This is a genomic window from Rhodococcus sp. PAMC28707, assembly GCF_004795915.1.
GTDB lineage: Bacteria > Actinomycetota > Actinomycetes > Mycobacteriales > Mycobacteriaceae > Rhodococcoides.
Genome location: NZ_CP039253.1, coordinates 2,070,398 through 2,531,770, shown reverse-complemented (window position 1 = coordinate 2,531,770; position 461,373 = coordinate 2,070,398). Strand labels below are relative to the sequence as shown.

At 62.3% G+C, this 461,373-nt stretch carries 400 protein-coding genes, 5 tRNA genes, 5 pseudogenes and 2 riboswitches (2 of these 412 only partly in view); of the genes and pseudogenes, 214 read left to right on the top strand and 196 right to left on the bottom strand.

The window, feature by feature from the left end:
* Window positions 1-604, top strand: partial view of an ABC transporter ATP-binding protein gene (locus E5720_RS11435; protein ID WP_168708335.1) — the 3' portion only. The gene continues 362 nt to the left of window position 1, outside the view; 604 of the gene's 966 nt are visible here — the last part of the coding sequence; the start codon falls outside the window, past its left edge; the stop codon is at window positions 602-604.
* Between the two features lie 3 nt (window positions 605-607).
* Here E5720_RS11435 and E5720_RS11430 read toward each other — a convergent pair whose 3' ends face one another.
* On the bottom strand, window positions 608-2,056 hold the full coding sequence (locus E5720_RS11430) for a radical SAM domain-containing protein (protein WP_247595919.1): 1,449 nt from the start codon (window positions 2,054-2,056) through the stop codon (window positions 608-610).
* 120 nt (window positions 2,057-2,176) lie between these two features.
* On the opposite strand from E5720_RS11430, the gene E5720_RS11425 reads away from it, so the two are divergent.
* From E5720_RS11425 to E5720_RS11400, 6 genes are all read left to right on the top strand, one after another.
* Complete coding sequence (locus E5720_RS11425; RefSeq protein WP_136170756.1) at window positions 2,177-2,641, top strand: SRPBCC family protein; 465 nt, start codon at window positions 2,177-2,179, stop codon at window positions 2,639-2,641.
* Between the two features lie 57 nt (window positions 2,642-2,698).
* Window positions 2,699-3,586: a tRNA glutamyl-Q(34) synthetase GluQRS gene (gene gluQRS / locus E5720_RS11420; protein WP_136170755.1), complete on the top strand. Its 888-nt coding sequence runs from the start codon at window positions 2,699-2,701 to the stop codon at window positions 3,584-3,586.
* Between the two features lie 58 nt (window positions 3,587-3,644).
* A complete protein-coding gene (locus E5720_RS11415; RefSeq protein ID WP_136170754.1) occupies window positions 3,645-4,376 on the top strand; it encodes a queuosine precursor transporter in 732 nt (243 codons plus the stop codon).
* Between the two features lie 127 nt (window positions 4,377-4,503).
* Window positions 4,504-5,325 (top strand): SDR family NAD(P)-dependent oxidoreductase, encoded by an 822-nt coding sequence (locus E5720_RS11410; protein WP_136170753.1) that lies wholly within the window; start codon window positions 4,504-4,506, stop codon window positions 5,323-5,325.
* A gap of 1 nt (window position 5,326) precedes the next feature.
* Window positions 5,327-6,247: a ferritin-like domain-containing protein gene (locus E5720_RS11405; protein WP_136170752.1), complete on the top strand. Its 921-nt coding sequence runs from the start codon at window positions 5,327-5,329 to the stop codon at window positions 6,245-6,247.
* Complete coding sequence (locus E5720_RS11400; RefSeq protein WP_210729853.1) at window positions 6,244-7,725, top strand: NAD(P)/FAD-dependent oxidoreductase; 1,482 nt, start codon at window positions 6,244-6,246, stop codon at window positions 7,723-7,725. Before E5720_RS11405 ends, E5720_RS11400 begins: the two co-directional genes overlap by 4 nt.
* A gap of 20 nt (window positions 7,726-7,745) precedes the next feature.
* Here the strand turns inward: E5720_RS11400 and E5720_RS11395 are convergent, their stop codons facing one another.
* Both E5720_RS11395 and E5720_RS11390 read right to left on the bottom strand, forming a co-directional pair.
* Complete coding sequence (locus E5720_RS11395) at window positions 7,746-8,420, bottom strand: hypothetical protein (RefSeq protein ID WP_136170751.1); 675 nt, start codon at window positions 8,418-8,420, stop codon at window positions 7,746-7,748.
* 49 nt (window positions 8,421-8,469) lie between these two features.
* Entirely contained in the window at window positions 8,470-9,876 is a 1,407-nt protein-coding gene (locus tag E5720_RS11390) for a glutamate decarboxylase (RefSeq protein ID WP_136172616.1), read from the bottom strand.
* 427 nt (window positions 9,877-10,303) lie between these two features.
* On the opposite strand from E5720_RS11390, the gene E5720_RS11385 reads away from it, so the two are divergent.
* Complete coding sequence (locus tag E5720_RS11385; RefSeq protein ID WP_136170750.1) at window positions 10,304-12,046, top strand: alpha/beta-hydrolase family protein; 1,743 nt, start codon at window positions 10,304-10,306, stop codon at window positions 12,044-12,046.
* 36 nt (window positions 12,047-12,082) lie between these two features.
* On the opposite strand, the gene E5720_RS11380 is transcribed toward E5720_RS11385, so the two are convergent.
* Complete coding sequence (locus E5720_RS11380) at window positions 12,083-13,978, bottom strand: alkyl sulfatase dimerization domain-containing protein (protein WP_136170749.1); 1,896 nt, start codon at window positions 13,976-13,978, stop codon at window positions 12,083-12,085.
* A gap of 253 nt (window positions 13,979-14,231) precedes the next feature.
* Between E5720_RS11380 and E5720_RS11375 the strand changes: the two genes are divergently transcribed.
* Window positions 14,232-14,975 carry a MerR family transcriptional regulator gene (locus E5720_RS11375; RefSeq protein WP_136170748.1) on the top strand — a complete coding sequence of 248 codons (744 nt, stop codon included), beginning with the start codon at window positions 14,232-14,234 and terminating at the stop codon, window positions 14,973-14,975.
* A 3-nt stretch (window positions 14,976-14,978) separates the two neighbouring features.
* Window positions 14,979-15,644: a pyridoxamine 5'-phosphate oxidase family protein gene (locus E5720_RS11370; RefSeq protein WP_136170747.1), complete on the top strand. Its 666-nt coding sequence runs from the start codon at window positions 14,979-14,981 to the stop codon at window positions 15,642-15,644.
* On the opposite strand, the gene tgt is transcribed toward E5720_RS11370, so the two are convergent.
* From tgt to E5720_RS11335, 7 genes are all read right to left on the bottom strand, one after another.
* Window positions 15,634-16,875 carry a tRNA guanosine(34) transglycosylase Tgt gene (gene tgt / locus E5720_RS11365; RefSeq protein ID WP_136170746.1) on the bottom strand — a complete coding sequence of 414 codons (1,242 nt, stop codon included), beginning with the start codon at window positions 16,873-16,875 and terminating at the stop codon, window positions 15,634-15,636. The two genes, E5720_RS11370 and tgt, sit on opposite strands and share 11 nt — an antisense overlap.
* Window positions 16,876-16,885: 10 nt before the next feature.
* A complete protein-coding gene (locus tag E5720_RS11360; protein ID WP_247596319.1) occupies window positions 16,886-18,736 on the bottom strand; it encodes an ABC transporter ATP-binding protein in 1,851 nt (616 codons plus the stop codon).
* A gap of 95 nt (window positions 18,737-18,831) precedes the next feature.
* Window positions 18,832-20,562, bottom strand: a complete 1,731-nt coding sequence (locus E5720_RS11355) for an ABC transporter ATP-binding protein (protein ID WP_136170745.1) — start codon at window positions 20,560-20,562, stop codon at window positions 18,832-18,834.
* An 82-nt stretch (window positions 20,563-20,644) separates the two neighbouring features.
* Window positions 20,645-22,963: an MMPL family transporter gene (locus tag E5720_RS11350; RefSeq protein WP_136170744.1), complete on the bottom strand. Its 2,319-nt coding sequence runs from the start codon at window positions 22,961-22,963 to the stop codon at window positions 20,645-20,647.
* An 11-nt stretch (window positions 22,964-22,974) separates the two neighbouring features.
* On the bottom strand, window positions 22,975-23,607 hold the full coding sequence (locus tag E5720_RS11345; protein WP_136170743.1) for a TetR/AcrR family transcriptional regulator: 633 nt from the start codon (window positions 23,605-23,607) through the stop codon (window positions 22,975-22,977).
* A gap of 106 nt (window positions 23,608-23,713) precedes the next feature.
* Window positions 23,714-24,169 carry an Rrf2 family transcriptional regulator gene (locus E5720_RS11340; RefSeq protein ID WP_136170742.1) on the bottom strand — a complete coding sequence of 152 codons (456 nt, stop codon included), beginning with the start codon at window positions 24,167-24,169 and terminating at the stop codon, window positions 23,714-23,716.
* A gap of 162 nt (window positions 24,170-24,331) precedes the next feature.
* Window positions 24,332-24,697 carry an alpha/beta hydrolase gene (locus E5720_RS11335; RefSeq protein ID WP_348769833.1) on the bottom strand — a complete coding sequence of 122 codons (366 nt, stop codon included), beginning with the start codon at window positions 24,695-24,697 and terminating at the stop codon, window positions 24,332-24,334.
* Between E5720_RS11335 and E5720_RS11330 the strand changes: the two genes are divergently transcribed.
* Window positions 24,696-25,121 carry a hypothetical protein gene (locus tag E5720_RS11330; protein ID WP_247595918.1) on the top strand — a complete coding sequence of 142 codons (426 nt, stop codon included), beginning with the start codon at window positions 24,696-24,698 and terminating at the stop codon, window positions 25,119-25,121. The two genes, E5720_RS11335 and E5720_RS11330, sit on opposite strands and share 2 nt — an antisense overlap.
* 42 nt (window positions 25,122-25,163) lie before the next feature.
* Here the strand turns inward: E5720_RS11330 and E5720_RS11325 are convergent, their stop codons facing one another.
* A complete protein-coding gene (locus E5720_RS11325; protein WP_136170741.1) occupies window positions 25,164-25,514 on the bottom strand; it encodes a VOC family protein in 351 nt (116 codons plus the stop codon).
* A 98-nt stretch (window positions 25,515-25,612) separates the two neighbouring features.
* Window positions 25,613-26,102, bottom strand: a pseudogene (locus E5720_RS11320) (YceI family protein); the annotation flags it as partial.
* Between the two features lie 164 nt (window positions 26,103-26,266).
* On the opposite strand from E5720_RS11320, the gene E5720_RS11315 reads away from it, so the two are divergent.
* The 5 genes from E5720_RS11315 (at window position 26,267) to E5720_RS11295 (ending at window position 29,899) form a co-directional block, all read left to right on the top strand.
* Window positions 26,267-26,929, top strand: coding sequence for a hypothetical protein (locus E5720_RS11315; RefSeq protein WP_136172613.1), 663 nt, complete (start codon window positions 26,267-26,269; stop codon window positions 26,927-26,929).
* The gene (locus E5720_RS11310; protein ID WP_136170740.1) at window positions 26,926-27,414 is read left to right on the top strand and encodes an RDD family protein; all 489 of its coding nucleotides are present in this window, start codon (window positions 26,926-26,928) and stop codon (window positions 27,412-27,414) included. The genes E5720_RS11315 and E5720_RS11310 overlap by 4 nt, the downstream gene beginning before the upstream one ends.
* Window positions 27,415-27,418: 4 nt before the next feature.
* Window positions 27,419-28,429 (top strand): PHP domain-containing protein, encoded by a 1,011-nt coding sequence (locus tag E5720_RS11305; RefSeq protein WP_136170739.1) that lies wholly within the window; start codon window positions 27,419-27,421, stop codon window positions 28,427-28,429.
* A 107-nt stretch (window positions 28,430-28,536) separates the two neighbouring features.
* Window positions 28,537-29,331: an alpha/beta fold hydrolase gene (locus E5720_RS11300; RefSeq protein WP_247595917.1), complete on the top strand. Its 795-nt coding sequence runs from the start codon at window positions 28,537-28,539 to the stop codon at window positions 29,329-29,331.
* A gap of 31 nt (window positions 29,332-29,362) precedes the next feature.
* Entirely contained in the window at window positions 29,363-29,899 is a 537-nt protein-coding gene (locus E5720_RS11295; RefSeq protein WP_136170737.1) for a hypothetical protein, read from the top strand.
* Window positions 29,900-29,946: 47 nt separating this feature from the next.
* On the opposite strand, the gene E5720_RS11290 is transcribed toward E5720_RS11295, so the two are convergent.
* The 6 genes from E5720_RS11290 to E5720_RS11265 form a co-directional block, all read right to left on the bottom strand.
* Window positions 29,947-30,435 (bottom strand): FBP domain-containing protein, encoded by a 489-nt coding sequence (locus tag E5720_RS11290; protein WP_136170736.1) that lies wholly within the window; start codon window positions 30,433-30,435, stop codon window positions 29,947-29,949.
* Window positions 30,436-30,448: 13 nt separating this feature from the next.
* Window positions 30,449-31,021: a TetR/AcrR family transcriptional regulator gene (locus E5720_RS11285; RefSeq protein WP_136170735.1), complete on the bottom strand. Its 573-nt coding sequence runs from the start codon at window positions 31,019-31,021 to the stop codon at window positions 30,449-30,451.
* A gap of 164 nt (window positions 31,022-31,185) precedes the next feature.
* A tRNA-Ser gene (locus E5720_RS11280) sits at window positions 31,186-31,276 on the bottom strand.
* 59 nt (window positions 31,277-31,335) lie between these two features.
* Window positions 31,336-31,533 carry a CsbD family protein gene (locus tag E5720_RS11275; RefSeq protein ID WP_136170734.1) on the bottom strand — a complete coding sequence of 66 codons (198 nt, stop codon included), beginning with the start codon at window positions 31,531-31,533 and terminating at the stop codon, window positions 31,336-31,338.
* 95 nt (window positions 31,534-31,628) lie between these two features.
* Entirely contained in the window at window positions 31,629-32,081 is a 453-nt protein-coding gene (locus tag E5720_RS11270) for a nucleoside deaminase (protein WP_136170733.1), read from the bottom strand.
* 6 nt (window positions 32,082-32,087) lie between these two features.
* On the bottom strand, window positions 32,088-32,651 hold the full coding sequence (locus E5720_RS11265) for a tRNA adenosine deaminase-associated protein (RefSeq protein ID WP_136170732.1): 564 nt from the start codon (window positions 32,649-32,651) through the stop codon (window positions 32,088-32,090).
* A 32-nt stretch (window positions 32,652-32,683) separates the two neighbouring features.
* Between E5720_RS11265 and E5720_RS11260 the strand changes: the two genes are divergently transcribed.
* A complete protein-coding gene (locus E5720_RS11260) occupies window positions 32,684-33,691 on the top strand; it encodes a prephenate dehydrogenase (protein WP_136170731.1) in 1,008 nt (335 codons plus the stop codon).
* Here the strand turns inward: E5720_RS11260 and E5720_RS11255 are convergent.
* Window positions 33,664-34,179 (bottom strand): putative glycolipid-binding domain-containing protein, encoded by a 516-nt coding sequence (locus tag E5720_RS11255; RefSeq protein ID WP_136172612.1) that lies wholly within the window; start codon window positions 34,177-34,179, stop codon window positions 33,664-33,666. The genes E5720_RS11260 and E5720_RS11255 overlap by 28 nt on opposite strands.
* 335 nt (window positions 34,180-34,514) lie before the next feature.
* Here E5720_RS11255 and E5720_RS11250 point away from each other — a divergent pair, with 335 nt between their 5' ends.
* A complete protein-coding gene (locus E5720_RS11250; RefSeq protein WP_136170730.1) occupies window positions 34,515-34,841 on the top strand; it encodes a hypothetical protein in 327 nt (108 codons plus the stop codon).
* Window positions 34,842-34,854: 13 nt separating this feature from the next.
* Here E5720_RS11250 and E5720_RS11245 read toward each other — a convergent pair whose 3' ends face one another.
* From E5720_RS11245 to E5720_RS11235, 3 genes are read right to left on the bottom strand one after another with little or no spacing between them, the layout of a single operon-like run.
* Complete coding sequence (locus tag E5720_RS11245; protein WP_136170729.1) at window positions 34,855-35,289, bottom strand: MepB family protein; 435 nt, start codon at window positions 35,287-35,289, stop codon at window positions 34,855-34,857.
* 50 nt (window positions 35,290-35,339) lie between these two features.
* Window positions 35,340-37,163, bottom strand: a complete 1,824-nt coding sequence (locus tag E5720_RS11240; protein WP_136170728.1) for an ABC transporter ATP-binding protein — start codon at window positions 37,161-37,163, stop codon at window positions 35,340-35,342.
* Window positions 37,156-38,934, bottom strand: a complete 1,779-nt coding sequence (locus tag E5720_RS11235) for an ABC transporter ATP-binding protein (RefSeq protein WP_247596318.1) — start codon at window positions 38,932-38,934, stop codon at window positions 37,156-37,158. Before E5720_RS11235 ends, E5720_RS11240 begins: the two co-directional genes overlap by 8 nt.
* Before the next feature lie 258 nt (window positions 38,935-39,192).
* Between E5720_RS11235 and dcm the strand changes: the two genes are divergently transcribed.
* Genes dcm through E5720_RS11205 form a run of 6 tightly spaced genes read left to right on the top strand, consistent with a single transcriptional unit; the run spans window position 39,193 to window position 43,072 of the window.
* The gene (gene dcm / locus E5720_RS11230; RefSeq protein WP_136172611.1) at window positions 39,193-40,341 is read left to right on the top strand and encodes a DNA (cytosine-5-)-methyltransferase; all 1,149 of its coding nucleotides are present in this window, start codon (window positions 39,193-39,195) and stop codon (window positions 40,339-40,341) included.
* Entirely contained in the window at window positions 40,338-41,177 is an 840-nt protein-coding gene (locus E5720_RS11225) for a hypothetical protein (protein WP_136170726.1), read from the top strand. Before dcm ends, E5720_RS11225 begins: the two co-directional genes overlap by 4 nt.
* 5 nt (window positions 41,178-41,182) lie before the next feature.
* On the top strand, window positions 41,183-41,617 hold the full coding sequence (locus E5720_RS11220) for a very short patch repair endonuclease (protein ID WP_136170725.1): 435 nt from the start codon (window positions 41,183-41,185) through the stop codon (window positions 41,615-41,617).
* Window positions 41,618-41,627: 10 nt separating this feature from the next.
* The gene (locus tag E5720_RS11215; RefSeq protein WP_136170724.1) at window positions 41,628-42,290 is read left to right on the top strand and encodes a DUF998 domain-containing protein; all 663 of its coding nucleotides are present in this window, start codon (window positions 41,628-41,630) and stop codon (window positions 42,288-42,290) included.
* 55 nt (window positions 42,291-42,345) lie between these two features.
* Entirely contained in the window at window positions 42,346-42,570 is a 225-nt protein-coding gene (locus E5720_RS11210; protein WP_136170723.1) for a hypothetical protein, read from the top strand.
* A 10-nt stretch (window positions 42,571-42,580) separates the two neighbouring features.
* Window positions 42,581-43,072: a GAF domain-containing protein gene (locus tag E5720_RS11205; protein ID WP_136170722.1), complete on the top strand. Its 492-nt coding sequence runs from the start codon at window positions 42,581-42,583 to the stop codon at window positions 43,070-43,072.
* Here E5720_RS11205 and E5720_RS11200 read toward each other — a convergent pair.
* Window positions 43,055-44,737, bottom strand: coding sequence for a dihydroxyacetone kinase family protein (locus tag E5720_RS11200; protein ID WP_136172610.1), 1,683 nt, complete (start codon window positions 44,735-44,737; stop codon window positions 43,055-43,057). The two genes, E5720_RS11205 and E5720_RS11200, sit on opposite strands and share 18 nt — an antisense overlap.
* An 85-nt stretch (window positions 44,738-44,822) precedes the next feature.
* The gene (locus E5720_RS11195; RefSeq protein WP_136170721.1) at window positions 44,823-46,790 is read right to left on the bottom strand and encodes an AarF/UbiB family protein; all 1,968 of its coding nucleotides are present in this window, start codon (window positions 46,788-46,790) and stop codon (window positions 44,823-44,825) included.
* A 146-nt stretch (window positions 46,791-46,936) separates the two neighbouring features.
* Here E5720_RS11195 and E5720_RS11190 point away from each other — a divergent pair, with 146 nt between their 5' ends.
* From E5720_RS11190 to E5720_RS11180, 3 genes are all read left to right on the top strand, one after another.
* Window positions 46,937-47,293 carry a hypothetical protein gene (locus tag E5720_RS11190; RefSeq protein ID WP_136170720.1) on the top strand — a complete coding sequence of 119 codons (357 nt, stop codon included), beginning with the start codon at window positions 46,937-46,939 and terminating at the stop codon, window positions 47,291-47,293.
* Window positions 47,294-47,379: 86 nt separating this feature from the next.
* Complete coding sequence (locus tag E5720_RS11185) at window positions 47,380-48,279, top strand: oxidoreductase (RefSeq protein ID WP_136170719.1); 900 nt, start codon at window positions 47,380-47,382, stop codon at window positions 48,277-48,279.
* 78 nt (window positions 48,280-48,357) lie between these two features.
* Complete coding sequence (locus E5720_RS11180) at window positions 48,358-49,170, top strand: maleylpyruvate isomerase family mycothiol-dependent enzyme (protein WP_168708334.1); 813 nt, start codon at window positions 48,358-48,360, stop codon at window positions 49,168-49,170.
* A gap of 12 nt (window positions 49,171-49,182) precedes the next feature.
* Here E5720_RS11180 and E5720_RS11175 read toward each other — a convergent pair whose 3' ends face one another.
* Window positions 49,183-49,710 (bottom strand): TetR family transcriptional regulator, encoded by a 528-nt coding sequence (locus E5720_RS11175; protein WP_136170717.1) that lies wholly within the window; start codon window positions 49,708-49,710, stop codon window positions 49,183-49,185.
* 32 nt (window positions 49,711-49,742) lie between these two features.
* Between E5720_RS11175 and zapE the strand changes: the two genes are divergently transcribed.
* Complete coding sequence (zapE, locus tag E5720_RS11170) at window positions 49,743-50,624, top strand: cell division protein ZapE (RefSeq protein ID WP_136170716.1); 882 nt, start codon at window positions 49,743-49,745, stop codon at window positions 50,622-50,624.
* A 199-nt stretch (window positions 50,625-50,823) separates the two neighbouring features.
* On the opposite strand, the gene E5720_RS21690 is transcribed toward zapE, so the two are convergent.
* Window positions 50,824-51,255: a hypothetical protein gene (locus E5720_RS21690; protein ID WP_168708251.1), complete on the bottom strand. Its 432-nt coding sequence runs from the start codon at window positions 51,253-51,255 to the stop codon at window positions 50,824-50,826.
* A gap of 705 nt (window positions 51,256-51,960) precedes the next feature.
* Between E5720_RS21690 and E5720_RS11160 the strand changes: the two genes are divergently transcribed.
* Complete coding sequence (locus tag E5720_RS11160; protein WP_168708333.1) at window positions 51,961-52,860, top strand: PrsW family glutamic-type intramembrane protease; 900 nt, start codon at window positions 51,961-51,963, stop codon at window positions 52,858-52,860.
* Between the two features lie 208 nt (window positions 52,861-53,068).
* On the opposite strand, the gene E5720_RS11155 is transcribed toward E5720_RS11160, so the two are convergent.
* Entirely contained in the window at window positions 53,069-53,641 is a 573-nt protein-coding gene (locus tag E5720_RS11155) for a ribonuclease H (protein WP_136170714.1), read from the bottom strand.
* Between the two features lie 96 nt (window positions 53,642-53,737).
* On the opposite strand from E5720_RS11155, the gene E5720_RS11150 reads away from it, so the two are divergent.
* The 3 genes from E5720_RS11150 to E5720_RS11140 all read left to right on the top strand — a co-directional run bounded on the left by E5720_RS11150 (window position 53,738) and on the right by E5720_RS11140 (window position 56,955).
* Complete coding sequence (locus E5720_RS11150) at window positions 53,738-54,763, top strand: acryloyl-CoA reductase (protein ID WP_247595916.1); 1,026 nt, start codon at window positions 53,738-53,740, stop codon at window positions 54,761-54,763.
* An 85-nt stretch (window positions 54,764-54,848) separates the two neighbouring features.
* A complete protein-coding gene (locus E5720_RS11145; protein ID WP_136172608.1) occupies window positions 54,849-55,724 on the top strand; it encodes a DNA-3-methyladenine glycosylase in 876 nt (291 codons plus the stop codon).
* A 280-nt stretch (window positions 55,725-56,004) separates the two neighbouring features.
* Window positions 56,005-56,955 (top strand): aldo/keto reductase, encoded by a 951-nt coding sequence (locus tag E5720_RS11140; RefSeq protein ID WP_136170713.1) that lies wholly within the window; start codon window positions 56,005-56,007, stop codon window positions 56,953-56,955.
* A gap of 20 nt (window positions 56,956-56,975) precedes the next feature.
* Here the strand turns inward: E5720_RS11140 and E5720_RS11135 are convergent, their stop codons facing one another.
* Window positions 56,976-57,359 carry a hypothetical protein gene (locus tag E5720_RS11135; RefSeq protein ID WP_247595915.1) on the bottom strand — a complete coding sequence of 128 codons (384 nt, stop codon included), beginning with the start codon at window positions 57,357-57,359 and terminating at the stop codon, window positions 56,976-56,978.
* A 114-nt stretch (window positions 57,360-57,473) separates the two neighbouring features.
* Here E5720_RS11135 and E5720_RS11130 point away from each other — a divergent pair, with 114 nt between their 5' ends.
* From E5720_RS11130 to E5720_RS11120, 3 genes are all read left to right on the top strand, one after another.
* Window positions 57,474-58,709 (top strand): multidrug effflux MFS transporter, encoded by a 1,236-nt coding sequence (locus tag E5720_RS11130; protein ID WP_247595914.1) that lies wholly within the window; start codon window positions 57,474-57,476, stop codon window positions 58,707-58,709.
* A gap of 6 nt (window positions 58,710-58,715) precedes the next feature.
* Window positions 58,716-59,186, top strand: coding sequence for a DUF309 domain-containing protein (locus E5720_RS11125; protein ID WP_136170711.1), 471 nt, complete (start codon window positions 58,716-58,718; stop codon window positions 59,184-59,186).
* Between the two features lie 77 nt (window positions 59,187-59,263).
* Window positions 59,264-59,932 carry a hypothetical protein gene (locus tag E5720_RS11120; protein WP_136170710.1) on the top strand — a complete coding sequence of 223 codons (669 nt, stop codon included), beginning with the start codon at window positions 59,264-59,266 and terminating at the stop codon, window positions 59,930-59,932.
* Here E5720_RS11120 and E5720_RS11115 read toward each other — a convergent pair.
* A complete protein-coding gene (locus tag E5720_RS11115) occupies window positions 59,929-60,693 on the bottom strand; it encodes a deoxyribonuclease IV (RefSeq protein ID WP_136170709.1) in 765 nt (254 codons plus the stop codon). The genes E5720_RS11120 and E5720_RS11115 overlap by 4 nt on opposite strands.
* Window positions 60,694-60,769: 76 nt before the next feature.
* Between E5720_RS11115 and E5720_RS11110 the strand changes: the two genes are divergently transcribed.
* The 5 genes from E5720_RS11110 (at window position 60,770) to E5720_RS11090 (ending at window position 68,500) form a co-directional block, all read left to right on the top strand.
* On the top strand, window positions 60,770-61,501 hold the full coding sequence (locus E5720_RS11110; RefSeq protein WP_136170708.1) for an ABC transporter ATP-binding protein: 732 nt from the start codon (window positions 60,770-60,772) through the stop codon (window positions 61,499-61,501).
* Window positions 61,502-61,503: 2 nt separating this feature from the next.
* The gene (locus E5720_RS11105; protein ID WP_168708332.1) at window positions 61,504-64,041 is read left to right on the top strand and encodes an FtsX-like permease family protein; all 2,538 of its coding nucleotides are present in this window, start codon (window positions 61,504-61,506) and stop codon (window positions 64,039-64,041) included.
* A gap of 147 nt (window positions 64,042-64,188) precedes the next feature.
* Window positions 64,189-66,771 carry a non-ribosomal peptide synthetase gene (locus tag E5720_RS11100; RefSeq protein ID WP_136170707.1) on the top strand — a complete coding sequence of 861 codons (2,583 nt, stop codon included), beginning with the start codon at window positions 64,189-64,191 and terminating at the stop codon, window positions 66,769-66,771.
* A gap of 188 nt (window positions 66,772-66,959) precedes the next feature.
* Complete coding sequence (locus E5720_RS11095; RefSeq protein ID WP_136170706.1) at window positions 66,960-67,862, top strand: alpha/beta fold hydrolase; 903 nt, start codon at window positions 66,960-66,962, stop codon at window positions 67,860-67,862.
* Window positions 67,863-67,864: 2 nt separating this feature from the next.
* A complete protein-coding gene (locus tag E5720_RS11090) occupies window positions 67,865-68,500 on the top strand; it encodes an LON peptidase substrate-binding domain-containing protein (RefSeq protein WP_136170705.1) in 636 nt (211 codons plus the stop codon).
* A gap of 60 nt (window positions 68,501-68,560) precedes the next feature.
* On the opposite strand, the gene E5720_RS11085 is transcribed toward E5720_RS11090, so the two are convergent.
* A tRNA-Met gene (locus E5720_RS11085) sits at window positions 68,561-68,637 on the bottom strand.
* A gap of 117 nt (window positions 68,638-68,754) precedes the next feature.
* On the opposite strand from E5720_RS11085, the gene E5720_RS11080 reads away from it, so the two are divergent.
* Window positions 68,755-68,934, top strand: coding sequence for a hypothetical protein (locus E5720_RS11080; protein WP_136170704.1), 180 nt, complete (start codon window positions 68,755-68,757; stop codon window positions 68,932-68,934).
* A gap of 42 nt (window positions 68,935-68,976) precedes the next feature.
* Here E5720_RS11080 and E5720_RS11075 read toward each other — a convergent pair whose 3' ends face one another.
* The gene (locus E5720_RS11075; RefSeq protein ID WP_247595913.1) at window positions 68,977-69,489 is read right to left on the bottom strand and encodes a DUF998 domain-containing protein; all 513 of its coding nucleotides are present in this window, start codon (window positions 69,487-69,489) and stop codon (window positions 68,977-68,979) included.
* 177 nt (window positions 69,490-69,666) lie between these two features.
* On the opposite strand from E5720_RS11075, the gene E5720_RS11070 reads away from it, so the two are divergent.
* A complete protein-coding gene (locus E5720_RS11070; RefSeq protein ID WP_247595912.1) occupies window positions 69,667-71,079 on the top strand; it encodes an AarF/UbiB family protein in 1,413 nt (470 codons plus the stop codon).
* A gap of 15 nt (window positions 71,080-71,094) precedes the next feature.
* Here E5720_RS11070 and E5720_RS11065 read toward each other — a convergent pair whose 3' ends face one another.
* Window positions 71,095-72,069 carry an NADPH:quinone oxidoreductase family protein gene (locus tag E5720_RS11065; protein ID WP_136170702.1) on the bottom strand — a complete coding sequence of 325 codons (975 nt, stop codon included), beginning with the start codon at window positions 72,067-72,069 and terminating at the stop codon, window positions 71,095-71,097.
* Window positions 72,070-72,217: 148 nt separating this feature from the next.
* Between E5720_RS11065 and E5720_RS11060 the strand changes: the two genes are divergently transcribed.
* Both E5720_RS11060 and E5720_RS11055 read left to right on the top strand, forming a co-directional pair.
* A complete protein-coding gene (locus E5720_RS11060) occupies window positions 72,218-72,898 on the top strand; it encodes a dienelactone hydrolase family protein (RefSeq protein ID WP_136170701.1) in 681 nt (226 codons plus the stop codon).
* Complete coding sequence (locus tag E5720_RS11055) at window positions 72,885-73,760, top strand: amidohydrolase family protein (protein ID WP_247595911.1); 876 nt, start codon at window positions 72,885-72,887, stop codon at window positions 73,758-73,760. Before E5720_RS11060 ends, E5720_RS11055 begins: the two co-directional genes overlap by 14 nt.
* An 8-nt stretch (window positions 73,761-73,768) precedes the next feature.
* Here E5720_RS11055 and E5720_RS11050 read toward each other — a convergent pair whose 3' ends face one another.
* Window positions 73,769-74,623 carry a patatin-like phospholipase family protein gene (locus tag E5720_RS11050; protein ID WP_136170699.1) on the bottom strand — a complete coding sequence of 285 codons (855 nt, stop codon included), beginning with the start codon at window positions 74,621-74,623 and terminating at the stop codon, window positions 73,769-73,771.
* 43 nt (window positions 74,624-74,666) lie between these two features.
* Window positions 74,667-75,506 carry an alpha/beta hydrolase gene (locus E5720_RS11045; protein ID WP_136170698.1) on the bottom strand — a complete coding sequence of 280 codons (840 nt, stop codon included), beginning with the start codon at window positions 75,504-75,506 and terminating at the stop codon, window positions 74,667-74,669.
* A 209-nt stretch (window positions 75,507-75,715) separates the two neighbouring features.
* On the opposite strand from E5720_RS11045, the gene E5720_RS11040 reads away from it, so the two are divergent.
* A complete protein-coding gene (locus tag E5720_RS11040; RefSeq protein WP_136170697.1) occupies window positions 75,716-76,834 on the top strand; it encodes an alkane 1-monooxygenase in 1,119 nt (372 codons plus the stop codon).
* A gap of 4 nt (window positions 76,835-76,838) precedes the next feature.
* On the opposite strand, the gene E5720_RS11035 is transcribed toward E5720_RS11040, so the two are convergent.
* Complete coding sequence (locus tag E5720_RS11035) at window positions 76,839-78,029, bottom strand: ATP-binding protein (RefSeq protein WP_136170696.1); 1,191 nt, start codon at window positions 78,027-78,029, stop codon at window positions 76,839-76,841.
* 294 nt (window positions 78,030-78,323) lie between these two features.
* Between E5720_RS11035 and E5720_RS11030 the strand changes: the two genes are divergently transcribed.
* Complete coding sequence (locus tag E5720_RS11030) at window positions 78,324-78,806, top strand: alpha-isopropylmalate synthase regulatory domain-containing protein (RefSeq protein ID WP_136170695.1); 483 nt, start codon at window positions 78,324-78,326, stop codon at window positions 78,804-78,806.
* A gap of 54 nt (window positions 78,807-78,860) precedes the next feature.
* Here the strand turns inward: E5720_RS11030 and E5720_RS11025 are convergent, their stop codons facing one another.
* Window positions 78,861-79,361, bottom strand: a complete 501-nt coding sequence (locus tag E5720_RS11025) for a hypothetical protein (RefSeq protein WP_136170694.1) — start codon at window positions 79,359-79,361, stop codon at window positions 78,861-78,863.
* A gap of 180 nt (window positions 79,362-79,541) precedes the next feature.
* On the opposite strand from E5720_RS11025, the gene E5720_RS11020 reads away from it, so the two are divergent.
* Window positions 79,542-80,435, top strand: coding sequence for an alpha/beta fold hydrolase (locus tag E5720_RS11020; protein WP_136170693.1), 894 nt, complete (start codon window positions 79,542-79,544; stop codon window positions 80,433-80,435).
* On the opposite strand, the gene E5720_RS11015 is transcribed toward E5720_RS11020, so the two are convergent.
* The 5 genes from E5720_RS11015 to E5720_RS10995 all read right to left on the bottom strand — a co-directional run bounded on the left by E5720_RS11015 (window position 80,432) and on the right by E5720_RS10995 (window position 86,678).
* A complete protein-coding gene (locus tag E5720_RS11015; protein ID WP_136170692.1) occupies window positions 80,432-81,886 on the bottom strand; it encodes a DUF4185 domain-containing protein in 1,455 nt (484 codons plus the stop codon). The genes E5720_RS11020 and E5720_RS11015 overlap by 4 nt on opposite strands.
* Window positions 81,887-81,924: 38 nt before the next feature.
* Window positions 81,925-83,196: an LLM class flavin-dependent oxidoreductase gene (locus E5720_RS11010; protein WP_136170691.1), complete on the bottom strand. Its 1,272-nt coding sequence runs from the start codon at window positions 83,194-83,196 to the stop codon at window positions 81,925-81,927.
* A gap of 1 nt (window position 83,197) precedes the next feature.
* Window positions 83,198-83,968 (bottom strand): 3-oxoacyl-ACP reductase, encoded by a 771-nt coding sequence (locus E5720_RS11005; RefSeq protein ID WP_136170690.1) that lies wholly within the window; start codon window positions 83,966-83,968, stop codon window positions 83,198-83,200.
* Between the two features lie 46 nt (window positions 83,969-84,014).
* Window positions 84,015-84,104: riboswitch (TPP riboswitch) on the bottom strand.
* Window positions 84,105-84,216: 112 nt separating this feature from the next.
* Complete coding sequence (locus tag E5720_RS11000; protein WP_136170689.1) at window positions 84,217-85,521, bottom strand: alpha-amylase family glycosyl hydrolase; 1,305 nt, start codon at window positions 85,519-85,521, stop codon at window positions 84,217-84,219.
* Window positions 85,518-86,678, bottom strand: a complete 1,161-nt coding sequence (locus E5720_RS10995; protein ID WP_136170688.1) for an alpha-hydroxy-acid oxidizing protein — start codon at window positions 86,676-86,678, stop codon at window positions 85,518-85,520. Before E5720_RS10995 ends, E5720_RS11000 begins: the two co-directional genes overlap by 4 nt.
* Before the next feature lie 257 nt (window positions 86,679-86,935).
* Here E5720_RS10995 and E5720_RS10990 point away from each other — a divergent pair, with 257 nt between their 5' ends.
* Window positions 86,936-88,945 carry a helicase-related protein gene (locus E5720_RS10990; protein WP_247595910.1) on the top strand — a complete coding sequence of 670 codons (2,010 nt, stop codon included), beginning with the start codon at window positions 86,936-86,938 and terminating at the stop codon, window positions 88,943-88,945.
* Between the two features lie 18 nt (window positions 88,946-88,963).
* Here E5720_RS10990 and E5720_RS10985 read toward each other — a convergent pair whose 3' ends face one another.
* Window positions 88,964-89,377 (bottom strand): DoxX family protein, encoded by a 414-nt coding sequence (locus E5720_RS10985; protein WP_136170687.1) that lies wholly within the window; start codon window positions 89,375-89,377, stop codon window positions 88,964-88,966.
* A 577-nt stretch (window positions 89,378-89,954) separates the two neighbouring features.
* Between E5720_RS10985 and E5720_RS10980 the strand changes: the two genes are divergently transcribed.
* On the top strand, window positions 89,955-90,644 hold the full coding sequence (locus E5720_RS10980; protein ID WP_247596317.1) for a GTP pyrophosphokinase family protein: 690 nt from the start codon (window positions 89,955-89,957) through the stop codon (window positions 90,642-90,644).
* Here the strand turns inward: E5720_RS10980 and E5720_RS10975 are convergent.
* On the bottom strand, window positions 90,641-91,516 hold the full coding sequence (locus tag E5720_RS10975; protein ID WP_136170686.1) for an aldo/keto reductase: 876 nt from the start codon (window positions 91,514-91,516) through the stop codon (window positions 90,641-90,643). The two genes, E5720_RS10980 and E5720_RS10975, sit on opposite strands and share 4 nt — an antisense overlap.
* Before the next feature lie 89 nt (window positions 91,517-91,605).
* The gene (locus tag E5720_RS10970; protein ID WP_136170685.1) at window positions 91,606-92,436 is read right to left on the bottom strand and encodes a DUF72 domain-containing protein; all 831 of its coding nucleotides are present in this window, start codon (window positions 92,434-92,436) and stop codon (window positions 91,606-91,608) included.
* A gap of 116 nt (window positions 92,437-92,552) precedes the next feature.
* Between E5720_RS10970 and E5720_RS10965 the strand changes: the two genes are divergently transcribed.
* Both E5720_RS10965 and E5720_RS10960 read left to right on the top strand, forming a co-directional pair.
* Window positions 92,553-93,314 (top strand): nuclear transport factor 2 family protein, encoded by a 762-nt coding sequence (locus tag E5720_RS10965; RefSeq protein ID WP_136170684.1) that lies wholly within the window; start codon window positions 92,553-92,555, stop codon window positions 93,312-93,314.
* A 109-nt stretch (window positions 93,315-93,423) separates the two neighbouring features.
* Window positions 93,424-94,719, top strand: a complete 1,296-nt coding sequence (locus E5720_RS10960) for a DUF222 domain-containing protein (protein ID WP_247595909.1) — start codon at window positions 93,424-93,426, stop codon at window positions 94,717-94,719.
* On the opposite strand, the gene E5720_RS22280 is transcribed toward E5720_RS10960, so the two are convergent.
* A complete protein-coding gene (locus E5720_RS22280) occupies window positions 94,720-94,851 on the bottom strand; it encodes a hypothetical protein (protein WP_281727912.1) in 132 nt (43 codons plus the stop codon).
* 336 nt (window positions 94,852-95,187) lie between these two features.
* On the opposite strand from E5720_RS22280, the gene E5720_RS10955 reads away from it, so the two are divergent.
* Window positions 95,188-96,273 (top strand): trypsin-like peptidase domain-containing protein, encoded by a 1,086-nt coding sequence (locus E5720_RS10955; RefSeq protein ID WP_136170683.1) that lies wholly within the window; start codon window positions 95,188-95,190, stop codon window positions 96,271-96,273.
* Window positions 96,274-96,277: 4 nt separating this feature from the next.
* Here E5720_RS10955 and E5720_RS10950 read toward each other — a convergent pair whose 3' ends face one another.
* Window positions 96,278-96,658, bottom strand: coding sequence for a VOC family protein (locus E5720_RS10950; protein WP_136170682.1), 381 nt, complete (start codon window positions 96,656-96,658; stop codon window positions 96,278-96,280).
* 94 nt (window positions 96,659-96,752) lie between these two features.
* Here E5720_RS10950 and E5720_RS10945 point away from each other — a divergent pair, with 94 nt between their 5' ends.
* The 5 genes from E5720_RS10945 (at window position 96,753) to E5720_RS10925 (ending at window position 100,248) form a co-directional block, all read left to right on the top strand.
* On the top strand, window positions 96,753-97,730 hold the full coding sequence (locus tag E5720_RS10945; RefSeq protein ID WP_210729850.1) for an LLM class F420-dependent oxidoreductase: 978 nt from the start codon (window positions 96,753-96,755) through the stop codon (window positions 97,728-97,730).
* A gap of 69 nt (window positions 97,731-97,799) precedes the next feature.
* Entirely contained in the window at window positions 97,800-98,423 is a 624-nt protein-coding gene (locus E5720_RS10940) for an AIM24 family protein (protein ID WP_136172601.1), read from the top strand.
* Between the two features lies 1 nt (window position 98,424).
* Window positions 98,425-99,084 (top strand): AIM24 family protein, encoded by a 660-nt coding sequence (locus E5720_RS10935; RefSeq protein WP_136170681.1) that lies wholly within the window; start codon window positions 98,425-98,427, stop codon window positions 99,082-99,084.
* A gap of 9 nt (window positions 99,085-99,093) precedes the next feature.
* Window positions 99,094-99,840, top strand: a complete 747-nt coding sequence (locus tag E5720_RS10930) for an AIM24 family protein (RefSeq protein ID WP_136170680.1) — start codon at window positions 99,094-99,096, stop codon at window positions 99,838-99,840.
* 27 nt (window positions 99,841-99,867) lie between these two features.
* Complete coding sequence (locus E5720_RS10925) at window positions 99,868-100,248, top strand: hypothetical protein (RefSeq protein WP_136170679.1); 381 nt, start codon at window positions 99,868-99,870, stop codon at window positions 100,246-100,248.
* 8 nt (window positions 100,249-100,256) lie between these two features.
* On the opposite strand, the gene E5720_RS10920 is transcribed toward E5720_RS10925, so the two are convergent.
* Window positions 100,257-100,565 (bottom strand): hypothetical protein, encoded by a 309-nt coding sequence (locus E5720_RS10920; protein ID WP_136170678.1) that lies wholly within the window; start codon window positions 100,563-100,565, stop codon window positions 100,257-100,259.
* 132 nt (window positions 100,566-100,697) lie between these two features.
* On the opposite strand from E5720_RS10920, the gene E5720_RS10915 reads away from it, so the two are divergent.
* From E5720_RS10915 to E5720_RS10905, 3 genes are all read left to right on the top strand, one after another.
* Complete coding sequence (locus E5720_RS10915) at window positions 100,698-101,303, top strand: GNAT family protein (RefSeq protein WP_136170677.1); 606 nt, start codon at window positions 100,698-100,700, stop codon at window positions 101,301-101,303.
* Between the two features lie 57 nt (window positions 101,304-101,360).
* Entirely contained in the window at window positions 101,361-103,736 is a 2,376-nt protein-coding gene (locus E5720_RS10910) for a lysylphosphatidylglycerol synthase transmembrane domain-containing protein (RefSeq protein WP_136170676.1), read from the top strand.
* Window positions 103,737-103,978: 242 nt separating this feature from the next.
* Entirely contained in the window at window positions 103,979-105,847 is a 1,869-nt protein-coding gene (locus E5720_RS10905; RefSeq protein ID WP_247595908.1) for a bifunctional diguanylate cyclase/phosphodiesterase, read from the top strand.
* Between the two features lie 13 nt (window positions 105,848-105,860).
* Here the strand turns inward: E5720_RS10905 and E5720_RS10900 are convergent, their stop codons facing one another.
* The 3 genes from E5720_RS10900 to E5720_RS10890 are packed head-to-tail and all read right to left on the bottom strand — an operon-like array spanning window position 105,861 to window position 107,760.
* Entirely contained in the window at window positions 105,861-106,157 is a 297-nt protein-coding gene (locus E5720_RS10900; protein ID WP_136170674.1) for an antibiotic biosynthesis monooxygenase, read from the bottom strand.
* A 42-nt stretch (window positions 106,158-106,199) separates the two neighbouring features.
* On the bottom strand, window positions 106,200-107,057 hold the full coding sequence (locus E5720_RS10895; protein ID WP_136170673.1) for a fused MFS/spermidine synthase: 858 nt from the start codon (window positions 107,055-107,057) through the stop codon (window positions 106,200-106,202).
* Window positions 107,047-107,760, bottom strand: a complete 714-nt coding sequence (locus tag E5720_RS10890; protein ID WP_136170672.1) for a TetR/AcrR family transcriptional regulator — start codon at window positions 107,758-107,760, stop codon at window positions 107,047-107,049. The genes E5720_RS10895 and E5720_RS10890 overlap by 11 nt, the downstream gene beginning before the upstream one ends.
* Window positions 107,761-107,959: 199 nt before the next feature.
* Between E5720_RS10890 and E5720_RS10885 the strand changes: the two genes are divergently transcribed.
* The 5 genes from E5720_RS10885 to atzF are packed head-to-tail and all read left to right on the top strand — an operon-like array spanning window position 107,960 to window position 114,661.
* A complete protein-coding gene (locus E5720_RS10885) occupies window positions 107,960-109,510 on the top strand; it encodes an amino acid permease (protein ID WP_136170671.1) in 1,551 nt (516 codons plus the stop codon).
* Between the two features lie 4 nt (window positions 109,511-109,514).
* Window positions 109,515-110,312, top strand: a complete 798-nt coding sequence (locus E5720_RS10880) for an urea amidolyase associated protein UAAP1 (RefSeq protein WP_136170670.1) — start codon at window positions 109,515-109,517, stop codon at window positions 110,310-110,312.
* The gene (locus tag E5720_RS10875) at window positions 110,309-110,935 is read left to right on the top strand and encodes an urea amidolyase associated protein UAAP2 (protein WP_136170669.1); all 627 of its coding nucleotides are present in this window, start codon (window positions 110,309-110,311) and stop codon (window positions 110,933-110,935) included. The genes E5720_RS10880 and E5720_RS10875 overlap by 4 nt, the downstream gene beginning before the upstream one ends.
* A complete protein-coding gene (locus tag E5720_RS10870) occupies window positions 110,935-112,959 on the top strand; it encodes a 5-oxoprolinase/urea amidolyase family protein (protein ID WP_136172600.1) in 2,025 nt (674 codons plus the stop codon). The genes E5720_RS10875 and E5720_RS10870 overlap by 1 nt, the downstream gene beginning before the upstream one ends.
* On the top strand, window positions 112,946-114,661 hold the full coding sequence (gene atzF, locus E5720_RS10865) for an allophanate hydrolase (RefSeq protein WP_136170668.1): 1,716 nt from the start codon (window positions 112,946-112,948) through the stop codon (window positions 114,659-114,661). Before E5720_RS10870 ends, atzF begins: the two co-directional genes overlap by 14 nt.
* Before the next feature lie 61 nt (window positions 114,662-114,722).
* Here the strand turns inward: atzF and E5720_RS10860 are convergent, their stop codons facing one another.
* On the bottom strand, window positions 114,723-115,229 hold the full coding sequence (locus E5720_RS10860; protein WP_136170667.1) for a MarR family winged helix-turn-helix transcriptional regulator: 507 nt from the start codon (window positions 115,227-115,229) through the stop codon (window positions 114,723-114,725).
* Window positions 115,230-115,314: 85 nt separating this feature from the next.
* Here E5720_RS10860 and E5720_RS10855 point away from each other — a divergent pair, with 85 nt between their 5' ends.
* Window positions 115,315-116,145, top strand: a complete 831-nt coding sequence (locus E5720_RS10855; protein ID WP_247595907.1) for an SDR family oxidoreductase — start codon at window positions 115,315-115,317, stop codon at window positions 116,143-116,145.
* A 174-nt stretch (window positions 116,146-116,319) separates the two neighbouring features.
* Here E5720_RS10855 and E5720_RS10850 read toward each other — a convergent pair whose 3' ends face one another.
* From E5720_RS10850 to E5720_RS10815, 8 genes are all read right to left on the bottom strand, one after another.
* Window positions 116,320-116,928 carry a DUF937 domain-containing protein gene (locus tag E5720_RS10850; protein WP_136172598.1) on the bottom strand — a complete coding sequence of 203 codons (609 nt, stop codon included), beginning with the start codon at window positions 116,926-116,928 and terminating at the stop codon, window positions 116,320-116,322.
* Window positions 116,929-116,972: 44 nt separating this feature from the next.
* Window positions 116,973-117,842, bottom strand: coding sequence for an SGNH/GDSL hydrolase family protein (locus E5720_RS10845; RefSeq protein WP_136170666.1), 870 nt, complete (start codon window positions 117,840-117,842; stop codon window positions 116,973-116,975).
* Window positions 117,843-118,094: 252 nt separating this feature from the next.
* Window positions 118,095-119,096 carry an acryloyl-CoA reductase gene (locus tag E5720_RS10840; RefSeq protein WP_136170665.1) on the bottom strand — a complete coding sequence of 334 codons (1,002 nt, stop codon included), beginning with the start codon at window positions 119,094-119,096 and terminating at the stop codon, window positions 118,095-118,097.
* Window positions 119,097-119,152: 56 nt separating this feature from the next.
* Window positions 119,153-121,075 (bottom strand): AMP-binding protein, encoded by a 1,923-nt coding sequence (locus tag E5720_RS10835; RefSeq protein ID WP_136170664.1) that lies wholly within the window; start codon window positions 121,073-121,075, stop codon window positions 119,153-119,155.
* Window positions 121,068-121,844: an enoyl-CoA hydratase-related protein gene (locus tag E5720_RS10830; protein WP_136170663.1), complete on the bottom strand. Its 777-nt coding sequence runs from the start codon at window positions 121,842-121,844 to the stop codon at window positions 121,068-121,070. Before E5720_RS10830 ends, E5720_RS10835 begins: the two co-directional genes overlap by 8 nt.
* A gap of 136 nt (window positions 121,845-121,980) precedes the next feature.
* On the bottom strand, window positions 121,981-122,880 hold the full coding sequence (locus E5720_RS10825) for a hypothetical protein (RefSeq protein ID WP_136170662.1): 900 nt from the start codon (window positions 122,878-122,880) through the stop codon (window positions 121,981-121,983).
* 98 nt (window positions 122,881-122,978) lie between these two features.
* A complete protein-coding gene (locus E5720_RS10820; RefSeq protein WP_136170661.1) occupies window positions 122,979-124,091 on the bottom strand; it encodes an NDMA-dependent alcohol dehydrogenase in 1,113 nt (370 codons plus the stop codon).
* A 120-nt stretch (window positions 124,092-124,211) separates the two neighbouring features.
* Window positions 124,212-125,666 carry an aldehyde dehydrogenase family protein gene (locus E5720_RS10815; protein ID WP_136170660.1) on the bottom strand — a complete coding sequence of 485 codons (1,455 nt, stop codon included), beginning with the start codon at window positions 125,664-125,666 and terminating at the stop codon, window positions 124,212-124,214.
* Between the two features lie 299 nt (window positions 125,667-125,965).
* Between E5720_RS10815 and E5720_RS10810 the strand changes: the two genes are divergently transcribed.
* Complete coding sequence (locus E5720_RS10810) at window positions 125,966-127,609, top strand: helix-turn-helix domain-containing protein (RefSeq protein WP_136170659.1); 1,644 nt, start codon at window positions 125,966-125,968, stop codon at window positions 127,607-127,609.
* 727 nt (window positions 127,610-128,336) lie between these two features.
* Window positions 128,337-129,487 (top strand): annotated as a pseudogene (locus E5720_RS10805) (IS3 family transposase).
* Between the two features lie 350 nt (window positions 129,488-129,837).
* Here E5720_RS10805 and E5720_RS10800 read toward each other — a convergent pair.
* Both E5720_RS10800 and E5720_RS10795 read right to left on the bottom strand, forming a co-directional pair.
* On the bottom strand, window positions 129,838-131,001 hold the full coding sequence (locus E5720_RS10800) for an iron-containing alcohol dehydrogenase (RefSeq protein WP_136170658.1): 1,164 nt from the start codon (window positions 130,999-131,001) through the stop codon (window positions 129,838-129,840).
* 60 nt (window positions 131,002-131,061) lie between these two features.
* Entirely contained in the window at window positions 131,062-132,555 is a 1,494-nt protein-coding gene (locus E5720_RS10795) for a CoA-acylating methylmalonate-semialdehyde dehydrogenase (RefSeq protein WP_136170657.1), read from the bottom strand.
* Between the two features lie 112 nt (window positions 132,556-132,667).
* Between E5720_RS10795 and E5720_RS10790 the strand changes: the two genes are divergently transcribed.
* From E5720_RS10790 to E5720_RS21685, 3 genes are all read left to right on the top strand, one after another.
* Window positions 132,668-133,564 carry a LysR family transcriptional regulator gene (locus E5720_RS10790; protein ID WP_136170656.1) on the top strand — a complete coding sequence of 299 codons (897 nt, stop codon included), beginning with the start codon at window positions 132,668-132,670 and terminating at the stop codon, window positions 133,562-133,564.
* Window positions 133,565-133,851: 287 nt separating this feature from the next.
* Window positions 133,852-134,715, top strand: coding sequence for an MBL fold metallo-hydrolase (locus E5720_RS10785; RefSeq protein WP_136170655.1), 864 nt, complete (start codon window positions 133,852-133,854; stop codon window positions 134,713-134,715).
* Window positions 134,716-134,835: 120 nt separating this feature from the next.
* Entirely contained in the window at window positions 134,836-135,000 is a 165-nt protein-coding gene (locus E5720_RS21685) for a hypothetical protein (protein ID WP_168708331.1), read from the top strand.
* A 9-nt stretch (window positions 135,001-135,009) separates the two neighbouring features.
* Here the strand turns inward: E5720_RS21685 and E5720_RS10780 are convergent, their stop codons facing one another.
* On the bottom strand, window positions 135,010-135,282 hold the full coding sequence (locus E5720_RS10780; protein ID WP_247595906.1) for a hypothetical protein: 273 nt from the start codon (window positions 135,280-135,282) through the stop codon (window positions 135,010-135,012).
* Between the two features lie 519 nt (window positions 135,283-135,801).
* Here E5720_RS10780 and E5720_RS10775 point away from each other — a divergent pair.
* Window positions 135,802-138,078 carry an EAL domain-containing protein gene (locus tag E5720_RS10775; protein ID WP_136170654.1) on the top strand — a complete coding sequence of 759 codons (2,277 nt, stop codon included), beginning with the start codon at window positions 135,802-135,804 and terminating at the stop codon, window positions 138,076-138,078.
* 23 nt (window positions 138,079-138,101) lie between these two features.
* Here the strand turns inward: E5720_RS10775 and E5720_RS10770 are convergent, their stop codons facing one another.
* A complete protein-coding gene (locus E5720_RS10770) occupies window positions 138,102-138,785 on the bottom strand; it encodes a response regulator (RefSeq protein WP_136172596.1) in 684 nt (227 codons plus the stop codon).
* A 368-nt stretch (window positions 138,786-139,153) separates the two neighbouring features.
* On the opposite strand from E5720_RS10770, the gene E5720_RS10765 reads away from it, so the two are divergent.
* A complete protein-coding gene (locus E5720_RS10765; protein ID WP_136172595.1) occupies window positions 139,154-139,867 on the top strand; it encodes a DUF998 domain-containing protein in 714 nt (237 codons plus the stop codon).
* A 98-nt stretch (window positions 139,868-139,965) separates the two neighbouring features.
* Here E5720_RS10765 and E5720_RS10760 read toward each other — a convergent pair whose 3' ends face one another.
* Window positions 139,966-141,279: an NAD(P)/FAD-dependent oxidoreductase gene (locus E5720_RS10760; protein WP_136170653.1), complete on the bottom strand. Its 1,314-nt coding sequence runs from the start codon at window positions 141,277-141,279 to the stop codon at window positions 139,966-139,968.
* Between the two features lie 97 nt (window positions 141,280-141,376).
* Here E5720_RS10760 and E5720_RS10755 point away from each other — a divergent pair, with 97 nt between their 5' ends.
* Together E5720_RS10755 and E5720_RS10750 are read left to right on the top strand one after the other, a co-directional pair.
* The gene (locus E5720_RS10755; protein WP_247595905.1) at window positions 141,377-142,282 is read left to right on the top strand and encodes a LysR substrate-binding domain-containing protein; all 906 of its coding nucleotides are present in this window, start codon (window positions 141,377-141,379) and stop codon (window positions 142,280-142,282) included.
* Window positions 142,283-142,347: 65 nt separating this feature from the next.
* The gene (locus tag E5720_RS10750) at window positions 142,348-142,812 is read left to right on the top strand and encodes a cold shock domain-containing protein (protein ID WP_247595904.1); all 465 of its coding nucleotides are present in this window, start codon (window positions 142,348-142,350) and stop codon (window positions 142,810-142,812) included.
* Window positions 142,813-142,833: 21 nt separating this feature from the next.
* Here E5720_RS10750 and E5720_RS10745 read toward each other — a convergent pair whose 3' ends face one another.
* The 4 genes from E5720_RS10745 to E5720_RS10735 all read right to left on the bottom strand — a co-directional run bounded on the left by E5720_RS10745 (window position 142,834) and on the right by E5720_RS10735 (window position 145,303).
* The gene (locus tag E5720_RS10745) at window positions 142,834-143,430 is read right to left on the bottom strand and encodes a DUF6188 family protein (RefSeq protein WP_247596315.1); all 597 of its coding nucleotides are present in this window, start codon (window positions 143,428-143,430) and stop codon (window positions 142,834-142,836) included.
* Between the two features lie 28 nt (window positions 143,431-143,458).
* Complete coding sequence (locus E5720_RS21680; RefSeq protein WP_168708250.1) at window positions 143,459-143,611, bottom strand: hypothetical protein; 153 nt, start codon at window positions 143,609-143,611, stop codon at window positions 143,459-143,461.
* Window positions 143,612-143,714: 103 nt separating this feature from the next.
* On the bottom strand, window positions 143,715-144,656 hold the full coding sequence (locus E5720_RS10740; RefSeq protein WP_136170651.1) for a DUF808 domain-containing protein: 942 nt from the start codon (window positions 144,654-144,656) through the stop codon (window positions 143,715-143,717).
* Between the two features lie 209 nt (window positions 144,657-144,865).
* Complete coding sequence (locus E5720_RS10735; RefSeq protein ID WP_136170650.1) at window positions 144,866-145,303, bottom strand: pyridoxamine 5'-phosphate oxidase family protein; 438 nt, start codon at window positions 145,301-145,303, stop codon at window positions 144,866-144,868.
* Between the two features lie 279 nt (window positions 145,304-145,582).
* On the opposite strand from E5720_RS10735, the gene E5720_RS21675 reads away from it, so the two are divergent.
* The 7 genes from E5720_RS21675 to E5720_RS10700 all read left to right on the top strand — a co-directional run bounded on the left by E5720_RS21675 (window position 145,583) and on the right by E5720_RS10700 (window position 153,549).
* Window positions 145,583-146,137 (top strand): CBS domain-containing protein, encoded by a 555-nt coding sequence (locus E5720_RS21675; protein ID WP_168708330.1) that lies wholly within the window; start codon window positions 145,583-145,585, stop codon window positions 146,135-146,137.
* A 317-nt stretch (window positions 146,138-146,454) separates the two neighbouring features.
* Window positions 146,455-147,600 carry a DUF2855 family protein gene (locus E5720_RS10725; RefSeq protein ID WP_136170648.1) on the top strand — a complete coding sequence of 382 codons (1,146 nt, stop codon included), beginning with the start codon at window positions 146,455-146,457 and terminating at the stop codon, window positions 147,598-147,600.
* 789 nt (window positions 147,601-148,389) lie between these two features.
* Window positions 148,390-150,960, top strand: coding sequence for an AAA family ATPase (locus E5720_RS10720; protein WP_168708329.1), 2,571 nt, complete (start codon window positions 148,390-148,392; stop codon window positions 150,958-150,960).
* A 577-nt stretch (window positions 150,961-151,537) separates the two neighbouring features.
* Window positions 151,538-151,864: a PadR family transcriptional regulator gene (locus E5720_RS10715; protein ID WP_136170646.1), complete on the top strand. Its 327-nt coding sequence runs from the start codon at window positions 151,538-151,540 to the stop codon at window positions 151,862-151,864.
* On the top strand, window positions 151,861-152,226 hold the full coding sequence (locus tag E5720_RS10710; protein ID WP_136170645.1) for a hypothetical protein: 366 nt from the start codon (window positions 151,861-151,863) through the stop codon (window positions 152,224-152,226). Before E5720_RS10715 ends, E5720_RS10710 begins: the two co-directional genes overlap by 4 nt.
* Window positions 152,223-152,498, top strand: coding sequence for a hypothetical protein (locus tag E5720_RS10705; protein WP_136170644.1), 276 nt, complete (start codon window positions 152,223-152,225; stop codon window positions 152,496-152,498). The genes E5720_RS10710 and E5720_RS10705 overlap by 4 nt, the downstream gene beginning before the upstream one ends.
* 265 nt (window positions 152,499-152,763) lie before the next feature.
* Window positions 152,764-153,549: a class I SAM-dependent methyltransferase gene (locus tag E5720_RS10700; RefSeq protein ID WP_168708328.1), complete on the top strand. Its 786-nt coding sequence runs from the start codon at window positions 152,764-152,766 to the stop codon at window positions 153,547-153,549.
* 147 nt (window positions 153,550-153,696) lie between these two features.
* Here the strand turns inward: E5720_RS10700 and dnaB are convergent, their stop codons facing one another.
* From dnaB to rpsF, 5 genes are all read right to left on the bottom strand, one after another.
* Window positions 153,697-156,339 carry a replicative DNA helicase gene (dnaB, locus tag E5720_RS10695; protein ID WP_136170642.1) on the bottom strand — a complete coding sequence of 881 codons (2,643 nt, stop codon included), beginning with the start codon at window positions 156,337-156,339 and terminating at the stop codon, window positions 153,697-153,699.
* A gap of 810 nt (window positions 156,340-157,149) precedes the next feature.
* Window positions 157,150-157,605, bottom strand: a complete 456-nt coding sequence (gene rplI, locus E5720_RS10690) for a 50S ribosomal protein L9 (protein WP_136170641.1) — start codon at window positions 157,603-157,605, stop codon at window positions 157,150-157,152.
* 15 nt (window positions 157,606-157,620) lie between these two features.
* Window positions 157,621-157,863 carry a 30S ribosomal protein S18 gene (gene rpsR, locus E5720_RS10685; protein WP_084345822.1) on the bottom strand — a complete coding sequence of 81 codons (243 nt, stop codon included), beginning with the start codon at window positions 157,861-157,863 and terminating at the stop codon, window positions 157,621-157,623.
* Window positions 157,864-157,907: 44 nt separating this feature from the next.
* The gene (locus E5720_RS10680; RefSeq protein ID WP_136170640.1) at window positions 157,908-158,462 is read right to left on the bottom strand and encodes a single-stranded DNA-binding protein; all 555 of its coding nucleotides are present in this window, start codon (window positions 158,460-158,462) and stop codon (window positions 157,908-157,910) included.
* A gap of 58 nt (window positions 158,463-158,520) precedes the next feature.
* Complete coding sequence (rpsF, locus tag E5720_RS10675) at window positions 158,521-158,808, bottom strand: 30S ribosomal protein S6 (protein WP_136170639.1); 288 nt, start codon at window positions 158,806-158,808, stop codon at window positions 158,521-158,523.
* Between the two features lie 163 nt (window positions 158,809-158,971).
* Between rpsF and E5720_RS10665 the strand changes: the two genes are divergently transcribed.
* The 4 genes from E5720_RS10665 (at window position 158,972) to E5720_RS10650 (ending at window position 162,142) form a co-directional block, all read left to right on the top strand.
* Window positions 158,972-160,390 carry a glycosyltransferase 87 family protein gene (locus tag E5720_RS10665; RefSeq protein WP_210729849.1) on the top strand — a complete coding sequence of 473 codons (1,419 nt, stop codon included), beginning with the start codon at window positions 158,972-158,974 and terminating at the stop codon, window positions 160,388-160,390.
* 67 nt (window positions 160,391-160,457) lie between these two features.
* Window positions 160,458-161,150: a response regulator transcription factor gene (locus tag E5720_RS10660; protein WP_136170638.1), complete on the top strand. Its 693-nt coding sequence runs from the start codon at window positions 160,458-160,460 to the stop codon at window positions 161,148-161,150.
* A 138-nt stretch (window positions 161,151-161,288) separates the two neighbouring features.
* Window positions 161,289-161,657, top strand: a complete 369-nt coding sequence (locus E5720_RS10655) for a helix-turn-helix transcriptional regulator (RefSeq protein WP_136170637.1) — start codon at window positions 161,289-161,291, stop codon at window positions 161,655-161,657.
* A gap of 224 nt (window positions 161,658-161,881) precedes the next feature.
* Window positions 161,882-162,142, top strand: coding sequence for a LuxR C-terminal-related transcriptional regulator (locus E5720_RS10650; RefSeq protein ID WP_247596314.1), 261 nt, complete (start codon window positions 161,882-161,884; stop codon window positions 162,140-162,142).
* Between the two features lie 21 nt (window positions 162,143-162,163).
* On the opposite strand, the gene E5720_RS10645 is transcribed toward E5720_RS10650, so the two are convergent.
* Both E5720_RS10645 and E5720_RS10640 read right to left on the bottom strand, forming a co-directional pair.
* On the bottom strand, window positions 162,164-163,261 hold the full coding sequence (locus E5720_RS10645; protein WP_136170636.1) for a DUF475 domain-containing protein: 1,098 nt from the start codon (window positions 163,259-163,261) through the stop codon (window positions 162,164-162,166).
* A 108-nt stretch (window positions 163,262-163,369) separates the two neighbouring features.
* Window positions 163,370-163,945, bottom strand: a complete 576-nt coding sequence (locus E5720_RS10640) for a TerD family protein (RefSeq protein ID WP_084345828.1) — start codon at window positions 163,943-163,945, stop codon at window positions 163,370-163,372.
* Between the two features lie 262 nt (window positions 163,946-164,207).
* On the opposite strand from E5720_RS10640, the gene E5720_RS10635 reads away from it, so the two are divergent.
* The 7 genes from E5720_RS10635 (at window position 164,208) to E5720_RS10605 (ending at window position 173,429) form a co-directional block, all read left to right on the top strand.
* Window positions 164,208-165,311 carry a hypothetical protein gene (locus E5720_RS10635; RefSeq protein WP_136172590.1) on the top strand — a complete coding sequence of 368 codons (1,104 nt, stop codon included), beginning with the start codon at window positions 164,208-164,210 and terminating at the stop codon, window positions 165,309-165,311.
* A 47-nt stretch (window positions 165,312-165,358) separates the two neighbouring features.
* On the top strand, window positions 165,359-166,516 hold the full coding sequence (locus E5720_RS10630; RefSeq protein WP_136170635.1) for an HpcH/HpaI aldolase/citrate lyase family protein: 1,158 nt from the start codon (window positions 165,359-165,361) through the stop codon (window positions 166,514-166,516).
* Window positions 166,513-168,840, top strand: coding sequence for a phosphoribosyltransferase (locus E5720_RS10625; protein ID WP_136170634.1), 2,328 nt, complete (start codon window positions 166,513-166,515; stop codon window positions 168,838-168,840). Before E5720_RS10630 ends, E5720_RS10625 begins: the two co-directional genes overlap by 4 nt.
* A complete protein-coding gene (locus E5720_RS10620; protein WP_247596261.1) occupies window positions 168,837-169,685 on the top strand; it encodes an HAD family hydrolase in 849 nt (282 codons plus the stop codon). Before E5720_RS10625 ends, E5720_RS10620 begins: the two co-directional genes overlap by 4 nt.
* Window positions 169,686-169,813: 128 nt before the next feature.
* Window positions 169,814-171,304, top strand: a complete 1,491-nt coding sequence (locus tag E5720_RS10615; protein ID WP_136170633.1) for a PPE domain-containing protein — start codon at window positions 169,814-169,816, stop codon at window positions 171,302-171,304.
* Complete coding sequence (locus E5720_RS10610) at window positions 171,301-172,077, top strand: ESX secretion-associated protein EspG (RefSeq protein ID WP_136170632.1); 777 nt, start codon at window positions 171,301-171,303, stop codon at window positions 172,075-172,077. The genes E5720_RS10615 and E5720_RS10610 overlap by 4 nt, the downstream gene beginning before the upstream one ends.
* Window positions 172,078-172,211: 134 nt before the next feature.
* Complete coding sequence (locus E5720_RS10605) at window positions 172,212-173,429, top strand: TerD family protein (RefSeq protein ID WP_136172588.1); 1,218 nt, start codon at window positions 172,212-172,214, stop codon at window positions 173,427-173,429.
* Here the strand turns inward: E5720_RS10605 and E5720_RS10600 are convergent.
* Both E5720_RS10600 and E5720_RS10595 read right to left on the bottom strand, forming a co-directional pair.
* On the bottom strand, window positions 173,426-174,892 hold the full coding sequence (locus tag E5720_RS10600; protein ID WP_136172587.1) for a glycosyltransferase 87 family protein: 1,467 nt from the start codon (window positions 174,890-174,892) through the stop codon (window positions 173,426-173,428). The two genes, E5720_RS10605 and E5720_RS10600, sit on opposite strands and share 4 nt — an antisense overlap.
* A gap of 141 nt (window positions 174,893-175,033) precedes the next feature.
* Window positions 175,034-177,133, bottom strand: a complete 2,100-nt coding sequence (locus E5720_RS10595) for a transglycosylase domain-containing protein (RefSeq protein ID WP_136172586.1) — start codon at window positions 177,131-177,133, stop codon at window positions 175,034-175,036.
* Between the two features lie 296 nt (window positions 177,134-177,429).
* Between E5720_RS10595 and E5720_RS10590 the strand changes: the two genes are divergently transcribed.
* Complete coding sequence (locus E5720_RS10590) at window positions 177,430-177,684, top strand: hypothetical protein (protein WP_136170631.1); 255 nt, start codon at window positions 177,430-177,432, stop codon at window positions 177,682-177,684.
* Window positions 177,685-177,875: 191 nt separating this feature from the next.
* Here the strand turns inward: E5720_RS10590 and E5720_RS10585 are convergent, their stop codons facing one another.
* A complete protein-coding gene (locus tag E5720_RS10585) occupies window positions 177,876-178,286 on the bottom strand; it encodes a DUF5318 family protein (RefSeq protein ID WP_247596313.1) in 411 nt (136 codons plus the stop codon).
* Between the two features lie 310 nt (window positions 178,287-178,596).
* Between E5720_RS10585 and E5720_RS10580 the strand changes: the two genes are divergently transcribed.
* Both E5720_RS10580 and E5720_RS10575 read left to right on the top strand, forming a co-directional pair.
* Window positions 178,597-179,184 (top strand): PadR family transcriptional regulator, encoded by a 588-nt coding sequence (locus E5720_RS10580; protein ID WP_084345956.1) that lies wholly within the window; start codon window positions 178,597-178,599, stop codon window positions 179,182-179,184.
* A complete protein-coding gene (locus E5720_RS10575) occupies window positions 179,177-180,259 on the top strand; it encodes an inositol-3-phosphate synthase (protein ID WP_136170629.1) in 1,083 nt (360 codons plus the stop codon). Before E5720_RS10580 ends, E5720_RS10575 begins: the two co-directional genes overlap by 8 nt.
* A 122-nt stretch (window positions 180,260-180,381) precedes the next feature.
* Here E5720_RS10575 and E5720_RS10570 read toward each other — a convergent pair whose 3' ends face one another.
* Genes E5720_RS10570 through E5720_RS10555 form a run of 4 tightly spaced genes read right to left on the bottom strand, consistent with a single transcriptional unit; the run spans window position 180,382 to window position 183,763 of the window.
* The gene (locus E5720_RS10570) at window positions 180,382-180,564 is read right to left on the bottom strand and encodes a hypothetical protein (RefSeq protein WP_136170628.1); all 183 of its coding nucleotides are present in this window, start codon (window positions 180,562-180,564) and stop codon (window positions 180,382-180,384) included.
* On the bottom strand, window positions 180,561-181,382 hold the full coding sequence (locus E5720_RS10565) for a carbohydrate ABC transporter permease (protein WP_136172585.1): 822 nt from the start codon (window positions 181,380-181,382) through the stop codon (window positions 180,561-180,563). The genes E5720_RS10570 and E5720_RS10565 overlap by 4 nt, the downstream gene beginning before the upstream one ends.
* Before the next feature lie 11 nt (window positions 181,383-181,393).
* On the bottom strand, window positions 181,394-182,443 hold the full coding sequence (locus E5720_RS10560) for a sugar ABC transporter permease (RefSeq protein WP_210729994.1): 1,050 nt from the start codon (window positions 182,441-182,443) through the stop codon (window positions 181,394-181,396).
* Between the two features lie 48 nt (window positions 182,444-182,491).
* Window positions 182,492-183,763, bottom strand: coding sequence for an ABC transporter substrate-binding protein (locus E5720_RS10555; protein WP_136170627.1), 1,272 nt, complete (start codon window positions 183,761-183,763; stop codon window positions 182,492-182,494).
* A gap of 221 nt (window positions 183,764-183,984) precedes the next feature.
* On the opposite strand from E5720_RS10555, the gene E5720_RS10550 reads away from it, so the two are divergent.
* The 9 genes and pseudogenes from E5720_RS10550 (at window position 183,985) to E5720_RS10505 (ending at window position 207,175) form a co-directional block, all read left to right on the top strand.
* Entirely contained in the window at window positions 183,985-184,803 is an 819-nt protein-coding gene (locus E5720_RS10550) for a DUF2786 domain-containing protein (protein WP_136170626.1), read from the top strand.
* 133 nt (window positions 184,804-184,936) lie between these two features.
* Entirely contained in the window at window positions 184,937-185,266 is a 330-nt protein-coding gene (locus E5720_RS10545; RefSeq protein ID WP_136170625.1) for a TfoX/Sxy family protein, read from the top strand.
* 58 nt (window positions 185,267-185,324) lie between these two features.
* Window positions 185,325-185,789 (top strand): TIGR04338 family metallohydrolase, encoded by a 465-nt coding sequence (locus E5720_RS10540; protein WP_247596312.1) that lies wholly within the window; start codon window positions 185,325-185,327, stop codon window positions 185,787-185,789.
* Between the two features lie 36 nt (window positions 185,790-185,825).
* Window positions 185,826-186,590, top strand: a complete 765-nt coding sequence (locus E5720_RS10535) for an LLM class F420-dependent oxidoreductase (RefSeq protein ID WP_136170623.1) — start codon at window positions 185,826-185,828, stop codon at window positions 186,588-186,590.
* A gap of 127 nt (window positions 186,591-186,717) precedes the next feature.
* Window positions 186,718-188,419, top strand: a pseudogene (locus tag E5720_RS22005) (ABC transporter substrate-binding protein/permease).
* 3 nt (window positions 188,420-188,422) lie between these two features.
* Complete coding sequence (locus tag E5720_RS10520; protein WP_136170620.1) at window positions 188,423-189,148, top strand: amino acid ABC transporter ATP-binding protein; 726 nt, start codon at window positions 188,423-188,425, stop codon at window positions 189,146-189,148.
* A gap of 79 nt (window positions 189,149-189,227) precedes the next feature.
* Window positions 189,228-191,270: a PhoX family phosphatase gene (locus tag E5720_RS10515; RefSeq protein WP_136170619.1), complete on the top strand. Its 2,043-nt coding sequence runs from the start codon at window positions 189,228-189,230 to the stop codon at window positions 191,268-191,270.
* A 288-nt stretch (window positions 191,271-191,558) separates the two neighbouring features.
* On the top strand, window positions 191,559-206,183 hold the full coding sequence (locus E5720_RS10510; protein WP_136170618.1) for a non-ribosomal peptide synthetase: 14,625 nt from the start codon (window positions 191,559-191,561) through the stop codon (window positions 206,181-206,183).
* Complete coding sequence (locus E5720_RS10505; protein WP_210729993.1) at window positions 206,180-207,175, top strand: alpha/beta hydrolase family protein; 996 nt, start codon at window positions 206,180-206,182, stop codon at window positions 207,173-207,175. The genes E5720_RS10510 and E5720_RS10505 overlap by 4 nt, the downstream gene beginning before the upstream one ends.
* Here E5720_RS10505 and E5720_RS10500 read toward each other — a convergent pair.
* Window positions 207,172-207,996, bottom strand: coding sequence for a helix-turn-helix transcriptional regulator (locus E5720_RS10500; protein ID WP_247596260.1), 825 nt, complete (start codon window positions 207,994-207,996; stop codon window positions 207,172-207,174). The genes E5720_RS10505 and E5720_RS10500 overlap by 4 nt on opposite strands.
* A gap of 50 nt (window positions 207,997-208,046) precedes the next feature.
* Here E5720_RS10500 and E5720_RS10495 point away from each other — a divergent pair, with 50 nt between their 5' ends.
* Window positions 208,047-208,430 (top strand): VOC family protein, encoded by a 384-nt coding sequence (locus tag E5720_RS10495; RefSeq protein WP_136170617.1) that lies wholly within the window; start codon window positions 208,047-208,049, stop codon window positions 208,428-208,430.
* Here E5720_RS10495 and E5720_RS10490 read toward each other — a convergent pair.
* Entirely contained in the window at window positions 208,427-209,764 is a 1,338-nt protein-coding gene (locus tag E5720_RS10490; protein ID WP_136170616.1) for a glycogen debranching protein, read from the bottom strand. The two genes, E5720_RS10495 and E5720_RS10490, sit on opposite strands and share 4 nt — an antisense overlap.
* Before the next feature lie 111 nt (window positions 209,765-209,875).
* Here E5720_RS10490 and E5720_RS10485 point away from each other — a divergent pair, with 111 nt between their 5' ends.
* The 6 genes and pseudogenes from E5720_RS10485 (at window position 209,876) to E5720_RS10465 (ending at window position 212,941) form a co-directional block, all read left to right on the top strand.
* On the top strand, window positions 209,876-210,400 hold the full coding sequence (locus tag E5720_RS10485) for a DinB family protein (RefSeq protein WP_136170615.1): 525 nt from the start codon (window positions 209,876-209,878) through the stop codon (window positions 210,398-210,400).
* A gap of 26 nt (window positions 210,401-210,426) precedes the next feature.
* Window positions 210,427-211,113, top strand: a complete 687-nt coding sequence (locus E5720_RS10480; RefSeq protein WP_210729992.1) for an SDR family oxidoreductase — start codon at window positions 210,427-210,429, stop codon at window positions 211,111-211,113.
* Between the two features lie 142 nt (window positions 211,114-211,255).
* Window positions 211,256-211,606 carry a DUF202 domain-containing protein gene (locus tag E5720_RS10475; protein WP_136170614.1) on the top strand — a complete coding sequence of 117 codons (351 nt, stop codon included), beginning with the start codon at window positions 211,256-211,258 and terminating at the stop codon, window positions 211,604-211,606.
* Window position 211,607: 1 nt separating this feature from the next.
* Window positions 211,608-211,748, top strand: a pseudogene (locus tag E5720_RS22000) (DUF202 domain-containing protein); the annotation flags it as partial.
* A 12-nt stretch (window positions 211,749-211,760) separates the two neighbouring features.
* On the top strand, window positions 211,761-211,946 hold the full coding sequence (locus tag E5720_RS21995; RefSeq protein WP_247596375.1) for a hypothetical protein: 186 nt from the start codon (window positions 211,761-211,763) through the stop codon (window positions 211,944-211,946).
* A 284-nt stretch (window positions 211,947-212,230) separates the two neighbouring features.
* Window positions 212,231-212,941, top strand: a complete 711-nt coding sequence (locus tag E5720_RS10465; protein ID WP_136170612.1) for a thioesterase domain-containing protein — start codon at window positions 212,231-212,233, stop codon at window positions 212,939-212,941.
* A 33-nt stretch (window positions 212,942-212,974) separates the two neighbouring features.
* On the opposite strand, the gene E5720_RS10460 is transcribed toward E5720_RS10465, so the two are convergent.
* Both E5720_RS10460 and E5720_RS10455 read right to left on the bottom strand, forming a co-directional pair.
* Complete coding sequence (locus E5720_RS10460) at window positions 212,975-214,300, bottom strand: lipase family protein (RefSeq protein ID WP_136170611.1); 1,326 nt, start codon at window positions 214,298-214,300, stop codon at window positions 212,975-212,977.
* Window positions 214,297-215,505, bottom strand: a complete 1,209-nt coding sequence (locus tag E5720_RS10455; protein ID WP_136172580.1) for a hypothetical protein — start codon at window positions 215,503-215,505, stop codon at window positions 214,297-214,299. The genes E5720_RS10460 and E5720_RS10455 overlap by 4 nt, the downstream gene beginning before the upstream one ends.
* A 304-nt stretch (window positions 215,506-215,809) precedes the next feature.
* Here E5720_RS10455 and E5720_RS10450 point away from each other — a divergent pair, with 304 nt between their 5' ends.
* A complete protein-coding gene (locus E5720_RS10450; RefSeq protein ID WP_247596259.1) occupies window positions 215,810-216,778 on the top strand; it encodes a patatin-like phospholipase family protein in 969 nt (322 codons plus the stop codon).
* A gap of 31 nt (window positions 216,779-216,809) precedes the next feature.
* On the opposite strand, the gene E5720_RS10445 is transcribed toward E5720_RS10450, so the two are convergent.
* From E5720_RS10445 to E5720_RS10420, 6 genes are all read right to left on the bottom strand, one after another.
* On the bottom strand, window positions 216,810-218,384 hold the full coding sequence (locus tag E5720_RS10445) for an AMP-binding protein (protein WP_136170609.1): 1,575 nt from the start codon (window positions 218,382-218,384) through the stop codon (window positions 216,810-216,812).
* 263 nt (window positions 218,385-218,647) lie between these two features.
* A complete protein-coding gene (locus tag E5720_RS10440) occupies window positions 218,648-219,472 on the bottom strand; it encodes an ABC transporter ATP-binding protein (RefSeq protein ID WP_136170608.1) in 825 nt (274 codons plus the stop codon).
* Window positions 219,469-220,482, bottom strand: a complete 1,014-nt coding sequence (locus E5720_RS10435; RefSeq protein WP_136172579.1) for an iron chelate uptake ABC transporter family permease subunit — start codon at window positions 220,480-220,482, stop codon at window positions 219,469-219,471. The genes E5720_RS10440 and E5720_RS10435 overlap by 4 nt, the downstream gene beginning before the upstream one ends.
* Window positions 220,483-220,508: 26 nt before the next feature.
* Window positions 220,509-221,459 carry an iron ABC transporter permease gene (locus tag E5720_RS10430; protein WP_247596311.1) on the bottom strand — a complete coding sequence of 317 codons (951 nt, stop codon included), beginning with the start codon at window positions 221,457-221,459 and terminating at the stop codon, window positions 220,509-220,511.
* Between the two features lie 80 nt (window positions 221,460-221,539).
* The gene (locus E5720_RS10425; protein ID WP_136170606.1) at window positions 221,540-222,568 is read right to left on the bottom strand and encodes an iron-siderophore ABC transporter substrate-binding protein; all 1,029 of its coding nucleotides are present in this window, start codon (window positions 222,566-222,568) and stop codon (window positions 221,540-221,542) included.
* Between the two features lie 200 nt (window positions 222,569-222,768).
* Window positions 222,769-223,536 (bottom strand): AraC family transcriptional regulator, encoded by a 768-nt coding sequence (locus E5720_RS10420; RefSeq protein WP_136172578.1) that lies wholly within the window; start codon window positions 223,534-223,536, stop codon window positions 222,769-222,771.
* A gap of 75 nt (window positions 223,537-223,611) precedes the next feature.
* On the opposite strand from E5720_RS10420, the gene E5720_RS10415 reads away from it, so the two are divergent.
* A complete protein-coding gene (locus tag E5720_RS10415; protein ID WP_136170605.1) occupies window positions 223,612-223,950 on the top strand; it encodes a cupin domain-containing protein in 339 nt (112 codons plus the stop codon).
* A 365-nt stretch (window positions 223,951-224,315) separates the two neighbouring features.
* Here the strand turns inward: E5720_RS10415 and E5720_RS10410 are convergent, their stop codons facing one another.
* Window positions 224,316-224,687 (bottom strand): hypothetical protein, encoded by a 372-nt coding sequence (locus tag E5720_RS10410; protein WP_136172577.1) that lies wholly within the window; start codon window positions 224,685-224,687, stop codon window positions 224,316-224,318.
* A gap of 104 nt (window positions 224,688-224,791) precedes the next feature.
* Window positions 224,792-227,626: a leucine--tRNA ligase gene (leuS, locus tag E5720_RS10405; protein ID WP_136170604.1), complete on the bottom strand. Its 2,835-nt coding sequence runs from the start codon at window positions 227,624-227,626 to the stop codon at window positions 224,792-224,794.
* A 69-nt stretch (window positions 227,627-227,695) separates the two neighbouring features.
* Here leuS and E5720_RS10400 point away from each other — a divergent pair, with 69 nt between their 5' ends.
* From E5720_RS10400 to E5720_RS10390, 3 genes are all read left to right on the top strand, one after another.
* On the top strand, window positions 227,696-228,100 hold the full coding sequence (locus E5720_RS10400; protein WP_136172576.1) for an SdpI family protein: 405 nt from the start codon (window positions 227,696-227,698) through the stop codon (window positions 228,098-228,100).
* A 7-nt stretch (window positions 228,101-228,107) separates the two neighbouring features.
* A complete protein-coding gene (locus E5720_RS10395; RefSeq protein WP_136170603.1) occupies window positions 228,108-229,091 on the top strand; it encodes a DUF1648 domain-containing protein in 984 nt (327 codons plus the stop codon).
* A 299-nt stretch (window positions 229,092-229,390) separates the two neighbouring features.
* Window positions 229,391-230,332 (top strand): GGDEF domain-containing protein, encoded by a 942-nt coding sequence (locus E5720_RS10390; RefSeq protein WP_247596258.1) that lies wholly within the window; start codon window positions 229,391-229,393, stop codon window positions 230,330-230,332.
* Between the two features lie 157 nt (window positions 230,333-230,489).
* Here the strand turns inward: E5720_RS10390 and E5720_RS10385 are convergent, their stop codons facing one another.
* Window positions 230,490-230,930: a MarR family winged helix-turn-helix transcriptional regulator gene (locus tag E5720_RS10385; protein WP_168708327.1), complete on the bottom strand. Its 441-nt coding sequence runs from the start codon at window positions 230,928-230,930 to the stop codon at window positions 230,490-230,492.
* A gap of 330 nt (window positions 230,931-231,260) precedes the next feature.
* Here E5720_RS10385 and E5720_RS10380 point away from each other — a divergent pair, with 330 nt between their 5' ends.
* A complete protein-coding gene (locus tag E5720_RS10380) occupies window positions 231,261-232,178 on the top strand; it encodes a VOC family protein (protein ID WP_247596257.1) in 918 nt (305 codons plus the stop codon).
* Between the two features lie 277 nt (window positions 232,179-232,455).
* Here E5720_RS10380 and E5720_RS10375 read toward each other — a convergent pair whose 3' ends face one another.
* Window positions 232,456-233,064 (bottom strand): YqgE/AlgH family protein, encoded by a 609-nt coding sequence (locus tag E5720_RS10375; RefSeq protein WP_136170600.1) that lies wholly within the window; start codon window positions 233,062-233,064, stop codon window positions 232,456-232,458.
* Window positions 233,065-233,127: 63 nt separating this feature from the next.
* Window positions 233,128-233,817: a TetR/AcrR family transcriptional regulator gene (locus E5720_RS10370; RefSeq protein WP_136170599.1), complete on the bottom strand. Its 690-nt coding sequence runs from the start codon at window positions 233,815-233,817 to the stop codon at window positions 233,128-233,130.
* Window positions 233,818-233,933: 116 nt separating this feature from the next.
* Between E5720_RS10370 and E5720_RS10365 the strand changes: the two genes are divergently transcribed.
* From E5720_RS10365 to E5720_RS10355, 3 genes are all read left to right on the top strand, one after another.
* Window positions 233,934-234,866, top strand: coding sequence for an NAD-dependent epimerase/dehydratase family protein (locus tag E5720_RS10365; protein WP_136170598.1), 933 nt, complete (start codon window positions 233,934-233,936; stop codon window positions 234,864-234,866).
* A gap of 68 nt (window positions 234,867-234,934) precedes the next feature.
* On the top strand, window positions 234,935-236,224 hold the full coding sequence (locus tag E5720_RS10360) for an MFS transporter (protein ID WP_247596310.1): 1,290 nt from the start codon (window positions 234,935-234,937) through the stop codon (window positions 236,222-236,224).
* Window positions 236,225-236,280: 56 nt separating this feature from the next.
* On the top strand, window positions 236,281-237,777 hold the full coding sequence (locus E5720_RS10355; protein WP_136170596.1) for a DUF4185 domain-containing protein: 1,497 nt from the start codon (window positions 236,281-236,283) through the stop codon (window positions 237,775-237,777).
* Here E5720_RS10355 and E5720_RS10350 read toward each other — a convergent pair.
* Window positions 237,770-239,182 carry a CCA tRNA nucleotidyltransferase gene (locus E5720_RS10350; RefSeq protein WP_247596309.1) on the bottom strand — a complete coding sequence of 471 codons (1,413 nt, stop codon included), beginning with the start codon at window positions 239,180-239,182 and terminating at the stop codon, window positions 237,770-237,772. The genes E5720_RS10355 and E5720_RS10350 overlap by 8 nt on opposite strands.
* A gap of 149 nt (window positions 239,183-239,331) precedes the next feature.
* Here E5720_RS10350 and E5720_RS10345 point away from each other — a divergent pair, with 149 nt between their 5' ends.
* From E5720_RS10345 to E5720_RS10310, 8 genes are all read left to right on the top strand, one after another.
* Window positions 239,332-239,928, top strand: coding sequence for an NUDIX hydrolase (locus tag E5720_RS10345; RefSeq protein WP_136170594.1), 597 nt, complete (start codon window positions 239,332-239,334; stop codon window positions 239,926-239,928).
* A gap of 2 nt (window positions 239,929-239,930) precedes the next feature.
* Window positions 239,931-242,312, top strand: coding sequence for a DUF6049 family protein (locus E5720_RS10340; RefSeq protein WP_136170593.1), 2,382 nt, complete (start codon window positions 239,931-239,933; stop codon window positions 242,310-242,312).
* Window positions 242,309-246,424, top strand: a complete 4,116-nt coding sequence (locus E5720_RS10335) for a murein biosynthesis integral membrane protein MurJ (RefSeq protein WP_136170592.1) — start codon at window positions 242,309-242,311, stop codon at window positions 246,422-246,424. The genes E5720_RS10340 and E5720_RS10335 overlap by 4 nt, the downstream gene beginning before the upstream one ends.
* Before the next feature lie 125 nt (window positions 246,425-246,549).
* Window positions 246,550-247,143, top strand: coding sequence for an RNA polymerase sigma factor SigM (sigM, locus tag E5720_RS10330; protein ID WP_136170591.1), 594 nt, complete (start codon window positions 246,550-246,552; stop codon window positions 247,141-247,143).
* An 89-nt stretch (window positions 247,144-247,232) separates the two neighbouring features.
* Window positions 247,233-247,955 (top strand): hypothetical protein, encoded by a 723-nt coding sequence (locus tag E5720_RS10325; RefSeq protein WP_136170590.1) that lies wholly within the window; start codon window positions 247,233-247,235, stop codon window positions 247,953-247,955.
* A 140-nt stretch (window positions 247,956-248,095) separates the two neighbouring features.
* Complete coding sequence (gene trxB / locus E5720_RS10320; protein ID WP_136170589.1) at window positions 248,096-249,085, top strand: thioredoxin-disulfide reductase; 990 nt, start codon at window positions 248,096-248,098, stop codon at window positions 249,083-249,085.
* 38 nt (window positions 249,086-249,123) lie between these two features.
* Window positions 249,124-249,456 carry a thioredoxin gene (gene trxA, locus E5720_RS10315; RefSeq protein WP_084348264.1) on the top strand — a complete coding sequence of 111 codons (333 nt, stop codon included), beginning with the start codon at window positions 249,124-249,126 and terminating at the stop codon, window positions 249,454-249,456.
* A gap of 226 nt (window positions 249,457-249,682) precedes the next feature.
* A complete protein-coding gene (locus E5720_RS10310; protein WP_136170588.1) occupies window positions 249,683-250,876 on the top strand; it encodes an N-acetylmuramoyl-L-alanine amidase in 1,194 nt (397 codons plus the stop codon).
* A 26-nt stretch (window positions 250,877-250,902) separates the two neighbouring features.
* On the opposite strand, the gene E5720_RS10305 is transcribed toward E5720_RS10310, so the two are convergent.
* The 10 genes from E5720_RS10305 to rpmH form a co-directional block, all read right to left on the bottom strand.
* Window positions 250,903-251,589: a GNAT family N-acetyltransferase gene (locus tag E5720_RS10305; RefSeq protein WP_136172574.1), complete on the bottom strand. Its 687-nt coding sequence runs from the start codon at window positions 251,587-251,589 to the stop codon at window positions 250,903-250,905.
* A 221-nt stretch (window positions 251,590-251,810) separates the two neighbouring features.
* Window positions 251,811-252,845 (bottom strand): ParB/RepB/Spo0J family partition protein, encoded by a 1,035-nt coding sequence (locus E5720_RS10300; protein WP_136170587.1) that lies wholly within the window; start codon window positions 252,843-252,845, stop codon window positions 251,811-251,813.
* 4 nt (window positions 252,846-252,849) lie between these two features.
* Entirely contained in the window at window positions 252,850-253,851 is a 1,002-nt protein-coding gene (locus E5720_RS10295; RefSeq protein ID WP_136170586.1) for a ParA family protein, read from the bottom strand.
* 64 nt (window positions 253,852-253,915) lie between these two features.
* Window positions 253,916-254,593, bottom strand: a complete 678-nt coding sequence (rsmG, locus tag E5720_RS10290; protein ID WP_136172573.1) for a 16S rRNA (guanine(527)-N(7))-methyltransferase RsmG — start codon at window positions 254,591-254,593, stop codon at window positions 253,916-253,918.
* Between the two features lie 1,677 nt (window positions 254,594-256,270).
* Window positions 256,271-257,694, bottom strand: a protein-coding gene (locus E5720_RS10285; protein ID WP_247596308.1) for an IS3 family transposase whose coding sequence is annotated in 2 segments (ribosomal slippage) — window positions 256,271-257,367 and window positions 257,367-257,694 — 1,425 coding nt in all. Because the reading frame shifts where the segments join, the coding sequence is not laid out codon by codon here.
* Window positions 257,695-260,307: 2,613 nt separating this feature from the next.
* A complete protein-coding gene (locus E5720_RS10280; RefSeq protein ID WP_136170585.1) occupies window positions 260,308-260,946 on the bottom strand; it encodes a R3H domain-containing nucleic acid-binding protein in 639 nt (212 codons plus the stop codon).
* 29 nt (window positions 260,947-260,975) lie between these two features.
* Window positions 260,976-262,082 carry a membrane protein insertase YidC gene (gene yidC, locus E5720_RS10275; RefSeq protein ID WP_136170584.1) on the bottom strand — a complete coding sequence of 369 codons (1,107 nt, stop codon included), beginning with the start codon at window positions 262,080-262,082 and terminating at the stop codon, window positions 260,976-260,978.
* A 4-nt stretch (window positions 262,083-262,086) separates the two neighbouring features.
* On the bottom strand, window positions 262,087-262,410 hold the full coding sequence (gene yidD / locus E5720_RS10270) for a membrane protein insertion efficiency factor YidD (RefSeq protein ID WP_136170583.1): 324 nt from the start codon (window positions 262,408-262,410) through the stop codon (window positions 262,087-262,089).
* Window positions 262,407-262,787, bottom strand: coding sequence for a ribonuclease P protein component (gene rnpA / locus E5720_RS10265; protein ID WP_136170582.1), 381 nt, complete (start codon window positions 262,785-262,787; stop codon window positions 262,407-262,409). Before rnpA ends, yidD begins: the two co-directional genes overlap by 4 nt.
* 31 nt (window positions 262,788-262,818) lie before the next feature.
* Entirely contained in the window at window positions 262,819-262,962 is a 144-nt protein-coding gene (rpmH, locus tag E5720_RS10260; RefSeq protein ID WP_026347786.1) for a 50S ribosomal protein L34, read from the bottom strand.
* 660 nt (window positions 262,963-263,622) lie between these two features.
* Between rpmH and dnaA the strand changes: the two genes are divergently transcribed.
* The 14 genes from dnaA to E5720_RS10190 all read left to right on the top strand — a co-directional run bounded on the left by dnaA (window position 263,623) and on the right by E5720_RS10190 (window position 281,955).
* On the top strand, window positions 263,623-265,155 hold the full coding sequence (gene dnaA / locus E5720_RS10255; RefSeq protein WP_136172572.1) for a chromosomal replication initiator protein DnaA: 1,533 nt from the start codon (window positions 263,623-263,625) through the stop codon (window positions 265,153-265,155).
* Between the two features lie 649 nt (window positions 265,156-265,804).
* Entirely contained in the window at window positions 265,805-266,989 is a 1,185-nt protein-coding gene (gene dnaN / locus E5720_RS10250; protein WP_136170581.1) for a DNA polymerase III subunit beta, read from the top strand.
* Window positions 266,990-267,065: 76 nt separating this feature from the next.
* On the top strand, window positions 267,066-267,986 hold the full coding sequence (gnd, locus tag E5720_RS10245) for a phosphogluconate dehydrogenase (NAD(+)-dependent, decarboxylating) (protein ID WP_136170580.1): 921 nt from the start codon (window positions 267,066-267,068) through the stop codon (window positions 267,984-267,986).
* A gap of 2 nt (window positions 267,987-267,988) precedes the next feature.
* Entirely contained in the window at window positions 267,989-269,200 is a 1,212-nt protein-coding gene (gene recF / locus E5720_RS10240) for a DNA replication/repair protein RecF (RefSeq protein ID WP_136170579.1), read from the top strand.
* Window positions 269,200-269,754 carry a DUF721 family protein gene (locus E5720_RS10235; protein ID WP_136170578.1) on the top strand — a complete coding sequence of 185 codons (555 nt, stop codon included), beginning with the start codon at window positions 269,200-269,202 and terminating at the stop codon, window positions 269,752-269,754. The genes recF and E5720_RS10235 overlap by 1 nt, the downstream gene beginning before the upstream one ends.
* A 252-nt stretch (window positions 269,755-270,006) precedes the next feature.
* Window positions 270,007-270,855, top strand: a complete 849-nt coding sequence (locus E5720_RS10230) for a metal-dependent hydrolase (RefSeq protein ID WP_247596307.1) — start codon at window positions 270,007-270,009, stop codon at window positions 270,853-270,855.
* Window positions 270,856-270,887: 32 nt separating this feature from the next.
* Window positions 270,888-271,985, top strand: a complete 1,098-nt coding sequence (locus E5720_RS10225; protein ID WP_136170576.1) for a PDR/VanB family oxidoreductase — start codon at window positions 270,888-270,890, stop codon at window positions 271,983-271,985.
* Window positions 271,986-272,295: 310 nt separating this feature from the next.
* Window positions 272,296-274,335, top strand: coding sequence for a DNA topoisomerase (ATP-hydrolyzing) subunit B (gyrB, locus tag E5720_RS10220; RefSeq protein WP_136170575.1), 2,040 nt, complete (start codon window positions 272,296-272,298; stop codon window positions 274,333-274,335).
* Window positions 274,336-274,404: 69 nt separating this feature from the next.
* Entirely contained in the window at window positions 274,405-276,948 is a 2,544-nt protein-coding gene (gene gyrA, locus E5720_RS10215; protein WP_136170574.1) for a DNA gyrase subunit A, read from the top strand.
* The gene (locus E5720_RS10210; protein WP_247596256.1) at window positions 276,948-278,387 is read left to right on the top strand and encodes a DUF3566 domain-containing protein; all 1,440 of its coding nucleotides are present in this window, start codon (window positions 276,948-276,950) and stop codon (window positions 278,385-278,387) included. The genes gyrA and E5720_RS10210 overlap by 1 nt, the downstream gene beginning before the upstream one ends.
* A gap of 124 nt (window positions 278,388-278,511) precedes the next feature.
* Window positions 278,512-278,585 (top strand) — tRNA-Ile (locus E5720_RS10205).
* Between the two features lie 233 nt (window positions 278,586-278,818).
* Window positions 278,819-278,891 (top strand) — tRNA-Ala (locus E5720_RS10200).
* A 295-nt stretch (window positions 278,892-279,186) separates the two neighbouring features.
* Entirely contained in the window at window positions 279,187-280,188 is a 1,002-nt protein-coding gene (locus E5720_RS10195; RefSeq protein ID WP_136170573.1) for a GGDEF domain-containing protein, read from the top strand.
* 126 nt (window positions 280,189-280,314) lie between these two features.
* Entirely contained in the window at window positions 280,315-281,955 is a 1,641-nt protein-coding gene (locus E5720_RS10190) for an alpha/beta hydrolase (protein WP_247596255.1), read from the top strand.
* A gap of 23 nt (window positions 281,956-281,978) precedes the next feature.
* On the opposite strand, the gene E5720_RS10185 is transcribed toward E5720_RS10190, so the two are convergent.
* A complete protein-coding gene (locus tag E5720_RS10185; RefSeq protein WP_136170571.1) occupies window positions 281,979-282,371 on the bottom strand; it encodes a hypothetical protein in 393 nt (130 codons plus the stop codon).
* A 97-nt stretch (window positions 282,372-282,468) separates the two neighbouring features.
* On the opposite strand from E5720_RS10185, the gene E5720_RS10180 reads away from it, so the two are divergent.
* On the top strand, window positions 282,469-282,996 hold the full coding sequence (locus E5720_RS10180) for a peptidylprolyl isomerase (protein ID WP_136170570.1): 528 nt from the start codon (window positions 282,469-282,471) through the stop codon (window positions 282,994-282,996).
* A gap of 73 nt (window positions 282,997-283,069) precedes the next feature.
* The gene (locus E5720_RS10175; RefSeq protein WP_136170569.1) at window positions 283,070-283,969 is read left to right on the top strand and encodes a rhomboid family intramembrane serine protease; all 900 of its coding nucleotides are present in this window, start codon (window positions 283,070-283,072) and stop codon (window positions 283,967-283,969) included.
* A 39-nt stretch (window positions 283,970-284,008) separates the two neighbouring features.
* Here the strand turns inward: E5720_RS10175 and E5720_RS10170 are convergent, their stop codons facing one another.
* Window positions 284,009-284,488, bottom strand: coding sequence for a PH domain-containing protein (locus E5720_RS10170; RefSeq protein WP_210729990.1), 480 nt, complete (start codon window positions 284,486-284,488; stop codon window positions 284,009-284,011).
* A gap of 45 nt (window positions 284,489-284,533) precedes the next feature.
* Entirely contained in the window at window positions 284,534-284,797 is a 264-nt protein-coding gene (crgA, locus tag E5720_RS10165) for a cell division protein CrgA (RefSeq protein WP_084348242.1), read from the bottom strand.
* A gap of 248 nt (window positions 284,798-285,045) precedes the next feature.
* Here crgA and E5720_RS10160 point away from each other — a divergent pair, with 248 nt between their 5' ends.
* Together E5720_RS10160 and E5720_RS10155 are read left to right on the top strand one after the other, a co-directional pair.
* On the top strand, window positions 285,046-285,804 hold the full coding sequence (locus E5720_RS10160; protein ID WP_136170567.1) for a DUF881 domain-containing protein: 759 nt from the start codon (window positions 285,046-285,048) through the stop codon (window positions 285,802-285,804).
* Window positions 285,805-285,885: 81 nt separating this feature from the next.
* The gene (locus E5720_RS10155) at window positions 285,886-286,527 is read left to right on the top strand and encodes an aminodeoxychorismate/anthranilate synthase component II (RefSeq protein WP_136170566.1); all 642 of its coding nucleotides are present in this window, start codon (window positions 285,886-285,888) and stop codon (window positions 286,525-286,527) included.
* An 8-nt stretch (window positions 286,528-286,535) separates the two neighbouring features.
* On the opposite strand, the gene pknB is transcribed toward E5720_RS10155, so the two are convergent.
* The 7 genes from pknB to E5720_RS10120 form a co-directional block, all read right to left on the bottom strand.
* Window positions 286,536-288,461 (bottom strand): Stk1 family PASTA domain-containing Ser/Thr kinase, encoded by a 1,926-nt coding sequence (gene pknB / locus E5720_RS10150; protein ID WP_136170565.1) that lies wholly within the window; start codon window positions 288,459-288,461, stop codon window positions 286,536-286,538.
* Window positions 288,458-289,912 carry a serine/threonine-protein kinase gene (locus E5720_RS10145; RefSeq protein ID WP_136170564.1) on the bottom strand — a complete coding sequence of 485 codons (1,455 nt, stop codon included), beginning with the start codon at window positions 289,910-289,912 and terminating at the stop codon, window positions 288,458-288,460. Before E5720_RS10145 ends, pknB begins: the two co-directional genes overlap by 4 nt.
* 7 nt (window positions 289,913-289,919) lie before the next feature.
* Window positions 289,920-291,407, bottom strand: coding sequence for a penicillin-binding protein 2 (locus E5720_RS10140; RefSeq protein WP_136170563.1), 1,488 nt, complete (start codon window positions 291,405-291,407; stop codon window positions 289,920-289,922).
* Window positions 291,404-292,861 (bottom strand): FtsW/RodA/SpoVE family cell cycle protein, encoded by a 1,458-nt coding sequence (locus E5720_RS10135; RefSeq protein ID WP_136170562.1) that lies wholly within the window; start codon window positions 292,859-292,861, stop codon window positions 291,404-291,406. Before E5720_RS10135 ends, E5720_RS10140 begins: the two co-directional genes overlap by 4 nt.
* Complete coding sequence (locus tag E5720_RS10130) at window positions 292,861-294,297, bottom strand: PP2C family serine/threonine-protein phosphatase (RefSeq protein ID WP_136170561.1); 1,437 nt, start codon at window positions 294,295-294,297, stop codon at window positions 292,861-292,863. Before E5720_RS10130 ends, E5720_RS10135 begins: the two co-directional genes overlap by 1 nt.
* A complete protein-coding gene (locus E5720_RS10125) occupies window positions 294,294-294,758 on the bottom strand; it encodes an FHA domain-containing protein (protein ID WP_136170560.1) in 465 nt (154 codons plus the stop codon). Before E5720_RS10125 ends, E5720_RS10130 begins: the two co-directional genes overlap by 4 nt.
* Window positions 294,759-294,907: 149 nt before the next feature.
* Window positions 294,908-296,314, bottom strand: a complete 1,407-nt coding sequence (locus E5720_RS10120; RefSeq protein WP_136170559.1) for a DUF3662 and FHA domain-containing protein — start codon at window positions 296,312-296,314, stop codon at window positions 294,908-294,910.
* Between the two features lie 219 nt (window positions 296,315-296,533).
* Between E5720_RS10120 and E5720_RS10115 the strand changes: the two genes are divergently transcribed.
* Window positions 296,534-296,616, top strand: a tRNA-Leu gene (locus E5720_RS10115).
* Window positions 296,617-296,740: 124 nt separating this feature from the next.
* Here E5720_RS10115 and E5720_RS10110 read toward each other — a convergent pair.
* From E5720_RS10110 to betT, 3 genes are all read right to left on the bottom strand, one after another.
* The gene (locus E5720_RS10110) at window positions 296,741-298,294 is read right to left on the bottom strand and encodes a GMC family oxidoreductase N-terminal domain-containing protein (protein ID WP_136170558.1); all 1,554 of its coding nucleotides are present in this window, start codon (window positions 298,292-298,294) and stop codon (window positions 296,741-296,743) included.
* Between the two features lie 76 nt (window positions 298,295-298,370).
* Complete coding sequence (locus E5720_RS10105; protein ID WP_136170557.1) at window positions 298,371-299,843, bottom strand: aldehyde dehydrogenase family protein; 1,473 nt, start codon at window positions 299,841-299,843, stop codon at window positions 298,371-298,373.
* A 60-nt stretch (window positions 299,844-299,903) separates the two neighbouring features.
* Window positions 299,904-301,949 (bottom strand): choline BCCT transporter BetT, encoded by a 2,046-nt coding sequence (gene betT / locus E5720_RS10100; protein ID WP_136170556.1) that lies wholly within the window; start codon window positions 301,947-301,949, stop codon window positions 299,904-299,906.
* Between the two features lie 773 nt (window positions 301,950-302,722).
* On the opposite strand from betT, the gene gltB reads away from it, so the two are divergent.
* The 3 genes from gltB to E5720_RS10085 all read left to right on the top strand — a co-directional run bounded on the left by gltB (window position 302,723) and on the right by E5720_RS10085 (window position 309,859).
* Complete coding sequence (gene gltB / locus E5720_RS10095; protein WP_136170555.1) at window positions 302,723-307,312, top strand: glutamate synthase large subunit; 4,590 nt, start codon at window positions 302,723-302,725, stop codon at window positions 307,310-307,312.
* A complete protein-coding gene (locus tag E5720_RS10090) occupies window positions 307,305-308,756 on the top strand; it encodes a glutamate synthase subunit beta (protein ID WP_136170554.1) in 1,452 nt (483 codons plus the stop codon). The genes gltB and E5720_RS10090 overlap by 8 nt, the downstream gene beginning before the upstream one ends.
* A 191-nt stretch (window positions 308,757-308,947) precedes the next feature.
* Window positions 308,948-309,859: a cutinase family protein gene (locus E5720_RS10085; RefSeq protein ID WP_136170553.1), complete on the top strand. Its 912-nt coding sequence runs from the start codon at window positions 308,948-308,950 to the stop codon at window positions 309,857-309,859.
* Here E5720_RS10085 and E5720_RS10080 read toward each other — a convergent pair.
* Window positions 309,850-311,388, bottom strand: coding sequence for an MFS transporter (locus E5720_RS10080; protein ID WP_136170552.1), 1,539 nt, complete (start codon window positions 311,386-311,388; stop codon window positions 309,850-309,852). The genes E5720_RS10085 and E5720_RS10080 overlap by 10 nt on opposite strands.
* 121 nt (window positions 311,389-311,509) lie before the next feature.
* Here E5720_RS10080 and E5720_RS10075 point away from each other — a divergent pair, with 121 nt between their 5' ends.
* Entirely contained in the window at window positions 311,510-311,806 is a 297-nt protein-coding gene (locus tag E5720_RS10075; RefSeq protein ID WP_136170551.1) for a putative quinol monooxygenase, read from the top strand.
* On the opposite strand, the gene E5720_RS10070 is transcribed toward E5720_RS10075, so the two are convergent.
* The 3 genes from E5720_RS10070 to E5720_RS10060 form a co-directional block, all read right to left on the bottom strand.
* Entirely contained in the window at window positions 311,789-313,270 is a 1,482-nt protein-coding gene (locus E5720_RS10070) for a phage infection protein (protein WP_136170550.1), read from the bottom strand. The two genes, E5720_RS10075 and E5720_RS10070, sit on opposite strands and share 18 nt — an antisense overlap.
* Window positions 313,271-313,357: 87 nt before the next feature.
* Window positions 313,358-313,984 (bottom strand): histidine phosphatase family protein, encoded by a 627-nt coding sequence (locus E5720_RS10065; RefSeq protein WP_136170549.1) that lies wholly within the window; start codon window positions 313,982-313,984, stop codon window positions 313,358-313,360.
* A gap of 39 nt (window positions 313,985-314,023) precedes the next feature.
* Window positions 314,024-314,926, bottom strand: a complete 903-nt coding sequence (locus E5720_RS10060) for a LysR family transcriptional regulator (protein WP_136170548.1) — start codon at window positions 314,924-314,926, stop codon at window positions 314,024-314,026.
* An 83-nt stretch (window positions 314,927-315,009) separates the two neighbouring features.
* Here E5720_RS10060 and E5720_RS10055 point away from each other — a divergent pair, with 83 nt between their 5' ends.
* A complete protein-coding gene (locus E5720_RS10055; RefSeq protein WP_136170547.1) occupies window positions 315,010-316,272 on the top strand; it encodes an MFS transporter in 1,263 nt (420 codons plus the stop codon).
* Here E5720_RS10055 and E5720_RS10050 read toward each other — a convergent pair.
* The 9 genes from E5720_RS10050 to lat form a co-directional block, all read right to left on the bottom strand.
* The gene (locus E5720_RS10050) at window positions 316,256-316,438 is read right to left on the bottom strand and encodes a hypothetical protein (protein ID WP_084348221.1); all 183 of its coding nucleotides are present in this window, start codon (window positions 316,436-316,438) and stop codon (window positions 316,256-316,258) included. The genes E5720_RS10055 and E5720_RS10050 overlap by 17 nt on opposite strands.
* 2 nt (window positions 316,439-316,440) lie before the next feature.
* Complete coding sequence (locus E5720_RS10045; protein WP_136170546.1) at window positions 316,441-316,845, bottom strand: PPOX class F420-dependent oxidoreductase; 405 nt, start codon at window positions 316,843-316,845, stop codon at window positions 316,441-316,443.
* 56 nt (window positions 316,846-316,901) lie between these two features.
* Entirely contained in the window at window positions 316,902-317,909 is a 1,008-nt protein-coding gene (locus E5720_RS10040; protein ID WP_136170545.1) for a beta-ketoacyl-ACP synthase III, read from the bottom strand.
* 98 nt (window positions 317,910-318,007) lie between these two features.
* A complete protein-coding gene (locus E5720_RS10035) occupies window positions 318,008-318,877 on the bottom strand; it encodes an alpha/beta hydrolase (protein ID WP_136170544.1) in 870 nt (289 codons plus the stop codon).
* Between the two features lie 13 nt (window positions 318,878-318,890).
* A complete protein-coding gene (lysX, locus tag E5720_RS10030; protein ID WP_247596306.1) occupies window positions 318,891-322,130 on the bottom strand; it encodes a bifunctional lysylphosphatidylglycerol synthetase/lysine--tRNA ligase LysX in 3,240 nt (1,079 codons plus the stop codon).
* A 239-nt stretch (window positions 322,131-322,369) separates the two neighbouring features.
* On the bottom strand, window positions 322,370-322,783 hold the full coding sequence (locus tag E5720_RS10025; RefSeq protein WP_136170543.1) for a TIGR03668 family PPOX class F420-dependent oxidoreductase: 414 nt from the start codon (window positions 322,781-322,783) through the stop codon (window positions 322,370-322,372).
* A gap of 23 nt (window positions 322,784-322,806) precedes the next feature.
* Window positions 322,807-324,870, bottom strand: coding sequence for an EAL domain-containing protein (locus E5720_RS10020; protein WP_136170542.1), 2,064 nt, complete (start codon window positions 324,868-324,870; stop codon window positions 322,807-322,809).
* Between the two features lie 150 nt (window positions 324,871-325,020).
* Window positions 325,021-326,871 carry an anthranilate synthase family protein gene (locus E5720_RS10015; protein WP_210729987.1) on the bottom strand — a complete coding sequence of 617 codons (1,851 nt, stop codon included), beginning with the start codon at window positions 326,869-326,871 and terminating at the stop codon, window positions 325,021-325,023.
* A 189-nt stretch (window positions 326,872-327,060) separates the two neighbouring features.
* Window positions 327,061-328,404, bottom strand: a complete 1,344-nt coding sequence (lat, locus tag E5720_RS10010; RefSeq protein WP_136170541.1) for an L-lysine 6-transaminase — start codon at window positions 328,402-328,404, stop codon at window positions 327,061-327,063.
* Between the two features lie 117 nt (window positions 328,405-328,521).
* On the opposite strand from lat, the gene E5720_RS10005 reads away from it, so the two are divergent.
* Window positions 328,522-330,069 (top strand): aldehyde dehydrogenase family protein, encoded by a 1,548-nt coding sequence (locus tag E5720_RS10005; RefSeq protein WP_136170540.1) that lies wholly within the window; start codon window positions 328,522-328,524, stop codon window positions 330,067-330,069.
* Here E5720_RS10005 and E5720_RS10000 read toward each other — a convergent pair.
* Window positions 330,062-330,628 carry a TetR/AcrR family transcriptional regulator gene (locus tag E5720_RS10000; RefSeq protein ID WP_136170539.1) on the bottom strand — a complete coding sequence of 189 codons (567 nt, stop codon included), beginning with the start codon at window positions 330,626-330,628 and terminating at the stop codon, window positions 330,062-330,064. The two genes, E5720_RS10005 and E5720_RS10000, sit on opposite strands and share 8 nt — an antisense overlap.
* Before the next feature lie 77 nt (window positions 330,629-330,705).
* Here E5720_RS10000 and E5720_RS09995 point away from each other — a divergent pair, with 77 nt between their 5' ends.
* A complete protein-coding gene (locus tag E5720_RS09995) occupies window positions 330,706-331,275 on the top strand; it encodes a dihydrofolate reductase family protein (RefSeq protein WP_136170538.1) in 570 nt (189 codons plus the stop codon).
* Window positions 331,276-331,394: 119 nt separating this feature from the next.
* Here the strand turns inward: E5720_RS09995 and map are convergent, their stop codons facing one another.
* Window positions 331,395-332,165, bottom strand: coding sequence for a type I methionyl aminopeptidase (gene map / locus E5720_RS09990; protein ID WP_136172568.1), 771 nt, complete (start codon window positions 332,163-332,165; stop codon window positions 331,395-331,397).
* Window positions 332,166-332,263: 98 nt separating this feature from the next.
* Here map and E5720_RS09985 point away from each other — a divergent pair, with 98 nt between their 5' ends.
* Complete coding sequence (locus E5720_RS09985; RefSeq protein WP_084348213.1) at window positions 332,264-332,530, top strand: helix-turn-helix transcriptional regulator; 267 nt, start codon at window positions 332,264-332,266, stop codon at window positions 332,528-332,530.
* A gap of 53 nt (window positions 332,531-332,583) precedes the next feature.
* Here E5720_RS09985 and E5720_RS09980 read toward each other — a convergent pair whose 3' ends face one another.
* Window positions 332,584-334,284: a cutinase family protein gene (locus E5720_RS09980; RefSeq protein ID WP_136170537.1), complete on the bottom strand. Its 1,701-nt coding sequence runs from the start codon at window positions 334,282-334,284 to the stop codon at window positions 332,584-332,586.
* Between the two features lie 214 nt (window positions 334,285-334,498).
* Here E5720_RS09980 and E5720_RS21670 point away from each other — a divergent pair, with 214 nt between their 5' ends.
* The 5 genes from E5720_RS21670 (at window position 334,499) to E5720_RS09955 (ending at window position 339,536) form a co-directional block, all read left to right on the top strand.
* Window positions 334,499-334,636 (top strand): hypothetical protein, encoded by a 138-nt coding sequence (locus E5720_RS21670; protein ID WP_168708249.1) that lies wholly within the window; start codon window positions 334,499-334,501, stop codon window positions 334,634-334,636.
* Window positions 334,637-334,665: 29 nt separating this feature from the next.
* Entirely contained in the window at window positions 334,666-336,867 is a 2,202-nt protein-coding gene (locus tag E5720_RS09975) for a heavy metal translocating P-type ATPase (protein WP_136172567.1), read from the top strand.
* A gap of 166 nt (window positions 336,868-337,033) precedes the next feature.
* Entirely contained in the window at window positions 337,034-337,267 is a 234-nt protein-coding gene (locus E5720_RS09965; RefSeq protein WP_136170536.1) for an RNA-binding S4 domain-containing protein, read from the top strand.
* Window positions 337,268-337,308: 41 nt separating this feature from the next.
* Window positions 337,309-338,028 carry a class I SAM-dependent methyltransferase gene (locus E5720_RS09960; RefSeq protein WP_136172566.1) on the top strand — a complete coding sequence of 240 codons (720 nt, stop codon included), beginning with the start codon at window positions 337,309-337,311 and terminating at the stop codon, window positions 338,026-338,028.
* Entirely contained in the window at window positions 338,025-339,536 is a 1,512-nt protein-coding gene (locus E5720_RS09955) for an NAD(P)/FAD-dependent oxidoreductase (RefSeq protein WP_136170535.1), read from the top strand. Before E5720_RS09960 ends, E5720_RS09955 begins: the two co-directional genes overlap by 4 nt.
* Before the next feature lie 46 nt (window positions 339,537-339,582).
* Here the strand turns inward: E5720_RS09955 and E5720_RS09950 are convergent, their stop codons facing one another.
* Window positions 339,583-340,599, bottom strand: a complete 1,017-nt coding sequence (locus E5720_RS09950) for a DUF5914 domain-containing protein (protein ID WP_084348210.1) — start codon at window positions 340,597-340,599, stop codon at window positions 339,583-339,585.
* A gap of 174 nt (window positions 340,600-340,773) precedes the next feature.
* Here E5720_RS09950 and E5720_RS09945 point away from each other — a divergent pair, with 174 nt between their 5' ends.
* Both E5720_RS09945 and E5720_RS09940 read left to right on the top strand, forming a co-directional pair.
* Window positions 340,774-341,187: a DUF6153 family protein gene (locus tag E5720_RS09945; protein ID WP_136170534.1), complete on the top strand. Its 414-nt coding sequence runs from the start codon at window positions 340,774-340,776 to the stop codon at window positions 341,185-341,187.
* Between the two features lie 88 nt (window positions 341,188-341,275).
* Window positions 341,276-341,926, top strand: a complete 651-nt coding sequence (locus E5720_RS09940; RefSeq protein WP_136170533.1) for a DUF305 domain-containing protein — start codon at window positions 341,276-341,278, stop codon at window positions 341,924-341,926.
* A 72-nt stretch (window positions 341,927-341,998) separates the two neighbouring features.
* Here the strand turns inward: E5720_RS09940 and E5720_RS09935 are convergent, their stop codons facing one another.
* Entirely contained in the window at window positions 341,999-344,131 is a 2,133-nt protein-coding gene (locus E5720_RS09935) for a heavy metal translocating P-type ATPase (RefSeq protein ID WP_136170532.1), read from the bottom strand.
* A gap of 530 nt (window positions 344,132-344,661) precedes the next feature.
* Between E5720_RS09935 and E5720_RS09930 the strand changes: the two genes are divergently transcribed.
* Window positions 344,662-345,912, top strand: a complete 1,251-nt coding sequence (locus E5720_RS09930) for a reverse transcriptase family protein (RefSeq protein WP_136170531.1) — start codon at window positions 344,662-344,664, stop codon at window positions 345,910-345,912.
* A gap of 37 nt (window positions 345,913-345,949) precedes the next feature.
* Window positions 345,950-346,900 carry a hypothetical protein gene (locus E5720_RS09925; RefSeq protein ID WP_136170530.1) on the top strand — a complete coding sequence of 317 codons (951 nt, stop codon included), beginning with the start codon at window positions 345,950-345,952 and terminating at the stop codon, window positions 346,898-346,900.
* A gap of 72 nt (window positions 346,901-346,972) precedes the next feature.
* On the opposite strand, the gene E5720_RS09920 is transcribed toward E5720_RS09925, so the two are convergent.
* The gene (locus tag E5720_RS09920) at window positions 346,973-347,908 is read right to left on the bottom strand and encodes a carboxymuconolactone decarboxylase family protein (protein WP_247596254.1); all 936 of its coding nucleotides are present in this window, start codon (window positions 347,906-347,908) and stop codon (window positions 346,973-346,975) included.
* 229 nt (window positions 347,909-348,137) lie between these two features.
* Between E5720_RS09920 and E5720_RS09915 the strand changes: the two genes are divergently transcribed.
* The 5 genes from E5720_RS09915 (at window position 348,138) to E5720_RS09895 (ending at window position 354,243) form a co-directional block, all read left to right on the top strand.
* Window positions 348,138-348,974 (top strand): mycofactocin-coupled SDR family oxidoreductase, encoded by an 837-nt coding sequence (locus tag E5720_RS09915; RefSeq protein ID WP_136172564.1) that lies wholly within the window; start codon window positions 348,138-348,140, stop codon window positions 348,972-348,974.
* Window positions 348,975-349,246: 272 nt separating this feature from the next.
* Window positions 349,247-349,690 (top strand): nuclear transport factor 2 family protein, encoded by a 444-nt coding sequence (locus E5720_RS09910; RefSeq protein ID WP_136170529.1) that lies wholly within the window; start codon window positions 349,247-349,249, stop codon window positions 349,688-349,690.
* Between the two features lie 292 nt (window positions 349,691-349,982).
* Window positions 349,983-350,933, top strand: coding sequence for a phosphotriesterase (locus E5720_RS09905; RefSeq protein WP_136170528.1), 951 nt, complete (start codon window positions 349,983-349,985; stop codon window positions 350,931-350,933).
* Window positions 350,934-351,149: 216 nt separating this feature from the next.
* Complete coding sequence (locus E5720_RS09900; RefSeq protein WP_136170527.1) at window positions 351,150-352,613, top strand: FAD-dependent oxidoreductase; 1,464 nt, start codon at window positions 351,150-351,152, stop codon at window positions 352,611-352,613.
* 250 nt (window positions 352,614-352,863) lie between these two features.
* A complete protein-coding gene (locus tag E5720_RS09895) occupies window positions 352,864-354,243 on the top strand; it encodes a PQQ-binding-like beta-propeller repeat protein (RefSeq protein WP_136170526.1) in 1,380 nt (459 codons plus the stop codon).
* Between the two features lie 3 nt (window positions 354,244-354,246).
* On the opposite strand, the gene E5720_RS09890 is transcribed toward E5720_RS09895, so the two are convergent.
* Together E5720_RS09890 and E5720_RS09885 are read right to left on the bottom strand one after the other, a co-directional pair.
* The gene (locus E5720_RS09890; RefSeq protein WP_136170525.1) at window positions 354,247-355,854 is read right to left on the bottom strand and encodes an FMN-binding glutamate synthase family protein; all 1,608 of its coding nucleotides are present in this window, start codon (window positions 355,852-355,854) and stop codon (window positions 354,247-354,249) included.
* Window positions 355,855-356,046: 192 nt separating this feature from the next.
* On the bottom strand, window positions 356,047-356,244 hold the full coding sequence (locus tag E5720_RS09885) for a hypothetical protein (RefSeq protein WP_136170524.1): 198 nt from the start codon (window positions 356,242-356,244) through the stop codon (window positions 356,047-356,049).
* A 134-nt stretch (window positions 356,245-356,378) separates the two neighbouring features.
* On the opposite strand from E5720_RS09885, the gene E5720_RS09880 reads away from it, so the two are divergent.
* Complete coding sequence (locus tag E5720_RS09880; protein WP_136170523.1) at window positions 356,379-357,293, top strand: aminotransferase class IV; 915 nt, start codon at window positions 356,379-356,381, stop codon at window positions 357,291-357,293.
* Window positions 357,294-357,406: 113 nt separating this feature from the next.
* Window positions 357,407-358,069, top strand: a complete 663-nt coding sequence (locus E5720_RS09875; RefSeq protein WP_136170522.1) for a GAP family protein — start codon at window positions 357,407-357,409, stop codon at window positions 358,067-358,069.
* An 8-nt stretch (window positions 358,070-358,077) separates the two neighbouring features.
* On the opposite strand, the gene E5720_RS09870 is transcribed toward E5720_RS09875, so the two are convergent.
* The gene (locus tag E5720_RS09870) at window positions 358,078-358,638 is read right to left on the bottom strand and encodes a TetR/AcrR family transcriptional regulator (RefSeq protein WP_136170521.1); all 561 of its coding nucleotides are present in this window, start codon (window positions 358,636-358,638) and stop codon (window positions 358,078-358,080) included.
* A 147-nt stretch (window positions 358,639-358,785) separates the two neighbouring features.
* Between E5720_RS09870 and E5720_RS22345 the strand changes: the two genes are divergently transcribed.
* Together E5720_RS22345 and E5720_RS09865 are read left to right on the top strand one after the other, a co-directional pair.
* On the top strand, window positions 358,786-359,025 hold the full coding sequence (locus E5720_RS22345) for a hypothetical protein (RefSeq protein ID WP_348769851.1): 240 nt from the start codon (window positions 358,786-358,788) through the stop codon (window positions 359,023-359,025).
* The gene (locus E5720_RS09865; RefSeq protein WP_348769857.1) at window positions 358,923-359,312 is read left to right on the top strand and encodes a DUF1275 family protein; all 390 of its coding nucleotides are present in this window, start codon (window positions 358,923-358,925) and stop codon (window positions 359,310-359,312) included. Before E5720_RS22345 ends, E5720_RS09865 begins: the two co-directional genes overlap by 103 nt.
* Window positions 359,313-359,402: 90 nt before the next feature.
* Here E5720_RS09865 and rraA read toward each other — a convergent pair whose 3' ends face one another.
* The 5 genes from rraA to E5720_RS09840 form a co-directional block, all read right to left on the bottom strand.
* Window positions 359,403-359,879: a ribonuclease E activity regulator RraA gene (gene rraA / locus E5720_RS09860; RefSeq protein ID WP_136170520.1), complete on the bottom strand. Its 477-nt coding sequence runs from the start codon at window positions 359,877-359,879 to the stop codon at window positions 359,403-359,405.
* 10 nt (window positions 359,880-359,889) lie between these two features.
* Window positions 359,890-360,201, bottom strand: a complete 312-nt coding sequence (locus tag E5720_RS09855) for a DUF5313 family protein (RefSeq protein WP_247596304.1) — start codon at window positions 360,199-360,201, stop codon at window positions 359,890-359,892.
* A gap of 71 nt (window positions 360,202-360,272) precedes the next feature.
* Entirely contained in the window at window positions 360,273-360,548 is a 276-nt protein-coding gene (locus tag E5720_RS09850; protein WP_136170518.1) for a hypothetical protein, read from the bottom strand.
* 62 nt (window positions 360,549-360,610) lie between these two features.
* Entirely contained in the window at window positions 360,611-361,360 is a 750-nt protein-coding gene (locus tag E5720_RS09845) for a MerR family transcriptional regulator (protein ID WP_136172563.1), read from the bottom strand.
* A 60-nt stretch (window positions 361,361-361,420) separates the two neighbouring features.
* Window positions 361,421-362,626 (bottom strand): lipase family protein, encoded by a 1,206-nt coding sequence (locus E5720_RS09840; protein ID WP_136170517.1) that lies wholly within the window; start codon window positions 362,624-362,626, stop codon window positions 361,421-361,423.
* A gap of 245 nt (window positions 362,627-362,871) precedes the next feature.
* Between E5720_RS09840 and E5720_RS09835 the strand changes: the two genes are divergently transcribed.
* A complete protein-coding gene (locus tag E5720_RS09835) occupies window positions 362,872-364,425 on the top strand; it encodes a succinic semialdehyde dehydrogenase (protein WP_136170516.1) in 1,554 nt (517 codons plus the stop codon).
* A gap of 166 nt (window positions 364,426-364,591) precedes the next feature.
* On the opposite strand, the gene E5720_RS09830 is transcribed toward E5720_RS09835, so the two are convergent.
* A complete protein-coding gene (locus tag E5720_RS09830) occupies window positions 364,592-366,562 on the bottom strand; it encodes an MDR family MFS transporter (RefSeq protein ID WP_136170515.1) in 1,971 nt (656 codons plus the stop codon).
* A 4-nt stretch (window positions 366,563-366,566) separates the two neighbouring features.
* The gene (locus tag E5720_RS09825; RefSeq protein ID WP_136170514.1) at window positions 366,567-367,049 is read right to left on the bottom strand and encodes a MarR family transcriptional regulator; all 483 of its coding nucleotides are present in this window, start codon (window positions 367,047-367,049) and stop codon (window positions 366,567-366,569) included.
* Window positions 367,050-367,308: 259 nt separating this feature from the next.
* Here E5720_RS09825 and E5720_RS09820 point away from each other — a divergent pair, with 259 nt between their 5' ends.
* On the top strand, window positions 367,309-368,421 hold the full coding sequence (locus tag E5720_RS09820; RefSeq protein ID WP_136170513.1) for a GGDEF domain-containing protein: 1,113 nt from the start codon (window positions 367,309-367,311) through the stop codon (window positions 368,419-368,421).
* 28 nt (window positions 368,422-368,449) lie between these two features.
* Window positions 368,450-369,046: a hypothetical protein gene (locus E5720_RS09815; RefSeq protein ID WP_136170512.1), complete on the top strand. Its 597-nt coding sequence runs from the start codon at window positions 368,450-368,452 to the stop codon at window positions 369,044-369,046.
* On the opposite strand, the gene E5720_RS09810 is transcribed toward E5720_RS09815, so the two are convergent.
* The 6 genes from E5720_RS09810 to E5720_RS09785 all read right to left on the bottom strand — a co-directional run bounded on the left by E5720_RS09810 (window position 369,047) and on the right by E5720_RS09785 (window position 373,579).
* A complete protein-coding gene (locus E5720_RS09810) occupies window positions 369,047-369,919 on the bottom strand; it encodes a universal stress protein (protein WP_136170511.1) in 873 nt (290 codons plus the stop codon).
* A 281-nt stretch (window positions 369,920-370,200) separates the two neighbouring features.
* Window positions 370,201-371,127 carry a CopD family protein gene (locus tag E5720_RS09805; RefSeq protein WP_247596252.1) on the bottom strand — a complete coding sequence of 309 codons (927 nt, stop codon included), beginning with the start codon at window positions 371,125-371,127 and terminating at the stop codon, window positions 370,201-370,203.
* A gap of 5 nt (window positions 371,128-371,132) precedes the next feature.
* A complete protein-coding gene (locus tag E5720_RS09800; RefSeq protein ID WP_136170510.1) occupies window positions 371,133-371,669 on the bottom strand; it encodes a copper resistance CopC family protein in 537 nt (178 codons plus the stop codon).
* A complete protein-coding gene (locus E5720_RS09795; protein ID WP_136170509.1) occupies window positions 371,666-372,340 on the bottom strand; it encodes a YcnI family protein in 675 nt (224 codons plus the stop codon). Before E5720_RS09795 ends, E5720_RS09800 begins: the two co-directional genes overlap by 4 nt.
* A gap of 48 nt (window positions 372,341-372,388) precedes the next feature.
* Window positions 372,389-372,907: a hypothetical protein gene (locus E5720_RS09790; RefSeq protein ID WP_136170508.1), complete on the bottom strand. Its 519-nt coding sequence runs from the start codon at window positions 372,905-372,907 to the stop codon at window positions 372,389-372,391.
* Between the two features lie 21 nt (window positions 372,908-372,928).
* Window positions 372,929-373,579 (bottom strand): DUF6474 family protein, encoded by a 651-nt coding sequence (locus E5720_RS09785; RefSeq protein WP_136170507.1) that lies wholly within the window; start codon window positions 373,577-373,579, stop codon window positions 372,929-372,931.
* A gap of 168 nt (window positions 373,580-373,747) precedes the next feature.
* Here E5720_RS09785 and E5720_RS09780 point away from each other — a divergent pair, with 168 nt between their 5' ends.
* A complete protein-coding gene (locus E5720_RS09780) occupies window positions 373,748-375,355 on the top strand; it encodes a TM0106 family RecB-like putative nuclease (protein ID WP_247596251.1) in 1,608 nt (535 codons plus the stop codon).
* 146 nt (window positions 375,356-375,501) lie between these two features.
* Here E5720_RS09780 and E5720_RS09775 read toward each other — a convergent pair whose 3' ends face one another.
* The 6 genes from E5720_RS09775 to E5720_RS09745 all read right to left on the bottom strand — a co-directional run bounded on the left by E5720_RS09775 (window position 375,502) and on the right by E5720_RS09745 (window position 381,059).
* Window positions 375,502-376,269 (bottom strand): SDR family NAD(P)-dependent oxidoreductase, encoded by a 768-nt coding sequence (locus E5720_RS09775; protein WP_084348186.1) that lies wholly within the window; start codon window positions 376,267-376,269, stop codon window positions 375,502-375,504.
* A gap of 97 nt (window positions 376,270-376,366) precedes the next feature.
* Window positions 376,367-377,365, bottom strand: a complete 999-nt coding sequence (locus E5720_RS09770; protein ID WP_247596250.1) for a hypothetical protein — start codon at window positions 377,363-377,365, stop codon at window positions 376,367-376,369.
* A 59-nt stretch (window positions 377,366-377,424) separates the two neighbouring features.
* Window positions 377,425-378,585 carry an ATP-binding protein gene (locus E5720_RS09765; RefSeq protein ID WP_247596249.1) on the bottom strand — a complete coding sequence of 387 codons (1,161 nt, stop codon included), beginning with the start codon at window positions 378,583-378,585 and terminating at the stop codon, window positions 377,425-377,427.
* A gap of 157 nt (window positions 378,586-378,742) precedes the next feature.
* A complete protein-coding gene (locus E5720_RS09755; protein ID WP_136170504.1) occupies window positions 378,743-379,453 on the bottom strand; it encodes a TMEM165/GDT1 family protein in 711 nt (236 codons plus the stop codon).
* 224 nt (window positions 379,454-379,677) lie between these two features.
* Entirely contained in the window at window positions 379,678-380,205 is a 528-nt protein-coding gene (locus tag E5720_RS09750; RefSeq protein WP_136170503.1) for a peptidase, read from the bottom strand.
* Between the two features lie 230 nt (window positions 380,206-380,435).
* On the bottom strand, window positions 380,436-381,059 hold the full coding sequence (locus E5720_RS09745; protein WP_136170502.1) for a superoxide dismutase: 624 nt from the start codon (window positions 381,057-381,059) through the stop codon (window positions 380,436-380,438).
* 330 nt (window positions 381,060-381,389) lie between these two features.
* Here E5720_RS09745 and E5720_RS09740 point away from each other — a divergent pair, with 330 nt between their 5' ends.
* Complete coding sequence (locus E5720_RS09740; protein WP_247596303.1) at window positions 381,390-382,445, top strand: acyltransferase; 1,056 nt, start codon at window positions 381,390-381,392, stop codon at window positions 382,443-382,445.
* Here the strand turns inward: E5720_RS09740 and E5720_RS09735 are convergent.
* Window positions 382,429-383,370 (bottom strand): LLM class F420-dependent oxidoreductase, encoded by a 942-nt coding sequence (locus tag E5720_RS09735; RefSeq protein ID WP_136170500.1) that lies wholly within the window; start codon window positions 383,368-383,370, stop codon window positions 382,429-382,431. The two genes, E5720_RS09740 and E5720_RS09735, sit on opposite strands and share 17 nt — an antisense overlap.
* A 188-nt stretch (window positions 383,371-383,558) precedes the next feature.
* Between E5720_RS09735 and E5720_RS09730 the strand changes: the two genes are divergently transcribed.
* The 4 genes from E5720_RS09730 (at window position 383,559) to E5720_RS09715 (ending at window position 386,630) form a co-directional block, all read left to right on the top strand.
* Complete coding sequence (locus E5720_RS09730; RefSeq protein ID WP_247596248.1) at window positions 383,559-383,903, top strand: rhodanese-like domain-containing protein; 345 nt, start codon at window positions 383,559-383,561, stop codon at window positions 383,901-383,903.
* Between the two features lie 179 nt (window positions 383,904-384,082).
* The gene (locus E5720_RS09725; RefSeq protein ID WP_136170499.1) at window positions 384,083-384,901 is read left to right on the top strand and encodes a DUF4328 domain-containing protein; all 819 of its coding nucleotides are present in this window, start codon (window positions 384,083-384,085) and stop codon (window positions 384,899-384,901) included.
* Complete coding sequence (locus E5720_RS09720; RefSeq protein WP_136170498.1) at window positions 384,898-385,665, top strand: glycerophosphodiester phosphodiesterase; 768 nt, start codon at window positions 384,898-384,900, stop codon at window positions 385,663-385,665. Before E5720_RS09725 ends, E5720_RS09720 begins: the two co-directional genes overlap by 4 nt.
* Window positions 385,666-385,718: 53 nt before the next feature.
* A complete protein-coding gene (locus E5720_RS09715) occupies window positions 385,719-386,630 on the top strand; it encodes a DUF5926 family protein (protein WP_210729985.1) in 912 nt (303 codons plus the stop codon).
* Between the two features lie 75 nt (window positions 386,631-386,705).
* Here the strand turns inward: E5720_RS09715 and E5720_RS09710 are convergent, their stop codons facing one another.
* From E5720_RS09710 to E5720_RS09695, 4 genes are all read right to left on the bottom strand, one after another.
* On the bottom strand, window positions 386,706-387,260 hold the full coding sequence (locus E5720_RS09710) for a ferritin (protein ID WP_136170497.1): 555 nt from the start codon (window positions 387,258-387,260) through the stop codon (window positions 386,706-386,708).
* Between the two features lie 161 nt (window positions 387,261-387,421).
* Entirely contained in the window at window positions 387,422-388,612 is a 1,191-nt protein-coding gene (locus tag E5720_RS09705; RefSeq protein ID WP_210730039.1) for an LCP family protein, read from the bottom strand.
* A 148-nt stretch (window positions 388,613-388,760) separates the two neighbouring features.
* Window positions 388,761-389,564: a CPBP family intramembrane glutamic endopeptidase gene (locus tag E5720_RS09700; RefSeq protein WP_247596302.1), complete on the bottom strand. Its 804-nt coding sequence runs from the start codon at window positions 389,562-389,564 to the stop codon at window positions 388,761-388,763.
* A gap of 33 nt (window positions 389,565-389,597) precedes the next feature.
* Complete coding sequence (locus E5720_RS09695) at window positions 389,598-390,365, bottom strand: DUF2470 domain-containing protein (RefSeq protein WP_136170494.1); 768 nt, start codon at window positions 390,363-390,365, stop codon at window positions 389,598-389,600.
* 106 nt (window positions 390,366-390,471) lie between these two features.
* Here E5720_RS09695 and E5720_RS09690 point away from each other — a divergent pair, with 106 nt between their 5' ends.
* The 3 genes from E5720_RS09690 to E5720_RS09680 are packed head-to-tail and all read left to right on the top strand — an operon-like array spanning window position 390,472 to window position 392,811.
* On the top strand, window positions 390,472-391,179 hold the full coding sequence (locus tag E5720_RS09690) for a hypothetical protein (protein ID WP_136170493.1): 708 nt from the start codon (window positions 390,472-390,474) through the stop codon (window positions 391,177-391,179).
* Between the two features lie 40 nt (window positions 391,180-391,219).
* The gene (pheA, locus tag E5720_RS09685; RefSeq protein ID WP_136170492.1) at window positions 391,220-392,149 is read left to right on the top strand and encodes a prephenate dehydratase; all 930 of its coding nucleotides are present in this window, start codon (window positions 391,220-391,222) and stop codon (window positions 392,147-392,149) included.
* Window positions 392,146-392,811 (top strand): histidine phosphatase family protein, encoded by a 666-nt coding sequence (locus tag E5720_RS09680; RefSeq protein WP_136170491.1) that lies wholly within the window; start codon window positions 392,146-392,148, stop codon window positions 392,809-392,811. The genes pheA and E5720_RS09680 overlap by 4 nt, the downstream gene beginning before the upstream one ends.
* Window positions 392,812-392,820: 9 nt before the next feature.
* Here E5720_RS09680 and E5720_RS09675 read toward each other — a convergent pair whose 3' ends face one another.
* The 4 genes from E5720_RS09675 to E5720_RS09660 form a co-directional block, all read right to left on the bottom strand.
* Window positions 392,821-393,648: an ESX secretion-associated protein EspG gene (locus tag E5720_RS09675; RefSeq protein WP_247596247.1), complete on the bottom strand. Its 828-nt coding sequence runs from the start codon at window positions 393,646-393,648 to the stop codon at window positions 392,821-392,823.
* Window positions 393,633-394,898 carry a PPE domain-containing protein gene (locus E5720_RS09670; protein ID WP_247596246.1) on the bottom strand — a complete coding sequence of 422 codons (1,266 nt, stop codon included), beginning with the start codon at window positions 394,896-394,898 and terminating at the stop codon, window positions 393,633-393,635. Before E5720_RS09670 ends, E5720_RS09675 begins: the two co-directional genes overlap by 16 nt.
* 55 nt (window positions 394,899-394,953) lie before the next feature.
* The gene (locus E5720_RS09665; protein WP_136170490.1) at window positions 394,954-395,256 is read right to left on the bottom strand and encodes a PE domain-containing protein; all 303 of its coding nucleotides are present in this window, start codon (window positions 395,254-395,256) and stop codon (window positions 394,954-394,956) included.
* A 92-nt stretch (window positions 395,257-395,348) separates the two neighbouring features.
* On the bottom strand, window positions 395,349-395,915 hold the full coding sequence (locus E5720_RS09660; protein ID WP_136170489.1) for a histidine phosphatase family protein: 567 nt from the start codon (window positions 395,913-395,915) through the stop codon (window positions 395,349-395,351).
* 55 nt (window positions 395,916-395,970) lie between these two features.
* Window positions 395,971-396,109: riboswitch (cobalamin riboswitch) on the top strand.
* A 31-nt stretch (window positions 396,110-396,140) separates the two neighbouring features.
* Here E5720_RS09660 and E5720_RS09655 point away from each other — a divergent pair.
* Complete coding sequence (locus E5720_RS09655; protein WP_084348167.1) at window positions 396,141-396,335, top strand: CbtB-domain containing protein; 195 nt, start codon at window positions 396,141-396,143, stop codon at window positions 396,333-396,335.
* Window positions 396,336-396,361: 26 nt separating this feature from the next.
* The gene (locus E5720_RS09650; RefSeq protein WP_136172556.1) at window positions 396,362-397,120 is read left to right on the top strand and encodes a CbtA family protein; all 759 of its coding nucleotides are present in this window, start codon (window positions 396,362-396,364) and stop codon (window positions 397,118-397,120) included.
* Between the two features lie 124 nt (window positions 397,121-397,244).
* On the opposite strand, the gene E5720_RS09645 is transcribed toward E5720_RS09650, so the two are convergent.
* Window positions 397,245-397,577, bottom strand: a complete 333-nt coding sequence (locus tag E5720_RS09645; protein ID WP_136170488.1) for a metallopeptidase family protein — start codon at window positions 397,575-397,577, stop codon at window positions 397,245-397,247.
* 13 nt (window positions 397,578-397,590) lie between these two features.
* On the bottom strand, window positions 397,591-398,682 hold the full coding sequence (locus tag E5720_RS09640) for a septum formation family protein (protein WP_136170487.1): 1,092 nt from the start codon (window positions 398,680-398,682) through the stop codon (window positions 397,591-397,593).
* 33 nt (window positions 398,683-398,715) lie between these two features.
* On the opposite strand from E5720_RS09640, the gene E5720_RS09635 reads away from it, so the two are divergent.
* Window positions 398,716-399,111 carry an ankyrin repeat domain-containing protein gene (locus E5720_RS09635; protein ID WP_136170486.1) on the top strand — a complete coding sequence of 132 codons (396 nt, stop codon included), beginning with the start codon at window positions 398,716-398,718 and terminating at the stop codon, window positions 399,109-399,111.
* Between the two features lie 10 nt (window positions 399,112-399,121).
* Window positions 399,122-400,375, top strand: coding sequence for a serine--tRNA ligase (serS, locus tag E5720_RS09630; protein ID WP_136170485.1), 1,254 nt, complete (start codon window positions 399,122-399,124; stop codon window positions 400,373-400,375).
* A 7-nt stretch (window positions 400,376-400,382) separates the two neighbouring features.
* On the opposite strand, the gene E5720_RS09625 is transcribed toward serS, so the two are convergent.
* The gene (locus E5720_RS09625) at window positions 400,383-401,633 is read right to left on the bottom strand and encodes an NAD(P)/FAD-dependent oxidoreductase (protein WP_136170484.1); all 1,251 of its coding nucleotides are present in this window, start codon (window positions 401,631-401,633) and stop codon (window positions 400,383-400,385) included.
* 52 nt (window positions 401,634-401,685) lie between these two features.
* On the opposite strand from E5720_RS09625, the gene E5720_RS09620 reads away from it, so the two are divergent.
* On the top strand, window positions 401,686-403,602 hold the full coding sequence (locus E5720_RS09620; protein ID WP_136172555.1) for an amino acid transporter: 1,917 nt from the start codon (window positions 401,686-401,688) through the stop codon (window positions 403,600-403,602).
* 55 nt (window positions 403,603-403,657) lie between these two features.
* Here E5720_RS09620 and E5720_RS09615 read toward each other — a convergent pair whose 3' ends face one another.
* Window positions 403,658-404,086: a hypothetical protein gene (locus E5720_RS09615; protein WP_136170483.1), complete on the bottom strand. Its 429-nt coding sequence runs from the start codon at window positions 404,084-404,086 to the stop codon at window positions 403,658-403,660.
* 169 nt (window positions 404,087-404,255) lie between these two features.
* Window positions 404,256-405,095, bottom strand: coding sequence for a hypothetical protein (locus tag E5720_RS09610; protein WP_136170482.1), 840 nt, complete (start codon window positions 405,093-405,095; stop codon window positions 404,256-404,258).
* Window positions 405,096-405,158: 63 nt separating this feature from the next.
* On the opposite strand from E5720_RS09610, the gene E5720_RS09605 reads away from it, so the two are divergent.
* Window positions 405,159-405,911, top strand: coding sequence for a lysophospholipid acyltransferase family protein (locus E5720_RS09605; RefSeq protein ID WP_136170481.1), 753 nt, complete (start codon window positions 405,159-405,161; stop codon window positions 405,909-405,911).
* 94 nt (window positions 405,912-406,005) lie between these two features.
* Here the strand turns inward: E5720_RS09605 and E5720_RS09600 are convergent, their stop codons facing one another.
* On the bottom strand, window positions 406,006-406,512 hold the full coding sequence (locus E5720_RS09600; protein WP_136170480.1) for a nuclear transport factor 2 family protein: 507 nt from the start codon (window positions 406,510-406,512) through the stop codon (window positions 406,006-406,008).
* Between the two features lie 109 nt (window positions 406,513-406,621).
* The gene (locus tag E5720_RS09595) at window positions 406,622-407,365 is read right to left on the bottom strand and encodes a CPBP family intramembrane glutamic endopeptidase (protein WP_136170479.1); all 744 of its coding nucleotides are present in this window, start codon (window positions 407,363-407,365) and stop codon (window positions 406,622-406,624) included.
* A 144-nt stretch (window positions 407,366-407,509) separates the two neighbouring features.
* Between E5720_RS09595 and E5720_RS09590 the strand changes: the two genes are divergently transcribed.
* Both E5720_RS09590 and E5720_RS09585 read left to right on the top strand, forming a co-directional pair.
* Window positions 407,510-408,346: an HAD family hydrolase gene (locus tag E5720_RS09590; RefSeq protein ID WP_136170478.1), complete on the top strand. Its 837-nt coding sequence runs from the start codon at window positions 407,510-407,512 to the stop codon at window positions 408,344-408,346.
* Window positions 408,347-408,627: 281 nt separating this feature from the next.
* Complete coding sequence (locus tag E5720_RS09585) at window positions 408,628-409,212, top strand: hypothetical protein (protein ID WP_136170477.1); 585 nt, start codon at window positions 408,628-408,630, stop codon at window positions 409,210-409,212.
* A 190-nt stretch (window positions 409,213-409,402) separates the two neighbouring features.
* Here the strand turns inward: E5720_RS09585 and E5720_RS09580 are convergent, their stop codons facing one another.
* Both E5720_RS09580 and E5720_RS09575 read right to left on the bottom strand, forming a co-directional pair.
* Entirely contained in the window at window positions 409,403-409,933 is a 531-nt protein-coding gene (locus E5720_RS09580; RefSeq protein ID WP_136170476.1) for a GNAT family N-acetyltransferase, read from the bottom strand.
* Window positions 409,934-410,174: 241 nt separating this feature from the next.
* A pseudogene (locus tag E5720_RS09575) lies at window positions 410,175-410,726 on the bottom strand (Mu transposase C-terminal domain-containing protein); the annotation flags it as partial.
* A gap of 94 nt (window positions 410,727-410,820) precedes the next feature.
* Here E5720_RS09575 and E5720_RS09570 point away from each other — a divergent pair.
* On the top strand, window positions 410,821-412,122 hold the full coding sequence (locus E5720_RS09570; protein ID WP_136170474.1) for a hypothetical protein: 1,302 nt from the start codon (window positions 410,821-410,823) through the stop codon (window positions 412,120-412,122).
* A gap of 575 nt (window positions 412,123-412,697) precedes the next feature.
* On the opposite strand, the gene E5720_RS09565 is transcribed toward E5720_RS09570, so the two are convergent.
* Entirely contained in the window at window positions 412,698-414,785 is a 2,088-nt protein-coding gene (locus E5720_RS09565; RefSeq protein WP_136170473.1) for an N-acetylmuramoyl-L-alanine amidase, read from the bottom strand.
* A gap of 189 nt (window positions 414,786-414,974) precedes the next feature.
* On the opposite strand from E5720_RS09565, the gene cobM reads away from it, so the two are divergent.
* The 16 genes from cobM (at window position 414,975) to E5720_RS09485 (ending at window position 439,103) form a co-directional block, all read left to right on the top strand.
* On the top strand, window positions 414,975-415,754 hold the full coding sequence (gene cobM, locus E5720_RS09560) for a precorrin-4 C(11)-methyltransferase (RefSeq protein WP_136170472.1): 780 nt from the start codon (window positions 414,975-414,977) through the stop codon (window positions 415,752-415,754).
* Window positions 415,751-416,515 carry a precorrin-6A synthase (deacetylating) gene (cobF, locus tag E5720_RS09555; protein ID WP_136170471.1) on the top strand — a complete coding sequence of 255 codons (765 nt, stop codon included), beginning with the start codon at window positions 415,751-415,753 and terminating at the stop codon, window positions 416,513-416,515. The genes cobM and cobF overlap by 4 nt, the downstream gene beginning before the upstream one ends.
* 155 nt (window positions 416,516-416,670) lie before the next feature.
* Window positions 416,671-417,900: a UDP-galactopyranose mutase gene (glf, locus tag E5720_RS09550; protein WP_247596245.1), complete on the top strand. Its 1,230-nt coding sequence runs from the start codon at window positions 416,671-416,673 to the stop codon at window positions 417,898-417,900.
* Window positions 417,897-419,804, top strand: coding sequence for a glycosyltransferase (locus tag E5720_RS09545; protein ID WP_136170470.1), 1,908 nt, complete (start codon window positions 417,897-417,899; stop codon window positions 419,802-419,804). Before glf ends, E5720_RS09545 begins: the two co-directional genes overlap by 4 nt.
* Window positions 419,782-420,333 carry a phosphatase PAP2 family protein gene (locus tag E5720_RS09540; protein WP_136170469.1) on the top strand — a complete coding sequence of 184 codons (552 nt, stop codon included), beginning with the start codon at window positions 419,782-419,784 and terminating at the stop codon, window positions 420,331-420,333. Before E5720_RS09545 ends, E5720_RS09540 begins: the two co-directional genes overlap by 23 nt.
* The gene (locus E5720_RS09535) at window positions 420,330-421,235 is read left to right on the top strand and encodes a decaprenyl-phosphate phosphoribosyltransferase (protein ID WP_136170468.1); all 906 of its coding nucleotides are present in this window, start codon (window positions 420,330-420,332) and stop codon (window positions 421,233-421,235) included. Before E5720_RS09540 ends, E5720_RS09535 begins: the two co-directional genes overlap by 4 nt.
* Complete coding sequence (gene zomB / locus E5720_RS09530; RefSeq protein ID WP_281727913.1) at window positions 421,213-423,069, top strand: flagellar motor control protein ZomB; 1,857 nt, start codon at window positions 421,213-421,215, stop codon at window positions 423,067-423,069. The genes E5720_RS09535 and zomB overlap by 23 nt, the downstream gene beginning before the upstream one ends.
* 195 nt (window positions 423,070-423,264) lie before the next feature.
* A complete protein-coding gene (locus E5720_RS09525; protein WP_210729984.1) occupies window positions 423,265-424,257 on the top strand; it encodes an alpha/beta hydrolase family protein in 993 nt (330 codons plus the stop codon).
* A 292-nt stretch (window positions 424,258-424,549) separates the two neighbouring features.
* Window positions 424,550-425,551, top strand: coding sequence for an alpha/beta hydrolase family protein (locus tag E5720_RS09520; RefSeq protein WP_136170467.1), 1,002 nt, complete (start codon window positions 424,550-424,552; stop codon window positions 425,549-425,551).
* A gap of 200 nt (window positions 425,552-425,751) precedes the next feature.
* Window positions 425,752-427,599, top strand: a complete 1,848-nt coding sequence (locus E5720_RS09515) for an alpha/beta hydrolase-fold protein (RefSeq protein WP_136170466.1) — start codon at window positions 425,752-425,754, stop codon at window positions 427,597-427,599.
* A gap of 115 nt (window positions 427,600-427,714) precedes the next feature.
* Window positions 427,715-428,260 (top strand): DUF732 domain-containing protein, encoded by a 546-nt coding sequence (locus tag E5720_RS09510; protein ID WP_136170465.1) that lies wholly within the window; start codon window positions 427,715-427,717, stop codon window positions 428,258-428,260.
* Between the two features lie 8 nt (window positions 428,261-428,268).
* Window positions 428,269-429,237, top strand: coding sequence for a cutinase family protein (locus E5720_RS09505; RefSeq protein ID WP_136170464.1), 969 nt, complete (start codon window positions 428,269-428,271; stop codon window positions 429,235-429,237).
* A 186-nt stretch (window positions 429,238-429,423) separates the two neighbouring features.
* Window positions 429,424-430,443 carry an LLM class F420-dependent oxidoreductase gene (locus tag E5720_RS09500; protein WP_084348138.1) on the top strand — a complete coding sequence of 340 codons (1,020 nt, stop codon included), beginning with the start codon at window positions 429,424-429,426 and terminating at the stop codon, window positions 430,441-430,443.
* 173 nt (window positions 430,444-430,616) lie between these two features.
* Window positions 430,617-432,515 carry a long-chain-fatty-acid--AMP ligase FadD32 gene (gene fadD32 / locus E5720_RS09495; RefSeq protein WP_136170463.1) on the top strand — a complete coding sequence of 633 codons (1,899 nt, stop codon included), beginning with the start codon at window positions 430,617-430,619 and terminating at the stop codon, window positions 432,513-432,515.
* 115 nt (window positions 432,516-432,630) lie between these two features.
* Window positions 432,631-437,562, top strand: a complete 4,932-nt coding sequence (gene pks13 / locus E5720_RS09490; protein WP_136170462.1) for a polyketide synthase Pks13 — start codon at window positions 432,631-432,633, stop codon at window positions 437,560-437,562.
* The gene (locus E5720_RS09485; protein WP_136170461.1) at window positions 437,559-439,103 is read left to right on the top strand and encodes an acyl-CoA carboxylase subunit beta; all 1,545 of its coding nucleotides are present in this window, start codon (window positions 437,559-437,561) and stop codon (window positions 439,101-439,103) included. The genes pks13 and E5720_RS09485 overlap by 4 nt, the downstream gene beginning before the upstream one ends.
* 86 nt (window positions 439,104-439,189) lie before the next feature.
* On the opposite strand, the gene E5720_RS09480 is transcribed toward E5720_RS09485, so the two are convergent.
* From E5720_RS09480 to E5720_RS09450, 7 genes are all read right to left on the bottom strand, one after another.
* Window positions 439,190-440,140 carry a hypothetical protein gene (locus E5720_RS09480; RefSeq protein WP_136170460.1) on the bottom strand — a complete coding sequence of 317 codons (951 nt, stop codon included), beginning with the start codon at window positions 440,138-440,140 and terminating at the stop codon, window positions 439,190-439,192.
* A gap of 476 nt (window positions 440,141-440,616) precedes the next feature.
* A complete protein-coding gene (locus E5720_RS09475) occupies window positions 440,617-443,928 on the bottom strand; it encodes an arabinosyltransferase domain-containing protein (protein ID WP_136170459.1) in 3,312 nt (1,103 codons plus the stop codon).
* A 72-nt stretch (window positions 443,929-444,000) separates the two neighbouring features.
* Complete coding sequence (locus tag E5720_RS09470; RefSeq protein ID WP_136170458.1) at window positions 444,001-447,213, bottom strand: arabinosyltransferase domain-containing protein; 3,213 nt, start codon at window positions 447,211-447,213, stop codon at window positions 444,001-444,003.
* Between the two features lie 56 nt (window positions 447,214-447,269).
* Complete coding sequence (locus E5720_RS09465) at window positions 447,270-449,075, bottom strand: glycosyl transferase (protein WP_136170457.1); 1,806 nt, start codon at window positions 449,073-449,075, stop codon at window positions 447,270-447,272.
* A gap of 35 nt (window positions 449,076-449,110) precedes the next feature.
* On the bottom strand, window positions 449,111-451,087 hold the full coding sequence (locus E5720_RS09460; RefSeq protein WP_136170456.1) for a galactan 5-O-arabinofuranosyltransferase: 1,977 nt from the start codon (window positions 451,085-451,087) through the stop codon (window positions 449,111-449,113).
* On the bottom strand, window positions 451,088-451,852 hold the full coding sequence (locus tag E5720_RS09455) for a decaprenylphospho-beta-D-erythro-pentofuranosid-2-ulose 2-reductase (protein WP_136170455.1): 765 nt from the start codon (window positions 451,850-451,852) through the stop codon (window positions 451,088-451,090).
* Complete coding sequence (locus E5720_RS09450; protein ID WP_136170454.1) at window positions 451,849-453,300, bottom strand: FAD-binding oxidoreductase; 1,452 nt, start codon at window positions 453,298-453,300, stop codon at window positions 451,849-451,851. Before E5720_RS09450 ends, E5720_RS09455 begins: the two co-directional genes overlap by 4 nt.
* A gap of 53 nt (window positions 453,301-453,353) precedes the next feature.
* Here E5720_RS09450 and E5720_RS09445 point away from each other — a divergent pair, with 53 nt between their 5' ends.
* The gene (locus E5720_RS09445) at window positions 453,354-453,866 is read left to right on the top strand and encodes a GtrA family protein (RefSeq protein ID WP_136170453.1); all 513 of its coding nucleotides are present in this window, start codon (window positions 453,354-453,356) and stop codon (window positions 453,864-453,866) included.
* Window positions 453,867-453,876: 10 nt separating this feature from the next.
* On the opposite strand, the gene rfbC is transcribed toward E5720_RS09445, so the two are convergent.
* Genes rfbC through E5720_RS09420 form a run of 5 tightly spaced genes read right to left on the bottom strand, consistent with a single transcriptional unit; the run spans window position 453,877 to window position 457,671 of the window.
* Window positions 453,877-454,464 carry a dTDP-4-dehydrorhamnose 3,5-epimerase gene (rfbC, locus tag E5720_RS09440; RefSeq protein ID WP_136170452.1) on the bottom strand — a complete coding sequence of 196 codons (588 nt, stop codon included), beginning with the start codon at window positions 454,462-454,464 and terminating at the stop codon, window positions 453,877-453,879.
* A gap of 13 nt (window positions 454,465-454,477) precedes the next feature.
* On the bottom strand, window positions 454,478-455,347 hold the full coding sequence (gene rfbA, locus E5720_RS09435; protein WP_136170451.1) for a glucose-1-phosphate thymidylyltransferase RfbA: 870 nt from the start codon (window positions 455,345-455,347) through the stop codon (window positions 454,478-454,480).
* 44 nt (window positions 455,348-455,391) lie between these two features.
* Window positions 455,392-455,733, bottom strand: coding sequence for a hypothetical protein (locus E5720_RS09430; protein ID WP_136170450.1), 342 nt, complete (start codon window positions 455,731-455,733; stop codon window positions 455,392-455,394).
* Window positions 455,730-456,938 carry a hypothetical protein gene (locus E5720_RS09425; RefSeq protein ID WP_136170449.1) on the bottom strand — a complete coding sequence of 403 codons (1,209 nt, stop codon included), beginning with the start codon at window positions 456,936-456,938 and terminating at the stop codon, window positions 455,730-455,732. The genes E5720_RS09430 and E5720_RS09425 overlap by 4 nt, the downstream gene beginning before the upstream one ends.
* Window position 456,939: 1 nt before the next feature.
* Window positions 456,940-457,671: a hypothetical protein gene (locus E5720_RS09420; RefSeq protein ID WP_247596244.1), complete on the bottom strand. Its 732-nt coding sequence runs from the start codon at window positions 457,669-457,671 to the stop codon at window positions 456,940-456,942.
* A gap of 119 nt (window positions 457,672-457,790) precedes the next feature.
* Between E5720_RS09420 and rfbB the strand changes: the two genes are divergently transcribed.
* Window positions 457,791-458,816, top strand: a complete 1,026-nt coding sequence (rfbB, locus tag E5720_RS09415; protein ID WP_136170448.1) for a dTDP-glucose 4,6-dehydratase — start codon at window positions 457,791-457,793, stop codon at window positions 458,814-458,816.
* On the opposite strand, the gene E5720_RS09410 is transcribed toward rfbB, so the two are convergent.
* Window positions 458,817-459,806 (bottom strand): lysylphosphatidylglycerol synthase transmembrane domain-containing protein, encoded by a 990-nt coding sequence (locus tag E5720_RS09410; RefSeq protein WP_247596243.1) that lies wholly within the window; start codon window positions 459,804-459,806, stop codon window positions 458,817-458,819.
* A gap of 99 nt (window positions 459,807-459,905) precedes the next feature.
* Window positions 459,906-460,625: a DapH/DapD/GlmU-related protein gene (locus E5720_RS09405; protein WP_136170446.1), complete on the bottom strand. Its 720-nt coding sequence runs from the start codon at window positions 460,623-460,625 to the stop codon at window positions 459,906-459,908.
* Window positions 460,626-460,808: 183 nt separating this feature from the next.
* Here E5720_RS09405 and E5720_RS09400 point away from each other — a divergent pair, with 183 nt between their 5' ends.
* On the top strand, window positions 460,809-461,373 hold the 5' portion of the coding sequence (locus E5720_RS09400) for a DegT/DnrJ/EryC1/StrS family aminotransferase (protein WP_136170445.1). It continues 536 nt past the right edge of the window; only the first 565 of its 1,101 coding nucleotides appear in the window; it begins with the start codon at window positions 460,809-460,811; its stop codon lies off the right edge, out of view.

Here is a 461,373-nt window from a genome sequence, read left to right as displayed (position 1 = left end):
ACAACGAGTGGCGTTGGCCAGGTCCCTCGCCGGTTCACCGCGGGTGCTGCTCCTCGACGAGCCTTTCAGTGCGCTCGATCCCCTACTGCGCACGGAGATGCACGACCTCGTTCGGGAGCTTCGCACCGAACTCGACCAAACGCTCGTACTGGTCACTCACGATCAGCAGGAAGCTGCGGCACTGGCCGATTCGGTAGCCGTACTCATCGACGGCGAATTACAACACCATTCCGACGTCGCATCCGCCTACACCCGACCCAGCACACTCGCCGTCAACCGTCTCATGGGCGGACTCAACGAGATCGAGGGACACCTCGCCGGCGGCGTTCATCGTTCCGCTATCGGAGATTTCGAGGTCGATGTTGCCTCCGGCGACGGGTCTGCGGTGCTTCTACTGCGCCACGAAATGATCCGTGTGGTGGACACTTCCGAGGTTCGCGGCGTTGTAGCGGCACTGCGTCCAACCGGCTTCCGGAGCATCGCCGACGTGAGAATCGGCGGGGGGAGCGTCAAGGTCGAGCTACCCGCCGGGGCGAGGACTCGGGTGGGCGAGGAGATTTCATTGGAGATTCCGCCCCAGGCGAGGGCTGTGGTTTTTCGCTGATCCTCAGCCACAGCATCCGGGGGAATCTGCCACCGTCAAGGGAAGCAGTCGGCGTAGTTCCTGATTCTCACCCGGATCGAGCACCGAATGTTGCACGCACGCCGGCACCAGTTCACCGGTCTCGGGATGTGCCATCGAGTAGGTGCATGCCGCCAACCTATCCTGCGTTTCGCGCAGTGCAGGATCGGAAGAAACCTGACCATCCTGCATCAATTTCCATGCGGGGGCAACATTTTCGGCATCCATGAAGCGGTGCACGACGAACGTCATCGGGCGCACTTCCCTCCGGAGCAAAGCTACCGACAGCACTCGCGGCCCGCCGCATCGCCGCAGAACGCTCGCAGCCCACTTCACCGCCACGACAACACCGTGCGGATGACCCACCAGCACTCGGAGCAATTTCAGAACCAAGGTCAGCGGAGCCGAGCCACCGAAGTTCACCCCGCCCAGATGGGTGAAGAATTCTTCGCGGGCACGCTCCTCGACCTTCGACGTCACCTCGAGAAACGGATGCCACCGAAGACCGACCATGAATCCCAATGCGGTTCGGTTACAGCGTGGGTCACCGAACTGGATCGCCTCGTACGAAATAGGTTGTCCCATACCGCGTTCGATTTGCTTCCAGACCGTGTCGATGTCGATCTCACGGTAGTCACCGTGCCACCGTCGCTCGTCGCCGACGAACGCCGCGGGCTGGAAAGAGACCATCGAGTAGCCGCCCATATCCACCACTTCGCCGACGACAGCTGCGACCTCGTCGATGTTGTCCGGGGTGACGGTCATGTTGTGCGCGAGGTACGACGCAATGCCGTGTTCGCTTTTCAACCGAGTGAACATCTCTGCGAATCGGCGGCGATAGGGCGTGAGCTCGGCTTCCGTTCGCGGACGCGGGATTCCGCTTCGCCCACGCATCAGCTTGTCGAAATGCGCAGCGAAGGAGACTCGCCCGAACCTGGCGTTGCCGTCGGCATCGAGGACGACGGCCTGCAGATACTCGTAGTCGAAGTCCCCATGTGTGAACGACATCGGCTCGCGTCCGTAGTCCCGCATGATCTGCAACGCTGCAGCGTGGTCGTCGGGGGCCAGCAAGCTGACCTCCCCGCCGATCAACTGTGCGTGTGCCCGCGGGCCTCGGCGCGATGCCAGGAATTTCAGTTGCGCCCTTATCTCACGGAGGGTGTGCTCGCCGTCGACGCGGACTTTGTTCGCATCGGCGCTGTGGTAGCACGGGCTACAGGTGAGATTGCACTTCGGAAACACTCCGTGAGTGCCCTCGCATCCCACCGCATGCCGACCGAGCGTCTGAGCCGGTGTTCGTGCCGCCGTGGGTAGAGCCGCCCACCTTGCGTCCAACGCAGCTCGGGTTCTCGGGTCGACCGGCCGGTAGCGAAGCTCGAGCCGACGCGCGTAAGCCCGGGCCTTCTTCCACACTCTCGGCCTCGGTGTCTTCACAGTCAGGTACCCCGATGTGGACTGTTCATCCTTCCAGTGTGCGCGAACATGAGACGGTCACGGCGACATCCGGAGGCGGCCGAGGTTGCCGAGTCAATGAACCTTCGGCATGGTGGAGGTATGACCGACAACGCAAAGATCACTGTCGAACGCACCATCGAGGCTCCCGTCGACGCGGTATTCGATGTCCTGTCCAATCCCGAGCGACATCAAGCGCTCGACGGCTCCGGTTTCATTCGCGGCGTGGACCATGCCGACCGGATCCAGAAGGTCGGCGAGGTGTTCACGATGAACATGGCGGGCGACCACATGGGCGGCGATTACCAAACCGACAATCATGTTTCGGGATACGCGAAAGACAAGTTGCTGGCCTGGAAGACCGCACCCGCGGGCACGGAGCCTCCCGGATGGGAGTGGCTGTGGGAGCTGGAGTCGCAGGGGCCGAACGAGACCTTGGTGCGCCACACCTACGACTGGTCGAAAGTGACCGATAAGAAATTGCTCGAGCAGGTCAAGTTTCCGCTCGTCACCAAGGAGCAGCTGACGGACACGCTCGGTCGATTGGCCGCCGAAGCTACTTCCTGATCGATCCCCGACTCGACCGGGCTTCGTCGATCGATGCACCGAAACTAGAGTGGTCTCATGAGCACGGGTGCAGGACGTTTCGCTCCCAGTCCGTCGGGAGATCTACACCTGGGCAATCTGCGCACTGCGCTTCTGGCCTGGTTGTTCGCCCGATCGACCGGTCGGAATTTTCTGATGCGGATGGAGGATCTCGATCGCGTCCGCCCCGGCGCCGAGGAGCGTCAACTCGCCGACCTGCATGCGATAGGCCTGGACTGGGACGGCGCTGTCGTCCGCCAGTCTCAGCGCACCGCGTTGTACGAGAACGCGATCACTCGGCTGCAGGAGTCGGGGCAGACCTACCAGTGCTTCTGCACCCGCAGAGAGATTCTCGAGGCGGCATCGGCGCCGCACGCCCCGGACGGCGCATACCCGGGGACGTGCCGAAACCTCACCTCGATCGAGAAGACGTCGGTGTCGCGCTCTCCCGCGCTGAGATTGCGGTCCGAGGTGACCGACTTCTCTGTCGACGACGCGTTACTCGGCCGCTTTCACGGGATCGTCGACGATTTCGTGCTCCGCCGAGCGGACGGTGTTGCGTCGTACAACCTTGCTGTCGTCGTCGACGATGGCGAGCAGGGCATCGACCAGGTTGTGCGTGGTGACGACTTGTTGACGTCCTCGCCGCGCCAGGCCTACCTTGCTTCTCTGCTCCAATTACCCACTCCCACTTATATGCATGTGCCGCTCGCACTCAATGCTCAGGGGCGCAGGCTCGCCAAACGCGATGGTGCGGTCACCCTGGAGGATCAAGCTGCGCTCGGCCTGGGCCCGCACGATGTACTCGCAGTTCTGGCGCAGTCGATCGAGATGGCCGGCCCGAACGAACCGGTCACGACAGCCGAGCTGCTGACACGCTGGGACCCTGACTCGCTGCCACGTACGCCGTGGATATTGGAGACATAAGGGATATTCTCTCGGCAGTGATTCGGACCTGGGGATTGCGCGTGTTTGGATAGGGCACGTGACAGCTCCGCAGACCCCAGACGAACCCGATACCGTAGCGCAGTTCGCGCACGTGAGCCGTGGTTACTATCCAACGATCGTGGCCTTGTTCGTGGCGACCCTGATCATCTCGAATGTGTCCGCCAGCAAGGGCGTCGCATTCTTCGGTGACAGCGACGTCTTCCTCGGCCCCTTCCAGATTCTCCCGATCAATACCGACGGGGCGTTCTTCCTGTTCCCCTTGGCTTACATCCTCGGCGACGTGCTCAGCGAGGTGTATGGGTTCAAGGCGACAAGGCGCGCCATCTACCTCGGCTTCGGGTCGATAATCCTTGCCGCAGTCTGTTTCTGGCTCACCATCGAACTTCCTGCCGCCAGCTTCTACGAAAATCAGGAATCGTTGGAAACCGTCGTCGGTGTGGTTCCGCGGTTGGTCGTGGCCGGGTTGGCCGGCTATTTCGTAGGCCAGATGCTCAATTCACTCGTGCTCGTGGCCATCAAGGAGCGCACCAAAGAGAAACACCTCTGGGCGCGCCTCATCGGTTCGACCATCGTCGGTGAATTCTTCGACACTCTTATCTTCTGCTCTATCGCGGCCGGGGTCATCGGGATCAGCACCTGGGCGGACTTCATCAACTATGTCATCGTCGGATTCCTGTGGAAGACGATTGCCGAGATCATCGTCATGCCGATCACGTACCGGGTGATCTCCTACATCAAGAAGCGCGAGCCCAGCTACAGGGTCGTGTAATCGGCCTGCAGATCTACCGACGAAGAGGGCCCGACCATTGCTTGGTCGGGCCCTTTCTTTCGCCCAACACCAAGCCGTTGCCTACCGGGCCATTGACAAATGGCGTGGTCCGTACGATTCTCTTCGTATGACCTCGTCCTACAACTCTCGTGCCGTCGTAACCGGCGCGGGGAGCGGCATCGGCCGCGCTTTCGCCATCGAACTGGCTGCTCGCGGCGGAGAGGTGATCTGCGCCGACATCTCGCTCTCTCGGGCCCAAGAAACTGCGGCGATGATCGACGGTTACGCGGTAGCCTGCGACGTCGCCATCCGCGAACAGGTCGAAGAATTAGCGCTCTTCGCCGAGCTGACCTTCGGAAGTGCACCCACCCTGGTCGTCAATAACGCCGGCGTCGGCATCGGCGGAAAGCCCGTCGGCAGCATCGGTTTCGAGGACTGGAACTGGGCACTCGGAATCAACCTGTGGGGTGTCCTCCACGGCTGCGAAGTCTTCCTGCCCGCAATCGAAGCCGCAGGCGAAGGCGGTTTCATCAACGTCGCCTCGGCCGCCGGATTTGCCGCTGCCCCGTTCATGGCGCCCTACAACGTCGGCAAGGCCGCGGTCATTTCACTGTCGGAAACGATGGCCGCCGAACTATCCGGCACCGGCGTGAAGGTCACCGTTCTGTGCCCGACGTTCGTCAAAACCAACGTCGCCGTCGACGGTCGGATCACCGGCGCGGCATCGACATTGGCCGAGAACCTCATGCACTCGACCGGTTTCACGCCCGGCAAGATCGCCGTCGACACCCTGAACAAGTACGACCGCGGACGCCTGTACGTCGTCCCTCAGCTCGACGCCAAGGTCATCTGGCGCCTCAAACGAATCGCTCCAGCTCTCTATACCCGCGCCCTCGGGTTGCTGGGACGGCTGGCACCACAGGAAACCACCGAGAAGGCAGGAGTTTGACATGGCATTCGATTTCGAGGACATGCTCGTCAAGATCAAGGACAAGCAGTGGGCGTTGGTCGACATCGACTGGGATGCGCCGGGAGCGGAGACGATCGGTCCCGAACTCTGGACCAAGCTCAAGCCTTTCATGTCCGACCTGATGTGGATCGAAAATGTCGGAGCCCGCGGGTTCGCCGCGATGGCGACGAAAGCCCCCACCGAGACCCTGAAAGAAATCTACACCTACTTCCACGCGGAGGAACAGAAGCACGCGAATGCCGAACTCGCGCTGATGAGGCGCTGGGGGATGCTCGACGGTGACGAGATTCCCCAGCCCAACATCAACGTCAAACTTGTCATCGACTGGCTCGACAAGTATTCGGACCAGACCTCGCTCGCCGTTCTGGGTACGGTGATCCCGATGCTCGAAGTTGCTCTCGACGGTGCACTGGTGAAATTCATCGTCGACGAGATCGACGACCCGGTCTGCCAGGAGGTGTTCAAACGAATCAACTCCGACGAATCACGGCACCTCGCAGTCGATTTCCAGGTGATCGAACTTCTCGGTCACGCCAAGATGCGCAGAATCCTCGTCGAGACCGTCGGGGCGTGGATGAAACCTTCACTGATCATCGGCACCCTCCGATATATCCCGCTGCTCAACAAGATGCGAGACAACATCGTGGACATGGGTGTCGACGAGCAACGGCTGTACTCCGCTATGGGCCGATTCAAAAAGGTCGGGGAAAGAAGCGAATTCCCCAGGCGTCTACCCATGTACCGGTTCATCACCTGGCATTCCGGGGTGGTAATCGACCGAGCCCACCCGTACCACAAGCTCGCCGACGGCCTTGTCCGCCTCACTTCGAAATACCCCAAGCGGTTGCTACGCCCCCAGCCGACCTGGTCCAAAGAACTCACCTACGAGCCTGTCGCGTGAACGAGACGTTGAATGTTGCCATCATCGGCGGTGGCTTCGCAGGAATCGGCACTGCAATCCGGTTGAAGCAGAAAGATGTCGAAGACTTTGCGCTTCTCGAGCGAGGCACTGCGGCCGGCGGCACATGGCGCGACAACACCTACCCGGGTGCCGCGTGCGATATCCCGTCGCGGCTGTACTCGTACAGTTTCGCTCCCAATCCCGACTGGTCGCACACATACTCGGGAAGCGCGGAGATCCTCGGGTACATCGAGCACATGGTCGAAGAGTTCGACCTGCGGCCACATTTTCGATTCGGCCACAACGTCATCGACGTGCGCTGGAATGACGCAACGTCGCTGTGGGACATCACCTTCGACGCCCAACCGCCAATGCATGCTCGCACCGTCGTCATGGCGTCGGGACCCTTGGCCAATGTGAGCTTTCCGGCAATCAGAGGTCTCGACACCTTCACCGGCCACAAGATCCACAGTGCCCGCTGGGACCACGATTACGACTTCACCGACAAAAAGGTCGCCGTCATCGGCACCGGCGCGTCCGGTGTCCAGATCGTCCCCGAGTTGGTCAAAGTTGCCAAGTCGGTCAAAGTCTTTCAGCGCACGCCAGGGTGGGCATTGCCCCGAGTCAACTTCGAGACGAGGCAGACCACCAAGGACCTCTACCGACGTTTTCCCACAGCGCAGACAGCAGCACGGAAGGCCTGGTTCTGGGGCCACGAGTCCGTCGCTCTGGGTGTGGTGTGGAATTCTCCCCTGACTCGCGTCGTGGAAGCCGTCGGGAAAGTGCACTTGCGACGCCAGGTCGAAGACCCATGGCTACGTCGCCAACTCACCCCGGATTTCAGAGCGGGTTGTAAGCGGTTGCTGATGACGAGTGAGTTCTACCCGGCATTGCAGAAGGACAATTGCACGCTCGTCACCTGGCCGATCGCCACACTGGCGCCTGACGGCATCAGGACGGTAGAAGGTATCGAGCACCAAGCCGACGTCATCGTGTTCGCGACGGGTTTCGACGTGTGCAAGACGGGCACCCCCGTTCCGATCCGAGGCAGGGGCGGGCGAGTGTTGGCCGACGAGTGGAGCGGTGGGGCAAAGGCATACAAGTCCGTTTCGGTAGCTGGATACCCGAACATGTACTTCACGTTCGGCCCCAACTCCGGTCCCGGACACAGCTCGGCGTTGGTCTACATGGAGGCCCAGATCGATTACCTCGTCGAAGCGATTTCGCACGCGTTAGCCCGTGATCTCGTCCTCGATGTCCGAGAGGACCGCCAGCAGGAGTACAACGAGGACCTGCAGCGACGCTTGCAGAAAACGACCTGGAACTCCGGTTGCTCCAGTTGGTATCTCACCGAGGACGGCTTCAACGCAACGATGTTCCCCGGGTTCGCCACGCAGTACGTCGGGCAATTGAGGGCCGTCGATTACGAGGATTACTCCGTGAGCGAGTGCCGGCCTCTCTCGCGGTCATCTAGGTGAACTTCTAAGTGAACACAGCATCACGTAGTCGAATTTTTGCCTCGACTCCACATGGGCAATACGAGGAACGATGCGAAGAAGAAGCACAACGCACCGACGAAGGTGCCGGAGTTGGCGAGGGTCGAGTCGACCGTGGCACCGTCCGGGGTGACGAAGGCAGCCACCGCGGAGACGCCGAATGCGAGACACCCGATCAAGTTGATCTGCCCGGACCACCAGTCGGCCGCGCTCGGGTCCCAGAACTTTCGGGCGTGGGTATAGGCGATGATCACCAGTACCCCGCTGATGAGGAAAGCGACCGAGCCTCCCGCATCCGGACTCCAGACGAGGCGTTCCTCTTGGGTGACCGAGCTCGGCTTCAGGGCCGCGGTGGTGCTGACGTTGAAAAGTAGCGTTCCTGCGAATTGAGTTGCCGCGGCCAGCCACTCGAGCCGGACCATGTCATCTGAACTACCGGAAACTTTCGTCTTGACCGCACCGCTTCTGAGTAGCTGAATAAATCCGGCAGAGGTGAAAAACCACGCGCCGATGAAGAAGCACACGTTGGAAACCGAGGCACCGGCCCAGGCGCCGAAACCCGGTACCGCCCCCAATGCGAACAGTGACGATCCGATCATGAAGCCCCAGCACTGCTTTCGCAGAGTCGGCGTCAAGATCGCGGCGTGCCAACGTGGTGTTTCCGCAGCAATACTCATGCAACCTTCGATTCGTTTCCACGCACCACCACCGGACGACTTGCCACGCTCAGTGGTGGAAGTGGGATCCTTCGCCCACTCGCGGCATAGGCACAGTGAGGCTGTCGAGAAAAGTAACCTCCCCTTCGAGGTCTCTGAACAGTGCGTCTGCTAGATCTTCGCTCAACCCGACACGTACCACGATGCGCTGAACTGTCATCTCGCCCAGATTGTCGGCCATCGGATAGGCAGGAACGAGCCATCCCTTCATCCTCAACCGATCGGAGAGGTCGTACAGATTCCACTTGTCGGTATACCCCTCTTTCAAGCGCCAAGCGAAGACCGGGATGGTGTCCCCCTTGCTGACCAGTTCGAAAGCATCAAGTCGCGCAATCTTCGACGAAAGATGCTGTGCCACATCGAGCGAACCCTGCTGCACCTGCCGAAATCCCCTGAACCCCAATCGGAGGAACATGTAGTACTGCAGCAATACCTGAGCTCCTGGACGCGAGAAGTTCAGCGCCAAGGTCGGCATGTCTCCCCCGAGGTAGCTGCAGTGGAAGACCATGCTCGCGGGCAAGGCTTCTTCATCGCGCCACACGATCCAGCCGACGCCGGGGTACACGAGGCCGAACTTGTGCCCGGAGGTGTTGATCGACGCCACCCGGGTTACTCGGAAGTCCCACTCGAGATCGGGCTGACAGAACGGGGCAATCATGGCGCCGGATGCGCCGTCGACGTGGATCTGAACGTCAAGCCCGGTGTCGGCTTGAATTTCGTCGAGCTTCTTGGCGATCTCGGCGACCGGCTCGTACATGCCGGTGTAGGTCTGCCCCATGATCGCGACCACGCCGATCGTGTTCTCGTCTACATACTTCTCGAGTTCGTACCCGTCGAGAACCATGTGGTCTTTGCTGATCGGAACCCACCGCGGTTCCACCTCGAAGTAATTGCAGAACTTCTCCCAGCACACTTGAACTGCAGTGGACAGCACGATGTTCGGGGTCTCGGTCGACTTGCCCTCCGCTTTACGACGACCTTGCCAACGCCGCTTGAGTGCGAGTCCGCCGAGCATGCACGCCTCCGAGGAACCGATCGTCGACGTACCAATAGCGTTGTCGATGTCGGGACTGTGCCACAGGTTGCCCAATATCTTCCAGCAGCGCTCCTCGATTGCAGCTGTTTGTGGGTACTCGTCCTTGTCGATCATGTTCTTGTCGAAGGTCTCGCTGTAGAGCTTCTTGGCCTCGTCGTCCATCCAGGTACTGACGAAGGTGGCGAGATTCAGACGCGCGTTGCCGTCGAGCATCGCCTCGTCGTGCACGATCTGATACGCCGTCTCCGGCAGGCTCATGTCGTCTGGAATCCTGAATTTTGGTAACTCGGTGGCCTCACCCGGCCTGACGAACACTGTGTTCATAGAGAGCACGTCACCGAGGTTGGTGTTTTGTCGAGCATTGGTGTGATGTTTGGTCATGACTTCCTTCTTTCGCTCGTACCAGAGCTCTGTCTGTTCAGACATCAGAAGCTAACCAAAAACACAGTTCACTAGTAGGTCAGTCTGTGAAATCGGATAGAAGTGTTCAACAAGGTTCAGTGAATTCTTTCACCGCTGTCCGTCGCGGGGACGAACTTTCCGGTGTGCACGAAAACTCGGATCTGGCCATGAAAGGCATCGTATGTCGATGCTGAACGAGATGGGTCGATTTTTCGCTTTCCAGTCTTCGGATGCGGGGTAAAGTCCGAACCACCACATTCCTTCTCAGTCTGGGGACGGTTGGCGCCGCCTTGCCGTCGGGACACCCGTGCAATTGCCCTTCTATCCGCTTTATGCCCATTGCTGAGCCAACCGTCACCTCCGAACCAGCACGACGATATACGCGCGATCGATCAGGAGCCAAGAGATGCCCGCCTCCACAGAAGAAGCTCCGAACGCAGAGCACTCGCCCCTCGATGAAAGCAACTCACCACCGAACAAGGTTCGCTTCGGACGAGTTCGACACTGGCTGGCCAGGTTCAATCCGATAGGTCTGATATTCGCCCTGGCGTTCTACTGCTGGTCGATGTCCCCGTCACTGCTACCGCGCCCCTGGAGCCTCCAGGCCGTGGCCAGCGGAGTGAGTGCGGCGATCGGCTACGGTTTAGGAGTCTTGGTTCTTTGGCTCCTCCACAAATGTGGTCTGACCCGACAGTGGACACCGCGATGGCAGCGGGCCGGTTGGATAACGATCGGAATCGTGGCTCTGGTCCTGATCCCCACCTTCCTCGTACTCGGATCATGGTGGCAGGACATCTCCCGCGAACTGGTTGGTATCGAGCCTGGCAGCAACTGGGACTACTTTGGAGTATTTGCCGTCGGCGCAGTGGTCTTCCTGCTCTGCTTACTCATCGGACGCGGACTTCGGCAGCTCGTGCACCTACTCGACCGATTCGTCGATCGATTCCTACCCGCACCCATTGCGCTGGGCGTCAGTGCGCTCGTCGTAACTGTGATCGTGGTGCTCATGATCGAAGGCATTCTCTCGACGGGAATTGCGCGTATCGCCAATGGTTCTGCCGCCGTAGCAGACAAGGGCACAGCCGACGGAGCGGTTCAGCCTACTTCGCCAGAACGCTCAGGGTCTCCGGAGTCGCTCGAGAGCTGGGATTCGCTCGGGCGTGAAGGCCGGACGTTCGTGGCAGACGGACCGGACGCGGCACAAATCACCGAAATTACGGGAGCTGCTGCACTCGAGCCGATCCGGGTGTACGCCGGTCGAGTTTCGGTAGACGCCGATGGTCTCGACGAGAGCCGAAACGTCGTCGACTCACTTGCCGACAATGTTGTCGCCGAGCTCGACCGAACCGGCGCGTTCGATCGAGAGTATCTTGCCGTGGCCACCACCACCGGGCGTGGTTGGGTGAATCAGAATGTGGCGGCATCACTCGAATACCTGTCCGGCGGCGATTCTGCGATTGCGGCGATGCAGTACTCGTTCCTGCCGAGTCCCTTGGCATTCCTTGCGGATCGGAAGACACCCAAGCTTGCCGGGCGCGCGTTGTTCGAAGCGGTGTACGCCCGTTGGAGCAAGCAACCCCCTGAGCAGCGGCCCAAGCTATTGGTGTTCGGGGAGTCCTTGGGTTCGTATGGCGCGCAGGACGCATTCTCCGGCGCCCAGGACATCATTGCCCGAACTGACGGCGCCCTGTTCGTGGGCACCCCCAATTTCACCGAGCAGTGGCGGCAGATCACCGATTCCCGAGATCCCGGTAGTCGTGAAATCCTGCCTGTTATCTACGGTGGCGAGAATGTGCGCTTCGCCTCGACTCCCGCCGACCTCGATGCACCGGGCCTCGGCGAGTGGGATTCGCCGCGCATCGTGTACTGGCAGCATGCCAGCGATCCCATCGTGTGGTGGTCCCCGAGTCTGCTCCTCAACAAACCCGACTGGCTCGACGAGCCACGGGGCGAGGACATCGACAAAGGCATGACCTGGGTGCCATTCGTCTCGTTCTGGCAGGTCACCCTGGACATGGTGTTCGCTGCCGAGGTTCCTTACGGCCACGGCCACGCCTACGGCCCAGAAGCTGTCTACTTCTGGAACCAGATCCTCGACATTGATAACCAGGAACTGTCGGACCGTATTTTTACGGAGCTCGATAACTGAGCAGCGTAGATATTCTTTCTGACACGCAACTCGAAGTCACGGCGTCACTATCGCAAAGTTCGGATCGGGCGCGTCGAGGTAACTTGCCAATTCCGCAAGCTGGCTCGGATCGCCGTCGACGCGAACCTTTCCGTCCGAGATCATTGCACTGAGGTCCATCCCGCCGAGCAATATACCGATCAGGTCAGGCCGGGTCAGGTGGAAAACGGTGTCTCCGCGGGTTGCATCGTGATCGAGATCGAAGTGAACCAAAAGGCCGTTACGCAACGCCGTTCGGTGCACCAACTCTTCGTCCGTGACGTCCCAGTCCAGCACGATGTCGGCGGACCATGCCCGCGGGCCGTCGACACGTAGTGCGATGGCGTCGAAAATCTGCCCGACCGTGAGCGCGCCGAGGATGTCGGGGGCAGCAGCGATGATCGGTGTGCCGACGTTGCCACGCCTCAACTCGTATGCGCCCATCAGGTAGAAATTGCGCCAAGTGCCGTTCTCACAGCCGAATCCGAGCTGTTCGAAGGTATCGGCCTGAAGAGTACGGGCGTCGGAATTGTCCGGCTCCGCGAACAGTACATAGTTCAAAACCTGCGCGGTCCAGCGAAAGTCGCCACTATCGAACGTCTCTCGCGCCTTCCGGAGTACTTCCGCGGAACCACCCATGAAGTCGACATGCCGTACTGCGGAGTCGACGGGAGTGTGCTCCCACAGCAAAGCTGGATTGCCCTCGAACCATCCCATGTATCGCTGGTAGATCGCTTTGACATTGTGACTGACCGATCCGTAGTAACCCCTGGTGTGCCAGGCGCGAGCTATGGCTGGAGGCAACTCGATTTCTTCAGCGATCTCGGTACCCGTCAACCCCTGATTGATCCGCCGCACCGTCTGGTCGTGAAGATATCCGTACAGATCGCGTTGGAGTGCCAGAAATTCGGTCAGCCGCTCCGTCCCCCAGGTGGGCCAATGGTGCGAAGCGAACAGCACATCGGACTTGGATGCATACCGATTGATCGCTTCGGTGAGGTATCCCGACCACACGTGCGGATCACGCACGAGTGCGCCACGCAACGTCAACAGGTTGTGCAGAGTGTGGGTTGCGTTCTCTGCCATGCACAGGGCGCGCAGATCCGGGAAGTAGAAGTTCATCTCCGCCGGAGCCTCGGTTCCCGGCGTCAGCTGAAATTCGATCCGGACGCCGTCGATCGTCTCCATATGACCTGACCGGTCGATGGAGACAGTCGGCGAAATCAGCGTCGGTGTACCTGTCGACGTCGTCAAACCAAGACCTGCCCCCACCGCCCCCAGAGGATTACGAGGTAGCGCAGCTCCATACATATAGGCGGCACGGCGAGCCATTGCTGTTCCCGCATAGACGTTCTCCTCCACAGCGTGTTCGACGAATCCGGCAGGCGCCAATACCGGGCACCGGCCGGCCTCGACGTCCTCCACGGTGGTGACACCCTTGATACCGCCGAAATGGTCGATGTGGCTGTGACTGATGATGACACCGGTGACAGGCCGTTGGCCGCGATGGGCCCGGTAGAGAGCGAGTCCTGCCGCTGCTGTCTCCGCCGAGATCAGCGGATCGATGACGATAACCCCCGCATCTCCTTCGATCAACGTCAGATTCGAAACATCCAGACCTCGGATTTGGTACACCCGATCGCACACTTCGAACAAACCCTGTTTGGCGCACAGCTGCGATTGACGCCACAAGCTGGGATGCACTGTCGGTGGACACGCGTCTTCGAGGAACGCGAAAGAATCGCAGTCCCAGACAACAGACCCGGCAGCATCGGTGATGGCGCCGGGCTGTAGCGCCGCGACGAACCCCCGGTCTGCATCCGCGAAGTCCTGCTCGTCGGAGAACGGCAGCGTGCGCAATGCGTCTTCGTGCACGGCTCGCACCGTTGGAGTAGCTCCGGTATCAGTGGACATAGCTTCCTTTCGGTCCGCCCGTCTCCTGCTTCCGTAGGACCTCGACCGTGGTGATGGCATACCTGTGCGGTCGCGACCGAAGAGTGAAACAGGACCTCGTTCGACACTACGAACTGCGGAGGATCGCCACCTCACACCATTCGGGTGACCTGAGATCGATACCACCGGCAACTACTCATCACAGGCATCGACCTCCGCAGAAGTCAGCCGCGCTACGGTATACAAAGCAGTCGGGTAAGCGAAAGGATCTTCGGTGGAGTATCGGATCGACGATCTTGCGCATGCCGCGGGCACGACCTCCCGTAACGTCCGGGCATACCGTGAGCGGGGACTTCTTCAGCCGCCGGAAAAACGCGGGCGCGTCGGGATCTACGACGACTCACATCTCGCACGATTGCGGCTCATCGATCTCCTTCTGCAACGTGGATTCACCACCAGCCATATCAGCGACTTCATCACCGGCTGGGAGAACGGCAAGGATCTCGCCGAAGTACTCGGCTTGCAGAATGCAGTAACCGAGCAATGGTCGAAAGACGACACCGTCGAGGTTCCACTCTCGCTCGTCGACGAATTCCTGGGCGGCAGTGACCAACTGACGCGCCTACAGTCACTCGGCCTTGCACGAGTCGAGGGCGACACCTGCGTTTTCACCGATCCGGAACTCCTCGGAAGTTTCTCGTCACTGTCCGAGTACGGTTTGACGATCGGTCAGCTCATCGACGTCCACGAGCGCATTCACGCCGCCGTCGACGGCATCGCCAAAGATATGATCGGTACCGCAAAGAAACACATCACCGACGTGCACGGCGAAGGCTGGCTGCCGGGTGACGATGAAGTCGGTGCCACTGCGGACATGCTGGTCAAGATGCGTGAGCTCGCCGTTCATTCGGTGAACGCGACCCTCGCGCGAGCGCTCGACGAGAACCTCGGGCGCGAACTCGGTGACTACCTCGCCCAAGCTATGCAACAAAAAGCTGAGCATCAGGACCAGGCGTGATCCATGCCCAACAACCACTATCACCATCTGATGTTCGGGCCTTCCGCCATCGAGCGGCAAACTGCAACAGGGAGTTACACCGCGTACGGTGCACAGACCGAACGCCCCGACGACGGCCCCATGCCGCTGGATACCCGAGAGAAGCTCATCATCCGCGAGGCCGATCAGTTTCACATCGCCTCCGTCGCCGAATCCGGCTGGCCCTACATTCAGTATCGCAGTGGCCCACAGGGTTTCCTTCAGGTACTCGACGATTCGACGCTAGGTTTCGCTGATTTCGCCGGCAACAACCAATATGTGACCACGTCGAATATCGATCACGACGGCCGCGTTGCACTGTTTTTGGTGAACTATCCGCTACGCCAGCGACTCAAGCTCTACGGCAGAGCACGTGTGATCGAGGCCGATGCCGACCCCGAACTGCAGGCAAGGCTCGAGGATCTGGGAACTCGAACGGTTGCCGCGAAGTCCGATCGCAGCGTCGTCATCGACGTCGAGGCGTTCGACTGGAACTGCTCGCGCAGCATCATTCCTCGATACGACCAGGCATACCTCTCAGAGTTGTCGAAGGTGTATCAACGCAAGGCAGCCGAGCGGGAAGCAGAGTTGCTCAGCCGGATCGTAGATCTGGAAGATCAACTCGCCCAACAGAAACCGACTACCGGTTAGAAGTTCCGTAGAAACGACCGAGATATTCGGTCTTGAACTCCTCGAACCGTCCCTCGTTTATCGACGCTCGGATGTCGTCGACCAGTTTCACGGTGAATCGTTCGTTGTGGATGGTGCACAGCGTCGAGGCCAACATTTCCTTCGCTTTGAACAAGTGATGGATGTAGGCCCGCGTGTAGTGAGCACACGTGTAGCAGTCGCAGTGTTCGTCGATCGGCGTGAAATCACGACGATGTTTTGCCGTGTTGATGTTGAAACGTCCTGTGGGGACATAGATTGCCGCATTGCGTGCCACGCGAGAAGGGTTGACGCAGTCGAAGGTATCGGCGCCGTTCTCGATGGCGGTGAAGAAGTCGTCCGGTTCACTGATGCCGAGCATGTGACGCGGCTTGTGTTCGGGCAGTTCCTCGTTCACCCACCGCACGATCGTCCCGAGATTCTGCTTCTCGAGAGCGCCGCCAATGCCGTAACCGTCGAAACCTCGCCCGGTCTCACCGATGATCGTCTCCAGATCGTGTGCGGCCTTGCGTCGTAGATCTTCGTATTGCGCGCCCTGCACCACACCGAACAAAGCCTGATACGGCTTCCCGACGCGTTCTGCGGTGAGTCTTTCGTGTTCCTCGACGCAGCGGACGGCCCATGCCTGGGTTCGGTCGACCGATAGTTCCTGGTAGCCACGGGTGTTCATCAGCGTGGTGAGCTCGTCGAAGGCGAACATGATGTCGGCGCCGAGTCGATGCTGAATCTGCATCGACACCTCAGGCGTGAATCGATGCTTCGAACCGTCGAGATGTGATTTGAAGGTGACGCCGTCGTCGTCGACGTGGGCGAGGCGTTCCTTGCCTTCGGCGATGACGTCGTCGGACTCCACGCGGCTCGCGTCCATGGAGATGACCTTCTTGAAACCGACACCGAGCGACATCACCTGGAAGCCCCCACTGTCGGTGAAGGTCGGCCCGTCCCAGTTCATGAACTTACCGAGGCCACCTGCTTCGTCGATGATGTCCGAGCCCGGCTGCAGGTACAAGTGGTATGCGTTGGCGAGTACGGCCTGTGCGCCGATCTCCTTCATCGCTTCTGGCAGAACCGCTTTGACGGTTGCCTTGGTGCCGACGGCAATGAACGCCGGGGTAGCGATGTCGCCATGTGGGGTGTGGATGGTACCGGTTCGCCCGAGCTGACCGTCGAGACGGCTGTCGATGTCGAAGAAGGGGTCGTTTGGAGCGCTCACTCGACCAACCTTAGGCGAACTGCGACGCATACAGCCTGTTGTACGCCCCGCCCGACTCGACGAGCGAGTCGTGATCGCCTTGCTCGACGATCCGGCCGTCCTCCATGACGACGATCAGATCGGCGTCGCGGATGGTCGAGAGTCGGTGGGCGATGACGAAACTGGTGCGGTCGCTACGGAGCGCTGCTGTTGCTTGCTGCACCAGCAACTCCGTGCGCGTGTCGACCGAGCTCGTCGCCTCGTCGAGAATCAGGATCAGCGGTTTGGCCAGGAACGCGCGAGCGATGGTGATGAGCTGCTTTTCTCCGGCACTGACGTTGTTTCCTTCCTCGTCGATGATCGTGTCGTAGCCCTTGGGCAGAGAGTGCACGAACTTGTCGACATAACTGACTCGCGCCGCTTCGTGAATCTCTTCCTCCGACGCGTTCGGATCTCCGTAGGCAATGTTGTCGCGGATCGTTCCGCCGAACAGCCAGGTGTCCTGCAAGACCATTCCGGTCCGTCCACGTAGCTCATCGCGGCTCATAGCGCGGGCGTCGATGCCATCGATGGTGATTCGGCCCGAGTCGAGTTCGTAGAACCGCATGATCAGGTTCACCAATGTCGTCTTGCCCGCACCCGTGGGCCCGACGATCGCAACGAGATGGCCGGGTTCGGCGACCAGCGAAAGATCCTCGATCAGCGGCTGACTCTCGTTGTAGCGGAACGAGACGTTCTCGAACGCGACGCGGCCGAGACTCGACACGGGGACAACAGGTTCGTCTGGATCTGCATCCTCGTCGTCGGCATCGAGCAGGTCGAAGATCCGCTCGGCCGAAGCGACGCCGGACTGGACGAGGTTCACCATCGAACCGACCTGCGTCAGTGGCTGGGTGAACTGACGCGAATACTGAATGAACGCCTGTACTTCGCCGAGGCTCAGCGTGCCCGATGCAACTCGCAACCCACCCACGACGGCGATGATCACGTAGTTGATGTTTCCGAGAAACATGATGGCGGGCATGATCATTCCGGAGATGAACTGTGCCCGGAAGCTCGACTCGAACAGTTTGTCGTTGCGGTCGCCGAACTCCTGCTCGACCTCCGCCTGCCTGCCGAATGCCTTGACCAGTTCGTGGCCGGTGTAGGTCTCCTCGATCTGCCCGTTGAGCCGCCCCGTGTGCTTCCACTGGGCGACGAAGTGCGGCTGCGATCTCTTGGCGATGACTGCTGTGACAACGAACGACGCAGGAACGGTCAGCACCGCGACGAAGGCGAGCAGCGGCGAGATCCAGATCATCATCCCCAAGATGCCCAACACTGTCAGCACGGAGGTGATCAACTGACTCAAGGTCTGCTGCAGGCTGGTGGAGACGTTGTCGATGTCGTTGGTGACCCGACTGAGTAGCTCGCCCCGGGTTCGAGAGTCGAAGTACTTCAAGGGAAGTCGGTGAATTTTGCGCTCCACACTGTCACGAAGATTGCGCACGGTGCGCTGGAGCGCGATGTTGAGGATGTATCCCTGGGCCCAGGCGAGTACCGCCGACGCCAGATAGAGCGCGAGTACGAACAGCAGAACATTCCCGACGGCCGAGAAGTCGATCCCGACGCCAGGGGTGACGTCCATTCCGGACACCAGGTCTGCGAAGGTTCCCTGACCTTGCGCCCGAAGTCCGGCGATGGCTTCCTGCTTGGTCTGGCCGGCGGGGAGCTGATTCCCGACCACACCGTTGAAGATCAAGTTGGTGGCATGCCCGAGGATGTTCGGGCCGGCGACGGTGAGGACGACGCTCACGACGGCGAACGTCAACATCACCGACAGCAACATCCTCTCCGGCTTCAGAAGTCCGAGTAGTCGTTTGAGTGAGGACTTGAAGTTCAGCGCCTTCGTTCCGGGTGCTCCAGCTGCGTCGCTACGTTCTGCTGCCGGCTCCTCGGATGAGGATTTCGTGAGTACAGGCTGTGTAGCCGGCTTCGTCACGATGCTGCCACCGCATGCTGCGAGTCGACGATCTCGGCGTAGGTGGGGCACGTGATGACCAGGTCCTCGTGCGTACCGAGCCCGACCGGTCTGCCGTCGTCGAGCACGAGGATCTGATCCGCGTCGACGATGGTCGAGACGCGTTGTGCAACAACGATCATGCAGGCATCTTTCATGACGGGTTTGAGCGCGCTTCGGAGGTTGGCATCGGTGGTGAGGTCGAGCGCGGAGAAGGAGTCGTCGAACAGATAGATGCTCGGGCGTCGCACGAGGGCCCGTGCGATCGCGAGCCGTTGACGCTGTCCACCGGATACGGTTGTTCCCCCCTGCGCGACGGCGGTCTCGAGGCCGTCGGGCATCTTGCGGACGAAGTCTGCACCTTGCGCGATCTCGAGCGCCTCCCACAGTTCTTCGTCGGTGGCGTCGGACTTCCCGTATCGAAGGTTGCTGGCGATGGTTCCGGAGAACAGGTACGGCTTCTGCGGGATGAGGCCGATCTCCGATCTCAGGATGTCGATGTCGAGCTCGCGAATATCGACGCCGCCGACCAGAACCTGTCCGTCCGTGACGTCGATGAGTCTGGGAATCAGGTTGATCAGGGTCGTCTTACCCGATCCGGTACCGCCGATGATTGCGGTGACTCGACCGGGTTCGGCCACGAAGTTGACGCCCTGAAGAACGGGGACTTCTGCTCCGGGAAATGAGAATTCTGCCCTGCGAAACTCCACGAGTCCCGGGGTCGTCTCGAATGTCAGCGGGTCGCGCACCAGGACTACCGACGATTCGGTCGCGAGGACTTCACTGATGCGATCGGCGCACACCGAGGCCCGCGGCACCATCATCGCGATGAACGACGCCATCATGACCGACATCAGGATCAACATGATGTAGCTCAGAAGCGCTGTCAACGAACCGATTTCCATGGTTCCGTCGTTGATGGCGTGGCCGCCGAACCAGATCACCGCGACACTGGTCACGTTGCTGATCAGCATCACCGTCGGAAACATCAAGGCCATCAGCCGACCGACACGAAGCGCGGCATCGGTCAACGAGTCGTTGGCGACAGCGAAGCGATCGATCTCGAATCGCTCACGCACGAAAGCTCGGACCACGCGGATACCGGTGATCTGCTCACGAAGGACGCGGTTGACTGCGTCGATACGAACCTGCATGGAGCGAAACCCCGGCACCATCCGAACCACGATGAGCCCCATCGAGATTGCCAGTCCGGGAACCGCGATCATCAATATCCAGGACAGGCCGATATCCTCCCGAAGCGCCATCACCACCCCGCCGATACACATGATCGGCGCCATCACCAAAATGGTGAAGCCCATGACGATCAATAGTTGGACCTGTTGCACGTCATTGGTGTTTCGGGTGATGAGCGACGGTGCGCCGAACTGCCCGACTTCACGTGCCGAGAACGTCCCGACGCGATGCAGAATGGACTTCCGCAGATCGCGGCCCGCACCCATCGCAGCTTTCGCACCGATGAGCACGGCCGCGACCGAGCAGACGATCTGAACCAGCGAGACACCCAGCATCCACATGCCGGTGGACACGATGTAGTCCGTGTCCCCGCGAGTGACGCCGTTGTCGATGATGTCCGCGTTGAGTCGCGGTAGGTAAAGCGAAGCGGCCGTGGCCACGAACTGCAGCACCACCAGTACCGCAATCGAACGCTTGTACGGGGCCAGATAGGTCTTCAGAAGTGGAATCAGCATGACGGCCGGAGGTTACTCGTGCACATATAGAACAGTCTCCACATTTTTCGGGTGTACGAGGCAACCTTCAACCGATCTCGGCTCAGGCCGTGACTGGTTGCTCCTCCTTGGCCTTCGGCCTGGCTGCGTTCAACTTGGCGCCTTCGATGTCGACGTCGGGAAGAATCTTGTCGAGCCACTTCGGCAACCACCACGCTTTGTCGCCGAGAAGCGCCATCACCGAAGGGATGATGACCATGCGGACGACGAAGGCATCGAAGAAGACTGCGGCAGCCAGGGCAAAGCCGATCGACTTGATGAACGAGTCCGGTTCGGCCATGAACGCCGCGAACACGGAGATCATGATGACGGCAGCGGAGGTGACGACGCGTGCGCCGTACTTGAACCCGTTCACGACGGCGTCCTTCGCAGTTGCGCCGTGCACGTACTCCTCGCGCATTCGAGACACCAGGAACACCTGGTAGTCCATCGCGAGCCCGAACACCACACCGATGAGGAAGATCGGCATGAAGCTCACGATCGGTTGCGGGTTACTGATCAACCCCAGGCCACCTTCTTGGAAGATGAACACCGTGGCGCCGAACGTGGCGAGAACGCTGAGCAAGAAGCCGATCGTGGCCGTCAACGGCACCAGAATCGAGCGGAACACCAGCATCAGCAGCACGAACGCCAGTCCGACCACCACTGCCAGGTACGGCACCAACGCGTCCTGCAAGCGCTCGGAGACGTCGATCTCGAGTGCGGTCTGACCCGTCACGCCGTAGGAGACGCCGGTGCTCTCCTTCACTCCGGATTCCGCAGCCCTCAGGTTCTCGACGAGGTCCTTGGTTTCCTGACTGTTCGGTCCACTGGACGGTGTCACGATGATCTGAGCGGTATCGCCGGCCTCGTTCACCGCGATGACCTGTGCGTTGGACACATCCGATTGTTCGTAGATCGCGTCGACGACCTCCTGGAAGGCCGCGGTGCGATCGGCTTCGGCCACATCGGTGGCGTCGGCGATGGTCAGAAGCGGTCCACTCTTGCCCGGTCCGAATCCTTCACCTTCGAGGTCGTAAGCCTTGCGCACGGATGTAGCCGGGTCGGCCGTGGCGATGCTCGGCAGTGCGAGCGAGAGTCCGGTCGTCGGGCCTGCGATGACGCCGAGGAGCACGATGCCGCCGATGAGACCCAGAGCCGGTCGCTTGACCAGGAAGCGTGCCCAACGAAGACCGTTGGTGGGCTTCGCGTTCGGATCCTCGGGGTCGGTGGTGTTGACGAACTTGATCTTGCCTGCGAAAGCCTTGCCCTTGTAGAGGCCGAGCATTGCGGGCAGGAAGGTCAACGCAATCAGTACTGCGGTGAACACGGCAAAGGCCGCGGCCAGACCCATCTGCGAAAGGAACGGAATTCCGACGACGCGTAGCGCGACAAGGGCAATCAACACAGTTGCGCCGGCGAACACGACGGCCGAGCCTGCCGTTCCGACGGAGCGTCCGACGGCTTCCTCCCGGTTATCGGTGAGCGTCAGTTCATGCCGATATCGGGCGAGAATGAACAGTGAGTAGTCGATGGCGACCGCGAGGCCGATCATCACCGCGAGAATCGGGGTGAACGAGGACAGATCGGCGAAGCCGGACGCGGTGGTGATGGCGAGGCTGCTGATTCCGATGCCGACGATGGCAGTGATCAGCGGAAGGCTGGCTGCGGCGGCCGAACCGAACATGATCAGCAGAACGATGGCGGCGACGGCCAGTCCGACGATTTCGGACGTTCCGCCCGGTGGGGAAGCATCCTGGGCGACACTGCCACCGAGTTCGACGGTGAGGCCCGCATCGCGCGCCGGCTGAGCAGCATCGTCGAGTGCGGTACGCAGATCGTCGGTGACGTCGGCGAGTTCGGTGGCGATCGGGACATCGAGCGTGCCGATGTTGCCCTCCGGGCTCAACGGTGACAGCGCTGCGGCGTTCGCGGCCGCGACGTCTGGAGCGGTGCCGTCCTTGGCTGCGAGCTCGTTGTACTGCTCGACGATTGCCTTGTTGCCTGCAACCGGGTTGACCAGCGGCTTCTGCCCATCAGGCTTGGCGGAGGCCTCGACGTCGCCGATCTTGTCGATCTCGGCGATGGTGGCATCGAGCGCTGCGGTGTACTCAGGTGTGTCGAGGCTTCGACCATCAGGCGCTGCGAAAACGTAGTTCGCCGAGACAGCCGTCAGCGGATCTTCGGCGTTTCCGAATCGCTCGGACTGCAGATCGAGTGCCGACTGCGCGGGCGTGCCCGGAATATTGAACGAGTTGGCAGTCGGACCCGAAAGGGTCGACGCGCCGATGCCCGCCAGCACCAGAATCGCGAGCCACAGGGCAATGACTATGCCTTTTCGTCGGTAAGCGAACTTGCCGATTCGGTATAGATAGGTGGCCACTGGTTGGTTCCTCAGTTCGTGTTCGTTGTATTCGGGGCCGGAAGGCCTGCTTGCAGTTGATCGAATGCATCCTCGACGAGCTGTTTGGGCGACAGCAGCCCCGAGGTGTCATTGGTCCAGAGGGTCAGCGCTGCAACGACAGCGGCACCGACGACCATCTGCAGCAGATTCGGATAAAGATCGGTCTCGATGTCGGTGCCGGTTCGTTGCGCGATCGCTTCACCCAGTACGCGGGTGAGCGACTGGTGAACTTCGAGCTTGCGGGCCATCACAGCGGGATTGGACTCGATGAGCTGTGCGGCGGCGAACGTCTCGCCGAGATCACGCTCGGGATCGGTCACGATCGACACCGCGATGTAGCGCAGCGATTCCCAGATCGGTTCCTCCGCCGGCCGCGCACGAAGCATGCCGAACCACTCGAGCGCAGATGTCTCGATGTGATGGAGGACAGCTTCTTCCTTGTTGGCGAAGTAATTGTGAAATGTCCGCGTGGATACGCCTGCCTCGGCAGCGATGGCGTCGGCTGTGACCGCGTCCAGTCCCCGAGCCGTGCCGAGACGGACAGCCGCGAGACCGAGAGCATCGCGGGTTGCCGCCTTCTTCAGGTCACGAAGGCCGGTGTTGGGAACGGTCACTCCACCCAAACTACGGACTTTGCAGAGTTCTGCAATGTTGCACTCGACTGCAAGTATGTCGAATGCATCACAACACCTATTGCTTATGAACTAGGACACATCACTAAGGACTGCTTCACCGTCGTGCCCACGCTGCCGGATCGCTGGTCAGGTCGGAAATGAGCGACGGCAGGTCGTCGTCGGCGATCTCCGCCAACGACACAGTCTCCAGAACGGCACGCATGTTCGATCGCACAGCCAGCCACACCAACCGAAGCGGTTCGGCAGGACCGGGATAGTCGACATCCTCCGGGCGCTGACCCCGAACCGACGCCAACGGACCCTCGACCGCTCGAATGACATCGGCGACGGAAATTTCCGCGGGCGGACGGGCCAACCAGTAACCGCCGTCCGGACCACGCCTACTGCGCACCAAATCGGCTCGCCGGAGATCGGCGAGAACGGACTCCAGGAACTTGTGCGGGATTTGCTGCGCCGTCGCCAGCGCCTCCGCCTTTCCCGGAACTCCACCGGCCGCCGCGAGCTCGAGTAGCGTCCGCACGGCATAGTCCGCCTTGGCGGTAATGTGCACCGTCGGTCCCTTCGTAGAATATCCCCAATTCCTATCATTGGAATAGGAAATGAGCCAGTGCGAGCATCCATGTGGAGCGGACACCCTTTTTGCTAAGCCCTCACCGTTTCTCGCACGCGAACATGGGGGCTTGCTTGGTAAAAACGGCGCGCGCTTACGCCGTCAATTCCGCTGCGATCGCGTCGAGTACGCCAACCAACTGATACCCACCCGATCTGTGCTCGTGCACCGACGTCGAGGGCAGCCGGGCATTGCCAGCAGCACCGCTTTCGACGGCACCGCCCGCCGCTTCTCTGCAAGCACGCGTAGCAGGATAGATGCGCCGAAAGAATGCGCGACGACGCTATCCCCCGACTTCATCGCGTCCAGGTACCTGCGAACAATTGTGGCCCATGCCTCGAACGACATGTCCTCGTCCGGGATGTGCGGCATCTCCACGGCGCACCCGAGTCTCTGCGCAAGTCCTTCTGCGATTGGGCGATCGTCGATGAATCCGCCGGCACCGTGGAAATCGAACAATCTCCGCATGTACTGCGCCCTCCTCGAATCTGGTTGTTCCAGTAGGCAGACCGGGCAGTCGAGTGCAGTCATCGGTCTGTCCTGGCAAGACCTCGCTGCCGCAGCAGACGATGGCCACCTCTACTTGACTGCTGACGCCGCAAGGGCGTGCGATGTGGCGTGCGATAAGTATCTCGATTTGCTGAAAACCTGCAAGAATCGCGCCTACGAACTCGCGCACGTCAAAGGCATGGGTGACTTCGAATCCGGCAGGGCGCTGGCGCGAAAGTGTTCGCTGAAAGCAGTGGGCGGTGACAACAACCTCGTCGACGTCTTGGACAGCCACATTCTCGTAGTCGAATCCATGCACACTGTCTTCCGCAAGTACATCGTCAGCACCGTCGCAACCGACGGGGAGAACGCGTCGAGTTTCAACATCGACGGACCGAAGTAGGAGTCGACGCACCCAGATAGCGCGGGCGAAAACACTGTTCTCTCAGTGCTGTTGGACGATATTGAAGACGTTCCCATCTGGTGCCCGGACGAAGAATCGCGTTACTCCCCAGGGTTCGGTGGTCAACGGGTGCATAATGTCGTACCCATTCTCCTTCGCCTCGGTGAGGGCCTCGTCGATGTCGTCGACCATGATCGAGACGACGGGGTTGGCGGAGGCAGACGCGTCGTGCGTAAGAATTTGGATGTGGGCGCCGGTGCTCGGCGACGTGTACCTGGCGACCCATCCCAGGTTGAACTCTTCGACGCTCAGGCCGAGGTAGTCGGTGTAGAAGCTTCGAGCCTCGCCCATATCGGGTACCGCAATATCGGCGATGATATCGGTGACTTTCATGTGAATTTCCTCCGCGAGGTGAACTTCCTTTCCCAAATCCTGCCACGAGGTCGACGTACATGATCGACGTTCCTCGAATCGGTGTTCCAAGTGCTGGAGTTGATCAGAAAGTCCACGGATCCGGTTGCTTCGACTGTCACGAATCCTAGTGAAGGCGGTTCAGTTTCGGTTGTTCCGTCCTTCGGGATGTCGAGAGGTCGATGGGTGAATCGATGGTGAACGTTGCCGACGGGTAGGTGGCCGTGTCGAAGATGTTCCCCCGGAATTGGCTGTCGCGTCGCCCACTGTCGGTGCTGATCGAATTCGTCTGCACCGCAACCTCACCCGCGGTGAGAAAATTGTCGGCGATGGTGACGCTTCCGATTACTTCGGTGGTCGAACCTACGACCGTGACGTCGGCCCCGTTGAGGACATCCTTGACGAAGTATCCTGCGGCCGTCGTGTTCGCCGCGTCTCCTGCGACCACCTTCACCGTCCGTCGATGTCGTCGGTCGATGCGGCCTGCGCTCCGGATGTGGACACGGTAGCCGCAGGGGCGTCGTCCTCGGCGGCCACTACCCCGAGTGCACCCCACCGTTTCTTGGTCATGCAGCCCCACGATAGTTGCGTCTTCAACTCGACGAGTGGCCTTGCGCTTGGCAAGTTACTGAGAGATTTGTCCGTATGAGCCGGCAGGGCTCGGTCTGGATAGCCGGGACAAAACTCCTCTCGAACTGGAATGCTGGTGTTCGACGATCAAGGTGGTGGCACGTATGCCGGACGAAGTACGACTGATCAACCTCGCTGCCGGCATGGCGGTGACGGCAGCAGGTGCCGCACGCGGATCCCTACGCATGCTGACCCGGCTCCCCGGTCTGTCCGGACCTGCCGAGTCTCTGTCGGTACGCGGCGAGCGGGCGGTAGCTGCGGCCGCTGTAGTCGTGGACGCGCTGCTTCGTGTCACGATCACCAAGGTGGTTGCCGCTGCTCTGGACGAGATCGATTTGACGCGGCTCATCCGAGAGAACGTCGATATCGATGCCATCGTCGAGGGTGTCGACCTGGACAGAGCTGTCGCGAGGGTAGATCTCGACAGCGTGGTCGCACGAGTGGACCTCGACAAAGCCGTGGCGCGGGTCGACATTGCCGCCGTCATCGGTCGAGTCGATCTCGACGCGATCGTCGACACCGTCGACCTCGATCGCGCCGTTGCGCGGGTGAACCTCGATTCCGCGATCGCCAAGGTGGACTTGATCGGACTGGCGAACTTCGTAATCGAGGGCGTCGACCTGCCGGACATCATTCGCGAGTCGACGGGGTCGCTGTCGGCCGAGGCTGTGCGAGGAGTCCGCAGTCAGGGAATGCAGGCCGACGATGCGGTGACGCATTTCGTCGGACGGCTGTTCGGACGCGATCCAGGCCCGGCGACCCCATGAGCCATCCGCAACCTTCACTCGAGGACATGCGGTCGGCCGGGATAGTCACGCGTGGAGTGGCAGCGTTCATAGATCTCGCCGTGGTCGGGGTACTGATGGGATCGGTATATGTCGGTTCCCTCTTCATACAGCTGTTGTTCAGTCCGCAGTCCTTCAACTTTCGGTCTCCGGCGGTATTCCTGTCGATTTCGGTTTTCCTCGCGCTGTCGATCGGCTATCTGACGCTGTGCTGGGCTACGACCGGTCGTACGGTCGGTGCAATTCTGATGGGTGTCAGGCTCGTCTCGCCTCGTCATGGAGTACTGCGGTGGCCGTTGGCGGCGTTACGGGCCGTGCTCTGTGTCGTATTTGCGTTCGGTCTGTTGTGGGCGGCTGTCGACGGGCGCAGGCGATCGTTGCAGGACATCGTGCTGCGCACCTCGGTGGTGTACGACTGGCAGCCGAACGTCGCGTTGGTCGATCCGCACGCGGCTACTGGACAATAGGGACATGGACCCGATCGAAGCACTCCGCGAGATCGCCTACTGGCTCGAACGCTCCCGAGCGGACACGCACCGCGTCAAGGCATACCGACGGGCAGCCGACGTCGTGGAATCGTTGGACGAAGCTGCTCGTTCGGAGCGCAACAGAACCGATTCTTGGTCCGCCCTGCCGGGGATCGGTGCAAAGACTTCCCTCATCATCCGGCAGGCCGTCGCAGGAGAGGTCCCGGAATATCTCGAGGAGAAGCGCGCCGAGGCCCAACCGATCGGCGAGAACAATCTACGTGCCGCGCTGCGTGGTGATCTGCACACCCATTCGAACTGGTCCGACGGCGGAAGCCCGATCGAGGAGATGATGCGAACAGCTCGCAGTCTCGGCCACGAGTACTGCGCACTGACCGACCATTCTCCGAGGCTCACCGTCGCCCACGGACTGACTACGGAGCGCTTACGCCGTCAACTCGACATCGTCGCCGAACTCAACGAGCAACTGGCACCGTTCCGCATCCTCACCGGAATCGAGGTGGACATCCTCGACGACGGGAGCCTCGACCAAGACGAAGGGTTGCTCGCCGAGCTGGATATCGTTGTTGCAAGCGTGCATTCGAACCTTCGTGCCGACTCGGACACCATGACGCGGCGCATGGTCACCGCAATCGCCAACCCCCACGTCGATGTGCTCGGTCACTGCACCGGCAGGCTCGTCGAGGGTGGGCGCGGCACTCGACCGGAATCGAAGTTCGACGCCGCAGTGGTGTTCGAGGGCTGTAAACAGTTCGGCACTGCGGTCGAGATCAATGCTCGACCAGAACGCCAGGACCCACCCGAGCGGCTCATCGACATCGCGCTCGAACGAGACTGCCTGTTCTCCATCGATACCGACGCCCACGCGCCGGGCCAATTGGATTGGCAGGGTTACGGATGCATTCGAGCCGAGCAACAGGAAGTTCCGGCCGAACGCATCATCAACACTTGGGCACTCGACGAACTCCTCGCTTGGACCGGTGGTAGCCGATGAGATTCGGACGAACCCTCACTTGCATAACGACACTCGCCCTTCTCTGCGGATGCACCTCCACCCAGCAGCCCCCAGCGCCGCAGGCACTTCCAACACCATCGCCCGCGTTGGTTCCCGCGCTGTCCGATCCACCGATCAGACTTGCGTACGGTTCGGACAAAGACAACATCGGCGACCTCTATCTCCCCGACAACGGCGTCGACGGGCTCCCCGTTGTAGTTATGGTCCATGGCGGCGGTTGGCAGGCGAAGTACGACATGACGTACTTCGCTCCCATTTCAAAGGCCATTGCCGATCGCGGAATCGCGGTGTGGAACATCGAGTATCGCCGCGGCGTGGACTGGCGGGACACCCTCGCCGACGTCGACAACGCAACGGAAGCACTTGCGAACACCGTTCAGGAAGCCGCTGGTGGTCGATTGGACTTGGACCGCGTACAGGTTGCGGGACACTCCGCAGGCGGGCAACTTGCGGCGTGGATCGCCGGCCGACACACACTCGACGCGTCCGCGCCGGGGGCGCAACCACGCATCCGGCCAGCCAGCGCGACGATCATGGCCGGCGTCCTCGACATGACGCGGGCAGCGACCATCGGCCACGACAGGTTCGTCCCCGCATTCCTCGGAGGCATGCCCGACCAGGTTCCAGACCGGTATCGCATCGCGTCGCCGATCAACCATCTTCCGACCGACGTCGCGGTCACCGCAATTCACGGTGACAGCGACGCGACCGTGTCGGTGAACCAAAGCAAGGTGTACGTCGAGACCGCTCGGTTGGCGGGGGATTCTGCCGAGCTCGAGATTCTGCCCGGTCTGGGGCATGGCGACTTCGTCGATCCCACGTCCATGGCGTGGTCGACGTCGATCGACACGATCGCCGAACACGCTGCATCGCTGGACTGATCGAGCCACTCCCCTGGTACATACTTTGTTCATGATGCGGATGATATGGGTCGGCGTGCTCTCGGTTCTTGCGCTCACTGGTTGCAGTTCGGAGGCGTCGAACTCGTCGAGCGAGGCATCGGCTCCGGCAACCTCGGCGACGTCTTCGGTAACAGCGGGGGCTACTACGACTGCATCCTCGGTTCCCGCCCGCCCCTCGGACGCAGCGGATAGCCCACCGGCCGCGACGCCGAAGCAGTCCCAAGAGCCGGTGCCCGAGGGAGCAAATTCACCTCGGCTCGCGACGCCGCCCACATCCCCCGAGCCGATGCCTGCACCGGAGGCGAATGTGGCTCTACCGCCGGAAGGAACCGACATGCCGCATGGTGAAGCCTTGTACCTCGACATCTGCCAGCGTTTTCTTCCCGCGATCGATGCGTTGGAATCGACAGGTGCCGCTGACAGGGAACAGTCCGTCGTGGGCATGAGAGCGAAAATGGAATCCAATCCGAGTTGGTCGACGGTGTCGGTAGAAGATCAGCAGGCAATCGTGCGCGGACTCAGCGCCGCTGGAAACGGAAGTTGCTGAACGCAACTGCCGTTTCCAAGCACTTCGACCGCTAGGCTCACCCGTACTCAGAGATAAAGCCGCTGGACGAACAATTCGATGTTTTCCCGCACTCGCCCCGCACGCTCTTCGGGAGTGAGGTTCTCGCGGTATCGATTGCCCAGCGCCGGAGTCTTCTTACCTCTCGCATACAGCGAGCAGGCGAGATCGGTGCACATATACGTGCCGACAGTGTTGCCACGTCGACCTGATTCGCCGACTTTTTTCGCCGTCATCAGCGACACGTTCCCCCGCGAATGTGTGGTCGTACAGATCATGCACATCTGGGCACGGTCGGATCCTGTTGTCTCGTAACGCAATGCGATGCCGATGACACCCGCTGGACGCGGAACGACGAGATAACCTCGGCCAGCGTACGAGCTATCGGTCCATCCGAGGAAATCCAGCTCCTCCCAACGTTTCTCGTCGAGGTCACGAGGAAGGCTCATCCGCTTCGTGTCGCCCTTGGAACAATTGACGAACGATGCGCGTATGTCCTGTTCGGTGACAGAGTCCATGGTGATATCACTCCTAGGTAAGTGTCGGCCAGTGTTCGAGTGCGTGGTGAAGGACGTCGAGCACCCTTTTCCACGAGTCCTCGGACTCACGCGGGGTGTACGCGAAGCCGCCCGCAGCCTCGAGTGCGATGAAACCGTGAAACGTGCTGCCCAGCAGTCGGACCGCATCGGTCTCGTCCGGTTCGGCGAGAGTGTAGGCACGCAAGACAGCACGCGACATGGCCGAATGCCGTCGGGCATCACTGGCCGCTGCCACATCCGGATCGAGCTCGAATTGCGTCGAAGCGTAGCGACCCGGATGCTCCCTGGCGTAGTCGCGGTAGGCGTTCGCGAATGCGACGAGTGCGTCCTTGCCCGCCCTGCCGGCCAAGGCGTCGGAGACACGGTCTGCAAGCTCGGACAAGGACGCCACGGATACCCGCTGGCGCAAATCTCGCAGGTTCTTTATATGCGAGTACAGGCTCGCGTCCTTGACGCCGAACGAGCGGGCCACTGCGAGCACTGTCACGTTCTGGAAACCGATCTCGTCGGCAATATCGGCCGCAACCTCGGTCAAGCGAGAAAGCGTCACTCCTGCGCGTGCCATCGAACCCCCTTCAAACTTGCCATCATAGCTGTTTAGCTAGTCACTCTAGGTAGAGTAGAGCAATTTCACGCTTTATGCCACGGATTTCGGGAGCTGTGGTTGCGGAGGGCACGTGATGAAGGCACAAAAAAGCTCCCCACCTGCGTGATGCAGGTGGGGAGCTTTGGCGGTGGCGGAGGGATTTGAACCCTCGGACGGGGGTTACCCGTCACGCGCTTTCGAGGCGCGCTCCTTAGGCCGCTCGGACACGCCACCGCGGAAAACTGTACCGCAGTGACGGCGCGACACTAAATCGCCAGCTCAGCGTGGACGGATCAGTGTCCGGTGAGCTTGTCCTTGATGTTGGAGGCTGCGTCCTTGACCTTCTCCGCGCCGTCCTTGACTGCGGAAGAAACCTGATCGCCCTTGCCCTCGTTCTCGAGGTCCTTGTTGCCTGTGACCGAACCGGCAGCTTCCTTTGCCTTGCCGCCCAGATCCTCGGTCTTGTTCGAGATCTTGTCGTCGAGTCCCATTAGTGCCTCCTAGGCAATGGAGTTACTGAGCGCGGGTACCGCGCCCCTTGCATCAAGGGCTTATCCCGTGGGTGCGGACGCCAAACATGAGAATTTCATAAGCGTTCGTGGGCGAAGAAACTACGCAGCGTGCGAGCGCACTCCTCCTCGAGAATCCCCCCGCGGACTTTCGGTCGGTGTGTGAGCCGCCGGTCTCGAACGACATCCCACAGCGATCCGACGGCGCCCGTCTTCGGTTCCCAGGCCCCGAAGACAACCCTTTCGACACGAGCCAGGACCAGCGCGCCTGCGCACATCGTGCAGGGTTCCAGGGTCACGGCCAGCGTGCACCCTTCGAGCCGCCACCCGTCGCCGTGCACAGCAGCGGCCGCCCGCAACGCCAGAATCTCGGCATGAGCCGTCGGATCGCCGGTGGACTCGCGCGCATTGGCGGCACGGGCCAGTTCGCGTCCGTCGGCGTCGAAGATCACTGCGCCGACCGGAACGTCACGATCGGACGCATCCCCGGCAGCGGCCAATGCCGCTCGGATCAGATTCTCGTCGACCACGCCGGACTACCGAGAAAGCTTGTCCAGAACGGCCGCGAGTTCGTCGGGGAAGCCGAGTCGCTCTGCGATCGAACCGAGCTGCTCGTCCGGATAGAGATCGGTTTCGGCCACGATGATGCCCAGGACCGCTTCAGGCAGGCCTAGATCGGCCAGCAACGCAAGATTGCCTTCTTCCCAGGGCTCGATGTCATCGAGGTCATCCGGGTCGATATCGGGGATATCGACGTTGAGTGCATCGAGTACCTCGGCGGCGATGTCGTAGTCGATCGCGGCGGTGGCATCGGAGATCAGCAAATGTGTGCCCGAAGGCGCGGGCCGGAGAATGACAAAGAACTCGTCGTCGATGTCGAGTAGCCCGAATACGGCGCCCGAACTGCGCATCTCCCGTAGTTCGGTCTCCGCCGCCGACAACGACGTCAGTGCCGACATCGGTAGCGGCGTCACTCTCCACTTGCCGTCTTCCCTGACGACGGCAACGCCGAAGCCGTCCAGATCGTCGTAACTGTTGCTATTCGGACCGTCGTCGTTCTTCGCCTCGGCGGAGCTGTTGCTCCCGCGCTGTGCAGCCATGCGCGCAACGGTAGTCGTGAGGACCTCCGAAAATGAAGTCCGCCGTCAAGAGCCCGTTTGGATCGGTGTGTCAATCTGTTCGGGTGACTACTGCTCCTGTGTGCGTTCTCGGACTCGGCCTGATCGGTGGATCGGTTTTGCAAGCTGCCGTTCGAGGTGGTCGGATCGCATGGGGATACAACCGGTCCGCCGACGCGATCGCCGGCTCTGTCGAGGCGGGTTATGACACCGATACCGATCTGACCGCAGTGCTCACACGCGCCGCTGAGGCCGGTGCGTTGATCGTCATCGCGGTCCCGATGCCTGCCGTCGATGCAATCCTCGCTGCCATTGCAGAGCATGCGCCCAACAATGCGCTCACCGACGTCGTCAGCGTGAAAGCCGAGGTAGCAGCGGCGGTGTCACGACGGGGTTTGTCGGAACGGTACGTAGGCGGGCATCCGATGGCCGGCACCGACCAGTCGGGTTGGTCCGCTGCCGATCCGGAACTCTTTCGCGACGCAGTCTGGGTTGTCGGCGTCGACGACGGCGTCGATCCGCAGGTGTGGCGTGAGGTGGCGTCGCTGGCACTCGACTGTGGTTCGGTCGTCGTGCCCGTCGAAAGCGGCGAGCACGACCGCGCTGTCGCCCGGATCTCACATCTCCCGCATCTCCTGGCCGAGACGCTCGCCCTTGTCGGAGCCTCCGGCAGTCCGTTGGCGCTTGGGCTGGCAGCGGGTTCGTTTCGTGACGGAACACGCGTCGCGTCGACGGCGCCAGCCCTGGTTCGTGCAATGTGCGAGGCGAACTCCACCGCCCTCACCGAAGCGCTCGACGAAGCGCTCGACGTGCTGACCCGGGCCCGCGAGGAACTGACGACGGACGGGTCGACGCGCACGCTCGTGACAGCCGGGCATCGCGCGCGCACCCTCTACGAGGAGCACCAGCGGTTCGACATCACCGGCATCGAACCGGGTGATGATCATTGGCGCGAAAAATTCGGCTCCGCGGGAAGAATAGGCGGCGTGATCCGTCAGATCCGCTCGGCAAGCCCCGGGTAGTCGAGCACGAAACCGTCGGAATCGACCTTCAACGTGGATGTCGAGACCGGTGAAAGAACGTGGATGCCGTCGGCGCCACTGCTGTAGGTGAGTTCGGCCTGCTGGATGGACAAGTCGAGCAAGTTGACGTAGATCACCGGAACCTGCACTTCGGAGGCATCGGTGTGCAACTCGAGTCGGCGGATCGGCAGCGTATTGAAGAACGGGCTGAAGCTGACGTCGACATCGAGTGCGCCGTTGTAGGTGGACCGCTGATGGTTCGAGGAGTTCTCGATCATCCAGTAACCCTCGTCGTCGCGACTCACCGAAGCCTGCTTTTCGCCGCCTGCGACAAATGTTCGCAGCGAGAGCCTGCTGGTGACGCCTTCTTCGTCGGTCACCAGGTCGTACGACGCGCTGAATGCGGGATGCTCCGCGCAGGCGCCGCCGATAATTCGGCCGGCTGCCTTGATGCGGTTTCCGCTCAGCTGAACGCGTACCGACTCCATCCGGGGAGCTTCGGGTGCCCGCCACGTCAAGATGGCAGGAAAGGCCAGCGCCGACGAACCCAGGGGTTCTGGAGTGGAGCCCGCGGAAGGACCTGGTTTTGCTGGGGGGGAAACGCGTTGTTCACCCGGGGCTGGAGTGGTCACCCGACTACGGTAAGCGACAGGTGGCCCTTTAGAACAAGCGGTAGCGACTTTTATCCTCCGGGTACGGCTGACGGAGTCCTGGTTCTGCCGGTTCCAGGCGTCTCAATCCGACATTTCGGGCACATTTGCGGTGGTGTCGATTACATCGAACCTGATGTTCGAAACTGCTCACCTTAACTAGGGTTGTCGTCGTGACTGCAGGTGACTTCGATTTCGCGCACTCCGACCAGGCGGCGAAAAGTAGACGGGACAAGGCGACGGCTCTCGCACGTTTCGTCTGGGAACGCGGCATGGACGCCAAGGAGCTTCTCGGGCTGACCGACGCCGCTCGACGCAAGCTCGCTCGTGCAGCCGACATTTCTCCGCCGAGCACGATGGAGACGTGGACCATTGCTGCCGAGTTGGTGGACAGCAAGTGCGCGTGGGCGCTCGCGAACCCGAACCATCCCGCGGCCGAGCCGAAGCACGCCGACGAGAAGATCATGTGGGTGAAACCGCCGATCACGCCATGGACATAGGGCCCGCCGGAGTTCAATACTCCTTAAACGCGGACGCCTGAGCACCTTGTGTAGCCGAGGCCTGAGTATTGAGCCCTGTGCACCAACTCGGATACACGCGGAACCCCCGCTTGCCCGGCCGCTTCCCTGAGGTGATGGCAAGTTCGGCAAGATGCGCGCAGGTGAACCGAAACACGCCGCGTCGGCCTCGCTGTTCCACGAAGACAAGCAAGCCCGCTGCGAGATCGTCATCGCTGAACGGCATCGTCGTTCCGTCCGTGTCTCGCTGCCAAAAGCTCACGAAAGCCCCCGGCTTGGTGGGGGTGTTTCGCGCAGTCCGGATATGCCACACCTCGTCGCAGATCTGGGCAATGCCCGACTCGTAGTCACTGTTGTGCATCCCGGGAGTCACCGCGGCGGCGGTCAGGCCCGCCTGGGCTGCATAGGCCTCGAAAGCACTGAACGGCACGCAGCCAAGCTATCTCACCCATCACGCCATGGACCTAGGTCGCTTCGCGACTAGACAAGGCTGGTTTCCCACGCGTGGTGTAGTTCGGCGAACTTGCCGTGCCGGGCGATGAGTTGATCCGGAGTCCCATCCTCGACGATTTCACCGTTCTCCATCACCAGGACGCGATCGGCGATCGCAACCGTCGACAAGCGGTGCGCGATGATCAATGCGGTCCGCCCCCGCAGAATTGTTTCGAGGGCGCGCTGCACCAACCGCTCACTCGGGATGTCGAGGCTCGAGGTCGCCTCGTCGAGGACGATCACCGCCGGCGCGGCCAGGAACACACGGGCGAATGCGACGAGTTGCCGCTGCCCGGAACTGAGCCTGCCCCCTCGTTTACGGACGTCGGTGTCGATTCCGTCGGGAAGCGTGGCGATGAACGCCGTGAGCCCGACGGCATCTGCTGCTGCCCGCACGTCCTCGTCGGTGGCGGTGGGCCTGCCGAGTCTGATGTTGTCGGCGACCGAGCCGGAGAACAGGAACGACTCCTGGGTCACCATGACGATGTGCTCGCGCATGTTCTCGTCATCGAGTCTGCGTAGGTCCACTCCGTCGAGGCTGACCGTGCCCTCTGTCGGATCGTAGAACCGTGCGAGAAGCTTTGCGAGAGTGGACTTTCCTGCACCGGTTGCACCGACCATCGCCACGATCTGACCAGCCGGCACGTGCAACGAGAATTCCGGCAGCACCACGCGGTCCGTATTGCACGCGAACCGCACATGATTGAAGTCGATGTCCCCCTGCGCAGAGCGGAGCAACACCGGATCTTTCGACGTCGGCACCGACGGCTCCTCCTCGAGTACTCCGGAAATCTTCTCGAGTGCAGCCGCAGCGGACTGATACGAGTTGAACACCTGCGCCAGTTCGTCCAACGGTCCGTAGAAGCGGCGCAGATACAACACGTATGCCGCGAGCACGCCGATATCCATGTGTCCGTTGATCACTCGGTAACTGCCGAACACCACGATGATCACGAGCGTGAGATTGCCGATCCACCGAACGATGCCGGTGTAGCTCGCCATTCCGCGCAACGCGGACGTCGTCGCATCTCGGTATTCACTGTCCTCGACCTCGAGGATCGCATCGTTGCGCTGCTCCCGGCGGAAGACCTGCACCGCGCGAATGCCACCCATCGACTCGACGAAATGAACGACGACCTTCGCGATCGCCACCCGTGTGCGTCGATAACCGGTGCGTTGCCTGCGCTGCGACCACCGCGTCACCAGCACCAGCGGAACGAAGCCTGCCAACACCACAAGCGCAAGCGGTACATCGAGATACACCAGAATGACCGCGATGGTGACGATCGACAGAACCGCGGACAATGCGTCGTTCAAAGCACTTTCGAGCAACGCCTGCAGCGATTCCACGTCGCTGGTCAATCGCGATATGAGCCGGCCCGAGGTGTACTTCTCGTGGAACGACAAGCTCAACTGCTGCGCGTGCACGAATACGCGTTTACGCAGATCGAACAGGATCGATTGACTGAGCCGCCCGGACACGATCAGAAACGTGTACGTGGTAATCGCACCGAGAACGCCGAAACCGATGTAGCCCAGCACCGTCCACACCAGCGGCATCCAGCGGCCGTCCTGTGCAGCGGAGATCCCGTTGTCGAGCGCGTACGCGATGAACAGAGGACCGGCGACGAACGCCAGGTTGTCCACGATGATGACCGTCAGCGCCAGCAGCGCCTGCTTCTTGTACGGGCGAACCAACGACGCCAACAGTCGACGAGACCTCGCCGCCAGAACCAGGTTGCCCGTCGAATCGACGTCGGAATCCTCGTTGCCGACGCCGCGCCAATCACCGACCTTCTGCTGCTCAGCCATCGATCGAACCCATGACGTGGCGGTACTTCGGCGACGATGCCAGAAGGCGCTCGTGCGTTCCCTGTTCCACAATTCTTCCGTTCTCCAAATACAGCACCCGATCTGCAAGCGCAGCAGTCGACGGCCGATGCGCGACCAGCAGCGTCGTCGAATGAGTCAGGACGCGTCGTAGATCGTGTTGAACCAAAGCCTCGGTGTTGACGTCCAGCGCTGAAAGCGGGTCGTCGAGCACCAGAATTCGCGGCTTGCCGAGCACCGCCCGCGCCAGGGCCAATCGCTGACGCTGGCCACCGGACAGGCTCATCCCCTGTTCACCGATTCGAGTGTCCAGCCCCCAGGGCAGCTGACCCACGAACTCGACGGCATGAGCGATTTGCAACGCTTCCTCGACGTCGGCGTCCGATGCGCCCGGCCGGCCGAGCGCGATGTTCTCGCGCACGCTCGCCGAGAACAGGACCGGATCCTCGAACGCCACCGACACCACCGAGCGTAGGTCCCCGAGCGCCAACGTCCTGATGTCGATACCGTCGATCGTGATCGCACCCGCGGTCACGTCGTACAGTCGCGGCACCAGATTGGTCAGCGCAGTCTTGCCACTGGCCGTCACCCCGACGAGCGCGACCGTCTCGCCCGGTTCTATCCGGAAGTCGACATCGGTCAGCAGCGGTGCCGACGCGTCGGGAAACGTGAACCCGACGCCATGGAACGCCAACGTTCCATGCACGCGCTCCGGAAGCGGCACCGGCGCAACAGGTTCGCTGATCGTCTCGGGTGTGTCCATGATTTCCCAGTAACGATCTGCGGCCGTGCGTGCATTGTTCAACTCGGCAAGCAGAAATCCGAATGATTCGATCGGCCATAGCAGGAAAGACACGATGGCCATCGACGCGACCAACATTCCTGCTGTCATCGTGCCTGCCACGATCGAGTAGGTCCCGAACGCGAGCATCAGCCCGATTCCGATCGGCGGTATGCCGACGATCAGCGACCACAGGATCGCGAGATATCTAACTTTCCGCAGTTCGGTGCCCCGCAGCGTCGCCGCTTCGGAAAGGAATCTACGACCCAGATGCGCGCTCCGGCCGAACGCCTTGAGCACCCGGATGCCCTGAATGGACTCCTCGACGGTCGTCGTGACGTCGCCTGCCTGATCCTGCGCATCGCGCGCGAGAACGCGATAGAGCGACTCGAACCGCGCGCAGATGATCACCAGAGGAACAGCTGTCACGGCCATGATGAGACCGAGCTGCCAGGACTGCACGAACAGAACGCCCAACCCGACAACCAGCGTCACCGTGTTGATGATCAAGAAGGGGCCGATGAAGGCGACGAACCGTCGTAGCGCCGAGAGGTCCGCTATCGCGCGTGAGAGCAACTGGCCGGACTCCCAGCCTTCGTGCGCGGACACCGACAGCCGCTGCAACTTCTCGAAGACGGCTGCCCGCGCCGAAATTTCGAACTGACTCGACGGCCCCGACACCAGATAGCGCCGAATCCAGATACCCACGGCGTCGATGGTGCCCAGCAGCAGGATCAATGCTGCAGGCCACCACACGCCCGCGACGTTGCCCTCGGTGATGGGGCCGTCGATGACGCCCTGGATCACGAGTGGAATCGCCAGCCCAGTGAGAGTCGCCACCAATGACACGGCGATCGAGACGAAAAAATACCACCGATACGGTGCGATGAACGGCAGAAAGCGGGCCAACGAACTGCGTTCCTCAGGATTCGAGGACGACGAATCGACCGTCCCTGTCTCGGGCTCGAGCACACTCGTCGACACTTCAAACTCCTTCGCACTGTCAGAGGAATGGTTTCACTCCACAGTTCTTCGACCAACCGATTTTCGGGCCGCCACATTCCACGGCACGGGAACTCGTACGCCTTACCGTGCGCCACGCCTAACCTGTCGGAGGTCTCGAGTAACCTTCTGTATGAATTTGGTTCTCGATCAGTTCCAGTAGCCGATCAGTACCAAAAGCCGATCAGTTCCAAGCTTCACAGAAGGGTGCCCGTGAGTTCACGATCGATGGTCGGGCTGTTCGCCGGGATCGGCGGGCTCGAGTTGGGGCTTTCGGAGCAAGGTTGGTCCACCGAACTGCTGTGCGAGATCGACCCTGGCGCACAGGCCGTTCTCGGCGCTCGATTCCCCGACACTCCCGTGCACAGTGACGTGACGAAGTTGCGATCGCTGCCTTCGGGTACCGAGTTGGTCGCGGCGGGGTTCCCTTGCCAGGACCTGTCTCAGGCCGGCCTCACTGCGGGTATCACCGGGTCTCGTTCCGGGCTCGTCGACGAAGTATTTCGGCTCGTCAAACGACGCCAGGGGCCGCGTTGGCTCCTCATCGAGAACGTCCCCTTCATGCTGCAACTGAGCCGGGGCGCGGCGATGCGTCACATCACCGACGCGTTGTCCGATCTCGGTTACATGTGGGCTTACCGCGTCGTCGACGCTCGGTCGTTCGGGCTTCCGCAGCGGCGCCAGCGTGTTTTGATGCTGGCCTCGCGCACCGAAGATCCGCGAGAGGTGCTGTTCGGGCAGGACGCCGGTCCCGTGCCCGAAGGCGACCCGAGTGAGCAGCCGTGTGGTTTCTACTGGACCGAGGGCACGCGTGGGCTCGGTTGGGCCATCAATGCCGTCCCGACGCTCAAGGGCGGATCTTCGATCGGCATCGCCAGTCCACCTGCTATCCGGTTGCCGTCCGGGGAGATCGTGACACCCGGCATCATCGGCGCCGAACGTCTGCAGGGCTTCGACCCCGATTGGACGGCGCCCGCGCTGTCGCTGCCCGGGGTACGGGCCGGCCATCGGTGGAAGCTCGTCGGCAATGCGGTCAGTGTGCGGATGGCGTCGTGGGTCGCCTCGCAACTGGATCGGCCGGAGCCGCACGACGACTCCGAGGACACCCCGCTTTTACCTGGGCAGGCCTGGCCGACGGCCGCCTGGGGACGCAACGGCTCTTCGTTCCGAGTCCACCGATCCACCTGGCCGGTGCACGAGCCGTACGAGGACCTCAGCGACTTCCTCGACGACTCTCGGTTGTTGTCCGCTCGGGCCACCGCGGGCTTCCTCAAGCGCGCGAAGATGGGCAACCTTCGATTCGTTCCGGGTTTTCTCGACGACGTGGAGAGCCACCTCGACCGCATGGGCGGGCACCCCACACCTCGCGCCGCATGAGCGATCACTTGTTTCCAGACCCCCCTGCGCTGGCGCGACCATTGACGCTGGCCGGAGACAAGCCATCTCCGAGCGCAGACCGCAGCGACAAGAAGAACTACGCCCAACGCTTGTCGAACCATCTCGCGCAGACGGTGGCCGACGCATTGCGACCCCACTATCCAGGAATCACTCCCGACGCGATGGGAATGGGCCAGGAAGCGCAGGTCGACGTCGCAAAAGGCCGTAAAAGACTCGACGTCAAGGCGCTAGACCCGACGCTGGGCCTGATTCTGTGTGTGTCGATCAAGACCTACAGCTTCCAGGACTACAGCCCGAGGACCGGCAAGTTGGGGCGTTGGACCAAGAACATCGTCCGAAACGATCACGAACTGCGCGGTGAGGCAATGGTGTTGCATCAGCGTCAGCCGTACAGCGTCCTGATCGCGGTCATGTTCGAGCCGCTGTCGACGTGTGACGACGGAGATGCGGCGAAAGCGAGCGACATCGGCAAGTCCTCGTTCGCGCATCATGTGACGACGCTGTCCAAACGATCCGGCCGCGGAAAACGTCCAGTCGTCGGCGGGACCGGGAAAATGTGGGTCGATCTGGGCGCCGAGGACACGCGTTACGACCTGTTCGAGAAGGTGTTCATCGGCCTCTACGAGCCGGACGGCCCCGATCGCGGTGAGGTTCGGTTCTTCGACGTCGACGAGTCCCCACCGCGGAACGGACGTCCTTCCGACGCCCAGACATTGTCGTTCGATGAGTTCGTCGCACTTGTGCACGGTGAGGTCGAGCGCAGAAACCGATTTGCACCCAACTGGTCCGAACCCGAAGACAGCGAAGACAGCTAGTTCATATGGCCGATCGTCCCCGCACCGATGCCGCAACCAGCGCGCGTCTGAGCAAGCAGCGTCGGCGCGATACAGGCCCCGAACTGGCACTGCGTCGTGAACTCCATCGCCGTGGCCTGCGGTACTTCGTCGATCGGGCTCCGCTGAAGGGCTTACGTCGGCGCGCCGACGTCGTGTTCCCACGACGCAGAGTGGCCGTGTACGTCGACGGTTGTTTTTGGCACAGTTGCCCTGTTCACGCCACCTCGCCCCGCAACAATGCGCGGTGGTGGGCCGACAAACTTGCCGCCAATGTGGTCCGCGACCGTGATACCGATTCCCGATTGGATGCTGCGGGGTGGACCGTCGTTCGCGTATGGGAGCACGAGGCGGCCCGAGACGCAGCCGACAAGGTCACTCGGGCGCTCGACGAAGACGGCTCCGCGCCGCCGGAGAACTAGAGTGGCGGGAGTGACGCGACGGAGAGCCACCCTACTGATGGTGATTTCGATAGTCGCCGGACTGTTGTACTCGGCATGGGTGGCGGAGTTCTTCCTCGACACAGGATTGGATCCGGCGCACTCGTTTCTCAGTGAGCTCGATGCCGCCGATCAGCCTTACAAGGAATTCTTCGGCACGGCCGATCTGATCACCGGGCTGCTCCTCGTCCTCGCCGCGGTCCTGGGGTTGTGTTGGATTCGACGACATCGCCTCACGACACTCGGCTGGATCGCTCTCGGCATTTTCGGGATTGCCACGATCGCAGATTCCCAATTGCCGATCGAGTGTGTGGCCGAGAACGACCCCAGCTGCCCTGTCGAGCCGAGCGGTCTCTTTCCACAGTTGCACCACATTCATGCGCTCACCAGCACGATCGCAGTGTTTGCCGTGTTCACCGCCATGCTCGCGTTCACGATAGCGTCGTTTCGGTACCGGTCGATGCCGCTTCTGCGCACTGCCGGCACCGCAGTTCTGATCGTCACGTCGGTGGCGACTGCGTGGTTGATGATCGCCGACAACCTGCCAGGCGAGTACGGACTCGGTATCGCGCAGCGGATTCAAGTCGGGGGAATGTCGCTGTATCTCGTAGTCCTCGGCGCGAGCGTAGGCCGCGACGGGGTTCGGTGGACATGAGGGTTGTGTGCGGTTCGCCACCGAGAGTCGCTCTGAGAAGGTAGCTTTCCGGTGTATGTCGGGAAAAGATCGAGCACTGGGCATCGTCCGAAATCATTGGATATCCATCATCCTGGTGATTCTCGCGGCGGTATTCATCGCCCAGAACCGGTATAGCACCACCATCGAGCTGTTCTGGCTGCACGTCACCTCACCACTGTGGTTGATTTTGCTGGTGCTGTTCGCTGTCGGGTTCGCGGCAGGTCGCCTCAGTGCCGGGCGCAAGGTTCCGAAGAAATAGACTTCGGCCTATGTCGTTCACCCCCACCTCACTTGCCGGTACCAAGACCGAGCAGTACGCCCAATTGGTGCAGCAGGCTCTAGCTCTGGTGTCCGGGGAGTCGGATCGCATCGCCAATGCCGCCAACATTTCGGCTCTGGTCTATCACGCGCTCCCCGAGGTCAACTGGGCCGGTTTCTACCTGTACGACGGCGTCGAGTTGGTGGTCGGACCGTTTCAGGGGCAGCCTGCGTGTGTGCGCATCGCACTCGACAAAGGAGTGTGCGGGGCCGCAGCCACAACCCTTACGACACAGCGTGTCGAGGACGTCCATGCCTTCCCCGGACATATCGCCTGTGATGCTGCCACGCGATCGGAGTTAGTGGTTCCGCTCACCCGCGATGGCAAGTTGATCGGAGTCTTCGACCTCGACAGCCCCAGACCGAATCGGTTCGATGCCGACGACCAAGCCGGTCTCGAAGCACTGGCGCGCGTGTTTCTCTCCTCACTGGGCGAGCACTGACTCTGCAGCCTCCGACGCGGCCTCGAAGTACCACGCGATCACCAGCGCGCCCGGGTCGGTGACACCGCGGGCCGCCTCGCCGACATACGACGCGCGACCGCGGTTCGCGGTCAATTCGCTGGTGGATGCGGCACCTCCCGTTGCAGCCACGGCGGCGGCGTGGAGCCCGGCCACCAGGGACGTTGCTTCTTCCAACGCTGCCACGGCAGGAGCAATGGCGTCGACCATGGTCTTGTCGCCGACCTGTGCGCCGCCGAGTTCGGTGATGCTGTCCAGCCCGTGCCGTGCAGCGCGCACGATGGCGTCGAGGTCTACGGTCTCACCGAGTTCACGGTAGAACTGCCGAAACCATAACCCGAACAGTGCACCGGATGTTCCGCCCGCGTGACCAAGGTACGCCTCGGACACTGCCTCGAATACCGTTGCAGCCGGCAGTTCTTCGCGGATACTGTCGAGATCGAGCCGACGAAGCGCGGCGGCCATGTTGGTCCCGAAGTCCCCATCCCCGGCCCTCCGGTCCAGATCTGTCAATGCCGGCTCTTCATCGAGCACCCGCCGCACCCAACTCGACACCCACTTGCCAACGAATACGCTTGTCTCACTGCTCGTTACGCTAGGGGTGAAGCCCGGACCGAAGCCACCTCGTTCGCCGACGCCGCGGAACTCCGATTGCGCGGCATTGGGCCACCCGGGCGCGGATGTCGGAGCATCCCACAGTTGGAGGATCTCCTCGTCGACATGGACGAGCGTGATCGAAGCGCCTGCCATGTTCAAAGCCGTCACGAAGCTTCCGACGAGGGCGCGAGTTACAGTTATTCCCTTGTCCGACAAGCACTCTGCCAGCTCACCGAACAGTAGATGCAGTTCCAGCGGATGGGTACCGCCCAGACCGTTGACGAACGCGAGCACGGTGGCGCCGCGTTCGAGCGCGAGCGAAGCCACCACTGCGCCCGCCAACTCGGCGACGATCTCCCGCGCCGACATCGTCGGAACGCGAGAGGTTCCGCGCTCGCCGTGGATACCGATGCCCAATTCGATCTCGTCCTCGGGCAGGTCGAACGACGGTGAAGCCGAACCTGGAAGAGTGCACGGACTCAGAGCCACCGCCATGCTGCGCGAATTCGATACCACCCGTCGACCGAGCGCTGCAACCACATCGAGCGAGTCACCCCGTTGCGCCGCTGCACCACATACCTTTTCGACGACGACCGTCGCTGCAGTCCCGCGGCGACCGGGGCCGTCACCGTCGGACCGTTCGGTCGCGACGTCGTCGTCGACCAGAACGAAATCCGTTTCGATACCGTCCTCGCGCAACAACTCCCGCGCGATATGGAAGTTCATCACATCGCCGGTGTAGTTCTTGACGATGTGCAATACGCCGCCGCCTGCACTGATCGCCTTGGACGCTTCATGGACCTGCAGCGCGTTCGGCGAGCTGAACACCAGCCCCGGGCAGACTGCCGTGAGCATCCCCTCACCGATGAAGCCTGCATGCATCGGTTCGTGGCCTGATCCGCCGCCTGACAACAAGGCGACCTGGCCTTGCGGGATTCGATCGCGTCGGGATAGGAATCCTGGATCCGGGTGCCACGCAATGTCGCCGGTGGACGCCACGAGCCCGCGGATCGCATCGGCGACGAACATGTCGGCGGAGTTGACGAACATGTCGGCGGAGTTGACGAACATGTCTCCACCCTAGCCAGGCGGTCCTGGTGGAGGGTTTGGGTTGGCAACGGTGGCCCAGAATGTTCTAGCGGCGTCTTCCCGCGAACACCACATAGAGCACGCGCAAGAACAAGATCGCACTGACGAGAATCAAATTGAAGCCGAAGATCTCGTAGAGCGTGATCGACTCGGCAACCTGCGGCCCGCCAGGATTGGCCAGCAGTACGACGGCCATGATTCCGGCGACCCCGCCGAGGAACGCTAAGACGACCTGGTTGACCAGTCCCACGATCAGCTTGCGGTCGCGCGCGTCGGAGAACAATCCGAGGTTCACCTTCAGCCGTCCGGCCTCGAGCGATGACGCGACGCGGTCGAGCTGTCGGGGCATCCGGCGCAGAATGGGAAGCATCGTGATCAGCTCGTCTTTCGCAGCCTCCTGCAGCGACTGCGGAGAGAGACTGTCGGCGAAGTGCTGCGAAGCGAACGCGCGGGCCTCTGTGACCATGCTGAGTCCGGGTGAGATGGCGGAGACCGTCCCCTCCAGCGTCCCGATTGCTCGGAAGGCCCCGGCGACCTCGTTCGGCATCACGAGCGCATAGTCGGAAACCAGTCGGATCAGATCTACGAACATATCGGCGCTGGGCTCTGCGCCCGGGGACATGTAGAGCGCCAGGAACCGCCCGATGCTGCGGCGCAGAGCATCCTCGTCGAGGTTTTCGGGCCGCGCCACGAACCCGAGCAATGCATCGCACACCTGGTCGGGGTTGTTTCGTTCGATTGCGAGCATGAACTGCCCGAGACCGGCGCGCAGATGTGAGTCGATACGCCCGACGGAGCCGCAGTCGATGAACGAGACCCTCCCGTCGCCCATCAGTACGATGTTTCCAGGGTGGGGGTCCGCGTGAAAGACCCCATCGACGATTACCTGGCGCAACAGCGAGTCGAACAGGGTGTGGGCCAGGCGTTCGCGCTCGGCAGCGGTGAATCCATCGAGGGCACCGGGCGCGGCCAGAGTCTTTCCTGAAGTGAACTCCATGACCAGCACCCGGCCGGTGGAATAGTCCGGAAACGGTTTGGGAACGACAATTTCAGGCGTCGACTCGTGGGTGCTGACAACTGCCCGCAGGGAGGCCAGATTGCGAGCCTCGAACCGGAAGTCCAGTTCTTCGCGCAGCGCGTCGGCGAATCCCTCGGTCAGCGCCGAGATCCCGATGGAACGCCCCCACGATGTCGACAGATCGAGTTTGCGCGCTGTTCGGGTGGCGATCTGAAGGTCCCGTTCCACTAGCGGTCCGATACCTGGCCGTTGCACCTTCACGGCCACCTCTTCACCCGTGTGCAGGCGTGCGCGGTGGACCTGCGCGATCGACGCAGCGGCGATTGGCTCGCGGTCGATGTGCGCGAATACGTGCTCCGGGTCATGGCCCAACTCGTGGTGCAAGATTCGGGTGATGTCTTCCCAGCCGACTGGGGCGGCTCGCTGTTGCAACCGGGACAGCTCGTCGAGGTACTCGGCTGGAAGCAGATCCTTGCGGGTAGAGAGCATCTGGCCGAATTTGACGAACCCGACGCCTGCTTCTTCCATGGCACTGCGCAGTTCCCGAGCTCGAGCGTGCCGCTGCTCAGGTGTGCCTCCGAACGGCCCCCCTCGCACGCGCGCGGTACGGGGCAGGCCGTGCTTGAACGCCACTGCGATGAGTTGCGCTCCGCGCCGTGCCATGGTGATCTGCCTTCGGAACGCTCGCACCATCTGGTCTGGGCGGTCGAGGCTGCCCTGGGGGACCAGCAACTCCATGAGTACCAAGAACAGCAGTGCAACCAGGACGACAATGCCGATCTGCAGTGGGATGAAGGCCAGCCGATTCGAGGATTGTTGCCACACAACCTGAGACTCGAATCCCAACTCGGTGCCAAGGGCGACGACCGCGGCCGATATCGACCGCACCAGCCCGACCCGGAGGCCGACCAGTCGGCGAGCGACTGTCGTAATCAGCGCGACCGCCAGGATGGTGACCACACCCGCTGTCAGTACGCTCGTTGCCGTCTCGCCCACGGTGACACGCCCCTCGCTCGAACCGAATCCTCGCAGCCTAGCGGTGCCACCGGGTGTACTCGTGGAGCGCGGGCATTTCACTGCCTCGCACCTCACTTGCTCGATTTGCTGATCGTTCTGGATCCGATCACCGATAGGGTGACGGCATGGAATTCATATACAACGCCGTGGTGCTTGTGCACCTTGTCGCAATGGCCGCCATCGTGGGTGGTTATCTCACAGTGATCAAGGCACCGCGCATCACCGAGGTGATGGTGTGGGGCGCGCGGATCGCGTTCTTGGCCGGCATCGTCCTCGTCGGATTGGGCGAAAGCGTGGATTCTCTGGGCAAGGACTACAACATGGGGAAGATCGGCGTGAAGTTGCTCGTCGGCTTGGCCGTCGTCGCCTGTGCCGAGATCGCCCGCGCCCGGCAGAAGCGCTCCGAGCCAGTGGTGAACCTGGTCCATGCTGCCGGTGGACTGGCAATCGTGAATGTAATTGTGGCTGTGCTCTGGAACTAGCGGGCGGTGAATCGACCGGCACTGCGTCGACCCTGCGCCTATTTCGGTCATAGGCAGATCCGATTAGCCGAAGGTAACCTTTGCCCGTGCCAGACAACAAGCAGCGAAATGTCATTCTCACCGGCGGAAACACCGGTATCGGTTACTTCACAGCACTCGAACTGGTCAAGCAGGGCGACCACGTCACGTTGGCCTGCCGAAACCTGGACAAGGCGAACAGGGCAGCAGAGAAAATCGCCGCGGAGGCACCGGAAGGTTCTGTCCACACTGCACACCTCGATCTCGCCGACCTTGGTTCGGTCCGCGAGTTCGCCGAGTCCGCCCCGAAGAGTCTCGACGTACTGATCAACAATGCGGGCGTGATGATGCCGGCGAGAAGAGCGGGAACCAAGGATGGTTTCGAGCTCCAATTCGGAACGAACCACCTGGGACACTTCGCATTGACCGGCCATCTGCTGCCGAATCTGCGTGCAGCAGATCACGCAACGGTCGTGACCGTCTCCTCGGTTGCGCACAAGCAGGGACCGAAGTTGGACTTCGAAGACCTACAAGCCACCAAGGGCTATCAACCGCAGCGGATGTATGCCAATTCGAAGCTCGCGAATCTATTGTTCGCTCTCGAACTGCAACGCAGGCTGGACAGGGCCGGAATCCCGATCACCAGCAATGCAGCGCACCCGGGTATTTCCGAGACTGCGCTTTACACCAGCCCGGACGGTTTGGGGAGTTCGAAGATCGCCGCCCTCGCCGCTTCGATCGGGCTCAAGTTCATATCCCAGTCCGCGCGCGCAGGCGCTCTTCCCACCCTGTACGCCCTCGAGAGCGGCGGGCCGGGCTCGTACAGCGGCCCGAGCTCGTTGTTCGAATCCAGGGGTGTCCCGGGCCCTGCCAAGATTTCGTCCAAAGCTCAGGACGCGGAGCTTGCCGAAAAGCTTTGGCACGCAAGCGAAAGACTCACCGGGATCACGTACGACTTCGGGAAGTAGCTGAACGCTCGTGTGCAGCAACTACTTCCCGCATGACAGCCGGCCGACCGGACAATCTCGAACGAACGGGAGCACGCAGTGATCGACAAGGACAGCATCGTAAAGGCACTGATCGAGGAGTGGGCATCCATCGACGCGCTGGTGCGCGAACTGGACGAAAACCAGTGGGCCGCTGCCACGCCCTGCCCGGGCTGGAGCGTCCACAATGTGATCGCGCATATCGTCGGCACCGAACTCTCGCTCGCCGGGCAAACGCCTCCTGAATCCGACGTCGACGTCAGCGCACTCGCGCACGTACACAACGACATGGGCGTGCTCAACGAAAAGTGGATTCAGGCGTTCAGTCAACTGACCCCCGCCGAGTTGATCGAACGGTTCCGGACGGTCACGGGCGATCGTGCTCGGGCCCTCGAAGCAATGTCGGACGAGGACTTCGCCGCGCCGTCGTGGACCCCTGCCGGACAAGCGACGTACGGACGATTCATGCGTATCCGAGTGTTCGACTGCTGGATGCACGAGCAGGACATCCGCGACGCCATCGGGACGCCCGGCGGTATGGACAGCGTCTCCGCCGACTACTCGGTCGACGAAATCGTCCAAGGACTCGGATACATCGTCGGCAAACTAGGCAAAGCACCCGAAGGCTCGTCGGTCACCTTCGACCTGACCGGTAACCGGCCCCGCCGAGCACACGTCGACGTCACCGGGCGAGCACAGGTCGTCGAAGAACTGGCAGGCCCCGCGACGGTCACGATCGCGCTTCCGACCGGAGATTTCACCCGCCTGTGCGGTGGCCGGATCGACGCTTCCGCGGCGATCGACCGGATCGAGTTTCTCGGCGATGAGTCGCTCGGCCTGCAGATCGTCCAATCGTTGGCGTTCACCAAGTAGTTTCTGTCCGCGCTACGCCCCGGGGCCGTTGAGATACCTGGCTACCGGGGCACGTAGGGACTCGACGTCGTAACCCAGCGCTCTGTCGGAGCCCTTAATCAACGCAACAACGATGAGCCCTTCGCACAGGGCGAGAAATCCATCACCTTGCCGCACATCGCCGAACACTTCGGTTGCACGCTCGGCTGAGAACAGGCATCGAGCCAGGCGCTCGCGCGCTGCGGGATCGAGGGACGGATCGAGCGTCAGGGCATGCCGAGTTCTCAGCTGATCTCCACGTTCGGTCAGGAGATCCACCAGATATGTGACCGTCACCTCCACTGGATCGCCGGAAGCCATTTGTTCGAACGATGTACGTGATGACTCCGTGATTCGTTCGGCCACGGCATCGATCAAATCCTTTTTTGTACGGAAGTAGTACGACGTCGAACCGGAAGGCAAGTCGAGTGCCGAGTCGATCCCTCGGTGCGTCAACGCACGTACCCCTGAGTCTGCGATCAGTGAGATCGCTGCGTCAGCAATCACAGTTCGGCGGTCCATAACAAACACTCTACATATGTAGAGTCAGCTTCATGAGACCTGGAGTTCCCCGCGCCGGCTTCGACTCGTCGTTCGTACTCGACGCTGCCCAAGCCGCCGCTGCCGACGTTCTCGCCAGTGCAGACATCCGCGGCGTCTACCTCTGGGGACCCGTTGGGCGCGGAAAGACCTGGCTCCTCGACCGCTATGTCGAATCCATCACCGGTGTCGCCACGAAGCGAGTGCACTTCCACAGCTTCTTTCGTGACCTCCACGCGTCGTACTTTCGGCATGGATTCTCGCTGAAGCGGGCTTTGGACGAACTACTGGGGGACATAGCAGTGTTGTGCTTCGACGAAATGCACGTGCACGACATCGGCGACGCGAGGCTCCTGTCCCGCATGCTCGACGAACTCTTCACTCGCGGAGTCTCGTTGGTGGCGACGTCGAACTACCCGCCAGCAGGACTTTTGCCCAATCCGCTGTTCCACGAGGCGTTCCTTCCCACGATTGCGCTGCTGGAATCCCGAATGCAGGTGATCGAAGTCGATGGACCGCTCGATTATCGAGTCAATGGAATCGCCTCGACCCGATTCTCGACGGGCACGTGGTCGACGGCGGATGCGTCGTTCGGGTGGTCGTTCACCGAACTCTGTGTCGAACCCAGATCGACGGGTGACTATCTGGCGATGATCGAAGGACTCGAATCCCTGACAGTTCGCTGCATTCCGGCGCTGAAGGATACAGACGATAATGCCGTCCAGCGTTTCTGCAACCTGATCGACGTGCTGTACGACGCGGATGTTCCGACGCATTTTCACGCCACGGTGCCGCTGGCGAGCTTCACAGCGGGATGTAGCGGCCTCGACATGGCGAGGATCTCGAGCAGACTGTGCGAGCTGACTGAAGAAAGTAAGAGAGACACCCACTGCTGACGGCGGTCGGGGGCGACAGCAGCAGCGGGTGTCTCATTGTCTATTCGCCGCCGGTGGAGGGGCGGATGGGTGATCCGACGACACAGTTTCGAAGAGCGAGTTATCGGGACTCGGCGTTTTTACCGAAACGAAGCAGTGTGCCGTGGCCGCCGTCTCGAAGACTGTGGCCACGCCACGCCACGCCACGGTGGAGGCAAGTTCAATTGCCCCCGTTGTTGGGATTGGTGCAGATAGTTCCGTCGCAGTTGTCGGTGTCGCTTCCTGGCAGTCCTGGCGCGGGAGGCCCATCAGGATCGGTGTTTGCACCCTGGTCCGGATTGGTGCAAATTGTGCCCTCGCACGGAACGTAGGTATCGGATCCGTCGGGATTAGGAATGGCATTCGGGCCGACGTAGCTTCCTGCTGGGCAACCCGGGTCTTCGTTCTGTGCGCAGTAACCCGCTGACAGCTGATTGCCTGTGGATCCGTCTGCGCCCTGCACACCTGGCGCCGGAACGACCGCGGGAGCCGCCGGAGCCGCCGGAGCTTGAGGTACTGCTGGAGCCGCTGGAGCCGCCGGAGCTTGAGGTACTGCTGGAGCCGCCGACTTCGAGGGGGTGGGGGTCGAGGATGTCGCGGAGGTGGATGTCACGCTCGACGTCGAGGTGCTCGGACTACTCGCATCGTTCGAACACGAAGCGATGAATGTCGCTGCCGTAAATGCCAGGCCCAGCACAAATATTTTTTTCATGACCACTGCCTTCACTCGGGTGTCGAGGGACTTTTCAGAAAAAAGATATCCCATCCCGCGGCAAAAAATAGGGCGAAATGACCACCTATTATTCAGAGATCTTGAAGTAACGGTCATTCGTACCCCGCGCAGAGACCATCCGGTCCGCATATTCGACTGTCTCGAGCGACACATTCGATGGGGCTTCTACAATTAAAAAAGAACCAGTACCCACAACATACTTCCACTAAACCGTCTGCGACTACTTCTAGATTTTTTCTTTGCGCAAATACGACCGCCCGTTGCAGCACTTGCCCGCTATGTCATTCACCTCTTCGGCCCTGACCACGTTCGAGGGTCCATCTTGCTGCAATCCCCCGGCAGTGGGTAGCTAAATCCGTATCCTTTTCTCAAGGCGAGTTGACCGGTGCCTCGCCGCGCCGACGGGAGAGTTCGTTGAACGAGATAAATGGCCATGCCACTTCGCCGGTGAGGGTCGAAGCAGTCGCGCCCGCCTGGTATTCACCGACACGTCCCGGGGTCGCCGGCGAATGGGATGGTCGGGCTTGGACGGGAGCAACCCGCCCGGATCCTCACGCGGTCCCACCACCGGTACCAACTCGGCGCTTGTTCGGATTCCTCTCCCAAACCTGGTTCTGGCTGTTCATTCTGGGTTGGCTGATCACGGTCTGCGGCGGGATCATCGGCACCATTCAAAGCTCGGAGAACAAATGGTGGCTGGTGCTCGTCGCTTTCGGACTGATCATCAGCATTTACGGCTTCCTTCTGATATTCGAACGTCACCTGCATTTCTCGGACCTACCCAATCTGCGGTCGATCGCCATAGCCGGTGTCATCTCCGGTCTAGTCGGATTTGGCATCTCGGCAGTTGTACAGAGTTGGCTCGAGCCGCTTGCAAAAATGCCCTTGTCGGACCAGATGTGGCTTACCGGACTGGTGGAGGAGTCAGCCAAACTACTGGTTCCTTTACTGCTGTGGAAGATTGCCGGGGACCGTTTCCGTGACCCCCGCGCGGGAATGCTCATGGTGTTGATCAGCGGCGCCACGCTCGGGATCATCGAGGGAGTTTTCTACATCTTGCCTTCGGGCGAGCATGTCCATCTAGTGATGTCGGGGATCCGCCCCCTTACCGAGATCGCGCATCCCCTGTTCACGGCAATAGCGGCCGCGATAATTTGGCTGGCGGCCTATCGATCCACTCACCTGTTCACCATCGCTGGACTGGGCGGCTGGGCATTGGCCGCGGCGCTGCACTCTTTGCAAGATGGAGTCGGTGCCGGGGGATCGGATGCCCCGGTCGACTATGGCCCAATGGGCGAGGTGATCCAGACGCTCCTCTTGGGCAATGCGCTCTCGGCGCTTTATGCGGTGGGGCTGTTCTTGGTGCTGCGACACTTTGCGCGCGAGCTCACACCACCGACTGCGCTGGCCGCGAACTCAGCGCACTGGCGACCTCAAATCAAGCAGTGGGGCGTTCCCCGCAACCAGCGGTCGGATCAGAAGTAACCTCTGTGCGACAGGTTGATAAATAAGGTGAGACACCCACTACTGACGGCGGTCGGGGGCGACAGCAGCAGCGGGTGTCTCATGACTTATTCGCCGCTGGTGTGAACGTGGATGGGTCCAACCTCCAGAAGTTTCTTTTCGATGCCCCCAGCCTTGCATTCATGCTTTGTACAGCGATGAATTATTTGAGCTACGACAGCGACGATCGCTAGAAGAGCGTCGCTACTTCGTCGACCGGCTCGGCGGCCTTACTCCGGGGCTTCGCAGCACTCGGTGCAACCTTTGCAGGCGCAGCCTTCGCGGGTACAGCCTTCGCAGGCGCAGCTTTCGAGGGCGTCGCAACTGCTCCGGAAGCGGCGACGGCGCGCGCAGCTTCACCGGCCAGTGCGTCGGCGGCTTCGTTGAAATGATTCCCTACGTGTCCGCGTACCCAACGGAACCGGACCGGCCCGGTGCGCTCGGTGATCGCGACATCGATGCTTTTGATGAGTTCGATGTTGCTGACCGGGGAACCGGAGGAGGTTATCCACCCTTTGCGCTTCCAACCGGGAAGCCATTCGGATGCGCACTTGATGGCGTACTGCGAGTCCGACTCGATGGACAACGGCTCATCGCCCGGATGGGCGAGGATTGCTTCGAGGAGAGCCCGTAACTCGGCGATCTGATTGGTTCCCGACGGTTCGCCGCCGGAGTCGCTGGGACCGGTGTGATCGACCCAAGCCCACCCGATTGCGCCTCCCGGATTACGCAGACACGAGCCATCCGTACTCACAATGATCACGAAGCAGGACCCTACTTCGGTCCTCCGACAAACAACAGGCGCCGCGCTGGATTGGATTTGGTCGGTGCGCAACCGAGATCGGAAGGATCACCTCTTGTGAGCAACTCCGTGCCCGTGTCCTTCAAAGCTCTTGTCGCCCGGGAATCCGACGGGATCGTGCTCGCTCCGGAACCGGTGAACGAGTCGTTTCTATCGACGCACGCCGACCGATCGGGTGTTGTCACCATCGCTGTGGAGAATTCGTCCGTCAACTTCAAGGACGCTTTGGCGATCACCGCGAAAGGTGGCGTCGTACGCGGATATCCGATCATTCCCGGAATCGATATCGCGGGAACCGTCGTCGATTCCACGAGCAGTGACTTCACTGTCGGGCAATCCGTGGTTGCTCACGGGTACGACATCGGCACCGCGCAACATGGTGGTTACTCCGAATTTGCTCGCGTACCGGCAGATTGGGTCGTACCTCCGACTACATTGTCCACGCGTGAGGCGGCCGCGATCGGAACAGCTGGATTCACGGCAGCTTTGTTCGTCTGCGCCCTGCTCGATCGAGGCATCACGCCGTCGGACGGCCCGGTTCTGGTCACCGGCGCAAGTGGCGGCGTGGGGACTGTCAGTGTGGATCTGTTGGCGGGAGCCGGATTCGAAGTTCATGCATCGACTGGAAAGAAAGAGGCGGCCGCATTGCTGACCAGCCTCGGTGCGTCCACGGTTATGGGGCGAATTCCGGATGATCCGGACGCGCAGCCGCGGCCGCTGGGGCGTGCAGAGTGGGCCGCAGGGGTGGACTGCGTCGGTGGCGCGACGCTCGCCCATCTCCTGAGCACGACGCGTTATGGGGGCGCTGTGGCTGCGAGCGGTTTGACCGGAGGAACTCGACTCCCGACGACTGTGCTCCCGTTCATCCTGCGAGGTATCACACTGCTCGGCATCGACTCGGTGCAGTTGCCGATCGAGCGCAGGCGGGCAATCTGGCAGCAACTCGAAACCGACATGCGTCCGAGACACCTCGCTGCACTCACGACGGAGATTCCCGTCACCGACGTCCAATCCGCTCTCGACAAGATCAGAGAGGGACAGATCACCGGTCGAACCGTCGTTTCGGTCGCCGGTAGGTTCTGAGCGCTAGGCTCCATCGGACATGTTGTCGTCCGATCTCCACGCCGCCTCGAACTCGGTCGTGACCGAGTTCGTTTCGGAGCACCCGATGGACGTGGCGATGACGCTCTCCCCGCTTCGTCGAGGCAAAGGTGACCCCACTTTCGAGCGCGACTCAACGGGTTCGGTGTGGCGAACCTCACGTCTGAAAACAGGCCTTCTCACCTACCGCTTGACGCAAATTTCTCGGTTCAGCGTTCGAAGCGAAGCCTGGGGACCCGGCGCTGCAGAGTTCACGGGCATGCTGCCCGCCCTGCTGGGCATCGGCGACGACGCGTCCGATTTCGCGCCCGAGCATCCGACGCTGATTCAGGCGCATCGGGAGTTTCCACACCTCCGACTCGGCCGCACCGGCCTCGTCATGGAAGCGTTGGTGCCAGCCATTCTGGAACAGCGTGTGCACGGGATTTCCGCATTCGCGTCTTGGCGCCGACTCGTCACCAAGTTCGGCGAGCGCGCCCCTGGGCCGACGCCGAAGCCGATGTTCGTGCCACCCGCGGCGGAGGTGTGGCGCATGATCCCGTCGTGGGAGTTTCATCTGGCGAATGTAGATCCGGCCAGGTCCAAGGCCATAGTTCGCTGCGCCCAGTCGGCAGGCAGGCTCGAGGAGACTGCGACGATGTCCGCGGCGGACGCGACGCGTCGGCTGCGGGCGATTCCGGGGGTCGGCGTCTGGACCGCCGCCGAGGTCGCGCAACGCGCATTCGGAGATCCCGACGCGTTGTCCGTGGGTGACTATCACTTGGCTGCCGTCGTGGGTTGGTCGTTGCTGGGACGCCCCCTCGACGATGCCGGCATGGTCGAGTACCTCGAACCTCTTGCACCACACAGGTTTCGGGCGGTGCGCCTTCTTGCAGTGAGCGGCAAGGCCGTCAAACCGAAGTTCGGACCTCGCACGCCGCTCGTCGACCACACCGGCCACTGACATCATCCGGTGGCTCGCAGGCGCATCCGACCGACTGCTTCGCGCGGGTGAACGGGCCGGGCTCGTCGCGGAAGATCCGTCTCCGCGCAAATGTTCCGCCTGTTGGGATTCGAACCCCCTGCAGGAGGTTCGAATCCCAACACGGAGAGTAAATTGCCCGAGCGGCTCCACACCCGCGCCCCGCTGCGCCCAACACGCGCTGGCCCCCTCGAGCGGAATAATCGACACCGAGGCGGTGTTCCCCGTCACGGCTAGTTCTGAACGACTGAAGGAGTACTCGGTGGTAGCAATCGGACATTCGAACCTCGACATCTTTCCGCTGGCTCTCGGTGGCAACACTTTCGGCTGGACCAGTGATGAAAGCGCATCCTTCGAGATTCTCGACGCGTTCACCGCCGGTGGCGGAAATTTCATCGACACGGCCGACTCGTACTCCGCGTTCGTCGACGGCAACTCCGGTGGCGAATCCGAAACCATCATCGGAAGCTGGACCGCTGCCCGCGGCAACCGTGACGACGTCGTCATCGCAACCAAGGTCAGCCAGCATCCCGAGTTCAAGGGACTGACACCGAAGAACATCGCCGCCGCGGCCGAGGCGTCGTTGAAGCGGTTGCAGAGCGACCACATCGACGTCTACTTCGCCCATACCGATTCCGGCGATGCCCCACTCGTCGACACGCTCGCAGCGTTCGATTCGCTGATCGAAGACGGCAAGGTCCGGTACGTCGCGATCTCCAATTTCTCGGCCGATCGCGTCGAGGAGTGGTTGAAGGTCGCACGCGAGAATAATTTCGCAGCACCGATTGCTCTGCAGCCGCACTACAACCTGGTCACCAGGGACGCGTACGAATCCGACCTTGCCCCACTCGCCGCCGATAACGATCTCGGGGTCTTTCCGTACTTCTCTTTGGCGTCGGGGTTTCTTACCGGCAAATACCGCGTGCGCAAGGATTTAGAGGGTGGCCAGCCCCGGAAGCGGCTCGCGACGGGCTACTTCACCGACAAGGGACTCGAGGTCGTCGATGCGTTGAGCGAGATCGCCTTCGCTCACGAGGAAGAGATCGCCACCGTCGCGCTCGCGTGGCTGCTGCATCAGCCGACTGTCACGGCACCTATCGCGAGCGCCAGCACAATCTCTCAGCTGCCCGCGTTGATGGCCGCCCCGACGCTGTCCTTGTCGACGGAGGAGCTTGCACGGCTCGACGCGACGTCGGCTGCTGTGTCCGCGTAGGCGGGCTCGACACCGGGGTTTCAGGCGGTTGCGCGTGCCCGCCTGAGGGGGATCCGAAGTTTCGCGCGAATGTGGTGGATGGTGTCGTCCGGGATCAGGAAGCTTTCCTCGACCGAGACGGTCACTATCCGCTTGCCACGCACTCCCGCATCGATCAGGAAGGTCGAGTGCACCGTGTCTCCGGATTCGGTGAGTTCGATGTTCCGTATCCCGATGATCGCGCGGTAATAGAACGCGTTACCGAGCGCCTTGATCAACCCAGGGCCCGAGAATCCTGTGGTCAGTCCGTTCTCTACGCGGCGTGCGTGGGGCGCGAACTTCACTGCGCTCGGATCGTGGGAGAGCAAGGAATCGATGTACGCCCGGGCGATAGCCTGCCGCGGACTGTCCTCTGGCGTGGTCACGATTGCGGACTCTAGCCCCAACGCTTCCCTCACGGGAACATATCGGTCAACTTCGTTGCTGACCTTTGGGTGTCTCGAGCCCCGGAACAAACAGCGACTGTCGACCAACCAGCAGTGGTCCGCACCGAGCCGACATCGTCCGAGCGACTGAGGGTCATTCTCGTTCTCGGTGCGCTCATCGCGCTGGGCCCACTGACCATCGACATGTACCTACCCGCACTGCCGGCGATCGTCGACGATCTGAACTCGTCCTCGGCCGCAGTGCAGCTCACGCTGACCGGAACACTGATCGGATTGGCCCTCGGCCAGCTCGTCATCGGTCCACTGTCCGACATCGTCGGCCGTCGACTGCCACTCATCGCCGGCACAGCGGTCCACGTCGTCGCATCACTGCTGTGCGTCCTCGCTCCCAATGTCGCCGTCCTCGGTCTCTTTCGTGGGCTGCAAGGCCTAGGCGCAGCGGCAGCTGCGGTCGTGGCAATGGCCGTCGTACGCGATCTGTTCACCGGTAGAGCCGCCGCAACCGTTCTGTCTCGCCTGATGCTGGTAATGGGGGTTGCGCCGGTCCTGGCGCCGTCGCTGGGTGGGGCGGTTCTTCTTGCCGGCTCGTGGCGCTGGGTGTTCGGTGTCCTTGCCGTGCTCGGTGTGGCTTTGTTCGTGCTCGCTGTGTTCTCACTTCGTGAATCCCTTCCACCGGAGCGGCGTCGCAGTCGCGGCATCATGCCGGTGGTCCGCACCTACGGCAGCCTCCTGCGCGACGGACAGTTCGTCGTACTCGTGCTGGTTGCCGCTCTCGCGATGTCCGCCCTCTTCGCCTATGTCGCAGGTTCGTCGTTCGTGCTCCAGGAACAATTCGAACTCGACGAGCAGCAATTCGCTGTCGTATTCGCGCTCGGTGCGATCGCCCTGATCGGCGCCTCACAGCTCAACGTCGTTCTCCTTGCCCACTTCACACCCGTACGTATCGTGATCAGCGCATTGTCGGCTGGTGTGCTCGCCGCCGCAGTGATGACCGTCCTCGCCGTCGGCGACGTCGGCGGAATAATCGGCTTTCTCGTACCGCTGTGGTTCGTCCTCGGGGCAGTCGGATTCGTCATGCCGAACGCGCCTGCCCTGGCGCTGTCCCGGCACGGTGAAGCCGCGGGAACTGCCGCAGCCCTGCTCGGCGCAGCGCAGTTCGGCTCCGGCGCCATAGTCGCACCGGTCGTCGGTGTTCTCGGCAACGACGCCGTGGCAGTATCGGTCACGATGGTCGGTGTCTCGGCGATTGCGCTCCTCGCGTTGATTGCAGTAACAGCAAAGACCCCGACCGAGACGACCCACACGGTGACGACGACCAGCAAGGTGTGACCGCACATGCCGGAACGAGAACGCGATGCCAACGGTAAACCGCTGAATGCACGCCCCCGCGACGGTTTGGGACGGCCGCTCGCGCGCGATGCAATCGGTGTCGAACGGATCCCAGAGGACCTCAGGCTTGCGCCGCACGAGTCCATCGCGAAAGCACAACGATTACTCGATGCCGACATGCCCTTCCATGCCCACGAGATTCTCGAAGGAACGTGGAAGGACTCACCGGAACCGGAGCAGATGCTCTGGCAGGGCCTCGCTCAGCTCGCTGTAGGCCTGACGCACCTCCTACGTGGTAATGCCGTAGGGGCACGATCACTACTCGAACAAGGCCACGACCGAATCCTCGGTTACGAGGTCGATCCGCCGTACGGACTCGATGTGGCCGGACTTCTGGTGTGGTCGCAAAAGCTTCTGGATCGGCTGAACGACGGGGAGCTTCCGCCGTCACCTTCGGCTCCTCGGCTTCTGGGCTGACCCCCTCTCGCCAATCGTTCCCGATCTCGCTACAGTGAGATTAGTTAGGTTAGGCGACACTGAGCGGAAGGCAGTCGGTGACAGCACAGTCCGCAGCGGCACAGGTTCCTTACTGGGTTGCAGTTCTCACTCCCGAAGAACGGCCGTTCGGAAGCCGTCGCACCGATCCCCGGATAGACACGATCGATTCCTCGGTCGTCACTTCCTCGCGTACTCAATGGGCGGGTGCACATCATCCACCGGCCACCACTCTGCTTGCCGTCCTCGCCGCCACCGTCGGTTCGTGGCAGAGCGATCGCTGTCGCAACTGCACCTCCGGAGTGCTCGTCGACATCCAAGCCGGCCGATTCGGCGATCTCGACGCAGCGTCCGAGGATCGTGGATTCTTCCCGGTTCGCCTTCCGTCCACCGGCCATGTCGACGTACTCACCTCCGAGGTCCGTCGCCGCGTCGCCGCAGCCCCCAACGAAGGCTTGGACTTCGGTACCGCCAAGCACGTGCTGAGCCCTCCAGCGCTGGCACGAAGAGCAGGCGCTCAGATTTCGTTCGAGTACGGCACCGGTGAAGCTGTCCCCGAGGACAGTGACCCGCTGACCCACAACCTGTCCGTCACCTGCAACGTCATCGACATCGAAGGCGTCACCATGGTGGACACCGAGTTCCGCTGGAACAGCCGAGTCTTCACCTGCGCGGACGTCGACGACTTCGAACGCTTCTGGGAGAAGACGATCTCGATGTTCCTCTAGAGGCTTTTCAGAAATCGAACGTCCTCGGCCAGTCCGTCGGCGGGCGTTTCGAGGATCACCGGAGCATCTGCTGCCTCGGCGACCGCGACCAACACGTCGGCATCGATCGTTCCGTCGGCGAGGTTGGCATGCCGGTCGCGCGCAGAGCCGAACTCGTCGCGCGAATTATTGAGGTGCACCAGGTCTATTCGGCCCGTGATGGCTTTGATTCGATCCACGACGCCGATGAGTTCTTCGCCTCCCGCCCAAGCGTGGCAGGTATCGAGACAGAAACCGGCACCGAATTCGCCGACGGCGTCCCACAGCCGCGCAATGTCGTCGAAGTGGCGAGCCATGGCGAAATCTCCGCCCGCTGTGTTCTCGATGAAGACCGGCACGCCGAAGCCCCCCACATCCTCCTGGCGCTCGAACAACTTGCGCCAGTTCTCGACGCCCTTCGTGGCGTCCTCGCCATCACGCACGTGACCGCCGTGTACGACCAGACCGATCGCGCCGATCTCGGCAGCGGCCGCAGATTGCTCGATCACAGCCTTACGCGAAGGAATCCTGATCCGATTGTTCAGGCTCGCCACGTTCAGGACATACGACGAATGCACGACGACGTCGATGTTGCCGGCTTTCAAGTCCTCGCCCTGGGGGTGGGGCTCGAGCTTGTTCCACTTCTGCGGATCGGTGAGAAAAAGCTGAACCAGATCGACGCCGAAACTCTCCGCGGAACCGATCGGGTCGGCGGAGTCGCGGACGTGTGCCCCGATTCGCATGTATCCATGATAGGTGGGCGCGCCTCAGGGTGTCCCCCGATAGTGAAGACTCCCGAACACTGAAAGACTGAACACTATGACTGATATCGCCGCCAGCGCGATCGCCCTGACCAAAACCTACGGCTCCGGGGATACCCAAGTCCACGCTCTGCGCGAGGTGAGCGTGGAGTTCGCGCGCGGCGAGTTCACAGCAATCATGGGCCCCTCCGGTTCGGGAAAATCGACACTGATGCACTGCCTTGCGGGCCTGGACTCCGCAACGTCGGGGACCGTGACGATCGGTGACACCGAACTGACCGACCTGTCCGACAAGCAGATGACCGGATTGCGCAGAGACCGAATCGGTTTCGTGTTCCAGTCGTTCAACCTCGTCCCCACCCTGACGGCACTGGAGAACATCACCCTTCCGCTCGACATCGCCGGCCGCACGCCGGACAAGGAATGGTTGGACACCGTGGTGAGCAAGCTCGGGATCGGCGATCGCCTCGATCATCGCCCGAGCGAACTGTCAGGAGGACAACAGCAGCGCGTCGCCTGCGCGCGAGCACTCGCAGGCCGACCCGACATCGTCTTCGGCGACGAGCCGACCGGCAACTTGGACTCGCGTTCCTCCGGCGAAGTGTTGAGCATTCTGCGCGCCGCGGCCGACGACTTCGACCAGACGGTAGTGATCGTCACCCACGATCCGCGCGCAGCAAGCTACGCGGACCGCGTCGTGTTCCTGGCCGACGGCGCTGTCATCGATCAACTCGCGAATCCGACAGCCGAGACAGTCCTCGACCGCATGAAGCAGTTGGAGACGGTCTGATCATGGCCGCCAATCCCATGCGCAAGGTTTCACTGAGAAATCTTGCCGCACACAAAGTTCGTCTTGCACTCACTGTCCTGTCCGTCGTACTCGGAACGGCCTTCGTCGCAGGTTCGTTCGTGTTCACCGATACCTTGCAGCGCACGTTCTCCTCGATCTTCTCCGACACCGCGGCAGGTGCGGATGTTCGGGTCAGTGCGGAAGAAGCCGGCTCGAGCGGAGTCCCCACCCAGGATGCCGCGGCCATAGAGGCCCTCCCGAACGTGGCCGCGGTGATGCCCTACGTCGGTGGACAGATCGTCGTTCTCGACAAGTCCGGGGCGACAGTTCAGTCCGGCGGTGCGCCCACCATCGGGGAGGCCTACATCCCCGACGAGCAGCGACTCGGAGCAAAAGAAGAGTTTCTCTCCGGCGCCGCGCCCACGGCCCCCGGTGAAGTCGCAATCAACGAGGGTGGCGCAGAGAGATCCGGCCTCACCGTCGGGGACTCGACTCAGGTCCTCATCCCATCCAAAGGCACGGTCGATGTCACGGTGACCGGAATCTACGACACCGCGACCGAATCCGGCGGTTATATCGGAGTCCAGTTCCTGCAGAGCCAAGCGAACGAGCTTTTCTCGGACGGCTCGCATGTCCAGTACTACGACGTCGCTGGTAACGATCTCGCGGCAAAGGGCATGACGCAGGCCGATCTACGCGAAGAGGTCGCCGCCGCGCTACCGGATGCCAAGGTTCAGACAGCAGACGAGGTACGCGCCGAGGCCCAGGACACGATCGAATCCGCGTTGTCCTTCGTGAACTACTTCTTGCTGGCGTTCGGCGGCATCGCCCTACTCGTCGGCACATTCATCATCTACAACACGTTTTCGATGATCGTGGCGCAGCGAGTCCGCGAACTCGCATTGCTCCGTGCCATCGGCGCAAGCCGCAGCCAGGTCAGCCGCTCGGTGGTGTTCGAAGCGCTCATCGTCGGAATCATCGGTAGCGCACTGGGGTTCGCCGGCGGCGTAGGGCTCGCCTACGGCCTGCGTGCTCTGCTCAATGCCTTCGACGTCGGATTGCCATCGGGCGCACTCGCTCTCGAACCGAGAACCGTCTTCGTCGCCTTCCTCGTCGGGATCGTCGTGACGGTACTGAGCGCCTACGCGCCGGCCCGTCGTGCCGCCAAGATCCCACCGATCGCGGCCATGCGAGAAGAGTTCGCCTCTGCGGGTGACAGTCTTCGCGTGCGGACGATCATCGGGATCGTGATCGGCGCGCTCGGCGCGGCTGCACTGGTCGTGGGCGCACAATCGACAGGTGGAGCCGCTGCCGGCACCGTCGGAGTCGGAGCCGTTGCCGTCATCATCGCCGTCGCGCTGGCCGCTCCGTCACTCTCGCGGCCGATAGTCGGCGCATTGGGATCGGTGCTCACTCGGCCCTTCGGTGCGATCGGTCGTCTCGCACGGACCAACTCGGTCCGCAACCCCCGCCGCACGGCAGCAACTGCCTTCGCTCTGATGCTCGGTCTGATGCTCGTGTCCGTCATCGGCGTACTCGGTGCGTCGGCGAAAGCCAGTGTGGACGCTCTCGTCGACACTGGGATCGAGGCGGACTACATCCTGAGCGGACCTCAAGCCATCGGTGTTCCGGTCGGGGCAGGACAAGCCGCCCGTAACACCCCCGGGGTGGACAGGGTCGCAATACTGCACCCGGTACGGGTGAACATCTCCGGTGAACCCACCTTCGGGGTTGCCCTCGACGGAAGTCCCGACGGCCTGTTCGATCGAAAAGTTGTCGAGGGCGATCCAGAACTCTCCGGCAACAGCATCGCGGTCTCGCAGTCGGCGTCCAGCGAGAAGAACTGGCAGCTGGGAACCGTGGTGGACTTGGACTCGTTCGACGGTGTGCGCGTCCCGGTGACCGTGACCAGTATCTACGAGGACAGCCCTTTGGTAGGTGACTGGCTCGTATCCGAGAGCGTCTACGAGCAGGTGACGCCGAGCATCGTGCGCTCGGACATCGTGGTTCTCGTCGGTGCAGCCGCGGGTACCGATCTCGATGTCCTCCGCAGCGACCTCGAGGCGTCGACGAAGCCGTTCGTCGTCGTACAGGTACAGGATCGCGACCAGTTCAAGGGCAGCCAGAGCCAACAGATCGATACTCTGCTCGCAGTTCTCTACGGGCTCCTCGCGTTGGCAGTCGTGATCGCGATCCTCGGCATCATCAACACACTCGCTCTCTCCGTGGTCGAACGCCGTCGAGAGATCGGGATGTTGCGGGCTGTGGGGATGCAGCGTGCCCAGGTGCGTCGCACCATCTATCTCGAGTCCCTTTTGATAGCGCTGTTCGGTGCCATCGTCGGGCTGGTCCTGGGAATAGTGTTCGGCTGGGGTTTCGTGCGGACGCTTCGCGACGAAGGCCTCGGCGTCGTGACGGTTCCGTGGGGGCAGGTCATCGGGATGCTGATCGGGTCGGCGATCGTCGGAGTCGGTGCGGCCCTCTGGCCTGCTGCCAGAGCTGCGCGCACGCGCCCGTTGGAGGCCATTGCCGACGCCTGATCGTGGAGGCCCGCCCTCTTGTCCAAAGTAACAATGTCATAAGGGTTGCGCATAAAAGGACCCTAAGGTTACCTTGTAGCGCGTAAACAGACTCGACGACGGTTTCTAGTCAAGACCCGAATGGGCTGTGGCACTGCAAGGGGGGGCATGTCGCTTCATCCGACCGACACGTCCCCACACTCCGATCTCGCGCCGATGTGCAAACCCGATCTGCGGGACACACTGCTGGATCGGTTGTGCGAGGTCGCCCACGCGCTACCCGACGCGACGGCTCTGGTCGCCGACGACGGCGTGCTCACCTTCGACCAGCTTCTGCACCGGACATATGCAGTGGCCCGCAAGATTGCGCACCTGGCCCAGGTCGATCGAAGTCCCATCGCGGTGGACGGGCGCAACACGACCGAGTCGATCACGTTGATGCTTGCGGTCATCGCATCCGGGCACTCACTGGTACCTCTCGACTCCAACCTGCCCGAGACTCGACGTCGGCAGATCGTCGAGCAGGCAGCCGCACTGCGGATGGACACTGCCGACATCTCGGACGCCGAGGACTCGGCTGCGCCCCTCCCGACGGTGACCGGCGATCAAGTTGCGATCATCGCGTTCACCTCCGGATCGACAGGCGTCCCCAAGGGAGTTCTGCTCAGTCACCGGATGTGCTTGAGCAAAGCGTACGAGGTCAGCTCGGCCCTGGCGCTCAGACCACGTGACCGTGTGGGGAATGTGCTTCCAGTGAGCTTCAGTGCCGGCATCAACACCCTGTTCGCAGGTCTTCTCAGTGGCGCACAGGTACATTGCCGCGATCCGCGAGCTATCCACCCAAACCAGCTGGCGCCATGGATCGAGCGGTGCTCCATCACAACTTTGCATTGCTCACCTTCGCTCGTGAGCAGCGTGCGCACGACGCTACTCACCTCGAACGTGCCACCTTCTCTCGTAGGCGCGGTACCCGAGAACACAATCCCGTCACTTCGCGTCGTCGCCACGTACGGAGAATCACTTCACTCTTCCGACGTACGCTTCTTTCGATCCGTGCTCGGTAGTGATGCAACCTTCGTCAACTGGTACGCCACAACGGAATCCGGTGTAGTCGCCTACAATTCCTACAGCGCGGAACAGGCTCTTCCCCACGGGTTCATTCCTGCCGGGTACAGCCCACACGGAAAAATCGTGGAGATCGTCGGAGTAGGCGGTCGGACGCGGAAGTTGGGTGAGATCGGCGAAATTCGGATCTCGGCGCCGTTGTCGGCCGATGGATATCTAGGGCTGGAAGAGTTGACGCGCTCGCGTTTCAGTACCCACGACGCAACTCACCGCTATCTCACCGGAGATGTAGGTCGAATCGATCGGTTCGGGGTTCTGCACCTCGTGGGTCGAGTCGATGATGTGATCAAAGTGTCCGGCTACCTGGTGGACCCCACGGAAGTCGAAGCGGCACTTCGCACTATCGACGGTGTGAACGATGCCACGGTCGTTGCGCGCGATGTCGAGTCGGGCAAGCAACTCGTCGCGTACTTCGTCTCCGATCGATCTTCTGTAGCCGCAGTGCGCGATGCACTGCGGAGAGATTTACCGGAATGGACGGTCCCCGCGCATATCACGCGGGTGGACAGGATCGACCGGAACGAACGAGGCAAGGTCGATCGTTCGAAACTTTTCGATTCCGAAGAGTTGCCGACGTCTCTGTCCGACAACACTTTCGATGGACCCACCGAAAGGTGGATAGGCAATATAGTTCAACAAGAACTAGGGCTGGACAAGATCGATCGCGACGCGGATTTTGCTGCGCTGGGTGCCACCTCACTTGCTTTGACCACGATCGTGGTGGGAGTGCGACAGTCCTTCCACGTCGAGATCTCCACCGAGGAACTCGCGCAGGCGATGAACATCCGCAGCTTGGCCCGGACTGTCGATGCCAAGCTCGCCGATGCCGATCTGGACACCGCAAGGTCGTCACACGACGGAGTCATGGTGCCGCTGCGAAGCGAAGGTTCGACGGCTCCCCTCTTCGTCATCGCTGGAGCGGGCGTACCAGCAGTCGGACTCATCCCTCTGGCCAATCACCTGGACCACGACCGTCCCGTGTATGCGATACAAGCCAAAGGGCTTGGAAAAAAGGCACTTCCAGACCGGAGCATCGGCAGAGCCGCGCGTCGATATGTCCGCGAGATCCGCCGGATTCAGCCCCAGGGACCGTATCTGCTCGTCGGCCATTCGCTCGGGGCATGGATTGCGCTCGAGATGGCTCGCATTCTCGAATCGGACGGAGACATAGTCGCAGAGCTGATTCTGCTCGACCCTCGCCTGTACCGAACGATGTTGGACAAGCTGTCGGAGGGCAACACCGATTTCGAAGCGGCCCCCGACAGGGCACCGCTCCGTAAACCCTGTCTTCCTGCGCTCGCTCGCCGGGCGGTGTCGGTGGCACTGGCCGGATTGGTCCGGTTTCCGACCACCGAACGTTGGCTGGCATTCGGCATCATCGGCCACAGAGCACTCGACGCTCATCGACCGAAGCCGTGGAGTGGCCCGGTCACTGTCGTCGTGACGGGCGAGAACACCTCCGATCGACGTTCCTGGGAAACGTTGGCGACGGGCAATCTTGTCATCAGAGAAGTTCCTGGCAATCACATCGACATGGTTCGCGAACCTATCGTCGCCAGAGTTGCCGACATTATCGACGACGCATTACACAGGCGCAGGCGGCGGGAACGGACAGATCACGGATGACCGACTCGATAGAAAGGCGGCGAAGCCGCAGACCCCTGATGACGTCCATCGCCAGTCATCGTGATGGCTACCAGTCCTCGATGCAGCCTTGCAACCTGCCCCAGGACTCGATGAGCTGTCCTCGGTCCCTCGATACGCGTACGTTGGTTTTCGACGCTGTAGCAACGCAGCCGGGAGGCTCTCGATCCATGAACAAGGACTCACCGCGTTACCCGATGGATTCGGTCGAACTGCACAAAGACGTACTTCGTTATGTCGACGTCGGTGATGGTCCACCGATTGTGCTGGTGCATGGCCTGCTGGGATCGAACGAGTCCTGGGCGGGACAAATCGAACGCCTGTCGGAACGGCACCGTGTCATCGCACCCGATCTGTTCGGCCACGGCCGATCCGACAAGCCGTCCGGAGACTATTCGCTCAGCTCGCATGCCGCGACGATCCGCGATCTGCTCGAACATCTGCACATCGAGTCCGCGCCGATGGTGGGCCATTCGCTGGGCGGCGGGATCGTCATGCAGATCGTCTACCTGTTCCCGGGGTTGGTCGAGCGGTTGGTGCTCGTCAGCAGCGGCGGCCTCGGCACCGAAGTGAGCCTGTTGCTCAAGGCTGCCACCTTGCCCGGCAGTGAGCTCGTTCTTCCGGTACTGGCGTCCGACTGGGTACGAAGGAACGCCGAGAGCGTTATGGGGCAGTTGGACAAATGGGGGCTTCCGGTACGGCCGGGCGCGAGCATGACGGAAACGTGGCGCTCGTTCAAGTCGGTGTCCGACAGACAGACCCGCGAAGCTTTCCTTGCCTCGACGCGCGCCGTCGTCGGTCCGCGCGGACAGACGGTCAGCGCCAAGCAGCACTTCGCAAAATTCGAATCTATCCCGTCACTACTGATCTGGGGCGGTAAGGACCGCATGATTCCGGCCTCCCATGCCGACAACATCAGGCGGGAAGTACCGAACAGTCGCGTCGAGATCTTTTCCGACGCAGGACATTTCCCGCAGCTGGACGAGCCGGATCTCTTCTTCCGGGTTCTCGACGAATTTCTCACCGCGAACCCCAAGGTCAAGGCATCACCGACAGCAGCAGTGTCGGACTGACGATGTCACTGTGGCCAATGTTTCCACTCGGCAGCGTGCTGCTGCCAGGGGAGCGTCTTCCTCTGCACATCTTCGAGCCGCGTTACCAGGAACTCTTGGCCGCTTGTCTCGCCATGGAGGACCCCAGTTTCGGGGTCGTGCTGATTGCGCGCGGAAAAGAATCCGGAGGCGGAGACGTCCGCCACCATATTGCAACGGCTGCTCACATCGTCGCCCACGAAGAGGTCGGTGACGGCAGGCATTACGTGGAATGTGTAGGGAGCGAAAGACTTCGGATCGATGCCTGGCTGGAGGACGACCCCTACCCGCGTGCTGATCTCCGTGTATGGGCCGACGAGAACGCGGCCGCTCCGCCGGCCGAATCCGAGTTCGAGTCACTGCAGGACAAGATTTCTCAGCTGTACACATTGATCGGTAACCTGGCACGGGCCGAAGGTGCTGCGCCACCGCCTGATCCGAGTTTCTCCGCTCTTCCCGCCGAGGCGGGTGAACGCTTGTTCACCCTTGCCGCGCAGGTTCCGATGGGGCAGGCCGACCGTCAGGACGTCCTGGAGGCACCCGGCCCGTCCGAACGACTACGGGTACTCGTCGATGCTGTCGACAACGTCACCGACATCGTCAAGTTCAGGTTGAGCTGACCGGGGGAATGGAAACAAAAAAGAACCAGCACCCGAAGGTGCTGGTTCTCTTTCTAGCATTGGTAGCGGGGACAGGATTTGAACCTGCGACCTCTGGGTTATGAGCCCAGCGAGCTACCGAGCTGCTCCACCCCGCGTCGTTGTGAAACAAACACTACATGCTTGGTCGCGGATCTCCCAATCCCCAGGTCAACCATCGACTCATCGGCCGATTCGATCGCTCCTATGACGTGTTCGGGCGGAGGATAAGAGCTATGCGCGATAAGACTTCTCCGATGTTCGCAGCGCCGGCAGCGGACTACGACCGGCTGATCGGACGCTATCTGCCTACATCGGCACCGACATTCGCCGATTCAGTCCCCGTCACGACGGGCATGTACGTCGGCCGGCGTACGCGAAATGTCTCGCGTGAGCAGGCCTGGGGGACGATGTAAGCGCGCGCCTGGTTCACTCGGGGAACGGTGTAGAACGAACCGCTAATGCTTCGAACGCGCCGCAACCATCCCGAGCGCTGCTGCGGTGAGCAGCTCCCAGCCGGTGAACGTGTAGATCGACGCGCGTTCCATCACGCCTACGGGGCCGATACCGGCGATCAGCAGACCGGATGCAACGAAACCGAGCGCCCCCAATCCGATGCTGCCCTTCGAGTACCAACGCGGGCAGGTCGGAATACCCGTACCGACGAGCAGGGCAATGCTGTTTCCGGCGCCGATCGCCAGGACTGCGCCGATGAAGTGCGCATTTCCGTCACCGGCATGTACGACGGCAACGAGCACGCTGCCGAGGGCGTATGCGGCTATCGCTCCGAGATACACCCATCGCCGACGTCCCAGCAGCGACGCCGAACAGATGCCCGCAGCCAGCACCGAGCTTGCGGACACGCAGAAGGACACATTCATCAGCCATGAGGTGTCCGACGTTGTCGGTACTCCGAGATCGCTGACGGTGTCATAGGCGTACCGGTAGCCCTCTGATCGTGAGGCTGTCAATCCCTCGAGCAGCAGATATTGCAGCGAGGCGAAGGCGAAGAGCAGGCCTGCAGCGCGTGCTTTCCTACGTGGAATGTCGTACTCCTCAGGGCGGAGAAATGGTTGTCGTACAAGTGGGTACAGTCGGACCCGTTCGACACGCGCCGTGCATGCGGAACACGCCCTCGAGGAGCAACTGTGGCACGAGTACCTGCAGACCGCCGCCAGGTGGTGTTACTTCCCGCCCTCCCGAGCAATCTGTCCGGTGGCTCGATGAGCAAGAGTCTCGCTCCGCCGCTGCGCCAGATCGGCATTCGTGAACTTCTGCGTCTCGTCGTGATCGCTGCTGTTCTGCTCTCCTATCAGATTCTGGCGGTGGGCAAGTGGATTCTTCGGCCCCGCCGCGGCTGGGCAGCGCATGCCTCCGAGGGTGTCGTCGACGCGTTCTTCTCGCTCGGTCCGACGTTCGTCAAGGTCGGCCAGCTGATGGGGTCCTCACCCGGACTCTTTCCGAAGGTGCTGGCAAATACCTGTTTGCGCTGCCTCGACGAGGTGCCTCCGTTTCCGGGGGCGCAAGCGAGAGCGATCATCGAAGCAGACCTCGGTCGTAGCATCGAGGACCTTTTCGCTCGGTTCGACGACGTGCCGCTTTCGTCTGCATCGGTTGCCCAGGTACATCTCTGCGTACTGAACGATGGCCGGGAAGCTGTCATGAAGGTTCAGCGCCGAGGCATCTACCACCGTATGAAGATCGATCTCCGCATCGCCTACGTGTTCGCTCGGGCATTGGAGAAGTACATCGCCTTCTTCGAGACTGCCAACGCCTCCGCCATCATCGTCGATCTGCACGCTGCGACGTTCGCAGAGTTGGACAGCGTCGTCGAAGCACGGCGACAGGCCTCGTTTCGGGCCGCGATCTCTGCTTTCGGCGACAACACTTTCGTAACGGCGCCCGAGGTGATCGAGGAGTACTGCGGCAGCCGAGTCATTTGCATGGAACGTATGCGCGGATACCCGCTGGATCAGTGCACCCCCAGCGAAGAATCCGAGTTGATCGTCCGCAGGGCCGCCAAGGTATGGATGGAAGCCCTTGTCCTGCATGGGCTTTTCCATGGCGATGTTCATGCAGGAAACGTCTGGGTGCTCGACGACGGGCGGGTTGCGTTTCTCGATTTCGGCGTCATGGGTGAACTCGACGAACAGTGGCGTTCGCTGCTGCAGGATCTCTTTCACGCCACCGTGATCGACGGAGACTTCACTCGGCTTGCCGGCAGTGTCAAACGGCTCGGCATCATCTCCGAGGACGTCGGCACGGACGCCGAGGTCGGCTCGATTCTGCAGTCCGTGTTCGCACCGATGCTCTCGGATACGTTGGCGCACTTCAGCTTGACCGATTTCATCAAGGCACTCGTGGGCATGGGGCAGCATTACCGAACCTCGAGCCCTGAGGAGTTGATCCTGGTGGGCAAGCAACTCGGATACTTCGAGCGCTACGCGATCGAACTGGCCCCGAACTGGGCGCTCGGAACCGATCCATTCGTCTTCAAGAACGTCTTCCCCGCGGAGGTGGCCGCGTTGGCGCACGCCCGCGAGGTCGACCTACCGGACTAGCATCGACCTGTCGGACTAGCTGAGCGTCAGGACGACTTTACCTGCGGCGGTTCGATTTTCGAGAGAAGCAATTGCCTCGCCCGCCTTCTCGAGCGGGAACGCCGACGGCTCGGGCGCAGTCAGCTTGCCCGAGGCGAGCAATGGTTCGACCTCGGCCCACTGCTGTTTCAGATAGCCCGGGTTGCTCATCCACCATGCGCCCCAGCCCACTCCCACGACGTCGACGTTGTTCAACAGGAGTCGGTTGACCTTGACCGTCGGGATCTCACCGCCGGTAAACCCGATCACCAGGATCCGACCCGACGGCGCGAGACTTCGAATGCTGTCGGTGAATCGGTCACCGCCGACGGGATCGACGACGATGTCGACGCCTTTGCCTCCGGTGAGTTCCTTCACCGCGTCCTTCCATCCGTCCACGAGCACGACGTCGGTGGCGCCCGCGGCCCGCGCGGTCTCGGCCTTCGCTTCCGAACTGACGACCGCGATGACGCGCGCAGCGCCCAGGACCGGAGCCATCCGCAGCACCGAGGTACCGATGCCTCCCGCGGCGCCGTGCACGAGAACCGTTTCGCCCTCGGTGAGACGTCCGCGCTCACGTAGCGCGAAATGTACCGTCAGATCGTTGAACAGCAGTCCGGCACCTGCCGTCAACGAGACGGCGTCCGGGAGCGCGAAGACGGTCTCCGGAGCCACGGCGGCGACCGAGGCCATACCGTCGGACAGTCCGGTCAGGGCGGCGACGCGATCACCTGCGGTGAACCCGGATCCCTCCGGTGCCGACCGAACGATGCCCGCTATCTCACTGCCCGGCACGAACGGCAACGCCGGCTTGTACTGGTAGAGCCCACGAGTCAACAGAGCGTCCGGGAACGCGACCCCGGCGGCGTGTACGTCGATCAGCACGGACTTCCCGTCTTCGACCGGTTCATCGACCTCGACGATCTCGACCGAATCCGGCCCATCCAGCTTCGTGATGTGCACCGCACGCATGAACTGTCCTCTCGTTGGGAAAAGTCCCTTTTTCGGTCAGGGCGCGAAGCGCCGTGTGACCCACGGTACAAAACCGGTGTGAGGGGTGCCGACCCGGCTGGGGGAGGCCGGAGCGGAGATGGATCGGCCGAGGTGGTCCAATCGAGGTATGTCCATCCCCCTCACCACTGTCAAGCCTTCCGGAACCCCGCGCGGCGGTGTCGTCGTAGTTCAGGAAGCGTTCGGCGTCACCGAACACATCGTCGATATCTGCCAACGATTCGCCGATGCCGGCTGGGTCGCCACCGCGCCCCATCTGTTTCATCGACAACCAACCCAGATCATCGCGTACGACAACATGGATCCAGCCATGGCAGCCATCGGCGCACTGAACGCAAGCGAGGTCGACTCCGATGTCGACGCCGGATTCTCTGCCTTGGCCGAACTCGGATTCGAGCCACAGCAGACTGCGATCGTCGGATTCTGCATGGGCGGATCGGTCACCTTCCACACCGCTGTACGACGCGCTGTCGGCGCCGCAGCGACGTTCTACGGCGGCGGAATCTCGAAGGGACGCTTCGGATATCCGGCAATGTTGTCGGTCGCCGATGCGTTGCAGACGCCCTGGCACGGGTTCTTCGGCGACCTGGACAAGGGCATTCCCATCGACGAGGTCGAGCAATTGCGTACCGCAGTCGCGACTTCGCCGGTATCGACCGACATCACCCGATATGCTCAGGGCGAGCACGGATTCAACTGCAACGACCGCCCCGCGGTCTACGATCCCGAGGCCGCAGCCGATGCCTGGACGAAGACGCTCGAGTGGTTCGACGGCCATGTCGCCCACTGAAACCGAGCAGATTCGGTCTTTCTGGACAGACCTCGGGTTGCCCGGACTCTTCGATGTACACACCCACTTCATGCCGAAGAACGTCATGGACAAGGTCTGGACGTACTTCGACTCCGCGGGGCCGCTCACCGGAATGGCCTGGCCGATCACCTATCGGGAGGACGAGGACACGCGTATCGAGATGATGCGCGAGTTCGGCGTACGAGGGTTCACCTCGATGATCTACCCGCACAAGCCAGGCATGGCGGAGTGGCTGAACTCGTGGGGCACACAGTTCGCGCAGCGGGTGCCCGATTGCGTGCACACTGCAACGTTCTATCCGGAGGAAGGTGCCACGCAGTACGTCGAATCGGCGGTGGCATCCGGCGCAAAAATTTTCAAGTCCCACATACAGGTCGGGAACTACCCGCCGAACGATCCACTGCTCGACGGCGTATGGGGGATCATCGAGGATGCGGCGATCCCCGTCGTGATCCATTGCGGTTCGGGGCCGGCCTCCGGACCACACACTGGACCGGAATCGATTGCCACGCTACTGCAACGCTTTCCGCGACTCCCGCTGATCATCGCGCACATGGGCATGCCCGAATACCTCGAGTTCCTTCAGATGGCGTTGCAGTATCCGAACGTGCGCCTCGATACGACCATGGCGTTCACCGATTTTTCGGAAGCGTCATGGCCGTTCCCGAAATCGGGTCGATCGAAACTGATCGATCTACAGGGCCGCATACTGTTCGGGAGCGACTTCCCCAACATCCCGTATCCGTATCTGGACGCACTGACCGCGGTGGCTCGCCTCGATCTGGGAGACGAGTGGGTGTCGGACGTGTGCTATCGAAACGGAGCGAGCCTGTTCCTGTAGCGAAAGGCTCAGGCCCTCCCGAATGCGCTTATCGCATCGGCGATCCGGCCACCCTGAGCAAACCCCGCTTCGGCGGTGTCAGCTCGCCTGGCCGGATCGGTTGGGTCCGGTCCGATAGCAGCGACAGCGTCTTCGTCGGGTTGCACGAGTTCCACAGCAGATCCGCGCGCGACCAGACGCGCACGCTCACGCTCGAACTTCCCGCCCGAGGGTTCGACGAGACCGACCTTCAGCACCAGCACGCGTGCGAAACCCACTGCCAAATCGACATTTTCATCGGATCGGACCCCGCCGTCGACATAGCGGTGATCGCCGATGGTGACCGGCGGCCACATCCCGGGGATCGCGCAACTCGCGGCCACGGCGTCGACCAGCTGTACTCCCGAGCCTCGATCCAACACTCGATGGCGTCCGGTCACGGCGTCGACAGCAACCACGCGAAGATCGCGGTCGGGCCATCGGTGTGAGGGGAGCCGTTGCGCGATGACGGTCCGTCGTTCGGCCTCGGGAACGGTTCGAGCAGCGATCGCAGCAGCACCGACCAGCCGGGCGAACTCTTGCTCGTTCCCCCCTGCCCGCTCGGTTGCCCGAGCGAACAGGTCGAGGACGTCCGTCAAGGAACCGTCCGCCCGCAGCTCGTCTACTTGCAGGGACGGATCGATCTGCCGCGCGTGGAGATCGCCGAGTGAAGTACCGCTGGTCACCTGCGCTGCCACGGTCGATCCCGCTGACGTGCCGAGCACCATATCGGACCACCCCGGGGCCGTCACGTCGACACCCGCGCAGGCCATACCGTGCAGTAAGCCTGTCTGCCAGGCGATGCCGGCAACCCCGCCACCACCGAGAACCAATGCTGTACGCAACGTGCAACCCTCGTCTTTCGTAGCCTGGGTAGAACCTACCGGCTCACGCGAGTCTCGGCGACAGCCAGGCGATCAGGTCGTCGAGGACTCGGTCTTGTTCCGGTTCGTTGAATATCTCGTGGTAAAGCCCGTCGTACACCTCGAGGGTCAGGTCGGTCGATCCGGCGGATTCGGCGATCGAGCGACTGCCCGATACGTCGGCGAGCTTGTCCTCGCTGCCGTGCTGCAGAAGAACCGGGAGCGTGAGCGTATGCAGCCGCGCGGGATAACTCTCCATGGCGCCGACCAACCCGCTGGCCAGCCCGGCTGGAATCTTGCCGTGGTAGACGAGAGGGTCGGCGTTGTATGCGGCCACGACGGCCGGATCCCGCGACACCGCGGCCGAGTCGAGTTTCTGAACCGGCAAGCTCGGCGCGATCTTGCCCAGGATTTTGCCGATCGGAATCAGAATTTTCGGAGTGCTGTCACCGAGGACCACCGCGGGGGCGGACAGCATCAGCCCATCGAGCTCGTTTTGATACTCGAGCGCGTAGGACAAGGCGATCGCACCACCCATGCTGTGGCCGAGCAGGAAACTCCGCATACCTGGGTACGCCGCATCGGCGATTCGAAAGACCTCGTGCAGGTCCTCGACGAAATCCGACCATTTCTTCAGCTCGAGCCGCTTGCCACCGGACCTTCCGTGCCCGCGATGATCGGGCGCATAAACGACGAGACCGAGTGTCCCGAGACGCTCGATGACGTGGTGGTAGCGACCGGCGTGTTCACCGAGCCCATGCGAGAGCACCAGGATGGCCGACGGCTGGAGGTCTTCGGGCGTCCAGACGTCGTACACGATCTTGGTTCCATGCACTCCAGTGAACGATGCCTCGGTGCGTTTCACGTGTATCTCTCCTCGTCTGCGCCGCTGAACTTCAGCGATCTCGAAAGGCGGTCTTCTGCTTTGAAAAGACGGCGTACCTATCCGATCACGACATGGCGCCGAATTATATGAGATCCGTCATGACGTTTGCCGACAATTAGCTGTTACCGTTTTATCGTAGATTGCTTGGAAGTTCGGTTGATCTATCGAGAGGGCGTGCTCCACCCCCCATGAATGCTCCCTCCGAGGCGACATCTGCAGCGCGGTGGCGGGACCCCAAGCGCTACCTGTGGCCGCTCGGTCTGGTCATTCCGCTGAGCCCGTTCATGGCCTGGGGACTGGTCACAGTTCTCGGGCCGGGCGCATTCTGGCTTCTCGGTCTGTTGATCATGGGAATCCTCATTCCACTGATCGACGTCTTCGCCGGGGTCGACCGGAGCAACCCACCGCTCGAAGCAGCGCGCGCCCTCGAGGACGACAAGTACTACCGCTGGTGCCTGTACCTACTGATACCGCTTCAATACGCGGGTTTGGTTGCAGCATGCTACCTCTGGGCCTACGGGCCACTCGGAGTTCCCGAGCGATTCGCACTCGCCGTCACCATCGGAATCGTCGGCGGCGTAGGCATCAATGCCGCTCACGAACTAGGACACAAGCGCGAAAACGTCGAACGTTGGCTGTCGAAGGTCACACTCGCACAAGCGTTTTACGGGCACTTCTACGTCGAGCACAATCATGGGCACCATGTTCGCGTCGCCACCCCCGAGGACCCTGCGTCGGCGCGTTACGGGGAAAGTTTCTGGAAATTTTTGCCCCGCAGCATAATCGGCGGCCTCACCTCGGCCTGGAGTCTCGAGCAACGTCGTCTGGACCGGGTCGGTTCCACGAAATGGTCCGCACACAACGACCTGTTCAACGCCGCCGCGATCTCGCTCGCGTTGTTCGCGGTCCTCATCGGGGTTTTCGGCTGGCAGGTTGCTCCGTACCTCCTGATACAGGCAGTCATCGCCATCATCCTGTTCGAGGCCGCCAATTACCTCGAGCACTACGGCTTGCTGCGGCAGAAGAGGAGCAACGGCAAGTACGAACGAACCGATCACCGGCACAGCTGGAACAGCGACCACCTCTGGAGCAATCTTTTCCTGTACCACCTCCAGCGGCACAGCGATCACCACGCTCACCCGACCCGCCGCTACCAATCCCTTCGCACCGTCGACGAATCACCGCAGCTCCCAGCGGGGTACGCGGTGATGATCTTCTGCGCACTGATCCCACCACTGTGGCGAAAAGTGATGGATCAGAGATTGATCGACTTCTACGACGGGGACATGTCCCGAATCAACAGCTGACCCGCTACTCGTCGGTCTGAGCCCGCAGATACCGTCCGAAGTGCGGAACAGTGAACGCGATGGTCCCGCGCTCGGCGGAGTAGATCAGCCCCTTCTTGATCAATCCGTCACGAGCCGGCGACAACGACGCAGGCTTGCGCTTCAACTCCGTCGCCACCGCTGACGTCGGTACCGAGGTGTCGTCGCTGGACAGATCGGCCATCGCTCGCATGTACTCACGCTCGGCAGGGGTGGCGCGCTCGTAGCGAGACCCGAAGAATCCGACGGCAAGTTCCTCCTCGGCGGTCGGGGCTGCAACCCGCACGTCCTCGACCGTGATCGGACTCGCGGGCGCCAGATCCCACGTCGCCTTGCCGTAGGCCTGAACGAAGTACGGATATCCATCCGCCGCCTCGTAGAGCGCGTCGAGTGCCTCGGTCGTGAATTCCACGTCCTCGCGATCTGCCGGAGCGATCAATGCGAGATCGGCAGCCTTCCGCTCGAGCCGCCCGATCCGGTGGTAGCTGAAAAGCCTCTCGGAGTAGCTCTTCGACGCCGACAACACCGCGGGGAGATGCGGAAGACCTGCTCCGACGATGATGAGTGGCGCCGCATCTTGGCTGAGCTCATGGCAGGCCGCGCACAGTGCCGAGATGTCGGCAGACCCCAAATCCTGCATTTCGTCGATGAAAATCGAGATACCGACGCCGACGTCACCAGCCAGCACCGACGCGTCGAGCAGCAGTTCCACCAAATCGATCTCGATATCCCCGGAATCCGCCCGGCCGCTCAGCGCGGGAACATCGATACCGGGCTGCCAACGTTCACGCATCCCCTTGTCGGCGGAGGCACGCAAGGCGAAGGCTTTGAGTACACCGAGGAATTCGTCGACTCTGTCCGGATCGCGATGAGCGGCTGCAATGCCGCGAACAGCCATGTGCAGCGCAGACGACAGCGGTCGACGCAATTCTTGATCCGGCCTTGCCTCGATCTTGCCGGTTCCCCAACCACGTGCGACCGCGGCCGAGCGAAGATGATTGAGCAGAACGGTCTTGCCCACGCCGCGCAACCCCGTCAGGACCACACTTCGCTCCGGTTTACCGCGAGTGATCCGCTCGAGCACGACGTCGAACGCGTCGAGTTGCTTCTCGCGGCCTGCCAGTTCGGGTGGGCGCTGGCCTGCGCCCGGAGCGTAGGGATTACGCACGGGGTCCATGGGGCCAAGATAACAACCGCCATAGCAAAGTATCGGCACATCTAGCGCGTGTCCTAGACGCCGGTATGGACGGCTAGCAACCTTCTCGGCTTGTATCGGCAGGTCTTCGCGATGTCCTAGATTTGGTTAGACTCGACTACACGGTTGCACGAGAGGGGAAACTGCGCCTACATTGGACTCTGTGGAACACCTTCTCGTAGTACGCCGCCGTAGCGGGGTCTAATTCGGACCGACCCCTCGCTGCGGGTCGTCGTGCTATCTCGGTCCTCCCTTCGCCTTCGGGGAACCACCGACATGAACACTCTCTCTTCCACCACTTTCTCGAGCGACTGCTTCGCTGCCCGCTATGGCGCACCACTACCGCGCGACCTTCGTGACCAGGCCGCGAACATGAGCTGGGCCGCATTCTTGCAGCGCTTCGGCGCACGTACCGGCCCCATCAGACTGGGCAGCTGGTCCGCCCAGCCCGGCCCCGGTGGTCAGACGAGATTCGACGCGACCTTCGGCGTCGGGAACGCGATCCACACGACGGCGGCAACGTCCCATGGCCCGATCGACGCCCTGACCTCGATGTTGTACGACGCAGGCTTCCATATCGAAATCCTGAACTTCCACCAGCAGAGCATTTCGGAAAACGGCACACACGCCGCCAAGATCGCCACCTTCGTTCTCTGCGAATTCGACGGCCGCCGCGCGTGGTCCATGGCGATGGATGGTGACGGTACGAGCTCGTCCATCCGGGCCGTCATCGGTGCGGCCAACATGCTGCACGGGTGACTCTCGGGCCCTCTACTGCACTCTCGTCGATGAGCTAGATCTCGGTAGAGAGCACTAGGGCATCTCGATGGTCTGAGAACGCGCTATCTCCTCGATCGCCCGCCGGATGTAGACCTCGCTCGACGTCGAGGCATGCTCACCTTTTCCGGCGGCCGTACGCCGGCCGGCGCTGGACAGTTCGGCAATGATCAACAGTGCATGACCAGCGCGGGGTCGCGGACGTACCGCTTCGGTGTCCGCGACCCCGAGCGCACCCGTGAGCACTTCTACGAATCCATCGACATCGAGGTCACCGATCCATCCCGATGCCGAGCGCACTGTCCGCGCCAGCACATCCTGAACATCTTCGCCGGTCAGCCCGTCGGGATGCAGTTCTTCGAGCAACGCTCGGATGATCTCGGAATGCACCAGACCGACCTGCGCCGCGTCCTCGGACTCCACATCGCCCACGGCGTCGCGATAGGCATCCTCCGAGCGTGCACGAGCGGCAGCAAGCGCCTCCTCGGTAGAGGTCGCAATAGCTCGCGGTGTCGCAGGCCAGTCGTTGGGCCACATCTCGAGGGTTCCTTTTGTTCGGCGGAGAGGTTGAGCAATCCTCCCACCTTGCACCGACAATCCACTTACATGTAACCGGCACTTATAGTAACCTTCGAAAAAGTGGGACGCCCCCATACATCGAGAGAGGCCGTTTCTGATGTATGGGACAACCAACGACCGAAAAGGACATACCACCCGATGAGCGAAACCGCCACCCGCACAACCGTGGTCAACGAGGGAATGTCACTGGCGGTCTACGAGACAGGTAATCCGGACGGCGAGACCATCGTCCTCGTCCACGGCTGGCCGGACACACACGAGATGTGGAGTCACATCGTTCCACGACTCACCGAGCACTTCCGCGTCGTCAGCTACGACGCGCGTGGCGCAGGCGAAAGTACGGTTCCGCGTGAACGCTCCGCCTACCGGCTCCGCAATCTGGCCTCGGACTTCTATGCCGTCGTCGACGCAGTCAGCCCGAACGCGCCTGTCCACGTTCTCGCACACGACTGGGGCGCCGTCACCGTATGGGAAGCAGCCGGCGAACCTCACGCGGTAGATCGAATCCGTTCGTACACTTCCATTTCGGGCCCGAACCTGGACCATCTCGGCAAGTGGTCGCGGTCGCGGTTGGCCAGGCCGACCTGGAGCAACGTCAAGCAAGTTCTCGCCCAGACGCGCGCATCCTGGTACACCGTCACCTTCCATATACCCGGCCTCTCCACGTTGCGAATTCGACGCCAGTTCGCCAAAGGATGGCCTGCGTTCCTGCAGGAATTCTCCGGCGTCGACCCGTCGCTGGTCACCGAGAACCCCACGCTGTTCTCCGACGCGACCAACGGGGTGAACCTGTATCGAGCGAACCTCGTTCCACGCCTGATGAAGCCGCGGGACCGATTCATCGACATCCCGGTGCACTTGATCGTCAACACCGAGGACGTCGCAGTGCGGCCCGATCATTACGAAGACACCGGAAAATGGGTGAAAAACCTGACCCGCAACGATATTCACGCGGGCCATTGGTCACCGATCTCCCATGCTGTCGAGATCGCCGAGCTCACCGAGACGTACATCGATTCGCTGAAGAGCTAGTTCGTCAACTCCGCGTGCATCTGAAAGACGTTGTAGTCGGACCACGTCGAGATGTTGAAGTACAGATCGGTGCCGGTGGACCAGGGATGCATGAACCCTCCGTACAGCTCAGGGTATTCGGCGACGCTGACCATCGGCGCTCCGTCGGACCACGCTCCTTGCGGAGAGTCGGACTCCCGCAGCGTGATAGCCGTTTTCGCGGTGTCGAGGTAGGTCATCTGCCATCTCTGGCGTGAATCGTCGTACCGCACCGAGAGTTCCGCTGCCGGGGCCGCCACGATCGTCGACGCTGCGGTATACCCTCCGACCGGTGTCCAGTTACCTTCGCTCCAATACTGATACGCGGACTTGTTCAGCACCTGATCCTTCGGGACGCGTGCGACGCCGACGTCACCGAGCCTGGTGTTCGGGGTGCCGAACATGTACACGTAGTCACCCTGCGGGACCATCGACGTCACCTGAAACTTACTGACGCCGAAGATGTTGTCCCACTGTGCATACGGATCCTTCGTCCAGGTGGAGCCGCCGTCGTCCGAGTATGCGATCCCCCCATAGTTGGTCCACCAGGTTCCCGGGATGCTGTTCCACGTCCTGATGGACATGTAGCTCATGTATTGGCGATCGCCGATCGCGAAGCCGGAGGTAGGAATCGTGGTGATCTCGACGTTGTCGAGCTTGCGACTGCTGAGGAGTTCGGCTGCGTGACAACGACTGTCCTGCACCATACTGTCGTAGGTGACCCCGTCGGACAGATCGGTATCGGTGCTGAACGCGAGCACATTGCTGCGCCAATCCGGTCCCTGACCTCCAGGGGGATGGAAGCCTTTGCCGACGGTATCGCCGAACGCCGTCGCTATCTGCCCGGGAGCGCTCTCCCACATAATGCCCAGGTCCGTCCCGTAGACCTGCCACCGTTTGTCGGTGCGATTGATCGACCCCGCCCCTGTCTGTTTGGCAACACGGGTGACGTTTCCGATCTGCGGCATTGGAGGTGCAGAAGTTCTGACCGCCGGTTCGACGGGAGGTGACGCCGGATCGGGCGGAGGCGGGAGCTGCACTTCGGGTCCGGGAATCGGGATCGGAATGGTGAAAGGCTTGAACTCGAATCCGATTCGCGGAATGTTCAATTCGCTCGAGAGCGTGGTGGGCTCGCGGGTGTCATCGGTCAGGTTCGGGCACGGATCCAAGCAAGGGTCCGCCGGCAACGGTTCCGGGTCGATACGTGTCGGGGCCGTCGTCGGTGCTGGATACGGCACAGGTGCGAGTTGCGGAAAAGGGATCGGAATCGAGAGATCTTCCGGGACCAGCGACCCTGTCTCGTTCGTCAGATCGGCCGCGCACGCGCCGGGAGGGACGAGGGGTTCGGCGGCAGCCGGGACGCTGTCCCCGTACACGATCATCACGGACCCGAGAACAACAGCGGCACTCACGACGGCCATTCGCTTCGACATACTTCCCCTTCTGCGGATGCACCACCCGTGCCAGCGCATCATGCCAGATTCTCGCGCAATGAGCGCGAAGAGTATTCCTTACGAAAGAGATCACGTGACTGAAGAATTGGCACGACTTCGTCGACGAAGTCGTCGAGACTGTCCGGGTACAGCGGTGGCATCAGATTGAAGCCGTCGGCAGCTCCTCTTCGCACCCACTCCGAGATCTCGTCGGCGATCGATTCCGGCGTCCCGATCATCGTGGCGTGCCCTCCACCCGCTGCGAGTGTCCCGAGAAGCTGACGGACAGTCGGGTCATCTTTGGCGATTATCCGCAGGATCGTCTCGTATCGACCGTGCGGCCCGGTGAACTCCTCGATCGGCGGAAGAGCAGGAACCGGTGCGTCGAGCTCCCAATCGCTGCAATCCTGCTCCACGAACATCCCCAGTGTGCGCAACGACTGCTCGACGGGAAGCAGTGCATCGAGCTCGGCCTTCTTCGCACGGGCCTCGCTCATCGTCGACCCGACGTACGTCACCAGACCCGGCATGATCCCAACGGTCGAGCTGTTTCGTCCGGCAGCATCTATGCGGCGCTTGACATCTGAATAATAGGCGGCGCCGGCCTCGGCATCGTAGGCGACGGCGTAGATCGCCTCCGCGTAGCGGGCCGCGAGATCACGGCCAGGTCCCGACGCGCCCGCCTGGAACAGCACCGGCCGTCCCTGCGGAGACCGCGGGACCGTCAACGGGCCGTCCACCCGAAAGTGCTTGCCGACGTGATCGATGGGATGCACCTTCGCCGGATCCGCATACATTCCCTCGCGATCCAGTACCAGCGCGTCCCGTTCCCAGCTGTCCCATAGCGCGAGGGCAACCTCGACGAATTCCTCTGCGCGTTCGTACCTTTCGACCCGTGCCGGAATGTCCTCGAATCCATGATTGCGCGCCTCGGCGTCGAACATCGAGGTCACGACGTTCCATCCTGCGCGGCCACCACTGATGTGATCGAGCGAGGCGAGCAACCGCGCAGCGTGAAACGGTGTGTAGAACGTCGTGGATATGGTGGTGACCAGGCCGATATGGGTGGTCGTTCCGGCCATCGCCGTCAGGGCTGTGATCGGTTCGAGAAACCAGGTGCCCGCGCCGGCCGGATCACGAACGGAGTGTCCGTCCGCGAAGAACACGGCGTCGAACTTGCCCCGCTCCGCGGTCTGCGCGAGTTCTTGGTAGTAGCTGATATCGCCGAGGTCCTCGACCCTCGAATTCGGGTGACGCCACGCTGCACTGTGATGCCCACAGCCGTAGAGAAATGCGTTGAGGTGCAGCATGTCAGTCCTTGACCAAGCCGCCGTCCACAACCAAATTCTGTCCGGTCACCGACCTCGACCACGGAGACGCGAAGAACAACAGGGCATCTGCGAACTCCTCTGGTGTCACCACTCGCTGCAACGGCGTCGACGCCGCGATGAGGTCGAATACTTCCTCTGGTGTAGCGGCACTGGCGTCGGTGGTCCGCAGTAGGCCACCCGACACCATGTTCACAGTGATACCGTCGCCGCCGAGATCCGCTGCGAGAGTTCGAGTCAGAGACAACAGCGCAGCCTTCGATGCCGTGTAGTCGTGGTACGGCACCACTGGGTTCTGGAAAAGATTGGTGCCCACGTTGATGATTCGGCCGAATCCTGCTGCGCGCATCCCCTTCAGCGCTCGCTGCGTAGTCGTCAGCGCACCACGCACAGTGCCACGGAACTGCGCGTCGAACTCGTCCCATGTGATCGAGTCGGCCTTGCTGCGCGCGTCCCCGTTGAACGAGAAGTCGGCCAACGCGTTGTTGACCACCGTCGTCACGGAGGAACCGAAGTGCGCTTCGGCTTCGGTGAACAACGCGTCCACCTGCTCGGCGTCGGTGATGTCTGCTTGGATCGCTATCCCGCCGATCTCTGACGCCAGCGCCTCCGCCGAGACTCGACTGTTGCGGTAGTTCACCACGACGCGAGCGCCTTCTCGCGCGAATGCCCTGGCCACCGCGGTGCCCAGACCTCTGCCCGCTCCGGTGACGACTACTGTCTGCTCGTCCAACTTTTTCGACTGGATGTTCATGTCAGGCCTTTCGCTCTTCCGGCCCACACCGCGCAGAGCATGCACGTATCACACGTGCAGACATCCCTACGCTGGTGTTGACCAGATCAGGTTCGACGGGTGTGTTCTCAGCCGTTAGGCACCCCGTGTCGAAGAGGACTGTAACCTCTTGTCGAATATCCGTCTATCTAGGATCGATCATAGAAAGCCGTATAGATACCGGACAAGTCGGGTTTGTACACGTCCGGACCCTTATTGACGCCCTGCGCCTAGCGCAGCACCACCCAGCCGTGGGGTGGAACCCTGGTGGATCCGCCGCCCACTTGTGCGTCGCCGGACAATATCTCACCGGCCACGCGGTACGTCACTTCCTCGTCGCCGAGGTTCAACGCCACGTGCAACTGCTCGTCACCCGAGTGGACGCGGTACAACATCGCGGTATTGGACAGCTCCACCGTCTCGGTGCGCGCCTCGACGAGCCAGGGATGCCTGCGGCGAAGCCCGATCAGCTGCTGATGCAGACGGAAGGTCGGCCAACCGTACGGGGCGAGTTCCTCTCTGCTGCTAGGAAATTCCGGCCGTACCTCGTCATCGCCACCGACACGTTCCTCTTTCGCGCCACGGAAGCCCTGTTCGTCGCCGTAGTAGATCATCGGCATGCCCCCGACCGTGAACAGGACCACGAGCGCATGCTCGAGATGGCGTTCGTCGGTGATGGTGCTGGCGATGCGGGCCACGTCGTGATTACCGACGAACGTAGCCGGAACGAACGTCTCGAGCCACTCGTTGTGACGCCCGAGCGCGTGCGACAACTCGAAAAAGTTCCTTTCCGAGATTGCACTCCACGACGCTTTCCACAGCTCGTACTGAGTCACCGAATCCAGTGAGCTCGCCTTCACGATGGCTGCATAATCACCGTGGATGACCTCACCGAGGAAGTAGGCGTCGGGGAACTTTTGCCGAACCTTCGGAATGACCGCCGCCCAGAACCGCGGCGGCACAGCGTATGCCGCGTCGAGACGCCACCCGTCTGCACCCCGTTCGAGCCAGTGCGACATGACATCGACGACATACTGCTCGACCGCGGCGCTGTCATGGTTGAGCGTCACCAGTTCATCGTGGCCCTCGAAATTGCGATGAGTCGGTCTCGCCCCGGACCAGTCGAGATGGAACCACTCGGACTCCGGCGAATCCGGTCCTGCTTCGAGCGCCTGTACGAACCGCGGAAATGCTTGTGCCACATGGTTGAATACGCCATCGAGCATGACCCGCAGCCCACGCGAATGAGCTTGGTGGATCATGTCGTCGAAGTCGGATTCGGTGCCGAGCCGCGAATCGATGCGAAGGTGATCGATGGTGTCGTATCCATGGCTTGCGGAGGCGAAGATCGGGCCGAGGGCGATTCCCGAGGCCCCGAGTTCCACGGCGTAGTCGAACCAGTCGACGATGCGGTGCAGTCGATGCTCGTCCTCGAGCGAAGCGCCGTCCCAGTTATGGACCGGGGCGCCGACGAATCCCAGGGGATAGATGTGCCACCAGATGGCGTGCTCGACCCAGGCAGGTTGACCGCTCATGCCCGGATCACCGACTCACGACCGAGCTCGGCAGCCCCGGTATGACCCGACAAGCTGGTGACGAGATCGAATTCAGCGAGAATGCAACGCAATACATGCGCCACACCGTCCTGGCCGCCGAGCGCCAATCCATACAGAAACGGCCGTCCCAGCAGCACCGCATCGGCCCCCAACGCAAGCGCCTTCGCCATGTCGGACCCGGTGCGCACACCGGAATCGAACAAAACCGTCAGCTGATCACCGACGGCGTCCACGATCTCCGGCAGCGCGCTCAACGACGAGCGAGCGCCGTCGATCTGGCGGCCACCATGATTGGACACCACGATCCCGTCCACCCCGTGATCGGCGGCTGCCCATCCGTCGGCAACCGTGCAGATTCCCTTCAATACGATCGGTCCGTCCCACTGCTCACGCAGGAACGCCAACTGCGACCAGTTCAACCCAGGGTTGGGGAACATCTGCGCCCAGTGCATGGCTGCAGCAACAGGATTCGCTTCGACCGATTGATCCAGACCCGCAAGAAATGCCGGGTCCGTCAGATAGTTCTCGATCCCGAGGTTCGCCAGAAACGGCAGGTATCCACGGTCGAGGTCGGCCGGCCTCCAGCCGAGAAGCGTCGTGTCGAGCGTCAGTACAAGCGTCGTGAATCCCGATTTCTTGGCTCGCGCGAGGAAGCTGAGGAGAACGGATTCATCTGTGGGCCAGTACAACTGGTACCACCTGGGGGCGTCGCCACCCGCCTCGGCGATCTGCTCGAACGAATGCGAAGCCTGAGTGGAGTGAATGTAGGGCACCGAAAGCTCCGCGGCTGCCCGCACCGTCGCAAGCTCACCGTCCGGATGCGCGAGAGTCTGAACACCCACCGGCGCGATCAGCAGCGGCGCGGGCATCGAGGTGCCGAGCACTGTGACCGCGTGATCTCGTTCCGCTGAACTCCGCAACATGCGCGGGGCGATGCGCCACTCGTCGAACGCATCGCGGTTCGCGCGTGCCGTGGAACCGCTACCTGCGCTGGCGACGATGTACCCGAGAGCTTCCGGGCTGAGCGTGGCAGCGGCCTGCTCCTCCAACCTGGCCAGGTTCGTGGTGATCTGCGGCCTCTGATCGGTGAACATGCCCTGGGCATATATACCGATTTGATGGTCACTGAAGTTCATGGTCACCACCGTAGTGCCGCCGCAGGCCAGATGGCAGGACATCACCGAGCACGTGGTGCGGAGAGCGGGCGGTGGCAGAGCGGGCGGTGGGAGAGCGGGCGGTGGGAGAGCGCGCACCCTTATTCGGAACCTCGCTCCCTCGATCACGTCATGGCGAGGGCGTTCGGTTTGCAAAAATGATGCATGCTTCGCACCGCCCAGGGATGTCGGCGCCGTCCTCTACGGTATTCCGGACACCGTACGACAGACTGGATCCGATGCCACCTCGTAGACGCAAGCCCACAACCACCGCGAGAACCATCGGCGCAGGCAAGAGCGCTGCCGCGCGGAAGTTCAAGGAGTCGACGGCAGCACAGTCGGCCGCATCGCCGACGGCCAAGAAAGCCCCCGCGAAGAAGGCCGCTACCAAACGGACGCCTGCCAAGCGGACCACGACGCGTAAGCGGGCGCCACGTAAGACCGTCTCGCCGGACCTGCGGTTGCCAGATCCGGGTGAGCGGGTATGGGTCCTCGACGTGCCGTTCGAGGATCGCGCTCTCGCGTCGGCCTCCGGCGCTCGATGGCATCCGGGTCCGCGGGTGTTCGCGTTCTATGGGACCGAGCTGCCCGACGGTTTGGCGTCGTTCGAGTCGATGCCGTACAGCCTGCAGCGCTGGATCGAGGACGATGCCAACGAGGAGTGGCGGCCCGAGGAGATGCACGAGCGGTCGATGACGCCGCGGGCGACGCAGCTCGAGTCGGTGCGCAGGCATCTCGACGCGTTGGACAACGGGTTTCCGTATTTCGCCCAGATGGACTCGACGGGACTGGGCAAGACTCTTGCCGTGTGCGAGGCCGTCCGCCAGATGGAGGATCCGAGCATCGGAACCGTGCTGGTCGTAGCGCCCAAAGGTGCTCTTCCTGGTTGGCGGCGCACCATCGCCGACACCGAGGCCGACATTCATCCGTCCGAGCGCAAGCGCTGGCTACTGGTGACATACCAGTCGACGAAGAAGCTGCTGACGGTCCCCGAAGATATAGATCTGGGCAAACGCAAGCGAACACAGAACAAGAGGACCATCACGCTCGGCGAACTTCGATTCGACATCGACATCGTGGTGGCCGACGAGTCGCACGCGTTGATGAATATCGAGTCGCAGCAGTCGCAGATCCTCTGGCGCTACCAAGAGGCTGCTCGCGCCGTCGTCTGGATGTCTGCCACACCCGGTTATCAACCGATGCATTTCGCGTACATGGCCCGGGCGATCGAGCAGAGTCGTGCGCAGGAGCAGATCATCGGTGACGACGAAGGCCTCGGACATGCCATCACCGCGCAGTGGGCGACGTTCCTCGAGGAGTCGGGCTTCGCGCTCAAGGAAGGCAAGGCGACGACCGGGCTGAAAACGTGGCGGTGGGAGCCCGAGGATGCTGCACGACGCGAGCGCGACATCGGCACCATCCATCGTTGGCTGTCCGGTGGCGCTGTCCCATGGTCGATTTCGCGGCCGTCTCCGCCCACGCCGCGCGAGCCTCTCGGCCAGGAACTGACAGCCGTGCAGAAGCGGCTCTATCACTCGGCATGGGTGGATTACCGCAAGGAGGTCGGTCTGCCGAACTGGAAAACGGTGAGCGGTAGGCGGGTGCTCCAGAAGAACCCGAGTACGCGAGCAGCCGCACTGCGGCTACGCCAAAAGTGCTCGTACTTACGCATTCCCGCATCTGCTGACCAGGTCCGCGCTTGGGTGCGGGACGGCAATCAGGTGTTCGTCTCGATGTTCTATCGCGAATCCGTCGCCGAGTTGTCGCAGTCTCTCCGCGACGAAGGTCTCGATGTCGCAGTGGTCGACGGCAGTATGAGCAGCGCAGCCCAGGAGACCGAGATTCGCCGATTCCAAACCGGCGCTGCACGAGTCATCGTGTCTACGACGACCAGTGCGATCAACCTGCATTCCAACGAGTTACTGCTGCCCGAGAAGACGGTGTCGACGGCCGCTCCCCGCATCACTCTCATTCACGACCCTCGGTGGACACCCATCGAGATCCGTCAGATCGAGGGGCGCGCGAATCGCATCGACAAGGACCACAACCACACCACCTCGACCTGCTATTACGGATATGCCGAGGGCACGGTCGAGGAGGAAATGGTACTGACCGGTGTCGAGCGCATCGCCGATCTGGGTTCGATCGTCGGTCAAGCGGATCTGATCGACCCGGAGGCATTCCTGGCGGCACGAGCCGACCCCGATCAGCCCGGAACACTGTTCGAGGTGGCCAGTGATGCCCGCTGATTCCGGAATGCCGTCTTGTCAGCGTACGAAGGGCATGATCTGGCGTACTTTCGGATCCCGGAGATACAGCGCAGCCCACACCACGATTCCGACGTACACAGCAAACAGCACGGTACTGAACAGCGGCTTGTCGACGCGCCAGTTGGTGAGGACCGCGCCACCGAGGTAACCGGTGAGCAGTACAGCACCGAGAAATGCGGTGCGCGGCAGCAAGTACAGGGCCAGCGATACGAGTAGAACGATGCCGACGACGGGCATCATCTCGTCCCGAAGGCCGAGTTCCACGCTCGCGTCCTTCACCGCCTGCACGTTCAGCAGCTTGGTGACTCCGTCGAAAATCAGGAAGATCGCGATCACCGCGGTGAGCACCCAGCCGACACGAGCAGCGACGGGTGAGTTGGTGCGCGTTGCGGTGGTTGTGGTTGTGGTCATTGCATTCTCCGATGTTCGGGCCGGGAATTCGGTGCTTCTTATGTCGACACCACGGCACCCGAAATCTCATCGCATACGTTCGATACGAACATACGTTCGATTGCTGTGTTATTCTCATCGAGCCGTCCGGGAAATCAGCACTCGCGGACGGTCCAAAACCATTCGGCAAGCGGGGCCTCCATGGCGATATCAGATGGACCCGATACCTCAGGAACGCTCCATCGATCGGGCGATCGATGGTCCGAGAGCGCACCTTCGCGGTGCGCTCGCGGTCATGCCCTCGGCCCGCGAACCGTGCTGGTCGGGTCGAGGGCATGTTCCTGCGGCCGCGGCCACCACCGCACTCATGCCTGCCGAACCTGCGGCGACGTCACCTTCACGCCGCCACTCGGAGATCGCTGCGGAGACGCAAGCTTCGACTCGCGGGCAGGCAGGCAAGACCCCAGCGCGGGGGCCTGACGCATCGATCCCGACATTAATGGACAATCGAGCTATGCAGAACAGCGATTCGGCCGCAGCTTCCTTGGATACGACCGCTGCGCAGGTAGCTCAACTGCGGAACGACTTCACGCGGTTCATGATGGGGTACAAATTCGGCACCGACGAACTGATGACCAAGATCAATATCCTCAAAGAGGAATTCACGCACATACATCAGTATTCGCCGATCGAACATGTGGCATCTCGGCTCAAGACGCCGGAAAGCCTGCTCGAGAAGGCGCGGCGCAAGAATTGCCCGCTCACCTTCGAAGACATTCGCAAGAACATCTTCGACATCGCCGGCATCAGGATCACCTGCAGCTTCATCTCAGATACCTACCGAGTCGCCGACATGCTGACCGGTCAGGCCGACGTCGAGGTCATCGAGATCAAGGACTACATCGCCAATCCGAAACCCAACGGCTACAAGAGTCTTCACGTGATCGTCGAGATACCTGTCTTCATGACGGACCGAGTCCAGCCCGTTCTCGTCGAGCTCCAGATCCGCACCATCGCGATGGACTTCTGGGCAAGCCTGGAACACAAGATCTTCTACAAGTACCGAGGCGCTATCCCCGCTTCGCTGCTCGACGAGCTCACCGATGCTGCCGAAAGCGCGAACAGACTCGACGTGAAAATGGAACATCTGCACGACGAGATCGGTGAAATCAAGAACAGCAATCTCGATGCCCCGGACAACATTCAGCTCAGCTCGATGCCGCCGCTGTCGTTGCCTCGCGAGCTGCTCTCGTCACTTCTCGAACGCGGCAGCATGGGACAGCTCTAGGCTCCTGCGGCAGAAAGCGCTTCGAACTCGTCGTCGGTGAGTTCGATGCTCGCGCCCGCGAGGTTGTCTTCCAGGTGCTCCACGCTCGACGTTCCCGGGATCGGCAACACGACCGGCGAACGCTTCAACAGCCAAGCCAGTGCAAGTTGCGACGGCGACGCGTTGTGCTGCTTCGCGAGCGTGGACAACGGACTGCCCTCGCCGCTGAGCTTGCCTGTTGCCAGGGGGAACCACGGGATGAAGCCGACGCCGTTGGCCGTCGACCAGTCCAACAGCTCCTCCGAGGATCGGTCGGAGAGGTTGTACAGGTTCTGAACGGACACGATCGGCGCGATCTTCTGCGCGGCCTCCGCCTCGGCCACCGAAACCTGACTGAGCCCGATGTGGCGGATCTTTCCTTCGTCCTGCAGTTTCTTCAGCTGGCCGACCTGGTCCTCCAACGCCACCTCCGGGTCGATTCGGTGGAGCTGGAACAAATCGATCCGGTCCAACCCAAGACGTCGAAGACTGAGTTCTGCCTGCTGGCGCAGGTAGGCGGGGCGTCCCACAGGCGTCCAGATGCCGGGTCCCTGACGGGTCAGTCCGGCTTTGGTGGCGATGACGACGTCGTCACGGTAGGGATGTAGGGCCTCGCGCAGTAGGTCCTCGGCAACCTCGGGGCCATAGCTGTCGGCGGTGTCGAAGAAGTTCACGCCCAGCTCGACGGCCCGCTGTAGAACGCGAATGGCGGCGGCTCGGTCTTTCGGCTCTCCCCAGACGCCTTCGCCCGGCAGCTGCATCGTGCCGTATCCGAGGCGATTGATCTCGAGGTCGCCGCCGAGGCGGAACGTCCCGGAAGCGGCGGCGGGCGTGGCATTGTCCGAAGTAGTCATGCAGGTTCTGACGCTTCGCTGGCTTCTACTATTCCGTCTCGGTCAATCTATAACTATCTAGCGAGTATCCAATACTCGGATAGAAAGTGCTACAGCCGCTCGATCAGCCTCATTGCATCGAACGGTGCGAAACCCTTCGCATCGTTGTCGAAGTACACGTGGACGTCGAGGCCCTGCTCGGTCCACTTTTTTATCTTCGCTGCCCAACCGTCGAGCGCCTCCTCGGTATAGCCGCTCGCGTAGAGCTCGTCGGCACCGTGCAGACGTAAGTACATCAAATCTGCCGTCGGCGTCTCGACGTACGGATATTTACCTGCACTGTCTGCAACGACGAAGACAATACCGTTCTCCCTCAACAGCGAGACTGCTTCTTCCACCTGAAAGCTCGGATGCCGAACTTCGAGCGCATGTCGCAGCGGGCGGTCACCGTCGACATCGAGATTGACTCGATCCTCGGGCAGCTTGTCGTCCCGCTGCTCGGCGAGTTCGATTGCGGCCGTGGTTGTTCGAGGAAGAACGTCGAAGAATGCCGCGAGCTTGTCCGCATCGAACTGAAAATTGGGTGGAAGCTGCCACAGAATGGGACCGAGCTTGGCGCCCAAGCTCAACACCCCGGTAGCAAAGAAGTTCGCCAGCGCCACTTCGGCTCCGACGAGACGTTTGACGTGGGTGATGTAGCGGCCGCCCTTGATAGCGAATACGAAATCTACCGGCGTCTCCTCGCGCCACTTCACGAAACTCGACGGCTTCTGCATTGCATAGAAAGTGCCGTTGATCTCGATCGAGGACAGGTGCGTCGACGCGTATCCGAGCTCAGCGCGGTGCGGCAGGCCGGCTGGATAGAAGTCGCCTCGCCACGGCGCATACGTCCAGCCGGAGATACCGATTCGAACCTCTGATGGTCGCGTAAGCCGTGGCATGGGACGAGTATGCGCTCGAGAAGTAGAGCCGTCAGCGCGACGTAGCCTGCCAGGTCCGACGAGACAGATCAAGCATTCCAGGGTCTCGACCGAGCGGAACCGATAGCTTCGATGGCGTGCACACCTCCGAAGATCTTTTGGCAACGATCGATGCATCCCCCGCCGCTGTCGCCGTCCACGACCGCGAAGCCTGGGTGAACCTGTACGCACGCGGAGGAGTGGTCAACGATCCCGTTGGCACTCGACCGCATCAGGGCAGGCAGGCGATCGAAAAGTTCTACGACACCTTCATCGCTCCCAACACGATCAACTTCCACGTCGAGAACGACGCGGTGGACGGAATGTCCGTCGTCCGCGATCTATCCCTCGAGACCATCATGTCCACCGGAGCGACATTGAACGTCCCGATGCATATTCGGTACGACCTCGTCGACGAGGAAGGCGAGCTGAAGATCGCACGCCTCGCTGCGCACTGGGAATTGGCATCGATGATCGGACAGTTGCTGCGTGCGGGAACCAAAGGCTTGGCTGCGTCGGCGAAGCTGACACCTCAGCTGATCGGGAACCAAGGCATCGGTGGCGTAGTTGGCTTCATGGGCGGCCTGCGTGGCGTCGGGAGCAAAGGTAAGCGCGCGGCAACCGAAGCGCTGGAATCGATCTCGCAAGGACACGGCGGGGCAGTACGAACGGGCGCAGGAGACGACGTCGCTGTGGGATCACTGCGTGGAATGACATTCCGGAAGCTGATCGCCGCCGGCAATACCGTCAGTGCGACAGTCGAACACGAGTCGCGACGCGGCGTCGTCCTCGTAGAGTTCGGCGACAAGTCGTTGCACGTCGCTTCGATTACTGCGTTCGGACTTCGACCGAAATCGTGAGCTGAAACGCCGCCGGCCGACCAGGGGAACATATGTTCGAGTTCTTGTCGGTGGGCGGGGTTACTCTCATCACATGCTTTCAGGGGACGGTATTTCAGGAGTAGCCGGGGTGGCATCTGACACTGGATTTATCGGTGGCAGTGGGTCTTCCGGGAGCAGCAACACTTCGGCAGAGATGACGCCATCGTGCGTGCTGGAGATCGAGGACGTCGACCTCGCACACGCGATAGCAACAATCGAAGATCAAGTCTCGATGCTCACGCGTCTCGATACCGTCGGGGCATCGAATTCCGACCGACGTCCACTACTGGTCCGCGCCGAAACAGTCCAACGCACCCTGTTCGCGCTCTCACACACCTGGATCGCCGACCTCATCGCCCAACACGGACTCGACCACATCTACGGATCTGTACCCGACACTCTCGCAATACTCCTGCGACTCTCCAGAAGACTTGCCAGCCAACGCATCCGCCACGCCGAACAGTACGGACAACGCTCAGCTATCACCGGCGAACGACTCGATCCGATCCTGACCACCACAGCCGCCGCCGCCGCCGCTACAGAAGGCACCCTCGACGAAGAACACCAACACATCATCGCCAACTTCTTCCGCACCCTCAGTCCCGACATCGATCCCGAAACCCGCCACCACGCCGAGCAGCAACTCACCGAACTGGCCCGCCAACTCGGCCCCGACAACTTCAAAGTCGCCGCCAGAAGACTCTTCGACACGCTCGACCCTGACGGCACCGACAAAGACGAACAACAGATCGCCGAACAATGCTACTTCCGCATCAAAGACCAAGGCCAACATGGACTCTCCAAAGGCACCTTCCTCATCGACGCCGAAACCCGGGCCTACCTCGAAGCAGCATTCGCCAAATGGGCCAAACCAGGAATGTGCAATCCCTCCGACGCCACACCCACCACCGACAGCACTCACCGCGACAGTGCGAGTACCCAGGGGAGTGACCGTGCGAGTGGCAGCGAGAATGGTAGTTCCGAGGCCAGCAGCACCGACACCGACGGTCGCGCCGGACGAGACCGCCGCAGCCAAGGACGACGCCAACACGACGCACTGAAAACCGTCGTCAGGCAAATGCTCGCCTCCGGCGACCTCGGCACCCATCGAGGGCTACCCGTCACCGCTGTCGTCACGATGACCCTGTCCGACCTCGAAACAGCTACCGGCCACGCCGTCACTGCCACCGGTTCCCTGATCCGTATGCGCGATGCGATCCGCATGGCCTCCCACGCGCACCACTACCTCGCTCTCTTCGACGACCACGGACGGCCCCTGCACCTTGGACGAACCAAACGGATTGCCACCGCTGATCAACGCATCGTCCTCATCGCTGCCGATCGCGGCTGCACCTTCCCTGGCTGTACCCGACCCGCGACCTGATCACAGGTCCACCACATCGACGAATGGGCCACCGGTGGCAACACCGACATAGACGCCCTCACCTACGGCTGCGACCTGCACCACCCGCTCATCGGACCCGACGACCCCTACCCTGGCCGCACCCTTTGGCATCCCCCGACCACACTCGACCCCACCCGAAAAGGCCACATCAACCACTACCACCACCCCAACGAATAAATCTACCCGAAACCTGAAAACGCTGCGCCCCCAACACAACCCGACGTACCCGATCCGCACCCGCCACCTACGTGACACCACCCTGGTAGCCGGCCACCAGTGACTGCCAGCGGCACAGAGCACCACATGTGCCGCTGGCAGTCATGCCGCAAGCCCCCTGCCCCCTGCCCGCGGGGCAAACCATCCAGCGGGCGCGCCGGATTGACGGCCCCAGAACACCGCAGCCCAGAACACTGCATTCCGCAGCCATCGCAGCCATAATCGATACTCATGCAGGCGGCAAGTCGGACGGCGCTCCTCACGGTGCTGGTCTTCGCTGTCTCCGCTCTGCCGACGCCACTTGCGCCCGGTGTCCGCGAATCCCTCGTGGCCGCGCCGGCACCTGTGCTCACAGAGCCACTACCTGCGCCGTTGACTCTGGAGGAGTTGTCCGCTCGGGTGAATCCGACGGTCGTGACCATATCGGCGGAATTCGGTTTCTACGGCGTCGCGGGCACCGGGTTCGTCGTCGATTCGGACGGCCTCGTGCTCACCAACTTCCATGTAATCGAGGAAGCAACCGACGTCACTGCGGTACATATGGGCAATGGTTTGATCTACGACGCGTCGGTGCTCGGTTATGACAAGACCCGTGATCTTGCGGTTCTCCGATTGGCTTCTGCCGTGGATCTTCCGGTGGCCCCGATCGGGAGGTCTGCTGAGGTTGCCGTCGGAGATGGGGTCACCGCGGTGGGCAACGCGGAGGGCGGGGGAGTCCTCGTCGCCGCGCCCGGACGCGTGGTTGCCTTACGGGAATCTGTCATCGCCGAGAGCTCGGTCGATGGTTCACGGAACGAACTGACAGACATGATTCGAATCGACGCCGACGTACGTGCGGGCGATTCGGGCGGCCCGCTCGTCGACGCGTGGGGCAATGTCATCGGCGTCGACGCGGCTGGGCTGTCCGAGAAGGCTCGGGAGACTTCTGCTCCCGAGGCATATGCCATTCCCATCGATACCGCGATGGCCGTGCTCGAACAGGTCCGTGACGGCCGATCCGGGGGCACTGTCCATGTTGGGCCGACGCCGTATCTGGGTATCGGCGTTCGCGATGTCTCGGCATTGCGCGACACGGGACCATCACAGGGTGCCGCGGTCACGTCTGTTCAAAACGATTCCCCAGCCGAACGGACCGGTTTGCTTCGCGGCGACGTCATCGTGTCGTTCGACGGGAGGCCGGTGCGTACGTCGAGGGATCTGATCGAAGAGATGGTCGAGAAGAGTCCGGGCGATGTCATCGAACTCGAATGGGTCTCTGGGCAGGGAGTCCGTCAGCAACAATCGGTGACCCTCGAACTGGGGACTCCGACTGCGTAGTCGCTCAGGCTTGCAGCACGGACAGGACGTTTCCAGCGGGATCGGTGAACCATGCGATCAGCGGGCCGCCGTGTCTGAAGATTCCCCGCTCATCGGTTCCCATGTCGGGGTATTGCTCGAAGGCCACACCTTTGGCGATCAGGGCGTCGACGGCTGCTTCGATGTCTGCGACCGGGAAGTTCAGGATCGTGTAGGCCGCGGGCACATGATTGAGCCGGGGGTAGATCAACACTTCGTTTGTCTCGCTGAGCTGCAGGTTGATCAGGCCCATCTCGCCGTCGACGACGGTAAGTCCCAGGATCTCGGAGTAGAAGGCGCGTGCGGCCTCGATGTCGTCGACAGCGAATCCGGTGAAGGGTGCGCGGGTCAATTCGATAGTGGGCATACCTCATCGTGCCCCTTTCGAAGTTGGTACGAGGCGGTATCGAAGCCATCGGTGTGCCTCCGAGCAGGCCACCGACGAGAGTAGCGTTGAGCGGGTGACTATCCGCCTCGGTTATCAGATGCCCAATTTCAGCTACTCAGGCTCCGTCGCAGAGCTGTTCCCGAAGGTCATCGCGCAGGCGCGCGAAGCCGAAGCAGCAGGATTCGACACCGCGTTCGTCATGGACCATTTCTATCAATTACCTGGAATCGGTAAACCCGACGATCCGATGCTCGAGGCGTACTCGGCGCTGTCGGCGCTGGCCACCGCTACCGAGACGATCCAACTCTCGGCACTCGTCACCGGAAACACGTACCGGAACCCGGCCATCTTGGCGAAGACCGTCACCACGCTCGATGTCGTGAGCGGCGGTCGCGCGATCCTCGGGATCGGTGCCGGGTGGTACGAACTCGAGCACCAGAGCTTCGGCTTGGAGTTCGGCACTTTCACCGACCGATTCGAGCGTCTCGACGAGGCACTGCAGATCATCGAGCCGATGCTCCGCGGGCAACGGCCGAGCTTCGACGGGCTGTGGTACCAGGTCGAGAACGCCATCAACGAGCCCCGCATCCGCGACGATCTGCCCATCATGCTCGGCGGAGGCGGAGAGAAGAAGACCTTCGGTCTCGCTGCCCAATTCGCCGATCATCTCAACATCATCTGCGACGCAAGCGAATTGCCCCGCAAGATGAAGGCAGTCGAAGCTCGGTGCGAAGAGGTAGACCGTGATCCGAAGGATCTCGAGACAAGTTTCCTGGCCTTCGTCATCCTCGACGAGGACGGTGACAAAGCGCGCAAGCTGCAGAGCGACTACTTGCTGTCGAACGGAGTCGACTTGTCCAACCTCTCCGACACCGACAAGGCGGCAGCAACCGACCGCCAGTTCTGCGGCACACCCGACGACGTCGCCGAACAGGTGCAGACACGGGTACTCGATCAAGGTATCGACGGCATCATCATCAACCTGATCACCAACGGTCACGAGCCCGGCATCGTCGAACTCGCAGGTAAGACACTGCGCCCGCTCGTGTAATTCGAACCGACTTCAGCTTTGGCACGGGGGAACGTTGCGTGGGATAGTTCCCCCGTGGCTCAGCTGACAATGAACGGGCACAGGGTGCTCGTTGCGAATCTACTTCAGGGATCACCGCAGGGCGATTCGCTACGTGCGATGTCCGGTTCCATGGTTGCGTACGAGGGTGACGTCGCCTTCAAGAGCGCAGGAATGGGCGGAGGCGGTGGACTACGCGCGGCGCTGAAGCAGAAGGTAACCGGTGAATCTCTTTCTCTCATGGAGGTTTCCGGCAAGGGCACGGTGTACTTCGCCGTCGATGCTCAGGACATCACGATCGTCGAACTCGCGAACGACACCATGCACGTAGAGGCCTCACAGCTGCTCGCACTGACCGGCCAGCTGAAGACCGAGGTCAAGTTCGCCGGCCTCCGCGGAGCATCCTCGGGCCAGGGCCTGTTCACGACCGTCGTCTGCGGTTCGGGTTCGGTGGCCTTACTTTCGGCAGGCGGACCCTTGATCGCGCTCGCCGTCGACCCGACCTATCCGCTCGTCGTCGATCCGGACTCCTTCGTGGCACATCGCGGTCGGCTCAATCAGAGTTTCGTCACCGACGTCACCTGGCGATCCGCCGTCGGTGGTGGGAGCGGTGAAGCCTTCTCGCTCCGTTTCGACGGCCAAGGCGTCGTCTACATCCAACCCGAGGAACGCTGACATGCCGCTCGAGCTCGTCAACAGCAAAGTCGTCAAATCCCCTTTGGCGGCCGGGCAGAACGTCTTGGCTCGTAAGGGTTCGATGCTGTATTACACCGGTGACGTCCACTTCATTCCACATTCGATGGGTGGGAGCAGCGGCGTCGCAGGAATGGCGGGACGACTGATGTCGGGCGAGCATGTTGCCATGATGGCCGCCGAGGGCCAGGGGGAGGTGTTCTACGGCGACGCCGGCTTGTACGTGGAAGTGATTCACCTCGACGGATCGTCGATGCTCACTGTGGAGGCCGACCGACTGCTGGCCCACGACGGCTGTTTGTCGAGTTCCATTGTCTCCCTTGGCTCTCAGGGCGGCGCAGTACGGGGTGCCGTCCGGGGTGCGATGACCGGGCAGGGACTGTTCACGACGCAGCTGACCGGTGTGGGCAGCGTCGCAGTTCTGTCGCACGGTGGGGCGATGGCGCTGCAGGTCGGCCCGGAGCATCCCCAGGTCGTCGTGGATCCACAGGCCTATGTCTGCCACCTGGGCAACATCGACGTCGATATCTCGGCGAACGTCGGCTGGCGTGACGCGGTGGGGCGTGGCAGCGGCGAGGCCGTTCAGCTGAAGATGACCGGTATGGGCACCGTATGGGTCCAGGCCTCCGAGAAGAAATTCTGAGGGCAAGTTATGAACATCGAGATCCACACCCCCCACACGCTGCCCATCGACGACAACGTCCCCGGTAACGACTACGCCTTCTGCATCGAACTCGCCGGCCAACCCTGGTTCACGTCCAAGGGCGCGATGATTGCGTACTACGGCAATATTCGATTCGAACCACTCGGTCAGACGTCGATGCCTGCCATCGTTGCCGCTCGATTCTCCTCGCCGCTGTATTCCAACGACTGGGTGCTCGCACAGGGACAGGGCAAGTTGATCCTCGGCGACCGTGGATTCAACATCAACAGCTACGACCTCGACGACGGCAACCTGACCATCCGAGCCTCGAACCTCCTGGCCTTCGAACCAACACTCGATCTGAAGCAGTCGATCGTCCCCGGATTCCTGACGCTGCTGGGCACGGGCAAGTTTCTGGCGTCGTCCAACGGGCCTGTCATGTTCGCCGAGCCGCCGTTGCGCATCGACCCCGAAGCGCTGGTCGGCTGGGCCGATTGCCCGTCGCCGTCACACCACTTCGACGCCGGGTGGATGCAGAACTTTCTGGGCGCCGCTCGTGGATTCCTCGGGGCCAACACCGGCGAAGAGCGTCAGTTCGACTTCACCGGCGCAGGAACAGTGCTCATTCAATCCAGTGAAAAGGTTCTGGACGACGGCCACCTGCTGCGCCACATCGAGTCGCAGACCGTCTCGCTCGGACAGGACAGCTTGCGGACGCTGCACGGCACGATCGGTTCGCGACTCCAGCAGCAATAACTTGACTGGCAAGGGCACTATGGAGAGATGACAAACAACGGACCCTTCGGCATCGACCCCGAGGACTTCGATCGCCTCGCCAAAGAAGCGAGCGACGGACTCCGCGACGTCGTCGATCAGGTAGGTAAAATTTTCGGGCAACCCGGCGCAGGCGGTTCTTGGGGCGCGTTCTTCGGAGACACATCGGCACAGAAGAAGCCGGAGCAGGCTCCTGCTCCGGAAACCACCGGCGAGACCGGCGATGGTGTCTGGGCGATCTACACCGTCGATTCCGACGGCTCTGCGCACATCGACCAGCTGTACGCGACCGAACTGGATGCTCTGCGCGCCCACAAGGACAATGTGGATCCGGCCAGACGCGTCCGCTTCCTGCCCTACGGTGTCAGCGTCAGCGTGCTGGAAGTCTAGATTCCACCTCATCGGCCGCATAGGTAGTTCCGCCGTGCGCTCGCACTGATATGTGCAAGTCTCGCGGCGAGTGCCGGTGAATTGGCGACGCTTTCGACGGCCTGAAGCAGCGAGGACGCCGTCACATCCTCGTCGTCGAGTCGAACGGTCTCGGGTGCCCGGTCGGCATTCGATTGCATTACTCGCGGGACAAGGGAGAGAACATCATCGGGGTGCGAGATCCATTGCCATGGATCGGCATCGACACCGTTTTCTTGCAGCCACGAGGAGTAGGTGTTGTAGTACCTTCTCCCGCTTTCGGATTCACGAATCTGCACAAGTACCTGATAAAACTGCAGTGTGCCCGCACGCCAACGATTTCCCTCGGTTCATCGGGTGGCCAGGTAGCCGAATCGGGCCCCGACCAATCTCAGTGCTCGGCGTCGGCCCGCCTGCGTATAGTCCCCAGCGTGACTTTTCTGCAGCCGGTAAACCTGTCGAACGATGTCGTGACGCTCGAGCCGCTGAGCCACGATCATCTCGAAGGCTTGTGTGACGCTGCCCGTGACGGTGAGCTGTGGAACCTCTGGTACACCTCGGTTCCGCACCCCGACGATATGGCCGCCGAGATCGATCGACGATTGGGCTTGCAGCAGACGGGGTCGATGTTGCCGTTCGCCCTGCGACGGAACGACACGGGTCAGATACTCGGCATGACGACGTACATGAATGCCGATGCGGCGCACCGACGGGTAGAGATCGGGTCCACCTGGAACGCTGCATCTGCGCATCGGAGCGGGACGAACGCGGCGAGCAAACTTTTACTTCTCAGCCACGCGTTCGACGAATTGGATTGCATTGCAGTCGAATTTCGGACTCACTGGATGAATCTCCAGTCACGAACGGCGATTGCGCGACTCGGGGCCAAACAGGATGGGGTTCTCCGCAACCACACCCGTATGCCCGATGGCTCGCTGCGTGACACCGTGGTGTTCTCGATCATCGATTCGGAGTGGCCCGCGGTACGAAACGAACTCGACCGCCGGATCACCCACCATCTCGGCCCCGCGCGGTAGGTTTGCCAATAGCGTCGGCCGGCGCACACGGGTTCGATCGAAGGTACTGATAGCAGCATGCGGGTTGATGGGCGCGACATACCAGTGACGGGCAGCCTGCTGCAACCGCTGGTACGACGCACCAGTGACATCATGCGGGTCGTTCTGGCACTGCTCCTGCTGTCCACGGTCATCGCCGGATCGCTCATCACTCGAAATCAATGGGACGCGCTGGAGAACTCGGTCTCGAACATCGTCGGGGTGCTCAGTCCGGACAAGTCGAATCTGGTGTACGTGCTGTACGGCGTGGCGATCCTGGCGCTGCCGTTCGGAATTCTGATCGGACTGATCGCCGGCCGGGAATGGAAGCTACTGGCCGGGTACGGCGCGGCTGGACTGCTCGCCGGTCTGGCGTTGTCGATTACCGGGAGCGGAATCTCGACGCCCGCCTGGCACCTCGAAGTCCCCGATCGGCTCGACACATTTCTTTCCCAGTTCCTGGACGATCCTCGCTGGATCGGCATGCTCGCTGCGGTCCTCACCGTGTCCGGGCCATGGCTACCGAAGCGCTGGCGGCGCGTCTGGTGGATCCTGCTCCTGGCGTTCGTTCCGATTCACTTGTTCGTAAGCACTGTCGTGCCTGCCCGCTCACTGCTGGGCCTGTCGGTGGGCTGGCTCATCGGCGCATTGATCGTTCTGGTCGTCGGCACTCCAGCCCTCGAAGTGCCGCTCGAAGACGCGGTACGTCTGTTGTCCAAGCGCGGGCACATCGTGAATTCCTTACGCGTGGTGAAACCTTCAGGCCCGGGGCCCCTCGTACTATCGGCGTCGACAGAGGGTGCAGAGCCAGATCTGATCGTCGAGATGTACGGGCAGAACCAGCGCAGTGGAGGTGCGTTGCGCCAACTGTGGCGATGGTTGTCCTTCCGCAGTGCAGAGTTCGTTCCATCGCATGGATCATTGCACCGAGCCGTCGAGCACCGGGCGTTGATGGGCATCGCTATCGGGAACCTGTCCATCGCCAGCAGTCGCCCGCTGGCAGCATCGGCACTCGAACGCGGGTGGGCAATGTATGCACATACCGCGCCCATCGGAGTTCCCGTCGACGAAACCTCCCCGGATACTCTGGTCACCAGCATCTGGAGGGGACTGCAGACTATGCACGGGTTCCAGGTCTCCCATGGCGACCTGCGCACTGCAGAGATCAGAAACGACGAAGGCAAGGCACTCTTCGGCGGATTCGCGAACGCCGAACTAGGCGCAACCGACGCTCAGATGCAGTCCGACATTGCGCAGTTGCTGATCACAACTGCTGCGCTGTTCGGTAAGGAACACGCCGTGGGCAGTGCCATCGAGGCCCTCGACGCCGACACTGTTCTTGCGGCATCGGGCAGGCTGACGAAATCGGCGATACCCAAACGCGTCCGCGTATCGGTTCCCGACGGCAACGAGGTCATGAAGGCCGTACGTGATGAGGTCGCCGAACAGACGGGTGCCGACAAGATCAAGGCCGAACAGGTCACCCGCTTCTCGCGGAGTCAGATCATTCAGCTCGTCCTGCTGATCGGCCTCGTCTACGTCGCCTACCCGTTCATCAGTGCGGTGCCCACATTCCTGACAGAGCTGCAATCGGTGAACTGGTGGTGGGCACTACTCGGACTCGTTGTATCAGCGCTGACCTACGTCGGTGCTGCCGCAGCATTATGGGCATGCGCTTCGGGCATGGTGAGTTTCCGCAACCTGACGATCATGCAGCTTGCCAATACGTTTGCGGCAACGACGACCCCTGCAGGCGTCGGCGGTCTCGCACTGAGCGTTCGATTCCTGCAGAAGGGTGGTCTCGGAGCCGTTCGAGCTACGGCCGCAGTTGCACTGCAACAGTCCGTTCAGGTGATCACCCACGTCGGGCTGTTGATCCTCTTCACCTTTGCTGCCGGTACTTCGGCGGATCTGGCACATTTCGTGCCCGACCCGACTGTTCTCTACCTCATCGCCGGTGTTGCCCTCGGTGCCGTAGGCACCTTGCTGTTCGTACCGAAACTACGCCGATGGCTGCGGAACGACGTACGCCCACAGCTCAAGGAGCTGTTCGGCGAACTCGGCGAACTCGCACGTGATCCGAAACGCTTCTCGATCATCGTACTCGGATGTGCTGCAACCACTCTCGGAGCTGCACTGGCTCTATGGGCGAGCATCGAGGCGTTCGGGGGTGGGACGACGTTCATCACGGTCACCGTCGTCACCATGATCGGCGGAACGCTGGCGTCGGCGGCCCCGACGCCGGGCGGGGTCGGAGCCGTCGAAGCAGCCCTGATCGGTGGCCTCGCGGCATTCGGCCTTCCCGCTAGCATCGCCGTTCCATCCGTACTGCTCTATCGGGTGCTCACGTGTTGGCTACCGGTGTTCTGCGGTTGGCCGACGCTGCGATGGCTGACCGAGAAAGACATGGTCTGATATGCCGTCCAGTACGTATCATCTCGGCAGTCACCCACAATGCATTGCCCGAGGAAAACGCGCCGCGCATACACTTTCGTCGGCTGTAACCGGCAGCTGGATCCCATTTCGGCCTTCTAACAGCCCACTCACTGGTACCGTTCCTTGACAGGTCGGGGACCTGAGAATACGAACGATCGGCCGTTGCATGGACAAGAAAGTTCTCGAGTACCGGCAGGTCCCGCATGAAAGGCTGTCGATCGGTGACCGGCAAGCTCGCGTTCCACGACGAGTCCCCTGACTCCTGGGCTTCCCGCACAAGGGACGCCAACCCAGTGGCTACCAACCCAGTGGACACTCGTGCGATCGAACCTCGAGTTCTGAAAGCGGCCGACTACTCCTTCAGGGTTCGCGCACCGAACAGTGAGCACTGGGCGAAGGCCCTCATCGGTTCACTGACGTTGTCATTCGGACTGTCCGGAATCCTGCTGGTTCCGTCCGGACAGTTGGCCCTTCCCGCCGCAATCCTCATATCTCTCGCTTCCGTGAGCACGGTCCCCGTCGCACTCCGTTGGTTTCTCGGGCCCTGGCCTCGTCCGATTCTGATCAAAGCGTTCATCATCTGGGCCGACCTAGGGATCCTGGCAGTGATGCTGCTACCCAATTCGCCGTTGCTCGCGATGTCGAGTTCGGCAATGTTCGCCATCGTCGCCCTATTCGCCATCATCGGGACATCGTCGAGGGTGCTCGGCATCCATCTCGCGTGTGCCTTCACGGCACTGTTGCTCACGGCCGGGATGTCGATACTCGACGGGGCAGACCCTTGGACAGTTTCCTCGCGCGCCGTCACCGTTGCATCGATGTTCGTGATGCCGTTCGCACTTCGTCCTTACATTCGCTATCTCCGCGAACGCGCAGACGGAGCACTCCGGGATCCGCTGACCGGGCTGTGGAACCGTCGTGGATTGTTTCATGCGGTGGGATACCTCAACACCCTCAACGCCTCGCCGATACACGAGATGCGCTACATCGGCGTAGTAGTGATCGACATCGACAGGTTCAAGGCCATCAATGCCCGATTCGGGCACCCCTCGGGCGATGCGGTGTTGACAGAGGTAGCAAGCCGGTTGCTACACGCTGCGTCCGCCGATGCGGTGGTGTCACGGTTGGGCGGCGACCAGTTCGTGTGTGTACACATCGGCAGCCGCAACGAGGTCGACGACGCCGAGACTCGGATCCGCGCGGGACTCGAAGAATCGTTCAGCGGTCCGCCGTTCACCACCAGCATCGGATCGGCCGGCGACAGCCTGATCTGCGGAGACAGCACGGACGCACCCATGCGGCGGTTGATTGCACTGGCCGATATCGAGATGTACCGCGAGAAAGCAGATCCAGCTGCGGCGGCAAACCACCTTCGCTTGGATCCTCTCGGCATACGGGATCGAATAGACGCACTCATCGACTCCGGTGGACCCTCGATCGTGTTCCAGCCGATCTGCGACACCGTCACCCGAGCCGTGCTCGGGTACGAGGCACTTTCCCGCTTCCCGTTCGGTCACGGTTCGCCGTACATCTGGTTTCGCGACGCAACATGTGCCGGTGTCGGTCCACGTCTCGAACTCGCCGCGATCGATACGGCACTACGCACGATGGCAGGCCTTCCCGCCGATGCGTTCGTCTCGGTCAACGCCTCGGCGGAAACTATCAGGACGACCGACATGCTGGCCCGTCTTCGACCGCACATAGGCAAGCGCACAATATATTTGGAGATAACCGAGCATGAACGGGTCGACGACTATCGCGCTGTGGCTCGATCCGTCGAAGACCTCAGGGCCGCAGGCGTCAAAATATCCGTCGACGATGTCGGAGCCGGATTCGCCGGACTCCGCCAAGTCGTGGAACTGAAACCCGACACGCTGAAACTGGACTATTCACTCGTCCACGGCGTGGACCTGGATCCGACCCGCAGGGCGGCCGTGGCGTCGCTCACTGCGTTCGCGCGGGAAGTCGGCGCGACCCTGATCATGGAAGGTGTCGAGACCGACGGCGAACTGCGCGTCGCCGTCGAACTCGGCATCGACATGGTGCAGGGCTATCTCACCGGCCGACCGGCATCGGTCGAACCAGCCTGACGTGGGTGACCACTCAGACTGCGTCGGTGATCGAGTATTTCGTCAAACTCGGCGCGCCGGCGAGGAGTGGGGCCAGGTCAACGATCTTGCCGGGACCGGCACGGAAATCGCGGTACTTCGCGTCCGCTTCGGCGGAATCCCAGCGCTCGTACGCGATCCAGTGCGTCGGGTCTGCTTCGTCGACGAGAACGTCGACTCCTAGACACCCGTCGAATGCCCTCGTCTCGGCGAGCACACGGGCGAGCACGACCTTGGCGTCGTCGAGTGCTTCCGGCTTGAACTTCAGATCGAGCAGGGCGATGAGCGCCATTCGGTTCTCCCAAATCGACAGTAACAATGTATGAGCCTCGAACTACTTTTCCAGCCTACCGATCGCTTGTACGACGTCCCGTAGGACTTTCGCGTCGCCGCTGAAACTCCGCACCCTCTCATCGAGCCATACCTGTGCGGGCACTCCTCCGCCGAGCAGTTCACGAGCCAGCGCCGGGTCCTCACCGATCGGTGTGTCGCTACCGGCGATGACGACATTCCCGTATCGGCGCCCCTTCAACATCGCCGGATCCGCGATGATCACCGTGTGCGGAAAGACCTGCCCGATAGTGGCAGCCTCGCGACGGGTTCTCGTCAGGTCACGGGTGTCGCCGCAGTTGACGACATAGATGCCGCGCGGGGCGAGTACGCGTCGCACCTGCTCGGTGAATTCCAGAGTCAACAGCGGTTCCGGAGTGGCACTTCCGGCAAAAACGTCGCGGACGATCACATCTCGACTGTCCTCGGACAGCGTCTCGGTCACCGCACGGGCCTCACCGACTCTGATACGCAGCATCGGTGCGCGCGGGAGGTCGAACCATTCGCGTACCAACTCTGCCAGCTTGCCGTCCAGTTCGACGACGACCTGTCGTGCATCGGGATACTCCGCAGCGAAATAGCGTGCGAGAGTGCAGGCGCCACCACCGAGATGCAAGGTGCGCAGCTTGGAGCTCGAAAACGTTTGGTAGCGAACAAGTCCCGCCATCCAACGCATGTACTCGAAATCCAGCTGCGACGGGTCGTCCATATCGATGTGCGAACTCGGCACACCGTTGACATGCACCATCCAGCCGTCCGCGGTCAGAGTGTCGCGTACCAGTTCGCAAGTCCCGGTGTCGATGTCGTAGACCCCGGCCTTCGGCCCTGTCTGATTTTCCGGCCGTGTCTTCTTATTGGCCATGCCCTGCCTTCTTCTCGAAAATACTGCTTGCGGTCACGTCGGCCACCACGCGTACCGCCCTGTCATGGATGCCGTCGATGTCACCGGGGAACCCGAGAACTCGGACTGCGGCGGTGGCAATGAGCGAAGCATGATGCAGGCCCGCCGAGCCTCGACCGTTTTCTGTATCCGCCCGGCCGTTCACTATCGTCTCGACAAGTCGAAACGGTAGCTCTTCGGTGCCGGCGGACACGTCGGACTCGAGCTCTTGCACAACCCCACCAGCGATGGTGGCATACAGATTCATCAGCGTGAAGCGGCTTTCCCTGAACGAGCCGAACCGATCGGTCCGGAGCTCGGGCAACAGATAGAGCGCACCGAGGTTCCAACGGGAACGGCTGAGCTGATCGGCATCGAACCAGGCCATCGCGTACATCTTCACTACCGCCGACTCCTCGACACCCTGAATGCCCTGTCCGACGGCGAGTGGCTCGTCGACGGTCCCGCTGAGCAGCGAATCGAGGATGTCGTCCTTGTTCGAGAAGTGGTGATAGAGCGAGGCCTGCCGCAGCCCAACGGCGTCGGCGATCATGCGTGTCGAGGTGTTGGTGTAACCACGGGTGGTGAAGAGTTCGGCGGACGCGTCGAGTATTTCTTCACGTGCGGTGTCACCCGGACGTTTCTTGGTGGCAAGCCTCGGCCTCCCGGCACCGGTAACGGACATTGGTCCATCCTGTCAGCAATCCACGCCTGTGAGATTCCTGTCATCTGATCGAAATAGACGAAACAAGCTCGTTTCACGACGGTCACCAGCCGGGCACAACGGCGCGGAAAACTATCAACTGACAGAAACCGCACCGGCAATCCCGCACCTGTCGACGCAGACGGGCGGTCCTTCTCACCTCTTGTACGGAGACAAAGACATGAGCTCGACTACTCTGCCCTCGCCCGGGGAAAAGGCACCGTCGTTCGGCACCGACCACTTGGACCTCGCCGAACTCGGATACGACCAGCAACTGCATCGCAGTCTCGGCAAGTACGCGTCGTTTGCCGCCGGTTTCTCGTTCGTATCGATCCTGACCACAATCTTCCAGCTCTTCGGTCTCGGCTTCAGTTTCGGCGGCCCGGCGTTCTTCTTCACCTGGCCGCTGGTGTTTCTGGGCCAGTTCATGGTGGCTCTGAATTTCGCCGAACTTGCTGCGCGATATCCCATTTCAGGTGCCATCTACCAATGGTCCAGGCGCATGGGCGGTGAAATCATCGGCTGGTTCGCCGGATGGTTCATGATCATCGCGCAGATCGTCACGGCCTCGGCCGCCGCAATTGCACTGCAGGTCGTCCTGCCCAGCATCTGGAGCGGATTCCAGTTCGTCGGGGAAGACACCGCACTGACCTCGGCCGACGGCGCCGCCAACGCCGTTATTCTCGGCTCTATCCTCCTGGTGCTCACCACCACGATCAACTGCATCGGCGTCAATTGGATGTCGCGGATCAACAGCATCGGTGTCACCTGCGAGATCGTCGGCGTCATCGCCCTCGTTCTCGTCTTCTTCACGCACGCCGAACGCGGACCTCAGGTCGTCTTCGACACCGGCGCACCCGGTGCCGATCCCGGATACATCTGGGCCTGGATCGTTTCCGGGCTCATGGCTGCATACGTCATGGTCGGCTTCGGCTCGGCCGGCGAACTTGCCGAAGAGACACACAATCCACGACGCGTGGCACCTCGCACTATCCGGCTCGCACTATCCGCATCCGCTCTCGGCGGAGGACTGATGATCGTCGGCGCATTGATGGCCGCGCCTTCTCTCACCGACGGCAACCTTGCGACGCAGGGACTTCCGTACGTCATCGACTCCATCCTCAGCTCCCCGTGGGGCACGGTACTGCTGATCGATGTGGCTATCGCCGTCTTCATCTGCACCCTCGCGATCCAGACAGCGGCATCGCGGCTGATGTTCTCGATGGCTCGCGACGGCCGCCTACCGGCATCGACCATTCTATCGAAAGTCAACTCCCGCAGCGGAACCCCGATCGCACCGTCGGTCCTGATCGGATTCGCCTGTGTGGCAATCCTCGCCATCAATGTAGGGAACTCGGCGATCTTCACCACCTTGTCGAGCGTCTGCATCGTCCTGATCTACCTGGCCTACTTGATGGTGACCGTGCCACTGCTGATGCAACGCCTCAAGGGATGGCCGCACGGTGGTCGGCAGGCACAGCCCATCTCGGCAGAGGAGAAGCTCTTCACCCTCGGCAAGTTCGGCATCCCGGTGAATATCGCCGCGGTCCTCTACGGCGGGCTGATGGTGATCAATCTTTCCTGGCCGCGCGCCGAGATCTTCAACCCCACCGGCGAATTCCCGCTTCTGCAGTGGGCGGCGCCCCTGACGGTGATGGCGGTAGTGCTGGTCGGAATCGCCTGCCTACCGCGCGGCAGAACACACCCCAAGCCAGTCACGATCGGAGCCTGAAGACATGAGCACCGCAACCACTCTCGCCGCCAAGGAACATGCTCGGAGCCAGGCAGAGAAAGTCTCCGTCCCGACTGCCCCGGACGGCGTCACCGAACTCACCTGGGCCGAATCGGTGCCCGGCGGTCGCTACACCACCAGAGTTCTCGCTCGCGGTACCCGAGTACGGCTGCGCGACGTAGACGGTGCCGCATGCGCCAACCTGCTGCTGTACCGCGCGGACGCACCATGGGAGCGACTCAATGCCGCGGACACCGTCAAAGTTCCGTGGAACGCATACCTCGGAATCGGGCACCCACTGCTCTCGGATCAGGGGCGAGTGCTCGCCACGATCGTCGCCGACAGTTCGTCCCGGCACGACGCACTCTGCGGTACAACGTCTCTGGCCACCAATCGCAGCAAGTATGGCGACGGATCGTTGCACGGGGCATCACCTGCCGGTCGTGAACTGTTCACGGTGGCAGCTGCCAAGAACGACCTTCGACCACGTGACCTGCCACCATCGATCTCGTTCTTCCACGGTGTACGCGTCGAAGCCGACGGACACCTGCACTCGACCGGCAATGCGGGATGCGGCACCGAAGTGGACCTCCTGATTCACCTGCCGGTAGTCGTGTTGCTGGCCAACACCGCACACCCACTCGATCCGTCGCCGAGTTTCGCCACAACGGCGCTCGAGGTTCTGGCCTGGCAGGCACCGGGTGAACTCGACGACCTGCCCAACGCCGACCCCGAGTATTTGCGGGCCGTTCTCAACACAGAAGACACTTGGGCCGCGGCACACCCGAAAGGTGCACGATGACAATCACTCTCGAATCAGGCACGGTAGTGCTGGATCAGACCGCCGAAGCTTTCGGCCCATGGTCGGCCGTCGTGAAGGCCGGAGATCTGCTGACGATCGTCGATCTGCACGGCAACCAGGCCGTCGACACACTGGTCTACGCGGCGCACGATCACACCATCCGCTATAGCGCGGCCGCAACCGTGGTCGCGCAGCAGAACCTCTTTCTGAGCACCGGCAGCGTGCTGCGCAGCGATGATTCGGCAGCGTTGATGACGATCGTCGCCGACGAAGTAGGCAATCACGACACGGTAGGCGGCGCCTGCTCACAGGAATCGAACACGCTACGGTACGGGCATCACACGCAGCATCAACACGCATGCGTCGAGAACTTCCTGGCCGAAGGTTCCAAATGGGGCCTCGGCAAGCGGGATCTGGTGTCCAACATCAACTTCTTCATGAATGTTCCCGTCGATGCAGACGGAACAATCGGAATCGTCGACGGGCTGTCAGCACCGGGTAAGTCGCTGACGTTGCGAGCCGAGATCGATACTCTGGTACTCGTCTCGAACTGCCCGCAAATCAACAACCCGTGCAACGGATTCGACCCCACCGCTGTCCGCATGATCGTGACACGACCATGATGCCGACCGGCACCACGCGAGCAAAGATGACGGTACTTCGGCCAGGGATGCTGACCACGGTTCAGGACTGGCCCGGACGCGTCGGATACTGGAAGGTCGGGGTGCCGCCGTCCGGGCCGATGGACGACCTCTCGTTCCGCCTGGGCAACGTCGCTCTCGGCAACCCGGAGGGCGCACCGGGACTCGAATCTGCCATGGCTGGACCAGCACTGAGCTTCGACGCAGATACCTGGGTGTGCGTCACCGGCGCCGACGCTCGGGTCCGCGTCGACGGTGTCGACGTCGCGCAGTGGCGTCCGGTATTGGTGCCGGCCGATACGACGCTCGATGTGGGAACGACAACCGGGGCAGGCTTGCGCGTGTACGTACTCATCCAAGGCGCCATCGACGTTGAGCCGTACCTGGGCAGTGCATCGACGTTCACGCTCGGCAAATTCGGTGGACACCGAGGTGGAACTCTCTGCGAGAGAGATATTCTGGAGATCTCGACGCCGAAGGACGCCGCCGAACGCATTACTTGCATTCCTTCCGAACACCGACCGGCACTGACGACGAGGTGGAGCATCGCCGTCACCGAGGGACCGCACGGGGCACCGGAGTTCTTCACGCGCGCAGACATGGACACGTTGTTCGCCACCGACTACGAGGTGCACTTCAACTCCGATCGCACCGGCGTCCGACTCATCGGGCCGAAACCGGAGTGGGCGCGCACGGACGGTGGCGAGGCAGGGCTTCATCCGTCGAACATCCATGACAACGCCTATTCGGTCGGCGCACTCGACTTCACCGGCGACACACCGATTCTGCTCGGCCCGGACGGCCCCAGCCTCGGCGGCTTCGTCTGCCCGGTCACCGTCGTCGCCGCCGAAAGATGGAAGCTCGGGCAGCTCAAAGCTGGAGACACGATCCGGTTCGTACCCGTGCGGGCAGCTCACGCGGCTCCGCTCGGCGCACTCGGTGTTGCACGTCGCGCAGCACTGCCGTTCGTCTTCTCGAGCGGTGGCGACGGCGACGACGGCGTCCTTGCCCGGCGGGAGGCAGAGACCTGCGTGACCTACCGCCGATCGGGAGACGACAACGTGCTGGTGGAGTACGGAGACATGAAGCTGGACCTCGCGCTCCGCGCCCGCGCACACGCACTGCATCAGCGCATCGAGGCGATCTCACCGAAGGGGTTGCTGGACCTGACGCCGGGCATCCGCTCGCTGCAGGTCAAAGTGGATCCTGACGTTCTTTCGATCGACACAGTGATGGGTCTACTGGCCGAGGTGGAAGACGATCTACCCGCCGCTTCGGAGCTCGTGGTCCCGAGCCGTACCGTTCGGATGCCGTTGTCCTGGGACGACCCGTCGACCCGCGAAGCAATTGCGCGCTACATGCACGGAGTGCGAGCGGATGCACCGTGGTGCCCGTGGAACATCGAGTTCATCCGACGAATGAACGGACTCGATTCCATCGCAGACGTTTTCGATACCGTCTTCGCGGCCGACTACATGGTTCTCGGTCTTGGCGACGTCTACCTGGGCGCGCCCGTTGCGACTCCGCTCGATCCGCGGCATCGGCTGGTCACCACCAAGTACAACCCGGCGCGGACCTGGACACCGGAGAACGCCGTCGGGATCGGTGGGGCATATCTGTGCATCTACGGCATGGAAGGGCCCGGCGGATACCAGTTCGTCGGCCGGACGACGCAGGTGTGGAATCACCGATATCCAGAGCAGTCCGGACCGTTCGAGCGCGAGTCTCCCTGGTTGCTGCGGTTCTTCGATCGAATCTCCTGGTACCCAGTCGAGCCCGAGGAGCTGATGGACCTTCGCGCCGACACCGCAGCCGGACGCGGTGGAGGTGTCGAGATCGTCGACGGCAAATTCTCACTCGCTGAACACGAGCAATTCCTCGCGTCGAACAGTTCCTCGATCGAGAAGTTCAGGGCCTCGCAGGCAGTCGCCTTCGACGCCGAACGCACGGCATGGTCCGCGGCAGGCGAGTTCACGACAAGGGGCAATTCCGATGCAGCAGCATGACATCTCGGAGCGAGTACGGCAGGCGTACAAGCGCATTGCCGAGGTCGACCGACCCGAAATCTGGATCACCCTACGAGAAGAGGACGACGTACTGGCCGATGCAGCAACTGTCGACGCGGCCCTTCCGCTGGCCGGGTTACTGGTTGCGATCAAGGACAACGTAGATGTGGCAGGTATCCCCACCACCGCAGCATGCCCGGAGTTCGCCTACATCCCCGATCGCACCGCGACGGCCGTAGCGCGACTGTTGGAGCAGGGCGCGGTGATCCTCGGCAAGACCAATCTGGATCAGTTCGCCACCGGTCTCCTCGGGACGAGAAGCCCTTACGGCGCGGTCCGGTGCTCCTGGGACCCGGAGCGGGTGTCCGGTGGATCCAGTTCAGGGTCGGCAGTCGCCGTCGCTCTCGGAATCGCAGACATCGGCATCGGTACCGACACAGCAGGTTCCGGCCGGGTTCCGGCTGCATTCCACGGCCTCGTCGGCGTCAAGACAAGCCCGGGAATCGTCCCGACGACCGGCGTCGTACCAGCATGTATCGACTTCGACTGCGTGACAGTACTTGCTGCCGACCTCGAGACCGCGACCCTGGCCACGCAGTTGATGGCCGGCTACGACGACGCCGACCCACGTAGCAGGCGTTGGCCCGCGGACGTGCGGTTGTCTGCGAGCACAGTTCCTCGTATCGCCGTTCCGCGAGCAGCGGATCTCGAGCAACTTTGCCCAGAGTACCGAGAGGCATTCGATCGCCAGGTGGCTCGCTTGAAAGCGAAGGGATTCACTCACTCCGAGATCGACATTTCACCATTGCTCGACGCGGCCACCCTACTGTACGACGGTGCCATCGTCGCGCAACGCTTCTCGGCCGTCGGGGCTTTCGTCGAAAGCAACCGGGCCAGTTGCGATCCGACTGTTGCACAGATCATTCTGAACGCCGCCGAGTCGTCGGCCCACCGATACGTCGACGATGTCTCGGTTCTCGAACGCACGAAGCGGATCGCGGTAGCATTGCTCGACGGGTTCGACGGACTACTGCTGCCGACTACCACCGAGCATCCGACAATTGATGCAGTTCAAGCTGATCCAGTGTCCATCAACCGTCGAATGGGTACCTTCACCAACTTTTGCAACCTGCTGAACATGGCCGCCGTCGCTGTCCCCGGCAACCCCACGAGTAGTGGCGACCCATTCGGAGTCATGTTCGTCGTACCCGAGTTACGAGACCAGATCGCCATCGACCTTGCTGCGCGACTCATCGGAACACCTTCACCTTCGCTCGTCACCGACGGCCATGACGTACTCGTTGTCGGTGCGCATCTCGAAGGCTTTCCGGTTCACCATCAACTGACCGATCGCGGCGCGCGGTACCTCGGCGAGGTCCACACGTCCGACGCCTACCGCATGGTCGACCTGGGAACGACGCCCGCGAAACCGGGCTTGGTGCGCCACCACCGAGGGGAGGGTTCGGCAATTGCCGGCGAGCTCTACCGAATGTCCGCCGCCGGACTCGGAACATTCCTGGCCGCACTGCCCGCACCGATGGGTCTGACGTCGGTCGAGCTGTCCGACGGTCGCTGGGTCACCGGCTTCTGCTGCTCGCACGAAGCGGGCGAAGCAGGCATCGACATCACCGAGTTCGGTGGTTGGCGGGCGTACATGGCTTCGGTGCGCGGTGACTCGTTGGACCGCGCACCCTTTTTGTAAACCGAACGGCCGCGCTCGGACGTGAACAGAGCGTGCAGCTTTGGAAAAAGGATGCGCGGTCTCAACGTGGGCGCCCGGGGTCCGCCGAAGGTTGCCAGCCCTCCTCGGACCGTATCGCCGCCATGATGCGCCGACTGATTCCGCCGAGCTGACGCGCCTGGACCTGCGTCAACGGGTCGAAGACGAGCCGGTTGACGACGTCCACGTGCCCGGGGGCTGCCTGGTCGACCTTCGCCGACCCCGACTCGGTCAGGGTGGCCAGGGTGTAGCGGCCGTCCGTAGCGTCGGGAGCGCGTCGTACCCAATCTTTGGTCTCGAGGCGAGCCACTGCACGCGAGAGCCGCGAGAGGGAGCTGTTGGAATAGCTTGCCAACGTGCTCATGCGGAGTGTGCGGTCGGCCGCTTTCGACAGGGCGAAGAGGATGCCGTACTCGAAGTGGGTCAGGCCCGCGTCGCGTTGGAGCTGTGCATCGAGAGCAGTGGGCAGCCACTCCAGCAGGGTGGCCAGGGCGGCCCACGTCTGGAGGTCTCCGTCGCTGAGTGCTGCTCGTTCGTTGGGGTCCGACATGGAAGCAGACTACTCGACACCGCACCCCATGACTTGACTGAGAAAGTCAATCGTCATAGTTTCACTTGACTGAGAAAGTCATTTGATGCCCGCGACGGCATCGATCGAGCGCACCAGGAGAGACATGGATCTGCAGCTGCACGGCAAGTCGGCTTTCGTCAGCGGTTCGACGCAAGGAATCGGTTACGCGATTGCACGAGCTCTCCTCCAGGAGGGAGCGTCGGTTGTCATCAACGGGCGCAGCGAGAGCAAGCTCGACGAGGCCGTCCGGCAATTGGGGCTCGAGGTTCCGGGCGCGACGATCTCGGGCGCCGTTGCAGACTTCGAAGATCCAACCGACGTCGGCAAGCTTCTGGAATCTCTCGGCGACATCGACATACTCGTCAACAACGTCGGTCTTTTCGAACTCGCATCCTTCGAGCAGATTTCCGACGAAGAATGGCAACGTTACTTCGACATCAACGTCATGAGCGGCGTCCGGTTGTCGCGGCACGTGTTGGGCAAGATGCTCGCAACCGGATGGGGCCGGATCATCTTCGTCGGCAGCGAATCGGGGGTGAACATTCCAGCCGACATGGTGCACTATGGAGTAACGAAGGCGGGGATGCTCGCACTGAGCAATGGCCTCGCCAAGCTCACACGCGGAACCGAAGTAACCGTGAACACGATCCTCGGCGGGCCGACCTACTCCGACGGGGTCGCAGCCACTGTCACCCAGATCGCTAGCGCTCAGGCAATGCCCGCCGATGATCTCAAGGCCGCCATCATCGGCGGCAACGCTACCTCACTGCTACAGCGGTTCATCGAACCTACCGAGATAGCCAATCTCGCTGTCTACCTGGCAAGTCCGCTGTCCTCCGCCACGAACGGTGCAGCACTACGTGCTGACGGGGGTGTGCTGACGACCATGGTGTGAGGCCACCTCCCCACTCGGGCCGCCGCGTTTTCACGCGAGAACAGGGCGAGCAGGATCGACCGCCAACCGGACGGCCAACAGCCCGAGATCGGCCGCCACCACATAGACGACCAACCCCATCCGGTCGACGAAGTTGTATCGGGCCAGTTCTCGAGTCCTGGACCTGCAGCCGCACTACTTCTTGCCGCCCCCGAGCAATCCGCCGAGCAGATCGCCGATACCGCCACCGGAGCCACCCGAGCCGCCGGAGCCACCGCCGAGAATGCCGCCGAGGAGTCCCCCCAGGCCGCCGCCGGATCCCGAACCGCTGGTTGCTCCGCCGAGGACGCTGCCCAGTAGATCACCGAGACCGCCACCACCCGAGCCACCCGCACTCTGACCACCGGTGTATTTCTTTGCCAGATAAGCCAATACGATCGGCGCGAGGATCGGCAGCACTTTGCTCACGAGGTTACTGTCCGCGCCGCCGCTGATTCCGCCGAGCGCGCTTGCTACGTCGTTCTTGTTGTCTCCGAACACGTTCGACACGATCTTCGCACCGTCTGTCTCGTCCACCTGGTCGATGTCGACGCCGCCATCGAGCAATCCCGAAGAACTGTGCTGCTGGAGCGCATTCTCCAAGGACGCAGCACCTGCCGGGTCTTGGGCATTGGCTTCGAGGCCGCCGACCAATGTGGGCAGTGCTCGAGTGACAGCGGATTTCGCCGTCTCCTCATCGACACCGAGTTTCGATGCAATCTGACCGATGGGAATCTGTGCGAGAAGTTCGTCGAGCGATGCCATGAAGTCCACCTACCGAGTGTGGGCTCCCCCGTTGGGAGCCACGGTCAGTTCAGCGTAAGCGAATCCTCTATCACCTGGGCGAATGCCGCCATTCCTGCTGCAGTCGGGTGTAGTGGTGCTGCTCGGTTCAGGGGGAACACACCCTCGAGATAGCGCTGATCGCCTACTGCGCACGCGTCGTGACCGACACTGACGGGTCTGGTGTCGACGAAACTCGCACCGTGCTGCGCGGCCTGCTCGGCGAGAGCGTCGTTCATCGTGTCGATGCTCTGCTGCAGGTAGTCGGCGTCTCGGGCCCACACCGGTTGAACGCCATAGCAACCGCCCGGTTGTACATAGGTTCCATAACCGACTACGACGACATCCGCGTTCGGGGCGCGTCCCTTGATGTTCTCGAAGACCTGCCCCCAGCGCGGAGCCGCCGCGGAGATCGCGTCGGCGAGCTTGTCGGTGCCGCCCTCGGTCAGAGCATCCCGACACGATCGCCCTGTCGGCTCCGGCGAGAAGTTGATGCACTGACGCGCCGTCGACACCAGATCCACGTCGTTGCCGCCGATGGTGATGGTCACCAGGTCCGTATCCGAAGAGAGCGCATCCAGTTGGACTGGCACCGACCCGCTGTCGGTGATCTGCTCGACCGTGGTGATGTTCTCGGACTTCGCGCCCGAACACGACACATCGGTGAACGACGCGGCCCCGATCATGCCTGCCAGTACGTGCGGATAGTTCTCGTCGGATTGCAAGCAACCCGCGAATCCCACCTGGTCCGGGATCAACGGTCCCGAAGCCGCAGAGTCACCGAGTGCGACGTAGTCAATGGCCGGGGGCAGTTCGGCGGGATTCTGTTCGGCGGGATTCTGTTGGCAACTCACCAGCACGAGAGCTGCCAACAGACCCACCACCACACGCCGCATCGGGTCGATGCTACGCCGGTTCGACGCTGGGTGGACCTATGAATGGATCCGACCAACTCGTATACCGCCCTCAGCGGCTATGGCACTCCGATGAGCGCATTCCGCAAAATTCAGGGCGCTGTCATCGAAGCCCTCCAAGATGGAGGCAAGTCCCACCGCGCCTCACCAACGCCTTCGATGCACTCGACGCGAAGCTCGATGCCTCCTCATAGCCCACAGCACAGCCCGTTGTCCGTTGACCCCGCACCAGTGTCATGTCCACCTCTCGCTGATGTCGATGACGGCACGACCAGTGAACTCACCGCGCCGTAGTGCGTCCACCACTGTCGAGACCTCGCTGATCGGAACCTCGACGCAGATGCTCTCCAGGTTGCGCGGCTTGAGCTCGCTTTCGATTCGCTGCCAAAGCGCACGACGGGAGGCGATCATCATTTGTACCGAGTCGATACCGAGCAGGCCCACCCCTCGCAGAATAAACGGCATCACTGTGGTCTCGAGAGCGATACCGCCGTTCAACCCGCTGGCGGTGACGACTCCACCGTAATTCATGGTGCTCAGAATATCGGCAAGGGCTGCGCCGCCGACGCAGTCGACGGCTGCGGCCCACCGGCTCCGACCCAGCGGCCTACGTTTGGCGTCCGGGTCCAGCGGTAGGCGGCCGATCACCTCGGTGGCACCCAGTTCATGCAGGCGCGGCGTGGCATCTGGCTTACCGGACGAGGCAACCACTTCGAAGCCCTTCGCCGACAACAGATCGATGCTCGTTGATCCGACGCCACCTGTAGCGCCGGTGACGACGACCGGACCGGAGTCGGGGGTGACGCCCCATTCGAGGATTGCGGCCACGCTCATCGCGGCGGTGAAGCCGGCGGTGCCGATGGTGGCAGCTTCCCGCAGCGTGAGTCTGTCGAGCTTCACAGTCCATGCCGCCGGCACGACGGCCTCCTGCGCGTAACCGCCGTCACGGGCGGTTCCAATCCCGTATCCGTGGGCGATCACATTGTCGCCGACCTGGAAGTCCGGCGAGGTTGATTCGGAGACGACACCAGCGATGTCGATGCCGGGGACGATCGGATACTCACGAACGACGCCGCCTCCGGGAGTGAAGGCGAGAGCGTCTTTGAAGTTGATGCTGGAATAGCGGACTTGGATGCGTAGCTCATCGGCTCCGAGGGCCTGCTGCTCGAGCTCTCGGACCTCCGGATGGATGGTTCCATCGGTGAGGACGGCGGTAAGGGCGAGGTAAGTGGACATTGAAGCGTTTCCTCCTTGGATATTCGATTTCGATGTGGTCTCGTGCGGGGACCGATTCAGCGATTTGTTGCTTTGAGTGTGGATATCAGATCGTCGACGACCGAAGCGTTTTCGATAGTCGGTGGAATATCAGGCTTGTCTCCGTCGAGGATCTGTCGCAGACAACGGCGCACTATCTTCCCTGAACGTGTCTTGGGTAGAGCGGCAACGATGTCGATGCCGCCTAGTGAGGCGATCGGTCCGACCTGATGACGGACCAGCTCTTGGATCTGCGTGCGCAGTTCTTCGACCCGGTCCACGTGGTCGAGCTCCGGCACGACGACTGCATAAGGACGCTGCCCTTTGAGATAATCGCTGACCCCAACGACCGCGCATTCGGAAACACCCGGATGTTCGGCTATGGCCGCCTCGATCTGCCCCGACGACATCCGATGCCCGGCGACGTTCATCACGTCGTCAGTGCGGCCGAGAATGTATACGTACCCGTCCTTGTCGATATGGCCGCCGTCCCCGGAGTCATAGTATCCGGGGTGCTGGTTCAGATATGCCTTCGCCAGGCGGGCTTCATCACCCCACACGTTGGTCATGAAGCCGGGCGGCAACGGCAACCGCAGGCACACAGCACCTTCCTGCCCGGACTCGACCTCGTTCCCGTCGCTGTCGAGGATCGCCACGACGAAACCGGGGACCGGCTTTGTCGATGCACCTGGTCTGGGCGGAAAGTAAGTCAGGCCGAGGAAGTTCGACACCACCGGCCAGCCCGTCTCGGTCTGCCACCAGTTGTTGATCACCGGAGCGGACTGCACCTGGCCGAGCCACCGCTGAGTGTCGGGGTCCAATCGCTCTCCCGCGAGAAAAATTCCGCGCAGCGTGTGCAGGTCCCGCCGAACGAGCAGAGCAGCCTGCGGATCTTCTCGCCGGATCGCCCGCATCGCGGTGGGCGCGGTGAGCAGCACGTTAACGCCATACCGCTCGATGATGTCCCAGAAGACTCCGGCGTCGGGGGAGCCAACCGGTTTGCCCTCGAACAGCACGGTGGTGGCACCGGTTAGAAGTGGCGCGTAGACGATGTAGGAGTGCCCCACCACCCAGCCGATGTCACTGGCGGCGAAGACGACGTCGCTGGCCTCGATGCCGTAGACATGCTTCATCGACCACTGCATGGCGACGGCGTGGCCGCCGTTGTCACGGACGATCCCCTTCGGCTTCCCGGTGGTGCCGGATGTGTACAAGATGTACAGCGGATCGGTAGCAACGACCGGGACGCAGCTAGCCGGCTCGGCGGCCTCGAGCAGTTCGGTCCATCCATGTTCCGGCCAGTCGACCCCGCGCCCAGCGGGGGGCTCGATCTGTGGTCGGTTCACCACGACGACGTTCCCGGGACGGTGTTGCGCCTCAGTGAGCGCGGCGTCGAGCAACGGCAGGTAGGGCACGATTCGGCCGGGCTCCAGGCCACCAGTCGCAGTGACGATGACGGCCGGCCGCGCGTCATCGATGCGGGAGGCGAGCTCGGCCGCGCCGAAGCCGCCGAAGACCACTGCATGTACGGCACCCAGGCGCGCACAGGCCAGCATCGTGATGACCGCTTCGGGAATCATCGGCAGGTAGATCAGGACCCGGTCGCCCAGGCCCACGCCCAGGCCGGCGAGGGCGCCTGCCGCCCGCGATACCTGCTCGAGAAGCTCACGGTAGCTGTAGACGTACTCCTGGCCGGTAGCGGCCGAAATGTACGCGAGTGCCGGCGCGTCACCGCGACCAGCGTCGACATGCCGATCCAGGGCGTTGTACGCGGTATTGAGAGTCGCCCCTGGGAACCAATCGACCAGGCCGTTCGGGTTCTCCTCATAGGGACGCTTCGGCTCATCGATCCAGGTGATTGCACGTGCTGCTGTCATCCAGAAGTCGCCCGGGTCCCGGCTGGCGTCATCCATCGTCGCGGTGTAAATCTTGAGCGGTGCGGCCGCGTCGCGCTCAGGCATCGAGGAACCTGGCCGGACGCTTCTCCAGGAAAGCTGTCATGCCTTCGGTCTGGTCACTGAACGCGAAAAGCGAATGGAACCAGCGACGTTCGAAGAGCAAACCCTCCGCCAGCGAGGTCTGGTCGGCCCGCAGGACACATTCTTTGGCCGCCCGCGCCGCACGCGGAGAGAATCCGGCTATCTGCCGGGCGATGACACGAGCCTGTTCGACTACCTCATCGTCGGGGACAATGCGGCTGATCAGACCAATCCGGTGGGCTTCGTCGGCATCGATTCGGCGCCCGGTAAGGATCAGGTCCATCGCCTGGGCTTTGCCCACGATTCGGGTCAGCCTTTGCGTTCCACCAATCCCAGGGATGATGCCCAGTGCGATCTCCGGCTGGCCGAAGGACGCACTCGCGCCGGCGATGAGAATGTCGCACATCATGGCGATTTCGCAGCCGCCCCCGAGCGCGAACCCGTTTACCGCGCCGATGGTCGGGATGGGCAGGTCGGCTAGTCCTTCCCATAAGGCGAGGTGGTTGGCGTCGTTCATGCTTCCGAAAGTTTGGTCGCGCATCTCGGCGATGTCCGCGCCGGCAGCGAAAGCGCGGCCGTTGCCAGTCAGCACCAGCACGCGCGCACCGGATCGGGTTGCCTCGCGCAGTGCCTTGGAGAATTCGGTCATCATCGCTGAGTTCAGAGCGTTCAGCGCTTCCGGCCGGTCCAAGGTCAGTTGGGCGATGCCATCGTCGTCGACGGTCAGGGTGAGAGTGTCGAAATTGGCCATTGGTTCACAGACTTCTTTCTGGTCGCGTATGTGCGGAATGCACCGAATTCTTTGCATGGCTGCGATTTTCTTCACGGGTGGTCTGCATTCACCATCCGGGCCGAGCTGCCCGGCTCACGGCTCGATGGTGTCCGCGTCAACCAATCCCGAGCTGAATGAGGGCCAGCAAGGTTGCCATGATCGCAATGGCGACAGCCGGCGGGTCCAGGTGCATACGGCAGCGCTCCAGGACCAGTCTCGCCCAGACTTCTGCGAGCACCGAGGCGAGGAGGCCTGAGCCGACGGCGGCGAGCAGAATCAGCGTGGCCTCGTCGGTGTGCGCAGCAGCGACGCCGGCGGTCAACGCCGCGGGCAGCGTGATGTGGTGGGTCACCGGCACCGCTTTACCGAAGACGAGAGCGAGCAGTGTAAGCGCTGACGCGCCGTAAAGGAACAGGCCTGCCATCGGCCGGGACTCCTCCGGCCAGGCTAGATAGACCGATCCGGCCACCGCGCCGGCGACGGCACCGATAGTGAGCACCGCGGCGGCATTGTGCTGCCAGGGCAGCCATTGTTGGCGTATGGCAGCGGGCTTGCGCGCCCATAGGGCGGCGGCGATCAGCGCAGTGAGCACCACACTGACTGCGAGCGAATCCATCATCGCAATTTCTTTGCCATCAGAGGTATGGACGGCAGGGACACTACCGGCAAGGCGAGCCAGGAACTGGCCCAGCACGCCGAATATAGCGCCGACACCAACGATGGACATGTTGTTATACGTGATCAGCGGCTGCGCGATATCGCGCGCGGAGTCGTGGCGACGGATGTAGGCGGCATAAGCGGCGGCCGCTGCACCGCTGGCGAACATCACATGGGGGCCGAATACGGGACCGAAAGCGAGACCCCCGACCAGTGTGGTGTCCGGATCGACCGATGCCAGCAGCGTGGCGACCACCACGACGACACCCATCAGGGCGAAGCCCCCCAGCGCACCCAGTGCCGCTCCCAAGGCGCCGCCGCCCGCGGCGCCGACGAACTCACTCACAGTGAGCGTCATGTGAAGCCCTTCGGTCGAAGTGTCGTGGAGACAGCCGGATCGCGGTGGTGGCAGCCCCACCTACATGGCGCTGCCACCACCGCGTGGCCGAGCAGCGGTCAGTGTTGGTGCTTGATGATTCCGCGAATGTTCTTGCCTGCCAACAAGTCGGCGTAGCCCTCGTTGACCTGATCGAGGCTGTACTCATTGGTGATCAGACCGTCGAGCTCGAGCTTGCCGTCGACGTACATACGAATGAGCTTCGGAATGTCGTAGGCCGGGTTGCAGTCGCCGAAGAGCGAGCCCTTGATGGTCTTGCGGAAGTAGCTCATCTCGGTACTCGGCACCTTGACGGTCACCTCGTCGATACGGTTGAGCGCGGTGAGCACCATGACACCGCAGCGTCCGATCATCGACAGCCCGTCGCTGACCTGCTGGTCGGTGATCAGGTCCGTGGTGATGATCGCCGAATCGCCACCCTGTCCGTTGGTCAGGTCGTCGATGGCCGTCTTGGCCTCGGCCGCGGTCTCGAAGGCCAGGGTGGCACCGAGTTCGATTGCCTTGTCGCGCTTGTTCTTCAGCGGGTCGATAGCAATGATGTGCTGAGCGCCGGCATGCTTGGCTCCCTGCACGGCATTGATGCCGATGCCGCCGATACCGAAGATGGCAACGACGTCACCGGGCTTGGTCTCTGCGGCATACACAGCCGAACCCCAGCCGGTGGGAACACCGCAGCCGACCAGTACGGCCTTGTCGAGGGGGATGTCGTCGTCGACCTTGATGACCGAGTACTGGTTGATCACGTTGTACTGGCTGAAGGTGCCCAGGGTGCACATTGCGCCGTACGTTCCGCGAGGCCCGCTGATTGGCCAGCGCGGGCCTTCGAGGTGGCCATCGAGCATTGCGGCGTTCATGTCGCAGACCGAGCTACGTCCGGTTGCGCAGTACTTGCACCGGCCACAGGTAGGGGTGAACGAACAGACGACGTGGTCGCCCGGTTTGACCCTGGTGACGCCCGGACCGACTTCTTGGATGATTCCCGCGCCCTCGTGACCGAGTACCATCGGAAGACGGGCGATCGTGTCGCCGATGGAGATGTGCACATCGGAGTGACACAGGCCGCCGTACAGGTACTGGATCAGCACTTCGTTGGGGCCGGGCTTTTCGAGCGTGAGCTCTTCGATCTCGATGGGCTTGCCCGGCTCGATGACGACAGCTGCGAGGGTTTTCATTTCGGTTCCTTCGGTTGGCCGCGGCCACTCCCGGGTGGGAGCGGCTCGGAAGTTTTGTTTTGTTCTGTCCTGATCGGCGGCAGCGCACTTGCGCCGTCGAGGATGTTGGTGAGGCGTCTGCTAGGAGCGCTTGAGGTTCACAACGTGAACGTTGGTGAACTCTTCGATTCCGCTCCGGCCGAACTCCGCACCTAGACCGGACTGCTTGATTCCGCCGAACGGTACGTCCGGGGTGAGCTGAAAGTGATGGTTGATCCAACTCGTGCCGACGTTCAATCGAGCGCCGACCTCGATCGCGCGCTCCACATCGCTGCCCCACACCGAACCACCCAGGCCGTACTGGGTGTCGTTCGCGCGCTCGATCGCGTCATCCAGATCGTCGTAGAGCATCACCGAGCGGATCGGGGCGAAGGTCTCTTCGCGAACCAGGGGACTGTTCTCGTCCAGGTCGCGCACCAGCGTGGGCTGCACGTAGTAACCGGGCTGGTCGAGCACTTCACCGCCGGCCACGACTCGGCCGTCCCGTGCAGCCATCTCCAGCGCTTCCCGAGCCTTCTGGAAGGCCGTCGCGTTCTGTACCGGACCGAGCTGGGTCAGCGGGTCGAGGCCGTGGCCGACGGTCAGTGCAGACACGCGCTGGGCGAGCGCTTCGACCAACGGCTCGTAGAGCGAGGCCGGCGCGTAGATCCGCTTGATGGACACGCATACCTGGCCGGCGTTGGCGAAGGCCCAGTTGCACAGACCGTCGGCGGTCTTCTCGATGTCAGCATCGTCCAGCACGATTGCCGCGTCGTTGCCGCCGAGTTCCAAGGTGAGGCGCTTGAGGGTGGGGCCGGCCGCAGCCATGACGTGTCTCCCGGTCACCGTGGAGCCGGTGAACGAGACCTTGTCGATTCCCTCGTGGGAGGTGAGCAGTGGGCCGAGATCTCCGCCATCACCGACGACGTTGAACACACCGGCCGGGATCACCTCACGCACCAACTCGGCGAAGTGCATGGTGGCAAGAGGGGTGGTCGGTGACGGCTTGAGGACCATCGTGTTGCCGACGATCAGTGCCGGAGCCAACTTGTAGACGGCCTGGAACAGCGGGAAGTTCCATGGCGTGATCGCTCCGACCACACCGACCGGCTTGCGGCGCAACTCCACGTAGCTCGACGCGTCGTCGCGCAGGATCTCGGTGTCGAGGCGGTAGTCAGCAAAGTAGCGAGTGAAATCGATGGACCACGCCACGTCGTCACGGGCCTCGCCGATCGGCTTGCCCTGTTCGAGCGTGGTCAGTTGCGCGAGTTCTTCGTGGTGAGCGGCCAGCACATCTGCCACTGCGTGCAAAACCTTGCTGCGCTCGTCGTATCCGAGAGCCGCCCAGCCGGGCAGGGCGCGTCGAGCGGCCTGCACTGCCTGGTCCAGCTGCTCGGACGACGCGACCGGAGTGGTCGCAATTCTCGCCGCAGTACCCGGATCCAACACCGGCATCTCGTCAGCGCCGTCGACCAGTCGGCCGTCGATCAGCTGGCCGTACTTCTTGGATGACAGATCGAAGCTCAGTGCGGTGTTGGGTGTGAGTAGTGAGGTCATCAGAATCCTCTCGAATGTTGTGCATGTATCAACGGGGAGGGCCGTTACCGTGTGTGCGTTCCAGCGGGTCAGTGGCCCGACAATCGGACTGGGAAGAGCGCCAAGATCATCATTGCGACTTCCGTCACAGCTATTTGTCCGTGATCCGTACATCTGCACACCGGGGGTCTGTCGGCCGTCCGTTCGGCTACGGTATGAACCATTGCCAGTGATCGGTTTCACAGTCGGGCGCACCGCGTAGGAAGTGCCCGGCCGCTCGCTGGATAGCCTCCGCCTGAGTTGATAAGAGGTCTGGTGCAATGGTCGACAGTGTCGAGCGTGCGTTCGCAACGTTCTCCGCGAGCCTGGAGGGCAGCAACCTGCAGGAATCCTGGGCGCGTTCTCAGCAGGCGGGTCTCGATCCGTCCAAGCCCATGGATCCGCCCACATCCGACAGCGTGGACACAGAGAGCCGGCTCTTTCGCTCAGCCGCCCCGGTTCTCGACCGGGTACGCAACGAAATCGACGGCGAACGACTGTCGGTGATGCTGGTCGGCGCAAAGGCCGAGATGTTGGCAACAATCAACGGCTGCTCTCAGATCGACTCGGTGGTCACGCGCATCGGTGCCACCCCTGGCGCTCTCTGGCGAGAGGACACCACCGGAACCAATGCCTTGGCCACCCCCTTCGTGACTCGTGAACCGCTGTTCGTTCGCGGCCCAGAGCATTACGTGGAGGGCCTGCACAACTACAGCTGTTACGGCCGCCCCATCTTCAGCCCGCTCAACGGCCAGCTGGTGGGTGTGCTGGACATCATGAGCGATGCCGGTGCCGAGTCGGCCTTGATGCGACCGTTCGTCGACTCGGCGATCGCCGACATCCAACGAAACATCAAACGCAGCGTCGGCAGCAGGGCCCAATCGGTGATCCGCGCCTTCGAGGGAGCCGCTCAGCATCCTGCCGCGATGGTGGTGGCCGTGTCGCGATCCATGGTGTTGCAGAGCTCGGCTGCCGCGCGAGTGCTGTCCTCGACCGATCTGGCCTGGCTGCAACAACTTGCAGAGGGGTTGCGCGGGTCCACACGCACCGAAATCGAGCTGACCAGCGGGCATACCGCCCAGTTGGACATGGAACTGGTCGGAGACTCGGACGGGGTGTTGATTCGGGTGCAGAGCAGACAGCGACCGATGGTCCCGCGCGCCGCAGAGCCGCTGCGCCGTTGGAGCCGCCTGCGCCAGTGGCTCGACGATTTTCGCACCGACACCGCCTCAGGGGTGATCGTCGGAGAGTCAGGTACCGGTCGCAGTACTGCACTGCGGGAGGCAGCCGGTACTCAGTCGCACTGCACCATCGACGGGCGCTCATCGGACAAGACCGAGGTCGAGGCTAAGCTGCGCGCTCTGGCCGACGGGCCCTGCCACGATCTACTCGTCATCGACAACTTGGACCAGCTGTCCGCCCTATCGCAGGCGCTCGTCGAAAACCTGCTCTTCGTCGGCGCACCGCGCATTTTGGCTGCGATCACGATCTCGGACACCGACAGCGCTCGAATGCTGGACCTCTTCGAGCGTCGTCTGGACTTGCCGACCTTGCGCGAGCAGCGCTCGGAACTGCTCACCACACTCAACGAGTTGGCAGGTCCGGGCGTGCGCTACCGCTTCACCTCGAAAGCGACTCGCGTACTCGAATCCTATTCTTGGCCGGGTAACCACCGCGAGTTGTCCACCATGCTCCGCTCCATGGTGCGCTTGCGGGGAGCGCTCATCGACGTCGCCGATCTGCCCACGGAGTTGCGGATGAAGTCCACCACCAAGTCGATGACCCCGTGGCAGCAGGCCAGCCGTGACGCAATCATCAGGGCGTTGGAAAGCTGTCACGGTAACAAGGCGCACGCCGCCGAATATCTCGGAATCAGTCGCAGCACCCTCTACCACCACATCAAGGAGTACGGAATCATCGGGTAACTTTGTATCTTGTTGTGTCCCACATCGACCCCTCGGATCTAGCAATTCAGTGGAGCACTAGTACGCGAGTTCAGGCCCGATGCTCTCCGAGTTTTCCGGGGTTCGCCAGACCCGACGGACTCCTCACACACCCCGGCCTGATCGCACTCTGTCGCCTCGACGCCGACCCCGTTCCGCTGGCGTGGCGAGTCGTCGAGCCGATACAGTCTTGCCGTCGCTGCGGATGCGAAGGTATGCCTCGCGACATGATGGTTCACCCGCGAGCCACCGGGTGAAGGCTTCGCATGTGGTTCAAAGGTTGCTGGTGCCTTGGCCTCGCACTTCCCCGCTACCGGCGCATCGGTAGCGGCGGATCACATTGCAAGCATGGCCATTCGATCATTGAATTCACCTGCACAACAAAATGACTCAAAGCCCGCTCGAAGAACGCCCCGCATCCTCGGTCGTCTCTGGGTGATTCTTCTTGCACCGCTGACAGAGATGCGAAACCTGCGGAATCGGTATGGTCGTTCCTTGCCTCGTCCGGCACCACGCGAGTCACACGGACCAAGCACCGTCAGTGATTTGCAGTCCCTGCTCTGCCACCGGCTACTTCACAAGCATCCGTTCAAGCTCGACGAGTTCAGCTGGGTGAATCACCCCGGCAAGCCCGGAGATGATGTGCCCCGAGTTTTCCGGAGTTCGTTTGTTTTACTTCAGGCATTGATGCACCCGAGAGAGGTCCACGATGCCCCGACGTTATCCACCCGAGTTCCGCCGGAAAGTGCTCGATCTGTTGAAGTCAGGACGCACGGTCGCCGAGGTCGCCTCAGGTCTCGATGTCACCGAGCAGACGATCTACAACTGGCGTAACCAGGAGCTCATCGATACCGGGCAGAAGCCGGGGCTGAGCTCGATCGAGAGCGCCGAACTCGCCGCCGCCCGTCGTCGTATCGCCGAACTGGAGACCGAGCTCGCCATTGCCAAACGCTCCACGGAACTGCTGAAGTCGGTGGTGCTCCCAAAAGGCGGTTCGAAGCGATCGAGGTGATGGCAAAGGAAGGACTACCAGTACAAACCGCATGTCGCATTCTGGAGGTGTCGGAGTCCGGCTTCTACGAGTGGCGCAATCGCCCACCCTCGGAACGCTCGCTACGTCACGCATGGCTGACGCAGCTGATCACCGAGGTTCATACCGCCTCGCATGGCACCTACGGGGCCCGCCGGGTTCATGCTGAACTCACCCTTGGTCACGGTATTGCCGTCGGACACGGCTGTGTCGAATTGTTGATGAGAGCTGCTGGCGTGAAAGGACTTCCGGGAAACAAGCGTGCGCGTTCCAAGCATCAAACCCCGACTGCGAGCGATCTTGTGGACCGTAAGTTCGCCCGCGGGGAGCCGAACAAGCTGTGGGTCACAGACATCACGGAGCATCCTACACGCGAAGGCAAGGTCTACTGCGCCGTTGTCTTGGATACGTTTTCGAAGCGGGTCGTCGGGTGGTCTATCGACAGTTCTCAGACGGCGACGTTGGTGACGAATGCTCTGGGAATGGCCATTTCGAATCGGGGCCCGACGCCCGGCACTTTGATTCATTCCGACCACGGAGTGCAATTCACATCGTGGGCGTTCACCCGCCGGGCGCACGAATCGGGACTGGTCCCGTCGATGGGATCGATCGGCGATTGCTACGACAACGCTGTCATCGAATCATTCTGGGGCAGAATGCAAACCGAACTCCTGAACAGGAAGCGATGGAGAACGAGGATCGAATTGGCCAACGCCATGTTCGAGTACCTCGAGATCTTTCACAATCGCCAACGCAGGCACAGCGCTCTCGGGATGCTGACACCGATCGAGTTCGAGAACGTACACTTCACACATCAACCCGTAGCCTGAAGTCAAATATGACGGCGTCACGAAACTCGGGGCACATCAAAGTCTCTGGACATGTCAGGGTGATTCAATCTTCGGGAATTCTTGGATCTCGACACGGTGTCAACCTAGTGAAGCGCCTGTGGTCTCGAGTCTGTGCCGAGGCAGGCCGCATCTTGGGTAACGGCTCAATGGAAGGTGGCCGAAAAAACGGTGAGCGGGCCTGCAATCATCTGAGCAGGGCAGCGTGCCATGAAAACACCCCCCGATCTCCACCGAATCGCCCGACAGAAACTTTTCAATAGCAAGGTTGCTCCCCTCACTCGCCTGCTCAAAGTGAACTCGGAACACCTTCGGCAGATCACTGGAAACCTTCAGGCCCCATATACTTTTCGATACAGTTCAGCTACTTCTTCGACCGACGGTACAACCGGGTTGTTCGAGGGCGACCCTGATGCCAGCGCTTGCTCGGACATGAGTGGTATTAGCTCTTCCCACCGTTTCTGGTCGATACCGTAGGAGTGTGGCGTGGGAACTCGGACATCGGCGCAGAGCTTGTCGATGAACTCGATGAGCTTCGACGAAGCTGCTTCATCGGAGTCGCGACGATCGGCCGCACCCAGTTGTCGCGCACAGTCTGCATAACGGCCGACCGCTGCGGGGATCGAGAACGCAGTAACGGCAGTTAAAAGCATGGCATTCGACAGTCCGTGAGCGACGTGGAAGTGCGCCCCTATGGGCCGACTCATCCCATGCACGAGGCAGACGCTTGCATTGGAAAATGCCATGCCGGCCTGGGTGGACGCATGCATCATGGCCTCGCGTGCCTCACGATCGGATCCGTCGAGATATGCACGTAAGAGATACGCACCGATTGTCTTCATGGCGGACAATGCAAGGCCATCTGAAATCGGGTTGGCCTTTTTACTTACGTACGCCTCAATCGCGTGGGTAAGTGCGTCGATTCCGGTGTCAGCGGTTAGCCGAGCGGGCATGGACATTGTGAGCTCAGAATCGACGATCGAGGCAATTGGGAGAAATGACAGGCCTGGACATAGCATCTTCTCGTCTGTCGAGATATCGGTAATAATTGTGAACTGCGTTGCTTCCGAACCGCTTCCTGCCGTAGTCGGGATCGCAATGATCGGTAACGCTGGACCTGCATACACTCGCGGCGCTTTGAAATCACGCATGTTACCGCCCTGCTTGGACAACACCGCTAAAGCCTTCGCGGTATCCATAGGGCTACCACCGCCGAAGCCGATGACGGAATCAGCCTGATGTTCCTTCACCGCATCGATGCCCGCCTGCAAAGAGTCAGTCGTCGGATCCGGCACGGTCTTGGAAAACACCGCCACCGACTTGCCCGCTGCCTTGATTATCGCGACAAGGCGATCCGCGGATCCGTTCCCAACCATGAACGAGTCGGTAACGAGAAGCGGACGTTCCAGAGCCAGGTCGGTAAGAACATCGCCTAGTCCTTCCACTGCACCCGGGCCGAGTTTCACAAATCGAGGAAAAGAGATACTGGAGACCATAGCTACTCCTTTGCAGGGTATTGGTGCGTCCCCCCAGTGACCGCAGGGGAACGCGGAGAATTAACTGTTTTCGGGGAACCCGAGGTTGATGCCGCCGTGACTGGGGTCGAGCCAGCGACTGGTGACTGCTTTACCTCGCGTGAAGAAGTTGACCCCCTCCATACCGTGAGCGTGAGTGTCGCCGAAGAGGCTGTTCTTCCAACCTCCGAAGCTGTAGTAAGCCATCGGCACGGGGATGGGCACGTTGATGCCGACCATGCCGACTTCGACCTCATTTTGGAATCGCCGCGCCGCACCACCGTCGTTGGTGAAGATGACAGTTCCGTTGCCGTACGGATTGGAATTGATGAGCTCGAGAGCTTCGTCGTAGGTTTCGACCCGCACGACCGAGAGAACTGGTCCGAAGATTTCGTCGGTGTAGATTCTCATGTCGGTCGTGACATTGTCGATGAGCGTCGGCCCCAACCAGAAACCATCGTCACCGCCGTCTGCTTGGACCTTACGTCCGTCAACGACGATGGTGGCACCTGAGGCCTCGCCGGCATCGACATAGGAGGCGACCTTGTCGCGGTGCGCCTTGGTGACAAGCGGGCCCATGTCGGCACCCTTCGTGCCGTCACCGGTCTTGAGAGGTGTAGTTCTCTCGACTATCTTCGCTACAAGATCGTCGGCGATGCTCCCGACCGCGACGAGGGCGGAGATAGCCATGCAGCGCTCACCTGCCGAGCCGAAACCGGCGTTGACCATAGCGTCGGCTGCGAGGTCGAGGTCGGCGTCGGGGAGAACGATCGCGTGGTTCTTCGCTCCGCCGAGAGCCTGCACGCGTTTTCCGTGGCTCGCCCCGGTGGAGTACACGTACTTCGCGATGGGAGTAGAACCGACGAACGAAATCGACTTGATTGCCTTGTTCTCGAGCAGTTCGTCGACGGCGATTTTATCGCCCTGCAGGACGTTGAAGACGCCGTCTGGGAGGCCTGCTTCTTTCCACAGTTCGGCGATCCAGATGCTGGCGGTGGGATCCTTCTCACTCGGCTTGAGCACTACAGTATTGCCGGCGGCGATGGCGACGGGAAAGAACCACATCGGAACCATGGCGGGGAAGTTGAAAGGGGAGATGATGCCGACGGGACCAAGAGGTTGGCGGATGGAGTAGACATCTACCTTGGTGGAAGCGTTCTCGGTGAAGCCCCCCTTGAGGAGATTTGCTATGCCGCAAGCATATTCGACAACTTCCTGGCCGCGGCTGATTTCGCCGAGGGCGTCGGAGAGGACTTTGCCGTGTTCGGCGGTGATGATCTCGGCGAGCTCGCACTTCTTCGCGTTCAGCAGTTCGCGGAAGTTGAAGAGGATCTGGGTGCGCCTTGCTAACGACGTGTCACGCCACTCCGGGAAAGCGGCGGCGGCTGCACCGATGACAGAACGCGCGTCTTCGACGGTGGCTAGGGCGACCTGCCCGGTGACCTCACCGGTCGCGGGGTTGGTCACGGGGGCGGTCGCCTCTGAGATTCCGGCGAACGGCTTTCCGCCCTTCCAATGTGCAATCACAGTGCTCACAGCGCGCTCCTTTTAGTAGGTGTGCGCCCAGTCTCTGGTGCAAATATGACTCTGTCAAAGACCAATGCTGCACCCTTCCGTGCAGAATTGCACGCACTGCTACTGTGACTCGGTGTTCAATTCAGACCACCTCAGGTACTTTCTAGAATTGTCGCGACACGGCCGACTCAACGAAGCATCTCGCGCACTTGGCGTCGACCACACGACGGTAGGCCGGAAAGTGACCAGTCTGGAAAGGTTGGCTGGACAGCGTCTCTTCGACCGCACGTCGTCTGGATGGCGGCTGACCGAGGCTGGGCAACGACTGGTCGGGTACGCGGAAACCGTCGAATCTACCCTTATCGCCGCATTCGAAGATCAAACATCGCGAGTCGGATCCCTCCGCGGTTCAGTCCGAATCGCCGCGCCAGATGGCTTCGGCGCATTCGTTCTCACACCCAATCTAGCGACATTGCGGCGAGTCCACCCCGACCTGAGCGTCGAACTGGTCACAGCGACCGAACACCACACCGCGAGTGCGCGAGAATTCGATATAGCGATCACTTTGGAACAACCGGGGCCTCGCTTGGTGTCCTCTCGAAAGCTGGCAACCTACGCTTTGCGCCTATACGCGACAGCTGAGTATCTCGATAATCACCCGACCATCGCCAAGCGAGATGACTTACGGGAACACACACTGATCTGGTACGTCGGAGCCTTACTCGACGTCGCACCGCTGCGCATCCTCGACTCGATCCTGCCCCCCGAAGGTCGCGCTCAAATCCAGACCAACAACATAACCGGGCACTGGCTTGCCGCGCAGAATGGGCTTGGGATAGCTCCGTTGCCGACATATATCGGCGAACCTGACAAGAACCTGATCTGCGTTCTCCCAGAATCGTTTTCCATCGAGGGGACCTATTGGGTCGCGGTACCGAAAGAGCTCACAGGACTCGCGAGGGTGAAAGCCGTCGACGATCTACTGAACGACGTCGTCCATAACGCGGTCCACTTGAGCCCGGCAACCTGATCAGAAGTGTCTGAATAGCGGTTGATCCGGTCTTTGGTCGACACCTCGCGCTCAGCTTGGCGCGAAGAACTGCCGATGACCCCGCTGGGGCCGAATCACCGGTAGCCTCGACCGGGTTCATCGTCATCTCTACGAGAGGAAAGAACTCACATGATCACGAATTTCATCAATCTCATTCTCGGCGGCGTCAGCTCGGCTTCCGCCGGCAGCAGCGGCTTCGAACTGGCTCCGGGCGTGCTCCCTTTCGGTCTGTAGACCGCGAAGAGCTGTAGATCGAGGAAGCAAGATTGTCTCGTTCTTTCGGTGACGACTACCCGATCTGCGTGACCTGCGGCGTTCAGTACCCGCTGAACGCCGCAGCTCCGGCCGACCCAGCGGCTGCTCACTGCTTCATCTGCGAGGACGAGCGCCAGTACGTGGGGCATGGCGGTCAGCAGTGGACGAGCCTCGGCGAACTGAGACTTCAAGGCCATACCGTCGAGATCAGGGAAGAAAGACCCGGGCTATGGGGGATCGCGACGTCTCCGCACCTTGCCATCGGTCAACGAGCGCTTCTGGTGCCCGGAGACGACGGCAACGTGCTGTGGGATTCCACGACGTACATCGACGATGCCGCGGTCGAGCGAGTCACGCAGTTGGGAGGAATCTCGGCGATCGCACTGTCGCATCCGCATTACTACAGTTCGATGGTCGAGTGGAGCCGAGCATTCGGTGACGCGCCGATCTACGTGCACGAGCGCGATGCGCAGTGGATCCCGAGGAACGACAACGTCGTCCTGTGGACCGGTGACACACATGAGGTGCTTCGCGGACGAACCCTGATCAATGCCGGAGTTCATTTTGCCGGCGGCACGGTCATGCACTGGCGTGACGGCGTCGATGGCAATGGTGCCCTGTTCGCCGGGGACATCTTCACCGTAGTGGCGGACCGTCGCTGGGTCGGATTCATGTACAGCTACCCCAACCTCATCCCCGAGCACCCCGACACCATCCGGAAGGCTGTCGATCTTGTTCGCCCCTTCCCGTTTGCATCGCTCTACGGTGCTTGGTGGGGCCGGATCATCACCAGCGACGCCCACGATGCCGTAATCCGCTCGGCGCGAAGGTACTTCGAACACATCGGAGCATCGTTGGATGGAATGCACCTCTAACTTCTGGTGGTAAGTGATGTTCGATGTCGGGACAGCCACCGCCACCGCGCGTCTGCGGGACATCGTGCGGGGCTGAGCAGCCGAGAGTTTCAACCATCCTGACGCGGGTAACAAATCGTAATGACTGGAAAACACGCAAAGACGCCACAGACCGAGACCACCGGAAAGGGTGCCGAAGGCGCTCACACGGACGTGCAGTCGGATCCCGCTGCCGGCCAGGATTCAGGTGACTGGTCGGGTGAAGGCGGCGCAACCACCGACGGTCCCGCCACCGACACCGAATGAATTGACGTATCAGCCCCGGTGACGGTCGGCGCGTTGGACCAGCCGAACGTCGCCGGGCGCGACAACTTTTTCGACCTCGGTGGGTCCGGTGAACCAGCTACCGTCGACATCGAATACCACGAGAAGGTCGGTTAGCCAGTCGACCTCGACGACGAAGCCGATCGATCCCGCAGGCACTCCGCTGCGCCACGCTCGTATCCCCAAGTCCTGCAACGCGACAACGATGTCGCCTCGCACGAATTCGCCCTGACTGTCCTCGCTGCGGTCTACCGAACTATCCATGGTCCCCCGACCCAAATGCGCAGCCCCCGTTGACGGCAACCGACTGTGCCGATAAGTCAACAGCAACACCACACACTCTTTCAAGTAGTGAGCGCCCCGCCGAATCGGGCATTTTATTACGGCAGACCCAATTGACAGATGTAAGCAAGTTTAGAGATGCTGATTTCGGACGTATCGTGCGTGGTGATTGCGTTCGTCCGGAAAGGCGGGGACTCTCGCTGTTTCGTGACGAAGAAGCTCGTGCCCACCACTGCAACTACTCGAGATCGGGCGCACCGAAGCGCGGTCGTACGGCGCGGAAATCGTCTCGAGCACCGCGGTCGGTCGATTCCATGAATCCTCCCGCTGCGAGTCCGATCAGCCACAGCAGAAGATTGGTGGACCGCGTGACCGATGAAAACTCATCGCAGCAGGAGTGGGTTCCCGCGCTCTCGGGCGATCCTGGGCTAACCTCGCAGTCGGCGGATGCCCGATTGCCTCCGCCGCGCCGGCGCCGCACACGAAAGGGGAAGCCTTCGCATGGACTCGAAGGTTCTTCCGATGCACCAACTGCTGGCCGGTGTACCCAAATTGGTGGGCATTTCTTCCGCGGTCGTCGCCGGTAGTGTTCTTTTCTTCCGGGGTGACTCCTCGGTTCGCTCGATCGTCATGGCCGCGTTCGCGCTGTCGGCGATCGTCGCTATCAGTGTCGGTATTCGTCGGTACAAGCCTGCCGATGCCACGTCGTGGTGGTGCCTGTTCGGTGCATCTGCACTTTTTCTGGTCGGAGTCGGTCTCCGCGGCGACCCGACGGTCTATCCGGGCGGTGTCACCGCACTGTCCAATGCACTGACGCTGGGTGGCTATTGCCTGATCGGGACGGCGCTGGCGCGATGGGTGCTCGAACGACGGTCCAGAGACGACATCACGCCGCTCATCGATGCCGGGCTCATCTCGGTCGGCACCCTTTTCGTGTCGTGGGTGGTGCTTATATCCCCGTTGCTCGACGGCAGTGTCGGTACGGTTGCCGCGATCGGCAACGGTGTGTATCCCGCAATCGACGCAGGCATGATCACGCTTGTGACGTACCTGCTCGTCTCGTCCACGCATCGCAATCGTGCGCTTCGCCTTCTCCTCGTCGCTTTGCTCGCAATATTGGTCGGCGACCTTGCCTATGCCCAGTCTCTCTCACGCACGGTTCCGTTGTCGCCGGGACTTCTGGACGGCATTTACCTCTTCGCCTACGCCGCACTGGCCCTTGCCGCTCTCAATCCGCAGATGGCGACGATGTCGCATCGACAGAATTCCCCTCCTCTGCACAGTCGCCGTCGGGTGCTGTTCGTCGTCGCACTCCTGGCGGTGTGCGCAGCCACGTTGGTGCTCGGATCCTCGATCTCGACAGTCGATCTCGTGGTGCGGTCGGCGTTGCTCTCGGTACTGCTGATCGGGACGTTCTTGCGCGGCGAGCGCGCCATGAGCCTCGTCCAACGCAGTGAGGACGACGCCCGATACCGCGCGGCCCACGACGTGCTCACCGGGCTACCGAACCGAACGATGCTCGACGAGCAGTTTGCTCGATTGGCTCTCGCAAGCGGACGCGGGCGAATCTTCGTCCTCTTCGTCGATCTCGACAACTTCAAGACCGTCAACGATTCCTACGGTCACCGGGTGGGCGACGAGATGATCGCAGCAGCAGCCCATCGGATCCGCGCGACAGTACGGTCCTCGGACACCGTGGTGCGGTACGCAGGCGACGAGTTCATCGTCATCGGCCGCTGCACTCGTCCTGAGATGGAGGAGGTGGCGCGTTCGGTGATCGAGCGGATCTCCGAGCCGTTCGTACTCAGCGTTGCCACCACGTACATCACTGCATCCGTCGGGATCGCTGCCGCCGACAACCGCCCAAGCGATCTGGACGATCTCCTCCGCGAGGCCGACATGGCGATGTATCACGCGAAGTCGTTGGGGGCCTCCCGCTTCTCCTTCTTCGACGAGTCGTTGCGCGCGTCCTCGATCGCAGCGATCGAAACGGCAACGGCCCTGCGAGGGGCGACCCGACGCGGTGAATTGGTCGTCCATTATCAGCCGATCGTCTCGACTTCGTCACGGAGCACCGTCGTCTACGAGGCGCTGGTGCGATGGAACCGCGACGGCCGCTTACGGTCACCCGTCGAGTTCGTGCCGATCGCGGAATCCACGAATCTGATCGGTGAGATCGGGGCCTTTGTTCTGCGCACCGCACTACAGGATCTGAACGCGCTTCGGGCAGCCGGACAGAACGTCACGATGTCGGTCAATATCTCCTCGATTCAACTCCGCGACGACTCGTTGCCGAAATTGGTCTCCGACATGCTGGAAGAGTACGGCCTGTGCGGTGCAGATCTTGCTCTCGAAGTCACCGAAACTGCACTCATCGACGACGTCTTCGCTGCCAAGAAGATCCTCGACGAACTGGCAGCAATGGAAGTGTTGATCGTTCTCGACGACTTCGGCGTCGGGTACTCCTCGCTCAGCCGACTCCGCGAACTTCCCATCGCCTTGCTCAAGATCGACCGCTCCTTCGTCGCCGAGATCGGCACCAGCGAGTCCGCCGATTCACTGGTCACTGCCATCGCAGCGATGGCGCGGGCGCTGCCTGTGTCCATCGTGGCAGAGGGCGTCGAAACCGAGGAACAAGCGCGCGCGGTGGAGGCTCTGCATTGCCGTTTCGCGCAGGGATACCTCTATGGGCGGCCGGCGCCACTCGAACACTGGCTACGGACCACGCTCACCTCGGCGGACCCGGTCGGTGTCGACTTGTCGAATACCGTCGAATAGGCGACCACCGCTTGCGATGGCCGTCAGACAAACCGGTAGCCCATCCCGGTCTCGGTCAGCAGGTGGCGCGGATGCGACGGGTCGTCCTCGAGCTTGTGCCGTAACTGACCGAGATAGATACGGAGATAGTGCGTTTCGCGCCCATGGTGCGGGCCCCACACGGTCTGCAGAATCTCCTTCTGGGAGACCAATTTCCCCTGGTTTCGGACGAGGAGTTCGAGCACACCCCATTCGGTCCGAGTGAGATGGATGCCTGCTCCGTGCCGCGTCACAGTCTTGGCCGACAGATCGACGGTGAAGGAGTCGGTGACCACAACGGCCGCTTCCGCCGCATGAGGTCCGCGTCGCAGAGCTGCGCGCAGACGCGCGAGCAACTCATCCATACCGAACGGCTTGGTGACGAAATCGTCGGCACCAGCATCGAGTGCCTCGACTGTGTCGACGGAGTCGGTGCGAGCCGAGAGAACGACGATCGGCACATCGGTCCATCCGCGCAAGCCGCCGATGACGTCGATCCCGTCGATATCCGGCAGACCGAGATCGAGGATCACGATCGCGGGATGGAAGTTCGCGGCCACTCGGAGAGCCTCGGCTCCGGATGCCGCCGTCACTACCTCGTAGCCTCGCACGTTCAGATTGATTCGGAGTGCTCGCAGGATCTGCGGTTCGTCGTCGACGATGAGAACTCTCACTCGCGGCATCGCCATCGAACCGCCGTCGGGAGTGACCTCGACAGACACACCCTTGCGCATCCGTCGATCCCCTCGTCGCTCGTTGGGCCCAGCCGCTACGGATACACCGTACTTCGAGCCGATGCCCAGCTCCACACGCCTATGCCGGACGACCCGAAAGTGAATGCTCTCCAATTTTCCGACGGTGATCGATTCTGAGATCGAAATGGGACTTTCGGGACACTGCTCTCAGGTTGACGCTCTACAGTCGCTTCCAGTAGGCAGGATTGCATCGACAGAGAGAATCCACCATCAGCTATCCACACAACGCCGATACATCTCACCGAAGCCACAACCTGCGCCACGCCGCTGCAGGAACTGCATGGATACTCTCGTTTGCATACTTGTTGGCAGAGGTGTTCACGGCCGCCGCGTGGAACACCCCCTACAGCTTTGCCCAGAACTCGATCAGCTCGCTGGGTGTGACGACCTGTGACGTCGATTCGTGCTCTCCGATGCACGACGTCATGAATTCGACGTTCGTGGCACTTGGAGTGCTGACGCTCATCGGCGCCCTCTTCTTGCATCGACACATCAGAAATGGTCGAGGGAAGAAGTGGATCCTCTCACTCGCGGTCGTGATCGCGGTGAGCACTGCAGCCACCGGACTGTTCCCGGCAAACGACGGAGCGCTCATCCATTGGTCTGCGGTGTTGCCGGGATTCGTGGCAAGACATGTCGTGCTCGTGCTGATCGCATGGCACCTGTGGCACGAGAAGCGTCTGTTGGCGATCTGGTCGGCGCTGTGCGCGTTCGTCGGAGTGCTCGGAGCAGTCCTCATGCTGGCGAAGGCACTGCATTTCGGTCTCGGCGAGCGCCTCGCGCTCTACCCCTTGCCGACGTGGATGGCGGTCACCGGCACCGCGGTATTGCTGGCGTTGGCACGACGCACAGTCCTGCGGAACGTCGACTTCTCGGTGCGCGCGTTCGACCCGCGGATCTGGCCGCGCGTCTGGATCGCCCCCACTGTGGACTGCCGTCGTGACCCGCGTCCGGTGAGCGGCAAGCTCACCGTCCTGGCACCACCCAGCGTTGTCCGGGCGCACAGTACGGAGTGATGGAAGTACAGGCCGCCGCGACGTCGTTCATCGACGGATCGCGGATCTGACGCTCGAAATTCTGCCGAGAACTCCGCTCGCGAGTCATGCGGGCGACTTCAGGCTGCCGCACGCTCCACTTCGGGTTCGACCAGTTCGATCTGATCCACCCATTTGTCGGTGTACTGGAAGTGTGGGCGTCGATCGCCGATGTAGGAGCTCAGCCACGACACGACCGCGACGTACCGGTTTCTAAAGCCAACCATGTACATCAGATGCACTGCCAGCCACAGAACCCAGGCGATCGGCCCCGCAATGTCCACCTTGCCGAACAGACGCGCAACGGCACTGAATCTACCGACGATCGACATGCTGCCCTTGTCGACGTAGCGGAACGGTGTGCCTGCCTTCACCTTTCCGGTGATCATCTTGGCCGCATGCCTACCCTGCTGCATCGCGATGGGGGATTGGCCGGGGAGGCTGTTCAGTGACGTGACATCGCCGATCGCGAAGATGTCCGATGCCGAGCCGACAGTCAGGTCGTCGTGAATCAATAGTCGCCCGGCACGATCGGTGTCGCACCCTGTTCGCTCGGCGATCGTCGCGGCCAGTGCGCTTGCCTGAACGCCCGCCGACCAGATGACGGTCTTGGCTGCGATGGTGCGTACGTCCTTGGTGTCGACGTCTTTGATCGTGACGGTGTCATCGGCGATGTCGGTGACCATGGCACCGGTCACCACGTCCACCCCGGACCGCTCCAGTTTGGCGCGCGCATACTTGCTCAACCGTCCACCGTAGGCAGGCAACACATCTTTGACGCCGTCGACCAGTGTGACCGTGACGTCGTCCGGGGTGATGTCGGGGAACGAAGCGGCGAAATAGCGGTGGGCAAGATCGCGGATCTGGCCGGCAAGTTCGACACCGGTTGCACCAGCGCCGACGACGACGAAGCTCAGGAGTTCACGCTTGACGTCGATGTCCGAGGTCAGGTGCGCTTCTTCGTAGCAACTCAGGATCTGCTCGCGGAGGGCGATGGCGTCGTCGACGGTTTTGAGGGCGAATGTGCGGTCCTTGAACTCGTCATGACCGAAATATGCCTGCGTAGCGCCGGTAGCGACGATGAGGCGGCCGTACCGGATCGAACGGGTCGAGCCCGCTGCGGTGTAGGTGAGAACGTGCTGCTCGGGATCTACGTCGACGACACGACCGAGCCGGACATCGGCCGAGTCGTACTCGGCGAGGATGCGCCTGATCGGCGGGGCAATTTCTCCCGTCGAGATCATTCCGGTGGCCGCCTGATACAGCAGCGGTTGAAACAGATGCTCGGTGGTGCTGGAGATAAGCGAGAACTTCACGCCAGCCTTACCCAGAGTCTTGGCGGCAGCCAAAGCTCCGAATCCTGATCCGACGATCACGACCTCGTACTCATCCACGACAAATCCTCCTACTCGAAAGCTGTTAAGTACATGCAACGCTTCTATCCGGTCGCTATCAACGCGGAAGATCGCATAGCATCAATGAGCAGAACTCATGGATGGAGAAAATGTGGAACTACGACAGGTGAAATACTTCCTCGCCGTCGCCGAGGAGTTGAACTTTTCACGGGCCGCCGAGCGCTTCTACATCTCCCAGTCCGCAGTCAGCCTGCAGATCGCCAAACTCGAACGAGAGATGGGCGAGCCCCTGTTCGAACGGACATCCCGGTCGGTCCGATTAACTACTGTCGGAACACAATTGGTTTCGATCGCCCGGCACATGATCGATCTGGAACAGTCCGCGCTCGCATTGACTGCGCGAAAACGCAACCAACTCAGACTGACCGGCAACATGACGTTCGCCGCGAACGCGCTGGCCGCAATCGTGCGCGTGCGCGAACAACACCCCGAGGCAGAAATCGACTTCGTACTCAAACGATTCGCCGAACAGATCGAAGCAGTCATGACGGGGGATTGTCAGGTCGCCCTGATCCGAGGCAGCGTCGAAAGATCGGGATTGCAAGCAAAGGAGCTATGGACCGAGGACCTCGTGGTGGTCCTGTCCGAGCGGCATCCATTGGCCGACCGAATCGAACCGAGCCTGGAAGACCTCGCCGCCTACCCGCTACTGCTACCCAAGCGCAGCGAACAGATACTGCTCCACCGCGTCGTCGAAGGCGCGATGAAACGAAGCGGCCTGCGCCTGACCTTCGGCCCACCCGTAGCCCTCGACCACACCGCGAGCGCTGAACTGCTCAATCGCCCGGACTGCTGGTCGATCCTCTACGCCAGCACCGCCGCAGGCACCCCCACCAGCGGCCTCGTATTCCGACGTGAAGCGCAGCGTCGGTTACAACTCGCCGTATCTGCAGTCGTCGACGGCACAGTACCCGCCACCGATATTCAACGAGACCTCGTTGCGGCACTGGCGGAAACAGCACCCGAACCACAGGAGAAGTGACCGGGTCGCGTCCATTCGCAAGTGCCGAAAGTGAAGGGCATTGATAACGTCGAGGAATGTCCCACATGTCCTCCAGGGGAGCAGGCTTCGCCCTCGCAGCATTGGCAGTGATGACGGCCGGCCTGACTGTCGTTGGCGCTGAAATGCCGCCGGACAGTGACCCGAAACGTGAACCGAAATTCACCGGTGCCCGTATCTTCGACATCGACCCCGACGGAACCGTCACCGAGATCACCGACCTGGATGAAAGTTTCAGCGAGTCGATCACGGGAACCTTCGTCCCGGCGACACCGCTGCAGACCCGAGCGATCGTGCGGGAGTTCGACGCCGAAGAGGGCTGGGGTGTCCTGGACGCACCCGAATTGCCAGGTGGATGCTGGGTTCACTACTCCGATATCGACGGAACCGGTTTCAGAGCTCTCACCGCAGGTCAGCTGGTCAACGTCGAGTACGAAGATCTCCTCGCCCTCTACGGGCCGGGCGCTCAGCAGGATGGTTACGCATTTCGCGCCACACGAGTCCATTCGTGAGTCGTTGGCACCGGCACAGGATCACTGCGCTACGGGAATGACCACACCGGATGTGAGCGCTACCTGTTGCTCGGAAACTTCGGCCACACTTTCACGCAACACCAGGTAAGCCTCGTCCAACGATACGGTCGCTGACACGCTGGTCCGGTCGGAGAACTCAACGGTGGACTTGTCTCCCACCGCAATTCGAACAACCGTGGCTCCGACGGAAGGTAGCGCGGTGACTGCAGGGATTGGTGCCGGGGGATCCGACGGACCCGAGAAAACCTCGATATCGCCGCCTGGAAGGCAGACGATCGTGGAACCGTCGGAGCCGGTATATTCCCAGGACTCGACCTCTTCGCGCGAAGCCGCTTCGACGACCGTTCCGTCGTCGAACACGATCGTCAATTCACCGGACTCCGCGTAAGCGACGCTCTCGCACAGACGACCGACGAGAGCAGCGGCAAGTCGCAGCCCCTCGAACTGATTGTCCTCGTCCACCAGCACGTCACCGATCACGAACTCACTGAACGCAACGGTAGCGCCGCCGGCGAACTCGATGCTCAGATCGAAGTCCAACAGAACGCGCGTGACGCGTCGGGACTGCAGTGCAAGTTCCATCGGCGCCGGTGTCATCACTGACGACTCCAATCCAGTGAGATTTTCATTCGGCTGTTCGGTAGAGCCGCCAGAACCACACTGCCGTCACCGCCAACAAGGCAATGCCCGACCCCAGTACGCCGACAACGAGAAGCATCGTTCCGAGAGCAGCGAGGCCGATGATCCCTGCCAGCTGAAGTCCGTCGCCGATGTGCACACCAGAACTGTCCTCTGCCCTGGTCGGGGGCGCAACCTGTGGCTCGAAAGATTGCCGATTGCGGGAATTCGCCCGCAAGTAGGAGTTCGGCAGACCCGATGCGCTAGTGCGCTTTCGACCGATTGGCGAGAACGCGGGTGACCCCGAGCTGGCCGCCGACGATTATCAGACCAGCGATCAAACCGAGAATTGCGGACGCGATCGTATTGACGATCCACGCCAATATCCCTCCGATGCCGGAGATATCACCGACAGCGTCTTCGAGGTGGTGAACCAGCTGATAGATCGGATGGAAACCGAGCTCGTCGATTCCGTTGAGCAAAATATGTCCGCCGACCCACAACATGGCAGCGGTTCCGACTACGGACAGTACGGACATGACGTGCGGCATCCCACGCACCAGACTGCGCCCGAACTTTTCCAGCAACCCGGTCGAGTTCTCCGCAAGCTTCAGACCGATGTCATCCATTTTGACGATGAGCCCGACGACTCCGTAGACGAGAATGGTAATCACGACTGCAACGACTGCAAGGACGACCAAGCGGTTCCAAAAGCCCTCGCTCGCAATGGTATCGAGCGCAATGACCATGATCTCCGCTGACAGGATCAGATCTGTACGGACAGCCCCAGAGACTACGCTGTCCTCATCGCGCGGCTCGTCTGCCGCCGCCTCGTCATGCTCACCATGACCGAAGATCGCGCCCCAAATCTTGTGCACTGCTTCATAACTGAGGTAACAACCGCCGAGCATGAGAATTGGGGTCAGCAGCCACGGAAGGAACTGACTGAGCAAAAGCGCGATAGGCAGGATAATGATGAGCTTGTTGCGCAGCGAACCGATGGCGATCCGCTTGATGATGGGCAGCTCACGCTCGGCAGCAAGGCCACGAACATACTGCGGCGTCACGGCCGCATCGTCGATGACTACACCGGCGGCCTTGGCTGTCGCTTTCGCGGTCGCTGCCCCGACGTCGTCGATCGATGCAGCGGCCAGACGAGCAAGCGCTGCGACGTCGTCGAGAAGAGCAACAAGTCCACCAGCCATCACAGACCTCCAAAAAATCAGCGCGTAGAGCGTATAGACGGTCGGTTCCATGAATGCGTCTGATCTCATGAACGTCGTCGTCGGCATCGGTCGTACAGCACAATACCGGCACCGGCCCGCCCCCTATGATCGGCGACTACCGGACAACACGGACACCCGGCTGCCCTTGATCCCTGAACAACCCGGGTACCCAGTCGAAGACCCCCCGATCAGGCTCCCGGGCTGTCTCCGAACATAAGCTCGCGGCCGCTGATCTCCGTAGGGACGATTTCGACGATGTTGTATTTGGTGGTGGGAACCCAGGAGACAAGGTCGAGAGCTTCGGCTTCGGCGATTTCCGCGGAGGTGCTCAGGGTGCGGGCCGTGCCGTGCACGACAACGCTCCACCCGGAAACGCCGGGATTTATGTGATCGACTTCGAAGACGACGCGGTTCTCGATACTGAGCTCGACAAGTTTGGTGCCCTCCGCAGTCCGGAACAACAACCGACCGGCGTCGGCCAGGTAGTTGACAGGGACCACGTCGATCCGACCACCGACCGAGGTCACCAAGCGCCCCAGCCTCTCCGAACGCAGCGCATCCCAGCTCTGCTCCTCGGTGAAGACACGAACCGGCCCAGCAGGGGTATGCGCATCAGGTGCGGTCATGATCCGATTCTCTCACTCCGGGAGCGTTATTGTCTGCCGTATCGGCAACACGTTCGGGGAGCGGCCGCCCGCGCGGCCACTGAGGTCAATGATGTTGTCGGCATGTCATTTTGGGTGTCGGTTCCGTTGCTCACACACTGCCCTTCGAAGTCTGTTACACGTTGCTGTGGGGTTAGGGTCAAAGTGTCCGAGGAGTACGCGGCCGCCGTGTATCAGGGTTTTTACGAGTGTCAGTACGGCAGCAAACGGAAGAGGCAAGCAATGAAGGTTCGTGATCTTATGACCCGCGAGGTCGTGACCGCGCAACGCGACACACCGGTGCGGGAGGCGATCATGCTGTTGACCAGTAAGCGATTCGCAGCGCTACCGGTCGTCGACCGGAAGGGCGCACTGGTGGGGATCGTGTCGGAATCGGATCTTTTGGCGTTTCAGACATCGAACCCGAAAGCCGTGATCTCACCGGCAGTGGTCAGCGAGGTCGAAACAGCGGAACCACAGTGGGAAGCGTCGACCGCGGCAGCAGTGATGTTGGATCGACATGTGCGCTCGATGCCCGTCGTCGAGTCCGGGATCCTGGTTGGCGTCATCGCCCGCAGCGACGTGTTGCGAAGCCTGATCATCGGCGACAACGAGGTCATCGCCGCGAAAGTCCGCGCACTGCTCGACGACTACTCCGGCAGCACTCGGCGATGGGTGATCACAGTCCGCAGCGGTGGTGTCGTGGAGATCGGAGGGAGGTTCGACGACGACACCGAACGGCATGTCGTGCGCAGGTTGCTCTCCACCATCGACGGTGTCACCGAAGTGAACCTCGATACTCGTATTTCGGACTGACCTCGTGGGGCCGCACACGGCGGGCGGATAATTCGTGTGGCGTCTCGGAGTGGATGCGAGGAGCGTTCGGGCGGCCGTTGCCGTCCGAACGAGGAGACCATGGGGAAGGACCGACGAGGAATGTTCTGGTTGCCCAGTCTCGTTGCTCCCAAGCTGAATTCATGAAGTTGACGAACGTTTCGACGTTGCGTTCAGAGGGCGATACTGTGCGAGCTCGACATGCATCACGAAACCTCGACATCGGTCACGAAGGCCTCTCACCTCGTCCGACACATTCGATACATCCGCGTCCTCGGTAACCGTGGGACAGTATTCACATGACCCAGTTTCAGATCGACAAGACCGATCCGGCACGCACTCGGCTCATCGAGATGACTCCGGAGGACTATGCGGCGAGCATCGGTGAGGGCGATGTCCTCGTGCGGATCGACCGGTTCGGCCTGTCATCGAACAACATCACCTACGTGGTACTGGGCGATCGCTTCGGCTACTGGAAATTCTTTCCCGCCGCCCCCGGGCAGGACGACGGTGGTGACGGTGCCGAAGAGTGGGGCGTAATGCCGGTGTGGGGCTTCGGAGACGTAGTGGAGTCTCGTTGCGACAATGTCGAGGTGGGGGAGCGGCTGTTCGGCTACTTCCCGCCGGCCACGCATCTGGTGATGCACCCCGACGCTTCGAGACCGTCGGAGAGCCCGGTGCGGGACGCGTCTGCGCATCGCGAAAATCTTCCGCTCAGTTACAACACCTATGAGCGGGTGCTGCAGGAGCCGCATTACGACCCGGCCGACGACAATCTGCGGATGTTGCTCAACCCGCTGCAGATCACCGCTTGGGCGCTCTGGCAGGCGATGCGGGAAGCGGAATGGTTCGCCGCTGAACAGGTCGTCATCGTATCGGCGTCCTCCAAAACCGGCCTCGGCCTCGCCCAGGCGTTGAAGCGAGATCAGACTTCACCAGAGATCGTCGGGCTCACCTCGCCGAAAAACCGAGACTTCATCGTGAGCCTCGACCTTTACGACCGGGTCATAACCTACGACGAGATCGAGGAGTCACTCCCCCCGCGGCCCAGCGTCGTCGTCGACATGGCGGGTAGCGGCGCAGTACTCGGACGAGTGCACCGTCATCTCGGACAGGCGATGCTCCGTTCGCTCAACGTGGGCCTGACCCACTGGGATGAGGCCGGCGGTGGGACAGACATCATCCGTGAGCGCAGCGAGATGTTCTTCGCACCCGGAGTCATCGAAGAACGGATGAAGCAGTGGGGTGCCGCAGAGTTCACTCGGCAGACCCGGGAATTCCTGACACGCGCCTTTGCCGAAAGTCGAGGCTGGCTCACAATCGAGACCGTGCAGGGCCTCGATGGCATGGAAGCAAAGTACGCCGCCGTTCGCGACGGATCACTGGCTCCTGACCGGGGGATCATCGTTTCCCCTGCCCAGGGCCTCGATGCAGCGCTACAGTAACGGCTCGATTCGAATGGCATTCGGCCGCAATCTCGAACTCCGTTTCGCTGCAGCAGAGTGACCGCCCGTCGCGAGTCGTCAAGTCCAAATCTGCGGAAGTTGGACACTGCACCCAACTGAAGCGAAGTCCGCAGATCTTAGACCTGGATAGATTCGACGCACTCATCATCGAAGGAGCAAATCCGTGATTCCGTTGCCCCCGATCCGGACGAGGGCGAATCTCTCAGCTCTTGAATGAAAATACCTAGCTGGCCTGAACCGGTGGCGGACTTCGGCAGAAACCGTTCCCTAATCCCACTCGGGTCGTCGCGTCCTGGCCGGCTTGGACACTCCGGCAAATGTCCGATTTTGTCTCATCATCCGAAGATGACGGCAAGTGTCGACTTGCAACGAAGATTGATGGGACACGCCCCGCTACTTTGACGAATCTCGGGTGGGTCGACGAAGCCCGTCGAGGTAGGCGCATCGTTGCAGACTGACTTCGCATCTCACCCAAGAGCCAAGGAGCGCTGGAGGCCAGTTGGCCGTCCCGATCAATGCGACCACGAGTTCCATCTCTGATTGCAGGCAGCGCAGTTATTTTCGGCCCGCCATCGCCTGGAGACACCGGCCCACAGGGCCGAGTCAGGCGGCCCACATTTCCGACAAGGATGTATGGGTCTGTGCGTTAAGCCGCACCCACTTTAGTGATTGAAGCCAGATACGTCGATATCATTCCGCGTGGACGAAGCGCACAAACCTGTCGCTTTCGTGCAGGGGCCGAGGGGGTTTGATTCGATGGTCAAGATCGTGAGCGTAGATGAGATCAAGGATTTTAGAATATTTCACAAATGGAAACCAGGCCACGATGCACCCGAACTCGACCATGTGACCCTGGTTCACGCAAATAACGGCAGCGGAAAGTCAACTCTCGCAAGTTTGCTCAACCCCACCACCAGCGCCAGCGGATGGGACGCAGGGGTTAGCGTCACCATCGACGAAGCCGGTAGCACCCGTCAAGTTACATCCCCGGACGATCCTTGCTGGCAGAACGTCGTCGTCTTCAACCACGACTACGTAGAGAATGCAGTCCGAATCAAAAGCGGGACCACCAAGGCCCTTCTCGCACTGGGTCCGGACTCCGTCCAGCGTCAAAGCGATCTGGAAAGAGCTCAGGCAGAACTGGAAACAGTCGCCGCAGATCTGGCCAACTCTCAGAACAGTGTCACGCGTGCCGAGCGTTTGCTGAGCACACGTGCCAAAGCGGCCGCAGACGAAATCAATACATCGCTCGCCTACCGCTACGGGCGCGGCTACAACGCCGCCAACGTCAAGAAGGAAATCGAAACAGGACTCGATGACGCTGTACGCAAGGGCATCGACGAGAATGCGCTCCTCAGTCGTGCCTGCGCCACTGAGAAGGAGTGCCTGCAGCCGCTGCCGACCACACCGCCGCCGCCACCTGTCTCAGTACACACGATCCGAGTAATACTCTCCGAAGTGCCAGTGGTGTCGCACGGCGAACGCACCGACCTCACCCCTCGTGCGCGTGACTGGCTCGAGACCGGCACCGCCCTGCACAACGCCGAGGACTCGTGCATGTTCTGCACAGGTACCGTCACCCAAGGGCGACTCACCGAGCTGCAAACTTTACTCACACACGCCGAAAACAGCCTCTCCGAACGCGCCCGCCGAATGGCGCAACAATTGAAGACGTATCTCGACACCGTGCAGCAGTGGATGTCCGCTCTCCCCCGTTCCAACGCCGGCGTGTACGACGACCTCGGCAAGACATGCACCAGCGCGCTCGATACCGCTCGGATCTCCGGCGAACAACTCCACTTCGCCGTGACCAACGCCCACACAGCGCTGACTGCCAAAGCCGAAGACGTCCATACCAACCCGACCTTCGAGATCCCGACCGTCGGCAGCATTGAAATCAACTCCGATGCCGATCGGACCGGCATCGACAGCGAGTGGCCGACACTCGTCATCGAGCCACTTCAGGGCGTCATTACCGAACACAACGCTCGGACAGCCGCATTCGCGAGCGAGAAGACCGCGGCCGCCAAGTGCTACAAACTGTTCGTTCTCGGAACACACCAGGAACGATACCGAGCCGCACACGCCAGCGTCACGGCTGCGCGCGAGCAGCAGCAGACACTCACCGAAGAATCCACCCGACTCAATGTCCTCGTCGGAGACCTCAGCGGCGGAGAATTCGACCCCGGACCCGGGGTCAAGTGGCTCAACGACGAACTTCGTCGCCTACTCGGACGCGACGAACTCCAACTCCAGGTGCTCGATGACCGGAACTACTCCATCACCCGCTACGGAGCAAAAGTCGACCACCTCAGCGAAGGCGAGAAGACCGCACTCGCTCTCCTGCACTTCCTCGGCTCCCTCGACGACAAAGGACGCGGTACCCAAAACCTGTGTGTGGTCATCGATGACCCGATCTCCAGCCTCGACAGCGACATCGCGTTCGGTGCCTCTGCTGTGCTTTGGGGCAACCTTCTCGGCAGGCTTAGTTGCCGCTGCGGACACGACGAACACTGCACATGCAGAACGGGTAAACGTATGCGCGTCGATCAGCTCATCCTCTTCACACACAACTTCGACTTCTTCCGGCACTGGTCCAACCAACTCGACCGTCTACCTCCACAACTCTTCAAAAACAACAGCGGACTGTCCTACGTTCAACTAGAACTGCGGCCACGCTGGCGCACCGCCACCGCCGCCACCATCAATCGCCGCCGCACCCCCGAATGGTCTACCTTCGGAGCTACCGGACGCCCCTATAAAGGTTCAGGCCCTGACGTATACAAGGAACGCACGCGTTTGCGGTCGGAATATCACTACCTCTTCGCTCGCTGCGCGACGGCACTGACAACCCTTAACATCGGATCGGCAACTTACGACGAACAAATGGATGCCGAAGCCCTCCTCCCCAATGCCAGCCGGCGTCTCCTCGAAGGCTTTCTCGCACATCGGCACCCCGAGAAGATGGGCGGAAGATTTCGCGACAGCCTGAAAGCCGGGATCCCCCACAACGCGGACAACCCCACCCGGGTCGTTCTCGACACCTACCTCAACAGGTATTCCCATAACGAAGAGGCGACCATGGGGACACCCCTGCACCGCCCCGAAACGGCAAAGATGCTTGCCTTCGTTTTCGACTACCTGCACCGCCTCGACCCTCGCCATTTTCACGGCATGTGTATTGCCCTGGGTCTCGACCCACACAAGCTCCTTCCCCCACGAGCCACCCCGTACTCGCACGAAGAACTAGCCGGCAGAACATTGTGCATGGACACCCAATGCCCACTTACATCCTTGCAGGACATTGACGCACGATCGGACGACACTGTCTCGATGTAGCGGGTTACAACGAGTTGGCGTCGGTTCGTGGTTTTTCAGTAAATCTACGGTCATTGAGGAGGCTTCTCCTGATGTGGTGGTGGTGCCGAATCGGCACACTCTCGATTGATCGAGCCGACCGTAGGGCACGTATGTCCACCGAGAGTTGCGCACAAAGTGCCGAGCAGGGTTGCCGACGTTCTTGTAATCGCTGAGCACCGGCTCGCCTGCGGCGACGGTCACGGGTGCGGCTCTGCGGGAGGTTATCCGAGCCGTGCGTTCTTGGCGTTCGGTGAACCGGCCGCGCATCCCTCAGCAACTGCCGTCGACGACATTCCGTACATCCCCCAGGACCGAAGCATCGACTCCGAGTGCCAGATCGAATGTTTGCCCGCCCCAACTTCGGGCAGAAGGCCACCGACATGCCGGTCAACGGCACCCCGCACGCGAACCTTCCGTCGCGACCGACAAAGCTGCTTCAAAACATTGTCTCGCGGATCGCCCGCCTCGACGCGGGTCCACAGCTAGGCGTCGATGTCGCAAACGTACCGGCGCACAAGGGCAATTCACCATTGACACTCGCGATACGATGCATCGTATGGCGAAGCAAGGGCGCGATACGCGCGGGCTGGCTCGTTTCGGTGAGCCAGGACTGCTGGTACTGCTGTCCCTCAGCGGAGGGGCCAAGCACGGTTATGCCATCACCGCCGACGTCCTCGAACAGACTGGGCTCCAATTAGGTCCGGGAACTCTATACGGCGCGTTGACCAAAATGGTTGACCTAGGGCTTATATCCCCACTGCCTTCGGATGACCGACGACGACCGTACGAAATCACCATGTCAGGCCGCGAAGCACTGACAGCGCAAATCACCACCTGGTCTCGAATAGTCGACACTGGCCGGACCCGGCTGGCCCCGGCATGATCACGCTGCTTCTCGCGCTGCATCCAAAATCGTGGCGGAGTCGCTACGGCGATGAGTTTCGGGCCCTGCTCGAGGCCCGGCCGATGACGTCGGCGGTGGTGCTCGACGTGCTTGGCAATGCTGCCCGCCAACAGGTTCACTCTCACCCAATTCTGCTTCACATAGCTATGGCGATGGCACTCTCTGCTGGGGTGGAGTGGGTAGCGCTGACCCATCAGTTGACCGACAACATTCTCTGGGCACCCGACAGCGGACCGAGTGCTGTGCTTCTTGCTGCGCTGCTGCTGCCGTGGCTACCGCTCGCCACCGACCTCGTTGCCGCAACACGGCAACGACGACCGCGCGAACGACTTCTCCCATGACGACGCAGCGACCTCGTGCGGTGACAGTGCTGCGCTGGTTCGGACTGGTCTTGCTGGCGGTGATCGCAGTGTTCTTCGTGGCACGGGCAGTGGTGGAGATCGCCACCACCGACCCCGCCCGCCCCGAATCGTACGAACAGGACTGGGGCGGACCGCATTATCTCGGGGTGGTTGCCGTGCATGCGGGACCAGGACTACTCATCCTGCTATCAACCGCTCTGTGGTTACGGCGCTTAACCCACCAAAGAAAGACCCACCGCAGCAAGGAATGACACCGATTCAACTGGGCGCGCAGATCATCGAGCGGAGGAATTGAGGTATGGACGAACAGCTCGTTGCAGACTCCTACAGTCGGTAGTAGATGTCGAGATGCAGCGAAGATTGACGGCACACGCCATTGCGCTTCGGCAGAAGTTGGGTGTGGCGGGGAGGCCCGCCAAAGTAGGTGGTTCGCCCGTAAACGGATTGCCTGCCGTTGAACCGGATGCCCACCGGAACAGTCGACAACGTCGGTCTTTTCTGCGCTATCGTCCCCATATGGGCGTCGATTCCCGCGCGGCTTCCGGGTTCCGCGCGGTCGCAGAGGACTACGAGACTGGACGACCGACGTACGCCGATGTGTCGATCGACCGAATTTTCACTGACCTAGAACTCAGCATTGGCAGTCGAGTCCTCGACCTCGCCGCAGGAACCGGGCAGCTCTCTCGGTTGTTCCGCAGCCGCGTCGGCAGCGTAATCGCGGTCGAGCCCGTGCATGGGATGCGCGAACGAATCAAGACAACTATGCCTGGCATCACGGTGCTCGACGGGACCGCTGAGTCCATTCCACTGCCGGACTCAGACGTCGATGTAGTCGTTGTCGGCGAAGCTTTCCACTGGTTCGAAACAGCAACGGCTACCAGCGAAATCGCCCGAGTCCTCAAACCCTCGGGAGGTCTCGGGCTTTTGTGGAACACACCCATATGGACGGTGGACACCACGCCCTGGCTGGAGGACCTCCGGCGCATACTTTCGCACCACAAGGAGTCGGCAGGCGAGTACCCGGCCGGCGTCACTTGGCAGAAGGCACTCGAGAGCACTCGTTTGTTCGAGACCCTCCAGCACACCAATGCGACGCACGAACAGTCACTCGGGCACGATGCTTTTCTCGCCCAGGTGGCATCGTGGAGTTGGGTTGCCAATCTTCCAGAAGCAGCACGGCGAACAGCGCTGAACGACGTTGCTGAACTGGTTCGCCCACTCGGCCGCATCGTTATCCCGTATCGCACTGATCTGTATGTCGGACGTCGTCAATCGGTCCCGATAGACGACATCCGACCCTGAATCGGGTGTTCCCGTGTGGGTGGTCCGGCCAAATTCCGAACAGCGGAGCTGAACGGACCCACGTCAGACGCGGATCCTCCGCCACCAACCTCGCAAATCTGGCGTCGCATCTGGCTAATCTTCGGCGCAAATCGACAGCGACAAAAACTACCCCCGCGCCATATCCACAAACCTGGACAGGTGAAGCTGGTGCGCCACAGTGATTGTCGCGGTCGGACCGTTACGGTGCTTGCCTAGAATCAGGTCGGCCTCGCCGCCGCGGGGGTCGTCACGCTCGATCGCGTCGGGACGGTGCAGCAGGATGACCATGTCGGCGTCCTGCTCCAACGAGCCGGACTCACGAAGATCGGACACCATAGGCTTCTTGTCGGTTCGCTGTTCCGGGCCACGGTTGAGCTGACACACCGCAACCACGGGACATTCGAGTTCCTTGGCCAACAGCTTGAGCTGGCGGGAGAAGTCCGAAACTTCCTGCTGCCTCGACTCGACCTTCTTGCCGGACGACATCAGCTGAAGATAGTCCACCACAATGAGTTTCAGGCCGTTGCGCTGCTTGAGACGACGGGCTTTGGCACGGATCTCCATCATCGTGAGGTTCGGTGAGTCGTCGACGAACAACGGCGCTTCACTGATCTCACTCATACGACGCGCCAGACGAGTCCAGTCTTCGTCGGTCATCTTTCCGGAGCGCATGTCGCCGAGCTTGATTCCGGCCTCGGCCGACAGCAGTCGCATCACAATCTCGGTGCGGCTCATTTCCAGCGAAAAAATGACACTTGGCATGCCGTGCTTTATGGAGCACGAACGCATGAAATCCATCGAAATTGTTGAGTTGTGCGTCGGGATCATCGACTCACTGGCCAGGTAGAGGTGATCGGCATTGTCGACCTCGACGCAACGCACTGGAACGGAGTCGACCTTGCGGACGTTGACGATGAAGCGAGATCCGGAGCGTACAGACGAGCTCGCTGCGCGACGCTCCTTGTGCAGTATCTGCTTTCGATGCAAACCGAATACCACGTCATCGGTCGCGAAGGTCAAGGCATAGGCCGTCGACGACGCCTCGCTACGCCCCTTTACTCGTTTCGTCGACATCTGCACGCGATAGCCGAGGCTGGCGACGAGTTCGCGAACACCCTTGACAAGACGCTCACTGGTCACGCAGAACTGAGCCGACCCGCCAGCGGTCACCGTTCCATCGGTATCGAGCAGGCCCGCGAGGAGTGCTCGACGTTGACTTTCAGAGGCACGCAGGTACTCGCTCGGGATGTGCTTGTCGCCGAGTACTCCAATAGTCCGCAGGCGCGCCCGAACCGTTCCGACCGTATTCCAGCAGATCTGGCAGCGACGCAGCCCAGTGGTCCGTTCTCCACAGTCGACACAGGTTGGAGCTGCTACCGGTTCTGACATGAAACGCGCTTTGCCGCCACACGACTGCCCGCACGTACGAACATTCAACGGAAACGGAACGAACTCCTTCCCGCATACGACGCAGTCTTTCGAATCCACGGTCTCAGCCGGTAACTGAATCTTGTATCGCAGCGCAGCAGAGCTCGACTTCGTCACCTCTAAGCCTTCGCCCTCGATACGAGTGATGATCTCGGGATCAGCGCTCGTGATCTGAGCGCACGCAGAGGTACCGTCGCCGAGCCAAGCGCCCAACGTATACGGCGGCACCAACAGTTCGCGCTCGGGGAGCTGCAAGGCCTCGGCATTAACCACCGAGTGGTTGATGCGAGCGTCTTTGGTGTTGCAGCGAGCCGTCCGAGCAATCTCTTCGGTTGTGCGTACTTCAGCAAAAGTTCGCTGATTGCGCGTGCGGTTGTATCCGACTGCAGCGGCCTGGGCGGACTTCCGTGACGCGCGAGTATCTGTCAACCACTGGTGCTGCGCGTCTGCAACGATCACTGTGCCGTCGGAGAACTCGAGTTCGAAGCACGGGCGGTCGACCATGACGTCGGTGGTTGCAACGACGCGGGTGGGCCTGCCGTGGGCATCGATCAGTTGGTCACCCACCATCACTTCACCCATGGTGGTCCAGCCATCGGGCGTAGGCAGGGGAGTATCGAGTGCCAATGCCTTGCCCACGCCAGGACGTGCGGCAACAATAATCATCTGACCTGGGTGAAGACCGTTGGTGATTTCGTCGAGTTCCGCGAATCCGGTGGGGACACCGAGCGAAATTCCTCCTCGACTGGCGATCGAGTCGATCTCGTCCATGGTCGGCTGGAGTAGCTCTTCGAGGGGGATGAAGTCCTCCGAAGTGCGACGCTCGGTGACCTCGTAGACCTCGGCCTGCGCCCGGTCGACCACCTCGGCCACATCCTGGCCGTCGGCTCCGGCGTAGCCGAACTGAACGATGCGTGTGCCGGCCTGCACGAGCCGCCGCAGAATCGACTTCTCCGCGACGATCTCCGCGTAGTAGCCGGCATTGGCAGCCGTCGGCACCGTCTGAGTGAGCGTGATCAGGTAAGGCGGGCCGCCGATCCGCTTCAGTTCGCCGCGCCTGTCCAGTTCGGCCGAGACGGTGACGGGGTCGGCGGGCTCACCGCGGCTGTAGAGGTCGAGAACGGCGTCGTAGATGTTCTGGTGAGCCGGACGGTAGAAGTCGCCGGGACGAAGCACCTCGAGGACGTCAGCGATGGCGTCCTTGCTCAGGAGCATGCCGCCCAGTACCGATTGCTCTGCCGCCATGTCCTGGGGGGGCTGCCGACCGAAGTCCTCGCCTGGGGCCTCTCGTGGTGCCTCGGAGGAGTAATTCGATTGACCTCGATCATCTACAACAGCCACCGAATTCGACCGTCCTTCCTGTCGGAAATCACCATCGTCGTTTTAGCCCGGCGACGTACTGCAACAAGACGTACTGCAACAAGTTGTACCCCTCGACTACGACACCCCCGAGTACAGAGCGCCGCCGCCATCGAACACACCCACCTGTGCGGTGGAGAGACGCTCGAGGGACGTTAGGTGTTCTCGTCGTCAGCCACAACACGGCCTGTGGATGAACCTGTGGAGTAATTGTGGATAGTTCCCGCTAACCGTGTTGACCACCTGGGGATAACCTGGGTATAACTTTTTCAATTTTGGCTATATCGGCAGCTCGAAGCATGTACATAAAGTTTCTCTCCTGTGTATGGACTAATTCGCGGCGTGTCGCCAGAGTTGACAACTCGGGCGTGTTGAGTAAACAGCAGGTGAATTTGATAGTGAATTAGATCACAGTGTCTGGGAACACTCACTAAAGCGGGTAACAGGATTGGTCTGTGCCAGATTTACCGATTCACACACGAATCCGGGCCGGGACTTCTATCGACTCGACTTTCCGAAGCATCGATCTCGGCCTCGACATTCGGCAAGATCCGCCGATTCGACGTCAGGTGACGTCAGATTCCGACCGCCGTGCTGCCCGCCCAGAGGGACCTGACGACACCAACCCCGCTCTGTGATCACCGGACCACGTCGGGCGGCACAAGGGCTCATGCGCGACCCCAGCGCTTCCGCGTCCGCGCCCCGCTCGTGCAGACCGGGCAAGACAAGAAAAGGCCCCACGAACGAGAGTTCGTGGGGCCTTTCTCAGCCGATATGGCCGAAAGCTGCAAATCAGCTTCCGACGACATCCAGCTTGAACTTTGCGGTCACATCGGGGTGCAGGTTGACGACGATGTCGTGGCCACCCGTGCTCTTGATGTGAGCCTTCGGCAAATCGATGCTGCGCTTGTCGACGATCGGGCCGCCCGCTGCCTTGAGAGCAGAAGCGACGTCCGCAGCCGTGACCGAGCCGAACAGCTTGCCCGAATCGCCTGCAGTCTTCACTGCCAGCTTCACGGACTCGAGTCCTTCGATTGCCTGCTTGAGCTCGTTGGCGTGCTCGAGTCCGCGGACGGCACGAGCTTCCTGAGCGCGGCGAATGCCCTCTACCTGCTTCTCAGCTCCGCGAGTGGCCAGGATGGCCAACTTGCGGGGCAGCAGGAAGTTGCGGCCGTATCCGTCCTTTACCTCGACGGTGTCGCCCGGCGTACCGAGGTTGTCAACATCAGCGGTGAGGATCAGCTTCATGAGTGATCTCCCTTTCTATCGTGCCGTCGCGGCGTAAGGAAGCAATGCAACCTCACGCGAATTCTTCACGGCAACGGCCACGTCGCGCTGATGCTGGACGCAGTTGCCGGTGACTCGACGCGCGCGGATCTTGCCGCGGTCGCTGACGTACTTACGCAGCAGCGTCGTGTCCTTGTAATCGATCGACGCGTCCTTTTCCTTGCAGAAGGAACACGCTTTCTTCTTGAGCACCTTGTCGCGCAATGGCGGTTTTGGCATGGTCTTTCTCCGTTACATCTGGGTGTTCTCGATCTTTCAAGGATCTAGAACGGGGGTTCGTCGTCTCCGCCGCGAGCTCCACCGAACGAACCCGACGCCTGAGGCGCACTGCCCCAAGGGTCGTCTCCGCCGCTGGGTGCCGAGTTGGCGTTGGACGACGGGCGTCCGCCGCCTGATCCACCTGAGGAACCGGAGCCGCCGCCGCCGAAGCCGCCGCCTGCTCCACCACCACCGCGATTGGCCTTGTTGACCTTGGCGGTGGCGTAGCGCAGAGATGGGCCGATCTCATCGACCTCGAGCTCTACGACAGTCCGCTTTTCGCCCTCACGCGTTTCATATGAACGCTGCCTGAGCCGTCCGGTCACGACTACTCGCGCACCGCGGGTCAAGCTCTCGGCCACATTCTCCGCAGCTTCACGCCAGATGTTGCAGCGCATGAATAGTGCGTCTCCGTCTTTCCATTCGTTGGACTGACGATCGAAAGTGCGGGGCGTGGACGCAACGGTGAAGTTGGCCACGGCCGCGCCGGCCGGGGTGAAACGAAGCTCTGGATCTGCCGTCAAGTTCCCGACGACGGTGATGACGGTCTCGCCTGCCATGGTTCCTCTTTCAGTAGAAAGTCATTGTTGATGCCAGCCTAGAGGCGAGCAACGACAATTACTTGCCCTGTCGCAGGACCTTCGTGCGCAGCACGGACTCGTTGAGTCCGAGCTGGCGGTCGAGTTCCTTGACAGTCGCAGGCTCGGCGTTGATGTTCACAACGGCGTAGATGCCATCCGCGTGCTTCAGGATTTCGTAGGCCAGACGACGCTTGCCCCAGACATCGACCTTGTCGACGCTGCCGCCATCCTTGCGAACGACGTTGAGGAACGTATCGAGAGACGGAGCGACAGTGCGCTCGTCAAGGTTGGGGTCGAGAATGACCATCAATTCGTAATGACGCATAAGACCTCATCACCTCCTGTGGACTAGTGAAAACGGCCACGGACTATCCGTGGCAGGAGGGTCGTTGCGTCAGCAACCCTTGGAGGGTACACGGCGATACCCTGACCTGCGAAATCAAGCGACGATGCCAGAGCACAGTCGGCGGCAACATAGTCTTGTCTTCATGCGATCAGGGCAACGCACGTCGATGGCGACCATGGTCGCAGTGGTTTCCCTATGTGCCGTGACCCTGACTCTCGGCTACTTCAACAAGGCCCGATGCGCTGTCGCTCCGTTCCTCGACAACGGTCGCAGTACCGCCTTCGACACCGTCAAGGACAGTTGGGTGTGCTATTCCGATATCCAATTCTTGTGGCTCGGACGCGATATCGACAATCACGTCTTTCCCTACCTCAGCGGTGCCATCACGCCCAACGGAGTCCTCACCGGGGGAACCGTCGAATATCCGGTATTGAGCGGTCTTTTGATGTGGCTCGGTGCGATCCCATCACATACCGACGCAGAATTTCTGCTCTATTCGAGTGCGCTGCTTGCACCGTTCGGCCTGTTGACGGCGTGGATGCTCGGGCGTCTTGCAGGCAAGCCTGCACTGTTGTGGTCGGTGGGCCCTCCGCTGGTGCTTTACGCATTCCACAACTGGGAACTACCGGTGGTGGCAACGGCAGTCGGCGCCGTATTCATCATGGCCCTCCGAATTCCTTTGCGCACCAGAGGGATACTGGCCGCAATTCTGCTCGCGATCGGATTTTGCCTCAAGCTGTATCCGGGTGCATTCGTGCTGCCACTACTCCTCTACGTCGCCTACGGCGGGAACGGCGGTCGCGAACTACCCCACACGGTTCGAGGTCGGTTCGACATTCAGGGCGCGCTCGGCGTAGCAATGGCAGCAATCGGCACCGTCGTCGCAATCAACCTTCCTTTTGCCGTACTGGGCTACGAGGGTTGGCGGGCCTCGTTCGCCTTCCAAACTCTCCGCCAAGCCGATATCACCACCAACTCCATTTGGTATTGGGGAGTGCGTCACCTCTACATCACCGATTCCATGACGCCGGAGGACTATCTGCGCGCCGAAGCGTCGTTCCAGGACACCGTCGATGTGTTGTCACCGCTGCTTGTTTTCATGGCATTCGGGTTGGCACTGTGGCTCGGCTTGCGGAGGATGAAGGTCGAACACACCTACCCCTGGATCGCCGTCAGTGGCTCGATGCTGTGCGGATTCCTACTCCTACACAAGGTGCACTCACCGCAGTACACCCTTTGGCTTGTTCCGTTCTTCGTTCTTCTCCGCGCGCCATGGGCCTTGGTCGGTGCGTACTTGGTGGCAGATCTGTCGATGGGCATCGGGGTGTTCAAGTACTTCGGAGCGTTGGACGGGGGTTCGGACAGCACGACCGAGAAATTTTTTGTCGAGGTAGGCGTATGGGGACGTGCAGTGTTGCTCGTCGTCTTCTTCTTCGTCTTCCTCCGCGCCGGGCTACGAAACCCCAGGCTGACACAGCAGGCAGACGCCGACGACCTCGGCGGTGGATCCGACACGGGGACGTCGAAGGCCGATACGCGGAGCAACGCGGCGACCCAGTAACAAACCGACCCCTCGTTCCGACTAGTCGGTAGGCAGCCGAAGTAGTTGTCGTGATCGGAGGCGGAGCATGACGCAAGGCTCGGGGGGATCGATGCCGACCGATGGCAATGTTCGACGCAGGATCGGTTTGGTCGAGGATCACGAGTCGGTTGCGCTGGGCCTTCGATCCATCCTCGCCGACCAATCGGATCTGGATCTCATAGCTGTCGCTGCCACTGTCGATGAACTTCTGGCGTCAGGTCGGACGCTGGACCTCGTCGTCCTCGATCTTCGTCTCGGTGACGGGTCTTCGCCGCGGTCGAATGTCGAGCAGTTGCACGCCGCAGGTGCTCAGGTCCTGGTCTACACCGGTGCGGAGAATCCATTTCTCGTTCGGTCCGCCGCGAGGGCAGGAGTGCTGGGCGTCGTCCGCAAGTCCGAGCCGGCCGCAGCCATCGTCTCGGCTATCCGACGCGCCGCCGCGGGAGGCCAGGTCGTCACCACCGATTGGGCTGCGGCTATCGACGGCGACCCGCAACTGCCCGATGTCGGCTTGAGTCCACGCCAGCGCGAAGTACTGGCGTTGTATGCATCGGGAGAGAAGGCCGGACGCGTCGCGCGTCTGGCAGGGCTCTCCGAGCAGACCGTCAACGACTACCTGGTTCGGATCAGAAACAAGTATGCCCAGGCGGGGCGCCCCGCGCCTACCAAAACCGACTTGTACAAGCGAGCTGTCGAAGACGGATGGCTTCCGATGCCGGAAGTTCCGCCGGTGAGTTGAGGATCTACGGAGTCAATCACCCAGGTCGTCAAGGATTCAATGCCCCTATTTTTGAGGGCAGACAATCCGCCCGCCACCTGTAAAACTCGAGTAAACGGTTTGCAAAGGCCACAACCGCACCAGTACGGGGAGAACGCCATGTCAACAGGTTTCGATGCCACAGCTGTCTGCTTGTCCGGGCTTTCGGCACCGATCGCCGAGCGTCCTTCACGCCCGCAGATCAGCCTCGCACCGCCCGTCCAAGATCGTCCCGTCGCCGGAATGGCGGGCTCGTTCCTGCCTAAACCGATCTTGACCGGACGCGAGATCCAGGTGCTGACCTGCTGGATACGCTGCGACTCCAAAACCGAAGTGGCCAAGTCTCTGTTTCTGTCATTGGGCACCGTCAACACTCACCTGACGCGCATTCGGGCGAAATATGCGGCCGTCGGCCGCTCGGCCTCCACCAAGGCATCACTGGTGGCACGGGCACTACAGGACGGGATGATCGATATCGCGGAGCTGTAGGTACAACTGCGCCGACCGACGTATTGATTGTGTACAGATTTCGGTACACCCCTTCTCCAATGCCGGGTAGCGCGCGCAGTATCGACGTGGGCGGTCGGGCGCTCGGCATGGGGGAAGAACGTCTCTGGTGCTGGATTTCTTACTGCAGGAGGTACACGTTGTCGAGTTCGCCACGTCCACCCACGATTGCGCGGGATACAGGAACGAAGTCTGCACGCTATTCGGTGTCGACCAGCGAACTCGATGGGTACCTGTACCGCCGACCCGCACTCAGCGCCCGCGAAGTCGAAGTCATGCTCGCGTGGTTCTCATCGGATTCGAAAGCCGACGCCGCAGCTACGGTCCGCATCTCTGTCGGCACCGTCAACACGCATCTCACTCGCATTCGACACAAGTACGCGGTGGTGGGTAGGCCTGCACCGACGAAGGCCGCCCTGTTCGCTCGCGCGTTACAGGACGGCCACACCAAGTTGAACCATTGGTGACGGAGGGCTTTCGCCTACTCGTTACACCGTGAGTTTCGTGTCCTCGCCCTGTTCGACCAGCTTCTTGTTCCGCCTGATACTGCTGATCAGAGCAGCGCCGATGAACAGAATTCCGACGAAGCCGGTGATCAGCTCGTTGATATGCACCCCGATCGACACCAGCAGAATGATCGACAGTGCGCCGATGGCCCAGTGCGCACCGTGCTCGAGGTACACATAGTCGGACAGCGTGCCCTTGCGGACCAGGAACACCGTGATGGATCGGACGAACATCGCACCGATGAATCCGAGGCCGAGCGCGATGATGATCGGGTCCGCGGTGATCGCGAAAGCGCCGATGACACCGTCGAACGAGAACGATGCGTCGAGGACCTCGAGGTAGAGGAACAGGAAGAACCCGGCCTTGCCGGTCGCTTTGACCAGCTCGCTCGGACCACCCGATGCATCTTCACCCTCTTCGTCTGTATTGAACAACTCACCGAGGCCGTTGACGGCGATGTACGTGATCATGCCGAGCACGCCGGCGACCATGACCGTTGAAATTTTGTCGTCGTCGGCGAGGAACTCCGCGCTGAGCACCAGCAGCAGACCTGCCACGACGACGGCGAGCTGATCGAGCTTGCCGATCTTGGCCAACGGCTTCTCGAGCCAGCTCAGCCAGGTGATCTCGCGGTCTTCGAAGATGAATCCGAGGAACAGCATCAGCAGGAACATGCCACCGAACGCAGCAATCTGAGGATGCGCGTCGGTGAGGAGGGTCTCGTAGCTGGGACTGCCGTCGGGGAAGTTCGCAGCACCGTTGTCCGGTGGATTGAGTGCAAGTTGAATCGCTGCGACGGGTCCGAGACCGGATGCGGCCCAGACGATGACCAGAGGAAAGAGCAACCGCATACCGAACACCGCGATGATAATGCCGATGGTCAAGAATATCTTCTGCCAGAATTCGCTCATCCGGCGGAGGACGGTCGCGTTGATGACCGCGTTGTCGAACGACAACGACACTTCGAGCACGCCGAGAATCAAGACGAGAATCGCAGCCTCGAGGCCGCCGTAGAGGAAGGCGACTATCACCGAAACAATCGTGACTCCGATGGACCATCCGAATATCCGTAGAACCACTGTCGGTGGCCTTTCTCTTCCAGAGCAATAACGAAAAATAGGGGAGAACCCCGATACATCATGAATGATGCGACGGGATTTCCCCCTATTTCAACTGCGAAGAATGAACTAGACGTTCACGCCGAAGTCGCGAGCAATTCCGGCGAGACCGGAGGCGTAGCCCTGGCCGACGGCACGGAACTTCCACTCGGCACCGTTGCGGTACAGCTCACCGAAAACCATGGCGGTCTCGGTGGAGGCGTCCTCGCTGAGATCGTAGCGGGCGAGTTCGGAGTTGTCGGCCTGGTTCAGTACGCGAATGAACGCGTTGCGCACCTGCCCGAACGACTGCGAACGCGCGTCGGCGTCGTAAATCGAGACGGGGAAGGTGATCGTTTCGATTTCCGGCGGGACAGCGGCAAGATCGACCTTGATCTGCTCGTCGTCGCCCTCGCCCTCACCGGTGGTGTTGTCGCCGGTGTGCTCGATCGAACCGTCGGGGGACTTGAGGTTGTTGAAGAACACGAAGTGTCCGTCGCTCAGTGCCTTCTTCGTCGAGTTCAACGCGATGGCGCTGGCGTCGAGGTCGAAGTCCGTTCCGGTCGTCGTTCGAATGTCCCAACCGAGTCCGACCGTGACCGCGGTCAGGTTCGGAGCTGCCTTGGTGAGTGAAACATTGCCGCCCTTGCTGAGGCTGACGCCCATGTCTGTCCTTTCGTGTGGATTCCGCTACGACTTTCCACCGTAGTGGTCATCTGTCCGATTTGTGAGGAGCTCGCGGTCACACCGCAGGCCCGATCCTGTTTGTCACAGTTGCACTACGGCAACGTGCACACCACGGCGGGAAGTTCCCGTCAGTACTATCGAGCGGGTGACAAGTCGCTGGCCTGGGGCCTTCCGCCGCGGAGGTGGATCGGAGTCTGCTGCGCGCGCAGCACAGGAGAGCGCCGTCGCTGCCTTCCTCGACATGGACAAACGACAGTCGATCGCATCCACGGGTGTCGACGCAATCCGGGCACTGACTCCCGCACGCGACATAACATCGTTGTGGAACAAGACCGAGAAAAATTGTTTCGAAGCCGGGGCCGCCTACTTGGCGGCGGTGGATCAGTTCGACGGCCTCACCACTCCCGCAGCACAGAACGCATTCGGCGCGGCGACGCGTGCGCTGGGCGAGGCATGCCACGCTGTCGACGAGTTCTACCAAGCGCACCGAATCGACCTCGAACAAGCACGTTCCACGCTCGCCGCTATCCCGCGCCTGGCTCAGGATGCCAAGGCTCTTGCCGAGAAGGCCCAGTTGGCCGTCGCTGCCGCCGATGACAGCTTCACCGACTACCCGTCGATACGAGCGGCATGGCAGACACTCGACGCCGGCGTCGCCACCCTCGACCGCGCCACCACGTCAGGTGACGTTCTGGGCGCCCGAAATGCCGCCGCCGCAGTTCGTGAGGCCGCAGCGGCGCTGGAGGCTGCAGTCGAGGCCGCTCCGGCCCGGGCCAAGGAAGCACGCTCGGCTCTCTCGTCGGTCCGCACCCGCCTCGAGGCTGTCCGCACGCGCTTCGAACGACTCGCACCCGCCTTCTCGACGTTGCTCCGCGAATTCAATGTCGCAAGCTCGGCCGACCTCTCGGCCAACGAGCACATGAGCGCCCGATACATCGAGCAGGCCTCGGAAGACCTCGCCGCCGCGCGGGCAGCCGCCGACGCCGGCAACCCCGAGCAGGCTCTCGACTACATCGCGCAGGCTCGCGCGCGCCTTGCCGACGCCGAGGCCCTCGTCGATGCAGTCACCGATCGAGTCGAACTGCTGCGAGCGGTGAAGGCAAACCCACGGGAGAAGGAACGGGCGGTACGTTTCACGTTACGAGACGCACAACAGTTGGCCGTGAACCGCGGTCTGGTTGCAGAGTGGGGATCGGTATTGGATGCTCAGCTGGCTCGAATCGAGAGAGCAAGCAACGCACTATCCGGAACTCACCCCGATTACTGGTCATACCTACAAGATCTGAATACCATTTCGGGCTTCATTTCCGGGGTTGTCGACAGGATGCGAGGCTCGGCTCGCTGATTGCCGAACTCCAAAATTCATTTGCTCACGAACGCTAAGGACGCCCGGTGCAACACTTTCGACATCTCGACCCCGCAGTGCACGACGCACTGTTCTTCCGGCCACCCAAGAACATTGCCGTCGACGCGGACATCGTCAGTGTCGCAACGGCACTCGGCGCGACGCTGTATATGCCGGCAACACGAACCGATCTGACCGCGACGTTGATCAAACGCAGCCGCATGGGCGTCTGCTCCTTGGTGATCGACCTCGAAGATGCCGTAGCCGATCACGATCTCGAAGAAGCTCTCACCAACGCCGTGCGGACTCTCGACGAGCTGGCCGCGGACGAGGACCTCGCCGCGTTGGTGTTCGTCCGGGCCCGTACTCCGGAGCACATTCGCAGAATCTGTTCCGAGATCGCTCACGGTGCCGCCGCCCTCGCCGGTTTCGTGGTGCCCAAGTTCACCGCCGCCAACGGCGCCTCCTTCCTCGACGCCATCGCCGCCGGTTCGAGCGAGCACGGCAAGCGACTGTTCGCGATGCCAGTTCTCGAATCCGCCGAGGTCGTATTCCGAGAGACTCGCGACACCGAACTCGTCGCGGTACGCGAACTGCTTCTGGCACACAGTGAACGGGTACTCGCGGTGCGCATCGGCGCCACCGACATGTGCGGCATGTTCGGTATCCGCCGCGACCGAGACTTGACCATCTACGACGTCCGCGTCGTCGCCGACGTCATCAGCGCCATCGTCAACCACCTCGGGCGCAACAACGGAACCGGATTCGTCATCACCGGACCGGTATGGGAGTACTTCGCCGATCACGAACGCATGTTCCGTCCCATGCTCAGACAGACCCCGTTCGTCGAACCCGGGGCAGTGCGGTTTCGGCAGCAGCTCGTCAGCAGTGACCTCGATGCTCTCCTTCGCGAAGTCGCATTGGACCGCGCCAACGGGATTCAAGGAAAGACGGTAATTCACCCGTCTCACGTTCCAGCCGTACACGCACTTTCCGCAGTCACGCACGAGGAGTACCACGATGCGCTCGACATCTTGGAATCCGACGCCGGGGGCGTCCGAGCTTCGGGCTACGGTAACAAGATGAACGAGCTTGGACCACATCGCAACTGGGCGAGCCAAACATTGCTGCGTGCCGATGCTTTCGGCGTCACCAACGAAAAGATCACATTCGTGGACGTCCTCACCGCTCTGGCGGACCGATGAACAACCCGACCGACGGAATCAGAGTCACCGGCACCGGCACGTCCTCGGAGTGGTCGGTAGAGCAACTCGTCCGCCCCGGATTGCGTCGAAACCCCAGGCGTGCACATCTGTTGGTGTCCGAGGTACTCGGAAAACACATACCGGTCGACCCTGAACTCGTGACCGCCGCGGCCGATCGACTGGGAACGCTCGTACTCGACGCCGTCGGCGGATCGGACGTCGTCGTGCTCGGATTCGCCGAAACTGCAACAGGTTTGGGACATGGCGTCGCAGCGCGACTCAACGCATATTCCTACCTGCATTCGACGCGTCGCGATGTGCCGGGCCTCGAGGTGTACGGCGAGTTCCAAGAAGGCCATTCCCACGCGACGGATCACAAACTGCTGCCGACGTCCGCGGACGTCCTGGCCGTCCCACTTCCGCTCGTACTGGTCGACGACGAGATATCCACCGGTAAAACGGCACTCGAAGCAATCCGCTCGGTCCACGCCGTTACTCCGCGGGCACATTACGTGATCGCCTCGCTCGTCGACATGCGAAGCGAGGAGCACATTCTCGAGACCGAAGCAGTCGCGACCGAACTCGGCGTCACCATCGTCAGCGTGAGCCTCGCGCAGGGCAGCGTAGAACTGGCCGACGGACTCGTCGGTGACGTGACGGGACTACCGGACCCGACGTTCAATCCTGCCGTGGAGACGGCGGGCACCGTGACCCGCCTCGATGTGAATTGGCCCGCAACCGTTCCCGACGGCGGCCGTCACGGCTTCCTTTCCTTCGACACTCCGGCCTTCGAGAACGCGATCGCTCACGTTGCCACGCGAGTCGAGAACGTCGTGCCCGCCGGCAGACCCGTAGTGGTCCTCGGTCACGAGGAATTGATGTACCTGCCACTTCGCCTCGCGTTGATCCTCCGCGCGGGTGGCCATCCGGCATTGTTCCAAACCACCACTCGGTCACCGGCTTACGTACTCGACACACCAGACTATCCGCTGCGTCGCGGCTTCCAGTTTGTGGCGCCGGAGGACGGCGAACCCGAGGCTCGGTACGTCTACAACGCCGACGGCCCGGAGAATGCGTTGCTGATTCTCGTGGTCGACGAGCCTGCCGATACCGACCGTCTGTTCGGCGAAGGTGGTGCCGCTCGCACTCTCGCCGCGTCGGGCGCCGATGTCCTCATCGTCGTCATCACCGGTGCCGATCCGGTGGCCCTCGCAGCATCGCGCCGCGCAGTGCCCCTGACCGGGCCCGCATTTGGTTCCTACGCCCCTGGTGAGGTGACGTGGCTACTCAAGGACCTCTCCGGTGTGGAGCTCGAAGCCGATGTCGTTGAGCGAGAGAAGCGAATTCAGGCCGGCACAGCGCACTACGCCGAATCGCTGCCCGTAGAGTTTCAGCCCGATCTCGCGTACCGTGAATTGTTCGAAGAAGTCCTGCAGGACAGTGCTTCTCGTCTTGCAGTCGCAGTCGGTACCGTCACCGAAATCGTGCTGGCCGAACGCGGGCACGACATCGTCCTCGCTTCCTTGGCACGGGCAGGCACACCGATCGGGATCCTGATGCGCCGCTGGGCTCACCATGCGCACGGACTGGAACTGCCGCACTATGCCCTCTCGATCGTTCGCGACCGTGGAATCGATACTGTCGCAATGAAATACCTCGCAGACAATCATGATCCCCGGTCGGTCGTCTTCGTGGACGGCTGGACGGGAAAAGGTGCCATCGCCCGCGAATTGACCGCTGCACTGGCGGCATTCGAGGGCGCAGAGTTCAACAGCGATCTCGCAGTTCTGGCCGACCCCGGCCACTGCGCGCGGACCTACGGCACGCGCGATGATTTCCTCATCGCATCTGCCTGCCTCAATTCGACGGTCTCCGGTCTCGTCTCCCGGACGGTCCTCAACCGCGACCTGATCGACGACGGCGAATTCCACGGCGCCAAGTACTACGCAGACCTTGCACCGGACGACGTGTCCAATCACCTGCTCGACACCGTGTCAGCACAATTCGACTCGGTACGCGAGGACGTTGCCCGATCGGTCACCGCCGTATCGAGCTCCGATCGCACCCCGACCTGGACCGGATGGGCCTCGGTGGAGAAGGTCCGTGAAGAGTTCGGGATCTCGCATGTCAATTTCGTCAAACCCGGTGTAGGAGAGACCACGCGAGTACTTCTCCGTCGAATTCCATGGCGGATCCTCGTGCGCGAGCTCGATGCCCCCGAGCACCGGCATATCCGAATGTTGGCTGCCGCCAGAGATGTTCCGGTGCTCGAGGTACCGGATCTGGCATATTCGTGCATGGGCCTGATCAAGGATGTCACGTGAACACCCTCGTAGCGGTCGACCTGGACCGAACGATGATCTTCTCCGCAGCCGCGTTGGGATTCGAGGTCGACGACACCGTGGTCTGCGTCGAAATGTTCGAGAGAGCGCCACTGTCCTACATGACCACCGCTGCCGCCGAGTCGCTCCGCACCCTTACTGCCGATGCCGTCGTGGTGCCGACGACGACACGCACTATCGAGCAATTCCAGCGAATCTCACTGCCCGGTGCGCCGTGGCGGTTCTCGATCACCAGCAACGGCGGCAACATCCTCGTCGACGGTGAACCCGACCGTGCATGGCGCGCCGGTTTCTCGGACATCGATCTCGGCGGGGTCCGCGAGGAACTGACGCGTCGAACGGGCGGCGACTGGGTTCTCAAGCGTCGGACTGCGGACGATCTTTTCTGCTACCTCGTCGTCGAACCCACAGCGGTTCCGCCCGATTTTCTCGCGGACTGGTCCTCGTGGTGTGCCGCGCGTGGATGGAACGTCTCGCAACAGGGACGCAAGATTTACACGATGCCCGACGTCGTCTGCAAGAATCGCGCCGTCGCCGAAGTTCTCGCGCGCTGCATCGACGACGGCGTTCTCGACGTCGGGGCCCTCACGCTTGCTGCGGGCGACGGCGCACTCGATGCAGACATGCTCATCGCCGCCGACCGGTCCATCAGGCCGCGGCACGGCGAGCTGGAAGCGAAAAACTTCCAGCACGACGGGTTGGTGGTCACGCCGTCGGCGGGTGGTCTCGCAGGCGAGGAGATCCTCACCTGGCTGCATGCCGAGACGGCTCGAGAAGTCGATGGAACCATCCGTGCGTCCGCTGCGTCGAACAAGGCAAGGGGTTGACGCACACACGGGGGTACAGGCATGGGCTGGGGAAGAACGGGCTCGAAAGGTAGGCGCTGGACGGGCGCGGATCGTGTTGCATCCGCGGAATCGGGTTCTACGCCGACGCATGTTCCGGAGCACCATCCATGAGCGGTGATCCTTCGGAAGAACTGCAGCAGACCCTGCGCACACTCGAGAGCATCAGCGGGTTCGGTGACATGTCGGCGCAGGAGTTCGGCGATCTGACTCGTGCCGTCATCTATCAAGAGCGAGACAGTTACGCTTACGGCGGCGGCTACGAGCCCAAGGCAGTGTTCGACGACGACCCGTTCGATGCAATGTCGCATGGGGAGATCTTCGGGAAAGTCGAGCAGTTCCAACCTGAACGGGCCGGGGAGTCCTCCAACAACTGGCGAGCGATCGGAGCCCACGCGGCCGAGGGCGCCGATCAGTTCGCTCAGGCAATGGCCGCGGTGAACAGCACCAGCTGGCAGGGCCCATCAGCCACCGCCGCAGTCGACGGTGTGCAGGCGTACACGAAGTCGACCGCAGAGTTGAAGACGACTGCGCATCTCGTGGCGAACAAGCTGCTCGAGGCATATACGGGTCTTCAGCAGACCAAGGCGAGCGTTCCGCCTCCGCTGCCTACCGGCCCGTTCGAGAAAGTGCTCGACGCGACTCCTGGTTTTCTCGTGCCCGGTGTGTTGAAGCAGGCCCAACACGCACGTGAAGAGGCCGAAGAAGCTGCGCGCCAGGTCATGCGCAGTGTGTACATGCCGGTCGTACATCAATCCGACGACCAAGTTCCGATTCTGCCGACCGCGCTCGATCCGGTCACCGACGGTGGCGCGGGTGACGCAGGCAGGTACCGACCGGGCACCAAGGGCCCCGGCTTCGACGCGCAACCCTTTCCTCGATCGGACGCTTCGGCCACCGGGCCCGGATCCGGAAATGGAAATGGAAATGGTGCTTCGGGGCAGACCGGTTCACCCGCCTCCGACGGCGGTGCTCTTCGATCTCCCGCATCGGATGCACAGGACACCGGGACAGAGGCGTCGAGTTGGGCGCCCAGTGAGGCACCACAGTCGGCGCAGCCGCCGACCGGTCCGGCCGGGGCGCAGCAAGGGTCGAATGCACCCCCGGGATCACCACCAGCGGGGTCCTCACCCGGTGGCTCGGTACTGGGCAGTCCACTCGGTGGTCCCCAAAGGTCAGGTCCAGGCGGGTCAGGTCCAGGCGGTTCAGGTCCCGGCAGGTCAGGTGCCGGCGGATCGGGTGCCCGGGGCGGCAGTTCAGGCGGTACCGGTTCTCGGTTCGGCGGGGGCTCCGGCGGTTCGGGCTCGGGTGGTTCGGGCTCGGGTGGGTTCAATCGCCCTGGGGTCGGAGGCTCGGTTCTCGGGGCTCCCGGCCAGGGCGGTGCCGCCGCTGGGGGCCAGGGATCAACCGGAGGATCCGGTACGGCTCCCGGCCGTGCCGGTGCCCCTGGAATGGGCGGAATGTCGCCTGGCGCAGGTCGCGGTGGTCCGGGGGGCGCAGACGACGTCCACAAGACGCCCGGCTATCTGGTCGATGCCGTCAATGGAGACGAATTGATCGGCACGCTGCCACTTGTCGTTCCACCGGTGCTCGGCGGGTGAACGAACGCGAGTGGACCATGACCGGCCTCGAGTTTCGGGTCATGATGGAACAGTTCGGCCGCGATCGATTGCCGTTCCCATTGCAAATTCGTGCGACGGCAAGCTCGGCAGCCGAATATCACCGTCGATGCCACGAGGCGTCGATAGGCATCGCGACGAAGATGGACGAAGACCTGCGCGAGGCCGGACGGATCCTTCTCGACCCACGGCTTCGAATCGAAGTCGTCGGCCATACGAGGAGCAAGAGTGCAGCGGACGGTTCCGCGGACGTCAAGATCCGTGGCCATGCCGCGATCCGACACGACAGTGCAGCTGTGCTGATCCAACAACCCGGAATCGATGATTCCTCCGGCGGCCCGGTGACGGTCCGCTTGGTCGCCTCGTATCGCGCCGTGAATCGAGTACTCGACGCGCTGCCCGAATCCCCGAAGGGCACCAACCCTCGCATCGACATCCCGAGGCCTTCTCCGATCGGACAATCGACCGCGAACTCGGTCGTGTTCGAGAACTCCACAGGGTCGACGTCCAGGGAGCACTTCGACCGGCTTCTGGCCCGACGTCGAACCAGCGCAGGCGAAATCCTCATCTGCCCTGGCAAAGCCACCGACAATCGAGTGGAAAAGGACTTGGCTGGTTTTCACTGGGTCGACAATGCCGATGACGGTCGATACCTGGTCCGGTCCGGTTCTACTGTCAGCGTCATTCCCGCCTCCGATTCCGACGTGGCCGCGGAAGTTCGAAGGCTCGCCGCAGAGGTGGTAGCCGAGACCTGAAGCCGGCGACGGACACGGGTTGTGGAACTTCGTCCACAGCATTCGGACATTTCGACCCCGTACATTGGTGTGCGCACTTCACGAGCCGCTCTCATCGAAAAGGACACACATTGTCTGCTCCAGCCGGTCAGCCCTTGGCGAAGGGACAAAACGGTCCGATCACCGTGAACAAAGTGGTCGTATCCGTGCAGCTCAACGCTCCTGCCGACCTGTCGGCACTCCTGGTAACCGGGGACGGCAAAGTCCGCACCGACGCGGACTTCGTCTTCTTCAATCAGCCGACCGGACCTGGTGTCTCTCTGGGCCCCGGTGCCGCTGGACAACCCGGACAGTTGTCGATTGCACTGACCGAGATCCCCGCCGATATCGAACAGATCCGCGCAGTCATAACCCTCGACGACGCGTCGAGCAGCTTCGGCCGAGCCGCCCCGCCGACCGCTCGCATCGCCGACGCGCAGGGCAATGTCTTGTACGAGTATGTCGTCGACGGCCTGAGCAGTGAGTCCATCGTGATCGCTGTCGAGGTGTATCGACGCTCGGGCACGTGGAAAGTTCGGGCAGTAGGACAGGGCTACTCCGGTGGTTTCGCCGCATTGGTCACCGACCACGGTGTGTCCGTCGACGACGCTCCCGCCGCGCAACCGGCAGCCCCCGCTCCTCCCGCAGCCCCCGCTCCTCCCGCAGCCCCCGCTCCTCCCGCGCCGACACCACCCGCGCCGACAACACCGCCGTCCGGCCCCTCCGAGGTCAATTTGACGAAAGCCCGTCCGGTCAGCCTGACGAAGGGTCAAAAGGTCACCCTGCGCAAGGACGGTGGCGTCGCGCTGACGAAGATCCGGATGGGTCTGGGATGGGACCCGGTGGCCGCGCCCAAGAAGACCGGCTTCTTCGGCGGTGGCGGACGCAGCGGGGCCATCGACCTGGACGCGTCGGCGATCATGTTCGCCGGGCGCAACGTGGCAGACGTCGTGTATTACGGCCAGCTGAAGGCCAAGGACGGGTCGATCCTGCACCAGGGCGACAACCTGACCGGTGCCGGCGAAGGCGACGACGAGGTAGTGAATGTCGACCTCACGCGTGTTCCCGCGAATGTGACCGCGATCGTGTTCACGGTGACCTCGTACCGAGGACAAACTTTCGAGCAGGTCGAGAACGCATTCTGCCGCCTCGTCGACGACACCAACAACGCCGAGCTCGCCCGCTTCACGCTCCAGGGCGGGATGCCCTTCACCGGCCTCGTCATGGCAAAGGTTTACCGCGAGGGTGGTAACTGGAAGCTTCAGGCCATCGGTGACGGCATCGCCGCCAAGCACGCAGGCGAAGCCGTTCCGCATCTCGGAAAGTACATCTAGTCCACTCGCATGGGCACGGAACCCGCCTGCGGTGCGGTGGTTTTCGTGACCCGATGCGTATCCGGTGCGTGGTCGAGCACTCCACCCACCGGATCGTCCACCCCGCCCAATCTCACGAGATCCTCTTCCGGGCGATAGATCTGGCGAACTATCAACGCGCACAGTGCGATCACGGCAATGTCACGCACCACGACGGCAGTGGTGAACCACTGCTCCGGGACACCCTTGTCAGCGACACCGAGGTAGTAGTACATCCGGGGGAACCAGACGAAGGCGTCGATCGCCATCCAGGCCAACAGCACTCTTCGATGCGGTAGCGCGAGCACAGCCAGCGGCACGAGCCACAGTGAGTACTGCGGACTCCACACCTTGTTGGTCAGCAGGAACCCGGCGACGACCAGGAAGCTCAGCTGTGCCAATCGCGGACGCATCGGCGCATTCATCGCTATGTAGGCGATACCGGCGCACACGGCAACGAACAGCACCATTGTGACGGCATTGAGGAACAGAGGCTTGTCACCCGGATACAGGGTTCCGTCGAATCCAGCCCATCCGGTGAACGACGAGATGACGTTGTAGATCGAATCCGGATCGGCAGCGCGCATGGAGTTGAGCCGAAAGAACTCCGACCATCCGCTCGGAAACAGAAGTGCGATAGGAAGATTGACAGCCAGCCAGGCTCCGAGTGCGGCACCGGCGGCCAGGGACCATTCGCGCATTTTCCCAGCGCGCCAACACAATACGAGTAGCGGGCCGAGGAGAAGCAGGGGATACAACTTGGTCGCGCCACCGAGACCGAGCAGGACACCGGCCAGCACGGGTCGCTTCTTACCCCAAGCCAAGATTCCTACGGCAGCAAAAGCGGTTGCCAGCGCGTCGAAATTGGTGAAACCGTGCACGATGACCAGCGGTGAACCCGCCACGAGCGCCGCATCCCAGATGCGCCGACCGGCCGACATCGCTGTCGCCCAGACGGTGACCAACCATGCAAGGGCCAACCCGATCGCGACGACATTGAAGTAGATCACCACCGAGAGCGCCTGCGGCAGCCAGGAAATCGAACTCCACGCCTTGGCCACGACCATCGAGCCGTACTGATACATCCCCGACAGGACCGGATACTCCATGTAGCGAATCTGAGTGGTTCCGTCCGCGGCCACTTCTTCCCATGACTTCTTGTACGGGAAGGCACCCTGATCCAAGCGCTCTGCGCCGTACAACGGAACGGTGTCGGAATAGCACATTGCAACGTACTGACGGCTGCCACTCCAGTCGAGACCAATCGATCCCTCTGGTCCGTTGGGCGCCTGTTGAATACAGCCGGCCTTGGCGAACCAACCGAAGCTCAGAAACAGCACGGCGAGGAGCAACACCACCCGAAGCGGTGTCAGAAATCGCTGCCGGCCGATCAGCGCGTGCTTCCCCGCCGACCCACCGATGACCGCAGCGAACTCTGCGGTCATCGGGTCGTTCGCGCCCGGGAGGTCTCGGGCCACGTTCGAGGAGCGGTCGGGTGCCAATGGCCCCGGGCTCGCGACGACTTTCCTCGCCCCTGGTTCGATGGCTCCGGGTTCGATGGCTCTGTCGTCGCTCACCCCGTCACGCTACCGAGCCGGCACCGGTGCGAGCTCTTCTTGGGGCGTCTGTGGTGTGGCGGGTTCGGTCGTCGGCGACTGCGCCGGGGCCGGTGCGAGACCGGGTAGCGGAATCGTCACCCCCGGAAGGATCTCGACCTGGCGCGGTGTGATCACGACGGGCGGCAAAATCTCCGTCGGGATCGGCAACGTGATCGGCGGTGGTGGCGTCACCACTACTGCGCTGGGTGTCGTGGACGGGGCGGCGGGAGCCGAGTACTGCGGCACACCAGCCTGACCGGCGATCGGCTCCGGCGTCGGGAAGGACTCGTTGGACGTTCCTTCCAACGAGGCGTCCATCGTGTCCTTCCAGATGTCCGATGGGAGTCCGGAACCGTAGATCGATCCGCCGTAGCTGTTCTGCAGCGGAAGTCCCTGTTCGGTTCCCACCCATACTGCCGTCGACAGCGAGGGGGTATACCCGACCATCCAGGCATCCTTGTTCTCGCCGGTATCGCCGAGCTGTGCAGTACCCGTCTTCGCTGCGGATTGACGGCCGCCGGCCAGGTTGTGGCCCTTGGAGTATCCGGCAATCGGCCGCATCGCAGCGGTGACGTTGTCCGCAACAGCGGCGGAGGTGACCTGCTCGCCTGCCTCTGCACCCCGATCCAACAGGACCGTTCCGTCGGCCGTGACGACGCGCTCCACGAAGTGCGGCGCGTGATAGACGCCCGACGCAGCGAGCGTCGCATAGGACGAAGCCATGTCGATCACGCGAGACTGGTACTGGCCGAGCACGATTCCGTTGTTCGGTCCGGCACCGCCCGGCTCGGTCAACGTCGGACCTACGCCCGGGATCTCCTCGGGGATTCCGAGCTTGTGTGCCATGTCGGCGATCGCCTGCGAACCGTTGTCCATCGACAATTGCAAGCGGTAGAAGCTCGTGTTGAGAGAGCGTTTGAGGGCCTCTGCAATGGTGCACGTTCCGCAGGATTCGCCCTCGACATTGCTGATGGGGATGCCGTTGACGGTAAGCGGTGAGCTGTCGAACATCTGCGAAAGCGGAATGCCCTGATCCAGTGCCGCTGCAAGGCCGAAGACCTTGAACGAGGACCCCGTCTGCAGGCCCGACTGGGCGAAGTCGAATCCGCCGCCGTCCGAGCCTCCGTAATAGGACTTGACCGCACCCGTGCGTGGGTCGATCGAAACCGACGCCGCGCGCAGCTCGGAGGGTTCACCCTCCATGTTCGAATCGACCGCATCGATCACTGCAGCTTGCGCCACCGGATCGATCGTCGTGGTGATCTGCAATCCCTCGGTGTTGAGGTCCTGTTCACTGACACCCGCCGCCGACAATTCACGTAGGACCTGAGCCTTGATCAGCCCGTTGGGGCCGGAGTCACTGTCACCGGTGTCGGCCTGCGAACCTGGAATCCACCGTGGATACTGCATCGCCGCACGCTGCGCCTGCTCCAGGTTGCCCTGCGCAACCATGCCGTCGAGCACGTAGTTCCACCGCGTCTGAGCACCGGTGGGGTTGAACTCGGGGTCGAGGCCGGACGGCTGCTGAATGGTGGCCGCCAATACGGCACCTTCTTCGACGGTCAACTGATCGACCGGCTTGCCGAAATACGCCGTCGACGCGGCCGCGATGCCGTACGCACCTCGGCCGAAGTAGATCGTGTTCAGGTATGCCGCCAGGATGTCGTCCTTGGACCACTGACGAGCCATCTTCGAGGAGATGACGAGCTCGCGCATCTTTCGTGTCAAGGTGCGTTCGGATCCGACAAGGGCATTCTTGACGTACTGCTGGGTGATGGTCGAGCCACCACCCGCACTGTCGCGTCCGAGAACGTTGTCACGCAATGCGCGTCCGAAGCCGGTGACCGAGAAGCCGGGGTTGGAGTAGAAGTCCCTGTCCTCCGCTGACAGCACTGCGTTGCGTACGTGCACCGGCACCTGCTCGATCGAGACATCGGTGCGATTGCCCTCGGGGGGCACGACCCTACCGAGCACACTCGAACCATCGGACGCCAAAATGGTGGCGACCTGGTTGGTCTTGATGTCGCCCGGGCGTGGGACGTCCTCGACCGTGTAGGCCACCATGAACGTCAGAATCGGAATGATCATCCCCAACGCGATCAGCGCATACAGCGTGCGACGGACGGGCCGCCACTTGGACTTCTTCTTCGTGTTCGCGGCGGAACCTCTCTCGGGCGGTTCGGGCGGTTCATTGCCCGAAGAACGTGGGGGCAGGTTGTCCGGCGGTCCGGTCGGTGGAAGACCACCGGCACCGCGTGCAATGGGCGGACCCGTTTCAGGGCCGCGATTGGGCAGCGGCGGGCGACTGGGCGGTGGACCAGCCGGGCCATTACCCGTAGGTGGACGGCCTGTCGGTGGACGGCCCGTAGGTGGACCGCTCATGGGTGGACCGCTCGTCGGTCGGCCCGCTTGCGACGGCCCGCCCGGTACGGGTCGACCAGTCTGCGGCGGGGGACCCTGTGGCCGTAGCGGCGGACCCTGTTGGCCTCCTGGCGGCGGACCCTGTGGCCGACCCTGTGGCCGACCCTGCGGTGGACCCTGTTGGCCTCCTGGCGGTGGACCCTGTGGCCGACCCTGCGGTGGACCCTGTGGCCGTCCCGGAGGTGGACCCAGCGGTCGGCCCTGCGCATCACGTCTAACACCGGAAGGTGGGCCCATGGGTGGACGGCCGGGAGGCGGGCCGCCGGCGCCGGGGGTGTTGTCGCTGCCGCGAGGTGTGTTGTCGCTGCCACCAGGCGTGTGGTCGTAGGGGGAACTCACGTACAGGTCTCCAGTGGTTGCGGCTGGCACATCCGTATGCCGACCGGGGTTGTCAGCGACGCGATGTGTGTCACTCGCTCGCTGTTCGACGGTTCGGTTCGCGAGATCCCGATCGGGGCCGTCGCGGTTGCTTCGGGGTGGGAACTGCACCCAGTACATAGGACTGAACCAGGTGATTCCAACTGCAGGAACGGCAGACTTCGACGACGTGAACCGAAAACTCCTCCTGCGTCGCCGCGAGGCGAACGAGTTCGTCCGCCGTGCGCGCCGAACCCGAGAGTGTCCCCAGCTTCTCGCCGAACACCCACGAGACGAGGGTGAGCTGCTCCTTGCGGCAGATCGGGCATGCGACGTCGCTACCGCGGCCGTGAAACTTGGCCGCACGCAGTAGATAGGGATCGGCGTCACACACTGCGGCCACGCCGGTCCTGCCCGAATACACCTCGGCGAGCAGTGACCGTCGCTGAAGGGCGTAGTCCACCACCTGTCGCTGAAGTCGCACGAGGACCAGAGTACGTGCGGCGCCAGACATGCGAACCGGGCATCCCGACTCTGATGTGACAACGACAGGCCATCTCTCGCTCGAATCGACCCCGCCCACGACGCTTCACCTGTGCCGAAGCGCTTACCTGTGGCGATGCGCACAGGTCTCGCGGGCGACCTTCGAACTGAATCTCGGCGAACCGGAGGCACGGATATGTCGACACATATATCGGCTCGATACATTATGTGTATATGCTTGGGAAGCGCATCAGCACATTGCGGTACAGACATCAGAGGAGGAGGGTCGCATGCTCGAGCTCGCAATCCTCGGTTTGCTCCTCGAAGCACCGATGCACGGATACGAACTCCGCAAGCGTCTGACCGGACTCCTCGGTGCATTTCGAGCCTTCTCGTACGGCTCGTTGTACCCAGCCTTACGCCGCCTACAGGCGGACGGGTTGATTGCCGAGGATGCGGGGCCGGACACCCTCGTGAAACGTCGGGCACGGCGTGTGTACGAGCTCACTCCGCAAGGTAAGAAGCGCTTTGCAGAGTTGGTTGCCGACACCGGACCACAGAACTACACCGACGACGGATTCGGCGTCCACCTCGCCTTCTTCAGTCGCACACCGGCAGAAGCCCGGGTGCGCATCCTCGAAGGCAGGCGACGTCAGGTCGAGGAGCGCCGTGAAGGACTCCGCGACGCCGTGGGGCGAGCCAACGGGACGCTCGACCGGTACACCAGTCAGCTTCACCAACTCGGCCTCGAATCGAGCGATCGCGAAGTGCGGTGGCTCAACGAAGTAATCGCAGCCGAGCAGGCGGGCCCGTCCGTCACCTCCACCACGAATCCGAACAATGTTTCCAAGACAGAAGGAGAACCCGACCATGGGTGAGAACAGCAACGCCATCCGCGTGGCCATTGTGGGTGTGGGCAACTGCGCCTCATCCCTGGTCCAGGGCGTGGAGTACTACAGGAATGCCGACGAGAACACCACCGTTCCCGGCCTCATGCACGTCAAGTTCGGCAAGTACCACGTCCGCGACGTCGAGTTCGTCGCCGCGTTCGACGTAGACGCCAAGAAGGTCGGCTTCGATCTCTCCGACGCGATCTTCTCCAGCGAGAACAACACGATCAAGATCGCCGACGTGCCGCCGAAGAACGTTCCGGTCCTGCGCGGACCGACTCTCGACGGACTCGGCAAGTACTACCGCGAGACCATCACCGAGGCAGACGCCGAAGCAGTCGACGTTGCCCAGGCCCTCCGCGACGCGAAGGTCGACGTCCTCGTCTCCTACCTTCCCGTCGGATCCGAAGAAGCCGACAAGTTCTACGCGCAGGCATCGATCGACGCAGGCGTCGCATTCGTCAACGCTCTGCCCGTCTTCATCGCCAGTGACCCCGTCTGGGCCAAGAAGTTCGAAGACGCAGGCGTCCCCATCGTCGGCGACGACATCAAGAGCCAGGTCGGCGCCACCATCACGCACCGCGTCATGGCGAAACTGTTCGAAGATCGCGGCGTCCAGCTCGACCGGACCATGCAGCTCAACGTCGGCGGCAACATGGACTTCCTCAACATGCTCGAGCGCACCCGCCTCGAGTCGAAGAAGATCTCCAAGACCCAGGCCGTGACGTCGAACCTCCAGAAGGAGTTCAACGCCAAGGACGTTCACATCGGACCTTCCGACCACGTCGGCTGGTTGGATGACCGCAAGTGGGCCTATGTTCGCCTCGAAGGCCGCGCCTTCGGCGACGTGCCACTGAGCCTCGAGTACAAGCTCGAGGTATGGGACTCGCCCAACTCGGCCGGCGTCATCATCGATGCGGTTCGCGCAGCGAAGATCGCCCTCGATCGCGGCATCGGCGGACCGGTCATCCCGGCGTCTGCTTACCTGATGAAGAGCCCGCCCAAGCAGCTTGCCGACGACGTCGCGCGCACACAGCTCGAAGCGTTCATCATCGACGCGTAATCAGCTTCGCTTCCTGCCCGGGTGCCCATGTTCGGTCTCCACTGACGACCATGGGCACCCGGGCAGAATGCTGTGTAGTGAAAGATTTCACCGCCCATGGATCTTGGGCAGGAGCGAAGACCCTAGCGTGAGACCTTCAGCTTGCGGATGACGAAGGCAAGGGCGACAAGCAGTCCGAGCAGGACGACCGACGCCCATACGCTCGGATCTCCTCCGACGATGCCTGCTACTGCAGCCACGAACGCCATCAGCGCGAAGAACCCCAGAATGCCCGCCAGCATCTGCAGGTGATCGCCCGCAGTCACGACTTGACTCCGCCTGCAGTCAGGCCCGAGATGATACGACGCTGGAACAGCAGGACCATGATCAGCAGCGGGATCGCGACGATGGTGCCCGCCGCCATGATCGCCGCATACGGAACCACATGCGGGTCGTTGCCGGAGAACCGGGCGATCGCCACCGTCACTGGTTCGGTCTTGTCACTGGAGAGTTGACTTGCCAAAAGATATTCGTTGACGGCCGCGATGAAGGCGAGGATGGCAGTGGTGAACAACGCCGGTGCTGCGAGCGGCAACATGACCAGCCGGAACGCCTGAAAGCGTCCGGCACCATCGATACGGGCGGCTTCTTCCAGCTCCCAAGGCAATTCGGCGAAGAACGCGGCCAGAGTGTAAATAGTCAGCGGCAGCACGAACGAAATGTTCGGGATGATCATCGCCTGGTAGGTACCGATCCACCCGATGTCGGTGAAGAATTGGAACAGCGGCGTCACCAATGCCACGACCGGGAACATCGAGGCGCCGAGCACGATACCGACGACGATGTACTTGAACCGAAAGTCGATCCGCGAGAGCGCATACGCGGAGAAGATTCCGATGACGAGCGCAACGAGAGTGGTTGCGCCGCCGATGATCAGGCTGTTGATCACCGCTCGAACGAAGTTGTTGCCGTTGCTCGTCGACAACGCGTTGGAGAAATTCTCCATCGTCACATGCGTCGGCCACGGCGTCGTATCGAAGGTGTAGCGCGGATCTCGTAGCGCGGTCACGACCATCCAGTAGAACGGTGCCAGACCCCAGATCAGGATGATCGCGACGCCGAGATAGATGCGAGCAGTTTTCATCGCAGTACTTTTCATCGGACCACACCCTTACGCTGATTCTCCTGCGTGGCAACCGCATTGGCTCCGAGGAACTTCACCAGGATGAACGCGACCATGAAGATCATGATGAACGAGATGGTCGAGAGCGACGCGGCACTGTTGAATCCCTGCCGGATCTGCTCCACCACCAGAATGGAAATGGTGCGGGTAGCCGGGTTGCCTTCGGTGAGAATGGCAGGCAGGTCGTACATTCTGAGCGCATCCATCGTGCGGAACAGGATCGCCACCATCAGCGCCGGTTTCACCAGCGGCAAGGTGATCTTCGTCAGCCGCTGCCACGCCGACGCACCGTCCACTCGCGCAGCTTCGTAGACGTCGGCCGGAATCATTTGCAACCCGGCAAGAATGAGCAGCGCCATGAACGGCGTCGTCTTCCATACGTCGGCGATGATGACCGCGAAGCGTGCGGGCCAGGCATCACCGGTCCACAGAATGTTGGTACCGAGAAGCTTGTTGGCGATACCGTCGTAGGCGAAGATGAAGTACCAGAGCTTCGCTGTCACCGCCGTCGGGATAGCCCACGGAATCAGAATCGCGGCGCGCAGCAGTGCGCGTCCGGCGAAAGTCTTACCCATGATGACAGCCATCCCGAAGCCGATGACGACCTCGATGGATACCGTCACCACCGTGAAGAAGGCGGTGTTGCCTACCGCTCCCCAGAACTGAGAGCCGAGCGTGCCGGGCGGGCACGGAACAAGCGTCCCCGACGCGGAAGTGCACTGCTGCAGAATCCAATGCGTGTAGTTGGAGAACCCTGCACTGCCTCCCTTGACGAACATGCCGGTCGCCGGGTCGAGGCCCGCGTCCTTCTGAAAGGACATGATGACCGCACGTACGACGGGGTACGCGATGACTATGGCCAGGATGATCAGCGTCGGTGCTATCAGTAGCCACGCTCGCCCACTGGAGAGCCCGAACTTTGCTTTCTTCTCGGTGCGTGTATGCCGGCCGCGGCCGGGGGATTCTCCCCCGGCCGCGGCCGTGTCTACAGCCCCACTGGCTTGACCAGTAGGTACAGCCATCGTGTGTTCTCCTGTAATGCTTCGAAAGAACGGTGGTGAACGGACGAGCTAGTTGGAACCGGCGGACTCGATGCCGGCCTGCATGTCCGTGATGGCCGCATCGACCGACTTCTCACCCTTGATTGCTGCAAACGTGTTGTCCTGCACGGCCTTCGATACGGCCGGGTAGAACGGGCTGACGGGACGAGGAACAGCGTTCTCGATCGACAGCTTCAGCGCCGGCAGGTACGGCATCTCGGCGATGAGGGCCGGGTCGTCGTAGAGCGAGCCGAGCACGGGCGGAAGTGCACCCTCGGCGATGATGCGCTGGGCCTGCTCACCCTGAAGGAATCGCAAGAAGTCGGCGGAAGTTGCCTTGTTCTCGGAGAATTCGCTGATGGCAGCGTTGTAGCCGCCGAGCGTCGAGGTTCCGACGCCGGTTGCGCCGGGCAACGGCGCTACGGCGTACTTGCCTGCAACGGCAGAGCCTTCCTTGGCTGCGGTGCCGTAGACGTACGGCCAGTTACGCAGGAACAGGGCCTTCCCGTCCTCGAATGCCTGCTGGCTCTCGGGCTCCTTGAACGTGGTGTCCTGCGCCGGGATGACTCCGGTCTCGAAAGCGGTGACGAGAGCCTGCAGGCCCGCCTTTGCTTCCGGGCTGTCGACGGTCGGAGTCTTGCCGTCTTCGCCGACGAACGATCCGCCGTATGCGTTGATGATCTCCGACGTGTTGACCGTAAGACCCTCGTACGACGCGAACTGACCTGCGTAGCAGTCGATGTTGTTGGTCTTGGCGACCGCACAGTCGTTGGTCAGCTCGGCCCACGTGGTGGGCGCCTTCGGCAGCAGGTCGCTGCGGTAGAACAGCAGACCGCCATTGGTGTTCTTCGGGGCGGCGTACTGGGTGCCGTTGTAGGTGGCGCTCTTGACGGTCGAGGGCAGGATGCCCGCATTGTCGAGCGCGAACTCGCCTTCGAGCGGAACGAGCCATCCCTTGGCTGCGAACTCTGCTGTCCAGATGACGTCGAGCGCCATCACGTCGTAGTCGCTCTGCTCAGCCTGAAGATGCTGGACCAGGTCGTCATGGGCCTGGTCGGCGTCGTTGGACTGCTCCTTGAACGTGACCTGCTCGTCCGGGTGGGTCGAGTTCCACTCGTCGATGATCTGCTTGACGACACCGGTTTCGGTGGTGTCCTTGCCTTCGACGTAGGTGATGGGGCCGCGGCCGTCGGAGTTTTCCGACGCGGAATCGCTGGAACCGCTGTCACTGGAACACGCGGTCAGCGTCAGCAGCGTTGCGGCTGTCGCCAGCACCGCTACCTTCGAGATCAAAGACGCCATTGTTGTATCTCTCCACTAACTTCGTACACGTTGGTATGCGTCGGGGACGATCACAGTGATCCTGACCCGCAGTGAGTTCGACCACAGTGATGTACCAACTGTGCTGCCCCCGACGCACATGTCGATACGCACTCTGGCACACAACTCACCCGATAGGCGTGATTTCGTCCCTCCTGAATCGGTCAACCGAGTTGTCGGTGGGGCGTTGTAGCGTCCTACCGGTGAGTTCGGACAAGATGTTGACCCGCATCGGCGGACTGCTGCGCCAAGCCGAGTCCACCGACAACCCGCACGAGGCCGAGGCCTTTATGGAGGCCGCCCAGCGGTTGGCAACGGCGACGTCGATCGACCTTGCCGTTGCGCGTTCGCACAACGCTTCCCGCGAGAAGCAGGTGGCACCGGCCCAACGCGTCATCAGGATCGGCGAGGCCGGCAAGAAGGGGCTTCGCACGTTCGTGAAGTTGTTCCTCGTCATCGCCTTCGCGAACGACGTGAAGTGTGACATCTCGCAATCGTCGACTCAGGTCTTCGCATACGGCTTCGACTCCGACATCGACACCTGCGAGGCACTGTATTCGAGCCTGCTGATCCAGATGGTCCGAGCCTCGGATACGTATATCAAGTCGGGCGCATACCGGAACGAAACGGCCGTACGCACTGTCACGGAAACCATCGGTCGGAAAAAGTACAAACGCCAAGAAGTTGTCGTCGTTGCCGGCGTCACGGCCCGGCTCAATTTCCAGACGGCTTTCGCCGAGCGCATCGGAAAGCGGCTCGAGAGCGTCAAGCAGGAGGCCGAGACAAAGGCGATCGAAGAGGAGAGCCGCGGTGCCGGAACCGCAGTGGTGTTGCGTAACAAAGCAATCGAACTGAAGGACTTCTATACCTCGACGTCGAAGGCGCGAGGATCGTGGCGTAGCCAGTCCGCCAACGCCGGATACTCCCGCGGTGCGCGTGCCGCAGGCGACCGGGCGGGACGCGCGGCACGCCTGGGCGGTGAGCCCGAGCTGGGGCGCGGTTCGACGCAGCTCGGCAGGTGATGGGCCAGCTCGTCGACGGTAGAGGCACCGTGTGGGTGGTTGCGGACGGCGTTCGCGCGATCGGGCCCCACTCGATGGAACAGCCTGCAACACTGGATGTTGCCGCTCTCCTACCACCGAAAGATTGACGCCGATGTCCTTCGACGAACAGCTCGCGGAACGGATTCGCTCGGCGCTGGCCTCGGTACCGGTCGTCGAAAAGAAGATGTTCGGTGGCCTGCAGTTCATGATCGGCGGCAAAATCGCCGTCGGTGCCACCGTCGACGGTGATCTACTGGTCAGATGCGACCCGTCGCGCACCGAGGAGCTCATCGCCCGTCCGGGAGCCCAGCGTGCAAGCATGCGTGGCCGGAAGATGAGCGCCGGGTGGATCACCGTCTCGCCAGAGGGAACCCGGGGCGCCGACTTGCAGTTCTGGGTCGCGGTTGCGTTGGAGAACAGGGCACTGGACCACAGGGCATAAAATCGCATCGGTGAAGAACAGGGACTCACAACGATCGAAGGTCTACGACGCCGAGGCGATGGTTCGCGTCATCTTCGATCGTGCGGACGAGCGCGGACTACGCACCGTCGAGATGTTCGGTTCGACCATCACGCTGCCGATCGAACGGAAGTTTGCGTCGATCGAGTCGGTGCAGAGCTATGTCGACGCGGTGTTGACGCTGAACTGGGTTCGCGAAACCTGGCCGCACGCCGGATCGGTCGTGCAGGTCCGTGAACGTTCGGGCACCGGCGCTTCGCACTACGAGCGGGATACCCAGACCATTGCGATGCCTCTGCACCGCAACAACGAGGCGTGGGCGCTGCGCGAACTGGTGGTACTGCACGAACTTGCGCACCACTTGCAACCAGAGGTATCCGGTCTTGCCTCCCACGGAGGGGAGTTCGTCGATCGATTCGTCACGTTGGTCGGGGAAATCATCGGTCAGGAAGCTGGTTTCGTACTGCGCGCCACCATGGCCGAGAACGGTGTGAGGATCGGTTGATGCGGGCTCACTGTGATGAGGCGCATCATGGAAATCATGACTATCAAAATCGGCGTTCAACTCCAGCCCCAGCACGCACCCGATTACCAGATGATCCGCGACGCGGTTCTGCGCGCGGAGGATGCAGGTGTCGACATCGTCTTCAACTGGGATCACTTCTATCCGCTGTACGGCGACCTAGACGGCGCCCACTTCGAATGTTGGACGATGCTGGGCGCGTGGGCGGAGCAGACGTCCAACGTGGAGATCGGGGCGCTGGTCACCGGCGGTGGTTACCGCAACCCGGATCTTCTCGCCGATATGGCCCGCACTGTCGACCACATGAGTGGCGGCCGGTTGATCCTGGGCATCGGTGCCGGGTGGAACCAGAAGGACTACGACAACTTCGGCTACGACTTCGGCACAGCGGGTTCGCGCCTGAAGTTGTTGAACGAGAACCTCGCTCGCATCAAGAATCGTTTGGCTGTCGGCAATCCCGCACCGACACGGGAGATTCCTATTCTCATCGGTGGGGGCGGGGAGAAGAAGACGCTCAAGATGGTCGCCGAGTATGCACACATCTGGCACAGCTTCGCCGACCTCGACGAGCTGAAGCGCAAGTCCGGGATTCTCGCCGAGCACGGAGTCACCGTCGGGCGCGATACCTCGGTGATCACGAAGTCGGTGTCGTGGCCCGGGACCGAGAAAGCACCGGCGTTTCTCGACGCCGGGGCCACCTTGTTCACCGTCGGGATCGGCGGTCCGGAGTACGACATGACGGAGCTGAACGAGGCCATCGGGTGGCGCAACAGCCAGCAGTGAAGATCGGTCGGGAATGGACTGCGGTGAGTGCTGGTTGAGCTTGGCGGCAATATGATTTCCGGGTGCTCGCGGCTTCGCGATAGCCTCGGACGTCATTTCTTTTGTTTCCGCACCGAGGAGTTCTCTCTTGACCAGTCGACGTTTACGCGGCCGCGCCCTGGCCGCAGTAGCTGCCACGCTCGCACTCACGCTCGGGGCCGTCGCATGTTCGAGTGACAACAGCTCGGGCGGAACGGGCGAGAACGCCCTGGCCGGCTCCGATCAGACTTCCCTCGACAAGTACACGACGGACGAGGTCACCCCGCTCGATCAGATCGACACCGCCAACATCGGCCTGATCGAACCGGGCAAGCTGTACGTCGGCACCTTGTCCGACGCTCCGCCGAATATCTTCATCGACCCGTCGGGCAAGTTCACCGGCTTCGACAACGAACTGCTGCGCGCCGTCGCCGCCAAGCTGAACCTGACCGTCGAGTTCTCGGCCACCGAGTTCTCCGGCTTGCTCGCCGCGGTGAACAACAAGGTCTACGACGCTGGTTCCTCGTCGATCTCCACCACCGACGCGCGTCGCCAAACCGTCGGGTTCACCAACGGTTACGACTTCGGTGAGATGGCTCTTGTCGCCAAGAACGACTATGCGATCAAGACCATCGCCGATCTGGACACCGAGCAGCGCATCGGCGTGGTTCAGGGCACCGTCCAGGACGATTACGTGACCAACACACTCGGTATCGAGCCGGTACGTTTCCCGGATTACAACACCGCGTACGCGAATGTGAAGTCCGGCCAGATCGACGCGTGGGTCGCGCCGTCGCAGCAGGCTTCCGGCCAGGTCAAGGCCGAGGACGGTGTTGCAATCCTCGAGAAGACGATCAACACCACCAACTTCACGGCGTACGCGGTGAACAAGGACAATCAGCCGTTGATCGACGCTCTCAACTCCGGTCTCGACGCCGTCGTCGCCGACGGGACGTGGAACACCCTCGAGAACGAGTGGTACCCCGAACGCCAGGTTCCCGCCGACTGGAAGCCGGGCAGCAAGGCTTCCGTCCTGCCTGCAAGCTGATATGAGCACACTGTCGAATCTGTACGACACGTTCTTCGATTGGGACCTCATCTGGGACACCGTTCCCAAGCTGATCACCGTCGGATTGCCGAACACCCTGATTCTCGCTGCTTCCTCCGGGGTGATCGGCACGGTGATCGGGATCGGGTTGGCGGTGGCGGGCATCTCCCGCTCCCGCTGGCTACGATGGCCGGCGCGGATGTACACAGATATCTTTCGTGGACTTCCGGCGGCGGTCGTCATTCTTCTCATCGGTCTCGGTTTCGGTCCGACGCTGACCCAATTGACCGGCAGTCGTAGCCCTTTCCCGCTGGGCATCGCGGCACTGTCGTTGATGTCGGCCGCGTACTTCGGTGAAATCTTCCGTTCCGGCATCCAAAGTGTCGATGCGGGTCAGATGGAAGCCTCACGCGCACTGGGTTTCAGCTATCGCCGTTCGATGGCCCTGGTCGTGATGCCCCAGGGCATCAGGCGCGTTCTGCCTGCCACGGTCAATCAGTTCATCTCGCTGATCAAAGACAGCTCGCTGATCTACTTCCTCGGCCTGCTGGCCTCCCAACGCGAGTTGTTTCGAGTCGGGCAGGACACCGCCGCACAGACCGGCAATCTCTCGCCGCTGCTGGCGGCGGGCGTGTTCTATCTGATCCTCACCATCCCGCTGACACACCTCGTCAACTTCATCGACAAGCGCATGCGCTCCGGTAAGGCCGACACCTCGGGCACGCTCGATCCCTTGGAAGTATCAATCGTGGTGGAGAGGTAAGTAATGGCTGTCTCATTGACCGGCACCGACATTCATCTCGCTTTCGGTACCAACAAGGTGCTCCGAGGTGTGAATATTCACGTCGACGCGGGGCGCACCACCACGGTTATCGGGCCTTCGGGATCAGGCAAGTCGACCTTGCTCCGTGCGCTCAACCGTCTCCACGAACCCGACCAGGGTGACATCCTGCTCGACGGCAAATCCGTGTTGAAGGACAATCCGGACGAGTTGCGTCAGCGCATCGGCATGGTGTTCCAACAGTTCAACCTGTTCCCGCACAAGACGGTCGCTGACAATATCGCGCTCGGCCTACGCAAGCTCAAAGGGCAGTCGAAGGATGAGGCGCGCGCTGCGGCGATGGAACAGCTCGAACTCGTCGGTCTTGCGAACAAGGCAGATTCGCGCCCGGGTAACCTCTCCGGCGGCCAGCAGCAACGCGTCGCCATCGCCCGTGCACTCGCCATGAAACCCGAGGTGATGTTCTTCGACGAGGCAACATCGGCTCTGGATCCCGAGCTTGTCAAGGGTGTGCTCGCGCTGATGGCCGACCTCGCCTCCGGCGGTATGACGATGGTCGTCGTCACGCACGAAATGGGTTTCGCGCGTTCGGTATCGAACAAGGTGCTGTTCATGGATCACGGGAGTGCCATCGAAACCGGTACCCCGGAACAACTTTTCGATGACCCGCATACCGATCGGCTGAAGCAGTTTCTCTCGCAGGTCCTGTAGGCACTGCGCTGCACAAATAGCGCCTGCCGTTCACCTCGGCGTTTCCCCGCTTTCGTTTGGACCTGTCACCGTTCGCGGCATGAAGCTTCTACCGATCCTTTCGACCCACGACGGCAGCTCCGCGCGCTCTTCCTTGACGTGCAAGTACAAGTGCGGTGACGCCTGCTTCCACGAGATCCCGAACACCTCGAAGGGCCAGTACTTCGGCGACATCGTCAAGACTGCGATGACGCGCCGCGGCGTCCTGCGCGGCGGCGCGATGGCCGTGGTGGCAGTCGGCGCCGGAAGCGTGCTTGCTGCGTGCAGCACGGACGAGGCAAGCCCGACGGGTTCGAGCGGCGAGATGAGCACACCCCCGGTCGACGGCGTCGACTTCATCGCCGTCGAGCCCAACTCCGAAGATGCCGTCGTGGTTCCTCAGGGCTACGAGCAGGGCGTCATCATTCGGTGGGGTGATCCGGTCCTCGAGGGTGCCCCCGCGTTCGATTTCGACAATCAGACCGCGGCTGCGCAGAGCATGCAGTTCGGGTACAACAACGACTTTGCCGGACTGTTGCCGATCGAAGGCACTCCGAACGGCTACCTTCTCGTGGTCAATCACGAGTACACCACCGAGCCGTTTCTGTTCAAGGGATACGACGCGGAGAACCCGACGCGTGAGCAGTTCGATATCGCTCTTGCCGCACATGGGCTTTCCGTAGTCCAGGTGACGGGTCGGTCCAGTTCCGGAGCACTGACGCCGGGGCTCGGCAAGTACAACCGTCGCATCACCGGCACGACGGAGTTCGTGCTGACCGGTCCCGCAGCGGGCAGTGATCTTCTCAGGACGAGCGTCGATCCGACCGGCACCAAGGTCTTCGGAACGTTCAACAACTGTTCCGGGGGGCTCACCCCCTGGGGCACCGTGCTTTCCGGTGAAGAGAACATCAACCAGTACTTCGGAAATGCCGAGTCCGTCACCGATCCTGTTGCCGCACAGCGACTCGCCCGCTACGGAATAGAGGGCGCGGCCAGTGATCGCAAGTGGGAACGTTTCGACAAGCGTTTCGATCTGGCCCAGGAACCCAACGAGGTCAACCGGTTCGGCTACGTCGTCGAGGTCGACCCGTGGGATCCGACCGGGGTTCCGATCAAGCACACGGCACTCGGTCGTTTCAAGCACGAGGCTGCAACCATCTACGTCACCGATGACGGTACCGTCGTCGCATACAGCGGTGACGACGAGCGGTTCGACTACATGTACAAGTTCGTCTCCAGCCGAAAGATGATGCCCGGCAACGGTCAAGCAGCGATGCGTCACAATCTGACGATTCTCGATGCGGGCACGTTGCATGTCGCTGTACTCACCGGCGACGCCCCCGACGCGATCGACGGCACCGGCACGCTGCCGAAGGCCGGTAAGTTCGCCGGGAAGGGCGAGTGGATTCCGCTCCTTCGTACCGGCGACGACGGCCGTGGCGAATCGCTGGTCGACGGGATGTCCGCCGAAGAGGTGGCGGTGTTCACCCGTCAGGCCGGTGACAAGGTGGGCGCGACGAAGATGGACCGGCCAGAGGATTTCGAGCCGAATCCGGTGACCGGGAAGGTCTATGTAGCCCTGACCAACAACACCAAGCGCGGTACCGATGGGAAAGCAGCAGCCGACGAGGCCAACCCACGCGCGAAGAACAAGAACGGCCAGATCCTCGAGATCGAAGACGACCATGCGGGCACCACGTTCGTGTGGAACCTTCTCATCGTCGCGGGCGATCCGAACGAGGCCGACACCTATTTCGGCGGCTTCGACAAAACTCAGGTCAGTCCCATCTCGTGCCCGGACAACCTGGCTTTCGACTCCAAGGGCAACCTGTGGATCTCGACGGACGGCAACGCTATGGAGTCGAACGACGGCTTGTTCGCGGTGGTTCTCGACGGCGAACGACGAGGAGAGACGCGTCAGTTCCTGACTGTACCGGCCGGGGGCGAGACGTGCGGTCCGATCATTTCGGACGAGCGCGTCGTCGTCGCAGTCCAGCATCCAGGTGAGTTCGACGAGGCATCTGCCGACAACCCGATGTCGCACTGGCCCGATGGCGGCGATTCTCAGCCGCGTCCGGCCGTGGTTGCAGTCTGGAAAACCTAGTCACTGGCGCGCGCCGGAGGCTCGCATAGCTGCTGGATGGCGGCTGTGCGAGCCTTCCTCGCTAGTAGTCGTCATTTAAACCGTCGACGCCCTCTGTGACTTCTCTCGAGGGGCAGCGGCGTGTTCCCGTTTCCGGTTGACCCCTGGTTAATGCTTGTGTAAACCTCGGTAAGACAGACCGGCAGTTGGGTTTCACCACACTAATGCAGACGGCGTATCGGGCAACGTCCAGTTTGCGAAGACTCAGCGTCTCATTCCGGTACCGAGCTCCGACTGAGAGAGCGAATTGTGGATTCGGTTGAATCACTGGAAGTGCGTTCGAACGAGAGCGACCGTGCATCCACCGCTGACGCCGCACCCTTCCCGCTCACCGCGGCACAGAAGGGCTTGTGGTTCGCGCAGCACCTGATGCCCGAAGTTCCGATCACGATTGCGAACTATCTCGACATTCGCGGAACCGTCGACATCGAGTTGATGCTGTACGCAGTTCGACGCACCGTACGCGAGCTCGGGGCAGGATCGCTTCGCCTGGTCGAAATCGACGGGGAGCCACACCAATACGTCGACGCCGCACAGGGCGAGGACACGGTCAGGATCGACTTCAGCCACGCCGCCGATCCGGAACGATCCGCACTGGACTGGATGCAGGCTGCGTATTGCGAACCGATCGATCTCGCCGGCGGCGAACTCACCCGCCTCGCGATCATCCGGATCTCCCCGGACCGCATCTTCTGGTATTCCCACAGCCACCACCTCGCACTCGACGGCTACGGGGCAGTTCGGGTGATCAACCGTGCTGCCGAGATCTACTCCGCCGTCGTCGCCGGCCAGGATCCTTCGCCGTCCAAAGCAGGGGCCCTCGTGGACATCTACGGAGCGGAAGCGGCCTACCGGGCTTCACCGCGGTTCGACAAAGATCGGCAGTACTGGATGGACAAGACGCGCGATATGCCGGCGCCGGCCGGCCCAGCGGGGATGGCCGCTCCACCGTCGTCACGATCGCTGATCTGCGGGGAACCGCTGCCGGAGATGCTCGAGGTGGCGCTGGCACGTACCACGGACCGGCTCGATTCTGCTTTCGCGCCGATAGCCGTCGCCGCTGTCGCGGCATTCCTGTCCGCGATCACTGGGGCAGAAAACATCGTGTTGAGCCTGCCCGTTGCGGGCCGCACCACTGCGTTGCTCCGCCGCTCGGGCGGAATGGTCTCCAACGTGCTGCCGATCCGTGTACGCATCGGCTCGGACACCACCGTTGCCGGCCTGGTCGCGGCCGTTGAACTCGAGCTGACGGGCGCATTGCGTCACCAGCGATACCGCGCCGAGGACATCCGCCGCGACGCCGATATGCCGCGCGAGCAACGTGGATTCTTCGGACCTGCGATCAACATCATGGCGTACGACGACCAAGTGCAACTGGGTCCTGTGACCGGGTTGTTCAACGTGCTGTCCACCGGACCGGTCGAGGATCTGTCGGTCAACCTCTACCCGGCCGTCGCGGGCGGAAGATCTCGAATCGACTTCGAGGCAAACCCGAATCTCTACAGCGAAGAGGCTTTTCACGACCTTCACCGACGATTCCTCGGGCTGCTCGCGCAGTTCCTGGGCAGCGAGCCGTCGGCGCCGGTTATCGGGTTCGACATCCTCGACGTCGAAGACGTACGAGCACTCGTGCCTGCGCGCGGACCCGCCGCCGCAGAGCCTGCCTCGATGCCGAACATCCTCGCCGCGGGTGCGGCCCGCAATCGCGACGGTATTGCGCTGATAGCCGGGGACGCCACGCTCACCTACCGCGAACTGGACCTCTCCAGCAACGCTCTCGCGCGCGCTCTCATCGCTCGGGGCGCCGGGCCTGACACCGTCGTCGCGGTGTCGTTCCCACGGTCGATCGACTCGGTTCTCGCGTTCTGGGCGGTCGCCAAGTCGGGTGCATCGTTCGTACCGATCGATCCGGCGTATCCGCGAGAACGCATCGCGCACATGGTCGGTGAGTCCGGGGTGCTGGTCGGTCTCAGCACCAGCTCGCTGGCCGTGTCACTCCCCGACAGCGTGCACTGGTTGGCCCTCGACGAGACGGCGCTGACCGAAGAACTCGCCGAACGCAGCTCGGCTCCGATCACCGATGCCGATCGCCGGTGCACTCTCGATCTCGACCACGCCGCCTACACGATCTACACCTCGGGTTCGACGGGGACACCGAAGGGCGTCCTGGTCACCCACCGCGGGCTGAGTGCATTCACCACCGCGGAGCGCCCCCAGCTCGGGCTGACTCCCGACTCCAGAGTTCTGCGCTTCTCCTCCTCCAGCTTCGACGCGTCGATCTTCGAAATGATCGCTGCATTCAGCGCTGGAGCCACCATGGTCATCGCGCCACCCGAGGTGTACGGCGGGCGTGAGCTGACGCAACTGATGATCGAGCACGCCGTCACCCATGTCATCACCGCTCCCGCTCTCCTGTCGACCGTTGCCGTCGAAGAGGTCGCCTCGCTCGAGTCCGTCGTCGTCGGTGGCGACGTCTGCCCACCGGACCTCGTCGAGCGCCTGGCCGGTGTTGCCGATCTTCGAAACAGCTACGGCCCCACCGAGTCCACCATCGTCATCACGATGACGGAGCCTCAGCACCATCCACACTCGATCACCATCGGCCGTCCGCTCCAAGGCGCATCGGCGGTCGTACTCGACCGCTGGTTACGACCAGTTCCGTCCGGAGTGACGGGTGAGTTGTATGTCGGCGGACCTGGCCTGGCACGTGGTTACCACCGACGCTTCGATCTGACGGCGGCGCGATTCGTTGCTGATCCGTTCGGGTCCGGAACCCGGCTGTACCGGACCGGTGACCTAGTAAGGTGGCGTGGCGCCGAAATCGCTCGGGCCGAACTCGAGTTCGTGGGCCGCAGCGACTTCCAGGTTCAATTGCACGGGCTACGTATCGAGTTGGGCGAAGTGGACGCAGTGCTGGCGTGGCATGCCTCGACCGACTTCGTCGTCTCGACAATCTTCCGTCACGGCGGTCGGTCCCAACTCGTCTCCTATGTCAAGATCAAGCCGGATCACACTTTCGATCGCGAGTCCCTACTTGCTTTGGCTTCGGATTTCCTTCCGACACAGATGGTTCCGGTACATCTGATCGAGCTCGACGCGGTGCCACTGACTGCCACGGGCAAGGTGGACCGCTTGGCACTGCCCGATCCCATCGACACCGGGACCACTACTGCCTTCCGCGCGGCAACCGGCCTCGTCGAACTGGCCATCGCCGACTCGATGGCTGCAGTCCTCGGTCTCGACTCCGTCGGCGTCGACGATTCGTTCTTCGCCCTCGGCGGCGACAGCATCGTCGCCATCCAACTCGTTGCTCGGGCAAAGGAATCCGGCGTCGTATTCACCCCGCGCGATGTATTCGAGCGGCGTACCGTCGCCGCCCTCGCCGAGGTTGCGGCGAATACGGCCGATCGAGTCGAGTTGGCGGAGCTCGACGGCGGTGGCGTCGGCTCGATGCCGATTCTTCCGATCGCGCGTAGCGTGTGCGCCCGCGCCGCCGAACCGGTGGACCTCGACAGCTTCTACCAAGCACTCGTCCTGACCTCGCCCCCCGACCTCGACCCGCCACGGCTCCGCCGTACCGTCGCTGCCGTCCTCGATCATCACGACATGCTGCGGGCACGCTGGGTGGGGGAGAACCTGGTCGTCGGCGACCCAGGAACCGTTTCCCCGGATTCGGTTATCTCGCACGAAACAGTCGGTGCCGAAACCGAATTCGCGTCGGCGATAGAGGACACCGCCCGACGCGCGGGCCGGCGACTCCGTCCACGAGACGGCATCATGCTCCAACTGGTCTCTGTCGTGGGCGACGGCTGGGCGCGGCTCGTCATCGTCGCCCACCACCTGGTGATCGACGGCGTATCCTGGCGCATTCTCGTGCCGGACCTGGCGTCGGCCTGGTCACAGAGCAGCGATGCGATCACCCTCGCGCCGACGGGGACCTCGATGCGGCGGTGGGCGCACTCTCTAGCCGAACTCGACTTCACGGAAGAACGCAAAGAATGGATGTCGATCCTCGACGGTGACGACACACCGATCGGCTCCCGACCACTCGATTCGAAGCGCGACACCGGCGCAAGCACGCATACCGTCCAACTCGACGTCGACGCCGACGTCACCGCCGCCGTTTTGGGTCCGCTCACCACCGCGTACCGGATGGGCCCCCAGGATGCGCTCCTGACGGCATTGGCGCTGGCACTTCACCGTTGGCGCGGCACGTCACAGTTGGTCTCGATCGAGAGTCACGGCCGCGACGAAGAACTACTTCCCGGTGCCGATCTGACACGGACAGTGGGGTGGTTCACCACCGTGCACCCCGTCCGGCTCTCGGTACCCGACGCTTCCGATCCTGCCGCGACGGTGAAGGCGGTCAAGGAACAGCTTCGTTCGACACCCGCCCGCGGGACCGGATACGGCTCGCTGCGCGCATCCGGGGCTCTGGACGGACTTCCCACCCCACAGATCAGCTTCAACTACCTCGGACGGGTAGCGGACACTCCCGACGCCCTGATCGGCGTCGGATGGATTCCGGACATGACGGCCGAGGTGCATGGCGGAAGCGGCGAGGATCTTGCAACCGAAGTGGTGCTCGACATCAACGTCGTGCTTGCAGGGAAACGGCTTTCGACTCGAATCGGCTACCCGGATGGGGTGCTGACCGACGCTGAGGTCCGCGAGTTCGCATCGCTGTGGGCCGTTGCGATCGGTGAACTCTCCGCGCACGCCAACGACCCTTCGGCCGGCGGGCTCACTCCTGCCGACGTGCCACTGATCCAGGTCGATCAGTATCGAATCGATCTGTGGGAAGACAGCTTCGGGCGGATCGATGACGTGTGGCCACTCGCACCGTTGCAACGCGGGCTGATGTTCCATGCCGATCTGACACGTGACGGCGTGGACGTCTACGCCGCCCAGATCGTGTTCGAGCTCGACGGCGATATCGACGGCCCGCGGTTGCGTCGCGCCGCGCAGCGCCTACTCGAACGCCACGACAACCTTCGCGCTGCGTTCGTTCACGACGCACGCGGCCTTCCGGTGCAAGTTATCCTCGCTGACGTCGACGTGCCGTGGCGTGAGGACACCGTCACCGATCCGGATCGGATCATCGCCGAGGAACGACTGCGAAGATTCGACATGGCAGCGGCCCCACTGGTCCGATTCGCGTTGCTGCACAGCGCCGGCCGAACACAACTGGTCGTCACCAACCACCACATCCTGTTCGACGGCTGGTCGATGCCGATCTTCATCAAGGATCTGCTGGTGCTGTACGGCACCGACGCCCCCATCCCGACCCCTGCCAGGGCGTACCGCGATTATCTCGAATGGCTCTCCCGACGCGACCACGATGCGGCCCGCGAGCGTTGGGTCACCGCGCTGGACGGGCTCGACGAACCGACTCTTCTCGCGCCCACCACCAGCCCCGTGGACGGCACTTCGGTGTTGCCGCGCGAGGTCCCCGTTCGCGTCCACCGCGACGCCATCTCTGCGCTGGCGAAGGATGCATCGGTGACGGTCAATACCGTCGTCCAGGTCGCATGGTCGATCGTGTTGTCTTCCATGCTCACTCGCAGCGATGTCGTGTTCGGCGCGACGGTCTCGGGCAGGCCTGCCGAGGTGCCCGGAGCGACGGACACTCTCGGACTGTTCATCAACACCCTGCCCGTGCGGGTCCGATCGAACGCTACCGATTCGGTTCTTACGGTGATGGCTCGGCTGCAGAGCGAGCAGGTCGAGCTGCTCGACATTCATCACGTCGGACTTGCCGATATTCAGGCTGCGGCAGGCCCTGGAGCGATGTTCGATACGTTGACGGTCTTCGAGTCCTATCCGATCGACCGCAGTGCGTTGCGGTCCGATACCGATATCGGCGGGATGCGAGTGCTCGACGTCGCCGTCGCCGATGCAACACACTATCCGTTGACGCTCGTGACCGTGTTGGAACCGGACCTGACCATGATGTTGAGGTTCTCACCCGAGGCGTTCTCGCTCGGGCAGGCTACGACGATGACCGAGCGTCTGCAGCGTGTACTGACGGCGATGACCGATCGTCCCGATGGCGCTCTCCTCGATATCGACGTGTTGGGGGAGCTGGAACGCGAAACGCTGACCCTGGGCTGGAATACCACCGGCCGCGCGATCGAACCAACGACGCTGACAAACCTTTTGAGCAGGGCATCGCGCACGTACGAGTCCGAGACGTGCGTGGTGTTCGAAGAGTATTCTTTGACCTACGGCAGTTTCGCCGCAAGGGTTCACTGCCTGACGCGTTTCTTGTTCTCCCGCGGTGTCGGTCCGGAGTCGGTCGTCGCCGTCGCACTACCGCGATCCATCGATCAACTCGTCGCCATCCATGCCGTGGTGCACGCAGGTGCTGCGTACTTGCCTCTGGACCCGACTCTTCCCTTCACACGCATCGCCTACATGGTCGAAACCTGCTCTCCTACTATGGTATTGGGTTCCCACATCGATACCACTGCACCGGTCATCGACCCCCGTACTCTCGACCTGTCACGGTTCGGTACCGAGCCCATCACACCGCGGGAGCGAAAGTCTGCTCCCCGCGGGGAGAACACGGCGTACGTCATCTTCACCTCGGGATCCACCGGCATGCCGAAAGGCGTTGCGGTATCGCATGCCTCGATCGTCAACCGTCTGCTCTGGATGCAGGACACCTATCCGTTGGACGAGTCCGACGTCGTACTGCACAAGACGCCGACAACATTCGACGTCTCGGTGTGGGAACTGTTCTGGCCACATATCACCGGCGCCCGAACGGTCATCGCCGAACCCGAAGGACACCGCGATCCGAAGTATCTCTCGGGCCTCGTCCAGGAGCAGGGCATCACCACCGCCCACTTCGTCCCGTCGATGCTCGACCTGTTCCTCGAGTACGGTGACACCGCTGCGTGCACGTCGTTGCGGCATGTCTTCGCGAGCGGTGAAGCACTTCAGCGATCTACGGTTCGACGGTTCCATGCCGCGCTGGATACCTCGCTGCACAATCTCTACGGACCTACCGAGGCCGCGGTCGACGTCACGTACCACGAGACCGAGTCCGGTGCCGACTCGCTGGTTCCGATCGGCGTCCCGGTGTGGAACACCCAGCTGCGAGTTCTCGATCCGGTTCTACGTCTCGTACCCATCGGCGCAGTCGGCGAGTTGTACCTCGCCGGCGCACAACTCGCGCGCGGCTATCTCCGGCGGGCCGCGCTGACTTCGGAACGATTCGTGCCCGACCCGTTCGGTAGCGGCACCCGGCTCTACCGAACGGGCGATCTCGTTCGATGGACGCCCGATGGTGAACTGGAATATTTGGGCCGCAACGATTTTCAGGTCAAACTCCGCGGACAGCGTCTCGAACTCGGCGACATCGAGGCTTCCATCCTGCGCACACCCGGCGTCGGGTCCACCGTCGTCACCGTCCACCGATCGGGTGCGGCCCACGTGAGTCGTTCCGCAGGCGCCACTCCCACCCACGTGAGTCATTCCGCAGGCTCCACTCCCGCCGAGACACTCGTCGCTTATGTATCCGGAACGGCGTCGATCGAGGAGATCCGCAGCCGAGCCGAAGCCGAACTTCCGGCCTACATGGTTCCGACCGTCTACGTGCCGCTGACGCGCATGCCCCTCGGCCGCAACGGCAAACTCGATCGGTCCGCGTTGCCGGAGCCGGTCGGCGAGTCGGCCGAGGTGATCGCCCCGGCCGACGACACCGAAGTAGCCGTGGCCGCGATCTTCGCCGACGTACTCGGTCGATCCGACGTCGGAGTGACTATCGGCTGGTTCGAACTGGGCGGAAACTCGTTGACGGCCACCCAGGTCGTCGCGCGGGTCAATTCCGAGCTCGGCAGCAACATCGGTGTGCGAGCCCTCTTCGATAACCCCACCGTCCGGTCACTGTCGGCGCAACTCGCACACGGGCAGAGCGGTCCCGCCCTCGGCACCACAGTGCGCCCCGAGTCGATTCCGCTCGCACCCAACCAACACCGCATGTGGTTGCTCAACCGATTCGACCCGGCTTCGGGGGCGTACAACATCGCGGGCGCCATTCGCCTGACCGGAGACCTCGACACCGACGCGCTTCGGCAGGCAGTGGTCGACGTCGTCGAGCGGCACGAAGCGCTGCGGACCGTCTACCCCGATTCCCCGGACGGCCCACGCCAGGTCGTGCTGGAATCCGCCGCACTGGAGGTGCCGACGACCGACACCACCGAGCGCGATCTCGCCGGGGCCCTGGCGAGCATGGCGGGTCGCGGATTCGACGTCACCGCGCAACCACCGATCCGGGCAGCCGTGCTCCGGCTCGGCCCCAACGAACACGTACTGATGGTGATCACCCACCACATCGCCGCGGACGGCTGGTCGATGCGTCCACTGGCCCGCGATGTCATGGCGGCCTACACCGCTCGGGCTCACGGCACCGCGCCGACGTGGACACCGCTACCGATCCAGTACGCCGACTATGCATTGTGGAAGATCGAGGTACTGGGATCGGAGTCGGATCCGGACTCGGTGATCTCCCAGCAGCTCGCCTTCTGGAAGAACGAACTCCGCGGCATCCCCGAACGACTGCCGCTGCCGACGGACCGTCCACACCCCGCCGCCGCGTCGCACCGCGGTGCTACCGCCGAATTCACCGTCACCGACAACACCCGCCGAGCAGTCACCGCACTCGCGCAACGCACGGGGACGACGCCGTTCATGGTCCTGCATGCCGCGCTGGCCGTGCTGTTGGCGAGAGTCTCCGGAGAACGTGACATCACTCTCGGCACGCCCGTCGCAGGTCGCGGCGAAGAGGCGCTCGACGAGATGGTCGGCATGTTCGTGGGCACCCTCACCCTGCGGACGGAGATCGATCTCGCGGCGAGCTTCACCGAACTGCTGCACCGGGTCCGTGACCGCGATCTCGCTGCCTACAGCAATGCCGACGTCCCGTTCGATCGACTTGTCGAGGTCCTGGCGCCCACCCGGTCGACAGCACATCATCCTCTGTTCCAGGTCATGTTGTCCGTGGACGACGCGGCGCCCACGGTAGAATTGCCCGGGCTCGTCGTCGCTCCGGTCACCGGTGTCGCGGCTGTCGCGAAGTTCGATCTGCAACTCGAAGTCGACTCCGCCGATTTCCACGGAACATTCACCTACGCAACAGATCTGTTCGACGCCTCGACGGCCGTTTCGTTCGCCCGGCACTTCGTGAACATTCTTTCCACTGCGACCGCCGATCCCGACGCAGTGATCGGCGACATCGACCTTGCCGATCCCTCAGTGCTGCAGGGAAGCCCCGCACTGCGCCGACGTACTCTCCCGCAACTGCTGGCATCGGCTGTGGTCAACTCGACCGGCGCCGCGGCACTGGAGGACGGCGTTATCGTCTGGACCTACCCGGAACTCGACGACGCGTCCACCCGCATCGCTCGACAACTCATCGCCCGCGGTGCAGGGCCGGAATCTTCGGTAGCAATCATATTGGGACGCAGTGCAACTGCCGTTCTGATGCTGTGGGCGGTAGCCAAGACCGGCGCCGCGTTCGTCCCGATCGATCCGCGGTATCCGGCAAGCAGGATCGAACATATGCTGGCCGATTCCGGTGCACAACTAGGTATCGGTGAGGCCGGAGTCGGATCCGTGCACTGGGTGCGCCCGAGCGAGCTGGACCCGTCGGTCGGATCGGCGGCCCCGATCACCGACGCCGACCGGATTTTCACGCTGCGCCCGGAGCACTGCGCGTACATCATCTACACCTCCGGTTCGACGGGTACACCGAAGGGTGTGGCGGTCACACACAACGGCCTCGCGAACTTCAGCGCCGAATTGTGCGAGCGATTGCGGCTGGACAACAGCAGTCGCACATTCCATTTCGCGTCGGCCAGTTTCGATGCCTCGATACTGGAAATGCTGCTCCCTCTCGGCACCGGTTGCACGATGGTCATCGCCGAACCCGACATCTACGGCGGCGCCGAACTGACTCGGGCCCTGCGCGGAGTCACCCACGCCTTCGTGACTCCGGCCGCACTCGCCACGGTCGACCCCGACGCCTTACCCGAGCTGAGTACCGTCGTCGTCGGGGGAGAAGCCAGTGGGACCGAGCTGGTTCGGACCTGGGCAGGCCGGGTCGCGATGTTCAATGCGTACGGCCCCACCGAGGCGACCATCGCCGCGACCATCGACGGGCCACTGGACCCGGAACTACGGTTCGGAATCGGCGGGCCGATACGCGGAGTCAGCGCGTACGTTCTCGATTCTCGACTCCACCCGGTACCCAGCGGGGTGATCGGCGAGCTTTACATCGGCGGCGACTCCCTCGCCCGTGGCTACCACGGCAAGGTCGGTACGACAGCGGCCAGCTTCGTGGCCGATCCCTTCTCGCGACGCGGAACCCGCCTCTACCGCACCGGCGACCGAGTCCGCAGTCTCGGTGGTTCGCTCGAGTTCCTCGGCCGCGCCGACGCGCAGGTCAAGGTTCGCGGCTTCCGCATCGAACTGGGCGAGATCGACGCAGTGCTCACCCAGCATCCCGACGTCGACAACGCCGTCTCCGATATCGATTCCGATGCCGTCGTCAGCTATATCGTTCCGGCAGTCGGTCGTTCACCGATTCCGGCCGAACTCGTCGAACATGCCCGTCGCTCTCTGCCTTCGCACATGGTTCCTCGATCGGTGACGATCATCGCATCGGTCCCGGTAACAGCGGCGGGCAAGCTCGATCGGTCGGCGCTACCCGCACCGGTGAAGGTGGAGCGGGAATTCCTCGCACCGAGAACCGACAGCGAAATACTCGTCGCCGAGGTGTTCGCCACCGTCTTCGAACTGGACCGGGTGGGGGCCGACGAGGACTTCTTCGACCTCGGCGGTAATTCGCTGGTTGCCACGCGCGTGGTCGGGCGCATCAACGAACGTACCGGAACCTCACTGCCGGTACGGTCTCTGTTCGATTCCCCCACCGTCGCAGGCATAGCCGTCGCTCTCGATGCCGCTGAGCGTTCGCAGCTTCCCGCGCTGACGGCAGGCCCGCGACCGCAGCGCATTCCGCTGTCCGCGGCGCAGAGCAGGATGTGGTTGCTCAACCGAGCCGATCCCGACTCCGCCGCATACAACATCGCATTGGCCGTCAGGTTGACCGGCACGCTCGATGCGGCGGCGCTCGCGCTTGCCGTGCGGGATGTGCTCGACCGGCACGAATCCCTGCGCACGACGTACCCGGGCGGATACGAACCCGAGCAGGTGATCCTCAATGCCGACGAGGTCGGGTTGGACCTGACGCCCGTCGACGTCGACGAACATGCCGTGCTCGCCGAGACCGCTAAGGTTCTCGGGCGAGGCTTCGACGTCACGACTGGGGTTCCCTTGCGCGGATCGCTTCTACGCACACGGGCCGGCGAGTTCGTACTCCTGCTCGTGGTGCATCACATTGCGGCCGACGGGGTCTCGATGATTCCACTGACTCGCGACATCCTCACCGCCTACACGGCACGCCTGCACGGAGCACCTGCGCCCTGGAGTCCGCTGCCCGCACAGTACGCCGACTACGCCCTGTGGCAGCACAGCGTCCTGGGATCCACCGAGGATCCGGATTCGATGGCCACCCGCCAACTCGACTATTGGCGAACAACCTTGGACGGTCTGCCGGACCTGCTCGATCTCCCATCGGACCGTCGCCGACCCGCCGTCGCGTCGCAACGCGGCGACCAGGTCACCTTCGAGCTCGCCGATCGCACGTTCGCCGCCGCACGCTCCCTCGCCCACCGTCACGGCGCGTCGACCTTCATGGTCATGAACGCCGCATACGCGATACTGCTCGCACGGTTGTCGGGTACCAGCGACATCGCCGTCGGGACGACGGTGTCCGGCCGCGGGGCCGGTGTGCTCGACGACGTCGTCGGCATGTTCGTCGGAACTCTCGTGCTGCGCAACGAGGTACGGCCCTCGGCGAGCTTTACGGAGCTGCTCGCCGAGGTGCGAGAGCGCAATCTCGATGCCTTCGCCAACGCCGACATTCCGTTCGAGAAGGTCGTCGAAGCGTTGCGACCCACCAGGTCGACTTCGCACTCGCCGCTGTTCCAAGCACTTCTCGCGTACGAGCACGAGCGCCCGAGCAGTATCGATCTACCGGGTCTGACCGTCTCGGAGTTCCCCTACGAACCCGGGGTCACACGTTTCGATATTGCGCTGACGCTGACCGAAACCGACCACGGACTTCGTGGCGTTCTGCGCTACAGCACCGACCTGTTCGACGCCGACACCGTCGCCGGATTCGCCGGAAGATTCGAGATGATCCTCGACGCCGCTGTTGCCGACCCGTCGCGTCCCGTCGGCGACATCGACATCCTCGACGCCGCCGAACGCAGTGCGCTGGCACCGGTACACGGCGCCGATACACCGCCGTCGTGTACGTTCTCGGAGCTGATCGCTTCGGCGGTATCGCAGAATCCCGACGGCGTGGCCGTGCGCTGGCGCGGCCGTGATTACACCTATGCCGACGCCGATGCCGCATCGACACAGCTTGCCCGGGTGCTTCTCGGCTACGGGATCGGACCGGAAACAGTTGTCGCGCTGGGTCTTCCCCGTTCGGTGGAATCCGTCCTCGCAGTGTGGGCGGTCACCAAGACCGGTGCCGCGTACGTTCCCGTCGACCCCGCCTACCCGGCCGACCGCCTCGAGCACATGGTCACCGATTCCGGCGCCGTCATGGGAATCACCCTTGCCGAGCACGTGTCGGCGCTTCCGACCGGGATCACCTGGCTCGAACTCGACTCGGAAGAGCATGTCGCCGAACAGGAAAGCGCACCGAAGACTCCGATCGATTCCACCGAATCGAACGGCTATGGCGACCTCGACACGGCTGCGTACATGATCTATACCTCGGGCTCCACCGGGATACCCAAGGGAGTGGTGGTGAGCCATCGCGGTCTCGCCAACCTGGCGGCATCGCGGCGCCAACTCCACCGGGTGCAGGCCTCGTCGCGCTTCTTGCACAACACTTCACCGAGCTTCGACATGGCCGTCGGCGAAATGGTATCGGCGCTGTCCGCCGCAGCCACGCTGGTCATCTCACCGCCGGAGATCCTCGGCGGCGATGAACTGACGGACTTCCTGCGAGCGGAGCGCGTAACGCACGCCTTGATGACGCCCTCGGCATTGTCGACCCTCGATCCCGAGAACCTGACCGACCTCGAAGTCGTCTGTGTCGGCGGTGAAGCCTGCAGCCCGGAACTGGTAGCACGGTGGGCACCCGGGCGGCTCATGCTCAACGGTTACGGCCCCACAGAGGCTACGGACATCTCGACGCTCGGCCCAGTCGAGAACGGGTCACCGATCGATATCGGCACACCGATCACCGGGTTCGAAGCCGTCGTTCTCGACACCCGCCTGCACCCCGTACCGGTCGGCGTGCCCGGTGAGCTCTACGTCGCCGGACCCGCACTCGCCCGCGGTTATCACGGCCGGCCGGGTCTGAGCAGCGAACGATTTGTCGCACATCCATTCGGGCACGGCCGGATGTATCGAACCGGCGACATCGTTCGGTGGACGGCAACCGGCACACTCCGCTACAGCGGTCGGTTCGATCACCAGGTGAAAGTGCGCGGCTTCCGCGTCGAACTCGGTGAAATCGATGCAGCGCTGTCGACGCATCCCGGCGTCGACTTCGCCGTCACGCTCGGCCGTCCAGGTCCGTCGGGAGATACCGCGCTCGTCTCGTACGTTCTCGTCACCCAGGACGGGCTCGCCGGTCACGACGTCCTGCGCAGTCACGTACGGGCACTACTGCCCGGCTACATGATTCCCGCCGCCGTCATGGTTCTGACCACCATCCCGAGGACTCCCACCGGGAAACTCGATGTCGACGCGTTGCCGGAAGCGGACTTCTCCGGCCTCCGCAGCGCATACCGTCCCCCCGCAACCGCCACGGAAGCTACTGTCGTTCGATCGTTCTCGGAGGTTCTGAAAGTGGACGATGTATCGGTCACCGACAACTTCTTCGAACTGGGAGGGACCTCGCTGAGCGCGATGCGCATGCTCACCGCCCTACGCGAGTCGACGGGTACTACGCTCTCACTCCAGTCACTGTTGGCCGACCCGGTTCCCGAATCTCTTGCATCACTCCTCGATTCGGGCTCCGACGTCGGTAGCTCCTTCGACGTGGTGTTCCCGATTCGCAAAGGTGGGCCCAAGGCGGTGCTGTTCTGTATTCACCCGATCATCGGATTGTCCTGGTGTTACGCAGGTTTGGACAAGTACACGAACGGACCCATCTACGGCATTCAGACACCCGGGCTCACCGACCTTCCCGGTTCACTCGACGATCTGGCTCAGCGGTACATCGAGGAGATCGAACGGATCGCACCCGACGGCCCGTACCACCTGCTCGGCTGGTCGCTCGGCGGCACGATCGCGCACGCGATTGCCGTCGGGTTGCGGGCTGCCGGCAAGGAAGTGCATTCGCTCATCATGTTGGACGCTCATGCCGTTGCACCAGAGGATGTCTGGGACACCGACATGGCCGCATCGGATCTGATGCACGCAGTGGGAGTTGCCCTGCCCGGCATCGACGATCAGCGGATATCACTGGACTCGCTGCCGGATCTCGTCTCGGGCTCCGGTGTACTCAGCCGGGACGAAGTCGAACGACTCCTCGGGTCCGCACGCCACAACCACGACATCTCCACCCGACACCATCCCGGCGTGTACGACGGCGAAGTACTCTACGTCGCTGCCGGCCACGAAAAACGGCAAGGACTCGCAACATGGCACCCCTACATTCGAGGCGAAATCACCACAGTGTCCATACCGAACACCCACTGGCAGATGACATCGGAGACTGCACTGAAATCCATCGGATCGCTGATCGATCACTACATCCGACGCGAGGTGCAGCGATGAAGACTGTGCGAAGGCTGATCCTGGCGATCACGGCGGCACTTCTCCTCGCTCCGACGACCGTGGCGGTCGCCGAATCCGCCACTGCGGCAGCGGGAACGCTCGACCGGATCGAGCAGGTGGACGACACCCGCTGGAACGTGCACGTCTACTCGCCGTCCATGGACCGCGTCATCGAACTCCAAGTTCTCCGGCCCGCAGACACGTCGGTACCGCGTCCGACGCTCTACATGCTCAACGGCGCAGGCGGCGGCGAGGACGGCGCGAACTGGCTGAAGCAGACCGACATGGCCGCCTTCTTCGCCGACAAGAACGTCAACGTCGTCATTCCCGTCGGCGGGTACCTGAGCTACTACACCGACTGGGAACGCGACGACCCCGCACTCGGACGCAACAAGTGGCAGACCTTCCTCACCCAGGAATTACCGCCCGTCCTCGACGATGCACTGAACACCAACGGCGTCAACGCCATCGGCGGGTTGTCCATGTCCGCCGGTTCGGTCCTCGACCTGGCGATCCAGGCACCGGGCCTCTACCGCGGAGTGGCGTCGTACAGCGGTTGTGCGCAAACTTCGGACCCGTTGGGGCGCAACTTCATTCGCCTGGTGGTGGAAGCTCGCGGCAAGGGCGATGTCGAGAACATGTGGGGACCGGACAGTGATCCACGCTGGGTCGAGCACGACCCCTACGTCAACGCCGAGAAGCTACGTGGATTGGAACTGTTCGTCTCCAATTCCACCGGGCTGCCCGGACGGTACGACATGCCAGGAGTCGTCCGACCCGCCGGCGCGCCTCCGCTACCCGACCAGGTCGTCATCGGTGGTCTCATCGAAGCGGTGACCAACGGATGCTCCGAACGACTCGAGCAACGACTCGACGAACTGGGTATCCCCGCACACTTCGATCTCGGTTCCAACGGCACACATTCGTGGATGTACTGGCAGGACGCGTTGCGTGCATCGTGGCCGACGTTGGAGCGGGCGCTGACCGGCTAACGGAGGTAGGCGCTCGGCGGTACCCCGATCAGCTCGGTGAACTCACGAGTGAAATGCGCCTGGTCGAACCAGCCGTACCGAGCTGCCAGATCGGCCAACGAACCGGTGAACCCGCCGTCGAGGTCACTGACGGCGTCATGGATGCGGTACCGCCCGAGGACCCACTTCGGTGTCACCCCGACGTAGCGTTCGAACAATCGCTGCAGCCGCCGAGCGCCGATACCGCACCGCTGCTCGACGTCACCCACACGCACCAACGATCGGTCGTGGAGCATCACCGAAACGATGTCCAGAACCTCCAGGTAGTCGGAGTCGGCCGGCTGTTCGTAGGGCGCCAGGACCGTATCGACGGCGGTTCGGCAGTGGTCCGTTTCGTGGTGCGGCCCCAGCTCGGCGAGTGCGGTGACCGTCTCCTGCCGAAATGCGGTCGGTGAGGCGACCGGCACGTCGCGGAGCGATCGAGCGTGGGTGTCGGTCAGGCTCGCGTATCCACCGGGCCGAAATTTGATGCCGAAGACCCAGCCCCGTTCTGCGAGTGTGACATCGAAGCGCTTGGTGAGTACTCCGGTCACGACCACGGGATCGATGACACCGGCGCGTAAGTGACCGTGCTCGATACTCAACGTGCAAGCCGGGTGTGGCAGCGTCGAGGTGCTGTAGGTCCTGCCGGACGGCAACTCCCACCGCAGGAGCCAGTAGTTCTCTATCCACGGGTCCAGTGAGGGTGCGCAGGGCAAACGCGTGAGATCGACGTGCTGCGCCAACTCTTCGGGTCGCAGCACGCCCGCATGTGTTGCTGTCGCGTTTTTCCTATCCACCACACGCCGAGTCTAGGAGTCTGGACCGACACACCGTTGGCAGGAGAGAGCAAATGACAAAGACCCCTATCGCGACGCTGAAGATGGTCACCCTGGACTGCCCCGACCCGCCGACCAGCGCGAAGTTCTGGGCGGAACTACTTGGCTGGAGCATCGTCCATTCCGAGAGGGACTACGCGATGCTCGACGGTCCGAGCAGTGCCCTTGGATTCGGCCGCGTCGAAGACTACGTTGCGCCGGCGTGGCCCAATACGCACGGCAGCAAGCAATATCACTTCGATCTTGCGGTGACAGACCTCGACGATGCGGCGAAGAAGGCCGTCGAACTCGGCGCGAGCCTCCCCGAGGACCAACCGGGCGAAACGTGGCGGGTGCTACTGGACCCGGCCGGCCATCCCTTCTGTCTGACGAAAGCCGAGAACTGGGGCAGCAGCTAGCCGAGCCAGTCCAGTACCGCTGCCGCCGTCCACGACTGCTGCATACTGCCGAGCGGCTCACCGGTGAACGGCTCGTAGTACTCCGCGAAACTCCCGTCGCCGGCCTGCCGCAATCCTTCCTCACGCAGCGTCAACGACCGCTCGGCCCACCCGCGCCGCGAGAATGCCCACGAGAACAACCAGGTCATGACCGGCCACACCGGCCCGCGCCAATACTCCCGTGCCCGAAAGTCTTTCGAGACCGGCGACGTGGACGGCGGAACAGCGAACAGCAGATCCGGATGTCCGCAGAATCGGGTACCTTCGAACATCCTCAACAGCGTGAGCTCCTGTTCACGTGGCAACCCTCCGCACAACAGGGGAGCGAACATCGCGATCGTGTCGGTGGAGATCCAGCGCCCCGCCCGGACGTCGTAGTCACGGGCCGCCCCGGAACGCTGATCGGTCGTCGCGACCACTCCCTTGCGGAACCTATCCGCCCACTCGCGCAGATCTCGGACGTCGGAGTGCGGTTTGGAGTGTTCCTCACCGATGGTCGCAAGCACATCGCACGCCATCGAGAAGATGGCGCTGACGAAAACGTCCTCCACGGCGAAGCTCATCTTCTCCGCCAGAGCCGCGTCGTCGTAGCCCACTTGTTTCATCTCTTCGACCAACCAGATGTAGCGGTCGTATTCACTGTTGCTCGGACGCATGGACAGATCGGTGATCACCGCGTGGTCCTCGCGGATGTAGGCGGGCATCTGCCCGGCGAGGACATTGGCATACGAGCCATCCCAGCGTGGGGAGTTGTCCATGCCCGACTCCCAGCCGTGGAACAGCGTGATGCGGCCGCTGCCCTGGATGTCGCGCGCCGTGGCGAGCCACCGATGCCATCGGACTAGGTTCTCCCACCGCCGATCCAGAAACTCCTCGGCGACGGCCCGAGTGGTCCGGCCGTGTCGCCTCGAGTGATCGAGGATGCGCTGCACCGCAATTGCGTGCACCGGCGGCTGCGTGATCCCCGACGTCTGCGGCCCGACGGGCGCGTGCAGGGCCAGCTCCCGTGTCTCCCACCGCGCGGGTCCGGGGAAGTAGCCATCGACGCCGTTCGCGAAGACGATGTGCGGGATCATGCCGTTCTTCCACTGCGCGGACAGCAGAGTATCGAGCTCCACCACGGCTCGTTCGACGCTGAGCGGTGCAAGCCCGACCGCCACGAACGCCGCATCCCAGCTCCACATGTGCGGATACAGTCGCGGTGCGGCGCTGGTCATGGTGCCCAAGTCGTTGCCGCGGAGAAGATAGGCAGCTCGAGCGGCCAATTGTGTCGGAGTGAATCCACGGTCGCCCATGGCTCTAGTTTGCGTCCATTCGGTGTTTCGCGCGCATCGGACTCGATTGAGGACCGTAACTGTCCGCAATGGCTCGTACCGTTGCTTTCACCAGCGACGAAGGGAACTTTCATGACACTCACCGGTGAGAAGGCCGATATTGCGAGAATGCTCGCCGACCAGCGCAAGAACTTTCTATACGCGGTTCGGGGGATCACCGATGAGCAGGCCAGGCAACGAACAACCGTCAGCGACCTCACCCTCGGCGGACTGCTCAACCACGTCGTCAACAACGAGCGTTCCTGGATGGGAATCCTCGCTGCCATGGATGAAAGCGCCGAGTTCGACATGTCCCGAATGGAGACCGAATACGTGATGAGTCCGGGCCAGAGCGTCGCCGGCCTCGTCGAGGAGTACGCCCGCGTCGGCGCCGCAACCGAAGCCGCGATCGCCGATCTCGACCTCGATACCCAGGTACCGCTACCGACCGCGCCGTGGGCTCCCGAGCGTGCTTGGCAATCAGCGCGCTACACCCTGCTGCACATCCTGCGCGAAGTTGCCCAGCACGCCGGCCACGCCGACATCATCAGAGAATCCCTCGACGGCGGGAACACGACGATGTCCATGGGGGCCGAAGCAGGCATGACGTTCGGCTAGGTAAGCGCAATGACTAGTTTGGACTCATGACTTCAGCAGCATTGACTCGTACAGCTTTGGTGACGGGTGCGAGTCGAGGCCTCGGTGCGGCGATTGCGCGGACACTCGCACCCGATCACCACGTGTACCTCGGTGGAAGATCTTCGGGATCGCTCGCCGCTGTGTCTTCGGAGTTGGAGGGTTCGACGCCCTGGCCGGTGGATCTCACCGATCACGACGCCGTCGCCGCCGCAGTGCAGCCGATGGAGTCGCTCGATGTCCTGGTCCACAACGCCGGCGTCGCGGCACTCGGCACGATCGAGGAGTCGTCCGTCGTGGATTGGCGTCGCCAGTACGAGAGCAACGTCCTGTCGGTGGTTTCGCTGACCCAGCTCTTGCTGCCGGCGCTGCGGCGCGCGGGCGGGCATGTGGTGCTGATCAATTCGGGTGCCGGCATCCGGGCCAACCCCGGGTGGGGCGGATATGCGGCGTCGAAATTCGCGTTGCGGGCCTTCGCCGATGCGCTGCGCCAGGAGGAGCCGGCGCTGCGTGTGACGTCGGTGCACCCCGGGCGGATCGACACCGATATGCAGCGAGCAATCGTCGAGCACGAGGGCGGGGACTACGACGGATCGAAGTTTCTGCAAGCCGGATCGGTCGCGCTCGCCGTTCGGAATGCCATCGACACCCCCGCCGACACCCATCCGACCGAAATCGTGCTCAGGTCGCGGTAGACAACAACCGAGCCCGTCATCGATATCCTCACCACAGCAGCATCGGACGTGAGTGACAGCTACCCCTTGGAATTGCCAGACCGCCGACAGTGTGTGCAATTAAGTATCCAAAACGAGTCTCTTCGAGATAGGAATGCAAAGTATGGGTCGCTGGAAACCGTTTGTTTCGGGGAAAGACCCAGATCCGCGATTCACGCTCGCCAACGAACGGACGTACCTGGCCTGGATTCGCACCGCGACGGCATTTGTGGCCTCAGGTGTCGGACTCGAAGCTTTCGGCGCCGACATCCTTCCGTCGACAACGCGTTCTGCTTTGGCAGCCTTACTGTTGATCGGTGGAGCATTGATCACTGTCACCTCGTTTTTTCACTGGATCAGTTCGGAACGAGCGTTGAGAGCGGAACGCACGCTTCCGATTCCCTTGATGGCTCCGGCGGTAGGGGTGATCCTGGTGATCTGTGCAACGGTACTGGTGATTGGGGTCGTGAGTTGACATGACCTCGCTTCGTTCCGAAAACGTGCCGAAGTCTCCGGATGGGGGTCTGCAGTCCGAACGCACGTCGCTTTCATTTGTGCGTACAAGTTTGTCGATCTTAGGTTTGTCTGCCGCATGCCTGCGCTGGCTGCCACCATTCGGAGCGGCATCGTTGATCGGGCCATTGATCGCCGCTCTGCTAATAATCGCAGTGACGATATTCGAACGCCGTTCGAGGCCTGCACGCTTGGCGCTGTTCACAACCGAAAAGGCAACACCTGCGTTGGCGATGGGTGGCGTGCTGGCGATGAGTCTGATCGTACTGAGTGCGTCAGGGATGTGGATCTTGCTCAAATGAATCGGCACTTCATCCCCGTCCGGTGATTCCATCCGCCGAACAGAGAACTACCACTGTGTAATTCACAAAGACCACATCGCCGACTCCGATGCCTGGAGCAGGGATTTCGACCGCAAATCTATGCAGATCCAGTCAATGGACGAACCAAAGATGAAATAATCGATGAGATGCAGGTAACACCTGCGCCTCTTCCGGCGACATACTCGTCGATCGGCGCTTACGAACTTCGCAGGTTGTTCGCACATGCGGCCGAATGACCCAAGACTTGATCCCGGAGGCTCCGCATGACCGTCGTCAACGATCTCTCGCACCCCTCCATCACGGGAATCGTCGACCGATCGCCCACCGAGTATCCGAGGCCGACCATTCTGCCGATCCGCGCCACCGGATCACGGGCACCCGTCTTCTGCATTCATCCGATCGACGGACTCGCCTCCTGCTACGCCTCATTGGCTGGACACGTGAACGCGGAGCACCCCATCTACGGTGTTCAGGCGCCCATACCCGGGAAGGATTCGAAGTCCCTGACGGCACTCGCGGCGTATTACGTAGATGAGATTCTCGCCGCCAACAGTGTGGGACCGATCCACCTTCTCGGACTCTCCTTCGGCGGCCTTCTCGCCCACGCAGTAGCCGTCGGCATGCAGGGACGCGGCGTCGCAGTGGACAGCCTCACTCTGCTCGGTAGCGATCCGCTGCAGTCCCGCACCGTCGGCACCCCCGCTGAGCTTGCGCACCAATTGTTGGCAGGCATGAGTGACGACATCGATCGAAGCCACGCCGAGGAACTCCTCACCGTCGCAACCCACAACGAGGCGCTGGCGAAGCGGCACTTCCCCGGCGTCTACGTCGGCAGCGCCCTGGTCGTCTCGGCGGAGGGATCCGACGCCGGGCCGGCGTGGCACCCCTTCGTCAGTGGGACGGTCGTCAAGTACCTGGTCCCCGACGCGTCGGCCTTCGGCATCGTCGGACCGCTGGTGAACAGCTATATCTGAGCCTCTTTGGGGTTGAAGGACCCCCGGGTCAGGTCACTGCAGCGTGGAATCGAGCCAGTCGATGGTCTGCATGCCGTACAGGTCGGTGCTCCACCCGAACGGGTCCGTGAGGGTCTTGCTCATCGAGCAGTCGCTAGGCGCATATGTCACGTCGGTGCCCCCGGCCCGGTACTTCTCGGCGAGGTCTCGGGAGTCCTGCGCGGGCACCAAGGACATCGGCGAGTCGTCAGCGCCACATGAGGTGATGAGGACTTTGGCCTGCGGCGCATGCTTGCCGAGCTTGTTGTCCTCGAAAGCCGGCTGGAAATCGGGGATGTCGACGGGGCTCTGCCCGTCGATGAACAGCGTCTGCAACGGCACGAAGGGCATGGCGAAGTACGCCGGTGTCTGGCACTGAGTGCGGTAGAAGGAAGCGATCTCCTTGCCGACCGGAGTGAGCTTTTCGTCGATCTTCATCTCCGGGTACCAGGGCTCGAGGCCCAGCAGGTTCGCGAACGCGAAGCCGGAGCCGACGGAGCCGTCGGCGGTGCGCATGAAGTTCTTTTGGTTGACGACCATGCCCTCGAGCACGGCGGACTTGACGTTGAGCTCGGGCGCATACTCCGGCTGGATCTCTGCGGCTACAGCGGCGCCGACGCCGCCTCCCGCGATGCCGAAGATACCGATCGGCGCATCCTTGCTCAGACCCGCCTCCTCTACCTGCAGTGCGGCGCGAAGCCCGTCGAGATTGGACTGTCCGCCGAACTTGCCCGCGAACACGCCATGTGGGTCCGAGTCACCTCCATTGCCGACGTCGCTGATCATGACTGCGTAGCCCTTGTCGAGCATCAGCGTCAGTGGCCCCACCGCCGACCACGTTGCGCTATCGAGGGGATTCGCTCCGGTCCACAGACTGCTCGGGTGGCAGTAGGCGCCGACGCTGTCGTTGGCTTCCTGGTAGCCGATGATCGGGCGGTCCACGTTGTCTCGACCGTCGATCGGGATCAGCAAGATACCGGTGCTGATCGCCGGCATGTCGTCGACGCCGCGGGTCACGTACATGACCTTGTAGGCGTCGAGGTTGCCCGGCTGGAAACCGGCGAACATCACCTGCGCGGGCTGCGACTCGAGCAGCATTCCGGGAGCCTCGTTGCCGGTCAGCTCAGGCTCGTCGTAGAAAGAGTCGTTGGGCGTCAGCGCTTCAGTGATCTCGTCCACCGAGGCGAACTCGCCGTCCTCGAGCATGCCCGTCGTGTAGTCGGTGAAGATCTCGTCGAGCCCGGGGGTGCTCACCGGTTCCGCCTGTGCCACCGCCTGCGCGCCGAAGACGACTGCGATGGAGGCGACCGTGGCTGTGAAAACTGTGGCTGCGCGTTTCATGCGAACGTCACCGTGGTTCCCTCCAGTGCAGATTGAAGCATCTGCGAAATGTTCCGCAGCGGGCGTGCGCCCTCGAGCTTCTGGTCGTATGGCTCGCGCAGCTCGGACTCGAGCTGCGGCCAATTGTTCGCCACCATCGCCTTGTACTTGGGCAGTAGCTCGGCGGAGACATAGTCCCAGCGCTGGTCGAATACCGACCAATTCCAGCTGGGGAGAGGCGTGGTCAGGGTAGCGACGCGTCCGTCGGCCAACGTGGCACTGATGGTGACCGGCTTGTACGAGCGCGGCGGGGTTACCCCGGCCACCGACGGCGAGGCGGCGATGGTCGACGCGTAGGTGATGGCCTCGCCGACGTCGCCCTTGTAGTTGCGGACGTCGTCCCATTGCGACCTGATCACCTCGCCCTGCTCGCGCTGCAGCAGCACGCGGTTGCCTGCGGCGATACGGTCTTGGTCGCCCGAGGCCACATCTCTCCAGGCATTCATGATGGAGTCGCCGAACAACCCGGCGCGGTGCATCTGCTCCAGCGCGGGGAGGCCTTCGGTGACATACGCCTGGTGCATGGGCATCAGGTCGGAGAAGATGTTCTTCTGCATCACCAAGATCTCGCCGAGGATCTTATTCAGGTCCTCCGGCGTGATAGTGGCGCCCGACCTGGCGAGCGCCTGCAGCCCCTTCGGCAGCGGAGCCACCGCGTCGGGGCCGAGCACCTCGAGGGTCTGTTCGACGATTGCGTTGGCTGTCTGTGCCATACCTGGGAAGTCGTAGATCCCGGACATCAGCTCGAAGTCGATCAGGCCGCCGCCGAAGTCTGCGCCCACGAGTCCGCCCATACCGGCCCACTGCAACTCACGGTGGCTCGACTGCAGGCCCACGTAGTAGCTGTAGGAGTCGATCAGGTTCTGCCGGTTGGCATCGACGCCCGCGCGTGGGTCCCAGGTCGCAAGGTCGATGCCGGCAGCCTCGGTGACGTCGACCAGCCGGTACTGCAGCAGCAACGCCGCAGAACGGGGCGGATCGACACCCTCGCTATCCGCTCTCTCCAGCAGATTCTCGAGCTGCGCCCTGTCATAGGGCAACGCCGGATTCACACCGCCCGGGCCGTGGCCCGCATCGCGGTTGACGAGCGGCAGATCCAGGAATGGCGCAAGTTCTGCGGAGGTGGCGGGGTTCGCGTCCGCGAACCCGACGCCCAGCGGCATCATGAGCACGGCGGCGGTGGCCGTGGCGATCGCTCGGCTCCATCTTGGACGTGCGGCGCGGACGAGGGTACGAGTCGACAACTTCACTCCTGCAAGGGGGCGATCCGGGGTCCAGCGGTTGCAGCGGGCGCGGACCAGATCCCCCGAAAGTCCGCTACACCGCGTCGATTCTGCAGCCATCTGGCGAGCAACGGAACACTCTACACAAACAGTGTGCAGCCACCTGGGGTTCGTTATCTGCTGGTGCAAAACCACCGTTGACCACTGTTCTTCGGGCGTACTGTTCTTCGCGCGTACCGTTGGTGTGGTGACGACAGCGGTCCATCAGGCAGATCTGGTCTGTGAGGGCGGCGGGGTGAAAGGCATCGGCCTCGTCGGAGCTGTCCATGCGCTCGCCGAGGCAGGCTATAGCTTTCCGCGCGTCGCCGGGTCCAGCGCCGGCGCCGTCGTCGCGGCCTTGGTGGCTGCGCTGCAGCAAGCCAAGGAGCCCGTGACGCGATTGCCGGAGATTGCGCAGCGCGTCGACTACCGCAAACTGACCGACCCGTCGCTGCTCGGGCGTGTGCCGCTGATCGGCGGGGTCCTTTCGTTGCTCACCTCGAACGGTCTTTACCAGGGGGCCTATCTCGAAGACCTCCTCACCGATACTCTCGCCGAGTTCGGGGTCCACACTTTCGGCGATCTACGCACCGGCGAGGAACCGCTGAGCTACGCATATTCGCTGGTGGTGACCGCCAGCGACCTCTCCCGGAAACGTCTTGTCCGGATCCCGTGGGACCTGCCGCTCTACGACATCGACCCCGATACCTTCCCAGTCGCAAAGGCGGTGCGAGCGTCGGCGGCGATCCCGTTCCTGTTTCGACCCGTCCAAGTTTCGGGCGCAACCTGGGTCGACGGCGGACTGCTCTCCGACTTCCCCGTCGGATTGTTCGACCGGACCGATACCGTAGAGCCTCGCTGGCCGACATTCGGTGTGCGGCTCACCGCACGACCGGGCACACCCCCGGCGACCCATCATGTGCGCGGGCCCCTGGCCCTCGGCATAGCCGCGATCGACACCTTGTTCACCAACCAGGACGCCGCCTACGTCGATTCACCCTGCACGGTGCGGCGCACGGTGTTCGTACCCACCGAGTCGATCAGCGCCGTCGATTTCGACATCACCGACGCGCAAAGACTCACCCTCTACAACAGCGGTGTCCGCGCTGCTCAGCAGTTCCTGAGCACCTGGGACTTCGCCGACTACCTCACCGCCTGCCGCACACTACCGGTCTGAAATCCGGGACTGCATGATGGGGAATCCACTCCTACACAGCGCGGTCACTGATCTCCCAGTACCGCGCGCGTAGCGCCTTCTTGTCGAGTTTACCGAGCGGTGTCAGCGGCAGGCTGTCCAGGAAATCAATGCTCTTGGGTGCGTGCACCGACCCCTTGGCTGCTTTCACCCGCTCGACCAACTCTTCCGCCGCTACAGTCAGCCCACCGCGCAGAACCACGCACGCTTTGACGGCTTCACCCCACTTGTCGTCCGGTACACCCACAACCGCCACGGAGCCCACGGACGGGTGCGCGGAGATCACGTCCTCGATCTCGCGCGGAAACACATTGAAGCCGCCGGTCACGATCATGTCCTTCTTGCGATCGACGATGGACAGAAAGCCGTCGACGTCCTTGCGCGCGATGTCGCCGGTGTGCAGCCAGCCGCCGCGGAAAGCTTCTGCGGTCTCGGCAGGTTTCTTCCAGTACCCCTTCATGACCAAGGGACCTCGGACGCAGATCTCGCCCAGCTCGCCCTGCGGCACTTCGTTCAGGTCGTCGTCGAGCAATCGGACGTCGAGCCACGGCACCGGACGGCCACAGGTGGCAAGTCGGGCGGGGTCGTCGGCGAGGTGCTCTTCCTTACGGAGCACCGAGATGGTCATGCCGCACTCGGTCTGACCGTAGAACTGGAAGAAGATCTGACCGAACTTCTCGATGCCTTCCTGCAAACGTGCCGGCGACATCGCGGATGCCCCGTAGAAAAGCGTCTGCAGACTGGAGACGTCCCGTTTCTCGAGGTCCGGATGGTCCATGAGCATGTAGATCATGGTGGGCACCAACATGGTTGCGGTGATCTTGTGCTTTTCGATCGCCGCGAGAACTGCCCCGGGTTCGAAGGCAGGTAGGACGATCAGCGCGCCACCGCGCAGCAGCGTCGGAATGAAGAACGCGGCACCGGCATGCGATAGCGGCGTGCAGATGAGGAAACGGTTCTCCTCGGGCCATTGCCATTCCGACATCTGGATCTGATTGAGCGCCGCGCCCGAACGGAACGATCCGACAACACCTTTGGGCTTTCCTGTGGTGCCACCGGTGTACACCATGCTGCTGGCGTCCTCGGCATCGACATGCGCGGCTGTGAGAGCTGCAGGCTCGAATGTGGCCGCGAGAGCCAGAATGTCGATACCCACCTCGGAGGGCCCCATCGACAGGATCGTGGTCAACGACGGCGACGACGCCTTCAACTCTGCGGCGCGGTCCTCGAAAGAGTCGGCGTCGAAGATAAGGGTCTCGATCTCGGCGTCGTCGACGATGTACTTGTGGTCGTCGAGTGAACCCATCGGATTGAGGGCGCTGGCGCGACAACCGGTGATCATGGTTGCGCCCATGCTGACGAGCACCTCGGGACGATTCTTGGACAGCATCGCCGTGCTGGTGCCCCGGGTGATTCCGAGCGACGCGAGTGCTTGGGCGAAGCAGCTGATCTGATCGCGCATCTGTCCGCCGGTGAGAACAACGTCGCCGATGTACAGCGCCGGCTTGTCGTGGTTCCGTTCGAGAGCGGTGATGAGCAGATCCGGAGCGTAAATCGGCCGGTGGAGGTCAGCAAACTCGTCTGGCATCTGGTCTTCCTTCTGCTCGGCCTGCCCGGTTCCGAAACGGATACCAAAACCCGAACGGTGAGACGGGCAGGTACCCACGGTCCGGTGACGACTTCGAGGGTAAGCGAAGTCACACCTGGCTCGAGGCTTGGGTCGAGGTATCCGCGATCCTTCTTCCTGTTGACGTGGTGGCCTGCGGGTAGGCGAGGAGATCCGGCCGGTGATCGAAACGATCGCTAGACGAATCCGGTTCTTCTCGAAGCGCCGTGCGGCGGAAGATTGCGCTAACTCCTGACGGGCTGGGTGGACGACTCCACATGATGCCGACCCAGGGGAAGCATGAGCGGCTTTCCTGATGTCGGGTCGACGATGATGCGGTTGTCCAACCCGAATACAGTCCGCACGCACTCCTCTGTCAATACTTCACCCGGACTGCCCGAAGCGTGAATGTGTCCGTCCGCCAACGCAATCAGGTGGTCCGAGTAGCGGGCGGCGAAATTCAGATCGTGCAGCACCATCACGATCGTCGTGCCGCGTCTGCGGTTGAGGTCGGTGAGCAGATCGAGTACTTCCACCTGATGGCTGACGTCGAGGAACGTCGTCGGTTCGTCGAGGAGCAGTAGATCAGTGTGTTGCGCGAGGGCCATCGCGATCCACACTCGTTGGCGCTGACCACCGGACAGCTCGTCGACGGCGCGGTCGGCCAACGCTGCGGTCTGGGTGAGATCGAGCGCGTCGGCGACTGCGACGTCGTCGTCATGGGACCACCGCGCGAACATTCCCTGGTGTGGATGGCGTCCACGGCCGACGAGATCGCTGACGGTGATGCCCTCTGGGGCGATCGGCGACTGTGGGAGCAGACCGAGGACGCGGGCCAATGCCCTCGCCGGCAGTCGATGCACGTCGCGGCCGTCGAGCAGGACATGCCCTTGCTGCGGCTTCAGCAGCCGCGACATCGACCGCAGCAGAGTCGATTTGCCGCAGGCGTTCGCGCCGACGATCGAGGTGATCTTCCCCGGAGCTACCGACAGATCGAGGTCGCCGATCACGGTTCGGTCCCCGTAGCCGAGGGTCAGATGCTCGATCTCGAGTGAATGGGTGGTGGTCACAGTGTGCCTCCGACGCGGTTGCTACGGATGATGAGGTAGATGAGGTACGGCGCACCGAGGACACCGGTGACGATCCCCACCGGATAGCGGGTGCCCAGGCCGTACTGACCGACAAAATCGGCAACGAGAACAAGCAGCGCACCGACGAGTGCAGCGGGAACCAGCAAAGACCCGGCTGCTCCGACGATGCGTGCGGCTATGGGACCGGACAGGAAGGCCACGAACGCAATCGGTCCCGTCGCCGCCGTCGCAAAAGCTATGAGGCCGACGGCCGCCACTATGACGATCAGCCGTGTTCGACTGACCCGCACGCCGAGAGCAGGAGCCATATCGTCACCGAGCTGTGTGACGGCAAGGTTCCGGCTCTGCATCAGCAGTACCGGCGTCAGGACGGCCATGGCCACGAGAACGGGTACGACGGAAGACCACGTTGTTCCGTTGAGACTGCCCGTCAACCACCGCGTCGCCTCCTGCAGATCCCATTGACCTGCGCGGGAGAGGATGTAGGCGGTGACACTGTCGAGCATCGCGGCAATGCCGATACCGATGAGAATCAAGCGGGTTCCAACGATCCCGTCCTTGAACGAGAGCACGTAGACCATCAGCGCCACCGCCAACCCGCTGACGATGGCGAAAATCGAGACCTGCGTCGAACCGAGTCCGAGACTGACGATCGCGAATGCGGCTGCGGCACTGGACCCGGCGCTGATTCCGATGATGTCGGGACTGGCGAGTGGATTGCGCAGCATCGTCTGAAAGGTCACGCCGGCGATGCCGAAGCAGAACCCGGCGGTGATCGCGAGGACCGCACGGGGAAGACGAAGGCGGCCGACGGTATAACTTGCGCCTGCCACGTCCTGACCGAGAAGAACGCGGACTACCTCGGCCGGTGGGTAGAAGGTCCGACCCACCATCAAGGTGACCGCGAAAGCTAGGACGATGAACAGTGCCAACACTGCAATCGTCGTTCTTCGACGTTTCGAGCGGCTACTGCGGCCGCGAGCCACCATCTCGACGGTGGGCCGATCTGCGAGCGTCACAATGCGGATACCTTCTGGCGTCGAACAATGTAGATGAAAAACGGAGCTCCGACGAGCGCGGTGATGATGCCGACGTCGATCTCGGCCGGCCGGGCGACGATGCGTCCGACGATGTCCCCAGCGGTCAGAAGTACCGCCCCACCGAGAGCCGAATACGGCAACAACCACCGATGGTCGACGCCGACGATCAGGCGGCATACGTGCGGAACCACCAGGCCGACAAAGCCGATCGGGCCCGTGACAGCGGTGACTGCCCCGCACAGAATGACCGCTCCGGCTGCCGCAGCCCCACGGGTGAGTGCGACGCGTTCGCCGAGTCCGGCAGCGAGCTCGTCGCCCAGTGCCAGCGAGTTGAGGCCACGAGCCGAAGCGAGGGAGATCGCGAACCCGACGAGTAGGAACGGCAGGATCATCCAGATTCTGTCGAAGACCGCACCGCCGACTCCACCGATCTGCCACGACCGGATGCCGCCTGCCAAGTCGCTGCGCGGCAACGCAATTGCACTGACGAAGGAAATGAGCGCAGCCGAGGTGACGGCACCGGCCAACGCCAACTTCAACGGCGTCGCACCACCGCGACCGAGGGACCCGATGGCATAGACGAACGCCGCGGTCACAGCTGCTCCGAGGATGGCCACCCAAACGAAACTCGTCGCCGCAGCGAGACCGAAGAACGTGATGCCACTGACAACCGCAAGTGAAGCGCCCATGTTCACACCGAGAATTCCGGGGTCCGCCAACGGATTACGCGTCACTCCCTGCATGACCGCACCCGAGACACCCAACGCTGCACCGGCCAGAAGGGCCAGCACCGTTCGCGGAAGTCTCGTGGCCACCGCGGCCTGGTCGAACCCTTCCTTGGATCCACCCAGGGCCGCGATGATGTCGTCGAACCCGACCTCACGTGAACCGATCGTGATCGAGGCGAAAACCAATGCCACGAGCACTGCGGTGAGCACGATCAGTCCGGTCGACTTCAGCAAAGCCGGCTTTCGAACGGGTGCTGTTGCCGCCGTCAGGGTCTGCGTCACTTCGCGGAGTCAGCTGCTCGATCCAGCAGATCCAGGTAGTCCTCCAGAACCCAGGAGATCGACAAAGGAGTCGGGTTCGATGCGGTGCCGATCGGGCCGTCACTGGGAAGTGCGACGATCGCGTCGTTCTTCACTGCGGGCATCTGCGAGAGCAGTGGGTCGGCCTCGAGCGCACTGACCAGCTCGTCGCCGCCGTAGGTGATGATGATCTCGACGTCGCTGAACGCATCGGCCTGCTCGGCGCTCTGCTTCAGGCTGAACTTGTCGGTCGACGCCGACGCCGCGGCGACACTCGGCGGGGTGACCATCCCCAGGTCCTCGAAGAACTTCGCGCGCGTGTCATGCGTGGTGTAGAAGCTGACCTCGCTCAGATTCGTCGTATCGACGTGGGTGAGGAACATTGCCGACTTGCCGGCGATCGCCGGATGCTGTGCCACGGCGTCGTCGATCTGTGCGTCGAGGTCGGCGATCAGCTGTTGGCCTTCCGCGGCCATGCCGAGCGCCTTACTGCTGACCGAGATCATGTCGCGCCACGGAGTGCCCCACGCGGTTTCCGGGTACGCGACAACCGGTGCAATATCGCTGAGCTGATCGTAAACCTCCTGCGTCAGGCCGGAATACGCTGCCAGGATGACGTCGGGCTCGGTGTCGGCAACGGCTTCGAAGTCGACGCCGTCGGTCTCGTCGAAGAGAACCGGTGCGTCGCCGCCGAGTTCGTCGAGCTTCTTGCTGACCCAGGGGAGGATGCCGTCGCCGTCGTCGTCACCGAAGTTCGCCGCGGCCATGCCGACCGGCACGATCCCGAGTGCCAGCGGCACCTCTTGGTTGGCCCAGTTGACGGTGGCTACGCGCTCGGGCTTGTTCTCGATCTTCGTCGTACCGAGAGCATGCTCGATGGTGACGGGCGTCCAGTCCGCGCTGGTCGTCGGCGCGCCTTCATCCGAGCTGCTGGATGAGCAGGAGGCCAGACCGACCGTGAGTGCGGCGGCCGCGGACAGAACGAAAAAGCGGGAGACGTTGGACATGAGTTCCTTCGGGGTTCTGACGCAGGGCGTCGCGCATAGTCCTGCGGCAGTGCAGGTTTGGAAACCCCGCGAACGCCGACGCAATGGCAGCAACTCCAGTGAAGCAAGGTTTCCCTCACCTAAGATAGTGCACCCTCAGTAAGTACGCAATCGCGCCAAATGGACAGCGTTTGTCGCCGAACGGACACTCCATGGGGATGTCACTGGGCTCGAAACTGTCCAGGGCTCATACCGCTGACTCTCCGAAACGACGCACCGAACGCACTCACGGACCGGAAGCCCACCGCGGCGGCTATCTCCTCGATCGCATCGCCTCGCGCCAACATGGACATCGCATGTTGGGTCCGAACACCCGCGACCCACTCCCTGAAGCTCGAGCCGGTCTCGGCGTGAAAAACACGGGTGATGGTTCGAGTGCTGACATTCAGTCGAAGGGCCCACTGCTCGAGCGTCGTCGAATCGTCGGGGCGATCTCGAACCGTCCTCACGATAGGTGCCAGCAGCTCGGACTGCGGTATGCGGATGAGCAGTTCCCGGGCGGAGGGAGCGAGAACATCGAGCACCATCGCCTCCGTCGTGACACGCGAGGAATCCGGCAGTGGCTCGGTGTTGAGGCGATCGAGCAGCAGCCGCAGCATCGGGGTGATGTCGACGCCGACCGGATCGGGTGCGATCGCCGGTGCATCCTGCACTCGAAATTGTGCCGTTCGCATTCGAGTTCCGGATGGAAACCACCCGGAATGCAGCAGCCCCGCCGGAATCCACAGGCCCACCGTCGTGGTGATGGTCCAGATGCGGGAGCCGATCGCGGCGGTGGATGCGCCCCACTCGTTCCACAGCAACTCGTGAGTGGGATGCGAATGCTCCTCGAACCAGGTGTCGGTTGTGATTACCTCGTCCCAGCCGTCGATGACATACGGCATCGCAATCTCACCGGCCGCATAGATCGGGAGTGTGCGTGTGTCCATCGTCGTCACGCACACGAGGATGCCATGGTCGGCGATAACCTCACCCGGGAGATACCACTCGACGAAGGAGACAACATGAAGAAGATGTCATTGACGGCCCTGGCCCGCGAACAGGTCGCAAGCGCGGAACGCGCCTCGAGTGGTCGCGCAGCTCACACCGTGTTCGGGGGCCACGAGCACGTACTCCGGCAAACGGTGATCGCGCTCGTCGCCGGTCAGACACTCGCCGAGCACAACAATCCAGGAGAGGCGACGGTCCACGTCCTGAACGGCCGGGTCCGCCTCACCGCAGGCGAGGACGCCTGGGAAGGATCGACCGGAGATTTGATCATCGTCCCCGACTCGAGTCATGCGCTCGAGGCAATCGAAACCTCGACAATATTATTGACTGTGGCGAAAATACCTGCGCCGTAATTGGTTTTGTCAATCGGAAATACTCGCGCGACTGGCTTTATTTTATTTTGTGGGTATGGTCGGTGTCAGATCGTGATTGCCACTTCGAAAAGGGAGCGTCAATGGCTGAGAAAACGGGACGAACTCTTCGAAAACCCGCGCAGAGTATCAAAGAACGTCGCGCCGAGAAGCGTGAAAAGAGCAGGGAATCAACGGAATTGCTGACCAAGCGTAAGCGCTGAAACAGCGGATGAAGCCGGTCGCGTCGAATTTCTATTCATTTTGAGTTGAATAAGTAAATTCCGACCGCACACCCGAAATCACGTCATCGGCGTCGGTGCCATGTATTCCCGACGCCGATGACGGTGGTGCCGCCGTGCAGGAAATTAGATCTGCCCCAAAAGATCGATTGTCAGCGCAACCAGCAGAAGAACTTTGACTACCTCGAGCGCGATGTAGACGAAGTGAATCTTCGAGCGCGGCCCATCGTCTCCTGCGAGTACCCGATTCGACCTCTTGGTCAGCGGTGGGCGAACCACGGCGACCTGAACGACAAGGATCGTCGAAACGAGCACGAGTAGCAGCCAACCATCGGTGTCCGCGTAGAGCCACGCGACCGACAGGACGACGGCGAGTACCACTTCGACGATATTGAGCGCCGCGAACACTTTGCGGCCGATACCGAGACCGATCGCCAATGTCACCCCTGGTGCCTTGAACTTGATCGGTGCTTCGACGAACGAAATCGCGATCACCATACCCAGCCAAAATATGGGCACCACCAGTTGAATATCGCGCGCGAGACCCACCGACGCCCCCTGTTCACCCTCGCCCTTCACCTGCGAAGGTACCGGTCACGGACCTACTTCAGGACGATATTGACCATCCGGCCCGGGATGACGATGACCTTGGTCGGAGCTTTGCCCTCGAGGATCGCGAGAATCTTCTCGTCCGCGAGGGCGGTCTTCTCGACGTCGGAGTTGGTGGAATCGGCGGGCACGCTGATGCGGCTACGTACCTTGCCGTTGACCTGGATCGGATAGTCGACGGTGTCGGCGACGAGCCACTTCTTCTCCACCCGCGGGAACGGACCGTGCGCGAGAGAGCGATCGTGCCCGAGCTGCTTCCACAGCTCCTCGGACAAGTGCGGTGCCATCGGGGCGAGCATCAGTACCAGAGGTTCGACCACTCCTCGTGGTGCGCCGGCCGGGTACGCCTTGGTCAGGTGATTGGTCAGCTCGATGAGCTTCGCCCCGGCCGTATTGTCGCGCAGCGCAATGTAATCGGCCTCCACGCCCTCGATCACCCGGTTGAGGACGCGCAAGGTGTCCTCGCTCGGCTTCTCGTCGGTGACGCGGACAGCACCGGTTTCCTCGTCGAGGACCAGTCGCCAGACGCGCTGCAGGAATCGCTGCGCGCCGACGACGTCCTTCGTCGCCCATGGTCGTGAAGTATCCAACGGTCCCATCGACATCTCGTAGACACGCAGGGTGTCGGCGCCGTATTCGGCGAAGATGTCGTCGGGGGAGACGGAGTTCTTCAGGCTCTTACCCATCTTCCCGTACTCACGGTTGACGGGTTCGCCCTGGTAGAACCAGCCGCCGTCGCGCTCTTCCACATCTTCGGCGGGCACGTAGACTCCGCGCGCGTCGGTGAATGCGTATGCCTGGATGTAGCCCTGGTTGAACAGGCGGCGATACGGCTCGCTCGAACTGACATGGCCGAGATCGAAAAGGACCTTGTGCCAGAAGCGCGAATACAGGAGATGCAGCACGGCATGCTCGACGCCACCGACGTAGAGATCCACCCCGCCCGGATCGTTGGGTCCGTGGATCTCGGGACGCGGTCCTACCCAGTACTTTTCGTTCTCGGGGTCGGCGAAGGTCTCGGAGTTCGTCGGATCGATGTACCGGAGCTGGTACCACGAGCTTCCTGCCCACTGCGGCATGACGTTGGTGTCGCGACTGTAGGTCTGCAGGCCGTCACCCAGATCGAGTTCGACCTCGACCCAATCGGTGGCCTTCGCCAGCGGCGGCGACGGTTCGGAGTCGGCGTCGTTCGGATCGAACGAGACGGGGGCGTAGTCCTCGACCTCCGGAAGCTCCACCGGCAGAGCGGATTCCGGTAGAGCGTGCGCATTGCCGCTAGAGTCGTAGACGATCGGGAACGGCTCGCCCCAGTAACGCTGGCGAGCGAAGAGCCAGTCACGCAGCTTGTACTGAATAGTGCCGCGGCCCTTGCCTTCTTCTTCCAGACGGGCGATCACCGTGGTCTTGGCCTCGTCGACGGGGAGGCCGTCGAGGTACTCGGAGTTCACCAGCGGACCCTCGCCGGTGTACGCAGCTTCGGTGACGTCCCCACCCGAAATGACCTCACGAATCGGCAGGCCGAACGCGGTGGCGAAATCCCAGTCCCGCTGATCGTGACCGGGAACGGCCATGATTGCGCCGGTGCCGTACCCGGTGAGCACGTAGTCGGCGATGAATACCGGAACGTGCTGACCGTCAACAGGGTTGACCGCGTAAGAGCCGGTGAACACACCGGTCTTCTGCTTGTTCTCCTGGCGCTCCAGGTCGGACTTCGCCGCGATGGCGGCACGATACGACGCGACTGCCTCGGCCGGGGTGCCGGCGCCGCCGGTCCACGAGGCCGGGAGGTCGGCGGGCCACTGCGCGGCGGTCAGACCGTCGACCAGCTCGTGTTCAGGCGCTAGCACCACATAACTGGCACCGAAAAGCGTGTCCGGACGCGTTGTGAATACCTCCACGTCGCCGGCCGGCGTGCCGAATGCCACCTGGGCGCCGCGTGAACGTCCGATCCAGTTGCGCTGCATCGTCTTGACCTTCTCGGGCCAATCCAGGTACTCGAGGTCGTCGATCAGTCGATCCGAGTACGCGGTGATGCGCATCATCCACTGGCGCAAGTTCTTACGGAAGACAGGGAAGTTACCCCGGTCACTTCGGCCGTCGGCGGTGACCTCTTCGTTGGCCAGCACCGTACCGAGACCCGGGCACCAGTTGACCATCGAGTTGGACTCGTAGACCAGACGGTACGAATCGAGAACGCCTGCGCGTTCGGTTGCCGACAGCGAGGACCAGTCTCGACCGTCGTCCATCGAGCGTGAACCGTCGGCGAACGACGCTTCGAGCTCCGAAATCGGACGCGCCTTCGCCTGATCGACGTCGTACCAGGCGTTGAAAATCTGAAGGAAGATCCACTGCGTCCAATGGTAGAAGTCGACGTCGGTCGTCGCGAGCGAGCGGCGACGGTCGTGTCCGAGTCCCAGCCGCCGAAGTTGACGTCGCATGTTCGCGATGTTGGCTTCGGTGGTCGACCGCGGATGCGTGCCGGTCTGCACCGCGTACTGCTCGGCAGGCAACCCGAAGGCGTCGTACCCGAGGGCGTGCAGAACGTTGCGTCCGTGCATCCGATGGAACCGGGCGAATACATCCGTGGCGATGTAGCCGAGTGGGTGACCGACGTGCAGACCACTGCCCGATGGGTACGGGAACATGTCCTGGACGAAAAGCTTGTCTTTCGGTACGTCACCGGCGAGCTCGCCGACCGGGTTCGGGGCGTCGAAGATGCCCTGCTCATCCCACAAGTCTTGCCACTGCTCCTCGATACGCCCGGCCACATCCGCGGTGTAGCGGTACTCGGGTGCGGTCTCGGAGGGCGTATCAACTGGATCGGTCACACCCGCCAGCCTAAGGCGTGAGCTGGGCCGACTGGTACTTCGGCCTCGTGGAGACGTATCGTGGCCACTGTGCTCATCGTGTCCGTAGTGATGTTCGTGCTCGCTCTCGTGGTCGGCGCAGTCGCCACCGCCAGTCTTCTGGGCCGGTTGCCGCGCAACCGCTGGGCCGGTGTGCGAACCCCCGAGTCGATGCGCGACGACGAGACTTTCGTCATGGCCAACCGTGTCGCCGGCCCGACCAACGCCGCAGCAGCGCTTCTCTTGCTCATCGGCGGCGCTGCCGGTCTGCTGCTCAGTGGCGCGTTTTCCGTCGTCGCCGTTGTCGCGTGCGTGCTCGCAGCACTCGTCGTAGCAGGTATCGGTGGTTCCATCGGAGCGCGGGCCGCTGCCGCTGCGCCCGTCCCGGTCGCCGACGACGGCTGCGGGCATTCGTGCATCTCATGCACTTTGAAAGACGCGTGCCAACCGAGCTGAGCGCGAGATGACTTCGCGAACGCAGGACGGGCAAACAGACAAAGTGCGGACATTCGATCCCGCCGGAGTCGTCTTCGGAGTGGTGGTCCCGATCCTCGCCGCCGGGCTCGGCGTCGCGGCGGCCTACCTATGGAAGTCGCGGCTCCCACAGCAGATCGCGACGCACTGGAGCGGGACCGAGCCAGACGGGTTCACCAGCCCCACCACCAGCGCCTGGACCCTCGCCATCGTCATAGTGCTGGTCGGCGGCGGATGTAGCGCCGTCGCAGCACTGGCCCACGCGCTCCTGATCATGCGACGCACGATGCTGATGATCGGCTCGACGGTCGTCGGACTCATCACAGTTCTGCAGCTGGCAATTCTGTCCGGGCAGCTCGATGTCAGCACAGTCGAGGATGCCGAGGTGCCGAGTTGGGCATTGGGCCTGGGCACCCTGGTCGGGTTCGCGGTGGGAATTCTGGGAGCCTCGCTCCTACGCGATTACCGTGAACGCACACCTGCGACTTCACCGCCCCCCGCCAGCCTTCCGAGAGCCGAGTTCGACGGTCCGATCTTTCAACGCCTCGGCGCAGGCCGGGTCGCCGTGATCGTCCTGTTCGTCATTCTCGCCGCAGCCGCCGCATTCACCTGCTGGGTATCGAACTCCTGGTGGCCGATTGCGATATTCGTGCCCGTCTCGATACTTCCGTTGTCTCTGATGCGGTACCAGTTGGTCGTGGACGAGTCAGGGATCGGAGTGCGGAGTCTCGGCATGGCCGCCTTCGACTACTCGATCGACGAAGTGACCGGAGCGTCGATTCGCGAAGTCGATCCGTTCGGTGACTTCGGCGGATGGGGTCTACGCGTCAAGGGTCGAGGCAACTACGCCGTCGCGGTCCGGAAGGGACCCGCCGCGTTCATCACCTTCGCCAACGGCCAGCGGCTGACCATCACGAGCGACCGTGCCGAAGAGATCGTCGGAGTTCTCAACACGCTCGCCTCGCGGCGCTGATCGCCGAAGCAGACCGAAAGCCAGTTTTGTCGGCTAATCTCGAACTGGTTGGGTTAGGGATGGAGGCCGGAACGAACGACACGACACCGCCTTTCAGCGGTCGACAGTCGGAGACGAGTCGACCGACCAGCCACCGCCGGCCGGCCCTACACAGCGCCCGGGCCGCACTGATCGATTGGTACACCCAGCCGTTCGATTACGAGTGGACGAGCAGGCACAGATCCATACGTGGCCTCCACCAGCCGCTGCAATACGTCTTCGGCTCGGCAACAACTCTCTACGCAGTCGCCTCTGTTCTGATGCTGTTCAGTTCGCGTGGCCCACACGGATTCGGCGCGCAAGCGTGGATCTCGATTGTGCTGCTCATGCAGGTAGCCGTCGCACTACGCTGGTTTTTCGGTCCTCTGCCCGTCAAGCGGGACTTCATCGCGTATGCCATCTTCGGTGATGCCGGAACCGCCTCGGTGCTGATGCTCTACTCACCGTTCGGTGCGCTCGTCGGAAGCAGTCTCTTCGCGCTGACCGGTGGCCTGTGCATCTTCTTCGTCAGCCAGAAATGGATGCTGGCTCATCTGGCACTGTGCTGCAGCTTCATCGCAGCCATGACGGTGCGCAACCTCCTGGCCGCCGACGAGGATACCCCCACCGTCCTCGCTACCGCATTGGTAATTCTTGCAGCCACGGCAGTGGTGCCGCTCCTCGCTCACATCGCATGGACTGCCATCAGCCGTGATGCTCGACGCTCACTGCTCGACCCCTTGACCAACCTGCTCAACCGTCGCGGGCTCGACGATGCGGCCGAAGACCTATGGCACCGAGGTCATGAGCGCAACTTCAGCCTGACAGTCCTCGTGATCGATATCGATCGATTCAAAGTCGTCAACGACTACTACGGACATGACAGCGGTGACGCCGTGATCGTCCGCGTCGCCGACCGACTGTCACTGCTGTTTCAGGAAAACGGAGTCGTAGCGCGAACCGGTGGCGAAGAGTTCGTCACCGTCTTCGCCGCACCGGATGCGGAGGTGCATCAGCTCATCGAAGACGTAGTGAACACTTTGTACAATTCCAGCGACCCCATCCCCATCACCGTCAGCGTCGGAGCGTGCATCCTCGCCTCGCCCTCGAGCCTGTGGGTCGACGGCCCCTCCGTCATCGACAAGGCCGGCCGGATCGCGGACTCGATGATGTACCGGGCCAAACTCGACGGTGGAAACAGAAGCTCGACGACCAAACTCTGACTCCCAGCCTCGACGTCGCTTGACACCCTGAACGCGTCGCTTGTCTTGGATTGTCCGCAGCGCCGCGCTGTGTTCGCGACATCGCCCGGGTAGAGATAGTGCGGAATCGCGGTAGAGCGACAGACACGCTGACGCAGGGTCAATCACTATTCGATAGTCAAAGCCGCTGCTTTGTGAGGCTTGTAGCGATTCGGTCGAGGTGGACCCGATCCTTCTCGCTCAGCACCGAGAACGTGTCGGCTTCGACTTGATCGAGGATTCGGTCACTTTCAGCAAGAACTTCTCGACCGAGATCTGTAATTGTGACGATTTGACGCCGTCTGTCCTTCGGATCACGTTCGCGGACGACTTGTCCAGCGGTTTGTAGCCCGTCTAGGTAAGCGACTATGTCTCCTTGGTCGACGACAACGCGCTCCGCGAGTTCTTTCTGATGGCACGACCCGAGTTCCTCGAGTGTGCTCAAGATTGCGTGCTGGTTAGGCAGAAGTCCTACTCCGGCGAGGGCTTCTGCATATATCTGCCTGATCCGCAGAGCAGCACGAATGAACACAAACCCTGGCCGTCGTGACAGACGGGGAGATTGCTCTGGCGTACTCATCACCCAATTATAGGTTGCCCTAATATTTGATGTAGCCAACGATAGCGAAATGTTGGTTGGTATCAATGGCCGACCGGCCGACACATCACTGGTGCAGATCCCGATTGCGGCCCGCGAGTGGGTGTTCATGATTGCCACGGGTCACCCGTCGGGGCCGGCTGTCGAGCGCTTCAGACAGAACTAGCCAGGTCGTATCTCGGACGAGTCGATGCAGATACATGGCATTGCCAATGATTGGGTCACACGTGTAGCTTCGGTCAGGTCGGCATGGAGGTTGGCGAAAGAACCTTTCGATCAACCCGCCCGATCGTCCCACCCAAAAAGGAGAGCATGATGATTCAAGAACTGTCGTACATCGGTATTGGCTCGCCGCGCGCCGAAGAATGGCGAAACTACGGCACCCAAGTCCTCGGGGCGATGCTTGCCCAAGACGGGCCCGACGGAGCTGTCCGTCTGGCCATCGACGATGTCAACTATCGCATTGCCGTCCATCCAGCATGTGAGGACGAATTCCTCTATGCCGGTTGGGGTGTCGCCAACGAGACCGATCTCCACACCTTCGTGGCACATCTCCGATCCCAGGGTGTGACAGTGCACTGGGGTGATCAGCAGTTGTTACGTGAACGCGAGGTCGCGGAACTGGCGTGGTTCGAGGATCCGTGGGGGACCCGCCACGAACTGAGCTGGGGAAAAGCAGCGACGCCACTATCCTTCTCGACTGGGCGCACCATGAGGGGCGGATTCGTCACGGGCGACCAGGGACTCGGCCACATCGTCTTCCAGGTCCCCAACATCGAGAAGGCCAACAAGTTCTATGTCGACATCCTCGGATTTCGTCTGTCCGACCGCATTACTACGAAGCACTTCAATGTGCGCTTCTACCACATCAACGGGCGTCACCACTCCCTTGCTTTGTCCGAATACCCTGGCCACGTGGGCTTCAATCACCTCATGCTCGAGGTCGAGCACATGGACGATCTCGGTCGGCTGATCGACTTGCTGGACAGTCATGATGTTGACATCATGCAATCCCTCGGTCGCCACACCAATGACCTGATGACGTCCGTCTACATCGGCAGTCCCTCCGGCTTGCAAATCGAATACGGCTACGGAGGACTCACTGTCGACGATCTCAGCTGGGTTGCACGAACGTATACCCGCCCTAGCTACTGGGGTCACAAACACTCCGAGATCGCGAAGACCCAGCTGCCTGGAATCATCAAACCGCTGGCTGAGTCCATCGTGTGATGCCCTGGGCAACTAGGAAGGGTTCGAATCCTCGCGTTCGGCAGCGCCATAGCGCTTCCTATGCCCAGTGCCGTCGACAGTGCGGTCGTCGGCAGCTCGATCGCCCGAGATGACGTTGCGAGCGGCGGCGTCGATGCGTCCCCGCTGGTCGTTGTATTACCGATACACACCAACGGGGATGTCCATCTCGATGTCTCATCTATTTTGAATATCATTGCGCAACTGAGGGTTTGATTCTCATTCGGTCCGTTATGCGCTCATCAGCGGCAAATCGTACTCAGTTACGCGTGACGTCGATCGGGTGTGAGGCCAGCATCGCCAACGGCATCGGCTGACGGCGTAGGACGTGAGCCCACAGATCCTGCCGCGGAGCTCCGATGACGTCGGATGCCAGGGCCGAGACGACAATCCAGTCGTCTCGCTCGAGTTCGCCCGCCAACTGGCCTAATGTCCAACCCGAATATCCCGCAAAGATTCGGACGCCCTCGACGAGGGATTCGATCTCTGCCGGATCGGAATCGAGATCGACCATCACTACCCGCCCGTCGACGCGTCGAATCCCGGGGACACCGTCGATGGCGACGCCGGTTCGGACCGTGGCCAAACATAGGGCCGAATCGCGCTTGACCGGTCCGCCGACGTACAGCGTCTTCGGTCGAGCTGCCAAATCCGTCCACTGCGGCAGAACATTTTGTACCGCAGTCTCACTCGGCCTGTTGATGACCACACCCAAGCTACCGGCGTCATTGTGTTCGATCACGTACACCACGGTTCGACGAAACGTGGGCTCGACCAGTTCGATCGAAGACACCAACAAGCTCCCCGGGCGCACCGCCTGATCGACCGATGCCATCTGGTCTTCGGGTTCTTCTGCATGCGACGCCATGGAGTCATTGTGGCACCGCCGACCACCCGTTGTAACGCATGGCATGCCACGCGTTTTCGGGCGCTACGTCAGGCCGGCAAGCTCGACCAAGAGTGCAAGCTGATGCTCGAACAGCTGGTCGCGGGCACTGAAAGTCGACGATCCGTACTGTTCGAAGACGTCGAAACTCACGGCACCGAACAGCGACGCCCACACCAGCACTCCTCGGGCCAGCGCTTCGTCGGACATATTCGTGCCCATTTCGTTACGAACCTCGGCAAAATTTTGGTGCAATCCAGACAGCGACACCGTGGTCGGCCGTTCGACCAACCTGCCGGCACGCCAGGCCGCGTCGAAAATTTCGACGAGCTTGGCGATGACCCGGGTGCCGGGACCGGTCGTGTGCTCTGCAGGCGCGTGATATCCGGGCACCGGACTTCCGAACAGCAAGGCATATCCGGCAGGCTCGCGCAGACCCCATGCGCGCACGGTCCGCCCGAGTACCAAAAACTTCTCCATCGGCGAGTCCAGTGCATCCACGGCCTCGTCCACCTCGTCACCGAGCTCGGTATACGCGTCGACGACGAGGAGGGTGAGCAGCTCATCGCGACTCTTGACGTAGCGATACACCGCCGAGGACACGACACCCAGGTCCCGCGCGACTGCTCGTAGTGACAGTGCCGCAGCCCCATCGACGGCGAGGTGTTCACGGCCGATGCGAGTGATGTCGGCCAGCGTCCGAGCGCGCGCTCGTTCGCGGGGAGTGGTCGTCATGCACCCGATACTAGAGCGCTGAACGTTTCAGAGAGCACTGCTCTTGATTTTCGGTTCGAGCAGGTGCACACTCAAAAACAGAGAGCAGCGCTCACACTTTGAGGGAGAGAGTTACCGTGAACCAACTACATGTCGTCACCGGAGCCGGACCCGTCGGATGGACCGTCGCGCAACAGCTTGCCGCCCAGGGACATTCGGTGCGCATTCTCACTCGTTCCGGATCCGGACCCGAGCACACCTCGATCGAACGACGCCAGGTCGACATCACGACCGGAGACCTCCACGACGCATTCCGCGGCGCCACCGCCATCTACCACTGCACACACGTCGCCTACAGCGACAAAACTTGGCGCGCCCAACTACCCGACATGGAACGACGCGTCCTCGACGCGGCCGCCGGTACTGTCGTCGTCTTCCCGGAAAGCCTCTACTCCTACGGCAAGATCGACGGACCGATACGAGAGGACCTGCCGCGCAACGCAACCTACCGCAAGCTCGGAGTCCGAACCGAACTACTCGCCGCCCGTGACGCCCACTCGACACCGACGATCAGCGTCGCGGCCTCCGACTTCTACGGTCCACGGGTACGCACCGCACACATGGGCGAACGCGTTGTCCCGAACATCCTGAACCACAGAAGTATTCGAGTTCTCGCCAACGCCGACATTCCGCATTCCTTCACTTTCGTGCCGGACTTCGCCGCGGCAATGCTCGCGGCCGTCGCAGACCCCGCACTGTGGAACACATTCCTTCATGCTCCCACCGCACCCGCGGTCTCCCAGCGAGAGATGATCGAACTCCTCTCCCGCGCGGCCGGAGTCGACACACCTCGGGTCGGCACACTGCCGGCCTGGCTGATCCGCACTCTCGGCGTCGTCCCCGGGCAGATCCGCGAACTCGGTGACACGCTCTACCAATTCCAATACCCCTACCCCCTCGACAGCACCCGAAGCGAAGCGCTCCTCGGCCTCCATCCCACGCCACTCGAAGAAGGGGCAGCGAGCACTCTCGCGTGGTGGAAGTCGAGCCATGTAGCCACGGCGTCCTGACGATGCTCGGCTGAAGCACGCCCTTCACTGGGGCTAATATGCGGCAAGTGAGCGAAGAAACATTGCGGATGCGGCTGCGCACGTCGCCCGGCGTCGGCAAGCTCACCGCGATTCGCTTTGCCGGTCAGTTCGGGGACGGACTGTTCCAGGCCGCGCTCAGCGGAGCGATCCTGTTCAACCCGGAACGCGAATCCAATCCAGTGGCCATTGCCGCAGGATTCGCCGTCCTGCTGGTTCCGTATTCGGTCATCGGTCCCTTCGCGGGCGCGATGCTCGACCGATGGGATCGGCGCGCGGTGTTGCTGTGGGCCAACGTCCTACGCATGATCCTCATCGCGACCACCTCGCTTCTCTTGTGCACAGGTGGTGGCGAGACACCGCTGCTCTTGCTGGCGCTCACCACAGTCGGATTGAGCAGATTCGTACTCGCCGGAGTATCTGCGTCCCTGCCCCACGTGGTCCGCACCTCGTGGCTGGTTCCGATGAATTCACTGCTCGCGACCATCGGATCGGGATTCGCCGCTGCCGGAGCAGGCACTGCCGTCGGAATCATCGGCTTCTTAGGGGCCGGAGACTTCGGATCCGGCATCGCCGTCGGCGCAGCGGCAGTCGGGTCCATCGTCGGGACGATTGCCGCCGCTCGGTTCGCACCGCAGTCACTCGGGCCCGCCAAGGTTGCCGAACCGACCGAGCACGCCGCGCTACGGGCAATCACCGATATTGCCGCAGGCCTGGGATCCGGTGCAGCCGCAGTGTGGCGATCTCCGACAGTCACAGCGGCACTGGCAGGTATCGGTGCGCACCGCATCGTATTCGGTGCCGACACCCTGATCATGGTGCTCATTTTGCGCGAGAAAGGCTCGAGTTCTCTCCCCGGCGGCCTCGCCGGCTTCGGAATCGCCGTGGGCGCAACAGCAGCTGGAATGCTCCTGGCAGCTGTCCTGACACCGTTCGTCCTTCCACGATTCGGTCGAGTGCGGTCCATTGTCGGGGCGTTGATCCTCGCCGCAGTCGTCCAGGCAACGTTTATTGCGACCATGACCCAGACGAGCTTGCTCCTCGGCGCCTTCCTACTCGGCGTAGCCGGACAAACCGTCAAGCTCACCGGCGATGCGTCGATGCAAACCGACATCGACGACGACCATCGCGGACGCGTCTTCGCCCTGCAGGACACCGTCTTCAACATCGCCTTCGTCGTCTCGCTCGCAGCTGCCGCCGTCGCGGTGGGCGCCGGATCCACCGACCTGGCCGGAGAGGCGTCGGCACACGCCGTCGTCTATGCCGGGGTAGTGGTCTACGTGCTGGGCCTGCTCGCCGTCACCCTCAACAACCGTCGTGCTCGCCGCTTGTCGCAGTGATACCTTTCTCCAGGACCGTACGGTCTGTTCGTTTCTCTCCGGCCTTAAGGACGAAGATGCGTGCCCGATCGATCGTCGTGGGATGCGCGCTCGCACTCGCACTCGTATCGAGCAGCGTGCTGGCAGCACCGGCGAACGCGGCCCCGCCCGCCCCGGTCAACCAATGCGGAGAGACCGGCTTCGATCCCAAGGACTATCCACCGGAGTCGGTCGATCCCAACGCTCCGCCCGTGCTGCCGCCCGTACAGTCGGTGCCGGACAAGTTCGTCATCCCGGTGCCGTATCCCTCCGTCGAACTGGTCCCGGTGCCCGATCCCGAACCCGACAACACCCGAGTCGACGCGGACCCGCTGCCCGATCCGTGCATGGACCCGTGCCCCGATCTCACCGACACCACCGAAGAACCCGTCGACGCGACCGGATCTGCTCACCTCCCGTTCCCACGCATCGAGATCGATCCGCAACCGGAAACCATCCCCATTCCCATCCCCGGCCCGCTCGCAGCACCGCAGCTACCCGCACCGCCCGCCGTTGTAAATCCAGCCGAGGCGGGCCCGACATCTCCAGCCCCGAAACAGCCGCTGGTGGGCAATGTATCGGTGATCTCGCAGATGACTGGCCAAGGTTCGATCAACAGAACAGACAAGCGCTGGCAGGTCGAGGGCACCGACCTCGGCATCATGTGGGAATCGAAGCCAGGCGAGGTGGCCGTGGCCTTCGGTGACTCCTTCGGCAAGAGCTGGGAGTACGGAGTCGTCGGCGGTGACGACTGGCGCAGCAACGTCCTCAGCCACAGCACCGACACCGACCTGTCCGACGGCCTGACCCTCGACAGTATGGTGCAGGATTCCCGTTGCCACGCAGCCGAATTGCTCGACAGTCGCAAGATCAAGAACTGGGAGACGACGGTCATTCCGACGTCCGGATTCGCCGTCGGGGATCGGCAGTACATGTCGTATATGTCCATCCGGCGCTGGAGCGTCGTCCCGGGTATGTGGTGGACCAACTACGGCGGTATCGCCTACTCCGACGACAACGGCTCTACCTGGGTCAAGGATCCACATGCCCAGTGGGACAACATGTTCGGCTTCTCCAAGTTCCAGGTGTCCACCATGGTTCCCGCCGGAGACTTCGTCTACATGTTCGGTACCGTCAACGGCCGGATCGGCACGGTCGGCTTGGCCCGAGTACCGAAGGACGACGTCCTCAACAAGACCGCCTACCAATACTGGGTCGACGGTACCTGGGCGCCGGTGGACTCCAACGAGGCAACCCCAATCGCCGACGGCATCTCCGCCGAACTATCGGTCCGCTTCCACGACGGCCTGTGGCAGATGACCTACCTCGATCCGATTGCCGGCAATATCGTTCTCCGCGAAGCGGATTCACCGCAGGGAGAGTGGACCGCGCCGTCGACTCTGGTTCGGACTGCGGAGTACCCGAAAGCCTACGGTGGATTCATGCATCCGTGGTCGAAGGACGGAGAGCTGTATTTCGCAATATCGGAATGGGACAGCTACAACGTGTACTTGATGAAGGCCGACCTCAACTGACCGATTGCGTCTTCCACCACTCGAGTAGCGCGGCCTCGGCCTGCTCACGGGGGAGTGGTCCGTGATCGAGCCGCAATTCCTTGAGGAACTTCCAGGCCTTCCCGACGTCCGGTCCAGCCTCGATACCGAGCAAGTTCATGATGGCGTTGCCGTCGAGATCCGGGCGCACTCTGGCCAGATCCTCCAGTTCGGCGAGACGCGCGATCCGCTCCTCCAGATCGTCGTACGTTGCCTGCAACGCCGCCGCTCGACGCTTGTTCCTGGTGGTGCTGTCGGCGCGAACGAGCTTGTGCAGCTGAGGAAGTAGCTCTCCCGCGTCCGTGACATAACGGCGGACCGCGGAATCGGTCCACTGTCCCTTACCGTAGCCGTGGAACCGAAGATGCAGAAATACCAACTGCGAGACGTCGTCGATCATTCTCTTCGAGTACTTCAGCGCTCGCATGCGTTTGCGCACCATCTTCGACCCGACGACCTCGTGGTGGTGGAAGCTGACACCACCGGCCGGCTCGTGCTTTCGCGTGTCCGGCTTACCGATGTCGTGAAGTAGTGCAGCCCAACGTAATACCAGGTCGGGGTCACCGTCCTCGAGGTCGATGGCCTGCTGCAACACCGTCAACGAATGCCAGTACACATCTTTGTGCTGGTGGTGCTCGTCGATCTCGAGCTTCATAGCCGGCACCTCCGGCAACACGTACGCCGCGAGACCCGTCTCGCACATCACGTCGATACCGTCGATGGGGTACTCGCCGAGCAGCAACTTGTCGAGCTCCGCCTGGACGCGTTCAGCGGTGATCCGTTCGATCTGACCCGCCATGTTCGAAATGGCCTTGTGCACGCGCGGCATCAGCGTGAAGCCGAGCTGCGAGACGAACCGCGCCCCGCGCAACATCCGCAACGGGTCGTCGTTGAACGACTTCTCAGGAGTGGACGGCGTATCGAGAAGCCCCTCGAGCACTGCGTCCATCCCACCGAGCGGATCGACGAACTCCTGCAATCCGTCCGAGCCGAGCCGAACCGCCATGGCATTGACGGTGAAATCGCGTCGGATCAGGTCTTCCTCGAGGCTGGTGCCGTACTGAACCTGGGGGTTACGCGAGACCTGGTCGTACGAGTCGGTACGGAAGGTGGTGATCTCGATGAGCTGATCGTCCTTCGCAGCACTGATCGTGCCGAACGCAATGCCGGTGTCCCATTGATTGTCGGCCCAACCGGATAACAACTGCTGCACCGCCTCGGGGCGCGCGTCGGTGGTGAAGTCCAAATCGCCCGACAACCGGCCGAGGACCGCGTCTCGGACACTGCCACCGACCAAGTACAGCTCGTGCCCGTGAGCCGCGAAGCGATCGGCAAGCGGACTCAGCACACCGGACAACTCTCCGAGGGTCGACGCGGCCGCCGCCATCAGCCTTTCCCGCCGGTCGTCGCTCGCGTCGGAGTGTCGGGGTGTTGGAGACTGTTCGGCCACGTTTATAGAGCCTAGGCGAGAGGTCGTGATCATGAGTACGCCCGTCTCGGTGCGGGAGGAGAGATCGCCTCATCTTTCCAACTAGTATGGATTGGGTGTCTGCTGGCGAACGTGCGAACCGGAGCCGCCGCAACCCGCGGCGGCGAAACGCACGCGTCGACAGCGACAAGCCCAAACTCCGCACAGTGCGGGAAACTTCTGCCGGTGGCCTGGTCGTGGACGGTCTCGACGGCCCACCCGAAAAACGCTGCGCCGCTCTCATCGGACGCACCGATCGCCGAGGTCGGCTGCTGTGGTCGCTCCCGAAGGGCCATATCGAACAGGGCGAGACAGCCGAGCAGACCGCTATGCGTGAAGTTGCCGAAGAAACCGGAATCCGGGGTTCGGTCCTGGCGACGCTGGGAAGTATCGACTACTGGTTCGTCACCGAAGGTCGCCGCGTCCACAAGACCGTCCACCACTACCTACTCCGTTTCCTCGGCGGCGAACTCTCCGACGAAGACATCGAGGTCACCGAGGTAGCCTGGGTCCCGCTCAGCGAACTCCAGTCGCGGCTCGCGTATGCCGACGAACGAAAATTGGCCGCCATCGCCGATCGGCTGATCGAGGACATGCATCGACCCGACTCGCAGACACCCAGCCCTCCCAAGACACCTGGCGCTACCGCCGCCGGCAAGGAGTGATCGTGCGGCGTACCAGGGTCACTGCGGCGGCATTGACCGCATTCCTGCTTGTCCTCGCGCCGGCCGCTGCCCTGACGCCGGCGACCGCGATCGCGCAGGAGCCGTGGAACAGCGACCCGTCGACGTCGGCGGATCTCACCTACCAATCGGAGGACAGCGACCTCCCCGAGACTCGCCGGGGCACTCAGTTCCTTCAGCTCTCCATCGACACCGTCGCACCCGCCACCGTCACCACCACCAGTGAACCGTTCGTGACCGTGCGCGCCACCGTCACCAACACCGGCGACCGACGCGTCGACGACATCAGCGTCCGAATGCAGGGCGCTGATGCCGTCGACCGGCCCGAGAAGCTTCGTACGTCGCTGACCCTCGAACAGGAGCAGTTCGGGGCGGTCGGTGAGTTCCAGGACGTCGCACAGAGCCTCGAGCGGGGTGCAAGCACCCAATTCGTGGTGTCGTTACCGCTGCGAAGCACTCAGGGGCCGTCGCTGGGCATCGATACACCAGGGGTCTACCCACTTCTTCTCAACGTCAACGGCACACCCGAGTACGGCGGCACCGCGAGACTCGACGACGCCCGCTTCCTGCTGCCCGTAGCCGGAGTCCCGCGTGACCCGACCGCGTCAGACCCGACGGCCCCCGACGCCGTCGCGGTCCCACCGAGCACATCGAGCCCGATAGCAACGACAGTGATGTGGCCGCTGGCGGACAAGCCCCGACTCGCTGCCGGGATACCAGGATCGCTCGAGGACAAGGTCAGACTCGTCGACGACGAGCTCGCCGAAGAACTCGCGACGGGTGGTCGGCTGGACAAGCTACTTGCAGCCGTCGAGTACGCCACGAGCGACCAACTCGATCCGGAGAACCGCCTCGCCGACAGCATGTGCCTGGCCATCGATCCCGACCTCCTGGTCACCGTCGCCAATATGGCTCGGGGCTATCTGGTGGTCGACGATCCGGCCGATCCACGTGGCGCGGCCCGCGACGGGACCGGAAGAGACGCTGCCGCGACTTGGCTTTCCCGGCTCGAGCCACTGGCCGATTCGATGTGCGTCACCACCGTTCCGTTCGCACAGGTCGATCTCGACGCACTCGGCAATGTCGGCGACGCATCACTGGTATCGAGTGCGCTCGACTCTCCGTCGACCATCGTCGACTCGATCCTCGGAGTGACATCGGTCCCCGACGTCGTCTGGAATTCTTCCGGCCAGCTCGGCGCCCGCGCCGCGGCAACGGTACGTTCCGTCGGGCCGCGAACTGCCCTGGTCGCCGACAACAGCGTGGCCCCCGCAGCGGCAGGCGGAGTTGCGCTGGTCACCGGCGGAAGTAGCGTCGACGGCGAGTTGAAGGCCGCCGTATTCGACGCAGCCACCGCCACCGCACTGGCAGCTGTCGGCTCCGAGCCGTCGACCCCTGACTTCACTCCGGAAGATCAACGTTTCGACCTCGAGGAGGACTCGAGAACCGCCCGTCTGCAGGACGCCGTCGGAGCCGTCGTCTACCACGCTCTCACTCCGCCGAACGGCACCCCACGGAACTTGACGATTGCACCACCGCAGAACTGGAGCGCCGACGGTGACGAGCCCGCCGCGATTCTGTCGTCGATCTCCTCGATGCTGCGCTCCGGGCTCGCTTCACCGCGTCCGTTCACCGAACTACTGGCCGAGCCACCTACCGGGATGCCCGTCGAAGCCAGAACGGTGCAGCAGGCCGGCAGGGACACCAACACCGAGGATCGTGTCCGCGTCCAGAGTGGCCGGATCGAATCTTTGGCCGGATCCCTGATCGACGACCCTCAACTGCCGTTGACACCCCGGCTGTACACGGCGCCGCTGAAAGAGGACCTGCTGCGCACGCTCACCTCAGCAGGTAAGGACACCGACCCCGCCGATGCAGCCGAGATGGCGAATATCCGAACAAGCAGTTCCGAGGAAGGCGTCGACGCACTGTTCGACGCGGTGACGGTCCTCGCCCCAGGCGGGGTCTACACGTTGGCGTCGGAGCAGAGTCCCCTGCTTCTGGTCGCACAGAACGATCTGCCGGTAGGCATCAACGTGCGGTTGGATGTCGATGCGCCTCCCGAGATGCGCATCACCGACGTCGGCGCTACCGCGCTTCCACCTCGCGGTAGCCGTACGATCACCGTTCCGGCAGAGGTAGACGACAGCCGCAACCTGTCCGTCGACTTTTCGCTGACCACCCTCGACGGGCAGCAATTGGGCGAAGCGTCGACGGTGTCCGTACGGTCGAATGCGTACGGACAAGCGCTGGCCATCATTACCGTCTGCGCAGGTGTTCTTTTGCTACTGCTTGCCGGACGCCGACTGTGGCACAGGTTCAGGGATCAACCAGACCCGGCCGACGAAGGGTACGAACGACCATGACCGGGAACATCCCGTACGAGGGGGACGTCCCACGCACGCGGCTGCCCGCAGCGCAGGTCTTCCGACGAACGCTGGAGCCGTCTGCGGCACCCTGGGAACGCGAGCCTGCTCCCCGTGATCCGTACCGGGAGATGCGGAGCTATCCAGCGCCGCCGTCCCCGGATGGTGGCCCTGCCCCGGACAATTCCGTCACGCAGTTGATTCCTCGGTTCCGCGACGAGGACTACCCACCTGTCGTAGAGCCGGCGCGCACTCCCGGTCCGGCCGAGCCGTCGGCCCCCAAAAAGCAACAGAGTTCCCTGCTGGCCGCGACGGGGTCCATCGCGATCGCCACGCTCGTCAGCCGCATCACCGGGTTCTTCAAGCAGATCGTCATGCTGGGGATTCTCGGCGGCGCGATCGCGAGTTCGTTCACCTCGGCGACGATCCTCCCGAACATGATCTCCGAACTGGTTCTCGGTGCCGTGCTCAGCGCCATCGTCGTTCCGGTCCTGGTCCGCGCAGAGATGGAGGATGCCGACGGCGGAGCGTCGTTCGTTCGACGGCTTTTCACCATCGCATTCTCGATGCTGGCTATCGTCGCGCTGATCGCCACCATCAGTGCCCCCCTGCTCAGCCGCATGTTGATCGACGAAAATGCCAAGGTCAGCAGTGATCTGACTACCGCGCTGTCGTACCTGCTGTTGCCCGCCATCCTGTTCTACGGACTCTCGGGCCTGCTGACCGCCATCCTGAACACCCGCCAAAATTTCCGACCCGGCGCATGGGCGCCGGTCTGGAACAACCTGGTAGTGCTGGGGATCTTCTCCCTCTACTTCTTCGTGCCGGGCGAGATCTCCCTCGATCCGGTGCAGATCAGTGACCCACACGTCCTCATCCTCGGGCTCGGTGTCACCGCCGGTGTGATCACGCAGGTCGTAGCGCTGATCCCGGCACTACGTCGAGAAAAGGTCGACCTTCGACCGCTGTGGGGAATCGACGCCCGGCTCAAGACCTTCGGCGGTATGGCTGCCGCGATCATCCTCTACGTCGTCATCAGCCAGGCGGGGCTCGTTTTCGCCACCAGGATTTCCGCCGGAGCAGACGCCGCAGGCCCGGCGATCTACTCCCAGGCCTGGATCCTGCTTCAACTTCCGTACGGCATCCTCGGCGTCACCGTTCTTACCGCCATCATGCCGCGGCTCAGTCGTAACGCAGCCGACGGAGACACTCCGGCCGTCGTGGACGACCTGTCGGTGGCTACCCGGTTGACACTGGTCGCGTTGGTGCCGATCGTAGTGTTCTTGACCTTCGCCGGTCCGTGGGTCGGCGAGGCACTGTTCGGCTTCGGGAACTTCGCCGACGATGCGAGTCGGCTCGGCGAAGCCGTCAGCTGGTCGGCGTTCACGCTGATCCCGTATGCCCTCGTCCTGATACATCTGCGCGTGTTCTACGCCAGGGAACAGGCATGGACTCCTACCTGGATCATCCTCGGAATCACGGGCGTGAAGATCGCGCTGTCGGCCTTGGCGCCGATGCTGGCCAGCAACGACGAGCAGGTGGTGCTGATCCTCGGCGTCGCCAACGGACTCGGATTCGTGGTCGGTGCATGCATCGGTGGCTTCCTGCTCCATCGCAGTCTCGGCAACCTGCGAATGATCAATATCGGCAAAACCATCTGGATGGTCCTGCTCGCATCGGCCGCAGGTGGCACCGCCATGCTGGCCATTGACCGGATCGCCGATCTCGGCAACGTCACCGACGCACTGGGAGCCGTCGGTGCAATGCTCCGAGTTGGCATCTGCGCCGTTCTGATGCTGTCGATAACCTTCGGGATCCTCTGGTTCGGCCGGATTCCCGAGGTTCTGGCAGTGACCGTCGCCGTCAGCAAACTGGTTCGACGTTTCCGTGGGAAGTCGATCGAGACCCCCGATCCGACGCGAACGGCCGACCTCGATGCGACCGAACACACAGCGGTCGTCGGCTCGGGGCGTGCATGGGAGAATTCTCCCCAACCACTCCCGTACGCTGGACCGCGGCAGACCGGGACCCCGTACACCTCGGGTCAGCCGGCGGCACCAGAGCCGCTGCGACATGCAACGGGACGATATGTAGGGCAACTCGGGGCAGAGACGCGTGAAGGAGTGAGAGTGACCGACGACGATATGGCTGGGGGGCCGGCCGAGTCCGCAGTGAACGGCACCCAGCGAAATGCCGGCGGTGTCGAGGTGGACGATCGCGCCAAAAACGCGTCGGGCAAGCTCGAACCATCCAAGGCCACCACGCCTACCAAGATGCCCTCACCGTTCAAGAAGTCGTCACCGACCGAGGAAGCGGAACCTTCCACAGAAGTCGAAGCAACCGAAGCCACGACGTCGGAAGCGTCTGCAGAGAAGAAGATCGAACCGGCCAAGGCCGACTCCGAGGAAACCTCGACGGTCGGCAAGGTCGATTCCGACGCCAAGAACACCACCGCCGCGGTGAAGTCGAGCCGTGGCGTCGCCCACGACACCGCTCCCGCTCCAGTCGGATCACCAGCGTTGCCACCCGTCGGACCGGGTTCCGAACCTGCACGGTCTCTGCGCGGCCCCAAGCTCATCCCAGGTGCGTCTGTTGCAGGCGGTCGCTACCGTCTGCTCACCCCGCACGGTGGATCACGTGGCCTCAAGTTCTGGCAGGCCCACGACGTCAAGTTGGATCGCGAAGTAGCGTTGACGTTCGTCGACGCCGACCAGCAAGCTTCCTCTCTCTCACCCGACCGTCCCGAGGGACCCCAGGCAATACTGTCCCGCACCCTAAGACTGGGGAGGATCAACTCCCCAGGTCTTGCGCGCGTTCTCGACGTCGTCCGGGGCAGCTCCGGCGGCATCGTCGTCGCCGAATGGACCCCGGGCCGATCGCTACGTGAAATGGCCGACACCGTTCCATCGCCGACCGGCGCGGCCCGGGCCATCAAGGCCCTCGCTGCCGCCGCCGAAGCAGCACATCGAAGCGGCGGAGCACTGTCGATCGACCATCCGGACCGCGTCCGGATCAGCACCAGCGGAAACGCAGTTCTCGCATTCCCGGCGACGTTGGCCGATGCAGACCCAGGTTCCGATGTTCGCGGTCTCGGCGCGATGCTGTACGCCCTGATCACTGCGCGTTGGCCTCTCGCCGACGCTATCGGAAAGACTCCCGGTTCGGATTCGGATTCATCGCCACGGGCGGTAGGCGGCATGCGTCCTGCGGACCGTGACGAGAGCGGCAATGCCATCGAGCCGCGTCGTATCCGACCCGACGTGCCCTTCGAGATCTCGGCAGTCGCCGTCCGTGCACTCGAGCAGAACAGTGGGATTCGTACGGCTGCGACCGTCCAGCACGTGCTGGATCAGGCTGCAGTCATCAACGACAAGACCGATCTGATGCCTGCACTGCGCCTCGGTCAGCGTGCACCGGGTGCCTCCGGCCACTCGCTGGCCGACCCCGCGGAAATAGCCGCTCAACAACTGCGGTCGAAGCGCACCAACATCGCGCTTGTCGTATTGGGCGCATTGACCGTCATCGTCCTCGGTTTCGCGGGTTACTGGCTCTTCACATTCCTCGCAGGTGACAGCTCCGACGAGCCGCTGACGCAGCAGGACTTCGGCCTCACCACCAGCGCGACCGCCCCTGCCAACCCTGGTGCCGAAGACGTAGCGCCGCCGGCGGCAGCTGCTCCGACGGCGATCGACTCGGTCGAGGTGTTCTCACCTCAGGGCAGTGCCGACAACGCCGGTTCAGCAGGCAATGCCATCGACGGCAACCCCAGCTCCACGTGGACCACGGACGCGTACTTCCAGCCCTTCCCATCACTCAAGGAAGGCGTAGGACTACTCGCGACCCTGCCGTCTTCGCAGGTCCTCACCAGTGCCTTCGTCAACTCGCCCTCTCCGGGTACCGTTGTCGAAATCCGTTCCGCCCCAAGCGATTCTGCAAGCCTCAGCGACACCACCGTCATCGGGCAGGCGACGCTCGGGAACGGCGTCACCGACATTCCACTGACCGTTTCCGAGCCCACGACGCATGTTCTGCTGTGGATCACCGGACTCGGGAACGACGATGGCCGCAACCAATCGACGATCGCGGATTTCGGCTTCACCGCGCAGCCCTGACGACTACTCCTGATTCACCCGCCGCCGACCTGCGAACACCTCGGTTCGGGGGACGTTTCGTACTCGACGGTCTCTATGCCTTAGGCTCTCCGACAATGCGGTAATACGGGGGGAGCCGTTTTCGTATGGGGGATTTACATAGGGACTGGACTGTCGGGGGTCTGCTCGGCGGACGCTCCGACGTCGAATTGTTGAGTGCGCACGTTGCCGGGGAGGCCGATGCGTTCACCTTGCTGGTACACCGACACCACGAGCACCTTTGGATGACCGCACGCCGAACCAGCTATACCAACGAGGACGCTGCCGACGCACTGCAAGAAGCACTCCTGTCAGCCCACCGCACCGCCGCCACCTTCCGGGCCGATGCTGCTGTTCGCAGTTGGCTACACAAGATCGTTGTCAACGCGTGCCTCGACCGCATTCGACGTAACCGTTCGAGACCGACCGTGTCGCTTACCAACGAGGACGACATCGAACCGGTCGACGGTCGGGATCAGATGTCTGCCGTCGAGACCTCCATGGAGGTCCACAGGGCTCTCATGTCGTTGCCACCCGAACAACGATCCGCCGTCGTGGCGGTGGACATGGAGGGTTACTCGGTTGCAGATGCTGCCCGCATGCTCGGTGTACCCACCGGCACGATCAAGAGCCGATGTGCCCGTGGACGGTTGAAACTAGTAATACAACTCGAGTATTTGCGGTACGAAGGGAACCGTTAGCGGATCCGGCGCGTCTTACCATGTGTAGGCACGATTGCCCCGTAAACAAGACGGGCCGTGGGTAGAGCTTGCGCTGGGAGGAGACCGAAGTGGCATCGCACGGAACCGAGCCTCTACCCGTCGCTCCGTACTCAGCCGACCTGTTGGCGGATCTCCATGCAGGAGTACTCGACGAGTCGGTCAGTGAGAAGCTCTGGCCCCTCGTTCGAAAAGATCCGAGAGCGATGGAGGTCATCTCCGCTCTCGACGCGCTTTCTGCCCGTCTCGGTTCACTCGGAAGCGATTTCCACTCCGGTGAGCCGATGCCCCCGGACGTGGCCGAGAGGATCGATTGCGCGCTGATGACCGAGCAGGAAACATCCTTCGGCGACCGACCCGGTCGATACACACACCGGTGGACCTATACGGGTATCGGTATCGCAGCCGCAGCCGCCATCGTCGCTTCGCTTTCCGCCTTGCTGTTCGCCCGCCCGAGTGGGCCGACCGACCCCGACACGGTAGCCGCACCGGCATATCCGCCCAGCCTGGTTCTCGATTCGAGCGCCTTGAATTCCACCGATGTCCGCGACCTCCTCGGCCGACAGGATCCAACCGAACTGAAGGACGCCGGTAATCTTCCAGAGTGTCTGGCGGCCAACGGTTTCGACCCTCAGGCCATTCTGCTCGCAGCCACTCCGGTACAGGTCGACGGACAATCGGCAACACTGCTCGTCGTGCCGCGTTTTCCGATGGACGGCATGACCGTACTCGTGGTGGGCGCGGATTGCGGGGACGGCAACCCGCAGACGCTGGTCCGTCGCGATCTGAACTGATCTTGCACGCGCAGGAGAACTACCGGGGAACAACACCCTTTACGCTGGTGTTGACATGACCGGCGGGCGTACAAGAACTATGCCCCTCGACTTTTGTTTCAACGCAATCGGTAGACAGCACATTCGATCGGAAGGTCCGCATGACAACCCCACAGGTTCACGATCTCATCATCGTCGGCTCGGGACCGGCCGGGTACACCGCCGGTGTATACGCAGCCAGGGCTGAACTCCAGCCGATTCTGTTCGAGGGAACTCAGTTCGGTGGCGCTTTGATGACCACCACGGACGTCGAGAACTTTCCAGGTTTCCGCGAAGGCATCATGGGACCAGACCTGATGGAGCAGATGCGCGAGCAGGCCAAGCGGTTCGGCGCGGACATTCGTACCGAAGACGTGGAAGAGATGGATCTCAGCGGCGAGATCAAAACCGTATCCGCCGGCGGCGAGACCTATCAGGCACGCGCGGTCATTCTGGCGATGGGCGCGGCTGCGCGATACCTCGGCATACCGGGTGAAGAAAAGCTGCTCGGACGCGGTGTCAGCGCCTGTGCCACCTGTGATGGATTCTTCTTCCGCGATCAGGACATTGCCGTCATCGGTGGCGGGGACTCGGCTATGGAAGAGGCGACCTTCCTCACTCGCTTCGCACGCAGCGTCACCATCGTCCATCGACGCAGCGAATTTCGTGCGTCGCGCATCATGCTCGAGCGCGCAAAGGCCAACGAAAAGATTCGCTTCCTCACCGACACCAACGTTCTCGAAGTCCTGGGCGACACCTCTGTCACCGGGGTGGCACTCGAAAACGCGATCACCGGAGAGAAGACCACGCTCGAGGTGACGGGAATGTTCGTCGCTATCGGTCATGATCCGCGCAACGAGCTGATCAAGGGCCAGGTCGACCTCGACGAAGCAGGCTACGTCAAGGTCGCCTCGCCATCCTCGACTACGTCACTACCCGGAGTGTTCGCCGCCGGCGACCTGGTCGATCACGTCTACCAGCAGGCAATCACCGCGGCCGGAACCGGCTGCACTGCCTCCATCGACGCCGAGCGCTGGCTAGCCGAGCAGGGCGATATTTCCTCCAACACGCTCGAGCACGCCGATCAGCCGGTAGACGTCGTCAACGCCTGAATTTCGTTACCGAACTACTACACAACCAGGAGAAATACATGTCCGACGACAAGAAGACCGTCACCATCACGGATGCGTCGTTCGTCGACGACGTGCTCAGCAGCGAGAAGCCCGTTCTCGTCGACTTCTGGGCCACATGGTGCGGGCCTTGCAAGATGGTCGCCCCAGTACTCGAGGAGATCGCGGCCGAACACTCGGACAAGCTGACGATCGCGAAGCTCGACATCGACGCGAACCCGCAGGCAGCTCGTGACTTCAAGGTCATGTCGATTCCAACCCTGATCCTCTTCCAGGGCGGCAAGCCGATCAAGCAAATCGTCGGCGCCAAGGGTAAGGCAGCACTTCTCAAGGACCTCGAAGCGGTCCTGTGATCAGGCAGACACCGGCTGAGCAGTAACCGTCAACACCTCCGCGATCCTCGGCCCTACCTGGCGGATTGGGGCTTGACGGTCACTTTCTGCGACAATTGATCGATGTGCCGACAAGCTCGGCACATCGACTTTTGCATAGGCCCAGTCCCGGAATCGGAACTCCTGGTTCCGGCGATGCGGATACAGTCGTTGCAGCAATCAATCTCGAGATCGGAAGGTCAACTGTATGCACCGACTCAGTCACGGCGATTCTGGACCCGCCGTCGCGGAGGTTCGGAGCACGCTTGTCTCCCTCGGATTTCTGGTGGAGGAAACAGATCGATCCTCTCCGAACGATCCGACGCACTGGACTCCACCCGCATCCGACTTCGATGAATCCCTGGGTGGCGCCGTTCGCGCCTTTCAGCAATATCGAGGCCTGCTGGTCGACGGTGTCGTAGGACCAGCCACCTACCGATCTCTGAAGGAAGCGTCGTACCGGCTCGGAGCTCGGACTCTCATCTATCAGCTCTCGGCTCCTCTGTACGGAGACGATATTGCGACCCTCCAGACTCGACTGCAGGATTTGGGTTTCTACAGCGAGCGTGTCGACGGATACTTCGGGCCTAAAACTCACGAAGGGCTCTCCTCTTTCCAACGGGAAATCGGTCTGTCCCCGGATGGCATTTGCGGTCCTGCAACGCTACGTTCGCTCGAACTACTCGGAACGCGTGTCACCGGCGGATCACCACACGCCATCAGTGAACAAGAACTCGTCCGAGCGGCCGGCCCACAATTGACTGGCAAGCGCATCGTGATCGACCCCGATCTCGGCGGTGCCGATACAGGGCGCATAGTCCAGGGTATGTTCGGCCGAATATCCGAAGCAGAAATTCTTTGGGATGTTGCCAGTCGCCTCGAGGGTCGAATGGCCGCCACCGGGATGGAGACGTTTCTGTCCCGTGCACGTGGAACCAATCCAAGTGTTGCCGAGCGTGCCGAGACGTCCAATGGCTTCAACGCGGACCTGATGATTTCACTTCGCTGTGCCTCGAGCACGAGTCCAGCGGCGAACGGAGTGGCAAGTTTCCATTTCGGCAACTCACACGGTTCGGCGTCATTGATCGGCCAGATCCTCACCGGCTACATACAGCGCGAAATCGTCGCCCGTACTCCGCTACTCGATTGCCGCAGCCATGGGCGAACTTGGGATCTGTTGCGGCTTACCAACATGCCGACGGTGCAAGTCGACATGGGTTATCTGACAAACACTTCCGACGTCGATGTTCTCAGTGATCCCCGATCCCGGGATATCATTGCCGAGGCAATTCTCATCTCGGTGAAGCGCCTGTACTTGTTGGGTCAAGACGATCAGCCCACCGGAACATTCACCTTCGCTGAGCTCCTCGCCGAGGAGCTCGCTGCCGCAGATCGGAGCTGACGGAGGTCGCGCTCAGCGACCTCCGCTCATCTGACTCCGACGGTTTCCTTGTGCTCGATCTCGACCGCGGTCAAACTGGCCGCAATAAGCAATCTCTCGAGGGCCGACTCGACGTCTTCCTTCCATCCATGATCGCGGTGCAATTCGAGTCGAAGTCGCGGGTATCGATGATGTGGTGCAACCACTTCGAATCCGGCCTGCTCCAAGAAGTCCGCGTCGATCATGCATTCCGTGTCCGAACACGTCAACGACATCGTTGCCCGCGGACCGATCACCTCGTCCTCCGCGGTTCGACGAATCCCGAATGCCTCGAGCGCACGGACGCCACGATTGACGAGATCGGCGACTACCGCCTGAATCAACGAAGCCGAGTGTCCCTCCCGATCGACATCCGATTCGATTCTCAACGTTGTCAGCAACACGGCATCGGCACTGACAGGTGACGTCGGAAAAGTGGTGGACCGAGGTACGGCGCCGGGGGGCGCATACAACGCGCATCCCACGGTCTCCGATCCGACCGACAGCATCTGTCCGCAGGATCCCCACTCGAGCATGACCATCGAAAGCCACGCCTCGTTCTCGAACTCCAAATCGAGTGACTCACCGTCGGCTCGGGTCCTAGCTGGATCGAGCACCCAGAAACGACACCGCCGCGTGTGCTTCGGTAGTTGATCGAAGGAGTCCAATGTGACTCCAGTGACGAGCGTCGACACTGCTACCTCAGCCTCCATGCACCGAATTTTGTCGTTCGACCGCGATGATGCACCAGTGCGCGCGTCAAAAGTGAGCGATCGTCACAACCTTGATCCTCCCGAAAGCAGGATAAGCGAATAGTGCTGTGTAGCAACATTATTCGGGTCCTTCCGACGCTCGATAGGGAACTTACGTCACAGTGACATAACTGCCGCGGGTGTTTGTACCTGGAATTTCGGCGCTACTTTTTCTTCTGACTTTCCATCATCTCGACGATCCTTTCGAGGTCGTCGACCGAGCCGAATTCGACGACGATTTTACCTTTTCGCTTACCCAAGCTCACTGTCACACGGGTATCGAAGGAATCCGAGAGCCTGTTAGCGACGTCCTGAAGGCCCGGCATTTGAATCGGCTTGCGTCGAGGAGCGGGATTCGGACTGATGTTGTCGTTACGATTCGCCAACGTAACTGCTTCTTCTGTTGCACGAACCGACAGGCCCTCCGCAATAATTCGCGCAGCCAAAGACTCCTGCGCATCCGAACCTGCATCCAACGACAGGAGAGCGCGCGCGTGTCCGGCGGATAACACGCCGGCCGCAACTCGTCGCTGAACGGGAATCGGCAGCTTCAACAGTCGAATCATGTTGGTCACAACAGGACGCGAGCGACCAATTTTCGCCGCTAACTCTTCATGGGTGACATCGAATTCCTCGAGCAACTGCTGATATGCGGCGGCCTCCTCGAGGGGATTGAGCTGAACTCGATGGATATTCTCGAGCAACGCATCACGCAACATCGCGTCATCGTTGGTTTCACGAACGATGGCAGGAATCGACTCGAGGCCCGCTTCTTGACTCGCGCGCCAGCGGCGTTCGCCCATCACCAGTTCGTATCGACCATCGGCAATCGGTCGCACGACGATAGGCTGCATCAGCCCGAATTCGCGGATCGAGTGGACGAGTTCGGTCAAAGCTTCCTCGTCGAACACCGACCGCGGCTGCTTGGCGTTGGGTTGAATCAGCTTCGGATCGATCTCCCGGTATAGCGCGCCGGTGGGGGAGAGGTCCTCTTCACTACTGCGAACGGGTGGCGTCGGAGTCGGTGCTGATGCCTCACGCGCTGCCTTTTCCGCCGCGTTCCGGCTGATCTTTCCGTCCGCCGCAGTACCGATCACTACATCCGCGGCGGCACTCCCGAGCCGAGGACCTGCCTCGGGCCCTGTGGGGATGAGAGCAGCTAGACCGCGTCCCAGTCCACCCTTGCGTGCTTGACCCATATCCCTATTGCTCCTGAGTTCCATCGGTCGTCGCAAAGGACGACCGTGCTGCGAGTTCACGACCAGCATCCAAATAGCTCATCGCACCACGGGAACCTGGGTCGTAATCCAAGACCGTCATTCCGTAACCGGGTGCCTCCGAGACCTTGACGCTGCGCGGAATCACCGCACGCAGCACTGCGTCGCCGAAGTGCTTTCGTACTTCCTCCGCAACCTGGTCCGCGAGCTTTGTTCTGCCGTCGTACATCGTGAGGATGACGGTCGAAACGTGCAGTTGGGGATTGAGATGGGCCTGCACCAGTTCTATGTTTCGCAGGAGCTGGCCTACGCCCTCGAGGGCGTAGTACTCGCACTGAATCGGGATCAGAACCTCGGTTGCGGCAACCATGGCATTGACCGTGAGCAGTCCGAGCGACGGAGGGCAATCGATCAACACGAAGTCTGCGTCGATGTCCGCGAGATCCATCAGCGCTGTCTTCAGGCGTCCTTCGCGGGCGACCATGGACACCAGTTCGATCTCGGCGCCAGCAAGGTCGATCGTGGCCGGAATGCAGAACAGACGCTCGCTATGTGGACTCTGCTGGATCGCCTCTCGGGCGGTCACTTCGCCTATGAGCACCTCGTAGCTCGAGGGCACACCCGAGTGATGCTCGACACCCAAAGCGGTGCTGGCGTTGCCTTGAGGGTCCAGATCGACTACCAGGACGGTGAGGCCCTGGAGTGCCAAAGCAGCCGCGAGGTTCACGGCTGTCGTCGTTTTTCCGACCCCACCCTTCTGATTTGCGATCGTCAGCATTCGGCGATGCGCAAGCTTCGGCAAGGTCACGCTTTTGGGATGTAGAACCTGGCTTGCCCGCTGCGCGGCAGCACCAATCGGGGTGTCATTGGCGGAGATGCCGCTGAATGCGTCGAACCCAGATCCACCCCTCGGCTTGGAGGCCGGTTGTCCATCGTTATTCGCGGTACTTGTTTCACGTGAAACAGCGGGATCAAATCCACCCGACATAGGTGCTCCTTATTGCGGAACTGGTTTGTTGCTTACGAACGAGCAGGAATGAAGTGAGTGCACATCATGTGCGGAGGGAACGCCGAGGGGCTCTCTCGGCTCGAATTACAATCGTCGGTGTCGGCAATATGTCGACTCCACACTTCACAACCTCTAGCTTGCCAGCACCCATGCGAGTAAGGGAAGCCCGATCGCGTTCTATCTCTTCTTCGGCGCTCGTTCCCTTCAACGCAAGCATCCGACCACGCTCGTGAATGAGCGGCAGCGACCATTTAGCGAGCTTCTCCAGAGGGGCAACAGCTCTCGAGGTGACGACGTCAGCTCCTCCGGCCTCTTTCTTCACTCCGGGCTGTTCTGCGCGTCCTCGCACCACAAGAACGTTCAGCTCGTGCTTCTCGATGAACTCGGCCAAGTACACAGTTCGACGAAGAAGTGGCTCGATGAGAGTGATATGCAGATCCGGGCGAGCAATCGCCAGAGGTATTCCCGGCAATCCAGCTCCGCTCCCGACATCCACGACGCGCTCACCCTCGTCGATCAACTCACCGACAACCGCGCAATTGAGCAAGTGTCGCTCCCACAACCGAGGAACCTCGCGCGGACCTATCAGCCCACGCTCAACTCCCGCAGTTGCAAGGGATTCGTAGTATTGCTGAGCCAAATTCAGGCGCGGACCAAACACGCGTTCTGCGGTTGCCATCAACTGATCGTCATCCAACGTTTCTGGTTCCACGTGAAACATTGTCTCGCTTCCGAGCACTGTTCGCCAAACCATCGGTGCATTCCGTAGCCGTGTCGCGTCACTGCTCCTCGTCTTGCCCAAGAAAACCCCGACTGGAGCCGGACACCCGGAGTTTCACGTGAAACCGCCGTGCACTCAGATTCGTGGTGCGGCCGTCATCATTGAGCCGAAGTGAGGTACGAAACGGTCGCTCCTCGTAGTTACCTCTGGCGAATCGAGCACGGCAACATCGGGCGACGCACAGAGAGGAATCGCGCAAGCATGGAGGGGAATTGGCGACAATCCCTCTTCACTCCAAATCTTGTCGAAGCCTGTAAATACTTCTCGTAGGCCTCATCCGACCCGCCCTGGGCCACTCGTCTTGTCACCCTGTCGGACATCAAGAACATTTTGTCCGACCCCTCCCTTCGACAGCAGGAAGGTTCCACGTGAAACTGATGTGGCGTTCGTACCTCTCAGTTCAACCTCGTCTCACAAATCTAAAGACAAGTCAGGCTTCCGATCGAAGAAGTGGGTAGGGGAGCACACTCAGTTCGGAGTTCGCCCGAGGTATCGGGCCGCAGACAAAACTCCAAGCAACAGCTCATAAATCTGCCAGGTCCAGGAAGCCCTTTGAGACAGAACGCTCCGGAATAGAGCGGCTCGGCTCGAGCGGCTCGCAGGTGTTGGAGTCGGTGCGACTCGGATTGGGACCCGCTCGGCCAATTTACTTTCAGTGTGGGTATTCGCACCTCCTGCAGTGGGTTCGAATGCCGACAAGCAAAGCATTTGAACCGAGAGGGAATCACCGAAGTCATCCACGATCAACTGCACATAGTCACCCACGCCGAAGTACTCGGGCCGACCGAACCATGCGATCGATTCATTGGGGCGACTTCGTGCAATCGCCCAGAGCTGAGCAACTCATCCGTCGCCGTCAAGGCCCCGCTCCTGCACTTCGCGGACGACACGTGTGCAGCCAAATGACGGCCGGCTGTTGCGCAGTATTCGGATATGGCATCCCTCTCGATAAAGCTTCTCTCAACTGTCGGACCACGCCATACACGCGGCAGTTTGCGAAATCCTCACGAGACGGGATGGGGGAAATACTTCTGACGAAGGCGCACCTCGTCAACACTCGCGGAGCGGGACCGAACCAAAATTCGCGCAACCTGTCGGCGGCTACTCAGGCGAGGGGCAATCCATCGTCCGGTGCAGGCAACCGGTCACGACTCGGGAGTGGCGACGCCCGATCATCGCGGGTCACCGCGCCCGCAACACGATCGATCCGAGCTCATCCCCTCGAGCGACGCTTCCACCCTCGAGCAGCAGCTCCCAACCCGAGCCCCGCTTCCACCCTCGAGCCGAGCCGCCCTCTCGACCTGCTCCCAACCCGAAGCTGCCTTCGAGGGTCGGGTAACACGGACAGCCCCGATGATTCCGCGCTGAGCCCCGGGCCCACCAAAGCCCCCGTCAAAGATCCCGTCACCGCCGACCATCGTCGAGCGCTGACCCACAGTTTGATCTCCACCCACATACTCTCGAACACCTAATCAGTTCCCGACGGACCCAGCGGCGCACTGACGTTGCCAGACGACAACGTCCCAGTTGCCACATAAGCCAGCACGCCGGTCCCACCAACTTCCATTCCCTCGTCGCTCGAGCGGAATTTGTCAAGGTGGATGAGTCCAGTGGGTGTTACGCCGCTATCGAATCGTGCTCTTGATCGGTGTCAGTTGTTTCTGCTGGTTTGTTGATCCACGCGGTGTCGGGGAGGTCGAGGATTTTCGGTGCGGCAGTGCTGCCGAAGCGATGCGGATGTGCAGCGCGGGCGGCGTCGAGAACGAGACGGCGTTCGGCTGCCTTGCGTGCAGCCAAGCCGTAGTGAACATCGGCGGGAGTGTGCAGTCCGATACCGGTGTGGCGATGTTCGTGGTTGTACCAATCGGTGAAGATATCCATGAATGCTCTTGCCTCGCTCAGTGATCGGAACCGATCCGGGAAGCCGGGGCCGTACTTCAAAGTTTTGAACAACGACTCCGAGTACGGATTGTCGTTCGATACCCGAGGCCTGGAGTGGCTTCGGGTGACCTCGAGATCCGCGAGGAGTGTCGCGACGGTTTTACTGGTCATCGAGGTACCACGATCGGCATGCACGACGTGCGGGACACCATGAATCGAAAAGATCTGTTCCATCAATTCCTTTGCCAGCACACCGGATTCATGATTATGAACATGCACTCCGACGATGTAGCGGGAGTAGATGTCGATCATCACGTACGCATCGAAGTACTGCCCCTTCACTGGGCCGGCGAGTTTAGTGATATCCCAGGAGTACACCTGCCGCGGCGCGGTCGCCACCAGCTCCGGACATGCCCTGGCCGGGTTCCGAGCGAGTCGCCGTCGATCGCTGACCTGTCTGTTCTCGCGCAACACTCGATACATCGTCGACACCGAACACAGGTAGATGCCCTCGTCGAGGAGTTGGGCGTAGATCTGTAGCGGTGCGAGGTCGACGAACCGTTCGCAGTTGAGGACGCCGAGGATGCGTCGCCGTTCGCTGGTGGTGACTTTGTTGACCGGCTCCGCCGCTGGTTCCTGCGGCACCGGCGGTGTCGGTGCTGTAGCTGCGACACTTCGACGTGTCGCCGTCGATCGGTGCAAACCGGTGAGAACGCTGCCCTCGCGGGAGCTAATTCCGATGCCGGTCAGTGTGGTGTACGCAGTGGTCATCGCTTGTTGTTCTTCTCGCCGAAATCCGCGCTCTCGGAGAGAGATTCCAAGAGCGCGTGTGCTTTTCCCATGATATCCAGTGCAGCTTCGGTGGTGTTCAGGCGCTTGTTCGCGCGGTTCAACTCACGGGTGAGGCGGGCGATCTCGGCTTGCTCGGCGGTGAGCTTGCCGACCTTCTCGCCGGGCTTTTTGCCGACGAGAACACCGGCGTCGCGGTGTTTGCGCCATTCGCTGATCAACGACGAATACAGTCCCTCGCGGCGTAGGTATGCCCCGCCGTCACCGCTCTCGCAGGCTTGCTCGTAAGCACGCACGTGCTCGATTTTCTCCGCCGCGGTGAACGCGCGTCGCCGTCGTGGACCGTCTGCTCTCGGATGCGCTGAATCCATGCGTTCATTGTCGCCGCTGACCGGCGTCTTGGTGGTGATGGCCATGGTGTGTGTCGATCCGTATCTCGCCCTGCATCAGGCCGGGTTGCTATGAACCACTGGACTCACCTCACCCTGGCACGCAGGGGAGGGCCGACCGGAAGCGACACAATATGAGGACCTCCCGACAGCCATGCCACGCCCAACGCATGACGATCTCGCGATGCGCACCTTCGACAGGTGAGTGACGACATACAGACAAGGCACGTTCTACCTACAGTGCGCTAGGCCCTCGCACCCATAGCACCGACGCGTGCAAACGAACGCTGTCCCACATTCCGTCTGCGACATGATCTCCCCGGTCACTCTCGGCACGAAGCAACTTCGGTGGTAACTACATCACCGTTCGCCGCGAAAGTCGGGTCCAGTGACACTGCCCCGATTCAACATGTCTTCGGCTCCACCCCGAAACTTGCCGGCGACAATCGGACGGAGGCGATGGTCGAGTGATCACTTGTCGATGCGGTCCATCGGACCTTCGACCCGATGGGCAACCCCTCGAGGCGCTTAGTCGGAGTCTGCTCGACAGTCTCATCCGTAGTTGCATCAAAATGCCGAGTTACACCACAAAGGTAGTACGCCGATCGAAACCTGCAGTGCAGAGCGGGTCTGTGGATCGCGGTATGAATTCGATCGCGCCTGTTCGGTGTTTCACGAAAAACGCCCAATGCCAACTTCTTGCACAATGTGCCTGGGGGAGAAGCGACGACAAGAGGTAGACGACAAGTCGACTACTCGACAACAGGCCTGTCGATGCACCAATCATCCGAACGTCCAAGCACAGCACAGAGGCTGACGTGACGCAGGAGCTGAACCCGGCAAAGGGACACCTCCCGCTGGAACGTTTCACGTGAAACATGGGCAAACGAAGGATGCGCCGCAGTTCGAGCAGACAGAATCCGAACGGGAAGCCAGTAGCCGATCCGCTCCACCGTCGGCCTCGAGCGGACCACAATTGCAGTCAAGGAGATCGTGGGTACCAAGCCCGGACAGTCCGCTGAGTCTGGACGGGATTGTCTTCGTCAACCACCAGCCGGATGGCTCATCAAAGAATCTGCATTCAGAGAGACCTGATCCGAGTGCACCGAGTGATGCGAGGGGACAGGCGGACGGATACCGACCGCACTCGATGGCAGATCACCTGCTGCACGGCGACCAACCCCTAACGCACATGAGTGCACCGGTTTGACCGAAAGGGGATCAGCCCACACCGACTGGCGTCACAACTGCTACAAACGGTAAGCGCACTGATGCAGCCCCCGTCATGCATCGTCGCGATGGCGGGTCGGCGCGATGAGGAACTCGTTCTGGAGCATTACTCCGATGGACTCACGACCCACGGACCCGACTCGCTCGAGCGCTAACCGACAGTGCAACCGAAACCCGGGTCAACACCCACACCTTTAACACCGAGCACGTGGTCGAAGACCCCAACGTGGGCAATGACTTCGACCGACTACAACGTCAAAAGGGGGCCCTGCGACAAAAGAAGAAGCATTGGTCGCGACCAACTACACACCCGGCCCCTCGAGGCAAGCGGAAGCAATCCGCTCACCCTGCAAACGAATGCACCGACCCTCGCCCTCAGTCCGCCCAGGCCGCATATCCAGCCCACGTGCTCTCCACACAACTCCACTACGACAAACGTCCCGCGGCAGCAATGAGGTCGATTGGAATTGTCGGTCTGCGACTCGCAATGCCCAAACACCGGAAACCGCCATGTGAAGCCGGATCAAGGTTCGAAATCCAAACCGGCCCATCCTCCTCGCAGGCGATACAGAGAGTGCACATGTCCCGCCCGACCACGACCACTTCTTGTGACACTCGACAGTAAGGCGCCCGCATGATTATCGACTTCGATTCGAGCTCGAGCACTCACCCTCGTACCGACCACTTCTGCGCAAGTATCAGCAGCCCAACGGATACAGCAGGATCAGCGCTGTACGAAATATCTCATGGGGCACGGGCTTCCACTACTTCACCACCCTGTTGGTAGAACGTGGTTGGGATAGTGCCTGAATACTGCGGCCCACGTCCCGCCGAGATCGCGGCCCGGGCATTCATGCGAACCGAAACGCCAAAGCGACGATCTTCTAGGCAGTGACAGAGAGCGGTTTGTCGAGTAGCTGCGCTCCCACGGTCGCGGCAGCGCCATCTATTTCCCACCGATACACATGGAGCCCGCGCGCAATGTCACCCGGTCCAGTTCGACTGTCCGATCTTCTCCACACCGACCTGAGAACGCGTGTCGCAAATGCCGGCAGGTCTCGAGGGTTGCAAGAAAAAACAGGTCATTCGGAGATGTTTGCAAATCCTGGAGCGGCGACGGGAGGGGTCGTCCCTACGCCAATCTCGCCTGCATAGTTAGTCGACACAATTTGCGGTTTCACGTGAAACATGAGGGGCGCCTCCATCGCACGCTGCCGTCACAGTGACGTTTCGGGTGCATACCAAGTTTCACGTGAAACCAACCCTCCCGGACTAATAACACTGCTGTAGTTCCCGTCGGCTCAGCCCTACTCACCGAACAAGAAAGGCCCCCGACCGAAGCCGGGGGCCTTTCAATTCATCAATTCAGGACTTGACGACAACTACCCGTCGCGACGGTTCGACACCAGTACTTTCACTTTCGACACCGTCGACCGTGGCTACCGCGTCGTGCACGATCTTCCGCTCGAAAGGGGTCATAGGGTCCAACTCTTCACGCTCGCCACTTTCGAGAACACGCTTCGACGCCTCGATACCCAAAGCGCTCAATACGCTCCGGCGGTTCGCGCGCCAGCCCGCTACGTCGAGCATCAGCTTGCTTCGCTCGCCCGTCGATTGCTGCACGGCGAGTCGAGTCAGTTCTTGGAGGGCATCGAGGATCTCACCCTTACGTCCGACGAGCTTCGTCAGATCATCTCCACCATCGATGCTGACGATCGCGCGATCACCTTCGACATCGAGGTCGATATCTCCATCGAAATCGAGAACATCGAGAAGCTGCTCGAGGTAGTCCCCGGCAATCTCGCCTTCCTCGACCAGATAGTCTTCGGAATCCTCATCGTCCGAGTCCGAGTCTTCGTCAGACACACTGTCGACGGCAGTCACCTTGACTACCTCGCCCTCACTCGGATCCGTTTCGGCATCGACTGCCACGATTTCACTCGCTACGTCCCCAGCATTCACTGCTTCGTCGGGGTTGGTCACTTCGTCGGTATCTGCAGACATGTGCTTGGTGTCCTTGTCTTCGATGCGTCTCAGCGTCGCTTGCGCTTGGCTTTACTACGGTTCGCCTGAGATTTCGGCTGGGTGGGCTTCTGTGGCTGTGAGCCGTCGGGTGCAGTCGAACTAGCAGAAGATACGTCATCCGCTGTGGTCACCGCATCGGAAGTGTCAAGAGTGGCGGGCGGGAGCTTCGAGAGCTTGGGGCGTGCACCCGGCTTCGGCTTGGCAGGCGGCTTCACACCGGGCTTGGGCGCATTCTCGGTTCGCTTCTCGATGGCCTGCTGCTTCTTCTCTGCTTCTTCCTTGTCGATCTTCGCGAACACAATGTGCTGCTGGGCGTAGGTCCAGCCGTTGTTGGAGACCCAGTACAGCAGGATGGCGATCGGGAGGAAGGGTCCACCGACGAGAACACCCAAGGGGAACACGTACAAAGCAAGCTTGTTCATGATCGCGGACTGCGGATTGGCCGCAGCCGCTGCGCTTTGTCGGGCGACCGAAGCGCGCGAGTTGAAGTGCGTTGCGATGCTGGCGATGATCATCAGCGGCACTGCAACAGCGACGATCGTCCAGATAGACGGGATCCCCAAACCGAGCTCGGGGTTTGCGAAGGCGTCCAGCTGTGCCTTCGGCATCGTGATCCAGGCCGAGATCGGGGCGCCGAAGAGTCGGGCATCCAGGAAGGAGTTCACATCGGCGACATCGAACGCGTAGTTCGGAATCGTACGGTTGACCGCTGGATCAAGGCCCAGCTGACCGACCCCAGTACCCGTACGGTTGAACGAGCGCAGAACGTGGAACAAGCCGATGAACACGGGTGCCTGCGCCAGGACCGGCAAGCAACCCATAATGGGGTTGAATCCGTGCTCTTTTTGGAGCTTCTGCATCTCCACGGCCAAGCGCTGCTTGTCTTTGCCGTATTTCTTCTGCAAAGCCTTGATCTGAGGCTGCAGTTCCTGCATCTGACGCGTGGTGCGAACCTGCTTGACGAACGGCTTGTACAGAATCAATCGCAAAGTGAACACGAGGAACACTACGGACAAGGCCCATGCAAAGCCGTTGTCCGCTCCGAGGACGGCACCGAACACCTTGTGCCATACCCAGAGAATCCAGGAGACCGGATAATAGATGAAATCCAGCACGGCTCTATGTACTCCTCTGTTCGTCCACTATCGCGAGATCGTGGCTATCTTCGGTGGAAGTCTGCTTGCGTACCCGCCATGACCCGCGATCGGGCACCGGGTCCCAGCCTCCAGAGTGCCAGGGCGCGCATTTCAGTAGCCGCGCGATAGCTAACAAGGTTCCTTTGATGGCACCATGCGTCTTCAACGCTTCGACTGCGTACTCACTACACGTGGGGGAGAAACGGCAGGTGGGAAGTCTGAGCGGAGACACATAGGTGCGGTAGAGCTCTATAAATAAGATCAGGATCCGCGCGGGGAACGACCGGACGAGGCGTAGAAATTTCATGAATTCATATCTCTGACCGCTCCGAGGTATCCCAGCTTCTTCAATCCGGAACGAACCTGTCGCTGCAGATCTTTCGACGACAAGGTCGCAGAACCGGGAAGTGCGCGAATAACGACATCGCAACTCTCGGGTACTTCCAGGAGTATCTCCGAACAGATATGCCGAAGCCGGCGCGCAACTCGATGACGAGTTACCGCCGGCCCGACAGCTTTGCTCACGATCAATCCGAATCTAGGTTCGCCGACACTGAAAACAGAACTTGCATCGTCACGCGTGTAGGCGTGAACGACCAAGTCTTGTCTACCCATTCGGCGGCCTCGACGCACCGCGCGTGTGAAATCAGCGCTTCGGTGCAGTCTGTGCGGCTCAGGTAACACCCCGAGCTCCGTAAACTCAGACGAACATGGATTAGGCGGTTAGTTCCTTGCGGCCCTTGCCGCGACGTGCCGACACGATTGCACGACCTGCACGCGTACGCATACGAAGACGGAAGCCGTGAACACGCGCGCGGCGTCGGTTGTTCGGCTGGAACGTCCGCTTGCCCTTGGCCACGGTGAACACTCCTCGAAAATCAAAGACACTTACTCTGAAGTGTCCAAAACGGTTGGTAGCGAGTTCGGTCGAACTCGTTTACACCCCAAAAGCGAGAAATCCGAGTGAACACAGACTGTAAGCAGCCAGCAAGCATCGGCCACCTCGCCATGGGTGACTGTTCGACAGTACTGATCGACTCAGCGGTGGTCAAACCCGTCCAATCATACGACCCTGCGTCACATCGGTGTAATTCATCCCCAGGCCTGGGGAACAAGGGGTGTTGATAACCACTCTCAGGGGCGTTCTCTGTCGGGTCTTCGTGCGAAACCTGTAACTCGAGGATTTCGTATTTGCCAAAAGTCCTGGTCAAGACTCTCGAGAATGACGATTTCCGAAAAATGTCGTCCATCGGGGTGACACCGATGTCGTTCATCCACACCTGTGGATAATTGTGTGGAAACACGAACCAATGGCATATTCGTACGCGGCACGTCCGCACCCGATACGTTGCACTTCCGGCTGTGGTTCCCCGATGAACTCGCGATCGACGGCGACGATATCGGACTTCGATGCGGTGCGAGCGTGAAACAACAGCATCTTTCGAAGGCAATGTCCGCGGCACGTGCTGTCGACGACATGCACTTTCGCTTCAATGGCACGTCCGAATGGGGAGGCACCGTGAACAAGGATCCGGATGCGCTGGCGCGTATCTGGCCAGAGGTAGTCACGGATTTGACGTCCGACCGCCACAGTGGTCAACCTCTGACCAAAGGGCAAAAGGCATGGCTCGCTCTCGTCGAGCCCCTTACCCTGACTCAAGGCTTCGCATTGCTGGCGGTTCCTTCGTCTTTTGCGCAGGAAGCGATAGAGCGAGACCTGCGAGAACCGATACTGAACGCGCTCGGCCGTCACCTCGGCCAGGGCGTCGAAGGCCTAGGGGTGCGAATTTCAGCACCCGAAGAAGAGAAACACGAGCCTGAGCAACCGCGGTATTCGGAGGCAACGAGCACCCCGACTTACCGGAGACGCTTCCTCACCAGCACCGATGACGATCCGTCCGACTCGGAAACTGCCGACTACGAGGAAGTGGACGACGAGCGTGAAGCACTGGCAAGTGTGCAGAACTCGTGGCCTACGTACTTCACCAAGCCGCCGACGACCACTTCGTCGACGTCCGGGGCACAAAGCCTCAACTCGAAGTACACCTTCGACACTTTCGTCATCGGCGCATCGAATCGATTTGCCCATGCGGCGGCAGTCGCCATTGCTGAAGCACCTGCTCGCGCTTACAACCCTTTGTTCATATGGGGCGCGTCCGGGCTCGGTAAAACGCACTTGCTCCACGCTGCCGGCCACTATGCGCAGCGCCTCTTTCCAGGCATGCGCGTGAAGTACGTCTCGACCGAAGAGTTCACCAACGACTTCATCAACAGTCTTCGTGACGACCGCAAGGTGGCGTTCAAACGCCGATATCGGGAGACCGACGTACTCCTGGTCGACGACATTCAGTTCATCGAAGGTAAAGAAGGTATCCAGGAAGAGTTTTTCCACACCTTCAACACACTGCACAACGCGAACAAGCAGATCGTCGTCTCCTCCGATCGCCCCCCGAAACAGCTGGCGACCCTCGAGGAGCGTCTACGCACTCGATTCGAGTGGGGCCTGATCACCGACGTTCAACCGCCGGAGCTCGAGACTCGCATCGCCATCCTCAGCAAGAAGGCTCGGATGGATCGTCTCGATGTTCCGCACGATGTCCTCGAGCTGATAGCCAGTCGGATCGAGCGCAATATCCGTGAACTGGAGGGCGCGTTGATCCGTGTCACGGCATTTGCGTCGCTGAACGGTCAGGCGCTGGATCTCACTCTGGCAGAGGTGGTCCTTCGAGACTTGATGCCCGACTCGTCGAGCCTCGAGATCAATGCCGCGACGATCATGGCCGTTACGGCGGAATACTTCGACACCTCGATCGACGACCTCTGTGGACCAGGTAAAGCGCGTGCGCTCGCGATGGCCAGGCAGATTGCCATGTATCTCTGCCGTGAACTCACCGACTTGTCACTGCCCAAGATCGGGCAGACATTCGGCCGAGATCACACAACTGTCATGTACGCGGATAAGAAGATCCGTAAAGAGATGACCGAGCGGCGCAAGGTGTACGACCAGGTCCAAGAGCTGACCGCTCGAGTGAAGCAGCGGTCCAAGCGCTGACGAGCAGTCCGTTTCGTCGCTGAGCGGGTTTCTCTTCCACTTACCCCGCGGCTACCCGCGCCGGCACGGTTGAGCGCACTCCACAGCACTCAACCGTGCCCCTCGAGCGACTTATGCCACTCTTCGTAACAAATTTTCGGTCAATTTTCGGTCCCCGGATGCCAAAAAATCCGTGCTTTCAGGACTCCGTTCGAATGATTCACACCTGTGGATAACCGTGTGGATAACCGGCTGGATCTGGGGATGGATTGTGGGACCCTGTGAATCGATGTGATTCGTCCACAGGCTGTTGGCTCACCACTGGTGATCGGTCCCGAATTCATCCCCACGACACCACGCTTGGCGACCAGGGAGTACATACCTCGGTGCACAGATTCCACAGGACCTATTAATACTAAGAATTTCTCTTGAAAAGACCTTCTTCTAAAACAGGTGTTGGGGAACGATTCGTTCACAGGCCCCACCCGGGAGCCATGGGCCCGCTCAGTCGACCCCGTCGTTCGGCTTTCAAGTTGGTCGGGAAGGGCATACGGTGTGCTTCTGCTCGGTTGTGTCAGACTCTTCGATGCACCGGTCATGAGCGCACGTCGCGCTCACCGCAGACATTGTGGGAACGAACTGCTGCCGAACGAGAGGAAAGACTTTAGCGATGGAGCTTGGAAGTCTGAAGTTTCGCGTTGCTCGCGAAGATTTTTCCGATTCCGTTGCCTGGGTTGCTCGAAGCCTCCCGTCCAGGCCGCCCGTTCCCGTTCTCGGTGGAGTTCTTCTCGCCGTCGACGAGCAGGGTCTGACTGTTTCCGGGTTCGACTACGAGGTATCAGCCCAGGTCCGGGTATCTGCTGAGGTTGCAACTGCAGGTCGAGTCCTGGTCTCCGGCAAGCTTCTGGCCGATATTACGAAGTCTCTTCCGAACAAACCCGTCGACGTCGGTGTCGAGGGAACTCGAGTGCTCATCACCTGCGGCAGTGCGAAGTTCTCGCTGCCGACGATGCCCGTCGAGGACTACCCTCAGCTTCCCGAGCTGCCGACGCAGACCGGATCGGTCCCGGTGGAGGTGTTTTCCGAAGCCATCGCGCAGGTTGCAGTTGCGGCAGGCAAGGACGACACCCTCCCGATGTTGACCGGCATCCGAGTCGAGATTGCAGGCACCAAGGTCGTGCTCGCAGCCACCGACCGATTCCGCCTGGCCGTCCGTGAACTCGAGTGGACACCTGTCGGCGAAGACATCACGACCGAAGTTCTCATACCTGCGAAGACTCTGTCCGAGTCCGCGAAGACGTTGGTCGGAAATGCGAGCTCACCCGTCGAACTCGCACTGGGTTCGGGGTCGACCATCGGCGCCGACGGCTTGCTGGGAATCATCAGCGAAGGTCGTCGCACCACTACGCGACTCCTGGATGCAGACTTTCCCAAGTTTCGCCAGCTGTTGCCACCGGAACACACGGCCGTCGCGGTCGTTGAGATCGCTCCGCTCGTCGAAGCGATCAAGCGCGTCGCGTTGGTTGCCGAGCGCGGTGCCCAGGTACGACTCGAGTTCTCGGCCGAAGGTGTGCTTCTCTCCGCAGGAGGTGACGATGCCGGGCGTGCCGAAGAGGGCCTGCTTGCAGACTTCCAAGGTGAGGCATTGACGATCGCCTTCAATCCCGGGTACCTGATCGATGGATTGTCCTCGCTGCACAGTGAAAAAGTAACGTTCGGGTTCACCACTCCCAGCCGGCCGGCAGTTCTGCGTCCGACCACCGAGGATGAGCTCGTTCCGGATTCTTCGGGCAAGTTCCCAGCACCGCAGAGTGCGTACACGTATTTGCTGATGCCGGTTCGACTACCTGGCTGATCGGATACGGAACACGTGCGGATGAGGTTTACTCGATACCAAGGGGCATCCGCACACTAGAGAAGGACATCTCCTCATGCAGCTGGGATTGGTCGGCCTCGGGAAAATGGGCTTCAACATGCGCGAGCGTCTGCGCGCGCACGGGCACGAAGTGATCGGGTACGACCCAAGACCAGAGGTTACCGACGCCCCGTCCCTCGAGGAGCTGGCCAAGACGTTGGTGGCGCCGCGGGTCGTGTGGGTCATGGTTCCGTCCGGTGACATCACCCGAAGCACGATCGCGTCGTTGAGCGAGGTACTCGACAAGGGTGATCTGGTCATCGACGGTGGCAACTCGCGGTTCACCGACGACGCCGCGAACGCCGAACGACTTGCAGCGAAAGGTATCGGTTACATCGATGCCGGCGTGTCCGGTGGTGTCTGGGGACTCGAAAACGGATACGGCCTCATGGTGGGCGGTTCCGAGGATGACGTTGCACGCGCCCTTCCGATCTTCGATGCCCTACGCCCAGAGGGCGAGCGTGCCGACGGGTTCGTCCACGCAGGTCCGGTCGGTGCAGGCCACTACTCCAAAATGGTTCACAACGGCATCGAGTACGGTCTCATGCAGGCTTATGCCGAGGGATACGAGCTGCTCGAGGCAGAAGAGCTCGTTCAGGATGTCCAGGGTGTGCTCCGCGCGTGGAGCAAAGGAACCGTCGTTCGTTCGTGGCTGCTCGATCTGCTCGTGCAGGCCTTGGCCCAGGACCCAGAGTTCAGCGAGATCTCCGGTTACACCGAGGACTCCGGCGAAGGTAGGTGGACAGTGGAAGAGGCGATCAGGCATGCGGTCCCAGTGCCGGTCATCTCGGCCGCACTGTTCGCGAGATTTGCTTCGCGGCAGGATGATTCGCCCGCTATGAAGGCTGTGTCCGCTCTTCGTAACCAGTTCGGCGGCCACGCCGTCAAGCGGGTAGGTGCTGACGAATTACTTCGAGCACCCGACCCCAAGAAATAGCCTTGTTCGTTCGTTCGTTCACTCTTCGCGATTTTCGTTCGTGGGATGACGTCACCACTGATCTCGGTCCTGGCTCCGTGGTGTTCGTCGGTCCCAACGGGCATGGAAAGACGAATCTGCTCGAGTCGCTCGGATACCTGTCGACCTTGTCCTCTCACCGTGTGTCCTCGGATGCGCCGATGATCAGAGCAGGTGCGGAGCGGGCCTTTGCAGGTGCATCGGTGATAAATCATGGTCGAGAATTGACGATCGATGTCGAGATCCTCGAGGGGCGGGCGAACAAAGCAAGAATGAATCGATCTCCGGTGCGACGGCCCCGTGAAATCCTGGGGGTACTGCGCAGTGTGTTGTTCGCACCCGAGGATCTCGCGTTGGTGCGCGGAGACCCAGGCGAGCGTCGTAGGTATCTGGACGAACTGTTGACGACGCGTCGTCCTCGAATGGCCGCTGTCAGAGCAGATTACGAGAAGGTTCTCCGTCAGCGATCGGCATTGCTCAAGACGGCCGGTGGATCCCTGCGACGTGGCTCGAGCTCGAGCGACGGTGTTGGTGCATTGGCGACTCTGGATGTATGGGATGGGCATCTCGCTGCGCATGGTGCCGAGTTGCTTTCCGCAAGAATCGGCTTGGTGCACGAGTTGACACCTCATGTAGCCGAGTCGTACGCGTCGATTGCCCCGGAGTCACGCCCCGCAACGGTCAAGTACCGAAGCAGTCTCGCCGAAGCGTTGCCACCGGAGTTCTCGGATCCGAATCGCGAACCCGAATCCGATGATGTCGAGGTACTGGAAGCTGCTTTTTTGCATCAACTTTCGACGATGCGTACGCGTGAGATCGAACGTGGAGTCTGCCTGGTCGGACCTCACCGGGACGATCTCGAACTTGGGCTCGGTGATCAGCCGGCGAAAGGCTATGCGAGCCATGGAGAATCGTGGTCCTTCGCGTTGTCGTTGCGGTTGGCGTCTTTCGGGCTGCTCCGTGCTGAGGGCAGCGACCCGGTCCTGATGCTCGACGACGTATTTGCCGAACTGGATCGAAAACGTCGTAGTGCGCTTGCACGAGTGGCTTCCGAGGCGGAGCAGGTAATCATCACGGCTGCTGTCGCCGAGGATATCCCGGCAGAAATTGATGCCAGGCGCTTCGGCGTCGAAGCTGTTCAGGGAGATTCGGGTCGAATCTCCACCATCACTCCGCTCGATGAAAACGTGTGCTGATGACCGATGATGCCGGAACCAAAGATCAGGAGAACGAACCACGCGGAGTGGATCTTGCTCGACGTGCCCTCGAGGACGCACGTGCGGCGGCGAAAGCGAGTGGTAAGTCCGTGGGGCATGGACGGTCGTCGCCCAGCGGTGGAGTGCGCGCGCTTCGAGGCCGACGCAAGCGCGGATGGTCCGGGGCCGGACCAGACGATCGTGACCCACAGACACTCGGTTCGGTGGCCGGATCGATTGCAAAGAAACGTGGATGGTCCGACAAAGTGGCAGAGGGCACGGTGATGGGGCGTTGGCCCACCGTCGTCGGTGAGGATATTGCGGCACACGCTGTCCCTGTCAAGCTCGAGGACAGCGTTTTGAGCATATCGGCGGAGTCGACGGCGTGGGCGACTCAACTTCGCTTGATGCAGGCGCAGATTCTGGCCAAGATCGCCGCCGCAGTCGGCCACGGGATCGTGAAGTCGCTGAAGATCACCGGACCCACCACGAAAAGTTGGCGTAAGGGTGATCGCCACGTCAAGGGCAGGGGTCCCCGAGACACGTATGGGTAAATGCTCCTTCCCCTGATATTTCAGGAGTGGAATTATCACAACTTCGCCGGTGATTCAAGGGTATTGTGGGTGGTTGGCCGTTTTTGGATGCGTGTCCACTCGGTTTCACCAAGGCTGTTGGCTCGGGGCAGCCGACGCAGTCGACGAAGGGATGCAGTGTTTCCCAAGAATTTTCGATCTTCGGACCGTAACGGGCACTCGACCGTCGCGGTAACGCACAATGTCGACGCGGCTACGCCGGATGACAGGGTCATTCTGCAGGCCAGGAATGTCTCGTTCGACTGGGGCTCGTTGCCGCTGCATTATGTGGATGCCGATCCGTTGGCGACACATCTGTTCAACGTGATGCATCTTCTTCTGCCCGAGGGCGAGGAGTGGTTCGTCCGGACGTTCAAAGAAGCTCTCCCATTGATCCATGACGAGCAGCTCAAAGAGGACGTCATCGGCTTCATCGGGCAGGAAGCAGTGCACGCTCAGGCCCACACACAGGTCCTCGACCAGCTCACCGCCTACGGGATCGATGTCGAGCCCTACGTCGAGCAAATGCGATTTTTGTTCGGACGTGCACTGGGAAACAGGACCGGACATTCGCGCAACAGCCTGGTGGAGCGCATTGCGCTGATCGCAGCGGTCGAGCACTTGACGGCCTTTCTCGGGGATTGGGTGCTCAATGCCCGTCAGCTCGACGTCGTCGAGTTCGACCCGACAATGTTGGACCTGCTGAGGTGGCACGGGGCTGAAGAAGTCGAGCACCGATCGGTGGCTTTCGAGGTCATGCAGTATTTCGATGTACGACCGGCACGACGGCTGCGGACTTATATTGCCATCGCGCCGACCATGGTGTGGTTCTGGACGCGCGGGGTGCGGTTCTTGATGGATCAGGACCCGACATTGGCAGCTTTACCACCGAAAAAACGCCGCCCTTCATTGCGTGACTATCGCCGGGTTGCTGCTCGAGGGCTCTTTCCGAGTCCGAAGTCGTTGTGTAATGCATCGCTGCGCTATCTGCGGTCCGATTACCACCCGTCACAGGAAGGATCCACCGCGCAGGCGGTGCAATATCTCGCTACTTCCCCTGCTGCACGCGCAGCTGCGCGGTGACTGCCTTGGGTTTTCGTCGCAAGTGGGCAAAAATGACGCGGTCGGTCGTGGCCTTCCGCGTGGGCCGAGTCATCCCGGGTGATCTGTACGGCCGGGCCGTGCCGGACCAGACGGTGTCGATCGTCACCGACGCCTTGGACAAGTGGTTTGCCCTTCTCGACGACGGATCGTATTCCGGTGAGTACGCTGCGCCGGAGGTGGTGCGTACCGTCTCGCTCACTCTCGCCCGACGAGAAATCCTCTGCGTCGATCAGTGTGTGGCGCAGCTGACTTTCCGGTCTTCCGACGGGTCGCTTTTGCCGGCCTGGGCACCGGGAATGCACCTGGACTTCCACTTGCCTTCGGGACGGCGTAGGCAGTACTCGTTGTGCGGAGATCCTGGCGATCTCGGCAGTTACACCGTTGCGGTGCGGTACATCCCGGACGGTGGCGGTGGATCACAGGAGATGCATGCCCTCGAGGAGGGAGCTGAACTTGTGGTTCGCGGACCACGCAACGGGTTTCCTTTCGTACCGAGCGGGCAGGCGGTGTTCGTTGCCGGTGGAATCGGGATTACCGCGATTATTCCGATGGTGCGTGCCGCTCGCGAAGTGGGTATGGATTGGCATCTCGTCTACTGCGGGCGTTCGCGCGAATCGATGCCGTTTCTCGACGAGATAGTGACGTGGGATTCCGACCGCGTGACGGTACGCACCGACGATGTCGAAGGTGTGCCGTCCGGCCCGACGCTGCTCGAGCCTGTTGTCGGCGGTGCTGTCTATTGCTGCGGTCCACCGCCGATGATCGAGTGTGTGCGTACGGCGTTCGACGCGTTCCCTGCCACACATCTGTATTTCGAGCGGTTCTCTGCGCCACCGGTGCGCGATGGAGTGGAGTTCGAGGTTCAACTCGTGAATTCCGGAACAATCGTCACCGTTCCGGCGGACAAGACTGTGCTGGAGGCGATTCGGGCGATCCGGCCCGATGTCAGCTACTCCTGCCAGCAGGGATTCTGTGGCACGTGCCGCGTGCGTGTTCTCAGTGGGAAGCCCGAGCACCGCGAACACAGGTTGACCTCGGACGAGCAGGAGCAAGAAATGCTGATTTGCGTGTCCCGCTCGAGTGGCGACCGGATCGTGCTGGACCTCTGACCCTCAAGGCAGTTCTACTGTCCATTTTTGCCGTCGTACTCCGAGAAAATGCGTCTGTGAGCCATTCAGAGGCTAGTTTGGGGTGTCATTGGCCCCATGCTGCCAGGGCGTACCAGTAGTATAGGGCGGTAACGTAAGGAAGCCCTTCGGATCGACTCTGCCGAACCAGGACGTCCACCGCGAAAGGCGGAAGGCGTCCATGACGGTGTGTCGCATCCGTGCCGGGAGCACCACGAGTGTGTTTTCGATGCGGCAGCACCGTGTGGTGCGAGGGGGAGTCGAAGATGCGTAGAAGGAGAACAACCCAACCGTGACTGCCCAAAAGTCAGGTAAAAGCGATAACAAGGATTACGGCGCTTCGTCCATCACGGTCCTCGAGGGGCTCGAAGCAGTACGTAAGAGACCAGGTATGTACATCGGCTCGACCGGTGAGCGAGGTCTGCACCACCTGATTTGGGAGGTTGTCGACAACTCGGTCGACGAGGCGATGGCTGGCTATGCCTCGACCGTGAACGTCACGATTCACGAAGACGGCAGCGTCGAGGTCGAGGATGACGGTCGAGGTATTCCAGTCGGCATGCACTCCTCCGGTGTTCCCACCGTCGAGGTCGTCATGACTCAGTTGCACGCGGGTGGCAAGTTCGATTCGGACTCGTACGCGGTTTCCGGTGGTCTACACGGCGTCGGTATCTCTGTGGTGAACGCGCTGTCCACGAAGGTCGAATTGCAGATCGCACGTGACGGACATCGCTATACCCAGACGTACGACTATGCGAAGCCCGGCCCACTCGAGACCGTGGGAGAAACCGAAGAGACCGGAACAAAGGTTCGCTTCTGGGCTGACGACAAGATTTTCGAGACCCTCGATTTCAACTTCGAGACCGTGCATCGCCGTCTGCAGGAAATGGCGTTCCTCAACAAGGGTCTGACCATCAACTTCGCCGACGAGCGCATTGCCGTCGCCGAGGTAACCGAAGACGAGTTGGGCGAAACTGCGCTGGCACCGAAGTCTGCTACCGAGGAACAGGCCGAAGCCGCTGTTGTCAAGCCCCCGAAGGCACGGAAACGGACGTATCAATACCCGGATGGCCTGGTCGACTTCGTCAAGCACATCAATGCGAAGAAGACCCCGATCCATACCTCCGTCGTCGGATTCACCGGTAAGGGCACGGGCCACGAGGTCGAGGTCGCGATGCAGTGGAACGCCGGTTACTCCGAGTCGGTTCACACCTTCGCCAACACCATCAACACGCATGAGGGTGGAACCCACGAAGAAGGTTTTCGCACGGCGTTGACGGCGACGGTGAACAAGTACGCCAAAGAAAAGAAGCTCATCAAGGAGAAGGACGGGAATCTCACCGGCGACGACATCCGTGAGGGATTGGCCGCTGTCCTCTCGGTTCGCGTATCCGAGCCGCAGTTCGAGGGCCAGACGAAGACCAAACTCGGCAACACCGAGGTCCGCTCGTTCGTTCTCAAGGCCTGCAACGAGCATCTCTCGCACTGGTTCGAATCGAACCCGGCCGACGCCAAGACGATCATCAACAAGGCTGTGTCTTCGGCGCAGGCTCGTATGGCTGCGCGTAAGGCGCGAGAAATGGTGCGGCGCAAGAGCGCAACCGATATCGGTGGACTACCGGGCAAGCTAGCCGACTGCCGTTCCAACGACCCCAGCAAGTCCGAAATCTACATCGTGGAGGGCGACTCCGCCGGTGGCTCGGCCAAGTCCGGCCGGGACTCGATGTTCCAGGCGATCCTGCCGCTTCGCGGAAAGATCATCAACGTCGAAAAAGCTCGTATCGACCGCGTGCTCAAGAACAACGAAGTCCAGGCGATCATCACCGCCTTCGGCACCGGTATCCACGACGAGTTCGACATCACCAAGCTGCGGTACCACAAGATCGTGCTGATGGCCGACGCCGACGTCGACGGCCAGCACATCTCCACGCTGCTGATGACATTGCTGTTCCGTTTCATGCGGCCCCTGATCGAGCATGGCCACGTCTACCTCGCGATGCCTCCGCTGTACAAACTCAAGTGGAGCCGCGGCGAACCCGATTTTGCCTACTCCGACTCTGAGCGAGACGGCTTGCTCGAGGCAGGTATAGCCAACAAGCGCAAGATCAACATCGAGGACGGTGTACAGCGCTACAAAGGTCTCGGTGAGATGAATCCCAAGGAATTGTGGGAAACGACGATGGATCCGTCGGTGCGCGTCTTGCGTTTGATCACTCTCGACGACGCGGCAGCTGCAGACGAACTCTTCAGCGTATTGATGGGCGAGGACGTGCCCGCTCGTCGTAGTTTCATCGCCCGCAACGCCAAAGATGTTCGCTTTCTTGACGTTTAGTTGATGTCCGTAGGTCGGCTCGCCACTGTCGTGCTGACCTACGGTGACTTTCTCTAGGAGAAAACGCTTATGTCCGATATCACCGAACCACCAGTAGGACCGCCTCCTGGTTCGACCACCAATGCCGAGGGTGGAGACCGGATCGATCCGGTCGACATTCAAGAGGAAATGCAGCGTAGCTACATCGACTACGCGATGAGCGTCATCGTCGGCCGTGCGCTACCCGAGGTCAGAGACGGCTTGAAGCCGGTCCACCGCCGGGTGCTCTACGCCATGTACGACTCGGGCTTCCGTCCCGACCGCAGTTACGTCAAATCCGCACGCCCCGTTGCCGAAACGATGGGTAACTACCATCCGCACGGCGACAGCTCGATCTACGACGCGTTGGTCCGTTTGGCTCAGCCGTGGTCGATGCGCTACCCGTTGGTCGACGGTCAGGGCAACTTCGGATCGCGCGGCAACGACGGCGCCGCCGCAATGCGTTACACCGAGGCACGTCTGACTCCGCTCGCGATGGAGATGCTGCGTGACATCGACGAGGAAACCGTCGATTTCATTCCCAACTACGACGGCAAAACCCAAGAGCCGACGGTACTTCCGTCGCGGGTGCCCAACTTGTTGATGAACGGGTCCAACGGAATTGCCGTCGGTATGGCCACCAACATTCCGCCGCACAACCTGCGCGAGCTCGGTGAAGCAGTGTTCTGGGCCCTCGACAATTTCGAGGCGGACGAAGAAGCCACCTTGGCCGCGTGCATGGAACGCGTCAAGGGCCCGGACTTCCCGACACACGGACTCATTGTCGGTGGCCAGGGTATCCAGGACGCTTACTCCACCGGCCGTGGATCCATCCGGATGCGCGGCGTCGTCGAGATCGAAGAAGACTCCAACGGTCGCGCGACGATCGTGATCACCGAGCTGCCCTATCAGGTCAACCCGGACAACATGATCACTTCGATCGCCGAGCAGGTGCGTGACGGCAAGCTCGGTGGCATCTCGAAGATCGACGATGAGTCTTCGGACCGCGTCGGCCTGCGCATCGTCGTCACAATCAAGCGCGATGCCGTCGCGAAGGTGGTGCTGAACAACCTCTACAAGCACTCCCAGCTCCAGACGAGCTTCGGGGCAAACATGCTCTCGATCGTCGATGGCGTCCCGCGTACGTTGCGTCTCGACCAGATGATCCGTTACTACGTGAGCCATCAGCTCGAAGTGATCGTCCGCCGCACGCGATACCGACTGCGTAAAGCGGAAGAGCGCGCACATATCTTGCGCGGATTGGTCAAAGCGCTCGATGCGCTCGACGAGGTCATTGCTTTGATCCGCCGCTCTCCCGACGTCGATTCCGCCCGCACGGGCCTCATCGACTTGCTCGAGGTAGACACGATTCAGGCCGACGCGATCCTCGCGATGCAGCTCCGGAGGCTTGCTGCCCTCGAGCGTCAGAAAATCATCGACGAGTTGGCAGAGATCGAAATCGAGATCGCCGAGCTCGAGGACATCCTTGCCAAGCCCGAGCGTCAACGCCAGATCGTGCGCGAAGAACTCGCCGAGATCGTCGAGAAGTTCGGCGACGACCGGCGCACCCGGATCATCGCATCCGACGGCGACGTCAACGACGAGGATCTGATCGCACGTGAGAACGTCGTGGTCACCATCACCGAGACCGGTTACGCGAAACGGACCAGGACCGATCTCTACCGTTCGCAGAAGCGCGGCGGCAAGGGCGTTCAGGGTGCGGGACTCAAACAGGACGACATCGTCAGCAAGTTCTTCGTCTGCTCGACGCACGACTGGATTCTCTTCTTCACCACCAAGGGGCGCGTCTATCGCGCGAAAGCTTACGAGCTTCCGGAAGCCAACCGCACCGCCCGTGGTCAGCACGTTGCCAACCTGCTCGCCTTCCAGCCGGACGAGCGGATAGCTCAGGTCATTCAGATCCAGACCTACGAGGATGCGCCGTACCTGGTCCTCGCGACCAAGGGCGGTCTGGTCAAGAAGTCCAAGCTCACCGACTTCGACTCCAACCGAAGCGGCGGCATCGTGGCAGTGAACCTTCGCGGTGAGGACGAATTGGTCGGCGCAGTGTTGGCGTCCTCTGATGACGATCTGCTTCTCGTCTCCGCGCAGGGCCAGTCCATCCGGTTCTCGGCTACGGACGAAGTATTACGTCCGATGGGTCGGGCGACATCCGGTGTGCAGGGCATGCGATTCAACGGTGAAGATCGGCTACTGTCCCTCAATGTCGTCCGCGAAGGCAAGTACCTTTTGGTCGCAACTTCGGGTGGCTACTCGAAGCGGACAGCGATGGAGGACTACCCGCAGCAGGGCAGAGGCGGAAAGGGCGTGCTGACGATTCAGTACGATCCGAAGCGTGGCACGCTGGTGGGGGCTCTTATAGTCGACGATGATGACGAGCTGTATGCCATCACATCCGGGGGTGGCGTTATCCGTACCGCGGCTAAGCAGGTCCGGAAAGCAGGCCGACAGACGAAGGGCGTTCGGTTGATGAATCTCGGTGAAGGCGACACACTGCTCGCTATTGCCCGCAATGCCGATGAGCCCGAGTTGGGCGCTGAGGGCACCGAAGAAGATGCACCGAAGGAGTCGTAGTGAGTACTCCCAACAGGCCCGGTAGCAGGCCGGCCCCGCAGGGCGAACAAGGCGATGCTGCCGCGCGGCAGCCTGCGCGACCGCAACCGGCCGCACGGCCTCCTTCCGCAGCGGAGCCCGTGCGTACCCCGCCGCAGCAGGCACCACTGAGGCCGGCCGCGGCAGGATCGCCGCCGCCGCCGGGCGGTACACGTCCTCCGGCACGGCCGACGCAGGGGCCACAGACCCAGGCACCAGGCCGCTCACCGCAAGGGCCGCCGGCTCAGAGCGCCCCACAGCAGGGACCCTCACAGCAGGTAGTTCCTGGCCAACGACCGAGTACCGGCGCTACTGCGCCTGGTCCACAGACCGACCCGGCAGCCTCGGCCCCAACCGAACAGCGTGCACAGCAGCCCGCCTCACCGCGGTCGCAGAATCCACCGGGGGCCCCGACTTCACCGGGTGTCCAGCCTCCGGCCGGGGTGCAGCCTGCACCTCGACCGACTGCGGCAGAGCCACCGCCGACTCAGGCAGCACCTACGGTGAAAGGTGTGCCCGAGCGCCCGCGGGAGACGCCTTCGGCGGCTGCAGCGCCGGAATCGGCGTCGGCACCACTTGATCCGCAGAGGGCCGGAGGTCAGCAACCTTCGACCACGGCTCTGCCGAAAGAGCGCACCGATTCTGCGGGTCCGCCGGACGGTGCGGGGGCCGACAGGTCTGCGCAGGGAGCGCCACCGTGGCAACGGGGTCAGGTTCAAGGTCAAGGTCAGCACGAGACAGCGCGACGTGCGCAGAACCAGCCGCAGACCAATCTGTCGACTCGAACTGGTGCGTTGCCGGCCGGATCACCTGCCGATGGACCAGTCACACCCACCGCGCAAGCTCGTGGCGAAAGTCCTCGTGGCGAAAGTCAGGGGGCGAAGGCTCAGCGGCGGGAAGATGCCAAGTCGAAGGCCGCCGTCATCGACGGTCCGACTCGTCATATCGAACGCAAGGATCTGGCGAAGGACATGCCGGACTTGTCGTCCGTTCGACATCCCGCGCCCAGTAGCGAGGCACAGAAGGCTCCTGCCCCGGTGGCGGTTGCTGCGCGGGTAGAGGGCGAGCCGCTCCGTGCCACGATTCAGATCCGGAAGATCGATCCGTGGTCGACCCTGAAGATCTCGCTGGTGATCGCGGTGTCCTTGTTCTTCGTCTGGATGGTGGCAGTCGGGCTTCTGTACGCCGTTCTGGACGGTATGGGCGTGTGGGACCGACTCAACAGCGCCTTCACCGAAATCGTCAACGAGGACGGCGGTGGTGGACTGGTGAGTGCAGGCCAGGTGTTCGGCTACGCAGCCGTCATCGGAATCCTCAATGTGGTGTTGTTCACTGCACTGACGACGATCGGATCGTTCATCTACAACTTGTCGTCGGACCTGGTCGGGGGCGTCGAAGTGACGCTCGCGGATCGTGACTGACACGGCGTAAGACGGCACCGCATCGAGCCGTTTTGGAGTACAGCGGCTCGATGCGGTAACCTCACTCCTCGGTTCGAGGAGAATAATTTCCTCGAATTAATCGGTCCCTGTGACCGAGGTTCGAGGGCCTATAGCTCAGGCGGTTAGAGCGCTTCCCTGATAAGGAAGAGGTCGGAGGTTCAAGTCCTCCTAGGCCCACAACCAGAAGGCGGAGAGGATGAGATTCGTGAAGATTCTCTTTCTCGCCGGTGCGGTTGTGACAGTGTTTTTGACAGTGGTGAAGCTGCGAGCTGTACGTAGCGGAGACGGTGTCTGGCACGAAGTCACAACTGCCTGAACGTCCTATGGTGAGGTGAAACCGGTTGGTAGAGACCGGTTGTTGCAAAAGGTGAGTGAACATGTAACGTGTTGTTCGCTCGCCGGTTGGACCCGGGGCCTTAGCTCAGTTGGTAGAGCGCTGCCTTTGCAAGGCAGATGTCAGGAGTTCGAATCTCCTAGGCTCCACAGTTGTACGAAGACACAAGATGACGCCCAGCATCAGCTGGGCGTCATCTTTTTTGTCTGCCGGATATGGTGGACATTCGAGCTGATCGCCTCGACACACCGATCTCGAATGTGATTTCTCCGCCGACTTCTCAACCGGATCGGGTGTCGTCTGTAAGTGTTAGGGTCCGGCACGTAGAGCGCGTCTGCCTACGTTTCACATGACCCGACCATGGGAGGTGGCCATGCCGAATCGAAGTCGACGGAGCAGGCATCTGGAACGCCTCCGCGTGTACCCGTGCGGGGCCAATAGCGCGTGAGAAAACTCGAGCTCGATGAAGCGGCCCTGACGCTGCTGGTTTTCGTCGTCGGAACGACGCTTCTTTCCATCGCAGGCGTAAGCGCATCGTGGGGCCAACTGGGCATAGCGGGCCGGCTCGCGGTCCTCGCGTCGTCGGCACTCGGCATTGCGTCCGCGATAGTGCTTCTGAGATCGAAGCAGCCGAGCCCGAAGCGCATTATCGGCAGCGTTACCTTCATGGCGACCGTCGCTCTGGCGTTGACGTCGTCGGTCAGTACCGCACTGCCGACCCTTCTCGTCAGTGTGCAGTCCGCGATGTTCCTGGGCATGCATGTCGGGGCTTTCTGGTCCGAGCGCAATGCGGGTATGTGGGCTGCGTTCGTGGCGCTTTCGGCGGTAGCGGGTACCTCCGTGGCGCCGTACGATCCGCCGTTCATCGCGTACATACTCATTGCGCTCGGCGTAGTCGGCTCCACCGAAGTGTTCGGTACCTTCGCCCGGCGGATGCGCCATTCGGCGACACACGACGTTCTGACGGGGCTTCTCAATCGCTTCGGATTCGAGTCCAAGGTAGACAAGATGCTTCCGGCCTGCGCTGCTCGCGGTCTGTCTGTCAGCGTGGCTGTGCTCGATCTGGACAACTTTAAGCAGATCAACGATGAATACGGGCACATCGCGGGTGACGTGTTGCTCTCACGCCTGTCGAAGGCATGGAAAGCCGAGCTCACGCGGCGGGACGTGCTCGGCCGACTCGGGGGCGACGAGTTCGTGCTGTTCATGCCGGGTGTTCACGAGGCAGAGGCCTGGTACATCATCGAGCGGCTTCGGCGCGCGCATCGTGCCGAGTGGAGTGTCGGACTGGTCTGCATGCCTGCTACGTGTCGTTGGGCGGAGATATACCGGTCGGCCGACGCAGATCTGTATCGCGCCAAGCGCAGTAGACCGGTAGCGCCAAGGCAGCCCGGATCGGCTGAAACCGAGTCCACCGGCGAACCGGAGTGGAGAATACAGCGCTGACGCACCGCTCCAGAATTCATCCACAGCCTGTGGATGGATTCAGCCCCGCGAGCTGGAAAAAGTGTTGACTGTGTTCTCACGTCGACCGACCGGACGACGATCGGGCAGTCGACGGGGGATGTGCGCATGGTTACCTGGAGTGACGTTCGGCAGTGGGACCCGGAAAAGATAGGGCTGCTTGCGCGCACACTGGTCCGCACGTCGGACGGGCTGATAGAGGATATGGCCACGCTCGAGCGATTGTCCGAGACCCTCGAGTGGACAGGGGCAGCCGCGGATGCAGCGCGCACAGAAATACACAGCGCTCGTGACGGGTATGTTCGCGGCGCCGATCAGCTGATGTCGATCGGAACCTGTGTCGAGGATCTTGGCTATGCGATGTATCCGCTCGTGGCTTCGGTTCTCGACTGCGACCGCCAAGCCCAGGACAGTGACGCCGACATCACCGACGAGGGCGGGGTTGTGGATCGAATGCCGCTGTACTCCAGCGCGTCCGAAGATGCATGGAGTCTCGGTCGTGATCGGCTCCGGCGAATACGCGATCTGCGGGAAAGAGCCACCGAACTGCTGACGCGTGCTCGATACCTCGACTCGCAGGGAGCCGCGACTCTGCGGACACTGTCCGGTTCGGTATCGGCGACAGGAGCGGACGTCTCCACGATCCCCGCTGCTGCAACAGAATTCAGAACAGCAGTTCCGACCGAGACAGCAGTACCCATGGGAAGGAGTGCGCCCGCAAACGCCGCATTCTGGGATTCGCTCACGAGGGCTGACAGGACCCGACTACTGGTCGAACGACCCGATCTGATCGGAAACCTGGACGGGATTCCGGCGGTGGTCCGGGATTCTGCAAACCGTCGGATGCTCGTCCGCGAAAGAATCCGCCTCGAAAAAGTTGCCGCCGACCTTCAGAATCGCTTGAACAACAACATCTTCGGTGGGATGTTGGACAATGCCGACGCGGGGTTGGCGCAGACACGTAAGCGTTTGGCTGCGCTCGACGCGATCACGGCCACCCTCGACCAGGGTGATCGCCAACTGCTGGTTCTGGACAATCGTAGTGGCGAGGACACCCTGGCCGCGATCGCGGTGGGAAATGTCGACACCGCTACTCATGTGGCGGTGTTCGTGCCCGGCCTCGACTCGGATGTCCAAGGGGACTTGCGGCGATACGACGGCGATATGGATTCATTCAAAAAGACTGTCGAACAACTACTTCGAAAGGATCCGCCGGAGACCGCGGCGTGTGTGACATGGATGAACTACGAGGGTCCGCACCTCGGTTGGAACCTGTTGAACCCGAACCGTTCCGTCGTCTCAGGCTCGGCGGCGATCGCCGGCGGAGAGCGGTTGTCGACATTTCTCGACGGACTCGATGCCGCGCGTGCCGAGGACCCACATTTGTCTTTGCTCGGTCATTCCTACGGTTCGCTCACCGCCGCGTATGGGGTCCGCGATGCCGACGACACAGGCGTCGACGAGCTGGTTGTTCTCGGGTCACCAGGATTGGGAACCGGCGCTGTCGCCGACTTGTCCGTACCGCCAGGTCACGTATTCGTCGGTGAAGCATCCGACGACAGGGTCGCGGACCTCGGGGCCTTCGGCACCGATCCGAGCAGTCTCGACGGCACGGAAAAGCTCCCTACCGAAAGCTCGGGATACCTACCGGCCGAGGGACATGGAGGGTATTTCGCCGAGGGCACCACGGCGCAGCACAACAGCGCGCTGGTCGTCGCCGGGCGCGCCTCCGAATTCGTCGGAGGCTGACCGGCATCGACCGACGGTCACCGCTAGGGGTGTTCGAGGGCGCCGGGCTGCCCGTCGGCAGCGTGGGAGACCTCCGACTCGTAGTCGGCGAGACTGGGCGGCGCGTCAGCGGGCGGCTGGAAGGTGTTGCGACGTCGAGTGGCGAGAACTGTGACGCCGGCGACTGCTCCGAACAACGCTCCGAATACCAAGATCCGCTTCGTACGAGGTGAGACGCGAGGTCCGCCTTTTCGCTGGGCCGGACCGCGCTGCTTACGTCGGGCAATTTCGCGCCGGGCAAGCTTCAGTCCTCTGGTGGAGAGCTGGAGTCCGACGCCCGCTGCACCGCCACCGAAAACTTTCGCAGCCTGCACGGCAGAGCCACCAGTGGTCACCGCAATTCCACGAATCCGGCCGGATTTCGATGTGCTCGTCATGCCTTCACTGTTCCATATGCAGGCGCAGAGCCAGGAATGAACACATCGAAGGACCGTTGCCGACCGCTCCGTAGCGTGTCAATGGCACGATGGAGGGGTGACTTCACCAAACAAGACCTCTACTGCCACGTTGCACACCAACCACGGCGACATCATCATCGATCTTTTCGGCAACCATGCGCCGAAGACGGTCGAGAATTTCGTCGGGCTCGCGGACGGATCGAAGGACTACACCTCGACGAACGCGTCCGGCGGAAAAACCGGACCGTTCTACGACGGCGCTGTCTTCCACCGCGTCATCGACGGCTTCATGATCCAGGGCGGAGACCCGACCGGAACGGGTTCGGGTGGACCGGGCTACAAGTTCGGCGATGAATTCCACCCCGAGCTCTCGTTCGATCGCCCCTACCTGCTGGCCATGGCCAACGCGGGTCCGGGCACGAACGGATCGCAGTTCTTCATCACCACCGGCAAGACCCCGCACCTGAACCGCAAGCACTCCATCTTCGGTGAGGTGACGGACGAGGCGTCGAAGAAGGTAGTCGATTCCATCTCCGGAACTTCTGTCGGCCGCGGCGATCGTCCCGTCGAGGATGTCGTCATCACCAGCATCACCCTTGCGTGATCGCTCTCTCCTGAAAAACGTTCACATCACCACTTCAGGTGCTGAAAAAAATTCACCGTAGAGGAACCTCACCATGACCGACCCCGGCTGGGGTGGCGCGCCCGGCGATCAGCCAACCCCACCCCAGTCGAGGTGCGTCCGGCATCCCGATCGAACTACCGGACTGGCGTGCTCGCGATGCGGACGCCCTGCGTGCCCCGAATGTCTACGGCCTGCAGCCGTCGGGCAGCATTGCGTCGACTGTGTGCGTGACGCCAATGCCTCGGTCCGGCCGATCCGTACCGTCGCCGGTGCCCGGGCCGGATCGACGTACGGACTCGTCACGTACATCCTCATGGCCCTCAACGTGCTCGTCTTCGCGGTGACGGCGATGCAATCGCGCGATGTGATGGGCAATACCGACGCGTCGCCGCTGTTCAATGCCTGGGCGCTGGTTCCACCATCGGTAGCGACCGGTGACGTCGAGCGCCTCATCGGCAGCGGCTTCCTGCATATCGGGCCGATCCACCTACTCGTCAACATGTTCGCGTTGTACATCATCGGCCGCGATGTCGAAATGATTCTCGGTCGAAGCCGATACCTTGCGGTCTACTTCGTCTCGCTACTGGGCGGCAGTGCCTCGGTCATGGTCCTCGAAGCCCCGCTCACCGTCACCGCAGGAGCTTCGGGCGCGATCTTCGGGCTGTTGGGTGCACAAGCGGTCATTCTGCTGAAGCTTCGCCGCAGCCCGACGCCGATTCTTGTGGTGATCGGCCTCAATATCTTCATCAGTATCTCGATCCCCGGAATTTCGCTCTGGGGACACATGGGTGGCCTCGTCGCCGGTGCCGCCGCGACCGCCGGCATCGTGTTTCTGCCCAGCCGACTGCGAACACCGCACATCGGGTGGATCGCCGTCGGTGCCGTCGCAGCCGTGTGCGTCGCAGTCATCGCAGTTCGCGTGCTGTCGCTGCGCTCGATGATGGGTCTGTAAAAACTCCTCCAGCATCGTCGGAACAACCCGCCCGGCTCGTCAGCCCGCGGGAACGAAGCCGTGCCGGACGAGCTCGTCGAACACTGTCTCCGGGCTGATTCCGAGATCCCAGCGACCGAAGATGATCAGCCGATCCTCGGTGTCACCCGCGCGTTGGACGTCGATTTCGATCATCGGAACGCGCCGCCCGAGTCGGGGGTATCGAGCGAGCTTGATTCGCACGATCTCGCTGGGGACGTATGCCTGCACTCCCGACAGGCGCTTCATCGACAGTGTTCCGTCGACGATCGCCAGTCTCGGCCGCTGAAGGGCAGCGAGCCCCGCGATCGTCCACAGGCCGATAGCCGCAATCGAGATGAGAAGTTGGCCCGTGGCGTCGGTACCGGTCAACAATGCCGCTCCGAACAGTGCGAATCCGCCCAAGATCATAGCGATGACAGCCGAAAGTGGCGTCGCCCAGCTCAATCTATCCACAGGCTGTGGAGACTCGGAAAAGTTATCCACAGGCTTTATCCACATTGGGGATGAATGACACGCGTGTAACTAACCGTCGACGGGACCTTCTCATCGCCACTTCATGGTCATGACGAGACCGACGACCATGAAGCCGAAACCGATCAGAAAGTTCCACGCACCGAGGTTGTTCATCCACGAGATATTGTCGGCAGCCAAGTAGTACACAATGAGCCATAGCAGCCCTACCAGCATGAATCCGAGCATCACCGCCACGAAGAGTGGACTCGACGGCCCGGCCTTCAGCGCTCCGGCGGATCTGGTGCCGGGGGCGATGGTGTAATCCTTCTTCTTCCGAACCTTCGATTTCGGCATGTTCAACCCTTCGTAGTGTGCTGACGCTCGTACAGACGACTTACCGGTACACGACCCGTCGACCTGTGGATAACGGTTGTGGACAACCGCAGCAGGTAGCGTCCTCGATAGTAGAGTTTCGCACTGTTATTGCCCCAACACTGCTTTGTCTGGCGTTGTTATCCACAGGCCCGGTTTTTCGGACCGGTCACCATATGCCCACACACGCTAGCTCAGTGCAATCTCACGAGAGAGCATCGGATGAAACCATGATCGAGGAATCGACGACCAGAGAGCGCGTCGCGGCACGTGGCTGGCAGATCCTGGTCCTCGTCGTGTGTCTTGTCGTCGGGGTGCTCCTGGCGACCACCAGGGTCGTATCTCAAGGTGACGAAATCCGGCGAAGCGACACCACCAGGTTGTCGGATCTGGTCGGAGCGGCCCAAAGCAGCAGTGACGACGCCGAGTCGATCAGAAACGACCTGGCCCGGCAGGTCGACGACCTGCAGCGCACAACGGGATCCTCGGACGTCGAAGTGGGACGTGTGCTGGCCGCGGCCGATCCGCTCGCCGCCCAGGCGGGGGTCGAGCCGGCATCGGGGCCAGGGGTGGTCGTGACTTTGACCGACGCAGCCCGGGGCCCGGACGGGCGGTACGCATCGGACGCGTCGCCGGACGATCTCGTCGTGCACCAACAGGACGTGCAGAGTGTGCTCAATGCACTGTGGACCGGTGGTGCGTCGGCAATGGCCATGCAGGATCAACGGATCACGAGCCAGATCGCGCCGCGCTGTATCGGTAACACGCTTCTGCTGGGTGGGCGCACGTACAGTCCGCCCTACGTGGTGACGGCCTTGGGAGACCCCGAGCGGCTCTCTGCCGCGCTCGGCAACAATCCAGGTGTGCGGGTCTTTCGGCAGTATGCGCTTCGTTACGGGTTGGGTTTCGAAGAAACCCGTTCCGACGCCCTGACCGTGCCCGGATTCACCGGACCGATACGGATCGGATTCGCCCAGCCTGCCCGGTGAGAGCCTCTGCAGTAGTCCGCCACAGGTTCGCCAAGGACATCGGGGCGATTAGTACTTGCCGCGCTCACCTATCCTTGCCCCATGCGCATTCTGGTCGTCGACAACTACGACAGCTTCGTTTTCAACCTCGTCCAGTACCTGGGCCAACTCGGAGTCGACGCGACCGTCTGGCGTAACGACGACGACAGGTTGACCGACCGAGCCGCCGTCGTTGCCGACTTCGACGGCATTCTGCTCAGCCCAGGGCCGGGAACACCACACCGAGCTGGAGCCACGATGGATCTCGTGACCGCGGCCGCCGCGTCCGGTACTCCACTGCTCGGGGTGTGCCTGGGGCACCAGGCAATCGGCGCGGCCTTCGGTGCGACCGTCGACCGCGCGCCCGAACTACTGCACGGAAAGACCAGCAGTATCCACCACACGGGCGTCGGCGTCCTCGAGGGACTACCCGAGCCGTTCACCGCTACTCGGTACCACTCGTTGACCGTCGTCGAGGACACCATTCCCGATGAACTCGAGGTGACCGGACGCACCGACTCCGGCCTCGTGATGAGCATGCGCCATCGGAAGTTGCCGATACACGGCGTCCAGTTCCACCCCGAGTCGATTCTCACTCAGGGTGGCCATCGGATGCTGTCCAACTGGCTCGCCGTCTGCGGACTCGAGCAGGACGAGCGCCTCGTGGTCGAACTCGAGGCACAGGTCGCACTCGCGTTCAGCTGACGCTCTACTTACCGGGGCGGAATTCCCAGCGTTCCCACGTTCACGTTGAGCGACTGGGACTTGGTGATTTCCGATCCGGCAGGTTCGGCCTGATTGACGATTCGCCCCACCAGAGTCGGGTCGAGCTGACTCCGCGGGGTCGAGGTGATGTTGGCCGAGGTACCCGTCCATCCGGCTGCCTCGAGTGCCGACAGCGCTTGAGCAGGCGTCATCCCGACAAGATCGGGCATGGGGATCTTGTCGCCGTTCGAGACGCGCAGTGTCACGGTGTCACCTTCGGCGGCGTTCGATCCACCTGTCGGGCTCGTCGAGACAACCTCTCCGACGGTCTGACCCGAGTCGATGTTCTCGATCTGAACCTTGAAGCCGGCAGCCTCGATGTTGGGACGCGCAACGTCGACCTGCTGGCCAGTGACATCGGGAACTCGGATCTGCGACGGGCCACTGCCCAACGTGATCTTGACGGCCGAGCCGACGGTGATCCCGACACCGGTCGACGGATTCTGTTCGACCACCTTGTCGAGATTTTCCGGTGTCGAAGCCGCTCGTGCCACGGAAGTGTCGAGTTCGAGACCGATTGCGGACAGTGCCTGAGTTGCCTGTTGAGCAGTCTTACCGGCCAATGCCGGAACCTGCACCTGCTCCGGGCCGGTGGAGATATCGAGGTCGACCGTGCTCGGCAAATCGACCTGTGTTCCGGCGGGCGGCTGCGACGCGATGACTCTGCCCGCAGCGATCGTGGGATCTGGCTTCTCGCGGGTCTGGAATCGAAGTCCGAGGTCTGACAGAGCGGAAGTCGCCTCCGCGGTCGTGAGATTTGCGACGGTGGGTACGGCGACTCGATCCGGTGAGGAATCGCCGCCGAGAGACAACAGAAACGCGGTGATGATGCCGACCACGACTATCGCCGCCAGCGCGATCACTGCTATTCGCAGTCCTCGACGCTTCGAGGTGTTGTCTTCGCCGCGTTGCGTCGGAGGCTGCTCGGCCGGCCGGTCGGTGTCACCCGATCGGAACTGGGGCTCCCGCGAGTCCATCGAGCCGAGGATCGTGGTGCGGTCCTCGTCGTTCATGACGGTGGGCGCCGAGGGGCGCTGCCCGCCGAGCACTCGTACCAGATCGGTGCGCATGTCCGCTGCTGACTGGTAGCGGTTGGCCGGGTTCTTGGCCATGGCCTTGAGAATGATCGAGTCGAGCTCCCGCGGGATCGCAGAATTGACCGAGGACGGTAGTTGCGGATCTTCCCGCACATGCTGATACGCGACGGCCACTGGCGAGTCACCCTTGAACGGGGGCTCACCGGTCAGGACCTCGAACAGGACGCAACCGAGCGAATACACGTCCGAGCGGGCGTCCACCTGCTCGCCTCTGGCCTGTTCGGGGGACAGGTATTGAGCTGTGCCGATCACTGCGGCGGTCTGCGTCATCGGATTCGCGCTGTCGGCAATCGCGCGGGCGATACCGAAGTCCATCACCTTGACTGCACCGGCGTTGTTGATCATGACGTTCGCTGGTTTGACATCGCGATGCACGATTCCGTTGCGATGGCTGAAGTCGAGAGCCGCACAGACGTCGGCGATGACCTCCATCGCATGGCGCGGTGTCATCGGACCGTCGGCGCGGACGATGTCACGCAAAGTATTGCCGTCGACGTACTCCATGACGATGAACGGCAGCGGGCCGGCTTCGGTCTCGGCCTCACCGGTGTCGTAGACCGCCACGATCGCTGGATGGTTGAGAGCTGCGGCGTTCTGCGCCTCGCGTCGGAACCGAAGATAGAACGTGGGATCGCGAGCGAGATCCGCTCGCAGCACCTTGATGGCCACATCACGGTCGAGTCGACTGTCGCGCGCAAGGTGGACCTCGGACATGCCACCGAAGCCGAGAATCTCACCCAACTCGTAGCGGGAGGAGAGATTGCGGGGAGTCGTCATGGTTGTCCTTGTCGATCAGGTCCGAGTTGAGGTGTGGAGGCGCCGCCGGGTCCGGTGTCACCGGTATTTTCTTCGTCACCGGCACCGGGCAGCGACGGGAGAGTCAACTGCGGCAGGGTGAACCCACCACTTGTCGTCGTCGCCGCTGGGGCCGTCGTCGTGGTCGTCGGCGGCGCGGTGGTCGTGGTCGTCGGTTCCGTCGTGGTCGTAGTCGGCGGTGGCGTGGTCGTGGTGGTTTCCCGGGTGGTGGTCGGTTCCGTGGTGGTCGGTTCCGTGGTGGTGGTCGTCGTGGTCGGGGCAGGCTTCGTCGTAGTTGTCGGGGGCGTGAACGGCGCCGGCGATCCCTGCCCTCCCGTCAGCAGCACGTAGCCACCGATGATGACCGCCAGCACCAGGAGACCAGCGCCACCCCAAGCGAGGGCCTTCTGGGCGGAAGTCATCCCCGTCGGTTCCGGCGTGGCGGGAACCGCAGCGCCCGTGGACGGCCCCGTGTAACGGTTCTGCGACGTCGGCATCATCTGAGTGCTGTCGGGACTGACGCCTGCGGCGGCCACGACCCCAGGCATCAGAACGCGGCCGGTACCCGGACCCCGACCGTTTCCGGGAGCTGGAGGTCGTCGGCCGGCACGCACGGCGGCAACAGCGTCTGCGAACTCACCGCCGCTCGCGTACCGGGCCGCGGGATCCTTGGCCATCGTGATCTCGATGAGCTCACGAACGGACGGCGGCAGGTCGGCGGGCAACGGGGCGGGCATCTCCCGGACATGCTTCATCGCGACGGTGAGTGCACCGTCGCCCAGGAACGGCCGCGTACCCGAGAGCACCTCATAGCCGACGACACCGAGGGAGTAGACGTCGCTGGCCGAGGTGGCTTCGTCGCCGAGAGCCTGTTCGGGAGCAATGTACTGGGCGGTGCCCATGACCATGCCGGTCCTGGTGACCGGTGACGCGTCGACAGCTTTCGCGATCCCGAAATCGGTGATCTTCACCTGTCCCGCGGGGGTGATCAGAATGTTGCCCGGTTTCACATCGCGGTGAACAACGCCTGCCGAGTGCGCGACCTGAAGCGATCGACCGGTCTGCTCCAGCATGTCGAGGGCATGCCCGAGCGGCAGCTTCCCGATCCGTCCGAGCACAGCGTTGAGCGGCTCACCGTTGACGAGTTCCATGACGAGATACGCCAGCGATTCACCTGATTCGTCGCGCGTCTCGCCGTAGTCGTAGATCCCGGCGATACCGGGGTGGTTGAGTTGAGCCGTCGTGCGCGCTTCGAAACGAAAGCGCTGCAAGAACTCCGGATCCTCGGAGAACTCGGCTTTGAGGACCTTGACGGCAACGTTGCGGTCGAGACGATTGTCCATCGCCTCCCATACCTGGCCCATACCGCCGGTGGCGATGAGCCTCAGGAGCCGATAACGCTGTGCGATCACGGCACCGTTTTTCAGTGGCATCCGCTAGTCACCTCCCCTGTAATCCGGCAGCGATGACCGCGCGACCGATCGGTGCAGCCACCGAACCACCGGTCGCTGCGAGTGCGCGGTCGCCACCGTCCTCGACGAGTACGGCGATGGCAATCTTCGGTGCCTCGGCCGGCGCGAAAGCGATGTACCACGCGTGCGGTGGTGTGTTCCGAGGATCGGTCCCGTGTTCGGCAGTGCCGGTCTTCGACGCGATCTGCACTCCGGGGATCTTGCCCTGTGAACCGGCATTGTTCTCGGCGCCGATCATCAAATCGGTCAGAGTCGAAGCGACCTCCGTGCTGATGGCCTGGCCTTCCGATTGTGGCTTGGTGGTCGACAGGTCCGACAGATCCGGTGCCTGCAACTGACTGATCAAGTGCGGCGCCATCCGAACTCCGTTGTTCGCCACCGTCGCTGCGATCACGGCATTCTGTAGCGGCGTCAGCGCAACATCTCGCTGACCGATGCTCGTCTGGCCCAGCGCGGCGTCATCGGGGATGGATCCGATCGTGCTGTCGGCGACGGGGAGCTGCAAGGACGTCGTATCTTCCCCGATACCGAACGCGCTCGCGGTATCTCGAAGCGCATCGGCACCGGTCTTGATGCCGAGTTCGACGAAGGCGGTGTTACAGGACCGAGCGAACGCCTCACGTAGAGACGCCGTCGCCCCGCCACCGCACGTGCTGCCGTTGTAGTTCTCGAGGGTGGTCTGGGTGCCGGGAAGGGTGATGTTCGACGCCGCCGTCAGCTGATCGTCAGGTGTGGCACCGTTCGCGAGGGCCGCCGCCGTGTCGAGGACCTTGAAGGTCGATCCCGGTGGGTAGGTCGCCGATATCGCACGGTTCAGCAACGGCTTGTCAGGATCGGCGTTCAGTGCATCCCACGCCTCGGTGGTTTGTTGTCCGTCGTGGCTCGCCAACGAATTGGGGTCGTAGCTCGGTGTACTCGCCATCGCCAGGACGTTGCCCGTCGAGGGCTCGATCGCGACGACGGATCCGGTGTAACCCTTGGACGTGAGCTGGTCGTATGCCACCTGCTGAACTACTGGGTCGATGGTGGTCACCACGTTGCCCCCGCGCGGGTCGCGTCCGGAAATCAGATCGAAGAGGCGACGACCGAACAGACGATCGTCCGAACCGTTGAGCACCTGATCTTCGGTGCGCTCGAGGCCACTGCTCGAGTAGAGCATCGAGTAGAACCCGGTGACCGGCGCGTTCGCCAACGGGCTCGACGTCGCAGCCGGATTCGGCGGGTAGGCGCGCAGGTATTTGTATCGGTCGTCGGTGGCGAGCGATGCGGCAAGGACCTGGCCCCCTGCCGAAATCTGTCCGCGCTGGCGGGAGTACTCGTCGAGTAGTACGCGTGAGTTACGTGGATCGGTCCGCAGATCGTCCGCCTTGATCACCTGCAGGTAGGTCGCATTGGCGAGAAGGGCCACGATCATGACCATGACGGCGATGGAGACTCGTCGAAGTGGAGTGTTCACGGGCGTTTCACCATTTCGGTCGGCGCTTCCGCGATCGGCGTCGCCACCACAGGCTTCTTGTTCGGAACGGCGGGCTCACGCGCCGCGTCGGAGATCTTGATCAACAACGCCAGCAGTAGATAGTTGGCGAGCAGCGAGGATCCGCCGTACGACATGTACGGGGTGGTGAGTCCGGTGAGCGGAATCAGCTTGGTTACCCCACCCACCACGACGAACAACTGAATGGCGATGGTGAACGCGAGGCCGGCAGCGAGAAGTTTGCCGAAGCTGTCACGAACGGCGAGCGCGGTGCGCAAGCCGCGGATGATGAATACCAGGTAGAGGACCAGGACTGCAGTGAGTCCGATGAGTCCGAGCTCCTCGCCGACCGTCGCAATGATGAAGTCGGTCTTTGCGAACGGGACCTGCGACGGACGCCCACTCCCCAGACCGGTCCCCGCGAGGCCGCCTGTGGCGAAACTGAACATCGACTGGACGATCTGGTAGCCCGTGTCGTTGTAGTCGTCGAACGGATGCAGCCAGGTATCGGTGCGGATCTTGACGTGTCCGAAGACTTGATAGGCGAACAGGAAGCCGACCAACAGCAGCGCGAATCCGATGATGAGCCAGCCGACGCGCTCGGTAGCGATGTAGATCATCACCAGCACGGTGCCGAAGATCAGCAGTGAAGTACCGAGGTCCTTCTCGAATACGAGGACGGCGACCGAGACGATCCACACCAGCAGAATCGGACCGAGGTCGCGTGCACGGGGGAAGTCCATGCCGAGCACATGTTTGCCGGCAGTCGTGAACAGTTCACGCTTGGCGACGAGGAGCGAGGCGAAGAAGATCAGCAACAGGATCTTTGCGAACTCGCCGGGCTGAAGGCTGAAGCCGGGCAGCCGAATCCAGATCTTCGATCCGTTGACCTCGGAGAACGCCGACGGCAGCAGTGCGGGAATGGCGAGCAGTACCAGACCTGCAAGACCGACGGTGTAGCTGTAGCGCGCCAGCGTGCGGTAATCCCGCAACAGGACCAGTACGGCAATGAATCCTGCGATCGCAAGGGTCGTCCAGAGCACCTGCTGATTGGCGTCCGGCGACGGGATCTCCTGACCCAGGTAGGCGGCAGACTGTTGGTCGGCGAGATCGAGGCGATGGATCAGCACGAGGCCCAGACCGTTCAACAGCGCCACGATCGGCAGCAGCAGCGGGTCCGCGTGGGGGGCGAATCTGCGGACCGCGAGATGCGCCACCGTGACCAATGCCAGATACGCCAGCGAGTACTTGACGAGATCGAGGGTGATGGTTTGTTCTTGGCTTGCCTCTACCAACACCAAGGACATCGTGGTGATCACTACCGCTATCCCGAGCAACAACAACTCGACGTTACGTCGGTTCGACTGAACGGGTGCCGGAGCAAATCCTTCCGGCGGACTCGGAAAGGATGCCCCCGCAGACGAATTGGAGCTCATCAAATACCGGCCCTACAGTTCTGACCTGCTACTTGCGGTGCTGACGGTGCTGGGGTGGGCGTTGGTTCGGGCAGGACCGGTGGCGGGGCATCGGGCGCCGGAGGCAAGGCTGGGGCACCGGGTGGCGGGGGCACCGGTGGCACCGGTGTCGTGATGGCCGGGGTCGCAGACTCGGGTTCGCACAGCGGCAACAGATCACCGGAGGCGAGCTGCTTCATCTGTCCGTTCGCGTCGTCGAGCTTGCCCGACGGAAGTCCGGCTCGTACCTGTTCCCGAGCCGCGGGCACCAGATCGTCGACCTCGAAGACGTCACACGTGCTCGAGGCAGAATCAGGGCCGCGCAGGGTAAGCGTGCCGTCTGCGTCGAGGCAGCCGATGGCGTGGACCGTCTGAAGCGAGTAACCCAGTATCGAACCCGGCACTCCGCGCATGACGGCGACGCGGTTGTTCTCCTCGCCGACGTAGTAGTTGTTGCGGATCGCCGCATTGGCAACGAAGGCGCCGCCGACCAGCAATGCGATGAGCGTCAGCGCGACCAGCGACCAGCGGAGCTTGTGCGACTTCTTCTCGGGTTCCGGTGCGGGAGTGGCGATTCTCTTCGGTGTCGACCTCGGTGGCCGCATTGCCGCAGCACGACCGGCGGCGGTGTTGAGCGGCGGTGAGTACTCTTCTTCCTCGGTACTGGCCGCACCCCCGACGATCGGGTGACTCTGGCCGTAGTCGAGGTCGATGACGTCTGCGACGACGACGGTGACGTTGTCCGGTCCACCGCTTCGCAAAGCAAGTTCGATGAGGCGGTCGGCGCTCTCGGCGCAGTCGCCCTCGTTCATCGTGTTCTCGATGGTTTCGTCGCTCACCACGTCGGACAGACCGTCCGAGCAGAGCAGGTAACGATCGCCCGCACGAACCTCGCGGACGGTCAGCGTCGGTTCGATCTCGTTACCGGTCAATGCCCGCATGATGAGTGAGCGCTGTGGGTGTGTGTGCGCCTGCTCGGGTGTGATCCGGCCTTCGTCTACGAGCGACTGAACGAAGGTGTCGTCGCGAGTGATCTGCGAGAGCTTGGTGTCGCGAAGCATGTATGCCCGCGAATCGCCGATGTGAACCAGGCCGATCTTCTTGCCTGCGAAAAGAATTGCGGTGAGCGTCGTGCCCATCCCGTCGAGTTCGGGTTCGTCTTCGACCTGATCGGCGATGGACGCATTGCCCTCGCGGGTCGCGGCTTCCAGCTTGCCGAGAAGGTCGTCACCGGGTTCGTCGTCGTCGAGGTGCGCCAGGGCGGCGATCATCAACTGCGAAGCGACCTCGCCCGCGGCATGCCCACCCATCCCGTCGGCAAGCGCGAGGAGTCGCGCTCCCGCGTAGACGGAGTCTTCGTTGTTCGATCGCACGAGTCCGCGGTCACTGCGGGCCGCATAACGCAGTACAAGAGTCACGGGCGCAACTCGATCACGGTTTTGCCCACACGCACCGGAGTGCCGAGTGGCACGCGGACGGCAGTGGTCACCTTGGCTCGGTCGAGGTAGGTGCCATTGGTCGAACCGAGATCTTCGACGTACCAGTCACCCCCGCGTGGCGAGATCCGTGCATGCCTGGTCGACGCGTAGTCGTCTGTCAGCACGAGTGTCGAGTCGTCGGCGCGGCCGATGAGAACCGGTTGCGTGCCGAGCGAGATGCGAGTTCCGGCGAGACCGCCCTGTGTTACCACTAGATTCTTGGCAACCTTCTGTTTGTTGAACGAGGGAAGAACCTTCGAGCCTCGGGAATAGCGTGCCGGCATACGCATGCCGGATGCGGCGTATATGTCGCTACGTAGGGTTCGCAGGACGGCCCAGACGAAGTACCAGAGCAAGAGTAGAAAACCCGCTCGGGTCAGCTGCAGAATCAATCCCTGCACAGCCGTCCACCTCCTTTGCCACATCTGTGTCGACCAGCGTGGAGAACACGCCGGTTCCTTCCCCCATGCACGCACCACGTGCAGACGTTTTCACACACAGCATCCTAGAGAGAAGCTGTGTGTGTCGATCACCATACTGGCGGGGTGCGTTAAACGATGCGGACCAATATTTCGGAGTGTCCTGCGCGAATGACGTCGCCGTCTGCCAATTGCCAATCCTGAACGGATGCGCCGTTGACGGTGGTGCCGTTGGTCGAACCTAGATCAGACAACATCGCGACGCGTCCATCCCACCGAATTTCGACGTGTCGCCTCGAGACTCCGGTGTCCGGGAGCCGGAACTGGGCATCTTGGCCACGGCCGATGATGTTCTGGCCTTCGCGAAGCTGGAAATAGCGGCCGCTGCCGTCCTCGAGCTGCAATGTCGCGGCCAGACTCTGAGCGTCGTTGTACGCGGGCTCGGCGTAGCCGTAGTCGGGCTGCTGGTACCCGCCTTGCTGGTAGCCGCCTTGCTGGGACTGATAGTCGTAGGCGGGTTGCTGGTAGGACGCCGGTTGCTGGTAGGACGCAGGCTGTTGTGCGGGCTCGGCGTAGCGCTGGTCCCCGTAGGCCTGCTGGGGCTCTCCGTAGGCCTGCTGTTCGCCGTACGCGGGCTCGGCGTACGGCTGCTGGCCATACGCTTGCTGGTCCGAGTAGCCCTGCTGGCCATACGCTTGCTGGTCCGAGTAAGCCTGTTCGGGTGGCGGCTGAGCGGAGTACCCCTGCGCGTAACCACCCTGCTCGTAACCCTGATCCGAATACGCCTGCTGGTCGTACCCTTGATCGCCGTAGGCCTGCTGTTCGTAGCCCTGGTTGTACTGGTCCCCTCGCGGCTGCGCCTGCTGAGGGGAAGCCGCGGAATCGGCACCGTAAGCGCCGTTTGCATACGGTGCGCCGTTACTGTGCGCGTCGTATCCGTTCTGGTCGCGGGCCTGCGCATAACGCGGATCTTGGCCGGGAGCCGGATACCCGTTGCGGGCGCGCGGATCGGGGCGAGAGCCGTCGGCGGGTTCGCGTTGCGGGTCGTAGCCTGGGTTCTGCGTCATGGGGCCGGCTCCTGATGTCGACTTAGGTGGGGCTGACGGTCGCGGGGGGCGTTGGCCGGCCGCCGAGGCGTTTCCGGTTGCAGTCGACGATCGTCCCACATCGGGATCGACCGAACCACTGGCCCGGAACTGGCCGGTGTGCAAGGTGGGCGACGGTTCGAATCGAACCACGACATCCCCGTACGTTTGCCAGCCCTGATCACGAATGTAGTCACCGAGGTGTCGCGAAAAAGCTTTCACGGTCAGATCGTGATCTGCGGCGAGTCCGTCATGGTCGGAACTGTTGATGGTGATCACATAGCTGTTCGGTGCGAGGTAGTGGCCGCCGTCGAGCGGACGGACCAGATCCGACGCTTCCTGCTGAAGCGCTGCCTCGACTTCCTGCGGAACCACTCCGCCACCGAATACTCGGGCGAATACGTCACCGACCGCGCCTTGCAGCTTTCGCTCGAAACGCTGGACAATTCCCATGGTGACCTCTCCTCCCATCTAGTGCTCGGGTCTGCATTGTTCCTGCTCGAGGAACGTACTTCGAGTAGGAACCGAACGCGTGACCGCGAACGCGTGTCGGCTCGAGGTCTTCGTCCATGCATGATATACGTTGCGGGTCGGTAAATACCCGTGCGCTGAACGGTCGACATCTCGATTTCTTCGTCACCGGATGTGCATGTTAACGTTCACCGGTCACCCGGGCGGGTGGCGGAATGGCAGACGCGCTGGCTTCAGGTGCCAGTGTCCTTCGGGACGTGGGGGTTCAAGTCCCCCTCCGCCCACAACACTGGTCGCAGCTGATTCGTTCGCTGCGGCCAGTGGTTTATTTTACGACCGAAGTGTCGCGATGACCACAGAGAGGGCCCGGCCGAATTCATTCGGCCGGGCCTTCTTTTGTCGGCCTGGTCAGGCCCCCTTCTTGATCATCTCCGCGCACTTTTCACCGATCATCATCGTGGTGATGTTGGGATTGACGGCCACGATTTTCGGCATGATCGACGCGTCGGCCACACGCAAGTTGCGGACCCCTTTGACCCGCAACTGCGGATCCAGGGGTGTCTCGGGATTGTCGGCAGCGCCCATCGATACCGAGCCTGTGGGGTGGTAGACGGTGTTGTGGGTGCGAGTGATGTAGTCGGCGATCTCGTCGTCGGTGCGCACTTGATCACCTGGGAACAACTCCATTCCCGCCCATTCGGCCATAGCAGGCTTCCCGACGATCTCGCGGGCCAGCTTGATCCCGTAGGTCATGATCTGCATGTCGTACGGGTCCGAGAAGTACTTCGGATCGACACGCGGCTTGTCGCGGAAGTCTCGGCTGCGCAGACGGACCGTGCCGCGCGAACGTGCGTCCGTGACATTCGGGGTCAGACAGAATGCGTTTTCCGAGGTGGGATAGCCCTGGCGCAACGTGTGCATGTCGAACGGGGTGTTGCCGAAGTGGAACATCAGGTCCGGTCGGTCGCGTTCCTTGTCGATGCGGGTGAAGATTCCGATTTCCCACCACTGCAACGACTCGGTGACCATCGGCTTCTTCGCGTCCCAGGAGATGACGCCCTCTGGGTGATCCTGCATGTGCGAGCCGACTCCAGGTGAGTCCACCACTACCTCGACGCCGATTTCGCGCAGGTGGTCGGCGGGCCCGATACCGGAGAGCATGAGCAACTTGGGGGAGTCGATCGCGCCGGCCGAGACGATGACCTCGCGATCGGCGTGGATGGTGTCGGTGTGTACCAGGTCCGGGTTCAAAACCTGTACGCCCGTGCATCGTTTGTCCGCGTCGATGATGAGCTTCTTGGCCCAGAGTCCGGTGAGGACCTCGAGGTTGGTGCGCGTGTTCGTGATCGGGTGTAGATAGGACACCGATGACGAGGACCGCACGCCGTCCTCCAGGGCGTTCACCTGGAAGAACCCGGCGCCCTCGACAACCGTGCCGTTGTTGAACTGCACGGTGGGGATGCCGGCTTGCTCGCACGCTTCGAGAATCGCCACACCTGCCGGGTCCACGGCTTCGATGTTCCGGATGCGTACCGGCCCGTCGTGACCGTGGTGCGTGCCCGGTTGGTCGTTGTTCTCGAGCTTTCGAAGCAGCGGCAGCATCTGCTGGGAATCCCAGCCGACGGCACCGTACTTGCCGGCCCACTCGTCGAGATCCTCGGCAGGCGGCCAGAAAGCGATGCACGAGTTGTGTGAGGAACATCCGCCCAGCACCTTCGCCCGCGATTGGCGCATGAACGAGTTACCGCGCTCCTGCGGTTCGATCTGATAGTCCCAGTCGAAACCTGATCCGAGCAGTGCAGGCCAGCGGGTGAGCTGGAGGACGTCGTCGACGCCGACGTCGCTGGGGCCGGCCTCGATCAACGCGACGGTGACGGACGAGTCCTCACTGAGACGTGCCGCCACGGCCGCGCCGGCGCTGCCGCCGCCGACGACCACGTAATCGAATCGCTTTTCGGACATGTTTCTTGCGCCTCTCCTCTAACGAACCGAACCGAACCGAACCGAACCGAACCGAACCGAAGAATCGGTGGTGTGCTCAGTGTTGCGGGAACCATCCGGTGACTGCGGGCCGGAGGTTCTGGTAGATGTGCTTGATCTCCTGGTATTCGGCCAGACCGGTCGGACCCAGTTCGCGACCGTTGCCCGACATGCCGAATCCGCCCCACTCGGCCTGTGGCAGGTAGGGGTGGAAGTCGTTGATCCACACGGTGCCGTGCCGCAACCGTGCAGCCACGCGCTCGGTCTTTCCGGCGTCCTGGCTCCAGACGCCCGCGGCGAGCCCGTACCGGGTGTCGTTGCCGATAGCGATGGCTTCCTCTTCCGTGCGGAAGGTCTCCACGGTGACGACGGGGCCGAAGCCCTCTTCCTGTACCACCGACATTGCGGTGTTGCAGCCGTCGAGGACCGTCGGCAGATAGTAGAAGCCCGACTCGAGCTCACCGGTGCCCCATTCGGCACCACAGCCGACGACGGCGCCTTCCTCGATGCCTGCGTCGACGTAGGCGGTGACCTTGTCACGATGGTCCGCAGAGATGAGCGGACCTGTCTCGGCTGTTTCGTCGAACGGCCCGCCCAAGCGAATCTGCTTGGCGCGACGGACCAACTCCGCGACGAAGCGGTCATGGATGGACTCCTCGACGATCAGACGCGCTCCTGCCGAGCACACCTGGCCGCTGTGGACGAAGGCTGCGTTGAGGGCATTGTCGACGGCCGCATCGAAGTCGGCGTCGGCGAAGACGACATTGGGGTTCTTCCCGCCGAGTTCGAGCGCCACCTTCTTGACCGTCTGCACTGCCGCTGCAGCGACCACGCGGCCCGTCGCGAGCCCGCCGGTGAACGAGACCATGTCGACATCGGGATGTTCCGACAGCGGCGCGCCCGCGGTGGCACCGGCGCCGAGCACGAGGTTCCCCACGCCCGCCGGCAGTCCGAGACCATCGAGTACATCCATCAGAAGCATCGCAGTGTGCGGAGTGAGTTCGCTGGGCTTGAGCACGAAGGTGTTGCCCGCCGCCAGAGCAGGTGCCACCTTCCACGCCACCTGCAGCAGTGGGTAGTTCCAGGGGGTGATCATTCCGCAGACACCGATGGGCTCGTACACGACCTTGCTCACGACGTCGGGCATGCCCGGGTCTACGACCCGCCCTGCCTGCTGCCCGGCGAGCACACCGAAATAGCGGAAGCTGGCACTGATGTCGTCCATGTCGATTTCGCTCTCCACGAGGCGCTTGCCCGTATCGAGTGACTCGGCGCGGGCGAACTCGTCCTTACGTCGTTGGATCGCGTCGGCGACCCGCAGCAACAACGCGCCTCGTTCGGTTGCCGGAGTGGAACTCCATACTCCGGCGTCGAATGCACGTCGGGCGGCGGCGATGGCCGCTGCGGTGTCGGCACCATCTGCTTCGTCGACGGTGCCGACGAGTTCGCCGTTCGCCGGGCAGTGGATCTCCCGAGTTCCGCCGTTGACCGCAGAGGTCCACTCACCATCGATAAACAACGTCTTGGGCATGAAGCTGGTCTCCTTGCTGCGTGGGTTGTGCTGATAGGGCTGTCCGTGCGGTTCGAGCGGTCAAGAACCGCCGCTGTTCTCCTCTAGCTGGAGGAAAGTCAGGTGTCCTTCGTAATGGTCCAGGATATCTTCGATGACCTGGTCTTTCGTGTATCCCATGATGTCGTATCCCTGACCGGAACCACCGTCCAGATAGACCTCCATCCGGTAGTACTCGTCTTCGGTACGAGGCAGAGTCAGTCCGAAGGACGGAACGGCGACCTTGCGTCGCCACACCTGATAGCGGAACGGATGAGCGTGGTCTGCGCCGACCACGAGTTCGTACATGTCCTCGGCGTCGTCGACGGGCCCGCATCGGGCATCGATCCCTTGCACCCGCATTTCTTCGACGACCTCGTTGAAACTCGGCAGCACCACCTGGCGTCCGAACTCTCGCACGCGGTCCTCGCCGGGGAATCTGAGAACCCGACTGAGTCGGTGGCGCCAGGACCAGTCGACTCCGCGGTTTCCTCCGGTGCGGACCGAGAGTGAACCCGGCAAACTTTGCTCGACGCTTTCGATTCTGAATGTCTCCACTCTCAGCGATCGGTAGAGCCCGATCATGACGAGGATGATGACGAAGGCGAAGGGCAAGCCCATGATGACCGCAGCATTCTGCAAAGCGCCCACGCCGCCGACGACGAGCATGGCCACGGTCAGACCGCCGGTCGCCAGAGCCCAGAAGATACGAAGCGCCGCATTGCCGTCGTGCTGCGGGCTCGGCAGGTGCGAGGAGAGGTTGGCCATCACCAGTGCGGCCGAGTCCGCGGACGTGACGTAGAAGAGAAGGGCGGTGAAGGTGGCGAGAGCGGCGATGAAGATGAATGCCGGGTAGTCCCTCAGGAGTTCGTAGAACGCGCCCTCCGGGTTGAGGATCGCTTGTTCGCCGAATTCGCTGTCACCGCCACGAACCCGCTCAAGGGCAGAGTTTCCGTAGACCGAGGCCCACATGAGGATGTACAGAAAAGGGATCGTCAAAGTCCCGAGTACGAACTGGCGGATGGTGCGGCCTCGAGAGATCCGCGCAAGGAAAAGGCCGACGAACGAGGCCCACGCGATCCACCAGGCCCAGAAGAACAGTGTCCAGTCGGTCATCCATGTGCCGGTGTCCTCGAACGCGAAGGTCTGACCGACCATGTTGGGGAACAGTCGACCGAAGTCACTGACGTTCAGAACCAGGGCGTCGAGCAGGAACTGGGTTTGGCCCATGACGAGCACCCAGATCGACAGTGCGAATGCCAAAAACACGTTGAGGAGCGAGAGGATCTTGATGCCCTTGTCGACGCCCGAGGTGGCCGAAAGTGTGGCAATGGCAACACCGACGGCGACGATGCCGATTTCGACACCGGTGCTGACTTCCAATCCGAAAACTACGTTCAGTCCCACGTTGATCATCACGACACCGATTCCCAGCGAGGTCGCCACGCCGAAGATCGTGCCGAGCAGCGCAGCGAAATCGACAGTGTCTCCCAGCACACCCTTGACGCGTTTGCCGAAAATGGGAGCAAGAGCCGAGCGAATCGCCAGCGGCTGATTCTTCCGATACGCGAAGTAGGCCAACGCGATCCCCATCAGGGCGTAGAGGCCCCATCCACTGATTCCGTAGTGGAAGAGCGTCCATACGGTCGCCTCACGGGCAGCATCCACTGAACCGGCTTCGGTGCTCGGCGGTTGGAGGTACTGCGTCACCGGCTCGGAGACGGCGAAGTACATCAGATCGGTGCTGATGCCAGCGGCGAAGAGCATCGACGCCCAGGACAGCAACCCGAACTCCGGTTGCGAGTGAGCGGGCCCCAGTTTGAGATTGCCGAATCCCGAGAAGGCCAGGTAAACAACGAAAACGAGCACGATTGCGACCAGCGCCACGTAGAACCACCCGAACCAGTCCGAAGTCCACATCACTGCGCTGCCGAGCACACTCTCCGCGTTCTCCGGTGCGATCAGCGCCCAGATCGTAATCGCAAGAGTGAACAGCGCAGCGGGTACGAAGACCCGCCAGTTCACCCGCGATCGAGCCTCCGGTTCTTCGGCCACATCTGGCTTGGATTCCTCGACCGAAGAACTCACAAATCCGTTCCCTTCTGTTACCTGCCCACCCGGATGGCAGCGTCGGCGCTGTGCTCACAAACACAGCAAAACACTGGAGATGACGCTTCCGTTGTCCTCACCCTAGCCCCGCAGCGCCCGGCGCTGGACCCTTTGAGCTGCGATAATTCGACCTAGCACAGTAAGTCGGTCCAGTTCGAGTTGGACTGTTTCCCTTGGCCGCGGCACCGCGGTGAAGACCGGATCCGAATGTCAGGTTTCGGGCTAGTCGATGCCCAATGCACTGTTCGCCGAGTGCAATCCGGCTTTCGCCCGCACTGCGGGCGCCCGCCCTGGGCTCACCGGGCGCACTTCCGCCGAACCGCGGTTACGAATTACACCGACGTTGTTTCCCGATGTCCTTAGGTGACACCCGGATTGTGCGCCCGATGTGAATTCCGGGCATCGCCGCTCTCGAGTTGCTTCTCGCGTGCAAAAGCGAAGCGCGGGGGTCGAAATGGTCTTGAAAAAATTTTGCGAACCCCAGCTCGAGGGCGTTAATAGGTTAACCTTATTTGCAGTGTTACCTGGGTACTGATTTATCGTTTGTCATTGGACCGGCGTACAAACGGCCGATCCACCCGAACGAGGCTTGCGTGTGCCCCCGAGCTGATCTGCTCGACGGTAGGCAAGGACCGACGCTCGGGGGTGCTGCTTCAACGGCGAACGGCACCCAACAGCCGTCCGCGACGGCCGGTGATCTGTGCCGAGCCGCTCTGGCGTACTTGAAAGCTGGACTTATCCGAAGGCTAGGTATGAAGCACACTCCGGGCCCGCAAGGCCTCTATGATCCCCGTAACGAGCATGACTCCTGTGGAGTGGCGTTCGTGGTGGACATTCACGGTCGCCGTAGCCGTGACATCGTCGAAAAGGCCATCACTGCGCTGGTCAATCTCGAGCATCGGGGCGCCGCCGGCTCCGAACCCAACACCGGTGACGGCGCTGGAATTCTCATCCAGGTACCGGACGCATTCTTCCGAGCCGTCGTCGATTTCGAACTGCCCGCCGCGGGCGCGTATGCCACCGGAATCGCTTTTCTGCCACAAGGCAAAGTCGATGCCGCTCGTGCGTGCGAGGACGTCGAGAAGATCGTCGAGAACGAGGGTCTGACCGTCCTGGGCTGGCGTGATGTTCCCACCGACGACTCCTCTCTCGGGGCGCTCGCGCGAGATGCGATGCCCACGTTCCGTCAGTTGTTCTTCGGCTCTTCCGATTCCTCCGTTACGGATATGGATCTCGAGCGCCGCGCATTCGTCATCCGCAAGCGCGTCGAGCACGAACTCGGCGAACAGGGACCCGGCAAAGGCGGCCCCGGCCGCGAGACCGTGTACTTCCCGTCCCTGTCCTCGCAGACGTTCGTCTACAAGGGCATGTTGACGACCCCTCAGCTCAAGGGCTTCTACATCGATCTGCAGGATGATCGTGTCGAAAGCGCACTCGGGCTCGTGCACTCACGATTCTCGACAAACACGTTCCCCTCGTGGCCGCTGGCGCACCCGTTCCGTCGCGTCGCACACAACGGTGAGATCAACACCGCGACCGGCAACGAGAACTGGATGCGCGCCCGCGAGGCTCTCATCACCTCCGACGTCTTCGGTGGTCCCGACGCGCTGAAGAAAATCTTCCCCGTCGTCACCCACGGTGCAAGTGACACAGCTCGTTTCGACGAAGTACTGGAACTGTTGCACCTCGGCGGCCGCAGTCTTCCGCATGCCGTGCTCATGATGATCCCCGAGGCCTGGGAGCGTCACGAGAGCATGGATCCGGCCCGTCGTGCGTTCTACCAGTACCACTCTTCGCTGATGGAGCCCTGGGACGGACCGGCCTCGGTGTGCTTCACCGATGGCACCCTCATCGGAGCAGTGCTGGATCGCAACGGTCTGCGCCCGAGCCGGCTGTGGGTCACCGACGACGGTCTCGTCATCATGGCGTCCGAGGTCGGCGTGCTCGACATCGATCCGGCGAAGGTCATCAGCAAGGTTCGGCTCCAGCCCGGACGGATGTTCCTCGTGGACACTGCTCAGGGTCGCATCGTCTCCGACGACGAGATCAAGGACGAGCTCGCTGCTGAGCACCCGTACCAGCAATGGCTCGACGACGGTCTCACCGAGATCGACGATCTGCCCGACCGCCCGCATGTGCACATGCCGCACGATCGCGTTCTGATCCGTCAGCAGATCTTCGGGTACACCACCGAGGAACTGAGCGTTCTTCTCTCGCCGATGGCGAAGACCGGAGCCGAGGCGATCGGCTCGATGGGTACCGATACTCCGATTGCGGTTCTCTCTGCCCGCCCGCGGATGCTGTTCGACTACTTTTCGCAGCTGTTTGCGCAGGTCACCAACCCGCCGCTCGACGCGATCCGTGAGGAAATCGTCACGAGCCTCGGCGGCACCATCGGACCCGAGGGTGACCTGCTCGACCCGGGCGCCGACGCGTGCAAGCAGATCGTGCTCCCGACGCCGATCCTGCACAACGACGACCTGTCCAAGCTGATCCACATCAACGACGACGGTACGCAGGAAGGTCTGCGTTCGGTGGTCGTGCGCGGCCTGTATCCGGTGGCCGAGGGCGGCGAGGGGCTTCGGCAGTCACTCGAGGCGATTCGGGCGCAGGTGTCCGCGGCGATTTCCGGCGGAGCGCGGATCGTCGTGCTCTCCGATCGCGAATCCAGCGAGAAGCTCGCGCCGATCCCGTCGCTGCTGCTGACCTCCGCGGTTCATCAGCACTTGGTCCGCGAGAAGACCCGCACCAAGGTCGGCTTGATCATCGAGTCCGGTGATGCCCGCGAGGTGCACCACATGGCGCTTCTCGTCGGTTTCGGTGCGGCAGCGGTCAATCCGTACATGGCGTTCGAGTCGATCGAGGACATGATCGAGCGCGATGCCCTCGCCGATATCGAGCTCGACAAGGCCGTCGCCAACTACATCAAGGCGGCAGGCAAAGGTGTCCTGAAGGTGATGTCCAAGATGGGCATCTCGACATTGGCGTCGTACACCGGTGCGCAACTGTTCCAGGTGATCGGCCTCTCGCAGGCCCTGGTGGACGAGTACTTCACCGGACTCAACAGTCAGCTCGGTGGTATCGATCTCGACCAGATCGCCGCTGATGTGCAGACGCGTCACGGCATCGCCTATCTCACCAACCGGCACGAGCGCGCGCACCGTGAGCTCGAGACGGGTGGCGAGTATCAGTGGCGTCGTGAAGGGGAGTACCACCTCTTCAACCCGGACACCGTGTTCAAGCTGCAGCACTCCACTCGCACCGGCCAGTACGACGTCTTCAAGGAATACACGAAGATGGTCGACGATCAGTCGGAGCGGTTGGCATCGCTGCGTGGACTCTTCCGCTTCAAAACCGAAGATCGGCAGTCGATTTCGATCGACGAGGTCGAACCGGCTTCGGAGATCGTCAAGCGCTTCTCGACGGGCGCGATGAGCTACGGTTCCATCTCCGCCGAGGCGCACGAAACCTTGGCGATCGCAATGAACCGCCTCGGTGCCCGCTCCAATTCGGGTGAAGGCGGGGAAGATGTCTCGCGTTTCGAGCCCGACGAGAACGGTGACTGGCGACGCAGTGCGATCAAGCAGGTCGCGTCGGGACGCTTCGGTGTCACCTCGCATTACTTGACCAACTGCACCGATATTCAGATCAAAATGGCCCAGGGGGCGAAGCCTGGTGAGGGTGGCCAGCTTCCGGCGCACAAGGTGTATCCGTGGGTTGCCGAGGTTCGGCACTCGACGCCGGGTGTCGGCTTGATTTCGCCTCCGCCGCACCACGATATCTATTCGATCGAGGACCTGGCGCAGCTGATCCATGATCTGAAGAACGCCAACCCGCAGGCGCGCATTCACGTCAAGCTCGTCTCTGAACTCGGCGTCGGCACGGTCGCAGCGGGCGTCTCCAAGGCGCACGCAGATGTGGTTCTCATCTCGGGTCATGATGGCGGTACCGGCGCAACGCCGCTGACATCTGTCAAGCATGCGGGCGGGCCGTGGGAACTCGGTTTGGCCGAGACACAGCAGACGTTGCTGCTCAACGGTCTTCGTGATCGCATCGTCGTCCAGGTCGACGGACAGCTCAAGACCGGACGCGACGTGATGGTTGCCGCTCTGCTCGGTGGTGAGGAGTTCGGTTTCGCAACCGCTCCTCTCGTCGTGACGGGATGCATCATGATGCGCGTGTGCCACCTCGATACGTGCCCGGTCGGTGTCGCCACGCAGAACCCGCTGTTGCGCAAGCGTTTTGCCGGTCAGCCGGAGTTCGTGGAGAACTTCTTCATGTTCATCGCCGAGGAAGTTCGCGAGCTGATGGCCGAGCTCGGATTCCGCACCCTCAACGAGGCCGTCGGCCAGGTGGCGCTACTGGATACCACCGCAGCGAAGGACGCGTGGAAGGCATCCAAGCTCGACTTGTCGCCGATTCTCGACGAGGTCGAGTCGGCGTTCATGAACCAGGACCTCTACAACACCGGTACCCAGGATCATGGCCTCGACAAGGCACTCGACCAGCAGCTCATCGTGCAGAGTCGGAATGCTCTGGACAAGGGCGAGAAGGTGTCATTCTCCTCGAAGATCACCAACGTCAACCGCACGGTCGGCACGATGTTGGGTCATGAGGTGACCAAGGCGTACGGCGGCGTCGGCCTGCCCGAGGACACCATCGACATCACCTTCACCGGCTCGGCCGGTAACAGCTTCGGCGCCTTCGTGCCTGCCGGAATGACACTTCGCCTCCACGGTGACGCCAACGACTTCGTCGGCAAAGGTCTTTCCGGTGGACGAATCGTCATGCGGCCCTCGCTCGATGCCCCCAAGGGTTTCGTCGCCGAGGACAACATCATCGGCGGCAACGTCTTCCTGTTCGGTGCCACCAATGGTGAAGCCCTCATCCGAGGCGTCGTCGGGGAGCGCTTCGCAGTACGTAACTCCGGTGCGGTGGCCGTCGTAGAGGGTGTCGGCGACCATGGTTGCGAGTACATGACCGGTGGCAAGGTCGTCGTCCTCGGCGAGACGGGTCGGAACTTCGGTGCCGGCATGTCCGGCGGCGTCGCATTCGTCTTCGACCCGGTGAAGACGTTCGAGGCGAACCTGAACACCGAGCTGGTCGATATCGAGGACATCGAAGGCGACGAGTTCATCTGGTTGAAAGACATCGTCACCCGTCATCACGAGGAAACGGGATCCGAAGTTGCAGAGCGAATCCTCAACGATTGGTCACAGCAGGTGAACCATTTCGTGAAGGTCATGCCGCGCGACTACAAGAAGGTACTGCTGGCCATCTCCGAAGCCGAGAAGAACGGCGCGGACGTGGACGAAGCGATCATGGAGGCAGCTCGTGGGTGACCCACAGGGATTTTTGAAGCACACGGTTCGTGAACTGCCGAAGCGTCGACCCGTCGACCTACGGCTGATGGACTGGAAAGAGGTCTACGAGGACTTCCCCAAGGAAGCCTTGCAGACGCAGGCGAGCCGCTGCATGGACTGTGGTGTTCCGTTCTGCCACAACGGCTGCCCGCTGGGGAACCTGATTCCCGAGTGGAACGACCTGGTGTTCAAGGATCGTTGGCGCGAGAGTATCGACCGCTTGCACGCTACGAACAACTTCCCGGAGTTCACCGGACGACTGTGCCCCGCCCCGTGTGAGGCGTCGTGTGTACTGGGAATCAACCAGGATCCCGTGACGATCAAGCAGGTCGAGGTCGAGATCATCGACAAGGCCTTCGAAGAGGGCTGGGTCACTCCGGTCTACCCGACGTTCCTGACGGGTAAGAGCATCGCCGTCGTCGGTTCGGGGCCTGCGGGATTGGCTGCCGCGCAACAGCTCACGCGTGCCGGACATACCGTCACCGTGTTCGAGCGGGCCGACCGTATCGGCGGACTGCTGCGCTATGGCATCCCCGAGTTCAAGATGGAGAAGCGCCACATCGACCGTCGTCTGGCACAGATGGAGGCCGAGGGCACGGTGTTCCGTACAAGTGTCGATGTCGGAGTGGACATCTCGGCCGAAGAACTGCGCGCAGAGTTCGACGCCGTCGTTCTGTCCGGTGGTGCTACCGCGTGGCGCGATCTGCCGATCGAGGGACGCGAACTCGAGGGCATCTACCAGGCGATGGAGTTCCTTCCCGGAGCAAATCATGTGCAGCAGGGCGATTACGACGCTCCGCCCGTCACAGCGAAGGGCAAGAAGGTCGTGATCATCGGTGGCGGTGACACCGGTGCAGATTGCCTCGGCACCTCGCATCGTCAGGGCGCCGAGAGCGTGCATCAGTTCGAGATCATGGCGCGCCCGCCGGAGGAGCGTGCGACGTCCACCCCATGGCCGTTGTATCCGTTGATGTTCCGTGTCGCTTCGGCTCACGAAGAGGGTGGCGAGCGAGTGTTCTCGGTCAACACCGAGCGTTTCGTCGGTGCCGACGGCAAGGTCACCGGTCTCGAAGCTCACGAGGTCGAGTTCAAGGCAGGCAAGTTCGAGAAGGTCGAGGGCAGTGAGTTCACCCTCGAGGCCGATCTGGTGCTTCTTGCCATGGGCTTCGTAGGTCCAGAGAAGCCGGGGCTGCTGACCGATCTCGGTGTGGACCTGAACGAGCGCGGCAACGTCAAGCGCTCGAACGAGTGGGTCACCAACGTGCCCGGTGTGTTCGTTGCCGGTGACATGGGTCGTGGTCAGTCGCTCATCGTGTGGGCCATCGCCGAGGGCCGTTCGTGTGCGGCTGCCGTCGATACGTTCCTCGAGGGTGTGACGGCCCTCCCGTCGCCTATCGTCCCCACCCAGGCGCCGCAACGCTGATCGGTTGCACCAGAACGAGGTTATGGACGGAAAGCAGGTTTTTCCGCTCCATAACCTCGTTTTCGTTACCGCTGGTGAGATGTCCTCGTTTTAGGTAACCTCCGTTTACCGATTGGGCATCAATTCGACATCAGGGACTGGCATCCTGACCCTCGAAGTCGAAAGTCCGCTACTGCAGTGAGGCCGCAACCATGCGCGTGAAGAAACTCGTCGCCATCGTCGGAGCCGTCATGGCTGTCGCCGCTGGAACGTCGGTCATGTCGACGGCACCCGCGGCGGCCGATCCAGGTGGTTGCCCGGATCTGTACGTGGTCGCGATCCCGGGGACGTGGGAGACGAGTTCGGGCGCGGCACCCAAGCCGGGCATGCTCACTGCCGTCACCGACCGCATCGCGAGTTCGTCCATTCGCACCGATTACGTGTCTTACCCGGCCACCGCGTTTCCTTGGGAGGGTGGGGTCTACGGGGAGTCTCGCGCGATCGCCACGTCGAACGCGGGCGGAATGCTCGAAGCGATGGCCGCGCAGTGCGGTGCAACGAAGCTCGGCATCATCGGTTACAGCCAGGGTGCCGACGCTGCAGGCGATCTCGCTGCGTCGATCGGAACGGGCTTCGGCGTCGTGCCTGCGAATCGGGTCGTCGCGGTCGGCCTCATCTCCGACCCGAAGCGTTCCGACGCTGATGCACTGGTCGGCCCCGAGGTCGTCGGTACCGGTGTAGGTGGCCCGCGCGTCGGAGGGTTCGGTTTCGTCAGTCCAGTGGTGAAGACCTTCTGCGCAATCGGTGATCTGTACTGCTCGACACCCAAGGACGATTACATTTCCCGGTTGGCAGGCTTCCTTGCGGTCTCTTCCGATCCGAACCCCGATGTGGTCGCGAAGGCGCAGCAGGAGGCGCAGATTCTCATCGGCGATCTGTCGGCAGCGGGCGGGCTTCCGGTACTGCAAGGTCAGCTGACCGATCAGGCGAACGAGCAGCGTCGACGCGAAATCGACGCGTTCTACCGTTCCGGGATCCATCAGGAATACGGAAGCTATGCGGTCGACAGCAGTGGAACGAGTGCAACGTCGTGGTTGGCGAACTATCTGCTCGATCAGGCCTGAGAAGGTCCGGCTTCGATTCCGGTCGGCCGGGTCCGCAGGAGGAGATGGACCACGATCGCCGCTGCACCCATCCCTAGTGCACTCCAGGTGGCGGCGAGGGTGAGTCCGTCGACGAACCCTGCTGCCGCGATGTCTCGCAGTGCCGAATCCAGTGGTGGCGGAAGGTAGTCGGCAACGGTCATGCCTCCGCCGACGGTCTCGGACGCCGGCCCGGCTATGTCCGGTGGGGTATCGGGGGGCAGGTTGTCCTCGAGTCGGTGTCGGTAGACGGTAGATCCGATCGTTCCGAGGATGGCGATACCGACGGCGCCGCCGAGTTCGGCGCCGGTCTCCGACAGTGCCGAGGCGGCACCGGCTTTCTCCGGTGCCGCAGCGGTGAGGACGATGTCGGAGTTGAGCGTCGAAGATGCACCGACTCCGAGCGCCAGCAGGGACATGCCCACCACCAGTAGCGGCAGTCCGGAATCGGGTTGGATGAACGCCATTACCGCGGCGCCGCAGGCGATCGAGGCGAGTCCGCCGGCGATGATGGCTCCGGTCGAAACGATCTTGCTCAGGCTCGGCGCGAGTACCGCCCCGGTTCCGGCTGCGATCGCGGGGATCAGCAGCCACAGACCCGCCTCCAGTGGACCGAGCCCCACGATCAGCTGCAGATACTGCGAGGCGAACAGACTGAATCCGGTGAGCGCGAAGATCACCAGGAATTGAACGAGTACTGCTGCGCTGAAGGCACGTTCGGCGAACAGGGTGATGTCGATGAGTGGGTCGCGCCCGCGCAGTTGCCTTCGTAGGAACAACAAGCCCAGAACAATTCCGACGGTAGCTGTGGTGATCGTCGTAGCGTCGACTCCGTCCTGGGCGCCGTGCTTGATTGCGTAGACGATCACGAGCATCGACGCGATCGAGAGTACGACGCTGAGCGGGTCGAAGCGGCCCGGATCGGGATCCTTGAACTCCGACACCAACAGCGGCGCCGAGATGAGCAGGACGACCATGATCGGAATGTTGATCAGAAACACCGAGCCCCACCAGAAGTGCTCGAGCAACGCCCCACCGATGACGGGACCGAGGGCGCCGCCCCCGGCGAACCCGGCGGTCCACAGTCCGATCGCTTCCTTACGTTGACCCGGGTCGTGAAACATGTTGCGTATCAACGATAGTGTGCTCGGCGCAATGGTAGCTCCGCCGATGCCCAGAAGTGCTCGCGCGAGAAGGAGCATCTCGGGTGACGTCGAGAAAGCTGCGAGCAGCGATGCGGCGCCGAAAACGACCGCGCCGATCATCAGAAGTCTGCGACGGCCGATCCGGTCACCGACAGAACCCATCGTGATGAGCAGGCCAGCGAGAAGGAAGCCGTACAGGTCGAGAATCCACAGTGTTTGGTTGCTGCTCGGTTCCAGGTCCGCGGTCATGAAAGGAAGCGCCAGGTAGAGCACCGACATGTCCATCGAGACCAGCAGGATCGGGATTACGAGAACACTCAGTCCGAGCCAATCCTTACGGGTTGCCTTCGGGGGGTCGCCGGTCATGGATCTCTTCTTCCGCCGCAATCACTTCTTTTGTTCGCCAACGCCGATGCGGAGGACCCACATGACGGTACCGTCGCATTCGGTGGTTGCCTGTCAGGTGCCACATACGAGAGGACGCAGTATGCCCAGTGAGCTGAAGGTTGTTGCCACCATCACCGCCAAGCCGGAGTCGGTCGATGCCATACGAACAGGTCTGGCAACGCTGGCCGAAGAGTCGGCGAAGGAGAGCGGAAACGTCTCCTACGAATTGTTCGAGTCAGCCTCCGAGCCGGGCACTTTCGTCACCATCGAGGTGTGGGGATCGCAAGAGGACCTCGACGCGCACATGCAAACACCCCACCTGCAGAAGGCGCTGGGCGACTTCGGTGCGCACCTCGCCAGTGCGCCGTCCATTCACCCGCTACGCGTAGTCGGCTAGTTCTCTGCTCGCTTCGCTGTCGCCGGGTTCGGTATCGAGAGTTCGGTAGACGATCCCGGCGACAGCGAGGAGAACGACGGTCAGACCGATTGCCAACCAGCCTGTCGAGGTAATCTGCCCGTATCCGATCTCACGCGCGCCCGCCGCGGTGTAACTCATCGGCATGAACGCCGACAGGTGGCCCCAGATCGAGGCACTGCTCGCGTAGGCAGCACCGCACACCACGACCTGGACGAGCAGCAGGCCGACGTTGACAGCTTGGCCGACGACGTTGCCGAGCAGTCGTTGGACTGCGCCGGCGGCCGCTAAATAGGCGGCTGCGGAAGCGACGAGGAACAGACCCGCTCCCAGTAGGGCGCCGATCCCCGTGTCGGGCGCGGTGAACGCGAACGCCAATGCTGCACACACCCCGACGGCGAAGACGGCGACCGCGGCCGCAATCCAGCGGAAGCGGGAATCGCGGCTCAGAACCCGTACCAGGCTCACCGCGCCGATAGCACCGACCGCGACGAGCGCTGCGACAAGATACGGCGCCACCGGCGTGCTCGACGCGGCTGCCTGCGTCACCTCGGCCTCCGAAGCGGGCGCAGGTGAGCCCGCGTTCAGCTCCTTGGCCGTCGGGAGTCCGGTGGTTGCTTCTTGGACGTTGGTCGCTATACCGCTGACAATTCCGGAGACCGGGCCGACGGCCGTCACCAACTGGTCGGTTCCGGCTCGGAGTTGTCCGCCGCCGTCGTCGAGCTGGCCCAGTCCGTCTCGAAGTTGGACGGTAGCGTCACCGAGCTGGCCGGTGGCAGTCAGGAATTGGCCGGATGGATCGTTCAGCTCACCGGACAGCTGGCGTGCACCGCCTTTGAGGGTCTGCAGCTGATCGAGCGTCGATGGGCCGAATCCCTGGGTGTTGAGGGTGTCGATCACCGAGCGAATCTGGCCGGAGATGGCGTCGGATCCGGGGTGCGGGAAGCTGTCGATTTGTTGTGCGGTGGCTTCGAGCTTTGCGGTGAACTCACCCTGCTGAGCACCGAAGCCGGCGAGCTGATCGACGAGCTGATCGACTCCGCCACTGATCTGGGATGCACCGTCACCGAGTTGCCCGATGCCGTCACGGTATTGGACGAATCCGTCGGCGAGCTGAATCGTGCCGTCATGAGCCTGGGTTATTCCGTCGGCGAGGACGATGACGCCGTCGTTGAGTTGCTTACCGCCGTCGGTCAGCTGGGAGACGCCCCCGGACAGGAAGCTGATGGGTAACCCCGCTTGCTGCAGGCTCTTCCTCGAGGTGGCCAGGGGATCGCCGGTGGAGGCGCTGGGTGTGCCCGCTGTCGTGTTCGCGGTGGCCGGCGCCGGGTCCTCGGGGCTCAGGTCGTAGCCCGCGCCGAGTGCGAACGCTCCGGCGGCTACCAGCGGAAAGGCAAGAGCAACGAGAGCGGCGGTCGGTTGCCGGAGGATTCGAAATTTACCCATAGTGGTTTCGAGGCTAACCGGCCCCCGAGGCCACTATGACCACAAGAAGCTGCGATGTGGACTGAAACACCGCCCTGAGCAGGCACTTTAAGAACTCTCTGTGGAGTTGGTGGATCGGTCTCTGTTGCGTGGCAGCAGATCCCACACGTGCTGCGTCTCGTTCACCGCCGCGACCGATCGACTACCGTTGCGAGAGTAAAGGATTCGAGTGATCGAACAGTAGTCGATCGGGAATCCGAGAACCGTGGGGGTGTGCAGGATGTCTTGCAGCAGGATGTTGATGACACCGCCGTGGGCGAACACCACAACCGTATCGCTGTGTTCGACTCCCGAGACCGCTGCGTCGATGCCGGCGAGTACCCGCGCACGAAACGCGTCCTCGTCGACCTCCTCGGGTAGGTGTCCGGCCTTGATCCGGTCGAATGCGTCGCGGAACTCGGTGCGCGCAAGTTCGATTGGAACGTAACCGCCGAAATCTCGGTCGTATTCGGTGAGGCGCTCGTCGGACTCCAGCATGGCCCCCAGCTCGGCAGCCAACACCGAGCCGGTCTGCTTGGCGCGGAGTTGAGTGCTCGAGACGGTCCTGGCGATCGCAAACCGGGCCAGCGCGGCAGGTACCCGGGCCGCTTGTTCGTGGCCGAGTTCGGCAAGCGGGGGATCGGCGGTCTCTTCGGAGCGCTGCGGGAGCGCATGGCGAACCAGTATGAGCTGCATCGTGCCTACTTAACCACCGTGCCTACCTGAGCACCGTGCCTACCTGACCACGAGACTGCGGCCGTTGCGGATCGTCAGTGCGCGGAAGGCCTGCACGTGGCTCGCCGGTATGCGCTCGGACCAGACCATGCCGATGCGTCGCCGGGCGGTCGGATCGGCCAGAGGGACTTCCACGGTCTCGTATTGTGGCCCGCGAATTTTGGGAAGAATACTGACGCCCAGACCGGCTCCGACCAGTCCGCGGATCGTGTGGATGTCCTGCCCTTCGAACGCAATGTGCGGAGACATCCCTGCCTCGGCCCACAGGCCTTCGCAGATCGAACGCATGCCGAATCCGTGACCCATGGCGATATAGCGCTCCTCGGCAGTGTCGATGACGTGCACGCCGCGGCGACCGGCCAGGCGATGTCCGGTGGGCACGACCAGCACCAGTCGCTCGTCGTAGAGCTGGAAGGAATTGGCGTCGGTGTGCTCGGTACTGAGCGAAACGAAGGCGAGGTCGGCGGAGCCGTCGTCGAGGCGGTCGAGGCAGCGCGAACGCGCACCCTGATCGAGATCGAAGGTCACGGCCGGATGACCGGTTCCGAACGCCTTGATCAATGCCGGCACGATGTCCTCGCCGAGCGTGTTCTGGAACGCGATGGAAATTCGGCCACGGGCCTTCGCGTCGTGCTCGCTCATCGCATCGAGGCCGGCCTCCAGATCGACGAGGGCCCGTTGCAAATAAGGAATCAGGATTCGGCCGGCGGCGGTCATCTCGATACCGCGTCCACGACGTTCGACGACAGCGACCCCGAGGATTGCTGTCGCCCGGGCGATCTGTCGGCTCACGGTCGGTTGCGGGATCCCGAGCAGGTGGGCGGCTTCGGTGATGTGCTCGGTTTCCGCGACGGCGACGAGCGTCGGGATGAGGGGGAGAAGTTCTTTCGATTCCGCGCGCACCTACGCAATGATATCGCTGGAGTATGAATTGCCGGGTGCATATGCATTGGACGCATGTACACAGCAAAGATAGCGTCGAGAAAATGAGTTCATCGTCGACCGATACGGACGCCGAACTCGTTTGGGAGGGTCATCCTCGCGGGTCGCGCGAATACAAGCGTCTGGTTGCGGCCTTGTTGTTCGCGGGTATCGCGACTTTCGCGCAGCTCTACTCGGTGCAGGGCATTCTTCCGCTCATCGCGGTCGGCCTCGATATCACGCCGTCGCAGTCCTCCCTTGCGGTCGGATCAGCCACGGTCGGTGTCGCCGCTGCGGTCCTGCCCTGGTCGGTGTTCGCCGATCGCATCGGACGAGTCCGCGCGATGGCCGTCTCGGTGATCGCCGCAACGATTCTGGGACTCATGGTTCCGCTGTCTTCCTCGCTACCGATGCTGCTGGCGATTCGCTTCCTCGAAGGTGCGGCCCTCGGCGGACTCCCCGCGATCGCCATCGCCTACCTGAGCGAGGAAGTGCACGGCAAACACACTGCGCTCGCCGCCGCGACCTACGTCTCCGGTACCTCCATGGGTGGCTTGCTGGGTCGGATAGTCGCCGGACCTGTTGCGGAGTACACGAACTGGCGCGTCGGAACCTTGACGGTGTCGGTACTCGCCGCGGTAGCAGCCGCCCTTTTCGTATGGCTGGCACCGACGCCGCGCAGATCTCCCACCGTCTCCCGCGACGGCCCCTCACTGCCGAGACGGGTGTGGGCCAACCTCCGCGAACCCGGCATGCTGACCCTGTACGGCCAAGGCTTCCTGCTCATGGGCGGATTCGTCGCCATCTACAACTACCTCGGTTTCCGGCTCGAAGCCGGCCCGTTCGGGCTCCCGCAGTCCCTCATCAGCCTCATCTTCGTGGCGTATCTCAGCGGTACCATGTCCTCGCGCATCGCCGGTCAGCTGGCAGTTCGCCACGGCAGAAGCGTCGTACTCGCAGGTTCGACGGCCACCATGGCCGTCGGCGTCGCGCTGACCATCAGCACCAACCTGATCGTCATCCTGACCGGACTGGTCGTGCTGACCATCGGATTCTTCGCCGCCCACGCCATCGCGTCGGGATGGACGGGTCAGCGTGCGGTGGTCGGACGCACGCAAGCGACGTCGCTGTACAACCTCTTCTACTACGGCGGATCCAGCGTTCTCGGCTGGCTCGGCGGAGTGGTATTTCAGATGTACGGCTGGACCGCGATGGCGCTGTTCGTCATAGGTCTGATCGTGACCGCAGGTGGATGGGCATTGTTGCAGGGCACACGACTGAAAACCGGGCTTCCAGCCCCGACGCCCCAGGTCACACGGCCGCACTGAGGGCGACCGTGAGCGGGACGACGCTCAGGCAGCAAATCGCCAGTATCAACATCGCGATGACGCCTCGGCGATCCCACTTCTGCTGAGCTCCGGCGGCCGCCGAGACGAACAGGACGAATCCGATGCAGACCGAACCGATGGTGATTGCGACGGGAGTGGACAGCACGACTAGCTGGTCTTCATGCTGCCCCAGCCGACATATGCGTCGACCGAGAGGTGACCGGTGACCCGCGGTTGGTCGCGCACCGGGTACTTGTCGCCGGTGTAGTGGGTCGAGATGCGGTCGATGTCGACCAGATCTGGATCGTCCGCCAGCGTGATGGTGCCGTGAATGGTGATGTGGGTGTACCAGCTGGCCTCGTCGAGCACCGAGATCGAGACCCTGGGGTTGCCGCGGATGTGCTCGAGGCGCTTACGGCTCGCCTCGAAGTTCAAGACGATCTGGCCGTCCTCCCACAGGTACCAGGTGGGGGCGGTGATAGGTGTGCCATCTGCTCGTACCACTGCCATGACTGCGGGGTTCGGCTTCTTCAGTAGCTCGATGGCCTCGGGCGGCAACGGTGGTTTCGGCATGACGCCACTCTACTTCCGGCCGAGAACGAAGGAGGTCGGTCTCGGCCGGAAGAGCATTACAGGGTGGGGAGCTTGACGACCTGCCCGGCGTAGGACAGACCGGCGCCGAAAGCGAGGAGCAGGGCGGTGTCGCCCGCCTTGGCCTTGTTGGTGCGGAGCAATTCCTCCATGGCCAGCGGAATCGACGCGGCCGAGGTGTTGCCGGTCTCCTCGATATCGTTGGCGACGACAGTGTCATCGCCGAGGTGCAGGCTCTTGGCGAGCAATTCGGTGATGCGGCTGTTGGCCTGATGCGGGATGAACGCATGCAGTTCCTCGGTCTTGATGCCCGCGGCGTCGATCACCTTCTGTGCCGCCTTGCCCATCTCGAACGCGGCCCAGCGGAACACCGAGATTCCGTTCATTCTGATCCAGGGACGCTCGGCGCCCTCTGTGGTGATGTAGTCGTACCAGTCGATCGTCTGGTAGATCGCATCCGCCTGTGAACCGTCGGAGCCCCAGACGGCAGGCCCGATCTCGGTCTCGTCGCTCTGGCCGACTACGACCGCGCCCGCGCCGTCGGCGAAGATGAATCGCGTAGTGCGGTCGTAAGGGTCGGTGGTCTCACTCAACTGCTCTGCGCCGATGACGAGGACGTACTTGGAGGTACCAGCCTTGACCAGATCGGACGCGACGGCGAGGGCGTAGCAGAATCCCGCACAGCCGGCGCCGATGTCGAATGCGGCAGGGCCCTTGGTGCCGAGGGCGTGCGCAACCTTGGCGGCAGCCTGCGGAGTTTGCTCGAGGTGCGTCGACGTCGCGACGATGACGGTATCGATGTCTTCTGCCGAGACGCCGCTTGCCGCGAGAGCCTTCTTGCCGGCCTCGATGGCCATGAATACGACGTTTTCTTCGGGCTTGGTGAAGCGACGATTCTTGATGCCCGTCCGCGTCTGAATCCACTCGTCGCTCGAGTCGATGGTTTCGCAGATTTCGTCGTTGGTCACCACCCGCTCGGGGCGGTGGACACCCAAGCCGAGAAGCTTGGACTGTCGGCCGGAAGTTGTGCTGATCGATGCACCCATCTGTGTTCCTCTCGTGCTACCGCGCCATCGCCGAACTGTGGATCGGGTCTTGGGCTACGGGCTCGAGAGGACACGTTACGTGCGTGGAGTTCGGTGCGTCACACCAGTTCGGCGATCAGGCTCGCCACCTCGGCGGGTTGGTCGATCATCGCGTGATGATGGGCGTTCGTGACGACGGAGAACTTCGCGTCCAGATACTGCGCCAGTCGCCGTTGCTTGGCGATCCAGCGGCGACCCCACGGTGTCGGTCGACCGGTGTGGGCGGCAACGACGGTAGCCGGTACATCCGGCATCGGATGGCTGCGCCTGATCTGGTTGAGCTCGAGTGCCATATCCGGGTAGACGAAGTCCTCCACCAGCGCGGCCTCGAGGTACGACGGCGCCCGATAGATCTGTGCAATCCAGTCATAGGTCTCGATGGGAATGCCGTCGGGAGGGATGGACTGATTGAGAATGCGTCGGACCGTCGTTCCGAGCAGTCGCTGCAGTCCGAGTGTCGTCAGGGTCCTCGAGAGGACGTATGCCGCCGAAATACGACAATGCCTCGGAATCAGATGCCGCGGATCGCGCTCCGCGCTCGAGTCGAGCAGCAGCATTCCCGCGGTGCGCGACGGGTACAGCCGAGCGAACGCCTCTGCGTAGAACCCCGCGATCGAGTGCCCGACGACCACGGCAGGGCCTGGCAGCTCGAGGGCGTCGAGAACGCCGAGGATACGAGCTGCCTCGGCCTCGACAGTGGGGGTATCGCCGTGCGGAAACGGTTCGCTGAACCCGAACCCGGGTCGATCGAACACGACGACGGTGTGAAATGTCGAAAGTATCGCAGCCGCATCGTCCCAGTCGAACCAATTTCCTGCGAGGCCGCCGCACAAGACAATCGGTGGGCCACCGCCGGTCACCACGACGTGGGTGCGCAGTCCGTCGACTGCGACGAACCTGCCGGGAGGTGATTGTTTCATGTGAAACATTCCAAATTTTTCGCTACTGTCGCGGCTTCGCGAGGGGGAAGGCCAACGTCTCACGAATGCTGCCACCGGTTATCAACATGACGACGCGATCGACACCCATGCCGAGACCCCCTGTCGGGGGCATGCCGTACTCGAGTGCCTGCAGGAAGTCCTCATCGAGCGACATCGCTTCCTCGTCACCACCTGCCGCGAGAAGGGATTGCTCGGTCAGTCTTCGACGCTGATCGACCGGGTCGGTGAGCTCGCTGTACGCCGTGCCGAGTTCGACACCCCACGCGACGAGATCCCATTTCTCGGCAACACCCGGAATCGACCGATGCGGACGGGTCAACGGCGACATCGACGTCGGGAAGTCTTTGTAGAAGGTGGGGAACTCGGTGTAGTCCTCGACCAGATGCTCGTACATCCCCTGTGCGACGGCGCCTGCATCCCAATTCTTTTCGTATGGAACGTCGTTCTCCTCGCAGAGTCTGCGAAGTTCGGCGAGTGAGGTGTCGGGGGCGACCGGGACACCGAGCTTCTCTGCGACGGCCCCGTGCAGTGTTTTGACGGGCCATTCACCGGAGATGTCGATTTCGATCATCTCGCCGCTCGGGCCGTCGGGTCGGAGGACGATTTCGCGACCGTGTGCGGCGATGGCGGCCTGCTGAATGAGCTCGCGGCACAACACCATCGCCTGCTCGTAGTCACTGTGCGCTTCGTACGCCTCGAGGATGGTGAACTCCGGATTGTGTTTGAAGTCGGCGCCTTCGTTGCGGAACACTCGGCCGATCTCGAACACCTTGTCCATCCCGCCGACGCACAGACGTTTCAAGTACAACTCGGGTGCGATCCGCAGATACAGATCGAGGTCGTAGGCGTTGATGTGGGTGATGAACGGGGCCGCGTTCGCTCCGCCGTGAACCTGCTGCAGGATCGGCGTCTCCACCTCCATGTATCCGCGGCCGGACAGTGAATCCCGCATGGATTTGACGACGTTGCTGCGGGCGATCATCAAATCCCTTGTGCTGCGGTTGATCGCAAGATCGACGTAGCGTTGACGCACCCGAGATTCGGGGTCCTTGAGGCCCTTCCACTTGTCCGGCAGCGGGTGCAGGCATTTGGCATTCATCCGCCAGTCACCGGCGAGCAGTGAGAACTCGCCCTTGTTGCTTCGTCCGATCACTCCGCTGACCTCGATCAGATCGCCCAGGTCGAAGTCTGCATCGAATTCGTCCAGCTTGTCCCCGACGCGCGCCCGGTCGAACAACACCTGGATGTCGTCGGTCCAGTCCCGCACGATCGCGAACGCGACCCCGCCATAGTCTCGAATTCGCAGTAGACGACCGGCAATCCGAACCGTCGTTCCCTGAGGGGCCGCCAATGCCTCGGCGACGGAATGCGTCGGCGGATGTGCGACGGGGTAGCCCTCGGTTCCCTCGCTCTCGAGGCGCTCGAGCTTGGAGATCCGGACGCGAACCTGGTCGGGGCGCCGCGGTCCCTGCGGCTGCTCGTCGTCCTCCGCTACATTTTCCGGTCCGCTTCCGTCACTGTGGATATCGGTGTTGTCGGCGAGAGCTGCCGGGACGGCTACGTGGCTACCGGTGTGCTTGCGTGCGCGCCGGAAACTCGGCAACGTCAGGAAGCCCTCGGCGATCGCAGATGCGATGCCGACCTTCGGTAGTACGCGACTGTCGGCGAAGCACAGATAACGCGGTTCCCAGTCGGGTTGATACTTCAGGTTCGAGCGGTACAGCGCCTCGAGTTGCCACCACCGCGAGAAGAACACGAGCATCGAACGCCAGATCCGCAGTACCGGCCCAGCTCCGATTCGACTGCCCTCCTCGAATACGGCTCGGAACACCGCAAAGTTCAACGAAATCTTGCTGACACCGAATTGATCTGCACCGGTGGCCAGTTCGGTGACCAAAAGTTCGATGACCCCGTTGGGGGACTGGGGATCACGTCGCATCAGGTCCAGCGACACGCCAGTGCGACCCCACGGTGCCAACGACAGAATGCCGACGGTCTTGTCGCCCGCTCTGGCCTGAACGAGCATGCAGTCGCCGTCGAGTGGGTCGCCGAGGCGACCGAGCGCCATCGAGAATCCGCGCTCGGTCTCGGTGTCGCGCCACGTGTCGGCGCAGTCGATGATCTCGGCCATCTCGGGTGCAGGAATGTTGCGATGACGACGTATTTCCACCGTCACGCCCGCCTTGCGTGCACGTGTGACGGCTTGGCGGACCGGACGCATCTCGCGGCCGTTGAGGTTGAACGTCTTGGTGTACAGGATGGCCTCGTCGCCGAGTTCGAGGACGTTCAGGCCGGCCCGCTTGTACGCCGTCGCACCGATTTCGCTGGCCCCCATCACCGCGGGAGACCAGCCGTACTTCTCGGCCAGCTCGAGCCACGCGTCGATGGCGTGCGACCACGCCTCGGGATTGCCGATGGGATCACCGCTGGCAAGGCACACCCCGACCTCGACGCGATACGTGACCGCAGCCTTACCGCTCGGGGCGAACACGACACCCTTGTCGCGTCGGGTGGCGAAATAACCGAGGGAGTCGTCCGCTCCCCATTTGTCGAGGAGGCCGCGCAGTGCGGACTCGTCACTACCGGTCAGCGCATTGGTAGAGCGCTGCGACCTGAACAAAGTCACGACGGCAGCAAGCAATGCGAGCGCGCCGAACAGACCGAGCAGCGTATTGACGAAACCGTGTGTGCGACCGCTGAATTGCTCGTTGTCTACCGTCGCCAATGCTGTTACGCGGTTGAAGGCCCACAGGAACGTCTCGTTCTCCGGGAGTGTCCCGGGGAACAGTGCGACCAGAGCCCAGCCGAGCAGGGTTCCGATGATCGCGCCCAGGACGAGAACTCCGAGGGCTTTCCATATCGCGCCGCGTCGTACCCGGGTGTAGAACTCCTTGCGCGCCGCCACCAGAATGCCGATGATGACGACGTGGACGCCAAGGGCGACCCAGGCGCCGGCGTTCTTCTCTTGGATACCCTCGGCGAGATTGGTAAGCGCGAAGAGCGCGAGATAGAGCGTCAGGAACCACCACGCGATGCGCTTACGGCTTGCCAATGCTGCCGCGGTGAGACCGAGGACGAGCGCCCACGCCAGAGAGGTGTCCGGGGCATCGATGTAGAAATTGTTGACGTACTCTCGCGGCACCCGTATGGCTTCTCTCAGCGCCGGGGAGATGCTCCACAAAAACACCAGCACTGCGAAAGTGCCGAGAATGAGGCCGGCGATGTGTGGAACCTGCGCCAGTCGACCGTGCTCGGGTGGCGCGAAAGCCCGCGAGGGCTTTTCCTCCCCGCGAGTGGATTTCTCCGGTGACGATTTCTCCGGTGACACCGATGTGCTCGTCAATGCCCACTCCTGCCGTCAGCGTTACCAACTATCCAGCGCTGTCAACTACTCAGCGTTGTCAACTACTCAGGGCAACGGTAACGCCGACGACAGGTTCAGGGGGGATCATTCGACAGTCGAGGGACTGCGGGCGCCGGCTAGGAAGCTTTCCAGGATCGCCAGGTCAACTTTTCGACGACGATTGCCGGACCCTCCGGCCGTGCAGAGGCGTATTGCTCGTACTTCTCCACGAGCGCGTCGATTGCAGCTCTGCCCTCGTCGGAGTGAGCGTCGACGACACGGGCCGACCCACTGGCGCGAACCCACCAGAGGTTGTCCCACTCGTCTTCGTAATTGTCGACGATGAGGCCGACAGCCGGGTCGGCGCGGATGTTGTCCAGTCGCTGGAGTTTACGAGTGGATTTCGGTTTCCAGTCGATGGCGGTGACGATGCGATCGTCGACGACGGCGAAGACGACAGGCACGAGATGTGGTGTGCCGTCGGGATTGATCGTCGACAGGATTGCTCGGCGCGCGGCGGAAAATCGGGCGGTGTCGTCGGCGATCTTCACAGTTGATTCCTTCTGGCGCGCGGTCATGCAGAGGCGCTGTGTGCGCCGTCCCGACATAGGACGCTCTCGAGCTGGACGGCTGTCATCGGACGACCGAGAAGGTGGCCTTGTCCGAAGGTAACTTCCATGTCAGCGCAGGAAGCCATTTGCTCGGGTGTTTCGATTCCTTCGACAACAGTGTCCTTGCCCAAGTCGTGCGAGACGTCGACGACAGCTTTGCACAGCGCGGAGATGGCGCGTCTGCGCTGAAGGTTCTTGCTGTCGAGGTGCTGGGTGAGTGACTTGTCGATCTTGAGGATGTCGACGGGCAGGGTTGCGAGGCGTTCGAGCGAGGAGAAGCCGGAGCCGAAGTCGTCGATCGCGACGAGAACCCCGTGTCGGCGCACGTCGAGTAACTGGTACTGCACGGCATCGACGTTGTGCAGCGATTTCGATTCTGCCAGTTCGAGTACGACGCGTCCGGGCTCGATGCCGAGTGAGTCGATGACGTCGATGACGTCGGTGGCCAGTGTGCCTGCCGCGAAGTGCAGTGGGCTGACATTGATGCCGATCTGCGCCGCGATGCCGCGATGTTGCCACGCGGCGATGGTCCGGCCGACCTCGTTGAGAATCCAGTTGCTCAGCGGGATGATGAGGCCGGCATCTTCGGCGAGGGGGATGAAGGTGTCGGGCATCAGTAGACCCAGGTCGGGATGATTCCAGCGAATGAGTGCTTCGGCACCGACGACGATGCCGGAGGATATTTCGACGATGGGCTGGTAGAGCATCTCCAGTTCGTGTTCGGCCATGGCCACCCCGCGCAGGCGTTCGAGAATCTCCAGCCGAGTGCGGTTGTTGTCGCGCAGGTCGGTCGAGAAGACCTGGTGGCTGCTACGTCCGAGCGATTTGGCTGCGTGCATCGCCGTGGTCGCATCGTGAATGAGTTGAACCGGGTCGGTGTTTTCCGCGTCGGAGGTGGCTACGCCCACACTGGCAGTGATGGTCAATTGTCGGGTGCCGAGCTCGAACGACGGCTCCAGGACGCTGACGAACCCGGCGGCAAGGGCGCGTGCCGCGATGGATTGACATCCGCGCGCGATGACCACGAACTCGTCGCCGTTCAGTCGACCGAGGGCGTCACTGGGTCGTGTCGACGCCTCGATGCGGTGTGCCACAAGGCGGAGCAGTTCGTCACCCTGTATGGGCCCGAGCGCGTCGTTGAACTCTTTGAAACCGTCGATGTCGACGAGTAGGACGCTGACCTCGTTGTTGGTGGTACGCCGCTGAAGTTCGACGCGTAACAGCGTTTCGATCTCGTCGCGGCTGGCCAGGCCGGTCAGCGGGTCCTGCCGCGAAGCCTCACCCAGCTCCGCCGTAAGAGCGGTGATGTCGGTGTGGGTGATGTAGAGGCCGTTTCCGTCGGCGAGCAGCGCGGCACGCATGCGGTACCAGTAGTTGTTTTCGAGTGAGGACCATCGGAAGTCGAAGGTGTGCATCGCCGAGTCACTGGCCGCGAGTCCCTGGAGTCCGGTCAGTACGACCGCGGCTTCCTTGTTTCCGGACTCGGCCGCAGTGCGCCACATATCGAAGTAGTTTTCGCCCGGAACGTAGCGCGAACCACCCGGCCAACTGCCCCAGAACTGATCCCACTGTTGGTTGACCAACACAATGGTGCCGTTGGTGTCGAGTACAACGGTCCCAGCGGGTACTGCGTCGAGCATGGTTTGGGCGAGCTCGTCGGTCCATTCGCTTCGACCGTTGCCGAGCCGATCGGTCGTGACATCCAGGGCCCAGATTGCGTAGCCACCTGAGCCTGGGTTGACCTTGTACGACAGCCACTTCTGCAGTGCGTACGAGAAATCTTCGACTACGCCGGACCAGCCGGGGAGGCTGCACTTGGCAAGGAATTCTGCCCGAGCGGTTTCGTTGAACCACGCTTCGAGTTCGCGTCCGAGGAGGTGATCGCGCGTCGTGCCCAGCAGTTGCGCAGCGGCAGGGTTGGCATAGGTGATGACAAGGGAAGCGTCGACAAGCAGGAGGGCTTCGGGGATCTCATCCAGCTCGTCACGCGGTGCTGAATGTGGATCGTCGATACGGGGTCTGGGCATGGAAGGATCTCGGTTCATACTCCCCCCCTGGTGGCCGGGCGGCCAAACGCAAGAATAACCCGAAAGTCTGCTTTCGCGCTAGAAGCGGGGTGATTACCTTGTTTTGGTAGACACTTGAACGACCTCTGATGACCTATGCCCGAAAGGCGCTCACGCCGAACCGACACTGGCCGGCTCCAACAACCGCTGAACCATGCAGTGGAGAACGTCGATCCCGTCGGTCGACAGCACGGACTCCGGATGGAACTGAACCGACGCGAATCCGGCGCCCCGCAGCGCGTTGACGCCCTGAGAATCCACCGACACGTCCACCCCTGAAATCTCTCCCGGCCGCGCGGCGAATGCGTTGTAGAAACCGAGTGTCCGACGCTCTTCGAAGAACTCGACCTCCCGTTGAACTCCCTGCTGCGGATGAGCAAGCGCGACGACGTCCAACCCGAGAATCCGCGCGAGAACCTGGTGGCTCAGGCAGATCGCGAGTAGCGGTGCGCCGGCGTCGAGTCGAGCGCGGACGGCCAACTCGACCGCGCGAATTCGGCTGTCGAGAACAAGGTTCGGATCCCCGGGCCCGGGTCCACACACCAGCAGGTCGGCGTCGGTGCCGGAGTACTCTTCCCATCGAAGAACCGACACATCCATGCCGAGGTGGCGGAGCTGATGGGCGATCATCGCCGTCCATCGATCCTCGAAATCGACGACGACCGCAGTACGGCCCAGCAATTCGGGCAGTACGACGATCGGTTGCTGGTCGAGCCAGAACGACGCCAGCTTCTCGTTGCGCAACGCCAACGCGTCGGCGACGCCCGGGTAGGTGTCGAGACGAACCGCGTCCGTTCCACGTGGACGTGCTGGTTCGACACCGAGAGCGGCGAGTACGCCACCGAGTTTCGAACGCGTCTCGGCCACTTCGTGTTCGGGTACCGAGTTGCGCACGAGGGTGGCGCCTGCCGAGATCTTCAGCTCACCGACAGGAGAGATCTCGCACGTGCGGATAAGGATCGGCGCATCCAGTGTGCTCACCCCGTCGACGCCCTCGAACAGTGCCAGAACGCCGGAATAATAACCACGCCCGGTGTTTTCGTAGCGCTCGATGACACGCGCGGCGTTCTCGATCGGCGAACCGGTGACAGTGGGTGCGAACATCGTCTCCCGCAGGATCTCGCGTGGATCCAGTGCACTGTCTCCCACCAGGATGTACTCGGTGTGCGTCAGGTGACCCATCTGTTTGAGGCGCGGGCCGAAAACGCGGCCACCGTTTTCGCAGATGCGGCTCATCATCTTCAGTTCCTCGTCGACGACCATGAACAGCTCGTCGTTCTCCTTCGCATCACCGAGAAAGTCGAGAACACCTGCGCCCGAGGGGCCTTCGATCGGATGGCGGTAGGTGCCGCTGATCGGATTCATGATCGCCGTCTTGCCATCGAATCCGACGTGCCGTTCCGGGGTCGCACCCACGAGCGTGACCTGCGGTGTGTGTACGAAAAATGTCCAGTACGAACCTGATTCACCGACCAACAGTCTTCGGAATATTTCGAGTCCACTGGCGATCGGGTCGTCCAACTGGGCCCGAAAGTCTCGGCGAATGACGAAGTTCGCGCCCGCACCCCGACCGATCTCGTCGGTGAGCACCCGCTCCACGACCGCAGCATACGCGTCGTCACCGGGCTCGAAACGGCCGTCGAGAAGGTTCAGTTCGGCGCTCGGAAGTGCGCCGAGCACAGCGTCGATACTCAGCAGAGCATGCTCGCGGACCTGCAGATACTGCAGCGGCGATTCGTCGTCATGGCACACGAAACCGCGTTCTATGACCTGCCGAAATGGGACCAGTGCCAACACGTCGGGGCCGTCGGCATGCGGATTCAATGGAATCTCGGCGAGGGACGGCGCATCGGTGACATCGCCGATCAGAACGTCGATACCGTGTTCGCGGCTCAGAATCGCGAATGGCGCGGAACCGGTGAGAGCCTTCTTCAAAACGTTCGAGGTCGGAGCTTCGTGCACGTCGATCAGCCTTTCGGATTGGCAGAAGGCTGCCCGCCGAGGGGCCGAGACAACGAAAATGGCCACCTCGAAAGGCGGCCACGGTTGAAGTACGCAAAGGTGTGGGCGCCTAAGAGCGCCACCACCATGATCCTGCAACGAGTAGAGGTGCGTACATGTCGAGTGACTGTACACACTTTCGCGCCCGAGCTAGCTCGTCATCCGCATCAGTACGCGCTCGATCGCGTCGACGGCACGGTCCAAGTCTGCTACGCGGATCGTCAACGCAGGCCGGAAGCGGATCGCCCTACTACCGCATCCGAGTGCGAGAACGTGCTCCTCGGTACGGAGGTTCTTGATCAGTCGATCGCGGCTCTCGGCGTCGGGCATCGTGAAAGCGCACATCAACCCGCGCCCGCGGACCTCGGTGACCATCTCGTGTCGCGTCGCCATGTCGTCGAGGCGACTCCTCAGGTGACGCCCCAGTGTGGCTGCGCGCTCGATGAGCCCTTCGGATTCGACGATCTCGAGTATCCCGCGAGAACGCACCATGTCGGTGAGGTTTCCGCCCCACGTGGAGTTGATTCGTGAGGAGACAGCGAAGACGTGATCGTCGAGATCGTCGACGCGTCCACCCGCCATGACGCCGCAGACCTGGACCTTCTTACCGAACGCGAGGACGTCGGGGACGACGTCGAGCTGCTGGAAAGCCCATGCGGTGCCGGTTATTCCGGCGCCCGTCTGTACCTCGTCGAGAACGAACAATGCGTCGTACTCGTGGCAAAGATCCCGAAGCTGCGCCAGGAACTGCGGGCGGAAATGGTTGTCGCCGCCTTCGCCCTGAATGGGTTCTATTATCGCGCAGGCGATGTCGTGGGGATTCGCCTCGAAGGCGATCCTGGCCGCGGCTAGTGCGTCGGCTACGAGCGCGTCCATGTCCACCCCACTGCGGATGTACGGCGACGGGATGCGGGGCCAATCGAATTTCGGGAACCGCGCGACCTTGTCGGGGTCGGTGTTGGTCAGCGACATCGTGTATCCCGTGCGGCCGTGGAACGCATGCTCGAAATGCAGTACCTGCGTACCCAGTGCTGGGTCGATGCCGTGCTTACCGTTCCACCGACTCTTCCAGTCGAACGCGACCTTGAGTGCGTTCTCGACGGCGAGGGCACCGCCTTCGACGAAGAACAGGTGCGGCAGGCGCGGGTCTCCCAGCACTCGGGCGAAGGTATCGACGAACCGCGCCATGGCCACGGTGTAGACATCTGAGTTGCTCGGCTTGTTGATTGCGGCCTGCAGCAAGTCGGCGCGGAACGCCTCGTTCGACACCAGGCCGGGATGGTTCATCCCCAGCGCCGAGGAGGCGAAGAACGTGAACAGATCCAGGTACGCCGTGCCGTCCCTGGCATCGACGAGCGTCGATCCCTGGCTCTTGTCGAGATCGAGAACTATCTCGAATCCGTCGGCGAGCATGTGGCGACCGATGATGGCATGGACGTCGTGGGCGTCGACAGTCGATGTGGCCGCTGCCGCGCGCTGCAATACCTGCGTCATAGTGCTCAACATACGCGTTAATATTCCGTTCGCAAGCCCGTAGAACAGTATATTTTCCTGCCATCAGGCATTCGGCTAGATTGAAATGACACTCTCCGGCTTCGAAAGGTGCGCACCATGCCCTCACCCGTCACCCACGATGCGTTGAGTGTCGAGACCCGCGCCATTCTCGGGCGGCTCGGCGTTCGCGTCGATCTCGATGCCTCGACCACAGCGACCACCTCGACCATGCCGATCGTGGCGCGCTCACCGATCACCGGTGGCAATCTGGCATCCCTCGGTTCGGCCACGGTCTCCGACGTCGACGCGGTCATAGCCGACGCCAGGACGGCCTATGCCCAGTGGTCGAGTGTGCCGGCGCCCGTCCGCGGCGGCCTCATCCGTGAACTCGGTCAACTCCTACGTGAATACAAAGACGATCTCGGTGCGCTCGTGTCGATCGAGGCGGGCAAGATCGTCTCCGAGGGCCTCGGTGAGGTGCAGGAAATGATCGACATCTGCGACTTCGGCGTCGGATTGTCGCGTCAGCTCTACGGAAAAACGATCGCCACCGAACGACCCGGCCACCGAATGATGGAACAGTGGCACCCCCTCGGCGTCGTCGCCGTCATCACCGCGTTCAACTTCCCGGTGGCAGTGTGGTCGTGGAATGCTGTGCTGGCGTTGGTTTCCGGTGACACAGTGGTGTGGAAGCCCTCGGAGAAGACCCCGCTGACCGCACTCGGCGTGCAGGCACTGTTCGAGCGCGCCGCCGAAAAAGCAGGCGTGGACCCGAAGGTTGCACAGCTCATCGTCGGCGATCGGGTCGCCGGCGAAGCCCTCGTCGACGACCCGCGGGTGGCGCTCGTGTCGGCGACGGGCTCGACGCGAATGGGACGGGCCGTCGCACCCCGGGTCGCGGAGCGGTTCGGGCGGGCACTGCTCGAGCTCGGCGGCAACAACGCGGCGATCGTGACACCGTCCGCGGATCTCGACCTGACCACCCGCGGCATCGTGTTCTCCGCGGCAGGCACTGCAGGACAACGGTGTACGTCGTTGCGACGCGTTATCGTGCACTCCTCCGTCGCCGAGGATCTCGTGGAACGGATCACGCGGGCATACGCCACATTGTCGATCGGGTCGCCCCTGGACCCAGGCACCCTGGTCGGACCGCTGATCGACGCGCCCGCGTTCGCCGGTTTCCAGAAGGCGCTCGACGCGGCAGTGTCCGACGGCGGCATCGTGCGTGCCGGCGGCAACCGCGTCGAGATATTCGGTGAGTACGCGTACTACGTCGAGCCGACCGTCATCACGATGCCCAGACAGACGGACATCGTCGAGCACGAGACGTTCGCGCCGATCCTCTACGTGCTCACCTACGACACGCTCGAGGAAGCTGTAGCTCTGCACAACGACGTGCCACAAGGGCTTTCGTCGTCGATCTTCACTACCGACCTACGCGAGGCGGAGCTGTTCCTCTCTGCGGCAGGCTCGGACTGCGGTATCGCCAACGTCAACATCGGGCCATCCGGTGCCGAAATCGGCGGAGCATTCGGAGGCGAGAAGGAAACCGGTGGCGGCCGCGAATCCGGATCGGATGCCTGGAAGGCATACATGCGCCGGGCAACCAACACCGTGAACTACTCCAATGATCTGCCTTTGGCTCAGGGAGTGAAATTCACCTGAGTAGGCCGTCGACGAGAGCGTCGACGATCTCGTCCGTCGACGTCTCGGGGTCTATCGGGTAGGTGAGCCGGTCGAGCAGGAGGCCGTCGATTGCGTAGTGGAACAGTGCGACTTCTTTTGCACCGCCGGGTAGGCCTGCGGCAATATTGAATTCGACGTCTGCGGCGAAGTTCGATCGCTGCCAGTCGCCGAGTATCTCGCCGATCTCGGGACGTCGTGATGCCTCGAGCCGTAACTCGAACAGAGCAAGCGTCACATCTGGATTGCCGAGTAGCCGTGCGACGATGTCGCGAATGTAGTCGGCGAACAGTGCAGGGCTCGGGACCTGTTCCGCCAGCGACCCGTGGACGACGGGATCGGGTGCAAGTCTTTCGCCGATCCGATCGATCAGGCCTGCGAAGACGTCGTGGCGGGACTTGAAGTAGTTCGACGTCGTTCCCTTGGGCACTGAGGCCTCGACGTCGATCGCCCGATGCGTGAGTCCGCGTGCACCTTCGCGCGCGAGGATGCGGAGACCGGCGTCGGCGAGCTCGGAGCGTCTCTGCGGATTGCGGGCCATCGAAAAAGCCTAGCGTAACCACTACGGCTGTCGTAGTCTTAGAGTGACCACTACAGCTGTCGTGATTGGAGCCTTCTATGCGTGAACTCGTCTACTACGTCGCGGTCAGCCTCGACGGATACATCGCTGCCCCGGACGACACGTTCGACGCCTTCCCGATGCAGGGTGATCACATCGACATGATCCTGCGGGAGTACACGGACACTCTTCCTACACTCGCACTCGAAGCAACCGGCTTGACGCCGGACCTGATCCGTTTCGACACAGTCTTGATGGGATGGAACACCTATGCCGCTGGCGGTCCACACCCGACTGGTGGCCCGTACAGTCATCTGAAGCAATATGTGTTCTCCCGGAACCACACCGACGTCGAACCTGCAGTGACAATTGCAACCGAAAGTCCCATCGAGTTCATCCGAAAGCTTAAGCAGGAGAACGGCAGTGGAATTTGGCTTGCAGGCGGCGGCATTCTTGCATCGGAATTGGTCGACGAGATCGACCGGCTGATCATCAAGGTCAACCCGATCCTGTTGGGTTCGGGGAAACGAATCTTCGCCGAGCGCGAGTACGCGCCGGTTCGAACCGATCTCGTGGCTAGTACGCCCTACAAATCGGGGGTCGTGGTCAACGAGTACACACGGCGGTGATGTCGTTCTGGTTCTCTGGACCGTGCACCCTTTTTGGTAACCGTGTACACACGCTCGGACGCGAACGCCGTTGCGCGCCTTGTAAAAAGGGTGCGCGCTCCCCAAGGTAGACGCTTCCATCACCCCGCGCGGCGGGTCAGGACGAGCGGTTCGCCGTCGGTGATTGCGATCGTATGTTCGCTGTGGGCGGTTCGTGAGCCGTCGGCGGATCGGATGGTCCAGCCGTCGGGGTCGTAGACGATCTTGTTGGTTCCGTGAGCGAACCACGGCTCGAGGGCGAGGGTCAGTCCGGGCCGAAGCACCAGGCCGCGGCCGGCGCGCCCCTGGTTGGGGATGTGTGGGTCCTCGTGCATGGTTCGACCGAGCCCGTGCCCGCCGAACTCGGTGTTGACCGGATAGCCGTAGTCGGCCGCGACGGCCCCGATCGCTGCGGAGATATCGCCGAGGCGTCGGCCGGAACGTGCGGCATCGATACCGGCGTCGAGGGCGCGCTCTGTGGCCTCGATCAGTCGCTGGTCTTCGGCTCGGGGCGTGCCGACGATCAGGCTGCGCGCCGAGTCTGCCACCCAGCCGTCGATCGAGACCGCGATGTCCATGGTCAGTAGATCCCCGTCGAGCAATGTGTAATCGTGTGGAAGTCCGTGCAGCACTGCGTCGTTGACGGACAAGCAGATGACATTGCGAAACGGGCCCCGGCCGAACGAGGGCGCGTAGTCCCAATAGCAGGACACCGCGCCACGTTCGGTGATCATCTGTCGCGCGTGTTGTTCGAGATCGAGAAGATTGACTCCCACCAGTGCGCGCGCCTGCAGTTCGTCGAGTAGCTGGGCGATGAAGGCGCCGGTGGTGCGCATCGCTTCGATTTCCTGGTGTGTCTTCAGTTCCAGCACGCGTTTGCTCTCCACTTCGTCGCCGATATATCGGTATAGAAATACCACAGTAAACTACGGTTAGGTATTTTCATACCGGGGTGGCGTAACCTGCTCGTATGGTGCGATCCCCTTTGACGCCGCAGCAGCTCGATGCCGGCAAACGTCTCGGCGCTTACCTCCGACAAGCGCGAGGCGACCGCAAGCCCGCCGAAGTGGCGCTTGCCGCGTCGATCTCACCCGAGACCTTGCGCAAGATCGAGACCGGCCGTCTGGCCACTCCTGCCTTTACGACGGTCGCTGCACTTGCAGCTGTCTTGGACGTTCCGCTCGAGCTTCTTGCTCGCATCTGCCTTCCCGAGGCAAACCTTCAGAACACTGGATAGACGACTCAGCGCCCACCCGAACGATCTCGGATAGGCGCTGAGAGGAGAAGAACTTACGGAGCGGGCGTCGTGGTGGGAGCCACCGTCGTCGGGACGACAGTGGTGGTAGTGACCGTCCCCTCGACAGGCTGAGTTCCTTCCACTGCCTGCGTGCCGTCTACAGGCTGAGCCGGATCGACGGGCAATGCTGGGTCGGCGGGCAGAGCCGGATCGACCGGTAGTGCTGGGTCGACGGGCGGCGCGACGACCGCAGGTGCAATCGGAGCCAGCTCAGCCGGTGCCGCGGGAGGTGCCGTGACGACCGAGGTCGTCGTCGGGGCGGCCGAGGTGGTCGTGGCTGTGGCTGCGGCCGGATCTGCCAAGACTGCGAGGCGAGCGTTTTCCTGCACAGCGGCGGTCTTGATCGGCTTGCCTGCCTCGGCGTCCTTGGCCAGCTGAGTCAGCCACGCTGCGGCGTACTGAGCCGAGGTGAGCGGCTTGCCCTTGGCTGGGTCCGCGTCGCGCCAGTAGTCGAAGTGGTGTCCCGATCCTGGTCCGAGGGTCTGCCCGTACGGATCGTTCATCACTACCTGGACGGTGTTCGTGTTCGAGCCGATGAAGCCGATGATTTCCTTGGCGATCTTCGACGGCAGGTAGGCGAGATTGACGGCCTCCGAGGCGGGAAGCGGTTCGCCCGCTTCGTCTACCTTTGCGACCGGCTTGGTCACGACGCCCGGCTTGTAGCCGGGGTCGGACACCTTGAGGAGCACGTCGAGGAACGTTTCGTCGCTGGCCAGCCAGTTGTCCTGGCTCGCGATGTCACTGAATGCTGCGACGGCGATGCGGCCGAGGACCATGGCCATATCTGCGCCGGTGGCGGGGGTAAGCGTGCCGTCACGCTGGAGAGCGTCGACGTCGAGCTGGCGTCCCACATTGGCGGCGAGGTGCAGCAGCGAGGTGTTTTCCGGCATTGCGCAGGTCAGGTCGCCCTCGGAGCAGAATGACGCTACCTTGCCCTCGAGCGCACCGAAGCTACCGGCGGTGCCTGGCAATGCGCCGGCGCCCGCAGGACCGGAACCGTTCTGGTAGACCTTGTCGAATCCGTCGGGACCTGTTCCGGACGCCGATCCGGGGAATGCACCTTCACCTGCGGTGCGTCCGGCGTCGGCGAGGATGACGACGCCGACGACCTTGGACGGGTCGACGATTCCGTAGTTGCCATTGCCGTCGGGAGTCTGATTGCCGATTTCCATGGCTGCGCGACGCGTGACGTCGGCGCCTTCGCTGTAGCCGACAATGGCGAAGCGGGTATCCGGGCAGGATGCGGCGATGGCGCGCATGACCTTCTGGGAGTTCTCTACTCCGGTGTTGACGGCTTCGTCGTAGGACGCCATGTTGGCGGGGTACTCGACGTAGACGGCTGCGTACGAGCCTTCCGCGACCTGGCCGTTGGGCGCGCCGACCATCTGATCGATCCAGTCGCTCTCGAAATCGCCTGCAAGCGCGGCGGGGAGCGGCGTTCCATCGGGAGTGGTCAGCATCTTGGTGACGCCGTTCTTCGGGCTGTCACCACGTCCGCCGACGGCGATGCTGACCATGTCGTAGCAGGTCGCCGTCGAGGCGAGTTCGACTTCTGCGTCAGAGGAGGTGAATCCGCCGAAATCGGTCAGTGCGACTCCACCGACGGCCAGTGCGCCCAGTGACAGGAACGCGACTGCGCTCGTGGCGAGACGTCGGCGATGTGCGGGCCCGCGGGCCGAAAGGCGTAAAGACATCAAATATCCCCATCAGTTGGTCGACTCGACCCCGAACCGATGTGAACCTGCAGTTGCTCGCGCAGGTTCACCATGAACTTCGACCCGCGCCGGTCTGCGTGGCGGGCTACCTGGATTTCGCACGGGGCTCCCGTCGCGTTACACCGGGATTCCAGGCTCTCCGCATTGATACCCCCAGGGGGTATGGTAGAACTGAGAGATGAAGGAGATGGACATGCTGGCAAAACTCTCTACGTTCGTGCTTGGAATTACAGTGGTGTTCTTTGCCGCCTACTTCTTCGGATCGTTGGTGGGCCCAGTCGGAGAACAGGTTCCCGTCAGCCATGAGCATGTAGAGGTGAACGAGTCGTGACTACCCACACCGAACTGATCCTCGGCGGCATGACGTGCGCTTCGTGCGCCAACCGCATCGAGCGCAAGCTGAACAAACTCGACGGCGTAACCGCCACGGTCAACTACGCCACCGAGAAGGCGAAAGTCGTCAGTGACGGCGTCTTGACTGCCGATCTGATCAAGGCCGTCGAACAGGCGGGGTACACCGCGACCCTGCCCCGCACCGACAACCCGACTGACGGCGACGCTACTGCCGAAACAGACGCCTCGGACCCGCTGAAGCAGCGCCTGCTGATCTCCCTCGTATTGTCCGTGCCCGTCATCGCCATGGCGATGGTGCCTGCCTTGCAGTTCGACAACTGGCAGTGGCTGTCACTGACTCTCGCGGCACCCGTCGTCGTCTGGGGCGCGTGGCCTTTCCATGTCGCAGCGGCGAAGAACTTGCGTCACGGCACGTCCACGATGGACACGCTCGTGTCGATGGGCACGCTCGCGGCGCTGGGATGGTCGTTGTACGCGCTGTTCTTCGGAACCGCCGGGGTGACGGGAATGAAGCATCCGTTCGAACTGACCATCGCCCGCATGGACGGCATGTCCAACATCTACCTCGAGGCTGCTGCCGGAGTGACCACGTTCATTCTTGCCGGCCGCTACTTCGAGGCGCGCGCCAAACGGCGAGCTGGGTCCGCGCTCCGGGCATTGCTGGACCTCGGTGCCAAGGACGTCACAGTCCTGAAGGACGGCGTCGAAAAGCAGGTGCCGGTCGCAGAACTGGCCGTCGGAGATCGGTTCGTCGTCAAGCCGGGGGAGAAGATCGCGACGGACGGCATCGTCGAATCCGGCGCCTCCGCCGTCGACAAGTCGATGCTGACCGGTGAGTCGGTGCCCGTCGAAGTCTCCACCGGCGACGATGTGGTCGGCGCGACCGTCAACGTCGGTGGCAGGCTCGTGGTGAAGGCCACGCGAGTCGGCGCGGATACGCAGCTCGCGCAGATGGCCACCCTCGTAGAGGAAGCTCAGACGGGTAAGGCTCAGGTGCAGCGCCTGGCCGACCGTATTTCCGGGATCTTCGTTCCCATCGTCATCGCCATCGCCGTTGCGACCCTGGGCTTCTGGCTCGGGACGGGCGGTTCCGTCGCCGCGGCATTCACCGCGTCCGTTGCAGTTCTGATCATCGCCTGCCCGTGTGCGCTCGGACTTGCGACTCCGACGGCATTGATGGTCGGCACCGGTCGAGCTGCCCAGCTCGGCATCCTGATCAAGGGCCCGGAGATGCTCGAGTCGACGCGTCGGATCGACACCGTCGTTCTCGACAAGACTGGCACCGTCACCACCGGTGAGATGACGCTGCTCGCGGTCCATGGTGCCGACGGCGAAGACAGCGACGAGATCTTGACGGTGGCGGGGGCCATCGAGTCCGGCTCCGAACACCCCATCGCAGCGGCTATCACTGCGGCCGCCAGGCAAGAGGCCTCACTGCCCGAGGTGATCGATTTTGCGAACATCGCAGGCTTGGGGGTCAGCGGAACTGTCGACGGCCGGACGGTGGTGTTGGGACGCGCCGCCCTGCTGGCCGAGAAGTCACTCCCGCTGCCTCCAGAGCTCGAGAGGGCGCTACACGACGCGGAGGCCGACGGCCGAACCGCCGTCGCGCTCGGTTGGAACGGGCGTGCACGGGGAATTCTCGTCGTCGCCGATGCCCTCAAGCCGACGTCCAAGCAGGCCATCACCGAATTGCGTGAACTCGGTCTGACCCCGGTCATGCTGACCGGTGACAACGAGGCCGCAGCGCGCAAGATCGCCGCCGAAGTCGGCATCACCGAGGTCTTCGCCGGTGTGCTCCCGCAGGGCAAGGTCGACGTCATCACGCGGTTGCAGGCCGAGGGCAGGGTAGTCGCGATGGTCGGCGACGGCGTAAACGACGCGGCGGCATTGGCCACGGCGGATCTCGGATTGTCGATGGGGACCGGCACCGATGTCGCGATCGAGGCCAGCGACTTGACGCTCGTTCGCGGGGATCTTCGTGCCGTAGGCGACGCGATTCGGCTCTCCCGTAAGACGCTCGCGACCATCAAGGGCAACTTGTTCTGGGCTTTCGCGTACAACGTCGCGGCTATCCCCCTTGCGGCGGCGGGCCTGCTCAACCCGATGCTCGCGGGCGCGGCGATGGCGTTCTCCTCGGTGTTCGTGGTGACCAACAGTCTGCGTTTGCGGCGCTTCCAGGCGGCGGGAGCGGAGCCTGCGGAGTGACCTGGATGGGGCGGGAGCGGAGCCTGCGGAGTGACCCGGTGGGGCGGGAGCGGAGCCTGCGGAGTGACCTGGATGGGGCGGGAGCGGAGCCTGCGGAGTGACCTGGATGGGGCGGGAGCGGAGCCTGCGGAGTGACCATCTGCTCGGTGTAGTCCAAGATGGAGTCATGGCTGACTCCCAAGATGTTCCGATCCGCGACGAGTCCATCAGGCTCGGGCAGTTTCTCAAGTTGGCGAACCTCATCGAGTCGGGGGCGGAGGCGAAGACTTTCATCGCCGATGGGCAGGTCAGCGTCAATGGTGAGGTGGATCTGCGACGCGGTCGCCAACTTCATCCGGGCGATGTCGTCTCGATAGACGGTGGCCCGTCGGCTCGCGTCGTGAGTGAGTCGGCGCTGTGAAGGTCGGCGGGCGCGAATGGGGTGGCAAGCGGGTAACGGGTATGGGCTTGCCGCGCGACGAGGTGCCTGGGGCTTTCGACGTCGGGGCACGGGCGTACGACCGGTTGGTCGGTGCGAACCCTGGCTATCACGATCATTTGGCGAAATCAGCGGAGCGGCTACGCCTTCCTGGGCTCGGTGATGGGCTTCGTTTGCTCGATATCGGTTGCGGCACGGGTGCGTCGACGGCAGCATTGTTGAAGGCGGCTCCGCACGCGCAGATCGTTGCTGCCGATGCGTCGGCGGAGATGCTCGAGGTGGCGCGCTCGAAGTCGTGGCCGTCGAACGTGACGTTCGTGCACAGCCGCGTCGAGGATCTCAATGTCAACGGGGTCGATGGCCCGTTCGACGGCATTCTCGCTGCGTACCTGATCAGGAACGTCGACGATCCTGATACGGAGTTGAAGTCTCTGATGTCGTTGCTCGAGCCCGGTGGGAGCATCGCTTTTCATGAGTATTCGGTCAAGGATTCCATTCGTGCACAGGTGCTGTGGACGTTTGTGTGTTGGGCGGTCATCATTCCGCTCGGTTACTTGGCTACCCGTAACACGACTTTGTATCAGCATCTCTGGCGCAGTGTGGTGACGTTCGACGGTGCTGGAGAGTTCGCCAGGCGTATGCAGCGTGCAGGTTTCACTTCCTTGGCTACCGAGACTATGACGGGCTGGCAGAACGGTGTCGTACACACCTTTCTCGGGGCCCGCCCGATGGAGACACTGTGACCGATAGTCGACGCGTAGAACATCCCGCTCCTGCTGGGTTTCCGGATGCCGGTTCGCTGACCCGTGTGCCGCGGGTCGTCGTTGTCGGTGGCGGGATCGCCGGCCTCAGTGCGGCAACGGCTTTGGCGGAGCGCGGTGTCGAGGTGACTGTGCTCGAACGGGAGAATTACCTGGGCGGTCGCGTCGGGGGGTGGGATACCACGCTCGACGACGGCACTCCGGTGACGATGAGCCGCGGTTTCCATGCGTTCTTCCGGCAGTACTACAACCTTCGGAACCTGATGGAGCGCAGCGATCCGGGTCTGCGACGGCTACGGCCTGTCGAGGACTATCCGCTGATCGACGGAGATGGCCGAATCGACGGCTTCAAGGGTCTGCCGCAGACGCCGCCGTTGAATGCGTTCGCGTTCGTTGCTCGGAGTCCTACTTTCCGAATGCGAGAGTTGTTCTCGCTCAAGGGTGTAGCTGCTCTGCCGCTGATGAATGTCAGTGTTCCGGAGACGTTCGAGGAACTCGACACGACCCCGGCGGCGGAGTTTCTGCGCAACATCAACTTTCCGGAGGCCGCACGACACTTGGCGTTCGGGGTTTTCTCGCGCAGTTTTTTCGCCGATCCCGAGGACATGTCTGCGGCCGAACTGGCCATGATGTTCCACATCTATTTCCTCGGTTCGTCGGAGGGGTTGATCTTCGACGTGCCTCGCGGCCCTTACCCACAGGCGCTGTGGAATCCGTTGGGAGAGTATTTACTAGGCTTGGGTGTCGATATCAGGGTGGGTACCGCGTGTGAGGGTATTGCTCGGGGCCGCGAACGCGCATACGACGTAGTCGGAGTGGGTGAGGTCGACGCCGTGGTGCTTGCCGCCGATATTGCCGGCTTGCAGAATGTGGTGGAGAACTCGCCGGAGCTCGGCACGTCGGAGTGGCGTAAACGCATTGCGGCACTGGAGAACACGCCGCCGTTCCTGGTGCATAGGGTGTGGCTCGACAAGCCGGTGAATGCCGATCGTCCGGCCTTCATCGGAACCGGCGGTATGCCGCCGATCGACAACATCAGCGTGCTCGAGCGGTTCGAGGACGAGGCGGCGGAGTGGGCGGCTCGCACCGGTGGATCGGTCGTCGAACTGCACGCGTATGCCGCCGTCGACTCCGAAGAGGAGACGCGTGCGCAGTTGATGGCGCGGATGCACGAGATCTATCCCGAAACTGCTTCGGCCACAGTGGTATCCGAGCGCACTGAATGGCGCAATGATTGCCCGTTGTTCGGCCTCGGTCAGTTTGCAAATCGGCCCACCGTGCGCACCCCGGAACCGGGCGTCGTGCTCGCGGGGGACGGTATCAGGATCGATCTGCCGGTCGCACTGATGGAACGCGCCGCGACAACCGGGTTGCATGCGGCGAACACCCTGCTCTCGGGCTGGGGCATCGCCGGGCATCCGATCTATACGGTCCCGACGCGCGGACGCTTTCGAGTGTTCGACAAGCTGGCTCGGCTCACCAAGCGCTGACCGCGTCGATCCCCCCGCGCATCGGGGGGATCGGCAGGTTGAAGTCTCACATGCCGCGTGAGCGCAATTCGTACCTTCGCTCGGCATAGTCGAGGTCGTCTTTCCACAGTCGCTCAGCAGTCCAACCCATAGCGGGACGAAGCAGCGGTGCGACCTTGCGGGCCATCTTGAATCCCGGACGCTCGGAGCTGGCGACGGTGACCTCGATGACGGCTGTCCGTGGCTTGCCGTCCGGCCCGGGGCCCAGTGGCGTCGCATGCGTCTCGACGACGCTTCCGATGCCCTCGCCTTCGAGAATGCGCATCACGATGGTGCGCGGACCTGGGCAGACGAATTCGACACGGACCGGCACGCCGATTCCGCGGCTGACGCGGAATGTCACGTCTACCAGGAACCGATCGTCCTTTTCGGGGACATCGACGTCGGTGGGTGCGTCGACCACCTTCAGTCGTGCGAACGAGTACGGATGGAACCAGGCTCCGTGCCACGGATCGAGGCGATTGGCGACGATATCGTCCGGTTCACAGATACCGGTCACCGTCACCACCGCATCGACGGAGTTCGCGGCGGGCGGTCTGATCGGGACGATAGGTACCTCGGTCGGCTCCTCACCACCTAGTTCGTCCATCCGCACCCAGACGAGAATGCCGTCGTCGAATGCGGGTAACGGCTTCCACCCGGGGCGTCCCTTGGGGCCGAGCGGCATGCCGTGCCACAGGCAGATGAGGGTGTCGCATTCGATCTTGGCCTTGTCCAGCGGCGCGCCGAGGTGTGGGCACACCCCGGGGGCGATGTGGATTCCTTGCTTCTCATCGCGCCAGGCCACCAGTTCGGTGCCACCGATGTGCCGCCCGAACGGCTTGTCCTTCGGGATGTCGCGGCTCGCGGCGAAGACGAACCAGTTTCCCGACGGCCGCATCTTCGCGCGTTTGAGCGCGGACTCGATGACCTGGGGATTCGCACCCTTCCACGTCGGCTCCTGTTTGGCCCACGCTTCCGCAGGCAAAGGCTGCAGGGGCAAGCTTTTCGGCCACCGGCCGCGTAGTGCATCGAGGGCTGCCATGGGTACCCGCTTTCCGTGCTGGTTTCGTGTATCAACTCTATTGTGCCCACTTTCGGCGACATCACACTCGGGTTGCCCGGCTAGGCTCGATCAAGTCGCTATCGGAGAGCCCGAGTAGCACTTCCGGCGAACAGATTTTTACCCCCCGGGGGTATGGCTGGTACCGTCGGTTGCATGCATTCAGTGATCCGCGGCAGTCGACGAGGTACCGCCTCGGCTACCGGGTTGTTGATTGCATTCACCATCTTCGGGGTGCTGCTCATGCACTCGGTGACACCTATGTCCTCGATGTCGTCCATGTCACCGATGGGCAACGGCCATTCTGCGACGGCGTCGGAGTATCGACTCGACGCTTCAGGGCCTGTCGCTTTCGGCGAGCACGACTGCCCGTCTGCACATCAGATGATGCATCCGTGCGCGGGCACGACGACGTCGTGGCCTGCTCTGACAGTACCGACCACCAGTATCGACTTCGATCTTTCACCACGAGCGGTGGACATCGTCGGCGGGCGCCCCGCCTCCGCGCTGGAACGTGCACCGCCGTGGGTTCTCTCGGAGTTGGATAAATCGGTGACCTTGCGAGTGTGACGGGGAGCCCGAAATGCACACGCATCTCGGCGGATCGCTCTTTTCGTATCCGAACTCTGTAAAAGATCACTCTCGTAAGGAATTCCACATGCGTACTTCAGTACTTGCTGCACTCGCGGCTGCCTCGGCAGGCGTTATCTTCCTCGCCGGCTGCAGCGACGATTCTTCCAACGCTCCGATGAACGGGCAGATGATGGACGGAAACTCGATGAACTCGTCGCAGTCCACTTCGTCCGGATCGGATGCGCCTGCGCAGTTCAACAATGCCGACGTGATGTTCGCGCAGATGATGTACCCGCATCACGCACAAGCCGTCGAGATGTCCGAGATGGCGACCGGGCGGACCGAGAACCCGGATGTCCTGGCATTGGCGTCGGCGATCGAAGCCGCGCAGCAGCCGGAGATGGACCAGATGACCGCGTGGCTCTCCGATTGGGGCCAGCCCGCACCGTCCGCTGACTTGGGCCAGATGGGGGAGATGGGCGGTATGGGCGGTATGAATCATGGCTCGGGCGGCGGCATGATGACCGACCAGGAGATGGACTCGTTGACAGCGTCCTCGGGACCCGAGTTCGACCGCCAGTGGTTGACGATGATGATTGCCCACCACACCGGTGCTATCGACATGGCGAATGTCGAGATCGAACAGGGTTCCAACCCTGAGGCTCAGGCAATGTCCCGCTTGATCGTTACTTCGCAGCAAGAGGAGATCGACACGATGCGTCAGCTCTTGGGCTGACCTGTTTCACCCCGAAGGCCGCACCCCGCTTATGCGGTGCGGCTTTCGGTCGTTCCAACGTCCGCCTCGAGCTCAGCTCTTCAGCACCGGTCGATGTACTTCGGTCACATCATTCGGATGCTCGTCGCCGGCGATGCTTTCAGGTGTGAGGTCGAGTCGGCGCAACAACTGCGCGTTGGCCGCGACGATGACCGTCGACAACGACATCAAGATCGCCCCTACCGACATCGGCAGCACGAACCCGATCGGCGCCAGTACTCCTGCCGCGAGCGGCACGGAGATGAGATTGTATCCCGCTGCCCACCAAAGGTTTTGCTTCATCTTCCGATAGGAGGCACGCGAAAGCTCGATCACCGAGAGCACCGATCGGGGGTCGTCGCTGGCCAGGATCACTCCCGCCGACGCGATGGCGACGTCGGTGCCCGCGCCGATCGCGATGCCGACGTCGGCCTGCGCAAGCGCGGGAGCGTCGTTGACGCCGTCGCCGACCATCGCCACTGTGCGTCCTTCTCGTTGCAAGTCGGCGACGTGATGGGACTTGTCTTCTGGTTTGACTCCGGCGAAATAGCGGTCGATACCGAGTTCGGTGGCAACGGACTTCGCGACGGCATCGGCGTCACCGGTGATCATGACCACCTCGATGTTGCGGGCATGAAGTTCGTCGATCGCCGAGCGTGATTCCGATCGGATCTCGTCGGCGAGCTTCAATGCCCCGATGACCTCGCCTTCTGCGAGGACGTGCAAGATGATCGCACCGTCTTCGCCCCAGCGGTCGGCGACCGCGAGTTCGCGGGCGTCCTCTTGTTCGAGCAGGCCGGGGCCACCGACGTGGATACGAGTTCCGTCGATGTCGGCGGACACCCCGATTGCCGGGGACGATCGAAAGTCGGTGGCGATCGGTACCGTCAGGCCGCGATGGCGCGCGGCGTCGACGATGGCGCGGGCAAGAGGATGCTCGGAATCGGTCTCGGCAGCGGCGGCCGATGCCAGGACTGCTTCGGCGGTGTGGCCCCCGGTCACCTCGATCGCGATGACGGTGGGCTCGCCTTTGGTCAGAGTTCCCGTTTTGTCGAATACCACGGTATTCACTGTCCGCATGGTTTCCAGCGCCAGCCGGTCCTTGATCAGGACACCGCTGCGGGCGGCTCGCTCGGTGGCGATGGACACCACCAGGGGGATCGCCAACCCAAGGGCGTGTGGACAGGCGATGACCAGGACGGTGATTGTGCGGATGACGGCGTCGTCGGGCAGCCCGAACAGCACCCACACTGCCGCGGTGATGGCCGCGGCTCCTAGCGCGAACCAGAACAACCAGCCCGACGCGGTATCGGCAATGCGCTGAGCCCGCGACGACGAGTTCTGCGCGTCGGCGACCAAACGTCCGATTCCTGCGAGGGCGGTGTCCTCACCTATGGCAGTGACCTGGATGCGGACGCCGGAATCGGTGGCCACGGTCCCGGCGACGACGTGGTCACCGTCGCTGCGGCGGACAGTGCGCGATTCTCCGGTGACCATCGATTCGTCCATGCTCGCGGTCCCGGAGACTATGGTGCCATCGGCAGGCACCCGCCCGCCTGGACGGACGACGACGACGTCGCCGACCAGTAAGTCGTCCGGCGTCACCGAGACGACCTCGCCGTCCTCGACGCGTTCAGCGGTGTCGGGGAGAAGCGCTGCCAGTGAGTCCAATGCAGAAGTGGTCTGCGCAAGTGACCGCATCTCGACCCAGTGCCCGAGCAGCATGATCACGATCAACAGTGCCAGTTCCCACCAGAAGTCGAGCTGATGGTTGAGTACGCCGATGCTCGAACCCATCGATGCGAGAAATGCGACCGTGATCGCCAGTGCGATGAGAAGCATCATTCCTGGTGTACGCGAACGTATTTCGCTGACTGCACCGGTCAGGAACGGTGATCCGCCCCAGAAGTACATGACCGTGCCCAGTACCGGTGAGATCCAGGCGATCCATGCTGCGTCGGGTAGCGAATAGCCGACGATCATCGCGAACATGTTCGAGGCAAACACGACTGGGACGGCGAAGAACACCATGATGACGAACAGGCGACGGAACTGGCCGGCGTGATCACCGTGTCCGGCATGCCCTGCGTGTCCGGACATGTCGTGCCCTGTCATGTCATCTTGGCCGGAATGCGCCGAATCCTGGCGAGGTGGATGTGCAGTGTCGGGCTTCATGTGGTTGCTCATCGTGCATGTACTCCCACTGATCGAGTTCGTGGTTGATACCCCTAGGGGGTATAGATCCAGTACGGACTGTACGCCTCCTCGCCATTCTCGGGAAGGGTTCTTCGACCACAGAAGGCCTGATTGTTCCGATCAAGCGACGCCGACGAACCGCAGGGCCGCAGTCGTCGCCGATACCGCCACGACGATGGCAACGAACGGTGCTTAACCCGGGGGATCAGCCGCACACCTTCGAAGCATTGGAGCCGAACACAGTGGCGGTCCTGGTGTCCGAGCACCTCTAGCGCTCGACACACAGAACGCCGAGGATGGAATATTGCGCAGAAGTCGGACATTTTTGGCACAGTGGGAGGCATGCAGCGGCGCGTGGGCGAGAGTTGGTCCGTGCGACCAAGCTCAGGGGTAACCCCTGGGAGAGAATTGAGAATCGGTCACTGCGTCCGAAGCAGCTCGGCACGCTCCGCGTGCTTGACTGCTCCGAGGACGAAAGATTTCGGTCGCCCCGCGCCGCTGTGTTTCACCCCAGGAGATGCATGGCCGACCGAGAACTGACTCCTCGATCGGCCGCGGTGTTGGCGGCTCTGGCTGCGGATGTGCAGTGGACGCGTAGCGGACTACAGGAGGCGTTCGCGGCGCTCGTTCCGGCCAGAGCGTCATGGTTGGCGGACCGCGTGATCAATCTTTTCCCGATGCCGCCGTTCGACGAGTCGTCGATCTTCCGCCTCCTGCGCGACCTGCCGTTCATCCCGGAGCCCTTGGTGTCCTCGCACACGCCGCCGCCGGGAGGCAACGTCAAGCCGTGGCGTTTCGAGGTGCCTCGCCACGAGACAACGGGTCAACTTGCGCAGTCTCTCGATCTCACGATCGACGAAATGGACTGGTTCGCTGATCTTCAGGGAAGATTGACGAGAGCGCCGTTTCCGATGCAGCACTATCGGTCTGCCCGAATCGACAAGCGGGTCGGCTCGCGGCTATTGGAAGTGCCGAAGCCACGATTGCGCGAGATTCAGCGAAAGGTCCTACGGCGGATCCTCGATCGAGTGCCCGCGCACCCTGCCTCACATGGATTTCGGCGAGGCCGCAGTGCGCGGACCTTCGCAATTCCACACGCCGGCCGCGAAGTTGTCGTATCAGTCGACCTGAAGAATTTTTTCCCGTCCATTGGATTCGACCGTGTCGTAGCGATATTCGAAGCTGTCGGCTATCCCCCGACTGTCGCGTCGAATCTTGCAGGCGTGTGTACGACGGTGACGCCCGCTGCCGAATTGGTCGGAATCGACCGGCCGACAGCCTCTCGATTGCGATCCACTCATCTGCCGCAGGGCGCGCCGACATCACCGGCACTGGCCAATCTTGCAGCACGGCAAGTGGATATCCGGTTGACCGGTCTCGCGCGATCGATGGGGCTGCGATATACCCGTTATGCCGACGACCTGGCATTCTCCGGCAGCCCAGAGGTGGACACCCTGCTGTGGGTGGTCGGCCAAGTCGCACAGGACGAGGGTTTCGCCCTGCACCCGGACAAGACGCGTGTGCGGCGGGCACACCAGCGACAACAACTGACCGGCCTGGTGGTCAACGACTGGCCAGCAGTACCAAGAGCCGAATACGACGCCCTGCGCGCGTTGCTCCACAATTGCATGACCACGGGTGCCGATGTCCAAAACCTGAACGGGAGTGCAGATTTTCGCGCCCACGTGTACGGGCGCATCGCGCGCATCGGTGAAACGAGCAGTACACGTCGGGAGAGATTACTCGCGATGGCAGCGCGGGTGGATTGGTGATGAGTTGCCGGGCGTCGGGCCGCCGTAGGATCCGGTCGTGATCGGAAGACGGACGGGCATAACCGCACTGGTGGTGGTGTTGATGGCTCTTGCTGCTTACGGACTGCAGAGCACTGCGACACCGCGCGATGCTGGAGTGGTCGGTTCGGCGGAGGCGTTCGTATGCGCACTTCCGCAAGACGTGGGCGGATTCTTGACACCGCCTTCGCCCTTCTCGAGCCCCGGACGGGTGCGTCCGCCGCCCGGCACGGTCCCCGACACGTTTACCCCGGTGATGGCCGTGGTGTGTGATATCGACCTGGGAAACCACGTGGCTGCGGACGGAACAGCGACATACGTCGAACGGCACTACACCGGGGACTTCGATTCGGCGATAGAAGCATTGAATGCACCGTCGGCACGGCGATCGATGTTCTGTGGTACTTACGGCGTGGCCGCACCGGTCGACATGTGGCTCGTCGACGCGGACGGGCGAGCTATGGAACCTTCGTACCCACTCAGCGACTGCGGGATCGACAACACCCTCGGGTTGTACGAGATCGTGAAGCTGGACGAAACCGCTGCTGTCGAGCACAGCGTACGCATCGACGCCGCCGGAATCTCCCGGTTCTTCGACTGCTCGCCCGTATCGAGGGCCCTGACACCGGGGCCGGAATCCCTGACCGATTTTCCCTGGCTGCCGTCGGGATTCTGCCGCTTCGATACATCGGATGCTGTTCCATTGTTCTTGGGTGCAGATCGGTACGACGTCGATTCAGGTCCCGACGCGTTCGACGTACTTGGCGATCTGGCTCCGGCAGCGCCATGCGCCCAACGCGCTACCTCGCTCGCCACGTTCTCGTTGTCCCCCAGTCCGGTATCGAACACTGGGGAACCCCTGGAAGTCCACGTCGAGCTCGACGGGTGCCGTCGCATCCTCGCGGACGGGTACCAGTCTCTCTCTGCACCAACGGAATTCGTAGATGCTCTCGCCCTGGCGGCAGGGTGACTCGTCGGGAGCCACGTCTTCGGAGCCGTCCATAACCTCCCCCGCGAAGAACATCTAGATCTTGGGCGGCTTTCAGCGCGGCGCGGGCGCGGTGAGGCCGAAGTCCATGCTGCCGTCTGGATTGACCTCGTAGATCTCGACGCCCTCACTGACATTTGCCTCGTCGGTGCCCTTCGCGACCGCCATCTTGGCGCTGGCATTGCGCATCATGTCCACGACCAGCTCGACCGCCTCTGCAGGTGAAAAATGCTTTCGCACAGCATCAGTCACGTCTTCGCTTATGAATCCCGGCTGCCAGACCATCGCGTCGGTCAGTGCCAACGCAGCCTTGTGACGGCCGGATAGGTTGCTGTCCTCGTAGTTGTCGACTTCGGAGTACATGGACTCGTCGCCTCCGGCTGCGAGTGCCGACCTGATACGAACCGACTTGCAGATCCGGCAATTGTGCTGGCGGGCCTCGCGCAACCGGACAAGTTCGGTCGTCACCGGGTCCAGACCCCGCACCCGAGCCACGCTCGCCAGGAAGTCGTCGACCAGCGGCATGAGATCGTCCGTTGATTCGTTCCACTGGGCCGGCACGCCCCAGCCGTCGGCGGCCGGCGCGAACAATTGCTCGAGCGCGCGGCGAACCCGCGGCGCCCAATCGGCGACATACATGGCCGTCACCAATGCACCGGTCCGATCGCCGAGCGCATCCATCAGCGCGGTGCGCGTCGCATCGTCGATTGCCGATACGTCGATGCTGAACTGTTCTGCGAACTCGAGCGCGATCTGCGCGCCGGCATCGAGGCTCGTGGCGGCCGGTATCTCGGCGTAGGGGTGAGGCAGCGGCGGCAGCGAGACTGCGCCGGCGCAGACCGTGCGCACCAAGGCAGCCAGCGGCGCGGCTGCGACCTGCGGGTTCAGCGCGATCAGGTCTGCCAGCCGTGCCGCCACCTCAGGCGCATGACGCTGCAGAGCATCTACTGCGGTCATGCTGGTCCAGTCGCTGTTCGATGCTGCGCACATAGCAGCCACATCCTTCATCAGTAGATTCCCGGACAAATAACGTAGATCAAGTTCTGCACCATGTGTTAGCTTGGCCATTAATCAAGCGCTTGCTCAATACGGGAGATGTCAACTCCTTCAGGGTAGAAAGTTGTGTCCTGACGGTGTAGCGGGACCGACCGGCATGCGCAACGCATTGATGTCACTTCTGCGCGATCGAAATTCTATTGAAACGGAGTATGAATTGAGCATCGGCGAATTTGCGGGCAAGGTTGCACTGATTACTGGCGGCGCACGTGGGCAGGGCCGTTCGCACGCCCTGGCGTTCGCTGAGCAAGGGGCTGACATTGCGATCTGCGATCGCTGCGCGGATTCTGAGTCCGTCGGCTATCCGCTCGGCACGGAGGCCGAATTGGCAGAGACCAAGCGGATGGTCGAGGAGCTGGGCCGAAAGTGTTTCTCGGGCAAGGTCAACACCTCCGATCGCAATGCGATGAACACTTTTGTGTCGCAGGCAGAGAAGGAACTCGGCGGCATTGATATCGCGGTCGCAAATGCCGGGGTCTCCAGCGCGGCTTCGATCACCGATCATCCCCAGGCAATCTGGGACGAGGTCATCGGCACCAACCTGACCGGCGTGTTCAATACCCTCGCGGCGGTTGCCCCGGGCATGGCCGAGCGCGGCTACGGCCGCATCGTCACCATCTCGTCGATGCTCGGCCGCAGCTCGGCGCCCAACCAGGTAGCGTATGGCGCCTCCAAGTGGGGAGTGATCGGGATGTCGAAGTCCGCCGCGCAGGATCTCGCGCATAGCGGTGTGACTGTGAACGTCATCACGCCAGGAAACATCGACACGCCCATGGTCAAGAACGAGCGTCTATACAGCCTGGTACGCCCCGATCTGGAGTCGCCCAGTTGGGATGATGTGGGTCCCTTGCTCGGTCAGCTGCATGTCCAGCCGATCGCGGTCATGGACTCCAGCGAGGTCAGCCGGGTCGTGCTCTTCCTGGCCGCTGAGGCGAGCGCCCATTTGACGGGGATCGTCGTCCCGGTCGACGCGGGCTGGAGTACCCGGACGGGCTCGTAGACAGCACGGGGCCTGACTTGCGGGGGGGGGGGGTATGAGCCGGGGCCCCTCGAGATACTGCCGGCGCATGGGCGACGACCTGAGCCGGGGCGAGATCGAAAGTGACTATGTCACACGTCCTTTCCATGACTGCGCCCGGTGGAGGGGATGCGCCAGGAGGTGGCCGACAATATCGTCCGCCGAGCGGTCGCCAACGCCCGAATATCTGCCGCGAACGCCATCTCCGGCCAGGTAATCACCGGCCAGGCACCGACGACCCACGAAGGACAGATATGAATTGCGCCGCCACTGACATTGCCAATCTGTTGTACAAGTATGCGGAGAACATGGACTCCGGCCGCTTCGAGGAGGCCAGCGCGATGTTCGAAAATGCGCGGGTGCGAACCGGCAAAGAGGTCCTCGATCATGTCGCCCTGCTCGACTCGTGGCGAAGTATGGTGAAGATTCACCCCGGCGGCACGCCTCGAACCAAGCATGTGATCACCAACCCCATAATCGAGGTTGATGACGCGGCGGGCACCGCGACCTGCCGCTCCTACTACTCGGTGCTGCAGGCAACCCCTACGGTGCCGCTCCAAGTTATCGCCGCAGGGAGATATCACGACGAGTTTGCTCGCGTGGACGGAGTCTGGCGTTTCACCTTCCGCGACTACTCGCTCCTCGACCTGGTGGGGGATCTGAGTGATCACCTCACAGAGAACTTCAGTCGCTCATGAGTTGATCATGTTCACCTGACCGTATTCGCATGGTTGTTCTGGTAGTCCGGCGATCGACATCGGTCCGCTGTCAGGTCGCGACGCGGCTCGACAGACAAGCGCGTTGTCTCGGTCATCCCGCCGGTTCATCGATTGGGCGGGTACGCCTGGTTCCGGTCAGTGGGACAAAGTGTGCGCTGGGTCACCGGTAGATGAGCATTATTAATCCGTTCAGCCCTCCCTGGGGCGAGCCACGCTGGGTGTTACGGGTCATCGCCAGTGAGCGCAACTGACCACTCCTGGAAGAGAATTCATGACCGTTCACGGTGTGCTAGGCCCGATCGACGTCTCTGAGCTCGGCCAAACACTGATCCACGAGCACGTTGCGACGGCCGACTGGTCGATGCGCATGGCATTTGGTGACCAGTACTACGAGCACGACGTCGTGCTCGAGAAAGCTGTAGCGCAGTTCAACCGCGCGAAGGCCTGTGGGATCCGGACGGTGGTGGATGGCACCCCGGTGAATATGGGCCGCGACATCACACTGATACGTGAAGTCGCGGAACGCACCGGACTTAATTTCATCGTTTCCAGCGGCTTCTACTACCAGGATGAGGTGTATCTGAACTGGCGCACCGAGGACGAGATCTATGCGCTGATCAGCGGGGAGTGCCGAGACGGCATTGGCAAAACCGGCGTCCGGCCAGGGATCATGAAAACTGCCTGCGCCGACGCCGGCATCACACCGATCCTGGACAAGGTTTTCCGCGCCATCGGCCGTGTAGCAGTCGAACAGCGGCTGCCGATTTTCTCCCATCACCATGCGCACATCGGTAATGGCGATGAGATCATGAACCTATTCGAAAGCGTCGGCGTAGCGCCGCACCAAGTAGTACTCGGGCACAGTGGAGACACCGACAATATCGACTACTTGGAGCGAATGCTCGAACGCGGCTGTTACCTGGGCATGGACCGATTCGGATACTGCGACGTCGGACTCAGCTTGAAAGACCGGGTGCGGATAATCGCGGAGTTGTGCGCCCGAGGTCACGGTGACCGGCTATTGCTCTCCCACGACCTCGCGGCCTATTTCGCAGTGTTCGGCACCTGGGACGATTTCAAGGCGGACCGGCTACCCGTCGGAGCCGATTTCACCTTCATACACACCGAAGTGATACCCGCGCTCGAGGCTGCCGGCGTAGACCCAGTGCAAGTCGCTGCGATGATCGAGCGCAACCCCATCGATTTCCTCGAGGTCCGGTGAGGTAGCCGGTCGCTACCCGTTCTGCCCGCTGCCCGGCGTAGAAGGGGCTCGGGAACCGGACGCGCTTCGCGTACTGTCCGCCGAACCCAGGTCACATCAGAGCCTCCACTAGACCCAGTGCGATTCAGGACTGGTCCAGTTCGAGGTACCAACCAAACCAGCGCGTAGTCCCTTTCGAGTCGACATACCTACAAGAGCGAAGACATGGTGGCGCGGATGAGCCAAGAGTTCGATGAGCAGTTCGATGTGGTCGTGATCGGCGTCGGCGCTGCAGGCGCTGCAGCAGCGCTATCGGCACATGAGTCCGGTGCGCGTGTGCTCGTGATCGACAAGTGCGGCGAGGATACCGCTGGTGGAAACACTCGAATCTCCGGCAGTGGCTGGTTCATCAACAGCGACCCCGAACGGGCGGCAGTCTTTCTCCGAGCCCTCGCCGAGGGCTACTCGGTCGCCGAAGACGTAGTCGAGACCTGGGCCGCCGAAACGGCGAAGAACTCTGACTGGATGCGCAGTCTTGGCGCACAGGTCGCACAGAACGCTGACCACCACACGCAACCGGAATACGTCGGCGTCGACGGCGCGGACTGCTACGCGGGCATGGACACCGTGGGCGGCCAGATGGGCAACTTCCTGCTCTACGATTTTCTCATCGCAGCATTGGTGGACCGCGGCATCGAGGTCCGATTCTCCACGCGTGCTACCGAACTTGTAACCGACGTACGTGGTGCGGTCGTGGGAGTGGCTACCGAAGCAGGTGGGCAGCACTCCCATATCGGAAGCGTCGGGGGCGTGGTGCTGGCGACGGGCGGCTTCGCGGCGGACCGGCAAATGGTGCGGGACTATTTGCGACTGGTCGACCCCCCGCTGTGGGGGTCACCCAACGCCACAGGTGACGGGCATCGCATGGCGCAGAAGGCAGGTGCGGACCTGTGGCATATGGACAACATGATGACCATCACCGGCATTGATTGCGGCTCCAGACTCGGTCTTTACCTCGCCCTGTGGGCCGGTCGAAACTATCTTTTTGCCTCGCTCGAGGGGCGACGGTTCATCGATGAGACTGCGCAGAATCGACACGGCCACATCAGCCGTAACGGCAGCTTCGAGCATTTCCCTCTGCAAAATTTCTACCTTGTATTCGACGAGCGTATGCGATCGTCGGGTCCTCTGAGTCCGGGACGTGAGATGCTCCCAGTCGGCTGGAAGGTCCTGATGGACAAGGGAACACCGTGGAGCGCCGATAACATGGCGGAGATCGAAGCTGGCATCATCAAGCGCGCCGCCACGATCAGCGATCTTGCGCAGCTCGTAGGGATCGATCCCAGCATTCTGGAGACCACAGTGGCCCTGTACAACGCTGCGTGCGAGAAGGGTCAGGATGACCACTTCGGGCGTTCGCGGGAGAGCCTTGCCCCGGTCTCGGAGCCGCCGTTCTACGTGCTCGAGGTAGCGCCCCTGCTGGGATGGAGTAGCGGCGGACCCCGTCGTGATGGACGTTCCCGCGTGGTCGATCCCTCCGGTGCAGTCATCGACGGGCTGTATGCCGCGGGCGAGGTAAGTTCGACCTACAGCTGGCGAAAAGATGGAGGATTCCACATCGCTGACGCACTTGCATTCGGTCGAGTTGCTGGCCGTGAAGCCGCTGGCCACTCTGATCTCAGCGAGAGTAGTCCTGGCTAGGCGCTAGTCGATGCGGGATGTGGTTGGGTCAAGGCGGTCCGGTTGATGTGCGGTGACGTAAAGGCTCCTTATCGGCCCGTGCGTCGATCCTCACGTCCGCGTTCTTGGCGCAGACCTGATCACCGTCCACGTCGAGCTCGGTACCTCACGCGCGAACCCCACCGTCTTCGACTTCACCCTGCGCAGTTTTCAAGACGCACAAAGGGTTCCGAGGAGCCGATGGTGATCGCCTCGGGATACGGTTGCTCATGTGGAGCTGACACGACGCGAGCGCTCGAAGCTCGGCGCACTCGGGGTTGCGGTTGTAGTGGGGATCGTCTTCATCACTGTGCGGGTAGCCCTCGAGGAGCCCGCATCTGCGGGTGGGCATCCTGAGCGCTCGGCGATCGATACTTCCCTTGCCGAGCGGCCCGAGCAAGCGATACACCTGGATCCGCACGTGTTGTCCGACAACGGTAGCGACGTGCTGCTCGCCATGCCCTACAAACTCGACACGTACTACGGCTACGGCGGGGTTCTGGGCGGAAACGACGTGGTGGTCGCCGCCACCGGATATCCGCTGCCGACAAAGGATCCCGGCTCCGGTACCGGCGTCGGGCCGGTAACTCTCGTCGGCGTGGATACGAGGGATGGCTCGCCACTGTGGAAGACGATCGTGGGCAGGGTGTCCGCCTGTAGCGACACGGTCGAGTCGGTGGTCATCGCGTGTTGGTCCGACCGTCGAATCGTGTTCGTCGATACCTCGGACGGAACAGTGTTGTCCGACATCGGAACCGAATTCGATGTGATGAATGTTCGCTTCGTGGACGACAACGTCTACGTGGTGGGAGATTCCGACCGGAGTCCGATACTGACGCGTGGAACGGCGACAGACATCTCAGCTGACTATCTGCGTACCTTTCCAGCGTCCGAAGACCTTGCTTACGTAGCCCCACTTCCGGAGTTCGGCATCGCAATGGCCACGTATCGAGGAAGTGGAGGCGCGCAGTACACCTCGACCGTGTACGACCTCGATACCGGCGCAGAACGCTTCGTGTACGAGGGTGACTCATTGCAAGCGCTGAGCAAAGACCTGTTCGTCTCCACCGTCGGCATCCGATCCGGTTCGGCAGGCACACAGAATCTCCTCGATGGACATGGCGAGCTGATCCGCGCGATCCCGATCCCCTCGGCGGTGGTCGGCGGATACCCGAGCCTGCCGTCCACACCAGTTCCAGCGTTCGCTGGCGACGGTGCGTACGACGCGGTGACCGGCGCGGAACTGTGGCGAAACCCCCTGATGGTCGAGGGGACGTTCGCGAAGGAGTCCGCCGTCGTCGCGGTGGTGGGACGCACAGTGGTCGTCGCCGACCCAGAAGGCCGAACCATCGTCGGCCTCGACGTCGACACGGGTGAACAGCGTTGGCTCACGCCCTGGCAGGACGCATACTGGGTGCGAGGGGGTCTCACCGATGGCGAGTACTTCGTGTTCGGGGACTACACCGGAACCCATGCGCTGCGAGTCCGGGACGGCGTGATCATGTGGTCGCTCCCGCTTCCGGAAGGAGCCGACCCTCGGGTGGTGCAGGTGGGACAGGGCGGCGGCCACGTCCTCGTATCCTCGGCCACACAATTCACAATCTGGACTTGACCCTTATCCGCGAGCGGACTGATGCCATGGGGCGGGCGTGAAACTGTCGGGATCGGCGATTTCCCAGTCCGCTGCCCACGAGGCCGGCGGGTCATTCAGCAGCACCGCTGGTGCGAGCCATTCATAGATCTCCGCGTACGACTGCTGGCTGATCGGACCGATTCGCTTGCGCAACATGTACGGCGTGAGACCGGAGGGCCCGCTGACGCCCATCGACGCCATAATTTTCATAGCTTGAGCGACGGTGGCTTGCTGGTATCGGAACACTCGAGTGCTTTTGTCCTCGACGTCGAGTGCCCGCGCGCGCCTGGGGTCCTGAGTGGCAACTCCCACTGGGCATTTGTTGGTGTGACACCGCTGCGACTGAATGCAGCCGACAGCCATCATCATCGCGCGGGCAGAGTTGGTGTAATCGGCGCCTTGGATGAGCCGTTTGACGATGTCGGCTCCGGTGGCGACCTTCCCGCTTGCCCCGACCCGAATCTGCTGACGCAGGCCGCAACCCACCAATGCATTGTGCAGGGTCATCAGTCCATCGGTCAGCGGGAGACCGACGTGATCCTCGTACTCCAGCGGGGCTGCGGCGGTACCTCCCTCGGCCCCGTCGACAATGATGAAATCCGGGGCGATGCCCTCCTCGAGAATCGCTTTGCAGATTGCCAGAACATCGACTCGCGAGCCCACACATAGCTTGAACCCGACCGGCTTACCATCGGCCAGTCGACGCATGCGCCCGATGAACCGGATCAGACCGCGAGGGGTGGAGAACTCTCGGTGCGCGGCTGGACTGATGCATTTCTCCCCCTGCGGGACTCCGCGATATTCAGCAATTTCCGCGCTGACCTTCGCCGCGGGCAGCACGCCACCGATTCCTGGCTTCGCACCTTGACTCAGCTTGAGCGACAAGCACTTCACCCGATCGTCGGCTGCCTTCCGGGCGAACTCTGCGGGATCGAAGCGGCCGTCCTCGGTACGGCAACCGAAGTAACCCGAACCGATCTCCCAGACGACATCGGAGCCTCCGAGATGGTAGGGCGTGAGGCCACCCTCTCCGGTGTCATGAGCGAACCCACCTCGTTCTGCACCGGCATTGAGCGCCTTCAGCGCATTGGCAGACAGCGCACCGAAGCTCATCGCCGAGACGTTCAACAACGCCATTTCGTAGGGGTGTCTGCAGTCCGGACCGCCGATGCGTACGCGGGGTGGAGTGTCCGGAACCTCGACGGGAGCGGTGGAGTGGACGAGGTGCTCGTATCCGGCAGCGTCGATATCGCGCTCGGTTCCGAAGGAGAGCTCGGCGGCAGTTCCCTTGGCGCGCTCGTAGATCAGTGACCTCTTGTCACGATCGAAAGGACGCCCGTCGAAGTTGCGCTCGATGAAGTATTGCTGCAGTTCCGGGCGGACCAGCTCGAGCAAGTACCGCAGGTGGCCGAGGATCGGGTAGTTACGTAGCACCGAGTGGCGTTTCTGGACGAGATCGTAGATGCCGATCGCGGCAATCACAGCGAAAACTACCGCTGAAACAATCCACCAGAGTGAGCCGAACGATGCCGCAACCACCGACGCGACGGCAAGCAGAACCGGTACGCAGACCAACAGAATTCGCATCATCGCGCAGCGCTCCGCACTCGGGCCGCATCTACCTTCATGGCGGTCACCGGTTCGGCCCATCGTCGCCGGCGCGGCCCTACTGCATATATCTACACGCGAGGTTACTCCGCGACCCAAGCGATTTATCCCGATCGATACGCCTTGGACGGCAGGTACCGAACTGACGGCCCCACGACTGCGGGGACATCGGCGTCAGGATGCCTGACGCAGCGTGACCTCCGCGACGCACTGACACCCGCCGGTGATCTCGGAGCAGTCCAGCACCAGGTAGTGACGCACGTACTCGAGATCGACGCAGCCGGGCTCGGTGCACTCCGCGAGGCTCGACGAGTGGATCACCAGCGTTCCGTGGCAATGATCGACAGACGCTGTGCAGTCACTGCAGGACATGGTCGGTGCCTCTTTCGTCGGTGTCCTCTATTGATATCACCGGCCTACGACACGGCTGGGAGAAGTGGGGTGTGTTACAAGGGCCGCCCGTAAACGCGTGGACCGATGAACTTGTCGCGCACTAGCATCAGCCCATGGCAACTCCACATTCCAAGGTTTATTTCGGCGACCGCATCATCGACGCGCAGGACGCGACCCTCGGAGTGGCCACCTCGGCGGTTCTGTACGGTTTGAGCGTCTACACCGTCTTTCCGGTCCAGGTCGACGGCGAAACCCGGACAGCTTTTCGATTGCGCGATCACTTTCAGAGGCTCCTCGAGTCATGCAAGATCATCGGCATCGACCGGTTCGCGGATGAATGGGATTTCGACCGATTCCTGGCCGTCACGCGTGAGCTGATCGTCGCGAATGCACCTGATCGCGAAGTCTATGTACGCGCAACGATCCACGTCGACGAGCAGATTCCGGGAACCCGGGTGCGCGGCTTGCACACCACGGTGTCGATCTTCTTGTACGACGCGGTCCCGATCGTCCCGCAGGACGGTATGCGTCTGAAAACGAGTGTGTGGCGTCGCATCCCGGACAATGCGATTCCCTCGCGCGCAAAAGTAAACGGCGCCTATGTCAATTCGGTTCTGGCCAAACAGGATGCGATCGACAGCGGCTTCGACGATTGCATCTTCCTCGACATCAACGGACACGTGTGTGAGCTCAGTGCCGCGAATATTTTCCTTGTCCGCGGTGGCACGCTGATCACCCCGGACGTGACCTCGGACATCCTCGACGGGATAAACCGTCGTACAATTCTGACTCTCGCTCGCGAGGAAGGGCTTCCGGTGCAGGAGAGAGTGGTCGATCTTACCGAGCTCTATATCGCTGACGAAGTGTTCGTCTGCGGCACCTCCGCTGGGGTTGCTCCCGTCTTTCAGATCGACGGCCGGGCGGTGGGAGCATCGACGGACATCGGGCCGCTGTCGGCGATGTTGCGCAAACGCCACCACGACGCGCTCGTGGGCGACGAGGTTCATGGCTGGGTCACCGTCCTCTGACGGGCTCCTCCGCGCGGAGATTGCGCCTCACCCGTTACAGATGATGCGGTAGGTCCCGCACACCCATAGCGTCGAGGTGAACGACTATCACTTCTACTCTTACGGAATCGACTATGGGAACAGTTCTCGGCGACCTACTGCCACTGGTAGTCGGTGTAGCAGTGTCCCCGGTACCCATCATCGTCGCGATTCTGATGCTGCTGGGTAAACGCGCGGGCAGCACCAGCATCAGCTTCGCGATCGGGTGGATCGCCGGAATCGTGTTGGCAACCACGATCTTCGTTCTCTTGGGGGGCGCGGCGACCGGATCCGAGGACGAGCCGTCCACCACATCTTCGTGGATCAAGCTCGTCATCGGAGTGTTGTTGCTCGGAGTCGGTATCCGTCAATGGCGCGCTCGTGGGGAGGAACACGCAACTCCTAAGTGGATGTCCGCCATCGACGAGATGACCGCAGTCAAAGCACTCGGAGTCGGCTTCGCACTGGCTGCGATCAATCCGAAGAACTTGCTGATGTGCATCGCCGCGGGCGTCACCATCGGAGGTGCCGCCCTCGATGCCGGACAGACCGTGGTGGCCGTAGCCGTTTTCTCGGTTCTGTCGGCCTCGACGATTGCGGTTCCGGTGATCGCCTACCAGATTGCGGCACAACGACTCGAGGCGCCGCTCGCCTCACTCAAAGAGTGGCTGCAAGCTAACAACTCGGCCGTCATGAGCGTGCTGATTCTGGTGATCTCAGCGGTACTGATCGGCAAGGGAATGGGCGGGTTGTTTTGAACACTCGCCTACGGGTGCGTCCCCGAATCGAGGAGCACTGCGGCGGCTGCCTTTGCGGCAAGGGCAGATTCGGGCGACTCGAGGATGGCTGCGGTCGTCTGCGCGCCCTCGACGAGCAACGCGATCTGTAGACCGAGGGTTGTCGGACCGCCGGCTTCGACGACCAAGTCGGTTACGTACTCGACGAATTCACGCTTGTGACGGTGCGCCGCATCGGCTACAGCGGGCATGACGCTTCCCAGTTCGCCGAACGAGTTGATGAACGCGCAGCCTCGAAAGTTGTCTTCGCGGAACCAGGCGTCGAGGAAGTCGAAGATGGAAAGCACTTTGTCGCGTGCAGATTCGTGCGTGTCTGCCTCGGCGGCGATTCCCGCGTTCCACATGCGGGTTCGGCCCTCGAGTACCTGAGCGACGATCTCGGCTTTCGACGGAAACAGTGCGTACATGCGCTTGAGAGAGATTCCGGCCGCAGCTCGCAGCTCATCCATGCCGACGGCGTTGACGCCGCGTGCATAAAACAGCTCGTCGGCTGCCTGGAGGACGGCGATTCGTCCACTGTCCGGTTCCATCGTGACCAACTCCTTGCGCTGAGAACCAACGTTCTCCACAGTAGTCGACCACGGGAGAACGACTGTTCTCTCGCGTGGGCCGATCAACGAGCACAACGTAGCCTGACCTGGTCCAGCGTCGCGAACGTCATCCTCTCCGGGATCGACATGGCGTCGGGGCAGTGGCGGTCCGCGCTCGGATACCTTCCGCCCCTGGTGGCGTTCGTGCTCGGGGTGTTCACCGCCGAGTTCATTTCCAGGCCCGTCGTCGCACGGATCGTTCGGCGTCCCGTCCGGTCGTCCTCATCATCGAGATCCTGGTCATCGCGACCATCGGCTTCCTGCCTGACACGGTACCGAATTCCTTTGTCACAGTGCCGATTTCATTTGTCGCTGCGGTGCAGGTGACAACGTTTCGGGCGCTCGTCGATTCTGCTTACAACACCACGATGACAACCGGAAATCTCCGAAGCTTATCCCAGGCCCTGTTTCATCGAATCGCCAACGGCAACAAGGCAGCCGGGACCAGGGCCATCAACTTCGGATCGGTGATCCTGGGCTTCGTTGCCGGTGCGATTCTCGGCGCCGGGATGTCGGAAGTACTGGAGAACAGAGCAGTCTGGGTGGCGGCAGCAATGTTGGTGGTGGCGTTGCTGCTCTTCGTGATCGACGAACGCGTCGAGCATCCACGCTGAGCAATTCACTCTCCTTGTAGGGATCCGAACCCCCTGCAGGAGGTTCGAATCCCAAATCGGGGAGTACATCCACGCTGAATCGGTGCGACGCTAGACTACGACCACGCCGTCGGAGTCGCTGTACGCAATTTCACCCGGATTGAACGTGATACCACCGATTTCGACGGGTACGTTCTTCTCCCCGGATCCGGTTTGCGTGCTCTTGCGCGGGTTGGTGCCCAGCGCTTTGACGCCGATATCGAGGGTGCGGAGGATCGCCGAATCGCGGATCGCCCCGTTGACGATTATCCCAGCCCACCCGTTGGTGACACCGCGACCAGCGATGATGTCGCCGACAAGGGCGGTGTGAATGCCGGCATCGCCGTCGACCACCAGTACACCGCCGTTGCCGGGTTCGCCCAGGGTCTGTTTGACGAGCAGGTTGTCCTGGAAGCACTTGATGGTGGTGATGGGACCAGCGAACTCGGCGTGCTTGCCGAACTGGATGAATTGCGTGTCGCAGCTACGGATTCCGGGCCCGATCTCGTCGGCCAGGTCTGCAGTTGCCTTGAATTCGACGGAAGTCATGGCGAACAGCCTAGTCCAGTCGGCCGTGACGCCTTTCGTAGTCCTCGCGGGTATGATCGATTTTGCGTTGAGTATTTGCGTTGAGAAGCTCCGGATCCAGACCGTGCACCAACAACCGGTGGCGCCGGTAGACGTTCATCAACGCGATCGCGAAATAGACCAGCGGAATGAACAGCAAAGCCATCATCGCCAAACCGATCCACAACGGGCCGGGCAAGAGCAGAAACAGACACAGTAGTGGGATGATCGGCAGCGAAAATCGGATCAGGTAGCGGGCCTGAGCGCCACTACCGACGAGATCCTCGCGAACCCAATCGTGCATCGGCGGCGGAAGCACTCGGCCAAGCTGGTAACCCAGGTACTGCCAGAAATTCGGCTTCACAAGTCTCGACCCTACGCCAGCACTTCCTTGGCTACCGCGGCCCCGATGGCCAAGGCAATCAGGTCCTCGACGACGGCAGCGGCCAGCGGCGGAATCCGCGTCGACGGCAACTTGTCCATCACGATCTCACCGGCAATAACGAACACGGACCCGCCGACGGCCAGGCGTCTGTACTCGGTACCGCCGAACAAGGTCAGCAGACCGGCGCTGATTCCTACCGAGCTGCGGAAACCGTTCACCTTGCCGATGGCGGCGGACAACATCGCCGAGCGAACCGTCAGGGTCATCACCGGAGTATTCACCCCTGTACGCCACCGCGACCAGGGAACGACGGTAGGGCGTTGGTCGCCTATTTCCCCTCGGCGTTGGCGACTATTACGTCGTGCAGAAACCGAGTCAGACCCGGTGCGATGTCCTCGTAATGTTTGGTGAATCTATTGTCTGTCAAGTACATTTCGGCAAGATTGCACTGCATTTCGTAACCACAATCGTAGTAGCGCGCGATGCTCGCGCGGTGCCGCTCGGCCAGCACATCGGCGTCCGCCGATCCCGGTGCGGTACCGGCCGCGAGGGCCGCCGCAAGATCGAGCTCCATCGCATCGGTCTCGTCCTTGATCAGTTTCCAATCTTCCTTGGTGAACAGCGCGGTTCGTGACTGGGACTGCTTCCACTGCCCAGTTTCTCCCCAGCGTTCCTCGGCTTCGGCGGCGTATTCGTCACCGAGCCAGTCGTCGCCGAAAACCTCGCGCTGTTCCTGCGGTGTCAATTGAATTCCCACTTTCTTCGCCTCCATCATTTTGTCCACGGCCGCAGTCATCTGCTGCAAGCGTTCGATCCGCTGGTCCAACAACGTGCGCTGACGGCGTAGATGGGCCATCGCGTCGACCGTCGGATCGTCCAGAAGGGCGGCTATGTTCTCGAGCACGAACCCGAGTTCGCGGTAGGTCAGCACCTGATGAAGCCGTTCCACGTCGTCCGCCGAGTAGCTGCGATAGCCCTTGGGAGTGCGCCCGGACGGCACCAAGAGTTCGATCTCGTCGTAGTGATGGAGCGTTCGGACGCTGATCCCGACGAGGCGGGCGACCTCGCCCACCATCATGCCTTCTGAATCGCTCACAAAGGACACTGTGCAGCCTCCCGTGGCGTGAGGGTCAAGGCCTCAGCGAATCACTCTTTCGCATCCACCGGTCGGAACGCCCGCCAAACGCTGCGAGATCCAGTCGAATGCGCCTGGCCGTCCGCCACCCTCGGCTGCCGAGTGATCGCCGGGGATCTCCTCGAGATGTACCGACGCGCCTGCCGCGCACCATTGGTCCTGGACGGCTTCCGCGCCCTCCTTGGGGATCAAATCGTCCTGCAGGCCCTGGTAGATGTACGTGGGTGCCTCGGGCCGGATCTGGCCCATGCGATTTTCCTCGATCACTGTGCGAGTGATCGGGTGGTTGAACACGTCGGGGACGTTGGACAAGTTCTGCTGGTCGAACAGCAGCAAGCCGCTGTAGGACAGCACATCGACGCACTGGTCTTTCTGCACCAGTGCCAATCGCTTGCCGTTGTCGTTGGCCAGCGCGCGCATCTCCGGGTACTCCCTGGACAACCCGATCGTCGCTGCGGTGAACAGGCCGGACCCGATCCCGCCGTTGAGCGAACGCTGCAGAATCTTGTAGTCGGTTGGCGGCCCGCCGAATGCGACGCCGACGATATCGAGCTCTGGCGCGTACTTCGGCGCCAACTGAGCTGCCCACCCCGACGCTATTGCCCCACCCGAGTAGCCGGTGATGGCGACCGGAGCATCGGCGTCGATGCCGACATTGTGCGACGCGCGGAGGCCGTCGAGCACCGTGTGGCCGGCGACGAGTCCGGCGGAGTACGCCTGCCGCGGGCCCTGGTAGTCGGTGACCACGACGGCGTAGTTGCGGGTCAGAAGCTCTTGTATTCGATCGAGCTCCTTGTTAGTACCTCGCGGGAGCGTGTAGGAGGGCGCGCACGCATTGCCGAGCGAATCGGTCGCCTCGTTGTATGCGACGACCGGACGCGGGCCGTCGCCGGTCCATGGGCCGTCCGGGACGATGACCGTCGTGGCCGCTGCGATGGGATTGTTCTTCGAGTCGGTGGATCGGAACAGTACTTGCGTTGATGTTGTACCTGGTTGCACTGCAACACTTCTGGTGCTCAGGGCTGCTCCGGGCTCACTGGTTTCGAAGCCCGCGGGCGGGGTGAACCATGGATCTTCGAGCGGCGTCGGCAAGTATGCGGACGGATCGGCAGGGGGAGCGATGATGTCTCCGACGGGATCTGCTGTTGCCATCGGTGTGAAAGCGAACATCAGTGCCGCTGCGCCTGCCAGAACGAATGTCCTACGCATGAAGTCCCCACCCTGATCGTCTTCGAGCGCCCCGACGCCTAGGAAAGACCGATCCCCATGGTGCCATACATCGCGGCGTAACCCCGGAGGGTGAGCATGGTGTTCCACTCGCACTCATTGTGGACGGGATCCCATCCCGCAGGCAACAACTGGTACACCGTGCCCACTGCCCTGGGTATTCCGAGGCACCGACCAGGTACGTTAGGTGTAACTCCAAGAACTACTCACCAGTAGGGGTAACCGAAATGCCAGCTCCGTCCACTGCGACCTTCTCCAGACTCGCTGAACTCATCGCAATCCCCAATGCCGCCGACCGCCCGACGAAGTCGATCACCGAGGTGTTCACGGGTAAGGAACTGGCGACCATCCCGGTCGGTACCGCCACCGACGCCACCGACGCCATCGCGCGGGCCCGCATCGCGCAGAAGGCGTGGGCGAAACGCCCGGTGTCCGAGCGAGCCGAAATCTTCCACAGGTACCGCGACCTGGTGTTGGCGCATCGTGACGAGCTGATGGACATGGCTCAAGCCGAGACCGGTAAGTCCCGTGCCGCCGCTCAAGAAGAAGTGCTGGACATCGCGATGACCTCGCGGCACTACGCCCGTGTGGCAGCCAAGCTCCTGGCGCCCAAACGCGTCACCGGCATGCTCCCTGTGCTGACGAAGACCACCGTCCACTATCAGCCCAAGGGCATCGTCGGCGTCATCTCGCCGTGGAACTACCCGATGACTCTTGCGGTATCCGATGCCATCGCCGCCCTGCTGGCAGGCAACGGAGTCGTACTCAAGCCCGACTCCCAGACGCCCTACTGCGCCCTCGCCGTCGTCGAACTGCTCTACAAGGCCGGCCTGCCGCGTGACCTGCTCGCCGTTGTTCCCGGGCCCGGTTCCGTCGTCGGTACTGCCCTCGTCGAGAACACCGAGTACCTCATGTTCACCGGATCCAGCGCGACGGGCAAATTGCTTGCCGAGCAGGCGGGGCGTCGACTCATCGGTTTCTCCGCTGAACTCGGCGGCAAGAACGCCATGATCGTCGCCCAGGGCGCCAACCTTCGGACCGTGTCCGACGCGGCAGTACGCGCCTGCTTCTCCAACTCGGGCCAGCTGTGTATCGCGATCGAGCGGATCTACGTCGAGAAGTCGATCGCCGCCGAGTTCACCGCCACATTCGGTGAGCGCGTCCGCAACATGTCACTCGGCGCCGACTACGAGTTCGGTATCGAGATGGGGAGCCTCGTTTCCAAGGACCAGATCGAGACCGTCTCGGCACACGTCGACGATGCCAAAGCCAAGGGCGCCAAAGTGATTGCCGGCGGCAAGGCGCGACCCGATGTCGGACCGCTGTTCTACGAGCCCACCGTACTCACCGGCGTCACCGAGGAGATGGAGTGCGCCGCTAACGAAACTTTCGGCCCACTCGTGTCCATCTACCCCGTCGCCGACGTCGAGGAAGCCATCGCCAAGGCCAACGACACCGATTACGGTTTGAACGGCAGTGTGTGGGCCAAGACCAAAGCGCAGGGTGAGGCGATCGCCGTGCGTCTGCACTCGGGAACTGTCAATGTCGACGAAGGTTACGCCCCGGCGTGGGGATCGACCGGTGCCCCGATGGGCGGCATGGGAGTCTCCGGCATGGGTCGTCGTCATGGGCCTGACGGGCTGCTCAAGTACACCGAATCGCAGACGGTCGCGACGACGCGGCTGCTCAACCTCGGTGGGCCGCGCGGAATTTCCCCGAAGCTCTGGGCGAAGATCATGCCTGCGTTCGTGAAGGCTCTGCAGTACATTCCGGGGCGGTAGTACTTTTTGCTGACCTCGTACCCTTTTTGTGAACCGCGCGCCCCCGCTCGGACGTGAATGTGGCGCGTAGGTCGGTAAAAAGGGTGCGAGGTCCGGGCGTGACTCCTGATGCCGTACGAGTAAGGGCCCCACACCGGATGGTTTGGGGCCCTTACTCTTTCGTGAACTAGTTGACGCGGTAGCCGTTCGGTGCCGAACTCACGTAATTCTGGTGAGGATCGGGATTGTGACTGTCACCGAGCACTCGTGCAATCTGATCTTCGGTGAGCCCGAAGCGACGGAGTCGCTCGCACACCGCATCGAAATCGAGCACTTCGGCGTCGAGTTGCTGCTGCAGCGTGACGACCTGAGCGCGAATGGTTTCTGCCTCGTCGAGCGCTTCGAGCGTGTCCTGGGGTTCGGGGAGCAGCAGCGCCAGCAGACGATCACGTGCGTCGACACTCAGTCCCTCGAACGGTACCGATCCTGCTGGTGCCTCGTGACGCCCGCTGACATCGCGTTCTTCGACCTCCGATACCAAGTATTCACGAGCCGCGCCGAACGACGGGATCTCGGCTGACTGCTCACCGGGCTCGGGAGCCTGAGCGATGTCGATGGTCTGACGTAGCGGACGATTCGGGATCAGTAGGACTGCAATCAACGTGATGATGGCGACGAATCCTGCAACGAGGAAGATACGCCCTGTTGCGTCACCGTAAGCGGTACGGATAACCAGAGCGACCGGCGGCGGTAGCGCGTCGAGGTCCAACGAAGATCCGCCGCTGCCACCCGAGGTGTCGACGCCCAGCTGAGCAAGTCCTGTAGCGGACTTCTCGGCGACTCGGGTCGCCAGGAGCGATCCGAGAACCGAGACGCCGATTGCTCCACCGAAGGTACGGAAGAATGCCACGGTCGAGGATGCCGCGCCGACATCGTGCACGCTGACCGTGTTCTGAACGGCGAGAACGAGGTTCTGCATCAGCATGCCGGTGCCGAGTCCGACGATGGTAGTGAAGATACCGACGGTCCATAGGTTGGTCTCGTGGTCGATGGTGCCGAGAAGCGCGAACCCGATGACCAGCAGTACCGAACCGGTGACGATGAACGGCTTCCACTTCCCGAAACGGGTGATCAACTGCCCGGATCCGACGGAGGCGACGAGCATGCCGAACACCATGGGGATGGAGAGCAATCCGGCATCGGTAGGGGAGTAGCCGCGTGCGGTCTGGAAGTACTGTCCGAGGAACGTGGTCGCTCCGAAGAGGCCGACGCCGACTGCGATGGACGCGATGATCGCCAGCCCGGTGGTGCGCTCGGTAACGATCTTGAGCGGGATGATCGGTGACGAGTGTCGTGATTCGACAAAAACTGTCAGCACGAGGAGTAGTAGGCCACCACCGACGAGCATTGCGGTCTCACGCGAGAACCAGGCGTAGTAGTCGGCCTTGCCTGCGAACGAAACCCACACCAGGAGAACGGATACGCCTGCGGTGAGGAGGAGCGCGCCGAGCCAGTCGATGGAGACATTCTGCTTGCGGACTGTCTGGATGTGCAGTGTTCTTTGCAGCAAACCGAGGGCGACGACTGCCAAAGGCACGCAGACGAAGAAGCACCAGCGCCAGCCGAGGGGGCTGTCCACGATGGCGCCGCCCAGGATCGGGCCACCGGACATGGACACAGCCATCACAGCGCCGGTGTAACCGGAGTAGCGGCCACGGTCACGCGGGGAGACGATGGTTCCGATGATCGCGATGACGAGTGCCGTCAGGCCACCCATGCCGATGCCTTGAACTACGCGGGCAGCCAACAGGATCGGGACATTGGTCGCGAAGCCCGCCAGGATCGAGCCGAGGACGAAGATGACGATCGCCGATTGGACGAGCACCTTCTTGTTGAAGAGGTCGGCGAGCTTGCCCCAGATGGGGGTCGACGCGGCATTGGCAAGTAGTGCGGTGGTGATGACCCACGCGTACGCAGTCTGCGAACCTTCGAGGTCACCGATGATGGTGGGTAGTGCAGTCGCGACGATGGTCGTACTCAGCAGTGCGGTGAACAATGCGGCGAGAAGACCGGTGAGGGCCTCGAGGACCTGCCGGTGGGTCATCGCGTCCGGATCTGCCACTGCCTTTGCTGGCGGAGCGTCGGTACCTGTGGTCATAGGGTCATCTCGCAATCAATTTCAAGTGCGCTGCGTCATGCTGAACGAGCGCGTCTTCGGTAAAGGTGTTGTTGAGTCGGCGGATCGAATGGAGTGCGTCGAGTGCTTGACCCTCACTCCAATCGCACAGCAACTCCCGTAGTCGCCGGGCGCGGCCGTCCCAGATCGCCGTCAACTTCTGCCGGCCTTCTGCCGAAACACACACACGTGAGGCGCGTTTGTCGTCGGGGTCGGGCTTTCTGTCGATAAGACCTAGCTCGACGAGATCTGCGATCTGTCGGCTGAGCGCCGACTGGCTGACACACAGTCTGCTGGCGAGGTCGGTCTGGCGGCATTCGCCTTCTGTCGCGAGAATGGTGAGTACTCCAGTCAAGGCTTGCGGCAGAGGCGAGCTTTCATCTCCGGTGGTCACGGCCCGTCGCAGAGTGCGAGCGAACAGGAAAACCTCTTCGACGAGCGCTTCTGCTGTGGTGGTGGCTACTGCCATGAGTACTCCAACGGGTCAATGTCAATTACTTGCTGTACGCAACCATATAGATAAATACTTGAGGTAAACAACTGTTTCACCAATAGTGTTCGTCACAGTTGCGTGAAAGTGTCCGGTTGCGCACCCGACCGAGTGGCTCACCGCTATCGGACCGTTCGTCCCTGTCTCTGTCACAATGAGGTGCGTTGCTGCTGACGAGGGGGTCGGCCCACTGCGGGTTGTAGTAACCGAACCTCTCGTACGAAAGGCTCTCCCGAGTATGTTCTCGTTCGCACGATGGTGGTCTCAACCTGCGGACCACACCTGGACCGTGGAATACCGGCGGTCCAATCCGCTTCTGCGGCACGCGCGCATCGCACTGGGAACCTGGTGCTGGCTCTACACCGTGCTGTGCGTCCTGGCGACTTTCACTCCAGCAGGAGTGCCCGACGGGTTGGGGCGGGGCTTGGCCTACTGCCTTGCGGCCATCGGGATAGTGCTCGGCACATTGTGGGTGCGCGGACCCTGGCCAACCCAAACCTACTCACGTCTGTTCGTAGCCGTCATCGAAGTAGGAATTGCCGCAGCGCTACTGATGCTCGCCGACCCGTTCGTTGCGTTGCCGTGCGCGGCCGGACTTGCCGTGAACGGTGGCTATATCGCCGCCTTCCACAGTCCCAAGATGATCGTCGCCCACCAGGCTGGGTCTGCAGTAGTAGTAGGAGTCCTGTTTGCGCGGGCACTGGCCGAACCAGGTGGGGACGCCGTCGTCGCGTGCGCATATCTCGTTCTGTTGATCTTGTTGTTGTTCTCTGCGCCCACGTTCTCCTACGTCCTGTTGCTGGTGCTACGCCGGGAGGCGTCGAAAGCGCTCTTCGATCCATTGACCGGACTCCGCAACAGGCGAGGGCTCGCCGCTGCGATTACCGAGATCGGCGATCGGGTGGGGGTGGTGACGGTGATGGTCATCGATCTCGACGACTTCAAAGCCGTCAACGATCGACATGGCCATGCTCACGGTGACGCCGTGCTGCGCACCGTCGCGAGTGCAATTTCCGCGGCGTTCGGCCCTCCGGCTGTCACTGCGCGCACCGGTGGTGAAGAATTCGCCGTGGTCACTCACATCGACCCGGCCGACGTGATCGCGCAGGCCGACGAGTTGCAGGCACGCTTGGCCCCAGAATTGCATCCGGGAGTTACCGTGAGTATCGGAGTTGCGCACACCGACGCGTCTGATCTCGTCGCCACGTTCGACATGGTCTACACCCGCGCGGACACCGCGATGTATGCAGCCAAACACGCAGGTGGCGACACCCTCTACTGCCCCCACGACTGTGAGTACGCATCGGATGCCAGGAAGCGGACGACCGAAGCGCGGAGCCCCGAAGAGTGATGGCGCGAACTCGAGGCATGATCAGTGCGTGGGCGGACTTCAGAACAACGATCTCGAGCAGTTCCTGAGGGAACGCCTCGCATCTGCCCACGCGGCATTGGAGAACATCGACGAGGCCCGCTTCATGGCCGACCCCGCCGCCGCCATCGACCATGTATGCACCGAGTTCGCTCTCGAACCACTGGGCGTACCCCGTCGCAGTGAGCTCTCCGAATCCCGACCGGGCGACGCCGTCGTCCAGACTGCCGACGGCGAATCCCACCACCGACCCCGGGTGGTCGTCGATATCGCTGTCACCGGCCCGCACTTTCTGTGGAACTATCGCCCCGCGGACTCACCGCCGTTTCATGCAAGTGTTCACGGCGTCCTCTCGCACCATCTGTTCCGTGCTGGGCCGCTGTTCGTGCTGACGATCTCGGGCGATCATCTCCGCGGTGACAACGTCGATGCCACCATCACCGCGACCCTGACACAACTGACGACATTGGCCGATCACATCAACACTGCGACCCGCCGCTGGTACATCGATTTACGCGCCCACCTCGATGCCTCTGCTCGACAACGACAGGCCGGCCGCGACTCTCGTCGAGAGTTTCTCGAACACCTTCGTCACCAACACTTGTAGTCAGTGCCGGACGATCATGACCGGCACTTCGGCGGTATGCACGATCGCGCGACTGGTCGAACCCAACAACATGCCCATGTATCCACCCCGCCCGCGACTGCCGACCACGATCAGCGACGCTTGGTCGGCGTGCTCGAGCATAGAGTTCACCGGACGGTCCTTCGATACCACCGAACGTACCTGCACATCCGGATACCGATCGGCGTAGCCGGCGAGCTGCTCGGAGAGCACCGCGCGCTCCGCCTCTTCGATCGAGACCCAGTCGTCCTCGAACCACGACGCCAACAGCACGTCCGAAAAGGCATGCACCGCAATCAAGTCCACCGAACGCAGTGATGCTTCCTCGAACGCTGCTGCCACTGCCGGGACACTGTTGTCGGTGCCGTCGACTCCGACCACTACCGGGCCTGCACTGGCATTCGACTGTGGCTTACCGCCGTGGATGACCACGACCGGGCACCCCGCATGCCCGATCAGTGCCGAGCTCACCGAGCCGGCCAACCCCGCGGTCAGCTCCCCGAGCCCACGTGTACCCGTGACGATCATTGCGGCCTGCTTCGAGCACGCCAGCAACTCCGCCGCCGGCATTCCGGTGACGGCCTTCGTTTCGATCACCAGCGCGTCGTCACAAAGTTCGGCGCGTACCCGCGTGAGAGCCTCGTGTAACACGTTTGTCGTCAACTGGCGCTGGTCGTCGTAGAACCCCTGCGGCAACGGCACCAGAACACTGAGAACACCGGGCGAGACCGGCGTGACCGACACCAGAAGTAGCGGCAAGCCACGGCGCTTCGCGGCGTTCGCTGCCCACACCGCCGCGTCCAGCGAGGCAGGCGACCCGTCGACTCCAGCAACCACAGGCAACACAGTGCTCATAAGGTTTTCGCTCCTTCATAGCTTCACTCGGCGCCGTGTCCCAGCCCCCGACTGGACCAGGTGTCACCGACACCGCTGTTCCTCGACCCCGATATATGGGCTTTCGGACACTTCGAGCCTAGCCCGTCGGATGCGCTCCAGGGCCGTGATCGAGCAGCTATGTGAGCAATGGAACCAACGAGAATGCCCGTGCTGTAAAACTTTTCGCACTTTCCGGACCGTCGAACATAGGCAGTGTCAGGGTTGACATCTCGGAGCACATCCGATCCCAGCGGCCGTGGTCATGCTGTCGTGGCGAGTGCCGCCGCGAGACCGAACACGACGGCAACGACGCATACGTGCACTGCCGCGCGGACGACCGACTCGTCTGCCTTCGTTCGATGCGCTGTGGCAGACACGAGCCAGGTCAACCGAATTCGGCGCGCGAGCACTACGAGAAGAATCAGGACGACGGTCTTCGCCAACACGATGCGTCCGTAACCGGTGTCCAACAGGGCGCCGAACCCGCCGATCCTGACCGCTGCATTCACCGAGCCACTCACCGTCAATATCCACACCGACCACCAGGCGAGCCGCGAGTAGATCGGAAGCGTCGTCGCCCATGCGCCCTTCGCCCGAAGAGTCGCCGCCATTGCTGCCAGGACCCCGAGCCACACCGCAGCCGCAACCGTGTGCACCGCGGCGAACAATCCGCCGAACAATTGCTGCGACATATGACCGGTGATCGGCCGCGCAACGAGCGCGATCACGGTGAACACCACGATGGGTATCGGGGACACATCACTCCCGCGTCGATAGGCGAGCAGCGCGTAACCGGACACGATCGCAGTGCACAACACCGTCACGACGCCAAGACGACCGACGGTGATGTCGGTGAGATAAGTACCGAACTGCGCCATCGGAAGCCCAGTGATGCCGCCGCCGAAAGACTCGGCAGCGGCATCGACCAACAATGCGACTTCGGCGACGGTCCACAAACCTCCGACGGCAGCGACCTGCCGCCATACCGTCGGCCTGCTGCGCACCGGGAACAGTTCGGTGCGCAGCAGCGCGAGACCCAACGCAGTGGCTCCGAGGCAATCGGCGAGCACCCGGACCACCGCCGACGGATCCGGGCCCTCTGGATGGGCGAGCAACCAGGCTGCACCCACCCCGAGGATCCCCGACACCGCCGCCGCGAACATCCACCTTCGGTGGAACTCGCGCACTACGTTCAGCTGCTCTCCTTCGGCTTCCGCTCGTCCTTCGGCTTACGCAGTGCGTAGGCGAGAGCACCGCCGAACACCAGCCCACCGACAATCAAGAACGGCCACAGCGGAACCCCGTCGGACTCCGAAGATGCATCGGCACCCGCATCGGCGTCTGCGGCCGCACCAGGTGTGCCCGATCCCTCCTGGGTGAGAGTGAACGTACGGGTCCCACTGATGGGATGGCCATCGGCCGAGGTCACCCGGTATGCCACCGTGTACCGGCCTACCGGACCGAGCTCGCCGACGTCGACGACGATGCTTTGCGCCTCGATCCGTGGATCGCCCTTGGACCACAAGTTGCCATCGGGCCCAACCACATTGAGCGTCGCGAACTGGGACTGCGGCGCCTCGTTGAAGGTGATGGACACCTGAGCAGGTCCTGCTGCGATATCGGCACCTTCCTCAGGGCTCGACCCGGTGACGATCGAATGCGCCGACGCGATCGGAGCACCGAGAATCAGCGCCGACACTGCGAGTAAGGCAACGACGAGCTTCCTCATGACCGGCGTCCCCGCACTGCTGCACCGATTCCGAGCGCCGCGCCGAGTGCACCGAGAACGAGTGCGACACCTGCCAGCCAACGGGCCGTGTTGTCCGACTCCGATTCGGTGCTCGCCTCCGCGGTGTCCGCGCTGGTCGCCGCCGCACTTGCCTGCCCGTGCCCGTCGCCGGAAGCATCAGCGGCCGCGAGAGTCACCGACGGCGCCGGGTACTCCGGCTCACTGCCGTCGGCAGCAGGCTCCTCGTTCCAGGCAACGACCTTGCCGTCTGTGTAGGTCTGCGTTGCCGGAAAACTGACCGTCTCCTTCTCCGGCAATGGGCCTGCAGAGAGCAGGAACTGCTGGAATTGTCCCGGACCGACCTCGGATCCGGGGCTTGCCGTCCAGGTCACGGAAGTGGCGAGACCCTCAGGGTTCTTGTCGACCGTCGACGTCCATCCCGGAATGGGCTGTGTGCGTGCCGAGTTCAGACCCGGCAATTCCACCTTCACCGACGTCGTTGCGGCAGTGTCGGATTCGGTCGGTACGCGGAACGTCAGAACCGTGTACCCGCCCTGCTCGGCGCCCGGCGCAACAACCGATACGTGCGCCGAAGCCGCGCCTGTCCCTACTACCAGTGCCAACGAAGCGGCGCCTGCAATGATCGAGGCACGACGAATGAAGCTGTTCATGAAGGATTCCTTTTCGAAAGGGTGTGTGGGCCTATCTCTTCGACTCGCTTACCGCTGCGAATCGGGTGGCCCACGCCTCGAGATCGACGTCGTGAATCGGTGTTGCGGAGACAGCGTGAAGCCGACCGCACCAACGTGCCCACCGACTGACGCGTCGGGAAGGGGGAGCGGTGGGTCGAGAACTGCGCGCACGATCGAGGTGATCGGTCCGTACAACCGCTCGGCAGTGCAAACGAGAACTGCCGCAACGGTCGAGGCCGCGAGGTGGAAGGCAAGCATCGACGCACTCGGGAGCACCGAGTGGCTGTGCGTCATCTCCTGCGGGCTTCCGGCCGCGAGCGCCAAGTGAGCGGCGAACTGCCCGATCATCAGCCCACCGAGAAGACGGACCATTCCCGGCGCGGGCATCGTCGCGAGCGCACCCACACCCACACCGACGACCAACAGGAACATCAATGCCGACCCGCTCGGATAACCACCGCCCGCGCTGCCGTGGGCCGCGACGGCGAGTGTGACCGTCAGGGCACCGACAGCTCCGCCCCGGAGTGAGGCTGCCGGTGCGGTCATCAGGATCGGTGAATTCGGGTGCTAGCGGACGCCGAGGCGGGCGAGCAGGTCTGCTTCGATGCCGTCGAGTTCGGCCGAGATCGCGTTGTGGGCAGCTTTGCGACGCGGTGCCGGCATCTGCTCGGACGTGCGCACAGCGGTGCCGAGGTCGGTGAGTCGCTGCGAGATGGCGTCGGCGAACTTGGTCGTCTCGGCATCACTGGAGCCGGAGGTGACCCTCTCCAGCGACTTCTCGGCACCGGCGATACGGGCGCTGAGCTTGGCACCGTAACCGGTGTACTGGCCGAGCTCGGCAGGATTGATGCCGAGCTGTGAGGCTTTGCGTTCGTCGAGCTTGCCGCGCACAAGCGCTGCACCTCGGTAGACGATGGGTGTCAGTACCGGAATCAGCACCCGCGCAATACCGATGTACTTGCGGACCTGAGCCGCCGAGAACTTGCCCTGCATCGCAGCTTTCTGCTGCGCCTTCAGGGCCGCAACCTGAGCCTTCTCGACGTTCTTCGAGGACTTGGCCTCCACCGCGCTCAGCTTGCCCTGTGCCTTCGCGATCGACTTCAGCTGCTTGCGTTCGTTCTTGGCGCCGAACTTCGCTTCCAACGTCGCTTTGTGCTTGAGCGCCTTGGCTTCGGCCCTACGAGTGGCACGACCCTTGCGCTTACGGAACAAACCCATCGACAAGGCCCCTTACGTCAACTTCGGCGGTTCGGCGCGGCGCGCGCACAATTGCTTGACACAGCCTATCGGTACGGATGGCTGCGAGAACATCTGCGCCCTGCACTTCGCACCGTCTCGTCATCGCTCGGTGTCAATGCTGTCGGTACGGGGACATAGGCTCGGGGCGTGACGAGCCGACGCGCAGTGGAACGAGGGACATCGGTACTCATCGATGCCGGGTCGCTGACGCGATGCAGACACCGGTTGTATCTGGACACGGCCTACTCGGCGCTGCTCCGGCAGGAACCGGAGAACCCAGGGGTTCGACAACGCCGTGAAGCAGCCCGCGCGCAGCGCGAAGACATCAGATCCACATTGTCGGAGACCTTGGACGGGTGGGTCGAGATCGAGGCACCCGATGCCCGCACCGCATCGGAACTGACAATGGCCGCGTGCCGCCGCCGCGTGCCATGGATCTGGAATGCCGTCCTGCCGATCGAACGAACGACCGGACGACGCGGCCGTAGCGAGATTTTGATGCTCGATCCCGTCGACGGCGAATACATCCCGATCATCGTGGTCAATCACAAGGTCACCGACCCTGGTCGCGGGGCGCGCACGTCACCGTTGAACAAATGGTCACCCGCGGTGGACGAGACGCGGAAGGTCCGCAGCCAACTCCGCGATCAACTGCGTCTCGCGCACCTCTACCGCATGCTCGACTTCGAGGGCATCGCCAGCCCGAACGCCCACGGTGGTGCAATCGGCTACCGCGCAGAATGCGTCCTCGTGCATGATCTGACCACCGTGTTCGACCAGTACGACGCCCGATTTCTCGACCGGCTCTCCGTCGCTCAGGGAGAGAGCTTCACCGTGCCTTCGCAAGTGAGCGAGTGCCGATCCTGCCCGTGGTGGACGGATTGCCGTCCGCAACTGGTCGCAAATCGAGATGTCAGCCTGGTGGCGTCGGGCATGCGCGCCGACGCCTTGCGTGAACAGGGTGTGTTCACCATCGACGAACTGGCCGACTTCTCCGGCCCCGAGCCCGACAACTGGCCGTTCGGCAGTTTCACCGACGCCGTGGCAGCTGCGACCGCCTGGCGAGCCGGAGTACCCCTGTTGCGTCGCACGGACGAGGTCACGGTTCACCGCGCCGACGTCGAGGTCGACGTCGATATGGAGAGCTACCAAGAACACGGCGCCTACATGTGGGGCACGCTGCTGACCGAAAAGGGCGGGCCGCCGGCGGAGTACCGCGGCTTCGTGACCTGGGATCCCCTTCCGACCGTGGACGAGGGTCGTTCCTTCGCCGAATTCTGGGCCTGGCTCATGGGTAAGCGGGCCGACGCTGCCGCGCGCGGGAAGACGTTCGCGGCGTACTGCTATTCGCGGGCGGCCGAGGACAAGTGGCTACTGGATTCTGCTCGACGCTTCGGCGACATCAGCGGAGTACCGACCGAGGCGGAGATTCGGGAGTTCATCGACAGCGAGCAGTGGGTCGACATTTATCAGGCCGTCAGCGATCAGTTCATCTGCCCGAATGGCAAGGGACTGAAGAAGATTGCACCGGTGGCAGGCTTCGAATGGCGTGACGCCGAGGCCGGTGGCGAGGCATCGATGGGGTGGTACCGCGAGGCCGTCGGCTACGACGCCGAACCTGATGCGACCCAGCGCGAACGCCTGTTGGTCTACAACGAGGACGACGTCCGGGCAACGAAGGTGCTCCGCGAATGGATGAGCGATCGAGCGGAAATCGAGATCCCGACACTCGAATCGTTGCGCGCGGCGGTTTGACCGCGGGCTCGGACGCTTGAATGTCGCCCTGTAGCTATCTGATCGTATGAGTGGACCATTCAAGCGATGGGGGGAAATTCCGCCCACCGCTTGAATGTCACCCTGTAGCCATCTAATCGTATGAGTGGACCATTGAAGCGATCGAATTAGCGCGGAGCCATACGAATCGCGCCATCCATGCGGATTGTCTCGCCGTTGAGGTAATCGTGCTCGGCGATCATCTGCACCAACTGTGCGTATTCGGATGGCTGAGCGAGGCGGGACGGGAACGGAACGCTCGCCTCGAGGCCCTTGCGGTACTCCTCGGTGACGCCTGCGAGCATCGGAGTGTCGACGATGCCTGGTGCAATCGTGTTGACGCGAATACCGAACTGAGCCAGGTCGCGTGCTGCGGTGATCGTCATCGCGTGCACGCCACCCTTGGAAGCGGTGTACGCGATCTGTCCGATCTGGCCTTCGAATGCTGCCACCGACGCGGTGTTGACGATCACACCACGCTGACCTGAATCGTCGACCGTGGACAGCGACTGGATCCGATTGGCGGCCAGGCGCATGACGTTGAACGTGCCGAGCAGGTTGATGGTGATGACCGTGCGGAAGAGCTCCAGGTCGTGCGGGCCCTTCTTGGACAGAATGCGTCCTGCCCAGCCGACGCCGGCGCAGTTCACCACGATGCGGAGCGGCACGCCCGCTTCAGCGATCTTGTCCAGAGCCGCCTCGACCTCGGCCTCGCTCGTGACGTCGGCAGGGATCAACGTCACCCCGGCCGGGACGCTGTCGCCTGCGCGCTCGATGGACTGTGCCAGATCGAGGCCGAATACCGTGGCGCCCGCATCGGCGAGACGCTTGGCCGTCGCAGCCCCCAGGCCCGACGCGCCTCCTGTGACCAGCGCTGCTGTTCCCGAAATCTCCACTGACGAATCCCTTCGCTGTTGGCGGCCCGATGTGGCCCGTGCCTCGTGAGCACCATAACCGGCGGGCGTTCGCGACGCGGCGATAGGAGGGGCCGAGTCAGCGAAGCGCATCCTCGTCGAGTGTCGTCGACGAGCCGTCAGGCGCATACTCGACTCGGTACGTCTGCTCGGCGTCGACGAGAATGGTCGCCAAGACCTCACGGCCGGCAGGAAGCAATCGTACTGTTGCAGTGCCACTCTCGATTCGATCGATATGCTCCACTGCCGACGTCGTCATGGCCGTACGAATCTCCGACGCGAGGAAAGCGTCGGACCGATCGTCGAGAAGTACCACCGTGACGCCACGGATACGCGCCGCTCGAACAGATTCCCGAAGCCTAGAGTCGAGGAGCCCGCGAGCGCGAAGAGAATCTCGCAGATCGGCCTCGAGCAAAATACAGGCCAATTCTTCATCGGGCTCGAGGTCTGGACCGGCCGCCGTCCGTTCGAGCAGAGGCCGAGCAAGCTCGTCCAGACGTTCCAGCTGCGCGTCACGTTCCTCGATGACCGCCGACGCAGCGGCCTCGGCCGCGATCCTCATCGTGGATTGGCGTCGTAGTTCGAAAATCGACCGTGCAAGCGGACGAATGGTGAACGCGAAGAACGTCGACATCAGCAGCGGTGCCGCGTTGATCAGGCTGAACGACAACCCGTACGCCGCGCCCTGTCCACGCATCACGGCCCAGAGTACCGATGACCCGATGAGCGAGATGAGACCGATCCAGGCCAGCAACGTCCTGCCTCGAACGCACATGAACGTGTAGATAGCCACCGATGCGCCGAGCGGCCACGTTTGCAACGGATTGGTCGGCGGGGCGGATATCGCCGCGAAGACCAACCACAGTGCGGCAGGTCCGGAAAGCATCAATGGGTACGAATAGCGCAGGGGGAGTGGATCTCCCGGTGCGGTAAGCAAGACCAGTGAACTGACCACATTGATCAGGACCGCCAACGCCAACGGAATGAAATTCGCCCCCGGTGGTACCGTTGCCACGGCACTGATCAGGCAGGCCGAGGAGAACAGTAGGACAATGAAATACGCAGTGCGCGTACGCATCCCAAGCAGGTCGCGAACGTCCTGACGTTCCGGACCGTGAGAAGGCCATCGAAAATATTTCACGCGAGCCCTTCCCATTGGAGATGCACCGTCGTCCCAGAACCGGCCGCGCTGAGGACAACCGCAGACCCACCGTCGAGCTGCCGCATCCGACCATGAATGCTCACCGCGACCCCCAGCCGATGCGGTGGGATGGACTCAGGGTCGAATCCGACGCCGTCATCGGACACCGACACTGCAAGCCGACCGGACTCTGCAGTCACCGACACCATCCGAATAGCCCCCTTGCCTGCATGCTTGACACTGTTGCGCACCGCCTCGGCCAGCGCCGCCCCAGTGGCGCGAACAGCCTCGGCCGGATACGTCGTGCCCGGTTCGGACGTGCCGCCGACCTCGATCGACACGGACTCGTCGGCGTCCGTAGCTGCCGCGCGCAGATACGCGACCGCGTTCACCCTGTCGAACCAACTGTCGACGGAGTAGCTACGCAACGCATCCAACTGGTCGAGTGTCGCCCGGGCCTGCCTCGCCACGGACTCGGTACGGCCCTGGCGTGCCACCGACAACAGCGAAGACATCACTCCGTCGTGAATGAGCGCGTCGAACCGCTCCCGTTCGACGGCCCGGGCCGCCCCAGCAGCGGCACTCGCAGCATTCGCCTGAGCCGCAGTGATGGTGGCATCGAGAATCCGTGCCGTGCGCAAAGCACCGAGCAAAGCGGCAACGAAAATGGTGCAGAACATGATGGCGAAAGCGATGTCAGCGAACAAAGTCGACTCGACGAACGGTTGCCGAACACGCGCATTGGACCAGTGAATGACCAACACCACGGTAACCAGATAGACAGCCACCACACCCGGACGCCACACAAGCGAAGCAGCGAGAGCCGCAAGACCAGGAAACGCCGACAAATAGAGCCCAGCGACATCGAACGAGATCCAGTCCCACGCCACGATCCATGTGCAGATAGCGACCAGGTACGAGATCGCAGCCACGCCCGCCGCGAGCCGAGTCCAACGGATATCGGTCAGAAACGTCGCCAGACCCAGTAGGACACCGGAACCGAACACCGCGACCCCGGCAAACGGGGACCACCACCACGCCGTCAGACTCGCCGTCCGCATCAGCTCGGAGAACAGCAGCGCGAAATAGATTACATATCCGGTACCGACGAACCGTCCGAACATGCGCAGCAATCGATCCAGCGACCGATGCTCCACTCCTGATCCACTGGGTCGTTCCGCGGGCTCCACTCCTGATCCACTGGGTCGTTCCGCGGGCTCCACTCCTGATCCACTGGGTCGTTCCGCGGGCTCCACTCCTGAAGACCCATTTGTGCTTTCCATACACCCTCCATTCGGGAGTGTATGGGGCAATTCACCTCTCGTGCACACCAGTTACTCGTTCTGATATCAGCGACGCCCGCGCTCGACGGCGACGTATCAGAGTCACAGCAGTAATGACCGTTGCGGATATCGCGATGGCAGTTGCCGCACCGATCGATGCGGCAGCGGTACCGGGGAACAGCCCGTCGAGCAGCAGTGACACCCCGAAGACGAAGAACAGCACCGATGCGGCGATCCGAATGACCTTCTCGGGCAGGTATTTGCCGAGTACGGCGCCGAGCACGATTGCGAGCGCATCGGCGGCAACCATCCCGATGGTCGAGCCGATCCAGACACCGATCCAGTTGTTGTCCGTGGCAAGTGTGACCGTCGCGAGCATGGTCTTGTCGCCTAATTCGGCGAGCAGGAATGCCGACGCAATGGCCATGAATGCGGACCGCGTGACGCGACCGGCTTTCTGGCCTTCGTCGTCGGACAACGAGTCACCGCGCAGCGTCCAGAGTCCGAAGATCACGAATGCGATACCGCCGAGCACCGCGATGAGATTCGTCGGGATGGACAGGCCGAGGAAGTGGCCGACGGCAACGGAGACGAGGTGGACGACGGTCGTGGCGACCGTGATTCCACCGATGACGACGTACCAGCGGTAACGCAGCGCGAAAGTCATGGCCATGAGTTGAGACTTGTCACCGAGCTCGGCGATGAATATGACCACGAAACTCAGAAGCAGGGCGGACAGCACGTAGGAGGACTCCTCGGTCGGTTGGATGACCGAAGGTCTCGCCCACCGCCGGATTGTCCGAGGCGGTTCACTATGCCGGGCCACGCCGCCGGAGCGTGAAACCAGTATGTCGACACAGTGATTGGGGGCTACTCCCCTTCGCTGGGGCAAGACTAGGAGAGCAAGCGCGAAATGTCCATTGCTGCACTAAGTTTGGATGCCCGAAGACTTCTGTACGGGAGCCGTCAGGAGGCGAGAAGCATTGCCAAAACTGCAGTGTCGGGATCGCTGATCGGGTCGAGGCCGATCCTGCTCACCAACGAGGTGACAGTCCCGTCGGACTCTGCCTCGACCCAGGCCGCGCGATGTTCCAGGCCGAGATGTGGGAGGCCGGGAAGAAGCACGCAACCCGACGCGGCTCCAGCGCATTCGGGAAGCGTCGGAGTGGTTTCCGACGGCGGATGCAGCATGAACAGCGCCGCCGGTTGGTGTAGTGCGAACCTGCCTGGTGTGACGGCCATCTCGCCGATGACCGGTCCCTCGGATACGACGAGACCTATGCTTCCCGGCTCCGGGTCGTCGGGAAGCTCCTCACGGACGCCGAACACCGTGGACGTTCCGAGCAGGCCGGGCATGGAGGCGACACGAACGGCTAGTACGAGAAATTGAGCCCATTCCTTCGTGGTGTCCGGCCACCGGCCCGAGACGACGAACCCGCGGAGCTCGCCGCCGGCATGAAAGGGAGCTACACCGATGAGTACTCGATCGTCCATCACGTAGCTCCCTAAGGTCGTTCCAGCCGCTCTGCTCGGCAGAGCGGTCCCAGGTACACCACGTTGGGTAGGAGAAGCATGGATCAGCAATGTACTGGCACACAAGACGGTGTGAGTGCTAACAATTTTTTGTCGATACCGGAAAACAAGACTGGGCCACCCTCTCCGCTACCGCGGTGAGAATGGCCCAGTTATGCGGAAATTCGTTCAGCACTCTGTGCAGAGGAAAATTACGGGAAAATGAGCCCCGGAGTCTTCGACGTCGCTGCTTCGAAGCGTGCCTGGACGTCGGCCCAGTTCACGACGTTCCAGAAGGCCTTGACGTAGTCGGCCTTGACGTTCTTGTACTGCAAGTAGAAGGCGTGCTCCCACATGTCGACCTGCAGCAGCGGGATGATGCCCAGCGGGACGTTGGCCTGCTGGTCGTACAGCTGGAAAGTGAGCAGGTTCTTCCCGAGGGAGTCGTACCCCAGGACGGCCCAGCCGGAGCCCTGCAGGCCGTTGGCTGCCGCGGTGAACTGTGCGCGGAACTTGTCGAACGAACCGAACTTGTCGTCCAGTGCTGCCGCCAGTTCGCCCTCGGGCTTGTCGCCACCGTTAGGGGACAGGTTCTTCCACCAGATGGAGTGGTTGACGTGTCCACCGAGGTGGAACGCGAGGTTCTTCTCGAACAAGAAGATGGAGCCATGGTCTTCGGCTTCACGAGCCGCAGCCAACTTCTCGATCGCGGTGTTGGCGCCTGCGACGTATGCGGCGTGGTGCTTGGAGTGATGCAATTCGTTGATCTCGCCCGAGATGTGGGGCTCGAGGGCGGAGTAATCGAAATCAAGGTCGGGCAGTGTGTACTCGGACACGTGTTTCCCTTCTCTATCGACGCCGCGCCTTCCGTGGTTCAGGCGCGCTCGTCCTACTTCGGATCATTCGTAGGCTTCAACCCAATCTCATTAGTACCCCTAGCGCAACCGTTGTAATCGCGGACCCCTTTTCGGAATAAATTCCGGTGTGTGCACCAACAGCTCCAGGTCACGGCGAGGTCACGGGTTTGCGCCACGATTCGTCCATCAGATGAACGGGAACCTAAGATTGCCCGCGTGGTCTCCTTGCGCAGGTCGAGCAAGCATGCCGACACCCTCACTGGCGCCGAACAGGTATGCGCGCCGCGCGTCGAACTCACCGGCGCGAACCTGCTTCGGTTCCTCGCCGTTGTGGCGGTGTTGTACTCCCACATCTCGTTCTACCTGATCGACGACCGCGGCGAGGGCTGGTGGGTCATCGACGTCGTCACTCGCGTGGCAATCGATGAGGCCGGGCTCAACCAGCACCTGTCCTTCGTCGGCGTCGCCGTCTTCATGATGTTGACAGGTCTGCTGGTCACCCGATCGGCGATGCGCCAATCCCGTCGGGACTTCATGGTCAGTCGGCTCGCACGACTGGTCCCGGCGTTGTGGTTGGCCGTCGCGGCAGCAATCGTTCTGGTCCGGCTCGGAATCAACGGAATGTTCAGTGGCCAGGACGGCATCACCGACGGTGAAGCCGCGCTCAGCTTCGTTCTCGGTGGATTTTTCCTCAAACCCGAGGTCGCGGTGCTGGGCGTCACCTGGACGCTGACGGTTCAGTTGCTGTTCTACCTCTATTGCATCCTGGCCAGAGATGTCCTGCGGGCGCGGCCGGTCCTCGTTCCGATTGCAGGCGCAGCGCTGTGCGCGGTGGTACTGATCTACAACCTCTACATCCCGCAGCCATGGTCGGTACCGATGTTGTCCAAGATCGCGGCCACGCTGCCGACGCTGTTTCTCGGACAGATCATCTATCTGGGTTGGGCGAAGATCATCGGGTGGCGATGGGTCGTAGTGGCCGTTCTCGCCCAGGCCGAGGTGGTGCGATTGGCGACCGACATTCACGCCTACTGGGCAGGGGATCAATACCTCTGGACCATCATCGTGGTGGCGGGTACGGTCCTTCTACTCGGACGTTACGACGGCCGAATCGCACATTGGGAGCTGGTGCGGTGGACGAGCACGCGTAGTTACGCCATCTATCTGGTGCACACACTGATCCTGTACCGGGTATACGAGAACGTGGTCACGCTCACCGGCCCCACCGGCGCGGTCATTGTGTTCTTGGGCGTCACGGCCGTCGTTTCGGAAGTGGTCTACCGGTGGGTCGAGGTTCCGGCGGCGCGATGGCTGAATATGCGTTTCCGTAGTGGCAGCGGAGCTCTGGTCAAAGCTGCGGAATGACCTCCGACGCCACCAGCTCCAGATGATCGATATCGCTCAGATCGAGCATCTGGAGATACACCCGTCCGGCGCCGAGTTCGCTGTACCGACCGATCTTGTCGACGAGTTCGGCGGGGCTGCCCGCCAGGCCGTTCTCCCGCAGCTCCGGTACCTCGCGCCCGATGACCCCCGCACGTCGTGCGATCTCCTCTTCGGTCCGTCCGCAGCACAGGACGAGAGCGGTGGAATAGATCAGAGAACTCGGGTCCCGACCCGCGGTCGACGCAGCATCGCGCACCCGACCGAACTGCGCGTCGGTGTCCGCGAGGGAAGCGAACGGAATGTTGAACTCGTCGGCATACTTCGCGGCAAGTGCCGGGGTCCGCTTCTTGCCGCCGCCGCCGATGAGAATGGGTGGACGGGGGGACTGCACCGGCTTCGGTAGAGCAGGCGAATCGACTATTGGATAGTACTTTCCGTCGCGGGAGAACGTCTCTCCCGACGGCGTTTCCCACAACCCGGTGATGACGGCCAGAGACTCTTCGAGCTTGTCGAAGCGCTCACCGAGTGAGGGAAACGGAATGCCGTACGCCTTGTGCTCCTCCTCGAACCACCCCGCACCCAAGCCGAAGTCGACGCGCCCACCGCTCATGGCATCCACCTGAGCGACGCTGATCGCCAATGGACCTGGGTAGCGAAATGTCGCCGACGTCACCAATGTTCCGAGTCTGATCGTCGACGTTTCTCGGGCTATGCCCGCCAACGTAATCCACGCATCGGTAGGTCCGGGGAGGCCGTCGGAGTTCATTGCCATGTAGTGGTCCGAGCGGAAGAAGGCGCCGAAACCTGCGCGCTCTGCAGCTTGCGCCACACGGAGAAGGTCGTCGTACGACGCACCTTGCTGTGGCTCGGTGAAGACGCGGAGTTCGACTGTCGGTGTGACCATGCCCCAATGCTAGAAGCTGCGGGCGCCAAGTGAGCGATACAGACCGAAGGCTGGCGCTTGTGGATAGAAACCGACACCGAGCCTTTTTCCTGTGGATGAGCCTGTGGAAACTGTGGATAACCTGCGCCGCGGGCCCAAAGAATCCACGGGGGTGGCAGTGTTCGCGGGACCCGTGACAAGATCGGGGAGTGTCAGCCTCGGATCTGTCCTCTGTGCCCGCCGCCGAACTTCCAGTGGAAACCACCGGATCGGTTGTGCTACTCGATGTCCGCGAAGACGATGAATGGCAACACGGTCACGCACCGGGAGCGCTTCACATTCCCATGAACCAAGTCCCGTCACGGCTCGATGAGATCGATCAGAATGCCGACCTGTATGTCGTCTGCAAAGTAGGTGGACGTTCCATGCAGGTGGTCCAATACCTAGCGCGGATCGGCTACGAGGCGATCAACGTCGATGGCGGAATGGACGCGTGGCACGCAGCGGGTCGCCCAGTCGTACGTGACGACGGCGCCGAGGCGAGAATCCTCTAGTGTCCGCATTTCAGGTCTGCGCGCGCTGTGCCACTCGATGGCCCGTCGGGACGCTACCTGCGGTGTGGTGTCCTCGGTGCCATGGAGTCTTGCTTTCCCCGGTATCGACGCACGCCCCTGCCCAGGGTGTTCGAAACTTCCGCTGGGTAGCGCGCCGGCCCAAAAGTAGATCTCCCCGTGTGCAGAATCCTGTCGCGTCTCAGGCTGCCGCCACCCCCCGGTACGAGCAGATTCCCCGATGGGGGCTGATCGACAATCCGATGCCGAAGAAGTCGGACATTCCCTCTCGGCGCGAGCGTTGGGCCGAATCGGCGCCCGGATTGCTGACGCTGACGTTGGCCTTGTTGGCGCTGGCATGCGTCGCCGAACTGTTTCGATACGGAATTCTGCTCTACAACCGAACACGGTTGGTGAACCCCAGAGTCCTCATAGCCTCGGACGCGCTGGTGGTGTTCGCCGAAGTTGCCTCGATCATCATCGGAGCCTCGGCCGCCGTGGCTACTGTGTCCTGGCTGGTGGTGCACCGTGGCGAATACTTCGCCCGCGCAGGCAGCCGCGACCCTCGAAGAGCGACGACGATGTATCTGGGATCGCTCGTCCCCGTTCTGTCCCTGGCGATGCCGGGCGTCTACCTGACCGAACTGGTCGACATTCGAGGCGGCATCGAACGGACGAAACTTCTGACGCTCGTTCGAATCTGGTGGGCAGTCTGGGTCCTCGATTGGGCCCTCGTACTCACTGTGACGCTGTGGCGGTTTCGGGATTCCCTGCAAGCCGAGGCCGACGGAGTGCTGCTGTCCGCGGTGGGGGCAGTCGTCGCCGCAGCCGTAGCGTTCTCGACCCTCCTCCTCATTCGCGGGATCGACAGCCAGGGCCTCCGTGGGACCGACCGCGCAGCCCCGACCCGCTGGGTCATCTCCGTCGGCAGCTCGGAACCTGCGCCAATCCCCTCCGGATCCGAATCTGCGGTAAGTGATGAGAAAGTCACGGCCAGGTGAGCCCGAGCCGTCGAGACCCGTTCGTCGTCGCGCATCGCGGTGCGTCCGCGGAGAAGAAGGAGCACACGCTCGCCGCCTACGACCTCGCCCTGCGTGAAGGCGCCGACGGCCTCGAATGCGACGTCAGACTCACTCGTGACGGCCACATCGTCTGCGTCCACGATCGCCGAGTCGACCGGACATCCACCGGATCCGGCCGCGTCAGCGAACTACACCTCGAGGCGCTCAAAGCGTTCGACTACGGCGACGATTTGGAGCCGGCAGAACTGCTCACTCTCAGCGACCTGATCGAACTGGTCCTCGACTGGACGAGCAAGCCGACCAAGCTGTTCATCGAGACGAAGCATCCAGTCCGGTACGGCAGCCTCATCGAGAACAAGGTCCTCGCCGAGTTGCATCGCTACGGATTGGCACAACCAGCGTCCGCGGACTTCTCGCGGGCGGTAATCATGTCGTTCGCCCCTACCGCGGTATGGCGAGTGCGCAGGTTCGCGCCGCTGTTGCCCACGGTCCTGCTGGGTGAGTCCTCGTACTATCTCGGCGGCGGCGCAGCGACGACGGTCGGCGCCACGGCTATCGGGCCGTCGATCAGGAGCTTGCGCGAGCGCCCGTGGATCGTCGATCGAGCTGCAGCATCGGGTCGTGCGACGTACTGCTGGACTGTCGAAGAGAGGGAGGACGTCCAACTGTGCCGCGATCTGGGTGTCAGCTGGATCGCGACGAACAATCCTGGCCGTACGAGGGCTTGGCTCGACGCCTACTAGGAGCGGAGCCTGCGGAGTGACCCTGAGAGCGGTCCGACGTGTAGGTTTCGGGCGTGGGTAAGAGCAAAAGAAACAGTGGCCCGAAACAGGGCAGTAATCGTGCAGCGCTGATAGCTGCACGCGAAGCCGAGCGCGCAAGTCTGGAGGCGGCGCCGGTTCGGCCGTTCCAGGGTGTGGCGGCCGAGTGCGATCTCGTCGCGATGCGCGAGTTCGTTCCGTCGGCGACGGCGGTGGCGCCGGTGGATGCGTCCGGTCGGACGATCACCATTGCGACGGTGCTCCCCGGTGCGGTTGCCGCGTTGGTCCGGGAATCGGATTCGGGGGTGAGTGGTTTCGTCGGTCTGCAGGTACAGGCGCATTCGCCCAATATCGCGGCCGACTTGGCGAGCGCTCTGGAGTGGGCGCGGCAGGCCGCACCGGGTGAGTCGTTGGATGCGTCGACTCCGGACGGCAACACGCCTGCACTGGCAGAGGTCCTCGACCCGTCGGCGCAACTGGACATCACCGTGTACCAGGATTTCAACTGGTGGCTGCCGGAGGGCCTCGAGCCCGCGCCCGATGTGGCTGCGACGGTGGAACGCGCCAACCAGGCGATCATGCCGTCTGCGCGTCTGGAAGGCGACGGTCTCGTCGCTGCGTGGTGGGTCGATGCGGGAGCCAAGGCACATCTGCGGTGGGTTCGCCCGGAGAGCGAGGACGATCTGATGCTGGCGCTCGCTCGCCTGCATGCGGCAGGGGATCTGACGTTGGGTGAAGGCTCGCGGTACGCCGGTTCGTTCCGTGCGCACGGCCTGTTGGTTCCGGTGTTCGATCTCGATCCCGAAATGCATCCGACCGAGTGGTCTTTGCCGGCCGTGACATTCGGTGAGAAGTTGAACGAGGCACTCACGGTGGAGGGCCCTCTGACGTCCGAGCAGCTGCGCTCGCGAGATGGGCTTCGTGGCCGTCAGGTGACTCTGCGCTGACATTGCGCTGAAACCGAATGTGGAAGCTATGCCGCTGGCATAGCTTCCACATTCGGTAGAGCGCGTCTGAGGTTTCTACAGGGAGCCGCCTGCAGGTCGCGGTGCGCTGGTGTCCGGTGCTGCGGGAGTGCTCATCTCGCGGGCGACGAACTCCTCCAGATCGAACAGGTTGTGGCCTGCGCGGTCAGCGATGTTGAGCAGCGTCGTCATGCTCGCAACCTCCTCGACCTGCTCCTTGAGGAACCACTGCATGAATTGCTCGCCCACGTAGTCACCCTCTTCGCGAGCCGTGCTCGCGAGCTGGATGATCTGCTCGGTGACGGTCTCCTCCTGTGCGAGGGCCAGCGCGATGGGCTCGCGTGCGTCGGTGAAGACGGACTTCGACGGATCGACGCCGGTGAGCTCGACGGTGATGTCGCGGTCGAGGAAGTACTGGACGATCATCATCGCGTGGTTGCGCTCTTCTACGGCCTGTGCGTAAAAGTGCTTGGCCAACTGCGGGAGATCGGCATTGTCGAAATACACTGCCGTGGCAATGTATTGGTGCGAGGCGTTGAATTCGTTGCGGATCTGGTCACGCAGAAGTGCGTGAAATTTCGAATGTGTGGTGTCTTTGATGTCAGCGCTCATGTCGTAGAGAATAGGCTGGTCAGAGGGCATTGTCATGCAAGCTCAGCCTTATTGAGGCCACGGTTGCCTACATTAGATCTACCTAACTCTTTACTTTTCCTTGCGTAAGAATCGACGTATTTCCGCTCGTTCGGACCCGGGTCCTCAGCAGATTTCGGTGGTCATGGACCGCTTGTCAGCAAATCCTGCGGGATCTGGCGGTCCTGCGCCAGTGCGTCGAAGAATTGGGATGCGCGATCGTTGTCCCACAGCAAGACGTTGCCTACGTCGGAGTCTTCGAAGCCGGCGACGGGCACTGTCGTCGTGACGAGATCGCCGCGCATGGCCCATGCCAGCGAAGCCAGGTTCCAGAAGTGGTCGCCCTCGTCCACGCTGAGCGAGGAGGCGGTGTCCTTCATCAACGGCCAGATGCGCAGTGGATTGAGATAGGTAGCCGGACTGGTCGCCTTTGCGAGCAGCGCCGACATGAACTGACGCTGATTGTTCATTCGATCGAGGTCGGCGAGGGCCGTTGCACGCGAACGCACGAAGCCGAGCGCGTCGGATCCGGCCAACTCCTGGCAGCCTGCAGGCAGGCTGATGCCGGCCAGCGGATCGTCGATGGCGGACTGGAGGCAGACGTCGACACCGCCGAGCGCGTCGACGATCCCGGCGAAGCCGCCGAATCCGATCTCCGCGTAGTGGTCGATGCGTACCCCGGTGGCACCCTCGACGGTCTGTACCAGCAGTGGAGGACCTCCCAGAGCGAACGATGCGTTGAGCTTGTCCTGCCCATTGCCCGGTACCGAGACGTAGGAGTCACGGGGCAGGCTGACCATCGTGGTCGCACCGCTGCCTTCGGGTATGTGAATCAGAATGATCGTGTCGGTACGACTCGGTCCTACTTCACCGCCCGTCGCCAACGCAGCTTCCTGCTCGGGCGTCATGCCGGCGCGGCTGTCGGACCCGACGAGCAGCCAATTGGTGCCAGGGGTGTCGGCGACGCGGCCATCGTAGCTGCTCAGCGCATCCACGCGTGTCAGTGAGCTGTCCACGAAGTAGACAAGTCCGCCGACCAGCAGCGCCAATACGAGAAAGACAAGGCCGAACCGGCGACCCCAGTGACGCTTCCTGCGCACACGCGGGGGTTTTGCCGGCTCCGGCCGCCTGGGTGAGCGTTGCGGGGGAGGTGGGGTCCTGCGTCGTGGTGGTTCCCCGCCGTACCCCTGTTCGCTGTAGGGCTGTGGGGTCTGGCGAGGGGCCCAGTCGGGTTGGCGCGGGTGATGCTGTGTCGAATTCGGTGGGCGTGCCACCGAGCCGGGCTCGGGCGCCTGGGACCATGCCTGCTGCTGTGGACGACCGTCCCGACGGATGACTTGAGTTCCCTCGGGAGGTGGTGGGGGTGGGGAGCGCCGGTTCGGGGGTGGTGGCCGATAACCGGGAGGCGGCCGGTGGCCGGGAGGGGGACCCTGTCGAGGGTTCCCTCTGTTCCGCTGGTCGTCGTTCACGGATCGACTCTACCTACGGCAGCCATGAGAGATGGCCACGCAAGGCGGTGTAACCGACGAAAGCAACGATGTCGATGAGCGCATGTGCGATCAGTAGTGGCCATAGTCGGCTGGTCTTCTGCCAGTACCTTCCGAAGACGAGGCCCATGGCCAGGTTGCCGATGCCGCCGCCGAGGCCCTGGTAGAGGTGATAGGACCCGCGTAGCAGCGCCGATGCGAGCAGTGAGGAATTCTCGCTGAATCCGAGGCGTCGGAGCCGGGAGATCAGATACGCGACCACGATGATTTCTTCGGCGGCAGAGTTGGCGAATGCGTATGCGACGAGAGCTGGGATTCGCCACCAGTGATCGTCGATCGTGCTCGGCACGACAGTGAGATTGAGCCCGAGGGCGTTGGCGACGAGATAGAGCAGCAGTCCGGGGATGCCGATCAGCGCGGCCAGACCCAGCCCGGGTAAGGCATCCCTTTTCCACCTCGGTTTCGCAAGGCCGATAAGACGAGGCCCCAGACCCGCGCGCCACAGGAGATACATCCCGAGGGCGCCCCAGGCGCAGAGCCGGAGGATACGTAGAAGCTGGTAGAGCAGATCGATTATCCCGAGGCTCGAACTCGAGGTGTTCAACGCGACGGTCTGTTCCGACAAGCTGCCCGCGACCATCGCGCTCTCGACGAGCGAGAGGATGCTGCTCAGCCCGCTGAGCCCGAACGTGACCAGCAGAACGATTGCAATCTCGATCTTGATTGCTCGTCGCTCGGTCGGGTCCGGTGGTGGGCCGGTGTCAGGCGTGGGTGGCGACAGCCAGCCTTTGAGGGCGATCACGTAATGAGTGTGCCCTGTCGGTCGGTGTTCTCAGCTGCGAGCTCGCAGTCCGTTCAGAAACGGGCATCCGGCGAGTACACGGAGGGCACGGCTCAACGCCATGCTGTCATCGACGGGCTGGGCGAAAGGCAACCGAACGTCGTTGTCGCCGTGGTCGCTCTCGATGCGCAAGCTGATCCCGTATCGATCGATCCCCAGCGGCCGGAGGCGGCCCCGACGGAGCGATGGCGGCAGTTTTCTGGCCAGCTGATCGATGAGCTCGGGATGGTCGATCTCGAGGTGTTGCAGCCAGCTCGTCTCCATCTCCCAGAAGGGGTCGGGCTCGGCGGCGAGGAGGTCGTCGACGTCGACGGGTTCGGCGCCGGTGCTGTCGGCGACCACCGATGACGAGAGGATGAGGCGGAGAAGGATTGTTCCGTGGCCGATGTCGAGCAACGCCGGGTGGGGATGCTCGGCAGCTACGGCGCCTGCCATCGCCCGCATGAGCGAGGCGGGCACGGGTCGAAGCTCCCCGCGTAGCCACACCAGTGATCGGACAGATTCGCGCAGCTCCAGCGGTGCATGATCGGTCAGTTCGAGGACCGCGAGTACCCCGTCGCGCGAGGGTTGTCGAGCGAGGGTCGCTACTTCCGAATCCTCCGGCACCGCAACTATGACTTCGCCGTTCGAGCGCAAGTGATGAAGCAGGGTGACGACAGATTCGCTTCCCTCGATCGCCAGCCTTGCACCTTCCGCACGCGCGCAGGCGCTGCGGACTCGTTCAGCGGTAGACGGTCCGGTGGTGGTGGCGCCGATCATGAGTTCCCCCGATGCGGTATCTGGTAGGTGAGGCAAACCTAAGTTAGTTGACGCTTGCCTTGATCGCAAGTATTCGGCGCGAATTTCCCCGGTCTACCGTGTAACGGTGTCCATTCCACTCACCTTGGGTGCGCCCCACCGGCCCGATCCGCAGGCGCTCGTCGCCGGGCTACTTCTTCAGCGATGCCGCACCGCCGCTGAAGCCGCGAGCTGTCCCGACGCCGTCACCACCGGCCCCCCGGTCATCGACGCGTCGGTCCTGGCTTCGGTGCGAACCGAGCAGAACTTCGGTCGGATCGTCGTCGAACTCGACATCGATCCGGACGATCTTCGGAATAATCGACAAGCCTCGTACGAGGTGGTCAGGTACCACGTGAACGTGCGCGAGGACACGCTCGCGGAAGCCACGTCACTGCGGCTACCGTCGCCGCTGGTGATATTTCCTGATCTGACCGAGGGCGACGTCATGGAAACGGTGACGGCGATCGTCGAAGCGCATCGCACTCCTGGGTTCGGAGCATGGGAATCTCCGCGTCGGATCGCCGATGTCCTCGCGGTGGTCGCGCACGCCGAAGTCGGATTCTCCGCTCGCGCGCGATCGGGCGAAGAAATACTCGCTATTCTCGCGGCCACCGTCGCTGCACTTCGGGGCGACGACATCCTGCGAGCGCTGGCCGAACCGGACATCGGTGCTCTGATCGCGCTACGCCCGGAGGCGGCTGAAGCAGTGAGAACGGTATTGCTCGGCATCGAAGTGGACGACGCGGTCGACGCGCACGCAGTCCTTCTCGCAGCCGGCCTTCTTGCAGACTGATTGGTCTGACGCGTTTCTGTGGACCCAGTAACCTCGGATCGTGCCTGCAATCGCGTATTTCGGTCCATCGGGAACATTCACCGAGATGGCCCTCGGTCAATTCATTTCACTCGGCGTTCTCGACGAACTCGGCCTCACCGGGGACGTCGAGAGAGTCCCGCTGTCGAGCCCTCCGGCGACGTTGCAGGCAGTTCGCGACGGCGACGTGGTGGCAGCCGTCGTGCCGATCGAGAGCTCGGTCGAGGGGTCGGTTCCGCCGACTCTGGACGCCCTCGCCGTCGGAACGCGACTGCAGATTCTCGCCGAGACCGAGATCGAGGTAGCCTTCTCGATCCTCGGTGCCCCCGGCATGACGCTGGCCGAGGTTCGAACGATCCGCGCCTATCCCATTGCTGCAAACCAGATTCGGCAATGGCTCGAGGTGAACCTGCCGGGCGTGGAGGTGCAGTTCGCCTCCTCCAACGCAGGCGCCGCCGAGGACGTCGCTGCAGGGTTTGCAGATGCCGCAGTGTCGACGACTCTCGCGGGTGAACGCCTCGGACTTCCGGCATTGGCCCACGGTGTCGCCGACGTTGCCAATGCGCGCACGCGGTTCGTCCTCGTCGGAGCCCCGCGGCCTGCGCTCGCCCCCACCGGGGCGGATCGCACCGCGGTGGTGTTGATGCCGGACAATCAGCCCGGCGCTCTGCTCGGTGCACTGTCCGAGTTCGGGATCCGCGACATCGACCTCACCAGAATCGAATCACGGCCCACCCGAACCGAATTCGGGACCTACCGGTTCTACGTCGATTGCGTCGGACACATCGATGATCCAGCCGTGTCCGAAGCTCTCGGAGCGTTGCATCGCAAGATGGAACTTCGATACCTTGGATCTTGGCCTGTCGCCACGGGAACCGGACGGACGCCCCCGTCGTTGGACAAGGAGATCGAGTGGTTGGCGGGATTGCGCGCCGGAAAAGGGGACAGATGACGGGCAAGCTGATCCTCGTCCGACATGGCCAGACGTTCGGCAACGTAGCCAAAAGGTTGGACACGCGGCCGCCCGGGGCCGCCCTCACTGATTTCGGTCATGAGCAGGCGCGGAAATACGGGCAATCCATAGCCGGTAGACCGCCCTCGGTGCTCGTGTCCTCCGTTGCGCTGCGCGCACGGCAAACCGCCGAACACATAGCGCTGGCGACGTCCTCGATGATGGTCGAGCGTGATGGCCTGCAAGAAGCCTCCGCAGGCGATTGGGAAGACCGCACCGACAAGGAAGCGCACGACGGATTCACCGCCGTTTACGGCGCTTGGCACCGCGGTGATCTCGACGCCCAGGTGCCGGGAGGCGAGACCGGTCGCAGCGTTCTCGACCGGTACGTGCCGGTCCTCGAGCAACTACGCGAGCAATACCTGTTCGAGGATGATCCACGAGATGTGGTGGTGGTCGGGCACGGTGCTGCCATCAGACTGGTCGGTGGCGTATTGGGCGGTGTGGACGGCGCATTCGCCGCAGACAACCACCTCGACAACACCGGGACCGTCGAGCTTGCACCACTTGCCGGCGGCGGCTGGGCATGCGTCCGCTGGGGGAGCTTCGTTCTGCCATTTCAAGGCAAAGGCAGCCGCACACTCGACGATCCGATCAGTTGACCGCGCTGATCAACCGGCCGCGCCCGTGATGAGCTCCTCGATCGCAGATCGCACGCGTCCATCCGAACCAGGCGACAACGACGTCCACTGTCGGCCGTCCGCTGCCATGCTCGACGTCGCCACGATCCGGCCACGCCGAGTGTCGAAGAACGCCACCGGATTCTGTCCGACGGTCCGAATTCCGGAACCGACTGTGACCGAGGTGATCTCGGCGTGGGCTGAGCATGTGCTCATGGCTGCGGCGACGTCGGCAGCTGCCGAGTCCTCGATTCCGATGTAGGAGAGTCTCGCAGCAGTGGCGACGCGATCGGTCGGTGCGCCGTCGAGCGCCTCCGCCAGAAGATCTGTCTCCGCGGCGATTCCGTGAAACTCGAACGGTCTTTTCACGCCGAGTGCATCGAGCAGTTCCTGCGCCGGAGCCCCGACCGAAGCGCGTATGCGGAGCCATCCACCCGAAGCTACTGCGAGAACCGAACCGCTCTCGTTGGACGCCAAAGCGATCCGGGTCATCGAAGAATCGTTGGTGAAGGGTCTGTTGATCAGTCGCGCAGCGATGAACCACCGCGGTCGATCCAGAATACGCAACCACATCTCGAGGTCGGGATGAACGCGCCCGTTGGGCAACAATCCGTCGTGATCGAGACCGTCGTACCCACGTCGAAGTGCCGCCGCTCGCTCGGCAGCCCCATCGAACCGCGGGAACACGTCCAGCACTACCGGTAGCTCGACGATTCCGAGGGCCTCGACGAGGTAGTCCATCTGATCGGCGTCGAGTTCGGCGGAGGGAACGGTGTGGCCGAGAGGTCGAGTCCCCAAGTCGATCAACGGTCGTTCCATGTCGGTTCCGCGCCGATGACCGACGGTGCGACGGTGCGGCCGTCACCGAAGTGCTCGAATTGCTTCAGATAACCAGGCGTCCGGTGCTCTTCGTCTTCGTCACCCTGAGCCCCGGCCGTCGATGCCGGCCCACCGGCACCACGGGCCGTGGCTGCAGCATCGTTCGCGCCCGCTCCGAACACACCCGAGCCGTTGGCGCCTGCAAGAACGCGCTCACTGCCTGCCACCGAGGACGCGCCCCCCGGTCCGTTGGGAGCCCCGAACGCGGTGCTACCGAGACCGCCCGACACCCGGCCGAAGCCGACCCCGCCGGTGCCCGCTGACCCGGTGGAACCGATGGACCCGAAGGACATTGCTCGCGTTGCCGCCGAACCCGGTGCTCCAGCATCGGCTCTGCCTGCACCCGCGAGCGGTGATCCCGCCGAGCCCTGCGAAGGGTTCTGTGAGTTCATGAACGTCGACACCGCGGATCCGCCGACGTTGGTGGCCGCGGAAGCAACGGTGGTGACGCTGGAGCCGGCGATCGAACCCGCAGAGCCGGCCACCTGCCCCGCGGCAGCCACCAACGCAGGATTCTGAACTGCTGCTGTAGCTGCGGCGATGACCGCCTGAGCGGGTGAGGTGTGAGCGCTGAACCCGAAGGCTTTCGTTTCCTCGTAGGAGGTGCCCTTGGCGATACTGCCGTCGGGCCCGGAGGTGCCACCGGACGTGTCGTTGACGATCTCGGGCGGCCGATCGAACGAGACCGTCATGGCCAGCGGCGTCGTCGCAGCTTCATAGGCGTCCATGACGATCGCAGCCTGAACGTCTAGTGACTGGTCTGCAACTTCGAGTGCTTCGGCGCTGCCGTTCAGTGCGCCACCAGAGCTGTACGCGGCAACTTTGGCGGATTTCACAGCAGCTATCGCGACCGGATTCGGCATCGCAGCGACCGCAGTCGTATAGGCCGCAGCCTCGGCGAGAGCGTGTCCGCTGATCTCGGTGGCACGCGTTGCCGCACCCTGCGTCCACGCCAAAAATCCGCCGAAGCGAGCTTGGGCCGCATTGGCCGCCTCACCTTCCCAGCCGGCCGCGAGGACAGCCATGACCCGACCAACTGTGATCGATGCGTCGGTATAGGCGGCCGCAACCGACCCCCACGCGCTCGCGGCACCGATCAGCGGGGCCGGACCGGTTCCCAGCAGCAACGCCCCTGAATTTACTGTTGCAGTGCGTGGTAGCCACACGACCCCCGTTACGCCCAGTGTCACAACATCTCCCCCGTCATTTACTCAGCCCCGTCAGTGCTTGTGGATAGTCAGCTCTTCAGATTGTCAGTGCCCGACCGTGTTCGAAGTCGACATCTCGGTACGCGGACGCCTGTGCCCGCAGTGCGGCAGCAGCCTCGATCAGTTCGCCGATGGCGTCGGTGGCAGCGGGAGTGAACGAACCCGCAGCGCGAACGAAGTAGCGATTGGCGAGGAGTGAGACTTCCTCGCTGCCGGAGGGTGTGACTTGAATGGGTAGCGATGCGGCAGTCAGACTCGCCTGGAGCCGAGCTGCGAGGGCATCCAACTCGGCGGCGGCGGCCTCGAGGGCAACCGGGTCGACGCGCACATTTCCGGGCATAACCCCACTCCTTCGTCACGCAGCGAAAATTTCGCTCTCGTAGAACTTTGACGACGGCACTGGGCAATCGGTTCCACTCCGCGTAAAAAAGCTCAGGTGATTTTTTCTGCCGCAGACCGAAGGGTCCATCGCCCACCTCGGAAGTTCAGATTCGTCACCGTCGCGGGTGGGATGTCCACCCGCCAGAACGAGGACGACGGCGCGTCGAGTGCTGTGACGACGACGGCGCGGACGACAGCAGGATGCGTGACCGCCAGCAGCCGACGACGCTCGGTCGCCACCCTGTTCATCCATTGCCCGACGCGGTCGAACAGTGCGTCGATCGATTCACCACATGGTGGGACGGTGGAAGTGTCGGTGAGCCACCCCAGCAGCTCGGACTCGTCGAGGTCATCCATCGTTCGGCCGGTCCATTCGCCGAAATCGAGGTCGGCGAGGTCGGCGACGATGGCTCCCTTTACGCCGAGGACCGCCGCAGTCTGTCGAGTTCGCCGCTCCGGGGCGATCATCGTCATCTCGGCGTCCGAGTCGAACGTGAGTTCCTCCAGCCGCTTCAGCCCGCCCGAATCGACCGGTTCGTCCGAATGAAACCTGGCACGGCGCATTGCCTCGGTCGTGCCATGGCTGACCAGCGAGAGCCGCGTCACTGTCGACGGCATCGAGCACTCCTCTCCACCCATGGGCTCATCGCACCCTGGTTCCGATTGACACCGGGCTGATATCGGTGCCAGAGTTCGCGGGTAAGCGCGATGTGTACAGGCAATTCCGGTGTGAATCCGGAGCGGTTGCGCCACTGTGATCGGACCTCAGCGGTTCCGAGAGCCAGAAAACTGACACATCGCTTCGGTTCGAAAGGGACGCATAATCCCAGGAGGCATTCCATCATGGCCATCGTTCACAATCCCAGCAACGCCACGGAGTCGGCTGCCCTCGCAGTCGTCGTCGCGGCGGTGGTGCTCCTCGCATTCGTCGTGCTCTACCTGGTCGGTTTCGACCAGGGCGCCATTTCACGTAGTGGAATGTACATGCACGAACTGATGCACGACGGACGCCACCTGCTGGGTCTCCCGTGTCACTGACCGCGACGTCCCCGCGTGTGACCACCTTGCAGGGGACCTATCTTCAGTTGCTCGTCCGCGGACTCCTGGCGGGTCTCATCGCAGGTCTGCTCGCGGGCACCATCGCGTTCGTCATCGGTGAGCCTCACGTAAATTCGGCCATCGCCATCGAAGAGGCGGCAGGTGCAGCCGAGCACGCCGAAGTAACTCCGGGCGCACACTCGCACGACGAAGAAGATGCACTCGTAAGCCGTGACGGCCAACGTGCGGGGCTGTTCCTCGCAACCGGGCTGGCAGGGCTCGCGCTCGGTGCCATCTTCGCGACGGTGCTGCACTACGCTCGGCGGTTCACCTCGCTGTCCGGGTCCACACTTGCCCTCGCTGTCGGCGCGCTCGGCTGGGTGGCAATCGAAGCTGTCCCGTTCTTCAAATATCCGGCCAATCCACCTGCTGTGGGCGACCCGGACACCATCAATCAGCGCACCTGGCTGTGGCTCGCTTCTGTTGTTCTCGGGTTGTTGGCGGTAGCAATCGGAATCTACGTCGCGAAAACGGTGGCGTCGCACAGTTCGCTTGCCGTTCGGATCGCGGCTCCGCTGGCGGCGTTCCTCGTCGTGGTAGGCCTGGGATATGTACTGCTGCCCACGATCAACGAGGTCGGCGCGGACTTCCCGGCCACACTGCTGTGGGAGTTCCGACTGTCTTCGCTGGCGACGCAGGCGACGCTGTGGATCGCGCTCGGGTTGGCATTCGCATTCTTCACCGATCGGGCTGTCGGCAAGGCGCGCGAGTCGATTACGGCGTAGCTCTCGAGTTCAGCGCACCCCAGCCCGCTTCAGCGCCCAGTTGGTTCGGGCCCACCCCAGCCCGCTTGAATGGTCCATTCATACGATCAGATGTCTTGAAATCGACCATTCAAGCGGCGGGGAACTACCCGAAACCCAGTTCGTGCAAGCGCTCGTCGTCGATGCCGAAATGGTGCCCTACCTCGTGGGCGACGGTGATCGCGATCTCTCGTCGAGCGGTCTCGGGGTCGTCGACCATATCCAGAATCGGACGACGGTAGATGGTGATCACGTCCGGTAGATGCCCGCTGTACTCGTAGCGGTCGGTGAGCGCGACCCCCTCGTACAGGCCGAGGATGTTCTCGGTGGGGTGCTCTTCCTCGACGAGAATGACGACGTTGTCCATGCGGTCGGTGATGTCCGGCGGAAGCGTGTCGAGGGCGTCGCCGACAGCGTTTTCGAAGTCGGCGCGGCTCATGTCGGTAGGAATGTCATCCTCCCGACGTGATCGGGGCGGCACCGGGCAGCGGCGTCGGAAGTGCCCGACCGTCCGGGGCCGACGGCGGCGGTACCGGCGGTTGACCGTTGATGAGGATGTCGCCCTGTGCCGATCCGACGATCGTCGCGAACCCGCCCGTGTCGAGCTCACTTCCTATCGAACAGCTGACCTGACGGCTACCAGCCAGCCAACTGGTCACGTCGATGTTGTCCCAGAACAGCGTCAGCGTCTTGTCCCGCAGGGAGGTTGGGGAGCCGAGGTATGCGTTCACGGCGTCGGTGCAGACAGTCGTGAGGTAGGCGTCCTGGTCGGCCTCGTTGGGAATTCCGTTCGGAAACTGTTGGCTCAGGTCTGCGACGGAGACCACCTCGAAGGCGTGGGGCGCGCTGCAGTCGACCGGATCGGCGGGCACGTTCTGCAGGATGCCGATGCAGGTGCCGGGCTCCCACACGTTCGACTGATCCAGGTCGAGCACCGAGCCGGTCATCTCCTGCGGAATTCCCGTGTTCGTGGACTTCTGGATTCCACACCGCAATGTTCGTTCGCCCGATGCCCATCCTGCTTGGCTGGGGAACATCAGGCCGACACTGAACTTGCCGCTCGGATCGAACTTGGCACCCAAATAGTCGTCGACGGCATCGACGCAATGCTCGTCGCGTAGCTGTCCGAACCGTTGCGCTCCCGGGTAGACCGAGTTCGGAGCGAACTCGAGCCCGGGGTAGGCACTCAGATCGACGTCGGCTGCTACTTCGAATCGATGTGGGTCGGCGCAGGAGACTTCGGTGAGGTCCTGTCGGTCGGTTTCGGGGTCGTCGGTAGGCGTCCACTGCAGGCACGTGCCTGGATCGGCCGAACCGAACGTCTTGGCCGTGACGGCACCCGACGTCGCAGGCCCGGCGGCCGAGTGGGTGGCGATCTTCTCCGGTTGCGAGAAGCCACCGGACACGGAGAGCGTGATCGCAGCAGCCGCGACGGCCCCCACAGCGACGAAGGCGAGTCCTCGACGCGCACCGTGCGCCGATACTGTGCGCGGGTTGCGTGTCGTTGTGGGTTTCCCCGGCCGAACCGGATCGCTGGTGGACATCAACTCCATCATGCCCGAGTATCTTCGGTTCCTATGACAGACCCCGAGGAGACCAGTGCTGACATCGCCGAGCTTGCGGGCCGACTGTTCACGATGGCCCGCGACGGTGATGCCGAGTCGTTGAAGATATATCTGGACGCCGGAGTGCCGGTCGACCTCAACAACGAGGCGGGGGACACCCTGGTCATGCTGGCGGCCTATCACGGTCACCCGCGCACTGTTCGCATGCTGGTCGGCCAGGGTGCAGATGTGAATCGGCCGAACGAGAAGGGCCAGACGCCGCTCGCAGGCGCGGTCTTCAAGGGGGAGGACGAGGTGGTGCGGGAGCTGGTCGAGGGCGGAGCGGATCCGCACGGTGGTCATCCGTCGGCGATCGACGCGGCGCGCATGTTCGGACGCGAGGACTACCTGGTCTTGCTCGGCAAGTAAGGTTTTCCTCGTGATCGACCTGAAGTTTCTTCGTGAGAATCCCGATGTCGTCCGTGCCTCACAGCACACCCGTGGGGAAGATCCCGCGCTAGTCGACGTGCTCCTCGGCGCCGATGCGTCCCGACGGGCCGCAGTGCTTGCCGGCGATCAGCTCCGCGCCGAGCAGAAGGCCCTCGGCAAACGCGTCGGGAAGGCGTCAGCGGAGGAGCGTCCTGCGTTGTTGGCAGGGTCGTCCGAACTGGCGGCGAAGGTCAAGGCTGCTGAGGCGCGCCAGAACGAGGCAGATGCTGCGGTGGACAGCGCGCAACGCGCGTTGTCGAACGTCGTCGAAGAGGGAGCTCCGGCCGGCGGCGAAGACGACTTCGTGTTGATGGAAACCGTCGGTGAGATCCCGACGTTCGACTTCGAGCCGAAGGACCACCTCGAGCTTGGTGAGTCGCTGAAGCTGATCGACATGGAACGCGGCGCGAAGGTGTCGGGTTCGCGGTTCTACTTCATGACCGGGTACGGTGCGCTGCTGCAGCAGGGGATGTTGCAACTGGCGGCGCAGAAGGCCGTCAAGAACGGGTTCACCATGATGATCCCGCCGGTGGTGGTGCGGCCGGAGATCATGGCGGGAACCGGATTCCTGGGAGCGCACGCCGATGAAATCTACCGACTCGAAGCCGACGATCTGTATCTCGTCGGCACGTCGGAAGTCGCGCTGGCCGGCTATCACGCAGGCGAGATCCTCGACCTGTCCGAAGGCCCGAAGCGCTATGCGGGCTGGTCGACGTGCTTTCGTCGCGAAGCGGGTTCGTACGGCAAGGACACTCGCGGGATCATCCGCGTCCACCAGTTCGACAAGATCGAGATGTTTTCCTACATCAAGCCCGAGGATGCAGCGGCCGAGCATCGCAAGCTTCTCGAGTTCGAGCGCGAAATGCTTGCAGCAGTGGAGCTTCCGTACCGAATCATCGACGTCGCCGGTGGCGATCTCGGGTCCTCGGCGGCGCGCAAGTTCGACTGCGAGGCTTGGGTGCCGACGCAGAATGCCTACCGCGAGCTGACCTCGACGTCGAACTGCACGACCTTCCAGGCCCGACGCCTGGGTGTTCGGTACCGCGACGACAACGGCAAGCCGCAGATTGCTGCGACGCTGAACGGAACATTGGCCACGACGCGGTGGATCGTGGCGATCCTCGAGAATCACCAGCAGGCCGACGGGACCGTTCGGGTGCCGGAAGCTTTGGTGCCGTTCGTCGGAACGGATGTTCTGCGCTAGAGACGTGTCAGATGGTCGGCTTCACGTCGTCGGCCCAGGCGATCCGCTTCGGATTGCCGTGGCACTCGACGATCGCGGCGTGATCGCTGTCGAAGTAGTCCCACGCCCAGGACAGGAAAGCGTCGACTTTGCTGTGCGCGCCGCTCAGTAGTGCGGCATGGACGCCGAGCCACGCCGCGAATGCGAGTGGCCCCTCCACCTGATGTCGGTGCGCGCCGACCTCTGCGACAGCGGCCCCGCGGCCGATCATCGCCATGATGCCCTTGTCCTTGTACTGGAAGACCTTCCGATGCTTTCCCGCGATAGTCAGCTCGATGTTGTGGGCCGCCCAAGTCCCTGCTTGCTGAGCGACCGAACCCAACTGGGGCAATGTCCTTCCGTCTACATTCGGAATGTTCGCCACGTCGCCGACGGCGTAGACATTGTCGAACCTCGGGACGGTGAGATCGGCCAGCACGTCGAGTCGTCCGCCGGGACCGGGCTTCGCGTCGCCGGTCGCGGCCACTGGTGCCGCGGATTCGCCGCCGGCCCAGATGACGGTCCGTGAGTCGATGCGGGTGGAGTCACTGAGCACGACGCCATCGGCATCGACTGCGGTGACGCCGACCCCGAGTCGAACTTTCGCGCCGTGTTCGACCAGCTTGTCGTGTGCGTAGACATGCGAGCGTTCACTGAACGGTGCCAGCAACGCAGGCCCGTGGTTGACGAGCCAGGCCTCCCCGCGACCGCCTGGATGATTCATCTTGCGCAGAGCCGTGAACAGTTCGGCGAAGGCGCCCGCGGTCTCGACGCCGGTCGGTCCGCCTCCGACGATGACGACGTCGAGTGGATCGTGTTCACCGCGCAGCACCTCGCTGACGTGGTGACGAAGCTTCTCGGCGTCGGCGACGGAGTACAGCGGGAACGAAAATTCCTCTGCGCCGGGCGTTCCGAAGAAGTTGGCGCGCGCTCCAGCTGCGACGACGAGATAGTCGCCCGAGATCTTTTCGCCTGCGGCGGTGAGTGACAGTGAGGCAAAATCCAGGGTGCTGATCTCTGCCTGAACCACTCGGACGTTCTCGAAGCCTTCGAAGATCGTTGCGAGCGGTCGTGCGACGTCGGCGGCAGGCAACTGCGCCGTCGCAACCTGATAGAGCAACGGTTGGAATTGGTGGTAATCGTTGCGGTCGACGATGGTGACGGAAACACCTTTGTGCGCCAGTTCGTGTGCGCAGGCAATTCCACCCAGGCCGGCACCAGCGACCACCACGTGTGTCATGGGTTCCACAGTAGTTGCGTCGGCGGGTATCGGGCGGGTTTACGCTCTGCGCATGGTGCGCTTGCGGGCATGGCTTCTGAGTGACATCACCGAACAACCGTCAGGGCACCTAGGTCCCTACCGGAAGCCCACCACGGTGGCTCACACACATCCGTGGTGGAAGGTGATGTGTCTGACGGGTGTGGATTACTTCTCGACGCTGGGTTACCAACCGGGTATCGCGGCATTGGCTGCCGGCACGTTGGCACCCCTGGCCACTGTCGTCCTCATTCTTCTGACGTTGTTCGGCGCCCTTCCGGTCTACCGCCGTGTCGCTCGTGAGAGCCCGAACGGTGAGGGATCGATCGCCATGCTGGAAAGGCTGATGCCGAAGTGGAGCGGAAAGCTGTTCGTCCTGGTGCTGCTGGGATTCGCGGCCACCGACTTTTTGATCACAATGACGCTTTCTGCGGCTGACGCATCGGCACATGTCATCGAAAATCCCTTTGCTCCAACAAATTTGGGTAGCGCTCACGTGCTCATCACGTTGGCGCTTCTCGCGCTTCTCGCAGCAGTGTTCCTCAAGGGATTTACCGAGGCAATGGGAATTGCGGTCGTTCTGGTCGGAACGTATCTGGCCTTGAACATCGTAGTGATCGGAATGGGATTCTACGAGATCGCAAAGGCGCCCTCGCTCATCACCGACTGGCAGCACGCGATGACGGCCGAGCACGGCAATCCCCTGATGATGATCGCCGTCGCACTCATCGTGTTCCCGAAACTGGCGCTCGGCCTGTCCGGTTTCGAGACCGGTGTCGCGGTGATGCCGCAGATCGACGGAGGTGACAAGGATGAACTGGCCGGCCGCATTCGCGGTGCCAAACGACTACTGACCAGCGCCGCACTGATCATGAGCGGATTTCTGCTGACGTCGAGTATCGTCACCACCGTTCTCATTCCGGAGAATGAATTCGACAGCGGTGGTCAGGCCAACGGTCGCGCGCTGGCGTTCCTGGCGCACGAATATCTCGGTAGTGCATTCGGTACGATCTACGACGTCAGTACCATTGCAATCCTGTGGTTCGCGGGCGCATCGGCATTGGCGGGACTACTCAATCTCGTGCCCCGCTATCTCCCGAAGTACGGCATGGCGCCCGAGTGGGCACGCGCGATTCGGCCACTGGTACTGGTGTTTTCGGTGATCGCTTTTGTCGTCACGATCTACTTCAAGGCGAACGTAGATGCGCAGAGCGCAGCGTACGCGACGGGCGTCCTGGTGCTCATTACCTCTGCATCGGTAGCCGTGACGCTTTCTGCCGCCCGGCACGGTCAGCGAGGACGGGTGTGGCTGTTCGCGATCGTCGCAACAATTTTTGTCTACACCACGGTCGCGAACATCTTCGAACGTCCCGATGGTGTGAAAGTGGCGTCCTTCTTCATCGTGACGATTCTCGTCGTGTCCTTCTGGTCCCGGGTGTCGAGATCATTTGAATTGCGCACCACTTCAGTCGTGTTCGACGAAGTAGCGCTCCGGTTCATCGAAGAGGCGGCCGCGCGGGGAAGCATTCAGGTGGTTTGCCACGACTCTCGTCACCTCGATCTCGATGAGTACGAAGCCAAGGAAGCTCGCCAGCGTAAGGAGAGCAGCATCCCGTCGGCAGATCCGATTATGTTTCTGGAGGCGAACGTCGAAGATGCGTCCGAATTCTCGACGGATCTGCTGGTCCACGGCCGCCAGCGTGGGCAATTTCGTGTGCTGTGGGTCGACGCGGTGGCGGTGCCGAACTCGATTGCCGCGGTGCTGTTGAAGATTCGCGACACTACGGGTGTGAAGCCGGATGCGTACTTCGAGTGGTCCGAGGGGAATCCGCTGGCAAACTTGGTGAGCTTCCTTTTCCTCGGCGTCGGGGAAGTGGCACCTGTGACGCGCGAGGTTCTCCGGCGGGCCGAGCCGGATATCGAGCGTCGTCCGAACGTGCATGTGGGGTGATCGCTCGAATGGAGCTTTGAAGTTATCTGATCGTATGAATGGACCATTGAAGCGGTCAGAAGAACTGTCCCACAACGAAACCGGTAAGCAGAACGGCCGTGCCGCCGATTTCGCCACCGATCAGCGCCCACATGAATGCGTGCGTCCCGCGGACCGGATGTTCGAACTGATTGTCGGTGTCCTTCAAAAATCCGTGCACCATGTAGCTTCCGATGGCCGCGACGAAGAAGAAGACGGCGACGAGGCCGGCCGTGAGGTTCACTGCCGTCGGGAACGAGCTGAATTCGGTGAGTGCGGCGAGGACGAGCGTCGCGAACGAGTACATCAGTGCCGCACGATGCGCGATGTCGACGTACGGGTGCGCCAGGGCCGTCGGCGATGTCGCCATCTGTCTGAATTTCCAGACCCCCAGCGCCAACGCCCAGAGCAGAATCAGACCCGAGAGCAGCAGCAGAACCTTGGTGTCGATGCCCAGAGTTGTCACAGATTTCCTCCCCGTCGCGCAGATATGCGTGCACCCGACCGCATGAACGGCGCTCTGAAGCTAACTGATCGTATGAATGGACCATTCAAGCGGGCTGGTGGGCGGGCTGGTGGGTGGACGGGCTGGTGGGTGGGTGGGCTGGCGGGCTGACGGGTGGACGGCAGCACCCTCACACGACGTCACCGATGCAGTAACCGTCGGACCCGATCGTCAGGGTGAAGATCCGGTTCTGTTCGATACCGGACACGTCGGTGACGTCGGCGTAGACCGTGGTGTAGACGCCGTCGCGTGCTGCCACATAGACGCTCTCGGGGTTGTAGGACGCCGATCCGGTGAGCCGGCCGGGATTGTTCGCCAGCGGCGGCACTGTCGGCGCTCCGGTGCCCTGGGGGTCCCAGACGACCTGGTTGTCACATACGAGCGGGTAGTTGCCCTCGAGGTCCGCGGGGTTCACCGGGGTGCCAGTGAAGCGGCCGAGGTATCGCTCGACGGTGTATTCGGCTTCGGTATCGCTGTACGGCCCTGGTGATCCTGTCGGAGATACCGCTGGACACGCGTATCCCGACGCTATTTCGCTGCGCTCGACGCTGAGCGTGATGGTGGGGCTGCTCCAGGTGACCGCATACTGCCCGTCGACGCCCGGGGCTTCGGCCGTGTCGAGGATTGCCGCGACGTCGCTGTATCGAGTGGGGATTTCGGTCGGCGGAACTGTCCAGCACTTCGCCGTTACCGCGGGGACGCCGCCGGCGTCGAGGTCGGTGAGGAATGCCCGTAAGGCTCCGGCTGCCTCGGGGTTCGTCGGAATTTCGCCGACGGCCGGACCCACCGGTGGCGGCGTGATCGCAGTCGGCGGTGTGGTGGTGGTGGTGGCGGGCGGCGTGGCCGTAGCCGTTGCCGAGCGGGTTTCGGTGGGAATGCCCTGCTGGCCGTCACCCCCACATGCGGTGAGCGTGAGAACTGCCCCGAACAGTCCCACACTTGCGAAAACTATGCCTCTACGCGAACTCATCTACAGCTGACCTTCCGACTGCTTCTTCTCCCCTGGGTCTTCCAGCGACTACGCTAGCCGACTGTGGAACCCGTCTATCGATCTGTCATCGGCATCGCTCGTGTGGTCTTCGCGCTGGAAGGCCTGAAATTCAAGGTTGTGGGTGAGGAGAACATCCCTGCCACCGGTGGCGCGGTCATCGCCGTCAACCACACCGGATACCTTGACTTCACCTATGCCGGCCTGCCGCCGCGCACAGTGAAGCGTTACATCCGCTTCATGGCCAAGAAGGAAGTGTTCGACAACAAGATCTCTGGTCCGATCATGCGATCGCTGAAGCACATTGCAGTGGACCGCGGGGCCGGTGCGGATTCGTACCAGGCTGCCGTCGCGGATCTCCGCAAGGGCGAGCTCGTCGGGGTCTACCCGGAGGCCACCATCAGTCGCAGCTTCGAGATCAAAGAATTCAAGTCCGGGGCGGCGAGGATGGCGATCGAGGCCGGCGTGCCGATCATTCCGACGGTCATTTGGGGTGCGCAGCGCGTCTGGACCAAGGGCTTCCCGAAGCGACTGGGACGCACCAATACGCCCATCTCCATTGCGGTCGGCAAGCCGATCGAGCCGGTCGGTCCACCGAGTGAGCTCACCGCGAAGCTCCATTCGGTGATGCAGGAAATGCTGCTGGCTCTGCAAGAAGATTACGACCACGAGCCTGGCGCGTATTGGGTTCCCGCTCGCCTCGGCGGTAGTGCGCCCACATTGGAGCAGGCAGACAAGCTCGATGCCGAGGATCTTGCAGCGAGAAATGCTGCGCGGGAAGCGAAGAAGTCCAAGTAGAGCCTGAGCACGCCTCCTGCGGCGTGTGCGCTCATCGCGCACACGCGCACACGCGCACACGCGCACAGGTGACGTCAGGCGCCGTCTTTCGGCCCTAGCGGTCGTGGAAACCTGGGGTCGAGTCGACGCGCAGGCGAGTCAGATTCCGGTAGCTGATCAGCCACCGACCGTCCTCCAGACGGTATTCCTCGTGGTAGTGGCCGTATCCATGAAGGTGCTCGGTCATGCCGGTGGCAGTGTTGGTCCACCAGAGTTTGTCCTCCATCGCCCAGATTCCCGTGGCGGTCGTCGGCGAAGTCAACGTGATCTCCGGGGTGTGGCCGTGGTGCACGCTGGTGACCGTCACCGTGCCGTCGAGAGTGCTCCGAATTGCGTTCGCCAGCGCCTGCGAGCCGGTGACCTGTTTGCCGGTTTCGGAGGTGCCGGTCTGCGGGGCAGCGTCGGGACTGGCCCATGAGTCGCTGACTACGTCGTCGGTGTGGAAGCCCGCGTAGCGGTCCCATTCCTTGTTGTCCATGCACCGCAGGCGGGCTGCGAAGAGCTGCTGGATCTCCTCGATCGCCAGAAGTCGGTCGAGTGCGTCGCTCGCGTTGATCGTCATACCGGTCCACGTTGCCAGGCTCTGGGGTGCGGTCGAGTTGGATTTCCGCTGGATGGGATACGTGCGCCTAGAGGGGCTGTAGTTCGCTGCTTTCAGGACATCGCTGCTTTCAGGACATCGATGCGTGCCACACCAACGCAGCGGCGAGCGCGCCGACGCCGTTGAGTGACCAGTGCAACGCGATCGGGGCGATCAGGCTGCCACTGCGACGTCGCAGCCAGGTGAAGACGAAGCCGGCTGCGGCTGTCGCGATGACCGCCGCCACGATGCCTGCGATCTGACCGAACACCCCGCCGCCGAGAAAATTGCTCAGCCCCGCATTGCCCGCGGTCAATCCGAGTGACGACGCGATATGCCACAGGCCGAAGAGCAGTGAGCCGGCGGCGAAGACGCCACGGGCACCATAAATGCGTCCGAGCGTGCCGTGCAGGACGCCGCGGAAGGCCAGCTCCTCGGGGATGACCGTTTGCAACGGGATGACGATCATCGACGCGACGAGCGCGGCCGAGATGGTGGCGTACCGATCCGCCATGAAGAACGGCCTGGTCATCGGCAGCAGAGCTCCGATCGCAACGACGGTGACGACGAGTCCGACGGCACCGAGCGCGTAGATCGAACCGGTCTTCCATTGCTTCGGTGACAGGCCCAGTTCGGCCCAGCCGAGTCCGCGGCGTCGGGTGAGTGCAACGAGGATGACGGCCGCGATGGGGACCGTCGCGATGCTGGCCCACACGGTGGTGAAGTGGGCGATCAGGTTGGTACCGACCAGCACCAGAACAACGACGGCAACATCGAGGTACGCGTTGAATCCACGTCGGCGAGAGGTCTTCGCGTCGGCCTGGGTCATGAGCATCTCACCTAGTGTACGGAAAACCTGTTCGGTGCCGAGGCGTCAAGGCGGGTGGTGTGACCGAATCCTCACCTCGGCCGGGTGGCCTGCCTCCCGACGGACTCCCTGGTGAGCGCACCAGCCGCCGTCCGCGGCTACTAGGGCACAATGGCGACGATGCCTGATACCTCTCGGACCCAGCCCCGTCTCGTCGCCAGCGACGTAGACGGCACCCTTCTCGACGCCCACGAGCGGGTCAGCGAGCGCACTCGACGAGCGGTTCTGACCATGGTCGGGGAGGGGACCCCGTTCATCCTCTCGACCGGGCGACCGCCGCGATGGATCTCACCCGTCGTCGAGCAACTCGGTTATGCACCGATGTGTGTATGCGCCAACGGCGCGGTGATCTACGACAGTGGCACCGATCGGATTCTCGACACCCAGACGCTGTCGGCCGAGACGCTGCAGTGGCTTGCCGACGTCGCGTACTCGGTGTTGCCCGGTTGCGGGTTGGCGGCCGAGCGGACCGGTAAATCGGCACACGACGCTGCGACGCCGCAGTTCGTCAGTTCACCCGGTTACGAGCACGCGTGGCTCAATCCCGACAACACGGAAACTTCCGACACCGAGGTGTTGGAAGTGCCGGCCGTGAAATTGCTCATCAGATTGTCCAGCGCGTCGAGCGGGGACATGGTTGCCGCTCTCGAACCGCTGATCGACGGCCGGGCGGATATCACGTTCTCCACCGACAACGGGCTGATCGAACTGTCGGCACCCGGTGTGACCAAGGCATCCGGTGTCGCCATGATCGCCGAGCGACTGTCGGTGGCGGCGAAAGACATTGCTGCGTTCGGCGATATGCCCAACGACATCCCGATGCTGAAGATGGTAGGCCGAGGCGTAGCCATGGCAAACGCGCACCCCGCCGTCCTCGCTGCAGCCGACGAAGTGACGGTGAGCAACGTGGACGACGGGGTGGCGGTGGTTCTCGAACGCTGGTGGTGACTTCTCCGGACGAATTAGGCACAGCCATAATCGGTCGCAGGCTCGACGAAATCTTTGGCTCCTCTGCGATAGCCGCAATCGGTAGCCGCTGTTCACGTGTCCTCGCCGATGCGTAGATGGGCGGCCGATGTGCGTTCGATGGCTTACGTTTCGACTACTGCAGATCCGCCGGTCAAATCGGGATTGATCTGCAGTAGATGCAACATTGGGTCGAATTGAGTGCAGATGGGCACGCAGGTTCACTTTTCAACACTGCTCCCGCGTTGTGAAACCATGGCCGGATGACAGTTCGACCGTGCACCGATGCTTCGCCGGCTCAGTGGCTACTCACCGCGGACCGCGACTGGTCGGACCTAGCCGTGCGCGGACCGCTCGGATTTGAGGCGTACGCGCGCCTGCGCTTCATCCCCGACCCGACCCACTCAAGCCAACGCGCACAGGAATCTGACACGAGCAGGCACTTCCTGGCAGAGATCACACAACTCTCCATCGGAGTTTCGCACCTCGCCAACCACACCACCACACCCGACAACTGCTACTTCGCCATCTGGGAAGGATGGGGCGGACTCGAACTCGTCGGACCGGTGCAAGTCCCGTTCATCAACCGTGAAGCAGTCTTGTTCAACGGTACCGCCGACGATCTCTCGACATGGGTCGACTCGCGCGATCACACCAGCCCCGACAACTTGCCGATTCCAGCATTCCTCTGGCCCGCCGACCAGGCTTGGTGTATCGCCAACGACGTCGATTCCCACTTCGCCACCATTGGCGCGAGCTCCAATGCAATCGGAGAACTTCTCGACAACACCATCATTGATGTCACCGAAGACGATCCCAGCCGTCCGCAACCCTGGTACATCGACTAGAGCCCATGCAACCGCCGACGCCGAAACCCATCCGAGGGCGGGGCTGTCAGGGAATACTGCACGCTTCGGATACTGCACATCCCCCGGTGTCAGTTTCAGAAGGCGACTGCACGATGTCAGAAGTGGACTGCATTACTCCACCATTTGTTACCGGTGTCACTGCGCGTCGCGTTCGCATTGCTGAAGCAAGTCACAATCGAACGGTCTGCCTCAACATGGCGTACACCACTGTGTTCGTCCACTGATCCTCGCAGCGCCAGTCTGCAACGAAGTGAGCCTCCCGGCGCATGCCGAGCCGTTCGGCAAGCGCAGCGGAGGCGGTATTTCGCCCATCCATTTCGGCGATCACCCGATGCACCTCCGGCACGGCAAACACGACGTCGTCGAGCAGTGTCTGCACCGCCTCGGTGGCGTACCCGCGGCCGCGCGCATCAGGAGCAAACACCCACCCCAACTCCAACGTCTGCTCTTTGCCAGCAGCAAACCAGACTGCGACGTTGCCGATTACAACCCTGTCGGCCTCGACGACGAGATTCACACCGCCATCATCGAGACTCGTTCTTCTGCAACGTTGTTCGACCTTGTTTCGAGCCTGCACCTCATCCCACGGACCATGACACAAGTACTTGCAGACCTCCGGGTCGCTGTAGTACCGCAGCAAAGCACCCGCATCGGTCGAACGGTATGACCTGAGAGTCAACCGGTCGGTCTTCAGCTCCATACAGTCAACGATGCCACGTCCATCTCCTGGACCAGTAATGTGAGTTTAGAAGACATCCACATCCCGTCGGAAGTTGATGACTTCACTCACCTCTCGCGATCGCCAGAGAGTCTCGTTCCATATATGAGACGTGGCAGTTCAAGATTGAAATCCTATGCAAAAAACGGGATTGAAGTGATCGGCTCTGTACAACAACGTCACGCTCGCACGGGTCGATCACGCTAGCTACCGGAGAGATCTACACAGAACGGTACGGCACCTCGACATACCCGCTGCCGCTGTCAGGGTCCAGGACCCACACTTTGCTCAGATCTCGTGGATCGCGTCGGATAACGAACTGGCCCAACTTTTCTCGTCGAGTGGTCCACGGTTTCAGAGCGTTCGAGAAGTACTGGATGTGGTCGATGGCGAACCCCGCCCGAGTCAGGCGGCGCCGTACGACGGGAAGGAAATCCACCAGGAATGCGGTCTCGTCCACCACTGTCGACGTTGACAGAGCATCGTCGGCGTCGTTGCTGCTGGTCCACTGCGCAGCGGTGCTCCGGCGGATTCCGGTGTGCACGTCCGCGTGATAGGCCGCGATCGCCAGGGTCAGCCAGCGTTCCAATTCTTGTAACGTCAGTCCAGCCATGCCCCTTGAGTCGTAGCTGCCCCGTTCCGTTGGGTTCGAGAACGCAGTGCCGTGGAGTTCGTGAACCTGGGTCATGACGGTGCCGAGGATGCGCTCGACGATCCCGCAGTAATGCGGTCGAGCGAGTGGTCGGTAACCGAGGTCGATGCCGTGCTGCTCGCAATCGAATACCCACCGGACTGCGAAGTGCTACGGGGGCTTCGCTGGTTCAGGTCTGGTAAGAATGAGCCATGGCATCCGACTCGCCGAAAGGCGCATGACCAGCTCGCGCGTATTCCGGCCCGGTCCTTTAGCCGGCCACGGCTCTGATCTCTGGCTTCTCGACGTCGGAAAGCCCGTCCTACTGCACCGCACCCGAGACGGAGCCACCGCGACGTACGTCATCCCCGGTGGCTCCTATGGTTCCGGCATCGTCGGCCACACCCCGCGGTGGTTGCATGCCGACGGTTTGGGCTGCTGGATCGTCGGCGTCGACGGCATCGTCCACTGCGACCACGCGGGCATTGTCACCACGGTCCAGTCCACCCGGATATCAGGATCAGCTCTGATGAACGGCGTATTGGCGACGTCGGTAACCGGTGTCGACGAGCTCACCCTGCGCACGATGGGCGGTGTGTTTGCGACTGTCGGACTTCCGGCCGAGGTGCGGACGATCTACCCGTCAGGCCACGGGTTCGTGATACTGATGCGCACCGGACGCTACGAGCCGGGAGTTCAACGCGGATCCTGGTGCGCACACGTCGGACTCGACGGAACCCTTGCGCTCGGCACGGCTTGGGAGATTCGTCCCTGGCGAGGGTTGGACACCGTGGTCGACGTGGGAACGCAGATCGCCGTCGGCAAGGGTGCCTCGTTCGGGCAGGTGCTCGACACGGAACTGACGCCGGCATTTTCGCTGCCGCTGACGTCGGAGTTTCCGCCCTGGGCGACGGCCTCAGGTGTCTGGATGGTGATGCGATCGTCCAGACTGGTTCATAGACTGGGTGATTCGGGGTTTGCGACGCAGTCCGACATAGCGCGGCCGCATTTCACCTACTTCTGCCTCGACCGCGGCCTGACGCGTCCCGAGCGGTGGGCTGGTGCTCCTGGGTTTCCGATCGGCCTGGCGGTGGTACCGGAGCTCGGCGAATTGTGGATCTCGACGATGACCGGCACGTTCGTCGGCGCTACCGGGTCGGGCCCGGTGTCGATGGAAGAAGTCGAATTCGATTCTCTCCCTCAGATTCCCGTGAATGCGCCGCTTGAACTCGGCGAGCCGGACGAGTGGACCGAGCACCAACGCATCCGATTGCTGGCGGAGAACAGAGCCGCAGGTTTGCTCGGCATCGAGATCGACGGCTGGTTCCCTACCACGACGTCGATTCTGACGTTCCGCATTCGAGGGATGAACGGCGTGTGTGCGCGGTTGATGTCCGTCTTCGATCGTGACGGTCGGCCGCGGTTGTGGCAGGGTGCGCCGACGCTGATGGAGTGGATCAACCTCGACATCATGGAGGCGGGCGGTCTCGAGCGTCTGTGCAAGAAGGAGCCCGGGCGGTTCGGATATGTGTGGACGTGACTTCCAGTGGTGCGGCTGAGGCGCACGTACCTCGGCCCAAGTGCACAAAGACGTTTTCGCGGGACAGTTTTGACTCATGACTATGTACTGGTAAATCTACGAGTACGTGGAGGAGCGGGATTTTCCGCTGGTGCTCGGGCCCCGTTGCCGATGACCAGGGACAGCGGAGCCCGATCGTGGTTCGAATGCAGCACGGCTCGACCGCATTCGAGTGTCGGCTGGTCCGCGCCGCGTAGCGATCATCGGGGTATCGCTTGCGAGTGATGGGATTGACTTGTCTAGTGCGACAGAGTCGGTGTGGTTATCGCCGAATCGGCTCCACCGGGAGCCCGCTCTCATCGAGCACAAGCCAGAGCACCAGGCCCTCCGCCTGATCGACGCGGCCATATCGTGGCAACCTGATCGATCCGATATCTCGCTCCACATCGTTGAACACCTGTACATCACCCCTCCTGTTCGAGGTGATGTCGACCGATCCGGAGGTTCATACGTGGTGACGTACTGCGCATGTCGCCCCGTAGTCCGTTCAACAGATCAAACCCCGCTGCGGCATCGGCCGCAGCGAGGCACGAAACCTACGGCGCCGGTGCTACCTCGGGTGCTATCGGAGCCGGTTCGATCGGAGCCGACACGGCACCTTCGTCCATCTTCTGCTGGTAGGTGTCGTTGTAGGTCTTGATGACCGTGGTGACGATTCCGGTGGCTTCGTTGAAGATCAGTGAACCGTTCTCGAAATCGGTCCGCAGGCCCTCGGGGACGCGGTACTCATCCGTACTCGGAAGTCCGAGATCACCGTTCTCCGCACCCAGGGCGAGGAACTGATCGAAAATTTTGCCGATCACCGCGACTGCTTGGCCGGCGATGGTCGTGAAAATCGATCCGTTGGCGAACCCGGCGGACTGTCCACCCTTGACCTGTACGAGGCCGCTGACCGGGGTTCCGAGAATTCCGGTTTCGCCGCCCGAGGCCAACCACTTCTGTGCGATCGGATTCTGATCGGCAAGGCGGAGCAGTTCGTCGACGAGAGCCGGAACTCCGGCACCGAGCGCGCCGCTGACATCCGTCCCCGCGGAGTTAGGGGTCTGCGCCACTGGTGCCGCCGGGGCCGGTTCCGCTGGATCGGCCTCTACAGGAGCAGAACTCACCTCGGCACCGCCCAGCGACGCTTCGGCGATATCGCGAATCTCGTCCAGCTTTGCGTAGGCACCGTCACCGGGGCATGCGGTGTTCCCGACGTCACGGTGCGCAAAGATGACCGGCAGGTCGACGTTTTGGCCTTGGCCGACGAACGTGAACTCCGTGCCCTCGGACGTCATCGTCGTGCTGCCCTTGGGGTCGAGTCCGGCGAGTCCTAGACGCCAGCCGAGGAACGAGCCGACCGAATCGATGGTTGCCTGTGGTGGTGCTTCGGTGGAGAAGTCGCCCATCATTGCAATGCCCATGGTGTTTTCGTTGAACCCTCCGGCATGCGCACCCTGCACCGGCTTGTCCAAACCGCCTGCTCGGCCTTCGAATATCTGGCCGTACTTGTCGACCAACACGTTGTAACCGACGTCGCACCAGCCGAGTGTCTGGGCGTGGTAGGCGTAGATGGCCCGAACGATCTCGACCGATTCGGACTTCGAATACTCGTTGCTGCCCGCGGTGTGATGCACTGTCGCGCCGCTGAGGAAGTCGTCGTAGTCCGGGGTGGCACAACGGATGGATTCGTCTGCGCCCCACTGCGATCGCGAGATCACCTTCGGGCCCGTACTCCCCGCGACGGGTGTCGCGAGATCACTGAGTGTGGCGTCCGCGGGGGACGTACCGGGCTGAATCAGGACGGCACTGACGCCGTCGATCGCCGACGCGAGCGGAGTGTCCTGCTGACGCAACGGCTTCGAGACGGACGCGGGCGTGTAACCGAGTGACGGCTCGGGAGCGGGCGCCACCTCTGGGGCGGGCGCCACCTCCGGAGCGGGCGCTACCGGTGCTGGGACGGGCGCTTGTGGTCGCGGAGTCATCAGCAGTTGAACTGCCTTGGTTGCTCCCACGAAAATCGGCTCGGTGCCCTGCTTCTCGGGTGCGGCGGCCGCGGCGTCGACGCCTGTGTCTACGGGTTCGGTTGCGAGCCAGGGGCCCCAGGATCCGTCGTCGAGTTGGCGACGAATTTGCGCCGACGCGTTGTCGAGTCCCGTCGACGTCAGGGCAACCATGCTGAACGGGGTGTCCTGCTTCAGTTCCTTGACGACAGCGCCGAGTGGCGCACCGGGATCGTCACCGGCAGGAGGAGTTGCCGGAGCCGACACGTCGCTCGGTGCCAGCGGAGCCGGCACCTGAGCGGAAGGTGCCGAGGAGTCGGGGACCGTCAGGCCGGGGATCTCCGGTATCTGGAACGGCGGGATGGCGATGTTGTCCGGAAGCGGCAGGTACTTCAGATCGGACAGGCGGAGGTCTGGTAGCGGAAGACCCGTCAGTTCCCGGAGGGGGATGACGATGTCCGGTGCTGCCGCCAGAGCCGTTTCGACGATCGTGGTCGGCACTGTCACAGGGGTGGTCTCGTTGGCCGATCGAACATCGGTGGACGCAGAATCGCCGGAGATGCTGTACGCCGCGAGAGGGCTCGCGACGGCCAGTAGGGCGACGGCGCCGAGAACGATCGACGGCTTCGTTCGACGGTGCAAGGCGGTACTCCTGGTTGTAGGCGAACTGTTAATGAGGTGGTGCGTTCCGATGTGGCGGTACTGGCTATAGCCACATGGGTCACATCCACCCCATCCGACACAAGGCTAAACCTTAGCTTGAGAGTTAGTCACCGCGAGGATTGCCAGTACGTGCGGCGCGTCGAAACTCACCGCCTACGCTTTTGTCTTGTGACAGTCCATTTCATCGGTGCCGGTCCCGGTGCGCCCGACCTGCTGACACTGCGCGCAGTCGAGCTACTCAACGCCAGTCCAGTGTGTGTTTACGCTGGTACATACATCGACGACGCGATTCTTGCGCACTGTCCACCGGGCACTCGACTCGTCGACACCGCTCGCCTCGACCTGGACACGATCACGAAAGAACTCGTCGACGCTCATCGACGTGGTGACGATGTCGCACGGCTGTGCTCGGGAGATCCGTCGCTCTACTCCGCGCTCGCGGAGCAGTCGGCACGCCTCGACGCCGCAGGAGTGCCCTGGGATGTCACTCCCGGTGTTCCCGCTTACGCCGCGGCTGCTGCCACGCTTCGCATCGAGCTGACGGTCCCCGAGGTCACACAGTCCGTCGTGCTGACACGGACGCAGGCCCGATCTACGGCGATGCCGGATACCGAGGCGCTGTCGCGGTTCGCCGAAACGCGGTCGACGCTGGTGCTGCATTTGGCCATCACCCGGATCCGGGCGTTGGTCGAGGAGATCGTCGGTGAGTACGGCGCCGGCTGCCCGGCCGCTGTCGTCTTTCATGCAAGCAAGCCCGATCAGCTCGTCCTGAACGGAACCCTCGCCGACATCGCCGACCAGGTCGAGGCCGCAGGGCTCCGCCAGGCTGCGGTCATTCTCGTCGGACCTGCGGTGGGCCGCACCCCCGGCGTGGAATCGCACCTCTACGACGCTTGCCGAGATCGAGCAGGAGTGGAGCCTGCGGAACGACCAGAGGGGTTCCGATGAAGATCCATCTCGTCGGAATCGGCGGCGGGCACCCTGACCAGATCACCGTCCAGGCTGTCGGGAAGCTTCGCGAGGTCGATGTGTTCCTCGTTGCGGACAAGGGCGCATCGGTCGGTGATCTAGGTGACGCGCGCGCGGAGATTTTGCGACGTCATGTGCCGGGGGAGTACCGCGTGGTCGCTGTCCCCGACCCGGAGCGTGACCGGAAGCCCAGCGACTACGGGACCGCAGTACTGGACTGGCACGACGCCCGCGCCCGCGCCTACGAGGAGGTGCTGCTCGGTCTGGACCCGTCGGCGACCGTGGGGTTCCTCGTCTGGGGTGACCCTGCTCTCTATGACAGCACCATCAGAGTGATCGAGCGGGTCCGTGACTTCGGAACCCTCGATATCGACTACGACGTCACGCCAGGTATCAGCAGTGTGTCGATGCTCGCCGCCGCCCACCGCCTGGTGCTCAACCGAATCGGTGGTCCGATCACCATCACCACCGGCAGGGCACTCGAGGGCGACGTAGCGGCCGGAGCGGACAACATCGTGGTCATGCTCGACGGACACCTGGCCTGCCGCGCGTTGGTCGGGGAGAACCGTTGGGGCATTCACTGGGGCGCCAATCTGGGAACAGTGGATGAAAAGTTGGTGTCCGGCAGGTTGGACGACTGCATCGACGAGATCGACCGGGTGCGCGCCGAGCTCAAGAGCAGGCACGGCTGGGTGATGGATACCTACCTGTTGCGGGCAGGAGCGGAGCCTGCGGAGTGACTTTGGTAGGTCAGGAGCGGAGCCTGCGGAGTGACTTCAAGGGGTCAGGAGCGGAGCCTGCGGAGTGACTTCAAGGGGTCAGGAGCGGAGCCTGCGGAGTGACTTTGGTAGTCAGGAGCGGAGGGTGCGGGGGTTGTCGGATACCCTGATTGCCCGTGACTGCCGTAAACCCTGTGCCTGTTGATTCCGACGCTTCCGTGACCGGCCGATACGACCTGATCGTCGTCGGATCCGGGTTCTTCGGACTGACTGTGGCGGAGCGCTCGGCGTCTCAGCTGGGCAAGCGTGTCCTTGTTCTGGACCGCCGCCACCACCTTGGAGGTAATGCGTACTCGGAGGCCGAGCCCGAGACGGGTATCGAGATCCATAAGTACGGTGCTCACCTTTTTCATACCTCGAACAAGCGGGTGTGGGATTACGTGAATCAGTTCACGGATTTCACGAGTTACCAGCATCGCGTGTTCGCGCTGCACAAGGGCCAGTCGTACCAGTTCCCGATGGGCCTCGGTTTGATCTCGCAGTTCTTCGGTAAGTATTACTCTCCTGCCGAGGCGCGTGCGCTCATCGAGGAGCAGTCCAGTGAGTTCGATTCGAAGGTTGCGCAGAACTTCGAGGAGAAGGCGATTTCGTTGATCGGGCGCCCGCTGTACGAGGCGTTCATCCGCGACTACACCGCCAAGCAGTGGCAGACGGACCCGAAGAATCTGCCGGCGGGAAACATCACGCGGCTGCCTGTGCGTTACACGTTCGACAATCGCTACTTCAACGACACGTACGAGGGTCTGCCGGTCGACGGTTACACCGCGTGGTTGGAGAACATGACTGCCGGCGACCTGATCGAGGTCCGGCTGAACACCGATTGGTTCGACGTGCGTGAGAAGTTGATCGCCGAGAGCCCGGATGCCCCGATTGTCTACACTGGCCCACTGGACCGTTACTTCGACTACTCGGAAGGCGAATTGGGCTGGCGCACAATCGATTTCGAGACCGAGGTGCTAGCGACCGGTGATTTCCAGGGCACGCCGGTGATGAACTACAACGACGCCGACGTCCCGTTCATTCGTATTCACGAGTTCCGCCACTTCCATCCCGAGCGGGCGTACCCGGCCGACAAGACCGTCATCATGCGAGAGTTCTCGCGATTCGCCGAGAGCGGCGACGAGCCGTACTACCCGATCAACACTCCCGCGGACCGCCAGAAACTGGAGGCGTACCGCGACCGCGCGAAGAAGGAAGCCGCCGACAACGGGGTTCTCTTCGGCGGGCGGCTCGGCACCTATCAGTACCTCGACATGCACATGGCCATTGCCAGTGCGCTGAACTTGTACGACAACACGCTCGCACCACATTTCGAGTCGGGCGCGGCCCTGGCAGGAGACAAATGACGGCCAAGCATCTGCTCGAGGACGGCGCCCTCGACTTCGCCCCCTACTTCGGTAAGTCGCTTCTGCAGCGGGTGCTGTTGCCGCGTCCAGGTGAGCCGCTCGACGTGCGCACCCTGTACCTCGAGGAGGCGACAACGAATGCCCGACGGGCACATTCGCTGTCGCGGACCTCGTTGACGGTCGGCGCCGAATCCGAGGTGTCGTTCTGCACTTACTTCAATGCGTTCCCGGCGAGCTACTGGCGCCGCTACAGCATCCTGAAGTCCGTTGTGCTGCGCGTGGAGGTCTCCGGGCATTGCCGGATCGATGTCTACCGCTCCAAAGCGGACAGTTCACGCATCCACGTCGAGGGCCGTGAAGCCGTCGACGGTGATGCGGCACAAGAGTTCGTGATCGATCTCGGTCCGTTCGAGGATGGCGGTTGGATCTGGTTCGACATCACCTCCGACTCCGAGGTCGTCCTGGAGAGTGCCGGGTGGTTCGCGCCGATCGAGGCACCGGGCGAGGCGACGGTAGCCGTCGGGATTCCGACGTTCAACCGCCCGACCGACGCAGTGAAAGCTCTCGTGGCGCTCGGCTCGGACCCACTGGTGCTCGACGTGATCAAGGCCGTCATCATGCCCGATCAGGGCACGAGAAAAGCTAAGGACGAGCCCGGGTTCGACGAGGCCGAAGCAGGGTTGGGTGGCCGCCTTGCCATCCATGACCAGGCCAACCTCGGTGGTTCCGGTGGCTACAGCCGGATCATGTACGAGGCGCTGGAGAACACCGACTGCCAACACATTCTGTTCATGGACGACGACATCGAGATCGAACCCGACTCGATTCTCCGCGCCCTCGCCATGTCGCGATTCGCGAAGGTCCCCACGCTCGTGGGCGGCCAGATGCTCAACCTCCAGGCGCGCAGTCATCTGCACGTCATGGGCGAGGTCATCAACCGCGGCAACTTCATGTGGACCGGCGCCCAAAACGTCGAGTACGACCACGACTTCAGCGAATATCCGCTGCGCTCGAGCAAGTTGCTGCACCGCCGCATCGACGTCGACTACAACGGCTGGTGGATGTGCATGATTCCGCGCGTCGTCGCGGAAGAGCTCGGTCAGCCACTCCCACTGTTCATCAAATGGGACGACGCCGAATACGGTCTGCGCGCACGCGAAGCCGGCTACCCGACGGTCACCCTCCCCGGGGCGGCTATCTGGCACATGGCGTGGAGCGACAAGGACGACGCTATCGATTGGCAGGCGTATTTCCACCTGCGTAACCGTCTCGTCGTCGCTGCGCTGCACATGCCCGGCAACGGACGTGGCCTGGTCCTCGACACCGTCAAGGCAACTGTCAAGCACCTGCTGTGCCTCGAGTACTCCACTGTTGCCATTCAGAACAAGGCGATCCGCGACTTCCTCGCAGGGCCCGAGCATATCCTCGAGATCCTCCCGACGTCGTTGGGCGAAGTGCACGCGCTGCGCAAAACTTTCCCGGACGCCGTCGTCGTGGATTCCTCGACGGAACTTCCTCTCGCATCCGGCGAGGAGGTGGGAGCCGTCGGGCAGCCGACGAACCCGCTGTCGAAGATTTCCCGCCTTGCCAAGGGACTGATCCACAACGTCAAGCCTGCGCACAATCAACACCACGAGCGTCCACAGCTCAACGTGCCGACGCTCGACGCCCGGTGGTTCCTGCTCTCGCAGGTCGATGGCGTCACCGTCACCACTGCTGACGGGCGCGGCGTCGTCTACCGCCAGCGTGACCGCGAGAAAGCGGCGGCGTTGCTGAAAGAAGCAATGGCGCTACGAACCGAACTCTCGCGTCGGTTCCCCGAACTCAAGGGTCGCTACCGCGACGCCGTCCCTCACCTCACCAGTAAGGAAACCTGGGAACGTGTCTTCCGCTACGAGGGTTAACAAACAGAACGAGGCTGCTGCCGAAGTTCGCGTGTTGGCGAAAATTCAGTCGACGGTGGGCGCGCAACCCGGGGCCGTCGCGGTGGCTCGGGGGATGTCGCACTTCGGTGAGCACGCGCTCGGCTGGGTTGCCATCGCTGGTATCGGCGCTGCTCTCGACGCGCCCCGCCGGCGTCAGTGGGCAGGTGTCGCGGCCGGGGCGGTGGGTTCGCATGCAGCATCTATCGTGATCAAGCGAGTGGTGCGGCGTCGACGCCCCAATGACCCATCGGTACAGGTCAATGTCTCCACGCCGAGCAAACTGAGCTTTCCGTCCTCGCACGCCACCTCGACTACGGCAGCCGCCGTGTTGCTCGGCAAGCTGACGGGGCTACCTTTACCAGCAATCCTGGTGCCCGCCGTCTTAGTACCACCGATGCTGCTCTCGCGGCTCGTTCTCGGTGTCCATTACCCGACAGATGTACTTGCAGGATCTGCGCTCGGCGCGATATCGGCAGCCGCCATCCTGAAGTTCGAAGGAGACAAATGAGCGAGGAAGCCTCCGCCGTCGGAGCACCACCGAAGAATCTTGCCGAAGGCGTGATCAAGGCGCTTCGACCCCGGCAGTGGGTCAAGAACGTCCTGGTACTCGCCGCGCCGCTGGCTGCGGGATCCGTCACCCAAGGTGATGTGCTTCTTCCCGTCGCACTGGCCTTCGTCGTGTTCTGTTTAGCGGCATCGGGCATCTACCTGGTCAACGACGCCCTCGATGTCGAGGCCGACCGCGCGCACCCGACCAAGCGGTTCCGTCCGATCGCTGCAGGTGTGCTGCCGGTCAACCTCGCCTACGCGATGGCCGCGGTGTCCCTGAGCCTTGCCGTCGGACTGTCTTTCTTCGCGAACTGGAAGCTTGCCCTGGTCATCGGGGTGTACATCGTCGTCCAGTTGGCGTACTGCTTCGGACTCAAGCATCAGGCCGTGCTGGACATCTGCATCGTGTCCTCGGGATTCCTGCTCCGGGCCATCGCTGGTGGTGTGGCCGCGTCCATTGAGCTCTCGCAGTGGTTCCTGCTGATCATGGCGTTCGGGTCGCTGTTCATGGCTGCCGGTAAGCGGTACGCGGAGTTGCAGTTCGCCGAGCGTACGGGCGCGAAGATCCGCAAGTCGCTGGAGAACTACACGACCACCTATCTGCGATTCGTGTGGACGCTCTCGGCTACCGCTGTCGTGCTCTGCTACGGCCTGTGGGCGTTCGAACAGGACGCCGCAACCACCACCAACTGGTTCGCCATCTCGATGATTCCGTTCACTATCGCTATCCTGCGTTACGCAGTCGATGTCGATGGAGGCGAGGCAGGTGAACCCGAGGAGATCGCGTTGGGCGATCGGGTGTTGCAGGTACTCGCGCTGGCGTGGATCGGAGTAGTGGTTGTCGCCGTCTACCTCGCGTGAGGTGCTGCCCGCCCCTACACGCACGTCGAGGACGATCTTCGGCATCGGTGTTGCCGTGTCCGCACTGTTGTTCCTTGCCGGTGCCTGGGAACGGCGGTGGATCGCCGACGACGGTCTGATCGTTCTCCGTACGGTCCGCAATCTTCTGGCCGGCAACGGCCCGGTCTTCAATGCCGGCGAGCGTGTGGAGACCAATACCAGCACCATCTGGACCTACCTGGTCTATGCGGTCAGCTGGCTCAGCGAGATACGTCTCGAGTACGTGGTCCTGACCATCGCGTTGGTCTTGTCGACCGCTGCGGTCGTGTTGGCGATGTTCGGTACCTACGCGCTTCGGACGCGGTCGGCCGGCGTGGTGGCCTACCTTCCCGCTGGGGTGCTCGTTTACATCGCGATTCCTCCTGCCCGAGATTTCGCCACTTCGGGTCTCGAGACATGTCTGGTCATTTTCTGGATTGCAGCGCTGTGGTTGCTGATGGTCCGCTGGTGCACCAGAACCATCAGCGGCCCCGCGTGGCTGTTCCTTGCCTTCTGGGCCGGCCTCGGTCCGCTGGTGCGCCCGGAACTCCTCATTCTGTCGGGGCTCGCGCTCATCATGCTGTTTCTTGCGCGTCAATCCTGGAAGAGTCGTCTCGCAGTCTTCGTCGTCGCAGGCATCGTGCCGGTCGGATATCAGATTTGGCGGATGGGTTACTACGGGTTGCCCTACCCGAACACTGCGGTGTCCAAGGATGCGGGCGGCGCGAAATGGGCACAGGGTTTCGACTATCTGTGGAATTTGCTCGGACCGTACATGCTGTGGTTGCCGCTGCTGCTGATGTTCGTCGCAGGCGTGGTGACGGCTGCGATGTCAGGCCTCGGAGGCCTGCGAATTCCGAGATCGCGCCGAGATGCGCAGAGCCTTTTACGCAGCCGAACCGCGGTCGTCGCATTCGTCCTGATCGGTGGACTTCTCTCAGCTGTTTATGCAGTTCGAGTCGGTGGCGATTTCATGCACGGCCGCACACTCCTGCCGGCATTGTTCACTCTCCTTCTTCCTATTTCGGTCTTACCCGTGACAATTCCGAACAAAAATTCCGATACACGGCAGGTGCTGATAACGGCAGGCGGCGGCGTCCTGTGGCTGGCCACGATCGTGTGGGCATTCTTTGCCGCCAACACGACCGGAATGCCGGAAGGGTCCATTGTCGGTCGCAGTGGAATCGTGGACGAGCGTGCCTTCTACTCCCTCAACACCGGGCATGCGCACCCCATTCTCGCCACGGACTACCTCGACTACCCGCGCATGCGACCGATGGTCGAAACGATCGCGAACACCCCGGACGGCGGGCTCCTGTTGCCCTCGGCACAGTTCACCTACTGGGATGTCGTGCCGCCGCCCCTGCCGATCCCGCCTGGTGGCGCTGGTCACACGGTCTACTTCTTGAACCTGGGCATGACGAGCATGAACGTCGGCCTCGATGTGCGGGTGATCGACCAAATGGGTCTTGCCTACCCGCTGGCTTCGCACACCGAGCGGTTGGAGAACGGCCGCATCGGGCACGACAAGAACTTGTACCCGGACTGGGTCGTCGCCGATCTGGGTCTCGTCGACAAACATCCGTTCCTGCCCTGGTACATGGACGAGGACTGGGTCGCTCAGGCGCGTGTAGCTCTCTCGTGCGAGGACACCCGTGAACTCATCGATTCGTATCGCGCCCCGCTGACGAAAGAGTTGTTCGTCAGAAACATCAAACGCTCACTGTTCTATGCCGGCTACCGATTCGATCGAGTTCCGGAGTACGAAATACAGAGATGTGGTTTAGAGCCACCAATCCTGCCGGGTGATAATTAGGCGGCCGTCAGTTGCTTCGATATCCATTCGAGGCCAAGATGGGATATCTCATTTTAGTAACGGGTATCGCGCTTCGGCCGATGTATGCGAAAGATGTGTGTGAATGCTGGTCCCGCAAGGACCAAATTTCATACCGCTGAAACGGGCGAATAGCCCACTGGTACGGCTCACCACACCGCTGAGAGGTAAGACTGCATGCTGGGAAGAACCAAGAAGAGCGGCGCGGGACGCGCGCGTCGAGTGCTCACAGCGCTGATGCTCGCCGTGATCGTGCCCGCCGGTCTGGCCGTAGCCGGGACAGGCGCAACCGCCAACGCGGCGTTCGACTCGCGAGCGTTCGACTTCGTCACCGACTCCAGCATGGGGCCGATCAAGAGCCGCATCTGGCGCGCTGCTGACGGCAACACCAATCGTGTGGTCTACCTGCTCGACGGCCTGCGCGCCACCAACGACATTTCCGGCTGGGAGCACGAGACCGACGTCGGCGCGTTCTTGGCGTCGTGGAACATCAACGTCGTCGAGCCTGTCGGTGGGCAGTCGAGCTTCTACAGCGACTGGTACGCACCGTCCAACTTCAACGGACAGCAGACCACGTACAAGTGGGAGACGTTCCTGACGGAGAATCTGCGCAACAACCTCTCCAGCCGCCTCGGCTTCAATCCGAATCGTAACGGCGTCGTCGGCATCTCGATGGGCGGCAGCGCTGCGCTGACGCTTGCTGCCTATCATCCCGACCAGTTCAGCTACGCGGGTTCGTTGTCCGGCTACCTGAACATCTCGGCTCCCGGAATGCGCGAGGCAATGCGTCTTGCACTTCTCGATTCGGGTCGCTTCAACATCGACGCCATGTGGGGACCGCCGTGGGATCCGGCGTGGTTGCGTAACGATCCGTTCGTGTTCGCACCGCGACTTCGCGACAACGGCACCCGCGTGTGGGTCTTCGCAGGAAGCGGTCTGCCGGGCGGACTCGATCAGCCGCGTTCTCCGATCGACTACTTCAACACCGGTAACGCCATGGGACTCGAGGCCATTGCTCTGGCCAACAGCCGCGCGTTCCAGATCCGGATGGCGAGCCTCGGTGCCAACAACGTGACGTACGCATTCCCGGCAGTGGGTACCCATCAGTGGGGCTACTGGCAGGAACAGGCTCACATCATGGCACCTGATCTGAGTGCGAATATCGGATAAAGTGCCCGGCGAAGTCCCCGCTTTTGGTCCTGTTGTGAAAGTTCACGACGTTTACAGGCTGGTCGGCGGGGCTTGCACAGGCTACTCTCAGTTCTTGATATCGGCCCCAGGGCAGATCTGCGACGCGAAGCCGCAGTTTTGCCCTGGGGCTGATGAGTGGAATACCCTCCAGTCTTAGTTCACGACCGAACACCCCTTTACTTACGGCCCGACAGGGCCGAAGATGCCCTGTTGGCACGCCGGGCGCCGCATTATCGCGGAGACCTGCAGTAGATGAGAGAGAGCACGATTCATGCGATTTGCTGGCCTCAGCAGTAAAGCCAGGTGGGGTAAACGCCTCATCGGCGTCGGCGCGGCAGCCCTCGTCCTCCCACTCGCCGTCGGTGTAGTGGGCGGCGCAACTGCTCTCGCGGCACCGAGCGCAGTTGTTCACAAGGCCCCGGCCGGTGGACGCGAAGACCTGTTCGTCCCGTCCGAGATGGGTCCGATCAAGGTCCAGGTCCAGTGGGCAGCGCGCGGCGGCGATGCCGCTCTCTACCTGCTCGACGGACTCCGCGCCCGCGACGACCGCAACGCGTGGTCCTTCGAGACCAATGCGCAAGACCAATTCGCCGGGGACAACGTCACGCTCGTCATGCCCGTCGGTGGGCAGGCCAGCTTCTACAGTGACTGGTACGCAGCTTCCAACCTGAACGGCCAGGAAGTCACCTACAAGTGGGAAACCTTCCTGACGGAGGATCTTCCGGCCTACCTCGAGAACTACGGCGTTTCGCGTAACAACAACGCTGTCGTCGGAATCTCGATGGGTGGCTCGGCTGCACTGACGCTCGCTGCGTACCACCGCGACCAGTTCAAGTTCGCCGGTTCGTTCTCCGGATACCTGAACATCTCTGCTCCCGGTATGCGTGAAGCCATCCGCGTGGCGATGCTCTCGCAGTCGTGGTTCAACGTCGACTCGATGTGGGGACCGCCCTGGAGCCCGGCGTGGCTTCGCAACGACCCGTTCGTCTTCGCTCCGAAGCTGAAGGGCTTGTCGCTGTACGTCTCGGCTGCCAGTGGTCTGCCCGGCGAGTTCGACAAGCCGCGTGCTCCGATCGACTTCTACAACACGGCAAACGGCATGGCTCTCGAAGCCCTGGCGCTCGCCAACAGCCGCGCATTCCAGGTCCGCCTGGCCACGCTCGGTATCCCGGCGACGTTCGACTTCCCGTCGAGCGGTATCCACGCGTGGCCGTACTGGTCCGCCGAGCTGTTCAAGGCCCGTGGTCAGATCCTCGAGGCACTGAACGCCTGATCTCGAACACGAGATCGAGTTCTGAATTCGCGTAAATGCCGTCCTGCACCAGGTGCAGGACGGCATTTACGCGTCTGCCGGAGCAAGTTCCAGATGGAACCATCAACAATTGCACCACCAGTCACAGCGAGCCTCGTGTGCTTCCGCGTAGTTCGCGTGTAGAAAGACATCGTCAGCAAGAACGAAGGAGAGTCATCATCATGCGCAGTGGGCTTGCTCGGTTCGGAGTAGCAGCGGCATTGGCCGTCGCCCTGGCATCGCCGTTCGGCGCGGCCGGCATTGCGCAAGCGACTCCGGTACCCGCGTCCTTGCCTGCGCAGACGCAGGCACCCTCCGGAGCTACCGTCACCCAAGTCGATTGGCTGTCGGACCGTCGCGTGGCGCTCTGGATCACGTCTCCTTCGATGGGCACTCCGATTCAGGTCCAGCTCCTGCTCGCGCGCGACTGGAACATCAACCCACAGGCCGTGTTCCCCTCGGTGTACATGCTCGATGGTCTCCGAGCAACGGACACCGAGAACGGATGGACGCTGGAGACGGACATCGAGTCCTACTTCGCCGACAAGAACGTCAACGTCGTACTTCCGGTCGGTGGACAGTCGAGCTTCTATTCCGACTGGATCGACCAGGATCAGGGGAAGAACTATCAGTGGGAGACGTTCCTGACCAAGGAACTCCCACCGATCCTCGAGAACGACTGGCGCACCAACCAGACTCGTGGTGTCGTCGGCCTGTCGATGGGTGGCACGGCCGCGATGTTCCTCGCTGCACGCAACCAGGGCTTCTTCACGTTCGCAGCGTCGCTGTCCGGCATTCTTACGACGACGTCTCTCGGCATGCCACAGGCGATTCAGTACGCGATGACCGACGCGGGCGGGTACAACTCCAAAGCGATGTGGGGTGCGCCCACCAATGATCTCTGGGCTCAGCACGACCCATACCTGTTGGCCGATCAGCTCGAAGGCGTCAGTCTCTACGTATCGAGCGGAAACGGCGCAGCCGGACCGTACGATCCGCCGTCGGGCATCCCGGGAGTCAGCTCCAACTACGCCGGTATGGGACTGGAAATCCTCTCGCGCCTGACCTCACAGACATTTGCGACCAAACTGAACAAGCTCGGAATCCCCGCCCAGGTCAATTACCGGCCGTCGGGAACACATACGTGGGAGTACTGGCAGTTCGAGCTGCATCAGCTCTGGCCGCAGCTCGCCGGCGCACTCGACGTCGACGTCGACAAGCCCGCATGCAACGTCGCCGGAGCCATCGGCAACGCGTCGGGCGCGAATTCCTGGCTGGGCGACTGCCTGACCCCGGAATACAACGTCGCAGGCGGTCGTGCACAGGACTTCAGGTTCGGACGCGTCTTCTTCTCGCCCGACTCGGGCGCTCAGGTAGTCGCAGGTGCGATCGGCGGCAATTACCAGGGCTCCGGCGGTCCTTCGGGCCCACTGGGCTTCCCGAAGACCGGTGAGTTCGGAACTCCCGACGGACGCGGACGCGGAAACGCATTCCAGAACGGAATGGTCTACTTCACGCCGCAGACCGGCGCGCACGCCGTGCGTGGCGCGATCCTCGACGAGTGGGCACGCCAGGGCTACGAGGGTGGCCCGTTGGGATACCCGGTGCTCGACGAGGTGGCGACGCCGTCGAAGCCGGGCGCGGTCCAGGGCTTCGAGATCGGCGCGATGTACTTCAGTCCCGAACTCGGTACCCACTCGGTGCAGGGCATGATCCTCGGCAAGTACGGCCAACTCGGATGGGAGAACGGCCCACTCGGCTTCCCGAAGACCAGTGAGCTCGGTCCGATCAAGGATGGCGGCCGGTTCAACGAGTTCGAGGGTGGCAACGTCTACTGGAGTCCGCTGACCGGGGCTTGGGCAATTCGCAACGGTGAGATCTTCGACGCATGGAAGAGCGTCGGCTACGAAGGTGGCCGATTGGGATATCTCACCAGTGATCAGTTCGATATCGACGGTGGCGGCGTGCAACAGAACTTCCAGTTCGGCATCATCACTGTGAAGGATGGCAAGGTCACAATCGCGCCGTGACCGCAGCTCGAGAGGTTCGGGGTCCCGCTTCAGGTTCCTCTCAGTGGAACTCTGTACCCTCACGCGTTGAACGATGCCGCTCGTGAATCATGCGCTTGTGAGGACTGGATTGAACATGCGAACGTCTCTGGCCCGAACCCTGTCGATGGGTGTTCTCGCCGTAGCTGCAGGTGGAATGTTGGTCGCCTGCGGAAGCGACGACTCCACCGCCACCGGGGTACCGACCACCACCGCCACCACCACTACGGCCGAATCCTCGACCACCTCGGCGACGACCTCGGCGAGCGAGTCGACGACGTCGGCCGCAGTGACGAGTCCCGGTGAGGCAGCGACGGCACCACCGGAGCAGCCGCAGCCGGTACCCGAGGACTTCCCGGGTGCAACCCAGGTGCCGATGGACGATCGAGGCCAGGCGTTTCTCGAAGAGTTGAAGAAGAGTGGGGTCACCCCGGCGGGCAACGGTGAGATCGCCATCTCGACGGCCACCTACATTTGTTCGGCGCAGTCGCAGGGTGTCGCACCGGACGAGATCTCGACGTTCGTGACAGCCAACGTGGGGGTCGAGGCCAGCGCGTCGGGCACGCAGATCACGGCCGAACAGGCAGGCGAGACCGCTCAGCTCTACATCACCGCCGCGCAGAACACGATTTGTAAGGCCTGACGGTCTCGATGGCGAACGGGACGAAGAAAAAGAGGCATCTGCTACCGAAGCTCCTTGCGGTAGCAGTTGTTCTCGGCCTGATCATCGTGGCCGCGTGGTATCTGCTTGCCGGAAGGCTGCCGGACACTGTGCCTTCTCCGGTGCCAGAGCCCGGCCCTGGTGAACAGACGTCGCAACCGGCGGACTGTGCCGATGTCTCGGTCATCGCCATCCCCGGTACCTGGGAATCTTCGGCGACCGATGATCCGTACAACCCGTCGGCCAATCCGTTGTCGTTGATGCTGAACGTGACTCGTCCGCTGCAGGAGCAGTTCGAGCCGGGACGGGCAAGTGTGTACACGGTCCCGTATGTTGCGCAGTTCTCCAACCCGATCGCGTTCCCGCCCGACGGCCAGCAGTCGTACAACAACTCTCGCACCGCGGGTACTGCGGCAGCGAAGGCCGAACTGACCCGCGTCAGCGAGCATTGCCCGCTGACGAGTTACATCCTGGCTGGCTTCTCGCAAGGTGCGGTCATAGCAGGCGACATTGCAGCCGAGATCGGTGCAGGCAACGGACCGGTCTCAGCGGACAAGGTTCTGGGCGTGACATTGATAGCGGACGGGCGCCGTGACGGCACCTCCGGTCAGGACATCGGACCGCCGGTCGACGGCGTCGGCGCCGAGGTTGCACTCGGTGGTCTCGACTTTCCCGGCGTCACGATGACCGGGGCCCGCGCCGGCGGATTCGGTTCACTCGATTCGGTGGTCAACCAGATATGTGCGCCAGGCGATCTCATCTGTACTGCTCCGTCGGAAGGCTTGTCGCTGCGCAACATTCCGCAGAGCCTCGGAATTCTCGTGGGGGCTGCAGGTAACCCGGTGCATGCGTCGTACAACACCTTCGTCGTCGATGACAGCGGCACTACGTCTACGCAATGGACTGCGCAGTGGGCGGCCGGTCTGATCGAGCAGGCGCCGGCGATTCCGCACTCCTGAGTAGAGGGGACCGGGCCCACTGGAGGTGTCACAAGGTCCACACCGCCCTCTGGGGAATAGGCACAAAGCTGGTCCTCGTGTACCCCGGCAGGTGTATTCCCGGGTAGTGAGCAGATAGAGTGGCCGCTTGGAGTAGGCGCAATCGGCGCTGGAATCTACGCGCACCCGCATCGAGGAGACCTATACATGTGTTCCGCCCAGGCCCCGGATCTACCCGCTGATGGGCAGATCAGGGCGCTTCGTCCGTTCCGCTTCGCAGCAGGCGGTGAGGGCAACGCAGAGGAGGGTGGGGCGCGCAAGTTCATCAAGCTGGCGCAGCTGGCCGAGGAGCTCGGCTACGACAGCTTCATGATCCCGGATCACCTCGGCAATCAGGTCGGCCCGATTGCGGCGCTCGGCGCGCTCGCGGTGGCGACGGAGAAGATCCGTCTTGGTACCGCAGTTCTCGCGAACGGGTTTCGGCATCCGGCGATTCTGGCCAAGGACGCCGCGACCATCGACGTTCTCTCGGGGGGCCGCCTCGAGCTCGGGCTGGGCGCAGGCTGGATGCGTGACGAGTACGACAAGGCCGGCATCACGTACGACCGGCCGGGTGTACGTATCGAGAAGCTCGAGGAGAGTCTCCAGATTCTCGATACTTTGCTTCGCGGCAAAGAGTGCAATTTCGAGGGCAAACATTTCAAGATCACCGGCTTGAAGGGCAGTCCACGGCCACGTCAGGGACCGAGACCGCCGATCTGCGTCGGCGGTGGTGGCCCTCGGATGTTGGCACTGGCTGCAAAGTATGCCGACATCATCTCGGTCGTGCCGAGTTCGACGAAGGACGGCAAGCTTCGTCTGTCCGGTATGACGTTGGAGAAGACGATCGAACGCGTCGAGCTCATCCGTGAGGCAGCCGGAGAGCGCTTCGAGGAGATCGAACTGAACTGGGCAATCACGACCATCGTGGTCACGGACGATCGTGAGCAGATGGCTGAGATGGCGCTGGCTGCTCTCGACAACGGCTATCCGCCGAACGTCGACGTGGATGTGAAGTTGAGTATCGAGGATATTTTGACCTCGCCGTACCTCGCGTTCGGAACGTACGAGGAAATTGCCGACCAAATCCGTAACGTTCGCGCGAAAACAACGATGTCCTATGTCGGGGTTTTCCCCACACAGATGGAAGCGTTCGCACCGGTCATCGAGTTGCTGAAGGGTGAATGACCGGACGTTCGGTGCTCGAATGGCGGGGCCGGCAGGTCCGGCCTTCCTGAGAACTACCAGCTAGTAATGTTTCACGCTGTACTGCGTTTACGTGAGTCGAGAAGAAAAGTCGGGGCGCGGGCCGTTGCCCGATCGTGCAGCAGCAGCGGATTCCGCGGAGGAGAAGCGAACACATGAGCCATACATTCGATGAATATATCGATGAGAACGGCCACATCGTCATCGGCGAGGGTAAGACTCTCGTCCGCCATGTCGAGGTGAACGTTGCAAAGAATGCCGACACACTGGCATATCGATTCATGGATTATTCGACCGAACGCGACGGTGAAGCTCACGAGCTCACCTGGGCGCAGTTCGGACGTCGTCTACGCGCCGTGGCCGCTCGTCTGCAGCAGGTCACCTCTCCCGGTGACCGTGTCGCAATTCTGGCGCCGCAGGGGCTCGACTACGTCATCGCATTCTTCGCAGCCATCTACGCGGGGACCATCGCGGTTCCGCTCTTCGACCCGGACGAGCCGGGTCACTCCGACCGGCTGCATGCCGTGCTCGGCGACTGTGAGCCGACGGCCATTCTCACGGCAACCCAGTCCGCAGCAGGGGTTCGAGCATTCTTCCGAGGACTGCCCGCTGCGCAGCGTCCGCGCATCATCGCCGTCGACGCCATTCCAGACAGCGTCGGCGAGACCTGGGTGGAACCGAACGCCAAGCTCGACGATATCGCGTATCTGCAGTACACCTCGGGTTCGACCCGTACCCCGGCAGGCGTCGAGATCACCCACCGCGCGGTCGGCGTCAACGCCCTTCAGATGGTGGACAGCATGGGGATCACCGTGGATTCACGCGGTGTCACCTGGCTGCCGATGTTCCACGACATGGGATTGCTGACGGTCATCTTGCCCGCACTCGGCGGCCGGTACATCACCATCATGAGCCCGCGTGCGTTCGTGCAGCGGCCATGGCGCTGGATCAAGGAACTCGCTGCGGTCTCCGACGGTGCAGGCACGTTTGCGGCCGCTCCCAACTTCGCTTTCGAGCATGCCGCGCAGCGTGGGTTGCCGAAGAACGGCGAGCCGCTCGATCTCTCCAATGTCATCGGCCTGATCAACGGCAGCGAGCCGGTCACCACCTCGTCGATGAAGAAGTTCAACGAAGCATTCGGTCCGTACGGCCTCCCGAAGACGGCAATCAAGCCGTCGTACGGCATGGCTGAGGCGACGCTGTTCGTCTCCACCACCAATAACCTCGACGAGGCCAAGGTCGTGTACGTCGACCGGGTCGAGCTCAACGCGGGCAACTTCGTCGTCGTCGATCAGGATTCGGTCGGTGCCATTCCACAGGTTTCCACCGGTGAGGTTGCCCGAAGCCAATGGGCAGCCATCGTGAACTCCGATACCGCGACCGAGGTCGCCGACGATCACGTCGGTGAGATCTGGCTGCACGGAGAGAACATCGGTGTGGGTTATTGGGGCCGTGAGCAGGAGACCATCGAGACTTTCCACAACAAGCTCGTCAATCGCATCTCAGAGGGATCGCATGCCGAGGGTGCAGCCGACGGCGCCAAGTGGATGCGAACCGGCGACTACGGCGTCTACCACGGCGGCGAGCTCTACATCACCGGTCGCGTCAAAGACCTCGTGATCGTCGACGGAAGAAATCACTACCCACAGGACATCGAGTTCTCCGCGCAGGAGGCCAGCAAGGCCTTGCGTCCAGGATTCGTGGCGGCATTCTCGGTCCCGCTGAACCAGCTGCCCGACGTCGTGTTCGAGTTCAGCGGCTCAGCCCTGACCAAGGACCCCGGCGACAGCTCGGAGCAGCTGGTGATCGTTGCCGAGCGCGCGCCCGGTTCCGGTAAGGCCGACCCGGCGCCGATCGCAGACGTGGTTCGTACCGCGATTTCCACCCGCCACGGTGTGACGGTTCGTGACGTACTCCTTGTACCTGCCGGTTCCATTCCCCGTACCTCGAGCGGCAAAATTGCTCGACGCGCATGCAAAGCCGCTTACATCGAGGGCACCTTGCGCGGCGGCTACCAGCAGAATGCTTTCCCCGACGTGGAACAACCGGACTGAGTGTCTTGCGGACGTTCTTCGGAGACCACCTTTTCCAATGGACAGGTAGCTTGGTGAGTTGATGGCAAACCATGAGATCGATGCCGAACGAGTGACAGACAGCTCTGGGGCGGATATGACCGTGTCGCAGCTGCGTGAGTGGCTGCGCAACTGGGTCGCCGACGCAACTGGGCAGCCGGTCGCTCAGATTTCCGACGATCGGCCGATGGAAGAGTTCGGTCTCGCCTCTCGCGATGCCGTCGCACTCAGCGGTGATATCGAGGAACTCATGGGTGTCACGTTGACCGCTACGGTGGCGTACCAGCATCCGACGATCGCATCGCTGGCCACCCGCATCATCGAGGGCGAACCCGATGTTCCCGACGAGGCCGCCGACGACGCGTACTACCTCCAGGGCAACGGGTCCGGTTCCTCGCACGACATCGCCATCGTCGGCGTCTCGACGCGTTTCCCGGGCGCAGGGCACACCCCCGAAGAGATGTGGACGATGCTCAGTGAGGGCCGCGACGGCATCACCGACCTCCCCGAGGGGCGGTGGCAGGAGTTCACCTCCGATCCGGTCATCAAGGCTGCTGTCGACGCGACCGTCACGAAGGGCGGCTACCTCGACGACGTCAAGACGTTCGACGCGGAGTTCTTCGCGATGTCACCCAACGAGGTCGTCAATGTCGATCCTCAGCAGCGGCTGGCGCTGGAGCTCACCTGGGAAGCTCTCGAGCATGCACGTATCCCGGCCAGTTCCGTCAAGGGTTCGCAGGTCGGTGTCTTCATCGGTAGCTCGTCCAACGACTACCAGTTGCTCGCCGTCAGCGACCCCGCAGTTCACCCGTACGCACTGACCGGTACCTCGACGGCCATCGTCGCGAATCGAGTGTCGTACTTCTACGACTTCCGCGGACCGTCCATCGCGGTTGACACCGCATGCTCGTCCGCACTCGTGGCTGTGCACCAGGCCGTTCGAAGCCTGCGCGACGGCGAATCCGATCTTGCTGTCGCCGGTGGCGTCAACATGTTGCTAGCACCGCCGATCACCGTCGGCTTCGGCCAGACGGGTGTTCTGGCGCCGGACGGCAAGATCAAAGCGTTCTCCTCCGACGCCAACGGCATGATTCGATCCGAGGGTGGCGGTCTCGTCGTGCTCAAGCGGGTCGAAGACGCCGAGCGCGACGGAGACGACATTCTTGCGGTCATCGCCGGTTCGGCGATCAATTCGGACGGTCGCTCCAACGGGCTTCTCGCTCCGAGTCCCGACGCTCAGGCGGACGCTCTTCGCTTCGCCTACCGTGATGCCGGGATCAACCCGTCCGGTGTCGACTACATCGAGGCTCACGGCACCGGCACCATTCTCGGCGATCCCATCGAGGCGGACGCGCTCGGACGCGTCGTCGGCCGGGGTCGTAGCGAGGACAAGCCTGCTTTGCTCGGTTCGGCGAAGACCAACTTCGGTCACCTCGAATCCGCTGCGGGTGCAGCAGGTTTGATCAAGGTCGTCCTAGCGCTACAGCACAACCGGTTGCCGGCCTCGTTGAACTACGCGGGCCCCAACCCGTACATCGACTTCGACAAGGCGCATCTGAAGGTCGTGTCCGAGGGAGTCGAGTGGCCGCGATACACCGGCAAGGCCATCGCCGGTATCTCCGGTTTCGGTTTCGGCGGCACCAACGCGCACGTCGTGGTCACCGAATACGTCAAGGCCGTTCCAGAAGCTCTCGGCACGGAAGATGCACTGGCGGAAGTTGATACGCGCCTCCTGGTATCGAATGTCGAGACCACCGACCCCGTTGCCGAAGCCGAGCAGATTCTCGAGGAATCCGTTCCGCAGACCGTCGTGCTGGCAGTCTCGGCCGCACTGCCCTCCAGGCGTAAGCGCACGGCTTCGGAACTGGCCGACTGGCTCGAGACCGAAGCGGGAAGCATCACTCCACTCGCCGATATCGGACGGGCGCTGGCCAAACGGAACCACGGTCGTTCTCGTGCAGTCGTTCTCGCGTCGACGCACGCAGAAGCCATCACCGGATTGCGTGCCATCGCGTCCGGGAAGCCAGGGCAGGGCGTGTTCTCCGCGGACTCGCCTGCTTCCAATGGGGCAGTCTGGGTATTCTCCGGGTTCGGCTCGCAGCATCGCAAGATGGCAAATGCGCTGTACCGCAACAACACGACGTTCGCCGCTGCGGTGGACGAGGTCGACGAACTGCTGCTCGACGAGGCCGGTTACTCCATCAAGGAGATCATTCTCGACGATTCGCAGAACTACGAGTTCGAGAACTCGCAGGTCGCCATCTTCGTCATTCAGGTTGCACTGGCGGCCACGCTGCGCGCCCATGGCGCCGAGCCTTCTGCCGTCATCGGACATTCGATGGGTGAGGTCGCTGCGGCATACGTCGTGGGCGGGTTGAACCTCGAAGATGCGGTTCGCATCATCTACGCGCGCTCACGACTGCTCGCGGAAGGCCAGGAAGGTCTCGGTGCGGCGTCGCAGGGCGCAATGGCGCTCGTGGAATACACCCCGGACGAGGTCACTGCGCTCACCGATCAGTTCCCCGACGTCGAGCCATGCGTCTATGCGGCTCCGACACATACGACGGTCGGCGGACCACGCGGACAGGTCGAGGCGCTCGTCGAGATGGCCGAGGCCGCTGGCAAGATGGCCCGCATACTCGATGTGAAGGGTGCAGGCCACACCGCTGCAGTCGACCCACTCCTCGGTGAGCTGGCGGCGGAGTTGGCAGGCATCGAGCCCGGAAAGCTTCGTGCCGGTGTCTACTCCTCGGTCGACGAGCAGGCGCACTACCGCGCCGGCCACGAGCCGATCCACGGGGTGGAGTACTGGACCAAGGGCATGCGAAACCCGGTCTACTTCACGCAGGCAGTCGACGTCGCTGTCGGCGACGGTCACACCACGTTCGTCGAGTTGGCTCCCAACCCCGTCGCGCTGATGTCGATTGCGGGTACGGCATGGGCTGCAGGAGTTGCCGATTCGACGTTGATACCGACACTCAAGCGTAAGGAAGACGAGTCCGAGACGTTCCTCGCCGCGCTCGCTCAACTGTACGTCCATGGTCACGTCCTCGATCTGACGACGCTGTTCGACGATGGCGACTACGCGGCCATTCCGCGTACGTCCTACCTGCGTAAAGAGTTCTGGCTCGACTCGCGAGTCAACTCGAGCGGCAACTCCCACGTTCCCGGTTCCCGGGTTGCGCTGCCGGACGGTCGGCACGTGTGGGAGGTGCAGGCATCGGCTCTCGGAAGTTTCGACGAGCTGGTGAAGGCAGCTGCCTCGCAGGTTCTTTCGAGCGTCGAACTCGGATACTCGGTGTCACACGCGGCAGTCCCCAAGACCGGGACCGTCGTCACGACGGTGACTTCACACCTCGGTGGCGCGTCCGTTCAGGTGCACGCCCATCAGGGATCTGCGTTCACTCTGCTGCACGAGGCCGTCGTCACCTCCGGCGATCCGCTACCGGAACCCGTTGTCGCTGTGGCGCAGTCGTCTACCTCGCCGATAGAAGAGCTGCCGGAGGTCGTCGAGACGTTCGGTGACCGCTGGGATGCGAACGGTAGCCAGAAGCTCGAAGACCGGTTGGCGATCATCGTCGCCGAGTCGATGGGTTATGCCCCCGAGGACCTCCCACCGGAGGTGCCGCTGATCGAACTCGGGCTCGACTCGCTGAGTGCTGTGCGCATCAAGAATCGCGTCGAATACGAATTCGACATACCCACCGTGCAATTGCAGGCTGTGCGCGATGCCAACCTGCTCGAGGTCGAGAAGTACCTGCGATACGCGCTGGAGAACCGTGAAGAGGTTGCGGCCCTCGCCGAGCAACAGGCCGCGGAGAAGGAGGCCGACGCTCGTGACTCGGTCTCCCCGGCCGCGCCCGTCGAAGCTGCTCCCGACACGACCCCGGCTGTTGCGCAAACCGATTCGATGTCGGACCTGGGCGGCAAAGAAGGGTTCGCCGAGGCCGCAGGCTCCGACGTTCCGCCCCGCGACAACGCCGAGCGGATGACGTTCGCGACGTGGGCAGTCGTGACGAAGGAGTCCGCCAAGGGCATCTTCAACACGTTGCCGATCCTCGACGACGAGGTGGCCGAAAAGTTGGCGGCCCGATTGACCGAGCGGGCCGGCGGCGAAGTCACCTTCGACGACGTCCTCGACTCGGAGACCATCGAGCAGCTGGCCGAGAAGGTGCGCCCGCACCTAGAGGGCGGCGAAATCGACGGAGTAGTACGCAATTTGCGCGCCCGCCCCGAAGGTTCCACGGCCACACCGGTGTTCGCATTCCACTCGGCGGGCAGTTCCACGGTCGCCTACGAGCCGCTGCTCCGGAAGCTTCCCGCAGGTACCCCGATGTACGGTCTCGAACGAGTCGAAGGCCCGATCTCCGTGCGGGCCGCAGAATATGTGCCGCTGATCCGTGCAATCCAGCCGGAAGGTCCCTACGTATTCGTCGGATGGTCGCTCGGCGGCATCCTTGCGTACGAAGTTGCCAGGCAAATGGAGGAACAAGGCATCGAGGTGGCCTACATCGGGCTGCTCGATACGGTGATGCCAGGAACCGAAATCCCGGACACTCGCGACGAGGTGCGCAAGCGCTGGGAACGGTACGCGGCGTTCGCCAAGAAGACCTACGACGTCGACTACCCGATCCCGTACGACAAGCTGGTAGAAGCCGACGACGAAGGCCAGATCCGCATCATCACCGATCTCGTCAAGCTCAGCGGTGCGAAGATCCCCGGTGGCATCATCGAGCATCAACGCACTTCGTGGCTGGACAACCGTGCCATTCAGACAGCAGAACTGAAGCCGTACAGCGGGCCCGTGACGCTGTACATGGCCGACAAGTACCACGACGATGCCATCGCGTTGGAGCCCGCTTACGCCACCCGTGAAGCCCACGGTGGGTGGGGGCCGGTTGTGAAGAACCTCGAGATCGTCGAGATCGGAGGCGATCACCTTGCGATCGTCGACGAGCCGTACATTGGCAGAATCGCGGCACACATGACGAAGAAGCTCGAAGAAATCGAGTCAGGAGCTAAGCCTTGAGTGGTACCACCGCCGAAAAGTTGGCCGATCTGCGTGCCAACCTCGAACTCGCCAAAGAGCCGGCGGGTGAGATAGGCATCGCCAAGCGGGCGAAGAAGGGCATCGCGAGCGCTCGACAACGCGTGGACTCGCTACTGGACCCGGGCAGCTTCATCGAGATCGGTGCACTGGTCAAGGCTCCGAACGATCCCACCGCGCTGTACAGCGACGGAGTTGTCACCGGGCACGGCACCATCGACGGGCGACCGGTTGCCGTGTTCTCCCACGATCAGACCGTCTTCGGCGGCACCGTCGGCGAGATGTTCGGGCGAAAGGTCGCGGGCATCATGGACTTCGCGATCAAGGTCGGTTGCCCGGTCATCGGAATCAACGACTCCGGCGGCGCGCGCGTGCAGGACGCCGTCACCTCACTCGCGTGGTATGCCGAGCTAGGCCGTCGGCACGAGCCGTTGTCCGGCATGTGCCCGCAGGTATCGATCATCCTCGGCAAGTGTGCAGGCGGCGCGGTCTACGCACCCATCAACACCGATGTCGTCGTCGCCACCGAAGAGGCGTACATGTTCGTCACCGGGCCGGACGTCATCAAGTCCGTCACCGGAGAGGACGTCAGCCTCGACGAACTCGGAAGTGCACGCAAGCAGGCCGAATACGGCAACGTCCACCACGTTGCCGTGGACGAAGAAGCCGCATTCGCCTGGGTACGGAACTACCTGAGCTACATGCCGTCGAGCTGCCAGGAAGACCCGCCCGTGGTCAATCCGGGTATCGAGCCCGAGATCACCGAGTCGGACCTGTTGCTGGACAAGGTCATGCCCGACGCCGACAACGCCGGCTACGACATGCACGACATCATCCTTCGCATGTTCGACGACGGCGAATTCCACGAGATGTCCACGGGAATCGCACCGAACGTCATCACCGGACTCACCCGCGTCGACGGCAAATCGGTCGGCGTCGTCGCCAATCAGCCGATGTTCCTGTCCGGAGCACTCGACGCCGATGGCTCGGACAAAGCAGCACGCTTCATCCGGATCTGCGACGCCTACAACATCCCGCTCGTCTTCATTGTCGACACTCCAGGCTTCCTGCCCGGTGTCGATCAGGAGAAGGTCGGCGTCATCAAGCGCGGCGGACGATTCCTCTTCTCCTACATCGAAGCATCGGTTCCCAAGGTCACCGTCGTGGTTCGCAAAGCCTACGGTGGCGGCTACGCGGTCATGGGCTGCAAGCAACTGGGTGCGGACATCAACTTCGCTTGGCCGACCGGCCGTATCGCCGTCATGGGCGCAGAGGGTGCCGTCAACATCATCGGCCGCAAGCAACTCGCCGCGGCAGGAGACAACGCCCCGGCAGTGCGAGCTCAGCTCATCAACTTCTACAACGAGCACGTCGCAACACCATGGGTCGCAGCCGAACGCGGTTACATCGATGCCGTTATCGAACCGTCCCAGACGCGCCTCGAACTCCGCAAAGCACTCAAGTTGCTCGAGAACAAAGAGGTGTTCAAGAATCCGCGGAAGCATCACCTGCTTCCGATCTGACCTTTCGCTTGGTCGCGCACATTCGGTCGCTCCGCACTTTCGCTTGAATGGTCCATTCATACGATTGGTTAGCTTGGGTGCGCCGTTCATGCTTGGGTGATGTGGACGGGTGGGCGCGGGCGGGCGAGTGCACGGGCATAGCCGGCTCGAAGGTCGTCCAGTACCCCTGATGGGTCGTCTCTGATCTGCTTCGGCAGGTGCGCCACGATGATGACTCCGATACGTTCCATGTCCGCTCGACGTTTCAGGGTCTTGGCGTGGTCGGCAGGGCTCAGGTGATGGGCGAACGAGTCTATCTGCCAACCGAATCCGACAGTATCTATCCAGCCGTCGGGTCGTCCGAGAAATCTGCCGTCGGTGTCGAGGATGTCGCGGTTGTGGACCATTTTCGGAAGCCCCGAGGTGATGTAGAGCTTCTGTGCTTGAACCTCGGCAACGGAATGCGCATCGTCGGCAAGTTCGCTCGCGGCTGCCCAACCGACGGCACCGTGACGTCGGGGGCCATCCCTGAGTTCGCGGACTATCTCGTCGAGATCGGCCGCACCGCGTTGAACAGCTTCCGCGAACAAGCGAGTGCAGGCCCCGGTATGCCGCAATGCCCGTGCGGCGTCGACGAGCGCGCGTGGCAGTGGGGCGACGGCCAAGCGGCCACGATGTAATGGTTCCGGTAGGCGGTGCGTCCGCTCGACACGTACGAACGACGACGACGCTCGACGCATGGTCGCCGGAACGAGGATGTGGACGTCGCCCCCGACACGGTCGAAGCCGTGCTGCATTACGGCGGTGCCACCGGTGAGCATGCTCTGTTCGCCGCCGTAGAGCAAAGCGGCAGATTGCTGTTGTAGAAGCGTGGGACTGCCGTTGTGCAACAGGATGATTCCCGGCAGTATTCGACGCCATTTGCCGCCGTCAGCAGTTCGCAGGGTAATAGATCCGTCCGACACTCCGCATTGTCGAAGTGCCCGACGGGTGATGACGCCATTGAATGATGCGCCGTCCAGGATGTATCGGTTCGTTGCCCAGCTACCGCGTTTCATAAAGGGCAGTTTGCAGAGTTCGGCGACGGTCGAACGCCCTGCGACCAGGGCAGGCCGGAAGGGTGTTGACGCAGGCTTTGACTGTGGACAACTCGGCGTAATTGCCGAGACAAGGCTCCTGAATGTCAGTGCCGTGCGCTATGTGGGCCGGCGCGATACCGCCCTGATGACCGGCCCACCACCCGTCGCACGCTGCTTGAATGGCGCCCCGAAGCTATCTGATCGTATGAGTGGACCATTGAAGCGGGTGGTGAGGCCCGCTCCAACGGCCCACCACCCGTCGCACGCTGCTTGAATGGCGCCCCGAAGCTATCTGATCGTATGAGTGGACCATTGAAGCGGGTGGTGAGGCCCGCCCCAACGGCCCACCACCCGTCGCACGCTGCTTGAATGGCGCCCCGAAGCTATCTGATCGTATGAGTGGACCATTGAAGCGGGTGGTGAGGCCCGCCCCAACGGCCCACCCATCGGTGAACCTACTTGTCGAACACCCGCAGATTCCCGGGGGTCCAGAGGCCCGACCTGGTGACCTCGGAGGTGTCGATGGTCGGTGGGACTGCCTGTGGGTAGTACTGGTCGTAGCGTTCTAGGGAGCCCCAGTCGCGGGCCCAGTCTCGGTCGAGGTAGGTGGGAACGGTGACGGGCTTGGCGAGGAGTTCGGCCCAGCCGAGGGGGCCGCCGTTGTCCCCGGACTGCCAGGTGTCGGTGGAGCTGACGGCCAGTGGACGGTCGGGGAGGATGCGGTAGTTCGGTACTTCGGCGACGCCGTATTGGTGGTCGAAGGGTCGCTGGCACGGGAATTGGAGTCCGACGGCCCAGTCGAGCAGGACTGGTTGTTCGCTGCCGATGAGGCTGTTGAGCGTTTCGAGCTGCGGTACTCGCGGCGGGGTGAACGCGAACCATTGGTCGCCGGTGAGGTTGGGGTCGTTGGCCACGATGCGTACGGCATCGGCGCTTTCGGGTAGGTCCGCGATGGGGATGCGGAGGTTGCGCCACGATGGGGCGGGTCCGATGTCGCGGGGCAGGTAGGTGCCTTGGACGTCGATCGTTCCGTCGGGTTGGCGCGCGCCGTACTCCATGAGGAGGGACTGCCCGTAGGTCAGTGCGCCGGTGTCGTCGACGGACAGGATGCGTCCGGCGGCCGAGATGACGATCAACGGTGCGGTGTCGGATCTTTCGGGGAGTGCGTACCAGCTGGAGGTCGCCGACGCGGGTTCCTGGATTCCGGGTTGGTAGGAGCCGAGGACGGGGGTGGTGGCGGGGTCGAGTCCGAAGGGGAGTGCGGCGGTGGATCCGTTGACGCCACGGTCGCCGATTCCGCCTCCGGTGCCGGAGCTCTGGCCTTCTTCGAAGGCCGGCCCGACGCTCTGCTGGTCGGTATTGCCCTGTCCTGGTTTGACTTCCACGGCGTCGGCGCTGAGGTCGGTGGGAACGCCGTTGGGAGTGAATTTCGAGGGGTCTTCGCCGCCGAGGGGGCCGGTTTCGGGGTCGAAACCGGCGGGGATCGGATCGAGGACGCCGGCGTTGGGATCCGATTCGACGAGAACGTCGGTGGCCAAACCGCAGCTCTTGCCGGTCAGTGATTCGATATTGGACCGGGCCAGTGAGTATGCGGGGTACTGCGAGACGGCTCCCTTGACGAGGGAGAGGATCTCGAAGAGAACCATGAGCCCGGCGACGACGGTGAGCGGTGCTGCAGCGAATTTCTTGATGCGCCTGCCGCGTTCGCTGGTGGCTCGTGGTTGCGGTGGCGCGTACCCCTCCCGGAGGTACTGCCAGGCAGCGAGCGCCAAGGCGAGTGCGAACAGTGCGAGGAACAGTGTTCCGGATTCGTGGCCGCCGAGGGACACGGTCTTGTCGAACCACGGGACGCCGTAGCTCGAGACGTACCAGTAGCCGTTGATGCCCGAAAATGCCAGTGCCAGAACGAACATCAGGCCGGCAAGGAAGATCGTACGGTTTCTGCGCGATCGGAGTGCACTGGCCGAGATGGCGACGGCCGTCAGTGCCGCGAGGCTACCGGCGATGCCTGCGTAGGAACCGAAGTGGTGTGTCCACTTGGTCGGGTTGAACATCATGAAGAAGATGGTTCCGAAGACGACGCCGATGAGACGCCATGCGGGTCCGTTCGCAATGCCGGGGACGCGTCGACGTCGCAACAGGATGAACAGTGTCGAGAACAGGCACAGCAGCATCACCAGGAATGCGAATCGGCGTGCGACGGAACCGTCCACGGTCTGGACGAACAGGTAGTAGTAGCGCAGGAAGTCCTGGTACCACGCCTCGCTAGGGCCGATGGCCGTGCGGACTCGGGTGGATTCGATGACGGTGGCGAAGGTTTGGTCGGCGAAGACGACGACGAGAACGAGGAATCCTGCCGCGGCCAGCGGCGCGACGAGTGCCAACGTACCGACTTGGCGATGACGTCGAATGACGATTCGAGCCATGGGCCGTGCGCCTGCCAACAGTGCTGCGACACACATCAATCCGGTAGGCGCGGCAGCGAGTGTGAATGCGCCGATCAAGAAAGCGGCGGCCGCGGGTAACAGTCGTCCGGTTGCGATGGAGCGTTCGATCGAGCACCAGGTGAGCAGCGCACCGACGGCGACGATCGGCTCCGGGCGTAGTCCGTTGTTGTACGGCAACCAGAACGCGAGGAACACCAGACCACCGGTCCACAGTGCGACGTTCGATTTGCGTACTGCGCGACCCAGGCGGGGAACGACCTCGCGGCTGATGACCATCCAACACAGGATTCCGGCGATCAATGCGGGTAGGCGGATCCATGGGCTGGCCGTGGACACCTTGGCGAACAGTGCGAGGACGTCGTAGTACCAGCCGAACGGTGCTTCGGGGACGCCGAACCACCGGAAGTAGTTGGCCATGTAGCCGGACTTCTCGGCCGCACGGGCCATGGTCAGCAGGTAGCCGTCGTCGGAAGTATTTGCTCCGACGAAATGCCAGCCGATCAAGACGCCGACGACCGTGACGTCGATGCCGGTGAACTTCCACCAGTTCGACGGGAAGAAGCGTCGGTGACCGCGGCCGTCGATGCCGTCGAGTCGGCCGAGCGCGCCCACGGCGAGGATGGTGCAGACGACCGCCAGGATCATCGCGAGCAGTTTTAGAATCGTCGGGCTCGAGGAGAACCGCGAATCGACGTCGATAGTCGCCGACATTCCTGCAGGGGCAGCACCGGAGAGGTCGGTGAAGAGTCCGACGACCTGGGGACGTAGGTCGCCGTCGAGACGTCCGGAGCGCGGGTTGCCCTGCTTGTCGGACAGGCCGGCGAACTCGGCCGACGTCGAGTCGATGTTCGAGGTGATCTCGATGGAGCTACATGCGGCGCCCTGGACGTCGGCACGCGGTGCTGTGGCGACTACTACGTTGCGGTCCAATACGTCCACGGACGCCTCGCTGACGCGCACGAAGAGGCTGTTGAGCGCTGCCCCTTCACCCTGGGGCGGTGCGGTTGCCAGCAGGAGGCCACCCGACGGCGGTAGCTGTGCGACGGCGCTGCACGGGATGCTAGCGGTGAAGGCGATGGGAGCCTGTGACACGAGCGGCGCTTCGATGTCCTGCAGCGAACCGGCCTCGGGCCAGTTGATCGTCGACGTGGTTTGCACGACCGGAAGAAACGGGGTCAGGAGCGCGAGAAACGCGCCGAGCAGACCGGTGATGATGGCAACCAGGCGCGTGGTGCGCACCTGGGATCGAAGATCGACCGCAGAGCCCTTCCTCGGTGAGGCGGAGGGCACGGCGGAAGAATCTGTCACGGCGTCGGGCACGGTTGACGATGGTATGCGAGCGCTATCGGTTCACCGCATTCGCATGGTGAAAGAACCGGGAAGATGCCCGTTTCATTCGACCCTGATCGGGCCCTCCGACTCCCATCCGCTGCGTGTCACGGTCCCGACCGTCAGCTCTGCGGGCGTTGCGGATGTATCGAGTGGGCTGAACCGTTCGAGGGAACCCCAGTCGCGGTCGAGGTCGTCGCGCAGATAGGTCGGGACTACTTCGGCGGAGAGTACGAGCTGTTGCCAGCCGAGCGGGCCTCCACCGAAAGCGTCCATGACGGGACTGTGCGCGGCTGCACCGCTGCGATCCGGCAGTATCCGATACTCGGGGAGTTCCGCGACGCCGTCTTTGTGGTCGAACGGGCGTTGGCACGGGAATCCGAGTGCAACGGTCCAGTCGAGCATCACCGGTGTATCGGACCCGATGACGTCGACGAGCGGGACTGTGCGCGGTATGCGCGGGGGCGTCACGGCGAGCCATTGGTCGGCGGAGATATCGGAGTCGGTTGCGACCAGTCGGACGCGATCGGCATTATCGGGAATTTCGGACAAGGGCACACGAAGATTGCGCCAGGACGGCTGCGGTCCGATGTCGATCGGGGTGACTCGACCGAGAATCTGATCGCCGGCGGCGTACTCCACTTCGAGCGGCTGGCCGGATGCGACGATGCCGTCGGCGTCGACGGATCTGATTCGACCGGCCGCACTGATGGCAAGGAAATCCCCGTCGGGCACTGCGGGGAGTGAGAACCACTCGGTGGTGAGGGTCGCGGGCTCCGATGTGTCCGCGCCGTAGCTGCCGAGGACGGGGGTGCGCGAGGGGTCCAGACCGAAGGGCAATGCGACGGAGCTTCCGTTGATGCCGGTGCCCTCGGTTGTGCCGCCTTCGGTGCCTGAAGATCCGGAGGATGTCGACGTCGGCTGATCGGTTGTCGTGTCGTCGCTGAACCCGCGTGTGCTCTCTTGTGATACGTCTGCTTCGTCGGCGGTGAGGTCGGTGGGGACACCGTCGGGTGCGAAGCCTGCGGTGCCTTCACCTGCGAGGGAATCTGCGAGGGTGGAACCGATCGGCGTCAGCATCGCCTCATTGGGGTCCTGTTCCACCAGTACGTCGTTGGCCAGGCTGCAGGAGTTTCCGGCCAGTGCGTTCAGGTTCGAGCGCGCCACGGAGTAGGCCGGATACTGTGCGACCGCACCTTTGACGAACGACGCGAGTTCGAACAGCACGATGAAGGCAGACATGACCGTCAGAGCCGAGACTCCGAAGCGCGCGGACCTGGTAGTGGCCCGGTAGGGCGTGCGCAGATGCTGCCATCCGGCGTACAACAGTGCGAGAACAGTGAGTCCGAGGAAAACGGTCGAGAAGCCTTTTCCGAGGATCATCGGAGGCTTGTCGAACCACGGGATTCCGTAACTCGAGACGTACCACCAGCCGTTGGAACCGGTGAACGCGAGAGCGGTGAGAAACAGTACGGCTGCGGTGAACAGGGTTCGGTTTCGTGGGTTGTCGCGTGTGGCCGATGCGACGGCGATCGCAGCAACGGCGGCGAGTGACGCGGCCAGACCGGCGTACACACCGAAGTGGTGGGTCCACTTGGTGGGGGTGAACATCATGAGAGCCAGCGCGCCGATCACGATGCCCACGATCCGACGCGAGGGCCCCAGTGCCACACCGGGAATGCGGCCGTTTCGACGCAGCATCACCACGATCGTGGTGATGACGCACAAGATCATCGCGAACACAGCGAATCTTCGGGCGAGTGAACCGTCGGGTGTGATCTCCATGAGCGAGTCCCAGCGGGTGCGCTCTTCGAACCACGGAACGTTCGGTCCGACGGCGGCGCGTGCCCGCGTTGCTTCGAGGACCGTCGAGAGGGTTTGGTCCGCGAAGATCGCGGCGACGATTACTGCACCCGACGCGAGGATCGGTAGCAGCACAGGGAACCAGCCGACGTGACGAGCACGCGAGATGAGAACGCGGACGAGCGGTCTACCTCCGGCCAGCAGCGCCGCGACGCAGATGAGGCCAGTGGGTCCGGCGGCGAGCGAGAACGCCGCGATGAGTACGGCGACGGCTGCGGGAAGCAGCCTGCCGGTCGCGATGGCACGTTCGATCGAGCACCAGGTCAACAGGGCGCCGAGGGCAATGACAGGCTCGGGGCGAAGACCGTTGTCGTATGGGAGCCAGAACGCCAGAAAGACGAGCCCGGCGGTCCAGATCGCAACTTTGTCGGACCGCACTGCGCGGCCGAGTCGCGGAATCACCTCGCGGCTGATGACGGCCCAACACAGCAACCCTGCGATCAGCGCAGGCAGTCGCATCCATGGGCTGGCCGTGGACACCTTCGCGAATGCGGCGAGCATGTCGTAGTATGGCATGCCGAACGGAGCCTCTGGGACACCGAACCAGCGGTAGTAGTTGGCCATGTAGCCGGCGTGTTCGGACACTCGTGCCATCGTGAGCAGGTAGCCGTCGTCCGAGGTATTGGCACCGATGAAATGCCAGAGAAGTAGAACGCCGGCGACCACTCCGTCGACGACCGTGATGCGTAGCCAATGCGAGGGGAAGAAACGGCGTCCGCGCCGTCCGTCCCGCAGGTCCAGCCGGTGCAGAGCGATCAGCGAGATGATGGTGAAGATGACTGCGGCAGCCATCGCGAGTTTCTTGAGAAGCGTTGGGGTGGAGGAGAATCGCGAGTCGATCTGGATATCGACACTGAAGTCGACAGGCGCAGTCCCCTGCAATTCGGTGAAGACGCCGACGGTCTGCGGTCGTGCGTCGCCGTCGATCGCGCCTGTTGCATCGGTGCCCGGAGCCGACGCGGTGGATCCGGTGTTCGTCGAGCTGATGTCGACCGACGAGCAGGACGCCAGCTGAGCATTGGTGAGAGTGAGCAGGACGCGCTCGCGCAGCACGGCCTGCATGCCGCTTTCGGTGCGGGTGACGACGAGTCCGACGCCTTGTGCGTCGGGGGCGTTGGGCGCGGTGGTGGAGAGAACGAGTGTGCCGGGCGGTGCGTTCTCGATCACGGCACATGGAATGGACGCATCCAAAGACAGCGGTGTGTAGGAAATCAACGGCGCTTCGACGGACGTCAGCGTCCCGTTCTGCGGCCAGCTGATCGACGCCGAATCCTGAGTGACCGGCAACAGCGGTGTCAGGACCGCAGCGAGCACGGCGATGACGCCGGCGACGACGGCAACGACTCCGGCGGAGATGCGTGGCGACGATTTCCGAGAAGTCGGGTTCGGTGCGGTGGCTGCGGCGGTGGACACGGTTGCCCATGCTATTGCACGGTCACGCCGTCGGTCGTTTCGTGCAGGTCAGTGTGTCAGGGTGTGAGCGCACGCACGTCCCAGACCCACACCCCACCGTGGAACTGGGCTTGGGTGCCCAGGAGAGTGTCGACGGTCGCACGCAATGCCCTGTTGTTCTTTCCCGGTGGGAGCACGACTACGTCGGCGTTCCAGTAGTCCAGATCTTCGATGGCCTGTTTCTTCTGCTCAGCGGTGATGTCCGGGACCGTCCCGGAGTTCTGTACCGAGCCCAGCAGAAGTGCGGTCCTTCGGTCGACGGCACCGTATTTCGCCTTCTTGTCCACGTGCTCGCTCGGTCCGACGAAGTAACCGGCTGCCAGCGGGAAGCCCATCCCGGCGTCGATCTGCCACAGCAGCGGACGGGCGTCCTCTGGTCGAGGTAGCGGGACGGTGACGATCGAACCGCCGTCGACGTAGTCCCGCCATTCGCCGTCGGCGAAGAATGCCGGCGTCGGGGTTCTCTCCACCGCCTGCAACGGCATCGGAAACAACGGAACGAGAGCGAGCGCCAACGCGATCGACCACAGGCCCGGTAGGGGCCGAAGTCCGCGTCCGAATGCCTTGTCGGTGGCCAACACCAGGATCAGCGCGAGTGCGGGCACCGCGCCGAGGACGAATCGAGTTTCCAACACGGATTCGACGAGCGGGGTCTCCGCGAACCACTTCCACGGAAGTTCGATTCCGGTGTCGTTCTTGCCGATGTACAGCACGGTCCCGAGTGAGAGGACGCCCATGACGACCGCGGTCGTGGCAGCTGCCCGAACTCGGGCGTCGCGCCACATCCATAGCGTCGCACCGAGGCACAGCACGAGCAGTGGCCAACCGAGATAGGCGTTCTCCTCGGTGGCATTGATGCGCACGTCCTGGCCCGGCGTCACCTTTCCGCCGATGGACTGCGTCGGGAACTGGAAGAGGGCTTTGGCGTCGTTGCCCATGTTGCCGTGCTCGATGAACGAGTAACTCTGCGGACCGAAGAACTGCCACCACAACGGAACGGCAACGAGTGCGACGGCGATCACGGCTGCGATCGGCAGGCTCTTGGCCGCGTTGGCGACCGCGGACACGATGCTGCGAGGGTTGCCGAGGTAGAAGACGCCGACGAAGATGCCGAACGAGATCGCGAAGATCAGCAATGGCTCTTCGCCGAGCAAGATCTGCAGCGCAACGACGAGTCCGAGGGCGATCGTCCGCTTTGCCGTCGGGCCGTCGTGCGCGATGCGGATGACCATCGAAGCGATCACCGGCAGCAGAAACAGGACGACGAAGTTCGGATGACCGTTGGCGTGCGAAACCATGGCGGGGGCGAATCCGCAGAGTGCACCGCCTATGGCGGAAGCACCGCGCGATGCTCCCAACCTGCGCGCAAACAGCCAATACCAGGCGTAGGCGGTACCGGCGAGACCGACGGTGAGCCCGATCGTCCAGGTCACCGTGGGGCCGAACAGTAGCGTGATCGGCGCCAATGGGATCGACAGACCGAACATCGCAGTGTTCGCCATCATGTTGACGCCTGCGGGGTAATTCTGCAGATCACTCCACAGTGGGTTGTCGAGATGCGCGACCGAGTGCGCCGCGACGGAGAGGAACCACTCCCACATGGCCTGGTCCTGGCCACTGTTGTAGAGGTATCCGTTGCCGAGGTTGCGCCATTGCCCCTGCATGACGAACAGTGCGAGGACCGCGAACAACGAGGCAGCCGCCACGTCGGCGCGGTCCACGCGCGAGATCAGCACAGTGCGTACACGCGTGGAGATCGACCCGCGTTTCGACGCCGGGGCAGTCTGCGGCTGCTCGAGCACGGTCCGATCAGTGTTTGTCATCGCGCTGCACGCTACGTGAACGTTATGTGATTCTTCTAGGTGTTGCGGGTGACCAGGGCAAACGGACCGATATCGGTGACGGTGAACCGCTGATCCTCGAACAACGATGCGTCGAAAGTGACGGTGTAGCGGCGCACGTTCGGATCGTTCGGGTATACGTCCTCGGCCAACCGAAGGGTGTAACCCTCGGCCCCGCGCCGGAACAGGAACGCATCCGGCGCCGCCCAAGCGCTGCCGTCCATGGCCGCGATCAGTTCGTCCGGAGTCTCGAGCTTCGCCCAGTCTGCGATAGCTGCAGCGCGCTCGTCGAACTGGGCAAGCGGATTTGCATAATGCGAGGTCAGGCCTTGGAACCCGAAGTACGAGTAGTAGCTCAGGAACGACGTGTCGGCGGTCAACACGATCGTCTCGTCCCGGGGCCTGCCGATCTGCTCGCGGATGGCAGTGTCGACGTCGCTGTAGTACGACACCGCGCTCGGTGGACGCTTGTCGGCGCGAACGCCGTCACCGTCGGTATCGGAGTACGCGACGGTGATCTCGGTCTGCAAGATCTGCGGAATGCTCTGTGCGAACGCCATTGCGCCGACGGCCGCGATCACGACAGCCGCAATCTTGAACCGTGACGGTTCGTTGATCGCCTGGTAGATCGCTTTGGAACCTTCGATGAAGCCGAAAACACCTGCTGCGCCCAGTAATACGATCAGAACAGCTTCGAGCCGGAACGACAGCAGCGTCGTGCCTGCTACCGCGGCGGCCATCGACAGAAGCGTCCACAGATAGACCGCGACGACGCCGATGCCCAACGCCTGGGCGCGACGCGAAGACGCCGCCCGCACCGCGAGCCACAACGTTCCCGCGAGGCACAGTGCACCGACCAACGAGAACTCCAACATCGGAAACGGCAGTGTCGCACCGGCCTCCGGAAGGTAGTGCAGAGCGGTTCCCGACGTCGACGGCGTCCCGGTCAGAGCGTCCGCCAGATAGGGGAGCCACACGGTCAGCGCAACGAGACCGGAGATAGCTGCGATGACGACGAGTCGAACGGCAACAGGAATCGCCGCGCGCCAACTCTTCTGGTCCCTGATACCCACGATTGCCGATACGACGGCCATCAACGTGACTGCGAACGCAGCCAGGCCCAGGTAAAGAGTGTAGAAAGTGGCGGCCAGGCCGAGGAACAGGCCGGTGCCCACGACCGCTCCCCATCCCCAGGAGCCCAGCGATCGCTGGGGTTCGCTCGCACCCCCCGACCGCTTCAATGGTCCATTCATACGATCAGATGGCTTGAGCGCGCCATTCAAGCGCCCGCCGACACCGGAAGCCACCGGTCTGTTCAGCGCACCCCAGGCCAACAAGAGTGCCGGCGCGATGAGTAGGGCGATGACGGCGCTGTACGCCTCGGGAGATGCATAGGCGACGACCAATGCAGTGGTCACTGCACTGACGGCGACGGCCCAGTCGACGCTTACGAGCGCTTTCCACAAGGTGAATGCCAGCACCGCGGTGACGGCGAGGAATCCGATTGCGAACGGCTTGAACACTTCCCAGCCATCCATACCGAGCAGGTTTCCCACGCGCCCGCCTAGCCAGAACCATCCCGCGGGATAGAAGGGCGGGATGTCCGCGTACGTCATATCGCGGAGTGCAGCCGAATCGGTGAGCCGCGTCAGGTATTCGGTGCGGAACTCCTGGTCGACGGAGACGCCGAACAAGTACAGCTTGGTTGCGGCCAGCGGCATTCCGAGGGTGATCGTCACGAATCCGGACAGTCCGACCCACGTCAGTGACTTCGCCAACCATTCGAGCTTTCCTCGACGGTAGAGCGCGATGGCCACTGCGAGCGCGATGGCACAGGCGACTTGGCCGAGCGTCGTCACGGCGCGAGTGACGTTGGACGAGTTGAATGCCGGCCACTCGACGAGTGAGAAGGCATACAACCCGACCGTCGCAACAATTGCTGCGACGAGAGCGGCCAGTACGCCTTCGAAGGCCGTGCCGAGCGCTCGTCTCATCTAGATGGGGAGCTTGCGGAAGATCGGCCGCGGGACGTGCCGCAGAACCATCATCACCAGACGCCACGGCGCCGGCGTCCAGATGAGCTCTTTGCCCTTCTGCGAAGCGTTCACCGCGAGCTTCGCGATGACCTCTTTGTCGACGGTCATCGGCGCTTCCTTGACGTGCGCGCTGAACTTGGTGCGCACCATTCCCGGCCGAACGACCGTGACGCGAGGCCCGAACTCGCGCAATGCCTCTCCGAGGCCGAGGTAGAAGCCGTCGAGTCCGGCCTTGGTGGAGCCGTAGACGAAGTTGGACCGGCGGACCCGCTCACCTGCCACCGAGGACATGACGATGATGCGGCCGTAGGCCTGTGCTTTCATCTTTTCGCCCAGCAGTACACCGACCGAAACCGATGCGGTGTAGTTGATGTTCGCGGCGAGTACTGCCTTGCGCTGGTCCTGCCATAGTTCCTCGGCGTCGAAATCCACCGCAAAAGCGACGATTGCGACGTCGACATCGCCCTTGGACCAGGCTTCGTCGATGACCTTCGGGTGTGACGCAGTGTCGAGCGCATCGAAATCGATGACGTCCACGGACTTTGCGCCCTTGGCGGTCAGCTGCGCTACGGCACTGTCACGAAGGGGGTCGTTCGGCAGTGCGGCGAGAATGACGCGCGCCGGTGACTTCGACAGGTACTCCTCGGTGATCGCGAGGCCGATCTCGCTTGTTCCGCCGAGTACAAGAATGGTCTGTGGGTTACCCACAGCGTCGATCGTCACAACAATTCCAACCTTCTGGCCATATCGGAGGCGAAAACGCCTGTGGGGTCGACGGATCGGCGGACCTTGATCCACTCGTCGATCCGGGGGTACATCGCATGGAAGGTCTCGGCGCTAGTGCGTGAGTCCTTCGCCGTGTAGAGGCGTCCGCCGAATTCGAGGACGCGCTTGTCGAGTTCTCGAACGAACTCGCCCAAGCCTGCCTTGATCGGGAAGTCGACGCAGATGTTCCAGCCCGGGATCGGGAAGCTCAGTGGCGCTTCGTTTCCCGGTCCGAACAGTTTGAAGACATTGAGGAAGGAGTAGTGCCCCGACTTCTGAATGTCGACGATGATCTTCTTGAACTCGTCGACAGCCTCCGGCGGCACCACGAACTGGTACTGCAGGAACCCGTTCGAACCGTACGCACGATTCCACTCACCGAACATGTCGAGTGGGTGATAGAACGCGGTGAGGTTCTGAACCTTGTTCCGGTAGTTGCCTGCCTTGAGATACCACGCCTGGCCGACCGCGCCGAGCGTGAACTTGTTGGCCAGCCCGTTGGGGAACACGTCCGGGAACGTCAACAGCGGCTTCGCGTTGAATCGCAGCGGATCCTTCTGCAGTTTCTCGGGCAGCTGATCGAGCCTCGCCAAGGACCCACGCGACACGGCGGCACGACCGAGCTTCGGCGGTGCCGCGATGGCATCGAACCATGCGCTCGAGTAGTCGTAGTTGTTCTCGCTGCCGTCACTGTGCAGAGCGATGGTTTCGTCGAGGTTCCGGGTGACGTCACCGTCGGCGATGAAGTAGGCCGTCTCGGTCGGCGTCATCTCGATGGTCGCGCGCAGGATGATTCCGGTGAGGCCGTTGCCGCCGACTGTGGCCCAGAAGAGGTTGGCGTTCTCACCGGACGGGGTGAGGTGCCGGATCTCGCCATCGGCAGTGAGTAGTTCCATCGAGCGCACGTGATTGCCGAAGCTGCCGGCACTGTGATGGTTCTTACCGTGGATATCCGTGCCGATCGCACCACCGATGGTGACCTGGCGCGTCCCGGGCAACACCGGAACCCACAGGCCGAAGGGCAGTGCTGCGCGCATCAGCTGGTCGAGACTGACGCCGCCGTCCACGTCGACGATCCGAGTTCCAGCGTCGATGCTGTGGATGCCGGTGAGCGCCGTCATGTCGATGACGAGGCCGCCCGAGTTCTGCGCATTGTCGCCGTACGAGCGGCCCAAACCACGCGCAATGACACCGCGGCGCAGGTGAGAGGGCTTGCTGTCGTTTTGCTCGGCGACTTGTTTGACTGCGCTCGCGATGAGCTCCAGGTCGGAAGTCGAGAGCACCTCACCGGTGGACGGCGAGGTACGGCCCCATCCGGAAAGCGTGCGGGTCTGCGTGGGTAGCGGCGCAGTGTTCCCGGCCTGTGGTTCCAGGGGGAAGAGTGCGTCGTCGGCTGTCGTGGACATCGGTATAGAGGCTACTCGGTCATCGGGGTCGCTTCGAGGCTGCGCTCTCGTCGATGAGACAGCTAGTGTGGGTGATCGTGCCGCAACCCGACGACTGGTCAGCCGAAGACGAGGAACTCCAGCACCACGTTCCCCTCCCCGTCGAGCTGCCGCTGACCGAGAACATCGCCGACGACGCCCTGGACTTCAAGACCCAGGTGATCCGCTTCTTGGCGACGGGGGTGCTGTCGGCAATCTTCGACTTCTCTATCACCATCGCCTTGCAGTACGGCCTCGACTTCCAACTGTCGATCGCCAAAGCCGTCGGATTCATCGTGGGTACGACGGTGGCCTACCTGATCAATCGGCGTTGGACGTTCCGCGCGGAACCTTCGCGCGCTCGATTCATTGCGGTGGTTGCGCTCTACGCCGCGACCTTCGGGGTGCAGAACGCTCTGTACACCGTCTTCGGGCATGTTTGGCCCGAGACAATCCTGTACAGCGCCGCAGCGTTCGTCATCGCTCAGGGGACCGCGACGGTCATCAACTTCATCGTCCAGCGAACCGTGATCTTCAAGATCCGCTGATCGTCTGCGCTCAGGCTGTGTAGGTCGGCAGGTATCCGGCGTCGATGGCCTGCGCGAGTGAGGGTGCAGCTTTGTCTTTGTCGGAGAGTTGGTACTCGAGCGGTGAGCCGTCGCGGGCGAGGGTGGGCCAGTCGATCGCCAGATCGGTATCGAGCGGATTCATGTCGCGATCCAAAGCCGGGGTGTACTCGATCGAGCACAGGTACATCACCGTCGAGCCGTCTTCGAGTGACAAGATCGCATGCCCGAGGCCTTCCGGGAGATACACCGCACGACGGTCGACGTCGTCGATCAGCACGCTGTCCCAGATCCCGAATGTCGGCGACCCGATCCGCAGATCGACGATCACATCCAGAAACGCGCCCTTGGTGCAGGTGACGTACTTCGCTTGACCGGGTGGGGTGTCGGTGAAATGGATACCGCGCAGCACCCCCGCTGCCGAGACAGAGCAGTTCGCCTGCGCCAACTCCAACGGCCGCCCGACTGCATTTTCGAAGTCCGAGGATTTGAACCATTCGAAGAACACGCCGCGATCGTCACCGAACTGGCGCGGGGTGAATTCGAACGCGCCGGAGATTTTCAATTCACGAAAGCTCATCTACACAGATCCTTTACTTGCTGCGATCGACGAGGTCGAGCAGGTATTGCCCGTACCCGGACTTGACGAGCTTGGTTGCTCGTTCCCGCAGTTGATCGTCGGTGATGAATCCGCGACGCCACGACACTTCTTCCGGTGAACCAATTTTCAGGCCCTGCCGTTGCTCGATGGTGCGCACATAATTGGAGGCGTCCAGTAGCGAATCGAAGGTGCCGGTATCGAGCCATGCCGTCCCGCGGGGCAAGACTTCCACGGCAAGACGCCCAGCGTCGAGGTAGTGCCGGTTGACGTCGGTGATCTCGTATTCGCCCCGCGCCGAAGGCTCGAGATCGCGGGCGATGGCGAGTACGTCGTTGTCGTAGAAGTACAGGCCGGGGACGGAAAAGTTCGACTTCGGGACCTTCGGCTTCTCTTCCAGCGAGATCGCCTTGCCGGCGGCGTCGAACTCGATGACGCCGTAGGCGCTGGGATCTTTCACCTCGTAGGCGAAGACCGCTCCGCCGTCGATGTCACCGAATCGGCCTAGCTGCGAGCCCAGTCCGGGGCCGTAGAAGATGTTGTCGCCGAGCACCAAAGCGGCACTGTCGGAGCCGATATGTTCCGCTCCGAGGACGAATGCTTGAGCGAGGCCGTTCGGCTCGTGCTGGACCTTGTAGGTCAGGTTGATGCCGAACTGGGAGCCGTCACCGAGCAGACGTTGGAATTGTTGCGAATCCTGTTCGGTGGTGATGATCAGAATGTCGCGGATATTGGCCAAGATCAGCGTCGAGAGTGGGTAATAGATCATCGGCTTGTCGTACACCGGCACCAACTGCTTACTGATGCCCATCGTGATCGGATGAAGACGCGACCCGGTACCGCCCGCCAGAATTATTCCCCGCATATTCGGAAGTCTCGCAGATCAGAAAGCTCTTCGCGCGTCCGCGGTCACTGCCATTCGATGCGAAATGGCTGTTCCTCGATCTGTAGTGGCCAATTTCCCGGCCAATCGACCAGAGGGTCTGCGCGGAGTTCGTGTACCTCGGCGGGTATGGGTTTTGCGTCGAGTTCTATGCGGTCCCAAGTGGTGTCTTTCACTGAAACTCGCCGAGCGAACTCACGCAACTCAGGTGACGCATGTGGCGATTCGGCGAGGCGCGCAAGAAACTTTGCCGTGACGGTGTGACGCGCGGTTGACGCCCCGATGGTGACGCTGTCTACGTGTCGACGGGCTTCTTCGAGTCGTGCAATCGATTCCATGACCCTGGCATACGAAGGATCGTCGATCATGCGTCCGCCCATGGTTGTGTGCCTTCTCCCACCGAGAATCTTTCATTCGGCGTGTTGATCAAGGGGCTGATGTCGGCAGTCTTGCCTGCTTCGACTGCAACCTTGCCATGCTCGAGAAAGTCGGTAAGTGGGGTCAGGTGCTTGTCGATTGTCTGGTTAATCTGGCCTTCGGGATCGGTGATTGCCGCGAGAAACCGGCCTAAATCGTCGACCACAGTTTCGATCTTGGCTACTAAATTCATAGTCAGATTCATTGCTTGCCAGCAGATTTCGATGATTCTCTCGATTTGCCACGCCGTTCCGAGGGCAGGGATCTTTTTGAGCGCAACTTTCATCGCGCTTCGACCGGATCCGATATCGACCTCGGCTTCGAGCATCTCCACGATCTTTCCAACTATCGACTGGACTGCTGACCGAATTTGATCGGCGATGACCCCGGTAAGCGCGTGGATTGTGCGGCCGGCCGGTCCTTCCCAGTGCATCGCTGCTACTTGTCTTCCTGCGTAGAGCGAGAACGATTGTGCGGCAGCCCCATCCCAGCTGTCATCGACTCGTCTGGCGCCTCTTTCAAGCGACATTGCTGCGGCTTCCATCGCATTGCCGGCGATCTCGTATGCCTGGCCGAGGCGTCGTATTTCGTTCCAGTTTCCGGTGACGGGGATCGTTGCCTCGTTGAGCGGACTCCAACCGGATAGTTCGAAGATCGTGCGGTCGATCTCACCGAGCCACGAGGCGGCGTCGTCGATTGTTTGGCGGATGTCGTCGACGGCTGGGTTCGGAGCGGGATAGTCGATCCCGTCCGGGTTTCCGTAGTTCGCGACGTCGAAGTATTCGTCGATCACGCCAACCGCGGGAGTCTCGGATGTCCCTGGTCGCCTGAGCGGTGGGGGGAGCAGATTCGTGTGTGCATTGAGTGCGTCGTAGTTTTCGTTTTCTTGATCGTCGTAGAGCCAGGCTGCTTCTTGCAGTTCGTTGCCGATGTAGACACATGTGGCGGCCAGATGGACGTGCCGGCTTCGGGTGTACTCCTGGTATTCGGCAACGAACGGCGTGAGCCGTTGCAAAATCTGACCGGGCAGCGTGTCGCTGAGTCCGGCGTGCTCGAGGATATAGGGGTGGCTGGCCATGGTGCCTTGACCGATACGGTCCGCCAGTCTTCCGAGACCCGCGATCTCAGCTGTATCGACCTCGAATCCTTCTGTCACGTTAGCTCTTTCGAATTGTTGAAATGAGGTCGTCGATCTCGGAATCGCTCAGCGCATTGTCGACTTCGCGTTCCGCTCGGACTATGAAGACCACGACCTCGGCGGTCGCATATCCGGGAGTGGCGACGACGTCGAATGTTGCTTCTCTCGAGGCGCAATGCTCCTCGGCTTCGGGGATATCTTTCACCGTGGCCCGGTATCGGACAGCGGGTTGGTTGTCGATCACGAATTTCTCGGGGCCGCTGATCGACACGGTCGGCTTCTGCGACTCATTGGCACCCGAAAAGATCATTTCTGCCTTCTCGACCTCGGCCAAAGCGGTCGCATTCAGATCTAGAGTGCGCCGGCCAGTGATGCCGGTCATCCCGCGTTCCGAGTGCTCGCCGTCCGAACACTCTGTCCTGCCGTAGAAGCCGAGGGCGCCGTACCTAGCTGATGTCCCGTCATCGCCGGTCCACCCCGCAACGCCCGTCTGCCAGACGTCCCAGCCGGTAGGAACCTCGTAGGTCAATCCGAACTTGGTTGCGATGGGCTGAGGCTGCCCGTCGGGCACCACGATCTTCGGGGGCGGCCGTTCCATAGACGGGAAACCCGGCGGCAGGGGTGGCGCGGTGGTCTTCGCAGCTGTCCCCGGTGGAGGCGTCGCAGCCATCACACCCTCGTATCGCTCCGGTGCCTCCGGCGCGATTTTCGGCAGTCCCCACAGCAACGCGTTGAAGGCGACCAGGCTCACTGCCAGTCCTGAAAGTTTTTTGCGTAGCCCCATGGCACTCCCCCCGAAGTCGCCGAAACGCTAACACGACGCAACGACAAGGTCGGCCCGAAATCAGTCGGGCCGGTATGGTCACCCTTATGAAACTGCTCGTTACCGGTGGCGCCGGGTTCATCGGTGCCAATTTCGTGCATCAGACCGTGGCCGAGCGACCCGATGCGCAGGTGACGGTGCTCGATGCCCTCACCTATGCCGGTAACCGCTCCTCACTGGACTCGGTTGGAGACAAGATCGACTTCGTCGAGGGTGACGTCGCAGATGCAGAACTGGTGAACCGGCTTGTCGCGGATACCGATCTCGTGGTTCATTTCGCCGCGGAGTCGCACAACGACAACAGCTTGAGCAACCCGTGGCCGTTCGTCCACACCAACGTCATCGGTACGACGACGCTGCTGCAGGCTGTCCGCGAGCACGACGTTCGGTACCACCACATCTCCACCGACGAGGTCTACGGGGACCTCGAGCTCGACGACCCAGCGCGTTTCACCGAGTCGACTCCGTACAACCCGTCGAGCCCGTATTCCTCGACGAAGGCGTCGAGTGACCTTCTGGTGCGGGCGTGGGTGCGGTCGTTTGGGGTTCGCGCGACCATCTCGAACTGCTCCAACAACTACGGCCCGTACCAGCATGTGGAGAAGTTCATTCCCCGGCAGATCACCAACATCTTGTCCGGTGCCAGGCCGAAGCTGTACGGCGCCGGTCACAACGTGCGGGACTGGATCCACGTCGACGATCACAACCACGCGGTGTGGACGATCATCGAAAAGGGCGCGATGGGCGAAACGTATCTGATCGGCGCCGACGGGGAGAAGAACAACCGTGAGGTCCTCGAGACGATCCTCGAGGAAACCGGGCAGGCCGCCGACGCATTCGATTTCGTCACCGATCGACCGGGCCACGATCTGCGCTACGCGATCGACTGGACCAAGCTTCGCACCGAATTGGGTTGGACACCTGAGTACGTGGACTTCCGCAGCGGACTGAAGGCGACGGTCGACTGGTACCGCGAGAACGAGGAGTGGTGGCGTCCGCAGAAGGATGCGACTGAAAGCGGCTACGCACGAACCGAGGCTGTACTCGACGGACGTACCGCGCCCGGAGCCTGATCACGCCGTAGTGGCGTCGACCCTGGAGTGTTCATGTACCAGTGCATTGCGCAGCACTCGGGATCCTGCAGCGGCGGCAATTACTCCGGCCGAAACCTCGCAGAGTGTGAAGACAAGACGCGAAACCAGTGCGAGGCCCAGCGCAACGCCTGCGTCCATGAAAGGCGACAGCGCCGCGACTACGACCGCCTCACGGACGCCGATCCCCGATGGGGCGACGATTACGAGCACGCCTGCACACATGCCGAGGGCAAGTGCGCCGATACATTGCACTAACCCGCCGAGATGGAATCCTGCTGAACTGGACGCCAGTATCCACAGATGGACGCCATAGAGCACCCAACTGAGTCCGCACCATCCGAGTGCAAGCCCGATTTTGCGCATGGTGAGTTGTTTGGCCAGAGGAGCTTTGCGGAGCAGCTTCAACGCGAAGTTGACCAGTTTCGTAAGAATCGGTGGATAAGCGCAGATCAAAGCGATCGGTACAGCCACAATGACCAGAATCGCGGCCAGGGTGCTGACTTGGAACAAAGCGGGCAGGCCAAGCAGGCCCACAACCAACGCCGACGTCGTACTCAGTCCAACAGTGACCAGTACAGCTGTGAAGGCGGCGGCACGAGACACTCCGGCGCGCCGGGCCAGTTCGGTTTGTAGTACAAATGCCCAGACGCTGCCCGGGAGGTATTTTCCCAACTGGCCCACCAAGTAGCATCGCGCGGCGTCGAAGGCCGGAATGGGATGCTCCAGCGCCCCGAGCGCATGTTGCCACGCCCGGACTGCGGCACCCATGCCGAGGAATACGAAGATTCCTGACGCGATCAGGGACCACCAATCGAGATCAGCGATAGTGCCCTTGACCTGAGACCACTGGGACTTCACAGCGAAGAAGATTGCAACAAAAATTGCCACTGTGACCAGAAGCTGCAGACCTTTGCCCAGTAGAGCTTTCTTGGTCGACTGAGGCGGCGACGAGTCGGACGGAATACTCACGTTGATCTCGCGTGCAATGCCGACATGGGTAATGAGGCTACCAACCCACGGAATAGTTCATTCCCGCAGTCGACCATCGCGTGCTCGATCGGCATCGGTCTAGGTGAGCAGTGGCTTGGCCGAGATCGGCAGCCACCGGCGATACGCCTCTGCGGTACTGTCCGACAAAATGGACAAATCGGGAATTCGCTGCGAAGAATACGCTTCGGATATCGCGGTGATATCAGGCTGCGGGTAGTTCTTCCGTGTCATTCCCACAACGTTTGCGCCGTGCATTGCGGCCGGATTCCCAACCACCGTTGCGAAAGGGGGAATGTCTTTGGTGACGATGCCTCCCATGCCCACCATCGCGCCCTCCCCGATGACTCGTCGCTGGTGCACCGCGCTGTTCATACCCATATTGGCGCCCGGACCTACAGTGACATGCCCTGCGAACGTGGTGCCGGGCGCTGCAACCGTTCCTGCGCCCAGCTGGCAGTCATGTTCTATGGATACGCGATTCATGATGAAAGAATCGGGACCGACGATGGTGCGGCGTTCACTTCCTTTATGGACGGTGGACAGCTCGCGAATGACAGTGCGCGGCCCGATCTCGATACCGAAGCCCTCCCCGACGGCATCGTACGAGGAGAAGTGTGGAAATCCGTAGATCTCGGGAGGAGTGCCGAGAACGCAGTGGGCGCCGATCCAGCAGTCGTCACCGATGTCGATCGGGCCGCTCAGAACGGCATAGGGGCCTACGGTGACTCGACTTCCTACAACCACGTCGTCGCCAACGACTGCCGTGGGGTGAATATGGCAATTCGACCCGATATTCATCCTCGACACTGCAAATACCCTCCAAAGTCCGACCCGAGCAATAGTTCGATCCGCGTGATGAAACGACCTTACGCGGGGCAGGTGCTGCGACGCTCACTTCGTGCTCCACGCTAGGGTCGGAGTCGACTTGGCCCGATATTCCACGCTAGCGTCCGCACATCTTACGTACCGAGGGGAAATGTAGTGATCTCTATTTCCAGTATCGAATTCGGCGAGGATGTGGAGCGCGAAGTTCTCGATACGCTCCGATCCGGAATGGTGGCGCAGGGACCCAAGGTCAAGCGCTTCGAGGATGGGTTCGCCGAATTGGTCGGCACACGCCACGCCGTCGCCGTCAACAACGGCACGACTGCGCTCATAGCGGCGCTTGCGGTGCACGATCTCAAACCCGGTGATGAAGTGCTGACCAGCCCGTTCACATTCGTGGCCACGGTCAACGCGATTCTCGAGGCCGGCGCGACCGTTCGATTCGCCGATATCTCGGAATCGGACTTCAACATGGATCCTGCCGCGGCGAGTGCTGCTGTGACAGATCGAACCGCAGTGCTGATGCCCGTGCATCTCTTCGGGCAGGCTGCGGACATGGCTCGATTGGGGTCCGTCGCCGATGCGAGCGGATTGAGCATCATCGAGGATGCGGCCCAAGCCCACGGGGCAACTTTCGACGGTAAGGGTGCGGGCAGCTTCGGGATGGGCTGCTTCTCCTTTTACGCCACCAAAAATCTCACTACGGCCGAGGGCGGGATGG

What these genes read in the sequence shown, in the direction of transcription:
- E5720_RS11425 (WP_136170756.1), top strand. Translation starts at nt 2,177, where the DNA reads ATGACCGACAACGCAAAGATCACTGTCGAACGCACCATCGAGGCTCCC.
- gluQRS (WP_136170755.1), top strand. Translation starts at nt 2,699, where the DNA reads ATGAGCACGGGTGCAGGACGTTTCGCTCCCAGTCCGTCGGGAGATCTA.
- E5720_RS11410 (WP_136170753.1), top strand. Translation starts at nt 4,504, where the DNA reads ATGACCTCGTCCTACAACTCTCGTGCCGTCGTAACCGGCGCGGGGAGC.
- E5720_RS11405 (WP_136170752.1), top strand. Translation starts at nt 5,327, where the DNA reads ATGGCATTCGATTTCGAGGACATGCTCGTCAAGATCAAGGACAAGCAG.
- E5720_RS11395 (WP_136170751.1), bottom strand. Translation starts at nt 8,420, where the DNA reads ATGAGTATTGCTGCGGAAACACCACGTTGGCACGCCGCGATCTTGACG.
- E5720_RS11390 (WP_136172616.1), bottom strand. Translation starts at nt 9,876, where the DNA reads ATGACCAAACATCACACCAATGCTCGACAAAACACCAACCTCGGTGAC.
- E5720_RS11385 (WP_136170750.1), top strand. Translation starts at nt 10,304, where the DNA reads ATGCCCGCCTCCACAGAAGAAGCTCCGAACGCAGAGCACTCGCCCCTC.
- E5720_RS11380 (WP_136170749.1), bottom strand. Translation starts at nt 13,978, where the DNA reads ATGTCCACTGATACCGGAGCTACTCCAACGGTGCGAGCCGTGCACGAA.
- E5720_RS11370 (WP_136170747.1), top strand. Translation starts at nt 14,979, where the DNA reads ATGCCCAACAACCACTATCACCATCTGATGTTCGGGCCTTCCGCCATC.
- E5720_RS11355 (WP_136170745.1), bottom strand. Translation starts at nt 20,562, where the DNA reads ATGCTGATTCCACTTCTGAAGACCTATCTGGCCCCGTACAAGCGTTCG.
- E5720_RS11330 (WP_247595918.1), top strand. Translation starts at nt 24,696, where the DNA reads ATGTACTGCGCCCTCCTCGAATCTGGTTGTTCCAGTAGGCAGACCGGG.
- E5720_RS11335 (WP_348769833.1), bottom strand. Translation starts at nt 24,697, where the DNA reads ATGCGGAGATTGTTCGATTTCCACGGTGCCGGCGGATTCATCGACGAT.
- E5720_RS11325 (WP_136170741.1), bottom strand. Translation starts at nt 25,514, where the DNA reads ATGAAAGTCACCGATATCATCGCCGATATTGCGGTACCCGATATGGGC.
- E5720_RS11315 (WP_136172613.1), top strand. Translation starts at nt 26,267, where the DNA reads ATGCCGGACGAAGTACGACTGATCAACCTCGCTGCCGGCATGGCGGTG.
- E5720_RS11310 (WP_136170740.1), top strand. Translation starts at nt 26,926, where the DNA reads ATGAGCCATCCGCAACCTTCACTCGAGGACATGCGGTCGGCCGGGATA.
- E5720_RS11305 (WP_136170739.1), top strand. Translation starts at nt 27,419, where the DNA reads ATGGACCCGATCGAAGCACTCCGCGAGATCGCCTACTGGCTCGAACGC.
- E5720_RS11295 (WP_136170737.1), top strand. Translation starts at nt 29,363, where the DNA reads ATGATGCGGATGATATGGGTCGGCGTGCTCTCGGTTCTTGCGCTCACT.
- E5720_RS11290 (WP_136170736.1), bottom strand. Translation starts at nt 30,435, where the DNA reads ATGGACTCTGTCACCGAACAGGACATACGCGCATCGTTCGTCAATTGT.
- E5720_RS11285 (WP_136170735.1), bottom strand. Translation starts at nt 31,021, where the DNA reads ATGGCACGCGCAGGAGTGACGCTTTCTCGCTTGACCGAGGTTGCGGCC.
- E5720_RS11275 (WP_136170734.1), bottom strand. Translation starts at nt 31,533, where the DNA reads ATGGGACTCGACGACAAGATCTCGAACAAGACCGAGGATCTGGGCGGC.
- E5720_RS11265 (WP_136170732.1), bottom strand. Translation starts at nt 32,651, where the DNA reads ATGGCTGCACAGCGCGGGAGCAACAGCTCCGCCGAGGCGAAGAACGAC.
- E5720_RS11260 (WP_136170731.1), top strand. Translation starts at nt 32,684, where the DNA reads ATGAAGTCCGCCGTCAAGAGCCCGTTTGGATCGGTGTGTCAATCTGTT.
- E5720_RS11255 (WP_136172612.1), bottom strand. Translation starts at nt 34,179, where the DNA reads ATGGAGTCGGTACGCGTTCAGCTGAGCGGAAACCGCATCAAGGCAGCC.
- E5720_RS11240 (WP_136170728.1), bottom strand. Translation starts at nt 37,163, where the DNA reads ATGGCTGAGCAGCAGAAGGTCGGTGATTGGCGCGGCGTCGGCAACGAG.
- dcm (WP_136172611.1), top strand. Translation starts at nt 39,193, where the DNA reads ATGGTCGGGCTGTTCGCCGGGATCGGCGGGCTCGAGTTGGGGCTTTCG.
- E5720_RS11225 (WP_136170726.1), top strand. Translation starts at nt 40,338, where the DNA reads ATGAGCGATCACTTGTTTCCAGACCCCCCTGCGCTGGCGCGACCATTG.
- E5720_RS11220 (WP_136170725.1), top strand. Translation starts at nt 41,183, where the DNA reads ATGGCCGATCGTCCCCGCACCGATGCCGCAACCAGCGCGCGTCTGAGC.
- E5720_RS11210 (WP_136170723.1), top strand. Translation starts at nt 42,346, where the DNA reads ATGTCGGGAAAAGATCGAGCACTGGGCATCGTCCGAAATCATTGGATA.
- E5720_RS11205 (WP_136170722.1), top strand. Translation starts at nt 42,581, where the DNA reads ATGTCGTTCACCCCCACCTCACTTGCCGGTACCAAGACCGAGCAGTAC.
- E5720_RS11200 (WP_136172610.1), bottom strand. Translation starts at nt 44,737, where the DNA reads ATGTTCGTCAACTCCGCCGACATGTTCGTCGCCGATGCGATCCGCGGG.
- E5720_RS11190 (WP_136170720.1), top strand. Translation starts at nt 46,937, where the DNA reads ATGGAATTCATATACAACGCCGTGGTGCTTGTGCACCTTGTCGCAATG.
- E5720_RS11175 (WP_136170717.1), bottom strand. Translation starts at nt 49,710, where the DNA reads ATGGACCGCCGAACTGTGATTGCTGACGCAGCGATCTCACTGATCGCA.
- zapE (WP_136170716.1), top strand. Translation starts at nt 49,743, where the DNA reads ATGAGACCTGGAGTTCCCCGCGCCGGCTTCGACTCGTCGTTCGTACTC.
- E5720_RS11145 (WP_136172608.1), top strand. Translation starts at nt 54,849, where the DNA reads ATGGACGTGGCGATGACGCTCTCCCCGCTTCGTCGAGGCAAAGGTGAC.
- E5720_RS11125 (WP_136170711.1), top strand. Translation starts at nt 58,716, where the DNA reads ATGCCGGAACGAGAACGCGATGCCAACGGTAAACCGCTGAATGCACGC.
- E5720_RS11115 (WP_136170709.1), bottom strand. Translation starts at nt 60,693, where the DNA reads ATGCGAATCGGGGCACACGTCCGCGACTCCGCCGACCCGATCGGTTCC.
- E5720_RS11110 (WP_136170708.1), top strand. Translation starts at nt 60,770, where the DNA reads ATGACTGATATCGCCGCCAGCGCGATCGCCCTGACCAAAACCTACGGC.
- E5720_RS11105 (WP_168708332.1), top strand. Translation starts at nt 61,504, where the DNA reads ATGGCCGCCAATCCCATGCGCAAGGTTTCACTGAGAAATCTTGCCGCA.
- E5720_RS11100 (WP_136170707.1), top strand. Translation starts at nt 64,189, where the DNA reads ATGTCGCTTCATCCGACCGACACGTCCCCACACTCCGATCTCGCGCCG.
- E5720_RS11095 (WP_136170706.1), top strand. Translation starts at nt 66,960, where the DNA reads ATGAACAAGGACTCACCGCGTTACCCGATGGATTCGGTCGAACTGCAC.
- E5720_RS11090 (WP_136170705.1), top strand. Translation starts at nt 67,865, where the DNA reads ATGTCACTGTGGCCAATGTTTCCACTCGGCAGCGTGCTGCTGCCAGGG.
- E5720_RS11080 (WP_136170704.1), top strand. Translation starts at nt 68,755, where the DNA reads ATGCGCGATAAGACTTCTCCGATGTTCGCAGCGCCGGCAGCGGACTAC.
- E5720_RS11065 (WP_136170702.1), bottom strand. Translation starts at nt 72,069, where the DNA reads ATGCGTGCGGTGCACATCACGAAGCTGGATGGGCCGGATTCGGTCGAG.
- E5720_RS11060 (WP_136170701.1), top strand. Translation starts at nt 72,218, where the DNA reads ATGTCCATCCCCCTCACCACTGTCAAGCCTTCCGGAACCCCGCGCGGC.
- E5720_RS11055 (WP_247595911.1), top strand. Translation starts at nt 72,885, where the DNA reads ATGTCGCCCACTGAAACCGAGCAGATTCGGTCTTTCTGGACAGACCTC.
- E5720_RS11040 (WP_136170697.1), top strand. Translation starts at nt 75,716, where the DNA reads ATGAATGCTCCCTCCGAGGCGACATCTGCAGCGCGGTGGCGGGACCCC.
- E5720_RS11035 (WP_136170696.1), bottom strand. Translation starts at nt 78,029, where the DNA reads ATGGACCCCGTGCGTAATCCCTACGCTCCGGGCGCAGGCCAGCGCCCA.
- E5720_RS11030 (WP_136170695.1), top strand. Translation starts at nt 78,324, where the DNA reads ATGAACACTCTCTCTTCCACCACTTTCTCGAGCGACTGCTTCGCTGCC.
- E5720_RS11025 (WP_136170694.1), bottom strand. Translation starts at nt 79,361, where the DNA reads ATGTGGCCCAACGACTGGCCTGCGACACCGCGAGCTATTGCGACCTCT.
- E5720_RS11020 (WP_136170693.1), top strand. Translation starts at nt 79,542, where the DNA reads ATGAGCGAAACCGCCACCCGCACAACCGTGGTCAACGAGGGAATGTCA.
- E5720_RS11015 (WP_136170692.1), bottom strand. Translation starts at nt 81,886, where the DNA reads ATGTCGAAGCGAATGGCCGTCGTGAGTGCCGCTGTTGTTCTCGGGTCC.
- E5720_RS11010 (WP_136170691.1), bottom strand. Translation starts at nt 83,196, where the DNA reads ATGCTGCACCTCAACGCATTTCTCTACGGCTGTGGGCATCACAGTGCA.
- E5720_RS11005 (WP_136170690.1), bottom strand. Translation starts at nt 83,968, where the DNA reads ATGAACATCCAGTCGAAAAAGTTGGACGAGCAGACAGTAGTCGTCACC.
- E5720_RS11000 (WP_136170689.1), bottom strand. Translation starts at nt 85,521, where the DNA reads ATGAGCGGTCAACCTGCCTGGGTCGAGCACGCCATCTGGTGGCACATC.
- E5720_RS10995 (WP_136170688.1), bottom strand. Translation starts at nt 86,678, where the DNA reads ATGAACTTCAGTGACCATCAAATCGGTATATATGCCCAGGGCATGTTC.
- E5720_RS10990 (WP_247595910.1), top strand. Translation starts at nt 86,936, where the DNA reads ATGCCACCTCGTAGACGCAAGCCCACAACCACCGCGAGAACCATCGGC.
- E5720_RS10985 (WP_136170687.1), bottom strand. Translation starts at nt 89,377, where the DNA reads ATGACCACAACCACAACCACCGCAACGCGCACCAACTCACCCGTCGCT.
- E5720_RS10980 (WP_247596317.1), top strand. Translation starts at nt 89,955, where the DNA reads ATGATGGGGTACAAATTCGGCACCGACGAACTGATGACCAAGATCAAT.
- E5720_RS10975 (WP_136170686.1), bottom strand. Translation starts at nt 91,516, where the DNA reads ATGACTACTTCGGACAATGCCACGCCCGCCGCCGCTTCCGGGACGTTC.
- E5720_RS10970 (WP_136170685.1), bottom strand. Translation starts at nt 92,436, where the DNA reads ATGCCACGGCTTACGCGACCATCAGAGGTTCGAATCGGTATCTCCGGC.
- E5720_RS22280 (WP_281727912.1), bottom strand. Translation starts at nt 94,851, where the DNA reads ATGCCAAAGGGTGCGGCCAGGGTAGGGGTCGTCGGGTCCGATGAGCGG.
- E5720_RS10955 (WP_136170683.1), top strand. Translation starts at nt 95,188, where the DNA reads ATGCAGGCGGCAAGTCGGACGGCGCTCCTCACGGTGCTGGTCTTCGCT.
- E5720_RS10950 (WP_136170682.1), bottom strand. Translation starts at nt 96,658, where the DNA reads ATGCCCACTATCGAATTGACCCGCGCACCCTTCACCGGATTCGCTGTC.
- E5720_RS10940 (WP_136172601.1), top strand. Translation starts at nt 97,800, where the DNA reads ATGAACGGGCACAGGGTGCTCGTTGCGAATCTACTTCAGGGATCACCG.
- E5720_RS10935 (WP_136170681.1), top strand. Translation starts at nt 98,425, where the DNA reads ATGCCGCTCGAGCTCGTCAACAGCAAAGTCGTCAAATCCCCTTTGGCG.
- E5720_RS10930 (WP_136170680.1), top strand. Translation starts at nt 99,094, where the DNA reads ATGAACATCGAGATCCACACCCCCCACACGCTGCCCATCGACGACAAC.
- E5720_RS10925 (WP_136170679.1), top strand. Translation starts at nt 99,868, where the DNA reads ATGACAAACAACGGACCCTTCGGCATCGACCCCGAGGACTTCGATCGC.
- E5720_RS10910 (WP_136170676.1), top strand. Translation starts at nt 101,361, where the DNA reads ATGCGGGTTGATGGGCGCGACATACCAGTGACGGGCAGCCTGCTGCAA.
- E5720_RS10900 (WP_136170674.1), bottom strand. Translation starts at nt 106,157, where the DNA reads ATGGCGCTCATCGCCCTGCTCGATCTGAAGTTCAAGCCGGAAGCACTC.
- E5720_RS10895 (WP_136170673.1), bottom strand. Translation starts at nt 107,057, where the DNA reads ATGGCCAATAAGAAGACACGGCCGGAAAATCAGACAGGGCCGAAGGCC.
- E5720_RS10890 (WP_136170672.1), bottom strand. Translation starts at nt 107,760, where the DNA reads ATGTCCGTTACCGGTGCCGGGAGGCCGAGGCTTGCCACCAAGAAACGT.
- E5720_RS10885 (WP_136170671.1), top strand. Translation starts at nt 107,960, where the DNA reads ATGAGCTCGACTACTCTGCCCTCGCCCGGGGAAAAGGCACCGTCGTTC.
- E5720_RS10880 (WP_136170670.1), top strand. Translation starts at nt 109,515, where the DNA reads ATGAGCACCGCAACCACTCTCGCCGCCAAGGAACATGCTCGGAGCCAG.
- E5720_RS10875 (WP_136170669.1), top strand. Translation starts at nt 110,309, where the DNA reads ATGACAATCACTCTCGAATCAGGCACGGTAGTGCTGGATCAGACCGCC.
- E5720_RS10870 (WP_136172600.1), top strand. Translation starts at nt 110,935, where the DNA reads ATGCCGACCGGCACCACGCGAGCAAAGATGACGGTACTTCGGCCAGGG.
- atzF (WP_136170668.1), top strand. Translation starts at nt 112,946, where the DNA reads ATGCAGCAGCATGACATCTCGGAGCGAGTACGGCAGGCGTACAAGCGC.
- E5720_RS10860 (WP_136170667.1), bottom strand. Translation starts at nt 115,229, where the DNA reads ATGTCGGACCCCAACGAACGAGCAGCACTCAGCGACGGAGACCTCCAG.
- E5720_RS10855 (WP_247595907.1), top strand. Translation starts at nt 115,315, where the DNA reads ATGCCCGCGACGGCATCGATCGAGCGCACCAGGAGAGACATGGATCTG.
- E5720_RS10850 (WP_136172598.1), bottom strand. Translation starts at nt 116,928, where the DNA reads ATGGCATCGCTCGACGAACTTCTCGCACAGATTCCCATCGGTCAGATT.
- E5720_RS10845 (WP_136170666.1), bottom strand. Translation starts at nt 117,842, where the DNA reads ATGCGGCGTGTGGTGGTGGGTCTGTTGGCAGCTCTCGTGCTGGTGAGT.
- E5720_RS10840 (WP_136170665.1), bottom strand. Translation starts at nt 119,096, where the DNA reads ATGTCCACTTACCTCGCCCTTACCGCCGTCCTCACCGATGGAACCATC.
- E5720_RS10835 (WP_136170664.1), bottom strand. Translation starts at nt 121,075, where the DNA reads ATGCCTGAGCGCGACGCGGCCGCACCGCTCAAGATTTACACCGCGACG.
- E5720_RS10830 (WP_136170663.1), bottom strand. Translation starts at nt 121,844, where the DNA reads ATGGCCAATTTCGACACTCTCACCCTGACCGTCGACGACGATGGCATC.
- E5720_RS10825 (WP_136170662.1), bottom strand. Translation starts at nt 122,880, where the DNA reads ATGACGCTCACTGTGAGTGAGTTCGTCGGCGCCGCGGGCGGCGGCGCC.
- E5720_RS10820 (WP_136170661.1), bottom strand. Translation starts at nt 124,091, where the DNA reads ATGAAAACCCTCGCAGCTGTCGTCATCGAGCCGGGCAAGCCCATCGAG.
- E5720_RS10815 (WP_136170660.1), bottom strand. Translation starts at nt 125,666, where the DNA reads ATGACCTCACTACTCACACCCAACACCGCACTGAGCTTCGATCTGTCA.
- E5720_RS10810 (WP_136170659.1), top strand. Translation starts at nt 125,966, where the DNA reads ATGGTCGACAGTGTCGAGCGTGCGTTCGCAACGTTCTCCGCGAGCCTG.
- E5720_RS10800 (WP_136170658.1), bottom strand. Translation starts at nt 131,001, where the DNA reads ATGGTCTCCAGTATCTCTTTTCCTCGATTTGTGAAACTCGGCCCGGGT.
- E5720_RS21685 (WP_168708331.1), top strand. Translation starts at nt 134,836, where the DNA reads ATGACTGGAAAACACGCAAAGACGCCACAGACCGAGACCACCGGAAAG.
- E5720_RS10780 (WP_247595906.1), bottom strand. Translation starts at nt 135,282, where the DNA reads ATGGATAGTTCGGTAGACCGCAGCGAGGACAGTCAGGGCGAATTCGTG.
- E5720_RS10775 (WP_136170654.1), top strand. Translation starts at nt 135,802, where the DNA reads ATGGACTCGAAGGTTCTTCCGATGCACCAACTGCTGGCCGGTGTACCC.
- E5720_RS10770 (WP_136172596.1), bottom strand. Translation starts at nt 138,785, where the DNA reads ATGGCGATGCCGCGAGTGAGAGTTCTCATCGTCGACGACGAACCGCAG.
- E5720_RS10755 (WP_247595905.1), top strand. Translation starts at nt 141,377, where the DNA reads ATGGATGGAGAAAATGTGGAACTACGACAGGTGAAATACTTCCTCGCC.
- E5720_RS10750 (WP_247595904.1), top strand. Translation starts at nt 142,348, where the DNA reads ATGTCCTCCAGGGGAGCAGGCTTCGCCCTCGCAGCATTGGCAGTGATG.
- E5720_RS10745 (WP_247596315.1), bottom strand. Translation starts at nt 143,430, where the DNA reads ATGACACCGGCGCCGATGGAACTTGCACTGCAGTCCCGACGCGTCACG.
- E5720_RS10740 (WP_136170651.1), bottom strand. Translation starts at nt 144,656, where the DNA reads ATGGCTGGTGGACTTGTTGCTCTTCTCGACGACGTCGCAGCGCTTGCT.
- E5720_RS10735 (WP_136170650.1), bottom strand. Translation starts at nt 145,303, where the DNA reads ATGACCGCACCTGATGCGCATACCCCTGCTGGGCCGGTTCGTGTCTTC.
- E5720_RS21675 (WP_168708330.1), top strand. Translation starts at nt 145,583, where the DNA reads ATGACCCGCGAGGTCGTGACCGCGCAACGCGACACACCGGTGCGGGAG.
- E5720_RS10725 (WP_136170648.1), top strand. Translation starts at nt 146,455, where the DNA reads ATGACCCAGTTTCAGATCGACAAGACCGATCCGGCACGCACTCGGCTC.
- E5720_RS10715 (WP_136170646.1), top strand. Translation starts at nt 151,538, where the DNA reads ATGGCGAAGCAAGGGCGCGATACGCGCGGGCTGGCTCGTTTCGGTGAG.
- E5720_RS10710 (WP_136170645.1), top strand. Translation starts at nt 151,861, where the DNA reads ATGATCACGCTGCTTCTCGCGCTGCATCCAAAATCGTGGCGGAGTCGC.
- E5720_RS10705 (WP_136170644.1), top strand. Translation starts at nt 152,223, where the DNA reads ATGACGACGCAGCGACCTCGTGCGGTGACAGTGCTGCGCTGGTTCGGA.
- E5720_RS10700 (WP_168708328.1), top strand. Translation starts at nt 152,764, where the DNA reads ATGGGCGTCGATTCCCGCGCGGCTTCCGGGTTCCGCGCGGTCGCAGAG.
- rplI (WP_136170641.1), bottom strand. Translation starts at nt 157,605, where the DNA reads ATGAAGCTGATCCTCACCGCTGATGTTGACAACCTCGGTACGCCGGGC.
- rpsR (WP_084345822.1), bottom strand. Translation starts at nt 157,863, where the DNA reads ATGCCAAAACCGCCATTGCGCGACAAGGTGCTCAAGAAGAAAGCGTGT.
- E5720_RS10680 (WP_136170640.1), bottom strand. Translation starts at nt 158,462, where the DNA reads ATGGCAGGCGAGACCGTCATCACCGTCGTCGGGAACTTGACGGCAGAT.
- rpsF (WP_136170639.1), bottom strand. Translation starts at nt 158,808, where the DNA reads ATGCGTCATTACGAATTGATGGTCATTCTCGACCCCAACCTTGACGAG.
- E5720_RS10665 (WP_210729849.1), top strand. Translation starts at nt 158,972, where the DNA reads ATGCGATCAGGGCAACGCACGTCGATGGCGACCATGGTCGCAGTGGTT.
- E5720_RS10660 (WP_136170638.1), top strand. Translation starts at nt 160,458, where the DNA reads ATGACGCAAGGCTCGGGGGGATCGATGCCGACCGATGGCAATGTTCGA.
- E5720_RS10655 (WP_136170637.1), top strand. Translation starts at nt 161,289, where the DNA reads ATGTCAACAGGTTTCGATGCCACAGCTGTCTGCTTGTCCGGGCTTTCG.
- E5720_RS10640 (WP_084345828.1), bottom strand. Translation starts at nt 163,945, where the DNA reads ATGGGCGTCAGCCTCAGCAAGGGCGGCAATGTTTCACTCACCAAGGCA.
- E5720_RS10635 (WP_136172590.1), top strand. Translation starts at nt 164,208, where the DNA reads ATGGACAAACGACAGTCGATCGCATCCACGGGTGTCGACGCAATCCGG.
- E5720_RS10625 (WP_136170634.1), top strand. Translation starts at nt 166,513, where the DNA reads ATGAACAACCCGACCGACGGAATCAGAGTCACCGGCACCGGCACGTCC.
- E5720_RS10615 (WP_136170633.1), top strand. Translation starts at nt 169,814, where the DNA reads ATGAGCGGTGATCCTTCGGAAGAACTGCAGCAGACCCTGCGCACACTC.
- E5720_RS10600 (WP_136172587.1), bottom strand. Translation starts at nt 174,892, where the DNA reads ATGACCGCAGAGTTCGCTGCGGTCATCGGTGGGTCGGCGGGGAAGCAC.
- E5720_RS10595 (WP_136172586.1), bottom strand. Translation starts at nt 177,133, where the DNA reads ATGATCATTCCGATTCTGACGTTCATGGTGGCCTACACGGTCGAGGAC.
- E5720_RS10580 (WP_084345956.1), top strand. Translation starts at nt 178,597, where the DNA reads ATGCTCGAGCTCGCAATCCTCGGTTTGCTCCTCGAAGCACCGATGCAC.
- E5720_RS10575 (WP_136170629.1), top strand. Translation starts at nt 179,177, where the DNA reads ATGGGTGAGAACAGCAACGCCATCCGCGTGGCCATTGTGGGTGTGGGC.
- E5720_RS10565 (WP_136172585.1), bottom strand. Translation starts at nt 181,382, where the DNA reads ATGAAAACTGCTCGCATCTATCTCGGCGTCGCGATCATCCTGATCTGG.
- E5720_RS10560 (WP_210729994.1), bottom strand. Translation starts at nt 182,443, where the DNA reads ATGGCTGTACCTACTGGTCAAGCCAGTGGGGCTGTAGACACGGCCGCG.
- E5720_RS10555 (WP_136170627.1), bottom strand. Translation starts at nt 183,763, where the DNA reads ATGGCGTCTTTGATCTCGAAGGTAGCGGTGCTGGCGACAGCCGCAACG.
- E5720_RS10545 (WP_136170625.1), top strand. Translation starts at nt 184,937, where the DNA reads ATGTCCTTCGACGAACAGCTCGCGGAACGGATTCGCTCGGCGCTGGCC.
- E5720_RS10540 (WP_247596312.1), top strand. Translation starts at nt 185,325, where the DNA reads ATGGTTCGCGTCATCTTCGATCGTGCGGACGAGCGCGGACTACGCACC.
- E5720_RS10535 (WP_136170623.1), top strand. Translation starts at nt 185,826, where the DNA reads ATGACTATCAAAATCGGCGTTCAACTCCAGCCCCAGCACGCACCCGAT.
- E5720_RS10520 (WP_136170620.1), top strand. Translation starts at nt 188,423, where the DNA reads ATGGCTGTCTCATTGACCGGCACCGACATTCATCTCGCTTTCGGTACC.
- E5720_RS10515 (WP_136170619.1), top strand. Translation starts at nt 189,228, where the DNA reads ATGAAGCTTCTACCGATCCTTTCGACCCACGACGGCAGCTCCGCGCGC.
- E5720_RS10505 (WP_210729993.1), top strand. Translation starts at nt 206,180, where the DNA reads ATGAAGACTGTGCGAAGGCTGATCCTGGCGATCACGGCGGCACTTCTC.
- E5720_RS10495 (WP_136170617.1), top strand. Translation starts at nt 208,047, where the DNA reads ATGACAAAGACCCCTATCGCGACGCTGAAGATGGTCACCCTGGACTGC.
- E5720_RS10490 (WP_136170616.1), bottom strand. Translation starts at nt 209,764, where the DNA reads ATGGGCGACCGTGGATTCACTCCGACACAATTGGCCGCTCGAGCTGCC.
- E5720_RS10485 (WP_136170615.1), top strand. Translation starts at nt 209,876, where the DNA reads ATGACACTCACCGGTGAGAAGGCCGATATTGCGAGAATGCTCGCCGAC.
- E5720_RS10480 (WP_210729992.1), top strand. Translation starts at nt 210,427, where the DNA reads ATGACTTCAGCAGCATTGACTCGTACAGCTTTGGTGACGGGTGCGAGT.
- E5720_RS10475 (WP_136170614.1), top strand. Translation starts at nt 211,256, where the DNA reads ATGGGTCGCTGGAAACCGTTTGTTTCGGGGAAAGACCCAGATCCGCGA.
- E5720_RS10465 (WP_136170612.1), top strand. Translation starts at nt 212,231, where the DNA reads ATGACCGTCGTCAACGATCTCTCGCACCCCTCCATCACGGGAATCGTC.
- E5720_RS10460 (WP_136170611.1), bottom strand. Translation starts at nt 214,300, where the DNA reads ATGAAACGCGCAGCCACAGTTTTCACAGCCACGGTCGCCTCCATCGCA.
- E5720_RS10455 (WP_136172580.1), bottom strand. Translation starts at nt 215,505, where the DNA reads ATGATGCCGCTGGGCGTCGGGTTCGCGGACGCGAACCCCGCCACCTCC.
- E5720_RS10445 (WP_136170609.1), bottom strand. Translation starts at nt 218,384, where the DNA reads ATGCCAGACGAGTTTGCTGACCTCCACCGGCCGATTTACGCTCCGGAT.
- E5720_RS10435 (WP_136172579.1), bottom strand. Translation starts at nt 220,482, where the DNA reads ATGGTGGCTCGCGGCCGCAGTAGCCGCTCGAAACGTCGAAGAACGACG.
- E5720_RS10425 (WP_136170606.1), bottom strand. Translation starts at nt 222,568, where the DNA reads ATGTCCAACGTCTCCCGCTTTTTCGTTCTGTCCGCGGCCGCCGCACTC.
- E5720_RS10420 (WP_136172578.1), bottom strand. Translation starts at nt 223,536, where the DNA reads ATGGACACACGCACACTCCCGATCTATGCGGCCGGTGAGATTGCGATG.
- E5720_RS10415 (WP_136170605.1), top strand. Translation starts at nt 223,612, where the DNA reads ATGAAGAAGATGTCATTGACGGCCCTGGCCCGCGAACAGGTCGCAAGC.
- E5720_RS10410 (WP_136172577.1), bottom strand. Translation starts at nt 224,687, where the DNA reads ATGGTGATCGCGATTTCGTTCGTCGAAGCACCGATCAAGTTCAAGGCA.
- E5720_RS10395 (WP_136170603.1), top strand. Translation starts at nt 228,108, where the DNA reads ATGACTTCGCGAACGCAGGACGGGCAAACAGACAAAGTGCGGACATTC.
- E5720_RS10390 (WP_247596258.1), top strand. Translation starts at nt 229,391, where the DNA reads ATGCTGTTCAGTTCGCGTGGCCCACACGGATTCGGCGCGCAAGCGTGG.
- E5720_RS10385 (WP_168708327.1), bottom strand. Translation starts at nt 230,930, where the DNA reads ATGAGTACGCCAGAGCAATCTCCCCGTCTGTCACGACGGCCAGGGTTT.
- E5720_RS10380 (WP_247596257.1), top strand. Translation starts at nt 231,261, where the DNA reads ATGATGATTCAAGAACTGTCGTACATCGGTATTGGCTCGCCGCGCGCC.
- E5720_RS10375 (WP_136170600.1), bottom strand. Translation starts at nt 233,064, where the DNA reads ATGGCGTCGCATGCAGAAGAACCCGAAGACCAGATGGCATCGGTCGAT.
- E5720_RS10370 (WP_136170599.1), bottom strand. Translation starts at nt 233,817, where the DNA reads ATGACGACCACTCCCCGCGAACGAGCGCGCGCTCGGACGCTGGCCGAC.
- E5720_RS10360 (WP_247596310.1), top strand. Translation starts at nt 234,935, where the DNA reads ATGCGGCTGCGCACGTCGCCCGGCGTCGGCAAGCTCACCGCGATTCGC.
- E5720_RS10355 (WP_136170596.1), top strand. Translation starts at nt 236,281, where the DNA reads ATGCGTGCCCGATCGATCGTCGTGGGATGCGCGCTCGCACTCGCACTC.
- E5720_RS10350 (WP_247596309.1), bottom strand. Translation starts at nt 239,182, where the DNA reads ATGGCGGCGGCCGCGTCGACCCTCGGAGAGTTGTCCGGTGTGCTGAGT.
- E5720_RS10345 (WP_136170594.1), top strand. Translation starts at nt 239,332, where the DNA reads ATGGATTGGGTGTCTGCTGGCGAACGTGCGAACCGGAGCCGCCGCAAC.
- E5720_RS10335 (WP_136170592.1), top strand. Translation starts at nt 242,309, where the DNA reads ATGACCGGGAACATCCCGTACGAGGGGGACGTCCCACGCACGCGGCTG.
- sigM (WP_136170591.1), top strand. Translation starts at nt 246,550, where the DNA reads ATGGGGGATTTACATAGGGACTGGACTGTCGGGGGTCTGCTCGGCGGA.
- trxB (WP_136170589.1), top strand. Translation starts at nt 248,096, where the DNA reads ATGACAACCCCACAGGTTCACGATCTCATCATCGTCGGCTCGGGACCG.
- trxA (WP_084348264.1), top strand. Translation starts at nt 249,124, where the DNA reads ATGTCCGACGACAAGAAGACCGTCACCATCACGGATGCGTCGTTCGTC.
- E5720_RS10310 (WP_136170588.1), top strand. Translation starts at nt 249,683, where the DNA reads ATGCACCGACTCAGTCACGGCGATTCTGGACCCGCCGTCGCGGAGGTT.
- E5720_RS10300 (WP_136170587.1), bottom strand. Translation starts at nt 252,845, where the DNA reads ATGGGTCAAGCACGCAAGGGTGGACTGGGACGCGGTCTAGCTGCTCTC.
- E5720_RS10295 (WP_136170586.1), bottom strand. Translation starts at nt 253,851, where the DNA reads ATGTCGGGTGGATTTGATCCCGCTGTTTCACGTGAAACAAGTACCGCG.
- rsmG (WP_136172573.1), bottom strand. Translation starts at nt 254,593, where the DNA reads ATGTTTCACGTGGAACCAGAAACGTTGGATGACGATCAGTTGATGGCA.
- E5720_RS10280 (WP_136170585.1), bottom strand. Translation starts at nt 260,946, where the DNA reads ATGTCTGCAGATACCGACGAAGTGACCAACCCCGACGAAGCAGTGAAT.
- yidD (WP_136170583.1), bottom strand. Translation starts at nt 262,410, where the DNA reads ATGAAATTTCTACGCCTCGTCCGGTCGTTCCCCGCGCGGATCCTGATC.
- dnaN (WP_136170581.1), top strand. Translation starts at nt 265,805, where the DNA reads ATGGAGCTTGGAAGTCTGAAGTTTCGCGTTGCTCGCGAAGATTTTTCC.
- gnd (WP_136170580.1), top strand. Translation starts at nt 267,066, where the DNA reads ATGCAGCTGGGATTGGTCGGCCTCGGGAAAATGGGCTTCAACATGCGC.
- E5720_RS10235 (WP_136170578.1), top strand. Translation starts at nt 269,200, where the DNA reads ATGACCGATGATGCCGGAACCAAAGATCAGGAGAACGAACCACGCGGA.
- E5720_RS10225 (WP_136170576.1), top strand. Translation starts at nt 270,888, where the DNA reads ATGACGCGGTCGGTCGTGGCCTTCCGCGTGGGCCGAGTCATCCCGGGT.
- gyrA (WP_136170574.1), top strand. Translation starts at nt 274,405, where the DNA reads ATGTCCGATATCACCGAACCACCAGTAGGACCGCCTCCTGGTTCGACC.
- E5720_RS10190 (WP_247596255.1), top strand. Translation starts at nt 280,315, where the DNA reads ATGGTTACCTGGAGTGACGTTCGGCAGTGGGACCCGGAAAAGATAGGG.
- E5720_RS10185 (WP_136170571.1), bottom strand. Translation starts at nt 282,371, where the DNA reads ATGACGAGCACATCGAAATCCGGCCGGATTCGTGGAATTGCGGTGACC.
- E5720_RS10175 (WP_136170569.1), top strand. Translation starts at nt 283,070, where the DNA reads ATGACCGACCCCGGCTGGGGTGGCGCGCCCGGCGATCAGCCAACCCCA.
- E5720_RS10170 (WP_210729990.1), bottom strand. Translation starts at nt 284,488, where the DNA reads ATGTGGATAAAGCCTGTGGATAACTTTTCCGAGTCTCCACAGCCTGTG.
- crgA (WP_084348242.1), bottom strand. Translation starts at nt 284,797, where the DNA reads ATGCCGAAATCGAAGGTTCGGAAGAAGAAGGATTACACCATCGCCCCC.
- E5720_RS10160 (WP_136170567.1), top strand. Translation starts at nt 285,046, where the DNA reads ATGATCGAGGAATCGACGACCAGAGAGCGCGTCGCGGCACGTGGCTGG.
- E5720_RS10155 (WP_136170566.1), top strand. Translation starts at nt 285,886, where the DNA reads ATGCGCATTCTGGTCGTCGACAACTACGACAGCTTCGTTTTCAACCTC.
- pknB (WP_136170565.1), bottom strand. Translation starts at nt 288,461, where the DNA reads ATGACGACTCCCCGCAATCTCTCCTCCCGCTACGAGTTGGGTGAGATT.
- E5720_RS10145 (WP_136170564.1), bottom strand. Translation starts at nt 289,912, where the DNA reads ATGCCACTGAAAAACGGTGCCGTGATCGCACAGCGTTATCGGCTCCTG.
- E5720_RS10135 (WP_136170562.1), bottom strand. Translation starts at nt 292,861, where the DNA reads ATGAGCTCCAATTCGTCTGCGGGGGCATCCTTTCCGAGTCCGCCGGAA.
- E5720_RS10120 (WP_136170559.1), bottom strand. Translation starts at nt 296,314, where the DNA reads ATGGGAATTGTCCAGCGTTTCGAGCGAAAGCTGCAAGGCGCGGTCGGT.
- E5720_RS10110 (WP_136170558.1), bottom strand. Translation starts at nt 298,294, where the DNA reads ATGTCCGAAAAGCGATTCGATTACGTGGTCGTCGGCGGCGGCAGCGCC.
- E5720_RS10105 (WP_136170557.1), bottom strand. Translation starts at nt 299,843, where the DNA reads ATGCCCAAGACGTTGTTTATCGATGGTGAGTGGACCTCTGCGGTCAAC.
- gltB (WP_136170555.1), top strand. Translation starts at nt 302,723, where the DNA reads ATGAAGCACACTCCGGGCCCGCAAGGCCTCTATGATCCCCGTAACGAG.
- E5720_RS10085 (WP_136170553.1), top strand. Translation starts at nt 308,948, where the DNA reads ATGCGCGTGAAGAAACTCGTCGCCATCGTCGGAGCCGTCATGGCTGTC.
- E5720_RS10080 (WP_136170552.1), bottom strand. Translation starts at nt 311,388, where the DNA reads ATGACCGGCGACCCCCCGAAGGCAACCCGTAAGGATTGGCTCGGACTG.
- E5720_RS10075 (WP_136170551.1), top strand. Translation starts at nt 311,510, where the DNA reads ATGCCCAGTGAGCTGAAGGTTGTTGCCACCATCACCGCCAAGCCGGAG.
- E5720_RS10070 (WP_136170550.1), bottom strand. Translation starts at nt 313,270, where the DNA reads ATGGGTAAATTTCGAATCCTCCGGCAACCGACCGCCGCTCTCGTTGCT.
- E5720_RS10065 (WP_136170549.1), bottom strand. Translation starts at nt 313,984, where the DNA reads ATGCAGCTCATACTGGTTCGCCATGCGCTCCCGCAGCGCTCCGAAGAG.
- E5720_RS10055 (WP_136170547.1), top strand. Translation starts at nt 315,010, where the DNA reads ATGAGTTCATCGTCGACCGATACGGACGCCGAACTCGTTTGGGAGGGT.
- E5720_RS10045 (WP_136170546.1), bottom strand. Translation starts at nt 316,845, where the DNA reads ATGCCGAAACCACCGTTGCCGCCCGAGGCCATCGAGCTACTGAAGAAG.
- E5720_RS10040 (WP_136170545.1), bottom strand. Translation starts at nt 317,909, where the DNA reads ATGGGTGCATCGATCAGCACAACTTCCGGCCGACAGTCCAAGCTTCTC.
- E5720_RS10035 (WP_136170544.1), bottom strand. Translation starts at nt 318,877, where the DNA reads ATGTTTCACATGAAACAATCACCTCCCGGCAGGTTCGTCGCAGTCGAC.
- E5720_RS10020 (WP_136170542.1), bottom strand. Translation starts at nt 324,870, where the DNA reads ATGCCCAGACCCCGTATCGACGATCCACATTCAGCACCGCGTGACGAG.
- lat (WP_136170541.1), bottom strand. Translation starts at nt 328,404, where the DNA reads ATGACGCAGGTATTGCAGCGCGCGGCAGCGGCCACATCGACTGTCGAC.
- E5720_RS10005 (WP_136170540.1), top strand. Translation starts at nt 328,522, where the DNA reads ATGCCCTCACCCGTCACCCACGATGCGTTGAGTGTCGAGACCCGCGCC.
- E5720_RS10000 (WP_136170539.1), bottom strand. Translation starts at nt 330,628, where the DNA reads ATGGCCCGCAATCCGCAGAGACGCTCCGAGCTCGCCGACGCCGGTCTC.
- E5720_RS09995 (WP_136170538.1), top strand. Translation starts at nt 330,706, where the DNA reads ATGCGTGAACTCGTCTACTACGTCGCGGTCAGCCTCGACGGATACATC.
- E5720_RS09985 (WP_084348213.1), top strand. Translation starts at nt 332,264, where the DNA reads ATGGTGCGATCCCCTTTGACGCCGCAGCAGCTCGATGCCGGCAAACGT.
- E5720_RS09980 (WP_136170537.1), bottom strand. Translation starts at nt 334,284, where the DNA reads ATGTCTTTACGCCTTTCGGCCCGCGGGCCCGCACATCGCCGACGTCTC.
- E5720_RS21670 (WP_168708249.1), top strand. Translation starts at nt 334,499, where the DNA reads ATGCTGGCAAAACTCTCTACGTTCGTGCTTGGAATTACAGTGGTGTTC.
- E5720_RS09975 (WP_136172567.1), top strand. Translation starts at nt 334,666, where the DNA reads ATGACGTGCGCTTCGTGCGCCAACCGCATCGAGCGCAAGCTGAACAAA.
- E5720_RS09965 (WP_136170536.1), top strand. Translation starts at nt 337,034, where the DNA reads ATGGCTGACTCCCAAGATGTTCCGATCCGCGACGAGTCCATCAGGCTC.
- E5720_RS09960 (WP_136172566.1), top strand. Translation starts at nt 337,309, where the DNA reads ATGGGCTTGCCGCGCGACGAGGTGCCTGGGGCTTTCGACGTCGGGGCA.
- E5720_RS09950 (WP_084348210.1), bottom strand. Translation starts at nt 340,599, where the DNA reads ATGGCAGCCCTCGATGCACTACGCGGCCGGTGGCCGAAAAGCTTGCCC.
- E5720_RS09945 (WP_136170534.1), top strand. Translation starts at nt 340,774, where the DNA reads ATGCATTCAGTGATCCGCGGCAGTCGACGAGGTACCGCCTCGGCTACC.
- E5720_RS09940 (WP_136170533.1), top strand. Translation starts at nt 341,276, where the DNA reads ATGCGTACTTCAGTACTTGCTGCACTCGCGGCTGCCTCGGCAGGCGTT.
- E5720_RS09935 (WP_136170532.1), bottom strand. Translation starts at nt 344,131, where the DNA reads ATGAGCAACCACATGAAGCCCGACACTGCACATCCACCTCGCCAGGAT.
- E5720_RS09930 (WP_136170531.1), top strand. Translation starts at nt 344,662, where the DNA reads ATGGCCGACCGAGAACTGACTCCTCGATCGGCCGCGGTGTTGGCGGCT.
- E5720_RS09920 (WP_247596254.1), bottom strand. Translation starts at nt 347,908, where the DNA reads ATGTGCGCAGCATCGAACAGCGACTGGACCAGCATGACCGCAGTAGAT.
- E5720_RS09910 (WP_136170529.1), top strand. Translation starts at nt 349,247, where the DNA reads ATGAATTGCGCCGCCACTGACATTGCCAATCTGTTGTACAAGTATGCG.
- E5720_RS09905 (WP_136170528.1), top strand. Translation starts at nt 349,983, where the DNA reads ATGACCGTTCACGGTGTGCTAGGCCCGATCGACGTCTCTGAGCTCGGC.
- E5720_RS09900 (WP_136170527.1), top strand. Translation starts at nt 351,150, where the DNA reads ATGAGCCAAGAGTTCGATGAGCAGTTCGATGTGGTCGTGATCGGCGTC.
- E5720_RS09890 (WP_136170525.1), bottom strand. Translation starts at nt 355,854, where the DNA reads ATGATGCGAATTCTGTTGGTCTGCGTACCGGTTCTGCTTGCCGTCGCG.
- E5720_RS09885 (WP_136170524.1), bottom strand. Translation starts at nt 356,244, where the DNA reads ATGTCCTGCAGTGACTGCACAGCGTCTGTCGATCATTGCCACGGAACG.
- E5720_RS09880 (WP_136170523.1), top strand. Translation starts at nt 356,379, where the DNA reads ATGGCAACTCCACATTCCAAGGTTTATTTCGGCGACCGCATCATCGAC.
- E5720_RS09875 (WP_136170522.1), top strand. Translation starts at nt 357,407, where the DNA reads ATGGGAACAGTTCTCGGCGACCTACTGCCACTGGTAGTCGGTGTAGCA.
- E5720_RS09870 (WP_136170521.1), bottom strand. Translation starts at nt 358,638, where the DNA reads ATGGAACCGGACAGTGGACGAATCGCCGTCCTCCAGGCAGCCGACGAG.
- E5720_RS22345 (WP_348769851.1), top strand. Translation starts at nt 358,786, where the DNA reads ATGGCGTCGGGGCAGTGGCGGTCCGCGCTCGGATACCTTCCGCCCCTG.
- rraA (WP_136170520.1), bottom strand. Translation starts at nt 359,879, where the DNA reads ATGACTTCCGTCGAATTCAAGGCAACTGCAGACCTGGCCGACGAGATC.
- E5720_RS09855 (WP_247596304.1), bottom strand. Translation starts at nt 360,201, where the DNA reads ATGCACGATTGGGTTCGCGAGGATCTCGTCGGTAGTGGCGCTCAGGCC.
- E5720_RS09850 (WP_136170518.1), bottom strand. Translation starts at nt 360,548, where the DNA reads ATGACCCTGACGGTTCGCTCGGCGATGTTGTCCGCCGCCATCGGCAAG.
- E5720_RS09845 (WP_136172563.1), bottom strand. Translation starts at nt 361,360, where the DNA reads ATGATGGTGGGCGAGGTCGCCCGCCTCGTCGGGATCAGCGTCCGAACG.
- E5720_RS09840 (WP_136170517.1), bottom strand. Translation starts at nt 362,626, where the DNA reads ATGCGTAGGACATTCGTTCTGGCAGGCGCAGCGGCACTGATGTTCGCT.
- E5720_RS09835 (WP_136170516.1), top strand. Translation starts at nt 362,872, where the DNA reads ATGCCAGCTCCGTCCACTGCGACCTTCTCCAGACTCGCTGAACTCATC.
- E5720_RS09830 (WP_136170515.1), bottom strand. Translation starts at nt 366,562, where the DNA reads ATGACCACAGGTACCGACGCTCCGCCAGCAAAGGCAGTGGCAGATCCG.
- E5720_RS09825 (WP_136170514.1), bottom strand. Translation starts at nt 367,049, where the DNA reads ATGGCAGTAGCCACCACCACAGCAGAAGCGCTCGTCGAAGAGGTTTTC.
- E5720_RS09820 (WP_136170513.1), top strand. Translation starts at nt 367,309, where the DNA reads ATGTTCTCGTTCGCACGATGGTGGTCTCAACCTGCGGACCACACCTGG.
- E5720_RS09810 (WP_136170511.1), bottom strand. Translation starts at nt 369,919, where the DNA reads ATGAGCACTGTGTTGCCTGTGGTTGCTGGAGTCGACGGGTCGCCTGCC.
- E5720_RS09800 (WP_136170510.1), bottom strand. Translation starts at nt 371,669, where the DNA reads ATGAGGAAGCTCGTCGTTGCCTTACTCGCAGTGTCGGCGCTGATTCTC.
- E5720_RS09795 (WP_136170509.1), bottom strand. Translation starts at nt 372,340, where the DNA reads ATGAACAGCTTCATTCGTCGTGCCTCGATCATTGCAGGCGCCGCTTCG.
- E5720_RS09790 (WP_136170508.1), bottom strand. Translation starts at nt 372,907, where the DNA reads ATGACCGCACCGGCAGCCTCACTCCGGGGCGGAGCTGTCGGTGCCCTG.
- E5720_RS09785 (WP_136170507.1), bottom strand. Translation starts at nt 373,579, where the DNA reads ATGGGTTTGTTCCGTAAGCGCAAGGGTCGTGCCACTCGTAGGGCCGAA.
- E5720_RS09770 (WP_247596250.1), bottom strand. Translation starts at nt 377,365, where the DNA reads ATGCGTACGCGCACTGCGTATTTCATTGTCCTACTGTTCTCCTCGGCC.
- E5720_RS09750 (WP_136170503.1), bottom strand. Translation starts at nt 380,205, where the DNA reads ATGGACGATCGAGTACTCATCGGTGTAGCTCCCTTTCATGCCGGCGGC.
- E5720_RS09735 (WP_136170500.1), bottom strand. Translation starts at nt 383,370, where the DNA reads ATGGTCACACCGACAGTCGAACTCCGCGTCTTCACCGAGCCACAGCAA.
- E5720_RS09710 (WP_136170497.1), bottom strand. Translation starts at nt 387,260, where the DNA reads ATGAGCGCTGACATCAAAGACACCACACATTCGAAATTTCACGCACTT.
- E5720_RS09695 (WP_136170494.1), bottom strand. Translation starts at nt 390,365, where the DNA reads ATGATCGGCGCCACCACCACCGGACCGTCTACCGCTGAACGAGTCCGC.
- E5720_RS09680 (WP_136170491.1), top strand. Translation starts at nt 392,146, where the DNA reads ATGACGGGCAAGCTGATCCTCGTCCGACATGGCCAGACGTTCGGCAAC.
- E5720_RS09675 (WP_247596247.1), bottom strand. Translation starts at nt 393,648, where the DNA reads ATGGAACGACCGTTGATCGACTTGGGGACTCGACCTCTCGGCCACACC.
- E5720_RS09665 (WP_136170490.1), bottom strand. Translation starts at nt 395,256, where the DNA reads ATGCCCGGAAATGTGCGCGTCGACCCGGTTGCCCTCGAGGCCGCCGCC.
- E5720_RS09660 (WP_136170489.1), bottom strand. Translation starts at nt 395,915, where the DNA reads ATGCCGTCGACAGTGACGCGGCTCTCGCTGGTCAGCCATGGCACGACC.
- E5720_RS09655 (WP_084348167.1), top strand. Translation starts at nt 396,141, where the DNA reads ATGGCCATCGTTCACAATCCCAGCAACGCCACGGAGTCGGCTGCCCTC.
- E5720_RS09645 (WP_136170488.1), bottom strand. Translation starts at nt 397,577, where the DNA reads ATGAGCCGCGCCGACTTCGAAAACGCTGTCGGCGACGCCCTCGACACG.
- E5720_RS09640 (WP_136170487.1), bottom strand. Translation starts at nt 398,682, where the DNA reads ATGTCCACCAGCGATCCGGTTCGGCCGGGGAAACCCACAACGACACGC.
- E5720_RS09635 (WP_136170486.1), top strand. Translation starts at nt 398,716, where the DNA reads ATGACAGACCCCGAGGAGACCAGTGCTGACATCGCCGAGCTTGCGGGC.
- E5720_RS09625 (WP_136170484.1), bottom strand. Translation starts at nt 401,633, where the DNA reads ATGACACACGTGGTGGTCGCTGGTGCCGGCCTGGGTGGAATTGCCTGC.
- E5720_RS09620 (WP_136172555.1), top strand. Translation starts at nt 401,686, where the DNA reads ATGGTGCGCTTGCGGGCATGGCTTCTGAGTGACATCACCGAACAACCG.
- E5720_RS09610 (WP_136170482.1), bottom strand. Translation starts at nt 405,095, where the DNA reads ATGAGTTCGCGTAGAGGCATAGTTTTCGCAAGTGTGGGACTGTTCGGG.
- E5720_RS09600 (WP_136170480.1), bottom strand. Translation starts at nt 406,512, where the DNA reads ATGACGATCAACGCGAGCGACGCACTCGACCGACTTCTGGCGATCGAG.
- E5720_RS09595 (WP_136170479.1), bottom strand. Translation starts at nt 407,365, where the DNA reads ATGCTCATGACCCAGGCCGACGCGAAGACCTCTCGCCGACGTGGATTC.
- E5720_RS09590 (WP_136170478.1), top strand. Translation starts at nt 407,510, where the DNA reads ATGGCGACGATGCCTGATACCTCTCGGACCCAGCCCCGTCTCGTCGCC.
- E5720_RS09585 (WP_136170477.1), top strand. Translation starts at nt 408,628, where the DNA reads ATGACAGTTCGACCGTGCACCGATGCTTCGCCGGCTCAGTGGCTACTC.
- E5720_RS09580 (WP_136170476.1), bottom strand. Translation starts at nt 409,933, where the DNA reads ATGGAGCTGAAGACCGACCGGTTGACTCTCAGGTCATACCGTTCGACC.
- E5720_RS09570 (WP_136170474.1), top strand. Translation starts at nt 410,821, where the DNA reads ATGACCAGCTCGCGCGTATTCCGGCCCGGTCCTTTAGCCGGCCACGGC.
- cobF (WP_136170471.1), top strand. Translation starts at nt 415,751, where the DNA reads ATGAAGATCCATCTCGTCGGAATCGGCGGCGGGCACCCTGACCAGATC.
- E5720_RS09545 (WP_136170470.1), top strand. Translation starts at nt 417,897, where the DNA reads ATGACGGCCAAGCATCTGCTCGAGGACGGCGCCCTCGACTTCGCCCCC.
- E5720_RS09535 (WP_136170468.1), top strand. Translation starts at nt 420,330, where the DNA reads ATGAGCGAGGAAGCCTCCGCCGTCGGAGCACCACCGAAGAATCTTGCC.
- E5720_RS09525 (WP_210729984.1), top strand. Translation starts at nt 423,265, where the DNA reads ATGCTGGGAAGAACCAAGAAGAGCGGCGCGGGACGCGCGCGTCGAGTG.
- E5720_RS09520 (WP_136170467.1), top strand. Translation starts at nt 424,550, where the DNA reads ATGCGATTTGCTGGCCTCAGCAGTAAAGCCAGGTGGGGTAAACGCCTC.
- E5720_RS09515 (WP_136170466.1), top strand. Translation starts at nt 425,752, where the DNA reads ATGCGCAGTGGGCTTGCTCGGTTCGGAGTAGCAGCGGCATTGGCCGTC.
- E5720_RS09510 (WP_136170465.1), top strand. Translation starts at nt 427,715, where the DNA reads ATGCGAACGTCTCTGGCCCGAACCCTGTCGATGGGTGTTCTCGCCGTA.
- E5720_RS09505 (WP_136170464.1), top strand. Translation starts at nt 428,269, where the DNA reads ATGGCGAACGGGACGAAGAAAAAGAGGCATCTGCTACCGAAGCTCCTT.
- E5720_RS09500 (WP_084348138.1), top strand. Translation starts at nt 429,424, where the DNA reads ATGTGTTCCGCCCAGGCCCCGGATCTACCCGCTGATGGGCAGATCAGG.
- fadD32 (WP_136170463.1), top strand. Translation starts at nt 430,617, where the DNA reads ATGAGCCATACATTCGATGAATATATCGATGAGAACGGCCACATCGTC.
- pks13 (WP_136170462.1), top strand. Translation starts at nt 432,631, where the DNA reads ATGACCGTGTCGCAGCTGCGTGAGTGGCTGCGCAACTGGGTCGCCGAC.
- E5720_RS09480 (WP_136170460.1), bottom strand. Translation starts at nt 440,140, where the DNA reads ATGAAACGCGGTAGCTGGGCAACGAACCGATACATCCTGGACGGCGCA.
- E5720_RS09465 (WP_136170457.1), bottom strand. Translation starts at nt 449,075, where the DNA reads ATGACAAACACTGATCGGACCGTGCTCGAGCAGCCGCAGACTGCCCCG.
- E5720_RS09460 (WP_136170456.1), bottom strand. Translation starts at nt 451,087, where the DNA reads ATGAGACGAGCGCTCGGCACGGCCTTCGAAGGCGTACTGGCCGCTCTC.
- E5720_RS09450 (WP_136170454.1), bottom strand. Translation starts at nt 453,300, where the DNA reads ATGTCCACGACAGCCGACGACGCACTCTTCCCCCTGGAACCACAGGCC.
- E5720_RS09445 (WP_136170453.1), top strand. Translation starts at nt 453,354, where the DNA reads ATGAGACAGCTAGTGTGGGTGATCGTGCCGCAACCCGACGACTGGTCA.
- rfbC (WP_136170452.1), bottom strand. Translation starts at nt 454,464, where the DNA reads ATGAGCTTTCGTGAATTGAAAATCTCCGGCGCGTTCGAATTCACCCCG.
- rfbA (WP_136170451.1), bottom strand. Translation starts at nt 455,347, where the DNA reads ATGCGGGGAATAATTCTGGCGGGCGGTACCGGGTCGCGTCTTCATCCG.
- E5720_RS09430 (WP_136170450.1), bottom strand. Translation starts at nt 455,733, where the DNA reads ATGATCGACGATCCTTCGTATGCCAGGGTCATGGAATCGATTGCACGA.
- rfbB (WP_136170448.1), top strand. Translation starts at nt 457,791, where the DNA reads ATGAAACTGCTCGTTACCGGTGGCGCCGGGTTCATCGGTGCCAATTTC.
- E5720_RS09405 (WP_136170446.1), bottom strand. Translation starts at nt 460,625, where the DNA reads ATGAATATCGGGTCGAATTGCCATATTCACCCCACGGCAGTCGTTGGC.